This window comes from Microbacterium sp. NPDC089190 (assembly GCF_040701795.1).
GTDB classification, from domain to species: Bacteria; Actinomycetota; Actinomycetes; order Actinomycetales; family Microbacteriaceae; genus Microbacterium; species Microbacterium galbum.
In genome coordinates, this window is the sequence record NZ_JBFBHF010000001.1 from 167,512 (window position 1) to 618,401 (window position 450,890).

General features: G+C 70.4%; 448 protein-coding genes, 1 tRNA gene, 1 pseudogene and 1 riboswitch (2 of these 451 only partly in view). Of the genes and pseudogenes, 142 read left to right on the plus strand and 308 right to left on the minus strand.

The genetic code is table 11. The annotated features are described in order from the left end of the window. From AB0230_RS00865 to infC, 22 genes are all read right to left on the minus strand, one after another. Positions 1–168, minus strand: the 5' portion of a protein-coding gene (locus tag AB0230_RS00865) for a DUF4184 family protein (protein WP_363392525.1). The gene continues 624 nt to the left of window position 1, outside the view; the window shows 168 of its 792 coding nt (coding positions 1–168); it begins with the start codon at positions 166–168; the stop codon falls past the left edge of the window. Position 169: 1 nt separating this feature from the next. Beyond that, entirely contained in the window at positions 170–1,483 is a 1,314-nt protein-coding gene (tyrS, locus tag AB0230_RS00870; RefSeq protein WP_315993054.1) for a tyrosine--tRNA ligase, read from the minus strand. Between the two features lie 162 nt (positions 1,484–1,645). Further along, a complete protein-coding gene (locus AB0230_RS00875) occupies positions 1,646–2,554 on the minus strand; it encodes a DUF2510 domain-containing protein (RefSeq protein ID WP_366373420.1) in 909 nt (302 codons plus the stop codon). A gap of 60 nt (positions 2,555–2,614) precedes the next feature. Beyond that, the gene (locus AB0230_RS00880) at positions 2,615–3,322 is read right to left on the minus strand and encodes a hypothetical protein (RefSeq protein WP_315993056.1); all 708 of its coding nucleotides are present in this window, start codon (positions 3,320–3,322) and stop codon (positions 2,615–2,617) included. Continuing rightward, entirely contained in the window at positions 3,319–3,966 is a 648-nt protein-coding gene (locus tag AB0230_RS00885) for a SatD family protein (protein ID WP_366373423.1), read from the minus strand. Before AB0230_RS00885 ends, AB0230_RS00880 begins: the two co-directional genes overlap by 4 nt. Positions 3,967–4,017: 51 nt before the next feature. After that, positions 4,018–5,448: an argininosuccinate lyase gene (argH, locus tag AB0230_RS00890; protein WP_363578828.1), complete on the minus strand. Its 1,431-nt coding sequence runs from the start codon at positions 5,446–5,448 to the stop codon at positions 4,018–4,020. Positions 5,449–5,507: 59 nt separating this feature from the next. After that, complete coding sequence (locus tag AB0230_RS00895) at positions 5,508–6,557, minus strand: heparan-alpha-glucosaminide N-acetyltransferase domain-containing protein (RefSeq protein ID WP_366373425.1); 1,050 nt, start codon at positions 6,555–6,557, stop codon at positions 5,508–5,510. 56 nt (positions 6,558–6,613) lie between these two features. Further along, entirely contained in the window at positions 6,614–7,537 is a 924-nt protein-coding gene (argF, locus tag AB0230_RS00900) for an ornithine carbamoyltransferase (RefSeq protein ID WP_315993060.1), read from the minus strand. Further along, entirely contained in the window at positions 7,534–8,685 is a 1,152-nt protein-coding gene (locus AB0230_RS00905) for an acetylornithine transaminase (protein WP_363578945.1), read from the minus strand. Before AB0230_RS00905 ends, argF begins: the two co-directional genes overlap by 4 nt. Before the next feature lie 89 nt (positions 8,686–8,774). Next, positions 8,775–9,677 (minus strand): acetylglutamate kinase, encoded by a 903-nt coding sequence (gene argB, locus AB0230_RS00910; RefSeq protein ID WP_315993061.1) that lies wholly within the window; start codon positions 9,675–9,677, stop codon positions 8,775–8,777. Next, on the minus strand, positions 9,674–10,831 hold the full coding sequence (argJ, locus tag AB0230_RS00915) for a bifunctional glutamate N-acetyltransferase/amino-acid acetyltransferase ArgJ (RefSeq protein WP_363392535.1): 1,158 nt from the start codon (positions 10,829–10,831) through the stop codon (positions 9,674–9,676). Before argJ ends, argB begins: the two co-directional genes overlap by 4 nt. Further along, on the minus strand, positions 10,828–11,877 hold the full coding sequence (gene argC, locus AB0230_RS00920) for an N-acetyl-gamma-glutamyl-phosphate reductase (RefSeq protein WP_366373428.1): 1,050 nt from the start codon (positions 11,875–11,877) through the stop codon (positions 10,828–10,830). The genes argJ and argC overlap by 4 nt, the downstream gene beginning before the upstream one ends. Positions 11,878–12,348: 471 nt before the next feature. After that, entirely contained in the window at positions 12,349–14,859 is a 2,511-nt protein-coding gene (gene pheT / locus AB0230_RS00925; protein ID WP_366373430.1) for a phenylalanine--tRNA ligase subunit beta, read from the minus strand. After that, positions 14,859–15,899: a phenylalanine--tRNA ligase subunit alpha gene (gene pheS, locus AB0230_RS00930; protein WP_315993065.1), complete on the minus strand. Its 1,041-nt coding sequence runs from the start codon at positions 15,897–15,899 to the stop codon at positions 14,859–14,861. The genes pheT and pheS overlap by 1 nt, the downstream gene beginning before the upstream one ends. Positions 15,900–15,954: 55 nt before the next feature. Beyond that, positions 15,955–16,851, minus strand: a complete 897-nt coding sequence (locus tag AB0230_RS00935) for an amino acid ABC transporter permease (RefSeq protein WP_315993066.1) — start codon at positions 16,849–16,851, stop codon at positions 15,955–15,957. Beyond that, a complete protein-coding gene (locus AB0230_RS00940) occupies positions 16,848–17,504 on the minus strand; it encodes an amino acid ABC transporter permease (protein WP_363392543.1) in 657 nt (218 codons plus the stop codon). The genes AB0230_RS00935 and AB0230_RS00940 overlap by 4 nt, the downstream gene beginning before the upstream one ends. Positions 17,505–17,575: 71 nt before the next feature. Beyond that, entirely contained in the window at positions 17,576–18,475 is a 900-nt protein-coding gene (locus AB0230_RS00945) for a glutamate ABC transporter substrate-binding protein (protein WP_315993068.1), read from the minus strand. A 136-nt stretch (positions 18,476–18,611) separates the two neighbouring features. Further along, positions 18,612–19,373, minus strand: a complete 762-nt coding sequence (locus tag AB0230_RS00950; protein ID WP_315993069.1) for an amino acid ABC transporter ATP-binding protein — start codon at positions 19,371–19,373, stop codon at positions 18,612–18,614. A gap of 96 nt (positions 19,374–19,469) precedes the next feature. Next, the gene (locus AB0230_RS00955) at positions 19,470–20,267 is read right to left on the minus strand and encodes an RNA methyltransferase (protein WP_315993070.1); all 798 of its coding nucleotides are present in this window, start codon (positions 20,265–20,267) and stop codon (positions 19,470–19,472) included. A gap of 104 nt (positions 20,268–20,371) precedes the next feature. Beyond that, positions 20,372–20,755, minus strand: coding sequence for a 50S ribosomal protein L20 (rplT, locus tag AB0230_RS00960; RefSeq protein WP_013583374.1), 384 nt, complete (start codon positions 20,753–20,755; stop codon positions 20,372–20,374). A 29-nt stretch (positions 20,756–20,784) separates the two neighbouring features. After that, the gene (rpmI, locus tag AB0230_RS00965) at positions 20,785–20,979 is read right to left on the minus strand and encodes a 50S ribosomal protein L35 (RefSeq protein ID WP_013583375.1); all 195 of its coding nucleotides are present in this window, start codon (positions 20,977–20,979) and stop codon (positions 20,785–20,787) included. A gap of 48 nt (positions 20,980–21,027) precedes the next feature. After that, the gene (gene infC / locus AB0230_RS00970; RefSeq protein WP_108317775.1) at positions 21,028–21,693 is read right to left on the minus strand and encodes a translation initiation factor IF-3; all 666 of its coding nucleotides are present in this window, start codon (positions 21,691–21,693) and stop codon (positions 21,028–21,030) included. A gap of 216 nt (positions 21,694–21,909) precedes the next feature. Between infC and AB0230_RS00975 the strand changes: the two genes are divergently transcribed. After that, complete coding sequence (locus tag AB0230_RS00975; RefSeq protein ID WP_315994574.1) at positions 21,910–22,326, plus strand: DUF1844 domain-containing protein; 417 nt, start codon at positions 21,910–21,912, stop codon at positions 22,324–22,326. A gap of 424 nt (positions 22,327–22,750) precedes the next feature. Here AB0230_RS00975 and AB0230_RS00980 read toward each other — a convergent pair whose 3' ends face one another. The 6 genes from AB0230_RS00980 to AB0230_RS01005 all read right to left on the minus strand — a co-directional run bounded on the left by AB0230_RS00980 (position 22,751) and on the right by AB0230_RS01005 (position 27,123). Then, entirely contained in the window at positions 22,751–23,560 is an 810-nt protein-coding gene (locus AB0230_RS00980; protein ID WP_366373435.1) for an SseB family protein, read from the minus strand. Further along, positions 23,544–24,290: a bifunctional 1-(5-phosphoribosyl)-5-((5-phosphoribosylamino)methylideneamino)imidazole-4-carboxamide isomerase/phosphoribosylanthranilate isomerase PriA gene (gene priA / locus AB0230_RS00985; protein WP_363392548.1), complete on the minus strand. Its 747-nt coding sequence runs from the start codon at positions 24,288–24,290 to the stop codon at positions 23,544–23,546. The genes AB0230_RS00980 and priA overlap by 17 nt, the downstream gene beginning before the upstream one ends. A 46-nt stretch (positions 24,291–24,336) precedes the next feature. Then, entirely contained in the window at positions 24,337–24,987 is a 651-nt protein-coding gene (gene hisH, locus AB0230_RS00990; RefSeq protein WP_315993073.1) for an imidazole glycerol phosphate synthase subunit HisH, read from the minus strand. After that, positions 24,984–25,598, minus strand: coding sequence for an imidazoleglycerol-phosphate dehydratase HisB (hisB, locus tag AB0230_RS00995; RefSeq protein ID WP_366373438.1), 615 nt, complete (start codon positions 25,596–25,598; stop codon positions 24,984–24,986). The genes hisH and hisB overlap by 4 nt, the downstream gene beginning before the upstream one ends. Continuing rightward, positions 25,595–26,689, minus strand: coding sequence for a histidinol-phosphate transaminase (locus tag AB0230_RS01000; RefSeq protein WP_366374503.1), 1,095 nt, complete (start codon positions 26,687–26,689; stop codon positions 25,595–25,597). Before AB0230_RS01000 ends, hisB begins: the two co-directional genes overlap by 4 nt. An 83-nt stretch (positions 26,690–26,772) precedes the next feature. After that, entirely contained in the window at positions 26,773–27,123 is a 351-nt protein-coding gene (locus AB0230_RS01005) for a LysM peptidoglycan-binding domain-containing protein (RefSeq protein ID WP_366373440.1), read from the minus strand. Between the two features lie 258 nt (positions 27,124–27,381). Between AB0230_RS01005 and lexA the strand changes: the two genes are divergently transcribed. Beyond that, a complete protein-coding gene (lexA, locus tag AB0230_RS01010) occupies positions 27,382–28,071 on the plus strand; it encodes a transcriptional repressor LexA (RefSeq protein WP_013583385.1) in 690 nt (229 codons plus the stop codon). A 117-nt stretch (positions 28,072–28,188) separates the two neighbouring features. Continuing rightward, entirely contained in the window at positions 28,189–30,075 is a 1,887-nt protein-coding gene (locus AB0230_RS01015; protein ID WP_366373442.1) for a prolyl oligopeptidase family serine peptidase, read from the plus strand. Positions 30,076–30,183: 108 nt separating this feature from the next. Here AB0230_RS01015 and hflX read toward each other — a convergent pair whose 3' ends face one another. Further along, positions 30,184–31,701: a GTPase HflX gene (hflX, locus tag AB0230_RS01020; RefSeq protein WP_315993078.1), complete on the minus strand. Its 1,518-nt coding sequence runs from the start codon at positions 31,699–31,701 to the stop codon at positions 30,184–30,186. A gap of 97 nt (positions 31,702–31,798) precedes the next feature. Here hflX and AB0230_RS01025 point away from each other — a divergent pair, with 97 nt between their 5' ends. Further along, positions 31,799–32,443: a methyltransferase gene (locus tag AB0230_RS01025; protein ID WP_315993079.1), complete on the plus strand. Its 645-nt coding sequence runs from the start codon at positions 31,799–31,801 to the stop codon at positions 32,441–32,443. A gap of 183 nt (positions 32,444–32,626) precedes the next feature. On the opposite strand, the gene dapF is transcribed toward AB0230_RS01025, so the two are convergent. From dapF to miaB, 4 genes are read right to left on the minus strand one after another with little or no spacing between them, the layout of a single operon-like run. Next, positions 32,627–33,481: a diaminopimelate epimerase gene (dapF, locus tag AB0230_RS01030; protein ID WP_315993080.1), complete on the minus strand. Its 855-nt coding sequence runs from the start codon at positions 33,479–33,481 to the stop codon at positions 32,627–32,629. Positions 33,482–33,539: 58 nt separating this feature from the next. After that, positions 33,540–33,980: a GNAT family acetyltransferase gene (locus AB0230_RS01035; RefSeq protein WP_366373445.1), complete on the minus strand. Its 441-nt coding sequence runs from the start codon at positions 33,978–33,980 to the stop codon at positions 33,540–33,542. After that, complete coding sequence (gene miaA, locus AB0230_RS01040; protein WP_366373447.1) at positions 33,977–34,909, minus strand: tRNA (adenosine(37)-N6)-dimethylallyltransferase MiaA; 933 nt, start codon at positions 34,907–34,909, stop codon at positions 33,977–33,979. Before miaA ends, AB0230_RS01035 begins: the two co-directional genes overlap by 4 nt. Further along, the gene (gene miaB / locus AB0230_RS01045; protein ID WP_366373449.1) at positions 34,906–36,456 is read right to left on the minus strand and encodes a tRNA (N6-isopentenyl adenosine(37)-C2)-methylthiotransferase MiaB; all 1,551 of its coding nucleotides are present in this window, start codon (positions 36,454–36,456) and stop codon (positions 34,906–34,908) included. Before miaB ends, miaA begins: the two co-directional genes overlap by 4 nt. Positions 36,457–36,627: 171 nt before the next feature. Between miaB and AB0230_RS01050 the strand changes: the two genes are divergently transcribed. Beyond that, a complete protein-coding gene (locus AB0230_RS01050; RefSeq protein WP_366373451.1) occupies positions 36,628–39,222 on the plus strand; it encodes a LuxR C-terminal-related transcriptional regulator in 2,595 nt (864 codons plus the stop codon). A 112-nt stretch (positions 39,223–39,334) separates the two neighbouring features. Here the strand turns inward: AB0230_RS01050 and AB0230_RS01055 are convergent, their stop codons facing one another. The 10 genes from AB0230_RS01055 to dapA all read right to left on the minus strand — a co-directional run bounded on the left by AB0230_RS01055 (position 39,335) and on the right by dapA (position 49,857). Further along, a complete protein-coding gene (locus AB0230_RS01055) occupies positions 39,335–40,456 on the minus strand; it encodes a regulatory protein RecX (protein ID WP_366373453.1) in 1,122 nt (373 codons plus the stop codon). Then, complete coding sequence (gene recA, locus AB0230_RS01060) at positions 40,456–41,508, minus strand: recombinase RecA (RefSeq protein ID WP_315993086.1); 1,053 nt, start codon at positions 41,506–41,508, stop codon at positions 40,456–40,458. Before recA ends, AB0230_RS01055 begins: the two co-directional genes overlap by 1 nt. A 372-nt stretch (positions 41,509–41,880) precedes the next feature. Continuing rightward, the gene (locus AB0230_RS01065; RefSeq protein WP_108319447.1) at positions 41,881–42,105 is read right to left on the minus strand and encodes a DUF3046 domain-containing protein; all 225 of its coding nucleotides are present in this window, start codon (positions 42,103–42,105) and stop codon (positions 41,881–41,883) included. A 12-nt stretch (positions 42,106–42,117) separates the two neighbouring features. Further along, the gene (locus tag AB0230_RS01070; RefSeq protein WP_108319449.1) at positions 42,118–42,426 is read right to left on the minus strand and encodes a helix-turn-helix transcriptional regulator; all 309 of its coding nucleotides are present in this window, start codon (positions 42,424–42,426) and stop codon (positions 42,118–42,120) included. Positions 42,427–42,598: 172 nt separating this feature from the next. Continuing rightward, on the minus strand, positions 42,599–43,126 hold the full coding sequence (locus AB0230_RS01075) for a CinA family protein (protein WP_315993087.1): 528 nt from the start codon (positions 43,124–43,126) through the stop codon (positions 42,599–42,601). Beyond that, positions 43,123–43,710 (minus strand): CDP-diacylglycerol--glycerol-3-phosphate 3-phosphatidyltransferase, encoded by a 588-nt coding sequence (gene pgsA / locus AB0230_RS01080; RefSeq protein ID WP_363578818.1) that lies wholly within the window; start codon positions 43,708–43,710, stop codon positions 43,123–43,125. The genes AB0230_RS01075 and pgsA overlap by 4 nt, the downstream gene beginning before the upstream one ends. After that, entirely contained in the window at positions 43,710–46,424 is a 2,715-nt protein-coding gene (locus tag AB0230_RS01085) for a DNA translocase FtsK 4TM domain-containing protein (RefSeq protein WP_315993089.1), read from the minus strand. The genes pgsA and AB0230_RS01085 overlap by 1 nt, the downstream gene beginning before the upstream one ends. A 50-nt stretch (positions 46,425–46,474) precedes the next feature. Beyond that, positions 46,475–46,966 carry a GNAT family N-acetyltransferase gene (locus AB0230_RS01090; protein ID WP_366373457.1) on the minus strand — a complete coding sequence of 164 codons (492 nt, stop codon included), beginning with the start codon at positions 46,964–46,966 and terminating at the stop codon, positions 46,475–46,477. Positions 46,967–47,126: 160 nt separating this feature from the next. Next, on the minus strand, positions 47,127–48,803 hold the full coding sequence (locus AB0230_RS01095; RefSeq protein ID WP_315993091.1) for a ribonuclease J: 1,677 nt from the start codon (positions 48,801–48,803) through the stop codon (positions 47,127–47,129). A 76-nt stretch (positions 48,804–48,879) separates the two neighbouring features. After that, positions 48,880–49,857, minus strand: a complete 978-nt coding sequence (gene dapA, locus AB0230_RS01100) for a 4-hydroxy-tetrahydrodipicolinate synthase (protein ID WP_058232286.1) — start codon at positions 49,855–49,857, stop codon at positions 48,880–48,882. Positions 49,858–49,952: 95 nt separating this feature from the next. On the opposite strand from dapA, the gene AB0230_RS01105 reads away from it, so the two are divergent. Continuing rightward, positions 49,953–50,489, plus strand: coding sequence for an NUDIX hydrolase (locus tag AB0230_RS01105; protein WP_315993093.1), 537 nt, complete (start codon positions 49,953–49,955; stop codon positions 50,487–50,489). 13 nt (positions 50,490–50,502) lie between these two features. On the opposite strand, the gene AB0230_RS01110 is transcribed toward AB0230_RS01105, so the two are convergent. Genes AB0230_RS01110 through AB0230_RS01120 form a run of 3 tightly spaced genes read right to left on the minus strand, consistent with a single transcriptional unit; the run spans position 50,503 to position 52,566 of the window. Then, positions 50,503–51,261: an SDR family NAD(P)-dependent oxidoreductase gene (locus tag AB0230_RS01110; RefSeq protein ID WP_366373460.1), complete on the minus strand. Its 759-nt coding sequence runs from the start codon at positions 51,259–51,261 to the stop codon at positions 50,503–50,505. Between the two features lies 1 nt (position 51,262). Next, positions 51,263–51,760 (minus strand): dihydrofolate reductase, encoded by a 498-nt coding sequence (locus AB0230_RS01115; RefSeq protein WP_366373462.1) that lies wholly within the window; start codon positions 51,758–51,760, stop codon positions 51,263–51,265. Then, the gene (locus AB0230_RS01120; RefSeq protein WP_366373464.1) at positions 51,757–52,566 is read right to left on the minus strand and encodes a thymidylate synthase; all 810 of its coding nucleotides are present in this window, start codon (positions 52,564–52,566) and stop codon (positions 51,757–51,759) included. The genes AB0230_RS01115 and AB0230_RS01120 overlap by 4 nt, the downstream gene beginning before the upstream one ends. 179 nt (positions 52,567–52,745) lie before the next feature. Between AB0230_RS01120 and AB0230_RS01125 the strand changes: the two genes are divergently transcribed. From AB0230_RS01125 to AB0230_RS01140, 4 genes are all read left to right on the plus strand, one after another. Further along, positions 52,746–53,183 carry a thioredoxin family protein gene (locus AB0230_RS01125; protein WP_315993097.1) on the plus strand — a complete coding sequence of 146 codons (438 nt, stop codon included), beginning with the start codon at positions 52,746–52,748 and terminating at the stop codon, positions 53,181–53,183. After that, the gene (locus tag AB0230_RS01130; RefSeq protein ID WP_363392601.1) at positions 53,176–53,745 is read left to right on the plus strand and encodes a DUF4395 domain-containing protein; all 570 of its coding nucleotides are present in this window, start codon (positions 53,176–53,178) and stop codon (positions 53,743–53,745) included. The genes AB0230_RS01125 and AB0230_RS01130 overlap by 8 nt, the downstream gene beginning before the upstream one ends. 107 nt (positions 53,746–53,852) lie before the next feature. Then, on the plus strand, positions 53,853–54,278 hold the full coding sequence (locus AB0230_RS01135; protein ID WP_315993099.1) for an OsmC family peroxiredoxin: 426 nt from the start codon (positions 53,853–53,855) through the stop codon (positions 54,276–54,278). After that, positions 54,271–55,185, plus strand: coding sequence for a TIGR01777 family oxidoreductase (locus AB0230_RS01140; protein ID WP_366373467.1), 915 nt, complete (start codon positions 54,271–54,273; stop codon positions 55,183–55,185). Before AB0230_RS01135 ends, AB0230_RS01140 begins: the two co-directional genes overlap by 8 nt. Before the next feature lie 31 nt (positions 55,186–55,216). Here AB0230_RS01140 and AB0230_RS01145 read toward each other — a convergent pair whose 3' ends face one another. The 5 genes from AB0230_RS01145 to AB0230_RS01165 all read right to left on the minus strand — a co-directional run bounded on the left by AB0230_RS01145 (position 55,217) and on the right by AB0230_RS01165 (position 60,908). Further along, positions 55,217–55,669, minus strand: coding sequence for a hypothetical protein (locus AB0230_RS01145; RefSeq protein WP_366373469.1), 453 nt, complete (start codon positions 55,667–55,669; stop codon positions 55,217–55,219). Continuing rightward, positions 55,666–56,478, minus strand: a complete 813-nt coding sequence (gene dapB, locus AB0230_RS01150; protein ID WP_315993102.1) for a 4-hydroxy-tetrahydrodipicolinate reductase — start codon at positions 56,476–56,478, stop codon at positions 55,666–55,668. Before dapB ends, AB0230_RS01145 begins: the two co-directional genes overlap by 4 nt. 190 nt (positions 56,479–56,668) lie before the next feature. Next, positions 56,669–57,271, minus strand: a complete 603-nt coding sequence (locus tag AB0230_RS01155; RefSeq protein ID WP_315993103.1) for a histidine phosphatase family protein — start codon at positions 57,269–57,271, stop codon at positions 56,669–56,671. A gap of 78 nt (positions 57,272–57,349) precedes the next feature. Further along, a complete protein-coding gene (locus tag AB0230_RS01160; RefSeq protein ID WP_366373472.1) occupies positions 57,350–58,375 on the minus strand; it encodes an aldo/keto reductase in 1,026 nt (341 codons plus the stop codon). 235 nt (positions 58,376–58,610) lie between these two features. Continuing rightward, complete coding sequence (locus AB0230_RS01165; RefSeq protein ID WP_315993105.1) at positions 58,611–60,908, minus strand: polyribonucleotide nucleotidyltransferase; 2,298 nt, start codon at positions 60,906–60,908, stop codon at positions 58,611–58,613. 305 nt (positions 60,909–61,213) lie between these two features. Between AB0230_RS01165 and AB0230_RS01170 the strand changes: the two genes are divergently transcribed. Further along, complete coding sequence (locus tag AB0230_RS01170; RefSeq protein WP_366373474.1) at positions 61,214–62,536, plus strand: hypothetical protein; 1,323 nt, start codon at positions 61,214–61,216, stop codon at positions 62,534–62,536. A gap of 148 nt (positions 62,537–62,684) precedes the next feature. Here the strand turns inward: AB0230_RS01170 and AB0230_RS01175 are convergent, their stop codons facing one another. Beyond that, positions 62,685–64,649, minus strand: coding sequence for a glycosyltransferase (locus AB0230_RS01175; protein ID WP_315993107.1), 1,965 nt, complete (start codon positions 64,647–64,649; stop codon positions 62,685–62,687). Positions 64,650–64,782: 133 nt separating this feature from the next. Between AB0230_RS01175 and AB0230_RS01180 the strand changes: the two genes are divergently transcribed. Then, positions 64,783–65,394 carry a VTT domain-containing protein gene (locus AB0230_RS01180; RefSeq protein WP_366373476.1) on the plus strand — a complete coding sequence of 204 codons (612 nt, stop codon included), beginning with the start codon at positions 64,783–64,785 and terminating at the stop codon, positions 65,392–65,394. 109 nt (positions 65,395–65,503) lie between these two features. Here AB0230_RS01180 and AB0230_RS01185 read toward each other — a convergent pair whose 3' ends face one another. Beyond that, entirely contained in the window at positions 65,504–66,265 is a 762-nt protein-coding gene (locus AB0230_RS01185) for a fructosamine kinase family protein (RefSeq protein WP_315993109.1), read from the minus strand. Between the two features lie 46 nt (positions 66,266–66,311). Between AB0230_RS01185 and AB0230_RS01190 the strand changes: the two genes are divergently transcribed. Continuing rightward, positions 66,312–67,094, plus strand: coding sequence for a DNA/RNA non-specific endonuclease (locus tag AB0230_RS01190; RefSeq protein ID WP_366373478.1), 783 nt, complete (start codon positions 66,312–66,314; stop codon positions 67,092–67,094). A gap of 82 nt (positions 67,095–67,176) precedes the next feature. On the opposite strand, the gene AB0230_RS01195 is transcribed toward AB0230_RS01190, so the two are convergent. The 3 genes from AB0230_RS01195 to AB0230_RS01205 form a co-directional block, all read right to left on the minus strand. Next, positions 67,177–67,779 carry a methyltransferase domain-containing protein gene (locus tag AB0230_RS01195; RefSeq protein WP_366373480.1) on the minus strand — a complete coding sequence of 201 codons (603 nt, stop codon included), beginning with the start codon at positions 67,777–67,779 and terminating at the stop codon, positions 67,177–67,179. A gap of 276 nt (positions 67,780–68,055) precedes the next feature. Next, positions 68,056–68,700, minus strand: coding sequence for an FMN reductase (locus AB0230_RS01200; protein ID WP_363578943.1), 645 nt, complete (start codon positions 68,698–68,700; stop codon positions 68,056–68,058). A gap of 1 nt (position 68,701) precedes the next feature. Continuing rightward, positions 68,702–69,934: an LLM class flavin-dependent oxidoreductase gene (locus AB0230_RS01205; RefSeq protein WP_315993113.1), complete on the minus strand. Its 1,233-nt coding sequence runs from the start codon at positions 69,932–69,934 to the stop codon at positions 68,702–68,704. 138 nt (positions 69,935–70,072) lie between these two features. On the opposite strand from AB0230_RS01205, the gene AB0230_RS01210 reads away from it, so the two are divergent. Further along, positions 70,073–71,140, plus strand: a complete 1,068-nt coding sequence (locus tag AB0230_RS01210; protein ID WP_366373483.1) for an acyltransferase family protein — start codon at positions 70,073–70,075, stop codon at positions 71,138–71,140. A gap of 144 nt (positions 71,141–71,284) precedes the next feature. On the opposite strand, the gene efeB is transcribed toward AB0230_RS01210, so the two are convergent. The 3 genes from efeB to efeU all read right to left on the minus strand — a co-directional run bounded on the left by efeB (position 71,285) and on the right by efeU (position 74,887). Continuing rightward, positions 71,285–72,616, minus strand: a complete 1,332-nt coding sequence (gene efeB / locus AB0230_RS01215; protein WP_366374505.1) for an iron uptake transporter deferrochelatase/peroxidase subunit — start codon at positions 72,614–72,616, stop codon at positions 71,285–71,287. Between the two features lie 2 nt (positions 72,617–72,618). Next, on the minus strand, positions 72,619–73,848 hold the full coding sequence (gene efeO, locus AB0230_RS01220; RefSeq protein ID WP_366373485.1) for an iron uptake system protein EfeO: 1,230 nt from the start codon (positions 73,846–73,848) through the stop codon (positions 72,619–72,621). Positions 73,849–73,912: 64 nt separating this feature from the next. Further along, complete coding sequence (gene efeU, locus AB0230_RS01225) at positions 73,913–74,887, minus strand: iron uptake transporter permease EfeU (protein ID WP_366373487.1); 975 nt, start codon at positions 74,885–74,887, stop codon at positions 73,913–73,915. A gap of 203 nt (positions 74,888–75,090) precedes the next feature. Here efeU and AB0230_RS01230 point away from each other — a divergent pair, with 203 nt between their 5' ends. Beyond that, entirely contained in the window at positions 75,091–76,107 is a 1,017-nt protein-coding gene (locus tag AB0230_RS01230; RefSeq protein WP_366373489.1) for a 2-oxoglutarate and iron-dependent oxygenase domain-containing protein, read from the plus strand. Between the two features lie 283 nt (positions 76,108–76,390). Here the strand turns inward: AB0230_RS01230 and rpsO are convergent, their stop codons facing one another. Then, positions 76,391–76,660: a 30S ribosomal protein S15 gene (gene rpsO / locus AB0230_RS01235; RefSeq protein ID WP_013583433.1), complete on the minus strand. Its 270-nt coding sequence runs from the start codon at positions 76,658–76,660 to the stop codon at positions 76,391–76,393. A 201-nt stretch (positions 76,661–76,861) separates the two neighbouring features. Between rpsO and AB0230_RS01240 the strand changes: the two genes are divergently transcribed. The 3 genes from AB0230_RS01240 to AB0230_RS01250 all read left to right on the plus strand — a co-directional run bounded on the left by AB0230_RS01240 (position 76,862) and on the right by AB0230_RS01250 (position 79,466). After that, the gene (locus AB0230_RS01240; protein WP_363392637.1) at positions 76,862–77,083 is read left to right on the plus strand and encodes a DUF167 domain-containing protein; all 222 of its coding nucleotides are present in this window, start codon (positions 76,862–76,864) and stop codon (positions 77,081–77,083) included. Further along, the gene (locus tag AB0230_RS01245) at positions 77,080–78,384 is read left to right on the plus strand and encodes an MFS transporter (RefSeq protein ID WP_363578800.1); all 1,305 of its coding nucleotides are present in this window, start codon (positions 77,080–77,082) and stop codon (positions 78,382–78,384) included. Before AB0230_RS01240 ends, AB0230_RS01245 begins: the two co-directional genes overlap by 4 nt. A gap of 164 nt (positions 78,385–78,548) precedes the next feature. Next, entirely contained in the window at positions 78,549–79,466 is a 918-nt protein-coding gene (locus tag AB0230_RS01250) for a DMT family transporter (RefSeq protein WP_366373492.1), read from the plus strand. 112 nt (positions 79,467–79,578) lie between these two features. Here the strand turns inward: AB0230_RS01250 and AB0230_RS01255 are convergent, their stop codons facing one another. From AB0230_RS01255 to AB0230_RS01265, 3 genes are all read right to left on the minus strand, one after another. Then, positions 79,579–80,139, minus strand: a complete 561-nt coding sequence (locus AB0230_RS01255; RefSeq protein ID WP_315993121.1) for a YceI family protein — start codon at positions 80,137–80,139, stop codon at positions 79,579–79,581. A gap of 141 nt (positions 80,140–80,280) precedes the next feature. Continuing rightward, entirely contained in the window at positions 80,281–80,646 is a 366-nt protein-coding gene (locus AB0230_RS01260; RefSeq protein WP_013583439.1) for an FKBP-type peptidyl-prolyl cis-trans isomerase, read from the minus strand. A gap of 259 nt (positions 80,647–80,905) precedes the next feature. Next, entirely contained in the window at positions 80,906–82,066 is a 1,161-nt protein-coding gene (locus AB0230_RS01265) for a PrsW family intramembrane metalloprotease (protein ID WP_315993122.1), read from the minus strand. 83 nt (positions 82,067–82,149) lie between these two features. Between AB0230_RS01265 and AB0230_RS01270 the strand changes: the two genes are divergently transcribed. Then, positions 82,150–83,016, plus strand: a complete 867-nt coding sequence (locus tag AB0230_RS01270) for a fumarylacetoacetate hydrolase family protein (protein ID WP_315993123.1) — start codon at positions 82,150–82,152, stop codon at positions 83,014–83,016. Between the two features lie 58 nt (positions 83,017–83,074). Here AB0230_RS01270 and AB0230_RS01275 read toward each other — a convergent pair whose 3' ends face one another. The 4 genes from AB0230_RS01275 to AB0230_RS01290 all read right to left on the minus strand — a co-directional run bounded on the left by AB0230_RS01275 (position 83,075) and on the right by AB0230_RS01290 (position 87,278). After that, on the minus strand, positions 83,075–84,538 hold the full coding sequence (locus AB0230_RS01275; protein ID WP_315993124.1) for an aspartate ammonia-lyase: 1,464 nt from the start codon (positions 84,536–84,538) through the stop codon (positions 83,075–83,077). A 114-nt stretch (positions 84,539–84,652) separates the two neighbouring features. Continuing rightward, a complete protein-coding gene (locus AB0230_RS01280) occupies positions 84,653–85,564 on the minus strand; it encodes a phosphodiesterase (protein WP_366373496.1) in 912 nt (303 codons plus the stop codon). A gap of 167 nt (positions 85,565–85,731) precedes the next feature. Next, positions 85,732–86,061: a peptidase gene (locus AB0230_RS01285; protein ID WP_315993126.1), complete on the minus strand. Its 330-nt coding sequence runs from the start codon at positions 86,059–86,061 to the stop codon at positions 85,732–85,734. Beyond that, positions 86,061–87,278 (minus strand): anion permease, encoded by a 1,218-nt coding sequence (locus AB0230_RS01290; RefSeq protein WP_315993127.1) that lies wholly within the window; start codon positions 87,276–87,278, stop codon positions 86,061–86,063. The genes AB0230_RS01285 and AB0230_RS01290 overlap by 1 nt, the downstream gene beginning before the upstream one ends. A 209-nt stretch (positions 87,279–87,487) precedes the next feature. Between AB0230_RS01290 and AB0230_RS01295 the strand changes: the two genes are divergently transcribed. After that, positions 87,488–89,602 (plus strand): S9 family peptidase, encoded by a 2,115-nt coding sequence (locus AB0230_RS01295; protein WP_366373499.1) that lies wholly within the window; start codon positions 87,488–87,490, stop codon positions 89,600–89,602. A gap of 159 nt (positions 89,603–89,761) precedes the next feature. Here AB0230_RS01295 and AB0230_RS01300 read toward each other — a convergent pair whose 3' ends face one another. From AB0230_RS01300 to AB0230_RS01315, 4 genes are all read right to left on the minus strand, one after another. Beyond that, a complete protein-coding gene (locus tag AB0230_RS01300; protein WP_366373500.1) occupies positions 89,762–90,676 on the minus strand; it encodes a hypothetical protein in 915 nt (304 codons plus the stop codon). Between the two features lie 347 nt (positions 90,677–91,023). Beyond that, entirely contained in the window at positions 91,024–92,052 is a 1,029-nt protein-coding gene (locus tag AB0230_RS01305; RefSeq protein ID WP_298875050.1) for a 6-phosphofructokinase, read from the minus strand. A gap of 341 nt (positions 92,053–92,393) precedes the next feature. Next, positions 92,394–94,553 carry a DEAD/DEAH box helicase gene (locus tag AB0230_RS01310; protein WP_363392660.1) on the minus strand — a complete coding sequence of 720 codons (2,160 nt, stop codon included), beginning with the start codon at positions 94,551–94,553 and terminating at the stop codon, positions 92,394–92,396. Positions 94,554–94,807: 254 nt separating this feature from the next. Then, positions 94,808–97,273 (minus strand): heavy metal translocating P-type ATPase, encoded by a 2,466-nt coding sequence (locus AB0230_RS01315; protein ID WP_366373503.1) that lies wholly within the window; start codon positions 97,271–97,273, stop codon positions 94,808–94,810. Positions 97,274–97,453: 180 nt separating this feature from the next. Between AB0230_RS01315 and AB0230_RS01320 the strand changes: the two genes are divergently transcribed. After that, the gene (locus AB0230_RS01320) at positions 97,454–98,821 is read left to right on the plus strand and encodes an MFS transporter (RefSeq protein WP_363392666.1); all 1,368 of its coding nucleotides are present in this window, start codon (positions 97,454–97,456) and stop codon (positions 98,819–98,821) included. A gap of 153 nt (positions 98,822–98,974) precedes the next feature. Here AB0230_RS01320 and AB0230_RS01325 read toward each other — a convergent pair whose 3' ends face one another. From AB0230_RS01325 to AB0230_RS01345, 5 genes are all read right to left on the minus strand, one after another. Further along, complete coding sequence (locus AB0230_RS01325) at positions 98,975–99,919, minus strand: bifunctional riboflavin kinase/FAD synthetase (RefSeq protein WP_366373505.1); 945 nt, start codon at positions 99,917–99,919, stop codon at positions 98,975–98,977. Further along, positions 99,916–100,335, minus strand: coding sequence for a hypothetical protein (locus tag AB0230_RS01330; RefSeq protein WP_366373507.1), 420 nt, complete (start codon positions 100,333–100,335; stop codon positions 99,916–99,918). Before AB0230_RS01330 ends, AB0230_RS01325 begins: the two co-directional genes overlap by 4 nt. Positions 100,336–100,534: 199 nt before the next feature. Beyond that, positions 100,535–100,903 (minus strand): hypothetical protein, encoded by a 369-nt coding sequence (locus AB0230_RS01335; protein ID WP_366373509.1) that lies wholly within the window; start codon positions 100,901–100,903, stop codon positions 100,535–100,537. After that, entirely contained in the window at positions 100,900–101,793 is an 894-nt protein-coding gene (truB, locus tag AB0230_RS01340; protein ID WP_366373511.1) for a tRNA pseudouridine(55) synthase TruB, read from the minus strand. Before truB ends, AB0230_RS01335 begins: the two co-directional genes overlap by 4 nt. Further along, positions 101,793–102,299 (minus strand): hypothetical protein, encoded by a 507-nt coding sequence (locus AB0230_RS01345; protein WP_315993137.1) that lies wholly within the window; start codon positions 102,297–102,299, stop codon positions 101,793–101,795. The genes truB and AB0230_RS01345 overlap by 1 nt, the downstream gene beginning before the upstream one ends. A 148-nt stretch (positions 102,300–102,447) precedes the next feature. Here AB0230_RS01345 and AB0230_RS01350 point away from each other — a divergent pair, with 148 nt between their 5' ends. Then, positions 102,448–103,326 carry an A/G-specific adenine glycosylase gene (locus tag AB0230_RS01350; RefSeq protein ID WP_366373513.1) on the plus strand — a complete coding sequence of 293 codons (879 nt, stop codon included), beginning with the start codon at positions 102,448–102,450 and terminating at the stop codon, positions 103,324–103,326. Positions 103,327–103,410: 84 nt separating this feature from the next. Here the strand turns inward: AB0230_RS01350 and rbfA are convergent, their stop codons facing one another. The 7 genes from rbfA to AB0230_RS01385 form a co-directional block, all read right to left on the minus strand. Then, on the minus strand, positions 103,411–103,908 hold the full coding sequence (rbfA, locus tag AB0230_RS01355) for a 30S ribosome-binding factor RbfA (protein ID WP_315993139.1): 498 nt from the start codon (positions 103,906–103,908) through the stop codon (positions 103,411–103,413). A gap of 217 nt (positions 103,909–104,125) precedes the next feature. Next, positions 104,126–106,933 (minus strand): translation initiation factor IF-2, encoded by a 2,808-nt coding sequence (gene infB / locus AB0230_RS01360; RefSeq protein WP_315993140.1) that lies wholly within the window; start codon positions 106,931–106,933, stop codon positions 104,126–104,128. Positions 106,934–107,026: 93 nt separating this feature from the next. Beyond that, a complete protein-coding gene (locus AB0230_RS01365; protein ID WP_363392689.1) occupies positions 107,027–107,278 on the minus strand; it encodes a YlxR family protein in 252 nt (83 codons plus the stop codon). A 34-nt stretch (positions 107,279–107,312) separates the two neighbouring features. Then, positions 107,313–108,302, minus strand: coding sequence for a transcription termination factor NusA (gene nusA, locus AB0230_RS01370; RefSeq protein WP_363392692.1), 990 nt, complete (start codon positions 108,300–108,302; stop codon positions 107,313–107,315). A 120-nt stretch (positions 108,303–108,422) separates the two neighbouring features. Then, the gene (locus AB0230_RS01375) at positions 108,423–109,025 is read right to left on the minus strand and encodes an HD domain-containing protein (RefSeq protein WP_366373517.1); all 603 of its coding nucleotides are present in this window, start codon (positions 109,023–109,025) and stop codon (positions 108,423–108,425) included. A gap of 136 nt (positions 109,026–109,161) precedes the next feature. Beyond that, positions 109,162–111,657, minus strand: coding sequence for a glycogen/starch/alpha-glucan phosphorylase (locus tag AB0230_RS01380; RefSeq protein ID WP_366373519.1), 2,496 nt, complete (start codon positions 111,655–111,657; stop codon positions 109,162–109,164). 110 nt (positions 111,658–111,767) lie between these two features. Then, positions 111,768–113,606 (minus strand): alpha/beta fold hydrolase, encoded by a 1,839-nt coding sequence (locus AB0230_RS01385; protein WP_366373521.1) that lies wholly within the window; start codon positions 113,604–113,606, stop codon positions 111,768–111,770. 97 nt (positions 113,607–113,703) lie between these two features. Here AB0230_RS01385 and AB0230_RS01390 point away from each other — a divergent pair, with 97 nt between their 5' ends. Beyond that, on the plus strand, positions 113,704–114,513 hold the full coding sequence (locus AB0230_RS01390) for a DUF1206 domain-containing protein (protein ID WP_366373523.1): 810 nt from the start codon (positions 113,704–113,706) through the stop codon (positions 114,511–114,513). A 21-nt stretch (positions 114,514–114,534) separates the two neighbouring features. On the opposite strand, the gene AB0230_RS01395 is transcribed toward AB0230_RS01390, so the two are convergent. From AB0230_RS01395 to ispG, 6 genes are all read right to left on the minus strand, one after another. Continuing rightward, positions 114,535–115,356 (minus strand): aldo/keto reductase, encoded by an 822-nt coding sequence (locus AB0230_RS01395; RefSeq protein WP_363578785.1) that lies wholly within the window; start codon positions 115,354–115,356, stop codon positions 114,535–114,537. A gap of 165 nt (positions 115,357–115,521) precedes the next feature. Continuing rightward, on the minus strand, positions 115,522–117,318 hold the full coding sequence (locus AB0230_RS01400; RefSeq protein ID WP_366373525.1) for a proline--tRNA ligase: 1,797 nt from the start codon (positions 117,316–117,318) through the stop codon (positions 115,522–115,524). Positions 117,319–117,367: 49 nt separating this feature from the next. Next, positions 117,368–118,558, minus strand: a complete 1,191-nt coding sequence (locus AB0230_RS01405) for a hypothetical protein (RefSeq protein ID WP_366373527.1) — start codon at positions 118,556–118,558, stop codon at positions 117,368–117,370. Beyond that, a complete protein-coding gene (locus AB0230_RS01410) occupies positions 118,555–119,085 on the minus strand; it encodes a sigma-70 family RNA polymerase sigma factor (protein WP_363578783.1) in 531 nt (176 codons plus the stop codon). The genes AB0230_RS01405 and AB0230_RS01410 overlap by 4 nt, the downstream gene beginning before the upstream one ends. A 74-nt stretch (positions 119,086–119,159) precedes the next feature. Next, entirely contained in the window at positions 119,160–120,344 is a 1,185-nt protein-coding gene (locus AB0230_RS01415; protein WP_366373530.1) for a benzoate/H(+) symporter BenE family transporter, read from the minus strand. A gap of 153 nt (positions 120,345–120,497) precedes the next feature. Then, entirely contained in the window at positions 120,498–121,649 is a 1,152-nt protein-coding gene (ispG, locus tag AB0230_RS01420) for a flavodoxin-dependent (E)-4-hydroxy-3-methylbut-2-enyl-diphosphate synthase (RefSeq protein WP_176776587.1), read from the minus strand. Between the two features lie 214 nt (positions 121,650–121,863). Here ispG and AB0230_RS01425 point away from each other — a divergent pair, with 214 nt between their 5' ends. After that, positions 121,864–123,825 carry a chorismate-binding protein gene (locus AB0230_RS01425; RefSeq protein ID WP_366373532.1) on the plus strand — a complete coding sequence of 654 codons (1,962 nt, stop codon included), beginning with the start codon at positions 121,864–121,866 and terminating at the stop codon, positions 123,823–123,825. A 16-nt stretch (positions 123,826–123,841) separates the two neighbouring features. On the opposite strand, the gene AB0230_RS01430 is transcribed toward AB0230_RS01425, so the two are convergent. Beyond that, positions 123,842–124,687, minus strand: coding sequence for an endo alpha-1,4 polygalactosaminidase (locus AB0230_RS01430; RefSeq protein WP_366373534.1), 846 nt, complete (start codon positions 124,685–124,687; stop codon positions 123,842–123,844). Beyond that, the gene (locus AB0230_RS01435; RefSeq protein ID WP_366373536.1) at positions 124,684–126,000 is read right to left on the minus strand and encodes a site-2 protease family protein; all 1,317 of its coding nucleotides are present in this window, start codon (positions 125,998–126,000) and stop codon (positions 124,684–124,686) included. Before AB0230_RS01435 ends, AB0230_RS01430 begins: the two co-directional genes overlap by 4 nt. Positions 126,001–126,088: 88 nt before the next feature. Here AB0230_RS01435 and AB0230_RS01440 point away from each other — a divergent pair, with 88 nt between their 5' ends. Further along, positions 126,089–127,753 (plus strand): UDP-N-acetylmuramoyl-L-alanyl-D-glutamate--2,6-diaminopimelate ligase, encoded by a 1,665-nt coding sequence (locus AB0230_RS01440; RefSeq protein ID WP_315993155.1) that lies wholly within the window; start codon positions 126,089–126,091, stop codon positions 127,751–127,753. A 281-nt stretch (positions 127,754–128,034) separates the two neighbouring features. On the opposite strand, the gene dxr is transcribed toward AB0230_RS01440, so the two are convergent. Together dxr and AB0230_RS01450 are read right to left on the minus strand one after the other, a co-directional pair. Next, positions 128,035–129,117 (minus strand): 1-deoxy-D-xylulose-5-phosphate reductoisomerase, encoded by a 1,083-nt coding sequence (dxr, locus tag AB0230_RS01445; protein ID WP_366373539.1) that lies wholly within the window; start codon positions 129,115–129,117, stop codon positions 128,035–128,037. An 80-nt stretch (positions 129,118–129,197) separates the two neighbouring features. Next, on the minus strand, positions 129,198–130,157 hold the full coding sequence (locus tag AB0230_RS01450) for an FKBP-type peptidyl-prolyl cis-trans isomerase (protein ID WP_363392727.1): 960 nt from the start codon (positions 130,155–130,157) through the stop codon (positions 129,198–129,200). Between the two features lie 209 nt (positions 130,158–130,366). Between AB0230_RS01450 and AB0230_RS01455 the strand changes: the two genes are divergently transcribed. From AB0230_RS01455 to dhaM, 4 genes are all read left to right on the plus strand, one after another. After that, a complete protein-coding gene (locus tag AB0230_RS01455) occupies positions 130,367–131,068 on the plus strand; it encodes a lysophospholipid acyltransferase family protein (RefSeq protein ID WP_315994577.1) in 702 nt (233 codons plus the stop codon). An 89-nt stretch (positions 131,069–131,157) separates the two neighbouring features. Then, complete coding sequence (gene dhaK / locus AB0230_RS01460) at positions 131,158–132,153, plus strand: dihydroxyacetone kinase subunit DhaK (RefSeq protein ID WP_315993158.1); 996 nt, start codon at positions 131,158–131,160, stop codon at positions 132,151–132,153. Further along, entirely contained in the window at positions 132,150–132,794 is a 645-nt protein-coding gene (gene dhaL, locus AB0230_RS01465) for a dihydroxyacetone kinase subunit DhaL (RefSeq protein ID WP_315993159.1), read from the plus strand. Before dhaK ends, dhaL begins: the two co-directional genes overlap by 4 nt. Next, positions 132,791–133,552 (plus strand): dihydroxyacetone kinase phosphoryl donor subunit DhaM, encoded by a 762-nt coding sequence (gene dhaM, locus AB0230_RS01470; protein ID WP_366373542.1) that lies wholly within the window; start codon positions 132,791–132,793, stop codon positions 133,550–133,552. Before dhaL ends, dhaM begins: the two co-directional genes overlap by 4 nt. Positions 133,553–133,591: 39 nt before the next feature. Here dhaM and AB0230_RS01475 read toward each other — a convergent pair whose 3' ends face one another. After that, positions 133,592–134,557 carry a sugar-binding domain-containing protein gene (locus tag AB0230_RS01475; RefSeq protein WP_315993161.1) on the minus strand — a complete coding sequence of 322 codons (966 nt, stop codon included), beginning with the start codon at positions 134,555–134,557 and terminating at the stop codon, positions 133,592–133,594. A gap of 112 nt (positions 134,558–134,669) precedes the next feature. Here AB0230_RS01475 and AB0230_RS01480 point away from each other — a divergent pair, with 112 nt between their 5' ends. The 3 genes from AB0230_RS01480 (at position 134,670) to glpK (ending at position 138,883) form a co-directional block, all read left to right on the plus strand. Continuing rightward, complete coding sequence (locus tag AB0230_RS01480; RefSeq protein ID WP_315993162.1) at positions 134,670–136,409, plus strand: glycerol-3-phosphate dehydrogenase/oxidase; 1,740 nt, start codon at positions 134,670–134,672, stop codon at positions 136,407–136,409. A gap of 121 nt (positions 136,410–136,530) precedes the next feature. Then, positions 136,531–137,286 carry an MIP/aquaporin family protein gene (locus AB0230_RS01485; protein WP_366373545.1) on the plus strand — a complete coding sequence of 252 codons (756 nt, stop codon included), beginning with the start codon at positions 136,531–136,533 and terminating at the stop codon, positions 137,284–137,286. Positions 137,287–137,371: 85 nt separating this feature from the next. Then, positions 137,372–138,883 carry a glycerol kinase GlpK gene (gene glpK / locus AB0230_RS01490; protein ID WP_363392738.1) on the plus strand — a complete coding sequence of 504 codons (1,512 nt, stop codon included), beginning with the start codon at positions 137,372–137,374 and terminating at the stop codon, positions 138,881–138,883. Between the two features lie 189 nt (positions 138,884–139,072). Here the strand turns inward: glpK and AB0230_RS01495 are convergent, their stop codons facing one another. Both AB0230_RS01495 and AB0230_RS01500 read right to left on the minus strand, forming a co-directional pair. Continuing rightward, the gene (locus tag AB0230_RS01495; protein ID WP_315993165.1) at positions 139,073–139,552 is read right to left on the minus strand and encodes a hypothetical protein; all 480 of its coding nucleotides are present in this window, start codon (positions 139,550–139,552) and stop codon (positions 139,073–139,075) included. 46 nt (positions 139,553–139,598) lie between these two features. After that, entirely contained in the window at positions 139,599–140,069 is a 471-nt protein-coding gene (locus AB0230_RS01500; protein ID WP_363392741.1) for an OsmC family protein, read from the minus strand. A 136-nt stretch (positions 140,070–140,205) separates the two neighbouring features. Between AB0230_RS01500 and AB0230_RS01505 the strand changes: the two genes are divergently transcribed. Continuing rightward, entirely contained in the window at positions 140,206–141,189 is a 984-nt protein-coding gene (locus AB0230_RS01505) for an asparaginase (protein WP_363392744.1), read from the plus strand. A gap of 70 nt (positions 141,190–141,259) precedes the next feature. On the opposite strand, the gene AB0230_RS01510 is transcribed toward AB0230_RS01505, so the two are convergent. The 17 genes from AB0230_RS01510 to prmC form a co-directional block, all read right to left on the minus strand. Further along, complete coding sequence (locus AB0230_RS01510; protein ID WP_363392747.1) at positions 141,260–142,792, minus strand: APC family permease; 1,533 nt, start codon at positions 142,790–142,792, stop codon at positions 141,260–141,262. Positions 142,793–142,837: 45 nt separating this feature from the next. Continuing rightward, complete coding sequence (locus AB0230_RS01515; RefSeq protein WP_315993169.1) at positions 142,838–143,611, minus strand: protein phosphatase 2C domain-containing protein; 774 nt, start codon at positions 143,609–143,611, stop codon at positions 142,838–142,840. A 118-nt stretch (positions 143,612–143,729) separates the two neighbouring features. Then, positions 143,730–144,710 (minus strand): aldo/keto reductase, encoded by a 981-nt coding sequence (locus AB0230_RS01520; protein ID WP_366373549.1) that lies wholly within the window; start codon positions 144,708–144,710, stop codon positions 143,730–143,732. A gap of 77 nt (positions 144,711–144,787) precedes the next feature. Next, the gene (locus tag AB0230_RS01525) at positions 144,788–145,477 is read right to left on the minus strand and encodes a DUF5684 domain-containing protein (protein WP_363392754.1); all 690 of its coding nucleotides are present in this window, start codon (positions 145,475–145,477) and stop codon (positions 144,788–144,790) included. 110 nt (positions 145,478–145,587) lie between these two features. Beyond that, complete coding sequence (locus AB0230_RS01530) at positions 145,588–146,337, minus strand: peroxide stress protein YaaA (protein ID WP_366373551.1); 750 nt, start codon at positions 146,335–146,337, stop codon at positions 145,588–145,590. A 68-nt stretch (positions 146,338–146,405) separates the two neighbouring features. Then, the gene (locus AB0230_RS01535) at positions 146,406–146,666 is read right to left on the minus strand and encodes a F0F1 ATP synthase subunit epsilon (RefSeq protein WP_315993173.1); all 261 of its coding nucleotides are present in this window, start codon (positions 146,664–146,666) and stop codon (positions 146,406–146,408) included. Between the two features lies 1 nt (position 146,667). Further along, the gene (gene atpD, locus AB0230_RS01540; RefSeq protein ID WP_315993174.1) at positions 146,668–148,116 is read right to left on the minus strand and encodes a F0F1 ATP synthase subunit beta; all 1,449 of its coding nucleotides are present in this window, start codon (positions 148,114–148,116) and stop codon (positions 146,668–146,670) included. 22 nt (positions 148,117–148,138) lie between these two features. Continuing rightward, positions 148,139–149,041, minus strand: a complete 903-nt coding sequence (locus AB0230_RS01545) for a F0F1 ATP synthase subunit gamma (RefSeq protein WP_298874924.1) — start codon at positions 149,039–149,041, stop codon at positions 148,139–148,141. Positions 149,042–149,065: 24 nt separating this feature from the next. Then, positions 149,066–150,697: a F0F1 ATP synthase subunit alpha gene (gene atpA, locus AB0230_RS01550; protein WP_315993175.1), complete on the minus strand. Its 1,632-nt coding sequence runs from the start codon at positions 150,695–150,697 to the stop codon at positions 149,066–149,068. 62 nt (positions 150,698–150,759) lie between these two features. Continuing rightward, positions 150,760–151,548, minus strand: coding sequence for a F0F1 ATP synthase subunit delta (locus AB0230_RS01555; protein WP_366373554.1), 789 nt, complete (start codon positions 151,546–151,548; stop codon positions 150,760–150,762). After that, on the minus strand, positions 151,548–152,105 hold the full coding sequence (locus AB0230_RS01560; protein ID WP_315993177.1) for a F0F1 ATP synthase subunit B: 558 nt from the start codon (positions 152,103–152,105) through the stop codon (positions 151,548–151,550). The genes AB0230_RS01555 and AB0230_RS01560 overlap by 1 nt, the downstream gene beginning before the upstream one ends. A 34-nt stretch (positions 152,106–152,139) precedes the next feature. Beyond that, positions 152,140–152,373: a F0F1 ATP synthase subunit C gene (atpE, locus tag AB0230_RS01565; protein ID WP_043360904.1), complete on the minus strand. Its 234-nt coding sequence runs from the start codon at positions 152,371–152,373 to the stop codon at positions 152,140–152,142. Between the two features lie 44 nt (positions 152,374–152,417). Beyond that, positions 152,418–153,209 (minus strand): F0F1 ATP synthase subunit A, encoded by a 792-nt coding sequence (gene atpB / locus AB0230_RS01570; protein ID WP_315994578.1) that lies wholly within the window; start codon positions 153,207–153,209, stop codon positions 152,418–152,420. 233 nt (positions 153,210–153,442) lie between these two features. Beyond that, positions 153,443–153,931, minus strand: a complete 489-nt coding sequence (locus tag AB0230_RS01575; protein WP_366373557.1) for a hypothetical protein — start codon at positions 153,929–153,931, stop codon at positions 153,443–153,445. Then, on the minus strand, positions 153,928–155,103 hold the full coding sequence (locus AB0230_RS01580; protein WP_315993179.1) for an MraY family glycosyltransferase: 1,176 nt from the start codon (positions 155,101–155,103) through the stop codon (positions 153,928–153,930). The genes AB0230_RS01575 and AB0230_RS01580 overlap by 4 nt, the downstream gene beginning before the upstream one ends. Next, on the minus strand, positions 155,100–155,858 hold the full coding sequence (locus AB0230_RS01585; RefSeq protein ID WP_315993180.1) for an L-threonylcarbamoyladenylate synthase: 759 nt from the start codon (positions 155,856–155,858) through the stop codon (positions 155,100–155,102). Before AB0230_RS01585 ends, AB0230_RS01580 begins: the two co-directional genes overlap by 4 nt. Positions 155,859–155,909: 51 nt before the next feature. After that, positions 155,910–156,803, minus strand: a complete 894-nt coding sequence (gene prmC, locus AB0230_RS01590; protein ID WP_363392765.1) for a peptide chain release factor N(5)-glutamine methyltransferase — start codon at positions 156,801–156,803, stop codon at positions 155,910–155,912. Positions 156,804–156,965: 162 nt separating this feature from the next. Here prmC and cysK point away from each other — a divergent pair, with 162 nt between their 5' ends. The 3 genes from cysK to AB0230_RS01605 all read left to right on the plus strand — a co-directional run bounded on the left by cysK (position 156,966) and on the right by AB0230_RS01605 (position 160,067). Next, positions 156,966–157,904, plus strand: coding sequence for a cysteine synthase A (gene cysK, locus AB0230_RS01595; protein WP_315993182.1), 939 nt, complete (start codon positions 156,966–156,968; stop codon positions 157,902–157,904). A 1-nt stretch (position 157,905) separates the two neighbouring features. Then, complete coding sequence (gene epsC / locus AB0230_RS01600) at positions 157,906–158,475, plus strand: serine O-acetyltransferase EpsC (RefSeq protein WP_366373560.1); 570 nt, start codon at positions 157,906–157,908, stop codon at positions 158,473–158,475. 191 nt (positions 158,476–158,666) lie between these two features. After that, positions 158,667–160,067 carry an amidase gene (locus AB0230_RS01605; protein WP_366373562.1) on the plus strand — a complete coding sequence of 467 codons (1,401 nt, stop codon included), beginning with the start codon at positions 158,667–158,669 and terminating at the stop codon, positions 160,065–160,067. 3 nt (positions 160,068–160,070) lie between these two features. Here the strand turns inward: AB0230_RS01605 and AB0230_RS01610 are convergent, their stop codons facing one another. The 14 genes from AB0230_RS01610 to AB0230_RS01675 all read right to left on the minus strand — a co-directional run bounded on the left by AB0230_RS01610 (position 160,071) and on the right by AB0230_RS01675 (position 176,862). Continuing rightward, complete coding sequence (locus AB0230_RS01610) at positions 160,071–160,667, minus strand: GrpB family protein (protein WP_315993185.1); 597 nt, start codon at positions 160,665–160,667, stop codon at positions 160,071–160,073. 64 nt (positions 160,668–160,731) lie between these two features. Further along, complete coding sequence (gene prfA, locus AB0230_RS01615) at positions 160,732–161,808, minus strand: peptide chain release factor 1 (protein ID WP_363578941.1); 1,077 nt, start codon at positions 161,806–161,808, stop codon at positions 160,732–160,734. A gap of 32 nt (positions 161,809–161,840) precedes the next feature. Then, complete coding sequence (gene rho / locus AB0230_RS01620; protein ID WP_366373565.1) at positions 161,841–164,024, minus strand: transcription termination factor Rho; 2,184 nt, start codon at positions 164,022–164,024, stop codon at positions 161,841–161,843. Positions 164,025–164,177: 153 nt separating this feature from the next. Further along, entirely contained in the window at positions 164,178–165,110 is a 933-nt protein-coding gene (gene thrB / locus AB0230_RS01625) for a homoserine kinase (RefSeq protein ID WP_315993187.1), read from the minus strand. Beyond that, the gene (gene thrC / locus AB0230_RS01630) at positions 165,107–166,189 is read right to left on the minus strand and encodes a threonine synthase (protein ID WP_315993188.1); all 1,083 of its coding nucleotides are present in this window, start codon (positions 166,187–166,189) and stop codon (positions 165,107–165,109) included. The genes thrB and thrC overlap by 4 nt, the downstream gene beginning before the upstream one ends. Position 166,190: 1 nt before the next feature. Beyond that, positions 166,191–167,513, minus strand: coding sequence for a homoserine dehydrogenase (locus tag AB0230_RS01635; protein WP_363392777.1), 1,323 nt, complete (start codon positions 167,511–167,513; stop codon positions 166,191–166,193). Next, positions 167,510–168,940, minus strand: coding sequence for a diaminopimelate decarboxylase (lysA, locus tag AB0230_RS01640; RefSeq protein WP_363392780.1), 1,431 nt, complete (start codon positions 168,938–168,940; stop codon positions 167,510–167,512). The genes AB0230_RS01635 and lysA overlap by 4 nt, the downstream gene beginning before the upstream one ends. Before the next feature lie 173 nt (positions 168,941–169,113). Further along, complete coding sequence (locus tag AB0230_RS01645) at positions 169,114–171,345, minus strand: M60 family metallopeptidase (RefSeq protein WP_366373567.1); 2,232 nt, start codon at positions 171,343–171,345, stop codon at positions 169,114–169,116. Between the two features lie 201 nt (positions 171,346–171,546). Further along, positions 171,547–172,323 carry a DUF2993 domain-containing protein gene (locus tag AB0230_RS01650; RefSeq protein ID WP_366373569.1) on the minus strand — a complete coding sequence of 259 codons (777 nt, stop codon included), beginning with the start codon at positions 172,321–172,323 and terminating at the stop codon, positions 171,547–171,549. A 3-nt stretch (positions 172,324–172,326) separates the two neighbouring features. Then, a complete protein-coding gene (locus tag AB0230_RS01655) occupies positions 172,327–173,991 on the minus strand; it encodes an arginine--tRNA ligase (RefSeq protein WP_366373571.1) in 1,665 nt (554 codons plus the stop codon). Positions 173,992–174,067: 76 nt separating this feature from the next. Further along, positions 174,068–174,877, minus strand: a complete 810-nt coding sequence (locus tag AB0230_RS01660) for a transglutaminase family protein (protein WP_366373573.1) — start codon at positions 174,875–174,877, stop codon at positions 174,068–174,070. Positions 174,878–174,955: 78 nt separating this feature from the next. Further along, positions 174,956–175,429 (minus strand): hypothetical protein, encoded by a 474-nt coding sequence (locus AB0230_RS01665; protein WP_366373575.1) that lies wholly within the window; start codon positions 175,427–175,429, stop codon positions 174,956–174,958. After that, the gene (locus tag AB0230_RS01670; protein WP_366373577.1) at positions 175,426–176,574 is read right to left on the minus strand and encodes a serine/threonine-protein kinase; all 1,149 of its coding nucleotides are present in this window, start codon (positions 176,572–176,574) and stop codon (positions 175,426–175,428) included. Before AB0230_RS01670 ends, AB0230_RS01665 begins: the two co-directional genes overlap by 4 nt. A 33-nt stretch (positions 176,575–176,607) precedes the next feature. Continuing rightward, on the minus strand, positions 176,608–176,862 hold the full coding sequence (locus tag AB0230_RS01675) for a DUF6458 family protein (RefSeq protein ID WP_108319361.1): 255 nt from the start codon (positions 176,860–176,862) through the stop codon (positions 176,608–176,610). A 172-nt stretch (positions 176,863–177,034) separates the two neighbouring features. Here AB0230_RS01675 and AB0230_RS01680 point away from each other — a divergent pair, with 172 nt between their 5' ends. The 9 genes from AB0230_RS01680 (at position 177,035) to AB0230_RS01720 (ending at position 183,742) form a co-directional block, all read left to right on the plus strand. Continuing rightward, positions 177,035–178,144 carry a hypothetical protein gene (locus AB0230_RS01680; protein ID WP_366373579.1) on the plus strand — a complete coding sequence of 370 codons (1,110 nt, stop codon included), beginning with the start codon at positions 177,035–177,037 and terminating at the stop codon, positions 178,142–178,144. 170 nt (positions 178,145–178,314) lie between these two features. Beyond that, the gene (locus AB0230_RS01685; protein WP_315993198.1) at positions 178,315–178,512 is read left to right on the plus strand and encodes a DUF2188 domain-containing protein; all 198 of its coding nucleotides are present in this window, start codon (positions 178,315–178,317) and stop codon (positions 178,510–178,512) included. Between the two features lie 418 nt (positions 178,513–178,930). Continuing rightward, positions 178,931–179,428 carry a hypothetical protein gene (locus AB0230_RS01690; protein ID WP_366373581.1) on the plus strand — a complete coding sequence of 166 codons (498 nt, stop codon included), beginning with the start codon at positions 178,931–178,933 and terminating at the stop codon, positions 179,426–179,428. Positions 179,429–179,678: 250 nt separating this feature from the next. Further along, positions 179,679–180,215 (plus strand): hypothetical protein, encoded by a 537-nt coding sequence (locus tag AB0230_RS01695; RefSeq protein WP_366373583.1) that lies wholly within the window; start codon positions 179,679–179,681, stop codon positions 180,213–180,215. Further along, on the plus strand, positions 180,212–180,544 hold the full coding sequence (locus AB0230_RS01700; RefSeq protein ID WP_366373585.1) for a hypothetical protein: 333 nt from the start codon (positions 180,212–180,214) through the stop codon (positions 180,542–180,544). Before AB0230_RS01695 ends, AB0230_RS01700 begins: the two co-directional genes overlap by 4 nt. After that, positions 180,541–180,891 carry a helix-turn-helix transcriptional regulator gene (locus tag AB0230_RS01705; protein ID WP_366373587.1) on the plus strand — a complete coding sequence of 117 codons (351 nt, stop codon included), beginning with the start codon at positions 180,541–180,543 and terminating at the stop codon, positions 180,889–180,891. The genes AB0230_RS01700 and AB0230_RS01705 overlap by 4 nt, the downstream gene beginning before the upstream one ends. Positions 180,892–181,042: 151 nt before the next feature. Further along, positions 181,043–181,504: a hypothetical protein gene (locus tag AB0230_RS01710; protein WP_366373589.1), complete on the plus strand. Its 462-nt coding sequence runs from the start codon at positions 181,043–181,045 to the stop codon at positions 181,502–181,504. Positions 181,505–181,972: 468 nt separating this feature from the next. Continuing rightward, a complete protein-coding gene (locus AB0230_RS01715; protein ID WP_366373591.1) occupies positions 181,973–183,253 on the plus strand; it encodes a tyrosine-type recombinase/integrase in 1,281 nt (426 codons plus the stop codon). A gap of 228 nt (positions 183,254–183,481) precedes the next feature. Next, positions 183,482–183,742 carry a hypothetical protein gene (locus tag AB0230_RS01720; RefSeq protein WP_366373593.1) on the plus strand — a complete coding sequence of 87 codons (261 nt, stop codon included), beginning with the start codon at positions 183,482–183,484 and terminating at the stop codon, positions 183,740–183,742. Between the two features lie 5 nt (positions 183,743–183,747). On the opposite strand, the gene AB0230_RS01725 is transcribed toward AB0230_RS01720, so the two are convergent. Both AB0230_RS01725 and AB0230_RS01730 read right to left on the minus strand, forming a co-directional pair. Then, positions 183,748–183,987: a DUF3263 domain-containing protein gene (locus tag AB0230_RS01725; protein WP_366373595.1), complete on the minus strand. Its 240-nt coding sequence runs from the start codon at positions 183,985–183,987 to the stop codon at positions 183,748–183,750. A gap of 214 nt (positions 183,988–184,201) precedes the next feature. Further along, positions 184,202–184,717 carry an SHOCT domain-containing protein gene (locus AB0230_RS01730; protein WP_366373597.1) on the minus strand — a complete coding sequence of 172 codons (516 nt, stop codon included), beginning with the start codon at positions 184,715–184,717 and terminating at the stop codon, positions 184,202–184,204. Between the two features lie 64 nt (positions 184,718–184,781). On the opposite strand from AB0230_RS01730, the gene AB0230_RS01735 reads away from it, so the two are divergent. Together AB0230_RS01735 and AB0230_RS01740 are read left to right on the plus strand one after the other, a co-directional pair. Then, positions 184,782–185,066 (plus strand): hypothetical protein, encoded by a 285-nt coding sequence (locus tag AB0230_RS01735; protein ID WP_366373599.1) that lies wholly within the window; start codon positions 184,782–184,784, stop codon positions 185,064–185,066. A 50-nt stretch (positions 185,067–185,116) separates the two neighbouring features. Further along, positions 185,117–185,320 carry a hypothetical protein gene (locus AB0230_RS01740; RefSeq protein ID WP_366373601.1) on the plus strand — a complete coding sequence of 68 codons (204 nt, stop codon included), beginning with the start codon at positions 185,117–185,119 and terminating at the stop codon, positions 185,318–185,320. 54 nt (positions 185,321–185,374) lie between these two features. On the opposite strand, the gene AB0230_RS01745 is transcribed toward AB0230_RS01740, so the two are convergent. The 9 genes from AB0230_RS01745 to AB0230_RS01785 all read right to left on the minus strand — a co-directional run bounded on the left by AB0230_RS01745 (position 185,375) and on the right by AB0230_RS01785 (position 190,419). Further along, positions 185,375–186,229: a hypothetical protein gene (locus tag AB0230_RS01745; RefSeq protein ID WP_366373603.1), complete on the minus strand. Its 855-nt coding sequence runs from the start codon at positions 186,227–186,229 to the stop codon at positions 185,375–185,377. Beyond that, on the minus strand, positions 186,222–186,731 hold the full coding sequence (locus tag AB0230_RS01750) for a hypothetical protein (RefSeq protein ID WP_366373605.1): 510 nt from the start codon (positions 186,729–186,731) through the stop codon (positions 186,222–186,224). The genes AB0230_RS01745 and AB0230_RS01750 overlap by 8 nt, the downstream gene beginning before the upstream one ends. Then, complete coding sequence (locus tag AB0230_RS01755; protein ID WP_366373607.1) at positions 186,731–187,609, minus strand: hypothetical protein; 879 nt, start codon at positions 187,607–187,609, stop codon at positions 186,731–186,733. Before AB0230_RS01755 ends, AB0230_RS01750 begins: the two co-directional genes overlap by 1 nt. A gap of 1 nt (position 187,610) precedes the next feature. Beyond that, positions 187,611–188,060, minus strand: a complete 450-nt coding sequence (locus tag AB0230_RS01760) for a hypothetical protein (protein WP_366373609.1) — start codon at positions 188,058–188,060, stop codon at positions 187,611–187,613. Further along, the gene (locus AB0230_RS01765) at positions 188,057–188,506 is read right to left on the minus strand and encodes a hypothetical protein (RefSeq protein ID WP_366373611.1); all 450 of its coding nucleotides are present in this window, start codon (positions 188,504–188,506) and stop codon (positions 188,057–188,059) included. Before AB0230_RS01765 ends, AB0230_RS01760 begins: the two co-directional genes overlap by 4 nt. A gap of 91 nt (positions 188,507–188,597) precedes the next feature. Then, positions 188,598–188,828 carry a hypothetical protein gene (locus AB0230_RS01770; RefSeq protein WP_366373613.1) on the minus strand — a complete coding sequence of 77 codons (231 nt, stop codon included), beginning with the start codon at positions 188,826–188,828 and terminating at the stop codon, positions 188,598–188,600. A gap of 39 nt (positions 188,829–188,867) precedes the next feature. Beyond that, positions 188,868–189,284 (minus strand): hypothetical protein, encoded by a 417-nt coding sequence (locus AB0230_RS01775; RefSeq protein ID WP_366373615.1) that lies wholly within the window; start codon positions 189,282–189,284, stop codon positions 188,868–188,870. After that, on the minus strand, positions 189,281–189,742 hold the full coding sequence (locus AB0230_RS01780) for a hypothetical protein (RefSeq protein ID WP_366373617.1): 462 nt from the start codon (positions 189,740–189,742) through the stop codon (positions 189,281–189,283). Before AB0230_RS01780 ends, AB0230_RS01775 begins: the two co-directional genes overlap by 4 nt. Then, entirely contained in the window at positions 189,742–190,419 is a 678-nt protein-coding gene (locus tag AB0230_RS01785) for a M23 family metallopeptidase (protein ID WP_366373619.1), read from the minus strand. Before AB0230_RS01785 ends, AB0230_RS01780 begins: the two co-directional genes overlap by 1 nt. Before the next feature lie 66 nt (positions 190,420–190,485). Between AB0230_RS01785 and AB0230_RS01790 the strand changes: the two genes are divergently transcribed. After that, positions 190,486–190,905, plus strand: a complete 420-nt coding sequence (locus AB0230_RS01790) for a hypothetical protein (protein ID WP_366373621.1) — start codon at positions 190,486–190,488, stop codon at positions 190,903–190,905. Here AB0230_RS01790 and AB0230_RS01795 read toward each other — a convergent pair. The 40 genes from AB0230_RS01795 to AB0230_RS01990 form a co-directional block, all read right to left on the minus strand. Further along, on the minus strand, positions 190,902–192,038 hold the full coding sequence (locus tag AB0230_RS01795; protein WP_366373623.1) for a peptidoglycan DD-metalloendopeptidase family protein: 1,137 nt from the start codon (positions 192,036–192,038) through the stop codon (positions 190,902–190,904). The genes AB0230_RS01790 and AB0230_RS01795 overlap by 4 nt on opposite strands. After that, a complete protein-coding gene (locus tag AB0230_RS01800) occupies positions 192,025–193,074 on the minus strand; it encodes a hypothetical protein (RefSeq protein WP_366373625.1) in 1,050 nt (349 codons plus the stop codon). The genes AB0230_RS01795 and AB0230_RS01800 overlap by 14 nt, the downstream gene beginning before the upstream one ends. Before the next feature lie 30 nt (positions 193,075–193,104). Next, positions 193,105–193,860, minus strand: coding sequence for a hypothetical protein (locus AB0230_RS01805; protein ID WP_366373627.1), 756 nt, complete (start codon positions 193,858–193,860; stop codon positions 193,105–193,107). Further along, positions 193,860–195,914 carry a hypothetical protein gene (locus AB0230_RS01810; RefSeq protein ID WP_366373629.1) on the minus strand — a complete coding sequence of 685 codons (2,055 nt, stop codon included), beginning with the start codon at positions 195,912–195,914 and terminating at the stop codon, positions 193,860–193,862. The genes AB0230_RS01805 and AB0230_RS01810 overlap by 1 nt, the downstream gene beginning before the upstream one ends. A 356-nt stretch (positions 195,915–196,270) precedes the next feature. Beyond that, positions 196,271–196,558, minus strand: a complete 288-nt coding sequence (locus AB0230_RS01815) for a hypothetical protein (protein WP_366373631.1) — start codon at positions 196,556–196,558, stop codon at positions 196,271–196,273. An 87-nt stretch (positions 196,559–196,645) separates the two neighbouring features. Next, positions 196,646–197,188 carry a hypothetical protein gene (locus tag AB0230_RS01820; protein ID WP_366373633.1) on the minus strand — a complete coding sequence of 181 codons (543 nt, stop codon included), beginning with the start codon at positions 197,186–197,188 and terminating at the stop codon, positions 196,646–196,648. A gap of 70 nt (positions 197,189–197,258) precedes the next feature. After that, the gene (locus tag AB0230_RS01825) at positions 197,259–197,660 is read right to left on the minus strand and encodes a hypothetical protein (protein WP_366373635.1); all 402 of its coding nucleotides are present in this window, start codon (positions 197,658–197,660) and stop codon (positions 197,259–197,261) included. Further along, on the minus strand, positions 197,647–197,925 hold the full coding sequence (locus AB0230_RS01830) for a hypothetical protein (RefSeq protein ID WP_366373637.1): 279 nt from the start codon (positions 197,923–197,925) through the stop codon (positions 197,647–197,649). The genes AB0230_RS01825 and AB0230_RS01830 overlap by 14 nt, the downstream gene beginning before the upstream one ends. Continuing rightward, a complete protein-coding gene (locus tag AB0230_RS01835; protein ID WP_366373639.1) occupies positions 197,925–198,248 on the minus strand; it encodes a hypothetical protein in 324 nt (107 codons plus the stop codon). The genes AB0230_RS01830 and AB0230_RS01835 overlap by 1 nt, the downstream gene beginning before the upstream one ends. Continuing rightward, a complete protein-coding gene (locus AB0230_RS01840; protein WP_366373641.1) occupies positions 198,245–198,622 on the minus strand; it encodes a hypothetical protein in 378 nt (125 codons plus the stop codon). Before AB0230_RS01840 ends, AB0230_RS01835 begins: the two co-directional genes overlap by 4 nt. Before the next feature lie 18 nt (positions 198,623–198,640). Continuing rightward, positions 198,641–198,832 carry a hypothetical protein gene (locus AB0230_RS01845; RefSeq protein ID WP_366373643.1) on the minus strand — a complete coding sequence of 64 codons (192 nt, stop codon included), beginning with the start codon at positions 198,830–198,832 and terminating at the stop codon, positions 198,641–198,643. Next, positions 198,832–199,761, minus strand: coding sequence for a hypothetical protein (locus AB0230_RS01850; RefSeq protein WP_366373645.1), 930 nt, complete (start codon positions 199,759–199,761; stop codon positions 198,832–198,834). Before AB0230_RS01850 ends, AB0230_RS01845 begins: the two co-directional genes overlap by 1 nt. 22 nt (positions 199,762–199,783) lie before the next feature. After that, positions 199,784–200,152 carry a capsid cement protein gene (locus AB0230_RS01855; RefSeq protein ID WP_366373647.1) on the minus strand — a complete coding sequence of 123 codons (369 nt, stop codon included), beginning with the start codon at positions 200,150–200,152 and terminating at the stop codon, positions 199,784–199,786. 21 nt (positions 200,153–200,173) lie between these two features. Continuing rightward, complete coding sequence (locus AB0230_RS01860; RefSeq protein ID WP_366373649.1) at positions 200,174–200,719, minus strand: hypothetical protein; 546 nt, start codon at positions 200,717–200,719, stop codon at positions 200,174–200,176. A 54-nt stretch (positions 200,720–200,773) separates the two neighbouring features. Next, positions 200,774–201,424, minus strand: coding sequence for a hypothetical protein (locus AB0230_RS01865; protein WP_366373651.1), 651 nt, complete (start codon positions 201,422–201,424; stop codon positions 200,774–200,776). 100 nt (positions 201,425–201,524) lie between these two features. Next, the gene (locus tag AB0230_RS01870) at positions 201,525–202,982 is read right to left on the minus strand and encodes a phage portal protein (RefSeq protein ID WP_366373653.1); all 1,458 of its coding nucleotides are present in this window, start codon (positions 202,980–202,982) and stop codon (positions 201,525–201,527) included. Positions 202,983–202,995: 13 nt separating this feature from the next. Further along, positions 202,996–204,543, minus strand: a complete 1,548-nt coding sequence (locus AB0230_RS01875; RefSeq protein ID WP_366373655.1) for a hypothetical protein — start codon at positions 204,541–204,543, stop codon at positions 202,996–202,998. Then, positions 204,494–204,796: a hypothetical protein gene (locus AB0230_RS01880; protein WP_366373657.1), complete on the minus strand. Its 303-nt coding sequence runs from the start codon at positions 204,794–204,796 to the stop codon at positions 204,494–204,496. The genes AB0230_RS01875 and AB0230_RS01880 overlap by 50 nt, the downstream gene beginning before the upstream one ends. A gap of 94 nt (positions 204,797–204,890) precedes the next feature. Continuing rightward, complete coding sequence (locus AB0230_RS01885; RefSeq protein WP_366373659.1) at positions 204,891–205,196, minus strand: HNH endonuclease; 306 nt, start codon at positions 205,194–205,196, stop codon at positions 204,891–204,893. Positions 205,197–205,242: 46 nt separating this feature from the next. Further along, positions 205,243–205,956, minus strand: coding sequence for an HNH endonuclease (locus tag AB0230_RS01890; protein ID WP_366373661.1), 714 nt, complete (start codon positions 205,954–205,956; stop codon positions 205,243–205,245). Between the two features lie 632 nt (positions 205,957–206,588). Continuing rightward, complete coding sequence (locus AB0230_RS01895) at positions 206,589–206,801, minus strand: hypothetical protein (RefSeq protein WP_366373663.1); 213 nt, start codon at positions 206,799–206,801, stop codon at positions 206,589–206,591. Beyond that, complete coding sequence (locus AB0230_RS01900) at positions 206,794–206,973, minus strand: hypothetical protein (RefSeq protein WP_366373665.1); 180 nt, start codon at positions 206,971–206,973, stop codon at positions 206,794–206,796. Before AB0230_RS01900 ends, AB0230_RS01895 begins: the two co-directional genes overlap by 8 nt. Before the next feature lie 2 nt (positions 206,974–206,975). Next, positions 206,976–207,800 (minus strand): hypothetical protein, encoded by an 825-nt coding sequence (locus AB0230_RS01905; RefSeq protein WP_366373667.1) that lies wholly within the window; start codon positions 207,798–207,800, stop codon positions 206,976–206,978. Further along, on the minus strand, positions 207,797–208,030 hold the full coding sequence (locus AB0230_RS01910) for a hypothetical protein (protein ID WP_366373669.1): 234 nt from the start codon (positions 208,028–208,030) through the stop codon (positions 207,797–207,799). Before AB0230_RS01910 ends, AB0230_RS01905 begins: the two co-directional genes overlap by 4 nt. Before the next feature lie 430 nt (positions 208,031–208,460). Further along, positions 208,461–209,267, minus strand: a complete 807-nt coding sequence (locus tag AB0230_RS01915; RefSeq protein WP_366373671.1) for a helix-turn-helix domain-containing protein — start codon at positions 209,265–209,267, stop codon at positions 208,461–208,463. Between the two features lie 386 nt (positions 209,268–209,653). Continuing rightward, on the minus strand, positions 209,654–210,097 hold the full coding sequence (gene ssb / locus AB0230_RS01920; RefSeq protein WP_366373673.1) for a single-stranded DNA-binding protein: 444 nt from the start codon (positions 210,095–210,097) through the stop codon (positions 209,654–209,656). Then, entirely contained in the window at positions 210,094–210,381 is a 288-nt protein-coding gene (locus tag AB0230_RS01925; protein ID WP_366373675.1) for a hypothetical protein, read from the minus strand. The genes ssb and AB0230_RS01925 overlap by 4 nt, the downstream gene beginning before the upstream one ends. Further along, entirely contained in the window at positions 210,378–211,088 is a 711-nt protein-coding gene (locus AB0230_RS01930) for a hypothetical protein (protein ID WP_366373677.1), read from the minus strand. The genes AB0230_RS01925 and AB0230_RS01930 overlap by 4 nt, the downstream gene beginning before the upstream one ends. A 130-nt stretch (positions 211,089–211,218) precedes the next feature. Beyond that, positions 211,219–211,974, minus strand: a complete 756-nt coding sequence (locus AB0230_RS01935) for a site-specific DNA-methyltransferase (RefSeq protein ID WP_366373679.1) — start codon at positions 211,972–211,974, stop codon at positions 211,219–211,221. A gap of 175 nt (positions 211,975–212,149) precedes the next feature. Then, positions 212,150–212,884, minus strand: coding sequence for a hypothetical protein (locus AB0230_RS01940; RefSeq protein ID WP_366373681.1), 735 nt, complete (start codon positions 212,882–212,884; stop codon positions 212,150–212,152). Further along, complete coding sequence (locus tag AB0230_RS01945) at positions 212,881–213,267, minus strand: hypothetical protein (protein WP_366373683.1); 387 nt, start codon at positions 213,265–213,267, stop codon at positions 212,881–212,883. Before AB0230_RS01945 ends, AB0230_RS01940 begins: the two co-directional genes overlap by 4 nt. Positions 213,268–213,479: 212 nt before the next feature. Continuing rightward, positions 213,480–213,824: a hypothetical protein gene (locus tag AB0230_RS01950; RefSeq protein WP_366373685.1), complete on the minus strand. Its 345-nt coding sequence runs from the start codon at positions 213,822–213,824 to the stop codon at positions 213,480–213,482. Beyond that, the gene (locus AB0230_RS01955) at positions 213,821–214,330 is read right to left on the minus strand and encodes a hypothetical protein (protein ID WP_366373687.1); all 510 of its coding nucleotides are present in this window, start codon (positions 214,328–214,330) and stop codon (positions 213,821–213,823) included. Before AB0230_RS01955 ends, AB0230_RS01950 begins: the two co-directional genes overlap by 4 nt. 38 nt (positions 214,331–214,368) lie before the next feature. Beyond that, complete coding sequence (locus AB0230_RS01960) at positions 214,369–215,169, minus strand: PD-(D/E)XK nuclease-like domain-containing protein (RefSeq protein WP_366373689.1); 801 nt, start codon at positions 215,167–215,169, stop codon at positions 214,369–214,371. Positions 215,170–215,188: 19 nt separating this feature from the next. Beyond that, entirely contained in the window at positions 215,189–215,560 is a 372-nt protein-coding gene (locus tag AB0230_RS01965) for a hypothetical protein (protein ID WP_366373691.1), read from the minus strand. Then, a complete protein-coding gene (locus AB0230_RS01970; RefSeq protein WP_366373693.1) occupies positions 215,557–215,811 on the minus strand; it encodes a hypothetical protein in 255 nt (84 codons plus the stop codon). The genes AB0230_RS01965 and AB0230_RS01970 overlap by 4 nt, the downstream gene beginning before the upstream one ends. Further along, positions 215,808–216,359: a hypothetical protein gene (locus tag AB0230_RS01975; RefSeq protein ID WP_366373695.1), complete on the minus strand. Its 552-nt coding sequence runs from the start codon at positions 216,357–216,359 to the stop codon at positions 215,808–215,810. Before AB0230_RS01975 ends, AB0230_RS01970 begins: the two co-directional genes overlap by 4 nt. Continuing rightward, positions 216,356–216,649, minus strand: coding sequence for a hypothetical protein (locus AB0230_RS01980; protein WP_366373697.1), 294 nt, complete (start codon positions 216,647–216,649; stop codon positions 216,356–216,358). The genes AB0230_RS01975 and AB0230_RS01980 overlap by 4 nt, the downstream gene beginning before the upstream one ends. Next, a complete protein-coding gene (locus AB0230_RS01985) occupies positions 216,649–216,831 on the minus strand; it encodes a helix-turn-helix domain-containing protein (RefSeq protein WP_366373699.1) in 183 nt (60 codons plus the stop codon). Before AB0230_RS01985 ends, AB0230_RS01980 begins: the two co-directional genes overlap by 1 nt. Then, positions 216,828–217,031 (minus strand): helix-turn-helix domain-containing protein, encoded by a 204-nt coding sequence (locus AB0230_RS01990; RefSeq protein WP_366373701.1) that lies wholly within the window; start codon positions 217,029–217,031, stop codon positions 216,828–216,830. Before AB0230_RS01990 ends, AB0230_RS01985 begins: the two co-directional genes overlap by 4 nt. 84 nt (positions 217,032–217,115) lie before the next feature. On the opposite strand from AB0230_RS01990, the gene AB0230_RS01995 reads away from it, so the two are divergent. From AB0230_RS01995 to AB0230_RS02020, 6 genes are all read left to right on the plus strand, one after another. After that, positions 217,116–217,361, plus strand: coding sequence for a helix-turn-helix transcriptional regulator (locus tag AB0230_RS01995; protein WP_366373703.1), 246 nt, complete (start codon positions 217,116–217,118; stop codon positions 217,359–217,361). Positions 217,362–217,754: 393 nt separating this feature from the next. Next, positions 217,755–218,039 (plus strand): hypothetical protein, encoded by a 285-nt coding sequence (locus AB0230_RS02000; protein ID WP_366373704.1) that lies wholly within the window; start codon positions 217,755–217,757, stop codon positions 218,037–218,039. Between the two features lie 106 nt (positions 218,040–218,145). Then, positions 218,146–218,280, plus strand: a complete 135-nt coding sequence (locus AB0230_RS02005; RefSeq protein WP_366373706.1) for a hypothetical protein — start codon at positions 218,146–218,148, stop codon at positions 218,278–218,280. 98 nt (positions 218,281–218,378) lie between these two features. After that, positions 218,379–218,534, plus strand: a complete 156-nt coding sequence (locus AB0230_RS02010) for a hypothetical protein (RefSeq protein WP_366373708.1) — start codon at positions 218,379–218,381, stop codon at positions 218,532–218,534. A 120-nt stretch (positions 218,535–218,654) separates the two neighbouring features. Next, positions 218,655–218,903 carry a hypothetical protein gene (locus AB0230_RS02015; protein WP_366373710.1) on the plus strand — a complete coding sequence of 83 codons (249 nt, stop codon included), beginning with the start codon at positions 218,655–218,657 and terminating at the stop codon, positions 218,901–218,903. A gap of 403 nt (positions 218,904–219,306) precedes the next feature. Further along, entirely contained in the window at positions 219,307–219,723 is a 417-nt protein-coding gene (locus tag AB0230_RS02020; protein WP_366373712.1) for an HNH endonuclease signature motif containing protein, read from the plus strand. 1 nt (position 219,724) lies between these two features. Here the strand turns inward: AB0230_RS02020 and AB0230_RS02025 are convergent. The 3 genes from AB0230_RS02025 to AB0230_RS02035 form a co-directional block, all read right to left on the minus strand. Further along, positions 219,725–219,799: transfer RNA gene (locus AB0230_RS02025), tRNA-Arg, on the minus strand. 246 nt (positions 219,800–220,045) lie between these two features. Beyond that, entirely contained in the window at positions 220,046–220,216 is a 171-nt protein-coding gene (locus AB0230_RS02030; protein WP_315993199.1) for a hypothetical protein, read from the minus strand. Between the two features lie 80 nt (positions 220,217–220,296). Beyond that, positions 220,297–220,746 (minus strand): hypothetical protein, encoded by a 450-nt coding sequence (locus AB0230_RS02035; protein WP_363392800.1) that lies wholly within the window; start codon positions 220,744–220,746, stop codon positions 220,297–220,299. A 100-nt stretch (positions 220,747–220,846) separates the two neighbouring features. On the opposite strand from AB0230_RS02035, the gene AB0230_RS02040 reads away from it, so the two are divergent. After that, a complete protein-coding gene (locus AB0230_RS02040; protein WP_366373714.1) occupies positions 220,847–221,242 on the plus strand; it encodes a DUF5684 domain-containing protein in 396 nt (131 codons plus the stop codon). 55 nt (positions 221,243–221,297) lie between these two features. Here AB0230_RS02040 and AB0230_RS02045 read toward each other — a convergent pair whose 3' ends face one another. From AB0230_RS02045 to AB0230_RS02060, 4 genes are all read right to left on the minus strand, one after another. Then, entirely contained in the window at positions 221,298–221,600 is a 303-nt protein-coding gene (locus tag AB0230_RS02045; protein ID WP_363392806.1) for a hypothetical protein, read from the minus strand. A gap of 266 nt (positions 221,601–221,866) precedes the next feature. Continuing rightward, entirely contained in the window at positions 221,867–222,223 is a 357-nt protein-coding gene (locus tag AB0230_RS02050) for a hypothetical protein (RefSeq protein ID WP_315993203.1), read from the minus strand. A gap of 69 nt (positions 222,224–222,292) precedes the next feature. After that, complete coding sequence (locus AB0230_RS02055; RefSeq protein ID WP_315993204.1) at positions 222,293–222,430, minus strand: hypothetical protein; 138 nt, start codon at positions 222,428–222,430, stop codon at positions 222,293–222,295. A gap of 38 nt (positions 222,431–222,468) precedes the next feature. Continuing rightward, complete coding sequence (locus AB0230_RS02060; RefSeq protein WP_315993205.1) at positions 222,469–223,023, minus strand: MarR family transcriptional regulator; 555 nt, start codon at positions 223,021–223,023, stop codon at positions 222,469–222,471. Between the two features lie 114 nt (positions 223,024–223,137). On the opposite strand from AB0230_RS02060, the gene AB0230_RS02065 reads away from it, so the two are divergent. The 3 genes from AB0230_RS02065 to AB0230_RS02075 all read left to right on the plus strand — a co-directional run bounded on the left by AB0230_RS02065 (position 223,138) and on the right by AB0230_RS02075 (position 224,193). Continuing rightward, positions 223,138–223,515, plus strand: coding sequence for a hypothetical protein (locus AB0230_RS02065; protein ID WP_366373717.1), 378 nt, complete (start codon positions 223,138–223,140; stop codon positions 223,513–223,515). Position 223,516: 1 nt separating this feature from the next. Then, positions 223,517–223,858: a hypothetical protein gene (locus tag AB0230_RS02070; protein ID WP_315993207.1), complete on the plus strand. Its 342-nt coding sequence runs from the start codon at positions 223,517–223,519 to the stop codon at positions 223,856–223,858. Positions 223,859–224,028: 170 nt separating this feature from the next. Beyond that, on the plus strand, positions 224,029–224,193 hold the full coding sequence (locus tag AB0230_RS02075) for a hypothetical protein (protein ID WP_315993208.1): 165 nt from the start codon (positions 224,029–224,031) through the stop codon (positions 224,191–224,193). A 60-nt stretch (positions 224,194–224,253) separates the two neighbouring features. Here AB0230_RS02075 and AB0230_RS02080 read toward each other — a convergent pair whose 3' ends face one another. The 5 genes from AB0230_RS02080 to AB0230_RS02100 form a co-directional block, all read right to left on the minus strand. Continuing rightward, complete coding sequence (locus AB0230_RS02080) at positions 224,254–225,324, minus strand: spore photoproduct lyase family protein (RefSeq protein ID WP_315993209.1); 1,071 nt, start codon at positions 225,322–225,324, stop codon at positions 224,254–224,256. A 9-nt stretch (positions 225,325–225,333) separates the two neighbouring features. Then, on the minus strand, positions 225,334–226,158 hold the full coding sequence (locus tag AB0230_RS02085) for a DNA-formamidopyrimidine glycosylase family protein (protein WP_366373720.1): 825 nt from the start codon (positions 226,156–226,158) through the stop codon (positions 225,334–225,336). Between the two features lie 2 nt (positions 226,159–226,160). After that, positions 226,161–227,642, minus strand: a complete 1,482-nt coding sequence (locus AB0230_RS02090) for an NAD(P)/FAD-dependent oxidoreductase (RefSeq protein ID WP_366373722.1) — start codon at positions 227,640–227,642, stop codon at positions 226,161–226,163. Beyond that, a complete protein-coding gene (locus AB0230_RS02095; RefSeq protein ID WP_315993212.1) occupies positions 227,639–228,142 on the minus strand; it encodes an SRPBCC family protein in 504 nt (167 codons plus the stop codon). The genes AB0230_RS02090 and AB0230_RS02095 overlap by 4 nt, the downstream gene beginning before the upstream one ends. A 139-nt stretch (positions 228,143–228,281) precedes the next feature. Further along, the gene (locus AB0230_RS02100) at positions 228,282–229,457 is read right to left on the minus strand and encodes a GAF domain-containing sensor histidine kinase (protein WP_363392822.1); all 1,176 of its coding nucleotides are present in this window, start codon (positions 229,455–229,457) and stop codon (positions 228,282–228,284) included. 110 nt (positions 229,458–229,567) lie between these two features. On the opposite strand from AB0230_RS02100, the gene AB0230_RS02105 reads away from it, so the two are divergent. Next, entirely contained in the window at positions 229,568–229,846 is a 279-nt protein-coding gene (locus AB0230_RS02105; protein ID WP_315993214.1) for a hypothetical protein, read from the plus strand. A 67-nt stretch (positions 229,847–229,913) separates the two neighbouring features. On the opposite strand, the gene AB0230_RS02110 is transcribed toward AB0230_RS02105, so the two are convergent. The 5 genes from AB0230_RS02110 to AB0230_RS02130 all read right to left on the minus strand — a co-directional run bounded on the left by AB0230_RS02110 (position 229,914) and on the right by AB0230_RS02130 (position 234,400). Then, a complete protein-coding gene (locus AB0230_RS02110) occupies positions 229,914–231,230 on the minus strand; it encodes a hypothetical protein (RefSeq protein WP_363392825.1) in 1,317 nt (438 codons plus the stop codon). A 129-nt stretch (positions 231,231–231,359) separates the two neighbouring features. Beyond that, positions 231,360–231,683 (minus strand): multidrug efflux SMR transporter, encoded by a 324-nt coding sequence (locus AB0230_RS02115; RefSeq protein WP_366373725.1) that lies wholly within the window; start codon positions 231,681–231,683, stop codon positions 231,360–231,362. Positions 231,684–231,696: 13 nt separating this feature from the next. After that, positions 231,697–231,759: riboswitch (guanidine-III (ykkC-III) riboswitch) on the minus strand. A 168-nt stretch (positions 231,760–231,927) separates the two neighbouring features. Further along, on the minus strand, positions 231,928–232,788 hold the full coding sequence (locus AB0230_RS02120; protein WP_366373727.1) for a CPBP family intramembrane glutamic endopeptidase: 861 nt from the start codon (positions 232,786–232,788) through the stop codon (positions 231,928–231,930). Beyond that, positions 232,785–233,507 carry a tRNA (guanosine(46)-N7)-methyltransferase TrmB gene (gene trmB, locus AB0230_RS02125; RefSeq protein ID WP_366373729.1) on the minus strand — a complete coding sequence of 241 codons (723 nt, stop codon included), beginning with the start codon at positions 233,505–233,507 and terminating at the stop codon, positions 232,785–232,787. Before trmB ends, AB0230_RS02120 begins: the two co-directional genes overlap by 4 nt. A 59-nt stretch (positions 233,508–233,566) precedes the next feature. Beyond that, a complete protein-coding gene (locus AB0230_RS02130; protein WP_366373731.1) occupies positions 233,567–234,400 on the minus strand; it encodes a DUF3097 domain-containing protein in 834 nt (277 codons plus the stop codon). Positions 234,401–234,526: 126 nt separating this feature from the next. Here AB0230_RS02130 and AB0230_RS02135 point away from each other — a divergent pair, with 126 nt between their 5' ends. The 4 genes from AB0230_RS02135 to AB0230_RS02150 all read left to right on the plus strand — a co-directional run bounded on the left by AB0230_RS02135 (position 234,527) and on the right by AB0230_RS02150 (position 238,807). After that, entirely contained in the window at positions 234,527–236,635 is a 2,109-nt protein-coding gene (locus AB0230_RS02135) for a TPM domain-containing protein (protein WP_366373733.1), read from the plus strand. An 89-nt stretch (positions 236,636–236,724) separates the two neighbouring features. Beyond that, complete coding sequence (locus AB0230_RS02140; protein WP_315993221.1) at positions 236,725–237,480, plus strand: PspA/IM30 family protein; 756 nt, start codon at positions 236,725–236,727, stop codon at positions 237,478–237,480. Positions 237,481–237,542: 62 nt separating this feature from the next. Continuing rightward, positions 237,543–238,355: an arginase family protein gene (locus AB0230_RS02145; RefSeq protein ID WP_315993222.1), complete on the plus strand. Its 813-nt coding sequence runs from the start codon at positions 237,543–237,545 to the stop codon at positions 238,353–238,355. Continuing rightward, positions 238,352–238,807: a Fe-S oxidoreductase gene (locus tag AB0230_RS02150; protein ID WP_315993223.1), complete on the plus strand. Its 456-nt coding sequence runs from the start codon at positions 238,352–238,354 to the stop codon at positions 238,805–238,807. Before AB0230_RS02145 ends, AB0230_RS02150 begins: the two co-directional genes overlap by 4 nt. A 140-nt stretch (positions 238,808–238,947) precedes the next feature. Here the strand turns inward: AB0230_RS02150 and AB0230_RS02155 are convergent, their stop codons facing one another. The 3 genes from AB0230_RS02155 to AB0230_RS02165 all read right to left on the minus strand — a co-directional run bounded on the left by AB0230_RS02155 (position 238,948) and on the right by AB0230_RS02165 (position 240,740). Beyond that, positions 238,948–239,412, minus strand: coding sequence for an SIP domain-containing protein (locus AB0230_RS02155; protein WP_315993224.1), 465 nt, complete (start codon positions 239,410–239,412; stop codon positions 238,948–238,950). 69 nt (positions 239,413–239,481) lie between these two features. Next, entirely contained in the window at positions 239,482–240,192 is a 711-nt protein-coding gene (locus AB0230_RS02160) for a tyrosine-protein phosphatase (RefSeq protein WP_315993225.1), read from the minus strand. Beyond that, complete coding sequence (locus AB0230_RS02165; RefSeq protein WP_315993226.1) at positions 240,189–240,740, minus strand: carboxymuconolactone decarboxylase family protein; 552 nt, start codon at positions 240,738–240,740, stop codon at positions 240,189–240,191. The genes AB0230_RS02160 and AB0230_RS02165 overlap by 4 nt, the downstream gene beginning before the upstream one ends. Positions 240,741–240,917: 177 nt before the next feature. Between AB0230_RS02165 and AB0230_RS02170 the strand changes: the two genes are divergently transcribed. The 8 genes from AB0230_RS02170 to AB0230_RS02205 all read left to right on the plus strand — a co-directional run bounded on the left by AB0230_RS02170 (position 240,918) and on the right by AB0230_RS02205 (position 248,474). Then, a complete protein-coding gene (locus AB0230_RS02170) occupies positions 240,918–241,871 on the plus strand; it encodes an alpha/beta hydrolase (protein WP_363578760.1) in 954 nt (317 codons plus the stop codon). Between the two features lie 158 nt (positions 241,872–242,029). Further along, complete coding sequence (locus AB0230_RS02175; protein ID WP_315993228.1) at positions 242,030–243,541, plus strand: ABC transporter substrate-binding protein; 1,512 nt, start codon at positions 242,030–242,032, stop codon at positions 243,539–243,541. Next, positions 243,538–244,488, plus strand: coding sequence for an ABC transporter permease (locus AB0230_RS02180; RefSeq protein WP_363392854.1), 951 nt, complete (start codon positions 243,538–243,540; stop codon positions 244,486–244,488). The genes AB0230_RS02175 and AB0230_RS02180 overlap by 4 nt, the downstream gene beginning before the upstream one ends. After that, positions 244,485–245,354, plus strand: coding sequence for an ABC transporter permease (locus AB0230_RS02185; protein ID WP_363392857.1), 870 nt, complete (start codon positions 244,485–244,487; stop codon positions 245,352–245,354). Before AB0230_RS02180 ends, AB0230_RS02185 begins: the two co-directional genes overlap by 4 nt. Beyond that, entirely contained in the window at positions 245,351–246,217 is an 867-nt protein-coding gene (locus AB0230_RS02190; RefSeq protein WP_363392860.1) for an ABC transporter ATP-binding protein, read from the plus strand. The genes AB0230_RS02185 and AB0230_RS02190 overlap by 4 nt, the downstream gene beginning before the upstream one ends. After that, entirely contained in the window at positions 246,214–247,005 is a 792-nt protein-coding gene (locus tag AB0230_RS02195; protein WP_315993232.1) for an ATP-binding cassette domain-containing protein, read from the plus strand. The genes AB0230_RS02190 and AB0230_RS02195 overlap by 4 nt, the downstream gene beginning before the upstream one ends. Before the next feature lie 91 nt (positions 247,006–247,096). After that, positions 247,097–248,155 carry a M4 family metallopeptidase gene (locus AB0230_RS02200; protein WP_366373738.1) on the plus strand — a complete coding sequence of 353 codons (1,059 nt, stop codon included), beginning with the start codon at positions 247,097–247,099 and terminating at the stop codon, positions 248,153–248,155. Next, complete coding sequence (locus AB0230_RS02205; protein ID WP_363392866.1) at positions 248,142–248,474, plus strand: protealysin inhibitor emfourin; 333 nt, start codon at positions 248,142–248,144, stop codon at positions 248,472–248,474. Before AB0230_RS02200 ends, AB0230_RS02205 begins: the two co-directional genes overlap by 14 nt. Positions 248,475–248,697: 223 nt before the next feature. Here the strand turns inward: AB0230_RS02205 and AB0230_RS02210 are convergent, their stop codons facing one another. The 4 genes from AB0230_RS02210 to AB0230_RS02225 form a co-directional block, all read right to left on the minus strand. Then, the gene (locus AB0230_RS02210) at positions 248,698–249,309 is read right to left on the minus strand and encodes an N-acetyltransferase family protein (protein ID WP_315993235.1); all 612 of its coding nucleotides are present in this window, start codon (positions 249,307–249,309) and stop codon (positions 248,698–248,700) included. Between the two features lie 68 nt (positions 249,310–249,377). Then, positions 249,378–250,064 (minus strand): uracil-DNA glycosylase, encoded by a 687-nt coding sequence (locus AB0230_RS02215; protein WP_315993236.1) that lies wholly within the window; start codon positions 250,062–250,064, stop codon positions 249,378–249,380. Beyond that, complete coding sequence (locus AB0230_RS02220; RefSeq protein WP_315993237.1) at positions 250,061–250,546, minus strand: phosphoribosyltransferase; 486 nt, start codon at positions 250,544–250,546, stop codon at positions 250,061–250,063. The genes AB0230_RS02215 and AB0230_RS02220 overlap by 4 nt, the downstream gene beginning before the upstream one ends. A gap of 85 nt (positions 250,547–250,631) precedes the next feature. Then, positions 250,632–251,177 carry a hypothetical protein gene (locus AB0230_RS02225; protein ID WP_315993238.1) on the minus strand — a complete coding sequence of 182 codons (546 nt, stop codon included), beginning with the start codon at positions 251,175–251,177 and terminating at the stop codon, positions 250,632–250,634. Positions 251,178–251,524: 347 nt separating this feature from the next. On the opposite strand from AB0230_RS02225, the gene AB0230_RS02230 reads away from it, so the two are divergent. Beyond that, positions 251,525–252,610, plus strand: a complete 1,086-nt coding sequence (locus AB0230_RS02230) for an AAA family ATPase (protein WP_315993239.1) — start codon at positions 251,525–251,527, stop codon at positions 252,608–252,610. A gap of 67 nt (positions 252,611–252,677) precedes the next feature. Here the strand turns inward: AB0230_RS02230 and AB0230_RS02235 are convergent, their stop codons facing one another. The 35 genes from AB0230_RS02235 to AB0230_RS02405 form a co-directional block, all read right to left on the minus strand. Then, on the minus strand, positions 252,678–253,016 hold the full coding sequence (locus AB0230_RS02235) for an HU family DNA-binding protein (protein WP_366373739.1): 339 nt from the start codon (positions 253,014–253,016) through the stop codon (positions 252,678–252,680). Positions 253,017–253,446: 430 nt separating this feature from the next. After that, on the minus strand, positions 253,447–253,863 hold the full coding sequence (locus AB0230_RS02240; protein WP_363578756.1) for a flagellar assembly protein FliW: 417 nt from the start codon (positions 253,861–253,863) through the stop codon (positions 253,447–253,449). After that, a complete protein-coding gene (flgL, locus tag AB0230_RS02245) occupies positions 253,860–254,747 on the minus strand; it encodes a flagellar hook-associated protein FlgL (protein WP_363578755.1) in 888 nt (295 codons plus the stop codon). The genes AB0230_RS02240 and flgL overlap by 4 nt, the downstream gene beginning before the upstream one ends. Before the next feature lie 13 nt (positions 254,748–254,760). Further along, the gene (gene flgK, locus AB0230_RS02250; RefSeq protein ID WP_366373740.1) at positions 254,761–256,167 is read right to left on the minus strand and encodes a flagellar hook-associated protein FlgK; all 1,407 of its coding nucleotides are present in this window, start codon (positions 256,165–256,167) and stop codon (positions 254,761–254,763) included. 4 nt (positions 256,168–256,171) lie between these two features. After that, entirely contained in the window at positions 256,172–256,654 is a 483-nt protein-coding gene (locus tag AB0230_RS02255) for a flagellar protein FlgN (protein WP_315993244.1), read from the minus strand. A 131-nt stretch (positions 256,655–256,785) separates the two neighbouring features. After that, positions 256,786–257,034, minus strand: coding sequence for a carbon storage regulator CsrA (gene csrA, locus AB0230_RS02260; RefSeq protein ID WP_315993245.1), 249 nt, complete (start codon positions 257,032–257,034; stop codon positions 256,786–256,788). A gap of 92 nt (positions 257,035–257,126) precedes the next feature. Beyond that, entirely contained in the window at positions 257,127–259,187 is a 2,061-nt protein-coding gene (locus AB0230_RS02265; RefSeq protein ID WP_315993246.1) for a flagellar biosynthesis protein FlhA, read from the minus strand. An 88-nt stretch (positions 259,188–259,275) separates the two neighbouring features. Next, positions 259,276–260,379 carry an EscU/YscU/HrcU family type III secretion system export apparatus switch protein gene (locus AB0230_RS02270; protein ID WP_366373743.1) on the minus strand — a complete coding sequence of 368 codons (1,104 nt, stop codon included), beginning with the start codon at positions 260,377–260,379 and terminating at the stop codon, positions 259,276–259,278. Next, positions 260,376–261,137, minus strand: coding sequence for a flagellar biosynthetic protein FliR (locus tag AB0230_RS02275; protein WP_366373745.1), 762 nt, complete (start codon positions 261,135–261,137; stop codon positions 260,376–260,378). The genes AB0230_RS02270 and AB0230_RS02275 overlap by 4 nt, the downstream gene beginning before the upstream one ends. After that, on the minus strand, positions 261,134–261,412 hold the full coding sequence (fliQ, locus tag AB0230_RS02280) for a flagellar biosynthesis protein FliQ (protein ID WP_076674472.1): 279 nt from the start codon (positions 261,410–261,412) through the stop codon (positions 261,134–261,136). The genes AB0230_RS02275 and fliQ overlap by 4 nt, the downstream gene beginning before the upstream one ends. Further along, complete coding sequence (gene fliP, locus AB0230_RS02285; RefSeq protein WP_366373747.1) at positions 261,409–262,242, minus strand: flagellar type III secretion system pore protein FliP; 834 nt, start codon at positions 262,240–262,242, stop codon at positions 261,409–261,411. Before fliP ends, fliQ begins: the two co-directional genes overlap by 4 nt. 115 nt (positions 262,243–262,357) lie before the next feature. Next, positions 262,358–262,819 (minus strand): flagellar biosynthetic protein FliO, encoded by a 462-nt coding sequence (locus AB0230_RS02290; protein ID WP_366373749.1) that lies wholly within the window; start codon positions 262,817–262,819, stop codon positions 262,358–262,360. Further along, the gene (locus tag AB0230_RS02295) at positions 262,816–263,472 is read right to left on the minus strand and encodes a FliM/FliN family flagellar motor switch protein (protein ID WP_366373751.1); all 657 of its coding nucleotides are present in this window, start codon (positions 263,470–263,472) and stop codon (positions 262,816–262,818) included. Before AB0230_RS02295 ends, AB0230_RS02290 begins: the two co-directional genes overlap by 4 nt. Beyond that, positions 263,469–264,365 carry a flagellar motor switch protein FliM gene (locus AB0230_RS02300; protein WP_315993252.1) on the minus strand — a complete coding sequence of 299 codons (897 nt, stop codon included), beginning with the start codon at positions 264,363–264,365 and terminating at the stop codon, positions 263,469–263,471. Before AB0230_RS02300 ends, AB0230_RS02295 begins: the two co-directional genes overlap by 4 nt. 29 nt (positions 264,366–264,394) lie before the next feature. Next, the gene (locus AB0230_RS02305) at positions 264,395–265,207 is read right to left on the minus strand and encodes a flagellar motor protein MotB (protein ID WP_366373753.1); all 813 of its coding nucleotides are present in this window, start codon (positions 265,205–265,207) and stop codon (positions 264,395–264,397) included. Next, a complete protein-coding gene (locus tag AB0230_RS02310) occupies positions 265,204–266,007 on the minus strand; it encodes a MotA/TolQ/ExbB proton channel family protein (RefSeq protein ID WP_366373755.1) in 804 nt (267 codons plus the stop codon). The genes AB0230_RS02305 and AB0230_RS02310 overlap by 4 nt, the downstream gene beginning before the upstream one ends. 5 nt (positions 266,008–266,012) lie before the next feature. After that, on the minus strand, positions 266,013–266,231 hold the full coding sequence (locus AB0230_RS02315) for a flagellar FlbD family protein (RefSeq protein ID WP_363392904.1): 219 nt from the start codon (positions 266,229–266,231) through the stop codon (positions 266,013–266,015). Positions 266,232–266,336: 105 nt separating this feature from the next. Continuing rightward, positions 266,337–267,500, minus strand: coding sequence for a flagellar hook protein FlgE (locus AB0230_RS02320; protein WP_315993256.1), 1,164 nt, complete (start codon positions 267,498–267,500; stop codon positions 266,337–266,339). Positions 267,501–267,566: 66 nt separating this feature from the next. After that, on the minus strand, positions 267,567–267,998 hold the full coding sequence (locus AB0230_RS02325) for a flagellar hook capping FlgD N-terminal domain-containing protein (RefSeq protein ID WP_315993257.1): 432 nt from the start codon (positions 267,996–267,998) through the stop codon (positions 267,567–267,569). An 11-nt stretch (positions 267,999–268,009) separates the two neighbouring features. Beyond that, entirely contained in the window at positions 268,010–270,379 is a 2,370-nt protein-coding gene (locus tag AB0230_RS02330) for a hypothetical protein (RefSeq protein WP_366373758.1), read from the minus strand. Continuing rightward, a complete protein-coding gene (locus AB0230_RS02335; protein WP_315993259.1) occupies positions 270,376–270,759 on the minus strand; it encodes a hypothetical protein in 384 nt (127 codons plus the stop codon). The genes AB0230_RS02330 and AB0230_RS02335 overlap by 4 nt, the downstream gene beginning before the upstream one ends. Then, positions 270,756–271,181 (minus strand): flagellar FliJ family protein, encoded by a 426-nt coding sequence (locus tag AB0230_RS02340; RefSeq protein ID WP_363578748.1) that lies wholly within the window; start codon positions 271,179–271,181, stop codon positions 270,756–270,758. Before AB0230_RS02340 ends, AB0230_RS02335 begins: the two co-directional genes overlap by 4 nt. Continuing rightward, entirely contained in the window at positions 271,178–272,503 is a 1,326-nt protein-coding gene (locus tag AB0230_RS02345) for a FliI/YscN family ATPase (protein WP_315993261.1), read from the minus strand. The genes AB0230_RS02340 and AB0230_RS02345 overlap by 4 nt, the downstream gene beginning before the upstream one ends. Beyond that, complete coding sequence (locus AB0230_RS02350) at positions 272,500–273,126, minus strand: FliH/SctL family protein (protein ID WP_363392922.1); 627 nt, start codon at positions 273,124–273,126, stop codon at positions 272,500–272,502. The genes AB0230_RS02345 and AB0230_RS02350 overlap by 4 nt, the downstream gene beginning before the upstream one ends. A gap of 133 nt (positions 273,127–273,259) precedes the next feature. Further along, on the minus strand, positions 273,260–274,354 hold the full coding sequence (gene fliG / locus AB0230_RS02355) for a flagellar motor switch protein FliG (RefSeq protein WP_363392925.1): 1,095 nt from the start codon (positions 274,352–274,354) through the stop codon (positions 273,260–273,262). After that, positions 274,351–275,988, minus strand: a complete 1,638-nt coding sequence (gene fliF / locus AB0230_RS02360) for a flagellar basal-body MS-ring/collar protein FliF (protein ID WP_363392928.1) — start codon at positions 275,986–275,988, stop codon at positions 274,351–274,353. The genes fliG and fliF overlap by 4 nt, the downstream gene beginning before the upstream one ends. Before the next feature lies 1 nt (position 275,989). Next, positions 275,990–276,316, minus strand: a complete 327-nt coding sequence (locus AB0230_RS02365) for a flagellar hook-basal body complex protein FliE (protein WP_315993265.1) — start codon at positions 276,314–276,316, stop codon at positions 275,990–275,992. After that, positions 276,316–276,708, minus strand: coding sequence for a flagellar basal body rod protein FlgC (gene flgC / locus AB0230_RS02370; protein ID WP_315993266.1), 393 nt, complete (start codon positions 276,706–276,708; stop codon positions 276,316–276,318). The genes AB0230_RS02365 and flgC overlap by 1 nt, the downstream gene beginning before the upstream one ends. Then, a complete protein-coding gene (locus AB0230_RS02375; protein WP_315993267.1) occupies positions 276,705–277,052 on the minus strand; it encodes a flagellar biosynthesis protein FlgB in 348 nt (115 codons plus the stop codon). Before AB0230_RS02375 ends, flgC begins: the two co-directional genes overlap by 4 nt. A gap of 104 nt (positions 277,053–277,156) precedes the next feature. Further along, on the minus strand, positions 277,157–277,432 hold the full coding sequence (locus tag AB0230_RS02380) for a hypothetical protein (RefSeq protein ID WP_315993268.1): 276 nt from the start codon (positions 277,430–277,432) through the stop codon (positions 277,157–277,159). 6 nt (positions 277,433–277,438) lie between these two features. After that, positions 277,439–277,822 carry a flagellar export chaperone FliS gene (gene fliS, locus AB0230_RS02385; RefSeq protein WP_315993269.1) on the minus strand — a complete coding sequence of 128 codons (384 nt, stop codon included), beginning with the start codon at positions 277,820–277,822 and terminating at the stop codon, positions 277,439–277,441. Between the two features lie 36 nt (positions 277,823–277,858). Beyond that, a complete protein-coding gene (fliD, locus tag AB0230_RS02390; RefSeq protein WP_363578747.1) occupies positions 277,859–279,223 on the minus strand; it encodes a flagellar filament capping protein FliD in 1,365 nt (454 codons plus the stop codon). Positions 279,224–279,322: 99 nt separating this feature from the next. Then, positions 279,323–280,147: a flagellin gene (locus AB0230_RS02395; RefSeq protein WP_315993271.1), complete on the minus strand. Its 825-nt coding sequence runs from the start codon at positions 280,145–280,147 to the stop codon at positions 279,323–279,325. A gap of 143 nt (positions 280,148–280,290) precedes the next feature. Then, on the minus strand, positions 280,291–281,118 hold the full coding sequence (locus AB0230_RS02400) for a sigma-70 family RNA polymerase sigma factor (protein ID WP_315993272.1): 828 nt from the start codon (positions 281,116–281,118) through the stop codon (positions 280,291–280,293). Positions 281,119–281,251: 133 nt separating this feature from the next. Next, complete coding sequence (locus tag AB0230_RS02405; RefSeq protein ID WP_363392938.1) at positions 281,252–281,998, minus strand: hypothetical protein; 747 nt, start codon at positions 281,996–281,998, stop codon at positions 281,252–281,254. Between the two features lie 105 nt (positions 281,999–282,103). Between AB0230_RS02405 and AB0230_RS02410 the strand changes: the two genes are divergently transcribed. Then, entirely contained in the window at positions 282,104–283,603 is a 1,500-nt protein-coding gene (locus tag AB0230_RS02410) for an MFS transporter (protein ID WP_366373764.1), read from the plus strand. Between the two features lie 12 nt (positions 283,604–283,615). On the opposite strand, the gene AB0230_RS02415 is transcribed toward AB0230_RS02410, so the two are convergent. Together AB0230_RS02415 and AB0230_RS02420 are read right to left on the minus strand one after the other, a co-directional pair. Further along, the gene (locus AB0230_RS02415) at positions 283,616–284,692 is read right to left on the minus strand and encodes a hypothetical protein (RefSeq protein WP_366373766.1); all 1,077 of its coding nucleotides are present in this window, start codon (positions 284,690–284,692) and stop codon (positions 283,616–283,618) included. 16 nt (positions 284,693–284,708) lie between these two features. Further along, entirely contained in the window at positions 284,709–285,479 is a 771-nt protein-coding gene (locus AB0230_RS02420; RefSeq protein WP_315993276.1) for an SDR family oxidoreductase, read from the minus strand. A gap of 169 nt (positions 285,480–285,648) precedes the next feature. Here AB0230_RS02420 and AB0230_RS02425 point away from each other — a divergent pair, with 169 nt between their 5' ends. Continuing rightward, positions 285,649–286,971, plus strand: a complete 1,323-nt coding sequence (locus AB0230_RS02425; protein ID WP_315993277.1) for a bifunctional o-acetylhomoserine/o-acetylserine sulfhydrylase — start codon at positions 285,649–285,651, stop codon at positions 286,969–286,971. A 133-nt stretch (positions 286,972–287,104) separates the two neighbouring features. Here AB0230_RS02425 and AB0230_RS02430 read toward each other — a convergent pair whose 3' ends face one another. Further along, positions 287,105–287,803 carry an SDR family oxidoreductase gene (locus tag AB0230_RS02430; RefSeq protein WP_315993278.1) on the minus strand — a complete coding sequence of 233 codons (699 nt, stop codon included), beginning with the start codon at positions 287,801–287,803 and terminating at the stop codon, positions 287,105–287,107. Between the two features lie 116 nt (positions 287,804–287,919). Here AB0230_RS02430 and AB0230_RS02435 point away from each other — a divergent pair, with 116 nt between their 5' ends. Further along, a complete protein-coding gene (locus AB0230_RS02435; RefSeq protein ID WP_315993279.1) occupies positions 287,920–289,125 on the plus strand; it encodes a homoserine O-acetyltransferase in 1,206 nt (401 codons plus the stop codon). A 132-nt stretch (positions 289,126–289,257) separates the two neighbouring features. Here the strand turns inward: AB0230_RS02435 and AB0230_RS02440 are convergent, their stop codons facing one another. Beyond that, complete coding sequence (locus AB0230_RS02440) at positions 289,258–290,505, minus strand: MFS transporter (RefSeq protein ID WP_366374508.1); 1,248 nt, start codon at positions 290,503–290,505, stop codon at positions 289,258–289,260. A 238-nt stretch (positions 290,506–290,743) separates the two neighbouring features. Here AB0230_RS02440 and AB0230_RS02445 point away from each other — a divergent pair, with 238 nt between their 5' ends. After that, on the plus strand, positions 290,744–291,115 hold the full coding sequence (locus AB0230_RS02445) for a hypothetical protein (protein WP_366373769.1): 372 nt from the start codon (positions 290,744–290,746) through the stop codon (positions 291,113–291,115). Positions 291,116–291,260: 145 nt separating this feature from the next. Here the strand turns inward: AB0230_RS02445 and AB0230_RS02450 are convergent, their stop codons facing one another. The 3 genes from AB0230_RS02450 to AB0230_RS02460 all read right to left on the minus strand — a co-directional run bounded on the left by AB0230_RS02450 (position 291,261) and on the right by AB0230_RS02460 (position 293,903). Continuing rightward, a complete protein-coding gene (locus AB0230_RS02450) occupies positions 291,261–291,596 on the minus strand; it encodes a thiamine-binding protein (protein ID WP_363392959.1) in 336 nt (111 codons plus the stop codon). Between the two features lie 75 nt (positions 291,597–291,671). Further along, positions 291,672–292,979: a glycosyltransferase family 87 protein gene (locus AB0230_RS02455; protein WP_363392962.1), complete on the minus strand. Its 1,308-nt coding sequence runs from the start codon at positions 292,977–292,979 to the stop codon at positions 291,672–291,674. Positions 292,980–293,054: 75 nt separating this feature from the next. Next, positions 293,055–293,903, minus strand: a complete 849-nt coding sequence (locus AB0230_RS02460) for an ADP/ATP-dependent (S)-NAD(P)H-hydrate dehydratase (RefSeq protein WP_366373772.1) — start codon at positions 293,901–293,903, stop codon at positions 293,055–293,057. A 29-nt stretch (positions 293,904–293,932) separates the two neighbouring features. Between AB0230_RS02460 and AB0230_RS02465 the strand changes: the two genes are divergently transcribed. Next, positions 293,933–294,991 carry an NADH:flavin oxidoreductase/NADH oxidase gene (locus tag AB0230_RS02465; RefSeq protein ID WP_366373774.1) on the plus strand — a complete coding sequence of 353 codons (1,059 nt, stop codon included), beginning with the start codon at positions 293,933–293,935 and terminating at the stop codon, positions 294,989–294,991. Between the two features lie 212 nt (positions 294,992–295,203). Here the strand turns inward: AB0230_RS02465 and AB0230_RS02470 are convergent, their stop codons facing one another. Further along, positions 295,204–296,259 carry a hemolysin family protein gene (locus AB0230_RS02470; RefSeq protein ID WP_315993285.1) on the minus strand — a complete coding sequence of 352 codons (1,056 nt, stop codon included), beginning with the start codon at positions 296,257–296,259 and terminating at the stop codon, positions 295,204–295,206. After that, positions 296,256–297,599 (minus strand): hemolysin family protein, encoded by a 1,344-nt coding sequence (locus AB0230_RS02475; protein WP_315993286.1) that lies wholly within the window; start codon positions 297,597–297,599, stop codon positions 296,256–296,258. The genes AB0230_RS02470 and AB0230_RS02475 overlap by 4 nt, the downstream gene beginning before the upstream one ends. 156 nt (positions 297,600–297,755) lie before the next feature. On the opposite strand from AB0230_RS02475, the gene AB0230_RS02480 reads away from it, so the two are divergent. Next, entirely contained in the window at positions 297,756–298,790 is a 1,035-nt protein-coding gene (locus AB0230_RS02480; RefSeq protein ID WP_366373776.1) for a glycoside hydrolase family 76 protein, read from the plus strand. Here AB0230_RS02480 and AB0230_RS02485 read toward each other — a convergent pair. Then, entirely contained in the window at positions 298,780–300,240 is a 1,461-nt protein-coding gene (locus tag AB0230_RS02485; protein ID WP_366373778.1) for a GuaB1 family IMP dehydrogenase-related protein, read from the minus strand. The two genes, AB0230_RS02480 and AB0230_RS02485, sit on opposite strands and share 11 nt — an antisense overlap. 163 nt (positions 300,241–300,403) lie before the next feature. On the opposite strand from AB0230_RS02485, the gene AB0230_RS02490 reads away from it, so the two are divergent. Further along, complete coding sequence (locus tag AB0230_RS02490; RefSeq protein ID WP_366374510.1) at positions 300,404–304,093, plus strand: multifunctional oxoglutarate decarboxylase/oxoglutarate dehydrogenase thiamine pyrophosphate-binding subunit/dihydrolipoyllysine-residue succinyltransferase subunit; 3,690 nt, start codon at positions 300,404–300,406, stop codon at positions 304,091–304,093. Between the two features lie 222 nt (positions 304,094–304,315). Here the strand turns inward: AB0230_RS02490 and AB0230_RS02495 are convergent, their stop codons facing one another. The 5 genes from AB0230_RS02495 to AB0230_RS02515 are packed head-to-tail and all read right to left on the minus strand — an operon-like array spanning position 304,316 to position 310,363. Continuing rightward, entirely contained in the window at positions 304,316–305,617 is a 1,302-nt protein-coding gene (locus AB0230_RS02495; RefSeq protein WP_366373780.1) for an esterase, read from the minus strand. Next, a complete protein-coding gene (locus tag AB0230_RS02500; protein ID WP_366373782.1) occupies positions 305,614–308,124 on the minus strand; it encodes a DUF2156 domain-containing protein in 2,511 nt (836 codons plus the stop codon). Before AB0230_RS02500 ends, AB0230_RS02495 begins: the two co-directional genes overlap by 4 nt. A 36-nt stretch (positions 308,125–308,160) precedes the next feature. Beyond that, entirely contained in the window at positions 308,161–309,465 is a 1,305-nt protein-coding gene (locus AB0230_RS02505) for a GNAT family N-acetyltransferase (RefSeq protein ID WP_366373784.1), read from the minus strand. A gap of 53 nt (positions 309,466–309,518) precedes the next feature. Next, positions 309,519–309,761 (minus strand): zf-HC2 domain-containing protein, encoded by a 243-nt coding sequence (locus tag AB0230_RS02510; RefSeq protein WP_315993292.1) that lies wholly within the window; start codon positions 309,759–309,761, stop codon positions 309,519–309,521. Continuing rightward, positions 309,758–310,363 (minus strand): sigma-70 family RNA polymerase sigma factor, encoded by a 606-nt coding sequence (locus AB0230_RS02515; RefSeq protein WP_298875749.1) that lies wholly within the window; start codon positions 310,361–310,363, stop codon positions 309,758–309,760. The genes AB0230_RS02510 and AB0230_RS02515 overlap by 4 nt, the downstream gene beginning before the upstream one ends. A gap of 112 nt (positions 310,364–310,475) precedes the next feature. Here AB0230_RS02515 and aroA point away from each other — a divergent pair, with 112 nt between their 5' ends. From aroA to bcp, 3 genes are read left to right on the plus strand one after another with little or no spacing between them, the layout of a single operon-like run. Then, complete coding sequence (gene aroA / locus AB0230_RS02520; RefSeq protein ID WP_366373786.1) at positions 310,476–311,822, plus strand: 3-phosphoshikimate 1-carboxyvinyltransferase; 1,347 nt, start codon at positions 310,476–310,478, stop codon at positions 311,820–311,822. Between the two features lie 3 nt (positions 311,823–311,825). Further along, the gene (rsgA, locus tag AB0230_RS02525) at positions 311,826–312,884 is read left to right on the plus strand and encodes a ribosome small subunit-dependent GTPase A (RefSeq protein ID WP_315993294.1); all 1,059 of its coding nucleotides are present in this window, start codon (positions 311,826–311,828) and stop codon (positions 312,882–312,884) included. Continuing rightward, on the plus strand, positions 312,881–313,354 hold the full coding sequence (gene bcp / locus AB0230_RS02530) for a thioredoxin-dependent thiol peroxidase (RefSeq protein WP_315993295.1): 474 nt from the start codon (positions 312,881–312,883) through the stop codon (positions 313,352–313,354). Before rsgA ends, bcp begins: the two co-directional genes overlap by 4 nt. A gap of 54 nt (positions 313,355–313,408) precedes the next feature. On the opposite strand, the gene AB0230_RS02535 is transcribed toward bcp, so the two are convergent. Further along, a complete protein-coding gene (locus tag AB0230_RS02535; RefSeq protein ID WP_363392993.1) occupies positions 313,409–313,789 on the minus strand; it encodes a histidine kinase in 381 nt (126 codons plus the stop codon). Positions 313,790–314,000: 211 nt separating this feature from the next. Between AB0230_RS02535 and AB0230_RS02540 the strand changes: the two genes are divergently transcribed. Then, positions 314,001–314,249 (plus strand): WhiB family transcriptional regulator, encoded by a 249-nt coding sequence (locus AB0230_RS02540; protein ID WP_013583608.1) that lies wholly within the window; start codon positions 314,001–314,003, stop codon positions 314,247–314,249. Positions 314,250–314,382: 133 nt separating this feature from the next. On the opposite strand, the gene AB0230_RS02545 is transcribed toward AB0230_RS02540, so the two are convergent. Then, positions 314,383–315,879 (minus strand): sensor histidine kinase, encoded by a 1,497-nt coding sequence (locus AB0230_RS02545; protein WP_056226906.1) that lies wholly within the window; start codon positions 315,877–315,879, stop codon positions 314,383–314,385. Positions 315,880–316,104: 225 nt separating this feature from the next. Here AB0230_RS02545 and AB0230_RS02550 point away from each other — a divergent pair, with 225 nt between their 5' ends. After that, positions 316,105–316,386, plus strand: coding sequence for an excisionase family DNA-binding protein (locus AB0230_RS02550; RefSeq protein ID WP_315993297.1), 282 nt, complete (start codon positions 316,105–316,107; stop codon positions 316,384–316,386). Between the two features lie 138 nt (positions 316,387–316,524). Then, on the plus strand, positions 316,525–316,959 hold the full coding sequence (locus tag AB0230_RS02555; RefSeq protein ID WP_315993298.1) for an Rv3235 family protein: 435 nt from the start codon (positions 316,525–316,527) through the stop codon (positions 316,957–316,959). Between the two features lie 238 nt (positions 316,960–317,197). Here AB0230_RS02555 and AB0230_RS02560 read toward each other — a convergent pair whose 3' ends face one another. Both AB0230_RS02560 and secA read right to left on the minus strand, forming a co-directional pair. Then, positions 317,198–318,424 (minus strand): pyridoxal phosphate-dependent aminotransferase, encoded by a 1,227-nt coding sequence (locus tag AB0230_RS02560; RefSeq protein WP_366373793.1) that lies wholly within the window; start codon positions 318,422–318,424, stop codon positions 317,198–317,200. A gap of 223 nt (positions 318,425–318,647) precedes the next feature. Further along, positions 318,648–321,446, minus strand: a complete 2,799-nt coding sequence (secA, locus tag AB0230_RS02565; RefSeq protein WP_363393002.1) for a preprotein translocase subunit SecA — start codon at positions 321,444–321,446, stop codon at positions 318,648–318,650. Between the two features lie 184 nt (positions 321,447–321,630). On the opposite strand from secA, the gene AB0230_RS02570 reads away from it, so the two are divergent. Continuing rightward, positions 321,631–322,944 (plus strand): hypothetical protein, encoded by a 1,314-nt coding sequence (locus AB0230_RS02570; protein ID WP_315993301.1) that lies wholly within the window; start codon positions 321,631–321,633, stop codon positions 322,942–322,944. A 61-nt stretch (positions 322,945–323,005) separates the two neighbouring features. Here AB0230_RS02570 and raiA read toward each other — a convergent pair whose 3' ends face one another. The 5 genes from raiA to mtrA form a co-directional block, all read right to left on the minus strand. Continuing rightward, on the minus strand, positions 323,006–323,668 hold the full coding sequence (gene raiA, locus AB0230_RS02575; protein ID WP_363393005.1) for a ribosome-associated translation inhibitor RaiA: 663 nt from the start codon (positions 323,666–323,668) through the stop codon (positions 323,006–323,008). A gap of 120 nt (positions 323,669–323,788) precedes the next feature. Then, on the minus strand, positions 323,789–324,427 hold the full coding sequence (locus tag AB0230_RS02580) for a phosphoribosyltransferase family protein (RefSeq protein ID WP_363578729.1): 639 nt from the start codon (positions 324,425–324,427) through the stop codon (positions 323,789–323,791). Between the two features lie 87 nt (positions 324,428–324,514). Further along, entirely contained in the window at positions 324,515–326,173 is a 1,659-nt protein-coding gene (locus AB0230_RS02585; RefSeq protein ID WP_366373796.1) for an LpqB family beta-propeller domain-containing protein, read from the minus strand. Further along, positions 326,170–327,855: an MtrAB system histidine kinase MtrB gene (mtrB, locus tag AB0230_RS02590; protein WP_366373798.1), complete on the minus strand. Its 1,686-nt coding sequence runs from the start codon at positions 327,853–327,855 to the stop codon at positions 326,170–326,172. The genes AB0230_RS02585 and mtrB overlap by 4 nt, the downstream gene beginning before the upstream one ends. A 7-nt stretch (positions 327,856–327,862) precedes the next feature. Beyond that, positions 327,863–328,543, minus strand: a complete 681-nt coding sequence (gene mtrA / locus AB0230_RS02595) for an MtrAB system response regulator MtrA (RefSeq protein WP_315993306.1) — start codon at positions 328,541–328,543, stop codon at positions 327,863–327,865. Between the two features lie 163 nt (positions 328,544–328,706). Between mtrA and AB0230_RS02600 the strand changes: the two genes are divergently transcribed. The 8 genes from AB0230_RS02600 to AB0230_RS02635 all read left to right on the plus strand — a co-directional run bounded on the left by AB0230_RS02600 (position 328,707) and on the right by AB0230_RS02635 (position 339,049). After that, positions 328,707–330,092, plus strand: a complete 1,386-nt coding sequence (locus AB0230_RS02600; protein WP_366373801.1) for a glycerophosphoryl diester phosphodiesterase membrane domain-containing protein — start codon at positions 328,707–328,709, stop codon at positions 330,090–330,092. Then, entirely contained in the window at positions 330,089–330,745 is a 657-nt protein-coding gene (locus AB0230_RS02605; RefSeq protein WP_363578727.1) for a DUF4129 domain-containing protein, read from the plus strand. Before AB0230_RS02600 ends, AB0230_RS02605 begins: the two co-directional genes overlap by 4 nt. Further along, positions 330,742–331,908, plus strand: a complete 1,167-nt coding sequence (locus tag AB0230_RS02610) for a DUF4350 domain-containing protein (protein WP_366373803.1) — start codon at positions 330,742–330,744, stop codon at positions 331,906–331,908. The genes AB0230_RS02605 and AB0230_RS02610 overlap by 4 nt, the downstream gene beginning before the upstream one ends. A 140-nt stretch (positions 331,909–332,048) precedes the next feature. After that, entirely contained in the window at positions 332,049–332,978 is a 930-nt protein-coding gene (locus AB0230_RS02615; RefSeq protein WP_315994582.1) for a MoxR family ATPase, read from the plus strand. Next, complete coding sequence (locus AB0230_RS02620) at positions 332,978–334,279, plus strand: DUF58 domain-containing protein (protein ID WP_363393024.1); 1,302 nt, start codon at positions 332,978–332,980, stop codon at positions 334,277–334,279. The genes AB0230_RS02615 and AB0230_RS02620 overlap by 1 nt, the downstream gene beginning before the upstream one ends. A gap of 125 nt (positions 334,280–334,404) precedes the next feature. Beyond that, on the plus strand, positions 334,405–335,427 hold the full coding sequence (locus tag AB0230_RS02625; RefSeq protein WP_298874550.1) for a 3-oxoacyl-ACP synthase III: 1,023 nt from the start codon (positions 334,405–334,407) through the stop codon (positions 335,425–335,427). Continuing rightward, on the plus strand, positions 335,424–338,093 hold the full coding sequence (locus tag AB0230_RS02630; protein WP_366373806.1) for an alpha/beta fold hydrolase: 2,670 nt from the start codon (positions 335,424–335,426) through the stop codon (positions 338,091–338,093). Before AB0230_RS02625 ends, AB0230_RS02630 begins: the two co-directional genes overlap by 4 nt. Further along, a complete protein-coding gene (locus AB0230_RS02635) occupies positions 338,090–339,049 on the plus strand; it encodes an NAD-dependent epimerase/dehydratase family protein (RefSeq protein ID WP_366373808.1) in 960 nt (319 codons plus the stop codon). The genes AB0230_RS02630 and AB0230_RS02635 overlap by 4 nt, the downstream gene beginning before the upstream one ends. A gap of 503 nt (positions 339,050–339,552) precedes the next feature. On the opposite strand, the gene katG is transcribed toward AB0230_RS02635, so the two are convergent. The 3 genes from katG to AB0230_RS02650 form a co-directional block, all read right to left on the minus strand. Continuing rightward, entirely contained in the window at positions 339,553–341,805 is a 2,253-nt protein-coding gene (gene katG, locus AB0230_RS02640) for a catalase/peroxidase HPI (protein WP_366373810.1), read from the minus strand. After that, positions 341,802–342,263: a Fur family transcriptional regulator gene (locus tag AB0230_RS02645; RefSeq protein ID WP_366373812.1), complete on the minus strand. Its 462-nt coding sequence runs from the start codon at positions 342,261–342,263 to the stop codon at positions 341,802–341,804. The genes katG and AB0230_RS02645 overlap by 4 nt, the downstream gene beginning before the upstream one ends. Positions 342,264–342,453: 190 nt before the next feature. Next, on the minus strand, positions 342,454–343,449 hold the full coding sequence (locus AB0230_RS02650) for a stage II sporulation protein M (protein ID WP_366373814.1): 996 nt from the start codon (positions 343,447–343,449) through the stop codon (positions 342,454–342,456). A gap of 16 nt (positions 343,450–343,465) precedes the next feature. Here AB0230_RS02650 and AB0230_RS02655 point away from each other — a divergent pair, with 16 nt between their 5' ends. Beyond that, positions 343,466–344,296 carry an RDD family protein gene (locus AB0230_RS02655; protein WP_363393036.1) on the plus strand — a complete coding sequence of 277 codons (831 nt, stop codon included), beginning with the start codon at positions 343,466–343,468 and terminating at the stop codon, positions 344,294–344,296. A gap of 167 nt (positions 344,297–344,463) precedes the next feature. Here AB0230_RS02655 and AB0230_RS02660 read toward each other — a convergent pair whose 3' ends face one another. Beyond that, positions 344,464–344,670, minus strand: a complete 207-nt coding sequence (locus AB0230_RS02660) for a DUF3499 family protein (RefSeq protein ID WP_136587001.1) — start codon at positions 344,668–344,670, stop codon at positions 344,464–344,466. Between the two features lie 260 nt (positions 344,671–344,930). On the opposite strand from AB0230_RS02660, the gene AB0230_RS02665 reads away from it, so the two are divergent. Then, positions 344,931–345,365 carry a hypothetical protein gene (locus tag AB0230_RS02665; RefSeq protein WP_315993317.1) on the plus strand — a complete coding sequence of 145 codons (435 nt, stop codon included), beginning with the start codon at positions 344,931–344,933 and terminating at the stop codon, positions 345,363–345,365. A gap of 33 nt (positions 345,366–345,398) precedes the next feature. Here AB0230_RS02665 and AB0230_RS02670 read toward each other — a convergent pair whose 3' ends face one another. The 4 genes from AB0230_RS02670 to manA all read right to left on the minus strand — a co-directional run bounded on the left by AB0230_RS02670 (position 345,399) and on the right by manA (position 351,362). After that, positions 345,399–346,790: a DUF5719 family protein gene (locus AB0230_RS02670; RefSeq protein WP_366373817.1), complete on the minus strand. Its 1,392-nt coding sequence runs from the start codon at positions 346,788–346,790 to the stop codon at positions 345,399–345,401. Beyond that, positions 346,787–349,630: a glycosyltransferase gene (locus AB0230_RS02675; protein ID WP_366373819.1), complete on the minus strand. Its 2,844-nt coding sequence runs from the start codon at positions 349,628–349,630 to the stop codon at positions 346,787–346,789. The genes AB0230_RS02670 and AB0230_RS02675 overlap by 4 nt, the downstream gene beginning before the upstream one ends. 101 nt (positions 349,631–349,731) lie before the next feature. Continuing rightward, complete coding sequence (locus tag AB0230_RS02680; RefSeq protein WP_058232110.1) at positions 349,732–350,055, minus strand: WhiB family transcriptional regulator; 324 nt, start codon at positions 350,053–350,055, stop codon at positions 349,732–349,734. 143 nt (positions 350,056–350,198) lie between these two features. Beyond that, the gene (manA, locus tag AB0230_RS02685) at positions 350,199–351,362 is read right to left on the minus strand and encodes a mannose-6-phosphate isomerase, class I (protein ID WP_366373822.1); all 1,164 of its coding nucleotides are present in this window, start codon (positions 351,360–351,362) and stop codon (positions 350,199–350,201) included. 61 nt (positions 351,363–351,423) lie between these two features. On the opposite strand from manA, the gene AB0230_RS02690 reads away from it, so the two are divergent. The 4 genes from AB0230_RS02690 to AB0230_RS02705 are packed head-to-tail and all read left to right on the plus strand — an operon-like array spanning position 351,424 to position 357,130. Continuing rightward, positions 351,424–352,824: an O-antigen ligase family protein gene (locus AB0230_RS02690; RefSeq protein WP_363578719.1), complete on the plus strand. Its 1,401-nt coding sequence runs from the start codon at positions 351,424–351,426 to the stop codon at positions 352,822–352,824. After that, positions 352,821–354,197, plus strand: coding sequence for an O-antigen ligase family protein (locus tag AB0230_RS02695; protein ID WP_366373824.1), 1,377 nt, complete (start codon positions 352,821–352,823; stop codon positions 354,195–354,197). The genes AB0230_RS02690 and AB0230_RS02695 overlap by 4 nt, the downstream gene beginning before the upstream one ends. 51 nt (positions 354,198–354,248) lie before the next feature. After that, positions 354,249–356,162: a glycosyltransferase gene (locus AB0230_RS02700; RefSeq protein WP_363578717.1), complete on the plus strand. Its 1,914-nt coding sequence runs from the start codon at positions 354,249–354,251 to the stop codon at positions 356,160–356,162. A 2-nt stretch (positions 356,163–356,164) separates the two neighbouring features. Then, entirely contained in the window at positions 356,165–357,130 is a 966-nt protein-coding gene (locus AB0230_RS02705; RefSeq protein ID WP_315993324.1) for a glycosyltransferase, read from the plus strand. 10 nt (positions 357,131–357,140) lie between these two features. Here the strand turns inward: AB0230_RS02705 and AB0230_RS02710 are convergent, their stop codons facing one another. Genes AB0230_RS02710 through glf form a run of 4 tightly spaced genes read right to left on the minus strand, consistent with a single transcriptional unit; the run spans position 357,141 to position 361,881 of the window. Beyond that, positions 357,141–357,881, minus strand: coding sequence for an ABC transporter ATP-binding protein (locus AB0230_RS02710; RefSeq protein WP_315993325.1), 741 nt, complete (start codon positions 357,879–357,881; stop codon positions 357,141–357,143). After that, a complete protein-coding gene (locus tag AB0230_RS02715; protein WP_315993326.1) occupies positions 357,881–358,672 on the minus strand; it encodes an ABC transporter permease in 792 nt (263 codons plus the stop codon). Before AB0230_RS02715 ends, AB0230_RS02710 begins: the two co-directional genes overlap by 1 nt. 22 nt (positions 358,673–358,694) lie before the next feature. Next, entirely contained in the window at positions 358,695–360,737 is a 2,043-nt protein-coding gene (locus tag AB0230_RS02720) for an acyltransferase family protein (protein WP_366373827.1), read from the minus strand. Positions 360,738–360,744: 7 nt separating this feature from the next. Then, positions 360,745–361,881, minus strand: coding sequence for a UDP-galactopyranose mutase (gene glf, locus AB0230_RS02725; RefSeq protein WP_315993328.1), 1,137 nt, complete (start codon positions 361,879–361,881; stop codon positions 360,745–360,747). 148 nt (positions 361,882–362,029) lie between these two features. On the opposite strand from glf, the gene AB0230_RS02730 reads away from it, so the two are divergent. From AB0230_RS02730 to AB0230_RS02770, 9 genes are all read left to right on the plus strand, one after another. Beyond that, complete coding sequence (locus tag AB0230_RS02730; protein WP_366373829.1) at positions 362,030–363,955, plus strand: DUF6541 family protein; 1,926 nt, start codon at positions 362,030–362,032, stop codon at positions 363,953–363,955. A gap of 1 nt (position 363,956) precedes the next feature. Beyond that, entirely contained in the window at positions 363,957–365,153 is a 1,197-nt protein-coding gene (locus AB0230_RS02735) for a glycosyltransferase (protein WP_363578713.1), read from the plus strand. Next, positions 365,150–366,346: a glycosyltransferase family 2 protein gene (locus tag AB0230_RS02740; RefSeq protein ID WP_315993331.1), complete on the plus strand. Its 1,197-nt coding sequence runs from the start codon at positions 365,150–365,152 to the stop codon at positions 366,344–366,346. Before AB0230_RS02735 ends, AB0230_RS02740 begins: the two co-directional genes overlap by 4 nt. 5 nt (positions 366,347–366,351) lie before the next feature. After that, entirely contained in the window at positions 366,352–367,485 is a 1,134-nt protein-coding gene (locus AB0230_RS02745) for a glycosyltransferase family 1 protein (RefSeq protein ID WP_363578712.1), read from the plus strand. Then, on the plus strand, positions 367,478–368,716 hold the full coding sequence (locus AB0230_RS02750) for a hypothetical protein (RefSeq protein WP_366373832.1): 1,239 nt from the start codon (positions 367,478–367,480) through the stop codon (positions 368,714–368,716). Before AB0230_RS02745 ends, AB0230_RS02750 begins: the two co-directional genes overlap by 8 nt. A gap of 31 nt (positions 368,717–368,747) precedes the next feature. Beyond that, positions 368,748–369,725 (plus strand): glycosyltransferase family 2 protein, encoded by a 978-nt coding sequence (locus tag AB0230_RS02755; protein ID WP_366373834.1) that lies wholly within the window; start codon positions 368,748–368,750, stop codon positions 369,723–369,725. Between the two features lie 139 nt (positions 369,726–369,864). Further along, positions 369,865–372,069, plus strand: coding sequence for a hypothetical protein (locus AB0230_RS02760; RefSeq protein ID WP_366373836.1), 2,205 nt, complete (start codon positions 369,865–369,867; stop codon positions 372,067–372,069). Positions 372,070–372,181: 112 nt separating this feature from the next. After that, entirely contained in the window at positions 372,182–372,622 is a 441-nt protein-coding gene (locus AB0230_RS02765) for a GtrA family protein (protein WP_366373838.1), read from the plus strand. Between the two features lie 10 nt (positions 372,623–372,632). Then, complete coding sequence (locus tag AB0230_RS02770) at positions 372,633–373,577, plus strand: glycosyltransferase family 2 protein (RefSeq protein ID WP_366373840.1); 945 nt, start codon at positions 372,633–372,635, stop codon at positions 373,575–373,577. A 59-nt stretch (positions 373,578–373,636) separates the two neighbouring features. Here the strand turns inward: AB0230_RS02770 and AB0230_RS02775 are convergent, their stop codons facing one another. The 8 genes from AB0230_RS02775 to rfbA form a co-directional block, all read right to left on the minus strand. Further along, complete coding sequence (locus AB0230_RS02775; RefSeq protein WP_366373842.1) at positions 373,637–374,653, minus strand: Gfo/Idh/MocA family oxidoreductase; 1,017 nt, start codon at positions 374,651–374,653, stop codon at positions 373,637–373,639. Next, entirely contained in the window at positions 374,650–375,747 is a 1,098-nt protein-coding gene (locus tag AB0230_RS02780) for a DegT/DnrJ/EryC1/StrS family aminotransferase (protein ID WP_366373844.1), read from the minus strand. The genes AB0230_RS02775 and AB0230_RS02780 overlap by 4 nt, the downstream gene beginning before the upstream one ends. Beyond that, complete coding sequence (locus tag AB0230_RS02785; protein ID WP_366373846.1) at positions 375,740–376,363, minus strand: acyltransferase; 624 nt, start codon at positions 376,361–376,363, stop codon at positions 375,740–375,742. The genes AB0230_RS02780 and AB0230_RS02785 overlap by 8 nt, the downstream gene beginning before the upstream one ends. A 57-nt stretch (positions 376,364–376,420) precedes the next feature. Further along, entirely contained in the window at positions 376,421–377,629 is a 1,209-nt protein-coding gene (locus tag AB0230_RS02790) for an ABC transporter ATP-binding protein (RefSeq protein WP_366373848.1), read from the minus strand. Next, a complete protein-coding gene (locus AB0230_RS02795; protein WP_366373850.1) occupies positions 377,629–378,546 on the minus strand; it encodes an ABC transporter permease in 918 nt (305 codons plus the stop codon). Before AB0230_RS02795 ends, AB0230_RS02790 begins: the two co-directional genes overlap by 1 nt. A gap of 22 nt (positions 378,547–378,568) precedes the next feature. Further along, positions 378,569–380,497, minus strand: a complete 1,929-nt coding sequence (locus AB0230_RS02800; RefSeq protein ID WP_366373852.1) for a rhamnan synthesis F family protein — start codon at positions 380,495–380,497, stop codon at positions 378,569–378,571. Beyond that, the gene (locus AB0230_RS02805) at positions 380,494–382,416 is read right to left on the minus strand and encodes a rhamnan synthesis F family protein (RefSeq protein ID WP_366373854.1); all 1,923 of its coding nucleotides are present in this window, start codon (positions 382,414–382,416) and stop codon (positions 380,494–380,496) included. The genes AB0230_RS02800 and AB0230_RS02805 overlap by 4 nt, the downstream gene beginning before the upstream one ends. An 88-nt stretch (positions 382,417–382,504) precedes the next feature. Then, on the minus strand, positions 382,505–383,389 hold the full coding sequence (rfbA, locus tag AB0230_RS02810) for a glucose-1-phosphate thymidylyltransferase RfbA (protein WP_363393106.1): 885 nt from the start codon (positions 383,387–383,389) through the stop codon (positions 382,505–382,507). Between the two features lie 82 nt (positions 383,390–383,471). Between rfbA and rfbB the strand changes: the two genes are divergently transcribed. After that, positions 383,472–384,470: a dTDP-glucose 4,6-dehydratase gene (rfbB, locus tag AB0230_RS02815; RefSeq protein WP_366373856.1), complete on the plus strand. Its 999-nt coding sequence runs from the start codon at positions 383,472–383,474 to the stop codon at positions 384,468–384,470. A 4-nt stretch (positions 384,471–384,474) separates the two neighbouring features. Continuing rightward, on the plus strand, positions 384,475–385,887 hold the full coding sequence (locus AB0230_RS02820; protein ID WP_366373858.1) for a bifunctional dTDP-4-dehydrorhamnose 3,5-epimerase family protein/NAD(P)-dependent oxidoreductase: 1,413 nt from the start codon (positions 384,475–384,477) through the stop codon (positions 385,885–385,887). Between the two features lie 42 nt (positions 385,888–385,929). Here the strand turns inward: AB0230_RS02820 and AB0230_RS02825 are convergent, their stop codons facing one another. The 10 genes from AB0230_RS02825 to AB0230_RS02870 form a co-directional block, all read right to left on the minus strand. Continuing rightward, positions 385,930–387,978: a hypothetical protein gene (locus AB0230_RS02825; RefSeq protein ID WP_366373860.1), complete on the minus strand. Its 2,049-nt coding sequence runs from the start codon at positions 387,976–387,978 to the stop codon at positions 385,930–385,932. A gap of 94 nt (positions 387,979–388,072) precedes the next feature. After that, a complete protein-coding gene (locus AB0230_RS02830; protein ID WP_366373862.1) occupies positions 388,073–390,433 on the minus strand; it encodes a VCBS repeat-containing protein in 2,361 nt (786 codons plus the stop codon). Then, positions 390,430–390,963: a hypothetical protein gene (locus AB0230_RS02835; protein WP_366373864.1), complete on the minus strand. Its 534-nt coding sequence runs from the start codon at positions 390,961–390,963 to the stop codon at positions 390,430–390,432. The genes AB0230_RS02830 and AB0230_RS02835 overlap by 4 nt, the downstream gene beginning before the upstream one ends. A gap of 61 nt (positions 390,964–391,024) precedes the next feature. After that, positions 391,025–391,975 (minus strand): glycosyltransferase, encoded by a 951-nt coding sequence (locus tag AB0230_RS02840; protein ID WP_366373865.1) that lies wholly within the window; start codon positions 391,973–391,975, stop codon positions 391,025–391,027. Between the two features lie 60 nt (positions 391,976–392,035). Then, the gene (locus AB0230_RS02845) at positions 392,036–393,139 is read right to left on the minus strand and encodes a glycosyltransferase (RefSeq protein WP_366373867.1); all 1,104 of its coding nucleotides are present in this window, start codon (positions 393,137–393,139) and stop codon (positions 392,036–392,038) included. Further along, on the minus strand, positions 393,136–394,560 hold the full coding sequence (locus tag AB0230_RS02850; RefSeq protein WP_366374513.1) for an LCP family protein: 1,425 nt from the start codon (positions 394,558–394,560) through the stop codon (positions 393,136–393,138). Before AB0230_RS02850 ends, AB0230_RS02845 begins: the two co-directional genes overlap by 4 nt. Before the next feature lie 38 nt (positions 394,561–394,598). Continuing rightward, positions 394,599–395,066 carry a 5-(carboxyamino)imidazole ribonucleotide mutase gene (gene purE / locus AB0230_RS02855; protein WP_315994585.1) on the minus strand — a complete coding sequence of 156 codons (468 nt, stop codon included), beginning with the start codon at positions 395,064–395,066 and terminating at the stop codon, positions 394,599–394,601. A 119-nt stretch (positions 395,067–395,185) separates the two neighbouring features. Next, positions 395,186–396,319, minus strand: coding sequence for a 5-(carboxyamino)imidazole ribonucleotide synthase (locus AB0230_RS02860; RefSeq protein WP_363393130.1), 1,134 nt, complete (start codon positions 396,317–396,319; stop codon positions 395,186–395,188). A gap of 192 nt (positions 396,320–396,511) precedes the next feature. Beyond that, a complete protein-coding gene (locus AB0230_RS02865; RefSeq protein WP_363393133.1) occupies positions 396,512–397,066 on the minus strand; it encodes a PH domain-containing protein in 555 nt (184 codons plus the stop codon). A gap of 80 nt (positions 397,067–397,146) precedes the next feature. Continuing rightward, positions 397,147–397,929: a biotin--[acetyl-CoA-carboxylase] ligase gene (locus AB0230_RS02870; protein ID WP_366373870.1), complete on the minus strand. Its 783-nt coding sequence runs from the start codon at positions 397,927–397,929 to the stop codon at positions 397,147–397,149. Positions 397,930–398,068: 139 nt separating this feature from the next. On the opposite strand from AB0230_RS02870, the gene AB0230_RS02875 reads away from it, so the two are divergent. Together AB0230_RS02875 and AB0230_RS02880 are read left to right on the plus strand one after the other, a co-directional pair. Continuing rightward, positions 398,069–399,667 (plus strand): acyl-CoA carboxylase subunit beta, encoded by a 1,599-nt coding sequence (locus AB0230_RS02875; RefSeq protein ID WP_315993349.1) that lies wholly within the window; start codon positions 398,069–398,071, stop codon positions 399,665–399,667. Further along, entirely contained in the window at positions 399,664–399,900 is a 237-nt protein-coding gene (locus AB0230_RS02880; RefSeq protein WP_315993350.1) for an acyl-CoA carboxylase subunit epsilon, read from the plus strand. Before AB0230_RS02875 ends, AB0230_RS02880 begins: the two co-directional genes overlap by 4 nt. Positions 399,901–400,237: 337 nt before the next feature. On the opposite strand, the gene AB0230_RS02885 is transcribed toward AB0230_RS02880, so the two are convergent. The 4 genes from AB0230_RS02885 to AB0230_RS02900 form a co-directional block, all read right to left on the minus strand. Continuing rightward, a complete protein-coding gene (locus tag AB0230_RS02885; protein WP_315993351.1) occupies positions 400,238–401,275 on the minus strand; it encodes a hypothetical protein in 1,038 nt (345 codons plus the stop codon). Then, on the minus strand, positions 401,272–402,540 hold the full coding sequence (locus AB0230_RS02890; protein ID WP_315993352.1) for an ATP-binding protein: 1,269 nt from the start codon (positions 402,538–402,540) through the stop codon (positions 401,272–401,274). The genes AB0230_RS02885 and AB0230_RS02890 overlap by 4 nt, the downstream gene beginning before the upstream one ends. Next, positions 402,521–403,186: a response regulator transcription factor gene (locus AB0230_RS02895; protein WP_315993353.1), complete on the minus strand. Its 666-nt coding sequence runs from the start codon at positions 403,184–403,186 to the stop codon at positions 402,521–402,523. The genes AB0230_RS02890 and AB0230_RS02895 overlap by 20 nt, the downstream gene beginning before the upstream one ends. An 86-nt stretch (positions 403,187–403,272) precedes the next feature. After that, on the minus strand, positions 403,273–404,535 hold the full coding sequence (locus AB0230_RS02900) for a TRAM domain-containing protein (protein ID WP_315993354.1): 1,263 nt from the start codon (positions 404,533–404,535) through the stop codon (positions 403,273–403,275). Between the two features lie 269 nt (positions 404,536–404,804). Between AB0230_RS02900 and AB0230_RS02905 the strand changes: the two genes are divergently transcribed. Together AB0230_RS02905 and AB0230_RS02910 are read left to right on the plus strand one after the other, a co-directional pair. Further along, a complete protein-coding gene (locus tag AB0230_RS02905) occupies positions 404,805–405,452 on the plus strand; it encodes a Maf family protein (protein ID WP_315993355.1) in 648 nt (215 codons plus the stop codon). Between the two features lie 77 nt (positions 405,453–405,529). Further along, positions 405,530–407,296, plus strand: coding sequence for a biotin carboxylase N-terminal domain-containing protein (locus AB0230_RS02910; RefSeq protein WP_366373874.1), 1,767 nt, complete (start codon positions 405,530–405,532; stop codon positions 407,294–407,296). A gap of 350 nt (positions 407,297–407,646) precedes the next feature. Here AB0230_RS02910 and AB0230_RS02915 read toward each other — a convergent pair whose 3' ends face one another. Continuing rightward, positions 407,647–409,107: an NAD(P)H-quinone dehydrogenase gene (locus AB0230_RS02915; RefSeq protein ID WP_366373876.1), complete on the minus strand. Its 1,461-nt coding sequence runs from the start codon at positions 409,105–409,107 to the stop codon at positions 407,647–407,649. 108 nt (positions 409,108–409,215) lie between these two features. Here AB0230_RS02915 and AB0230_RS02920 point away from each other — a divergent pair, with 108 nt between their 5' ends. The 4 genes and pseudogenes from AB0230_RS02920 (at position 409,216) to AB0230_RS02935 (ending at position 412,868) form a co-directional block, all read left to right on the plus strand. Then, the gene (locus AB0230_RS02920) at positions 409,216–410,049 is read left to right on the plus strand and encodes a purine-nucleoside phosphorylase (protein ID WP_363578693.1); all 834 of its coding nucleotides are present in this window, start codon (positions 409,216–409,218) and stop codon (positions 410,047–410,049) included. Then, positions 410,046–411,737, plus strand: coding sequence for a phospho-sugar mutase (locus tag AB0230_RS02925; protein ID WP_363578692.1), 1,692 nt, complete (start codon positions 410,046–410,048; stop codon positions 411,735–411,737). The genes AB0230_RS02920 and AB0230_RS02925 overlap by 4 nt, the downstream gene beginning before the upstream one ends. Before the next feature lie 183 nt (positions 411,738–411,920). After that, positions 411,921–412,025: pseudogene (locus tag AB0230_RS02930) on the plus strand (hypothetical protein); the annotation flags it as partial. 51 nt (positions 412,026–412,076) lie between these two features. Beyond that, positions 412,077–412,868, plus strand: a complete 792-nt coding sequence (locus tag AB0230_RS02935; protein ID WP_366373878.1) for a hypothetical protein — start codon at positions 412,077–412,079, stop codon at positions 412,866–412,868. A 100-nt stretch (positions 412,869–412,968) separates the two neighbouring features. Here the strand turns inward: AB0230_RS02935 and AB0230_RS02940 are convergent, their stop codons facing one another. Then, on the minus strand, positions 412,969–414,897 hold the full coding sequence (locus AB0230_RS02940) for a PTS sugar transporter subunit IIA (protein ID WP_366373880.1): 1,929 nt from the start codon (positions 414,895–414,897) through the stop codon (positions 412,969–412,971). A 202-nt stretch (positions 414,898–415,099) separates the two neighbouring features. Here AB0230_RS02940 and AB0230_RS02945 point away from each other — a divergent pair, with 202 nt between their 5' ends. From AB0230_RS02945 to AB0230_RS02975, 7 genes are all read left to right on the plus strand, one after another. After that, positions 415,100–415,426: a PTS sugar transporter gene (locus AB0230_RS02945; protein ID WP_315993362.1), complete on the plus strand. Its 327-nt coding sequence runs from the start codon at positions 415,100–415,102 to the stop codon at positions 415,424–415,426. A 17-nt stretch (positions 415,427–415,443) separates the two neighbouring features. Next, the gene (locus tag AB0230_RS02950; RefSeq protein WP_076674181.1) at positions 415,444–415,719 is read left to right on the plus strand and encodes an HPr family phosphocarrier protein; all 276 of its coding nucleotides are present in this window, start codon (positions 415,444–415,446) and stop codon (positions 415,717–415,719) included. A 14-nt stretch (positions 415,720–415,733) separates the two neighbouring features. Further along, on the plus strand, positions 415,734–417,419 hold the full coding sequence (gene ptsP / locus AB0230_RS02955; protein ID WP_363393168.1) for a phosphoenolpyruvate--protein phosphotransferase: 1,686 nt from the start codon (positions 415,734–415,736) through the stop codon (positions 417,417–417,419). A gap of 99 nt (positions 417,420–417,518) precedes the next feature. Then, positions 417,519–419,183 carry a PTS mannitol transporter subunit IICB gene (locus AB0230_RS02960; RefSeq protein ID WP_363578689.1) on the plus strand — a complete coding sequence of 555 codons (1,665 nt, stop codon included), beginning with the start codon at positions 417,519–417,521 and terminating at the stop codon, positions 419,181–419,183. 104 nt (positions 419,184–419,287) lie between these two features. Then, entirely contained in the window at positions 419,288–419,725 is a 438-nt protein-coding gene (locus tag AB0230_RS02965; protein ID WP_363578688.1) for a PTS sugar transporter subunit IIA, read from the plus strand. Then, on the plus strand, positions 419,722–420,873 hold the full coding sequence (locus AB0230_RS02970) for a mannitol-1-phosphate 5-dehydrogenase (RefSeq protein ID WP_366373883.1): 1,152 nt from the start codon (positions 419,722–419,724) through the stop codon (positions 420,871–420,873). The genes AB0230_RS02965 and AB0230_RS02970 overlap by 4 nt, the downstream gene beginning before the upstream one ends. A 109-nt stretch (positions 420,874–420,982) precedes the next feature. Then, entirely contained in the window at positions 420,983–421,753 is a 771-nt protein-coding gene (locus tag AB0230_RS02975; protein ID WP_366373885.1) for an alpha/beta hydrolase, read from the plus strand. Between the two features lie 99 nt (positions 421,754–421,852). On the opposite strand, the gene AB0230_RS02980 is transcribed toward AB0230_RS02975, so the two are convergent. The 3 genes from AB0230_RS02980 to AB0230_RS02990 are packed head-to-tail and all read right to left on the minus strand — an operon-like array spanning position 421,853 to position 425,094. Continuing rightward, positions 421,853–423,514 carry a tripartite tricarboxylate transporter permease gene (locus AB0230_RS02980; protein WP_366373887.1) on the minus strand — a complete coding sequence of 554 codons (1,662 nt, stop codon included), beginning with the start codon at positions 423,512–423,514 and terminating at the stop codon, positions 421,853–421,855. Between the two features lie 12 nt (positions 423,515–423,526). Beyond that, positions 423,527–424,081 carry a tripartite tricarboxylate transporter TctB family protein gene (locus AB0230_RS02985; protein WP_363578685.1) on the minus strand — a complete coding sequence of 185 codons (555 nt, stop codon included), beginning with the start codon at positions 424,079–424,081 and terminating at the stop codon, positions 423,527–423,529. Next, the gene (locus AB0230_RS02990; RefSeq protein WP_366373889.1) at positions 424,078–425,094 is read right to left on the minus strand and encodes a tripartite tricarboxylate transporter substrate binding protein; all 1,017 of its coding nucleotides are present in this window, start codon (positions 425,092–425,094) and stop codon (positions 424,078–424,080) included. The genes AB0230_RS02985 and AB0230_RS02990 overlap by 4 nt, the downstream gene beginning before the upstream one ends. Positions 425,095–425,264: 170 nt before the next feature. On the opposite strand from AB0230_RS02990, the gene AB0230_RS02995 reads away from it, so the two are divergent. Together AB0230_RS02995 and AB0230_RS03000 are read left to right on the plus strand one after the other, a co-directional pair. Further along, positions 425,265–426,851, plus strand: coding sequence for an ATP-binding protein (locus AB0230_RS02995; RefSeq protein ID WP_315993371.1), 1,587 nt, complete (start codon positions 425,265–425,267; stop codon positions 426,849–426,851). Next, the gene (locus tag AB0230_RS03000; RefSeq protein WP_366373892.1) at positions 426,851–427,531 is read left to right on the plus strand and encodes a response regulator; all 681 of its coding nucleotides are present in this window, start codon (positions 426,851–426,853) and stop codon (positions 427,529–427,531) included. Before AB0230_RS02995 ends, AB0230_RS03000 begins: the two co-directional genes overlap by 1 nt. A 294-nt stretch (positions 427,532–427,825) precedes the next feature. On the opposite strand, the gene AB0230_RS03005 is transcribed toward AB0230_RS03000, so the two are convergent. The 8 genes from AB0230_RS03005 to AB0230_RS03040 all read right to left on the minus strand — a co-directional run bounded on the left by AB0230_RS03005 (position 427,826) and on the right by AB0230_RS03040 (position 437,494). Beyond that, positions 427,826–428,938: an adenosine deaminase gene (locus AB0230_RS03005; RefSeq protein WP_366373894.1), complete on the minus strand. Its 1,113-nt coding sequence runs from the start codon at positions 428,936–428,938 to the stop codon at positions 427,826–427,828. 26 nt (positions 428,939–428,964) lie between these two features. Next, on the minus strand, positions 428,965–430,266 hold the full coding sequence (locus tag AB0230_RS03010; protein WP_366373896.1) for a thymidine phosphorylase: 1,302 nt from the start codon (positions 430,264–430,266) through the stop codon (positions 428,965–428,967). After that, complete coding sequence (locus tag AB0230_RS03015) at positions 430,263–430,664, minus strand: cytidine deaminase (RefSeq protein ID WP_298874382.1); 402 nt, start codon at positions 430,662–430,664, stop codon at positions 430,263–430,265. The genes AB0230_RS03010 and AB0230_RS03015 overlap by 4 nt, the downstream gene beginning before the upstream one ends. Before the next feature lie 43 nt (positions 430,665–430,707). Continuing rightward, positions 430,708–432,003 (minus strand): ABC transporter permease, encoded by a 1,296-nt coding sequence (locus AB0230_RS03020; protein WP_315993375.1) that lies wholly within the window; start codon positions 432,001–432,003, stop codon positions 430,708–430,710. Then, complete coding sequence (locus AB0230_RS03025) at positions 432,000–433,232, minus strand: ABC transporter permease (protein ID WP_366374515.1); 1,233 nt, start codon at positions 433,230–433,232, stop codon at positions 432,000–432,002. The genes AB0230_RS03020 and AB0230_RS03025 overlap by 4 nt, the downstream gene beginning before the upstream one ends. A gap of 128 nt (positions 433,233–433,360) precedes the next feature. Next, the gene (locus AB0230_RS03030) at positions 433,361–434,881 is read right to left on the minus strand and encodes an ABC transporter ATP-binding protein (RefSeq protein ID WP_315993377.1); all 1,521 of its coding nucleotides are present in this window, start codon (positions 434,879–434,881) and stop codon (positions 433,361–433,363) included. Between the two features lie 163 nt (positions 434,882–435,044). Beyond that, the gene (locus AB0230_RS03035) at positions 435,045–436,151 is read right to left on the minus strand and encodes a BMP family ABC transporter substrate-binding protein (RefSeq protein ID WP_315993378.1); all 1,107 of its coding nucleotides are present in this window, start codon (positions 436,149–436,151) and stop codon (positions 435,045–435,047) included. Positions 436,152–436,375: 224 nt separating this feature from the next. Beyond that, entirely contained in the window at positions 436,376–437,494 is a 1,119-nt protein-coding gene (locus AB0230_RS03040) for a mannose-1-phosphate guanylyltransferase (protein WP_076674157.1), read from the minus strand. Between the two features lie 227 nt (positions 437,495–437,721). On the opposite strand from AB0230_RS03040, the gene sdhC reads away from it, so the two are divergent. From sdhC to AB0230_RS03110, 14 genes are all read left to right on the plus strand, one after another. Continuing rightward, on the plus strand, positions 437,722–438,156 hold the full coding sequence (sdhC, locus tag AB0230_RS03045) for a succinate dehydrogenase, cytochrome b556 subunit (RefSeq protein WP_074615813.1): 435 nt from the start codon (positions 437,722–437,724) through the stop codon (positions 438,154–438,156). Continuing rightward, on the plus strand, positions 438,156–438,614 hold the full coding sequence (locus tag AB0230_RS03050; protein WP_315993379.1) for a succinate dehydrogenase hydrophobic membrane anchor subunit: 459 nt from the start codon (positions 438,156–438,158) through the stop codon (positions 438,612–438,614). Before sdhC ends, AB0230_RS03050 begins: the two co-directional genes overlap by 1 nt. Before the next feature lie 46 nt (positions 438,615–438,660). Then, positions 438,661–440,490, plus strand: a complete 1,830-nt coding sequence (gene sdhA, locus AB0230_RS03055) for a succinate dehydrogenase flavoprotein subunit (RefSeq protein WP_315993380.1) — start codon at positions 438,661–438,663, stop codon at positions 440,488–440,490. A gap of 1 nt (position 440,491) precedes the next feature. After that, positions 440,492–441,277, plus strand: a complete 786-nt coding sequence (locus AB0230_RS03060; RefSeq protein ID WP_116536175.1) for a succinate dehydrogenase iron-sulfur subunit — start codon at positions 440,492–440,494, stop codon at positions 441,275–441,277. Positions 441,278–441,478: 201 nt separating this feature from the next. Beyond that, entirely contained in the window at positions 441,479–442,678 is a 1,200-nt protein-coding gene (locus AB0230_RS03065; RefSeq protein WP_363393210.1) for a YihY/virulence factor BrkB family protein, read from the plus strand. Between the two features lie 59 nt (positions 442,679–442,737). Beyond that, a complete protein-coding gene (locus AB0230_RS03070; RefSeq protein ID WP_366373901.1) occupies positions 442,738–443,586 on the plus strand; it encodes an exodeoxyribonuclease III in 849 nt (282 codons plus the stop codon). A 43-nt stretch (positions 443,587–443,629) separates the two neighbouring features. Continuing rightward, the gene (gene trpS, locus AB0230_RS03075) at positions 443,630–444,634 is read left to right on the plus strand and encodes a tryptophan--tRNA ligase (protein ID WP_363393216.1); all 1,005 of its coding nucleotides are present in this window, start codon (positions 443,630–443,632) and stop codon (positions 444,632–444,634) included. A gap of 181 nt (positions 444,635–444,815) precedes the next feature. Further along, positions 444,816–445,679 (plus strand): DNA-formamidopyrimidine glycosylase family protein, encoded by an 864-nt coding sequence (locus tag AB0230_RS03080; RefSeq protein WP_315993384.1) that lies wholly within the window; start codon positions 444,816–444,818, stop codon positions 445,677–445,679. A 424-nt stretch (positions 445,680–446,103) separates the two neighbouring features. Next, positions 446,104–447,177 carry a bifunctional diaminohydroxyphosphoribosylaminopyrimidine deaminase/5-amino-6-(5-phosphoribosylamino)uracil reductase RibD gene (gene ribD, locus AB0230_RS03085; RefSeq protein ID WP_366373904.1) on the plus strand — a complete coding sequence of 358 codons (1,074 nt, stop codon included), beginning with the start codon at positions 446,104–446,106 and terminating at the stop codon, positions 447,175–447,177. Beyond that, on the plus strand, positions 447,177–447,833 hold the full coding sequence (locus AB0230_RS03090; protein WP_315993386.1) for a riboflavin synthase: 657 nt from the start codon (positions 447,177–447,179) through the stop codon (positions 447,831–447,833). The genes ribD and AB0230_RS03090 overlap by 1 nt, the downstream gene beginning before the upstream one ends. Further along, positions 447,830–449,098, plus strand: coding sequence for a GTP cyclohydrolase II (gene ribA / locus AB0230_RS03095; protein ID WP_315993387.1), 1,269 nt, complete (start codon positions 447,830–447,832; stop codon positions 449,096–449,098). Before AB0230_RS03090 ends, ribA begins: the two co-directional genes overlap by 4 nt. Beyond that, on the plus strand, positions 449,098–449,571 hold the full coding sequence (gene ribH / locus AB0230_RS03100) for a 6,7-dimethyl-8-ribityllumazine synthase (RefSeq protein ID WP_315993388.1): 474 nt from the start codon (positions 449,098–449,100) through the stop codon (positions 449,569–449,571). Before ribA ends, ribH begins: the two co-directional genes overlap by 1 nt. Positions 449,572–449,896: 325 nt before the next feature. After that, a complete protein-coding gene (locus AB0230_RS03105) occupies positions 449,897–450,250 on the plus strand; it encodes a Fe-S protein (RefSeq protein ID WP_315993389.1) in 354 nt (117 codons plus the stop codon). A 204-nt stretch (positions 450,251–450,454) separates the two neighbouring features. After that, positions 450,455–450,890, plus strand: the 5' end (the start) of a protein-coding gene (locus AB0230_RS03110) for an MFS transporter (RefSeq protein ID WP_315993390.1). The gene runs 1,016 nt beyond the window's last position; only the first 436 of its 1,452 coding nucleotides appear in the window; the start codon lies at positions 450,455–450,457; its stop codon lies beyond the right edge, outside the window.

The window sequence follows — 450,890 nt, forward strand, 5'->3', positions numbered from 1 at the left end:
CGTCACCGGCAGCCATGCGAAGTCGTGGGTGAGGCCGTAGTCGGGCCACATCCCGCGCACGAACAGCGGCAGGTCGGGGGTCATCGCCCCGATCGCGATCGCCGCCGGGACCAGCCGCGTGCGCACGAACGGCAGTGCGACGACGGCGTGGCTCGGCGTGAACGGCATGTCAGCTGAGGAAGAGTCCCGCGAGGGTCTTCTTGCCGCGCCGCAGCACCGACACCCCGCCCGGGAGCGTCCCTTCCACGACCGCGTCGTCGCTCGCGACCTTCGCGCCGTCGAGCGAGACACCCCCCTGTGCGATCGCGCGCCGCGCGTCGCTCAGGCTCGACGACAGGCCCGTGGCCGTGAGCGCCTCCACGACGCTCGAGCCGGCGGCGACGGTCGCGTGCGGCAGCTCCTGCAGCGCCGTGCGGAGCACCGTGGCATCCAGTCCGGTCAGGTCGCCCTGGCCGAAGAGGGCCTCGGTCGCGGCGATCACGCTGTCGGTCGTGTCGGCGCCGTGCACCGTCGTGACGACCTCGCGCGCGAGACGCTTCTGCGCGGCGCGACGGAAGGGCTCGTCCTCGACCAGACGGGCGTACTCGTCGATCTCGGCGCGCGAGAGGAAGGTGAACACCTTGAGCCGCTCGATCACGTCGCGATCGTCGGTGTTGAGCCAGAACTGGTACATCACCCACGGGCTGCACATCTCGGCATCCAGCCAGATGGCGTTGCCCTCGCTCTTGCCGAACTTCGTGCCGTCGCTGTTGGTGATGAGCGGCGTGCCGATGGCGTGCACGGAGACGCCCTCGACCTTGCGCACGAGATCGGTGCCGCTGGTGAGGTTGCCCCACTGGTCGCTGCCACCGGTCTGCAGCACGCAGCCGTACTGCCGGTGCAGCTCGAGGTAATCCATGCCCTGGAGGATCTGGTAGCTGAACTCGGTGTAGCTGATGCCCGCCTCGGAGTTCAGGCGCGCGCTCACGGCATCCTTCTTCAGCATCGTGCCGACGCGGAAGTGCTTGCCGATCTCGCGCAGGAAATCGATCGCGCTGAGGGGGGCGGTCCAGTCGAGGTTGTTGACGATGCGAGCGGCGTTGTCGCCCTCGAAACTCAAGAATCGCTCGACCTGGGCGCGCAGGATCGCCACCCACTCGGCGACGGTCTCGCGCGTGTTGAGCGTGCGCTCGGCCGTGGGCCGCGGGTCGCCGACGAGACCGGTGGAGCCGCCCACGAGTCCGAGCGGGCGGTGTCCGGCCAGTTGCAGGCGACGCATGAGCAGCAGCTGCACGAGGTTTCCGAGGTGCAGGCTCGGTGCGGTCGGGTCGAACCCGCAGTAGTAGACGATCGGGTCCCCCGACAGCAGTTCGCGCAGCTCGTCCTGGTCGGTGGAGACGTGGACCAGGCCGCGCCACAGCAACTCATCCCAGACGTTGTCGAACGTCGGATCGTTGGCGGGTGCGAGGGCGCTCACGGGCGCCGCATCGGTGGAGGCAGACACCGGTTCAGGCTACCAGCGGGCTCGCCGGGCGCCGGATGGCGGGGTCCGGTTCCACCGACGGACACGCACGCCGGGGGCGCGGATGGCTGTCGACGGCGTCCTCGGGCCGAGGGCGCCGGCGCGCGGGCGGGGCGCCGCGATACGCGCGACACCCGGGAGCGCTCAGCCCTGAAGCGGAGACGTCGCGACGGACGGCGGCTCGCTCGGCAGCAGGAGCAGGCGCGTCTGCGTGCGGGTCATCGCCAGGATGACGCCCACCAGAGCGGCGAAGACGACCCCGCCCCCGGCGAGCATCCACCCCCGGACGATCGCGGTGATGTCGCTTCCGCCCGCGGCGAGCACCAGCGTCACGATCCCCGCGATCACGGCCGCGACCGCGAGGACGGCGACGAGGATGGCGACGATCACGAGCGTCTGCAGGGCCGCTTCCGCGTGGAACGTCGGACGGATGCCCCACCGGGTCAGCGTGTACGCGGTCCACCGCGTCCCCGTCCACCACCGGCTCATCGTGCGGGAGATCGGATACCACCCCGCTCCGGGGCCCTCCACCGCCCCGGGCAGCGGCCGCACGGCATCCGGGTCGAGGGGGTCACCCTGAGGCGCGGGGGTGCGCCGCACCGCCGTGGTCTGCGCGGCCATCGCGAGGAACAGCGCACCGAGCACCAGCGTCGTCACCGCGGAGAACGGCCAGCTGCCGGCTGTCGCGGCGAACGTCCCCTGCAGCAACGCGAGCGAGAGGAAGACCGCTCCCATCGTCCACGCGACAGCGGGCGATTCGGTGACGGCCCAGTCGACGCCGACCCGGCCTCTCCGGATGCGCGAGCCGGACCAGACTCTCCCGTCCCACCAGCGCACGAGCTCCGACCGGGTCGCGTACCACCCGGGCCGCGGCCCGTCCGCCTCGCCGGCGGAGGAGTGCGGATGCCGATCCTCGGCCACCATGGACGGCCGCGCCTCCTCGGGAGCCCGGCCCTCGGGAACGGGGGCCTCGTGCGCCGTCCACTGCGCCCCGTCCCACCAGCGCAGCTTCCCCGGCGTCCCGGCGTCGTACCATCCCGGCTCAGCGGTCATCGCGTCCCCCCTCGCATCGCTCGACCCTAACCGCACGCCATCGCCCGCGCGAGCGGTTGCTCACCCGGCGTTCACACCCCACCAGACGAGGAAGGCCGCGGCGAGCGAGGTCACCCAGCTGACGAGGCTGCCGATCAGGAAGTACTCGGCGCGGTCGCCGTCGTCTCGATCGCGCGAGATCTCGGGGAAGCGCACGATGCCCTTCGCGGCCAGCACGGCCGCCAGCAGCGTGTAGGCGCCCGCGAGGGTGAGCACGAACACGAGGATGCGTTCGAGGGGGCCGATGAGACGTCCGCCCTTGAGGGTGGGAGGGGACTGCTCGTCGCCTGCCGCCCCGCCCATCTCGGAGCGCAGCGCGATGCGCACGACGGCGTTACCCGACTCGAGCAGGAAGACGAGGCAGCCCACCACGAGCAGCACCACGTCGATCGAGACCGCCTCACCGGGGCGGTAGGCGGACCAGGCCGCGCCGATGAGACCCGGGCGCGCGCGGCCGGGAGCGATCACGACGCACGCGGCGGCCGCCAGCCCCAGCAGCGCGACCGGCCAGAGACCCGCGCGCGCGGCGCCCGTCTCAGGCAGCACCCGCGTCCAGATGGCCGCGACGGCGACGGCGAGGACACCGGCGACCACGGCGTCGAGCCCGGCCGAGACGACGACGAGCAGCACCGCGGCCACGGAGAAGACGATCCAGCGACGGGAGTGGATCATCCGCCGCAGCAGGTCGACCCCGCCCACGGCGAGCAGCAGGAGCCCGGCGGCGATCATGCGCGCGCCCCCGCGACCAGCACGTCGTACCCCTCGACGATGGCGGCCGACCCCGCTGAGGCGAGCGCCTGCGACACCGCCGACTGGCTGATCCCCTCCTGCTCGGCGAGCTCGCGCTGCGATCGTCCGAGACAGCGGCCGTAGGTGAGGCGGCGGGCGCGCTCGCTCATGGCCGAGACGGACTGGTCGCGACTCAGGGCGTACGCGGTGGCCAGAGCGATGGTCTCGGTCATGGCGGCATCCTCTCCCTCCGCCGGCTCGATCCACGTGCGCGCGAGCGGCGCGGCGCGCTGCTGCAGCCGCTCGACCTGCTCGATCGCGGCGCGGGCCGCCCACCAGGCCGGCCCCTCGGGAACCTCCCGGCCCTGCAGGGCGATGGGTCGCACCTCGCCGACCCCGACCCCGAATCGGCAGTCGACGCCCTCGGGAAGGGCGAGACGCAGCAACAGGAGCGATGCGAGGGCCGCCGACAGCGAGGGGTACTCCCCCTGCAGTTCGTCTCCGACCACCGCGGCGAGAGGTGCCGTTGCGACCGGGAGCACCTCCTCGACCCCGGCGACGGCGTCGGCGATCGCGCGCTGCGCTCCCGCGCGGTCGGCCAGTCGTCGCGAGGCGACGATGTCCGCGATGACGGCAACGCTCATGCGATAAGCCTAACGCTTATAAACCGCTTTTGATAAGCGAAAAGCTGATATTCACGACACGAGAGAGCGCGCGGCGGACTGGGCGCGCGTGACGAGCTCTTCGCGCTGCTCGCCCACGCGCACCGGTGAGGTGCCGCCGACGCCGGTGCGGCTGGCCACCGACCCGTCGATGGTCAGGACCTCGCGGACGGCCGGGGTCAGGGCCGGAGACACCGAGGCCAACAGCTCGTCGTCGGCGTCTTCCAGGCCGATCTCGCGCTCCTCGCACGCACGGACGAGGGCGCCGGAGATCTCGTGGGCATCGCGGAACGCCACGCCCTGGCGCACGAGCCACTCGGCCACATCGGTCGCGAGGGAGAACCCCTGCGGGGCGAGCTCGGCCATCCGGTCGGCGTGGAAGCGCAACGTCGCGATCATGCCCGAGAACGCCGGGAGCACGAGCTCGAGGGTGCGCACCGAGTCGAAGACAGGCTCTTTGTCTTCCTGCAGGTCGCGGTTGTAGGCCAGCGGAAGACCCTTGAGGGTCGCGAGCAGGCCCGACAGGTTGCCGATCAGACGCCCCGCCTTGCCGCGCGCGAGCTCGGCGATGTCGGGGTTCTTCTTCTGCGGCATGATGCTCGAGCCGGTCGAATACGCGTCGTCGAGTGTGACGAAGCCGAACTCCCGCGTATTCCACAGGATGACGTCTTCGGACAGACGCGACAGGTCGACGCCGATCATCGCGGTGATGAAGGCGAACTCGGCCACGACGTCGCGCGACGCGGTGCCGTCGAGGGAGTTCTCCGACGGGCGGGCCAGGCCCAGATGGTCGGCGACGAGCTGCGGGTCGAGCCCCAGAGTGGCCCCGGCGAGCGCCCCTCCGCCGTACGGCGAGACCGACGCGCGCACCGACCAGTCGCGCAGCCGCTCGATGCCGCGGACGAAGGCCCAGCCGTAGGCCTGCAGGTGGTGGGCGAGCAGGACGGGCTGCGCGTGCTGCAGGTGCGTGCGCCCGGGCATGATCGCGGAGCCGTTGGCCTCGGCCTGAGCGACGAGGGCGTCGATGAGACGGAGCAGTTCGCGGGTCAGGGTGCGGGAGTGGTCGAGCAGGTAGAGCCGGACGAGGGTCGCGATCTGATCGTTGCGGCTGCGACCGGCCCGCAGCTTGCCGCCCAGGGCGGGTCCGACCGTCTCGATCAGCACCCGCTCGAGCGCCCCGTGCACGTCTTCATCACCGGGCGATGCGACGAGGGAGCCGTCTTTCACGCGGGCGGCGAGATCGTCGAGGCCGTCGTGCATGGCCCGCGCCTCGTCGGCGTCGAGGTAGCCGGCCGCCTCGAGCGCCGCCGTGTGGGCGTGCGAACCCTGGATGTCGTAGAGGGCGAGATCCCAGTCGAAATGGGTGGAGCGGCTCAGCGCCGCCAGTTCGGGAGACGGTCCGCCCGAGAAACGGGCACCCCACAGGGCCCCCTCGTTCGTCGCCTGACCGGTCTCGCTGCTCATCCCCCCAGCCTACCGAGGGCGACCGACATCCCCCGAGCCGGAGGACGGCGCCCGCCCGTTCAGCGCAGCTGCGCCGCCGGTCTCACGACGTCCCCGCCGACGACCGCACGCACCGCCCTGTCGATGAGCGCCTCGAGCGGTCCCCGCCCGATCACGAGCACCCAGACCGTGCAGAGCACCACGAGACCCGCCACGAGCGGAGCGAACAGTCCCGCCTCCCGGATGCCGTACAGATCCGACGTGTCGCCCAGCAACGCCAGGGCCACGATCGCCCACACCACCAGCTGCAGCACGTAGGCGGTGAGCGGCATCGACCCCACGGCGCGCAGAGGCACCGCCACCCAGCGCAGCGGGGTGCGGCACAGCAGCAGACACGCGCCGATGACGGCGATCGCGAACCCGCCCGACCCGATGACCTCCCACAACCCCGCCGAGTGGTCCTCGGCGGTCAGGACGACCGCTAGATAGGCGTTCCCCCGCACCGCGGGGGCCGTGAGCAGCGCCGCTCCGTACCCGGCGAGCGCGAGCGACCCGCCCACGGTGACGAGCAGGCCCTGCGGCGCGGGCGCCCGCAGGTCGAGGCGGCCCAGTCCCATCCCGGCCAGGAGAAACGCGATCCAGGTCGTGAACGGGTAGTTCCACCCGATCAACGCCGCCAGCTCGTCGCCGCCGGGCCCCGACCAGATGGGCGCGGCATCCAGGACGGGCTGGACCCACGGCATGACGAGGGCGAAGACCGCGGCCGCCGTGAGCAGACCTCGCGCGCGCAGGCCGAGGAACGGCAGCGCGAGCACGAAGAGCACCGCGTACGCGGGCAGGATGACGTACACGGGTACGCCGGTCATCACCAGCAGCACCCCGATGACCCAGAGCATCGCCCCTCGCATCGCCAGGCGTGCCGCCGCGCGGGGACGCCGCTCGGTCGGCAGCGGACGCGTGCCCCCCGTGACGAGCGCGATCGACAGCCCCGCGAGCACGGCGAAGAGGATCGACGACCGGCCGTTGACCAGCGTGATCCACGACTCCGGGTCGGGGGTCAGCACGCGCTCGGTGTCGAGGAGGTGCGCCGCGAGCATGCCCAGCACGGCGAGCCCGCGCGCCAGATCCACGCCCCTCAGCCGGCTCGGCCCGTCGAAACGGGACCAGAGCCGGCCGAGTCGCGACGTCAGCCCTGGCGCAGAAGCCACACCAGCAGCGCCTTCTGGGCGTGGAGACGGTTCTCGGCCTCGTCCCACACGACGCTCTGCGGGCCGTCGATGACCTCGGCGTCGACTTCGTACCCGCGGTCGGCGGGCAGGCAGTGGATGAAGATCGCGTCGTCGGCCGCGCTCGTCATGAGCTCGCTCGTGACCTTGAAGCCGCCGAGGTCGCGGATGCGCGCGATCTTCTCCTCCTCCTTGCCCATCGACACCCACGTGTCGGTGACGACGACGTCGGCTCCGGATGCCGCGACCTCGGGGTCGGCCACCAGTGTCACCGACCCGCCGGTCTCGGCGGCGATGCGCTCGGCATCCGCGATCACATCGGCGCGGGGGGCGTAGTCGTCGGGAGCGGCGACGCGCACGTGCATGCCCGCGGTGACGCCGGCGAGCACGTAGGAGTGGGCCATGTTGCTGCGCCCGTCGCCGAAGAACGACAGCGTCAGCCCCTTCAGCTCGCCCTTGTGCTCGCGGATGGTGAGGAGGTCGGCGAGCAGCTGGCACGGGTGGAAGTCGTCGCTGAGGGCGTTCACCACGGGCACGCGGGTGCCGCGGGCCATCTCCTCGAGGCCCGCCTGCGCGTAGGTGCGCCACACGATCGCGGCCACCTGACGCTCGAGCACGCGAGCGGTGTCGGAGGGGGTCTCCTTGCCGCCGAGCTGGCTGTTGGCCGTCGAGATGATCAGCGGTGACCCGCCCAGATCCGCGATGCCGACGGCGAACGAGACGCGCGTGCGGGTCGACGACTTGTCGAAGATGACCGCGACGGTCTGGGGTCCTTCGAGCGGCTTCTGGGCCCAGCGGTCCTTCTTCAGCTCGATCGCGAGGTCGAGGATCTCGGCCTGCTCGGCCGGGGTGAGGTCGTCGTCGCGCAGCAGGTGGCGGGTCATGCGGGTACTCCTACGATGAGGGCGTCGTTCACGGTGGCGAGCGCGGCGCCGAAGAGGTCGAGGAACTCGGCGACCTCGGCATCCCCGATCGTCAGCGGCGGCGCGATGCGGATCGTGTCGTCGTTCGCGGCGTTCACGACGAGACCGTGCTGCTGGGCGGCCGCCACGACGGCCTTGGCGACGGGGCTGGTGAGGCCGATGCCGAGGAGCAGGCCCTTTCCGCGCACACCCGCGACGAGCGGCGAGCCGAGCGCGGCGATGCCCTCGCGCAGCTGCGTCTCGCGTCGGGCGGCGTTGTCGACGAGCCCGGCCGACTCGATCTCGTTCAGCACGGCGCCGCCGACGGCTGTGCCCAGGGCGTTGCCGCCGAAGGTGGAGCCGTGCGTGCCGGGGAAGAACAGCTCGCTCGCGGCCCCGAAGGTGATGAGCGCCCCGATGGGGAAGCCGCCGCCGATGCCCTTCGCCACGGTGATGGCATCGGGGACGATACCGGCGTGCTGGAAGCCGAACCACGCGCCGGTGCGGCCGGCGCCGGTCTGGATCTCGTCGACGATGAGCAGGGCGCCGTGGCGCTGGGTGAGTTCGCGCGCCGCCCGGAGGTAGCCCTCCGGCAGCTCGACGACGCCCGCCTCGCCCTGGATGGGCTCGACGAGGAGCGCCGCGACGCGATCGTCCATGGCGGCCTCGAGAGCCTCGATGGTGGCGTCGATGTGCTCGACCCCGGGCACCATGGGCAGGAAGTCGGCCTGCAGAGCGGGCTTGCCGGTCAGTGCCAGCGCGCCCATCGTCCGCCCGTGGAAGCCGCCCTTGAGCGTCAGGATGCGCGTGCGGTCGGTGCCGCGGCCGTGCAGACGAGCCAGCTTGAGCGCGGCCTCGTTGGCCTCGGCACCGGAGTTGCCGAAGTAGACGCGGCCCGACTCCCCCGTGCCGGCGAGGCGCTTGAGCCGTGCGGCCATGGCCAGCTGCGGCGGCGTGGCGAAGTAGTTCGAGACGTGAGCGAGGGTCGAGGCCTGCGCGGTGATCGCCTCGACGAACACCGGGTGGGCGTGGCCCAGGGCGTTGACGGCGATGCCGGCGAGGAAATCGAGGTACTTCTTCCCGTCGCCGTCCCACACGTACGCGCCCTCGCCGCGCACGAACAGCGCCATGCGGTCGCCGAAGCTGCGCACGAGGTCGCGTCCGGCGTCGTCCTGCCAGGCGGCGCGGGGCGTCGCGGGTTCCTGAGTCGTGTCCGCGTTCACGCGACCACCTCCGTTCCGATTCCTTTGTTGGTGAACAGCTCGACGAGCACCGAGTGCGGCACACGTCCGTCGATGATGGCCGCCGTGGGCACTCCCCCGTCGACGGCGTCCAGGCACGCCTGCATCTTGGGGATCATGCCCGACTCGAGCTTCGGCACCATCGCGCGCAACTCCGTCGAGGTCAGGTGCGACACCAGCGAGTCGCGGTTGGGCCAATCGGCGTACAGGCCCGGCACATCGGTCAGCACGACGAGCTTCTTCGCGTTCAGCGCGATGGCCAGGGCCGCCGCCGCGGCATCCGCGTTGACATTCAGCGACGCACCGGGGTGGTCGAGGTCGGGGGCGATGCTCGAGACGATCGGCACGCGACCGGCGGCGAGGTGGTCGAGCACCGGCTGAGGGTCGACGGTGACGACGTCGCCCACGCGCCCGAGATCGTGCTCGACGCCGTCGACGACGACACCGCGTCGACGACCGCCGAACAGGCCCGCGTCCTCGCCGCTCAGGCCGGTGGCCAGCGGCCCGTGCGCGTTGACCTTGGCCACGAGCTGCGGGTTGATCTGACCGGTGAGCACCATGCGCACGACCCCGATGGCCTCGGTCGAGGTCACCCGATACCCGCCGCGGAACTCGCTGGGGATGTCGAGACGGTCGAGCATCGACGAGATCTGCGGACCGCCGCCGTGCACGACGACGGGCTTCACGCCGACGTAGCGCAGGTACGCGATGTCGGCGGCGAAGGCGTCCTGAAGCTCGTCGCTGACCATGGCGTTGCCGCCGTACTTCACCACCACGACCTGATCGCGGTACTTGCGCACCCACGGCAGCGACTCGACGAGCGTGACGGCCCGTTCGCTGGCGGCGGCGGGATCGGTGTCTTGAAGATCGACGTGGGTCATGAGGAGTAGGCGCTGTTCTCGTGGACGTAATCGTGCGTGAGGTCGTTGGTGCGGATCGTGGCCGAGGCCTCGCCGACGCGGAGGTCGACGACGAGGTCGGTGGCGCGCGGCGTGAGGTCGACGTCCTCGCGAGGGCGATCGGGGCCGCCCGCCGTGCACACGCGCACGCCGTTCATCCACACGTCGACGTCGTACGGGTCGAAGGCGGCGTCGGTCGTGCCGATCGCGGCGAGGACGCGGCCCCAGTTGGGGTCGTTGCCGAAGATGGCGGCCTTGAAGAGATTGTTGCGGGCGATGGAGCGGCCCACTTCGACCGCGTCCTCTTCACTGGCCGCGTTCGTCACGCGGATCGTGATGTCGTGGCTCGCGCCCTCGGCGTCGCCCTGCAGCTGCGCGGCGAGGTCATCGCAGACGGCGGCGAGGGCTGCGGCGAACTCCTCGGCATCCACCCGGATGCCACTGGCCCCGCTCGCCAGGAGCGTCACCTGGTCGTTGGTCGACATGCAGCCGTCGGAGTCGAGTCGGTCGAAGCTGACACGCGTCGCCGCACGGAGCGCCGCGTCGGCGCCGGCCGCGTCGAGCACGACGTCGGTGGTCAGCACGACGAGCATCGTCGCGAGCCCCGGCGCGAGCATCCCGGCGCCCTTGGCCATGCCGCCGATGCTCCACCCCTGCCCCCGGTGCGCGGCGCGCTTCGGCTTCGAGTCGGTGGTCATGATGGCGAGCGAAGCGTCTTCTCCCCCGTCGGTCGAGAGCGCGGCGACGCCCTTCTCGACGCCGTCGAGGACCTTGGACCGGAAGACCTCGTCGCCCGTGCCGATCAGCCCCGTCGAGCACACGACGACATCGCCCGCGCTCGCACCGAGCAGCTCCGCCGCGCGCTCCGCGGTCTGGTGCGTGGTCTGGAATCCGAAGGATCCCGTGAAGCAATTCGCTCCGCCGGAGTTGAGCACGACGGCCTCGATCACCCCGTCCTTCACGACCTGCTCCGACCACAGGATGGGGTTGGCCTTGGCGCGGTTCGAGGTGAACACCGCCGCACCCACCTTGAGCGGTCCGCGGTTGACGACGACGGCCACGTCGCGCGCACCGGACGACTTCAGACCGACGGCGACGCCGGCGGCTTCGAAACCAGCGGGGATCGTCACACTCACGGGGCGACTCCGTTCACGGGAAGGGCGGTGGTCTCGGCGAGGCCCAGCGCGATGTTGAGGGACTGCACGGCGGCTCCCGCCGTGCCCTTGACGAGATTGTCGACCGCGGCGACGACGGTCACGCGATTGGCCGCGCGATCGATCGCCAGGCCCATCGACGCGATGTTGGCGCCGAGCACGTCGGCCGTGCGCGGGAAGACGCCCGCGGGGAGCAGCTCGACGAAGGTCTCGTCGGCGTAGGCGTTCTCCCATGCGTCGCGGATCTCGGCATCCGTCGCGCCTTCGACGATCGGTGCCGAAGAGGTGGCCAGGATGCCGCGCGCCATCGGCACGAGGACCGGCGTGAACGACAGTCGGATGCCGTCGCGCGCCGCCCCCGCGGCGGCCAGAGCCTGGCGGATCTCGGGGATGTGGCGATGTGTACCGCCGACGGCATATGGGTTCGCGGTGCCGAGGATCTCGCTGGCGAGGAGGTTCGTCTTGGCGGACTTGCCGGCTCCACTCGGGCCCACGGCGAGGACCGAGACGATGTCGCCCGGGTCGATGACCCCCGCTGCGACACCCGGCGCGAGGGAGAGGGCGACGGTGGACGCGTTGCACCCGGGCGCGGCGATCCGGGTGGCCCCGCGGAGGTGCTCGCGCTGCTTCACGCCGCCGACGACGAGCTCGGGGACGCCGTACGCCCACGGCTCGGGGTGCTCTCCGCCGTAGAACGCGGCCCAATCGTCCGCCGATGTCAGACGGTGGTCGGCGCCCGCGTCGATGACGAGCGGGGTGCCGGTGAGGGCGTCGGTGTACTGCGCCGACTGCCCGTGGGGCAGGGCGAGCACGACGATGTCGTGACCTGCGAGCACCTCGGGCGTGGTCGGCTGCAGCTCGAGGTGCGCGAGGGAGCGCAAGTGCGGTTGATGGGCGACGAGCCGCTGGCCGGCGCTGGAATGCGCGGTGACCGTGCGGATCTCGACGTCGGGATGGTCGGCGAGGAGGCGGAGGATCTCGCCACCCGCGTAGCCGGAAGCGCCGGAGACGGCGACCGAGAGGGTCATGTATCCACCTTACGAGTCGGGGCTGATGCTGCACGCAGCGTGAAGCGGGGCGGCGACGCCCGTATGCCCGACCGATGGCGGGTTACGAGGTCGCCGAGAATCGGCGCGCGACCCGACGTCGACGCTCGTCACCGGTGCTCACGAAGAGCTCCTCGGTGCGCGCGGTGGTCGACGACATAGTGGCGAGGGTATCCGCCACGGGGCGGACGGGGCAAATCGGGGCCCCACCGCTTCTTTCGCAGGACCCGCCGTCGAACGTTCGAACGCCCTCGTCGTTGTCCCCCAAATGGGGGACAGAAAAAGGGTATGCTGTCACCCTGCCCTCATCGCCGGGCACTTCCGACTGCCCCCTTACCGGCGATGAGGGCAGTTCTCCGCCTGCTCGGCATCCGACCACGGACCGTCCACGCCCCCCGAACGCACGGGAGCGCCGCGCGGCGTGAGCCGGGCGGCGCTCCAGGAGCGGCGTCGTCAGTCGCGGATCGCCGCGCCGAATCGTTCGGCGGCCACCGCGACGCCCGCGAGCTTGGCATCGGTCGCCTCCGCCGCCGTCAGCGTGCGGTCGGCGGCGCGGAAGCGCAGCGCGAACGTGAGGCTCTTCGTGCCCTGGGCGAGCCCCGGGCCGCGGTAGTCGTCGACGAGGCGGGCGCCCTCGAGGAGTGGCGCTCCTCCCTCGACGAGCGCGGCGCGCACCTCCCCCGCAGCGACGTCCGAGGCCACGGTCAGTGACACGTCCTGGGTCGCGGCCGGGAATCCCGACAGGGATGCCGCGACCACGCGCGACTGCGCGAGCTCGAGCATCGCGTCGAGGTCGAGCTCGGCCACCAGCACGCGTCCGGGCAGATCGGCCTCGGCCGACACGGTCGGCAGCAACTCGCCGACGTAGCCGATGTCCTGGCCCGCGGCGAGCACGCGGGCGGTGCGCCCGGGGTGCAGAGCCGCGCGCTGGGCCTGCACGAGCTCGATGTCGAGCCCCGCGGCCGCGGCGAGCACGCGCACCGCGTCGACGGCATCCGCGAGATCGGCGGCCAGAGCGGGCTGCCCGGGCTGCTTGGCGACGGAGTGTCCGGCCAGCAGGATCGCGACGTGTCGGCGCTGCGGCGGGATCGACGCGTCGAGCGCGGCGAGGGTGGCGGCGTCGGGCCGCACGGCCAGCGGCGGAACCGAGGGCGTGCCGTACTGCACCCCGGGCTTCGGAAGGAACACCGTCCCCGTCTCGAAGAGCGCGAGGTCGACGATGCCGCGCGAGACGTTGCGGTGCGCCACCTGCAACAGCGCCGGGATCAGCGAGCGGCGCAGGAACGGCGCGAGACCGTCGAGCGGGTTCGCGAGCTTGACGCTGGGCAGCGGGTCGCCGGAGGGCGAGCCGTGAAGGGCGTTCTGCTCCTCGGTGGTGAAGGGGAACGACGGCGTCTCGACGAAACCGGCCGCGGCCAGGGCGTTCGCCACGCGACGACGCCCCTGCTGGGCGGAGGTCAGACCGCGGCCCGACGGCGGCGTGGGGAGCACCGAGGGGATGCGGTCGTAGCCCTCGATGCGGGCGACCTCCTCGGCGAGCGTCCACTTGTCGGTCAGATCGGGGCGCCACGACGGAGGCGTCACCGCCCATCCGCCGTCGTGCTCGTCGACGCTGCATCCGATCAGCCGGAGAGCCGAGACGGTCTCGTCGTCGGTGTAGTCCACGCCGATCAGACCCGAGACGAAGCCGGCGGGCAGGGTGAGGGACTCGCGGCGGTGCGACGACGACAGCGATCCACCGAGGTCGGTGTCGAGCGTGCCGCCGGCGAGCTCCACCATCAGCGAGGCGACGCGCTCGGCCGCCACGTACGGCACCAGCGGGTCGACGCCGCGCTCGAAGCGGCGCGAGGCCTCCGACGGCAGCTTGTGGCGCCGCGCGGTCCGCGCGATCGTGACCTGGTCGAAGGTCGCGGCCTCGATCAGGACGTTGCGCGTCGCATCGCTCATCTCGGTCGGCCCGCCGCCCATGACGCCCGCGAGACCGATCGGTCCCGACTCGTCGGTGATGAGCAGGTCTTCCGCGCTGAGGGTGCGCACCTGACCGTCGAGGGTCTCGAGCTTCTCGCCCTCCTCGGCACGGCGGACCGTGATGCCGCCCTGCAGGCGGTCGAGGTCGTAGCCGTGGATCGGCTGGCCGAGCTCGAGCATGACGTAGTTGGTGATGTCGATCAGCACACCGAGCGAACGGATGCCGGCCAGCGACAGCCGCGTGATCATCCACGGCGGCGTCGGGCGCGAGGGGTCGACGTCGCGCACGATGCGCGCGACGAATTCGCTCGCCCCGGCGCGTCCACGGATGGGCGCGCGGTCGTCGACGGCGATCGGGAAGCCCGACGGCGTGCGCGAGACGGCCTCGTCGTGCCCCGTCCCGGGGTCGCGGAACGCCGCGCCCGTCGCGTGCGAGTACTCGCGCGCCACGCCGCGCAGCGACAGGGCGTAGCCGCGGTCGGGGGTGACGTTGATCTCGACGGCGACGTCGTCGAGACCCAGCAGCGCGATGGCGTCCGTCCCCACCGGCGCATCGATCCCGAGGTCGACCAGACGCAGGATGCCGCTGTGCTCGCTGCCGAGCCCGAGCTCCTTGGCCGAGGCGATCATGCCGTCGGACACGTGCCCGTACGTCTTCCGCGCCGCGATCGGGAACGGCCCCGGCAGCACGGAGCCGGGAAGTGTCACCACGACCTTGTCGCCGGGGAAGAAGTTGCCCGCCCCGCACACGATGCCGCGGACTCCCCCGTGGGCCTCGCCCACGTCGACCTGGCACCAGCGGATGGTCTTGCCGTTGGACTGCGGCTCGGGGGTGAACTCCTGCACCTGTCCGACGACGATGGGACCGCTGAGCTCGAAGCGGTGCACGTCTTCTTCTTCGAAGCCGACCGAGACGAGCGCCGCCAGGACGTCGTCGGGCGTGGCCTCGGCGGGCACGTCGACGTACTCGCGCAACCAGGAGAGAGGGACGCGCATCAGACCACCATTCCGAACTGCTCACTGAAGCGCACATCGCCCTCGGCCATGTCGCGCATGTCCTGCACGTCGCTGCGGAACATGAGCGTGCGCTCGATGCCCATGCCGAAGGCGAAGCCCGAGTACTCCTCGGGGTCGATGCCGGCCGCCCGCAGGACGTTGGGGTTCACCATTCCGCAACCGCCCCACTCGATCCATCGCGCCCCGCCCTTGAAGGTGGGATGCCACAGATCGAGCTCTGCGCTCGGCTCGGTGAACGGGAAGAAGTTGGCGCGGAAGCGCGTCTTGGCCTCGGGCCCGAACAGCACGCGCGCGGCGTGGTCGAGGGTGCCCTTGAGGTGAGCCATGGTGATGCCCTTGTCGACCACGAGCCCCTCGAACTGCGTGAACACCGGCAGGTGCGTCGCGTCGAACTCGTCGGTGCGGTACACCCGGCCCGGGCACAGCACGTAGATGGGCAGGTCGCGCTCCAGCATCGAACGCACCTGGACGGGGCTCGTGTGCGTGCGCAGCACCAGGTGCCGGGCGACCGGATCCACGAAGAACGTGTCCTGCATCTGGCGCGCGGGGTGGTCGACGTCGAAGTTCAACGCATCGAAGTTGAACCACTCGTGCTCGAGCTCCGGCCCCTCTGCGATCTCCCATCCCATGCCGACGAAGATGTCGGACACCTGCTCCTGCAGGAGGGAGATGGGATGCCGCGCACCGACGCGGGCGCGCTGCGGCAGCGCCGTGACGTCGATGCGCTCGGCCTCGAGCTGCGCAGCCGTCTCGGCGGCGGCGAGTTCGGCCTCGCGAGCGGCGAGCGCCTGATTGACCTGGCCGCGCGCCTGGCCGACGAGCTTGCCGACCGCGGCCTTCTGCTCGGGGGCCACGTGGCGCATCTGGGCGTTCAGGCGCGCGAGGGAGGACTGCTCCCCGGTGTGCGCGGAGCGGGCGGCTTTCAACTCGGCCGTGGTCGCGGCCGCGGCGATGGCCGCGAGAGCGGCTTCGACGGCGGAGGCGACGGCCTCGGGGGTGATCTCGGGTGCGTCGGACACGAGATGAGAGTCTACCGACGGGCGGGGACACTCCCCCGCCCGTCGGTGCGATGACTCAGATCGTTGACCCGCCGCGCTGGGCGACGATCAGCGAGGTGTCGGTCGCTCCCTGCTGCAGGGGCTGCACGGGCGCGGCGACGTCGCCGCGCGACGAGCGACGGAGCCGCTTCTCGACGAGGGTCGCCACGAACGACAGCAAAAGGCACAGTGCGATGTAGATCGCGCCGACCACGATCGTCGCCGGGACGATCGGCGAACCGACGACGGGCTGCGCGCCGATGTACTTCGCGTAGAACAGCAGCTCGGGGTAGGTGATGACGAAGCCGAGGGCGGTGTCCTTCAGGGTCACCACGAGCTGCGCGATGATGACGGGCATCATGGCGCGGATCGCCTGGGGCAGCAACACGAGGCGCATCACGCCGGCCTTGCGCAGACCGATCGCGTATCCCGCCTCCGACTGCCCCTTCGGCAGCGACTCGACGCCGGCGCGGATGACCTCCGCGAGGACCGATCCGTTGTAGCAGACGAGGGCGATGACCACCGCCCAGTACGGCTCCATGCGGATCCCGATGACGGGGAACCCGTAGTAGAGCAGGAACATGAAGACGAGCACCGGAATCGCGCGGAAGACCTCGATCACGGCGGTGAAGGGCCAGCGCACCCACGCGTGATCGGAGAGACGCCCGATCGCGAGGACGAAACCGAGCACGAGAGCACCGACGGCGGCGGCGGCGAAGGCGGCGAGCGTGGCCAGCGTGGCATCCAGGATGCTCGCCCACACGTTCGTGTAGGTGAACGCCGACCATTTCTTGGCCGTGAACTGGCCCGTGTCGGCGAGTCGCCACACGAAGAAGCCCACGATGGCGAGCACGACCAGGATCGTGAGCACGCCCAGGATGCGATTGCGCAGGACGGCCTTGGGGCCGGGGACGTCGTACAGGACGCTGCTCATCGGGCGACCCTCCATCGGTTCTCGAGCGTTCGTTGCACCCATGACAGCAGGAGCACGAGCGCGACGAACACGATCATGATCCACAGGATCACGATGAACGCGTTCTCTCCCCGCTCGCTGAGGTAGTTGCGGACCGATCCCAGGTTCACGATGGAGAAGCCCGCGGCGACGGTGGTGTTCTTCAGCAGGGCGATGAAGACGCTCACCATCGGGGGGATGACCGAGCGGAACGCCTGGGGCAGCACGACCAGTGACATGACCTGCCCGAAGGTCAGGCCCAGGGCGCGCGCAGCCTCGGCTTGACCGACCGGGACCGTGTTCACACCCGATCGGATCGCTTCGGCGACGTAGGTGGCGGTGTAGATGCCCAGGGCGCAGATGCCCAGCACCAGCGACACCTCACCCGTCAGGCGGAGTCCGAGAAGAGGGGGCAGAGCGAACACGAAGGCGAAGAACACCAGCGTGAGGGGGGTGTTGCGGATGGCACTGACGTAGAACGTCCCGACTCCGCGCGCGATCGGCACGGGCGACACGCGCATCGCGCCGACGATGATCCCGAGGACGAGCGCGAGCGCGCCGCCGGCGAAGAACAGCACGAGCGTGCCGACGAGCGCTTGGCTCCAGATGTCGAGGTTGTCGGTGATGACACCCATGCAGGGTCCTTATCTCGAAGGAGGGAATCGGGGGCGGGCGGGCGCGGACAGCCGCACCGCCCCCGATCGGATCACTCGTCGGCGGTGGGCTGCTCGCCCTTGATGCCGGCCGGCGCGAGGTTCTTCTCGAACAGCGCGGTCCAGACGTCGCCGCCGTCGTTGAACAGGGTGTTGATGTGGTCCTTCAGCACCGTGTCGCCCTTGGGGAGGCCGACGCCGTAGCGCTCCTCGCTGAAGGTGTCGCCGGCGATCTTGAAGGTCTCGGGCTCCTGGGCCACGTAGCCGGCGAGGATCGCCTGGTCGGTGGTGACCGCGTCGACCGAGCCCGCGCGCAGCTGCTCGAGGCACTGCGTGTAGGTGTCGTACTCGACCGTGTCGCCCGGGTTGTACTCGTCGCGGATGCGCTGCAGCGGCGTCGAACCGGTCACCGAGCAGACGATCTTGCCGGCCAGGTCGTCCGGTCCGGTGATGTCCTCGTTGTCGGCTGCGACGAGCAGGCCCTGACCCGTGATGAGGTACGGACCCGCGAAGTCGATCTGCGCCTTGCGCTTGTCGGTGATCGAGTAGGTGCCGACGTAGTAGTCGATGTTGCCGTTGACCAGCTCCTGCTCGCGGTTCGCGGAGGGGATGGTCTTGTACTCGATCTTGTCGGCGTCGAAGCCGAGCGAAGCCGCGATCCACTGGGCGATCTCGACGTCGAAACCGCCCCGGTCGCCGCTGATCGGGTCCTTGAACCCGAGACCGGGCTGGTCCTCCTTGACGCCGACGACGACCTTGTCGGCCGAGACCATGCGGTCGTAGGTGGGGCTGCCGTCGAGCGAGACGTCGGACGCGACCTCCCACAGCTGGGTGGTGTCGGCGCCGTCGCCCTCGGCGGGGGCGGCGCCCGGGGCGCCGCTGTTGCAGGCGGTCAGTGCCAGCAGGCCGGCGGCGACGATGCTCGCGCCGGCCAGAAAACGTGTCTTACGCATGTGATGTCTCCTTGGTAACGAATGTGTGCTGTGCGAATAAGGGTCAACGGGGACGGCGCGCGTCATCGGAACGAGGTGGAGCGAGGCTCGAATCTCGGCCAGAACCTCCTCGTCCTCTGCCGTCCGGGGTCACGCGTCAGTGCGTGATGAGCTTCGAGAGGAAGTCCTTCGCCCGGTCGGACTCCGGCTGCGTGAAGAACTGCTCGGGGGCTGCCTGCTCGACGATCTGCCCGTCGGCCATGAAGACCACGCGGTTCGCGGCCTTGCGGGCGAAGCCCATCTCGTGGGTGACGACGATCATCGTCATCCCGTCCTTGGCGAGGCCGACCATGACGTCGAGCACCTCGTTGATCATCTCGGGGTCGAGCGCCGAGGTGGGCTCGTCGAACAGCATGACCTTGGGCTTCATCGCCAGGGCACGGGCGATCGCGACGCGCTGCTGCTGACCTCCCGAGAGCTGGGCGGGGAGCTTGTCGGCCTGGTGGCCGACGCCCACGCGCTCCAGGAGCGCCCGCGCCTCCTTCTCGGCATCCGCCTTCTTCATCTTGCGGACCTTGAGGGGACCGAGCATGACGTTCTCGAGGATCGTCAGGTGGGCGAACAGGTTGAACGACTGGAAGACCATGCCGACATCGGCACGCAGCTCGGCCAGGCCCTTCCCCTCCTTGGGAAGTTCCTTGCCGTCGATGGTGATCGAGCCGCTCGTGATGGTCTCGAGACGGTTGATGGTGCGGCACAGCGTCGACTTGCCCGACCCGGACGGGCCGATCACGACGACCACCTCGCCGCGGTCGACGGTGAGGTCGATGTCCTTCAGCGCCTGGAACTGGCCGTAGTGCTTCTGCACATCGGAGACGACGACGAGGGGCGCAGAGCCCGCCGGGGGAACGGATGCCATGCCTTCACCCTATGAGGATGTTGTGCGTCGGACCACATTCCGGCGCGCGCCTTAACCGTTCTGTAACAGCCGGGAGCGGCGCGAACTCTGCCGCACTCAGACGGCCCGCTGGGCGAAAGCGGTCTCGTAGAGGCAGACGCTCGCGGCGGTCGCGAGGTTCAGCGACTCCGCACGACCGTAGATCGGCAGGCGGAGGGCGAGGTCGGCGTGAGCCAGGGCATCGTCGTCGAGTCCGCGTGCCTCGTTGCCGAACAACCAGGCCGTGGGCTCGGCCAGGCGATCGCGGGATGCCAGGAAGTCGTCTCCGTCGACGTCGGCCGCGACGACGCGCAGCCCCGCCTCGTGCATCCGGGCGACGACGTCGGGGAGCTCGAGGTCGACGGCCACGGCGACGTGGAACAAGGATCCGGTGGTCGAGCGGACGACCTTCGGGTTGTACGGATCGACGGTGCGACCGGTCAGGATCACGGCGTCGGCCCCGGCGGCATCCGCGGCGCGGATGATCGTGCCGAGGTTGCCGGGATCGCGCACCTCTTCGCAGATCGCGACGAGACGGGGGCCGGCTGCGAGCACGTCTTTCAACGCCGTCGGCGACTGCCGGGCGACCGCGATGATCCCCTGCGGCGTCACGGTGTCGGCCATGGCGTCCAGCACCGCTTCGGTCGTGTACTGCACCTCGACGTCGGCGCGCTCCGCGGCCTCGCGCACGTCGGTGTGCTTCTCCATCGCCGTCGGCGTCGCGTAGAGCTCCAGAACGGTCTCGGGCGCGTAGGCGAGCGCCTCTCTGGCAGCCTGCGGACCCTCGAGAAGGAACAGGCCGGTCTCCTGGCGGGCAGCGCGTTTGCTGAGCTTGGCCACGGCGCGCACCCGCGGCGAACGGGGGTTCTCCAGCACGTGACCAGTGTATGGCGCTGATGGCATGGGGCCCGGGATGCCGCGCGCGGACGACGAAACGGGCGCCCTCCGAGGAGGACGCCCGTTTCGGGAGAAGATGCGACTTACGCGGTCTTCGGAGCGTTGACGTCGCTGGGCAGCGCAGCCTTGGCGGTCTGCACGAGCGAGGCGAACACGGCGGGCTCGTTCACCGCGAGCTCGGCGAGCATGCGGCGGTCGACCTGCACACCCGCGAGGCCGAGGCCCTGGATGAAGCGGTTGTAGGTGAGGCCGTTCTGACGGGATGCGGCGTTGATGCGCTGGATCCACAGACGGCGGAAGTCGCCCTTGCGCTTGCGGCGGTCGCGGTACGCGTAGACCAGGGAGTGGGTGACCTGCTCCTTGGCCTTGCGGTACAGGCGCGAACGCTGTCCGCGGTAACCGGAGGCGCGCTCGAGGATGACGCGACGCTTCTTGTGGGCGTTTACTGCCCGCTTGACTCTAGCCATTTCTGTTTCTTCCTAACGTGCGTCGGCGCTCAGAGACCGAGGAGCTTCTTGGCGACCTTCGAGTCACCCTTGGCCAGGACCTGCTCCTGGTTGAGGCGGCGGGTGCGCTTCGAGGCCTTGCCTTCGAGGTTGTGGCGCATACCGGCCTGCTGCTTCATGAGCTTGCCGCTACCGGTGAGCTTGAAGCGCTTCTTGGCACCCGAGTGGGTCTTCTGCTTCGGCATCTGTCTTCCTTCGTTGGTGTTCCCGGCGGAGCGGGAGTCTGGGGAGCTTTACTCGGCGGGGGCCGAGGTCGGCGTTTCTTCCGGGGCCGAATCGCCGCGGGCCGCGCTGCGCGCCGCCTCGCGGTTCGCCGCGCGCTGCGCGTTCTGCTCAGTCTTGACCTCGGACTTGTTCTTGTGAGGAGCGACCACCATCACCATGTTGCGGCCGTCGATCGTGGGGTTCGATTCGACCGTGCCGAACTCGGCGACGTCTTCGGCGAACTTGCGGAGCAGGCGCACACCCTGCTCGGGACGCGACTGCTCACGACCACGGAACAGGATCATGGCCTTCACCTTGTCGCCCGCCTGCAGGAACCCCTCGGCGCGCTTGAGCTTGGTGATGTAGTCGTGGGCTTCGATCTTCAGACGGAAACGAACCTCTTTGAGGACCGTGTTCGCCTGGTTACGACGCGTTTCCTTGGCCTTCTGAGCGGCCTCGTACTTGAACTTGCCGTAATCCATGATCTTGACCACGGGCGGCTTCGAGCTCGGCGCAACCTCGACCAGGTCGAGGTCCGCTTCCTGGGCCAGGCGCAGCGCAGCTTCGATTCGGACGATGCCGACCTGCTCGCCGTTGGGTCCGACGAGACGGACCTCCGGGACTCGGATGCGCTCGTTGGTGCGGGGATCGCTGATGCGGAACTCCTCTTGTGTGCGGGTGGTGGCCGCCGCGATCCGATCGAATCGCGGGCGAAGAGGAGTACACACGCCACCCGGCACGGTGCTGTCAGCACCGGCTTCTGCACCCTGGCGACTCCGTGCGAAACGGAGCGGAGTGCGGGAACCCGGTAGCCTGGAGCGGCAAGCGCGGGTGGGATGTGATCCTCTTTCGTACGGAGTGAGACACTCCGAAGCCCGCCATAGTCTAGCAGAGAGATTCACGTGGACACGATCCCCTCCGACCAGCCCGCCGACGACCAGGCCGCGCACCGCCACGGCGCAGAAGACGAGCGGCTCGCGCGCTGGGAGGAGCAGGAGCGCGCCTCGGCCTCCGCCACGCGCGACATCGCCGACGTGCCCGCGGTCGAGGTCATCACCACCGCGGCGGTCCACCTCATGAGCGCCGCCGCCGTCAAGACCGGCCTGGCCGACAACCCCGCCGAACAGCTCGACCTCGACGAGGCCCGCAAGCTCATCAACTCCCTCGCCGGCCTCATCACCGCGGGCGCCCCGGAGATCAGCGACATGCACGCGCGCTCACTGCGCGACGGGCTGCGTTCGCTGCAGCTGGCGTTCCGCGAGGCCTCCGTCATCCCCGACCCGATCGGCAAGGGGCCGGGCGAGAAGTGGACGGGTCCCGTCACGTAAGTCGTTCGTTCTGGGGTACCGGGCTCCGTGATGCCCCCTCCCCCAGGCAAGAGCAGGGCCCCTACCCCGATTGCCTGGGGAAGGGGGCATCACTGCGCCCTGTGCCGCAGGCCGGCTCCGCCGTGACACCCGCGGGCGTATGGGACCCTGCCCCGATTGCCCAGCGAAGCGGCATCCCTCCGCCCTCTCCCGCCGCAGGCCGGCTCCGCCGTGACACCCGCGGGCGTATAGGGCCCCTACCCCGATTGCCTGGGGAAGGGGGCATCACTGCGCCCTGTGCCGCAGGCCGGCTCCGCCGTGACACCCGCGGGGGCCTGGCCTGTCGTGAGAACAGGGGATGCCACGAGAACAGGTCGATCGCGTCGAAAACGGCCTGTCGCCGTGGCATCCCCTGTTCTGGTGACGTCCGGCGGGAACGTGTTCCTCAGACGTCCTTGCTGCGGTGCAGCTTCACCGTCAGGGAATCCACCAGCACCGCGATGCGGTCGTCGGCCGACCATCGGCGTGCGATGCGGGCGAGCACGGCATCCAGTTCCTCCTGCTCGAGGCCCGACATGAGCTGGAGGTGCACCACCAGTTCGGGACCACGCAGGCGGCCGGTGGGGTCGCCCGACTCGACGGCGAGGTCGAGCACCGCGAGTTCGCCCGAGATGCTCTCCTGCAGGCCGGTGAAGATCGCGGGAGACGTGTGGGCCGGTTCCCACGACTCCCCCTGCGCGATCGCCCAGACGGCGGGGCGCCGGATGACGAACTCCGTCTCCGACGCCGGGTCGATGACGATGAGCTCGGTGTCCTCGGACGCGGCAGCCAGAGCCGTGCGACGCCCGTCGGCCGGCACGGGGCGGGCTGCGGCATCCCAGGTCTGCAGGGCGGTCACCGAGGTGAACACGGGGAGCACCTTGCGACCGTCGGGGGCGGCGACCGTCACGATCGACAACTCCTGCGTCTTGTCGACCTCGAGGCCGTGAGCACCGATACCGTGGTCGCCCTTCTCGGCGACCAGCGGGATCAGCAGTCGCGCGTCGCGATAGGCGTCGACGACGGCGCGCGCGTCGCCGTCGCCCGCGCGGAACGCGACGAGAGCAGCGAGCAGCGCCGGGTCGGCCGAGCCGTCGTCACCGGAGTGCGGGTTCGACTCGAAACGACGCCCCTCCCAGGGAACGCCCGCGGAATCGCCGCGGTGCCCGTGGTCGTGGGGACCGCCGGCGCGAGGACCGTCAGTGTCCGGCGACATCCAGCGCCTCAGCGAGGGTGAACTGTCCCGCGTAGAGGGCCTTGCCCACGATGGCGCCCTCGACGCCCAGCGGCACGAGCTCGCGGAGCGCCGCGATGTCGTCGAGGCTCGACACGCCGCCGGAGGCGACGATGGGCTTGGGGGTGCGCTGGGTCATCTCGCGCAGAAGCTCGATGTTGGGACCGCGCAGCGTGCCGTCCTTCGTCACGTCGGTCACGACGTAGCGGCTGCAGCCCGCGTCTTCCAGGCGCTGCAGGACGGTCCACAGGTCACCGCCGTCGCGGGTCCAACCGCGCGCCGCGAGGGTCGTGCCGCGCACGTCGAGCCCGACGGCGATCGCCTCGCCGTAGCGGTTGATGACGTCGGCGGCCCACTCGGGGTTCTCGAGCGCGGCCGTGCCGAGGTTGATGCGGGTCGCACCGCTTTCGAGGGCGGCTTCGAGGGAGCGGTCGTCGCGGATGCCGCCCGACAGCTCGACCTGCACGCCCTTGACCTGCTTGATGACCTTGCGCATGACATTCGCGTTGCTGCCGCGTCCGAAGGCGGCATCGAGGTCCACGAGGTGGATCCACTGCGCGCCCTGACGCGCGAAGTCGGCCGCGGCGTCGACGGGGTCACCGTAGCTGGTCTCGGTGCCCGCCTCCCCCTGGGTCAGACGGACGGCCTTCCCATCGGCCACGTCGACCGCGGGAAGAAGGACAAGCTCGGGCGTGGACGCGAAATCGTTCATGGCTCCTCGTGCCGGTAGGCGCCTCTCGCCAGCCCCGGGCACGAGGTCACACAGTAGTCGTGCGCAGTCCGTCGATCCAATTGGCGAGAAGACGGATGCCGGCATCTCCCGACTTCTCGGGGTGGAATTGCGTCGCGGCCAGTGGACCGTTCTCGACCGCGGCGATGAAGGGGGCACCGTACGTGCACCACGTCACCGCGGGCTGCGGGAACGGCGGCGTGACCTCGAGCGACCACTCCTGCGCCGCGTACGAGTGGACGAAGTAGAAGCGCTCCCGTTCGATGCCCTCGAAAAGACGCGATCCCTCCCCCGCGGCGACCGTGTTCCAACCCATGTGCGGCAGCACGGGGGCGGCGAGCTCGTCGACGGTGCCCGGCCACTCACCGAGTCCGGGCGTGTCTGTGCCGCGCTCGATGCCGCGCTCGAACATCACCTGCATGCCGACGCAGATGCCGAGCACCGGACGACCGCCCGCGAGCCGGCGATCGATGATCTCGCCCCCACGACTGGCGTTCAGGGCGCCCATGACGGCGCTGAACGCGCCGACGCCGGGGACGAGGAGGCCGTCGGCGTCCATCAGCAACGAGCGGTCGGATGTCAGCCGCGCGTCGGCTCCGGCTTCGACCAGCGCCTTGACCGCGGAGTGGACGTTGCCCGAGCCGTAATCGAGGACGGCGACGACCGGCTTGGCCGTCACAGCGCGCCCTTCGTGCTCGGGATGCCGTCGACGAGCGGGTCGAGGGCCTTGGCCTGTCGGAAGGCACGCGCGAACGCCTTGTACTCCGCCTCGGCGATGTGGTGCGGATCGCGTCCCCCGACGACGCGCAGGTGCACGGTGAGGCCGCCGTGGATCGAGATGGCCTCGAACGAGTGGCGCACGAGCGAGCCGGTGAAGTGTCCGCCGATCAGGTGGTGCTCGAAGCCCGCGGGCTCCCCCGTGTGCACGAGGTAGGGGCGTCCGCTGATGTCGACGACCGCCTGCGCCAGAGCTTCGTCGAGCGGAACGAGCGCGTCGCCGTACCGCGCGATGCCGGACTTGTCTCCGAGCGCCTGGCGGATGGCCTGACCCAGGACGATGGAGGTGTCTTCGACGGTGTGGTGCGCATCGATGTGGGTGTCGCCCGTCGCGCGCACGCGCAGGTCGGTCAGGGAGTGCTTCGCGAACGCCGTCAGCATGTGATCGAAGAACGGGACGCTCGTGGAGATGTCGCTGACGCCGCGACCGTCGAGGTCGAGCTCGAGCTCGACGCGGGACTCGCTCGTCTCGCGCGTGATCGAGGCGGTGCGGGGGGTGGCGGGGGCGGTCATGCTCGGGATCCTATCGAGGCGAGGGCGTCCAGGAACGCGGTGGTCTCGTCGGCCGTTCCGGCCGAGACGCGGAGGTGGTGGAGGATGCCGACGTCGCGGATCAGCACGCCCCGGTCGTAGAGCGCCTTCCACGTCGCGGCGGGATCGTCGACGCCCCCGAAGAGGACGAAGTTCGTCCAGGACTCGTGCGCCGTGTACCCCAGCGCCGACACGGTCGCCGAGATGCGGTCGCGCTGCGCGACGATCTCGTCGACCATCGAGAGCATGGTGTCGGCGTGCCCGAGAGCGGCCGTCGCGGCGGCCTGCGTCAGCGCGCTGAGGTGGTACGGCAGCCGTACCAGGCGGAGCGCGTCGACGAACGCCGGGTCGGCGGCGAGGTAGCCGACGCGGGCTCCCGCAAAGGCGAACGCCTTGCTCATGGTGCGCGAGACGACCAGCCGCGGGCGCCCGGGCAGCAGCGAGATGGCCGACGGCTCATCGCGCGGGGCGAACTCCTCGTAGGCCTCGTCGACGATGACGACCCCCTCGAAGGCGTCGTACACGGCCTCGATGACGTCGAGGCGCAGGGGGGTGCCCGTGGGGTTGTTGGGGGCGCAGAGGAAGACGATGTCGGGACGCTGCTCGCGCACCTGCGTCGCCGCGGACTCGGCGGAGAGGGTGAAGTCGTGCGCGCGCTCCCCGGCGATCCACCGGGCGCCCGTGGCGCGGGTGAGGATCGGGTACATCGAGTAGGTGGGGGCGAATCCCATCGCCGTGCGGCCAGGACCGCCGAACGCCTGGAGGATGTGTTGGAGGACCTCGTTCGAGCCGTTGGCCGCCCAGATCTGATCGGGGTTCAGTCCGTGCCCGAGGTACTGCGCGAAGGCCTCACGGAGAGTGGTGAATTCGCGGTCGGGATACCGGTTGACATCACGGAGGGCGCGAGCCACGGCATCCAGGATGTCGTCGGCGACTTCGGACGGAACGGGGTGCGTGTTCTCGTTCACGTTCAGCGCCACGGGCAGCGCGGCCTGCGGTGCCCCATAGGGCGTCATGCCCCGGAGATCGTCGCGAAGCGGGAGGTCGTCGAGGCGTACGTTCACCTCACCCATCGTAGGCGGCGGTGACACCGACGGATCACGCTCGCGGGTCGGGCGGATCGCCCCTGCCGTCGGCGTCGATCCCGTGCGGACGGTCAGTTCGCGGGAGCGTATTCGGCGGGGATGGCGATGCGCTGACCCGCCGTGACGGAACCGCCGGACAGGGCGTTGAGACGCGAGATCTCGGCGACCACATCGCGCGGGTCGGCCGCGGGCGCGAGCTCCTCGGCGATCGACCACAACGTCTCGCCGCTCATGACGGTGATCTCGGTGAACGACCCGACGGGCGCCCCGGCCTCGTTCGAGGCGAGCGCGGCTCCCCCGCCGACGACGGCGAAACTCAGGGCGATGGCGAGGGGAAGGGCGACCAGGAACGCGACGACACGGCGGCCGCGCGCGGTGATGCGCAGGCGGGTGGTCGGGACGGTGATGGCGATGCTGCTCATGATGTGCTCCTCGGTGGGGAGAGATTCGCACCCCGCCCTCGGCCGGGAGGGCGGGGGTGCGAATCTGTATTCCGAATCTATCTTCGATACTTTCGATGTGTCAAGACCGCGGATATCGGAGACGGATCGAACGCGACACGCGCGCCGTTCCCTGCCTTCCGGCTCGTTCACCGGATACGGTTTCGACACGGAGACCTCATCACCAACCTCCGACATTCGAATTTCCGCCGCATCGACAGCGGCGCGAGGGGAGCACAGATGACCGACGCGACGACCGCCGCCGGCCGCGAACGTCCGCAGACTCGGCGACGCAAGAACCTGAGCGACAAGCAGCTCGCCATCCTCGAGGTCATCCAGCGATCGATCGCCCGGCACGGCTACCCGCCGAGCATGCGCGAGATCGGCGACGCGGTCGGCCTGAAGTCGCTGTCGAGCGTGACCCACCAGCTCAACCAGCTGGAACTGAGCGGCTACCTGCGGCGCGACCCGGGCAAGACGCGCGCCATGGAGGTCCTCATCGACCTCCCCGGTGCCGCCGCCGAGAACCCGGCCGACACGGCTCCCGCGCTGGGCGACGCCGCCCTCGTGCCCCTCGTCGGCCGCATCGCCGCCGGCGTGCCCATCACCGCCGACCAGCAGGTGGAGGAGATCTTCCCCCTTCCCCGCCAACTGGTGGGCAAGGGCGAGCTCTTCATGCTCAAGGTGTCGGGCGACTCGATGATCGACGCCGCCATCTGCGACGGCGACTGGGTCGTCGTGCGATCGCAGGCGACGGCCGAGAACGGCGAGATCGTCGCCGCGATGCTCGACGGCGAGGCGACCGTGAAGACGTTCCGCCGCCGCGACGGCCACACCTGGCTGCTCCCCCGCAACAGCGCGTTCGAGCCGATCCTGGGCGACGAGGCCGTCGTGCTCGGCCGCGTCGTCGCCGTCCTGCGCGCCGTCTGACCTTCCCCGCCCCGGGGCCGGATGCGCGCTCGGGCGTGGCATCCGCCCCTCTCGGCTCGCTCGTCGCGAGTACCGGGGATCTCCGTCGATGTCGGATGCCCTGCCTAGGCTGGAGTCATGGCTGACACCCTCCCCTACGGTTCCTGGCCCTCCCCGATCACGCCCGCGTCCGTCGCCCAGGCCTCGCCGCGCGTCGACGGCGCACGACTGGTCGGAGACGAGGTGTGGTGGGGCGAGTCCGTCCCCCACGAGGCCGGTCGCGTCGCCGTGAAGCGTCGCCGCGGCGACGGCTCCGTCGAGACGGTGCTTCCCGCACCCGCCGACGCGCGCTCCGCGGTGCACGAGTACGGTGGCGGCGCCTGGACGGCGTCCGACGACGGGGAGCTGTACTACGTCGAGAAGGCCGACCAGCGGGTCTACGCGCTCCGCCCGGGCGAGACCTCGCGCCCGCTGACCCCCGCCGACGACGCCGTGCGACACGGCGGACTGCGCTGGGAGCACGGGGTCCTCCTCGCCGTGCGCGAGACCCACGGGTCGTCGCGGGTCCCGGCCCGGGCCATCGTCCGCATCCCCCTCGACGGGCCGGCGGAGGTCCTCGCCGAGGGCAGTGACTTCCTGGCCCAGCCGGCCCTCTCGCCCGACGGTCGCCGCCTGGCCTGGGTGGCCTGGGATCACCCCGACATGCCGTGGGATGCCACCGTCCTCCGCGTCGCCGACCTCGAGACGGGCGAGGTCCACGACGTCGCGGGCGGTGCGCACCGCGCGCCCGTGCAACCCGTGTGGATCGCGGACGACGAGCTCCTCTACGCGGACGATCCCGAAGGCCGATGGAACCTCTTCCGTCGCCCCCTCGACGGCGATGCGCAGCCGCTCGCCCCGGCGGACGCCGACACCGGCGGGGGCCTGTGGGTACTCGGAACCCGGTGGTTCGGAGCGGCCGACGACGGGCGCGTCGTCGCCGTCCGGACGAACGGGGCCGATGAGGTCGTCGAGATCGCACCGAGCGGCGTCCGTCCCCTCGACGTCCCCGTCGTCGCCGGCGCCGCGATCGACGACGCCCGCGGGTCGCAGGTGCTCGTCTCGGGTTCGGACGCCGGCGGGCGATCGGGCCTCTGGCTCGTCGACCTCGATTCCGGCGCTGTCGACCTCGTGACGGGAGGCGCCGGCCCGTGGGGAGACGAATGGATGCCGACGGCCCGCGCGCTGTCGACGGACGGACCGCACGGTCCGGTGCACGCTTTCGCCTACGCCCCCACCAACCCCGACGTCGCCCCCGTGACAGGCGAGCGCCCGCCGTACGTCGTGCTCGTCCACGGCGGACCCACCTCGCACGTCGGCCCCGCTCCGTCGGCGAAGACGGCGTTCTTCACGAGCCGGGGTATCGGCGTCCTCGACGTCAACTACGGCGGTTCCACCGGCTACGGGCGCGCCTATCGGGACCGCCTGAAGGGACAGTGGGGCGCGGTCGACGTCGATGACGTCGCCGCCGCGGCATCCGCCCTCGCGGAAGCGGGACTCGCCGACCCCGAGCGCCTCGCCATCGCGGGAGGCTCGGCCGGGGGCTGGACGGTGCTCGCCGCCGTCACGCGCACCGACGTGTTCGCAGCCGGCATCTCCCGCTACGGGGTGGGCGACGCACGCGCCCTCGCGGAAGACACCCACGACTTCGAGGCGCGCTACCTCGACGGGCTCATCGGGCCTCTGCCCGATGCCGAGGCCGTGTACGTCGAGCGCTCACCCCTGAGCCGCCCGGAGCTCTTCCGTGTGCCGCTGCTGATCCTGCAGGGATCGGAAGACCGGGTGGTCCCCCCGTCGCAGGCGGAGGCCATCCGCGACGCCCTGACGGCGCACGGCGTCCCGCACGCGTACGTCCTGTACGAGGGCGAGGGGCACGGGTTCCGCCGGTCGGAGACGGTGATCGACTCCCTCGAGCGCGAACTCGGCTTCCTCGGCGCGGTGTTCGGCTTCGAGACCCCGGGTATCCCCGCGCTCGAGCTCGACTGAGCCGACGCCTTCCGGGCGACTCACCCGCGGCGCCGACGCGCCGAAGAGCGCCCCCACGGCGATGGGCCCCCGCGCGTACGCGCAGGGGCCCATCGTGCCGCGCGGGCCTCAGCCCTCGAACGCCGCCAGCTCGGCGGCGAGCCGCGCGCCGACGTGAGCGTGCAGATAGGTGCCGTTCTCGCGGTGCTCCTGCGCCACGATGAGGCCGCTCTCGTGCACCGCCGACACGAGGTCTCCGCGGTCGTACGGAACGACCGCCTGCACCTCGACCGCCGGCAACGGCAGCGCCTCTTCGATCGCGGCACGCAGTTCGGCGATGCCCTCACCGGTGCGCGACGACACGAATTTCGCATTCGGAGCGAGACCCCGCAGCACGAGCCGGTCGTCTTCGCTCACGAGATCGGACTTGTTGAAGACGACGATCTCCTGCCCGAAGTTCGCGTCGACATCGCCCATCACGTCGCGCACCGTCATGAGCTGGGCGGCCGGGTCGGGATGCGACGCGTCGACCACGTGCAGGATGACGTCCGCGTCGCCGACCTCTTCGAGCGTGGAGCGGAAGGCTTCGACCAGCTGATGCGGGAGGTTGCGCACGAAGCCCACGGTGTCGGTCAGCGTGTACACGCGCCCGTCGGTGGTCTCGGAGCGGCGGACCGTGGCATCCAGGGTCGCGAAGAGGGCGTTCTCCACGAGCACTCCGGCGCTCGTGAGGCGGTTGAGCAGGCTCGACTTGCCCGCGTTGGTGTACCCGGCGATCGCCACCGACGGGATCGTGTGGCGCTTGCGCTCGGCGCGCTTGGCCTCACGGGCGGGGGCGAAGTCGCGCAGCTGCTTGCGCAGCTGGGCCATACGCGTACGGATGCGGCGACGGTCGAGCTCGATCTTCGTCTCACCGGGTCCGCGGGAGCCCATGCCCGCTCCGCCTGCACCGACCTGTCCGCCGGCCTGACGTGACATCGAGTCACCCCATCCGCGCAGTCGCGGGAGGAGGTATTCGAGCTGCGCGAGTTCGACCTGGGCCTTGCCCTCACGGCTCTTCGCGTGCTGGCTGAAGATGTCGAGGATGACCGTCGTGCGGTCGATCACCTTCACCTTCACGACGTCTTCGAGCGCACGCCGCTGGCTGGGCGCGAGCTCCGTGTCGGCGATGACGGTGTCGGCGCCGACGGCGGCGACGATGTCGCGAAGCTCCGCGGCCTTGCCCCGGCCGACGTAGGTCGCCGGATCGGGGTGGGGCCGACGCTGCAGGACGCCGTCGAGCACGACCGCTCCGGCCGTTTCGGCGAGCGCCGACAACTCGCGCAGCGAGTTCTCCGCATCCGTCTGCTCCCCCTGGGGGTGCACGCCGACGAGCACGACGTTCTCGAGGCGCAACTGGCGGTACTCGACCTCGGTGACGTCTTCGAGCTCGGTCGACAGGCCGACGACACGGCGCAGCGCCGCGCGTTCCTCGCGGTCCCACTGGTCGCCGTCGCTGTCGCCGCCGTACGCGGTGGTGCTGTCTTGAAGGGCCTGAGCGGCACCGAAGACCCGGACCCCGCGGTGCGCTTCGGCGCGCGCGAGCACACGGTCGACCGGATCCACGGCTGACGCGTCGATGCTCGGGGGTGTGGTCTGTTCGGTCATGTGTTCCTTTCGTCGCGGGCGGGGCCCGCGGTGGTACTGATGTTCTGGCACTTTATCCGGCCCGGCGCCCGAGGCTCCGGTCGGATATCCTGTGCGGATGGGGAGCGAGCACTACTTCAGCGCATCGCCGTCGAGTCCTGAGCAGCTCCGCCGCATCCGCGTGACGCTGGCCGGTCGCGAACTCGAGGTGGTCACGGCGGGCGGCGTCTTCAGCCCCGAGCACGTGGATGCCGGCACCTCGGTGCTGCTGGCCAACACGCCTCCCCCGCCCGCCGGTGGGAACTTCCTCGACCTGGGGTGCGGGTGGGGTCCGATCTCGTTGTCGCTGGCGCTCGCGTCACCGCACGCGACCGTGTGGGCGGTCGACGTCAACGAACGTGCTCTCGATCTCGTGAGGCGCAATGCCGAGTCGCTCGGCCTCACCAACATCAACGCCGTGCGCCCGGAAGATGTTCCCGACGACGTGACGTTCCGCACCATCCGCTCGAACCCGCCGATCCGGGTCGGCAAGAACGAGCTGCACGGCATGCTCCAGCACTGGATCCCGCGCCTGCAGGAGCGCAGCGACGGCTGGTTCGTCGTCCAGCGCAACCTCGGCTCCGATTCCCTGCAGCGCTGGCTCGCGGCGACCTTCCCCGAGGGCTACGGCGTCCAACGCGCCGCCACCGGCCGCGGGTACCGTGTCCTGCGGGTGCGCCGCCACGGCTCGCCCCCGAGCGAACTCATCGACGTCGTCCGCTGAGCCGATGGCTTCCGCCGCGCCGTCGCCGGAGGGGGCGCGCACGGGAGCGGATTCCCGTCCGCGGTGGAATCATCCGCTCGCGCCCGCGAGCCGGCATCCGGCTGCCACGGCTCGAGCGCGCACGCGCCGTCTCCCCGCGACGTTTGACGTCACGCGATTCCGCTCCGACGCCCCGTTCCGGTGTCAGGCGAGAGCGACCTCGCCCGTGAACACCAGCGATGCGGGACCCGACAGGAAGACCCGCCCCTCGGCGACGCGCACGCCGAGCGTGCCGCCCGGGGTGTCGACGACCCAGTGATCGGGAGCGGCGGCGCCCGCCCAGTGCCGCACGGCGAGCGCGGCGGCGGCGACGCCCGTTCCGCAGCTGAGGGTCTCGCCGACCCCGCGCTCGAACACGCGCAAGCGGATCGCCCCGACGCCGTCGCGCACGAGCGGGTCGGCCGGGACGACGAATTCGACGTTGGCGCCGTGTCGCGGCGCGGGGTCGAGTACCGGCTGGAAGGTCAGATCGAGCCCCTCGAGCTCGGCATCCGACGACAGGGCGACGACCACGTGCGGGTTGCCGACGTCGATGCCCACCCCCGGGCGCGCGACGCTCAGGCCCTTCGCGCGCACGAGCGTCTCGTCGGCCTCGACCGCGTACGCTCCCAGGTCGACCTCGAACCCGCGGTCGCTGCGCGTGAGGGTCTTCACGCCCGCTCGCGTGCCGATCCGCAGTCCCTCGTCGATGGAGGCGAGACCCGTGTCGGTGAGGTACCGGGCGAAGACGCGCGTGCCGTTGCCGCACATCTCGGCCGCGGATCCGTCGGCGTTCCGGTAATCCATGAACCACTCGGCCCCGGATGCCGCCGCCTCGGCGCCGTCGCGGATCGCGGCGGAGCGCACGACCCGCAGCAACCCGTCGGCGCCGATGCCGAAGTGACGGTCGCACAGCGCGGCGACCTGCGCGTCGGAGAGGTCGAGCTCGCCGTCGGGGTCGGCGACCACCACGAAATCGTTGCCGGTGCCGTGGCCCTTGGTGAACGCGAGAGAGGACATGCGCCCAGTCTACGGACGACCCGCAGCCGGCCATCCGCCGTGCCAGGGCCGGGCGGCCTCAGTCGGGTCGTCCGGGACCGTCGACGATCAGTCGCCGGCCGGTGGCCCAGGTCTCGAACGGCTCGTAGCCGAGCGCGTCGTAGAAGCCCCGCGCTCCGGTGTTGTCGGGGCGCACCATGAGCTGCACTTTGGGGCAGCCCATCGCCTCCAGCAGCCGCTCCGCCTCGGCCACGAGCGTCCGCCCCACTCCCCGCCCGCGGTGCGAGGCCGCGGCGGCCAGGTAGTAGAGCCACCCGCGGTGTCCGTCGTAGCCCGCCATCACGCTGCCGACGAGCGCGTCCCCGTCGACGGCGACGAGGAAGAGCTCGGGCTGCACGGTCAGCTTCCGGCGGATGTCGGCGCGCGGGTCGTTCCAGGGCCTGGTCAGCCCCGCGTCCTCCCACAGGGCGACGACGGCGTCCTCGTCGGACGGCACGAATGCGCGGATCGCGATGGTCATCGATCATCTCCCACTGTCGCGCGCACGAGGTGCGCGGCATCCGTCGTCCGGGCGTCGACGACGCGGGCATCGGCGTAACGGCGGAACCACGACACCTGTCGGCGCGCGTACCGCCGGGTGAGGGCCTGCGTCTGCGCGATGGCCTCCGCGCGCGTCAGGTCGCCGCGCAGCTGGGCGAGCGCCTGCGCGTACCCGATCGCTCGTGACGCCGTGACGCCTCGCTCGAGTCCGTCGCCGCGCAGCCTCTCGACCTCGTCGACGAGGCCCGCGGCCCACATCCCCTCGACGCGCTCGTCGAGCATCGACACGAGCTGCTCGCGTTCCACGTGCGTCGTCACGATGCGCGTCGACGGATGCCACGGTTCCGGCGCATCCGGAAGGGCACCGCCGTGCGTCTCGCCGCCCTGGGCCAGCACCTCGAGCGCGCGCACCACGCGTCGCCCGTTGCGCGGGTCGATGTTCGCCGCCGCACGGGGATCGGCCTCGCGGAGCCGCGCGAAGAGCGCACCCGGGCCCTCGCGCTCGAGCTCCGCCTCGAGGCGGGCGCGCAATGCCTCATCCCGCGGGGGGAAACGGAAGTCCCACAGCACGCTCGAGACGTAGAGCCCCGAGCCGCCGACGAGGATCGCCTCGGCGCCCCGGGAGTGGATCTCGGAGATCGCCGCGCGGGCGGCATCCTGGTACCAGGCCACCGCGGCCTCGTCGGTCACCGTGAGATCGTCGAAGAGGTGATGCGGGATGCCGCGGCGCTCGGCGACCGGGATCTTCGCGGTTCCGATGTCCATGCCGCGGTACAGCTGCATCGCGTCGGCGTTCACGATCTCGGCCGGCCGCCCCTCGGCCGCGAGAGCCTGCGCGAGGGCGAGGGAGAGACCGGTCTTGCCGGTGCCGGTGGCTCCGACGACCGCCCAGAGGGACGGGCTCGTCACACGCCCACGCGCAGCGTGGGGAGTCCGAGCGACACCGCGCGCGGCGCGCCGGCCTCGCCGGCGGGCGCCGGCACTGCGCACGACTCGGCCTGCGACCGGTCCCACGCGTCGCCGGCGCGGGTGCGACGGATGCGCAGCGGCGCGCCGTCGACGGCGTCGGCGAGCAGGTGGAAGGGCGCCGCGTGGGTCACCGTGACCGACACGACGTCGCCCGGACGCGGCACGGCCGAGCCCGCCGGCAGCTCGAAGTGCACGAGGCGGTTGTCTTCGGCGCGGCCGGTCAGGCGGTGGGTCTCGGCATCCTTCTTGCCCTCCCCCGCCGAGACGAGGACCTCGAGGGTGCGGCCGAGCTGCTTCTGGTTCTCCTCGGCCGAGATCCGGTCCTGCAGGGCGATCAGCCGCTCGAAGCGCTCCTGCACGACGGCCTTCGGCACCTGATCGGCCATGGTCGCGGCCGGTGTGCCCTCGCGGATCGAGTACTGGAACGTGAAGGCGCTCGAGAACCGCGAGGCCTCGACCACGCGCATGGTCTCTTCGAAGTCGTCGTCGGTCTCGCCCGGGAATCCCACGATGATGTCGGTCGTGATCGCCGCGTGCGGGATGCGCTCGCGCACGCGGTCCAGGATGCCGAGGAACTTCTCGCTGCGGTACGACCGACGCATCGCCTTGAGGATGCGGTCGGAACCGGACTGCAGGGGCATGTGCAGCTGCGGCATGACCGCCGGGGTCTCGGCCATCGCCACGATGACGTCGTCGGTGAAGGCCGCCGGATGGGGGCTGGTGAACCGGATGCGCTCGAGGCCCTCGATCTCGCCCGCCGCGCGCAGCAGCTTGCCGAACGCGAGACGGTCGCCGAACTCGACGCCGTACGAATTGACGTTCTGGCCGAGCAGGGTGACCTCGATCGCGCCGTCGTCGACGAGCAGGCGGATCTCGTTCAGGATGTCGCCCGGGCGGCGGTCCTTCTCCTTGCCGCGCAGGCTCGGCACGATGCAGAACGTGCAGGTGTTGTTGCAGCCGACCGAGATCGAGACCCACCCGCTGTGCACCGAGTCGCGCTTGGTGGGCAGCGTGGACGGGAAGATCTCGAGCGACTCGAGGATCTCCAGCTCCGCTTCGCCGTTGTGGCGGGCACGCTCGAGCATGCCGGGGAGCGAGCCCATGTTGTGTGTTCCGAAGACGACGTCGACCCACGGCGCTTTCTGCTGGACGGCTTCTTTGTCCATCTGCGCGAGGCAGCCGCCGACGGCGATCTGCATGCCCGCGCGCGCGTCCTTGCGCGACTTCAGGTGACCCAGCGTTCCGTAGAGCTTTCCCGCGGCGTTGTCGCGCACCGCGCACGTGTTGATGACCACGACGTCGGCCTCGGTGCCCGCCTCGGCGCGCACGTAGCCGGCGCTTTCGAGCGACCCGCTGAGGCGCTCGGAGTCGTGCACGTTCATCTGGCATCCGAACGTGCGGACTTCGTAGGTGCGCGCACCGGCGTCGCCCTGGGCGGCGGCGGCGGAGGGCACGATGAGCGTCGGGGTCGAGACTGGGGTGGTCATGATGCGAGCAATTCTAAAGCCCGTCCCCCCTGACCTCGACGCGTGCCGTCGGACGACGCTCATCGCGAAACGCGCACATCCCTTCGCTCATCGACCTAGCGGCGCGCATAGCTGATCGATAGTGTGTGCCCACGCTGACCCGTCCGCCTGCGGGTATCCGGGGGGAGAAGTATGCGGACAGAACAGGCGACCTCGTGGTCGCGCGCAGTGATCGGTTCCGATCGGGATGTGATCGACCTGGCATCCCGTGTGCAGGCCGGCGTCTCCATGGTGGTGGCGGGGCCACGTGGAAGCGGCCGCAGCTACGTCCTCCGGGCCATCACGGCGGAGGTCGAGAAGCGCGGACGCGAGGTCATCATCGTCCGGCCGGCCTCAGCGCTGAGGGCCGTCCCATTCGGAGCCCTGGTCGCTACCGGCCACCCCGCCCTGCGCAATCTGAGCGAAGGATCACCGACGCGGATCGAGGGCGTGGTCGTCATCGACGACGTCGACGCCCTCGATCCCGCCTCAGCGCGTGCGCTCGCCCATGCGGTGGCCGCAGGCCGGGCGACCGCTGCCGTCGGGCTGCGCACCGCTCGCCCTCGGTCGCGGTACCGCCCCGATGACGCCGACGAGGTGCGCCGCACGTTCCTCGACCTCTGGATGGACGGCTTCGCTCGACGCATCGACCTGTCGGAGCTCACCGACGACGACGCACGGCGCATGATCGCGCTCTTCCCTGACGCGGATCTGCTCGACGTGCCGACGCGGGCGGGCCTCATCTGGCGCGCGGACGGCTCCCGCACACTGCTGCGTCAGCTCGTGCTGGAGGCGCTCCGGGCTGCCCGCGACGGCCGCGATCCGCTCCGGGCGGTCCGCTCCGTCGCCCCCGACAGCCGACTCGCCGTCGCGGTGGAACGCCACGTCGCCGGCTTTCTGCGGCAGGACCTCGAGTGCCTCGCCGGTGTGCGCCGCTTGGCCCACCTCGAGTTCGCGGTCGCCACACGCCTGTTCGACCCCGAGGCCGTCGGCGCGCTTCTCGGCAGCGGCCTCCTCCACGCCGATTCCTCGGCGGAACAGCGCCTCACGGCCAACGATCTCTTCGCGCTCCAGGCGCACCGGCAACTCGGCGACGATGTCGTCGATGCGATCATCGACGGCGCCGGCAGACGCATGCTCGCCGAGGCCGACCGCTGGTGGAGCTCCACCATCGCGGTCGCCGTCTCCGAACGATGGCACCGTCTCGGTTTCGACGCCTCGGGCGAAACGGCCTATGACCCGGCGCTTCGCGCCCGGGTGGCACTCGACGCGGCGCGAGAGGCGAATGACCGCGGGGACCCCGCCCATGCGGCCGCCCACGCCGCGCGCGGCCTCGCTGCCGTCGATGACCCCGCGCTGCACATCGAAACCGCTCTCGCGCGGCACGACGTGGTCGACCCGGACGGCGTCGTCGCCGACGGTTCCGCCCGCCGCCGGATCGCTCGTCTGCAGGCGTACAGAGCGGCGGCGGGGATGCCGCTCTCCACCGATGCGGCGCGGATCTCGCCCGAGCAGGCCGAGGCGGACGCCCAGGTGGAGCGCCTGCTCGGCGAGGCGGCGCGGGCGGGTGACCGGCTCGACTCCGCGAAGGCGAGCGAACTCGCCGAGCTGGCGATCTCGATCCCCGGCGCCTCGCCCCTGGGGCGACTGCGGGCTCTCGTGACGGCGGGCACCATGGAGACTCTTCGGGGCCGCTGGGCCGTCGCTCGAACCCACTACCGCGACGCGCAACGTCTGCTCGACGCGGACCCACGCCCACCCGGGATCACCACCCGAGATCGGCTGGCGACGTTGCTCTCGCTCCTCGTGGGGCACCAGATCGCCGGGGCCGACGGCACTGCGGCTCAGCACCGCCTCGAACGCGAGCTCGGTCCGGCCGCGCGTGAGGGCGGCTCTTCCGAACTGACCGTCGCGGGCGTCGCCGCGGCCATCGCGTTCGCTGCGTCCGGGCGACCCGTGCAGGCGTATCGCGAGGTGGTCTCGGCCATGCGCCGGGACCCGGCCGCGGTGGGCGACTCCACGGCCGCGATGCTGAGACTGGATGTCGCGGAGGAGTTGGCTCTTGCGCAGCGGCTGGAGGAGGCGCGCGCCATCCTCGCGCATGTCGATGAGGACGGGCCGCTCATCGTGCGTCGCAGCCGCCTCTACGTCGAGACGACCGTCCTGGTCGCGGAGGCGCGGGTCGCCGAGGCGCGTGCCGCCGCGCGCGCCGCCGCCGATCTCAGCCGCGGTTGCACGGCAGCGGCCCTGCGGATTCGCGACCTGTACCGGCTCGTGAGTCTCGACATCGCCGTGCAGGACGAGATCGACGAGCTCGTGCAGCTGGCCGCCACGACGGACCTCCCCCTCGCGACGGACGCGGTTCGCCGGGCGTCGGCCCGGTCAGTCGGAGCCGACGACGCACGACCCGTCGATGAGCTTCGGCTCCACGCACTGTGGTCGGCGCCCGCCGCCGAAGCGGTGATCCCCGCTCCCGCGCCCGCTCCGTCGCCCGTTGCCTCCCCGCCGCCCGAGGAGCTCACAGCCCGAGAACGTGAGATCGCTCTCCTCGCGAACGAAGGGCTCACCAACCGGGCGATCGCCGCTCGTCTGTTCCTCTCCGTCCGGACCGTGGAGTCCCACGTGTACCAGGCGCGCTCGAAAGTCGGAGCACCGTCGCGGCGCGAGCTCGCGCGCATGGTGGCGCAGGGTGTCGTCGCGCGTCTGCCTGACCCGCAGGATGCCGACGGGAACAGTCGTCAGGGCTGAACGCTCCCCTCACGCCGGTCAGGGATGAACACCGGTCAGGGGCGAACGCACGCCGGTCAGCGGCGAACCCACGCCCCATACGGGTCGAGGGCGAACGCACGCCTCACCCCGGTCAGTCGTCAGGAGTGAAACGCACGCCTGACGTCGGCCGGCTGAAAGACCGCGACCGTCCGATCCCCGCCTCGCTCAGCGCCGTCTTCGCGGCCGACAGAGCCACCGACGACGGATATCCCCGCCGCGCCAGCTGACCGGCCAGTCGCCGGAGCGACGCATCGTAGTCTTTGCCGTCCACGCCGCGGACTTTGGTGCGGGCGAATTCCAGCGCGCGCTCCGCGTCGTCGTCGGGAAGCTCTGCGAGTGCGGCTTCCGCGACGTCTCGAGGGATGCCGCGCTTGCGCAGCGTCTCGGCCACAGCCCGACGACCTTCGCCGCGCTTCTCGATCGCCGACATCGCGAGTTGTTCCGCGAACGCCGCGTCGTCGAGATAGCCGAGATCCACGAACTTGGCGATCAGCTCTTCGATGACGACCTCGTCCGCGCCGTCGACGCCGCGGAGGGCCGTTCGCGCTTCCGCCAGTGACAACGAGCGCGAACGGAGTTTGCGAAGCAGAAGCGCTTCGGCACGTTCGAGCGCATCGTCGACGTCGGCGTCTGCACCGGTTCCGCGTGAGTCTGTCGCACGGAGCGAAAGCGGATCACCCCCGGGGAGGTTCCACGCCGCGGCGGGGGAATCATGAGCGGACTCGCCGGACGATGTGTCGCTTCTCAGCGCCCTCAGTCGCGGACGCGTCGACCGAGGGACCGCGACATCCGCCGTCGTGGGATCCGCGGCAGCGGCACGACCGCGCGACGGGTGGGCGCCCTCGGAGGCGCGGCCGGAGCGCGTCGCCGCCGACACCCCGAACAGGGGAATGACCGGTGCGAGATCGGTGTCGACAGCACACAGGGAAGCCGTCCGGCCCGCGCGCGCGTCGGCGCCGTCACGCGACGCGGTCGAATCTGTGGGCGCGTCGGCGTCTTCACTCGAGGCGGTCGAACCTGTGCGCGCGCCGGTGTCGTCGTGACGCGAAGCGGGTGGATCCGCTGGCGCGCTGCCGTCATCGCTCGCGGTTGCGGCCCCTGTATCGGTGACATGGGCCCACGGCGAATCCGGCGAATCCGACGCCGAGGAACCCCGCCCGTCTTCGCCGCCTGCCGAACGCGGACGGACGGGGCCCTTGGTGTCGTCGCTCATCACGCCGGGCGGCGCTGGGCGAGCTCGTCGTCGGCGGGTGCCGCCACAGCAGGCGCTCCACCGATGCCGAGCTTGGTCTTGATCTTCGACTCGATCTCGGCCGCGACATCCGGGTTCTTGATGAGGAAGTTGCGGGCGTTCTCCTTGCCCTGCCCGAGCTGCTCTCCCTCGTACGTGTACCACGCGCCGGACTTCTTCACGATGGCGTGCTCGACGCCGAAGTCGATCAGGCTGCCCTCGCGTGAGATCCCCACGCCGTAGAGGATGTCGAACTCGGCCTGCTTGAAGGGCGGCGCCATCTTGTTCTTGACGACCTTGACGCGGGTGCGGTTTCCGACCGCTTCGGTGCCGTCTTTCAAGGTCTCGATACGACGGATGTCGAGGCGCACGGAGGCGTAGAACTTCAGCGCCTTTCCACCCGCCGTCGTCTCGGGAGAACCGAAGAAGACACCGATCTTCTCGCGCAGCTGGTTGATGAAGATCGCCGTGGTCTTGGTCGTGTTCAGACCACCCGTCAGCTTGCGGAGCGCCTGCGACATGAGGCGCGCCTGGAGACCGACGTGGGAGTCGCCCATTTCGCCCTTGATCTCGGCCTCGGGCACGAGAGCAGCGACGGAGTCGATGACGACGAGGTCGATCGCGCCGGAGCGGATCAGCATGTCGGCGATCTCGAGGGCCTGCTCACCGGTGTCGGGCTGAGACACGAGCAGAGCGTCGATGTCGACGCCGAGCTTCTTGGCGTACTCGGGGTCGAGCGCGTGCTCGGCGTCGATGAACGCGGCGATGCCGCCGGCACGCTGCGCGTTGGCGATGGCGTGGAGCGTCAGCGTCGTCTTACCCGACGACTCCGGTCCGTAGATCTCGATGATGCGACCGCGCGGCAGGCCGCCGATACCGAGGGCCACGTCGAGGGCGACGGAGCCGGTGGGGATGGTCTCGATCGGGGCGCGGTCGTCGCTGCCCAGTCGCATGACCGAGCCCTTTCCGAACTGCCGGTCGATCTGCGCCAGGGCGGATTCGAGGGCCTTTTCGCGCTCTGCGGGTGAGGGCATGACGTCTTCTTTCTGCTCGCGTTCCGGTCGCCTATAGGCTGTCGCGTCCCCCATCGACGATGGGGGCACCCGACAAGGCGTTCAGAGTGTCGTTCGACGTTCCTCACGTTAGAGAGGGCCTCCGACATTGGTGTCGGGAGACGGCCTTCCTGTGGATGAACGGGGCACGAAGCTCGTTGTGAAGGAGCCTACGCCCGAATCGAACGTAGATTCGATGACACGCCGGGATCTCGTCTGCGAGTCCCGAAAGCCCGGCGGCGCGCTGCCCTGCGGGGCGCGTGCATCAGCCCGCACCCGTTCGGCCCCGATCCGCGCTGCCGAAGGGAGCCGGCCTCACGGGTGGCCGACCGAGGCGATACCGAGATCGACGTCTCAGGACCGACGCGGTTCGAGCCGCCCGACGCCGTACCGACGGTTCTCCGGTACGTCGGTCTCAGCGCAGAGCGCGAGCCACACGTCGCGAGGATCGACGCCGGCCGCGAGAGCATCGGCACTGGTGCGTCCCCCCACCGCCGACAACACGAGATCGGTCAGCAGGGAGCCACCGCGGGCGCCGAACTCATCGGCGACAGCGCGATCGAATTCGCTACGACGCATGCGGACGCGACGTCAGCGCAGCGACAGCTCGGGCTCGACCGCGGCGACGAGTTCGTCGGGGACGACGTCGGGGAAGGTCTGGAGGCCCTCGAGCACGGAGAGCCGGTCGCCCACCTGGCGCATGATGGTCGAGATGGGGACGTCGAGCGCTTCGGCCACCGAAGCGAGGATCTCGCTCGAGGCTTCTTTCTGACCGCGCTCGACCTCGCTGAGATAGCCGAGGGCGACGCTCGCGCGACTGGCGACCTGGCGGAGGGTACGGCCCTTCTGCTGGCGGAGGTCACGCAGGACTTCGCCGATCTCTTGACGAACCAGGATCATTTGGGGCCCTCCTCACTGCTGATTCCGTCGCTGCCCGGATGAGCAACTGTAAAACACCATCTGTGGTCACCCTAATGCCGCGCGCTGTGCACCGGATGGGAATCGCTGGACGAAACCGGAGTGTGCGATCATTTGTTCCCGCACTCGGCGTCGATCCTCCACGGACGAGGATTCACAGGGCCGCGAGGACCCGCCGGATGGCCAGATGGGCGGTCTCCCGGCGGATACGGTCGCGGTCCCCCGCGATCACCAGCGAGTCGACGCGGGTGCCCAGCGGCGTCGAGACCGCGATGTGCACCGTGCCGACGGGCTGTCCGTCCTGCTCGTCGGGACCCGCCACTCCCGTCGTCGCGACGCCGACATCGGCGGGGACGCCGTCCGCACCGAGGACATCTCTGACCCCGCGCGCCATCTGGCGTGCCACGCGAGGATGAACGGCGCCGTGCGCGTCGAGCAGGGCGTGATCGACTCCGAGCACGCTGTGTTTGAGGTCGGTCGCGTAAGCGACCACTCCCCCGCGCACCACCCGCGAAGCGCCCGGCACATCGACGAGAGATGCGACGACGAGACCTCCGGTGAGGGATTCCGCAACGGCGATCGTCCACCCGAGCTCGGCGAGACGGTCCAGCAGCACCGCCGCGCTCTCGCGCGGGTCGCGGACGAGCGTCTCGTCGAGGTCGTCGGGAACGCCGTCGATCACCGGCGCCCTCGGCTCCGCCGTGCAGCACGGACCTCGGTCACGACGTAGTCGATGCCCGAGGCGATGGTCAGGATGACGGCGATCGTCATGGTCACGACCGAGACCCACCACACGGTGCCCTGCCATGCTCCCGCGTCGGAGAGGCCGGCGAACGGGATGAGGGCGATCGAGAGCGCGACGGCCTGGAAGACGGTCTTGAGCTTGCCCATCCACGCCGCGGCGAGCACGTGGTTGCTGACGACGATGAACCGGTAGATCGTGATGCCGATCTCACGGACGAGCACGATGATGGTCACCCACCACGGCAGCTCGCCGAGGATGGACAGCCCGACGAAGGCCACTCCGGTGAGGGCCTTGTCGGCGATCGGGTCGAGCAGCTTGCCGAGATCGCTCACGATCTCGTATCGCCGGGCGATGTACCCGTCGACCCCGTCCGTCGCGATGGCGACGATGAACAGGATGGCGGCGGCCCAGCGGAGTGCACCGCCCTCCCCCGCGTCGGCCAGAAGCAGCCAGAGGAAGACCGGTGCGCACAGGATGCGCACGATCGTGATCGCGTTGGGGAGCTGCGGGTGCACGGCCATCAGTCGCGTCCCGTCAGCTGCCAGGCGTCTTCGGAGCCCTCGTCGTCTTCCACGACAGGCAGCCCTTCGTATTGCGCCTCGATCGGGTCCTCGCCGTACCGGTCGTCGTCGCCGACGGCCGCGGGGGCCTCGGGCGCCTCATCGCCGCGCAGACGCGCGAGGACGGCAGGAAGCTGCTCGTTGGTGACGAGCACGTCGCGGGCCTTCGATCCCTCGGAGGGACCGACGATCTCGCGCGACTCGAGCAGGTCCATCAGGCGCCCCGCTTTCGCGAAACCGACGCGCAGCTTGCGCTGGAGCATCGAGGTCGACCCGAACTGCGTCGAGACCACCAGCTCCGCGGCCGCGAGCAGGAGCTCGAGATCGTCACCGATGTCGGCGTCGATCTCCTTCTTCTCGGCGGCCGCCTGCACGTCGGCGCGGTACTCGGGCCGAGCCTGCTGCGTGACGTGAGCGACGACCTTCTCGATCTCCTGCTCGCTCACCCACGCTCCCTGCACGCGGACGGCCTTGGACGCCCCCATGGGCAGGAAGAGACCGTCGCCCTGACCGATCAACCGGTCGGCACCGGGCTGATCCAGGATGACGCGGGAGTCGGTGACGCTCGTCACGGCGAAGGCGAGGCGCGAGGGCACGTTCGCCTTGATGAGGCCGGTCACGACATCGACCGACGGACGCTGCGTCGCCAGGACGAGGTGGATGCCGCTCGCGCGGGCGAGCTGGGTGATGCGGACGATCGAGTCCTCGACGTCGCGGGGGGCGACCATCATGAGGTCGGCCAGCTCGTCGACGACGACCAGAAGATACGGATAGGGCTTGAGCACCCGCTCGCTCCCGGCCGGCAGCTGGATCTCCCCCGCGACGACCGCCTTGTTGAAGTCGTCGATGTGACGGAAGCCGAACGACGCGAGGTCGTCGTACCGCATGTCCATCTCCTTCACGACCCACTGCAGCGCTTCGGCGGCCTTCTTGGGGTTCGTGATGATCGGCGTGATGAGGTGGGGCACCCCCGCGTAGGACGTCAACTCGACGCGCTTGGGGTCGATGAGCACCATGCGCACGTCGGACGGCTTGGCGCGCATCAGGAGGCTGGTGATCATCGAGTTGACGAAGCTCGACTTGCCCGAACCCGTGGATCCGGCGACCAGAAGGTGGGGCATCTTGGCCAGGTTGGCCACGACGAAGCCGCCGCCGACGTCTTTGCCCACGCCGATGGTCATGGGATGCGTCGACGAGGTCGCGGCATCCGATCGGAGGATGTCGCCGAGCGTCACGATCTCGCGGTCGGCGTTCGGGATCTCGACGCCGATCGCGCTCTTGCCGGGGATCGGGGCGAGGATGCGGACCTCGTTGGAGGCGACGGCGTAGGCGATGTTGTTGGTCAGCGCGGTGATGCGCTCGACCTTCACCCCGGGCCCGACCTCGATCTCGTACTGCGTGACGGTCGGACCGCGCGAGAACCCGGTCACCCGCGCGTCGACCTTGAACTGCTCCATCACGCTCTCGATGGCGGCGACCACCGCGTCGTTCGCCGCGGAGCGGGCCTTGGGGGGCGTCCCGGTCGCGAGCGCCGTCACGGCGGGCAGACGGTAGTTCGCGGCGGGCGGCGCACCGGCACTGTCGCCGCCGAGCCCCGAGATGCCCGGCAGATCGTCGTCGTCGCCCAGATCGATCGACGAGTCGTCGTGCAGACCGCGGCCGGATACGGCACCGGCGAGAGCGCTCGCGTCGAAGACCTCGGTGAGGGCATCGGGCGCGGGCGGGACCGGCGGCGGGGTCGGCGCCTTCGCACGGGGCGCGACGGGCTCCGGCTCGACCATCGCCGACTCGAAACCACCCTGCGTCGTTCCGGGCGAGAGCAGGGTCGTGAGGTCGTCGGAGCCGAGGGATCCGTCGGCGTCCTCTTCGCGGCCCGACCTGTTGCGTCGCCACCAGGGCAGCGACTTCTCGGCGGGCTCGTCGTCGGCGTCGTCGACGGCGAGGACCTTCGTGGTGGCATCGCTCTGCTCGGAGCGCTCGACCCCGAACATCCAGGCGTAGAGATCGCCGAGCCGACGTCCGATGCGGTTGGGGGGCGTCTTGGTGAGGATCAGCACGCTGAGCACTGCCACCAGGGAGAGCGCGATGTAGGCGCCCACGTCGGTGAGCGCGAAGGCCAGGGGCTCCCCCACGATCCAGCCCGCGATGCCGCCCGCCGGGCTGAGGGCGGGCAGTCCGCCTTCGCTCGGCACGGGACGACCACCGGCGACGTGACAGAAGCCGGCGAGCGTGACGATGAAGAGCCCGAATCCGATGCCGACGCGGCCGTTGTCGTGCACGGATGCGGGATGCCGGAAGAGCCAGCCCGCCAGCAGCAGGAGCAGGACGGGGAGCACGAACGCGACGCGGCCGAAGAGCGCGCCGAAGCTGTAGGCGCTGATGAGGGCAGCGGCCTCTGTGCCGATGAAGAACCACTCGACGACCGCACCGAGGACGGCGAGCACGACCAGGAAGAACGGGAAGCCGTCGCGTCGCTGATCGCGCTCCAGGTTCTCGGGGCCGAACGCCCGGAACATCCCGCCGACGCCGTGGGCGACCGCCATCCACGCGCGGGCGGCGACGGGAGGCTTCTCGGGCTCGTCGACGTAGCGCTTCGGCGCGGGCGCCGAGGCTTTCGATCGCGACGACCCCTTCGCGGGGGCGCGACCGCCGGACGGGGACGAGGTACGAGCCATGCCTCCACGGTAGGCGCGACCCCTGACATTCGCAGGTACCGACGCGGGGTTCAGCGCAGGCGCTTGACCATGACGTCGCGGCCGATCCCCCGCCGCACGACGGCGAACGCCTCCGAGCGGTACAACGACACGGCGAAGTTGTCTCGCTCCACGCTGAGGCTGAGGCGCGCATACCCCTCGCCGCGAGCGTGGTCCACGAGGTGCTGCAGCAGGGCTCGTCCCGTTCCGTGAGACCGCCAGACGGGCCGCACGCCGATGATCAGCTCGGGCACGCCCGTTCCGATCCAGGCGAATCCGGGCTCGTCGCGCGGGAACATCCGATACCAGGCGGCGCCGATCGGCTCCCCCGTCGGCGACTCGGCGACGAAGCCCGCGTCGCCCGGCCGCAGCCACCCGGCGATGTATCGGCGATGGTCCGGACTGCTCAGCACCTCGTGACGAGGGCGGGCACCACCGGCGCGCCAGTTGGCGGCCTCGACGGTCATATCGGCGAGGAAGGCGCCGTCGGAACGGACAGCCGCACGGATCGAGAGACCGGGCATGCCCGCATGATAGCGAGCGAGGGCATACCCGCGTGACCACGACGACCGCCCGGGCGCCCCGAACAGGCCCGCCTCGCCTCACGGCGTGATCGCAGACGGAACCCGGGAACGACGCAGCGCCGCGGGGGGATCCCCGCGGCGCTCCGCTCTGCTCGGCTGCTCAGGCCTCGATGACCATCGGTACGATCATGGGCCGACGACGAAGCGACTGGTTGACCCAGCGTCCGATCGTGCGACGCACGACCTGGGACAACGCGTGGTTGTCGCGGACCCCCGACTTCGCCGCCTCGGCCAGTGCCGCCGCGATCTTCGGCTTCACGCTGTCGAAGACCTTGTCGTCCTCCGCGACGCCGCGGGCATGGATCTCGGGTCCCGACACGATCTTGCCGGTCGCGGAGTCGACGACGACGATGACCGAGATGAAGCCCTCCTCGCCGAGGATGCGTCGGTCCTTCAGGTCGGCATCCGTGATCTCGCCCACCGATGACCCGTCGACGTACACGAAGCCGATGTCGACCTGGCCCACGACCTCGGCCACGCCGTCGCGCAGATCGACGACCGTGCCGTTCTCGCCGAGGATGGTGTTCTTCTCGGGAATGCCGGTCTCGCGAGCGAGCTTGGCGTTCGCCATCAGGTGGCGGTACTCGCCGTGCACGGGGAGGACGTTCTTGGGCTTGAGGATGTTGTAGCAGTACAGCAGCTCGCCCGCCGCGGCGTGACCCGAGACGTGCACCTTGGCATTGCCCTTGTGCACCACGGTCGCACCGAGCTTCGTCAGCCCGTCGATGACGCGGTAGATCGCGTTCTCGTTCCCGGGGATCTGGCTGGATGCCAGGATGATCGTGTCGCCCTCGCCGGGTTCGATCGCGTGATCCAGGTTGGCCATGCGGCTGAGGACGGCCATCGGCTCGCCCTGCGACCCGGTCGACATGTAGACGATCTTGTCGTCGGGCAGGTCGCGCGCCTTCTTGTAGTCGATGAGCACGCCGTCCGGCACGTTCAGGTAGCCGAGGTCGGCCGCGATCCCCATGTTGCGCACCATGCTGCGCCCGAGCAGCGCCACACGGCGACCGTTCGCGTGGGCGGCGTCGAGCACCTGCTGCACGCGGTGCACGTGACTGGAGAAGCTCGCGACGACGACACGGCGAGGCGCCTTGGCGATCACCTGGTCGAGCACGGGGCCGATGCCGCGCTCCGTGGGCGTGAACCCGGGCACGTCGGCGTTGGTGGAGTCGACGAGGAACAGGTCGACGCCCTCCTCGCCGAGACGCGCGAACGCACGGAGATCGGTGATGCGACCGTCGAGCGGCAGCTGGTCCATCTTGAAGTCGCCCGTGGCGAGAACGAGACCCGCAGGGGTGCGGATCGCGACGGCGAGGGCGTCGGGGATCGAGTGGTTGACCGCGACGAACTCGAGATCGAACGGACCGACCTGCTCGCGCTGCCCCTCCGCCACCGTGAGGGTGTACGGGCGGATGCGGTGCTCTTTCAACTTCGCCTCGATGAGAGCGAGGGTGAGCCCCGAGCCGATGAGGGGGATGTCGCCCTTGAGCTTGAGCAGGTAGGGGACGGCGCCGATGTGGTCCTCGTGGCCGTGGGTCAGCACGACGCCGACGATGTCGTCGAGACGGTGCCGGATGGGCTCGAAATCGGGCAGGATCAGGTCGACGCCGGGCTGGTGCTCCTCGGGGAAGAGCACGCCGCAGTCGACGACGAGCAGCTTGCCGTCGTACTCGAAGACGGTCATGTTGCGACCGACTTCGCCGAGGCCGCCGAGCGGGATGACGCGGAGGGTGCCCGCGGCGAGCGCGGGCGGATCGAACGGGGTAGTGGGCATATGTGCCTCCTCGGATGCCGCCGTGCGGCATCCCTCTGTGTGGCGTCCCTGGCCGCGGTTCGGCGGACGCCGATGCTTATCTCGTGGTGCCGTGCACCTTCGGCAGCGCGCCGCCGGCGGCCGCGTTGCGGTCGGGGCGGAAGTTGGAGAAGTCGGCGCCGGCCACGTTCTTCACGAGGGCCAACTCGTCTTCGATGACGGCGGCTTCCCACTCCTCCGGCCCGACGAGGGGCAGGCGGACCCGGGGGCTGCCGATGCGGCCGAGGCCGTGCAGGATGTACTTCGCCGCGACCGTGCCCGGTACGTGCGTCATGACGGCGCGGACGAGCGGTTCGAGGCCTTTGTGCGCAGCGGTGGCGGACGCCAGATCGCCCGCGTTCACGGCATCCACGATCGTCCGGTAGGGCGCGGCGGCGATGTTCGCCGTGACGCCGATGAGGCCGGACGCGCCGATCGAGAGGTGCGGGAGGACGTTGGCGTCGTCGCCCGAGAAGTACATCAGGTCGGTCTGGTTCAGGACCCGGCTGACCTCGCTGAAGTCGCCCTTGGCGTCTTTGATCGCGAGGATGTTGGGGTGCTTCGCGAGGCGCAGGATCGTCTCGTACTTGATGGGCACACCCGTGCGGCCGGGGATGTCGTAGAGGATGACCGGCAGGTCGGTCGCGTCGGCGACGAGACGGAAGTGCGTCAGAATGCCGGCCTGCGTGGGCTTGTTGTAGTACGGCGTGACGATCATGATGCCGTCGGCGCCGGCCTTCTCGCTGGCCTTGTAGAGCTCGATCGCGTGCGCGGTCTCGTTCGAGCCGCCGCCCGTGATGATCTTGGCGCGACCGGCCGACACGCTCTTGCCGACCTCGACCAGACGCAGCTTCTCGGGGTCGGTGAGCGTCGAGGTCTCGCCCGTGGTGCCGGTGACGACGATGCCGTCGGCCCCGGCGGTGATGACGTCGTCGATGTGCTTCTCGGTGGCGGGCCAATCGACTTCGCCGTCGGCGGTCATCGGAGTGATGAGCGCGACGAGCACCTGACCGAAGGGATTGCCGGAGTGCGTCATGATCCCAGGTTATCGGTTCGGCGGCGTCCTCCCCCGGCCTCCCCCGCAGTCGGTGTGAACAATGCGTGACGGCGAGGGCGTCCTAGGGTGAGCGCATGGCCTGGACGACCCGCGCGACGCGCACCGTGTACGAGAATCCCTGGATCAACGTCCGCGAGGATGACGTGACCGGCCCGCACGGCGACGGCATCTACGGGGTGGTGCGTATGCAGAACCCCGCGGTGTTCGTCGTCGCGCTCGATGACGACGAGCGCGTCTGCTTCGTCGAGCTCGAGAGGTACACGACGGGTCGTTCGCTCGAGATCCCCGCGGGCGGGTCCGACGGAGAGGATCCGCTCCTCGCGGCGCGACGTGAGCTGCTCGAGGAGGCCGGGGTGACGGCATCCGAGTGGCACGATCTGGGAGCGATGAACGCCCTGAACGGCATCGCCGAGGCCCCCGAGCACGTCTTCCTCGCGCGCGGCCTGTCGATGACGGATGCCACGGCCTCGCAGAGCGAGGAGGGCATCGACGCCGTGCGGTGGATCCCGTTCGCCGAGGCGCTCGCGCTGATCGCGGGCGGCGGCATCACCGACGGGGAGACGATCGCCGCCCTCGCCTTCGCCGGGATCCGGTTGGGTCGGTTCCGCTGAGACGCGAAGGGGATCAGCGCCCGCGTGACGCCGCGCGCACGACCACCGCGTCGGGCAGCAGGCGCGACCCGGCGACCAGGAGCTTGTACCGCCACGACGGCACCGACACCGAGCGCCCCCGTGCGGCGTCGCGCAGTCCCTCGCGCACCACGGTGGCCGCGTCGAGCCACATGCGATCGGGCACTCCCTCCTGCCCCGGAGGGAGGCCGAGGCGCTCGTGGAAGTTCGTGTGCACGAAGCCCGGACAGACCGCCGTCACCGTCACGCCCCGTGGACGGTAGACGACGTTCGCCCAGCGGCTGAACGAGATGAGCCACCCTTTCGCGGCGCCATAGGTTCCGCGCGGCACGAACCCGGCGACGGAGGCCACGTTGACGATGCGGCCGCTCCCCCGCGAGAGCATCGGGGTCAGCGCTGCGTGCGTGAGCCGCATGGCGGCCTCCACGTGCAGTCGCAGGTGGCGCACCTCGGCGTCGACGTCGTTCTCTTCGAAGGCGAGGTCGAGCCCGAATCCCGCGTTGTTCACGAGCACGGCCACGTCGCCGACCAGGAGGCGCTCCTCGACGCGCGAAAGAGCGTCGGGCTCGAGGAGGTCGGCGCTGAGGACCTCGACCGCGACGCCGTGACGATCGCGCACCTCGGCGGCGACGGCCTCCAGGGCGGCTGCGTCGCGGGCGACGAGAACCAGGTCGGCGCCGCGCGCGGCGAGCTGCCGGGCGAACTCGGCGCCGAGGCCCGAACTCGCCCCCGTGATCACCGCGGTGCGCGTCATCTCAGTCTCCCCGGTGGTACGTCTCGAAGCGATACCGGATGCCGCTGCGCGAGGTGTGCCATCCCTCGGCGGGGTCGGCGGCGACCCGCGACCACCCCCGCGTCGACGGAGCGCGGGTGTCGCCGTCGACCGCGAGGTCGAGACGCGTCACCTCGAGGACGTCGGCGCGGTCGACGGCTTCGGCGTACAGTATGCCTCCGCCGATCACCCAGACCTCGGCTCCGCGGGCCGCCGCGAGGGCCTCGTCGAGCGATCCTGCTCGCTCGGCCCCCTCAGCGGTCCACACGTCGGAGCGGGTCACCACGATGTTGCGCCGCCCCGGGAGGGGGCGGAATCGCGGCGGGAGGGACTCCCACGTGCGACGCCCCATGATCACATCGTGCGAGCCCGTGACCTCGCGGAAGTGCGCCATGTCTTCGGGGACGTGCCACGGCATCCCGCCCTCGGCGCCGATGATGCCGTCATGGGCTTCGGCCCAGACGAGACCGACCGAGGTCATACGGCGACGGCCGCGCGGATGGCGGGGTGGTGCTGATACCCCTCGACGACGATGTCGTCGTAGGTGTAGTCGAAGATCGAGTCGGGGGTGCGCGCGAAGCGCAGCGTCGGGGCAGGGTACGCCTCGCGCGTGAGCTGCTCGGCGACCTGCGCGCGGTGGTTGTCGTAGACGTGGCAGTCACCGCCGGTCCACACGAACTCGCCCGGCTCGAGGCCCGTCTGCTGCGCGATCATCAGCGTCAGCAGCGCGTACGACGCGATGTTGAAGGGGACACCGAGGAACATGTCGGCGCTGCGCTGGTACAGCTGGCACGACAGCTTGCCGTCGGCCACGTAGAACTGGAAGAGCGCGTGGCACGGCGCGAGCGCCATGTCGGGGATGTCGGCGGGGTTCCACGCCGACACGATCAGGCGACGCGAGTCGGGATCGCGACGGATCTGCTCGACGACCTGGGCGATCTGGTCGATGGTGCCGCCGTCGGCGGTCGGCCAGGAGCGCCACTGCACGCCGTAGACGGGCCCCAGCTCGCCGTCGGCGTCGGCCCACTCGTCCCAGATCGTGACGCCGTTCTCCCGCAGCCACGACACGTTCGACTCACCACGGAGGAACCACAGCAGCTCGTAGACGATCGACTTGAGATGCACGCGCTTGGTCGTCACCAGAGGGAACCCCTCGGCGAGGTCGAACCGGATCTGCCGGCCGAACACGCTCGTGGTGCCCGTACCGGTGCGATCGGACTTGTGCACGCCCTGCTCGAGGACGTCGCGGAGCAGGTCTTCGTAGGGCGTGGAGGTGTCGGCGGTCACGCGCTTCACGATACCCGCGTGCGCCCCCGTCACGCCGATCGTCCACACCCGCCCCGCGGCGGCCGGGCCTGGGGAGGAGGGGGATGCCGCAGAGGCCCGGCCGTGAGAACGCTGAGCGGGTGCGTCATGCGAGGACTCATCGGCCCGCGGCCCGTCACGGCGCACTACCGTTGTGCGTCGTGGACCTGACCATCGCCCTGATCTCTATCGCGGCTCTCGTCGTCGTGGCGACGGCCGCGGGACTCCTCTGGCGCCGCCGCGACGGACGCGCACGCGCCATCGACTCGGCCGAGGTCGTCGACCCGCGCCGTCTCGGCGCCGACGGCCTGGGCGAGGAGGCGACCCTCCTGCAGTTCAGCACCGAGATGTGCGCGCGCTGCCCCGGGGTCCACCGGATGCTCAGCGAGGTCGCCGATGCCCGCGACGGCGTCCGTCATCTCGACGTCGACCTCACGCACCGCCCCGACATCGCGCAGCACTTCCGGGTGCTGCAGACGCCCACGACGCTCGTGCTCGATCGTCGCGGGGTCGTGCGCACGCGCTTCGGCGGAACGCCCGGCCGGTCGGTCGTCGAGCTCGAACTCGACACCCTGAAGAAGGAGACGGCCCGTGCCTGACATCTCGCGCATCGATGCCCGCGGCCCGCGGTTCGCGGCATCCGTCACCGCCGTTCTGCTGCTGGTCGCGACGCTGCTGAGCCTCGTCGGTATCTCCACGCGCGCCGCCCCGGGGTTCACCGCGTATCAGCCCCTGACGGGAGACAGCTTCTCCCCCTCGTACCCCGCGGTTGGGCAGGCGTCGGTGCTCGAGCGTGCGTCCGACCCCGGCTTCCTGCTCCTGCTCGTGGTCGCCCTCCTGTTCGTGTGGGGCGTCGCCGCTCCGCGCACGGCGCCGTGGAGCGTGCTGTACCGCCGGGTCGTTCAGCCGCGCCTCGCTCCCCCCACCGAGTTCGAGGACCCGCGCCCGCCGCGCTTCGCGCAGGGCGTGGGACTGTTCGTGACGGCCGTGGGTCTGCTGCTGCACCTGGCCGGAGTGCCCTGGGCGCTGCCGGTCGCGGCGGCGATGGCCTTCGTCGCCGCGTTCCTGAACGCCGTCTTCGGACTGTGCCTCGGCTGTCAGCTCTACCTCGTCCTGCAGCGCGCGGGACTGCTCGGCCGCCGCGGACCCACCACTGCCTGAGCGGTCCGTGAGACGGGGCTGTCAAGTCCCGCGCAGCGTCGGAACCCCTCGTTAGGCTGGCCGCGTCGCGGTCACCCCCGATCGCGCCGGATCAACGGAGGTTCCCCATGGCCGTCACGAGCGAAGCCACCACCGCCTGGAAAGGCAGCCTGTTCGAGGGATCGGGCGAGGTCACGTTCACCTCGTCAGGCATCGGTACGTTCGACGTGAACTGGAAGGCGCGCAGCGAAGGCTCGAGCTCGGTCACCACGCCCGAGGAGCTGCTCGCGGGCGCCCACTCGGCATGCTTCAGCATGGCGTTGTCGAACGCCCTCGCCGACAACGGCACCCCGCCGACGTCGGTCGACACCACGGCATCCATCACCTTCAAGCCCGGCACCGGTATCACCGGCAGCCACCTCAACGTCAACGCCGTCGTGCCCGACCTCGACGACGCCACGTTCCAGAAGATCGCGGCCGACGCGAAGGCGAACTGCCCCGTGTCGCAGGCCCTCGCCGGTATCGACATCACCCTCGAGGCGACGCTTGCCTGAGACCCCGGCCCGACGCGTCGTCATCGCCGGCGCGTCGGGCCTCATCGGCTCGGCGCTTCTCGACTCCCTGCGAAGCGACGGCGTCGAGGTCACCTCGCTGGTGCGCCACGCCCCCTCGGCCCCGCACGAGCGGCAGTGGCTTCACGATGCCACTCCTCTCGACCCCGAGGTCATCGCCGGGGCCGACGCGGTGGTGTGTCTGAACGGTGCCTCGATCGGCCGTTTCCCGTGGACCCCGTCGTACAAGTCGACGCTGCTGTGGTCGCGGGTGACGCCGACGCGCACGCTGGCCGCCGCCGTCCGCGCTCTCGGCGATGATGCCCCGGCGCTCGTGAACGCGAGCGCGACCGGCTTCTACGGCTCGCAGCCGCGCGTCGAGCTCACCGAGGGCTCGCCCCGCGGCACGGGCCTTCTCGCCGACATCTGCGTGGAGTGGGAGTCCGCCGCCCGGGACGCGGGTGACAAGGCGCGCGTCGCCCTGCTGCGCACGGCCCCCGTCGTGCACGAGCAGGGCGTCCTGAAGCCCCTGCTGCTCCTCACCAAGCTCGGCATCTCAGGGCCCATCGGACGTGGGACCCAGGTGTGGCCGTGGATCTCGCTCGACGACGAGGTGCGCGCCATCCGTCACGTGATCGACTCCGGGATCGACGGCCCCGTCAACCTGACGGGCCCGACCCGGGCGACGGCGAACGACCTCGGCTTCGCCCTGGCGCGGCGCATGAACCGCCCGTACGTGCTGCGCGCGCCGATCTGGGGCGTCAAGCTCGCTCTCGGGACGGATGCCACCGAGGCCCTCCTCACCTCCGACGCCGACGTGAAACCGACGGTCCTGAATGACACGGGCTTCTCTTTCACGCACCGAACGGTCGAGGACGCGGTCGCCTCCGCCGTCCCCGCGGCCGACTGACGAGCGACGGCGGAGCGGCGACCGCGCGGACTCAGCGCCCGCGTCGCTCCGCCGCCTCGAGACGGATCGCGGTGCGCACGGCCTCGCGCGCACGCCGACGGTCACCCGCGGCGTCGTAAGCCAGAGCGAGACGGTAGCGCGCGCGCCAGTCGGCGGGATCAGCCTCGACCTCGGCGCGATAGCGCGGAAACAGGGCGTCGCCGTCGGCGCGTTCGACGCGCCCGCTCGGCCGCACGGGCAGGTCTTCGGCGGGGAGTCCGCCCTCGGCGTCGAGCCTCTCGCCGATCTGCTGCGCGCGCACACCGAACCACAGCTCGCGCCCGATGGCCCAGAGGGCGAGCAACGGCAGGACGAGAAGGGCGATGCCCATGACCACGCCGACGGTCTCGCCGCTGGCGAGCAGGACGAGCGCCCGTTGCCCCGCCAGGACGACGTAGAGCAGAAGCAGCACCGTCATGACGGCGACGGCGATGCGGACCCTCATGCGCTCGTCGCGCTCGCGACCTGACCCGACACGTCGCCGTCCGACACCGGGGCGCCGGTCTCGACCGGCCGCGTGCGCACGCCGATGTCGATGAAGCTGTCGAGACCGATGGTCACGCCGCGCGCCTCGCGAGCCGCCGCGAGGGCGATGCGGACCCCCGGCGCGTATGCCGTGGTCGGGTCGATCGTGTCGTGCACGATGGTGAGCGACTCTCCCGCGCCCGAGAGCACGGTCTCCTGGCGGGCGATCACGCCCGGACGTCGAAGCGAGTGGATCGGAACGGATGCCACGCGCTGGCCCCGAGCACGCTGGTCGACGTGCGGTGACTCGACGGGACCGACGTCGGCGCGGGCCGCGGCGATGAGCTCGGCCGTGCGCACCGCGGTGCCGCTGGGCGAATCGACCTTCGTGTCGCGGTGGGCCTCGACGATCTCGATCGACGGGAAGAACGGGGCCGCGGCGGCCGCCAGGGCACTGCCGATGACCGACCCGAGCGAGAAGTTGGGGATGAAGACGACACCCGTCCCGGCCGCCTCCGCGAGCGGGCGGACGAGGGCGATGCGCTCGTTCGACCACCCCGAGGTGCCCACGAGCACGTTGAGTCCGCGGTCGATGGCGGCGCGGACGACGTCGATGGACACCGCGGGCGTCGAGGCGTCGACCACGAGGTCGGCTCCGTCGAGCTCGGCGAGATCGGACTGGGAGCCGAGCACGGCGGCGACCTCGTATCCGTCCTCGGCCTCGACGACCTCGCGGATGACTCCGCCGAGCTTGCCGGTTCCGCCCACGATGGCAACGCGTGTGGTCATGCCACCAGCCTAGGCGTCGGCGCCGTCGCGGGTCGGGCACTGTCCGCAGACGCGCCGCGCGAGCGGCATCCGGAGCGGAGTGCCGCCGGCAGCGCACCGGCGGCGGGGTGGACCGACAGCCGGATCAGACCGGCCGTCTGGTCCGCGGCAGCCCGACCCGATGGGCGGCCCGATCGGACCGGCAGCCCGGTCAGACCGGCAGCGGGTCGACCAGTCCCGTGCGCAGTTCGACCGGCAGGTGCGCCAGGTCGTTGTGCGACAGCAGCGTCCAGGGGCGGCCCTTCTTCTGCGCGATGACCGTGAGTCCGCAGTACGCCTGGTTGATCGTCATCCAACGCCAATCGGGAGCCTGCAGCACCTCGCGGACGAACCACGAGATGACGAAGTTGTGGGTGATCACCAGCTCGTGCACCTCCCCCGCCTTGCGGGCGAGGAACTCGGCGGTCGCGTCGGCCATCTGCGCGCGTCCCGCGTCGATCTCGGCCTCGGTCACCGAGCCGAAGAACGGCTCGTACGCGGCCGGGGTCTCGGGCGTCATTCCGGTGGGGACGCAGTCGAACAGCAGCGCCGACGACTCCGGCGAGACCGACGGGAGGCGGTCGGCGACGGCGCGCGCGGTCTGCGCGGCGCGCTCGAGGGGCGAGTGCCACACCGCGTCGAGGGGAAGACCCGACAGCCGATCGGCGAGCAACGCCGCCTGACGCTGGCCGCGCGGCGACAGGGGGCCGTCGGAGAGGCCGTGCTCGGCATCCTGGTGCTCGCCATGGCGCACCAGGTAGATGTAGTGCGTCACGTCAGCTCACCCCGTTGTCGATCTGCCGTCCCCCGGCCGGTCCTCCCAGCCTACGTCACGCCCCGGTGGGGGCGGCCCTCACCCGGCGGCGCGCGCGATGTCCGACAGCTGGGAGCGGCTGAGCCGCACGCCCACGGCGCGCATGCATTCCACCACGTGGCGCGGAGCGAAGGCGTTGACGATGGGCGCGGTGATGATCTTCTGCGCGAGCAGCCATGCCACCGCCACCGCCGCATCCGGGATGCCGAGTTCGTTGCCGACGGTGTCGAGCGCGCGCAGGACCCGCGAGCCGCGCCGGTTCAGGTGGGCCGCGACCTGGGAGCCGCGCACCGACTGCGTCGACTGACCGCGCGTGCGCGTCTCGCCCGCGAGGAAACCGTGAGCGAGAGGATGCGACGGGGTCACCGCCATGTTCTGGGCGGACGCGATCAGACGCACATCTCCGTCGAATTCCGAGCGCCGCAGCACGTTGTACGGCACGTCGAGCACCGTGATGCGGGGATACCCCGCCGACGACAGGATGCGCGCCTCCACGAGCTGGGCGGCGGTGTATCCGTGGGCGCCGATCGCGCGCACCTTGCCGGAGTCGACCAGCCACTCGCTCGTGGCGAGGGTGTCCTCCAGCATCGCCGTGTCGCCACGGGCGGCGTCGAGCGAGAGGACGTCGATGCGATCGGTGCCCAGGCGCGTGAGCGACGCCTCGACCGCCCGCACGAGGTTCACGGAGTCGAGACCGGGGTTGTCGGGATGACCGCCCACCCGCACGGTCAGGACGGTGTCATCGCGAAGGCGGCGCGACCGCATCCACGCGCCGATGATGTACTCGCTGCGGCCGGCCGCGTAGCTGTCGGCGGTGTGCACGGCGTTGCCACCGAGCTCGACGTAGGCGTCGAGGATCTCGTGGCTGGCGCCGGCGTCGACGTTCCAGCCGAACTCCCCGCCGCCGAGGAAGAGCGGGAAGACGTCGAAGCCGGTCTCGCCGAGGGGGACGCGCACGTGGGAGCCGAGGCCCGGCCCCTGCAGGGTGATGGGGGCGGACGGGTGCGGAGCGCGATCCCGACGCAGGCGCGGCGAGGCCGTCTCGTCGACGCCCGAGCCGCTCATGGTGAGATCCCCTCTCGCGCCGGGAACCGGTGCGGATATGCCGCACGCCCTCGCCCCCCGACGTTCTTCGAGCGTATGCGTTCGCCCTGACGAGGCTGCGGTTTCACCCGGCCCGGCGATAAACATTGCGTAACGCTTGCGCGCGGCGCTGTCACATGAGCCCCGCTGACCACTTGCGTCACACGACGGATGCCCGCCCCGCATCGAGCGGGACGGGCATCCGGTGATCGCGCGATCAGCCTTCGGCGGGAGCCTCGGGGCCCTCGCTCGCGGCGGCCGAGCTCTGCGTGTCGGCGGGCTCGGGCGTGGTGGCCTCCTCGTCGAGCACGGGCTCGAGCGAGAGCTTGCCGCGGTCGTCGATCTTCGTGATGCGCACGAGGATCTTGCGGCCGACCGAGAGCACGTCTTCGACGTTCTCGACGCGCTTGCCACCGGCGAGCTTGCGGACCTCGCTGACGTGCAGCAGGCCGTCCTTGCCGGGGAGCAGCGAGACGAACGCACCGAAGGTCGCGATCTTCACGACCGTTCCGAGGAACTGCTCGCCCACCTCGGGGTTGGTCGGGTTGGCGATCGCGTTCACCTGGGCACGGGCAGCCTCGGCCGAGGGGCCGTCGGTCGCGCCGATGTAGACGGTGCCGTCCTCCTCGATGGAGATCTGCGCGCCGGTCTCATCCTGGATGGCGTTGATCGTCTTGCCCTTGGGGCCGATGAGCTCACCGATCTTGTCGACCGGGATCTGCACGCTGATGACGCGGGGCGCGGTGGGCGCCATCTCGTCGGGAGCGTCGATCGCGGCGTTCAGGACGTTGAGGATCGTCAGACGAGCCTCCTTCGCCTGGGTGAGGGCGGCGGCCAGCACCGACGACGGGATGCCGTCGAGCTTGGTGTCGAGCTGGATAGCGGTGATGAACTCGGAGGTACCTGCGACCTTGAAGTCCATGTCGCCGAGGGCGTCTTCGGCGCCGAGGATGTCGGTCAGCGCGGCGTAGCGGGTCTGTCCGTCGACCTCGTCGGTCACCAGACCCATGGCGATACCGGCGACGGGAGCGCGAAGGGGCACACCCGCGTTCAGCAGCGACAGGGTCGAGGCGCAGACAGAGCCCATCGACGTCGAACCGTTCGAGCCGAGGGCCTCGGACACCTGACGGATCGCGTAGGGGAACTCCTCGCGGCTGGGCAGCACCGGCACGAGCGCGCGCTCGGCCAGGAAGCCGTGGCCGATCTCGCGACGCTTCGGCGACCCCACGCGACCGGTCTCACCGGTCGAGTACGGCGGGAAGTTGTAGTGGTGCAGGTAGCGCTTGCTCGTGATGGGCGAGAGCGAGTCGATCTGCTGCTCCATCTTGAGCATGTTCAGCGTGGTGACGCCCAGGATCTGGGTCTCGCCGCGCTGGAAGATCGCCGAGCCGTGGACGCGCGGGATGACCTGCACCTCGGCGTCGAGCGGGCGGATGTCGGCCAGGCCACGGCCGTCCATACGGACGCCCTCGGCGAGGATGCGACCGCGGACGATCGTCTTGGTGACCGACTTGTACGCGGCGTTGAACTCCAGCGTCGCGACAGCGGGCAGCTCGCCCGACTCGACGGCGGCGAGCAGCTGCTCCTTGACCGAGGTCTTGACCTCGTCGTCGGCGTTCTGACGCTCCTGCTTGTCGGCGATCTGGTACACCGGCACCAGACGGTCGTAGGCGCGACCGGCGACGAAGTCGTAGGTCTCCTGGCTGTAGGCCGGGAAGACGGGGAACGACTGGATCTCCTTCGACGCGGTGCGAGCGACCTCGTTCTGCGCGTCGACGAGCTGGCGCAGGAACGGCTTCGCGGCCTCGAGACCCTCGGCGACGACCTGCTCGTTGGGCTTGGTCGCACCGCCCTTGATCATGTTCCAGCTGCCCTCGGTGGCCTCGGCCTCCACCATCATGATGGCGACGTCGCCGTCGTCGAGCACGCGGCCCGCGACGATGAGGTCGAACACGGCGTCCTCGAGCTGGGTGACGGTGGGGAATGCGACCCACTGGTCGGCGTGCTCGCCCTGGCCCGGGATGAGCGCCAGGCGCACACCCGCGATGGGGCCCGAGAACGGCAGACCCGAGATCTGGGTCGACATGGATGCCGCGTTGATGGCGAGGGCGTCGTAGAACTCGCCGGGTGCGATCGACAGCACGGTGACGACGATCTGGACCTCGTTGCGCAGGCCGTCGACGAACGACGGGCGCAGCGGGCGGTCGATGAGGCGGCACACGAGGATGGCCTCGGTCGAGGGGCGGCCCTCGCGACGGAAGAACGAGCCGGGGATCTTTCCTGCGGCGTACGAACGCTCTTCGACGTCGACGGTCAGCGGGAAGAAGTCGAAGCCCTCACGGGGGTGCTTGCCGGCACTGGTGGCCGACAGGAGCATCGTCTCCTCGTCGAGGTAGGCGGCGACGGCGCCCTGGGCCTGCTGGGCGAGGCGTCCGGTCTCGAAACGGATGGTACGGGTGCCGAAGCGGCCGTTGTCGAGAACGGCCTCGGCGGCGGTGATTTCTGGACCTTCCAAGAGGTCCCTCCTTCTTTGTTTAGGCTCGCCGCCCCGTGTGGGCGACGAGCTGACATGCGAAGGAGCAGGAACAGGCAGAAAGGGCGCGCCGACGAATCGACCCGGAAGTCCCGGCGACTGGCCACCAGTAGACGACCACCCGGCGTTCCGACGGGGAGTCCACCACAGGGGACCAGCGTCTGCCGGCCTGCTCCGTGAGCTCATATGTAGTTGAGCGGATGCCAAGACGGCATTCGGGCTTCACCCTACCAGCGACGACCGCCCCGGGGTGGCCGCGCCACGCCTTCGTGCTCTAGCGTGACCTCATGGGTCTCACGCGTCTCACCAGTCACACGCTCGCCGCGTGCCTGGTCGTCGGCGCGACCTTCCTGCCGATTTCCGCCTCCGCCTCGGTCGCGTCGACCGCGACGAGCACACGTCCCGCCGCTGTCGACGAGTCGGCCGTGGCGGCGCTGAAGGACCAGCTGGATGCCGCGGAGGCGGCGGCAGCGTCCGCCTCCCGTCGCGCGCTGGACGCGTCCGCCGCCGCCGAGCGCACGCGCCGTCTCGCGGACACGACGTCCGCGCGCGCTCAGACCCTGACCGAGCAGAGTACGGCGGCCGATGCCGCCCTGTCGCAGGCGAGCAGCCGCGCGGGGGCCAGCGCCGCCCGCCTCTATCGGACGGTCGGCGCCGGGCCTCTGGTCGCTCAGCTGCTCACCGAGGCGGATCCCGATTCGCTGCTGCAGCGGCTCGGTCTCCTCGACCACGTCACCTCCGTCAGCGCGCGCACCGCGGGCGACGCCCGATCGGCCGCCGACGTCGCGACGTCACTCCGCACGCAGGCCGAGGCGGCGCGCACCGAAGCGGCTCGGCTCGCGGCCGAAGCGGAGACCACGGCGGCCGCGGCCCGCGGGGAAGCGGATGCCGAAGCGGCCGGTGTCGCGGCGGCGCAGTCGCGACTGGACGAGCTGTACGCGCAACTCGCCGCCCTGAAAGAGACCACCGCAGCCCAGGAGCGCGCAGCCCGTGAACGCGAGAAGGCCGCACGCGACGCCGCCGAGGCCGGCGGCGCGACCGGTGGCGGCTCCGGATCGAGCGGATCCGGCGGCTCGGGAGCGGGCGGCTCCGGCAGCAGCGGGTCCGGTGGCGGGTCGGGAGGAGCAGGCGGCGGGTCCGGCAACTCCGGCGGGGGCGGGTCGGGCGGCAGCGGCTCGGGCGGCGGGTCCGGCGGCAGCGGCGGAGGCTCGGGCGGCGGGAGCGGCTCCGGCGGAGGCGGTTCGAACGGCGGCGGGTCGGGCGGCTCCGGCGGCGGCTCGACGGCACCCGCGGGCCCGATCATGAGCCCGGGCGAGGCCCGCGACCATGCGCGCGGCGCGATCCGTTCCTACGGGTGGGGCGACGATCAGTTCTCCTGCCTCGTCTCGCTGTGGAATCGCGAGTCGGGCTGGCGCGCCGACGCCCTCAATCCGTGGAGCGGCGCGTACGGCATCCCCCAGGCGCTCCCGGGCGAGAAGATGGCATCCGCCGGTCTGGATTGGCGCACGAACGCGGCGACGCAGATCTCGTGGGGACTGTCGTACATCAGCGCGCGTTACGGCTCTCCCTGCGGAGCATGGGCGCACTCGGAGCAGACCGGCTGGTACTGAGCGCCGGCTCGGCGCGGGGCGCCGATCACGGACCCTTCGACGAGCTCGGAGTCCTCCGCGCGCGAGGTGGTTGAACCTGTCGAAGCCACCGGACCCCTCGACGAACCCAGGGTCCTTCCCGGGCAGCCGCCCCGGGCATCGGCGTGCGTCACGACGCGGGGGTGCGCTCCCGATCGCCGCGGGTGGGGAGCTCGACGTATCCCTCGTGCTTCGCGTGGATGCCGTCACCCGCGGTGCGACCGCGGACTCGGCGCCACACCCAGGGCAGCGCGTCACGGGTCAGCCATCCGCCGCGCGGGGCATCGTCGTCGGCGTGGAGCGCCTCATCGAGGCCCAGCAGGGCTCGTGCGTCGGGAACGCCGAGCGCCTCCGCCGCGCGGTAGGCGACGAGCCGGTGCCCCGACGAGCGTAGGTGCACCAGATCGTCGGCCCACAGCGGCAGCTCCCCGATCTCGGCGGCGGCCTCCAGGTCGAGCAGGATCGCGCCCTGGTCCGCGGCGATGCGGCGCAGATGCACGTTGTAGGCCGCGAAGCGGCGGGCGAAGATGCGAGCCGCCGGCCGTCGAGGGAGGAACGTCGTGACGAGCAGGACGTCGGCGCCCGTGCGACGTACCGCGCGCACCGCCGACTCGACCTCCGCCACGAGGGCGGGAATCACCGGGGCCGGCCCGACGAGGTCGTTGGCACCGATGAGGATCGACACGAGGTCGGGCTGCAGGGCCAGGGCCGCGGGGATCTGCTCGTCGATCAGGTGCCGCACGCGGCGGCTGCGCACGGCGAGGTTCGCGTAACGGAAAGGCCCCTCGTCGCTCGTGTGCGCGAGGAGCTCCGCGAGGCGGTCCGCCCACCCGCGGAACTGGCCCGAGGGCATGCGCGACGCGTCGCACAGCCCCTCGGTCAACGAGTCGCCGAGGGCGACGAAGCGGGTCCAGCGACCCCGTGTGCGCGTGGCCTCGACGGCCGCCGGGCGCGGCCCGCCGCGCAGGAGGAGGTTGTCGTCGATGCGGCGGAGGGCGATGGCATCCGCGTAGTGTCCGACGAGGTCGCCCGTCAGGGCCGCCCACGTGCGCCCCTGCACGGCGCCGCGCGCGGCGCGCGCGAAGGCGCGGCGCTTCGCCTCGTCGCCGACGAGATCGGCGACGCGCGCGCGCAGGTCGCCGAGGTCGCCGGGCTTGTAGAGCCAGCCGTCGACGCTCGAGCGCACGAGATCCAGCGGACCGCCGACTCCCGTCGCGACCACCGGGACGCCGCTGGCCAGGGCCTCCTGGATGGTCTGCCCGAAGGTCTCGCTCTCGCCCGGGTGCACGAAGACGTCGAACCCGGCCATGACCGATGACAGGGCCGTTCCGGACAGGTGGCCCGTGAAGACGGCATCCGGGAGGGCTTTCTCGAGCGCGGGGCGCGAGGGACCATCGCCGACGATCACCACGCGGGTGTCCGGCAGGCCGGCGAGGACGCGGAGGTCGTCGACCTGCTTCTCGGGCGCGAGGCGACCGACGTACCCGATGATGCGCTCGCCGTGCGGCGCCACCTCGGCGCGCCACGCGTCGTCGCGGTGCTCGGGGGCGAAGCGCACGGCATCCACTCCCCGACTCCAGCGGCGGATGCGATCCACGCCGAGCTCCTCGAGCTGACGTGTCGACGCCGACGAGGGAGCGAGGGTGAGCGTGGCCCGACGGTGAAGGCGGGCGACGTGAGCGGCGACGAGGGCCGTGGCGTGCGGCAGGCCGTACTTCTGCGAGTAGGCGACGACGTCGGTCTGGTAGACGGCGACGGAGGGGATTTTCAGGGCGTCCGCCGCGGCGAGCCCCTGCCACCCGAGGACGAACGGGGATGCCAGGTGCACGACATCGGGGTCGAAGTCGCGCAGCAGGGCGCCCAGGCGTGCCGCTCGGGCGAACACCACCCGCACCTCGGGGTAGGACGGCAGCGGCACCGAGCGCAGGAGCTCAGTGCGGGCGCCGTGCAGGTCGGCGGTGACGTCTCCCGACCTGGGGGCGATGACCAGCGTCTCGTGCCCCGCGTCGGCCAGGTGGCGCAGGACGTGGAGGACGGAACCGGTGACCCCGTTCATGTGCGGGAGGAAGGATTCGGCCAGCAGCGCGACTCTCACGACACCAGGGTGCGACCTCGGCGGCCCTCGCGGGGCGCGTGATGGGTCGACGTTCGCGATGTTCACCGGATGCTCCGCGGGGCGTCACCGCCGCGTGGGCGGGGCGTCTCGATCGGCGGCGGAGAGTGACGGGATGGACGGGGTCGACGCGTGGCTGCAGGCGATCGCGGCGAGCCCGTGGGCCCTGCCGGCGATGGCAATACTGGTGTTCGCGGACGCGTTCCTCGTCGTCGTTCCGGGCGAGGCGGCGGTCACGGCCTTCGGCGCCCTCGCCGTCGCGCACGGCACCCCGCCGCTGGGCGGTGTGATCCTCGTCGCCGGGGCCGCCGCGTTCGCCGGCGACCTGTGCTGCTACCTCGTGGGGCGCGCGGTGGGGGTCGAACGGTGGCCGTGGATGCGCGGGCCTCGCGTGTCGGCCGCGTTGGAGTGGGCACGCCGGCGCCTCGACCGAAACGCCGCACTCGTGCTGTTCACGGCGCGGTTCGTCCCGTTCGCGCGTCTCGCGGTGAACCTCGCCGCCGGGGCTGCGCGCGTGAATCCGGCGCGGTACCTGGGCGTCGCCGCTCTGGCGGCGCTGGCCTGGGCGGCGTATCAGGCGGTCATCGGCGCGGTGGTGGCCGCCGTCGTGCCCGGCGGTCCGGTGGTGGCGGTGGTGGTCTCGATCCTCGTCGCGGTGGGGATCGGCGTGGGCGTCGACCTCGTCCTCGCCCGCCGGGCGAAGCGTCGGACGGCCGCGCGGGGCTGACGCGGGGCCGCGACGGCGCCCTCGCGCGGACCCGCCGATCCCGCGCGCCTCGGGCTTCTCCGCCCGATCCTTTCGAGGGTCCCGAGATTCCAGATGCCGAGACCGGCGCTCAGACCAGCGCGAGCGTCTCCTCCGCCGCCTCGACCAGCGCTCGACCATACGACGGACCGTGACCCGCGGCATGCACCGCAAGCGGGTGCAGCTGATGGACCGGCACGCGGTCGCGCCATCCCCCGCGAAGCGGATGCGCGCGGTCGTAGGCGGCGATGATGCGGTCGAGGAACGGAGCGCCGAAGAGGGCGAGCATCGCGAGGTCGGTTTCGCGGTGGCCGCCGTGCGCCGCGGGATCGATGAGCACCACGCCATCGGCGGCCCACAGCACGTTCCCGGCCCAGAGGTCGCCGTGCAGGCGCGCGGGCGTCTCCTCGTCGTCGAAGGCCCCGTCCGCGACGAGGGCGCACGCGCGCCGGACCACCTCGGCTCCGGATGACGACAGAGCCCCCGCGGCGAGCGCGACCGGCAGGAAGGGCTCGACGCGCTGCGCGGCGTAGAACGCGCCCCACGTCGCCGTCGGGCGGGAGGGTTGGGAGCGGCGTCCGATGAAGATGTCGCCCTCCCACCCGGGCGGCGGCGAGCCGAAGGCCGGGGCGCCGGCGTCGTGGGTCGCGGCGAGCGCGGCACCGAAGGCTTCCGCGGCCTCGGCCGTCGCGCCCGTCTCGGCGATGCGCTCGATGCAGATGCGATCGTCGGCGACCTCGGCGACACGCGCGATGCGCGCTCCCCGCGCCTCCGCGAGCCAGCGGAGTCCGGCCGCCTCCGCGGCGAAGAAGCCCGCGGGCGCGTCGGAACGGGTCTTCACGTGCTGTTCCATCGCCTCAGTCTGTCGCGATGTCGGAAGGCCCAGGCACCATGGGCGTATGAGCGACGGCTACGACCCGGACTTCCTCGGCATCCCCCTGCCCCTCCCCTCGCCCGCACGGGCGACCACGCGGCTCGACTACCCGCGCTTCTCGGTGCTGCTCGACGAGGGGCGACGGTTCGCGGCCGTCACCGCCGTGGTGATCGACGGCGCGACGCTGCGCGACCTCCCCCGCACCGGCGAATGGCGTCTCGACCCGCGCGTCGATGCCGACGCGCAGGCGGGGGCCGAGATCTACAGCCGCAACGACCTCGACCGCGGGCACCTCGTGCGACGCCGGGACCCGGGCTGGGGCACGACCGACCAGGCGCAGGATGCCACCGAGGCCACGTTCTTCTACACGAACGCCGCACCGCAGGCGGCCGGCTTCAATCAGTCGAAGGAGCTCTGGCTCGGGCTCGAGGACCATGTGCTCGCGTACGCGGAGACGACCGATCAGCGCATGGCGGTGTTCACCGCGCCGGTGCTCGCCGACGACGATCCGCCGTACCGCGGTATTCGGGTGCCGCTTCGCTTCTGGAAGATCGCGGCGTGGCGCGAGGGCGACGCCCTGGCGGCCGCCGGTTTCGTGCTCGATCAGACCGACCTGGTCGATACGCGGCAGGGTCTGGTGGTGCCCCCGCTGGGGGCGTTCCGCACGTTCCAGGTGCCGATCGCCGGGATCGCGGCCGAGACGGGGATAGACGTGGGGCCGCTCGTCGCGGCGGATACCCTCGTCCGCCGCGGACTCCGCCCGGTCGCCGCGCGCGAGCTCCGCGGCGCGGACGACATCGTGCTCTGAGGCATCCGCTTCCCGGACGGGTCGCTCCGTGCGCCGCTGCGGTCGCGGATCGCCGGGCGCTCACCGCCGCGGGCCGCGCGCGTCAGCGCACGCGCACCGCGTGCAGGAGCGAGTCGACCGCCGCCGCGGGGTGGCCCTCGCGGAGTTCCGCATCGGCGCTCGTTCGCACGATCCGTTCGCACCGCGCGATGCGGAACCGGTCGTCGAGCGCGCCGCGCTGCACCTCCGGGGTGTAGAGGATCGCGGGGTCGGAGGGCCCGTGACCTCCCGCGGCGATGTTCTCGACGTCGTGACCGACGACGACGAGCGTGCCGCCGGGCGTCACCCATTGCGCGATTCTCGCGATCGCCGCCGCGCTGTCGGGAAGGTGGAGGTAGCACGACACGACGAGATCCACGGGGGCGTCGGGCTCCCATTCGTGCACGTCGGCCTGGACCCACTCGACGGCGTCACCACCGGGCCGAGCCGCGGCGAGCGCGAGTCCTGCGCTCGAGAAGTCGAGACCGGTACACGCCCAGCCCCGCTCCGCGAGCCACAGCGCGGTGCGTCCGTCGCCGGTGGCCACGTCGATCGCGGTTCCCGACGGCAGCGGGGTCACGATCTCCCGCACGACCGCGGGCGGTTGGGTGGCCCACACTCCCCCGGCCGAGGCGCGGTATCGCTCGTCCCACTGCGCGGCATCCATCCCGACTCCTTCTGCTCGCCCCCACCCTAGGCGGAGCGTTGCTTCGTCGCCCGCGCACGAGCTCTCCGTGGTGCGTACACCTTCCGCTCGGACGCCCCAGAAACGACGGAGGTCACGCGCATCACCGAGTTCGCGCCCCCGCACCCTCGAACCGGCCCGTGCACACCCTCCGCGACGCGCATACCCGCACCCCGAATTCCGCGGAGATCACGCCCATCACGCCCCACGCACGACGACGCCCCGCCACCCACGAGGGCGACGGGGCGTCGAGACGGGTCACTCCCCCGACAAGCCGCCGAGGAGGTGACCGAACGAGCGGCCCTCGCCGAGGTACGAGGAGGGGTCGAACGGGTCGGCGTCGCGCACGGGCTCGCGGGCTGCGATCGCGTCGGCGAACTCGCGGGCGCCGCGGTCGACGCGCGAGCCCAGCGGGGCGACCTCGTCGGCGTTGGAGCCCCAGTCACTGGATGCCGCGAACACCCCGGTCGGTACGGGATTCGCGTGCAGGTAGGTGAACAGCGGACGGATCGCGTAGTCGATGGCGAGCGAGTGACGGGCAGTGCCGGCGTTGGCGCCGATCAGCACCGGAGTGCCGGAGAGGGCCTGCGGGTCGAGCACGTCGATGAACGACTTGAACAGGCCCGAGTAGCTCGTCGAGAAGATCGGCGTGACAGCGATCAGGCCGTCGGCCGAGACGACCGTGTTGATCATCTGCTCGAGCGCCGGCGGGGCGAAGCCCGTCAGCAGGTTGTCGGTGAGGTCGTGCGCGTAGTCGCGCAGTTCGAAGACGTCGGCCGTGGCCTCGATCCCCCGCTCGCGCAGTTCGGCGAGCGCCGCGTGGGCGAGGCGGTCACCGAGCATCCGCGTCGACGAGGGCGTCGACAGTCCCGCGGTCACGACCGCGATGCGACGGGCGGCCATCTCAGGCACCCACCTTCGTCGCCGCGGCGCCGAACGCGCTGCCCGAGCGCGGCGCGGCATCCTGGTAGGGGCTTCCCGAGACCATGTTGTCGCCGCGGTTCGCACCGGGGACGGCCTGGCGCGGGGCGGCACCGGCGTAGATCTTCTCGACGAGGTTGGCGTGCGTGGGCGCGTCGGGCACCTCTGCCGGGCGGTTCTTCTGCAGCTCCTTGCGCAGCACCGGCACGACCTCACCGCCCAGGATGTCGAGCTGCTCGAGCACCGTCTTGGTGGGCAGCCCTGCGTGGTCGATGAGGAAGAGCTGACGCTGGTAGTCGCCGAAGGTCTCGCGCATCGCGGCGTAGCGGTCGATGATCTGCTGCGGCGATCCGACGGTCAGCGGGGTCATCTCGCTGAAGTCCTCGAGGCTCGGGCCGTGGCCGTAGACGGGGGCGTTGTCGAAGTAGGGGCGGAACTCCCGCACCGCGTCCTGCGAGTTGGCGCGCATGAAGACCTGACCGCCGAGACCGACGATCGCCTGCTGGGGCGTGCCGTGGCCGTAGTGGGCGAAGCGCTCGCGGTAGAGGGTGATGAGGCGCTGGTAGTGCTCCTTGGGCCAGAAGATGTTGTTCGCGAAGAAACCGTTGCCGTAGTACGCGGCCTGCTCGGCGATCTCGGGCGTGCGGATCGAGCCGTGCCAGACGAACGGGGGCACGCCGTCGAGGGGACGCGGGGTCGAGGTGAAGCCCTGCAGCGGCGTGCGGAACTTCCCCTCCCAATCGACGACGTCCTCGCGCCACAACTTGTGCAGCAGGTCGTAGTTCTCGATCGTCAGCGGCAGGCCCTGACGGATGTCCTTCCCGAACCAGGGGTACACCGGACCGGTGTTGCCGCGGCCGAGCATGAGGTCGGCGCGGCCGCCCGACACGTGCTGCAGCATCGCGAAATCCTCGGCGATCTTCACCGGGTCGTTCGTGGTGATCAGCGTCGTCGACGTCGTGAGGATGAGGCGCTCGGTCTGCGCGGCGATGTACGCCAGCGTCGTCGTGGGCGACGACGACCAGAACGGCGGGTTGTGGTGCTCGCCGAGGGCGAAGACGTCGAGGCCCACCTCTTCGGTGTGCTTCGCGATCGTCAGGGTGTCCGTGATGCGCTGAGCTTCGCTGGGCGTCTTGCCCGTGGTCGGGTCCTGGGTGATGTCGCTCACCGTCATGACACCGAACTGCATGCCCGGCCAGTTGTTCGTCTCACCCATGATGCGCCTCCTGTTTTGTATGCATCTGAATATACATGGTGGAACGCACCACGCCGGGGTTTATTCCGCCGTACCCCATCGGCATCCGGAATCCACCCCCGTGGCCCCCTCTCCGCAACGCGATTATCGTCGCCGGGGATGACGGATGCCTCGACCTCGACCCCGAAGACACGCACGGCGTTCTGGGACAACGCCCGGTTCGCCGCGATCGTCCTGGTCGTGTTCGGCCACGCGATCCAGCGCTTGACCTACGACTCGGATGCCGCCGAGGCGCTGTACCTGCTCGTGTACGCGTTCCATATGCCGCTGTTCGCGCTGGTCGCGGGGTTCTTCTCATCGTCCGCCGAGCCGACGCGGCGCCGGATGGCTCGCCTGTTCACCGACCTCATCGCGCCCTACCTGATCTTCGAGACCCTGTGGACGATCACGCAGTTCCTCGTCACGGGGAGGACGAACCTCGACCCCGCGCAACCGTCATGGACGCTGTGGTTCCTGCTCGCCCTCGCGCTGTTCCGGCTCGTGCTGCCGTATCTCGCGCTGCTGCGCGCGCCCGTGGTGTGGGCCCTGGCGATCTCGATCGTGGCCGGATACCTGCCGAGCATCGACTCGACGTTCTCGCTCTCGCGCTTCCTCGGCCTGCTGCCCTTCTTCACCCTCGGATGGTGGCTGCGCGAGCACGACGTCGTCGCGCGCGCGGGGCTGCTCGCCGCGCGGCCCGTGTGGCTACGGGCGGCCGCCGCGACCGTTCTGGTCACCGCCGCGGCGCTCGCCTTCGTCTTCGTCGACACCTGGCGCGACGTGCGGCTGGGAACCTGGTTCTTCTTCGTCGATGCCTATGCCGACCTCGACGCGCCGCAGTGGTGGGCGGGCGGGGTGCGGCTCGCGATCATCGCGCTCGCGCTCGTGCTGATGGCCGCGTTCCTGGTGCTGATCCCCCGCCGCGAAACCCGCTGGACGCACCTCGGTCGGTACACGATGTACGTCTACCTGCTGCACACGTTCGTGCTCTACCCGTTCCGCCAGTCGGGAGTGCTGCGGGGCCTCGAGCCGATGGGGCTGTGGATCCCTGTCGTCGTCGTCGCGAGCGTCGGCATCGCCGTGGCGCTGTCGAGCCGCCCGGTCCGGCGTCTGACGCGCCCGCTGGTGGAGCCCCGGATGCCGTGGCTCTTCCGCGACCGCGAGCTCGGCGCGGGTCGCGGGAGCTGACGCACCCCCGCGGCCCGCGACCCGCGACATCACAGGATCGGCCCGAGAGCGCAGCTTCGACGACGCCGCACGTCGTGATCTCGCGCGGAACGTGTGACCGCGCCCGCACGGGCCCACGCCGCGCAGGCCCACACCGCCCGCTCCCTACGCGCCCAACAGCCCCGCCCCGATCGACGCACCCGAGGCGGGAGCCGGGGGCACCGCCCACAGCCCCGAGCCGACATGGCGGAGGTACTCGCCCATGGCATCCGTCGACAGCGCCTTCTGCAGCGTGATGAAGCGATCCGGGCTCTTCTGGAACGACAGGAAGAACAGCCCGGCATTCAGTCGACCGAGGTCGGTCGTGCCGTCGACGAAGTTGTAGCCGCGGCGCAGGATGCGGATCCCGCCGTTGTTGTCGGGATGCGCGAGGCTCACGTGGCTGCGCCGGTCGATGCGGGGCTTGCCCGTGGCATCCGTCGCCCCGAAGTCGGGCGCGGTGAACTCGTCGCCGCCCGACAGCGGCGCCCCCGCGCCCTTGTCGCGACCGACGACGCGGTCCTGCTCGGCGAGGCGGGTGCGATCCCACGTCTCGATGAGCATCGCGATGCGCCGCGCCACGAGATACGACCCTCCCGCGAGCCACGCCGGACCCTCGGATGCCGACACCCACACGTTCTCGTCGAGCGCGGCCGTGTCGTCGGCGAGGATGTTGGCGGTGCCGTCCTTGTACCCGAAGAGGTTGCGGGGCGTCGTCTGCGCGGCGGTGGTCTTGGAGGTCCGGCCGAAACCGAGCTGCGACCAGCGGATCGTCGCACGGCCGAAGGCGATCCGGCTGAGGTTGCGGATCGCGTGGACGGCCACCTGCGGATCGTCGGCGCAGGCCTGGATGCACAGGTCGCCGTCGGAGCGCAGCGGGTCGAGGTCGTCGCCCAGGAACGCCGGCAGCCGTTCGAGGCCCGGCGGGCGCTGCCCCTCGAGCCCGAAGCGGGCGTCGAAGAGCGACGGCCCGAAGCCGAACGTGATCGTGAGGTTGCTCGCCGGAAGGCCCACGGCCTCCCCCGTGTCGTCCGGCGGGGCCTCGGGCGAACCACCCAGGGCACCCGTCGCGCTGACGTCGAGGCCCTGCATCAGGCGGTTCGCGGCGTAGGTCCAGTCCGCGAGCAGCTCCGCGAGGTCGTCGCGGGTCGTCCGCGCCATCATGTCGTACGCGGCGAAATGCAGGTGCTCCTGCACCGGGGTCGTGATGCCGGGCTGATGGATGCCGGATGCCGGGGCCACGGCATCCATCACCCGTCGCGCCTGATCCTGGCCGTACGCCGCTCCCCCCACGAGACCCCCGCCCGCGCCGACGACGAGGCTGGTCGCGCTCGCGCCGATGGCCAGGCCCATCAGGTCGCGGCGGGACACTCCCGCCGACGCGTCGCGGCCGGACGGCGACGCGGCTGCCGCCGAACCCGAGGGTCCGGCGGCAGCAGAGGTCTTGTCGTCGCTCACGCTCACTCCAGCACCGTGACCGTCAGCTGCGACAGCGGCTCGGCGAGGGCGTTGATGAGGTCGGTCAGCTGACGCTTGTCCGCCTCGGTGAGCTGCGAGTACGACGCGAAGCCGGCGTCCGCGGAGCCGTGCGCGGCGAGGGCCGCCTCGAGGTCGGCGTAGCCCTTGTCGATGCGCGTCACCAGCTCGGCGCCCTTGTCGCCCTTCGACTCGGCGAAGTCGCGCACGAGCGAGAAGGCCATCTTGGAGCCCTCGACGTTCGCCGCGAAGTCGTACAGATCGGTCCCCGACCACCAGTCCTCTTCGCCGCTGATCTTGCCCGTGGCGACCTCGTCGAGCAGCGCGATGGCGCCGTTCGAGATGCCGGCCACGCCCTGCGCGTCGAGCGCCTGGGTGAAGGCGTCGGAGTGGACGTAGTCGTACAGCTCCTGCGTGTCGGCGATGAGCTTGTCGCCGTAGGTGGCGCGCTCGGCGGGGGTGGAGGGCGCCCAGTCCTTCCAGGCGGGCGTCTCGCCGTCCGCATTCAGCGCGTCCTGTGCGGGGACCCAGAGGTCCTTCTCGATGCGGTGGAACCCGGTCCAGTCCAGGCCCTCGGCCACGGCGTCGACCTCGCGGTAGTCGATGCGGGGGTCGAGGTCGCCGAGCGCCTCGGCGATGGGCTCGATGCGCTCGTAGTACGCGCGGACGCGCGGGAACTGCTCGCGCGCCGTCGCGTCGTCGCCGCTCTCATAGGCGGCGGCGAGGGTCTGCACCGCGGGGATGAGCTGCCCGACCTGGTCCTTCACGAAGGCCGCGTACAGATCGACGGCCTGCTGCTTCTGCTCGGCATCCGGTCCCTCGACGGCCACGGCGTCGCCGGTCACCGTGAAGGCGGCTTTGCCGACGCCGTCGCCGACCATCCCCGGCTTGCACAGGGTGAAGTAGTCACCCGGCTGCGCGACGACGGTGAGATCGCGCGAGGCGCCCGGGGCGATGTTCTCGACCTCGCCCACGATGCGCAGGCCGTCGGATGCGAGCAGGTAGAACTCCGTGGTCTGGTCGCTCTTGTTGTCGACCGTGAAAGCCACGGTGCCGCTCGGGGCGCTCCCGGCCGACACGGCGCAGCCGTCGACGGTCGAGGTCACGGTGAGGGCGCCGGAGGCCGCCGCGTCGGTCTTGGCGACGCAGCCCGAGAGGATGAGGACGGCGGCGCCGGCCGCGGCGCCGGCCGCGAGGAGGCGTGTCGGATTCATGGTGCTGTGCTCCGTTCGAGGAAGGGATGCCGCGGCGTCGGGTGCGCGCGGAAGGAAAGGGGTCTCAGGGGGCGGTGGAGGTGGCGACCGTCGCCGGCGCGGCGTCGGGCCGGGACTCCGCCAGAGGAGTGAGCGGCGACGCCGAAGGGCGCGGACGGCGGCCCGCACGCACCCCGCGCACGAAGAGCGGAGCGACGACGGCGACGTAGACGACCCATGCGATGACCTGGATCCAGGTCATCTGGGGCATGAAGCCCACGGTCGCCTGCAGGAGCACCGCCAGGGCGCTGTCGGGGGCGACGGTGGCCGACACGTCGAACGCCCAGCCGAAGGGGAAGCCCGCCCAGCCGGTGGCGACCAGACCGGTCGCGGCGTCGATCGGCGCGCCGGCGCCGAACGGACCGGGGAGCACGCCCGCCTCCTGCAGATCGTGGAAGGCGTAGGCCAGCACGCCCGCGGCGACGACGACGAGGAACCCGCCCGTCCAGGTGAAGAAGCGGCCGAGGTTCAGGCGCAGCATGCCGCGCGCGATGAACCAGCCGAGGACGACGGCGGTGGCGAGCCCCAGGAGCGCGCCGAGCAGCGCCACGGGCGACTCGCCGAACGACTGCACCATCGACCAGAGCAGCAGGGTCGTCTCCACACCCTCGCGGGCCACCGATACGAACCCGATCGCGACGAGCGCCCACACGCCGCCGCGCAGTGCCTTGTCGATGCCGCCCTCGAGGCCCGCCTTCAGGGTGCGGCCGGCCTTCTGCATCCAGAAGATCATCCACGTGACCATCGCGACCGCGAGCAGGGAGAGTCCCCCGCCCAGCAGTTCCTGCGCCTCGAACGTGAGCATGTAGGCCCCGAACGTGAAGATCGCCCCGACGCCGAGCGCCAGGGCCACGGCGAGCCCCACGCCGGTCCACAGCTTCGGCAGGGCGTCGCGGCGATCGAGGCGCGTGAGGTAGGCGACGAGGATGCCGACGACGAGTGCGGCCTCGAGGCCTTCTCGAAGGCCGATGAGGAAGGTGGCGAAGAAGCTGGCAAGCACGGGCGGGAGTTCCGACTTTCACGAGGAGGAAGGACCGCGACGCTGCGGATCAGGTAAGGACAGCCTCACCTGACTGTGACAGATTACGCACTTTCGCCGGTTCGCGCATCCCCGATGTCGACCGGATGCGGACGCCGCGGGCATCCCCGGTAACGCTCGGCAACATTCGCCCACCAGCGCGCGCCCCGACCTAGCCTCGATCCATGTCCGAGTTGAACCTCCCGATCCTCGACCTCTCGCTCCTCGATCAGGGGCCCGAGGCCGCGTCCCGCTTCCGCGACGACCTGCGCTCCGCCACCCACGACGTCGGCTTCTTCTACCTCACCGGCACGGGCGTCACGCCCGCGCTCGAAGAGCGCCTGCTGCAGGCCGCCCACGACTTCTTCGCCCTCCCCGAGGCCGAGAAGCTCGCGATCGAGAACGTCACCAGCCCCCACTTCCGGGGCTACACCCGTGTCGGCGGCGAGCGCACGCAGGGGCGCGTGGACTGGCGCGAGCAGATCGACATCGGGCCCGAGCGCGACGCGATCCCGGATGCCGACGGCCCCGGTTACAACCGGCTCATCGGGCCGAACCTCTGGCCGGCCGCCCAGCCCGAGCTGCGCGAGGTCGTGACCGAGTGGCACGACCACCTCACCGGCGTCGCCCGGAAGCTGCTGCGCGCGTGGGCTCTCGCCCTCGGCGCCGAGGAGCAGTACTTCGACCGGCACTTCGGCGACCCGCAGACGCTCATCAAGATCGTCCGCTACCCCGGCAAAGACGACCCGACGCCTCAACAGGGGGTCGGGGCGCACAAGGACTCCGGCGTCCTCACGCTGCTGTGGGTCGAGCCCGGCAAGGGCGGCCTGCAGGTCGAGCGCGACGGCGAGTGGGTCGACGCCCCCCCGGTGCCCGGTGCGTTCGTGGTGAACATCGGCGAGCTGCTCGAGTACGCCACTCAGGGCTACCTGACCGCGACGAACCACCGCGTGATCTCGCCGAGGTACCCCGACGAGCGCATCTCGGTGCCGTTCTTCTTCAACCCGGCGCTCGACGCGCGCCTGCCGATCATCGACCTGCCCGCCGATCTCGCCGCCGAGGCACGCGGCGTCTCGCAGGACCCGACCAACCCCATCCACGCCACCTACGGCGAGAACGCGTTGAAGTCCCGCCTGCGGGCCCACCCCGACGTCGCGGAGCGGTGGCACTCCGACCTGCTGGCCGCGCGCACGGCGTCCTGACCCGCTCGACGAACGCCCGCTGTCCGGCCGACCCGGCGGCGGGCGTTCGCCATTCGCCGCTCGCCGTTCGCACGCCGGAGGTGGCCGGTTCTCGGCGCTGAGGCGGCCGGTTCTCGGCGCCGCGGTGGCTGAGCTTGTCGAAGCCACCGGGGTGCGCGTGGGCTCCGGCCCCTTCGACAGGCTCAGGGACCTCCGACGACGATGCACGTGGGAACGCCGAAGGCCGCCCCACACCGTGGGGCGGCCTTCCAAGAATGTTTTGCGCGATAGAACGCTGGTGCGATTAGCGACGCAGACCGAGACGCTCGATGAGCGAGCGGTAACGGTTGATGTCGACGTCCTGCAGGTAACCCAGCAGGCGACGGCGCTGACCGACGAGCAGGAAGAGTCCACGGCGCGAGTGGTGGTCGTGCTTGTGGATCTTGAGGTGCTCGGTGAGGTCCTTGATGCGCTGCGTCATCATCGCGACCTGCACCTCGGGGGATCCGGTGTCACCGGGGTGCGTCGCGTACTCTTCGATGATCGCCTTCTTGACGTCTGCTTCGAGTGCCATAGATGGGATCCCCTTCCTTCTCATTGCGCGGCGCCCGTCACACGATGTGCGAGCTCTCTTTATCCGCGGCCGATCGAACGGCAACCGCATGAGTCTACCAGCATCCGGATGCCGCGAACGAACCGCTGCGCCCCGGCGGTCCCGCGGCCCCCGCGCGCTCCGGCGAGCGGGGGCGTCGGAGGGCTGGCGTAGCCTCGATCCGTGCAGCTCACCGTCCGCGTCAAGCCCGGCAGCCGCCGCGGCCCCCTCGTCGAAGACACCGCCGACGGCCTCGTCGTGCACGTGCGCGAACGCGCCGTCGACGGCGCCGCGAACAGCGGCGTGGTCCGCGCCCTCGCCGCGCACTTCGGCGTGGCCCCGCGCGACGTCGACATCGTCCGCGGCCACACGGCCCGCGTGAAGCGCGTGGACGTCGACGCATGAGCACACGGCAGAGCGCCCTGATCGACGTGCGCCCCCTCACCACCTCCCCCGCCTTCGCGCGCCTGTGGATCGGGTCGACCCTCGCGGGCCTCGGCGGCCAGCTCACGGTCGTGGCGGTCATGCTGCACGTCTTCGAGCTCACGCAGAGCACCTTCGCGGTGTCGATGATCGCCGTGGCGGGCCTCCTGCCGATGGTGGCTGCGGGGCTCTACGGCGGCATGCTCGCCGACGCATTCGACCGCCGCACGGTCGCCCTCCTGGCGGCGGTGGTGACCTTCGCCTCCACCGCCCTGCTCGCGACCCTCGCGTGGACGGGCCTCGAGACGGTCGGGTGGCTCTTCGTCCTCAGCGTCGTGAACTCGGCGGCGAACTCCATCGTGATGGCCACGAAGTCCGCCATCACTCCGCGCCTGCTTCCCCGCGACCTGCTCCCCGCGGCGGCCGCCCTCCAGGGGGTCACCGTCGGCATCATGGTCATGGCCGGCCCCGCCCTCGCGGGCGTGCTCGTCGCCTTCGCCGGATACGCCTGGACCTACTCGCTCGACGTGCTGCTGATGACCTCGCTGTTCCTCGGCCTGTGGTCGTTGCCGCGGCTGCGGCCCGAGGGCGAGGTCGTGCGCCCCGGCCTCGCGTCGCTGCGCGACGGCGCACGGTTCCTGCGCCGCGCCCCGAACATCCGTTTGCAGTACATCCTCGACATCGTCGCGATGACCTTCGGCCAGCCGGTCGCCCTGTTCCCCGCGATCGGTGCGGTGCTCCTCGGCGGCGGCGCGATCACGACCGGCGTTCTCACGGCGGCGGTGGCGGCGGGAGCGTTCCTGTCGAGTCTGTTCTCCGGTCCGGTCGGGCGGGTGCGCCGCCAGGGGCTGGGCATCGAGCGGTCGATCCAGGTCTACGGCCTGTCCATCGGGCTCTTCGGCCTCGTGCTGCTCGCGGCCGCGGTGGGGTGGGGTCGCCCCACCGACACGGGCGAAGACCGGGGCGCCGTGCTCCTCATCGTTCTCGCGGCCCTCGTCCTGGCCGTCTCGGGCGCCGCCGACAACATCAGCGCCATCTACCGCTCGACCATGATGCAGGCGGCGGTCCCGGATGCCATGCGCGGGCGTCTGCAGGGGATCTTCATCGTCGTGGTGGCCGGCGGCCCCCGCGTGGGGGCGCTCTACGCCGGCACCCTCGCCACCCTCGCGGCACTGTGGGTCCCGCCCCTGCTCGGTGGCATCGTCATCCTGGCCCTGGTCGGCACCCTCGTGCGTCTGTCCCCGCGCTTCCGCGACTACGACGCACTCGACCCGCAGCCCTGAGTCCCGCGGCACCTCGCGGGGGCGCGTCGCCCCCGTCGGGCAGCACGGCAGCCCTCCTGAGCGGGACGGGCCGAACACGACCGGACTGCCGATCGTCGGCGGATTCCGGACGTCGCATCCCGGCGACACGATCGATGTCGGAACATCGCCCTATCGTCGGGAGCGTGGCATCCGCTCCCTCCCCCTCCCCCGTCTCGATCGCCGTGCAATTCGTGCTCACCGGCATCGTGTGGGGGTCGAGCTTCCTCTTCATCGAGATCGCCCTCACCGGCATCACGCCCGCGCAGGTCGCGGGCGGCCGGTTGCTGTTCGGCGCTCTCGCCCTCGGTGCCATCGTCGCGATCCGGCGGGAGCGCCTGCCCCGCGACCGGCGCGTCTGGGCCCACCTGTGCGTGCTGGCCTTCAGCTTCTGCGTCGTGCCGTTCCTGCTGTTCGCGTGGGCCGAGCAGCACGTGTCGTCGGGACTGGCGAGCATCTTCAACGCCACCACGCCGATCATGACAGCGATCATGGCGTGGGCGGTGTTCCGCGTCGAGCGCCTCGAGCTCGGTCAACTGCTCGGCGTCGCCGTGGGTATCGCCGGTGTCGTCGTGATCATCGCCCCCGGCGCCGTGTCCGAGGTCGGCGACAGCATCGTCGCCCAGCTCGCCCTGCTCGGCGCGACGGCCTGCTACGGCTTCAGCCTCGCCTACATGCGCCGCTTCCTCGGCGACACGGGCCTGTCGGGGATCGCGTTCGCGTTCGGCTACATCGGTCCGGCTGCGGCCTTCATGGTCGTGCTCTCCCCGCTGATCCTCGCGGAGCCGATGGACCTCTCGCTCCCCGTCGTCGGCAGCATCATCGCCTTGGGCGTGCTCGGCACGGGCATCGCCTACGTCTGGAACCAGAACACCCTGCGCGCCTGGGGCCCCACCCGTGCGTCCACCGTGACGTACATCACCCCCGTCGTCGGGGTGGCCCTCGGCATCCTCGTCCTCGGCGAGAGAATCTCCTGGAATGAGCCGGTGGGGGCCGCCGTCGTCTTCCTCGGCATCCTGCTCGTGCAGCAGCGCCTGCGCCTGCCGCGCCGCACGCGGGCCTGAGTCGACGCGGCGGACCCCGCGTCGCGCCCGGACGGATGAAGACCCCGCATGCCGAGGTGTGGCATCCGGGGTCTTCGTGGGGATCACGACCGCAGCGAGCGCTGCGGAGCGATCACGCCTGGTGCGCGAACTGCAGGTCGAGCTCGATGGTGACGTCCTTGCCGACGAGGACGCCGCCGGTCTCGAGGGCGGCGTTCCAGGTGAGGCCGTAGTCCTCGCGGTTGATGACGGTCTTCGCGGTGGCGCCGACCTTGTAGTTGCCCCACGGGTCGGTGCCGAAGCCGCCGAAGTCGATCGAGAAGGTGGCGGGCTTGCTGACGCCGCGGATGGTCAGCTCGCCGTCGACGAGGTAGTCGCCGTCCTCGACACGGACGCCGGTCGAACGGAAGTCCATCGTGGGGTAGGTCTCGACGTCGAAGAACTCGGCCGAGCGGAGGTGCTGGTCGCGGCCCTCGTCCTTGGTGTCGACCGAGGTGACGTCGACGGAGGCTTCGACGGTGGCCGCGAGGGGGTTCTCGGGCGCGACGAGCGTGGCGCTCTTCATGCCGAAGGTGCCGCGCACCTTCGAGATCATCATGTGACGGACGGTGAAGGTCACCTCGCTGTGCGAGGGGTCCAGGACCCAGGTGCCCGCCTTGTAGCCGGGGATGTCGAGGGTGGTGGTGTCGGTCATGTCACTCCTAGAGGTCTGGGGAGCCGCGTCGGCGTCCTGGGGAGGTCAAACTCCCATTCACACGAATGTATTCCACGATCGTGGAAAAAAACGAACCCGAGGGTGCCGCAGCCCCCTCGGGTTCGTGAACATCGGGTGTCGTCAGCCGACCTTGAGCAGATCGATGATGAAGATGAGGGTCTTGCCGCCGAGGAAGTGACCACCGGCGGGGCCGTAGGCGAGGTGCGGCGGGATCACGAGCTCGCGGCGTCCGCCGACCTTCATGCCCGGGATGCCGTCCTGCCAGCCCTGGATGAGGCCGCGCAGGGGGAACTGGATGCTCTCGCCGCGACCCCACGACGAGTCGAACTCTTCGCCCGACTCGTACTCGACACCGGCGTAGTGCACGGTGACCGTGTCGCCGGGCTTGGCCTCGTCGCCGTCGCCGACGATGATGTCGCGGATGACGAGGTCGGAGGGGGCGGGGCCGCTGGGAGCGTCGAACTCCGGCTTGGTGCGATCAGTCATGCATCCATCCAAGCACGCCCGCGCGTGCGCGGCAGCCTCTGGACACCGCCGGAGGAAAGACTCAGCGCCCGGTGCCGCGGCGATGCCTGCGTGTCTCCCGGGCGCTGAGTTGGCCTGTATCGATGGTGCTCCCACCCCACGGCGGTGTCAAGACCCCCGTCGACGAGGACCAGTGGCGCCGGCCCGTGACGAAGGGACGGCGGCGGCGCGCAGGTGCTTGCGGCGATGCGCCCGCCCGGGCACACGCAGCCGCGGTCCGTCACCGGGACAGCAGGGCCGCCCGCGCCGCCGTCGTGCGCTCGAGCAGGTAGCGCTCGGTCGCCGGAGCCTGGGGATCGCGCCCCGACAGCGTGCGCTGGCGCGCGGCGGCGAGCGCCGTGGCATCCACGATGAACGTCCTCATCACCGGCGAGCGGTCGCCCGGCAGCGTGCGCGCCCAGGCGATGGCGGACCGCCGCCCCGGCCCCGTGGCGAGCATGTCGACCTCCTGCGGGGTGAACCATCCGGCGGCGGCGTATTCGCCCAGGCGGGCGCGGGTGAGGCGCGACTCCTCACGGCGCAGGGCCAGGATGCCGAGGATGAACAGCACGAACAGCGGAACCTGCAGCGCCGCGTAGACCTCGAAGAAGTTCGCGAACGTGGCCGACCCGTTCCAGAGGCCGTGCAGCACGATCGCCCCGACGAGGCCCGGGATGCCGTAGGCGAGGGCCGCGCCCGTGCGCAGGCCGCGACGCGCGGCGAGGCCGAACGCGAACCCGGTGAGACTGGTGAACATCACGTGGGCGAAGGGCGAGAGGACGGCCCTCAGGAAGAAGGTGCTCGCCACTTGAGCCGGGCCGCCCTCGAGGTAGCTGATCGCGAAGTACTGCACGTTCTCGGTGAGCGCGAAGCCCGCTCCGATGAGCGCTCCATACACGATGCCGTCGACGGGGCCGTCGAACGCCCGGCGGGCGAAAGCGAAGATGAGCAGGACGCCGAGACCCTTCGCGATCTCCTCGACGATGGGCGCCTGGACGACGGCGCTGAACGCCTCCGGCAGTCGGCCGACCACGAGCGTGAGCAGCAGGTCGACGCCCAGGGCGATGACGACCGCGGCGATCGCCCCCCAGGCCACCGCGAACACGAGCAGGCGGCGCGGCTCCGGCTCCCACCGGTCGATGTAGCGCACGGCGAACCACACGATCACGAAGGGGATCGCGGCGAGCACGAGCCCGAGGAACGTCGCCGCTGTGCCCAGGAACCCGGTGAAGTACCGCACGAGCAGCGCCAGGAGCGGAACGAGCAGCACGGCCACCACCCACAGCGCCACGCCCCCGCCGCGCGACCGCGGCGGGGCGGCCGATGCCGTTACCTGCGGAGCCGTCGTGATGCGAGTCGGTTCGACCGAACCGGGCCGGGACAACGGCGAGGGGGAGCTCATGGGCTCAGCCTAGAGCGGGCCGGGGACGGCGCATCCGGGGCTTGCGGCCTCCGCTGCGGGGCGCGGGCCGGTAGCGTGGAGGCATGCGTTTCGCCCACGTCCGGTCTCAGGAAGGGGCGGAAGCCCCCCGTCTCGTCAGCGTCCACGGTGAGGAGTTCTCGTTCGTCGACGAGCTCTTCGACGGCGCCCCTGCCACGCTCGAGCAGCTGATCGCCGGCGGTGACGCCCTCCTCGACCGCGTGCGCGAGGCCAGTGCGACCGCCCCGCGGCAGCCCCTCGCCGGCATCCGCTTCGCCTCGGCCGTGCTCGCTCCCCCGTCGATCCTCGCGGTAGGGCTGAACTACGCCGCGCACTCGGGCGAGTTGGGACTCAAGACCGACGCGGGCCCGACGGTGTTCGTCCTGTGGCCGAACTCGCTCACCGCGCACGAGGCGACCACGTCGTGGCCCCGGGCGCTCAGCGAAGCCGTCGACTACGAGGCCGAACTCGGGGTCATCATCGGCCGGCCCGGCCGCGACATCCCCGAGTCCGACGCCCTCGACCACGTGTGGGGCTACACGGTCGTCAACGACATCACCGCGCGCAACATCCAGTTCTCCGAGGCGCAGTGGTCGCGGTGCAAGTCGTTCGACGGCTTCACCCCGACCGGTCCGTTCGTGGTCACGGCCGACGAGATCCCCGACCCGCAGGACCTGCACATCTGGACCGTGGTCGATGGACACACCGTGCAGGATGCCAGCACCGGCCAGATGGTGCGCTCGGTGAAGACGCTGATCAACAAGCTGTCGGAGTCGGTGACGCTGCTGCCGGGCACCCTCATCTCCACCGGGAGCCCGGGCGGTGCCGGCTACTCCCGCGACCCGCAGATCTTCCTGCGCGACCGCTCCACGGTGACCGTCGGCATCGACGGCATCGGCGAGTTGACCACGCACTGCCGCATCCTCGACTGACGCGGCATCCGGAAGCTCCTCCGGATGCCGCGACCCGACGCGGGCGCCGTACCCGGCCTCAGTCCTCCACGACGCTGTCGGCGGCGCGCACGATCGGGATCGCCGCGGTCACGGCCTGCAGGCCCGACAGACGGGCCGGCGAGATCTGCTTCGTGACCTCTTCGCGGGTCATCAGGCCCGCCTCCACCACGAGGTCGGCGACGTTGCGGTGCGTCAGCAGCGCGGTCTTGGCCAGAGCCGCGGCCGCCGCATACCCGATGAAGGGCGTCAGGGCGGTCACGACGCCGACCGACGAGCCGACCATCGCGCCCAGGCGTTCGCGGTTGGCCGTGATGCCGTCGACGCAGTTCACGCGCAGGGTCCACATCGCCTGGCGCATCCACGTGATCGACTGGTAGATCGAGTGGGCGATGACCGGTTCGAAGGCGTTGAGCTGCAGCTGGCCGCCCTCCACCGCCATGGTGACCGTCATGTCGGCCCCCACGACCGAGAAGGCGACCTGGTTCACGACCTCCGGGATGACCGGGTTGACCTTGCCGGGCATGATGCTCGAGCCCGCCTGGCGCGGCGGGAGGTTGATCTCCCCGAGGCCCGCCTGCGGACCCGACGAGAGCAGGCGCAGGTCGTTGCAGATCTTCGACAGCTTCACGGCGTTGCGCTTGAGCGATGACGAGAACGACATGAAGGCGCCCGTGTCGCTCGTGGACTCCACGAGGTCGGTGGCGGTCTCGAGGTCGAGGCCGGTGATCTCCCGCAGGTGCCGCAGCACCGCCCCCGCGTAGCCGGAGTGGGCGGTGATGCCCGTGCCGATCGCGGTGGCGCCCATGTTGATCTCGAAGAGCAGGTAGGCGTTCTCGGTGAGGCGGTTGTAGTCCTCGCCGAGCGTGGTGGCGAACCCGTGGAACTCCTGCCCGAGCGTCATGGGCACGGCATCCTGCAGCTGGGTGCGGCCGACCTTGAGCACGTCGTGGAACTCCTCCGACTTCGCCAGGAACGACTGGCGCAGCAGCGCGAGCTCCTCGAGCAGGCTCTGGAGCGTGAGCGACAGGCCGATCTTGATCGCGGTCGGGTAGACGTCGTTCGTCGACTGACTGCGGTTGGTGTCGTCGATGGGCGAGAGGAACGCGTAGTCGCCCTTCTCGCGACCGGCCATCTCGAGCGCGATGTTGGTGATGACCTCGTTCGCGTTCATGTTCGTCGACGTGCCCGCGCCGCCCTGGATGACGCCGACGGTGAACTCGTCGTGGAACTCGCCGTCGATGACGCGCTGCGCCGCGCGGTCGATGAGGTCGGCCTTCGCGTGATCGAGCACGCCGATCTCACGGTTGGCCCGGGCCGAGGCCTGCTTGACCATCGCGAGGGCCCTCACGAGGTCGGGGTAGACCGAGATCGGGCGCTTCGCGATGGGGAAGTTCTCGAGGGCCCGAGCCGTGTGGATCCCCCAATACGCGTCGGCGGGGATCTCCATCGATCCCAGGGAGTCGGTCTCGATACGGGTGCGCGTCATTGCGTCCAAAGCCATGTGGGGGTCCTCGTGGGTGTCACGGCGAGCAGGGATGCCACGAGCCTAACCACGGCGGGCGGAGCGGTCGCTGGACACGGCGGCCGGTCGTCGGATCAGTACCGTCCGCCGCGTCTATTGCCCGGTCGCACGCTTGCGCGAGAACGCCTCGAGTCGCTCCTCCGGACTGAGCGCCGCCATCTCGGCCGTCCACTCGGGCGTGAAGTACCCCGTCGCCTCCGCGTCGACCACCGGGACGACGGCGTGGGTGATCGTGTCGTCCCACACGTGGACGAGATGGAACGAACGCCCGGCATCCATCCCGTTGACGGCGTCGGCCGGTCGGGCGAGGTCCATCGTGTAGCAGGATGCCGCGGCGACGCTCACGGGCACCCCCGCGAACGTGCCCGACGTGGAGTAGTGCAGATGGCCCGCGAGGATCGCGCGCACATCGCTGCCCGCAATCGCCTCGGCCAAGCCCGCCTGATCGCGCAGCTCGAGGATGTCGAAGAAGGGGATGTGGGTGGGAAGCGGCGGATGGTGCAGCGCGAGGATCGTCCCCCGCGGGGCGGGCGTTGCCAGTTCGGCCCGCAGCCATGTGAGCTGCGCCGGGTCGAGGTCGCCGTGGTGCCAGCCGGGCACGGTGGAATCCAGCGCGATCAGCCGCAAGCCGTCGAGGTCGTGCACGTTGGTGATCGGATCCTCGGTGGCCTCGGCGTCGAGGAGCTCGGCGCGCATCGCGGGCCGCTCGTCGTGATTGCCCGCCACCCACACCACCGGCGCCCCCAAGCGCTCCGCCCAGGGCTCCACCGCCTCCCGCAGGGCACGGTACGCCTCGGGCTCGCCGAGGTCGGTGAGGTCGCCGGTGAAGACCACGGCATCCGGTCGGACCCCCGTCGCCTCGGCCGCCGCGAGCGTGCGACGGAGGTGCACGGCCGTGTCGTAACGGCCGCCGAGGAGGCGCTCCCCACCGAGCAGGTGCGTATCGCTGAGGTGGAGGATGACGCGCGCGGCGGGCGCATGCTGACCGAACTGCACGGATGCCATGCCCACAGCCTAGGAGGGGGTTCCGACATCGGCAGGCCGGGCGGGGTGTCCCGTACGCCACCGCGCGGGACGACCGGCGACCCCGGCGTACGGGATCGCGTCCGGCCGCGCCGAGGGCCCGGCATCCGGAACCGACCCCCCCGCGGAGTCGGACCGGGTTGCGGGCGTCAGTGGTTGAAGAGGATCAGCAGCAGCGCACCCAGCACGGCCGCCGCGCACACGGCGAAGCACACGTAGGCGCCGACGAGCGACAGGCGCTTCTGCCCGTCGCTGAGCGGGTTCTTCTTCGCGGCCTTGGCGACGGCCTTCTCGGCGCGGCGACGCTGCTTGTCGGTGAGCACCGTGATGGCGTCGGTGAACTCCGCGGGCGCGACCAGCGGCGGTCGACCGCCGCGCACGAGCAGGCGCAGCCCGAGGGCGTAGAAGGTGACGACGACCGACGCCCCGATGAGGGCGGCGGCGAAGACCTGCAGGAAGGCTCCCCAGTTGATGAGCATCAGGCGTCCTTCCCGGCCTTCTCGCGCTCGAGGCGGCGCTGGCGGCGCGTGGGTCCGGGCTTGCGCGGCACCTTCACGGCGGCGCCGGAATCGGCGACCTCGCTCATCGCGTTCGCGGAGGTGACGGAGTCACGGCGCGAGCGCAGGAACAGGCCCAGCACGATCACGACGGCGATGACGGCGTCGACGGCGACGCCCCACCCACCGAGCCACACGACGATGAGGGCGGCGGCGGCGCCCACTGCGCCGGCCGCGGGCAGCGTCAGCACCCAGCCGATCATGATGCGGCCGACGGTGTTCCAGCGCACGGTCGAGCCGCGGCGTCCCAGGCCCGACCCGATGACCGACCCGGATGCCACCTGCGTCGTCGACAGGGCGAAACCGAGGGCGCTCGAGGCGAGGATCGTCGCCGCCGTCGAGGTCTCGGCCGAGAAGCCCTGGGCGGGCTTGACGTCGGTGAGGCCCTTGCCGAGCGTGCGGATGATGCGCCACCCGCCCATGTAGGTGCCCAGGGCGATCGTGATCGCGCAGGCGAAGACGACCCACAGCTGCGGGTCGGGGTTGGCGGTGGACTGCCACCCGACGGTGATGAGGGCGAGGGTGATGACGCCCATCGTCTTCTGCGCGTCGTTCGTGCCGTGGGCGAGGGCCACGAGCGACGACGTGAAGATCTGGCCCCAGCGGAAGCCGTCGCGGCCGTCGGCCTTCGCGTCGTAGCGACGCGTGACGCCGTAGGCGATCTTCGTCACGACGAAGGCGATCAAGCCGGCCGTGAGCGGGGCGATGAGGGCCGGGAGGATCACCTTGCTCAGCACGACCCCGGTGTCGATGGCCGAGGCGCCGACGCCGACGAGCGTCGCGCCGATCAGGCCGCCGAAGAGCGCGTGCGAGGAGCTGGAGGGAAGGCCCAGCAGCCACGTGAGCATGTTCCACGTGATCGCGCCGATGAGACCCGCGAAGATGATGGGCGGGAAGATGTCGGGACTCAGCTGATCCTCGCGGATCATGCCGCCCGAGATCGTCTTTGCGACCTCGGTCGACAGGAACGCGCCCACCAGATTGAGGCTGGCGGCGAGAAGGACGGCCACCTTCGGCTTCAGCGCACCGGTGGCGATGGGCGTGGCCATCGCGTTCGCGGTGTCGTGGAACCCGTTGGTGAAATCGAAGAACAGTGCCAGCGCGATGACCAGCACGATGATGAGGGCTGCGCTCTCCACCGTTCGCTTTCCGTGAGAAGGAGGAAGGGATGCCGACGGGATCGGCGTGACGAACGAAGAGTTCACCTGGCGTTGATCTTTCGTTCACCGAAAGACGCGACGACATCCTTTCATTCGGACCTGTGAGGGTCAAACGCGCGGCGGCGCGGGAGGTCGGCATCCGTCGGCGTCTTCGGCCGGATGCCGCGGCGGCGCACTAGCGTGGAACGGTGACCGACCTCGACCCGCAGCCCACCCCTCCCGTCGCCGACCGCCGTCCGATCGCCCGCACCCACCACGGCGACACCTTCGACGATCCCTACGAATGGCTGCGCGCGAAGGACGACGCCGAGGTCGTCGCCCACCTCGAGGCCGAGAACGCCTACACCTCCGCGCGCACCGCTCACCTCTCGCGTCTGCGCGACACGATCTTCGGCGAGATCAAGGGCCGCACGCTCGAGACCGACCTCTCGGTCCCCGCCCGCCGCGGTGACTGGTGGTACTACGGACGCACCGTCGCGGGCGCGCAGTACGGCATCCAGTGCCGCGCCCCGCTGGACTCTCCCGATGACTGGACGCCGCCCACCCTCTCCCCCGACCGCCCGGTCCCGGGCGAGCAGGTGCTGTTCGACGGCAACATCGAGGCCGAGGGCACCGACTTCTTCTCGCTCGGGAGCTTCGAGATCTCGAACGACGGCACGCGCATGCTGTACGGCATCGACGTCGCCGGAGACGAGCGCTACACGGTTCGCGTGCGCGACCTGACGACCGGCGAGACGCTCGCCGACGAGATCCCCGGCACCTTCTCGGGCGCGACCTTCTCGCCCGACGGCCGTTTCATCGTCTACACCACCGTCGACGACGCGTGGCGCCCCGACACCGTGTGGCTGCACGAGATCGGGACGGGTGTGGATGCCGATGTGAAGCTGTTCCACGAGCCGGACGACCGCTACTGGGTCGGCGCCGACTTCACCCGCAGCGACAAATACCTCGTCATCGAGATGGGCTCCTCCATCACGAGCGAGGAGTGGCTGGTGGACGCCGACGACCTCCGTGGCGAGCCGCGCGTGGTGTGGCCGCGCACGGAAGGCGTGGAGTACTCCAGCTCGCACGCCGTGGTCGACGGCGAGGACGTGCTCTACATCCTCCACAACGACGGCGCCCTCGACTTCGAACTGGTGCGGGTGCCGGCATCCGCACCGCAGGGGCCGCGCGAGACGGTCATCGCGCACCGCACGGGGCAGCGTCTGCTGGGCGTCGACACGTTCCGCGACTGGGGTGTCGTGGCGTACCGCCGCGACGGGCTCGCGCGCCTGGGCATGCTGTCGTACGCCGACGGGGCCGTCACCGAGATCGCGTTCGACGAGCCGCTCTACAGCGTCGGCACGGGGGGCAACCCGGAGTGGGCGCCGCCGATGCTGCGCCTCGGGTACGGCTCGTTCGTGACGCCCGGCACCGTCTTCGACTACGTGATCGATACCGGCGAACTGCTTCTGCGCAAGCGCCAGCCCGTGCTCGGCGGCTTCGACCCCTCCGACTACGGACAGGCGCGCGTCTGGGCACCCGCCGAGGACGGGACGCAGGTGCCCGTGTCGCTCGTCTGGAAGCGCTCGTTCGGCGAGCCCGGTACGGCGGCGCGCCCTGTGCACCTGTACGGCTACGGCTCCTACGAGCACTCGATCGAACCCGGCTTCTCGGTTCCGCGACTGTCGCTGCTCGACCGTGGAGTCGTCTTCGCCGTGGCGCACGTGCGCGGCGGTGGCGAGATGGGTCGCCAGTGGTACGAGGACGGCAAGCTGCAGGCCAAGCGCAACACGTTCACCGACTTCGTCGCCGCCGCCCGCCACCTCGTGGCGGAGGGCTACACGACACCCGACCGCATCGTCGCCGAGGGCGGGAGCGCCGGCGGCCTGCTCATGGGCGCGGTGGCCAACCTCGCACCCGAGATGTTCGCCGGCATCCTGGCCGACGTGCCCTTCGTCGATGCGCTGACCACGATCCTCGACCCGTCGCTGCCGCTCACGGTGATCGAGTGGGACGAGTGGGGCGACCCGCTGCACGACGCCGACGTGTACGCCTACATGAAGTCGTACTCGCCGTACGAGAACGTGCGCGACGGTGTCGCCTACCCCCGCATCCTCGCGGTCACGTCCTTGAACGACACGCGCGTGCTCTACGTCGAGCCGGCCAAGTGGGTGCAACGCCTGCGCGAGGTCGGAGCCGACGCGATGCTGAAGTGCGAGATGGTCGCCGGCCACGGCGGCGTCAGCGGCCGCTACAACGCCTGGCGCGAGCGCGCGTTCGAGCTCGCGTGGCTGCTGGATGTGCTGGGACTGGCGGAGTAAGAGCGGCGGCGCGGCCACGGTAGGCGAGCGGTCGTGGCGGCTGTGCGGTCGCGGCGGCTGCGCGGTCGCGGCGGCTGCGGCATGTCCCACTCGTGACGGTGCTCGTCCCACTTGTGGCCGGTTGCGAGCCCCTCAACCAGCGGTGAGTGGGACAAGGGGTCACTGACCGGGCCGCCAGCCCGCTCTGAGCAGCGCGGCGCGCACGAGGGATGCCGCGGCTGCGCCGTCTCCGCGGAGGTGGTGGCTCAGGATGCGGACGTGATCCCACCCCGCGTCGCGAATTGCGGCCCAGCGATCCGCGTCGTGAGCAAACTGCCGCGGATCCTCCGCGTGCACGCGGCCGTCATACTCGACGGCGACGCGCCACGCCTCGAAGGTGAGGTCGATCTCCGCGACGAATTCTCCCCGAGTCGAGAAGATGTCCTCGTTGACGCCGGGCTCCGGAAGTCCGTGGCGCGCGAGGAGGAGCCGCAGGTGGGTCTCGCGTGGTGACCTCACGCCCGGGCGGGCGAGAGCGAGCGCCCTCCGGAGGATGCCGCCCCGGACATCCCCCATGCGGGCGATCTCGACATCCAGGTCGGCGGCGGTGGCGAGCGGCCTTCGCCCGGCGAGGAGCGCGTCGGCGCCCGCGACCAGGTCGTCGAGACGCCACAGCCGGCCGCGCTGCCGCCATGCGCGAACGGCGTTCTCGATCGGCATCCCCTCGGGTCCGGTTTCGATGGCCGGCTCTCGGGTCTGCAATCGATGACCGACGACACCACGGGTGCGGGGCTCGCGCGCGGGGCGGTGCGCCGACACGTGCAGGCGCGGCGTGTAGGGCCACTCCGGTGTGCTGAGACCGCGCAGGGCGAACACCGTCTCGTGACTGAAGAACTGCCCGTCGGCGAGGCGGGGCGCATAGGCCCGGCACCTCTCGAGGATGCTCTGGTCGCCGGTCGGGCGAGACCGCACGCCATGAAAGGGCGTGACGAGGTCGGATGCGCGGAGGCGGGTCCTGCTCGCACCCCGTTCCAGGGCCTCCGCTACGTGGAATCGGTCGGGCAGGTCGTCCGGCAGGGGCTGGCGGCGGGTCATGCTCCAGGATCCCGACCGCTGACCCGTGCGTCAGCCTTCTCCACAGCCCTTCCGCCTGCTCTGCACCTGTGGAGGACGCCTCTCAGCCGCCACCGCCCCGACCATGTCCCACTTATGGCCGGTTCAGCGCACCTGGACCGGCCATAAGTGGGACACGCACCGCCATATGTGGGACGAGGCCGCGGGGACACGGCGCACGCTCGCCACGCCTGCTCGCGCATCCCACGCTGCGCGTGCGTCCCTCACACTGCCCGCCTCATACGCTGCACACGCTCACCGCGCCCACTCGCCGCGCACGCGAACGCCCCGCCCCGCGCGAGGCGGGACGGGGCGTCGGAGCGACGAGCTCAGCCGAACAGCGCCGCAGCCTCTTCGTAGCGGTACAGCGGGACGCTGTTCAACTCGCCGAGGGCGTCGGCGAAGGGCACGCGCACGATGTCGGTGCCGCGCATGGCGACCATCTGACCCCAGGCGCCCTCGTTCAGGGCGTCGGCGGCGTGCAGACCGAGGCGCGTCGCGAGCACGCGGTCGAACGCCGACGGCGAACCACCGCGCTGGATGTGACCGAGCACGGTGGCGCGGGTCTCGATGCCGGTGAGGCGCTCGATCTCGGGGGCGAGCAGCTCGCCGATGCCGCCGAGGCGGGGACGGTTGAAGGCGTCGAGACCCTTGTCGCTGAACGCCTCGTCCATGCCCTTGAGCTTGAAACCCTCGGAAACGACGACGAGCGGGGCACGACCGCGGTCGTGGGCGCGAGTGACCTGCTCGACGATCTCGTCGATCGACATCGGCACCTCGGGGATGCAGATGACGTGAGCGCCCGCCGCGATACCCGCGTGCAGCGCGATCCAGCCCACGTGGCGGCCCATGACCTCGGCCACCATGCAGCGCTGGTGCGAGTCGCCGGTGGTGCGGAGGCGGTCCATGGCATCCGTCGCGATGTTGACGGCGGTGTCGAAGCCGAACGAGTAATCGGTCGCGCGCAGGTCGTTGTCGATCGTCTTCGGCACGCCGAGGACGTTGATGCCGTCTTTCGACAGACGGTCGGCCGCGGCCAGGGTTCCTTCGCCGCCGATGGCCAGGATGCCGTCGAGCCGGTGCCCGTACATGGTCTTGGAGATGTTCTCGGCGCCGCCGCGCACGCCCTCGTACGGGTTGGTGCGGCTCGTGCCGAGGATGGTGCCGCCGACCTTGGACAGTCCCTTCACCTCGTGACGCGTCAGGGGGAAGAAGTCGCCGTCGACGACTCCGCGCCACCCGTCGCGGATGCCGACGAACTCGATGTCGTAGTTGGTCGTGCCCTTCAGCACGACGCCACGGATGACCGCGTTGAGACCGGGGCAGTCGCCGCCGCTGGTCAGGATGCCGATCTTCATGGGCAGAGTCCTCTGGTGCTGTGATTCGGGTGGAGGGTCGGCGCCGTTGCCGTCTTCGACCCTATCGCCGCGGGCGGGAACGCTGCCACACGGTGACGGAGGGGCGAAGGATGCCGGAACCCCGACGCCGTGGTCCGCCTGACGGTCCGCCATGCCCGGCGAGACGAGCACACCGGACGCCGCGGGCCCGACCCGTTCCGCGGAGCCGGCGTCACGGAAGCAGGGCGTGCGACGGGAACAGGCTGCTACAGCCGGTGACGGCCTGTTCTCGTCGAACTGCCTGTTCTCGTGACGACACGCGAACGCCCCGGCACAGGGCCGGGGCGTTCGAGGGCGACGGATCAGGCCGTGCCGAGCGCCTGACGCAGCAGGTGCATGAGCGCCGAGAGCTGCACGGAGTCGCTCGAACCCGGCTCGACCGACTGTCCGTCGAGGGCGCGCTGGGCGAGGCCCTCCTTGGAGTCGATGAGCTCCGCGATCTTCGTGTCGATCGTGTGCGCGGCGATGATGCGCCACGCGGTCACGGGCTCCTCCTGGCCGATGCGGTGCACGCGGTCGATCGCCTGCGTCTGCTCGGCCGCGGTCCACGACAGCTCGGCGAGCACGACGTTGGAGGCGGCCTGCATGTTGAGGCCGACACCGGCGGCGGTGAGCGAACACACCGCGATGCCGACGTCGGGGTCGCTGTTGAAGGCGTCGATCGCGGCCTGACGGGCGGTCGAGGTCTGCTCGCCGCGCACCGAGACGGCCTTGAGACCGGAGGCCTTGAAGTGGGCCTCGGCGGCATCCATCACGTCGATGTGCTTGGCGAAGAACACGACCTTGCCCACCGAGCGCTGCAGCTGAACGGCGTAGTCGGCGGCGAGGTGGGCCTTGGCCTGACCGATGCGGCGCACCATCGTGAAGACGTTCTCGCTGCCCGATCCCGCGGCCTTCGACTCCTCGAGCTCGCCGTGCGCGACCAGACGTACGATGTCGTCGTCGATCTCGCCGGCGGCGAGGCCGCGGTCGCCGCGCGCCTCGATGATGCGGCGGTACTTCGCGGCCAGTCGGGCGCCGAGCTCGCGCTCGGCCTGACGGATCGACCGGCCGTACTCGTCGTCCAGCTCGACGGGCAGGTCGGCGACCAGCTTGTCGGGCAGATCGGCGGCGACGTCCTTCTTCTTGCGTCGCACGATGCCCATCGAGATGACGGCCTCGCGCGCCTCGGGGTAGAACGCCTTGTCGGCGGGCGTCAGGCCCGTGGCATCCAGCTTCTCCATCAGCTCGGGGCCGGGCTTCTCGCCGTTGGTCCAGCCGAGGAACCGCCAGATCGCGTCGAAGTCCTCGACGTCGTTGATCAGCGGGGTCCCGGTCAGGGCGAGCATGAGCGGGTCGCGCGTCTGCTCGCGCACCCGGGATGCCAGGGCCAGCACGTTCTGCGAACGCTGCGACGTGAGGTTCTTGATGAAGTGCGCCTCGTCGACGACGACGCCCTTGAGACCGATCGACGACAGCCACGAGAGGTGACGGTCGAGGATCTCGTAGTTGACGATGAACACGTCGGCGAAAGCGTCGATGTCGGCGCCGCCGCCGGAGATGACGGTCGCGCGGCGCTGCGGCGTCCACCGCTGCACCTCGCGCGCCCAGTTCATCTTCACGACGTTGGGGACGACGACCAGCAGGGGGTAGGCGTCGGCGACGGATGCCGCCAGCACCGACTCCGCGGTCTTGCCCAGGCCGGGCTCGTCGGCGAGGAGGAACTCGCGGTGGCCGAGGCGCACGGCCTCGAGGAAGCGCGACTGATGCGGCATGACCTCGAGCCCGCGCGGCGAGAGCCGGTCGAACTCGGGCACGGGCGGCAGCTCCATGCTCGCGGCCGACCCGCCGGCGCCGGTCTCGAACGCCTTGTAGAGCGGGCCCATGAGCTCCCACCCGTCGAGGCGGCGGCGCGGGGCGTCTCCGCTGGGGCGCGGCGTGAGGTCGGGGGCGCGGAACGGGTTCGCCATCTGGCGCGCTTCGATGGATGCCGGCACGACCTGCTTGTCGGCGAGAGCCGCGGAGACGACCGGGGTGATCTTCGGCGTGTTGTCGGTGATGATCAGCTCGTCCGGCGGCAGCTCGGCGCCGGACTCGAGCAGCCAGTCGCGACGCATGCGGCGGGCGACCGGCGAGGTGGCCGCGTCGACCTCGAGCAGCTGGATCAGCGAGGTGTCGCGCGCGGCGGTCTTCGCGAGGATCGTCGCCACGCCGTCGAGGCGCTTGAGCAACTCGGCGCGCGCGGCGTCGGTGATCTCGGTGTCGGCCTTCACCCGCGCACGCTCCTCGCGCACGAGGAACGCGATCACCTGGAACTTGACGCGGTTGGTGGGCCCGAGCTTGCCGCGCTGCGCCTTCGCCTCGACCTCGCGCACCTTGCGCGCGAGGATCGGGATGACGGGTGCTTCGTCGTCGCGTCGGGATGACGTGGTCTTCCTGCGCCGCTGGCTCGAGCTACGGGCGGCGGTTGCCGTGGTCGGCATGCTCCTCCTGAGCGTGTCGTCCGGAAGTAGTCCGGAACGTTCCGGCGCGAGGCCGGTGGATCAGTGACCCCGGGGAACATCACCCGGCACGCCGCCGAAGCGGCGGTGCCTGTGGCCCGAGAGCGCGTCGACCGGAACGGTTCACGACTGGGGCGGATGGCGGGATCGAGATCATTCTAGCGGCTTTCGCCCCCGGACCGACGGCGAAGACGCGCGGTCGTGGACGATCCGCGCACTTCCCCGGTCGGCGCCGCTCAGGCCGCGTGCCGCAACCGCAGACTGTTGAGGACGACGAAGACGCTCGAGAACGCCATCGCGGCTCCGGCGAGCATCGGGTTCAGCAGCCCCAGGGCCGCCAGCGGCAGAGCCGCCACGTTGTACGCGAAGGCCCAGAAGAGGTTGCCGCGGATCACGCGCATCGTGCGCCTGCTCAGGGCCACCGCGGTGACGATGCCGCGCGGGTCGTCGCGCATGAGGGCGACGTCGCTCGCGTGGAGCGCGGCATCCGTCCCCCCTCCCATGGCGATGCCCAGATCGGCGGATGCCAGGGCGGCGGCGTCGTTGACCCCGTCGCCGACCATTGCGACGGTGCGCCCCGCGGCCCGGAGCGCGGCGATCTCGTCGACTTTGCCCTCGGGCAGGACGCCCGCGCGCACCGTCTCGATGCCGAGCTCGTCGGCGACGGCGCGCGCGATGTGCGCATTGTCGCCGGTGAGCAGGACCGGCTCGAGACCCATCTCGCGCAGGCGGGCGACGGTGGAGGCGCTCTCGGGGCGCACCGTGTCGGCCACCTCGACCACGACGCGTGCACGCATCGCGCCGTCGGCGTCGGCCCATCCCGCCACCACGACGGTTCCGCGCTGCTCCCCCTCCTCGACGGCCGCGGCGAGCGCCACCGGCAGCGGCGCCCCCAGGTCGGCGGCGAGGGCGGGACGCCCCGCGAACACGCGGATGCCGTCGACGAGACCGACGATCCCGCGGCCGGGCAGCGCCTCCACGTCACGGGCCACCGGTCCATCGGCCGCCGCCGCCACGATCGCGTGCGCCACGGGATGCTCCGACGCGCGCTCGAGCGCGGCCAGCCGACGCAGGGCCTCCTCGGCGTCCTGATCGTCGGCGGCGGTGATGTTCACGACGCTCATGCGTCCGGCGGTCAGAGTGCCGGTCTTGTCGAGGACGATCGTGTCGATGCGCTCCGCGGATTCCAGGGCCGAAGGTCCCGTCACCAGGATGCCGAGCTGGGCCGCGCGGCCGGTACCGACGAGGATCGCGATCGGGGTGGCCAGGCCCAGCGCGCACGGGCAGGCGATGATGAGCACCGCGACAGCGGCAGTGAAGCCGGCCGACAGCGGCTGCCCGGCGAGGAGCCAGCCGAGGAGGGTCAGCACGGCCAGCACGATCACGACCGGGACGAAGACGCCCGAGATGCGGTCGGCGAGGCGCTGCACGCGGCTCTTGCCGAGCTGCGCGTCCTCGACGAGACGGGCGATGCGCGCGAGACGCGTCTGCTCGCCCACCCCCGTCGCACGCACGACGAGCCGTCCGCCCGAAGCGATGGTGCCGCCGGTCACCGTCGATCCGGGACCCACGTCGACCGGGACTGACTCCCCGGTCAGCATGCTCTCGTCCACCGAGGCGCTCCCCTCGAGCACCTCTCCGTCCGTGGCGACGGTGGACCCGGGGCGCACGACGAACTCGTCACCGACGGCGAGCTGCGCGATGTCGATGCGACGCCCGTCGACGAGCTCCGCCTCCCGCGCGCCGAGGTCGAGCAGTGACCGCAGCGCCCCCCCGGCTCGGCGGGTGGAGCGCTGCTCGATGACGCGTCCGAGCAGCAGGAAGACGGTGACCGCGGCGGCGACCTCGAAGTAGACCACGGAGGTCGCGTCGTGCACCGGCCCGAAGAGCATCACCTCGTGACGGATGCCGATCCGCCCGGCCGATCCGAAGACGAGCGCCCAGACGCTCCAGAGGTAGGCGGCGAAGGTGCCCAGCGTGATGAGCGTGTCCATCGTGGCGGCGCCGTGCCGCGCGTTGCGCAGCGTGGCGCGGTGGAAGGGCCACCCGCCCCACAGGACGATCGGAGTCGCGAGCACCAGCGACACCCACTGCCACGCGGGGAACTGCCAGGCCGGGACCATGCCGAGCGCCACCACGGGAACCGCCAGGCCGAGCGACACCCAGAGGCGCACGCGCAGGGGGGTCGAGCCGGGCGCATCGGTCGTGTCGTGCACGTGCCCGGAGGGCGCGTTCGCGGAGTCGGCGTGCGCGTCGGGGGCTGGCGCGTCGGGGGCGTGCGCATCGGCAGCCTGGGCGGCGGAGGCGTGCGCGGGAGTACCCGCCGGCGCGGGCGCGGAGGCGCCCGGCGCGTTCGAGGCGGCACCGTCGGGCTGCGCGGCGGTCGCGGCGAGATCGCGCCCGGTCACGGCATCCACCGCTCCCCCGGGGGCGGGCACGGGCACCGGGGGCGGCGGGGTGGAGGTGCGGGTGCGGACGCGGGCGTCGTAGCCGGCGGCGCGCACGGCATCCACCAGGGCCGTCGTGTCGAGGTCGGCGGGGTAGCGCACCCGCGCGGTCTCCGTCGCGAGGTTGACCGCCGCTTCCACGCCCTCGACCCGCCCCAGGCGCTTTTCAACGCGCGCGACGCAGCTCGCGCACGTCATCCCGTCGATGTCGAGCACCGCCTCGGCGGTCGGTGCGGCATCCGTCTGGTCGCTCATGGCTCCTCCTCCGGTCACCCCGTCCTCAACAGGATACCCCCAGGGGGTATTCCTGCACCACGTCCGGGGCCGTGATCGCCTCCCCGGGTCGATGTCCCGCGGACGCGCCCGTAGGGTCGCGGCGCAAGCGGCTCCTCGCAAGCCGCCCCGCCCCCGAGCGACCGACCCTACGCTGGGGGAATGGCCGAGACGATGACGCGCGAGCAGCGCACGGTGCTCGCGGTCGCGGTCCTCGCCTCGTTCGTGTCGTTCCTCGACGGCACGGTGGTGAACGTCGCCCTCCCGGCCATCGCCGCCGACCTGGGCGGCGGGCTGAGCACGCAGCAGTGGGTCGTCGACGCCTACCTCGTCACGCTGGGGGCGTTCATCCTGGTCGCCGGTTCGCTCAGCGACGTCCTGGGGCGGGTCGTCGTCCTGCGCATCGGCCTCATCGGCTTCGGCGTCACCTCCCTCGCGATCGCCGCCGCCCCCACCGCGGAGTTCCTCATCGTGGCCCGCGCGCTCCAGGGCGTGGCCGGCGCCCTCCTCGTGCCCAGCTCGCTCGCCCTCATCACCTCGACCTTCCGCGGTGCCGCGCAGGCGCGCGCAATCGGCATCTGGACCGGCGCGACCACCGTCGCCATGCTCGCGGGCCCCCTGATCGGCGGGGTCTTCGTCGACACCCTGTCGTGGCGGCTCGTCTTCCTCGTCAACGTCCTCCCCATCGGAGTCACGATGTGGCTGCTGACCCGGCTCGGCCATCGCGACCACCGCCGCCCCGGCGCTCGCGTCGACATCCTCGGCGCCGTCCTGTGCGCGGCAGGCCTCGGCGGCATCGTGTTCGCCCTCATCGAGCAGCCCAACCTCGGGTGGGCCTCCCCCGTCATCTGGCTCCCGGGGATCATCGGCATCCTGGCCTTCTCGGGTTTCCTCGTGCGTCAGAAGACGGCGCGCGAACCGATGATGCCGTTGGACCTCTTCCGGGCGCGCAACTTCTGGGCGGGCAACCTCGCCACCGTGTTCGTCTATGCGGCGCTGTCGCTCAACGGCTTCGTGCTCAGCGTGTACCTGCAGCAGGGGGCCGGGCTGCCGGCGACCCTCGCGGGGCTCGCATCGCTGCCGAGCACCGTCCTCATGATCGTCCTGAGCTCTCGCATGGGGGCGTTGTCGGGGCGTCTCGGGCCGCGACTCTTCATGACGGTCGGCCCCCTCGTGATGGCCGCCGGCGCGCTGCTCCTGTTGCTCGTCGGCGACGACTTCGACTACTGGACGCAGGTGCTCCCCGGCGTCATCGTGTTCGGCCTGGGCCTGACCGCCACGGTCTCCCCTCTGACCGCCGCGGTGCTCGGCGCGATCGACTCCGAGCGCTCCGGCATCGCCTCCGCGGTCAACAACGCCGTCTCGCGCGTCGCCGGTCTTCTCGCGATCGCCGCCGTCTCCGCCGTGGTCGGCGGATCGCTGGATCTCGACGGATTCCACCGGGCCGCGATCTTCACCGCCGCGTTGATGGCGCTCGGGGCGGCGGCGTCGTTCCTCGGCATCCGCAACCGCCTGTCGCGGCAGGACTGACCTCCGCGGCGGTCGGGGCGCCGCGGCGCGGACGCGGGTCGCCTCGGGGTCGCGATCACCGCCCCGCGATGGCCCGCGACGCGTGGCGACGTCAGTGCCGCGTGGCGACGCCTACCCCCACGTGGCGACGCCTGTGGCTTGCGCCCCTGCTGCTCAGCGCAGGATCGCGCGCGAGCGCTCGACGTCGTCGGCCATCTGGACGATGAGCGCGTCGATGCCGTCGAACGCCGTCATCCCGCGCACGCGTTCGACGAAGCGCACCTCGACGTGATGGCCGTAGAGGTCGAGCCCGGTCTCGTCGATGACGTACGCCTCGACCTGCCGCGCGTTCACGTCGTCGAAGGTCGGATTGGTGCCGACGCTGATCGCGGCGGGATAGCTCGTGCGCCGCGCCCCGTCGACGTCGACCAGCCACCCGGCGTAGACGCCGTCGGCGGGCACGAAGCCCTCGAGGTCGGGCGACAGGTTCGCGGTGGGATACCCCAGCTCGCGCCCGCGCTTGAGTCCGTGCACGACCTCGCCCCACACCGAGGGAGCACGACCGAGCAGGCGCGCGGCCGTCGAGATGTCGCCCGCCGACAGCGCCTCGCGGATCCACGTGGACGACACGCGCCGGTCGGCGTGCACGGCGCGGACGTCGTCGACGACGTCGACGCGGAAACCGTGCTCCGCTCCCATGCGCTCGAGAAGCGCGGGATCTCCCGCTCCCCCGGCGCCGAAGCGGAAGTCTCGCCCGACCAGCACGGTGCGGGCGTCGAGGGCGTCGACGAGGATGCCGCGCACGAAGTCCTCCGCCGGGATCGCCGCCAGGGCGTCGTCGAAGGTCAGCAGCAGCGTGGCATCCACTCCGGCCCGCTCCAGCAGGTCGAGCTTCTGGTGCGGGCCGATGACGTCGGCGGGGCACTTCTCCGGACGCAGCACGCTCAGGGGATTGCGGTCGAAGGTCACGGCGACCACGCGCGCACCGTCGGACGCGTCGACCCGCGCGCGGTCGATCACCGCGCGGTGGCCGGTGTGCACGCCGTCGAACTTGCCGATCGCCACCACGGTCGGACCGAAGCCGGCGGGGACCTCAGCGGGGTCGCGGAAGACGATCACGACGTGGTCCGGCGGTGCCGCACGAGCCACCACAGTCCGAGGAAGGGCAGCACGAGCGGGATGAAGAGGTAGCCGTATCCGTACACCGACCACACGGTCGGGTGCTGGAACAGCGCCGGCAGCACCAGGCTCAGCGTGCCGACCACCAGCACGCCGACCAACTCGAAGCCGATCGCGATCCAGGCGACGCGGTACCAGGCGGGGCGCCCGGAGAAGACCAACGCGAGGGTCGCGAGGATGTAGACGACCGCGGCGAGGGCGGACAGCGAATACGCCAGCGGGGCATCGTCGAACTCGCGCACGATCTGCACGAAGGAGCGACCCGTGGCGGCGAGCGCCATGATGCCGTAGACGACGACGAGGACACGGCCGATGCCGGTCATCCCCCGGGAACGGGTAGGAGTGGTGGATGCCATGACCCCTCGATTCTAGTTCGCCCCGGCCGCGACCGAGCGGCGCGGCGGCGACCGTGGGCGCCGGATCCGGCCCCGGTGGCTTCGACAGGCTCAGCCCCCTCCCGCCCAGGTGCGTGAGTCCCTGCCCGCTCAGGTCCCTGAGCCTGTCGAAGGGACCGGGACCACCGCGCCGCCTCAAGCCGCGGCATCCCCTGACCCCTCAGGCCAGCTGCACCGTCCAGATGACGTGCATGCGCCACACCATCACGGCGACCGCGAGAGCGGCGACACCCATGACCACGGTGCTCCACCGACTGCGTTCGAGCAGCGCCCACGCGACGCCCGCGATCGGCACGAGCGCCGCCGACACGAGGTAGGTCCAGAACTCCAGCAGACTCCCCGTGGGCGGGTTGCCCGCGAACGGCGCGATGATCGCCACGACGATCTGCACGATCAGCAGCAGCTCGATGAGGGCGAGCGATCCGACCGTGACGTCTCCCGGCCGCCGGCCGACCAGACCGGCCCCGACGGCGACGACGCCCGCGAGCACCGCGATCCCCACCTGCACGAGCGTGAACCACAGGATCATCGGACGCTCTCCTCGGGCATGTTCATGACGCTCTTCAGCTGCGTACCGCGCTTCTCGACCACGCCGATGAGGCGCCCGTCGGGGTCGATCGCGGCGGCGACGGCGCCGGTCAGCCGCCCCCCGCCGTCGATGCGCTTGCCGTGGCGCAGGTCGCGCGCCTCGTCGGGGCCCACCGCGATCGCTCCCATGACGACCGCGGCGGCGGTGGCGGGCTCGATCAGGGTGTCTTCGGCGAGGTCGTCGACCGACGCCGCGCCGGCGACGTCGAACGCCCCGATGCGCGTGCGACGCAGGGCGGTCAGGTGGCCGCCCACGCCGAGGGCCCGGCCGAGGTCGCGCGCGAGGGCGCGGATGTACGTGCCGCTCGTGCAGTCCACGACCACGTCGAGCTCGATGGACCCCTGCCCGCGGCGCGTGGCATGTACGTCGAAGCGCGAGACGATGACCCGGCGCGACTTCAGCTCCACCTGCTCCCCCGCGCGCGCGAGGTCGTACGCGCGGCGCCCGTCGACCTTGATCGCCGACACGGTGCTCGGCACCTGGTCGATCTCGCCGGTGAGAGCGGCGATGCCCTCGTGGATCGAGGAATCCGTCACGGCCGCGACCGCGTCGGCATCCGCCCGTTCGGTCTCGACCCCGTCGGCGTCGTCGCTGTCGGTCGACACCCCGAGGAGGATCGTCGCCTCGTAGGTCTTGTCGGCGCCCACGATGTAGGTGAGCAGACGGGTCGCGCCCTCGACGCCGAGCACGAGCAGCCCCGTCGCCATCGGATCGAGAGTGCCGGCGTGACCGATCTTGCGCGTGCCCAGCGCGCGTCGCGCGCGCGACACGACGTCATGACTGGTGATGCCTCCCGGCTTGTCGACCAGGAGGATGCCGGGGCGCACCATCAGCAGAAATCTCCGAAGACCTGGACGGGGTGGGCGGGGTCGGAGTTCTCGACGATGACCGAGGCCGCCGCCTTCGGCCGGACCGTGCGCAGGTAGTGCTTCTCGGCATCGGGCAGCTCCGGTCGCGGGGCGCCGATCGGCGGGTTGCTCTCGAGCCAGATCGAGAAGTTCCACAGCCCGCGCACCTCGGGAGCGTGCAGGAAGCGCCCGGAGACGACGAGCACCGCGTCGGCCGGTGCCCCCGCGGAGTCGCCGACCGGCTCACCGGCGCGGAAGGGCGCGACGACACTCTCGCGGACGTCGTCGGCGTGGTCGGCGAGCGACGCGCGGACCACCGCGGTGCCGTCCTCACCGACGGCCGCGGCGAAGGCGTCGGCGAACGATCCGGCCGCGTCGGCGTCGAGTGCGTCGACCGCCACCACCACTCGACCCGCGCGGCTGTTCTGCCGCATCAGGTCGCGGAGGCTCCGCTGCAGTTCGGGGACGGTGTTCTCGGTCGAGGCCATGCCTCCAGCCTACTTTCGCCCACCGACACCCGCCCTCCTCGTCGCGGCCCGCCCCGCGAGATCGCCGTCCGCGGCGCGTCCCTGTCCCGCCCGCGACCGAGGTCCGCATCGGGGCACCGCGGCGTTCCCGCGACCGTAGGCTGGAGGGATGCCAGGACTCGCCGCGCCGCTCATCGACTGGTACCGCGACGCGGCGCGCGACCTGCCGTGGAGACGCGCGGGCTTCGGCGCCTGGGGAACCCTCGTGAGCGAGTTCATGCTCCAGCAGACCCCCGTGGCGCGCGTCATCCCGCACCTCGAGGCCTGGCTGACCCGCTGGCCCACCCCGGCCGATCTCGCCGCCTCTCCCCCGGGCGACGCGGTGACCCAGTGGGCGAACCTCGGCTACCCGCGCCGCGCGCTGTGGCTGCACCGCGCCGCGGTGGAGATCCGCGACCGTCACGACGGGGTCGTCCCCCGCGACGTCGAGGCTCTGCTCTCCCTCACCGGCATCGGCGACTACACCGCGCGCGCGGTCGCGGTCTTCGCGTACGGGGACCGGCATCCGGTCGTCGACACGAACACGCGTCGCGTGCTCGCCCGCGCGGTCGAGGGACGCGCGCAACCCGGCCCGCCGCACCGTCGCGACCTGAAGCGCATGGATGCCGAACTCCCGGACGACATCGCGGAGGCCGCGATCGTGAACGCCGCCGCCATGGAGCTCGGTGCGATCGTGTGCACGGCGCGATCACCGCGGTGCGACGCGTGCCCCCTGGCCGCGCGGTGCGCGTGGCGGGCGGCGGGATACCCCGAGTCCGAGGACCGCCGCCGCAGACAGGCGACCTACGAGGGCAGCGACCGACAGGCGCGCGGTGCCGTGCTCAAGACCCTTCGCGAGGCCGCGCCGGCGTCGGTGCCGCTGTTCGCCGTGCTTCCGACGTGGCCGGACGCCGCACAGCGCGACCGCGCGATCGATTCGCTCATCGCCGACGGCCTGGCCGAAGCGATCGACGAACACCTGCGCCTGCCGGGCCACCCGACATCCTGATCGGGGACTCGCGGCCCACCCGGAATGACGAAGAGGCCGGATGCGACCCGCTCGGGGTGGCATCCGGCCTCTTCACACGCGGCATCAGATCCGCGCGGCTTCTCCGTCCTCATCGAGATCGCCCTCGTCGGGGTCGTCGTCCTCGTCGAGATCGTCGTCGTCGAGGTCGCGCGGCTTGACGTACGGGTCGGCCTCGCCGGCATAGGCGGCCGACGCGGCGAGACCCGCCACCGACTCGTCGCGCTCGCGCGCCTCGCGCAGCAGCGCCGAGATGTGGTCGGCGTTCTCGGGGATGCCGTCGAGGATGAACTCCAACGACGGGGTGAGCCGCGTGTTGAGGTGCTTGCCGACCTCGCTGCGCAACATGCCGGTCGCGGACTTCAGCGCCGCGGCGGTGTCGGCGCGGTGCGCCTCGTCGCCCATGACGGTGTAGAACACCGAGGCGCGCTGGAGGTCACCCGTGACCCGCACGTCGGTGATGGTGACGAATCCGAGCCGCGGGTCGCGCAGCCCCTTCTCGAGGCGTTCGGCGAGCACCACGCGGATGCGGTCCGCCACTCGAGCCTGTCGTTCCCCTGCCACTGCCTTCTCCTTCTTTCACATACCGCCGCGAGTACGAGTGCCCCCGTGGCTCATCGCCGGGCGGGAGTCCCGTCACGGGCAGCCGCACCAGCGTAGGCCGGAGGGGGTGTGCATCTCCCCGAGCATCGGGGTAAGGGCCCCGCTCTGCTCGGGGAGATGCACACCCCCGCAGGCCGAAGCGGGAGCCGCGCCACATGGCGCGACCCCCGCACGACGATCAGCCTCGCGGCTTCTCGACCATTTCCGTCGTTTCGATTTCGTCACCGATCTGGATGTCGTTGAACTTGCCCAGGCCGATACCGCACTCGAAGTCCGTGCGGACCTCGGTGACGTCGTCCTTGAAGCGGCGCAGCGACTCGATGGCCAGGCCGTCGGCCAGCACGACACCGTCGCGGATGACGCGGGCCTTGGCGTTGCGCGTGATCGTTCCCGACCGCACGATGACACCGGCGATGTTGCCGAACTTCGAGGAGCGGAACACCTCGCGGATCTCGGCGACACCCGACTGCACTTCTTCGAACTCCGGCTTGAGCAGGCCCTTGAGCGACTGCTCGACGTCGTCGATCGCGTTGTAGATGACCGAGTAGAACCGCACGTCGACACCCTCGCGGGCGGCACGCTCGCGGGCCTTCGTGTCGGGACGCACGTTGAAGCCGATCACGATCGCGTTGTCGATCGTGGCCAGGTTGATGTCCGACTCGGTGATCGCACCCACACCGCGGTGGATGATGCGCAGCTGGACGCTGTCGTCGACCTCGATCTTGAGCAGCGATTCCTCGAGCGCCTCGACGGCACCCGACACGTCACCCTTGATGATGAGGTTGAGCGACTCGACCTTGCCCTCTTCGAGAGCGCGGGTGAAGTCCTCGAGCGAGATGCGCTTGCGGGCCTTGGCCAGCTGGGCGTTGCGCTCGGCGGCCTCGCGCTTTTCGGCGATCTGACGCGCGGTGCGGTCTTCCTCGGTGACGATGAAGACGTCGCCGGCGCGGGGAACCGAGTTGAGACCCTGCACCTGCACGGGACGCGACGGGTAGGCCTCTTCGACCGCTTCGCCGTTCTCGTCCATCATCGCGCGGACGCGGCCGTAGGCCGTGCCGGCGACGATCGCGTCACCGACGCGCAGCGTTCCGGACTGGATGAGCACCGTGGCGACCGAACCGCGACCCTTGTCGAGCTTCGCTTCGATCGCGACACCGCGGGCCGCCTTGTTCGGGTTGGCCGTGAGATCGAGACCGGCGTCGGCGGTGAGCAGGACCGCATCCAGGAGGGCCTGGATGTTGAGGTTCTGTCGGGCCGAGACGTCGACGAACATGACGTCTCCGCCGTACTCCTCGGCGACCAGACCGTACTCGGTGAGCTGCTGGCGCACCTTGGCGGGGTTGGCGTCGGGCTTGTCGACCTTGTTGACCGCGACCACGATCGGCACGTTCGCCGCCTGGGCGTGGTTCAGCGCCTCGACCGTCTGGGGCATGATGCCGTCGTCGGCCGCGACCACGAGGATCGCGATGTCGGTCACCTGCGCACCGCGGGCACGCATGGCGGTGAACGCCTCGTGACCCGGGGTGTCGATGAAGGTGATCGCGCGCTCGATGCCCTCGTGCTCGGTCCAGATCTGGTACGCACCGATGTGCTGCGTGATGCCGCCGGCCTCGCCCGCGACCACGTTCGTCTGGCGGATGGCGTCGAGCAGTCGCGTCTTACCGTGGTCGACGTGGCCCATGACGGTGACCACGGGAGGACGGATCTCGAGATCGTCCTCGCTCTCGGCCTCGAGCTCGGCGTCGAGGTCGAGACCGAAGCCCTCGAGGAGCTCCTTGTCCTCGTCCTCGGGCGAGACCATCTGGATCTTGTAGCCGAGCTCGGCGCCGAGGACCTCGAAGGTCGCCTCGTCGAGCGACTCGGTCGCAGTGGCCATCTCACCCAGGTTGAACAGGATGGTCACGAGCGTGCCGGGCTGCACGGTGTAGCCGCGCAGGGCCTCGAGCTTGTCCGCGAAGTCCGCGATGGAGGCACCGCGGCGCAGGCGGATGATCTCGCCGTTGCCCTTCGAGACGTTGACGCCGCCGACGACCGGCGCCGACCGCATCTCGAATTCCTGCCGCTTCGCCCGACGCGACTTACGCTGCTTGGACTTGCCGCCGCCCTTACCGAAGGCACCCGCGGTACCACCGCCGGGACCACGGCCACGGCCACCGCCGCCACCGGGACGACCGGCGAAACCGCCACCGGGAGCACCGCCACCGGGGCGCTGGAAGCCGCCACCGGCGCCGCCGGGACGACCGGGACCGCCGGGACGCTGTTGGAACGGAGCGCCGGGACGACCGGCACCACCGGGACGACCGGCACCGCCGGGGCGCGGGGCACCGGGACGCGGGGCGCCGGGGCGCGGAGCCTGCGGACGCGGGATGTTACCCGGGGTCGGGCGCTGGCCCATGCCCTGCGCCGACGCGAACGGGTTGTTGCCCGGGCGGGGACCGGCGGGACGCTGGCCCATGCCCTGCGAGGAGGCGAACGGGTTGTTGCCCGGACGCGCACCACCGGGACGCGGGGGCGAGCTGGGACCGGGCTTGGGCGCACCGGCACCGGGGGTGGGGGCCGACGACGGAGCCGCGGGCTTCGCACCGGGCTTGGCCGGGGCGGAGGGGGCGGGCGTCGACGCTGCGGGAGCCGGAGCGGCCGGGGCGGATGCCGCGGGAGCCGGGGCGGCAGCGGGAGCCGCCGGAGCGGCGGGCTTGGCCGGTCCGGGGGTGGGGCCCGAGGGACGGGCACCGGGGGTGGCCGCCGGACGGGCGGGGCCCGGGCGGGCGCCGGCGCCGGGGCGCGCCGCGGGGGCGGCCGACGTGGCGCTCGACGAACCGGACGAGCCCTCGGCCGCGAGGGCGGCGCGGAGCTTACGAGCCACGGGGGGCTCGATGGTGGATGAGGGGCTCTTGACGAACTCGCCGAGCTCCTTCAGCTTCGCAAGCGCGACCTTGCTGTCGACGCCGAGCTCGGAAGCGATCTCGTGCACGCGTGGTTTTGCCACAATTCTCCTGTCTGAGGGCCTACCCCGGACAGGGCAGACCGCTAGTTGCGGACGGGTCTCATTTCGAGCCGTTCACTTCGTGTCCATAGCCGTTCAGCCTTTTCGCTGGAGGGTTGATTCGAAGGTCTGCGTGTCAAGCGGGCCTGACACACGCAATGCTCGTACGAAGGCGCGACGCGTGAGGGCTTTGCTCACGCACGCGTCCGTCTCGTGCACCCACGCTCCCCGGCCCGGCAGCACCGCTCGCTCGTCTGCGACGAGGACCGATCCGTCGGCGACCACACGCAGAAGCGATGATCGGGGGGCGCGTGCGCGGCATCCGACGCACGTTCGTACGGGTTCCATCTTACACCTCGCGGTCGCCCGGACGATCTGACCCTCAGTTGTCTTCGAGGATGCTGTCCGGCTGGATGTCGATCTTGGCGCCGGTGAGCTTCGCGGCGAGGCGGGCGTTCTGGCCCTCCTTGCCGATCGCGAGCGAGAGCTGGTAGTCGGGGACGAGGGCGCGGACGGCCTTGGTCGAGGCGTCGAGCACGAACGACGAGGTGACCTTCGCCGGCGACAGCGCGTTCGCGACGAAGCGCGGCAGCTCGGCGTCGTAGTCGATGATGTCGATCTTCTCGCCGGCGAGCTCCTCGGTCACCGCGCGCACGCGGCGTCCGAGCTCACCGATGCAGGCGCCCTTGGCGTTCACCGTCGGATCGTTCGCCTTGACGGCGATCTTGGACCGGTGCCCGGCTTCGCGAGCGAGCGAGACGATCTCGACCAGGCCCGCGGCGATCTCGGGCACCTCGAGGGCGAAGAGCTTGCGCACCAGACCCGGGTGCGTGCGTGAGACGGTGATCTGCGGGCCCTTGTTGCCCTTGGCGACACTGGTCACGTACACGCGCAGACGCGAGCCGTGCGGGTAGGTCTCGCCCGGGACCTGCTCCTCGGGCGGGAGGATCGCCTCGACCGTGCCGAGATCGACGTGCACCATGCGGGGGTTCGGGCCCTGCTGCACGACGCCGGCGACGATGTCGCCCTCCTTGCCGCGGAACTCCCCCAGCACGGCGTCGTCGGCGATGTCGCGCAGACGCTGGCTGATGACCTGCTTCGCCGCGAAGGCGGCGATGCGGCCGAAGTCGTCGGGCGCCTGCTCCTCTTCGCCGATGACGGCACCCTCGTCGTCGGTGACCGGGGTGAAGATGCCCACGTGACCGGTCTTGCGGTCGAGCGAGGCCCGCGCACCGGCCGGGATCTCGCCGGAGGGCGAGATGTGCTTGGCGTAGGCGGTGAGGATCGCCTGCTCGATGATGCGCGCGAGTTCGTCGAAGGGGATCTCCTTCTCGCGTTCGATCGTCTTCAAAAGTGCGAGATCGATGTCCACAAGGCCCTCCGTTATTCAGCTCTCGTCGACGCGACCGGCGCCGACAACCCTCCTACGATACCCGGGATGCCATCCGCCTCGCGACTCGGGACCGATGACGGAGGCCGATGCACAGTCGTTTCAGAGACGCTCGAGCGGGTTGGCCGCGAGCTTCGCGACCACTCCCCCATCGACGAGCCGCCGAGCGGCGGTGTCGGGCTTGCGCGCGGCCTGGTCGAGGACGCAGGCGCCGAAGTCGGCGGCCAGGTCGCCGCGGGGATGCGCCGCCAGGACCTCGCGGAGGAATCCCTCCGGCAGCACGTCGGCGCGTGCGCCCGAGATGTCGAGGCCCGTGGCGATCTCGAGCAGATGGCCCTCGGCATCCATCGTCGGGTCGACGCTCGTCCAGTTGTGCCGCACGATGACCTCGAGCGCGCGCCGACGACGCTCCCGCGCCCAGCCCGCTCCCGCGGTGACGGCGATGGCGACGTGTCCCCCGGCGTCCTCGTACGACAGCGTGTGGTTGTCGAACTCGGCCACCGTGCCGATGTCGTGCAGCACAGCCGACACGTACAGCAGCTCGTGGTCGATGCCGTCGAATCCGCCGGCGCGCGCGAAGCCCTCCGCCCACAGCCACGACCTCAGGCCGTGGGCGGTGATCGCCGCCGACTGGTACTCCCGCGCGAGCGTCAGGGCCGCACGCGCGGCGGCGGTGTCGGGCACGGGGAAATCGGCGGGTCGCACGGAGCCTCCAGGATCGGGTCCCCCCAGCATCGCGCGCGACGCCCCGCTCCGCCGTGTCGCGACGGCCAGCCGCCGTCGTCTTCCTGCCAGGGCGTTCCGGATGCCGTGACGGCGGGGCCGCGGCATCCGGAACGGCTCAGCCGATCGGGGTGGCGTGCCAGATGCGGTCGAGGTAGTCGCGCATCGCCCGGTCGGAGGAGAAGTACCCGCTGCGCGCGACGTTGAGGATCGCCGAGCGCACCCATCCGTCCTGGTCGGCGTACGCGGCGTCGACGCGCTCCTGCGCGTCGAGGTACGACGAGAAGTCGGCGAGCGCCATGAAGCGGTCTTCGTAGAGGAGGTTCGACACGAGGGGCTCGAAGACCGTGCGGTCGCCGTCGGAGAACGCACCCGAGGCGATCAGGTCGATGGCGCTGCGCAGCCGCTCGTCGCGCTGGTAGAAGTCCGCGGGACGATAGCCGTCGGCCCAGAGCGCCTCGACCTCGGGCTCGCTCATGCCGAAGAGGAAGAAGTTGTCGTCGCCGACCAGCTGCCGGATCTCGACGTTCGCGCCGTCGTCGGTGCCGATGGTCAGCGCACCGTTCAGGGCCAGCTTCATGTTGCCCGTGCCCGAGGCCTCCTTGCCGGCGAGCGAGATCTGCTCCGACAGGTCGGCGGCGGGGATGATGCTCTCCGCCAGCGTCACGTTGTAGTTCGCCGGGTAGAGCACCTTGAGCTTGCCCTGGACGCGCTCGTCGGCGCTGACGACGTCGCCGACCGCGTTGATCAGGTGGATGATGCGCTTGGCCATGCCGTAGCCGGGGGCGGCCTTCGCGCCGAAGAGGAACGTGCGCGGCTGCACGGCATCCACATCGAGGCGCCCGGAGACGATGCCCTCGTACGTGCTGACGATGTGCAGGACCTTGAGCGTCTGCCGCTTGTACTCGTGCAGGCGCTTGATCATGACGTCGATGAGGTGGTCGTCCGACAGCGCCGGCTCCCCGCGGGCGTCGAGCACGCGGCTGAGCCGGCGCTTGTTCGACGCCTTCACCGCGGCGAACCGCTCGCGGAAGTCGGCGTCGTCGGCGAGCGCCTCGAGTCCCCGGAGGCGTTCGAGATCGACGGTCCATCCCGCGCCGAGCGCCTCGGTGATCAGCGCCGACAGCTCGGGGTTGGCCAGGCGCAGGAAGCGGCGGGGCGTGACGCCGTTGGTGACGTTGGTGAACTTGTCGGGCCACATCGTGGCGAAGTCCTTCAGCACGTTGTCGCGCAGCAGCTGCGAGTGCAGTTCGGCGACGCCGTTGACCTTGGATCCCGCGACCGTGGCGAGATAGGCCATGCGCACCGAACGGAACGGGTGCTCGCCGATGATCGACATGTTGCGGATGAGCAGCTCGTCGTCGCCGAAGCGCTCGCGAACCTCGAGCAGGAAGGCGTCGTTGATCTTGTAGATGATCTCGAGGTGGCGCGGCAGCAGACGACCGAGCAGATCGACCGACCACACCTCGAGCGCCTCGGGCAGCAGCGTGTGGCACGTGTACGCGAAGCACTTCTGCGTGATCGCCCACGCGGCATCCCACTCGATCTTCTTCTCGTCGACGAGCACGCGCATGAGCTCGGGGACGCCGATCACGGGGTGCGTGTCGTTGAGCTGGAAGATCACGCGCTCGGGGAGCTTCTCGAGGTCGAAGTCGTCGGGGAGGACGTTCTCGATGAAGTCCGCGATGGAAGCCGCGACGAAGAAGTACTGCTGCTGCAGGCGCAGCTCCTTGCCCTGTGGCGTGGAGTCCTCGGGGTAGAGCACCTTGGAGATGTTCTCGGCGAAGGTCTGTGCGCGGACCGACTGCACGTAGTCGCCGGAGTTGAAGGTGTGCAGGTCGAAGGCGTTCGTCGCGACCGCGCGCCACAGGCGCAGGGTGTTGACCCGGCCGTTGTGGTAGCCGGGAACCATCATGTTGTACGGCACCGCGAGCACGTTCCACTCCGGCACCCAGCGCGTGCGCTCGACGCCCTCATCGTCGTAGGTCTCGGTGGTGCCGGCGAACGAGATCGTCTGCGCGGCCTCGGGGTGGGCGAAGTCCCACGGCGAGCCCATGCGCAGCCAGGCGTCGGGCTGCTCCACCTGCTGGCCGTCGGCGAAGGCCTGGCGGAAGATGCCGTACTCGTAGCGGATGCCGTAGCCGATGGCCGGGACGCTCATCGTCGCCAGCGAGTCGACGAAGCACGCGGCCAGGCGGCCGAGGCCACCGTTGCCGAGCCCCGGCTCGATCTCGACCGCGCGGAGATCGTCGATGTCGATGCCGCACTGCGCGAGCGCCTCGGTGGCGATGTCGGTCAGGCGCGCGGCGAGCAGATTGTTGTCGAGCTGGCGACCGAGCAGGTACTCGGCCGAGAGGTAGCAGACGGTCTTGTTCTGCTGCGCCTTCTGCTGCGCGCGGTCGTCGAACCACCGCGCCATGAGGTAGTCGCGCACCGTGTACGCGAGCGCGAGGTACTGGTCGTTGACGTCGGAGTTCGACAGCGTCACGCCCTGGTCGAAGTTCAGGTTCTGCAGGAACTGTTTCGCGAAGCCGTCGACGGATGCCGCCGGGGCGACGACGGGCGCGAGGGCCAGGGGGTGGGTCGGGCGCAGCTCAGGAGTGTTCTCGGGCACCCTCCGACCGTAATCAGAACCGTCATCACTGCCAAGACGGCATCCGCCACGACACACGATCTTCACCCGTTCGCCGCACGGGCGGAACCGCCCGGGTGCACCGGAGCGGATCAGCGCAGGCCGCACCCGTCGACGACCTGGTCGCGGCCCTCGATGAGGTTCTTCGTCCAGCTGTAGAGCACGGGGAGGAAGCGCGATTTCGGCAGGATCGGTCGCAGATGGTCGTAGCCGGCGTAGGTCGCCCACCGCACCGGCTGGCCCTCGGCGCACAGCTCCTGCACGTAGTCGCGCTGCAGCTGCGGCGGGATGACCTCGTCATCGGCGCCCCACGCGACCAGCATCGGGGTGCCGAGCGGCGCGGTCATCGCGTTCTCGGCGAGGCGGCGTCCGAGTGCGCCGTCGGTGAGGTCGGCGTTGTAGAGCGGGCGGTCCTCGCTCACCCCGAGGGCCGTGAGCACCGACACGACCACACCCGGCTCGCTGGGGCACCGCTGGGTCATCTCGAGCACGATCGACCGGGAGCCCTCGGCGATGTAGTCGTCGAGGTGCACGTCGGCATAGGTCTCGGAGTACGGCACGAGCACCCACGACGTGATCACCGACAGCATGGCGTTCGGAGGGCCCGACAGCAGCTCGCGCGCCAGCGCGGGCGGATCGGCGACGGGGGCCACCACGGCGGTGCCCAGCACGTCGATGCCCGGGGCGTAGTCCTTCGCGATCGCGGTGGTCCACAGCGCCGCATGGCCGCCCTGCGAGTGCCCCCACACCACCGTGTCGGGCGAGAGCGTGAGGTCGGTGCGCAGCTCGCTCGCGGCCAGCACGGCGTCGAGGGACGACCGGGCCTCCCCCGCGCCGATCAGGTAGGGATAGGCGCCGGGAGCGCCCTGGCCCGAGAAGTCGGAGGCGACGACGACCCACCCGGCCTTGAGCGCCTGTTCGAGAGCGGGGATCGACCACTTCGTCGCCGACGCGTCGCGCAGGCTCGGTGCGCACCCCTGGGCCACGCCCGTCGTTCCGTGGTTCCAGACGATGACGGGACGCGGGCCCGGCGGCAGATCCGTGGGCACGATGACCAGGGCGCTGGCCACGGCGGGCCGGTTCGCGGCATCCCGGGTCGTGTAGAGCATCCGCGTGACCGCGCCGTTCTCGGGGAGGCGGCCGAGGTAGGCGTCGGAGCGGATGAGCCGGCCGTGGCCGCTCGGCACCTGCGCGGGCGGGTCGTAGAACGCATCCACCACCGGGGCTCCGGCGTCGAGCCAGTCGTTCAGCCACCACCCGCCCGCGGCCGTTGCGACGAGCACGAGCGACAGGGCGTACCGACCCGCGGCGGCCCATCCGGCGCGGATGCGCCGGCGTCGCAGCGCACGCTGCGCGTCGAACGGCGTCTTCCGCACGCGAGGACGACGGATGCCGGCCACCCCGCGCGCGAGGACTCCCAGGCCGAACACGATCGTGCGCACACCGAAGACGACGGCGAGCACGAGTACCGTCACGTCGGGCCAGGTGAAGGACAGCACCCCGAAGGCGATCTGCGCGACGCCCCACGACAGCGAGAGGATGCGCGCGCTCGCGCCGCCACGACTCACGGCCCGGCCGATCGAGGCCAGTCCACCGATCACCAGCAGCACGGCGAGCACCGGCGGCAGCAGTTCGAGACTGCGGCCGAGCCAGACGAGGACGGCGAGGCCCGCGACGATCCAGGCGGACGACACCGATCGCGCCCACCAGTTCGCCGGTCGTCCGACGAGCTCGACGATCCCCATGACCACCGCGCTCGCACCGACGTAGATGCCCAGCAGCACGAGAGAGGTCAGCGGACGCGAGACGATCAGCACGCCGAGCGCCACCACCACCGCACCGATCACGAGCAGCACCCGCGGCGGGGCGTTGCGCACGAGTGCGGGAAGGGCGTTCCACCGGCTCGGGCGCGATCGGCGGGTGGCGGGCATCAGGCCATGATAGGCACCGTCATCCGGCGCGACGGTCCGGTGGACGCCCCCGCGCAAGCGAGTGGCGGCGACGGCCCGAACGGCATACGGTGCCGGAATGCCCTCGACCGCTCGTACCGCAGCCCGGGAGGCCGAGGCGAACCCCGCCTTCCGGCTCGCCGCCCGCGCGGGCTACGCCGCAAACGGCGCGCTGCACCTGCTGATCGGCGCGCTCGTGATCGCCGTGGGCCTGGGAGCGACGGAGGACAGCGACCAGACGGGCGCCTTCCGCGCCCTCGCGGCGGTGCCGCTCGGCGCCGTCGCGCTGTGGGCCCTGGCGGTGGGGCTCGTCACCCTCGGCGCATGGCATCTGCTGCAGGCCTTCGCTCCACGGCACCTCACCGTGTGGCGCCGTCTCGCGCGCATCGCGGCGGAAGCACCGCAGGGCCTGGTGTTCGTCTTCATCGGTCTCGTCGCGGCATCCGTCGCTCTCGGCGCCCGTCCCCGAGCCGAACAGACCACCGAGGACCTCAGCCGCGGCGTCCTGATGTGGCCGATCGGCGGCTTCCTGCTGGGTGTCGTCGGTCTCGCCGTGGCGGGCGTGGGCATCGGCTTCGTGTGGATGGGGATCCGACGCTCGTTCCACTCCAAGGTCCGCGTGCCCCGGGGTCGACGCGGCCTCGCCCTCACGGCACTCGGGATGATCGGATTCCTCGCCAAGGGCGTCGCCCTGGTGATCGTCGGAGTCCTTCTGACGGTCGCCGCCATCACGGTCGAACCCGACACCGCGGGCGGACTCGATGGCGCGGTCGCGGCCGTCATCGCCCTGCCCGCGGGGCCGTTCCTCGCGTGCCTCGTCGGCCTCGGATTCCTCTCCTACGGGGTGTTCACGATCTTCCGCGCGCGCTACGCCCGTCTCGACGCGTGAGAGGTTCCGCCCGAGCGGCGCTCAGTCCAGGCTGGGGTCACGACCGGTGCGCTCCCCCGTCTCCAACGTCGCGATCCGCGCGTGGTCGTCGGCGTCGAGGGTGAAGTCGAACACGTCGCCGTTCTCGCGGATGCGATCGAGGGAGACCGACTTGGGGAACACCACGAGGGTGCGATCGAGGTGCCAGCGGATGACGACCTGAGCGGGGGTCTTGCCGTACTTCTCGGCGATCTGCGCCAACACGGGTTCGTCGAGCAAGCCACCGCGGGCGAGCGGCGCCCACGACTCGGTGACGATGCCGTTCGCGGCATCCCAGTCGACCAGCTCGTTCTGCGGGAACCGGGGGTGCAGCTCGACCTGGTTGATCGACGGCAGCACGCCGGTCTCGTCGCGCAGGCGCGCGAGGTGAGGGATCGCGAAGTTGCTCACGCCGATCGAGGTCGCGCGTCCCTCCTGTTGCAGGCGCACCAGCGCCTTCCACGTCTCGACGTAGCGGTCGGCGCTGGGAATGGGCCAGTGGATGAGGTACAGGTCGACCCGGTCGAGACCGAGCTTCGCGGCGCTCGCGTCGAACGCGCGCAGCGTCTGGTCGAACCCCTGGTCGTCGTTCCACACCTTGGTGGTGACGAAGACCTCGTCGCGGTCGAGCCCCGAGGCGCGCAGTCCCTCGCCGACCTCGGTCTCGTTGCCGTACAGGGCGGCCGTGTCCACGTGGCGATAACCCGCGGCGAGCGCCCCCGCCACGAGACCGGCGGTGACGTCGGCGGGCACCTTGTAGGTGCCGATGCCGAGCTGCGGGATCGTGGAGCCGTCGGACAGAGACAGGCGGGGTGCCGAGATCATGGCATCCACGCTACCGAGTCCTCCTCGTCCGTCGGGGTCTCTTGACCGCCCGCCGCGGCCGGCAGCGTGAGAGACCGCGAGACGACATCCCGCTGATGACCCGGCTGCACTCTGCAACCGTGTGGTCAGCGAGATGCCGTCTCGCGAGGAGAGACGGGACGAGCGTCAGCGGGTCAGCGCCGCAACGGCGTCGGCGACGGAGAGCGTCTCGCGCTCGCCCGTGCGGCGGTCCCACAGCTCGACCTGCCCCTCGGCGGCGCCGCGGCCCACGATGAGGATGCGCGGGATGCCGACGAGCTCGGCGTCGCCGAACTTCACACCGGGCGAGACCTTGGGGCGGTCGTCGTACAGGACGTCGAGGCCGGCCGCCTCGAGCTGGTCGGAGACGGATGCAGCGAGCTCGAACGCGGCGGCGTCGCGGCCGGTGGCCACCACGTGCACGTCGAACGGGGCGACCGACTCCGGCCAGATCAGGCCCTTGTCGTCGTTGTTCAGCTCGGCGATGATCGCGAGGATGCGGGTCACGCCGATGCCGTAGGAGCCCATCGTGACGGTCGCGAGCTTGCCGTTCTCGTCGAGCACCTTCAGTCCGAGCGCCTCGGCGTACTTGCGGCCGAGCTGGAAGACGTGGCCGATCTCCATGCCGCGGGCCAGCTCCACGGGGCCCGAGCCGTCGGGGGCAGGGTCGCCGGCGCGCACGGTCGAGACCTCGACGAAGCCGTCGCCGACGAAGTCGCGGCCGGCGACGAGCGAGTGCACGTGCTTCTGGTCGATGTTCGCGCCGGTGATCCACGCGGTGCCGTCGACCACGCGGGGGTCGAGCACGTAGCGGATCTTCGTCGCCGACTCCTCGCCGAGCACGGGACCGGTGGGCGACCAGGGGCCGATGTAGCCCTTGACCAGCAGCGGGTTCTTCGCGAAGTCGTCTTCGGTGGCCGCTTCGACCTCGGCGGGGGCGAAGGCGACCTCGACGCGCTTGTCGTCGACGTCGCGGTCACCGGGAAGCCCCACGACGACGAGCTCGCGCGTGCCGTCGAGGTGGGTCAGTGCCAGCACGACGTTCTTCAGCGTGTGCGCCGCGGTCCACGCGGTGGCCCCGTCCGTCGCGGGGCCGGCGATGCCGGGCGCGGGAGCGTCGAGGTGCGCGTTCGCGTGGTCGACGAGGGTCGCGATCGTGGGGGTGTTCGGGGAGTCGAAGACCACCGCATCCGGCTGTCCCTCGATCGGGAGCGCCTCGGGCGCGACCGTCGTGAAGGCCTCGACGTTGGCGGCGTACCCGCCGGCGGAGCGCACGAAGGTGTCTTCGCCAATCGGGGTCGGGTGCAGGAACTCCTCCGACTTCGAGCCACCCATCGCCCCCGCGTCGGCGGCGACGATGACGTACTCCAGCCCGAGGCGGGTGAAGATGCGCTCGTAGGCGTCGCGCTGGGCCTGGTACGACGCGTCGAGCCCGGCATCCGTCGCGTCGAACGAGTACGCGTCCTTCATCGTGAACTCCCGGCCGCGCAGGAGACCGGCGCGGGGACGCGCCTCGTCGCGGTATTTGTCCTGGATCTGGTAGATCGTCAGCGGAAGGTCCTTGTACGACGAGTAGAGGTCCTTCACCAGGAGCGTGAACATCTCCTCGTGCGTGGGAGCGAGGAGGTAGTCGGCGCCCTTGCGGTCCTGCAGGCGGAACAGCGCGTCGCCGTACTCCTCCCAGCGGCCGGTGACCTCGTACGGCTCGCGCGGCAGCAGCGCCGGGAAGTGCACCTCGAAGGCTCCGGCGTTCGCCATCTCTTCGCGCACGACCGTCTCGATCTTGGCCTTGACCTTCAGACCGAGAGGGAGCCAGGCGAAGATGCCCGGGGCGTTGCGACGGATGTATCCGGCGCGCACGAGCAGGCGGTGGCTCGTGACCTCGGCATCCGAGGGGTCTTCGCGAAGCGTGCGGAGGAAGTAGTTCGACAGACGGGTGACCACGAGAGTCGAGTCTAGGCCGCGCGGACCGGGAGGACGGATGCCGGGCGCCTCACGCCGCCAGGTCCGGATCGGCCGCGAGCCGCGAGACGAGGTCGACCCACTCGCCGGTGTCCCTTCCGTTCCCGTAGACGGTGAGCCGGGTCTCCCCGACGACGGCGATGATCGTGGTCGACACACCGTTCGGTGCGCCGTCCTCGATCCAGGCGGCCGACGTCCCCGGGATGTCGATCGGTCGCATGGAGCGCTCCTCGAGGTCGGCGGCGGCGGGCTCGCCCAGGAGCGGCTGCGTGTAGAAGCCGAGGGCGAGGGCCCGACCGGAGCCGTCGGTCGGATACGACGACCACCCGCAGAAGCGGGCGACCCCCGCGGCCACGGCGATGTCCCAGACCGGCCCGGACGCGACGTTGTCGCTGGGGTATCCGGTCTCGACGTCGGCACCCGCCCAGTCCGACACCAGCGCGTCGAGCTCTGCGCACGCGGGAAGGGGCGCTCCGGCCACCTCGTCACGGGGGACGCCGACGGCGCCCGCGAGGCGCGGTTCGACGGTGGAGAGCACGTCCTGGGCCGCCGCGCGCACGCGCTCCACCGCGGCGGTGACCTCCGGCGACGGGTCGCGGTTGTACGCCGGGTCCCACCAGTTCACCCCGACCCACAGGTCGCCGATCGTCTTCTCGGCGAGGCAGAGCTCGCCCGGCCCGCAACGCTCGTCGGCGCGCCAGGCATCGACGGTGCCGTCGGGAAGCGCCGCGCTCGGAACGACCGTGACGCTGAACCCGTCCTGGTCCGTGGACCATGCGCACGAGAGCCCGCCGAGCAGTCCCAGCATGTCGTTCTGCCGCGGCGGAGTCGACTGGCTGCTGTTCGCGAACGGCGATGCGACCGCCTCCGGAATGAATCCGCCCGCCTCATCGGCGTCGAGCAGAGCCTCGCACCGACCGCCGAGCACGACAGCGGGTTCCGGCCGCTCCGGGGGCAAGACCGTCGACGCGCTCGGGGTCGGGGTGGGCGCGGGCTCGACGATCGAGGCCGTCGGGGTCGGTGAGGGCGACGTGGCGACCTGCGGCGCGCCGAGGGTCGAGGTCACCGCCACTCCCCCGGCGATGCCGACGACCAGCACCGCCGCGATGGATCCGGCGATCCAGGCCCCCCGGTGCGCGCCGACCGGGGTGATCTCGCGAGCAGCGCCCACGATCCGCGCGCGCAGAGCGGCGCGCTCCTCGGGCGTCAGTTCGTCGTTCATGCCCGTGCCCCTTCCAGCGCGACCTCGTCGCGCAGCTTCGCCTTGGCGCGGGCCAGCCGCGATTTGACCGTCCCGGCCGGGATGCCGAGGGCCTGCGCCACCTCGCGCTCCGCATAGCCCTCCAGCACGGCCAGGACCACGACGGCCTGCTCGCGCTCCGGCAGCCTCTTCAACGCCGCGAGCACGCCGCTGTCGTCCTGCCCGTGCATCGCCCGCGGCTCGGGGACCGGCGCCCGGTCGAGCAGCGCCCGATACCGCCGGCCCGACCGCTCGAGATTCCGCGCGCAGTGCGCGACCGTCGTCAGCAACCACGGCAGGGGCGACCCCTCGACCAGGCGGACCGAGGCGCGCTTGCGCCACAGCTCGAAGAACGCCACGGTCACGGCATCCTTCGCATCCTCCCGTGCGGTCAGCAGTCGCGAGGCGTGCCGGAACAGGCGCGCCTCGTAGCGGTCGAACAGCGCGGCGAGCGCGAGCTCGTCCCCTTGGCGAACCCGGCCCCACAGTCCGGCGTCGTCGTCATCCACACTCAGTAGTGTCCGTGAGACTCCGTTCGGTTCCCGCACGAGCAACGCGGACGATAACGAAACGGTGACGGCTGTCAGCCGGCCCGCCGGCCGAGATGCAGCGCCGTGCGCACCACGAGACCGGCCAGCAGTGCCCAGAACGCCGCACTGACCCCGAACACGGCGATCCCGGATGCCGCGACGAGGAACGTCACGACCGCCGGCAACCGCTCGCCCGGGTCGTCGATGGCCTGCTGCACCGCGGATCCGAACGCGCCGAAGAGAGCGACGCCCGCGACGGCGGGGATGACGCCCGCCGGGGCCAGGAGGACGATCGCCGCGAAGGCCGCCGACAGGGCGCCCAGCACGAGATAGGTGCCGCCGGCCGACACGCCCGCCACCCACCGGCGTCGCGGGTCGGGGTGCGCGTCCGGTCCCGCGGCGATGGCCGCGCTGATCGCCCCGAGGTTCATCGCGTGCCCGCCGAAGCCGGCCGCGGCCGCCGACCCCAGGCCGGTGACGAGCATCGCCGGCCGCCACGGGATCGTGTAGCCGAGGCTCTTCATGACCGCGACGCCGGGCACGTTCTGCGACGCCATCGTCACCACGAAGAGCGGCAGGGCGATGCCCACCACCGCGCCGACCGTGAGCGTCGGGGCGGTGACCTCCAGGCGGGGCAGCAGGGATGCGGCATCCGTGTCGACCCCGGTGCGCGCGAGCTCGACCGCGACCACGACGATCGCCGCCACGAACGCGAGCGGCACCGCCCAGCGGGGCAGCAGGCGGGATGCCACGAGCCAGACGATCAGCACCGGGGCGACGCTCCACGGGTCGTCGACGAGGCCGACGAACGGCGCCACGCACAGCGGCAGCAGGACGCCGGCGAGCATGGCCTGCGCGATGGAGGGAGGGATGCGGGCGATCAGGGCGCCCAGGGGCGGGAAGAGCGCGGTGCAGAGGATGAGCGCGGCGCACACGAGGAACCCGCCGACGACCGCGGGCCACCCGCCGTCGACGGCGCCCGTCGCCGCGAGCAGCGCGACGCCCGGTGTGGACCACGCCACGGTGATCGGGATGCGGTACCGCGCCGCGAGGACGATGCAGCCGACGCCCACGACCAGCGTGATGGCGAGCAGCCCGCTCGCCGCCTGCGCGGGAGACGCGCCCACGGCGCCGAGACCCGTCAGCACGACGGCGAAGGTGCTGGTGAAGCCGACGAGAGCGGTCACGACCCCCGCGACGAGCGGACGGGCGAGCGAGGGCGCGGGAATCTCGGTCATGGGACTCCCGACGCTATCGGACGTCGGCCCGCGGGTCGGTGCGGCGCGGGTGAGCCGTGCCGGATCGAGCGGCGTGCAGTCCTCCGCGGCAGCTCATGCGTCGCCGGTCACGCCCATCGGTCGGGGCGCACCGCGCGTGGGAGGGCGGTCGGCTCAGGCCGTGATGACCTGCGCCGTTCCGGTCGCGGCATCCGGACCCATCTCGTCGGCGAGGCGGTTGGCCTCTTCGATGAGGGTCTGCACGATCTCGGCCTCGGGCACGGTCTTGATGACCTGGCCCTTCACGAAGATCTGGCCCTTGCCGTTGCCCGACGCCACGCCGAGGTCGGCGTCGCGCGCCTCGCCGGGTCCGTTCACGACACAGCCCATGACGGCCACGCGCAGCGGAACGGTCATGTCCTTCAAACCCTCGGTCACGTCGTCGGCGAGCGTGTACACGTCGACCTGCGCGCGACCGCACGAGGGGCACGAGACGATCTCGAGCTTGCGCTCGCGCAGATTCAGCGACTGCAGGATCTGGTGCCCGACCTTGACTTCTTCGGCCGGAGGTGCCGACAGCGAGACGCGGATCGTGTCGCCGATCCCCTCCGAGAGCAGGATGCCGAACGCCGTGGCGCTCTTGATCGTGCCCTGGAACGCGGGGCCGGCCTCGGTCACGCCGAGGTGCAGCGGCCAGTCGCCCCGCTCGGCGAGCAGGCGGTAGGCCTTGACCATGACGATCGGGTCATTGTGCTTGACCGAGATCTTGAAGTCGTGGAAGTCGTGCTCCTCGAACAGCGAGGCCTCCCACACGGCGCTCTCGACGAGCGCCTCGGGGGTGGCCTTGCCGTACTTCTCGAGCAGGCGGCGGTCGAGCGACCCGGCGTTGACGCCGATGCGCAGGGAGACGCCGGCATCCTTGGCGGCCTTGGCGATGGCGCCGACCTGGTCGTCGAACTTGCGGATGTTGCCGGGGTTCACGCGCACGGCGCCGCACCCGGCGTCGATCGCCTGGAAGACGTACTTCGGCTGGAAGTGGATGTCGGCGATGACGGGGATCTGGCTCTTCTTCGCGATGATGTGCAGCACATCGGCGTCGTCCTGCGACGGCACGGCGACGCGCACGATCTCGCAGCCGGATGCCGTGAGCTCGGCGATCTGCTGGAGGGTGGCGTTGATGTTGGTCGTCGGCGTCGTGGTCATCGACTGGACGCTCACGGGGGCGTCGCCGCCGACGAGCACCTTCCCGACCCGGATCTGACGGGTCTTGCGACGGGGAGCGAGGGTCTCCGGCACGCGGGGCATTCCGAGATTCACAGCAGGCACGCGCTCAGCCTACGCCGCCGTCGCTGGACGGAGCCGGAACAGGCTGCGAATGCTCCCTGTGGTAGGTTCGGCGCCATGCGCGCGCAACTCAGCTGGTGGCCCACCGTCTAGGCGGTGAGCACGCGTGCGACAGACCGCCCTCCCTCGGGATCCGGGCGGTCTTCGTGTTTTCGGCGGCCGCGTAGGACCCTCGCTCACAGACGGAAGTACTTCGATGACCGGGCCCGACCCCTCCTCTCTGATCCACGATCTGCTCGCAGGTTCCGCGCCGTTCGCGCTCATCGCACGCGGCCCCGCCGCGGGTGACGACGCCACCGTCGAGGTGCTCACCGGCGACTTCGTCGACGTGGACCTCCTCGCCGACATCCCGCTGACCGACGTCGACGGCGTCGCCCGCGAGGTACTGGCGCTCGTGCCGTTCCGTCAGGTGCGCGAGCGCGGGTTCGTCTGTCACGACGACGGCGCTCCGCTTCGCTGCCTCGTCATCGGCGAGCGCGTCGTCCTCCCCCGTGCCGGGGTCATGGCATCCCTCCCCTCCGCCCCCGTGGACCTCGCGGACGCCGGGTTCGACATCGCCGACGAGGAGTACGCCGACATCGTGCGGCGGGTGATCGCCGAGGAGATCGGTCGCGGCGAGGGGGCGAACTTCGTCATCCGGCGGGACTTCGTCGCGGGCGTCGACGCCGATCCCCGCGCCGCGGCGCTGACCTGGTTCCGCGCGCTGCTCGAGCAAGAGAAGGGCGCGTACTGGACCTTCGCGATCGTCACCGAGGGGCACGTCGCCGTCGGGGCGAGCCCGGAGGCGCACGTGAGCGCCCAGGACGGCATCGTCACGATGAACCCCATCTCGGGCACGTTCCGCCACCCCGCGGGCGGCGCCACCGCCGACACGCTCGCGGAGTTCCTGCGCTCGACGAAGGAGACCGAGGAGCTCTTCATGGTCGTCGACGAGGAGCTCAAGATGATGAGCGCCGTGTGCAGCGACGGGGGGCGCATCACGGGCCCGCACCTGAAGGAGATGTCGCGCCTCACCCACACCGAGTACATGCTGCGCGGGCGCAGCGACCTCGACCCCCGCGACATCCTGCGCGAGACGATGTTCGCCCCCACGGTCACCGGCTCCCCCATGCAGAACGCCTGCACCGTGATCGCCCGCCACGAGACGACCCCGCGCGGGTACTACTCGGGCGTCGCGGCACTGTTCACACCCAACGGCAACGCCGAGGGACCCACGCACGACCTCGACGCGCCCATCCTGATCCGCACGGCGTACCTCGTCGACGGACGCCTGCGCGTACCCGTGGGTGCGACGCTCGTGCGCCACTCCGACCCCTACGGCGAGGTCGGCGAGACGCACGGCAAGGCCGCGGGCGTCCTCGGGGCGATCGGCGCGATCCCCCGTGACGTCCCCGTCGTCCCCGCCGATGCGGATCCCGACGCCCCGGTGGCCGAGCGCCGACCGCTCGCGGAGGATCCCGCGATCGCCGAGCTCCTGGCATCCCGCAACGACCGTCTCGCACCGTTCTGGATGAACCCGCAGGACCCCGACGGATCGGGCCCGTTCGCGGGCCGCACGGCCCTGGTCGTGGATGCCGAGGACCGCTTCACCACGATGCTCGCCCACCAGCTGCGCCACCTCGGGCTCGACACCCGCATCGTGCACTGGGCGGACGTCTCGGACACCGAGGTGGATGCCGCGGACCTCGTGGTGTCGGGACCCGGACCCGGCGACCCGCGCGACGACACCCCGCGCATGGAGGCCATGCGCGGCGTCGTCGGACGCCGGACCGCTCGGCGCGACCCCCTTCTCGCCGTGTGCCTGAGCCACCAGATCCTGGCCGATTCCCTCGGTATCGAGCTCACGCCGCTCGACCGCCCGCATCAGGGACTGCAGAAGAGCGTCGACGTGTTCGGCGAGGACGCCTCGATCGGCTTCTACAACACCTTCACCGCGCGCGTGCACCCCGGCGACAGTCGGAGCATCGCGTACGACCGGGGCGAGGTCGTGGCCCCCCTCGACGTCGACGTCGCCGCCGACCCCCTGACCGGAGACGTCTACGCCCTGCAGGGTCCCGGTTTCGCGAGCGTGCAGGGGCACCTGGAGTCGATCCTGTCGCGCGACGGCATGCGGACGCTCGAGCGGCTCATCGCGCATGCGCTGACCGACGCGTCCTGACGCCGGGGCGGCGCGCTCAGGAGGCGCAGGCCTCGAAGACGTGGCCGGATGCCGGCGGCGCGACCAGCTGCAGGTCGCGCCGGATCATCGACACGCGCGGATCGGCGTCGCCGCAGGCCGCGAGGAAGTCGTCGCGCGACGTCTCGTCGACGTACTCGACGTCGAGCACCGCCGGATAGACGGCGCTGTAGTCGTCGCACTCCGCGAAGGCCGCGCACGACTCCGCGACGGCGAAATCGAACCCTGCGGCCGCCAGCTCCTCGGCGTGCTCCGCGGTGTTCTTCTGGGCGACGGCGAGCCCTGCGTCGTGGGCGATGCGCACGTACGCCTCGGCGAGGGACCGGTTGTCGCCCCAGGTGAGTGCGCCATCGCTGCGCGTGTACGAGTCGAGGTTGTCGATCTCGACGGCCGCGTAGCCGTCGGCGGCGCAGCCGCGGATCTGCTCCCCCACGAGGTCGACCAGCTGTGATCGGCTTGCCTCGCTCGACGTGTCGAAGAGGTACTCGTCGGGCCATCCGGCATCCACGAGGGGGCCGTCGACTCCGGCGACGAGCAGCTCGGGCCGATCCCGGGCGACAGCCGCCGAATCCTCGGGCTGCGTCTGGAACCCGTTGACGTAGCAGACGTCGTATCCGGCGCCCGCGGGTGGGGCCGTGCGATCGCGGACGACGATGTCGACCCCGTCCGACGGCGGGTAGGCACCGCCGAGCTGGTAGTCGAAGCCCGCCCCCTGCGGGGGGAGGCGCACCGCGCCCCCGGTCGACGGCGGGCCGGATGCCGGGGCGCAGCCGGTCGACACGGCGAGGGCCGCCACGACGACGACGCCGAGAGCCCCCGCCCGTGCGAACCGGCCCCGCGTCACAGCAGCTGTATCGGATTGAACACGTCGGCGAGGAACAGCACGCCGCCCATGCCCACCAGCAGCACGACGACGACGAAGGTCACGGGCACGAGCTTCGTGGCATCCACCGGGCGTGCGACCGTGCCGCGCAGACGCGCGATCCGTCGCTTGAGGCCGTCCCACAGGGCGACGACGACGTGCCCGCCGTCCAGGGGCAGCAGCGGGATGAGGTTGAAGACGAACAGGGCGATGTTCAGGGCGGCGAGCAGGCCGATGATCGACTGCACGCGCGCGGCGATCGGCGCGTCCACGGCGGCGTACTCGCCCGCGAGGCGTCCGGCGCCGACGACGCTCAGGGGGCCGTTCGGGTCGCGGGGCTGACCGGTGACGAGGTCGACCGCGGTGTCGTAGACGCGGACCGGCAGCTGCGTCATGATCTGCGCGACCGCCCCGACCTGCTGGATCGTCGCCTCGGGCCCTGCCCAGAGGGGCTGCGGCACGAGCGCGGACTGCGGGGTGAGTCCCGCGAAACCCACGCTCTGGTACTCGGGCTGCCCGGCCGCATCGAGCACAGGTCGTCCGTCGGCGCCGGTGACCGCCCGGTCGGTCTGCACGGGCGTGATCGTGAGCGTCTGCTCGGAGCCGTCGCGCTCGATCACGACGGGCAGGGCCCGACCCGGCGAGCGCTGGATGACGGCGGCGGCCTCGTCGAAGGTGGACACCGCGGTGCCGTCGATCGAGACGATGGTGTCGCCCGGCAGCAGTCCGGCGGCGGCCGCGGGGGCGACGGGGTCGCTCGCCTCGCAGGCCGAGCGATCGGCGGTGGCCGGGATGACGCACTGCGACACCGAGGCGACCGTCGTCGTCCCCTGCGCGATGCCGATGCCGCTCACGGCGACGGCCGACAGCACGAACGCCAGCAGGAGGTTCATGATCGGTCCGCCGAGCATGACGATGATGCGCTTGTACACGGGCAGTTTGTAGAAGACGCGGTCGTCGGCGGCGATGAGGGTCTCGGCGTTGGCGTCGCGGGCGTCCTGCACCATGGTGGCGAAGAAGCGCGAGCGCTTGGTTCCGGGCTCGGCGTCGTCGGGCGCCGGCGGATACATGCCGGCCATCGAGATGAACCCGCCGAGCGGCAGCAGTTTGAAGCCGTACTCGGTCTCGCCGATCCGCTTGGACCACAGTGTCGGCCCGAACCCGATCATGTACTGCCCGACGCGTACGCCGAAGAGCTTGGCGGGCAGCAGATGCCCGATCTCGTGCAGGGCGATCGAGATCGCGAGGCCGATCACGAGCACGAGCACGCCGATGAGGAAGGCGATCGCGGTCACCTTCGTGACGATACCGCCGGGAGGCTTTGAACGGCCCGTGCGGCCGCGATGCGGTGTCTGTGCGGCACCGGATGCGACAATGGACGCGATGCCCAGCGACGCCCCCTCGAACCTGCCCCCCGTCCTCCGTCCGGAGCGTCCGCCCCGCCGCGACCTCGCGGAACTGGCCCGCCGCTGGGGCGTGCGCACGGTCGGAGACGTCGACGGAACCGTCCTGACCGGCATCACGCTGGCCACCGCCGATCTGCGTGCGGGAGAGGCCTTCGTCGCGATCCGCGGAGTGAACCGGCACGGCGCCGAATTCGCGGCCACCGCGGCCGAGCGCGGCGCGGTCGCGGTCATCACCGACGACGCGGGCGCCGACATCGCCGCCCCCACCGGGTTGCCGATCGTCGTGGTCGACGACCCCCGCGCCCTGTTGGGCGACCTCTCGGCATGGGTCTACGGCACCGGCCCCGACGACGACCTCCCCCGCCTGCTGGCGACCACGGGGACCAACGGCAAGACGAGCGTCTCGCACCTGCTCGAGGGCATCCTCGGTCAGCTCGGCGTGGTGACGGGCCTGTCCTCCACCGCCGAGCGCCACATCGCGGGAGACGTGATCGTCTCGCGCCTGACCACCCCCGAGGCCTCGGAGTTCCACGCCCTGCTCGCGCTCATGCGCGAGCGCGGGGTCGAGGCGGTCGCCGTCGAGGTGAGCGCGCAGGCCCTCACCCGACACCGCGTCGACGGGCTGGTGTTCGACGTCGCCGGGTTCACCAACCTCACGCACGACCACCTCGATGACTACGCCGACATGCGCGAGTACTTCGAGGCCAAGCTGCCGCTGTTCCGCCCCGACCGCGCGCGACGCGGCGTGGTGTGCCTCGACTCCCCCGCGGGTGCGGAGATCGCGGCGCGCGCCGAGATCCCGGTCGTGACCATCGCGACGCCCGCGATCGCACACGACCCCGCGGCGGTGGCATCCGCCGACTGGACGGTCGACATCGTCGACGAGCGCCAGGAGGGCACCGAGTTCACACTGTCCGACGGCAAGGGACGCTCGCTCACCACGGTCGTGCCCGTGATCGGTCGCCACATGGCCGCCAACGCCGGCCTCGCGATCGTCATGCTGCTCGAGACCGGCTACACGTGGGAGCACCTGTTCAGCACCCTCGACGGCGAGCACATCGACGCCGCCCTCCCGGGCCGCACGCAGCTGGTCTCGGGGGCGGAGGGCCCCGCCGTCTACGTCGACTTCGGTCACTCCCCCGACGCGTTCGAGAAGACGCTCGCCGCGGTGCGACGCGTCACGCCGGGAAAGGTCGTCATGCTCTTCGGCGCCGACGGCGACCGCGACGCGACCAAGCGCCACGACATGGGACGCACGGCCGTCGAAGGCAGCGACATCCTCGTCGTCACCGACCACCACCCCCGACACGAGAACCCGGATGCCATCCGCGCGGTGCTCGTCGAGGGCGCGCGGCGCGCGCGGCCCGACGCCGAGATCCACGAGTTCACCCCTCCGGAGCGGGCGATCCTCGAGGCCGTGAAGCTCGTCGGCGAGGGCGACGCGATCCTGTGGGCAGGGCCCGGACACCAGGACTACCGCGACGTCCGCGGCGTCCGCACGCCCTATTCGGCCCGCGAGCTTTCACGACGCGCCCTGCGCGCGGCCGGCTGGGCCGTGCCCGACCCGCAGTGGCCCGTCCCCTACCCGGCCGACAGCACGCCGTCGTCCGACCCCGAGCGCCCGGTCGACTTCCCCGCCTGACCGGGCGACGGCAGCTCATCGCCTCCCACCCGCCCCGAGGGGGCCGAGCCCGTCGAAGCCACCGGAAGCCGCGCAACTCCCTGCATCCGAGGTGGCTGAGCTCGTCGAAGCCACCGGCGCCCGCGCGCGCACGCCCGGTCCCCTCGACAGGCTCAGGGACCCCCGACCATCGCTGCACCCAAACCCCGACGCCAGGTGGCTGAGCCCGCCGAAGCCACCGCAACCCGCGTCACCCCGGTCCCTTCGACAGGCTCAGGGACCTCCGCATCCGGCGAGGGACGTCAGCGCGACGCGATGATCTCGTCGGCCGTACGGCGCGCCCACGTCTCCGCCTCGGCGAGGCTCTCGCGGGTGAGGGTCGCCGGGGGCTCGTGCCGATCGACCACGCGCTCGATGAGATCGACGATGCCGAGGAAGCTCAGCCGGCCCTCATGGAAGGCGTCGACGGCCTGCTCGTTCGCCGCGTTGAAGACCGCCGGGAACGTCGCCCCCGCGCGCCCCACGCGCTTGGCCAGAGCGACGGAGCCGAAGGCCTTCTCGTCGAGCGGTTCGAACGTCCACTGCGACGCCGTGGTCCAATCCAGCGGCGCCCCGACGCCGCCCACACGGTGCGGCCAGTCGAGGCCGAGCGAGATCGGCAGCCGCATGTCGGGCGGAGACGCCTGGGCGATCGTCGAGCCGTCCACGAACTCGACCATCGAGTGCACGATCGACTGCGGGTGCACGGTCACCGCGATGCGGTCGTAGGCGACGTCGAAGAGCAGGTGCGCCTCGATGACCTCGAGGCCCTTGTTGACGAGCGTCGCCGAGTTGGTGGTCACCACCCGGCCCATGTCCCAGGTGGGGTGGGCGAGCGCTTCGGCCGGGGTGACGGCGCCGAGCTCGTCGCGCGAACGCCCGCGGAACGGACCCCCGGATGCCGTGAGCACGAGACGGCGCACCTCGTTCGACGCTCCCGCGCGCAGCGCCTGGGCGATGGCGGAGTGCTCCGAGTCGACGGGGACGATCTGGCCCGGCGCGGCGAGCGCGGTGACGAGTTCACCGCCGACGATCAGCGATTCCTTGTTCGCCAGCGCCAGGGTGCGGCCCTCCTCGAGGGCCGCGAGGGTGGGCCCGAGACCCACCGATCCGGTGATGCCGTTGAGCACGACATCGGCGTCGACGTCGCGGACGAGCTGCTCCGCTTCGACGGCACCGAGAGCGGTGTGCTCGACGCCGAAGGCCTCGGCCTGCGCCTCGACGCCGGCGCGGTCGGTACCGGCCGCGAGACCGACGACCTCGAAGCGGTCGGCGTTGGCGCGGATGACGTCGAGCGCCTGGGTGCCGATCGAACCGGTGGAACCGAGGATGAGGACGCGGCGCATCCCGTCAGCCTACTGAGCCGCCACCCCGGGGCGTCGCGCGCCGCACGCCTTCGTGCGAGGCGCGACGCCCCGGACGTCGCTCACTGCGCGGCGGGAGCGTGCTGCACGCCGAGGATGTCGACGACGAACACGAGCGTCGAGTTCGCCGGGATCGAGCCCTGCTCCTGGTCGCCGTACCCGTCGGCGGGCGGGATGACGGCGACGACCTGCGAACCGACCGTCTGTCCCTCGAGCGCCTTCTTGAAGCCCGGGACGACCGCGGTGGTCGCGAACTGGGTCGGCGCGCCCTTGTCCCAGCTCGAGTCGAAGACGGTGCCGCCGTCGTAGAGCACACCCGTGTACTGCACGATGACGGTGTCGCCCGGGTTGACCACGTCGCCCGAGCCCTGGCGCAGGTTCTCGATGCGCGTCTCGGTGGGCGCGGGGGTGCTCGGGACGGTGACCGTGGGGGCACCGTTGTCGGCGAAGGTCACGGTCGGCATGCCGTCGGCCGGGGCGACCTCGGTGCCGTCCGCGCGCGTCGGGAGCTCCGCGATCGCGTCCGCCACCAGAACGTAGGCGGGAGAGCCTTCGCCGAGGATGCCGGCGGGGAAGGTCGAGACGGTGCGCGAGCCGACCGGCACGCACGACACGGCCGCGCCGAAGATCTGCTGGGAGTTGACGATCATGTCCATCCCGGACGGATCGGACGACAGCGAGTCCAGGACGACGTCACCCGTGCTGGCGTCGATCACCGTGTAATTGGCCTTGACGATATCGCCGGCCTGGATCTCCTCGCCGCTGCCCTCGATCAAGGTGCTGCGCTGGATGTCGCTGGGGGCGAAGCCATCGGGGCGCGTCACGGTGACAGGGCCCTGGAAGTCGCCCGACACCTCGAGCCCCGCGGGGACGTCGCCGGTGAACGGCGTCTGGCAGGCTCCGGCATCCGGGGTCGCCGTGGCATCGGGCGTCTGCGCGTCGGTGGACGAGCCGGAGCATCCGGCCAGCAGCAGCACTGCGACGGCGGCGACGGACAGGGAAGCGATCGGGCGAAAACGCACGGGAGACCTCTCGGAAGAAGACGGGAAGCTCCCATCCTCGCGCATCCGGCTTTGGCGCGGCTGGGAGAGCACGGCGGAAGGAGGCCGGCAGAGAGGCCGTCCGCGACGCACGCCGCCCCATGCACGCCCCGGCATGCGGCGGCTAGTAGCCTCGTCGAGTGAGTTCCGACCTGCCCGCCGAGCCCCCCGCCGCCGCTCCGCCGCAGCAGATGGGCGCGGCCTACGGACTCGGACGATTCCTCATCGCGCCCCTCGCCCGCGCCGTCTACCGCCCGCACGTCGAGGGGCGAGAGAACGTCCCGCGCACGGGTCCGGTGATCTTCGCCAGCAACCACCTGTCGTTCATCGACTCGATCGCCATCCCGGTCGCCGCTCCCCGCCCCGTGCACTTCATGGCGAAGTCGGCGTACTTCGAGAAGTGGGCCTCGCGGCAGTTCTTCACCGCCATCGGGGCGATCGCGGTCGAGCGCGGGGCCGGGCAGAAGGCCCTCGACGCCCTCGACCAGCAGCGCGTGCTCCTCGAAGACGGTCGCGCCGTCGCGCTCTACCCCGAGGGCACGCGCTCCCTCGACGGCCGGCTCTACAAGGGCCGCACGGGAGTGGCGTTCCTGGCGTTGCAGACCGGTGCACCGGTGGTCCCGGTCGGCCTCATCGGCACCGACAAGGCGATGCCGGTCGGGGCGAAGTTCCCCAGCACGAGCGAGCGCATCACGGTGCGTTTCGGCGAGCCCCTCGACCTCTCGCCGCACGGTCCCGCGACCTCGGGGCGCGCGCGACGCGGCGCCACCGACGAGATCATGGCCGCCATCCACGCCCTGAGCGGCCAGGAGCTCGCGAACGCCTACAACGAGGCCCCGGCGCAGAACCCCATCGAACGCATCAAGCAGGTCCTGCCGCACGAACGCCTCTGACGCGCCTCCTCGCCCTTGACGCGACGCCCCCCGACGACCAGGGTCGAAACCGACGGCCCGAACCGTCGGAGCCACAACGAGGAGGCATCGTGAAGAAGTTCGTCAACGACCCGGCCGATGTGCTGGCCGAGGCCCTGCGCGGTATTCAGGCGGCTCATCCCGATCTTCGCGTGGATGCCGAGAACCGCGTCATCCTGCGCGCGGAACCGACCCGCGCGGGCAAGGTGGCCCTCGTCTCGGGCGGGGGCTCCGGGCACGAGCCGATGCACGGCGGGTTCGTCGGACGCGGCATGCTCGACGCCGCCGCCGCGGGCGAGGTGTTCACCTCCCCCACCCCCGACCAGGTGCTCGCCGCCACGCAGGCCGCCGACTCGGGCGCGGGCGTCCTGCACATCGTGAAGAACTACACCGGCGACGTGCTCAACTTCGAGATGGCCGCCGAGCTCGCCGCCGCCGAGGGCGTGCAGGTCGAGTCCGTCGTCGTCGCCGACGACGTCGCCGTGCAGGACTCGACGTGGACCGCCGGCCGCCGCGGCACGGGAACCACCGTCGTCCTCGAGAAGATCGTCGGCGCCCTCGCCGAGGAGGGCGCCGATCTCGCCGCCGTCGCCGCGCTCGCGCGCCGCGTCTCGTCCGCCGGGCGCTCGATGGGCGTCGCGCTGACCAGCTGCACCGTGCCCGCGGCCGGTCGCCCCACCTTCGACCTCCCCGACGACGAGATGGAGGTCGGTGTCGGCATCCACGGCGAACCCGGCCGCTCGCGCGTGAAGCTGGCATCCGCTCACGAGGTCGCGAAGCTCATGGTCGAGCCGATCGTGCACGACTTCGGCGACGCGGTGGGGCCGGCGATCGTGCTGCTGTCGGGATTGGGCGGAACGCCGCTCATCGAGCAGTACCTCTTGTACGGCGAGATCGCGCCGCTCCTCGCCGAGGCGGGGGTCGACGTGCAGCGCGTGCTCATCGGCGACTACATCACCAGCCTCGACATGGCGGGCGCCTCGCTGACGGTCGTCAAGGCCGACGACGAGATGCTGCGCCTGTGGGACGCCCCCGTCGTCACCCCCGGCCTGCGGTGGGGCGCATGAGCGCCGCCTCCGTCACGACCGGCGACCTCGTCGCCTGGATCCGCGCCTTCCGCGACGCGGTGCAGCAGCACAAGGACGAACTGACGCGCCTCGACTCCGAGATCGGAGACGCCGACCACGGCTCCAACATGGCCCGCGGTCTCGACGCGGTCGTCGCCAAGCTCGACCCCGAGCCGTCCACTCCGACCGATCTGTTCAAGACGGTGGGCATGACCCTCGTCTCCACGGTCGGCGGGGCCAGCGGCCCGCTCTACGGCACCCTCTTCCTGCGCATGGGACCCGCCCTGGCCGAGGCCGACCCCGTGGATGCCGCAGCCCTGGGTGCGGCGCTCCGGGCCGGTGTCGAGGGCGTCATCGCCCGCGGCAAGGCCGAGGTCGGCGACAAGACCATGATCGACGCCCTCTCCCCCGCCCTCGAGGCCTGGGACTCCGCGGCGCGGGACGACGCGTCACCTGCCGCCGCCTCGCGCGCCGCCGCCGAGGCCGCCGCGCGCGGACGTGATGCGACAGAGCCGCTCGTGGCCCGCAAGGGCCGCGCGAGCTACCTCGGCGAGCGCAGTGCCGGACACCTCGACCCGGGCGCCGCCTCGGCGACGCTGCTGCTCGAGGCTCTGAGCGACACCCTGGCGGCCGCCGAGTGATCGGCATCGTCGCGGTCTCGCACAGTCGCGCCCTGGCGGAGGCCGCGGTCGAGCTCGCGCTGCAGATGGGCGGGACCGAACCCCCCGTCGTGCGCGTGGCCGCGGGCGGACCCGACGGCGACCTCGGGACGGATGCCGTGGCCATCGCCGCCGCGATCGACGAGGCGGATTCGAGCGACGGCGTGCTCGTGCTGATGGACCTGGGCTCGGCCCTCCTGAGCGCCGAGACGGCGCTCGAGTTCGTCTCCGCCCCCGACCGTGTGCGGCTCAGCCCCGCTCCGTTCGTCGAGGGTCTGGTGGCGGCGGTGGTCACGGCCGCCGGCGGGGCCGGTCTGGACGCGGTGGCCGCCGAAGTGCGCGGGGCGGGCGACGCGAAGCGGCACCAGCTCGGCGACGACGACGCCTCGACATCCCCTCCGACCCCGCGGAGTTCCGCGCCGTCGACCGATGCGGGGCCTGTCGAGGATGACGCTCCCCCCGACACCGCGTCGTTCGAGGCGCAGATCGTCAACCCGTCGGGACTGCACGCCCGGCCGGCCGCGACTTTCGTGAAGGCGGCGTCGCGCTACGACGCCGACGTGCGCATCATCGATCTCGACACCGGCGGCGACGAGGTCTCGGGGCGCAGTCTGCTCGCCCTCATGGCGCTGGGCGTGCGGCAGGGGGCGCGCGTGCGCGTGAGCGCCTCCGGGCCGCAGGCGCAGCAGGCCCTCGATGAGCTGCGCGCTCTCATCGACGACGGCTTCGGCGAGCGCTGAGGCTCCTTCCACGCCGGGGCGGCCTGGCATTCCGACCGGTCAGCGCGTGACGCTGAGCAGGCGTCGCGCGAGCGACTCCTCCACGACGAGCTCCGTCACCAGGCCCGCAGCGAGCGCCCCGCGCAGCCCGTCGAGCTTCGACAGGCTCGACACGACGCAGAAGCGCCGGGGGATGCGACGGACCGTGTCGAGATCGGGCCCGCTGGAGCGCGCGTTGAGCTCGGGGATGTCGCTCGAGCCGTCGGCACGGTAGAACACCGTTGCGCAGTCGCCGACGACGCCCTCGCGCTCGATCACCGCGCGGTCGCGCTCGTCGAAGTAGTCACCGCTGTACACGTGCGAGGGCACGTCCGCGTGGGGCGAGCCGAGTCCGAAGACGAACAGACCGACGCGCTGCTGGATCTCCAGGACCGAGCGCACGGAGCGCTCGCGCCACATGGCCTGCTTCGTGCGCGGATCGTCGAAGAGCGCCGGCACCGGGAATTGGTGCACCGACGACGACCATGCCGCACCGAACTTCGACAGGATCTCCCCCGCATAGGGGATGCCGGAGGTGCGCACGTTCGCGGCGCCGTTCATCTGCACGATGTGGGTGTCGTGCACGTCCTTCTGCGGCACGTGGCGCGCCATGGCGGAGAGGGTGGATCCCCAGGCCACCCCGACCGTCATCGACGACTCGACCCGCTCGGCGAGGATGCGCGCCGCGGTGAGGGCGGTTCGCTCCAGACGCTCGGCCTCGGACGTGCGCGGGGGTGTGGGGACGATGTGCGCGGTGATGCCGAAGCGGTCCGCGATGCGCTGAGCCATCTGGCCGCGCGCGTCGTCGGGCGGACTGATCGAGATCGTGACGAGCCCCACATCGCGGGCGTGCTGCAGCAACCGCGACACCGAGGACCGCGAGACGCGCATCTCGTGCGCGATGGCATCCATCGTGAGGTCCTGCATGTAGTACAGCTGAGCCGCGCGCAGCGCGTCTCGGGAGCGCTCCTCCGCCTGCGTCGTCACTGTCTGGACACCTTCATGAACACCATTCTGCACGTTTGTTCAAGGGGCTTGCAACAACGTGCAGACGAGCGCATCCTGATCGTCGTACCAACAACGAAAGGTCGCAGTCGACATGTCGTCCCCCACTTCTTCGCCCCGCGCGGATGTCCCGGCGCTCCGCCCCGACGTCCAGGCGCTCCGCGACGCCGAAGACCTCGACGTCCTGATCATCGGTGGAGGCATCAACGGCCTCGCCACCCTGCGCGACCTGGCCCTGCAGGGCGTCAGCGTCGCCCTGGTCGAGCGCGGGGACTTCGTGTCGGGTGCGTCCTCCGCCTCCAGCCACATGGTGCACGGTGGCATCCGGTACCTCGAGAACGGCGAGTTCCGTCTCGTCAAGGAAGCCGTCACCGAGCGCAACGACCTGCTCAAGACGGCCCCCCACTACGTCAAGCCGCTCGAGACGACGATCCCGATCTACAAGACGTTCTCCGGCATCCTGTCCGCCCCGTTCCGCCTGCTGGTGACGCACGGACGCGGCAAGCCCAACGAGCGCGGCGCCCTGCTGATCAAGGTCGGCCTCATCATGTACGACACCTTCTCGCGCGACGGCGGATCGGTCCCCCGGCACAAGTTCCTCGGCAAGAAGAAGTCGCTCGCCGAGCTGCCCAAGCTCAACAACGATCTCGCCTACACGGCCACCTACTTCGACGCCTCGATGCACGACCCCGAGCGCATCGCCCTCGACGTGCTGCGCGACGGCATCGAGGCGGGCGCCGGGCGCACGCAGGCGGTCAACTACGTCTCGGCTGTCGGCGCCGACGCGAACGGCGTGCGCGTGCGCGACGAGGTGTCCGGCGAGGAGTTCACCGTGAAGTCCAAGGTGATCCTGAACACCGCGGGCCCCTGGACCGACCTGGCCAACGAGGCCATGGGACTGAAGACCCAGTTCATGGGTGGCACCAAGGGCTCGCACATCGTGCTCGACAACCCCGAACTGCTCGCCGCGACCGGGGGACGCGAGATCTTCTTCGAGCACTCCGACGGCCGCATCGTCCTCATCTACCCGCTCAAGGACCGCGTCCTCGTCGGCACCACCGACATCGACGCCGACCCGTCGAAGCCCGTCGTGTGCACCGACGACGAGATCGAGTACTTCTTCGACCTCATCGGCCACGTCTTCCCGACCGTCGGCGTCGACCGCTCGCAGATCGTCTACACGTTCTCCGGCATCCGTCCGCTCCCCCGCCACGACGACACCGCACCCGGCTTCGTCTCGCGCGACTACCGCATCGTCGAGGACGAGATCGCCGGAACCCCCGCGATGAGCCTCGTGGGCGGCAAGTGGACCACCTTCCGCGCCCTCGCCGAGCACCTCAGCATGAAGACGCTGCAGAAGCTCCGTCGCCCGCACCGCGTGAGCACGCAGGGCCTGTCGATCGGCGGCGGCGCCGGCTTCCCCGCGACGCCCGAGCAGCGTCGCCGGTGGATCTCGGCGCGCACGAATGCTCACTCGGCGGAACTCGTGGATGCCATGCTCGAGCGCTACGGCACGCGGGCCGACGCGATCCTCGACGTGCTGCCGGCCGATCCGACCCCGGTCGAAGACGCCCCCGGGTACTACCGCGAAGAGCTCGAGTGGATCGCGGCGAACGAGCAGGTCGTGCACCTGATCGACGTCCTGCTGCGCCGTACCCACCTGGCCTTCGTCGGCGGCATGACCGAGCGCACGCTCCGCGAGGTCGCCGAGGCCGTGGCGGGTCCCCTCGGCTGGGACGCCGATCGAGTCGACGACGAGATCAGCCGCACCACCGAGATCCTGCGCTCCGCGCACCGGGTCGACCTGGCTCAGGCCGGGGTCGCGCGAATCTGAGAGAACGTGCGGGCGCGCCACCTGTCGCGCGCCCGCACGACGCGCATAGGTTCGGAACACCGAGCCGCATCACCGCTCGAGCCGAAGGTGGCCGGGCGAGAAAAGAAAGGTCGATGACGACATGCAAGAAGTGAACCTGGGGCTGTACTTCCTCTCGGAGGTGGTCGGCACCGCGATGCTCATCCTGTTGGGCTGCGGCGTGGTCGCCAACGTGGCCCTGGCCAAGACCAAGGGCAACGCCGGCGGCACCCTGATGGTCAACTGGGGATGGGGCCTGGCCGTCTTCGCCGGTGTCATCGTCTCCGCGTACTCCGGTGCGCAGCTGAACCCGGCCGTCTCGATCGGCCTCCTCGTCGCCGGGAAGATCGCCTTCGTCCAGTTCCTCGTGGCCGTCGCCGCGCAGATGGTCGGTGCCATCATCGGCGCCGTGCTCGCCTGGGCCTCGTACAAGCAGCACTTCGACGACGAGCCCGACCCCGCCGCGAAGCTCGGCGTGTTCTCGACCGGCCCCGCGATCCGTTCCTACGGCTTCAACTTCCTCACCGAGGTCATCGCGACCTTCGTGCTGGTCTTCGTGATCTTCGGCTTCAGCGACTACGGCGTGGCCGACATCGGCGTCCCCGGTGGCATCGGTGGACTCGCCGCCGTCCCGGTCGCCCTGCTCGTCGTCGGTATCGGCGCCTCGCTCGGTGGCCCCACCGGCTACGCGATCAACCCGGCACGTGACCTCGGCCCCCGTATCGCCCACGCCATCCTCCCCATCAAGGGCAAGGGTTCCAGCGACTGGGGCTACGCGTGGGTTCCGGTCGCCGGCCCCCTCGTGGGTGGCCTGCTCGCGGGTCTGCTGGCCCCCGTGCTCCTCAGCCTCGGCAAGTAACACCGTCGCGGGGGCGTCGCCCGGCGCCCCCGCCTCCCCTTTCCTCTCTTCACCCGTTCACTGAACAAGACAAAGGAGTCCATCCATGGCCGACTACGTCCTCGCCATCGACCAGGGCACGACCTCGACGCGCGCGATGATCTTCGACAAGTCCGGGAGTGTCGTCTCCGTCGGACAGAAGGAGCACGAGCAGATCTTCCCGCGCGCGGGCTGGGTCGAGCACGACCCCCTCGAGATCTGGCGCAACACCCAGGAGGTGATCGGCCTCGCCCTGAGCCGCGCCGACATCACCCGCCACGACATCGCCGCCGTCGGCATCACGAACCAGCGCGAGACCGCGGTGGTCTGGGACAAGAACACCGGCAAGCCCGTCTACAACGCGATCGTGTGGCAGGACACCCGCACGCAGTCGATCGTCGACCGCCTGGCCGACGGTGACCCCGAGCGCTACAAGAGCATCGTCGGCCTTCCTCTGGCGACCTACTTCTCGGGCACCAAGATCGTCTGGATCCTCGAGAACGTCGACGGAGCCCGCGAGAAGGCGGAAGCCGGAGACCTCGTCTTCGGCACCACCGACACCTGGGTGCTGTGGAACCTCACCGGCGGCATCGACGGCGGCGTGCACGCCACCGACGTCACCAACGCCAGCCGCACCCTGTTCATGGACCTCGAGACGCTCGAGTGGCGCGACGACATCCTGTCGGACTTCGGCGTGCCCCGCTCGATGATGCCCGAGATCCGCTCCTCCTCGGAGGTCTACGGCACCGTCGAGTCGTCGTCGTTGCTGCGTGAGACCCCGATCGCCGGCATCCTGGGCGACCAGCAGGCCGCGACCTTCGGTCAGGCTGCCTTCGACCCGGGCGAGAGCAAGAACACCTACGGCACCGGCAACTTCCTCATCTTCCAGACGGGCGAGGAGATCGTCCACTCGAAGAACGGTCTGCTGACGACCCTCGGCTACAAGCTCGGCGACCAGCCCGCCCGCTACGCGCTCGAGGGATCGATCGCCGTGACCGGCTCGCTCATCCAGTGGCTGCGCGACCAGCTCGGCATCATCTCCTCGGCCCCCGAGGTCGAGAAGCTCGCCGAGAGCGTCGACGACAACGGCGGCGTGTACTTCGTGCCGGCGTTCTCGGGCCTGTTCGCCCCGTACTGGCGTCCCGACGCCCGCGGCGCGATCGTCGGCATGACCCGCTACGTCAACCGGGGCCACATCGCCCGCGCGGCGCTGGAGGCCACCGCCTTCCAGTCGCGCGAGGTGCTGGATGCCGTCAACGCGGATTCGGGCGTCGACCTCGCCGAGCTCAAGGTCGACGGCGGCATGACCGCCAACGACGCGCTCATGCAGTTCCAGGCCGACATCCTCGGTGTTCCGGTCGTGCGTCCGGTCGTGGCCGAGACCACCGCCCTCGGTGCCGCGTACGCCGCGGGTCTGGCCGTGGGCTTCTGGAACAACCTCGACGACCTGCGCGCCAACTGGCAGGAAGACAAGCGCTGGGAGCCGAGCATGGACGACGCGGAGCGCGAGCGCGAGCTGCGCCTGTGGAAGAAGGCCGTCACCAAGTCGATGGACTGGATCGACGACGACGTGCGCTGATCCCGCCCCCACGAACGGAACCCCGTCGGCCCCGTGCCGGCGGGGTTCCGTCGTTCCCGCCCGCCTCCCGCACGGCCCTCAGCCCACCCCCCGAAGTCCCTGAGCCCGCACCCCGAGGTCCCTGAGTCCGTCGAAGGGACCGGTCCCCTTCCCGCACGCCGGCTCCCGCGGCATCCGGACGCCGAGACCTCAGCGCCGAGGCTTGGGATAGGCCGCGCGCATCGCGTCCGACTGCAGGTAATCCGACACCCCGATGAGCAGGAGGGCGAAAAGGATCTGCTCCGTCACCACCCAGAACGGGTACAGCCCGGGGATGGCCGCCAGCACGAGCGCCACCACCGGGAAGATGCGACTGAACAGCTGCAGGCGCCGGAAGGCCCAGTACCACCCCGCGTGTGCACGCCAGAGGAAGTAGAACAGCGTCGTCGTGATGCCCAGCACCACCAAACAGCGCATCCACACCGCGAATCCGACGTCCTGACCGCTCAGGCTCATCCACAGCGCCACGACGACCGTCGCGACCCCGAGGACGAACCCCGCGGCGAGCAGCACCGTCATCGCGCGGAAGGCCCGGCGCACTTTCGGATCGTCGGACGCCGCGACACGATGATCGGCCTGCCGGCCCCCGGCGATCCGATCGAGACGGCGCAGGGCGGGTTCGAGCTGCATGCGCTCACTGTACGACGAGTCGCCCCGCCGCCGTCCACGGCGCCGCTCAGCCGACGGTGACCACCGGTTCGTGACGCACCGGGAAGTTGACAGAGTTCGCGATGAAACACCACTCACGGGCCTGACGGTGGGCGGCGGTGGCCGCCTCGACCATCGACTCCTCGGCGACCGTGACGTGCGGGCGCAGCACGACGTCGGTGAACGCTCCCCCGCTGTTGCCGTCCTCCTTCATCGTCCCTTCGGCGTCGTCCTCGTAGGACGTGACGACCACGCCGGTCGTGACACACGCGTGCAGGTACGACAGCAGATGGCATTCGCTCAGCGCGGCCAGCAGCAGCTCCTCCGGGTTCCACTTCGCCGGATCGCCTCGGAAGGGCGTGTCCGCGGATGCCGCGATCGCGGGCTTGCCGTCGACCTGCACGGTCACGGACCGGTCGTAGTCGCGGTATCCGCTCGTCCCGGTCCCTCGGTCGCCGGTCCAGGTCGCGCGCAGGCGGTAGTGATGCTCTCCGTACATGCCCCCAGTCTGCCCCGTACCCGCGCGCGAGTCGCCGGAATCCGTCGCCGGAAACGTGTCGGAGGCGACATATCCTGGCGACTCGCACGGGCGGCTCGACCGGGGCGGAAGGGGGTCGGCGGGATACGATCAAGGGATGCCCACCACGCCCCCCGCCTCCGTCGAACTCGCCGTCGTCGACCGCAACGGCTTCGTCGAATCACGCCACGTCGGCGTCGCCGTCGTGCTCGCTCCCGACGGCACCGAGAAGCTCGCCCTGGGCGACGTGACGGCGGCATTCCTGCCGCGCTCGAGCATGAAGCCCCTGCAGGCCCTCGCGTGCCTGTCCGCGGGAGCCGATCTCGCCGACGAGCGCCTCGCGATCTCCATGGCCAGCCACTGCGGCACCGACCGCCACGCCCAGCTGGCGCGCGACATCCTGCAGTCGGCCGGGCTCACCGAAGACGACCTGGGCTGCCCCGCGGCCTGGCCCACCGACACGGCGTCGCGTGATGAGCTCGTCCGCGATCACGGCGCCCCCTCCCCGCTGCGCATGAACTGCTCGGGAAAGCACGCCGCGATGCTGCTGACGTGCGTGGCCAACGGGTGGTCGACGGCCGACTACCTCGACCCGCAGCACCCTCTGCAGGTGCACATCCGCGAGGTGCTCGAGCGCCTCGTCGGCGAGCGCATGACCACGACGGCGATCGACGGCTGCGGCGCCCCCGTCTACGCGATGAGCCTGGTGGGTCTCGCGCGCGCCATCCAGCGCATCGCCACCTCCTCGGAGCGCTCGCCCTTCGCCCTGCACCGCAGCGCGGGAGCGCTCGTCCGCGCCGTCAAGGAGCACCCCTGGACCGTCGACGGCCCGGGTCGTCCCGACACCATCGTGATCGAACGACTCGGCGTGTTCTCCAAGATGGGCGCCGAAGGCGTCCAGGTCATGACGGCGCCCGATGGAACGACCGTCGCCCTGAAGATGCTCGACGGCTCCAACCGTGCGGGCTGGGCGGTGGCCCTGCGCCTGCTGGAGCGGGCCGGGGCCCTGTCCACCGAGGCCGTCGATGAGACGCTGGCGCTCCTGCCCCTCACGGTGTCGGGCGGCGCGGGTGTCGTCGGCTCGATCCGCGCCGTGGTCTGATCCATCGGCGCGCCGGGCGGGCATGCCCTTCGCCGCCCGACCGACCGCGTGAGCGGCCCGGCTGCGCGCCTCAGATCCCGCCGTCGACCGACCGCGGATAGGCGATCGGCTCGTCCGGGACGAGCACCTCGGTCTCTCGGTTGAGACTCTCGCCACGGAAGAACGGCTTCGAGCCGGGGAACGCGAACCACACCACCATGAGCACCACGCCGACGACGAGGGCCCCGATGCCGACGACGAAGGTGCCCCCGACGCCGAACAGCACCGTGTAGCCGTACTCGGGGTCGTACATGTCGATGGCCGACTGGACGAATGCGTATGTCAGCATCAGGGCCCCGAGCAGCGGCAAGATGCCGCGATAGACGAGGTTCTTGCCCGACGAGAACAGTTCACGACGGTAGTACCAGACGCAGGCGTACCCGGTCATGGCGTAGTAGAACGCGATCGCGAGTCCGAGCGACAGGATCGAGTCCTGCAGGATGTTGTCACTGATGAGCGTCATCCCCACGTAATAGACGCTCGCCACGATCCCCATGACCAGGGTCGAGAACGACGGCGTCTTGTAGCGCGGGTGCACCGACCGGAACCGCGCCGGCAGCGCCTTGTAGGCCGCCATCGCGAGCGTCCCGCGAGCGGTGGGGAGGATGGTCGTCTGCGTCGATGACACCGCCGAGATGAGCACGGCGACGATGAGCACCCACCCGAACGGTCCGAACAGCCCGTCCTTCAGCGCCAGGAACACGTCGTCCGCGTTCTCGGGGTTCGCAAGCCCCGAGCCGTCCTCCCCCACTCCGGCGTACATCATCGCGGCGACGGTCACGGTGACGTAGGTCCCGAGCAGGATGACGGTGGTCAGCAGCGCCGCGCGGCCCGGAATGCGCTTCGGGTCCTTCGTCTCCTCGTTCAGCGCGAGGCAGGTGTCCCACCCCCAGTAGATGAACAGCGCCAGCAGCACCGCCTCGGTGAAGCCGCTCCAGTCGGTGAAGCCCAGCGGGTTGAACCACGCGATGTCGAAGGGGGTGGGGTTCGGCGCCGTGCCGTCGAAGAACTTCCACAGCGCGAGCACGACGAACAGGGCGAGCACGAGGTACTGCACGCCGAGCAGGATGTTCTGGATCCGTTCGCCGATCTCGACGCCCCGGTAGCTGATGTAGGTCATCGCGGCGATGAACGCGACACCGGTCGCGGTCACGAGCGGCACGTTCTCGGCGAGCGAGCCGTCGCCGATGAGCGACCAGAGGTAGATGCCGGCGATCTGCGAGAGATTGGCGAGCACGACCATGCCGGCCACGGCCACTCCCCAGCCGCCCATCCACCCGATCCACGGGCCGAAGGCCTTGGTCCCCCAGGTGAAGGTCGTTCCGCAATCCGGGATCTCGTTGTTCAGCTCACGGTAGGCGAAGGCGATGAACAGCATCGGCACGAATGCGATGACGAAGGCGATGGGCGCCTGCGCACCGACGGCCAGGACGACGAAACCGAGGGTGGCGACGAGGGAATAGACGGGGGCGGTGGATGCCAGACCGATCACGGTCGAGCCCCACAGGCCCAGCGTTCCGGAGGCGAGGCCCTTACCGGCCGTCCGTTCGGGTGCGGAGGTCATATGCCGAACGTAGAATCCGCGCCCAGGCGCGGTCAAGAGCGGATCTCAGGCGGAGCGGCGCGCGACGTCGAGGACGACGATGGTCACGTTGTCTCGGCCGCCGTTCTCGAGCGCGGCGGCCATCATGGCGTCGACCGCTGCCGCGGGGTCGGCGTTGGCCGCGAGGAAGTGACGGATGCCGAAATCGGTGAGCTCCTTCGTCAGACCGTCGGAGCAGACCACGAATCGGTCGCCGTCGAGCACGTCGAGACGCAGGTAGTCGGGCTTGACGCTGTCGCTCGGCCCGACGGCGCGCGTGATGACGTTGCCGTAGGGGTGGTTCTCGGCCTCTTCGGGGCTCAGTCGGCCAGCCGCGATGAGCTCCTGCACCACCGAGTGGTCGGTGGTCACCTGGACGATCTCCTCATCTCGCACCAGGTACACGCGGGAGTCCCCGATGTTGAGGGTCACCCAGTGCGGTTCCTCGGTGTGCGTCTCGAGATAGAGGCCCGTGAGGGTCGTCCCCGTCCCCTCGTCCGTCGTCTCGGGATGCGCCACGATGTCCTTCACGGCGCGGGAAAGGGCCTTCTCGATGTTCTTCGTCGAGACCGCACCCGACTCGACGACGGCACGCAGGCGGTCGACGGTACTGGCACTGGCGATCTCGCCGCCGAGGTGGCCGCCCATTCCGTCGGCGACGATGAAGAGAGGGTATTCCGCGAGGAACGCGTCTTGATTGACTTCGCGGCGACGCCCCGTGTCGGTGCTCGCCGCCCAGCGCAGTTCGAGAGAGCCGTCGCCGAGAGGGACGGTACGCGTGTGGGTGGTCACCTCGGGCACGAATGATCCTCCGGTTGGCCGACAGCTGCGCCGGCGGAACCGCGCGGCCCTGTCATCCTAGTCGACACGCGAGCATCGCCAGCGGACGCGCCGGAGCGCCCCCTCCCCCGTGCCGCGTTCATCCCGCGGCGGGATCGGCCGGCAGCCCCAGGATTCCGTCGAGCTCGGCGAGATCATCGACGCTCGGCGACCACGCCGTGGCGGCGGCGGCGTTCGAGCGCACCTGCGCCGCGCTGGTGGCTCCGGCGATGACGCTGGAGACGAGCGGGTTCGCGAGGAACCACCCGAACGTCGCCTCGAGCATCGAGATCCCCCGCGCGTCGCAGTATGCCTGGTACCGCTCGAGGGCGTCCCACGGCGCGTCGCGCCAGAGGTGCGGGCGCTGGCGCATGATGCGGCTGTCGTGCGGACCGCCCTCGCGCGTGAACTTCCCGGTGAGCAGGCCGTTGTGCAGCGGGAAGAAGGGGAGGAAGCCGAGGCCGAAGCGGCGGGCGGCGGGGAGCACCTCGCGCTCGGCCGCTCGCGCGAGGAGGCTGTACTGGTTCTGCGCCGACACGAACCGGACGCCCGCCGCCGCGGCATCCGCCTCGGCGATCTGCCAACCCGAGAAGTTCGAATGACCGATGTATCGGATCTTGCCTTCGCGGACGAGATCCGCGAGCGCGTCCAGCGTCTCGTCGACGGGCGTCTCGAGATCGGGCGTGTGCATCTGATAGAGGTCGATCCAGTCGGTGCGCAGGCGCCGCAGCGAATCCTCGACGGCGCGCCGGATGTGCGCCCGTGAGCCCTTCGCGCCGCCGACGATCGCCGGCGCGAGGTCCGCGTGGCCGAATTTGGTCGCGAGGACGACCCGGTCGCGGCGCCCCTCCAGCGCCTCGCCCATGAGCGTCTCGGACAGGCCGAAGGAGCGGCCGTAGATGTCGGCCGTGTCGAGGAACGTGACGCCCGCATCGAGGGCGGCGTCGAGGACGTTCCTCGTCCCCTCGAGCGTTTCGGTGGGCGTACCCACACGACCGAAGTTGTTGCACCCGAGGCCGACGGCGGACACCCGAAGTCCTGAGCGGCCGACGGGGCGAAGGGGCAGATCGGTGGGGGTCATGACTCCACGCTATCCCCGTGACGACACGAGGGGCTCCCCGCACACGGCGGAGAGCCCCTCGACGATCCGGTCGGAGATCAGACCTGCGGACCGGCCGGGGGTGCCGGCGGCGGCGGCGTGCTGCCCGAGGCGGGCGGCGTCTGCGGCGGCGCGTACCCGGGGGCCGCCGGCGGGGCGTAGCCCTGCGCGGGAGGAGCGACCGGCGCCCCGTATCCGCCGTCGTTCTGACCCTGGACGTTCTGCGCGGGCTGCGCGGGGATGCCGTTCCAGAACGTCTTGTCGGCGAGGAACGACGAGCCCCACGGCGACGGCGAGGCGGCGGCGGGGTTCCACCGGTTGCTGCTGAAGCCCAGGATGCCGAGGAAGATCCACTGACCGAGAGGGCCGAGCAGGAACAGCAGCAGAATGGGCCAGTCGCGTCCGAACTTGGCGGCCACCCGGTACGAGATCATGATCAGCGCGACGACGATCGCGAGACCGGCGAGGAAGTTCAGGATCGGAATGGCGGAGGCCACGGCGAGACCCAGAAGGATCCACGGCGAGAAGTCACCCAGCTTGGCGTAGACGAGGGCGTTGTAGACGGGGACCCAGGCGCGCCACTTGCCCTGGACACCGGCCTTCTCGAAGACCTTCATGAGCAGGAACGAGCTGATGAGGTAGCCCAAGATGCTGAACAGGAAGATGAAGAGGTACACCACGGCCAGAACCGCCGCCTCGCCGGCACTGGTCGTCCCGTAGTCGGAGTAAGCGAGATTTGAGATGTTCACGTCGATCCTCTCGAGCGGCCCCCGCGGTCACGAGAGCCGGCGGGCGTCTCCCGCGCGTGTCATGCTAGCGAACCTGAGTGTTCGCTGACATCCCCTCGTCGACATCCGTCTCAGACTGCTAGGAGCAACTCCCGTTCACCGGACGGCCGCACCGTCCACCCGTTCTTCCTCGCCCACCCGAGGAAGTCCTCGCGGCTGGACAGCTCCGCCCCGCTCGACGCCAACGCGCGGACGAGCTCGCCTTTCGCGTGCTTGTTGAAGTGGTTCAGAGCGCGGACGGCGCCTCCCTCCCCCTCCGTGACCACGCGTACGTACGCCGACGACATGCCGTCGGGTACAGGCCCCAGCGCCACGTACGCCTCCGAACGAAGGTCGAGGACAAACGACGCACCGGCGTCGGCGAGAGCCTCGCCGACGGCGCCGGCCCAAACGCGGCGCAGTGCCGGCAGAGCGGGAATCGAGGTCCCCGCCGCGAGGCGATAGGCGGGGATGCCGTCGAGAGCACCCACCGGACCGAAGGGCGCGGAATGGATGACGACGTGCTCCGCGAGCCAGCCGCGGGCGTCGTCGTCGAGACTTCCGGCATCCAGGGCGTCGAAGAGCACCCCGGTGTAGCGGTCGACGGCGGGCAGGGTGGGCGCCGACCGGAGCGCGGCATTGTCGGCGATCTCGTGCCGACGCTTCGGGCTGAGCTTCAGCACGCGCGCCGCCGTGTCTTCGTCGGCGCTCAGAGCGACGAGGGCGTCGAGCACGCTCTCGCGCTGCGGCAGGAGCGACGGCGCCCACAGCGACGCGAGCGACAACGGAGCACCGTCGCCGCCCGGCTTCTTGGTCTCGGACGGCGGCAGCAGGACGAGCATGGATCCTCCCGGAAAAGGCGACGCGCGCCGCCCGATATCGGGCGACGCGCGTCAGCGATGAAGCGGTGTCAGGAGACCAGGGCTGCGTTCCCGGCGACGATCGTCACTTCGTCGTTCGCCATCGAGAGGAAGCCGTCCTCGGCGTTGGCCAGGATCTTCGTGCCGTCGGCGCGGGTGATGCGCACCTCGCCCTGGGCGAGGATCGCGAGCACCGGCTCATGCCCCTGCATGAAGCCGATCTCACCCTCGACGGTCTTGGCCACGACGAGCGTGGCCTCCCCCGTCCACACCTCGGCGTCTGCCGACACCAGGCTCACGCGCAACGACATGTCAGCCGTTCTCCTTCTGGATCTGCGCCCACTTGGCCTCGACGTCGGAGATGCCACCGACGTTGAAGAACGCCTGCTCGGCGACGTGGTCGAAGTCGCCCTTGACGATCGCGTCGAACGACTCGATGGTCTCCTTGATCGGGACCGTGGAGCCCTCGACGCCGGTGAACTTCTTCGCCATGTAGGTGTTCTGCGAGAGGAACTGCTGGATGCGACGTGCACGCGACACGACGATCTTGTCTTCCTCGGAGAGCTCATCGACACCGAGGATGGCGATGATCTCCTGCAGTTCCTTGTTCTTCTGCAGGATCTGCTTCACGGCGGTGGCCACGCGGTAGTGGTCGGCACCGATGTAGCGCGGGTCGAGGATGCGGCTCGTCGACGTCAGGGGGTCGATGGCCGGGTACAGACCCTTCGACGCGATCTCACGCGAGAGCTCGGTGGTGGCGTCGAGGTGGGCGAACGTGGTCGCCGGAGCCGGGTCGGTGTAGTCGTCGGCGGGGACGTAGATCGCCTGCAGAGAGGTGATGGAGTGACCACGCGTCGAGGTGATGCGCTCCTGGAGCACACCCATCTCGTCGGCGAGGTTCGGCTGGTATCCCACGGCCGAAGGCATGCGACCCAGCAGGGTCGAGACCTCGGAGCCGGCCTGCGTGAAGCGGAAGATGTTGTCGATGAAGAGCAGCACGTCCTGCTTCTGCACGTCGCGGAAGTACTCCGCCATCGTCAGCGCCGACAGGGCGACGCGCAGACGCGTCCCCGGCGGCTCGTCCATCTGGCCGAACACGAGGGCGGTCTTGTCGAAGACGCCCGCCTCTTCCATCTCGCCGATCAGGTCGTTGCCCTCACGGGTGCGCTCGCCGACACCGGCGAACACCGAGACACCACCGTGGTCCTGCGCGACGCGCTGGATCATCTCCTGGATGAGGACCGTCTTGCCGACGCCCGCACCACCGAAGAGACCGATCTTTCCACCCTGCACGTAGGGGGTCAGGAGGTCGATCGACTTGATGCCGGTCTCGAACATCTCGGTCTTGGACTCGAGCTGGTCGAAGCTCGGCGCCTTGCGGTGGATGCCCCAGCGCTCGGTGACCTCGATGGTCTCGCCCGGAGCGGCGTTCAGCACCTGACCGGTGACGTCGAACACCTTGCCCTTGGTCACGTCTCCGACGGGCACCGAGATGGGGCCGCCGGTGTCGCGGACGTCCTGACCGCGGACCATGCCGTCGGTGGGCTTGAGCGAGATGGCGCGGACGAGGTCGTCGCCGAGGTGCTGAGCGACCTCGAGGGTGATCTCGGTCGACTCGTCACCGATGGTGATCGTGGTCTTCAACGCGTTGTAGATCTCGGGGATCGCGTCATGCGGGAACTCGATGTCGACGACCGGGCCGGTGACGCGCGCGACGCGTCCGACGACGGCCGCGTCGGTCTTCTCGGCGGTGAGGCTCATGGCTTCTTCTCTCCTTGGGAACTTACTTGCCGGATGCCAGGGCATCGGCGCCGCCGACGATCTCGGCGATCTGCTGCGTGATCTCCGCCTGGCGCGCGTTGTTGCGCAGGCGGGTGTAGTCGGTGATGAGCTTGTCGGCGTTGTCACTGGCCGACTTCATGGCCTTCTGGGTCGCGGCGTGCTTGGCGGCCGACGACTGCAGCAGGGCGTTGAAGATACGGCTCTGGACGTACGTCGGCAGGAGCGCGTCGAGAACGGTCTCGGCGTCCGGCTCGAACTCGTAGAGCGGGTAGACCTCGGACTGCGCGGGAGCCTCATCGGCCTCGAGCACCTCGAGCGGGAGCAGGCGCACGGACTCCGGCGACTGCGTCATCATGCTGACGAAGCGGTTGTAGACGAGGTGGATCTCGTCGACGCCGCCCTCGTTCTCCCCGCCTGCGCGGTACGCCTCGATCACGGCATCCGAGATCTCTTCGGCGGTCGAGAACTGCGGGGTGTCGGTGTCGCCGACCCACTGGGCGACGCTCGGCATGCGACGGAACTGGAAGTATCCGACGGCCTTGCGTCCGACCAGGTAGTAGACGACCTCTTTGCCCTGCGAGCGGAGCAGCTCGGCCAGCTCGAGACCCTCACGGAGGATCTGCGAGTTGAACGCGCCGGCGAGGCCGCGGTCGGACGTGAAGATGACGACGGCCGACCGACGGATGTTCTCGCGCTCGGTCGTCAGCGGGTGATCGACGGAGGAGTGCGTGGCGACCGCCGAGACGGCGCTCGTGACGGCCCGCGCGAAGGGCGATGCCGCGCGCACACGCGCCATCGCCTTCTGGATGCGCGAAGCCGCGATGAGCTCCATCGCCTTGGTGATCTTCTTGGTCGTCTGAGCAGAACTGATCTTCTGCTTATAGACCCGCAGTTGTGCGCCCATGATTCCGTTCTCGTGTCGTCGCTATCAGCGACGGCCCTTGACGATCCGCTCCTGGTTGACGTCCTCCGCCTCGGCGGCGTCGACCTTCTCGGCGCCGACGACGCTCTGGTCCTTGCCGGGCTGGAATTCCTTGGAGAACGCGTCGATCTTCTGCTCCAGCTCCGCGAGCGTGTCGTCACCGAGCACGTTGGTCTCGCGCAGAGTGTCGAGCACGGTCGAGTTGCGGCGCAGGTAGTCGAGCAGTTCGCGCTCGAAGCGCAGCACGTCGGAGACCTCGACCGCGTCGAGTTTGCCGTTGGTGCCGGCCCAGATCGACACGACCTGCTCCTCGACGGGGTACGGCGAGTACTGCGGCTGCTTGAGCAGCTCGGTGAGGCGCGCACCGCGCGCGAGCTGACGACGCGAGGCCGCGTCGAGGTCGCTCGCGAACATCGCGAAAGCCTCGAGCGAGCGGTACTGCGCGAGCTCCAGCTTCAGCGTTCCGGAGACCTTCTTGATCGACTTGACCTGAGCGTCACCGCCGACGCGCGAGACCGAGATACCCACGTCGACCGCGGGGCGCTGGTTGGCGTTGAAGAGGTCGGACTGCAGGAAGATCTGGCCGTCGGTGATCGAGATCACGTTGGTCGGGATGTACGCCGAGACGTCGTTGGCCTTGGTCTCGATGATGGGCAGACCCGTCATCGAGCCGGCGCCGAGCTCGTCGGAGAGCTTCGCGCAACGCTCGAGCAGACGCGAGTGCAGGTAGAAGACGTCGCCGGGGTACGCCTCGCGGCCCGGCGGGCGACGCAGCAGGAGCGACACGGCGCGGTAGGCCTCGGCCTGCTTCGACAGGTCGTCGAAGATGATCAGGACGTGCTTGCCCTCGTACATCCAGTGCTGGCCGATGGCCGAACCGGTGTAGGGCGCGAGGTACTTGAAGCCGGCGGGGTCGGACGCGGGGGCCGCGACGATGGTGGTGTAGTCCATCGCACCGGCGTCCTCGAGCGCGCCCTTCACCGAAGCGATGGTCGAGCCCTTCTGGCCGATGGCGACGTAGATGCAGCGAACCTGCTTGTTGACGTCGCCCGACTCCCAGTTGGCCTTCTGGTTGATGATCGTGTCGATCGCGATGGCCGTCTTGCCGGTCTGACGGTCGCCGATGATGAGCTGACGCTGGCCGCGGCCGACGGGGATCATGGCGTCGATGGCCTTGATGCCGGTCTGCAGGGGCTCGTGCACGCTCTTGCGCTGCATCACGCCGGGAGCCTGGAGCTCGAGCGCGCGACGACCCGAGGTCGCGATCTCACCGAGACCGTCGATCGGGTTGCCGAGCGGGTCGACCACGCGACCGAGGTAGCCCTCGCCCACGCCGACCGAGAGCACCTCACCCGTGCGGGTGACGCTCTGGCCCTCTTCGATGCCGGAGAACTCGCCGAGCACGACGACACCGACCTCGTTCTCGTCGAGGTTCTGGGCGAGGCCGAGCGTGCCGTCCGCGAAGCGGATGAGCTCGTTGGCCATGACGCCGGGGAGTCCCTCGACGTGGGCGATGCCGTCGGCCGCGTCGACGACGGCGCCGACCTCGGTCGCCGCGGCGCCGGTGGGCTCGTAGGCGTTGACGAAGTCCTTCAGCGCGTCACGAATGACGTCGGGGCTGATAGAGAGATCTGCCATTGTCTTCCTTCGTTCGTGGGGCCCTCGGCCCCCAAGATCACGCCCGCTCGGGCGGAAAGTCTTCAGCCGGCGATCCGCTGGCGGAGGTCGGCGAGACGTGCGGACACGCTCGCGTCGATGACGTCGTCGGCGACCTGCACGCGCAGACCACCCAGCACGGTCGGGTCGATCACGGTGTTCAGCGTGACAGCCGAGCCGTAACGTGCGCTGAGAGCGTTCTGCAGACGGGTCTGCTGGTCGGCGCTCAGCGGTGCGGCGGCGGACACGGTGGCCACGATGCGCGATCGCTGATCGGCCACGATGCGCTCCGCGCGGCGGAGCAGGGCACGGACCCGACGACCGCGCGCGTGCTCGACGAGCGACGACACGATCAGGGCGGTGCCGGCGCTCGCGCGCCCATCGAGGAGGGTCGAGACGAGCGTGCCCTTCGCCGACGCGTCGCCGAGACGACCGCCGAGCGCGAGCTCCAGTTCGCCGTTGGAGGCGACCGTGCGCGAGAACGAGAAGAGCTCGGCCTCGATGTCACCGGTCTCGGCGACCGAGGTGGCCCGCACAGCGAGCTCCTCGAGTCCCTCCACGAACTCCGCGGCGCTGGACCAGCGCTGCTGAGCGGCGCGCGAGAGCAGCTCCACCGTGGCAGGCCGGTACGACGGACCGAACACGGCGGAGACGAGCCCCGCCCGGGCTTCCGCCGGCACCGACGAGTCGGACAGCGCGCCGCTCAGCTGCGCCGATCCGCTCACGGCGGCCACGGCAGCGAACAGCTCGCGTGCGACGTCGAGATCGACACCCGACGCGGAGGCCAGGGCCTCCGACGTCGCGGTCCGGGCCTGAGTGGTCGCGCTGCCCATTACTTGGCCGCCTTCTCGGAGGCCTCGAGCTCGGCGAGGAAGCGGTCGACCACGGCGTTGGCGCGCGCGTCGTCCGACAGGGTCTCACCGATCACGTTGCCGGCGAGGTCGACCGCGAGGGTACCGACCTCGGAGCGCAGCTGCACGAGGGCCGTCTGACGCTCGGCCTCGATCTGCGCGTGCGCGCTGGCGGTGATGCGGGCTGCCTCGGACGCAGCGGTCTCCTTGGCCTCGGCGACGATCTTACGACCGTCCTGGGTTGCGGACTCGCGGATCTCACCGGCTTCGCGGCGCGCCTCGGCGAGCTGCGCGGTGTACTCCTCGAGTGCGGCCTCGGCCTGTCGCTGAGCCTCGTCGGCCTTGGCGATGTTGCCCTCGATGGCAGCACTGCGCTCGTCGAGCAGCTTCGCCATCCGCGGCAGGGCCACACGCCACACCACGAAGATGATGACGACGAAGCACACGGCCGACCAGATGATGTCGTACCACGCCGGGATCAGCGGGTTGTGCGCCTCTCCCGCGGGCTCCGCGGCGAGTGTGACAAGAGCGTTCAGCATCCTGTCTCCTTACAGTGAGTCGAGAGCGGCCGGTTCAGGTGAAGATGAAGCCGGTCGCGATACCGATGAAGGCGAGCGCCTCGGTGAAGGCGATACCGATGAACATCAGGACCTGCAGGCGGCCCGCGAGCTCGGGCTGACGGGCGACGCCCTCGATCGTCTTGCCGACGACGATGCCCACGCCGATGGCGGGGCCGATGGCGGCGAGGCCGTAGCCGATCGTGGCGACGTTACCGGTGACCTGGGCGAGAACCGTAGTTGCGTCCACGGGTTTTTTCCTTTCGTTGGGTGGCTCGGCGTGCGCCGGGCCGCTCAGTGCTCTTCTGCGACCGCGAGCTGGATGTAGACCGCGGTGAGGATCGCGAAGACGTACGCCTGGAGGAAGGCGACGAAGATTTCGAACAGGGTGAAGGCGAAGCCGAAGGCGAGGGAGCCGGCGCCGAGCGCCGTCCACCAGCCGCTGAGCCCGACCACGAAGAACTGGGTGGCCGAGAAGAACAGCACCAGCATGAGGTGGCCGACGACCATGTTCATCAGAAGACGCAGCGTCAGGGTGACGGGGCGGATGATGAAGGTCGAGAGGAACTCGAGCGGGACGATGATGATGTACAGCGGCCACGGCACGCCCGAGGGCAGCAGCGCGTTCTTGAAGAAGCCGCCGGGGCTCTTCTTGATGCCGGCGTAGATGAAGGTGACGTACGCGACGATCGCGAGCAGCAGCGGCACGGCGATGACGCTCGTACCGGCGATGTTCAGGAACGGGATGACACCCGTGATGTTCATGAACAGCACCATGAAGAAGATCGTGGTGAGGATCGGCAGGAACCGCTTGCCGTCCTTGCGACCCAGGATGTCTTCGGCGATGTTGACGCGGACGAAGTCGAGGCCCATCTCGGCGATGCTCTGGAAGCGGCCGGGGACGACCTTCATGCGGCGGGTGCCCAGCACGAGGAAGAGGACCAGCGCGAGCGTCGCCAGCATCTGCGTGAGGTTGATGCGGGTGATCGCGAAGATCGTGCCCTCGAACAGGACCGCGTCGGGGAAGAACTCGGAGATGGAGGGCGGGTGGAACTCCGCACCCGCAGACGCGAAGTTCGTGATCAGGGTCGCAGCTTGAGTGGACAGCGCTGGCTCCAGCTTCGGGGCATCGGTGTGAACCGTTGCGACGATGGTCGGTGATGGTACCCGAAGTGCGAACCTGGAGAAGATTTCCCATCGCGGGCGGGTACTTATGCCACCCTATCAAACTCCCGGCGAATCCATGAGTCCGCGGGAGGTGATCGTCTCGCCGCCGGACTAACGTGCGCGACGGGGCGTGCGGGTGGGTTATGGGCCGGTCAGGCGCGCCGGTCGCCCGCTTCGGGGTCGGTGGGGAGCGTGATGTCGCTGACGCTGGGGATCCGCATGCGCAGGAGGACCACCACGTCGACGGCGAGGGACGCGATCACGCTGACGACCAGCGCGACGTAGAACACCACCGGATCGACCCAGTCCTGTCCGCGCAGCACGACGATCGCCACGATGAACAGGATGAGCTTGAGCAGCCACCCCCCGAGCACGATGCCGAAGAAGATGGGCACGTAGAGCGGGTCGCCGAACCACCGGTTCGCGACGAGGATGCTCGTCGCGGTGACGGCGAGGAAGATCGCGCTCACGGCCATCCCCGCGAGGGCGCTGCCGAGGCCGCCCGCTCCCCCGACGAGGAAGCCGACGACGCCGCCCACGACCAGGAGCACCGCGGTGACGACACCGCCCCACACCAGCGCGGTGCGCAGCACGGGCGTACTGGAGAGAGGTCGACGGGGGGCGGGAGAGACGCTGCTCATGAAGGGGACTCCGGTCGGGTGGGTCGGACGCGACGGGAGAGCCGCCGCAGACGGTGCGATGAAGGAAGGAGGGTCAGGACGGCGCAGGCGAGCACCCCGGTGACGCCGAAGGCGATCCCGATGGCGTAGTCGCCCGGCCAGCTCTGCTGGGTGCCGATGTACATCAGCAGGAACGCGAGGCTGACCACCGCCGTCCAGCTGTAGAAGATCAGGACGGCGTCGCGGTCGGAGTGCCCCATGTCGAGCATCCGATGATGAAGGTGCTTGCGGTCGGGCGAGAACGGGGACTTCCCCGCCCACTGCCGCCGGGCGACGGCGAGACCGAAGTCGAGCAGGGGCAGCAGCACGATGACCACCGGCAGCAGGATGGGGATGAAGGCACCCAGAAGCTGCGAGCGACCGATCTTCTCGGGGTCGAGCACCGCCGGGTCGAGCTGACCGGTGATGGCGACCGCCGAGCTGGCCATCAGCAGGCCGAGCATGAGGGCACCGGCGTCGCCCATGAAGAGCTTCGCGGGCGTCCAGTTCATCGGCAGGAAGCCGAGGCAGGCGCCGACCAGGACCGCCGCGATGAACGAGGCGAGGTTGAAGTACGTGCTCGCGCCGGTGTCGCGTACCAGCAGGTAGGAGTAGGCGAAGAAGACGCCGTTGGCGATGAGGCAGACACCGGCGACGAGGCCGTTGAGTCCGTCGATGAAGTTGACGGCGTTCATGACGACGACGAGCGCGAAGACGGTGAGCAGGAAGCTCACCCAGCTCGATCCGACCGTGAGGGCGCCGATGGGCAGCGAGAGGATCTGCAGCTGCCCGAACCACGCGATGATCCCGGCGGCGACGAACTGCGCACCGAGCTTGATCATCCAGTCGAGGTCCCACAGATCGTCGGCCACTCCGACCAGGACGATGAGCAGCACCGCGCCCAGGAGCGAGAGCACCGGGACGGGATCGGTCCAGAAGATCGAGAAGTAGGGGTTCCGGCTCGACAGGGCGAAGGCGGCGACCACGCCGAGGAACATGGCGACCCCGCCCAAGCGGGGCGTGGGTGTCTTGTGCACATCCCGATCCCGGATGCCGGGATACAGCTTGAAGCGCAGGGCGAGCTTCCACACCACCCACGACAGCGCGAGCGTGACCGCCGCCGTGAAGAGGATGGTGAGGAGGTACTGGGTCACGGACCCGGAGCCTCGTCATCCGGGGCTGCGTCGTCCGGGGAGACGTCGGAGGGCGCGCCCGCCGGGGTCGGGGCGTCGCGGTCGTCGACCGGGTCGGGCTCGAGCAGATCGCCGAGCACCTCGCGGAGGCGTTCGCGGGAGACGGCGCCCTCGCGGAGGACGCGCACCACCGGCTCGGAGCCGCCGACGAGCAGCGTGGCGTCGACGATGGTCGACGCCACCCCCGTCTCGCTCACACCGGCGTCGAGGTAGGCCGAGACGCTGTCGCCGAGCATGTCGCGCGCGGCGTCGATGTCGACGGCGGCGGGCATGCCGGTCAGGTTGGCGCTCGACACCGCGAGGGGGCCGGTCTCTTCGAGCAGTTCGAGGGTGAGCTTCTGCGCCGGCATGCGCACCGCGACCGTGCCGTGCGTGTCGCCCAGGTCCCACGACAGCGACGGCTGCGCGGGGAGCACGATCGTGAGGCCGCCGGGCCAGAACTCGCGGACGAGGTCGTCGACCGCGGGAGGGATCTCCGCGACCAGGGCGCGCAGCGTGCTCACGCCCGCGACCAGGACGGGCGGCGGTTGCTGACGTCCGCGCCCCTTCGCTTCGAGGAGCCCCGCGACGGCGCGCGTGTTGAACGCGTCGGCGGCGATTCCGTAGACGGTGTCGGTGGGGAGCACGACGAGTTCGCCTCGGCCGATCGCCTGACGCGCGTGGCGCATCCCGGACAGCAGCTGCGACTCGTCACGGCAGTCGTAGACGGGTGACATGTCGCGCGCCAGTCTAGTCGCGCCGTGCGCGGCGCGTCGTCACCCGGTGCGTCAGGGGCGGATCGCGGTCGTCGCGCGGTCGCGCGTGGTCAGGTCGGGATGAGTGGATGCCGAGCGCCACCCATCGGCGGTGAGGAGGGCGCGGATCGCCTCCCCCTGCCATTCCCCGTGCTCGATGACGATCGTGCCGCCGGGGTGGGCGAGTCGGAGACCCACCCGGCTGAGCTCGCGAACGGCGTCCAGGCCGTCGGGGCCGCCGTAGAGGGCGGCGGGCGGGTCGAACAGACGCACCTCGGGATCGCGAGGGATGGCGTCGTCGGGCACGTACGGCGGGTTGGACGCGACCACCGACACCGTCCCGTCGAGTTCGGGGAACGCGTGAGCGAGGTCGACGAACGCGAGCGAGAGGTTGTCGGCGCCGATGAGGGCGTGGTTCTGCTTCGTCCAGATGAAGGCATCGACGCTGTTCTCCGCCGCGTAGACGCGCGCGTGCGGCACCTCGGTCGCCATCGCGAGCGCGATCGCGCCGCTGCCGGTGCCGAGGTCGACGGCGACGGGGGCGTCGGAGGCCGCCGCTCGCAGGGCGTCGATCGCGAGCTGGGCCACCATCTCGGTCTCGGGGCGCGGGACGAACACGCCGGGGCCGACGGCGAGCTCCATCGACCGGAAGGGGGCGCGTCCGGTGAGGTGCTGGAGGGGCTCGCGCGCGCAGCGGCGGTCGACGAGGGGCGCGAGGGCGGTGGCCGCCCAGTCGGGCATGCGGTCGCCGCGGATCGCCGCGGCCTGCACACCGCCTCGCGAGGACTCCAGCACATGGGCGACGAGCAGTTCGGCATCCACGTGGGGGTCGGGGACGCCCGCTGTGCGGAGGCGGGCTGCCGTGTCGCGGACGACGTCGGCGACCGATGCGGCCGTGGGGGCGGGGAGAGGGGCGGTCTCAGGCATGACGGGAGCCCAGCCTAGTCGGGCGGTGTGCGCGGTCCGGGCTCGCGTGGGGCCGACGGGTGGACGGGGGCGGGTCGTGTCGTCAAGCGGCGTCACACGAGCCGGCCCGTCGGAAGGCTCGCCTAAAATGATCTCGTCCCGACCGACGGCGAAAGGCGAGCCATGCCCGGCATCCACTCCGACATCACCTCTGCATTCGGCGACACGCCGCTCGTGCGGCTGAACCGCGTGGCGGAGGGCGCCGGGGGGCAGATCCTCGCGAAGCTCGAGTTCTACAATCCCGCTTCCAGCGTCAAGGACCGCCTCGGCATCGCGATCGTCGACGCGGCGGAGGCCTCGGGCGAGCTCAAGCCCGGCGGGACGCTCGTGGAGTCCACCAGCGGCAACACCGGCATCGCTCTGGCCATGGTCGGTGCCGCGCGCGGCTACAAGGTCATCCTGACCATGCCCGCCTCGATGTCGAAGGAGCGTCGCATCCTGCTCAAGGCGTTCGGCGCCGAACTCGTGCTGACCGACCCCACCAAGGGCATGTCGCACGCGGTCGACGAGGCCAAGCGCATCGTCGCCGAGACCCCGGGCGCCGTGTGGGCCCGCCAGTTCGAGAACGAGGCCAACCCCGCCATCCACCGCAAGACCACCGCCGAGGAGATCCTGCGCGACACCGAGGGCGAGGTCGACTACTTCGTGGCCGGCATCGGCACGGGCGGCACCATCACCGGCGTCGGCCAGGTGCTCAAGGAGCGCAACCCCGACGTGAAGATCGTCGCCGTCGAGCCCGCCGACTCCCCCGTGCTCACCAAGGGGCACCCGGGGCCCCACAAGATCCAGGGCATCGGCCCGAACTTCGTGCCCGCCATCCTCGATCGCGACATCATCGACGAGGTGATCGACGTCGAGTTCGACGACGCGATCCGCCTGGCACGGGAGACGGCCGCGAAGGACGGCATCCTGGTCGGGATGTCGTCGGGTGCCGCCATCTGGGCGGCTCTCGAGGTGGCGCGCCGTCCCGAAGCGGCGGGCAAGAACATCGTCGTCATCATCCCCTCGTACGGCGAGCGGTACCTCTCGACCGCTCTGTACGAGCACCTGCGCGAAGACTGACGTGGGGGTCCTCTCCCGCATCCGAGAAGACATCGCCTCCGCCAAGCTCCGCGACCCCGCGGCGCGCGGCGGTCTCGAGATCGCGTTGCTGTACCCCGGGTTGCACGCCGTCTGGGCGCACCGCGTCGCGCATCGCCTGTGGTCGCGTGGGCTGCGCTTCCCCGCGCGCGCTCTCTCACAGGTCACCCGCTGGCTCACCGGCATCGAGATCCACCCGGGAGCGATGATCGGTCGACGCTTCTTCATCGACCACGGCATGGGTGTCGTCGTGGGCGAGACGGCGGAGGTGGGCGACGACGTCATGCTGTATCACGGCGTGACGCTCGGGGGTCGGCAGCGCGAGGGCGGCAAGCGTCATCCCACGCTGCACGACGGCGTCGCCATCGGCGCGGGAGCGAAGATCCTGGGGCCGATCACCCTCGGCGCGCGCACCGTCGTGGGCGCGAACGCGGTCGTCACCCGAGACGCCCCGGCCGATAGCGTGCTGGTGGGCGTGCCCGCGAAAGCGCGCACGCGGCGCAGCGGCGAAGACACCCGCGCTCTGCTCACGACCCCGGAGTACTGGATCTGAGCCGCATCCTCGAGCGCGGCGCGAGACCGGTGAACGGCCGGTTCCGCGCCGCCCCACGCCGCGTGGCGCGCGGCCGGCGAAGGGTCGGTTCCGCGACGCTCGGCGCCGGCGCCGCCCGCTCGTTCGCACGCCGACGCGTCGGTGCACCTCCCGCCCGCTGCGGTGACCGGGGCTCGCCCTAGGCTCGAGACATGACCCGTCTGCACGATCTGTCGCTCGCCGCCCAGGTCGACGCCCTTCGACGCGGCGAGCTCGCGCCGGCCGACCTCACCGCTCACTATCTCGACCGAGCAGAGCGCTTCACCGATCTCGGCGCGTTCGCCGAGGTCTCCCCCGATGCAGCGCGGCAGCGTATCTCCGAGCTGCCGCCGTCGCCGCGCGGAGCGCTCTGGGGCGTCCCCCTCGCCGACAAGGACCTCGTGGCGCGGGCGGGGGTGCCCACCCGTTACGGCTCGCGCTCGCGCGCCGATCACGTGCCCACGGCGTCCGACCCCCTCGCCGCCGCCCTCGACGCCGCCGGCGCCGTGAACATCGGCAAGACGTCCACGTCGGAGTTCGGCCTCACCGGTTTCACCGAACCCCTCATCCACGCCCCGGCGCGCGACCCCTGGCGCCTCTCCGCCGGAGCCGGCGGTTCGAGCGGAGGAGCGGCCGTCGCGGTGGCCGCGGGCCTGCTGCCCGCCGCCGTGGGATCGGACGGCGGGGGGTCCATCCGCATCCCCTCGGCGACGGTCGGCGTACTGGGCCTGAAGCCGTCGCGCGGGCGCCTGCCGCTCGGTTCCGGTTTCGATTCGCCGGACGGGTTGTCGGTGACCGGGCCGATCGCGCGCAGCGCGGAAGACGCCGGCCTCCTCCTCGATGCTCTGATCGATCTCGCACCCTTCTCGTACGCCACGACGGCGCCGGGCGGCGGACCCTTCGTCGACGCGGCCCGGCGCGAGCCCCGGGAGCTGCGCATCGGCGTCACGACCGTTTCACCGTGGGACGACGACGAGGACATCGCGCTCGATCCGGACGCCCGCGCGGCGGTCGAGGTGACGAGCGCCTGGCTGAGCGACGCCGGACACGCGGTGACGGATGCCGACTGGCATCCGTGGGGATACGCGGAGCTATTCCACGTGCTCTGGCGCGCCAGCGCCGCTCGCGTGCCGCTCACCGACGACGACATGGACCTCGTCGAGCCGCTCACCGCGTGGCTGGTGCGGGAGGGCCGACGGTTGTCGGCGCTCGACCTCCTGAACGGGCTCGCCGCCGCGCGGGCGTTCGAGCGCCGCACGATCGCCGACTTCTCGGCTTTCGACGCCGTGCTGACCCCGGCCCTCGCCCAGCCTCCGCAGCCCGTGGGGTCCTACGCCGGGCACTCTCCCCAACGCACCTTCGCGATGCAGGTCGAGTACGCGCCGTACTCGAGCTTCGTCAACGTCGCGGGCCTCCCGGCGCTGACGATGCCGGTGACCGCGGATGCCGAGGGCCATCCCGTGTCGGCGCAGCTCGTCGGCAGGCCCGGTGGCGAGGCGGTGCTGCTGTCGCTCGCGTCGCAGTTGGAGGCGCGACGCGGGCCTCTCCCCCACCCGCCCGCGTGGATCGACTGAGACCTATCCGGAGATCAGCCCCGCGGCGACGAACGCACGGGCGTAGATCGCCCGGACGGTGGCCTGCTTGCGCTCGTTGTAGGCGCTCATGAGACCGTCCTCGGCGACCTCGCGCTTCACGCGTGCGTAGAGCGCCCGGTCGTCGGCATCCGCCCGCAGATGGTCGCGGAAGATCAGGTGGCGGGCGGCCTCGGGGCTGTCGGGCGGCCAGACGTGCAGGTGGACGGCGGGCTCGCTCGCGACCAGGAGCCGGTGCCCGAGCCACCACGGCTCGCGCACGCGCAGGGCGAAGCCCGCGGCCTCGAGGGTCGGCACGTAGGCATCCTCGTCGTCGGTGTCGGCGACGGTGAGATCGACGTCGATCACCGGCTTGGCCGCCAGCCCGGGCACCGCGGTGGAGCCGACGTGGTCGACGCGGATCGCCCGCTGCCCGAGAGCGTCGTGGATGCGATCGCGCACCGTCGCGAAGGTCAGGGGCCAGGTGGCATCCGCGTCGACGATCTCGATCCGCCGTGCCTGTGCGGGCTCCCCCACCCACGGCGAGGCACCGGGAGGCGGGGGCGTGTCGTCGAACGCGACGATGCGGGCAGCGGAGGGCACCCACCGACCCTACGACAGACGGGGCGAAGCGTCCGGTCGGCCGCCGGCGAGGGGGTTCGGCAGGTCAGCCGTCGGCGAGGGCGACGAGACGCGCCTCTTCGTCGGCGATGATCGCCGATTCGATGATCGGGCCGAGCGCGCCGTCCATCACCTGGTCGAGGTTGTAGGCCTTGTACCCGGTGCGATGATCCGCGATGCGGTTCTCGGGGAAGTTGTATGTGCGGATGCGCTCGGAGCGATCCATTCCGCGGATCTGCGAGCGCCGCGCGTCGGCGGCGACGGCGTCGCGCTCCTCCTGCTGCTTGGCGAGCAACCGGGCGCGCAGCACGCGCATGCCGGCCTCGCGGTTCTGCAGCTGCGACTTCTCGTTCTGCATCGACACCACGATGCCCGTGGGCACGTGGGTGATGCGCACCGCGGAGTCGGTCGTGTTGACCGACTGCCCACCCGGTCCCGAGGAGCGGAAGACGTCGATCTTCAGGTCGTTGGGGTCGATCGCGACCTCTTCGGGCTCGTCGACCTCGGGGAAGACGAGAACACCCGTCGTCGACGTGTGGATGCGGCCCTGCGACTCGGTCGCGGGCACGCGCTGCACGCGGTGCACGCCGCCCTCGTACTTCAGGTGCGCCCAGACGCCCTGCGCGGGATCGCTCGAGGAGCCCTTGATGGCGACCTGGACGTCTTTGTACCCGCCCAGGTCGGATTCGGTGCGCTCGAGCAGTTCCGTCTTCCACCCCATGGATGCCGCGTACTGCAGGTACATACGCAGCAGATCGGCCGCGAAGAGGGCGCTCTCCGCTCCCCCCTCGCCGCCTTTGATCTCCATGATGACGTCACGCGCGTCGTCGGGGTCGCGCGGGATGAGCAGGCGCCTCAAGCGCTCCTGCGTCTGCGCCACGCGCTCCTCGAGGGCGGGGACCTCCTCGGCGAAGGCCTCGTCTTCACGGGCGAGTTCGCGTGCCGCGTCGAGGTCGTCGGACGCCGCGGTCCACGCTTCGTGGGCCGCGACGATCCGCGACAGTTCGGCATAGCGCCGGTTGACGCGCTTGGCGCGCGCGGCGTCCGCGTGCACGGCCGGGTCGGAGAGCTCCTCCTGAACGGCCTTGTGCTCCTCGAGCAGGCCGCGGACCGACTCGAACATCGCGGGCTCCGCCATCGCGCCAGCTCCCCCGATCAGCGGATGCTGTTGTCGTCACCGCCGCGCGCGGGCGCCGGGATCGACTTCTGCATCTGCACGAGGAACTCGACGTTGGACTGCGTCTCCTTGAGCTTGCCGAGCACGACCTCGAGAGCCTGCTGCGGCTCGAGACCGGCCAGGGCGCGGCGGAGCTTCCAGGTGATCTTGACCTCGTCGGGCGAGAGCAGCATCTCTTCGCGGCGGGTGCTCGACGCGTTGACATCGACGGCCGGGAAGATGCGCTTGTCAGCGAGCTGGCGGTTCAGACGCAGCTCACTGTTGCCCGTGCCCTTGAACTCCTCGAAGATGACGTCGTCCATCTTCGACCCGGTCTCCACGAGCGCGGTCGCGAGGATCGTGAGCGATCCGCCGTTCTCGATGTTGCGCGCGGCGCCGAAGAAGCGCTTCGGCGGGTACAGCGCCGACGCGTCGACGCCACCGCTGAGGACGCGGCCGGAGGTGGGGGCGGCGAGGTTGTACGCGCGGCCGAGACGGGTGATCGAGTCGAGCAGCACGACGACGTCGCGACCGAGCTCCACGAGACGCTTGGCGCGCTCGATGGCGAGCTCGGCGACGGTGGTGTGGTCTTCCGCCGGACGGTCGAACGTCGAGGCGATGACCTCGCCGCGCACCGTGCGCTGCATGTCGGTGACCTCTTCGGGGCGCTCGTCGACGAGCACGACCATGAGGTGGACCTCGGGGTTGTTGTGCGCGATCGCGTTGGCGATCTGCTGCAGCACGATCGTCTTGCCCGCCTTCGGGGGCGCGACGATGAGACCGCGCTGACCCTTGCCCACCGGGGCGACCAGGTCGATGATGCGCTGCGTGAGCTTCTCGGGACCGGTCTCGAGGCGCAGGCGCTCCTGCGGGTAGAGCGGCGTGAGGTTGTTGAACTCGACACGGGCGGCTGCGTCGTCGACCGACAGCCCGTTGATCGAGTCGACCTGCACGAGGGCGTTGTACTTCTGGCGACCCTGCTGCTCGCCCTCGCGGGGCTGCTTGATGGCGCCGACGACGGCGTCGCCCTTGCGCAGGTTGTACTTCTTCACCTGGCCGAGCGAGACGTAGACGTCGCTCGGACCGGGCAGGTAGCCGGTGGTGCGCACGAAGGCGTAGTTGTCGAGCACGTCGAGGACGCCGGCGATCGGGACGAGGACGTCGTCCTCGCCGATCTCGGTCTCGAACTCGTCGCCCGTCGTGTTCTGCCCGCGGCGCTTGTTGCGCTGGCGGTTGCGGCTGTTCGCCGGACCCTGCTGCTGCTGGGCCTGCTGACCGTTCTGGCCGCTGTTCTCGCGCTGACCGCTCTGCGAGCCCGCGTCGCGCTGGCCGCTCTGCGTCGGCGCCTCGGCCTCGTCGGCGGACGTGGAGGCCGCGGCGTCGTTCTTCTCGGCGGCGTCGGCCTTGTTGCGGTTGCGGTTGCGCGACCGGCTCCGACCGCGACCGCGAGCGGGGGTCTCGTCGGTCTGCTCGGCGGAGTCGCTCGCGTCGGCGGCCTGCTCCGACTGCTCGGTCGCGTTCTCGGCGTCGGCATCGGGCGCCGCGTCGGCGGCGACGTCGGCGGCGTTCGTGACGGGCGTGGTGGGCTCCTCGGCCGGGGCGTCGGCGGCCGGAGCCTCGGATGCCGGAGCCTCGGATGCCGTGGCCTCCGCGGCGGCCTCGTCGGAGGGCGCGGTGGTCTCGGTGTCGGCGGGCGCGCTGGCGGCCTCGGCAGCGGCAGCCTCGGCAGCGGCGGCCTCGGCGGCGGCCTTCTCCTCGGCGGTTGCGCTCTTGGCGCGGCGCGGCGCGCGCTTGCGGGGGGCGCGGGCGGGCTTCTCGGCCGGGGCCGGCTCCTCCGTGGCGGGCGCGTCGGCGGCGGCGGCGTCCGCAGCCGCGGCGGTGTCAGCAGCCGGCGCATCCGCGGTCGGCTCGTCCGCGGCCGGCGCGTCAGCCGCCGGCTCCTCGGCGGGCGTCTCGACGGCATCGGCCGGGAACAGCGCCTCGGGCTGCGCGTCGGCGGCGGCGTCGTCGGCCGGGGCGTCAGCGCCCTCGCCGTCGGTGGCGTCCGCCTCGAGTGCGTCGGCGGCGGGCGCGTCGGCCGCCGCGGTGTCGGTGCCGTCCGCCGCAGCCGTGGGCTGCTCCTCGGCGGGGTTCTCCGCGCTCTCGGGCGCGTCGACGGGCTGGGTCTCGGAGATGGACTCCACGAGTGCTCCTCAGAAAATGAAACGTGATCAGATCGCGCTTCGCCATGCAGAACGCAGACGAAGAGACACCAGCGGTTCGGAAGACTGCAGCCGATACCGGGTTCGCGATGTGTTGCGGATTTCGCAGGTGTGCAGAGGCTCAGATTCGCGAATTTACGCGGAACCCTCTGCGTTTTTCACTGTACCACCCTTGACGTCGACGGCGAGCATGAGGGCCTGCCACGGGGTGTCGACGACGGATGCCATAAGATCCGCCGCCGCGAGTCGCTGTCCGGGCCCGTCCGCGAGCACGAGCACGCTGGGGCCCGCCCCCGACACCACCGCCGCATAGCCCTCGGCCCGCAGCGCCCGCACGAGCCTGTCGGTCTCGGGCATCGCCTGGGCGCGGTAGTTCTGATGCAGCTTGTCCTCGGTGGCCGCCATCAGCAGCTCGGGGCTCTGCGTCATCGCCGCGATCAGCAGGGCGGAACGCGAGACGTTGAACACGGCGTCCTCGCGGGGCACCTGCAGCGGCTGCAGGCTGCGCGCGACGGCGGTCGACATCGTGAAGCTCGGCACGAAGACCAGCGGCGAGACACCGCGGTGCACGATGAGCTGCTTGTGCTGCGGGCCCTCGGCATCCATCCAGGCGATGGTCAGACCGCCGAACAGTCCGGGGGCCACGTTGTCGGGGTGGCCCTCCATCTCGGTGGCCAGGCGCAGGAGGTCGACGTCGCTGAAGGCGACCTCCCCCTCGAGCAGGCCCGTGGCGGCCAGGATGCCGGCCACCACGGCGGCACCGGACGAGCCCATGCCGCGCCCGTGCGGGATGACGTTGCGTGCGCTCAGCCGCAGACCGGGAAGGGTGCGGCCGACCGAGGCGTAGGTGTGCGCCATCGCGCGCACGACGAGGTGCGACGCGTCGCGGGGGACGTCGGCCGTCCCCTCCCCCTCGACCTCGATCTCGAGGCGGTCGCCGTCGAGCTGCTCGACGACGAGTTCGTCGTAGACGCTGAGGGCCAGGCCCAGGGTGTCGAAGCCGGGACCGAGGTTCGCGCTGGTGGCGGGAACGCGGACGGCGACCCGGCGACCGGGGCCTGAGCTCACGCGGTCACCGGCTGCAGGTCGAGCACGGAGGCGACCTCCGAGGTGGCGGCGTCGACCACGGTCGGCTCGACCGTCGTGCCGTCGGCCTTGCGCAGAGCCCACTGCGGGTCCTTCAGGCCGTGCCCGGTGACGGTCAGCACGACCTTCGCACCCGACGGGACGACGCCCGCCTCGGCACGGCTGAGCAGACCCGCGACGCTGATAGCCGACGCGGGCTCGACGAAGACGCCGACCTCGCCCGCGAGGATCTTCTGCGCCTCGAGGATGCCCTCGTCGTCGATCGCGCCGAACCAGCCGTCGGTGGCCTCGCGGGCCTCGAGAGCGAGCTCCCACGACGCCGGGTTGCCGATGCGGATCGCGCTGGCGATCGTCTCGGGGTTCTTCACGACCTCGCCGCGCACGAGGGGCGCGGACCCGGCTGCCTGCAGACCGAACATGCGGGGCACCTTCGTCGCGACGCCGCGAGCTGCTTCCTCGCGGTAGCCGCGCGAGTAGGCGGTGTAGTTGCCGGCGTTGCCGACGGGGATGAAGTGGAAGTCGGGGGCATCGCCCAGCTGCTCGACGACCTCGTAGGCCGCGGTCTTCTGCCCTTCGATGCGGTCGGGGTTGACCGAGTTCACGAGGTGCACCGGGTAGTGATCGGCGAGCTCCCGCGCGATTTCGAGGCAGTCGTCGAAGTTGCCGCGGATCTGGATGAGACGGCCGTTGTGCGCCACCGCCTGACTCAGCTTGCCCATGGCGATCTTGCCCTCGGGCACGAGCACCGCGGCGGTGATACCGGCGTGCGCGGCGTAGGCGGCGGCGGAGGCCGAGGTGTTACCGGTGGAGGCGCAGATGACGGCCTTGGCGCCGTGCTCGACGGCGCGCGAGAGCGCCACGGTCATGCCGCGGTCCTTGAACGACCCGGTGGGGTTCATGCCCTCGAACTTGACCCACACGTCGGCGCCGGTTCGGCGCGAGAGCGCCGGGGCGGGGATGAGGGGTGTGCCGCCCTCGCCGAGCGTGACCACGGTGGAGGCGTCGGTGACACCCAGACGGTCGGCGTATTCGCGGAGGACTCCGCGCCAGAGGTGAGCCATGTCAGTTCCCTTCCACGCGCAGCACGGAGACCACGCGCTCGACGACGCCGCTCGCGGCGAGACGCTCGACGGTCTCGCTCAGGTCCTGCTCGCGGGCCTTGTGTGTTCCGATGACCAGCCGGGCGGAACCGCCGGTCTGGGTGTTCTCGTCCGCCTCGATCACGGTCTGCTCGACGGTCGCGATCGACACGCGGCCCTCGCTCAGGATGCCGGCGACGGTCGCCAGCACGCCCGGCTGATCGTCGACCTCGAGCGTGATCTGGTAACGCGTGATGACGTGCCCGATCGGCACGGCCGGCAGGTTCGCGCGCGTGGACTCGCCCACCCCGACGCCTCCGGCGATGTGCCGGCGCGCCGCCGAGACGACGTCGCCGAGCACGGCGGAGGCCGTCTGCACGCCGCCGGCGCCCGCGCCGTAGAACATGAGGTCGCCGGCCGCCTCGGCCTGGACGAAGACGGCGTTGTTGGCGCCGTGGACGCTGGCGAGCGGGTGCGACCGATCGACGAGGGCGGGGTAGACGCGCACGGAGATGGACTCCGAGCCGTCGGCGGCCGTCAGACGCTCGCACACGGCGAGCAGCTTGATGACGTACCCCGCGTGACGAGCGGACTCGATCATCGCGGCGTCGACCGAGGTGATGCCCTCTCGGTGCACGGCATCCAGGGGAACCGTCGTGTGGAAGGCCAGGCTCGCGAGGATCGCGGCCTTCTGCGCGGCGTCGTAGCCCTCGACGTCGGCGGTGGGGTCGGCCTCGGCGTACCCGAGCTGCTGCGCCTGGGCCAGGACATCGGCGAAGTCGGCGCCCTCGGTGTCCATGCGGTCGAGGATGTAGTTCGTCGTGCCGTTGACGATGCCCATGATGCGCACGACGCGGTCGCCGGCGAGCGAGTCGCGCAGCGGGCGGATGATCGGGATGGCACCGGCGGCGGCGGCCTCGTAGTACACCTCGGCGCCGACCTGGTCGGCGGCCTCGAAGACCTCGGAGCCGTGGGTCGCGAGCAGCGCCTTGTTGGCGGTGACGACGTCGGCGCCCGAGGCGATCGCGTGCAGCACCTGCGTGCGGGCCGGCTCGATCCCGCCCATGAGTTCGATCACGATGTCGCTGCCGACGATGAGGGTCTCGGCATCCGTCGTGAAGAGCTCGCGCGGGAGGTCGGCGTCGCGCTTGGAGTCGACGTTGCGCACGGCGATGCCGGCGAGTTCGAGCTTGGCGCCCGCGCGGTCGGCGAGCTCGTCGCCGTGCTTGAGCAGCAGGTCGGCGACCTGCGAGCCGACGGCGCCGGCGCCGAGGAGCGCCACGCGGAGCGTGCGGTAGTCGGTCATGCGGTGTCTCCGTGGGGTGTTGCGGTGGGGGCGGATGCCGGGATGCCGGCGTCGCGCGAGAGCAGATCGTCGATGGTCTCCCCGCGCACGATCACGCGGGCCTGTCCCCCGCGCACCGCGACGACGGGCGGGCGGGGCGTGTAGTTGTAGTTGCTCGCGAGCGAGAAGCAGTAGGCGCCGGTGGCGGGCACGGCCAGCAGGTCGCCCGGTGTGACGTCGGCGGGGAGGTACTCGGCATCCACGACGATGTCACCCGACTCGCAGTGGTGGCCGACGACGCGCGAGAGCGCCGGGGTCTCGGAGCTCGTGCGCGAGACGATGCGCGCGGAGAAATCGGCGCCGTAGAGAGCGGGGCGGGCGTTGTCGCTCATTCCGCCGTCGACGCTGACGTAGGTGCGCTCGAGGTCCTCGGCGGCCGTGACCGTCTTGACCGTCCCGACCTCGTACAGCGTCACCCCGGCCTGGCCGACGATGACACGACCGGGCTCGGTGGCGACGTCGGGCATCGGGATGCCGCGCACGGCGCACTCGTCGGCGATGGCGTCCAGGATGCCGTCGGCGATCTCCTCGATGGGCTTCGGGTCGTCGACCGAGGTGTAGGAGATGCCGAAGCCGCCGCCGACGTTGAGGAGGGGGATCTCTCCCCCGGCCAGCAGGTCGGCGTGCAGGTCGACCAGGCGTGCGGCCGATTCGCGGAATCCGGACGAGTCGAAGATCTGCGAGCCGATGTGGGCGTGCAGGCCGACGAAGCGCAGGCTGGTGAGCTCGCGGATGCGCGCGACGGCCTCGGCCGCGCCGTCGAGCGAGAAGCCGAACTTCTGGTCTTCGTGCGCGGTCGCGAGGAACGCGTGGGTCTCGGCGTGCACGCCGGTGCGAACGCGCACGAGCACGGACTGCACGGCGCCGCGGCGCTCGGCGATCGCGGCCAGGCGCTCGATCTCGATGGGGCTGTCGACGACGACCGAGCCGATGCCGACCTCGACCGCGCGCTCCAGCTCGCGCACGCTCTTGTTGTTGCCGTGGAAGCCGAGGCGCGCGGGGGCTGCTCCCCCGGCGAGGGCGACCTCGAGCTCGCCGCGCGTGCACACGTCGACGGAGAGTCCCTCGTCGACGACCCACCGCACGACCTCGGTCGACAGGAACGCCTTTCCGGCGTAGTAGACGCGAGCCCGGATCCCGTGACGCGCCGCCGCCGAGTCGAACGCGGCGCGGGCGCGGCGGGCGTGCTCGCGCACCTCGTCCTCGTCGAGGACGTACAGCGGGGTGCCGAAGCGGTCACGCAGATCGAAGACGGAGACGCCTCCGATCTCGACGGAGCCGTCGTCGACGCGACGAGCGGACGCGGGCCAGACGGGGGCGACGAGCTCGTTCGCTTCGGCCGGAGTGGTGAGCCACTCGGGCACGAGCGCGGAGTGCGAGGCGGACACAGAGGGACCAATCGGGTTTTGCGGCGACGCGACGGCCGCGGATCACGGCTGCCACCCCCGCGGAGAGTCACGCGGCGGGCAGCCCGATCAGTCTAGGGCACCGCGTATGCCGCTCCCTTCCCGTGTCCGGTGGCGCCGCCCCGCGTCCGCAGCCGCCGGGCTCCGGGCGGCCGTCAGACCACGAACCGCCCCCCGCGGATGGTCAGCGTCTGAGGCGTCATGGACAGGGACCCGGTCTGCACGCTGTCCGCGTAGACGCGCACCCGGGAGGGCTCCGCGGCGGTGACGAGGAGCCGGTACCCGTTCGACACCGACATGCCGTCGAGCGCCGTCACGACCTTGTCGTGGGTGTCGTCTCCGTTCACGGTCACCGTGACGAGCGTCCGGCCCCGCGCGTTCTGCAGAGCGACCTGGTAGTACAGCTTCCCCGTGAAGTAGTAGTCGTGCGGGGCGACACCGGTCGAGGTGACCACGAGGCGCTTCCCGTCTCGGCTCATGCCGATCCATCCGGAACGGACGTCGTAGATGCCCACGAATCCGAGCGCCGAGGTGACGGTGACCGGAACCGTCCGCGTCAGCGCCTCCCGCGTGGCATCCGATGACTGGAGGATCGCGAGAAGCCGCCCCTCCATCGAACCGACGTTGATCGCGACGGACTCGCGCGCGACGAGGGTGCTCGTCGACCCGGCGAGCGTCGACAGACCGGTCACCTCGCCTGACGAGGCCGTGCGGTCGCCCAGGTACAGGCTCACGTTCTCCGCCGTCAGCGTGCCGATGGGGAGGTCGTACCCCGCGTCCCGCTCGCGGTGCGCGTCTCGGGAGTCGATGGCGGTCCAGATCTGGTTCTGCAGCGCGGGATGCGCGCTCAACGTCGTCAGAACCGCTGACGTGATCGGAACGCCCCACGCGGTGAAGAACGGGCCGAGGTCGCGCTCGGCCACCTGGGAGGCCACCTGGGCGAAGAGGTCCTTCTTGTCCTGGTCGGAAGAGGGCATCGACAGCCCGCGGATCCGTCGGACGCGGTACGCCTGATCGACCGCCGGATAGAACCCCTCGCCGAAGGACTGCCGGAGCTGATCGAAGAGGAAGAGCGGATAGAACGGATCCTCGTCCGTCAGCTGCGCGAAGCTCCGGTCCCCGACGGCCTGGGCGAAGTACCGCGCGATCCGGTCCTCGGCCTCGGGCCACTCGTCCAGACGGTGGTGGCCGGTATGACGCTGTTGGAGGGCGAGCGAGGAGATGTTGACCGTCACCTCACCCAGTCCGCTCCACGTGTACGACGGGGTCTGGAACGTGTGTCCGACCTCGTGCCAGATGCCCCACGAGTCGGAGTCGGCGAGCAGCGCCTCACTGGCACCCGTGTCGACCTGGAAGCACAGCCACTGACTCGTCGCGAAGGCCCACCCCGCCCCGCTGTCCGCTCCGCTGAAATACACGCGACCGGCGTGCTTGCGTCCGACCCCGACCGCGGCATAGCTCAACCCGTAGACGTCGCAGGTCGACGAGAGCACCCGATCGAGCCGCGCCACGGTGTCGGCGGGATCCCATGCGACGTTCCGGGCGGCCATGTCGTCGATCACCCGTCGCTGGACGTCGACGAACACCCGGTCGCCGACGAGCGTGACGACGGGTACCGACGACGCGGCCAGTCGGGAGGCGAACTCAGCCGATGTCGTCCGGTCCTTCACCCACACGGGCTGCGCGGAGCCGCCCGACACCGTCAGCTCCACAGCCTGGCTGTCGGAGTGATTGATGACGTAGACGATTCCGTCCTGGGCGGCGGTGATGCTCTGACTTCCCGTCGTCAACGTCGTCACGGAGAGATCGGTGCCCGTGCCGCCGTTGAACGCCTTCCAGGGCCCGCGCGCGCCGATCGCCAGAGACAGGGTCGCCGGGGCCCCGTCCGGCACCTCCACCTGGAGCACCTGCTTCGCCCGCACGTGTCGTCCGGTGGGTTGCAGATCGCTGTGTGCGAAGCCCCGGTTCTCGACGGTCGCGATGTCGTCCTGATACCCGTGCGCGAGCGCGAGGACGCGGGTCGAGGCGCCCGTCTCGTCATGCCGGATGACGGTCGCCTCCCGCACCTCGAGCGCCGTGCTGGTCGCCCCCGAGGACGTGGATGCCGTGATGCCGAGGCTCCCGGGGGCGGCATCGGTGCGCACGCGCACCGACGTCGTGTACGCGCCCGAGGAGTCCGTGACGCCCGTCGGTCGTTCGATGATCGCGCGGGCGGGGTCGTCCAGCGAGAGGGACACGGCGTCGCCGGCGCGAGGCCGTCCATCGGCGTCGATACTCGTGACCCTCACGGTCGCCGTCTCATCGGGGTAGGCGGCCGCGCGGGACGACGTCAGCGTCACGCGGTCGGTCCGGCTCGCCGCCGCGTGCGCAGGCAGTGCCGCGCTCACGCTCAGAACTGGAATCGTCCACGCGCCTGCGGTGAGAACCCTGCGACGTGACACCGCGGACATGCCGACCTCCTCATGACGCGCCGCGGTCGCGGCATCCGTCCGTCGACCCCGACCATAGGCAGGCTCACGCCGGTCGGCGGTCGCGCTCACCGACGCGGAGGACGGGTGACGCGGTCGGTGATCGCGATGCGCGGCCGGTCAGCTGCAGGAGCCGTCGGCCTGCAGCGCGGGGTCGTCGAGGATGCCGCCCGCGAGGTCGAAGGCGGCCACGAGGCTCTGGCCCTGCACCGTCGCGGAGGTCAGCGTGAGGCCGGCCGGGAGGCGATCGGCGATGCACAGGCTCTGCGGGCCGAGGACCGCGTCGGCCACGCCGCCGAACTGCGCGCGCAGCGTGTCGGCGTCGATGGTGTTGCCGCCGAGTTCGAACGACGTCGGGGTGAGGGTCAGGTCGCCGGACGCTGCGCCCGGGGTGACCGAGACGCCCACGGGGATGCCGACGCCGAAGAGCGACAGCTCGTTCGTGAAGGTGAGATCGGGCGCGGCCATCGCCACCGTGCCCGACGGGAAATCGGGGATCTGCGCGAGCAGCGCCCGCAACTGCTCCTCATCGAGACGCACCGAGGCCGATCCTCCGTCGGCAGGACCCTCACCCGACACCGGCACGCCCTGCATCTCCACGAGGACGTCACCGGTGATGGGGCCCAAGGTCACGTCGTCCGAGCTGACCGTGACGTCGTCGAGGCGCCCTGCGATCAGCTGCGGGAGCACGATTCCGCTCACCGACACGTCGAGGTTCTGGTCGTCGGCCAGGCCGACGTTCTTCACGACCAGCGAGCGGACCGTGTTCGTCACGAGGGAGCGTGCGATGAACTCGGCGGCCACCACGGCACCCGCCAGCAGCACGACGACCACGAGGAGGATCGCGATCCATCGACCTGAACGGCGGCGGGGGGCCACGGCATCCGCGTCCGTCATGGACTACATCCGCTCCGGAGCGCCGACGCCGAGCAGCGTGAGGCCGTTGCGGAGCACCTGACCGGTGGCGTCGTTGAGCCACAGGCGCGTGCGGTGCACCGACTCGACCGGGGCGTCACCGAGCGGGATGACGCGGCAGTTGTCGTACCACCGGTGGTACAGGCCGGCGAGCTCTTCGAGGTAGCGCGCGACGCGGTGCGGCTCGCGCACCTCGGCGGCGAACGCGACGACCCGGGGGTACTCCTGCAGGGCTCCGAGAAGCGCCGACTCGGTCTCGTGATCGAGAAGCTCCGGGGCGAACTCCGAGCGGTCGACACCCGAGTCGGCGGCGTTGCGTGCGACGTTGTGCGTGCGCGCGTGGGCGTACTGCACGTAGAAGACCGGGTTGTCGTTGGTGCGCTTCTGCAGGATCTCGGGGTCGAGCGTCAGCGGCGAGTCGGCCGGATACCGTGCGAGCGAGTAGCGCAGCGCGTCGGTGCCGAGCCACTGCTGCAGGTCGTCGAGCTCGATGATGTTGCCCGCGCGCTTGGACAGCTTGGCACCGTTGATCGACACGAGCTGTCCGATGAGCACCTCGATGTCCTTCTCGGGGTCGTCGCCCGCGGCGCCGGCGAGCGCCTTGAGACGGTGGACGTAGCCGTGGTGATCGGCGCCGAGGAGGTAGATCTTGTGCGCGAAGCCGCGGTCGCCCTTGTTGAGGTAGTAGGCGGCATCGGCGGCGAAGTACGTGTACTCCCCGTTGGAGCGACGGATGACGCGGTCTTTGTCGTCGCCGAAATCGGTGGTGCGCACCCAGACGGCGCCCTCGTCGTCGAAGACATGGCCCTGTTCGCGCAGACGGTCGACCGCCTCGTCGACGAGACTCGGCTGCGCATCGACGTGCGCGTGCAGCGTGCGCTCGGAGAACCAGACGTCGAAGTGGACGTTGAAGCGCTCGAGAGAGGCCTGGATCTCGCCCAGCTGGAAGCGATAGGCCAGTTCGGTGGCGACGGCCACCTGCTCGGCGCGATCGAGATCGCGCAGGTCGGGGCGCTCCGCCAGCACCCGCTCGGCGAGCGCTCCGATGTACGCCCCGCCGTATCCGTCGTCGGGGGTCGGCTCGCCGTGCGCCGCGGCCACGACGGAGCGGCCGAAGCGCTCCATCTGGGCGCCGGCGTCGTTGATGTAGAACTCGCGGACGAGCGTCGCACCGCTCGCGAGCAGCACGCGGGCGATGGCATCGCCGAGAGCCGCCCACCGGGTGTGGCCGATGTGCAGGGGTCCGGTCGGGTTCGCGCTGACGAACTCGAGGTTGATGGTGTTCCCGCGCTGGGAGTCGTTCGTTCCGAACGCGGCGCCCTGCTCGACGATGACCTTCGCGAGCGCGCCGGCGGCAGCGGCATCCAGTCGGATGTTGATGAAGCCGGGGCCGGCGACCTCGACGCTCGCGACGCCGTCGACCGCCTCGAGACCGGCGGCGATCTCCGCGGCGAACTCGCGCGGGTTCGCTCCGACGACCTTCGACAGCTTGAGTGCCGCGTTGGACGCCCAGTCGCCGTGGTCGCGGTTCTTCGGCCGCTCCAGCGGGAGGTCGGCGGCGGTGATCCCCGCCGAGGAGCCCTCTCGTCGCGCCTCGGCGAGCGGGGCGATGACGACGAGGAGGGCTGCGGAGAGGGCTGCGGGATCCATAACCCTGCAAGTCTAGGCGGAGCGGGGCGGGACCCCCTCCGTGACGACGAACCGCCGGAGGCGACCGCGGAGCGCGTCAGCCGATCTGCACCAGCGCGGCGTGGTCGTCGGGGGTCGTGGCATCCGGAGTCTCGTCGTCGAAGACCGCGTCGACGTGCAGGCGTTCCAGCCCCACGTATCCCCCGTGGTAGCTGAGGAAGGCGCAGTCGGCGGCGTCGCGCCCCGTCGCGATGCGGACGAGCGAGCGGCGATCCGCGAGACGGGTCGCGTCCACGACGTACCAGGCGCCGTCGATGTAGGCCTCGGCGACGGCGTGGAAGTCCATCGGCTCGAGGCCGGGGGCGTAGCACGCGGCATACCGTGCCGGCATGTCCATCGCCCGCAGGAGCGCGATGACGACGTGGGCGTAGTCGCGGCACACGCCCTGGCCGGTCATGAGCGTCGTGACCGCGCTGTCGGTGCCGAGGCTCAGGCCCGGGGTGTAGGTGACGGTGGATGCCACGAACGACGACACCGCGGTCAGCAGCTCTTCACCGGCGAGCCCGCGGAACTGGCGACGTGCCTGCGAGAACACCTCGTCGGACTGGCAGTAGCGGCTCGGGCGCAGGTAGGTGATGGTCTCGAGGTCGCTCGTGCGGGGGCTCTGCGCGGGACCGGCGACGACGGCGTCGTACCGCACCGTCAGGGGGCCCTGCTCGCCGGTGACGCGGTGAAGGCGGCTGCCGGACTGGTCGACGATCTCGGTGGGCGTGTACACGCGATCACCCTGCGAGAACGTCAGGTCCTCGCTCAGCAGAGGGACCCCCTGGGCGGCGGAGATCTGGAAGATGAGGTCGACGGATGCCCCGAGATCGAGGTCCAGTTCAGCGGTCACGCGGCGCGGCACCGGGCAATCCTCGCACGGCGCGCGGGCGTGGGGGCCATCCCCGCGCACCTGTTCCGCGACACGCCGCCGCCGGCATGCTCACCCGTCCTTCTTGCCCGGCCCCTTGCCGTTCCCCGGCCCCTTCTCGTCGCCCGGCTTCTTGTCGGACGGGCCCCCGCCGTTCCCGCCTCCGCCGGTGTCATCCGTGCCGTCGTCGACGACGTCCTGCTGGTCGTCGGGTGCGGGCTCGGTCGTCTGCGCCGGCTCGGGCTCGGGCGTGGGTGCGGGGGTGGGGACCAGACCGGTGAGATCGGCACGGACCGTCGCGATGCGCGTCAGGATGGCGTCCGCCTCCTCGGCGGTGATCTCCCCCGCGTCGCGGCGGGCGGTGACCTCGGCCTCGAGCGCGTCGAGGCTCGCGAGCGCCGAGGCGTAGTCGCCGGCCGACGCCTGCTCCGCGATCGTCTGCACGTTCTGCTGCCACGCGGTGGGCGCGGCGGGCGGGGTGCAGCCGGCGAGGGCCAGGGCTGCGGCCACGGCCACGACGCCGGCGAGGGAAGCGCGACGGATCATTCCCCGACCTCCTTCCACAGGTCGTCGACGTGCTGATCGAGCGGCTGGGGCAGTGCGGGCAGATCGGGCTCGGGGGCTCCCCCGGCTCCGGCTGCCACGGCGGCGGTCACTCCCCCCGCGGCGAGGACGGCGGCGACGACGGATGCCACCACCACAGCACGTCGAGACGGACGACGCCGCGAACGGGGCACCGGGGATCCCCCCGGCGTCGAGGCGTCGAAGACGCGCGTCGGGGCGGTGGCTCCGGACACCGCCGGCATACGCGCGGTCGTTCCCCCTCCCGGGGCGGGCACCGCCACGTTCGACAACGTGCGCAGCGCGACGATGACGCCCGCGGCATCCGGTCGTTCGGCGGGGTCGATGGCCGTCATCCGCTCGAGCACGTCCCGCCACCCGGAGGGGATGTGCGCGGGGATCTCAGGCGGGGAGACGAGCCGGGCGGCGAGCGCTTCATGCGGGGTGCGGGAGCCGAACGGGCGTGAACCGGTCAGGGCCTCCAGCAGCACGAGTCCGAGCGCGTACACGTCGCTCGGGGGTGCGGCCGGCATCCCGCGCGCCTGTTCGGGGCTCAGGTAAGCGGCCGTTCCGATCACGGTGTCGGCCCGTGTCACGCGGGTGGCCCCGACGAGCGAGGCGATGCCGAAGTCGGCGAGAGTCGCCCGCGGGGTCTCCCCCGTGTGCGCGGCGGGTCGCATCAGGATGTTCGACGGCTTCACGTCGCGGTGCACGATCCCTCGCCCGTGGATCACGGCGAACGCCTCCGCGACCTCGCGCCCCACGCGCGCGGCCTCGGGCCCGCCGAGACGACCCCGCGCGATGAGGTCGGTGAGCGTCGGGCCCGCAATGAGCTCCATCGCCAGATAGGCGGGCGTCGCGTCGAGCCGTGCGTCGTAGAGGGTGACGAGCGACGGATGCGACAGCGAGGCGAGCAGGCGGATCTCCGACCGGACGCGGGCGACGTCGGAGGGATCGGCACCGTCCCCGTCGATGACCTTGATGGCGAGGGTGCGCTCGAGAGCGGTGTCGACCGCCTCGTACACGCGCGCGTAACCGCCCCGGCCGAGCAGACGGCCGAGGCGGTAGCGTCCGTCGAACAGGTCGCCCGCGGGCGAGTCGTCGGCGACGGTGCGCGTCGGTTCGGTCATGGGTGTACCTCCGGGGTGGCGACCCCGGGGGACTCAGACGAGGTCGTCGTTGGACGAGCGCGTGGTCGAGCGGGTGACCTGGGCGCCCCCCACTCCTTCGGTGCGGGTGACCGTATCGGTTTGCCGACGACGCACGAGCAGCACGACGCCGATCAGGAACACGACGACGCCGGCTCCCATCATGATGTAGCCGACCATGCTCAAGCTGACGTAGTCGTTGGGCAGGTTCACGGCGAAGGCGAGGATGGCGCCGATGACGAACAGCGCGATGCCGGCTCCGATGCTCATGGCAGATCCTTTCGACGGAAGGTCTCAGCATCCCAACCGTCCGCGAAAGAGCGGCAGGTCTTGACAAGAGGTCGGGACGGGCGATGCCCGATCCGGCGGACGCGTCTTTCACCCGCCCCCGACGCGATGCCGCGACCCGCGACCATCCCGCGCCCCGGGAGACTGACCGACGATGTCCCGCGAACAGCCCCTCCCGAGTCGTACCGGCGAAGCCGATCATCTGCATGTCGACGCCCTCGGGGTGACCGTGCGCATCGACCTCGACGGCGTGCCCCCCGCCGACCGCGTCTCGATCGGAGAAGCCTGGTCCGGGGCCCGGCACGACGAGGCCACGCTCGCTGCCGCGATCGTCTCCCCGCGCCCGCGCTTCCTCTCCGACGAGACCATGTCCGACCTGTCGACCCAGGTGACGCTCTCCGCCCTCTCCGCGCGGCGCGGAGACCTGTGGCTCGTCCATGCCGGCGCCATCGCCGACGATGACGGACGCGTCGTGCTGTTCTCGGGTCGGTCGGGGATGGGCAAGACCACCCTCATGTCGAGCCTCGCGCGCGACTACGCCTACCTGAGCGACGAGAGCGTCGGCGTCGCACCGGACGGGAGCGTCCTGCCCTACCGCAAACCTCTGTCGATCGTCGACGGTGCCGGCCGCGCCAAGAAGCAGGTGTCGCCCCGCGGTCTCGGTCTGCGCGATCTCCCGCCCACCCCGCTCCGCCTGCACGCCGTCGTGGCGCTCGATCGTCAGCCGCGGAGCACCGAGGCCGCCCTCGAGCCCCTCGACATCGCGGATGCCGTGGCAGCGATCGCGCCGCAGTGCAGTTATCTCGCCGAATTGCCGCGTCCCTTGGAGACGCTGATCGGCCACGTCAGCGCGGTCGGCGGAGCGCTGCGTCTGCGCTACGCGGAAGCCGCGGACGTGCTTCCCCTCATCCGCGATCTGTTCGCCGTGCCACGGCCGGCGTCACGCGAGCCGATCGTCTCGCAACGCGCCGAGGCCACCCGAGGCGCGAGCGGCTTCACCCGCACGCCCGTGGTGGATGCCGTGGCTCTCTCGGGCGCGCGTCTCGCGCTGCTGCGCCGCGCACCGGACGACGAGACGACGATCCACCTCGTCGACGGGATCGGACCGGTGCTCTGGCGGGCAGCCGACGGCGCCTCGTTCGACGACCTCGTGGCTGCCGCGGTGCACGCGCACGGCGAACCGCGCGGCGGAGACGCCGGAGATGCCGTCCGTGCCGCCCTGACGGCGCTGTGCGACGCCGGGCTGATCGCCGAGCGCCCCTGACGACGACGCCGCGACGCCGTGCCGGGCCTCCGCCGCCCGGGCATGGCCGCATCCGCGGACACCGCCTCGGGAGGTGACGTGAGGGGTGAAAGACCCTGTCGCCCGCCCGCCCGCCCCTTCACGTGTCAACCCCGCACCGCGCGAAGAACGACCGGTGTCTGCTGGATGCCATGAGCCAGAACGACGTGACGACCAGATCGAACCGGGGCCAGTGGGAGAACGCGGTGGAGGGCCGACCCGAGCTGTCGGCGAGCTTCTCCAGCAAGGAGGAAGCCGTCGACCAGGGGCGCGCCACCGCCGACGAACTCGGCTCGCGGCACCTCGTCGAGGACGCCGAGCCGACCGGCGCGCCGACCGACGAGGGCTGACGGCCCCGGGAATCAGAAAGGCCGCGGTCATCGACCGCGGCCTTCGTCACATGTGCCCCCGACAGGAATCGAACCTGCGACCTTTGGTACCGGAACTCTACGCCTGATCTACACTGAGCACAGAAACACGCGAAATCCACCGTCTTTTCGCGGGTTTGGGTGGGCGCCATCGGGCACCATCGTGTGGTGGATGGGTACACCCGATGGCACCCTCTTGTTATCCGTGTAGATCACAGGTACTGTGCTCCATATGGACACGCAACAAGATGTCTCGGGAGCAAGAACTGCCCGAGCAGTACCAGTACCTTCAGACGCACTCTCCTGGGCTGACGCCGACGCACCTGTATTCGAGTCGCGCCTGCTTCAGCACGTTATCTCGGGCTCGCCCCGCTGGGAACCACTAGTCGTAGAGGCCCGGGTGGATCGCACCTACACCACTCTTGCTAGTTTCAAGCGTCAGGTAGAGGACGAGCTGCGCGACCTCAATCTCGAACGCTCACGCATGCAAGCTTCATGCTGGGCGCGGGGGAAAGCCGGCAGCAGTGACTGGTTCAAGTATGAGCTTGAGCACAAGGAGAAGCGAGCGAAGCTCGGCAGTAAGTCGTCGGCCATCACCACAGCTCTTGCGCTTGTGAAGCCGCACATGAAGGTTGCGAGACAGCGACGCGCAGATGAAGCGTACGCGGGACTTCTGGCCAATCAATTTGAGGCTTCCACCGAGAACGGCGCAGCCATGCGTGCGCTCATTTTTGGTCTCGTAGGCGCGATCCAGGAGCACAAAGAGTCGATCGAGAGTTCGGCAAACACGCCGACCGTCTCGGACCGGGCTCTCTGGTCATCGCTGGCGCGGATGAAGATGCCCACGCGCGACGGCGAGGTAGCACTGCGCGAATGGTTCTTGCGGAGTGTCCAGTGACATTCTGCGCGTGCGGCTGGCCCGCCCCCGACGACTTGAGGGACCGCAAATCCTTGTTGGACTTGGTCCGTTCGCACTACTCCCGGTGCTCGCTTGGAAACGTTACGGTCCCCGACTGCGTCGACTGCGGACTGCCGATAACGCTCGATCTGCATCCCGCCGCACCGTCTCACGATTCTTGTCGTGCCCCGGTGCTCCCCAAGACGCGTCTCGTCGCCGCTGGCCTACCCACTCTCGGAAGGAGATAACAATGCACATCGACAAGTACCTGCGCATGAACGTTCAGGGTGAGCTCTTCATCATCGACAGCGCTGACGGAACCGAGGTCTCGCTAGTCGACCACTACCGCTCGAAAGACGACGAGCGTTTGGGCCGGTGGCGCTGGCCCGAATATCCGGGATACGTCGTCTATCCGCACACCGTAGACCTCCGCCCGTCATCTGCTCGGGGTCGTGGTGTGACCGTGTTGGATGAGGCTCTTCCTCGCCTCTACACCGTCTGGGAGGGCCGCGCGGAGGAGTTCGCGCATCTCAGGAAGGACAGCGGCAACCAGATGATGGCCCGACATGCAGCAGAAGCCTACTTCGAGGCTCACCCTGCACCTAAGCCCGCATGGCACGACGCGAAGCCCGGAGAGGTGTGGGAACTTTCCTTCCTCCCCGACACTCTCGATACGGCGGCTTACGTCGCTGGGGACTGGCTATTTGTCGGTCAAGGTCATGGCGTTCCCAAGGTCGACAGCCGCATCGAGTCGGCTCGTCGCATCTGGCCGGAGTTGGCGTCGTGAACGGCTGGCGCTGGCCCCAGAACGAGGACGTGATCGTTTCCCGGCTTGAGAACGGCAATTACCGCGTGTTCCGCGAGTCGACGGGCGAGGAGCGATTCTGCGACGGTAAGCACAGTCATAACGCTTGGGAGACGGCCGCTTCCGATTTCGCCGATGAACTCGTATCCACCGATGAACAAGTCACGCGGCTTAGTTATTACGACCCGGCCCGTCAAGAACGAACCAGCGAACATCGGTTCTGCGTACTCGAGGATGGCGAGTGGTGGTTCGGGCACGGGATGTCATGCCGCTACGCGGACATCCACGGCATTCCGGAGGTGGCGTCGTGAGCATCGCTCAGGCCGACCTTGAGATTGGCGCAGCCGTCCGCAAAGCGCGTGAGCTCACCGGACTGCGGCAGAAAGACCTCGCAACAAACATGCGGGGACGCGGGTTCTCATGGCACCAGGCGACTGTCGGGATGGTTGAGAACGGCGAGCGGCCCCTCCGCGTTTCTGAGGCTTACGCGCTGGCCGAGGTCATCATGCTCGAACTGTTCGTAACACCGGACCCGCAGACTTTCCGCGAGGCGGCAGCGTTCCGACGCATGAGGGACGCAATGCAGGAGGTAGGCGACGACGACTGGGACCAGACGCGCCACTGGCGCCGCTCCCCCGGCGAGGATGTGGCGCCGTGAGCCAGCCCAGCGTTTGGTTCGAGTTGCGGGCGGCGGTACTCCGCGCCCTGGACTTCCACTACTTCGGTCGACTCTCACACGAGGACCGACTGCGCATCGCAGAGCAAGTCGCCAGGGACGCCGAAGACCTGGCGGAAGGGCTCAGTAAGCCATGATTCCCAGCAATCCCGAGACTCTCCTCATCAGCAGTTCCCGGACTGTGCACCGCTACTCCTGCCCAAGCATCAAGCACTACCAGGCAGGTCGCCGGCCGGTGCAGTACGACGGCGAGGAGTTTGCCCACTGGGTGGATGCCAACTTCGACCCCGAGACGGACCGCCACGCCTACAAGAGGTGCGGCACTTGCTCCCCCGACGTACCCGAATGGAAGACACGAACGCGCGTCTCCCGCAAAAGTGTTGCCGGCCTCACTCTGTCCGATCTGGGACGTCAAGTTTGCGACCTCGGACGCCTGCTGACCGTGGCTTACGGTCCTGCGCAGCGAGTAACCCTCGGCGTCGATGCAGACGGGGTGCACGACATTCACGTCTTTGACCAGAGCGAGTTTGTGTGGTTCGAGCAAAAGCTGAAGCTAACGCCTCGGGAAGAGAAGGAGGGCGTTCGATGGGAATGACAGGAGCAGAACGTCAGGCCCGGGTGCGCGCCCGCCATAGGGGCGAGGTGGAGCCCCTCTCGGACCCTTTCCTGGGCATAGTGCCCGGCACGGTCGTCATCCACGTTGTCGAAGGATCCGGCCCGTCCCTGTGCGGGAAATTGCCGCCATTCTCGCCGGTCGTCTCCCGTGAACAGTTGCGACCGTGCCTGGCCTGCGCTGGCCCGGCGGCTATGCGGCTTGGTATGGCGGAGTTGGTCTTGGATGTCGTGGAAGAGCGGAGCCTGGCGAAATGACAGACCAGCGGCGCAACCGCCCGGAGCGTGCTGAGTGGCAAGCGGCAGCAGCCGTGATGTGGGCGACCGGACGGAGCAAACATAGCGTCACCCGCGGGCATGGCACACTCACCTTCCGCGCAGTGGACGAAGTACCGATCGAACCTCCACTTTCGGCTTATGCCATAGCGGCCCGTCGTCGAGCGAAGCTGAGGTGGCTCGATTGACCCGCGGAAAAGGAGAGGGCTCGATCGCGTTCGACCAGGCCAAGCGCTTGTGGGTCGGTCGTATCGAGTTACCCGCGCACGACTTCGACGAGCACGGTGTACCGAAGCGTCGGCGGCGCATCATTCGCCGCAAGGACAAGTCCGAAGTCATGCGCGAGATGCAGAAGCTTCGGAAGCAGCTCGAGGACCGCGGCGACTTACCCACGGCTTCGCAGACGACCGGCACGTGGTTGTCGTATTGGTTGCGTGAGATTGCACCCAGGGAGCGGCGCCCGAAGACGATGGTGTCATACCGGTCGGTCATGGCGACACACATCATCCCTGTCATCGGGAGGGTGCGGCTGGACAAGCTGACGCCGGCGGATGTGCGGAAGGTGACGGCTCGGATGGCTTCGGCTGGTGCGTCGTCGACGTCGCAGCGGAATGCGTTCAGCATCCTCTCCGCAGCGCTCCGTACGGCGGAGCGTGAGGGCAGGATTCCCCGCAACCCGTGCGACCTCATGGACGCCCCCAGGAAGGCCGTAGCGAAGCTTGACGTGCTGACCGTGGACGAAGCCCGGCGGCTACTGAACACGCTATCGGGGACGCTCGAGGGGGCGTTGTGGGCGACGTACATCCTCACCGGGGCGAGGCGGGGTGAAGTGCTCGGTTTCCGGTGGGACAGCATCCAATTCGACGGGCAACCGCGTATCGAGCTCTCGTGGCAGTTGCAGCGTCTCGGGTGGGCTCACGGGTGCGGTGAGAAGCCGGAGAAGAGTGACAGGTGGCCGTGCGGGTTCATCCGCGGCCACGCTTGCCACTCACGCTGGTTGGACGTGCCGGCCGACTACGAGTACGAACACCTCAGCAACGGCATGTATCTCACGCGCCCGAAGTCGAAGGCAGGGTGGCGTGTCATCCCCCTCGTGGAACCCCTGTACTCGTACCTCGCGTGGGTGAAGGCGAACACGTCGAGCAATGAGTGGGGGTTGGTGTTCACGGATGCGGATGGTGGGCCGATCGACCCGGATAAGGCGTCGAAGGCGTGGCCGCTCGCGTTGAAGGCGGCGGGGATCAACAAGCCGGGTGTGCGGTTGCATGATGCCCGTCACACGGCTGTTGACCTGTTGTATGCGGCGAAGGTGCCTGAGGACGTGATTATGCGGATTGTGGGGCATTCGACGCGGGCGATGTCGCGTTCGTATGCGTCGGGTGTGGATGATGCGCGTGATCGGGATGCGATGCGGTCTGTTTCTTCGGTGTTGGGGTTTGGTGTGTTGGAGTCATGACTTGTGATCCAGCCGGATCATGTGTAGCGTGCTCAATATGAAGCACAACACCACCAGGCCGGTGGCGGTGAACGCAGAACCGCACACCCCCAGAAGAAGTCCAGCGGACAACGGGGTCCGCGCCAACGGCAACGAGAACCCATCCCCCCGCTTGAAGGATTGACCTGTGGGACAGCATCAGCACAGAAGAACGAACGCCGCACACACGCGGCAGGAAGCGACACGACGATGAGCAAGCGCAAGTGTGTATCTTGCGGCAAGGATCCCGCAGAGGGGTTCGCGTCGGTCTACCGCGACGGCAAGGAACAGTGGTACTGCCACCCCGACGATGGAGAATCCTGCTACGTGGGCGGGTCGAGCGAACCTACGATGGGCGAGCTAGCGAAATGGCTGCGTCGCAATCCCGGGCCGCAGCAGGTGGCCGGATTCACGGTGAAGTACGTGGGCAGTTTTCCGTACGCGGATGACTGGCGCCGCTCCGATGAGTGATCCGCTTATCGTTTCGGCTTCATAAGCCTTGCGCTTATGCGGTGTGCGACGAGTGGTTGGGCGGCTTGCCCTTCCATCGAAGCAGCCGCATCGAAGAGGAGCATGAAATATCGGGCGGGTGGGATGCCGAACGTGGCCCGGATCGCCTCATCCTTCCGACCCGACCAGACCGGCCACTCCCCCTCGAACGCTAGTAACTCGGCTGGGGTTGGCATGAACCACATGCTGCACCCAACCACCGACATTGAGAGAAGATGAGTAGATGAGTGACAGGGCAGCGGAGATCGCAGAAGCGTTCGGTGAGGTCGGTCGAGCGATGGAACAGTACGCCGAGACGGTGAGCGCGAAGATGGTTGCTCTCGGCGCGGCCTTTGCTCCTACGCATGAGCCCGAATAGATCTCCCTGGAACGACGAACTACGCCCCTCCCGCGTGATTGCAGGAGGGGCGTTCGTCTTTATCAGAAGCGAGCGAGCAGTTCAGCTTTCTTCGTCGCGAACTCTTCCTCCGTCAACACGCCTGCGTCACGCAGGCCCGCAAGCTGCTGCAACTGTGCAGTGATGTCCGGTGCGGGAGCCGCCGGCACGGCAGAGGCTGGTGCGGCGGGAGCCTGCGCCGGGTGTGACCCCAACATCAAGCGGGTGAGCGTGTCCTTCACAATCTTCGCTTCAGCGTGAGACACCCGAAAGTCGACAGTGTTACCCGCCGTGATGACGGAAACCTTCGAGTTCATCATCCCGTCCCTCGATGTCGTAATCGAAGTGATCGACTGAACGGGGATCATCTCAGTGCCAGCCTTGCCGTTCTTCACGCCGGTAGCCAGCATCGAGAGGCCACCTGTGAGGACACCGGCCGTAATCTTGCCCCCCGATACTCCCCGCGCTTTGTCCCACTCGACACGGTCTGCGTAAATGCTGACCTTCGCGTTCTTCCCGGCGATGTGCGACGTGAACTGGTACAGCGGGTCGGTGTTCATGTGTTCCCCCTTGGTTTGGGGGTCAGCATATCCAGTGTCGGCGGGCGCGGGTATGGTTCCTGGCGTGGGGTCCACCAAAGTCAGTGACGAGAAACTGTCACAAGTGCTGTCGTCGGTGAAGCCGGTGACGCTCCCCCATCAGGCGTACGGCCGGCAACCCATCGAATGGTTCGAGGGGAAGCGTCCGGTGTGGGCGTGGGTGCAGTGGCCGAACCGTGCCGCCACCCGTGAACCGGCGTGGGCTGTCGGCGCTAACGATCGCGTCGTGATCCTTGAGGTGCCGTGTGAGGGTGGGCATTGGCAGCCCGTCGTCTGGCGCAACGCCGTCACCGTACGCGCTATGGCGTGACGCGATCACATGTCGATAACCTCAAGATCCATTCACAGAGGGGGGCGGCTGTGTCCGCATGGGTAGATCAGATATTCGGCGCAGGTCAGGTCGGTTCAGGCGGTGTAGTTCGGCGCAACGTCGCCGACGTAGCCGCGTATGGCGCATTCGACGAGATCGTCGACCGAGCTAAGGCGAACGGCTGGCACGTGATCGAGACCGGCAACCAGATCATCGTGCTGTGCCATGCAGGCGCATTGGTGATTCACGCCTGAACGACAAAACGCCCCCGGCGTCCCTCATTGCGAGGGGCGCCGGGGGCGTTGTAGTTAAGGAACAGCGGTCGGGTTAGTCCAGGTGTCTCCGTAGAGGACGCCACCCGGCTTGTACCGGTTCGCGCGGCGCTCCTGCTGACGAGCCAGGATCTGATCATGTGTCAACCCGGACAAGGCAGGCAGCTCGATGTATAGATCCTCGAGGATCCACGACGGCGCCTTGTGCAGGTACGTCGCCGACGCGGGGCCGGCGAACGTCAGGGACGCGATGATCGTCGTCACCGCAGCCGCCGTAGTGGTCACCGCAACGACACCCTCACCCGGGGATGAGATGAAGTTGCGGCCCACGAACGTAGCACCGCTCGTCGGGTTACCGGACACGACACTGTTCGTGAGCTCAGCAATCGACTGGCGCAGGGTGGACCCGTTCTGACCGATGCGGATCATGTTCTGCAGCGCCGACGCACCACCCTTGCGGGTGACGCGGATCGACGCGCCGAGGTACACCGTCGCGGAGGGGTGGGAGTTGAGCCATCCGCGGATGTCCTCCGACATCAGCAGCGAGTACAGGTGCCCGGCGGTGTCGTTCACCTGGGAGGGGATGAAGTGCAGCGCCCCCTTCGCGGTGCGTTCGATGACACCGTCTTTGCCGGACCCGGTGCCCTGCACGAACGTCGACGACACCCCACCCTTGAGTGAGGTCTCCGTGCCGGCGCCGATGATGGCCGCGGCCTGCTTCCACGCGAGGTTGGGGATCGTGTCGCCGGGTACGGGCACGCCCGCGGCCCACGGGACGGTCGGGTGCGCCGGGTCGTAGAGCAGCAGCGAACCGGCGTTCAGCAGGCCGTCGACGGGCGCGTCGGGCAGCGGGTCGTCGAACGTGAGCCCGGGGATGACGACGTCAGGCACGACCGCTCCTCACTGTGTACGTCAGCGCGACGCCCAAGCTCGGGTTCGTGCCGCCGACGAAAGCGGGCGGCGCGAACTCGATCTTGTGACGAAGCGATCGAACGCGCACGGTGCGCGACAGCTGCGTCGGGAGAGCGTCGCCCGACTGGGCGATGACGCCGAACTCTCCGGCCGTCGCGGGAACGACGGCGCCCGGTGCGTTACGGTGCCAGCCGACGCGTTCCACGACGTCGTACTGCGTCTGCAGCGCCGTGAAGGGCACCATCTCCGGCTTCGCGTACTGCGGGCCCGTGGTGTGCTCGATCACGTCGAGGAACCGCGCGCTCAGCGACCAGGAGTCCGGGTTGCCGGCGACGTCGAGCACGCGGATCTGCCAGGTGACCTCGTCCCCCTCGGCGGCGAACTCGATGCGGTTCGGCGGAAATTGCAGCCCGACCTTGCCGCCGGTTGCGGTGAGGCGGTGATCGACCACCCCGGCGAGGACGATGTGGGTCTTGCCCATCAGGCGGCCCTCCGATCGTTGACGGTGGTAATGGGGTGCTGGACGACCATCGCGTTGTAGCGGTAGTCGGTGTTGAACGGCGACCGGGTAGTCGCGAACATCTCGTTGAGGCCGTATCGGAACTGGTCGTGCGATCCGTTGTTGAGGATGAGGTCCTCGGCGAGGATGGTTCCGAACTGGGCCTGCAGGTCGAAGATGGTGTCGTTGACCTGCAGCTCGACGTAGCCGCCCTTCCCGCCGTTTGCGAAGCGGGAGATGGTGAGCCGGACATACATCCAGTTCCACTTGCGCTCGTTACCGCCGGTGAAGACGTCCGCCGAACCGGCGACCATCACGTCCGAGCCGTCGGAACGACGCAGCATCCAGCCAGTGGAGCCGGCGGTGCCACCGATGCCGTCCTTCAGGTACGCCTTGAAGAACGATCGCTGCGTCGAACCGGGCCACTGGGTGTCGAGGCCGATCTCGACCGTGCCCCAGGGGTACTTCTTCGCCGTCAGGTCGCCGTCGCCGGCGAGCATGATGAAGCCCGACACCGAGATGAGATCCCAGTCGTTGTTGAGCACGGACATGTTCCTGTACGTGCCGTGGCTGTTCCACACCGAGTCGGCGCTGTACGGGCCCTCGCCGGTTGAGAGCATGAGGGCGTGGTCGCCGTCGATCAGCGGGTACTGCGTGAGCCCCAGGACACCGCGGGGGGTGGCGTACGCGAAGTGGTCGCGCCAACCGTTGAACGACCCACCCGAGAAGGTGTCGTGGTTGAGCACGTCGCCGCGGCGAAGGAGCCGGGCGCTGGCCTTCTTACTGCGGGTGAGGTCGAACGCGAGCGGGTCGAATGCCGACCCGGCGGAGGAGCCGAACAGGGGGGTAATGGTCGCCACGTCAGGCCTCCACCTTCTTGAACATGTCCGCACCGGACTCGTTGAAATCGATCCACAGGACAAACCCGCCCGGATACACGAACGGGGCCTCGTACCCCGCGTAAACGTGGATGGCGTTCACGATTGCCCACACCGTGCGCGACGCGATACCACCGTCCTTGCGTCGGAAACCCAGCCACGACTTCTTCGCCGCATCCGAACCACGGAAGTACGTCTCCGCCGGCTCCGAATCAGCAGACGTCTTCACCAAACCAAGCTCAGTCGCACGCGCATCCACCGCCGCCTGCGCCGACGCGATCACAGTCGGATCAGACGAGATGATGTCAACCGCGACCATCTGCACACGCGCATCAACCGCGCCCTGCGTCTCCGTGCCATCCGTCGCAACCAGCGTCGCCGCAGTACCGTCCGACAGCGCCTGAAAATCGCCAATGAGGACCATCTTGGTCATGCGGTCACTTCCTTCCCGAGGAGGTACAGGACCGGAAAATCACCGGAAATGTCGATGTACGCGGGTGTGTCCTGCGTGGGCGGCCCAAACCCCCACGCCACGGCATCAACCGGGGTGCGGTCGACAAGGTCTTGAATGTTCCCGCCGACACCGGGGCGGACACGGAACTGCCACTCCTCAAACCCGCGGACGAACATCTCCGGCGAGTCACTGCCGCTCGAGATGAGCCAATCCATGACCGGCGTGTACGACACCCCCGGGGAGTTGTCGAGCTCAACCTCGAAGCGTCCCGTCGTGTCGTTCAGTTCGGCTTGCACCTCAGTGCCAGTCATCAGACCGGCGCCAATGTTTGCGTTGTTGGGGCGGAAGAACAGTCGTGCCGCCCTCCCCTGGATTGGGGTGAGGGAGTGGTCACGGACGAACCCGACCACGGTTACCAAGGCCATGACGGCTCCTCTCAGCCCACTGTCGGGCGGGGAATGTGGGAGTAGATGGCGGCGGCGGCCCACACGATGAGGACCGCCGCCAGGACACGCATCACCGGGCGTTAGGGGTGGCGTACACCGCCAGCGCCGCAGCAGCGCCCAGCGTCAGCGCGACGACGCCGATGGGGACGATCTCCCCTGCGAAGCTGATGACGCCGTCCGCACCGGCGATCGCGAGCGCCGGGCCGAACGATGCAGCCGCCGCGCCAACACCGGCGACCAGTGCCTTACGGGCGCGGGCGACGAAGCCGGGGCCAGTCGTGAAGTCATCGTTGATGGTCATGGGTTGTCCTTTCAAGACGAAAGCCACCCCGCAGGATGGCTAAGTGATAGGTGGTTCGGTCGACCAGTCGTCATCGGTCAAGTACCCGAGGCCCAGGCGATGAAGGATCGGGTCGGGCAGGCGAGGCAAAGACCCCGGGCGGCCACGCTGATCCCACAACCAGAGCTGCGTCTCCCGGGCCCGCACGGCAACGTTCATCTCATGCGACTCGGACTCAACCCGCTCGAGCTTCTGCCGGATCGGCGCCACCTGACGCTCAACCTCTTGCTCAATCTCCTTGCGGATGTACTGCGACAACTCAGACGCGTCATCCCACCGCGCGGAAATCTCCGTCGAGTTATCCCGCTTTCGCGTGGCGATGAACACCAGCACCGAACCGACGAGGGCAGTCGCACCGCCGCCACCGATGAGCCAGAAGACCCACGCGGGGATGCCGGCGAGACCCTCGGGGATCAACTAGTCCCCCTATCGCCCCACTCCACCCCGAGAAGCCAGAGACGCAGGAAAGGGGGAAGTGTCATCACGAACACCATCGGAGCGACAGCAACACCCGTGTGTCCCGGGATTGTCGTGCCCGCAATGAGCATGGCAACCAGCAGCACCCCCAACGTCATCAGGATGACTAGCTTCCCGACGATCTCCTGCACCCACAGGCGAGGGAACGCACACCCGATGAAGCAGATGGCACCGGCCGCTATGAGCAGCCCGTAGATGATCGACGGCACCGGCATGGGGAAGGTGAGTGTCATGGCCTGAAACCCGACCCGCAAGCCCGCAATGCCGAACAGGATGATCGCGGCGTCGAAGACGGGAAACAGCACTCGTTTCAGGGGGGACGCGTACTTTCGTTCCCCAGCCGGGATCGCATCCGGGTGCCAGATGCTCGCACGCCCGACCGCGGCGAGCCACGACATCATCGCAGGCCGCGGATGATGTTCTGCAGACGACCGATCTGACCCTCATCGTTCAGCTCGACGAGGTTGTCCGGCCCCGAATCGCCAACGAACTCGGCCACATACGTGCCGTCGCTCGCAGCAAACACGGCGTACGTGCCGCCACGACGCTCGCCAGCCTTACCAGTGATGCGGATGTAGTTCATGGGTGCTCTCCGTTTCGGAATAGGTTTTGCGCTTTCAGATGCGGCCACGCCATCAGCGTCGAAGTACGGTTCCGGGTCGAGAGTCCCGTTGGAACCGAACACGTACCAATGCAGCGGCCACAAGGTCATGTGGACGTGCGCGCCACCGGTCTCGGCGACGTTCCACGACCAGTCCTCCTCGCCGTACCCCGTCGCCCCGGAATACCCGACGACCTGACCACGGCGGACACGGTTACCGACGCTCACCGTCCGGCTCTTGAGGTGCAGGTAACGCACACGCCGGCCATCATCAAGGTCGATCGTCACGAACCGGCCCGTAGCAGGACCAATCGAATCGCCCGTATCCGCAACACGCCCCGACTCAGCCGCCAACACAGGCGTACCAATCGGACAGAACATGTCGATACCCGGCTCACTCGACGGAGGATTACGACGCCGATGAGCCGCCCACGACGTAGACCGCGAATAAGGAACAGGACGCTGATACCCCATACGGGCACCGCCTTTCAGTAGTCCCGGGCATAGGCCACAGGCACACAAGTGAGTAGGATCGGGGCCATGAAACGCGCACTCGTCGCCACCGGAATCGCGGCACTTCTGCTGCTCACCGGCTGCACGAGCACCACTACCGCCGAGACGGTCACCGTCACACCCGGCGCGGAAGGCACCTACAGCGACGGAGGCACCACTGTCGAGGTGCAGCCGACAGAGGCGCCAGCCACACCGGTCGAGGTATCCGCCACTCCGCCCGCAAACCGTGAAGCAACTTCGGTTCTGACTGGAATCCAGCTCGCTATGAGCAGTTACGGTCTCAACGTCAACGCCGAGCAGATCAAAACGGCATCCGACTACGCCTGCGACCAACTCGCAAACGGGGCGACTCAGGATTCGATCGTCGCGCTCACAGGGGACATCCCGGAGCAAGCGAACCTCGATCTTGTCCAGCTCGCTGCGGACGAATACTGCCCCGTCCGCTAAGCGCCGTGCGCGGCCATCCAGGGTTCAGGGTCGACCGGCTCGCCATCCAGGTGAACCTCGAAGTGCAGGTGATCCCCAAAGCTGTTTCCGGTGTTTCCGACCGGACCAAGCAGCGTCCCCTTGGAAACCGTCTGCCCCGTCGAGACGATCGGCGGAGTGGCCATATGGCCGTACAGCGTCTCCACGTCCACACCATCGATCTGACCGTGATTGACGATCACGTAGTAGCCGTAACCCGTCGAAGCGTTGCCCCCAGCAAAAGTCACCACACCGCGCCCAGCTGACGGAATGTCGTGGCCCGTCACGTCTGGCCCAGCAAGGTCGACACCGTTATGTGTGGGCCTATCCGGCGGGCGGAAACCGTACGTCTTCGAACTGATCGGGAAAGGCCAGTCGAAGTCGCCCGTACCGGGACCACCAACGCCCGGCGGCACGCGCTTCAGGCGCCCCGTGGCCACCTCGATCGCCATCCACTGCAGGCCCTCAGTGCTGAGCGCTGTCGCTATAGCACCAGGGCTGATCCGCACGCCGTCACCGTCGATCTCGATGACACTGCCGCCGTGTTGAATCCGTGCGTAGTCGTCGCTGACCTGTGCGACGCTGTTGCCCTTGAACACCTGAATGGTCTCGGCATCAGTGAAGACCTGGGCGCCGTTTGGAAATGTGATTGCGCCGCCATGTTCCTCGGGGTTCAGTTCCATCCCGCCGACGCGGATACGGCCTGTCTCGTCGACTTCGATCCGACCCTTGACCTTCATGATGCCCGTCAGGTCGATCTCACCCGCGATAGTCACCTTGCCGGTAATCTCACCGTCTCCGATGAGCTTCCAAGGGCCTTCGACATTGAATTGACCGAGGACGCGCACGTTGCCAGAGATCTCGCCGTTACCGGTGAAACTCCACGGACCTACCAAGTTGAAGGTTCCCGTTACCGTGGAGGTACCATCCACCTGGAGGGTGCCGACGATCTCCACCCGCCCACCGGAATCAACGCGGAGAAGACCGCCGATGAAGCGCATCCGGCCATTGCTGATGGAAGAGTTCTCAAGCATCGCCCCGCCCTCGAGGCGGTCGACACGGAAAATCAGCCGGCGGATCCAAAAGAACGCATCCGACAGGTCACGAAGCTGCACCCTGCACCTCCGTCTTCACCTGAATGCTGTTCGACCCGGACAGCTTGATGACACGCAACTCGTGCTCACCATCCGGAATCGGCGCTTTGCCCTTGGACTCAAGCAACCACCCACTACCCGGAAGCGCCAGGGTCGGCGGGTAGTCATCGCTAATCGTGAAAGCCCCCACAGACCACTGAGTGAGCGGGCCAGAGTTTGCGTTGTAGTACCGCGTAACCGCCTGCTGCAACGCATCCCCTGTCAGGTCCGGGAACGACTCCTTGGTGTCACGGATGGGCCCCCGTGGAGAGCCCGCCCACCGGGTCTCCTGGTCCTTTCCCGTGCCGTTCCCGACGCCGAGGATGCCAGTGACGGTGCGGCGCCAGCTCTTGCGGAACTTCACGCCCGAAAGGGGTGATTGCTCCGCATGCAGCTTGAACGCCGTACGCCCGAAACGCACAGGCGCACCCACAACAGCCTGGAAGCGCACGTCGCGCCCGCCCGTGCTATACACGCGCAGGAACGTCTCCGAGCCAGTCCGATCCTCAATCTGCTTGATGATGTCGGAGATCCGGTACTTCTCCCAGAACGCCCAACCGCCACCCACATCCCCAGAACCATCCGGGGGAAGGTCAATCGGGTACACCCACTCGGGGCCCCACTGCATCATCCGCGCAAGGACAGCTCGGATCGCACCCGACGCCGACTTACCCGCAATCGTCAGATTCGAGTCCAACGGGGCGAGGACGCCGTCCACCATTCGCCAGTCCGCTTCACGGATCAACTCCGACGCCTTCACCTCGACAGCGCCCTTGTCATCGTCGTACTCGTACTCATCGATCTTGTGCGCGTAGATGGGCGTATCGCCCCACCAGCGCACGATCATGCGGGCGTTGCCCTCGAATACCTGATCGACCGTCCCCGGACCCCAAGGGGCGTCCTCGTCGTTCACGACGATGGTTTCCGTGCTCTCCCCGTCGCCGGTGAGACTCGTCGACCAAGATGAAGCGCTGGTGGTGATGTGTGCCCGGAACTGGCCTGTGATGGCGTCGTTCACGGTCAGTGACCATTCCGGCATTACGCCTCCTCACACGTATGTGTCGCGCAGCAGCACCCTCCCTGGCGTGGAAAGCGTGTGCTGCCATCGAGTGCCGTCAGGGACGGCCCACAGGTCGCCGCGGCCGGCATCGGGAAGCCACACGCCATCCCGCGTGACACGCCCCGTGGCCATGTCAATGCGGTGCGTTCCCCCAGCAGGCGCCCCGGTTACAGAGAACGTGCCCCCCGGCGATGAGACGCTGTACGACGTCGGCGCGGACGGGATCTCGATGACCGGGTGCGCGGGGAAGTTGCCCCGAGACGGAACCCACACAGACGGTGACGCTGAGTACGTCTGCCAAGGCGCGTACTTCCGCGGGTCCGCGGCGAGCAACTGCACCTGGAACTCCCCGGTACAGAACTCGCCTCCCCGGGAACCACTGTCGACCGCTTCGCGGCGCACGCACCGCACAGTCGAGGAGAGCGTCTCTCCTTGCAGTTCGACAACTAGCGGGAACCGGTCCCCCGTCGCACCCCACCCGTTGATCTGATGGGCCATGCGATTGAGGTCGAACGGCGTGCGGGCGATCATGTGACCGTCGAGCGTGATTACTCGAGCGGGCAGCTTGACTGGCACGTCGAACTCGCCGTGGGAGAGCGCGCGCTGTACTGCTTCGCGACGCCCCTCGGGCAGCCCTTCCCAGCCCTGTAGCCCGTTCTCCTTGACCACGAAGCCGAACTCTTCGGGGCCGAGAGTGCCACGCATCGTGACGCCCCGGCCCCGAATGGTGAGTCCGTCGCTCATTAGACACCCACCTTCTCGGCCGCGCTGTTAGCAAGCTGGTTAGCCGCCGCGATTGCGCTCGTCGGGTCCATCTCGGGGAAGTGGTTCGTCTGCTGGATAAGGGCACCACCGGATCCCGCTACGCCAAACCCTGATGGGTCGAGCGAGTCCGGCCGGCGGATCGTCACACCCGTTGACAGGGAAGGCAACGCGGGAAGCGTCGGATCCTGCCCGTCGAACCCCGACACGAACTGGTCGTACAGTGCCCCACCGGACGCCTTCAAACCCGTCCACCCCGAACCACTGAACGGTCCGCGCTTCGCGGGACTGTGGGGGAAGAACCCACCGATGTAGTCCATGATCCCGCCGACCGCGTCGCCGATCGCACCAAACATCGACCCGATACCGTCGATCAACCCTTGGATGATCGCCTGCCCAGCATCGAACAGTTGCGGGATGATCCCGATGATCGCCTCGACCAGCTTCGGGCCAACCTCGATGAGCGTGTCGATCAGCGCCGGGATGATCACCGGAATGGCGTCGATGAGGGCGGTGAACAACTGAACTGCTGCCTGAATCAGGATGGGTATCAGCCCGATGATCGTGGATATCAGGACGGGCAGCAGATCCACTACACCGTTGATGAGTGCAGGGATGATGATGGGGATTGCATTGACGATCGCTGTGAACAGGGACACCGCACCGTTGATAAGCGCCGGGATGAGCGTCGCCAGCGCGTTGACGAGCACCGGCAGCAGATCTACGAGCGCCTGAATCAGTTGCGTGACGATCATGGGGATCGCTTGCACGATCGCCATGAACAGGGCAATGGCACCGTTGATAAGCAGCGGGATAGCTGAGATCAACGCCGTAATGATGACGGGGATCAGCCCCACCACAGCCGTCACCAGTTGCGGAAGAATCACCGGGATTGCTTCGACGATCCGGTCCAACACGTTCAGCACGCCCGCGATGAGCTGCGGGATAGCTGCCAGGATGCCAGCCAGGATGAGAGGCACCATCTGGACGACGGTGTCCACCACCTGCGGGATGACGTCCGCGAGGGTAGTGATGAGGGAGAGCACCCCACCTACCACGGCGGGGATGATCTCCGGCAACGCGTCGGCGATGTTGCGGATTAGGCCGTCACGCACCGACGCGAGGCTGCTAATGAACCCGCCGAAGTCACCCGTCTGCAGCGCGTTGAAGAACCCTTGCACGGCGGGAATGACGTTCGCGTTCAGGAACGAAACGACCTGTGTAGCGATCGGCAAGAACAACTGACCGATCGTGGTGACGACCGATTCCCAACCAGCGTTGAGCCGCTTCAACTGACCGTCGAAGGTGTCAGCCTCACGACCCGCCTGACCCTGAGCATCCGTCGTCTGCGCGAGGATCTCCGCCTGCGCCGCCAACACGCGCTGCTGTTGAGTCAGCGTGCCCGTGCCGTCGAAAATACCCATCGACATGGCACGCGCCTTGAGCGTCGCGTCGTCGAGAAGAACACCGTACTGACGGAGCGGTTCCGACTCGCCACGGAGGCCGGCGCTGATCGCGTCAAGCGCGGTCTGCACGTCACCGCCGTAGAACGCCGCAAGGTCGGCACCCAACCCGCCCAGCTCATTGGAGAAACCGGACAGGTCGGTACCGGTAAGACCTGCGGCCTTTCCGAACACGCCGAACATCTGCGACGCCTCAAGCGCCTGCTGCTGCGTGATACCGAGACCCTGAACAGCGTCCTTCGCGAACTGCTCGATATCGCCCGACGCATCACCGAACACGGTGCGAATGGCGGATACCGTCTGATCCAGGTCATTGGCCTGGGTGATGCCTTCGCGGATCGTGGACCCGACGAGCTCGCCAAGCTTCAGCGCGCCGAATGCGGCGGCAAGGGGGCCGGCGAGGCGCGCGACGGAGGCGAGCATGCCGCCCTGAACGCCCTTGCCGGCGTCTTCGCCGCCCTTGCGCCCGGCGGGCTCGAGAGCGTCTTTGAAGCCCTGGTCTACCTTCCGGCCGAAGCCTGAGAAGTCGGGCGCAATCTCAGCCCACGCCGTGTAAAAGCTCTTGTCCGCCACGGCACCTCCCGGTTAGTCGGGAGGTGTCTCCCGGGGTCGACGCAATAGGTCACGCACCTCAGCGGCGGTGCGGCGGCGGCTAGAACCACCAAGACGAGTGCGCTTCGTTGTGGGCCTCGGATACGGCCGGGAGCGCCGCTTCGATGCCTTAGCTCGTTGCAGGTCGTACAAGTCAGCGAGGATGAGCCACTCAAAGCTGACCGGACGCTCCCACCCTTGCTCCGCAGCGGTGTACCGCGACTCGGGGTTTGTGCCGAGTTGGTGCAGGAGCAGGTAGACCTCACGTAGTGGGAGGTCGTAGAGGGAGCAGTGGTAGATGGTGCGGAAGTCTGCGACGACCTCCGGCAGACGCCGGGTTACTCGTCGCCGGAGGTCTGCGATTCCCCCGGGTTCAGCCCCGTCCAGTCCTTGATGAGTTCGAGGATCTTGTGAGGAGCAACGGACTGCAAGACCGCGTCGGCGGTCCGCTTGTCCGACTTCGCCTTGATGAGGTCGTGGATAGCAGCCACGCCTGCGTCAACGTCCTGCTGGAGAAGGTCGCCGAACTTGGGAACTTTGGCGAGATCGTCAAACGTAGCTACCTGCAGCACGAACGTCTTATCGGCGATCTTGAACTGGAACGGCTTGCTTGAGTAATCCTTCATGGGAGATGCCTTTCACGTGCGGGAGAGAATGAGGAGAGTGCCGGGTGGCCGCCGTCTCCCGTCGACGACCACCCGGGGCATATGGGGTCAGTCCTCGAGGGCGCTGTACCACTTCTTCACGGCACCACCGAGGGTCTCGTTGTACGAGCACTCGATCGTCACCTCGTAACCGATCGCCTCACCGTTGGAGTACACCTGGTCACCAACCTCGACGACCTGCGACTCCGGGCCGTACGCACGGATCGATTTGTCACCGTCAATGACATCGAGGTTCAGAGCGATGACGGGGCGCTCCTTTGTCGGGTCGATGACGATAGACCCATCCGTGGCGACAGTGCCGCCGTAGTAGAGGGCGACGGTGTCCGCGTTCGTCTGAATGAGGCGGAGCTGGTAACGCACCGACCCTTCCTCGACGATCGTTCGGACCTTCTTGCGCTTCTGCCAGGCACGCAGCGCCGTGGTCGACTGCTCCGAGGTCTCGGTGACGCCGTCCTCGGACACGTACCCGACGTCGGTCCAGCCGGAGCCGAGCACGCTGACAGCAGACGTCGGCGCCGGCGCGGTGTTGAAAACGCCGACCGACACGATTCCATCGACGGCCACGTAGACCTCTTCGATGTTCTTACCCATGGGGTTCTCCTTCAGAGGGTTGGTGGCCTAAAGGCCGGTTGACCCCCGCGCGGGAGAACGCGGGAACAGATCAGAGGTTCCGTGCACGCACCGGTGTAACGGTGGACAGGAAGTAGTGCGTCAACGGTTTCCCGTCGACGAGAGTTCGGGTATCGGTGTCGTCGGTCACGTCGACCGGATCCGACACCTCGACAGCGTGGAACGCTTGACGGCACCCGTTTGCCACAGCGATCGCGAGATCCTGCGCCATAACCGCGTCGTTAGCCCAGATGTTGAACCCATGCCGGCGGCGAGACACACCATCACGCCCAGTCCCACCATCGTCACGAACGGTGACCATCCTTGCCGATGCCGCTGTACCGCGCTTCGGGGTCACCGTCACACCGGACCAGCCCGCCCCAGCCAGGTAGGCACGCATACCGAACACGAAGGGCCCGATAGTCGCCGGGTAGGTGATGTCATTCGCCTGCACGACTAATCGCCCTCCCCAACGTTCCCCGCTTCGCCTCCACAGCAGACCCGATGTACGGCGCCGCGGTGACGTTCGCGGACACACGACCACGCCGCCCGCCGCTACGGAAAGCCCGCAACTGCAGCGACGCCACATACTCCGGGTTCGGGTCCGCCTCAGCCGACGCCATCACGGGAGCAGCAAGCCGCATCAACAGCTCCTCAAGCTCATCCGACACGGCAATGTCCTTGATCGGACGCGTCGGTTTCCACCCGTACTTCGCCATCAGGAAGCCCGCTTCACATTCACGACGACACCCGCGCCGCGCAGGTTGTAGGGGTTTGTCCACTGCTCGGACTCGCCATCAACGACGTAGAGAGCGCCGCGGATCCGGATCTGATCACTAGGGAAGAACACCGTCCCGGACGGCGCGTAGACGGTCCCATCTGTTTCGGTCCGGGCGCCGAATGTGGCGGCCGTCTCAGCGGAGGATCCCGGGGCGAATGCGCAACCCGGCACATCGACGTCGACAGTCGTGAATACGGGGTTACCCATCGAATCCTCACCGCCCGGAACTTCACGGACGATCGTGACGGTCTCCCCGATCATGCAAGCCACCCGTTCCGCATTCGTGGCGCGGAGGGGCACAGCAGGTCGAAAATGGCGACCTCGTCAGCGCTGAGATACAGGTTGTTGTTGGGGTTCGCGTACGTGACCCCCTGCGAGAACGGGCCGGTGGTGTCTTGAATTTGGGACACGCCTTCGGCATCGCGATTGAGCATCGCGCGGCGCACCATGTTGGACACTACGCGGACAACGGTCGCGTTTCGGACCGAACCGCTATTCACATGACCTTCGAGACTCGGCCAGCGTGTGAGCAGAATGTCAATGGAGTCGCCGATCAGGGTCTCCGCAATGGGCCGCTCGGCGGAGGTGAGAGGGCGCCAACGCGCCTCCACGTCACTGACGTTTACTGAGATCATCAGCGCCCTCTCCCCTACTTACTTGTCGTCCTGCTCGTCGGCGATCGTGCCGACGAAACCCTCGTCGGTGAGGCGCTTGACCTCAGCCGCGGGGATCCCTTCCGGGATTGCGGAACCCTGGTAGATGTACACGTCGGCACCCGACGCGTCCTTTGCGATCACCAGTGCGGCAAGAGCGACGATCTCGTCCTTCTTGCGCGGGGCGGGCATCAGGCACCCACCGAGGTGATCTTCCAACCAGCCGAAGGCTCGACAACGATCGGAACGGTCACGCGACGAGCGCGGAGCCGGTAGGCGTCCTTGTGCTCATCACGGATGGACTTGACCTGCACGCCGACACCGTCGGCAGAGGCGTATCCCTCGCCACCGAGATTCTCGTCAGCCATGCCACCGAGCGTCTTCGAGTCGAGGACGAGGGCGGTCTGGTTGGCAGGGAGGTTGGGCGAGGCCAGCCAACGCAGACCGGCGATGACAGGGAACTCGCCGGTGATGACCGGGTTCGATCCGTTGTTCTCTCGCGGCAGAAGGCCGGCGGTGGCGAACTTGGCGTAGGCGTTCGCCCAGGCCAGGTCGGACACGACCACGGTGTCAGGGTCGTAGCCCTGGTTCAGCGACACGATGTTCGCCTTCGCCAGCGCAACATCCGTGAGGATCTGCTGAGCGGTGGCGGACGTCCACGCGGCGGCCGCAGCAGTGTTCTGCGTGACCGCCGACGAGATCGCCGACAGGGCGACGGAGTCCACGTACTTCACGTTCTGGTTTGCCAGCTTCGTGAGAGCACGGTTGACGGGCTGCATGTTCTGCCGGGCGATGGACTCGTCGGTGACGATGGTGTCCTGACCCCACTTGACCGTCTTGGCGATGTTCGCCGTGCCGGTCGGAGCGGTCGTCAGCGGGTACTCCGAACCCGGGGTGACCGCACGGGGGTTGTCCGCCGTGTAGATGGTCTCGCCGGTCTCGTACTGCACCGCACCGCCCGAGACCGTGTAACGGCCCGAGAGGATGGTGTCAGCGATGAACCGCTGCTCGAGAATGGTCCGCAGGCGACGCGCGATGAGGGTCGGGTCGTTGAGGAACCGCGAGATGGTGACCGAGTCTCCCGAGATGGTGGGGCCGGCCGGAGGGTAAACGTAAGGCATTGTCTGTTTCCTTTCTCAGCCGTTACCGTGCGAGCTTGACTTCAACGGTCTGACCGTTGGTGGCCGACGTGAGGGCGACACCGACGATGTTCTGATCGTTGGTGCCGTTGGTGTGCGACGCGACAGCGCCAGCAGCAGCAGCCTCGACGTTGGCTCCGGCGGTGATCGTCCCGGATGCGGTGAGGCGCTGCACGCCACCCGCGAAGACGGTCACGTTGTCACCGTTGGCGACGTCGAATCCGGCGACGCCAATCCACGAGTGCGTGGCAGCGGACGCCGGGGCGACGGTGCCCGAACCGGACACGATGACCAACTGGCCGCCCGTGATGGATGCCGAAGCCTGGCGCGTGAACACCTGCCCCGGGAGGTACAGCGGAAGATACTCAGCCATGGCTGGTTCTCACTTTCTGGTTTAGTTCGCCCCAAAGAGGGACGAGTAGATGAGGTCACCTTCGGAGGCGTTGCCGTCCGGCGTGGCGCCCGGCTTGAGGGCGGTTACCGGGCGGATCTGCGATGGCGCAGGCTTTCCCGCTCGAAGGGATTCGAGTTCGGCCTTCACCTGCGCGAGTTCAGAAGCGGCCGCAAGCAGCGGCGCGAGGCGTTCCGCGCGTGCGGTCACCTTCTCTTCATCGCCCGACCCGAGAAGGTCGAAGTAGTCCTCGCCAACCCCGTGCGTGGCGGCGACTCGGTACCGCACGGCCTCCGCGCGTGCCTCATCGGCTTCACGCTTAGCCGCTGCGGCGGCGTCAGCAAGACGCTGCGACTCCGTCTTCTGCGCATCCTCAAACTCCTGCAGCCGCTTTGCGGCCTCAGCGTTGGACTTGGCGCGTGCTTCCTGCTCTCGAGCCTTCTGCTTCCAGAAATCGACCGTTTCGGTCGGTTTGGGCGCTTCAGCGGCAGGTTCGACGGTGGGGTTGATGCTCTCGTCGACCGTTGCGGTCTCAGGGGCGTCGGACATGAGTTTTCTCCGTTTCGGAAGGACCGATACCCGTTGCGGGATCGGAGGTCTGTGTCACGAGATGGGCACCAGAACGCTTTCGGTGCGGGGGTATCCGCGCACCGAGAATTCGCGTGTCTCTCGCGTGTAGAAGGTCGGCACGGGGACGCAGTGGCAGTTGTCGTGGTAGTCGGAAGCGAGCTCCGCTACGCCGCGCGTTTTCGTTCCTCCACCTACGCCGCCGACATAGCCAGCTCGCCTGTTGCCCGACTCGTCTAGAGCTATCGACGGGTCCACACCTCGGCCAATGACGGCGCCAGCGGCCGAAGCGGATCGGTACACCGGGCCGCGACCCGCGAGCATCTTGCAGAAGTTGCACGACTTGCCCGACTTGGCCCGCTCGGGGCTGAGCTTGCGCGACCAAGACACCGCAGCGACCTTCCCGGAGCGGGCATCCACCTGCGCAAGAGAATCGACCGTCTGCCGAGCCGGCTGCAGGAGCAGACGCTGAGCAGCCCCCAGTACACGCGATTGGAAGCCCTCCCAATCGCGTGTCTCACCGACGAGCGCTTCGACAGCCCAACGGATGACACCCTCGGACTGTTTCGTCTTCGCTGGCTGCGCGAACACCGTGGTCACAGCACCCGAAGCGCTCCCCGGCACCTGCCGCGCAGAATCGTAGAAATCCGCCGCCAGGACAGCCGCAGTATCGCCATAGGCGGTCATGAAGTCCGGAAAGTACCTCAACAGGACGTCCCTAACTCGCAGTGGGTTAGACCCTTCCCCGAAGGCGGATAGCACCTCAAGGATCTGCTGCTGTGTCAGCTCAGACAGTGCCGCCGTTGCTTGCCGGAACTCCTCCACCCGAGCCTGCGTCACCATTACGCAACCCCCGTGCCGCCTCAACCAACGCCTGAACCCGAGAAGTGGCACCCTGCTGCTGCATCGCCGTCTTCACGCGCTCGAGGCGTTGCCCGGTGAAGCCGGGAACGTCCTCGAGCAGCGCATCGGCCGGGATGCCCAGCATGGTTGCGAGCTTCCCCAGACCATCCACGGTCTGGGCAAACGAACGCGCCTCAAAGTTGCGCCAGCGAACCTCGGAACCGTAATCATCCGCAGCGACCGTGTTGCCGTCCACGAGCGCGCAGAGACGGAGCAGTTGTTCATGAGACTCCCCAAGGGAAGTCATGATCTCCCCGCCCTCACGGTTCTTAGCCGCCTCGAGGCCAGCCAACGTGGCATCCGAGATGTTCGAAATGCCATCAATGCCGAGGGTCTGCACCGGAACCTGCCCGATCGCAGCGAAATCGCGCAGCGCAGACTCACGCGTCTTGATGTACGGCTCAGGAGAACCGCCCGGCAACTCCTCGATCTTCACATCGGCAGGGTCTTCATCGAGGTACCAGATGCGCGCGGCCCCAGCCCTGAGCTCCTCCTGCTGATCCTTCGGCACCCACCCGAGAACGTAACGCTGCTTGAACGCCTGGAAATACTGTGCCACCAGCATCTCGAATGTGGTCTCGTTGATGCGCTCCTGAATCCGCAGCAGCGGCTCCACAACGCCGAACTGCTCTTCCCCGGCTAGGAGGTTGCGGTCGCGGTACCGAACCACAGGCGGAACAGCGAGCCCGTGTGAGGAAGCCTCGATGAACACCAGCGACCGGGAACCGTACGGGACAGACCAGATGTCCGACATCAACGACGGGACACGGTCTTCCACGCCGAAGCGGTAGACCATCTCGTCGTCGAAGAGCGTGAGGGTCTGCAAACCGCGTGAGGATTCGTCAACCGCGACGGAGAGCATGGGCCACTCGTCCGCCTCGGGGTCCTGGTACAGGCCAGTCATCTTCCGTGCGGAGTACAACGAGATCGACGGACCCTTGAGGCCACGCCCGTACTCACCGGGAAGGACTGTCGCATACGCGGCGCCAAACGAAATCGCTGAGCGAGTCAGACCTGTCTGCCGCGAGTCCATCCGGTTGCGTTGCCACCAATCCCACGGCTCAACAGCATCCGCAGCGGACTGCGACTCGTAACCGTCAACCTTCATCACCTGCGAGAACGTCTTCACCAGCAGCGGTAAATAGTTCGTCTCTGACTCTGCAGCCAACGCCTTCATCAGCGGGGGCGCATCCTCCGGGATCTGGACCGTCGGAACGAACGAACGATCCGGGTTCACATCCAGAGCGTTAGCGATCCGCTGAAGACGCGGAAGCTCCTGCGTCCGCTGATTCTCAAGCACCGTGCGGACGGCTTCCAGCGCATCCTTCTTGCTCAACGCCACAAGGACACCCCTCTCAACGGAACACAGCCGCGTGCGACCGTTTCTTCTTGCTCGTCCTCGACGCCCACAGCGCGACACTCACCGCTTCCAACGGCGTCTCATCCCCATCAGCGGTGCTGGCAGACCAACCGCCACGCTTGTCCTTATCCGTCACAGCAACGGAAGCATCCAGCCGGCCCTGACCCTCCGAAGCAAGATGGGTCACAGTGCGAGCCCGAACGCCCTCATCGAACATCCCGCATGCGGTCAGGTACTGCGGAGTCGTCGCAACACGGATACTGCGGTGCGAAACACCCCGCTCAACCAGCAACTGACGCAGCACAAGAGCTCCCGACCCACCAGAGAAAACGATCGAGTCGGCAGCTTTCCACCGCGGTTCACCGGTCGGACCGACAGCCACAAACCAGTCGGCAAGGTTTGAAATAGCCGATTCGACGTCACCATCGACCGCGTCGATGAGCTCGACGTGTTCGCCGGCCTCGTGCTGCACCGCGCCGCCCACAGCGATGCGATCACCGTCTGCAGAAAACGCCACCCCGTACGAGCGGCTATCCGAACCCGGAGCCCGCTCTACGGCCGTGGCATCCCACGACGCAGTCGAAATAGCGCGCGTGCCGGACTCGTCCGAATCCCACACGCCCAGCGCCTCACGACGCCATGCCTCATCCGAAGCCAAGTTCTCCCGCATACGAGCCACCGACTCAGGCGGCGTGCGATGCGGGTAAGACGGATTCGCAAGCTTGATCTGCTCCGGGTCATCCAGTGACGGGCCACCCGGCCGACCCACATTCTGATCCGCGGAAAACTCAATGTAGAGCGCATCACCGCGCGTAACGACCTCAAACTCCCGACGATCGGAACCAAGCGCTTTCCGACGCCGCGCCTTCATCACATCACCGGGATCGACAGGCCGCGGCGGCGTGCCCATGAAGATCGCCAACGCGCCGCGTGGGTTCCGGGACTGATTCATGGCCGGGATCATGTCCTCGAGCGCCTTCTCCGTGAGGATCTGGCCTTCGTCGAAGACCTCGCCGTCGACCTCGTCGAAGCCACGGCCAAACCCGGCCTCACGAGCACCGAAAAGGATCCGAGACCCATTCCGGAACCTGATCTCCTGCTCGCCGTTGGTCGAGCGGATCCCGTTCGTCGCACCAGGGGCCATGTAAGGACGCACACGCTTGCTCTGCGCGAATCCCGCGAGCTTCTGGAACGTCTGCGTGGCCGTGCGGACGCGGTGAGCAGTCCACAGCCATGTCTGGTCATCCTCGTACGCGCACAAACCGAACGTGGCACGACTGACAAGAAAAGTCTTGGCCACCTGCCTAGCTATCGAGAAGGTGGAACCGCCTACAGTGGCCGCGTAGCGCCCGTCAGCTCGAGTGCCGAGCAGAAGCTGACCGGCGCCGTCCTGCCAGGTATCAAACCGAATGCCCCACTCGTCGTAGCGTTCCTCGAGGTCGAACCACGTCGAGTCCACGATCCCAGTCGGGGCGACGACGAAGCGGGCAACCTCAGATAGCGGTCGCTTTGAACGTTCGTCGAGAACCAGAGCCTTCGCCACGACGCTCCTCCTCGGCAGCCAGCGCGCGAAGCGCCTCCTCCGCCGCGATCAGCCCATGCAGCTTGTTCAGCTCGTTGTTCAACTGAGGGCGCGTGTTGTCCCCCGCCTTCGCGAACGAATCCGCCGTCTCACGCCGTTGCACCCGGAGCATCAACAGCACGTCGCCGGTGAGGACCGCCTCCTGGATGCTCATCGTCTTCCAGTCGTCCGCCGGCCGCTCGTCCTCACCGACCGCTCGCAAACCCTTTGCCATGTTCTTCACCGCCTAGGGGGGGAGGGGGGTACGGGGAGAGATCTCGCAATGCCGAGGGAGCGAACGTGCGCGGTCGGTCGGGGGTGCCCCCCACCTACCAGATGGGTGACGCCTCGACCTTGCCTGTGGGTCGTGCCGTTTCGGTCGTTCTGATGGGTTTGGAGCCGCGGCGTTGGTTGCAGCGGCGGCAGATGGTACGGCCGTTGCTGGTGGCGTTGGTGCCACCTCGAGCGATGGGGATGATGTGGTCGGGCTCAGCACTGTTCGGTTGGCGTGATACGTCGTAGTCGAGAGTGACGCCGCAGTCGGGGCAGTTCGTGATGCCGTTGTGCTTGTCCCGCGCCAGAACGTTCCGCCTGAAGTTGAGGTGTGGCGTTAGGCCCGTGCGGGATGAGGTCATGACCTCTGTCCTCCTACCAGTCCCCCTTGGGGTGAGTCGCAAACTCCTATGTCGTGAGTTGCCAGAAGTCGAGCCGCGTTCCCTTTGTGATGTTGCAGCGCCAGCAGGATAAGACGCAGTTGTCCCAGGTGTGGGATCCGCCTCTGCTGATGGGCGTCATGTGCTCAAGCGTGGCTTGGTTGTCGTGCCGCTCGCCCTTGGGGAATGATTTGAAGACCATCTCGCACGCGCAGTAGTAGCAACGGTCACCGTCCCTCTTTCGAAGTGCGGACACTGTGATACCTGGCTCGTAGCCGTTGTTTGCAAGGCGTGCTCGCCGGACGTGGGTGTTGGCTATCGCAAGTGCAATGCGCTTGTCTTTGTCGCGTTCGTAGCGCGCGTTGTCTGCGGCGCGCACTTTCTCAAGATTTTCCTGACGGTAACGCGCCATCCTCACTCGGACGTTTTGAGCATCGGCGTGGTACCGCACAACTTCCCGAGAGGTGCGGCATGCCTTGCATTCTTTGCGCTTACCTGCTGGCGCCTTGGCGTCATTGTGAAACTTGTCAAGCGGGAGGCGGCGTTCGCAGATTTGACAGTCGCGCGTGCCGTCTTCGTAGTCTGTGACAGGTTGAGGGCGGCGGCGTGGCGCCAAGATGGGGACGTCGGCCTGAACATCCCCGGTCCGCCAGTACCGCTTGTAGTGCGGGCCGCAGAGACCGTGGATCTTGTTTTTGATGCCGCGTTCGCAGCCGTCCACGGTGCAGATAGACTGAGTCACAGCCGATCTCCTTCTAAGCCAAGGTGATTCGGTCAGGTCCCGGATTGAGTGTTAGCGCACTCTCCGGGGCCGTCTTTATTCTACCGCCTGGTTAGCGGGCTTTGGGTTGGGTGAGTTGACGCCACCACCAGCGGATGCGTTCGAGGATCCGCATTTAGTCGCTTCCTCGGATGACGGTGTCCCCATCGTCTGTGCAGCAGTGGTTGGCTGCGAGTGGGGAGTTGTAGGTGGTGCCGCATTCGGTGCATTGGTAGGTCATGTGTCTCCTCGGGAGAACAGCCACCATAGGAATCGGGGCCACGCGCGTCGTCCGAAGATGATCGCGGTGGCTCCGGTGAGTGTGCCGGTGAGGAATGCGACGATCGTCACTCGTCATCAAGCCATCTGAGTAATGCTCTGCGGCGCGCGTCTTGAATCCATGCAGGCTGAGAGCGTTCTGCCTCTATTGACGCTCGAGCCATCCGTCGCGCCTGTTCCATCTCGGAAGGGATTTCGCCCATGGCGTCAGTCATCGTCACCCACCTTGTGCTCGGCGGTGAGGCACCATTCGCCTTCTGCGGCTGGTTCGACCCAGTCCACCCGGCGGCGCGGCTCGAGAACTCGCTCAACACCGAACGTTTCCCGGTCCATGGTTAGACCCCGTAGATGGTGCGCTTGCGCGCTTCCCAGCCGACGTTGAATCGGCGGTCTTCGGGGGTGATGCGACGCTTGCCGGGGCGGCCATTGTCCATGGTGCGTTCGACGTCCTGGCAGGTGTCGCAGTTGTCGCAGATGGAGTAGCCGGACTTGGTGCGGCGCATGACCGTTTTGCACATGCAGACCTTGCTGCTGAGGATGTCATTCATCAAAAGCTCCCGTTCGGAATGCAAATGTGCGGTTGAGGTCGCGGGCTTCCCTGCGGCTGAGGTACGCAGCGTGTCCGGCCAAGACCCGGTATGTCTCGGCCTGATCGAGGTCGTTGCGGTCAGTTGCCTGCTCTGCCTTAGCCAGGAGTCTTTCGACGCGATCGTCGAGCATGGTCACACTCCTCGAACTACGGACATGCGTTCGGGTTCGATGCTGATGCGGGTGTATCCGCCGCAACTCACGCACTTGCGCATGGAGTAGGACAGGACGTTTGCGATGTAGCGGCGTCCGGTCGGTTCGGTTTCGTGTCCGCAGCGGTTGCAGGACGTGAGCTTGTCCTTGCCGTCGACGAACAGGTGCGGGTGGTTCTTGATGTGCGGTCGGAGTGCGTCGAGTAGCCCTTGTGTGGCGATGACGTCTCCGGCGCAGTATTCGGTGAGGCGTTCCCGGTCTTCGACGGAGCCGGCTACTGCGCGGTCCATTGCGGCGCGGTCGTATGCGTCGGTCTTGGCTGGGATGCCGAGGATCTGGCAGAGCGCGTCGAGGCCCTTGAACGGGGCGCCGGACTTGAACTCACGCCGCATGACCTTGAGCGTGTCGATGGTCTTGAACGGCGGCAGCGGCGGCAGGTTCGGCTTGTGTTTGTGCCCGATGCGGGGGATGTAGAGGTCGCCGAGGAGCCAGGGGATGTCGGCGTTGTCGACGTTGTGTCCGACGATGATGTCGGCGGATGCCATGAGCGTGTGGATGCGCTTGAGGAAGGTTCCTCGGCCGCCGCGGTCCCATTCGGCGAATCGCATGACTTCGTCGTCTTCGTACCATTTGGCGCAGACGATGGTGGTGCGGGGTTCGCGGATGACGGTTTCGTGGTGGATGTACCGCTTTTGCAGGTCTTTGCGGTCCCACCAGGCTTGCTGTGTGATGCCGGATACTCGCTCGACGTCGAGGATTAGGATGCGGTTTCGTACAGCGGGGTTGAGCTTGTGGAGGAGGCTCACCGGGTGAGTCCCTTCTTGTGCCGCCACGCTTGGAAGGAGGATGACGAGATGTCGGGTGCTCCTTCGGACACGAGTTCCTTGAGGAGGGCGACGTGTCCCCAGCGGGGGTCCTTCACGGCTTCGAGAACCGCGTCCTGTTCGACGGTGGAAAGCGTGGCGATCCAGTCGTCGTAGATGGATCGGTTGCGGACGGGTCCGCGGGTGGGGGTTTTGAGCTTGCTGATGTCCACTGACTTATGTCCGTTCGCGGTGAGCCGTCTGGGCCATATTCAGTTGGTTGTGCGCACCGCGGCCGTACCGGCTTGCGCGTTTGACGCCCGCGGGTCCCGGGGCGTGTTTGTGCGTCGGTGTTTGAGGTTGGGGTGCCCGGGGTTGCTAATCACCCGGGCGCCCCGACCTTTCACGTCTGCGTCTCGCACGCACGGCTACGGCTCCACATGCAGAAGGTGGTGCGCTCAACCAGCCCGCACAATGGGGGCTCGGGGTGCGCCGCTCGTGCGTCAGATGACAGCGTGCGGCATGCGAGACGAGATCCCACACGAGGTGGGATGTTCGGTTAACGGAGAAAGCCCCGGCCCATTGCTGGGTTCCGGGGCTTCCTACACGTTATGTCCTAGGCGTCAGCCTAACACATCCATCGGCAAACACCCGATACCAATCTCACTCGACTTTCTGCCGAATCCAATCGGCCGCTACACGGTCGGCTTCCGAAGCGCGCAGGTAAGTCCTAACCGCGCTTCCTTCACGAATGCGAGCTACCGGCGTGATGAGTCCCTTTGTGATCCATCGGCGGATGTCGCGCTCACCGACTTTCGTTCTTTCGGCGACTTGAGCGACTGAAAGAATCGGGTCAAACCACTCCCCTACCGGTTCGCCCTGTTCTTCCTCGTCGAACTTCGCGTACGACCCCAACGGTGCATTCGGCAACTTACCCGGGAACACATGCCGGTGCGTACCCCGCCGCTCGAGCCCCCACCGTTTCAACGCGTCCAACATTGACCACGCTTCACGCACCCCGTCCTCATCCGGTTTGTGGATGTCGAGGAGGAGGGGCCCGAGTTGGGACATGGCGGCTGCGTTGTTTGCGAGGGTTTCGATGCCGGCCGCGTAGAACCACATGCCGTATTCGACGGCGGTGATCGCGTCGAGGAGGTCGTCTCCGATAGGTCCGTTTGCGTGGACAGCCGTGGATCTGACGACGGGGCCACTGTCCCAGTTCCACCCGGATTTACCGGCGTCGGCTTCGGATCGGAGACGGCCAAGGAGGTCGGGTGCGTCGCTGAGGAGTGCGCGTGCTTTCCCGAAGCATTGGTCGCAGATGAGGGATCCTTCGCGGCATTCCCGAGGCACACACCCCCCACACGTCTCCGGGTTGGTGCAGGCGGCGTAGTGGAGGGGTTGGCGTTTCCCGTCTTCCCCCACCTCGAACGTCACACACCCGCGAACACAGTCACGCTCACGACTCATCGGGCCCACTTCTTCCGTTCGTGTGACGTCAACACGTCACGGCACGACTTGCACAGCACGGATGCTTTCCGTGCTTCACGTTGCACACCACAACGCGGGCACGAACGCAACTCAGAACGCGCAGTCATCGCTTCGTTTCCCAGTCGGAAGCCTGAAAGACCGGCCACGACTCGACAGAGTCGCGTCGCTCGTTACCTGTCCACGTCTCGCGATCAGGCAAATCAGGGGCGGGAGCAAAAACCTGGTGAGCAGATCCCTTGGACAAGATGTCGCTGTAGTACCCGAATTGCCCACGGTCGAGGTACGGATAGTACGGCTCATCGTGCCCCGCAATCATCTGGCAACGAACGCCAGGAGCAAACTCGAATGAGCAGCGGACGCGACCTTCAAAACGGGCTGTCGTCGCCATAGTTGCCACCCCCGAACGCGTCCTGTGCGGGTGCCTGCGGGGCCGACCACGACCCGTCCTGTGCCGTGTTGCGTTTGCTCCCGTTCGACGCTGCACGCGTCACCTGAGCCGTCTGGAATCTCAGGTCGGGTCCGAACGCGTCCGCGGTGATCTCCCACGCCGTGCGCTTCTGGCCCTCCTGCGTCTGATAGTCGCGAGACTCAAGCCGGCCGATGACCAAAACCGATGTGCCCTTTTCGAGCTGTGCCGCGTTCTCCGCGAGCGACTCCCACAGGGTTACGCGGTGGAAGTCGGTCTGCTTGTTGTCGTCCTTGCCGCGGTTGACGGCGACGGTGACGTTTCCGACTGCCTTACCGCCCTGCGTGAAACGAATCTCCACAGGGCTGGTGATGTTGCCACGAATGGCGATCGGGGTACTCATTTGGTCTCCTTGGTAGGGGTTTTGGGGTATCGGGGGTTTGCGGGTAGGCCCATGTCGCGACGCACGTTTGCGATGGCTCCCGGGGTTCGGTTCAGTTCGGCGGCGATGTCCGCGTCGCACATGCCGGCGATGACGCGGGCTCGGACACGGTTGCGGAACTCGAGACCATCCCGTCGAGCAGCAAGCTCGGACCGGAGGATTTCGCCCGGGGTGACGTGCTGCGCTTCGGCGAGCTGCTGGATGCGCCACACGTCGCGCGGGTCCATGTCCACTGTGACCTTCATGCGCTGAGTCCGTTCTGGTCGATGAACTGCTGCACTTCTTGCCACGAGTTCTTCACCGAGCCGAGGACGTACGCCTGCGGTTTCTCGACGTTCGCTCCGCGGTCGAGTCGGTCGAGTGCGATCTGCATTGCCCCGGTGATTGTGACGGTGCGGCCGGTGTGCTCGTTGATGTGCTTGACGAGCCGCTCCGGGTCAATCCGCAGCCCCGCGAGGACGGATCTTGCAGGGCTTTCATTCGTCTCGTCCTGCCCTCGCGTTACGGAACTAGAGGGGACTTTTGAAACGTCACCAGTAATGGGACTGGGACTGGGACTGGGGCCACCTGTGACCGTTGCCTTACTAACGCCGTTACGGCCGGCGTTACGGGCCTTGTCACGCTCCCGCCACTCACGCTGACGCTCAGCGTTACGGTGACGGGCCTGAGCAGCCCGCTCCTTCTCCTTTGCCGCATCATCGTTACCGGCCTGCTGAGTCCAGTCGTGATACTGAAACCCACCCTCTACGGCAACCCATAGGCCAGCGTTGACGAGGCGTGTGGCGAGTCTCTTGTTGCCGACCGCGTCGACCGTTTCGTTCGAAACGAAACCGCCCGTGGTGTACTTCTTCGCCAGTGCACCACACCGCGTCCACATACCCACTGCCTCGTTGCCAGCAGCGAGCACCTTCGGGTGGAACGACATGTTGTCGTCTACGGGGAAGTACGGCATCAGCGTCTCCCTTCTCTCCGGTGGCAGTTGCATTTCTCGTCCCGCCCGCACCAGGCGTACGGCACCCAACAGCACGAGGGTTTGCACGGTTCGCGGGGTTGGTCGCGCGGTTGTGTATCGGGCGCCCAGATCATCCGTGGACCCCCTCGAACAGCTCTCGGCGCGATAGGCGCTCGACTGATCGCCCGATGTAGTCGCCGCTAACCTCGAAAGCTATGCACCGCCGCCCCGACTGCCTCGCGGCGAGGGCGACGGACCCAGACCCGGAGAAAAGGTCAACGACCAGTCCGCCGGCAGGAACGCTGTACTCGATCAGTGGGGTGAGTACGCCTAGGGGCTTCTGCGTCGGGTGGATCGCCCGACCGTGCTCAGATCGGGCGTACTGCACCGAGCGCATAAGCCGGGGGCCGCCGTCCTCAGACACGTAGGCGGATTCTTCGATGTGCCCGGTGTGCGTGGGCCGCGTCTTACGGCGTACCGTCCGCGGGGCTGCATCGGCGGTGGTTGGCACGACATGGTGTATGCCCGCCCAGTCCCCGCGGTACCAGTGTGCGGCGAGTTCATGAACACGCTTGAACCGGTCGGCATGGAAGCCGGAACCGTTGTGCTTCTCCCACACGAAGTCCTGCGACAGCTTCCAGTGAGCGGCAAATTCCGCGGCGTGCTCCTGGAACATGCGGAACGACCCCCAGCACCACAGCGAGTCGGTGATCTCCGCAGCGTCGGCTAGCCAACCATCCACCCACCGGTCCCAGATAAGCGACGTCTCACCGTATGGAGGGTCGGTCACGATCGCGTCCACCCGCTGATCACCGATCACGGATGACGCGTAGTCCTGGTACTTGCCGTGCACGAGCGTGATGAACTCGTCCTGGTAGGCGATCATGCGTGCACCGCGCAGTAGTCCGTGTGGCCGCCCTGTGCGAGTGAGGGTGTGCATCGCCACCCGTTGACCCTGTTGACGCGGATGCGGAGTTCGAGGAGGGTTTCGCGGGGTTCTTGGGCGATGGTTGCGCGGCATCCGGTGTGGTCGCAGCGGAGGACCGTGGCCGTGGTGGTACTCATGCGGCCACCGCCTCGAGATGGGCAAGCATCTGTCGGCCGACGTGTTCCGTGTATGCCGGCGGGATTGCCTCGACGAAACCGTGCCTGTCCATCCAGTCGATGCCCATTGCTGCGGGCCACTCGTGCTGCCCGCCGGCGTTGCCGTAGACCTGCACAACCGTCGACAGGCGCTTCTCCCCGTTCGGTCGCCATCCCGTCCAGTACTTCGGCTCAAGGAATCGACCGTGTGCGCAGGGGATGCCAGCCATCTGAAAGTTCGACTCGAATAGACGGTGCCGGCGAATCGGTCGGTCGAGGCCCGTGCCACAGATGCGCACCGGGTCGACGAGGTGAGCCTTGGCGTCCTCTACGTTCTCGATGACGTACGGCAGGCCTGCCTCAATCAGAAACTCTCGTGTGGGGCCGATGAGGTTTGGATAGCTGTAGTCGCGGCCCAGAGCTCGGTTGACGGCGCCGAGATTGAGGAACGACTGGCAGGGCGGGGAGGCGTGCACCGCCTTCATATCGCCGAGGCAGAGGTGAACGACGGAACCGTCCGGGTTGGTGAAGGGCAGTGCCTCACCACGCACAAGGACTTCCATCGTTCGAACTGCGTCGCCCTGGTGGAAGGGGAAGGGGTATCGAGGCTGTGGGTCGATGTCCACGCCCACGGGTGACCATCCTGCGTCGGCGTAGCCGCGGGATGCGCCGCCTTGGCAGCAGTAGAGGTCGAGCAGGATCGGGCCGCTCATGCGATCGCCTCGATCCACAATTCGATGCGGGGCGTTTCGTTCGGTGCGTACCGGATCTCCGGCATCGTCTTGGCCATGAAGGCGGGCACGTCGTCGGGGACGATGTCGGCGTCGACGAGCCCATCGCAGAGGGCCTTGAGGGTTGGGACGGTGTTGTCGACGTCTCGGCGGTGCTGCGTTCGAACAACCCACGTCATGCCGACGCGGATCTTGTCGAGGAACGGGATGTCCCGTGCAGCCTTCTCTGCTGCGGCTCGCACCTTGCGGGTGATTTCAGCTTTCTTCCGCCAGTGGAGGCGTTGGTTGGCGGTGAGGGGTGGGCTGGTCCAGTCGAAGGTGAGTGTCCATCTTTGGGGTTGCTCGGTAGGGTGAGCAGCGCTCATGGTTGGTTTCCTTTTGGTAGGGGTTTCTGTTCTGTGGGTGGGGCCGGGGCGTGTTGGCGCACGCGTCGGCCCATCTCATGTGTGGGCTGGGTTTTCGGCTGCCCATGCGTCGGCCCTCGCGCACCATTCCCGGTATGCGCGGGGTTCGAAGTAGCGGGACGGTTGCCGTTCAACCTCGATCGAGTAGCGGCGCCGGTTCTCACCCACGGTCGTCATTGCGTTTCTCCGGCGCTGATGACGCGTACCCAGTCGTGTCGGGTGACTTTCGCGAAGCAGACGTGCCCGGAGTTGATGTACAGGTGCACCATGCGCCCGGTGTTGACGATGCGGGTGATGGTGCCGGTGACGCCGTTGTCGCGGATGGTGTCACCTTGACGGGCCCATTCGGCGGGGATGGGGCCGGGGATGACACCACCCAACACACGCCAATCCAGCGACTGAACTGCGTCGGCCAGATCGCGGAGTGCCTCAGTGGTGTCACATCCGGGAGTCACGCCCTGGTCTAGGAGAGTGAGTTCGGTCTTTGCCGCAGCATGAGCGGACTCGATAAACGTCATGCCGACACCCCCGGTACCGCGGTCAGTTCGGCTTTCCGTGCGTTCTTTACCTGGATGAGTTCGGGCATGTTCGACTTGCCCTGTCGTGCCACCTGTTCCCACGCGGCTTTCAAAGCGTCGAGAGTGTCGGCGGACTGCAGGAGTTCCACGAGCGGGTCAGCCTTGAGCGGTTCGACGGTGAACGGTGACCTGCGACCGCGCGTGACCGTGAGCGAGACGGTGATGGGCTTGTCGATGTGTGATGCGTGGCTGATGCGGATGCCGCCCGTCAGCTCCTTGCCGAAGCGGATAGACGGGTCGTTGTAGATCGTCAACCGGCGACCCACGTAGTTGGCGCTCTCGGTGCCCCACATCGCCGCCAAGACGCGCCTCATCGACTTTCCAGGGCGGTACGTGCGGCCCTCGAATTCGGCTGTCGAGATGAAAACTGGCTGTTCTTGCGTGCCACCTTCGACGGCGGTGATGGTGACGGTTCTCGGGCCTGCGATGAGGTCTTCTGCGTTCACCTGCTGACTGTTTGGTGTCAGCGTTGATCCGATGTCCATTAGACGCTGATCTCCTGTTCGTGTTGGTAGAGCATCCAGTTGGGGGGTCCGAGGATTTCCCCGGTGATGCCAGGCCAGATGCCGGATGTTCGGCAGGTGGCGTACGTTTCGCGGGCGATGCGGGCGAGATCCGCCCCGATGGCGACGAACAGGTCGTCGAGGGTGTGCACGGCGACTTGATAGGGGCCGCTGGTTTCGACGGCGATGAACCGGAACCGTTCGAGCGCGCGCCCGGTCGCGAACTTGTGCACGTCGCGATACCACGCCTCCTGGACGAAGTAGCCGTACTCGACGACGTGACGCAGGAACCCGCGAGGTGACGCGTCCGTCGTTGTCTTGAGGTCGGCCGCTTCGGTCTCGCCGTAAATGTCGAACCGTGCACGCACGTCAACACCTTCGGGGCTGGACGCGAAGGCGGAAGTTTCCCGATGCGGCTGCTCGAGGATGCGTCGCGCTTCCTCGTTCGCAAGTACGGCGTCCGTGATCTTGCGGACCACGTTCACTTCGACGGCTTTCATGGGCACGAACCCGGCGTCTCGTTGCTCGGCTGCCCAGTCCTTAGCGGCTTTCGTGGATGCTGCACCGTTCGCGGCAAGTAGTTCTTCCGGGTACGCGACGGCCTGCAGTCCGGTGCCGAGGACGCGGGCGTGGACAGCGTGCCCGATGTCGTAAGACTTAGTTGTTCTCGGGTGGGTGAGATTCCACTGGAACTTGGCCGGCGACCCACCGAACTCGGGAAGCAGTGCCCGAGCACCCGTGCTCGAGAGCTCGGATCTGGCGTGGTAGTCCTCGTCGGACATGCCCTGAATGATCGTCATATCAGTCGGTCTCCTGAAATTCGTACGCGCATTCCGGGCACAGGCCCTCGGCGTCGATGTTGACGAGGCGGTTGCATCTGGGGCAGTCGGCGGGGATCTTGTCGGCCATGACGGGTGCGTAGATCGAACCGGTGCCTTTTCGCAGTTCGGCGAGGAGTTGCCCTTGGGTGAGGTCGTCGATGCTGTGTTGCAGGTTCAGTACCCACTCGATGGCCTGCCAGAACGCGACCCGGTGCCCCTGCTTGAGTTGCGTGCCAAGACCGAACGTGTGACCACGCTGCTTCCACAACAGGTCTTCGCGGGCCTGCTGCTGGTAGCCGTAGTCGATGCGGATACGGTCCATGTCGGCGGTGGGATACACGACACCAGTCACGAACGAACCTCGAACCCGATCGGAACGGATGCGTCCAAGGCGTCCAGTTCAGCGTCGACGCGAACACACTCCGCATCCACGTCCGGCGTTCCAAACCAGACGCTCTTGTCGAATCCTCCGCACGCCCAGCACACGGCCAGAGCGGCGATGGCACCGATGGTCACGAGTTCCCACGACCGGGAACCCTCCCACCACTGAGCGGCGACGACGATGAAGACCATGAGAGCGGCCCACCGGACCAGCCCCTTCATGACGACACCTCCGGGAAGATGCGACGGCCGGCCGAGATAACAGGCGCCTTGGTGCCTACGGTCACGGCGTGCACCTCGTGGGTTGGGAAGAACCGGACGTAGACGTCGTTCTGACCCTCGGACGCGATCGACGCGTAGGTGCGCGTCGCACCCTCGACGGTGAGCTCCCACACCTCACCGGGCTTTGCGTCGTGCCACGGCTTCGGCTCCGGGTGAGCATCGAAGTAGGCGCGGGCGGCTCGGCACAGTCCCGTGTTGATGTCGGCTTGGTCCCGAGTGGCTTGGAGCGCGTTCCCGGATTCCTCGTGCACGACGGCAACGTGGTTCAAACGCGGGTAGACGACGTAGCCCGGGTTCTCGGGCCAGCGCCACCGTCCGAGGCGTGCGTCATTCTCCGCCTGGAAGAACTCACGCAAAGCGTCGATATCATCCCCATCCAGGAACGGCGCCTGGTCGAGAGTGTTGCGACGGTACTGGGAGAGGAGCCGCAAATCGCCATCCGAGTCGCGCGAGACGATCATGCCGTTCGATGCGGTGAACTCGCTCATACGGTCACCTCGTTGTCAGTGCGTGCCCACGCCGCCACAGCAACACCCTCAAGATGCGCCGTCGCCACCATGTACCAGCCCCCATCAACCGGGGCCTTCGTGGTTTCGACGTGGAAGTGGTCAGCGAACGCGTGAACCTCCCCCTCACTGTTGAGGCGGATGGCGACTCGAGGGCCACCATCAACGTTCATCCCGTCACCGAACGTGGGGTGGTCTTCGATGTAGTGGCCGAGCTCACGGATGCCGGCTGTGATCGCTCGAACCGTGACGTGGTCGGTAGTGGTGGTCATCACGCCACCTCCCAGGTGTTCATCCAGGCGTCGAGGTCGGATTCTCGGAGGATGATGTCGCGTCCGTTGCGGTACGCGGGGAGTTCGTTGGCGCGGATTGCGCGCTTGATCTTGTCGAAGGACACTCCGCAGTGTTCTGCGGCGGCTTGTCTGGTGAAGCCGCGGCCCGTGGGGGCGCTCATTTTGCGGCCTCGATGAGGTTCTTGTCGGTGGCTGCGGAGAGTCTGCGCAGTTCCGCGAGGGTCCAGTCTCCGTTGCGGAGGCGGCGGTCGAGGGTGGTGTAGGGGATGCCGGAGGCGGCGGCGGCCTGGCGGATCGAGGGGAAGGATTCCTCGATTGCTGCTCTGACTGCGGCGGTCACCGGGTCGGTGGTCTGATCCATGTTGAGCACAGTACATGTGCTCCGTACCGAGCACAACCCACATGGGTCATTCCGCGTACGATGCTCAGTATGGATAAGGCACAGATGACCGACGCCGAGAAGGCTTACGCGAAAGCGATCGGTGACGCGCTCAAGGCCCGCAAGGAGAAGATCGGGCTGACGTTCGACGACCTCGCGGAGATGTCGGGCGTGTCTCGAGCGAACGTGTCCCGCATTTTCTACGGGACGGTGGATGTGCGGATGAGTGACCTTCGCCGGCTGGCCGAGGCTCTCGACGTCGCTGTCGATAAGGTCCTCGACGCAGCGGCGAAGGCCACGGTCAAGAAGTAGCGGCTCTGTAGTAGTCGGCCGGTGTCATGTCGGCTTCTTTGGCGTGCGCGCAGAGTTGCGTGAGTGTCATGTGGTCAACGGCAGTGTTGGTCATCGGGTCCCCCACTTGGTTCGAATGTTTGTTCGAGACTGTACAGGCGAGTTCCGACATTGTGCGCCCGGACCCTGGGAGCAGTGGAGGGGTTAAGCCGCTGTGCGCAAGTGGGGGAACGGATGACGCAGCGCACCAGTAGTCGACACCAGTAGTCGCCGCTGGTGAGCCCGCCCCACCGTTGTGATCAGTGTGGATCACGGGTAGGCTGATCGGTACAGATACAGGAATGGCCCGGGGAGTGCGTCAATCACTCAACCCGGGCCACCCACCAAATCGACCAAACCGATTGGAGGGCTGCCATGCAGTCTACCGAAACACCTACCGAAACACCTGCCGTTTACGCCCGCCGCGGTGGCGCGTACTTGCTTGATGATCATGCGGGCGTGCTGATTGACAGTGCTGGCAACTATTCGGCAAAGACGCGAGGAAATCCTCACTCGCTGGCGACACTGTTGCGGTCCATTGCCGACGATATTGACAGCGACCAGAGATTGGCGATCACAGTCCCAGCCCCTCTCGAATATCTTCGTGAAGGGCCAAGCGTGGACTGTCCGCAGCACGGCGAAGACGGAGAGGTGGCGTGATGGCGCACGCATCGTTCGCGCTCGTCGAGCACGGCGCGCCGCCGCGCGCGGACATCTGGCGCGCGGACGCTCGACGGGTGCTCGAAGCTGCACGGGAGGTCCGCCCGTGACCAGGCAGGAAGCGTGGGACAACGTGAACCGCCTCATAGACGAGGGCAAAGGCGGGACACCGGAGTATCAGGCGGCGTGGGAGGAGTGGATGCGGATAGCCATCGAAGACAAACGGGAGGGCCGCTGGTGAGCGCCGCGTCACCCAGATTTGATCCGAATGAAGTAAGCGCCGCATGGCAATGGAGCGACGGTCGCCCTCGCCCGACTGAGGTGTACATCGACTCAGCGATGAGCCAGCACATGGGCGATTTGTTCGTGAGCTTCACTCAGGGAGACATTGCGCTCGGGATTTTCGTCACCGAGCAGGAATGGCGGGCGATCGAGGTTGCTGCGCGAGCGGCAATCGCTCACCGAGCCGAGCTGACGGAAGCGGGCTGGACGTGATGGTTGGTTTGGGGGCCGCACCCTCCGAGCTTGAGGCGGTCCGGGCAATCGATCTTGAATGCGGGGACGTTCTGGCAAGCGGACATATTGTCACAACAGTGGAGACCGGGGGACGACGCTATGGTCGTTCAGTTAGCGTCACTTTCCGCGACGGAAATGTTGGCGCGTGTGGTCGAGAAAATCGCATCCTCCGACGACGAAAGATTCAGCCGCATGCGTGAGAGTGTGTTCACTGTGCATGTGCAGTACGGGCGCATTTTGCCAACGGGCAAGATGTGCCCCGTGTGCCTGTTCGAATCAATGACCGCAACGCTGGTGATCTACAACACCGCCCCACAGTTCTTCTGGAAATGCGCGCGCGGCTCTTAAGATCGAACCGCTGCCAAGACACCTCAGTTGGGTGAACGCCTACGGTACGGTGTAACCGTCCCTAGGAAGACACCCAGCAGAACGCCCCGGCTGACCGTGATGGTCGCCGGGGCGTTTCTGTGTGTGCCCTCGGGCAGATTCGAAGGCATAAGCGCACCTTTGCGCGGTAGACTGTGATCGGTACAGATAACAGCTACCGGCATCACAACTGAAACAGCCCCAGGGAGTGCGTCAACACTCAACCTGGGGCCTGACCGGTAGCCAATCGACCTAACCGATTGGAGCGGCTGTCATGCAGTCTAACCGTCCCCGCGTCCCCCTCACCCCCTGCATCCTCTGGACCGGCGCCATACAGTCACGAGGCTACGGATCCACCGCCGTGGGAGATGGCAGTGGCAGATCGATGCTCGCCCATCGAAAAGCGTGGGAGCAGGCGAATGGCCGGCCCGTTCCCGCGGGATTGACTATCGATCACCTGTGCTTCCAGACGGCTTGCGTGAACCCAGACCACCTCGAGCCCGTCACCCAAGCCGAGAACAATCGCCGTGCGCGGCTGCGCAAGGATCGTGAGCGCACAGGATCGGATGGGTTGATCTACTGCGTCAACAAGCACCCACAAACGCCGGAGAACGTCCGTGTCCAAGTCCGCAAGAACGGGCACGTGAAGAACGTCTGTGTCGAGTGCAAGCGCGCTTACGCTCGGCGGGCGTACCACGAGGCAGTGGCGCGCGGCGAGAGGCCTAACGCGGCATTCGTCGCCAAGCGGTCAGCACAGCGGGCCGCCGCGCGAGCTGCAAAGCTCGCGGCAGCGACCGCATGAGTCCCCCCGACAGGAGTCGAACCTGCGCAAAACCCGGTACCGGAAACCGGTGCTCTATCCACTGAGCTACGGAGGGAAATCACATCGGGCACCTTTGTGGACGACCCGATGTTGGTTTTTCCGCGTGTTTCCGCCATAGTACAGGCATGAACGTTGGTACCGGAAACCAACGCTCTATCCCCTGAGCTACGGAGGCGGACCGGTCCAGGCTATCACCGCACCGGCGGCGGTCCCGACGGCCGGGCGTCGCTGCAGGCACGGCTCCGCGGGCACGGCCACGGACCGACGACGCGGAGCACGACGCCGATCCGTGGCATCCCGATCACTCGTCGCCGATGACGCCGATGCCGCTCGCCTGGTGATCGGCGTTCGGGTCGTCGGCGGACGGTGCCTTCGATGCCTCGTCGACGTCGTTCTCCTGGCTCGGCTTGACCGTGGGGTCGTCTCCGAGGTCGGACGCGTCGTCGGCCGGGGTGTGCTGCGGGTCGCTCATGGTGTTCCCTTCGTCGAGATCACCAGCGTCGCAACCCGCCCCGGCCCGGCGCACCGGGTTGACCGGGGTGGCGCGTCGGCCTAGTGCCGGAACATCCCCCGGACCCGTCGGGAGATCGGAAGGTGAAGCAGCACCTCGCGCCCGTCGACATCGACGGTGACGACCGACCCGCCCAGCCCTCGACCGGGCACGGGGGCGACGTCGGAGCGCACGTAGGCCTCCGCCACGTCCACGTAGACGGCGAGCAACTGCGCGCTCTGGTCCTTCGACGACGACGCGTCGACGAGCTGCATGCGGTGACCCGTGTCGGTCTCGACCGAGAACCACCGCGAGCCGGGGGTCGATACGAGCGCCCACCGCGGCCCGCGCGAGAAGCGGGCCCATGCGGCGCCGTCGCGCAGCTCGGTGGCGACGTCGAGATCGGCCTGGGCCACGACGAGGACCTCCAGCATCGCGAGCGCCTCGGCGGCCGTGACGTAATCGGCGCGGTCGGCGCTCAGCCCGCCCCACTCGAACTTGCGCTCGCCCATTCGGCCGCCTCCTCGTTGAGAGCGTAAACCCGCCCGACCATGGCGTGCCGTGCGGGCGGCCAACCTGAGCGTCGGCTGGGAGAACCCCTACGATGAGCGCATGCTGACCTCCTCGCCCTCGTCTATCACCGACCAGACGTCGATCTTCGCGCTGAGCGCCACGAACTCCCTGATCGCCCTCGCGATCTACGTCCTCATGGTGGTCGCGCTGTGGCGCGTCTTCGCCAAAGCCGGGCACGCCGGGTGGCTCGCGATCATCCCGATCGTCAACCTCGTCGTCACGGTGCGCATCGCCGGCTTCTCGGGGTGGTTGACCCTGCTCTACCTCGTGCCGATCGTGAACCTCGTCTTCCACGTGATCGTGCACATCCGCGTGGGCCGGGCATTCGGCCACGGGTGGCTGTTCTCGCTGCTCCTGCTGGTGATCTTCTACGTCATCGGATATCTCGTCATCGGCTTCAGCGACGACAAGTACCGTCCCGAGCGCCTGGCCTGACAGGACCGGCCTCCGCGGACCGGCCCGAGCCGAACGGCTCGACCGGCGCGCAGGCTCAGGCGAAGCGCAGGCGGTCGTCGGGGTGGAGGCTGCGCAACGGCACCGATCCATCGGCGATCGCTCGCAGAGCGCGAGGACTGACCTCCAGCTCCGCCGACACGCGTTCCACTCCCGCCCCCGACGACAATGCGCTGCGCAGCGCCGCTTCGGCGGCATGGGCGGCCTCGGCGACGTCGTCGGCTGAGCTGCGCACGAAGGCGGCGAGCTGCGCCTGCGCATGACGGATACTCCGGCGCTGACGTTCTCGACCGTCGGGGGCGTCGGTCGTCGGGGCGATTCGCAGCTGGTCGGGCGACATGATCTCCACTCCGGGGGGAAGCGTCCGGCTCGCGCGGCTGCGAGCACTCCTCCAGCCTCACCGACGGCCGGTCGTCGCACATCATCCCTGAGGACTATTTCCCGACGGTGAACGGCGGATGCCACAATCGCACGGTCGGGATCGTGGCATCCGGTGCCGTCGCCGTCCAGGGCGACGATCCGGTGCAACGTGTGCAGCACGATCGCCGGCTCGGCGGCATCCGCCGTCCTTCGATCGACCGGCTCGTGGGCCCTCTTTGGTGGCGATCAGGCCTGCGTGGGCTGGTCGAAGTCCCAGTCGATGGGCTCGTCGTCATCCACGTCGGACGTGGGCTCGACCGCCCGCAGGTGCGGACGCGGGAACAGGCGGTGGTTCTTCAACTCGGCGGCCGCGTGAGCGAAGTCCGGTTCCTCGTCATGCCAGTCGACGGGCGCGGACAGCACATCATTGCCCACGCCGATCACCAGCTCCGCCTGGGCGACCTTCTTGTCGCCGGTGACGATGGGGATGCTGACCGCCTCGGCCTGCCCCTCTTTCGCCACTGCCGCGGTCAGCTCCACGAGTGACGCGGCCACGTCGTCGGTGGTCGTCACGGTTTCGCCGGCATAGGTCACGCATCGCATGCCCCCACTCTGCGGTCCCACCCGGCAAGGGTGGGGCGGGTTGCCCCGGCCGCGCGCGTGGGATACGCGTCAGTCGCGGCGTTGCGCCGAACGGAACATCGACTCGTCGAGTTCGAACCAGACCGCGCGAACGGTGTCGAACTCGGCGAACGGTTCCGGCTGAGGATCGGTCAGAGAGAGGCGGTAACCGCGAGGAAGGTCATCCACGTGCTGTCCGTCGCGCGGTCCGCCGACGAGCACGTAGATCACGGGGAATCGACCGCCCGCTTGTCGACCGCCACTCCGTCGACGGCGTCGCTCATGCGGTGCAGGAAGGCGACGACGGCCGCGGACTCCTCGGGCGACATGTCGATCACGGCCGCGAGCATGCGGTCGTGCATGTTGCCGAGGGTCTGTCGCACCTCCTCGTCGGCGCGCGGGGTGGCCTGGATGAAGATGCTGCGACGATCCTCGGGGTTCGCCGCACGCGTGATGTGGCCCGACCGCTCCAGGCGGTCCAGGATCGCCGTGGTCGACGCGGTCGAGAGCCCGAGGTACCGGGTCAGTTCCCCCGGGCGCACCCGCCGAGTGGGGTCCCGGAGCAGATAGCGCAGGACGAGGAGCTCGTTCTCCCCCATCGCCATGGAGTCGCGGGTGCGGCGTCGCATGGCGACCTCGGCCGCCCGGTAGATGCGCAGCGCTTCGAGGACGGCTTTGCTCCGGCGTCGGCGATCGGTCGGCTCGTCGCCGTACCAGTAGGTGACCTCTTCGGTGGGTCCCGTGCTCGTGAGTCCGCGGGACGTGGTTTCGACGTCGGTCATGACACACTCCTCCCCGCTCGTCCGCCGACTATACCTCGTTAATAATAGTTAGACAAACTAGTTACTAAGCGAGTATGTTCTACACACAGCTAATCGCTCACGAAGGGAGTTCCCATGGGCCACTTGTTCTACGGCACGTCGACCGAACCGATCCGCATCCCGGACCGTCTCCTCTCGCACCTCAAGGTCGTGACCACGACCAAGCTTCGCCGCAGCGAGAGCTTCACCCTGAGCTGGACGCACGTCGACGGCACCCCCGGCCGCTCCACCCTCTGGCTGCAGCCGGCCATCCCCCTGCGATTCGTGTTCGATTCGGCGGAGCCCGAGACCCTCGACGCGACGACGCTGAAGAGCATGGCCGAGATGGCGAACTCCTCGGCGGGACTCGTCGTCGACCTGCGGGTCGAGATCCCCGAGGCTCACCCGACCCGTGTGGCACCCGCGCGCACCCCCGCTGCGACCCGCCGCCGTTCGCTCTCGGTCGCCGCCTGACATGAGCGCTCCCACTCTTCCCGTCGTGCCGACGCTCGCCCCTGCCCGGGTGCTGTGGGCGAAGGTCGACACCGGCTTCTGGGTCGCCCACCGCGGCGGCGAATACGACGGCTGCGTCGACGCGGTCGCCGGCGGGTTCGTGTCGCGCGACGCGCACGGCATCCCCATCGGCCGCTACGACAGCCTCGATGCCGCGAAGGCGTCGCTGCGCTCGACGATGCACCCCGCCAACGTGTCGCGTCGCCGGCGCGCCGAGCGCGTTTCGGTCGTTGCGGCAACCGCCGTCGGAGGCACCGCCCTCGCCTTCGCCCTCACCGCGGGCGCCCTGGCGCCGTACCTGTGAACGACGTGAACGATGTCGAGCTGCGCGACGACGCCGACGACTTCGAGGACGCGGCGAGCGCCGAGTTCGCCGCTCGCTACGGCGTCACTCCCCTCTGATCGCCGTCGACCCCCTGGACGTCACGGTTCGGACGTGACACCGTCGGCGCTTCACCAACGGATGGAGACCCCATGACGATCGACAACGGACACCCCGGAAGCGGAGACTCCGGCGCCGCTCCCGACGAGCAGTCGAACGGCGCTGGCAGCGAGTCGCCCGAGGAGGGTGCGGCCGCGCAGCGCGACGCCGACGAGGCCGCGACCACGAGCGACTCCCCCACCGGCGACATCGGCTGAGACCGCCTGGACGGCCGGCGCGGCTCCCGACGGGAGCGCGCCGGCTGCTGCGTCTGCGCGTCAGAAGGCGTAGCGCACCCGGCAGTACGGAAGCTTCCGGGCGATGAGATCGGTGAGAGCCGCAACACTCTGCGCCTTGAGGGGATGCCGATAGCGGACGTTGACCGCGCCGTTCTGCGAGCGCTTCTCCTCTTGCGCGGCGGGTGTCCACAGCAGCTCCTCCCCCTTGGGGTGCCAGCCGAGGTTCACCTCGTGCAGGCCCTCGTTGTGCGTGAGGAAGATGACCTCGCAGGCCAGCTGGGCCTTGGCCCGCGCATGCAGTGCCGCGTCGAGCTGCTCGAAGAGCTCTTCCCAGTCGGCGAGCCACGTCGGGGTGAGGATGACCGGCGAGAAGTTGACATGCACCTCGTACCCGGCATCGACGAAGTCGTTGATCGCGGCGATGCGCTCCGCCATCGGCGAGGTGCGCAGATCGGTGACGCGCGCCGTGCCCGCCGGCATGAGCGAGAAGCGGATGCGTGTGCGGCCCGCGGGATCCCACTCGAGCAGATCGCGGTTGACGAACTTCGTCGCGAACGACGCCTTCGCGGTCGGCGTCATGCGGAACAGATCGCACACGTCGCGGACGTTCTCGCTGAGGAGCGCGTCGACGGAGCAGTCGCCGTTCTCGCCGATGTCGTACACCCAGGCGTCGGGGTCGCACTGGTTCGGCTCGGTCTTGGGCCCCCGGGCCGCGACGTGGCGCGCGAGGTGACGCGTGATCTGGTCGATGTTCGCGAACACCGTGATGGGGTTGCTGTAGCCCTTGCGGCGCGGAACGTAGCAGTAGGAGCACGCCATCGCGCAGCCGTTCGACAGCGACGGCGCGATGAAGTCCGCCGAGCGGCCGTTCACGCGCGTGGTGACGCTCTTCTTCACGCCCAAGACGAGCGCTTCGGTCTTGATGCGCACCCAGCGGGCGACGTTGGTCTCATCGCCGTGAACCTCGGGGATCTGCCAGTGCGAGGCGACCGGAACGATGTCGGCGTCGGGCCAGCGCGCGACGATCTCCCGTCCGCGCTCGAGTTCGAGCGCGGCGTCCTCCGCGTAGATGCGCGTGACGCGCAGAAGGTTCTCCCGTTCGACGGCCATCGTTCCGTTCTACTCCGGGGTTCCGACATCGACGTTCGCCGGCATCGGCTGACACCGCGGGCACCACCACGTGCGGCGCTGCTCCGGGTCGTTCGCCACCTCGTCGCGCACGCGGACGCGCGTTCCGCAGCGCAGGCACGGACGCCCCGCGCGGCCGACCACCCAGTGCGAGGCGCCCCGACGACGATCCCCCGTGGTGACCTGGTACATCCCCGGGACCGTCGCCGACACGCGAAGGCATCGAGCCGCGAGCGTCACGAGGGCGTCCAGATCGGTCGCACCGATCGGCGCGAAGGGGTGGATGCCGCGCAGGAAGGCGAGCTCGTTCACCCAGAGGTTGCCGAGCCCCGCCACCCGACGCTGGTCGAGGAGCGCTGCCACGAACGGGCGATCGGGGCGTTCGGTCAGCCGGCGCACGGCCTCCGCGGCATCCCAGTCCGCGCGGAGCGGATCGGGACCGAGGAACCCCACGACGTCGCGTTCGCGCGCGGTCGGCACGAGCTCGACGACCGGCAGATCCAGTCCCCACACCTCCCGCCCGTCGTCGAGTCGCAGGCGCACGCGGGCCTTCTCCCGGACCGCGGTCGGAAGGGATCTGCCGGCTCGCGTGATGGTCCACGATCCCTGCATGCGCAGGTGCGTATGCAGCGTGTCGCCCTCATCGAAGCGCGTGAGCAGGTGTTTTCCGTGCGTGTCGTAGCCGACGATCGTGCGGCCGGCGAGGGAGAGACCGGCGGCATTGCCGGAGCGCACCTCCCCATCGGCCACACGGGCGCCGGTCGTCGCGGCATCCAACCGCTGACGGAGGCGATAGACGCTGTCGCCCTCCGGCACGGCTAGCGCGCCGCGGGGAGGAGCTGGTCGCCGCGGGGGGCGAGATCGGGACGCAGGCGCGTTCCGAACTCGTGGCGCAGGGCGCTCAGCGCGGCCTGCCACCCGGCAAGACCGTGGACGCCGGGCCCCGGACTCGCCGACGAAGAGCACAGGTACACGCCCTTCATCGGGGTGCGCCAGGGGTCGGGGCTGTACACCGGCCGGCCGAGCAGTTGCGTCAGGGTGGGGGCACCGGCGGAGATGTCACCGCCCGGGAAGTTGGGGTTCCACGTGGCGATGTCGACCGCGGTGCGCGAGCTCGAGGCGAGGATCGTGTCGCGGAAACCCGGCGCGAAACGCTCGATCTGCCGCACGATGGCCTCTTCGCGGTCGGCCGGACTCCCGGACGGCACGTGCGTGTACGCCCACAGCACGTGCTTGCCCGCGGGCGCGCGCGTGGGGTCGAACAATGTCGGCTGAGCGGCGAGGACATAGGGGGCGTCGGGGAGCTCGTCGCGCGCGACCGCGTTCTCGGCCGCGGCGATCTCGGCCCGGGTACCGCCGATGTGGACGGTCCCGGAGCGCGCGACGTCGGGATCGGCCCACGGCACCGGCTCGGACAGCGCGAAGTCGACCTTCGCCACGCCCCCGCCGTACCGGAACCGCTGCAGCGCTCGGCGGTATGCCGCCGGCATCCGGTCTCCGGCGAGGCGGATCAACGCTCGCGGGGTGGTGTCGAGCAGGACCGCACGCGAGGAGGGGAGCTCGTCAAGCGAGGTCACCTCGACCCCCGCGTGCAGGACGCCGCCGTGCGCACGGATGTCGGCGATCATCGCATCCGCGATCGCCTGGCTGCCGCCGACCGGGATCGGCCACCCGCGACCGTGCCCGTAGGTGGCCAGCACCAGACCCGCTCCCCCGGCCGCGAGGCTCGGCTGGTGAAGGATCGTGTGCGCGGACACGCCCGTGATCATGCTCGGCACGGCCTCCTCGCGGAAGCGCGCGTTCCACCACGGACCGCCCTGCTCGAGGGCCCGGATGCCGAAGAAGAACGCCGCGAGAGGGTCGCCGGGGATGCGCAGCAGCGCATTCCCCGTGAAGTCGGCGACGCCGCGCAGATGATCGACGAGCGGGCGCATCAGCCGCTCGTAGGCGGGCCCGTCGACGCCGAGACCGTCGGCGGCGCGCGCGAGATCGCGGAACGCCAGCGCGGCGCGCCCCCCGTCGAGCGGGTGCGCGTACGACACCTCGGGCACGATCAGGGGAACGCGACGGTCGAGACCGAACTCGCGGAAGAACCACGACTCGAGGGCGAGGGGGTGCACCGCCGACCCCACGTCGTGGTGGAAGCCCGGGAGCGTCAGCTCCGCGGTGGACGCGGCTCCGCCGAAGGTCGGCGCCTTCTCGTAGACGCCGACCGAGAGCCCGGCGCGTGCGAGGGTGACGGCAGCGGCCAGGCCGTTCGGACCGGAACCGACGATGACGGCGTCGTAGGTCTCGCTCATCGTCGGATCGGCTCCCTCTCGGCGGTCGACTCGTGGCCGATCGCGTCGGCACCGCCCTCGGTGCCGGGTGCGCCGCCCTCCGCGAGGTAGGCGAGACGGTGCAGCGTCTCGGCGTTGCGCCAGCGGGTGATGGCATCGAAGACGGTGTCGGGCAACAGCCGGGTCGGCCCCGTGACGGGCTCCTCCTGGATGCGCACGACGCATCCCTCGCCCCGTCGTTTGACGTCGATGGCGACGCGCGCGACGCCGATCGGGCCGCCGTGCGGTTCCAGGACCGCGCGATGCGGCGGATCCCAGACGCGCATGATCGTGGTGTCGTTCACGAGCAGGGGCCACGACCCGAACGAGTGGTGCAGCGTCGCCCCCACCTGGGGCCAGGACTCCCCCACATCGCGCATCCGCGAGGTGCCGACCACCCACAACGGGTAGAGCCAGCCGTTCTCGAGGACGCGGAAGACGTCTTCCGGGGTGCAGTGCAGCAGACGGACGTTGCGGGCCATGCGTCGCTCCTCCTCGTCGTCTCGGATGCGGACGGATGCCGAGGACTTCCCCGACAGCCCTCACGCTACGGTCCGCCTCCGACATCCGTCGCGGTGGTTGCGCCTCAGCGCCTCGGCCGATATCGGCGCCGCGGTCGGCTCACGCGGCCGCGGGGAGGACGAACCACGCGCGCGTCCCACCCGCCGGGGAGGCGTCGAGACCGATCGTCCCGCCGTGCGCCTCGACGATACGTCGACATGTCGCGAGGCCGATGCCGATGCCCTGCACGTCGGCGCCGTGCCCGCGCTGCATGGGCTCGAAGACGCGCTCGCGCAACTCCGTCGGCACCGCATCGCCGTTGTCGTCGACGCTGATCCGCCAGCCGTCGGGCAGGGTCTCGACGCTCACTCGGACGTCGGGCACCTTCTCGGCCGCGACGGTGAACTTGACGGCATTGGCGATGAGGTTCTGCAGCAGGACGCGCAGCAGGGTGTCGTCGCCCCGGACGAACGTCGAGGCGACCACCGTGACCTCCGCGCCCGTGCGCACCAGCGCGCCGTCGAGGTCTTCGAGCACCGCGTCGACGGTCTCGGCCACGTCGACCTGCGTCATATGGGGGCGGGCGCCGCCTATCCGGGCGAAGTCGAGCAGGTCGGTGACCATCGACGTCATCCGACCGGCCGCGGCTTCGGCGCGGGCGAGGGACTGCGCCGCGCGCGGGGCGTCGGCCATCTCGGGGCTGTCCGCGGCGAGCTCGAGGAAACCCGTCAACGCCGTGAGCGGGTTGCGCAGGTCATGGCTGACCTGGGTCGCGAAGTTCTCCAGCTGCTGGTTCGACTCGACGAGGTCGCGCTGGACGCGGCGCAGCTCCAGCACGTCGATCACCTGATGGGCGAGCAGGTCGAGCGCGTGAGCGCTGGCATCCGAGAGCTCCCCCACCTCGTCGTCGAAGACGCAGAGCGTGCCGATCGCCACTCCCGACGGCGTGATGAGCGGGCTGGAGGCGTAGAAGCGCACGTTCGCGACCTCGCCGGTGACGAAGGCATTGAGGGCGAAGCGGTCATCGAGCCGGGCGTCGGCGACGACGACGCGGCCCGGCTGGGAGATGACGGCCGCGCACATCGAGTCCTCGCGCTCGCATGACGCAGCCCGGATGCCGACGGCGGCGACCTGATGCTGCATCCGGTCGTCGATGATGTTGATGACGGCGGTGGGGACCCCGCACACGGTCGCGGCGAGTTCGACGAGCCCTTGGAGGTCGGGCTCGGACGGCTCGCCCACGAGACGGTACTGAGCGATCGCGTCTCGCCTGGTCACATCGTGCGCAGTCGACACGGCATCCCCCTGGTGTTCTCGCCGACGAGCCTAGCGGCTGCGGGTTACACCGGGACGGCCGGGAGAGGAAGGGGCTCGCGCGCGATGGCCACGTAGCGCAGAGTCGCGGCATGAGCACCCCGACCTTCCCCCAGACCCCGTCCGAGCCCAGCGCACCGACTCCCGCGGAGCCGACCACGCCGGCGCCGTCCGAACCGACCGTCCCCCTCCCGCCCGAGACGCAGCCCGCCCCGGCGGGTGGGGTCGGCGACGAAGCGAAGGGGTCCGACGCAGCCGGCGCCTTCGCCGAGGACGACGACGAGGCGATCGGCTCGGCCGAGACGGTCGCCGACAACGCGGTCGAGGAGGCCGTGGTCGACGCGGTCGACCCGGGCGGACGGCCGGACTGAATCCGAACACACGCGGAAGGGGGCGATGCCGGATCGGCACCGCCCCCTTCCGCCGTTCAGGCGAGGATCACGGGTTGCCGCGCGTCCACAGCAGGAGGATCGCGACGGCCTGCAGCACGAGGCAGCCGACGAGGATGGCGGTGCGCCGGCGCGGCGTCGACGACCATCGCTCGTCGCCCATGAGCGGCGCCATGGGCATGAGCAGACGGAACGTGCTCTGCTGGGGCAGGAACACCGCGAAGATGTACACGCCGTAGCTGAAGCCGTACGCGACGACCATGAGGCCGAGCTTGCGGACGGGCCGCGACCACATCAGCGCGAGGAACGCCACGATGAGGGCGATCACCAGCACGATGCCGACGACACCCAGGTGCGTACCCGCCTGACGGAACCACGGAGTGAAGGGCGTGAACTCGTCGTTGCCGACGTAGTCGAGCCACCACCCGAGCTCGGTGCGGATGTAGGCGTTGTGCGTTCCCGTGACGAACTGGGCGATGTGGTTCCAGGAGAGCCCCGCCACCGCGATGACCAGCCCGGATGCCATGAGCGACGCCCATTCGCGGACCGGGAACGGGTCGACCCGACGGCGGAAGAAGCGCACGAGGAACACGATGCCCAGGGCCAGGCCCAGGGCGAGCACCCCCGGCCGCGTGTACGCGGTGATGAGGCCGATGGGCAGGATCCACAGATAGCGCCGCTTGATCGCCAGCAGCATGCCGGCGAACATCAGCAGCATGAACAGGCCCTCGCTGTAGCCGATCACGAAGAGGAACGACATCGGCGCGAAGGAGAAGAACACCACGGCCCACCACGCCGGCTGCGGCTTGGCGACGGTGCGCAGCAGGACGAACAGCAGCCACGTGGCGCCGAGACTGGCCCCGAGGCTCAACAGGATGGCGACCGGCTGCCAGCCGAGACCGGTCGTGCCCGAGATGACGCGCACCATCGTGGGGAACACCGGCAGGAACGCCCAGTTGTTGGGGAGGATGTCGCCCGAGACGTTCATCGGCAGCGACATCGGGTAGCCCTGGGCGGCGATCTGGCCGTAGCGATCGGCATCCCACCCGGTGAGGTAGTCGAAGAACGTGCCGAGACGCTCGCTGTCGGGGCCGAAGCCCCAGCGCGCCGCCTTGGCGATCGAGTAGAAGCCCCACAGGAGCCCGAAGTTCACCGTGCGCGCGATCGCCCACAGGATCAGGATGCGAGTGAAGGCCCCGCGCTCGATGGGGACAATGCCCTCGGGCCGGCGCAGGACGTCACTGCCGTACTGCCGCAGCGCGCGACCGACGCGGGATTCGCGCAGACGATCGAGACGTCGCGACGGACGCCCGATGACCCTCGACGGTTGCGTCGGGGTGACAAGCTCGCTCGGCGGTGCGCTCACTCGGAACCTTTCACAGGGGAAGACGAGGGCGAGTGACGACGGTGTCTGGCCCGGAGAAGTGCAATTGGGCGTGATCGTACCGGATCAAACTGACCGTTCCATCCGGTTGACTTCTGCGGAAACCCCAGGTCAGTGGGTGTCGCCCACGAGCTTCAGGCCGATCACGCAGCCGACCAGGCCGAGCACCAGGAGCACCTTCACGACCGAGATCGCCTCGGTGCCGGTCACCATGGCGACCACGACCGTCAGCGCGGCCCCGATCCCGACCCAGACCGCGTAGGCCGTGCCGGTGGGGATCTCGCGCATCGCCACGGCGAGCCCACCCATGGATGCCACCAGGGCCACGCCGAAGATCACGCTCGGCCAGAGCCTGGTGAAGCCCTCCGACCGACCGAGGGCGGTGGCCCAGACGGCTTCGAGGACACCGGAGAGGATGAGGATGATCCACGACATGACGATGCAGCTCCTTGGCCAGTCTTGTCGCTGTCCGGGTACTGATCCCTCGTCCGGGGGCGCGGTGGGCGTCCGGTGCCCAGGCTAGCGTCCGCGCCTGGGCAGGACCCGTGCAGCACGACTCGAGTGAACGCCGCCCCGTGGGGGAAACGCTCCGGCCGGGCGTTTCCCCCACGCCGGAGCGTTCACACGGGGTCGCCCGGGCCTCGGCCGCAGACGGGCTCCCGGCATCCGGCGTCCGGCTTCAGATCAGGAAGATGGATGCCGCGCCGGGGTTGTGGGCGTGGACGAGCACGCCGAAGACCACGGCGTCGAAGAGCAGGTGCACCGTCACGACGTACCAGAGCGAGCGGGTCTTGAGGAAGAGGAAGCCCTGCACGATCGCGAACGGGATCGTGAGCAGAGGTCCCCAGGCCTGGTAGCCGAGTTCCCACAGGAACGAGACGAACACGATGGCCTGCAGCAGGTTCGCCGTCAGGTCGGGGAAGTGCCGGCGCAGCAGCACGAAGACCGTGCAGATGAAGAAGAGCTCGTCCCAGATGCCGACCGCGCCGACGCCGACGAACAGCCGCGCGATGAGCTCCGGCGTCGTCACCTCGGGCCAGTTCATGTAGACACCGGAGGTGATGAAGTAGAACGGCAGGATCAGGTAGCCGAGCACGATGACGCCGGCGAGCCACGCCCACTGCCACCAGGTCCAGCGTCCGCCGCCGCGCCAGGGGAACGCGATCGCGCGATCCCGGTAGACGAAGCGCGAGATCACGTACGGCACGACGACCGCCCCGCCGAGAGCGAGCGTGAACCGCACGAAGGCCGCGTTGTCGAGCTCGGCGTGCAGCGGGATCAGGCTGACGATGAATTGGCCGATCGCGACGAGCGAGACGTCGCGGGCGATGCTCGGCTCATCGGAGCGGGCGAGGGCGACGCCGTTGCGGCGATCCACGAGAACGGCGGATGCCACGGCGAGAGCGAGCAGGACCCACCCGAGCCACACGACCTGCACGACGAACAGCACCGGGGCGGCGAGGCACACCAACAGCGCCGGGACGAGCTTCGGCGTCCACGTGGAACGCTCGCGGACCGGCACCGCGGTGTGCGCGGTCACGGCGAGACCCGCGTGTAGGTGAGGTCGCGGATGTCGCGGCCGACCCGCAGCCCCTTGCGCTCGAACGCGGTGAGAACGCGCCCTTCGAAGCGCTCCGCCCACTCCCCCGCGAACGCCCGCTCGAACCCGGGCGCGGCGTCGAGCACCTCGCGCATCTGGTCGGCGTAGTCCTGCCAGTCGGTCGCGAGGCGCAGGGTGCCGCCGGGGCGGAGCGCCTGGGCGGCGATGCGCGTGAAGTCGGGGGCGACGAGGCGGCGCTTCGTGTGCTTGTTCTTGTGCCAGGGGTCGGGGAAGAACACCCAGAGCTCGGAGGCGCTTGCCGCGGGCAACAGATGCTCGAGTGCCTCCGGCGCGTTGGCCTCGACCAGGCGCAGGTTCTTCACGCCCTCGCGGTCGGCGTCGAGCATCGTGCGGGCGAGTCCCGCGGTGAAGACCTCGACGGCCAGGAAGTCGGTGTCGGGGTCGGCGGCTGCGGCCGAGACGATCTGGTGTCCCTGCCCCGAGCCGATCTCGACGACCAGGCGCGCCGCGCGACCGTAGACGGCGGCGAGGTCGACCGCGGTGCCGGCCTTCACGCTCGTGGCAGCGGCGGCGCGTTCGACCGGCAGCAGGTAGAACGGCGAGAGCTCGGCCCACGCGCGGTCCTGCGCCTCCGACATGCGGCCGCTGCGGCGCACGAACGACACCGGCTTGTCGCGGAACACGGGGGCGGAGTCCATGGCATCCAGGGTATTCGGCTGCCCCTCGGGGGTGTGGCGCACAGGCACCTTGCGGCCGCTCACGGGACGGTCACGAAATCGATGAGCTCCTCAACGCGGCCGAGCAGGGCCGGTTCGAGGTCGCGGAACGTGGTGACCTTCGACAGGATGTGCTGCCAGGCGCGGGCGGTGTCGGCCTGCTCCTCGGCGGGCCAGCCGAGGGCGCGGCAGATGCCCACCTTCCACTCGATCCCGCGCGGCACCTCGGGCCACGCGGCGATGCCGAGGGCGCGCGGGGTGACGCACTGCCACACATCGACGAAGGGGTGGCCGACGATGCGCACGTGGGCGCCGTGGCGGCCGCGCGCGATCTTCTCGGCGATGCGCGACTCCTTGGAGTTCGGGACGAGGTGGTCCACGAGCACGCCGTAGCGGCGCTCTGCGGTCGGGGGCTCGGCATCCAGCTTCTCTTCGAGCAGATCGACGCCCTCGAGGAACTCGACCACGACGCCCTCGGCGCGCAGGTCTGCGCCCCAGACCTTCTCGACGAGCTCGGCGTCGTGCTTTCCCTCGACGAAGATGCGGCTCGCGCGGGCGGTGCGGGCACGCTGGTCTTGCGCCGCGAACGAACCGGATGCGGTGCGCGTGCGCCCCTTGGGTGCCGCGGCGGGCGCGGTGAGCACCACGGGCTTGCCGTCGACGAGGAACCCCCCGCCGAGCGGGAAGAGGCGGCGCTTGCCGAAGCGGTCCTCGAGCTCGACGTTCATGCCCTCGACCCGCGTCACCGCGCCGACGTAGCCGTCGCCCGCGACTTCCACGACGAGATCCGCGGATGCCGCGACCTCGGCGGCCTTGACGCGTCCGGCGTCGCGCCATCCGCGGGCGAGCACGTCCGTTCCGTACCGGTCGTCCATGGTGCTGTACCTCCGAGCGTTCGAGCCTAGGCGTCGCGCCTGTCCGCCGGCAGCGGACGCGCCGCGCCTATCCCGGTGTCGGCGGTCGTTTATAGGGTGGATCCGTTGCGCACCGAAGGGGGATGCATGCGGGTGCCGAAAGTGGTCCGGGCGGTCGCCGTCGCCTTCCTGACGCTCGTCGCGATCCTGGGGGTGCCGCTCGCCGCGGTCGCCGTCCCCCCTCCCTCCCTCGGCTCGAGCTACGTCGTCGACCGCATCGACGCGCTCACCGATGCGCAGGAGGCAGAGGTGCAGTCGCGGCTGGTGGCGCTGTCGGAGCAGACCGACCTCGATCTGTGGGTCGTCTTCGTCGACGCCTTCACCGATCCCGCCGACGCGCAGGACTGGGCGAACGACACGGCCAATCAGAACAAGCTCGGACCGCACCAGTACGTGCTCGCGATCGCCATCGACGGTGACACGTTCTCGTTCTACCTCTCCGGCGACGTCGACGACGGGGAGCTCTCGGCCGCCCAGCTGACGTCGATCGAGCAGGAACGCATCCAGCCGGCACTGGAGGCCGGAGACGACGCGGGCGCGGCGATCGCCGCCGCCGACGGCATCCGCACCGCGCACGCGCAAGCCGGGGGCAACATGCCCGTTCCCCCTCCGACTCCCGCCACCGACAGCGGGCCCGCCCTCGGGCCGATCATCCTCGTCGCGGTGCTCCTGCTGGCCATCGCCGGCGTGCTGCTGTGGCTCTTCCTCCGCAAGCACCGGTCGGCCGCCACCGCGACGCCGCCCGCGGAGAGCGTCGACGACCTCGCCCGGCGCGCAGGCTCCGCGCTCGTCGCGACCGACGACGCCGTGAAGACCAGCGAGCAGGAGCTCGGTTTCGCCCGCGCCCAGTTCGGCGACGAGGCCGCGGCCCCGTTCGCCGACACCCTCGCTCAGGCCAAAGCCGACCTCGACCGGGCCTTCGCCCTGCAGCAGCAGCTCGACGACGACACCCCTGAGACCCCCGATCAGCGACGAGCCGGCTACGCCGAGATCCTGCGCCTGTGCCAGAGCGCCGACGAGGCCCTGGATGCCAGAGCCGCGGCCTTCGACGAGCTCCGCGCCCTCGAAGCGGACGCCCCGGCCGCCCTGCAGACCGCCCGCACCCGGCGCGAGGCCGTCGCCTCCGCCCTCGCCGCGGCGGAGCTCGAGCTGCAACGCCTGCGCGCCCGCTTCGCCGACGACGCGCTCAGCCCCGTCGCCGACAATCCCGCCCAGGCCCGCTCGCGTCTCGACCTCGCCGCCGCCCAGGAGACGGAGGCCGACGCCGCCCTCTCCGCGGGACGCGCCGGCGAAGCGGCGGTCGCCATCCGCGCCGCCCAGGCAGCCGTCGCCCAGGCCGACACGCTCGAGAAGGCGATCACCACCCTCGGCACCGCCCTCGATGACGCCGCTCGGCGCGCAGGGGCCCTCGTCGCCGAGATCGAGGGCGACCTCGTCGCCGCCGAGGCCCTGCCCGACCCTGACGGCCGGGTCGCCGCCGCGGCCGCATCGACGCGCTCGCAGCTCGACGCCGCGCGTGCGCTCCTCTCGGCCGAGCGTCCGAGCCCGCTGCGCGCGGTCGACGGACTGCAGCAGGCGAACGCCACCATCGACGGCGTGCTCGACGCCGCGCGCGACGCCGCGGAGCGCCGCCGCCGCGCCGAAGGCCAGCTCGACACCGTGCTCGCCCAGGCCCGCGCGCAGGTCAACGCGACCGAGGACTTCATCGCGGCGCGGCGAGGCGCCGTGGGGCCGACCGCCCGCACCCGCCTCGCCGAGGCCGGTGCCGCGCTGGTGCAGGCCGAGCAGCTGCGGGCGAGTGATCCGGCGGCGGCGCTGACGACGGCCCAGCGTGCGGCGCAGAAAGCCGGCGAAGCCGCCTCGCTCGCCCAGAACGACGTGGGGTCGTTCGGCGGGAGCGGGGGCGGCGGCGACCTCATGGGCGCCATCCTCGGCGGCATCGCCATCAACGCGCTCTCCGGCGGCGGACGACGCCGTGGCGGCTTCGGGGGCGGCGGTCTCGGCACCCTCGGCGGGCTGGGCGGACTGAGCGGCCTGGGCGGCGGCGGATTCTCCGGCGGACGTTCGCGTTCCGGCGGCGGTGGGTTCGGCGGCGGGTTCTCGGGCGGCGGACGATCGCGCAGCGGAGGCGGCCGCGGCTTCTCGAGCGGAGGCGGCCGCGGCCGCGCCGGGGGCGGAGGAGGCCGACGCCGCTGATCCCCTCGCGGCACGGCCGCCGATCACAGAGAATTCGTAGCATCCGACACCAGACTCGACATCGTCGCCCTCAGGAAGGAACACCCCGCATGGCCAAGCAGTCCATCTTCGGTCGCATCTCGACCCTCGTCCGCGCGAACATCAACGCGCTCCTCGATCAGGCCGAGGACCCGCAGAAGATGATCGACCAGCTCGTGCGCGACTACTCGAACTCGATCGCCGACGCCGAGTCCGCCATCGCCGAGACCATCGGCAACCTGCGTCTGCTCGAGCGGGACCACCAGGAAGACGTCCAGGCCGCGGCCGAGTGGGGCAACAAGGCCCTCGCCGCCAGCCGCAAGGGCGACGAGCTGCGCGCGGCCGGCAACGTCGGCGAGGCCGACAAGTTCGACAACCTCGCGAAGATCGCCTTGCAGCGTCAGATCACCGCCGAGGGCGAGGCCAAGGCCGCCGCTCCCACGATCGCGTCGCAGACCGAGGTCGTCGACAAGCTCAAAGACGGCCTGAACGGCATGAAGACCAAGCTCGAGCAGCTCAAGGCCAAGCGCAACGAGCTCACGGCCCGCGCCAAGGTCGCCGAGGCGCAGAACAAGGTGCACGACGCGGTCAAGTCGATCGACGTCCTCGACCCCACCAGCGAGCTCGGGCGCTTCGAAGACAAGATCCGCCGTGAAGAGGCCCTCGCCGCGGGCAAGCAGGAGCTGGCCGCATCGAGCATCGACGCGCAGTTCAACGCGCTCGAAGACGTCGGCGAGCTGACCGAGGTCGAGGCGCGTCTTGCCGCTCTGAAGGTCGGCGGCCCGCAGCGCGCGGCGATCGACGCCCCCAGCCCTGACCAGCTCTGATCGACCCTCGAGCGCGCCGTCCGTCCACCGGGCGGCGCGCTCCCGTCTCCGGCGAGGACACCATGGCCAGATTCATCGTCGCCCCGCAGTGGCAGGGCTCCTCGTCGTCGCGTGCGATGCAACTCGTCGACGGCGCCGAGGCCATCGCCGGCGACCTCCCCCGCGCCTCGACGACGGTGCTCGACGCACCGACCGAGGCCGGGGACGCACAGGGCACGCGTGTGCACCGTCTCAGTGCTCTCGTCCGCATGCGCGAACGCATCGAAGACGCCGTCCGCGGAGCAGACGGGCCCGCCGTGGTGATCGGCGGCGACTGCGGAGTCGCACTCGGGGCCGTTTCGGCCGTCGCGGGCGACGACCTGGCGGTGGTGTGGATCGACGCGCACGCCGACCTGAACACCCCGGAGTCCTCCCCCAGCGGGGCGTTCCACGGCATGGTGCTGCGCGCCATCGCCGGCGAGGGCGAGTCACCCCACCGTCTCGAGCCCGCAATCTCCCCCTCCCGCATCGTCCTCGCCGGAACGCGGGCCCTGGATGCCGAGGAGCAGCGCTACATCTCGGAGCACGGCATGCGTGTCCTCGCCCCTGCCGACCTGGCGGATCCCGATGCCCTCGCCGACGCGGTCCTCGCGACCGGCGCCGCGCGGGTCCACGTGCACGTCGACCTCGACGTGCTCGACCCGGCGGAGATGACGGGCGTCGCCCTGCCCGAGCCGTTCGGTGCGCGCGCGGCCGACGTCGTGGCATCCGTCCGCCGTCTGCGCGAACGCCTGCCGCTCGCGGGGGCCACGCTGACCGAGTTCTCGCCGTCGAGTCCCGCGGCGGCCGTCGACGACCTGGGCACCATCCTCCGTCTGATCGGAGCGCTCGCGTGAGCCCGATCCCCCGCCCGCCGGCCGGCTGGCGCGAGCGCGCCGATCGCGCCGTGGCTCGGGGGCGCCGTCTCGACCGGTTCATCCCCGGCATCCTGCTCGACTCCCCGATCAGCCGCGTCGGCTACTGGTACGGGTGCACCGTGGGATGGGTGTGGGGCTCGATCTGGAGCACCGGGCGCATCGAGAGGCGCGGCGGCCTGTGGGTGTTCCGCGGTCTGCCCGCGTGGGCGTTCCCCCGCGGGGGCGTGTGCGTCGGCGGATGCTTCCTGACCGGCGACGACCGGCCCACCGACGTGGTCCTCGGACACGAGGCCGTGCACCGGCGGCAGTGGCAGCGCTACGGCTTCCTCATGCCCCTGCTCTACGCGCTCGCGGGACGGGATCCGCTGCGCAACCGTTTCGAGATCGAGGCCGGGCTCATCGAGGGCAACTACGTGCCCCGCGGCAGCTGACCCGCCCTCCCTTCACCGCCCGCCCCGCTCACCGCGTCCGCTACCGCGGATCGAGTGTCCAGGACACGCCGCCCTCACCCCGAGGATCCGGCGTGTCGTGGACACTCGACCGAGGGCGACGGGATCGCGCGGCGGCAGCGTCAGCGCGCGGTGGCGAGGCCGAAACGCTCGGGCGTGTGGATGGCGAGCGGATCGACGCCGTGGCGCGAGATCAGATCGTCGACGATCTCGGCGGTGCCGAGGTATCCGCCGAGCAGGATGACGCGGGTCGCGTCGTCGTCGCAGCAGAGCATCTCGCCCGCCCAGCCCGAGACCGCACGAGCGAGGGCCTGCCCCGGAGCGCAGCCACGACCCGTACCGGGCGCTCCGCCGCGGCGCGAACGGTCGAGCCACGCGATCGTCATGCGCGCGGGTGCGGCGACGCGACCGATCCACGACTCGTCGGGGACCTCGATGAACACGCGCCCGGTCGAGCAGATGGGCAGCGTCGCCAGGAGCGCCTCGAGCTCCGCGAGAGAGGTCTCGTCGGCGGTCACGAGGTGCTGCACGCGGGTGTGCCGCGACGCACGGCAGGCGGCGTCGTTGTGCTCGGAAGAGGTGGGCATGATGAGGTCGAGTATACCCCCGACGAAGGGTTGCCTAACCTGTGTTCCGGCTGGTGATCCACACGTGGATCACTCCACGAGCACCTCGCGCAGACGGTCGATCTCGGCATCCGTCATGCCGTGCGCACGCAGATACCCGGCGGCGGAGCCGTAGGTGCCGTCGAGATGCGCCAGCAGCGCGCGCATGGCCCGCGCCGGTGAGCGGGTCGCGAGATCCTCGGCGTGCACGTTCTCGGGGTGCAGCGCTCGGATCGCTGAGAGCACCCGCGCGTTGCGACCGGCGGGCAGCAGGCCTTCGGTGCGCGCGTAGTCCGCCACGACGGCCTCGGCGTCGACGCCCGCCGCGGCGAGCGCGATCCCGACCGTCACGCCCGTGCGGTCTTTGCCGATCGTGCAGTGCACGAGCACGGGCTGATCGACCAGGATGCCGCGGATGGCCGCGACGACGCGGTCGGCGGAGGCGTCGGCGATCTCGGTGTAGAGCTGCTCGAGACTGAGGTCGCGCGCGAAGAACGAAGCGACGGATCCCAGGAAGAGGGGCTCGTGCTGCACCTCGACGGGCAGATCGTCGAGCCGGCTGGGGTCGACGGCGAGCTCGCTCTCGTCGCGGAGATCGACGACGCGACGCAGGCCGATCGCGCGCAGGGTGTCGATGCCGTCGTCGTCGACCGCGACCAGGTTGCCCGAGCGGAACAGGACGCCCTCCCTGGTGCGGCCCGCGCCCGCCGGGAGCCCGCCGACGTCGCGGAAGTTGACCGCCCCCGAGACCAGCGAGCTCACGCGGTGCCGTCCACGTGCACGTGCGGAGCGCGCGGCGCGGTCGTCGCGGGAGGAGCGGCATCGTCCGCGACGACAGCGCCCGCGGGTGTGCGGGGCGGCACCGGATAACGGCCCGCGATCGCGACGCGGTTGAAGGCGTTGATGGCCACGAGCACCCAGCTGAGGGCGACGTACTCGGCCTCGCTCAGGATGCCGCCCGCCTGGTCGTACACCTCGTCGGGGATGCCGTCCTCGTGGATGAACGTGAAGGACTCCGTCAGCTCCAGCGCCGCCCGCTCGCGGTCGTCGAACACGCCCGACTCGCGCCACGTCGCGATCTGGGCGATGACGTCGGCGTCGAGCCCCGCCTTCACGGCGCCGTCGACGTGGACGCGCACGCAATACGCGCAGCCGTTCAGCTGGGAGGCGTGGATCTGGACGATCTCGCGCAGCCGCGCATCGATGCCCGCGTCGGCGGCGAGCCGGCCCACCGTCGTCGAGAACGCGCGCAGCGCCGCGTACGCCTCCGGAGCCGACTTCGACAGGTGCACACGCCGTTCCTCGCCCATGGCGACAGCCTAGGACGACCGTGGTCGACCGGCGCGGGAACGGTCGGCGACACCTCGGCATCCGCCCGAGCCGCGGGAACCGGGGACGGGCCACCGCGCGCAGGATGCCGCGCACCGCGTGACGCCGCGCGGCACCCCGGTGGCGGCATCCGGGCGACGGGTGACAGGCTGAACCCCATGCCCGAGCTCGACGAGTTCTCGTTCCTCCCCGCCCAAGCCGCCGGTCTCGGCGCCGCCGTCCCCGCCGTCTCCCGCGTCGACCTCGCCCTCGCCGACGGGCGTCGATTGAGCGCGCTGCGGTGGGGCGCCGCTCCCCCGGCGGTGACGCTGCTGCACGGCGCCGGACTGAACGCGCACACGTGGGACACGACCCTGCTGCACCTCGGGGTGCCCGCCCTCGCGCTCGATCTGCCGGGGCACGGCGATTCCTCCTGGCGCGACGACGCCGCCTACGTCGCGCGCGTCCTCGCCCCCGACGTGGTGCGCGCGCTCGAGACCTGGACCGATCGGCCGCAGGTGCTGGTGGGCCACTCGCTCGGCGGTCTCACGGCGGCGGCCGTCGCGGCATCCCGTCCCGACCTGGTCTCACGACTCGTCGTCGTCGACATCACCCCCGGCGTCGATCCGAACGCGGGACCCGCGCAGATCCGCGCGTTCTTCGCCGGCCCGACCGACTGGTCGTCGCGCGAGGAGCTGGTGCAGCGCGCCCTGTCGTTCGGACTCGGCGGCTCACCCGAGGCCGCCGCGCGCGGGGTCTTCCTCAACTCCCGTGTGCGCGAGGACGGACGCGTGGAGTGGAAGCACCACTTCGCCCACCTCGCCGCGGCCGCCGCGAATGCGGCCGCCCGGACCGACCCCGCCGCGGACGCGGGCACCGAGCCCACGACCCCGGATGCCGTGCGCGCGGTGCTCGCGAGCACCGGGTGGGACGACCTGGCCGAGGTCGGCGCGCCGGTGACCCTCGTCCGCGGCGAGCGCGGTTTCGTCACCGAGACGGATGCCGAGGAGCTCCGGCGTCGCGTGCCCGGTGCGGGCGTCCGCGTGCTCGCCACCGGCCACAACGCGCAGGAGGAGGATCCCGCCGCCCTCGCCGCGCTCATCCGCGAGGTCGTCGCCGACGCCTCCGCGTGAGGCGGTCGGCGGAGAACCTCGCGTGCGCGCACCGTCATACACCGTCGCTCATCGTCACACGGGGCGATGAGGGAATGCCGGTGAAAGTAGGCTGTTTCCACCCCTGCACGGCATCCACAGCACTCGGATGCCCTCGGCCTGCGAAAGGACACCCCGCAATGCTGCGCCGCACCGCCCTCGCCTCGAGCGCGCTCCTGATCGGAGCGCTTCTGCTCACCTCGTGCACCGGCACCACCACCTCGCCCGGACCGGTCGGCGACCCCGACCCCAACGCGACCCTCACCGTGCGCCTGTCGCTGGAGCCGTCGAACCTCGACATCCGTCGCACCAGCGGCGCGTCGCTGGAGCAGGCGCTGATCGACAACGTCTACCAGGGTCTCGTGACCCGTGACGGCGACCAGGACAACGCGATCGTCCCCGCCCTCGCCACGGCCTGGGAGGTCTCCCCCGACGGCCTCACCTACACCTTCACCCTCCGCGAGGGCGTGACCTTCCACGACGGGAGCGCGCTGACCGCCGACGACGTCGTGACCTCGCTGCAGACGGCCAAGGACGACGCGACCGTCCAGAACAGCGCCGACCTCGCCGGAGTCGCCTCCATCGCCTCGCCGGACGCGACGACCGTCGTCGTCACGCTGGCGCAGCCGAACATCGACTTCCTCTTCGCGCTCACCGGCCGTGCCGGGTTGATCTTCAAGAACGGCGACACCACGAACTTCCAGACCGCGGCCAACGGCACCGGGCCGTTCCGCGTCGAGAGCTGGAGCACCGGGCAGAGCCTGACCCTCACCCGTTTCGACGACTACTGGGGGGAGAAGGCCGGCGTCGCCGAGGTCGTGCTCGACTACATCCCCGATCAGAGCGCCGCCACGAACGCCGCCGTCAGCGGCGACGTCGACGTCGCGCTCGAGATCGACCCGGAGCTGCAGAGCCAGATCGAGGGCACCGGGAACTTCTCGATCGAGTCGGGCCTGACCACCGACAAGGGCACCCTCGCCTTCAACAACGCCAAGGCCCCGCTCACCGATCAGCGCGTCCGCGAGGCCCTCCGCCTCGCGATCGACCACGACGCCCTCGCCGAGACGCTCGAGACGGCGCAGCCTCTGAACGGACCGATCCCCCCGCTCGACCCGGGGTACGAAGACCTCACCGGCAGCATCTCGTACAACCCCGACCGCGCGCGCGAGCTGCTCGCCGAGGCCGGTGCCGAGAACCTGAACCTGACGCTGACCATCCCCAACGTCTACCCCGGCACCCTCGCGACCTTCCTGGTGTCGTCGTTCGCCGACGTGGGCGTGACGCTGAAGGTCGACCAGGTGGACTTCTCGACCTGGCTGACCGACGTCTACCAGAACCACGACTACGACCTGAGCTTCGTGCGTCACGTCGAGGCGCGCGACTTCGGCAACTGGGCCAACCCCTCGTACTACTTCGGCTACGACAACCCCGAGGTGCAGAGCCTCTACGCCCAGGCGCTCGCGACCACCGACGAGCAGCAGTCCTCCGACCTGCTCGCCGAGGCCGCCCGCATCGTGGATGACGAGGATGCCGCCGACTGGCTGTTCCTGTCGACCCCGCGCACCGCGGTCGCGAACGACGTCGCCGGCTTCCCGAAGAACTCGCTCAATGTGCGTCTGCCGTTGGCGGGCGTGACGGTCGCGGCGGAGTGATCCGCTACACGCTGACACGGCTGGGCCTGCTCGTGCTGGGCCTGGCCGTGGCCAGCGTGCTGATCTTCCTCTCGCTCCGCGTGCTCCCCGGCGACGTCGCGCAGCTGGTCGGGGGCACCCAGGCGAGCCCGGACCAGATCGCGGCGCTGCGCGAGAGCCTGGGTCTGAACGTGCCGCTGTGGCAGCAGTACACGGCGTGGATCGGCGGCCTGTTCCGCGGCGATCTGGGCACCTCGCTGCTCACGGGGACGCCGGTGGCCACCGAGCTGCTCGACAAGGCGCAGGTCACCGTCCCCCTCGCCGCGATGTCGCTCACGGTGGCGCTCGTCGTCGGCATCCCGTTCGGTGTCGTCTCGGCGCTCGGCCGTCGCCGGGCCGGGGGGACCGCGCTGAGCGTCGGTGCTCAGGCCCTCGCCGCGGTCCCGGTGGTGTGGGCCGGGATGATGCTGGTCGTCGTCTTCGCGGTGTGGCTCGGATGGCTGCCGCCGCAGGGCTTCCCGCGCGCCGGGTGGAACGATCCGGGGGCGGCGGTGCGCGCCCTGATCCTGCCCGCCCTGACCATCGGCGTCGTCGAGGGGGCGATGCTGCTGCGCTTCGTGCGGAGCGCGACCCTGCAGGCGCTGGGCGAGGACTACGTCCGCACGGCCGCGGCCAAGGGGCTCACCCGCACGCGCGCGCTGCTGAGCCACGGTCTGCCCAACGTCGGCCTCTCGGTCATCACGGTGCTCGGTCTGCAGATCGCGGGCATCATCGTGGGAGCCGTCGTCATCGAGCAGCTGTTCACGCTGCCCGGGGTGGGCCGCATGCTCGTCTCCGACGTCGCCGGGCGCGATCTGCCCAAGGTGCAGGGCGAGCTGCTCGCCCTGACGGCGGTCGTCCTGATCGTGGGCGCCGTCGTCGACCTCGTGCACCGCCTGATCGACCCCCGCCAACGGGAGGCCGCATGAGCACCCTGAAACGCCTCCTCGCGCTGGGCACCGGCCGGTTCGGCATCCTCGTGGCGGGCCTGGTCGTCGTGGTCGCCCTGATCTCGCTCGTGTGGACCCCGTTCGACCCGGGGGCGGTCGATGCGCGCAACCGGTGGGCCGACCCTTCGTGGCCGCACGTGCTCGGCACCGACAACAGCGGACGCGACATCGCCAGCCTCCTCATGGCCGGAGCCCGCACGACGGTCGTCGTCGCGGCCGGCGCGGGGATCGTGGCGTCCCTGCTCGGCATCGCCCTGGCGGCGCTCGGTGCGCTCACCGCCCGGTGGATCCGCGAGAGCGTCGCGGTTCTGGTCGACATCCTCGTGGCCTTCCCCGTGCTGATCATCGCGATGATGATCTCCGCGGTCTGGGGCGGGTCCCTCGCGGTGGTCATCTGGTCGGTGGGCATCGGGTTCGGCGTCAACGTCGCCCGCGTCACGCGCCCCGAGCTGCGGAGAGTGCTGCACAGCGACTTCGTGCTCGCCGGGCGGGCGAGCGGGCTGTCGACGTGGCAGAACCTCACCCGTCACCTGCTGCCGAACGTGGCCCCGGTGTTCATCGTGCAGTTGTCGTGGGCGATGGCGGTGGCCGTGCTCGCGGAGGCGGGCCTGTCGTACCTCGGCTTCGGCGCCCCCGTGACGCAGCCGTCGTGGGGCGTGCTGCTGAGCGACCTGCAGGCGTACATCGCCGTGCACCCCCTCACGGTCGTGTGGCCGGGAGTGGCGATCACCCTCACCGTGCTCGGACTCAACCTGCTCGGCGACGCTCTGCGCGAGGCCGCCGACCCCACCCTCGCCGAGCGGACCCCGTCGGCGCGGACACCCGTTCCGGGGGTGGTCGCGTGAGCCTCGCGGTGAAAGACCTGCGCGTCGAGATCGGCGGGCATGCCGTCGTGGACGGTGTGTCGTTCGACGTCCCCGACGGCGCCCGCGTGGGTCTCATCGGCGAATCCGGTTCGGGCAAGTCGCTCACCGCCCTCGCGATCCTGGGCCTACTGCCCGAGGGGGCGCGCGCGACGGGCAGCGTGCGCTGGGACGACCGCGAGATCCTGAACCTGCCCGACGCCCGGCTCGCGGCCCTGCGCGGCGACGACATCGGCATCGTGTTCCAGGAGCCGCGCACGGCACTCAACCCGATCCGCACCGTCGGCCGCCAGATCGGCGAGTCCGTCCGCATCCACGAGGGCGTCTCCCGCCGCGAGGCCCTGCGCCGTGCGGTCGTCGAAGCCGAGCGGGTCGCCCTCCCCGACCCGGAGCGGCTCGTCTCGCGCTACCCGCACCAGCTGTCGGGCGGACAGCGCCAGCGCGTCGCGATCGCCATGGCCCTCGCGTGCCGCCCGCGCCTGCTGATCGCCGACGAGCCGACGACCGCGCTCGACGTCACCATCCAGGCCGGGATCCTGTCGCTGCTTCGAACCCTGGTCCAGGATGCCGGCATGTCGCTCGTGTTCATCACGCACGATCTGGCGGTACTGGCCCAGGTCGCCACCCACGCCGTCGTGCTCGAGCGCGGGCGGGTGGCCGAGGAAGGCGCGGTGACCGACCTGCTCCGCGCACCGTCGTCGCCGATCACGCAGGCGCTGCTGCGCGATGCGACGGCGACCCTCTGGCATCCGGAGCGCTCCGTCTCACGCGCTCCGGCGTCGAACGAACCGGATGCCGAGATCCCGGCGGCGGCGGACCGCAGCGACGGCGAGGGGGAACGGTGAGCGACACGGTGATCCGGGCGCGCGGGCTCTCGCGCGACTACCTCGCGCCGCGCACCCGCGGCTTCGGTCGCGCCGAGCGCACCGCGGGACTCGCCGACGTCGATCTGTCGGTCACGGCGGGCTCCGCGGTGGGGATCATCGGCGAGTCGGGCTCGGGCAAGTCGACCCTCGTGCGTCTGCTGCTGGGTCTCGACGTGCCGAGCGCCGGGAGCGTCGAGGTGGAGGGGCGTGTCGTCGACGGACGCGGCTCCGCGCGCTCGCTGCACTGGCTGCGGCGTGCGACGGGCATCGTCTTCCAAGACCCGTACGCCTCCCTCGACCCCCGCATGAACGTCGGGCGCATCGTGGGCGAGCCGCTGTGGGCGCTCGGCATCGACGGCGACCGTTCGCAGCGCGTTCGCGACGTGCTCGAGCAGGTGGGCCTCGACGCCGACATGTCGGCGCGCTTCCCGCACGAGTTCTCGGGAGGCCAGCGGCAGCGCATCGCCCTCGCGCGGGCGATCGTGCATCGTCCGCGCATCCTCGTGGGCGACGAGCCGCTGTCCGCCCTCGACGTCACCGTGCGCGCGCAGATCCTGCGTCTCATCGCGCGGCTGCGCGCCGAGGAGCAGCTGACGCTCGTGCTCGTCTCGCACGACATCGGCGTGGTGCAGAGCGTCTGCGACCAGGTCGTGGTCATGAAGGACGGGCACATCGTCGAGCAGGGTCCCACCGAGAAGGTGCTGCTGCAGCCGCAGGCGGCCTACACCCGCCAGCTGCTCGCGTCGATCCCGACGCTGCCCGCCTGAGGCTCCTCCCCCGTCCGCGTGAGTGGGAATCCGCTCACAGGTCATGGGCAAGGGATGCCGCGATGTCGGGGGTCGGCGTTAGCCTCGCCCCATGACCCCCGGTATCGTCCCCCCGTTCCTGCTCGACCGCCTCGCGCAGACCGACGACCCCCGCCTCGCGCGGGCGGCGGCCGCCGCGCGCAAGACCCTCGCCCTGCCGCGTCCGCCCCGCCCCACGCGTACGCGCCTGCGCCTGTCCATCGAGGGCGACGCGCTCGTGGCCGAGACCGGCCCCGCCCCCGATCGCGTCATCTCCGACGCCGCCAACACCGAGAACCTGCCGGGGCGTCGCGTGCGCAGCGAAGACGACGCGCCCACCGGTGACAGCGCCGTCGACGAGGCGTACGACGGCCTCGGCGAGACCTACGACTTCTTCTGGGACGCGTTCGCGCGCGACGGCATCGACGCGGCGGGCGGATCCCTGCTGGCCACGGTGCACTACGGCGACGACTACGACAACGCGTTCTGGAACGGCGAGCGCATGGTCTTCGGCGACGGCGACGGCGACGTGTTCGTCGGCTTCACGCGCTCGCTCAGCGTCATCGCCCACGAGCTGGGTCACGGGGTGACGGAGGCCGCCGGAGGACTCGAGTACCAGGGGCAATCGGGGGCCCTGAACGAGTCGCTGTCCGATGTGTTCGGCGCCCTCGCCGAACAGCATCATCGGGGCCAACGCGCCGACGAAGCGTCCTGGCTCATCGGCGCGGGTATCTTCGCCGCCGCGGTGCAGGGCGAAGCCCTGCGATCGATGAAGGCCCCGGGCACCGCATACGACGACGACGTGCTCGGGAAAGACCCGCAGCCGGGCCACATGCGGGATTACGTCGAGACCGAGGACGACAACGGGGGCGTGCACATCAACTCCGGCATCCCCAACCACGCGTTCTACCTCGCCGCAACGGCTCTCGGCGGTTTCGCCTGGGAGCGCGCCGGGCTCATCTGGTATCGCACGCTCACCGGCGGCGCGCTGTCGTCCACGGCCGATTTCCTCGCCTTCGCCTCGGCGACACTGCGCACCGCCGCCACGGAGTACGGTGAGGAGTCCGAGGAGGTCGCCGCCGTCCGAGCCGCATGGGCCGGGGTCGGCGTCGTGAAGGATGCCGCAGCCTGACGCCGACACCGCCGAGCACGAGCGTCTCGTCGTCGTGGTGGTGCGGTCGGGCGGCATCGCCGGACTGTCGAAGCAGTGGCGCGCCGAACCCGCACCGGAACGTGTCCCGCACTGGCGGGACCTCGTGGAGCGTTGTCCGTGGGACGCCGCGGAGGCCCCGTCGACGGGCGCCGACCGGTATCAGTGGCGCATCGACGTCCACCGGGGCGACACCGCCGTGCATCGCGCGCGCCTCGGCGACGGGCAGATCGAGGGACCGTGGCGCGCGCTCGTCGATGAGGTGCGCCAGGCCGCGGCGCCTCCATCGCGAGATTCCTGAACCTCGGCGGCGTGGGCCCGAGCGCAATCGCGCGACACGAGGGCGGACACCGGACACAGACGCGCGAGCGCTCGGCGCGGGCGGACACCGCGAACACGGGCGCACTCGCGCGACGCGAGGGCGGACACCGCGAACCGACGCGTGCGGGCGCGACGCGATCGTCGCTGCGCTGAGTCCGCCCTCCCGAGGGCACGGCGCGCGGCGATCGGGGTATCCCGACCGCTCAGCCGAACAGCTTCCGCCGCTTCTTCTTCGACGGGATGCTCTTCTGCAGGTAGACGACGCCGAGCCAGCGTCCGAACTTGAAGCCCACGCGCCCCATCCGCCCGACCTCGGTGAAGCCGAGCTTCTCGTGCAGGGCGATCGACGCGTCGGCGCCCTTGTCGCTGATGGCCGCGACCATCTCGCGGATGCCGAGGTCCTGGCACGCGGCGATCAGTGCCTCGAGCAGCGCTCGCCCCAGCCCTTTGCCCGCCGCGGCCTGCCCGAGGTAAATCGAGTTCTCGACCGTGTAGCGGTAGGCCGACTTGGACTGCCACGGTTGCACGAGCGCGTAGCCGAGGATCTGGCCGCTGGGCGACTGCGCCACGAGGAAGGGCAGGCCGAGCTTGTGCAGGGTGGCGAACTTGTCGCGCCACTTGGCGATCGTCCAGGCCTTCTCGTCGAAGGTCACGACGGAATTGCGCACGTAGTAGTTGTAGATCTCGCGGATGTCGGGGATATCGGCCTCGGTGGCCGGGCGGATCTCGAACGAGAACGGCCTCTCCGGCTCGGGCGCGCGGCGCAGGTGCGCGGGCAGACGCCGACGGCTCTTCTCGTACTCCTCTTCCAGCACCCCGCCACTCTACGGGCGCGGCGGTTTCGGGCGTGTGTCCGCCATCCGTCCCGCGGGGCGCGGGGGCGTCAGGCCGGAAGCCGCCAGTCCACGGCATCCGCGCCCTGCTGCTCGAGCAGAGCGTTCACCTGTGAGAACGGGCGCGATCCGAAGAATCCGCGGCTCGCCGACAGCGGTGACGGGTGCGGTGACGACACCGTCGCCGTCGCGCCGAGGAGCGGCGCCAGGTTCATGGCATCCTTCCCCCAGAGCACGGCGACCAGCGGCTGCTCGCGCGCGACGAGCACCCGGATGGCGTGCTCGGTCACGCGCTCCCACCCCCACCCGCGGTGGGATGCCGGCTGCCCGGGCGCCACGGTGAGCACCCTGTTCAACAGCATCACGCCCTGCGCCGACCAGGCGGAGAGGTCGCCGTGCGGCGCGGGGGCGATGCCGAGGTCGTCGTGCAGCTCTCGGTAGATGTTCGCCAGACTCCGCGGGAGCGGCCGCACGTGCGGGTCGACCGCGAACGACAGCCCGATCGGATGGCCGGGCGTCGGGTAGGGGTCCTGCCCCACGATGAGCACCCGCACGGCATCGAGAGGGGTGCGGAAGGCCCGAAGGACGAGCTCACCGGCCGGGAGATAGGGCGCCTTCTCGGCGCGCAGTCGCTCCCCCAGCGCCGCGATGTCGTCGGCGACGGGGGCGAGGGGCTCGACCCACGAGGCGTCGATGAGTCCCGCGTCGGCGAGCTCGGCGAGCGACTTCGCCGTCACGCGGCGTCTTCTTCGTGCACCGATCCCTGGTGCGACCACGGGAAGTCGATCCAGAGCGAGGTGTCTTTCCAGGCGTAATCGGGCTGCACCACGGTCGTCGGCTTGGTGTAGATGACGGCTGAGCGCGCCTCGGCCCCGTGACGATCGAGCAGCTTGATGGCCAGATCGAGGGTGCGGCCGCTGTCGGCGACGTCGTCGACGAGCAGCACACGGCGCCCCGAGAGGTACGACAGATCGAGCGCCGGAGGCAGCACCTCGGGGGCATCCAGCACCGTGCCGACACCGGTGTAGAACTCGACGTTCAGGGCACCGCAGTTCTTCACGCCCAGGCCGTAGGCGATCGCCCCGCCGGGCAGCAGACCTCCGCGCGCGATTGCGACGACCACCTCGGGGTGGAATCCGTCGGCGACGATCGCGCGGGAGATGTCCCTCGTCGCGATCCCGAAATCGTCCCAGCTCAACCGTTCGCGTTCATCAGCCACCCGCGGGCCCCTCTCATCGTCTCCCCTCACCCTAGGGCGCACGGCCTCCCGCACCCGTCCGGAGACGGAGGTGCGGGGGCGCTGCTCACGGTCGGGAGCCCACGGGCAGCAGCATCGCCGCGGTTCCGGGGATGTCGACGAAGCCGATGCTCGCCCAATGAGCACGGCGGGCGGCGACATCGGCCGGATCGACCACCGGTCCACCCATCGCGGCGGGAAACGCCGCCGTCAGGAGGATCGCTATCGTGTCTCCGTCGAAGACGCGGGCGACGCCGCGGACGAGCGCGTGGCTCACGAGCGAGCCGACCGCGGCGTCGATGTCGACGGAGGAGATCACGCACAGGCTGTCGGTGAACAGCGAGGACTCGTCGATCATCGAGATCAGCTCGCGATCGGCGAACGCGGATCCGATCGACGACAGGTCCGGCACGGCCTCGCGCAGTTGTTCGGCCCAGGACGGATCGGCGTAGTGGACGCGGTGGAGCGTCGCGGCCGTCAGGACACGGGCGCCCGCATCCGCCTCTTCGCCGGAGCGGATGACCGCACGCCAGACTTCCGGCTCGGTCCGTCGCTCGTCGATCCGGACGGTGAGATGGAGCGCCATCGCTCCGACGTCGGCGTCATCGTGCATGTGCCCCCCAGGGGTCGTCGCGCGTCATCCGGTCGCCGCCCCTCGTCATTCGATCCATCGTTCTTCGTCTTTCACGGGCACTGCACGCAGGAGTACCGCAGGGCCGTGAGCGGCGCCGGTCGTCGCATTCGGCCCTCTCACACCCCCACCGCGTTTCCTCTCCTTTTCGAGTCGTTTCGCGCCCCCCGCGCTCAGCCGACCCCGCAACGCTCCCGTCTCCCGTTCCTTCACCGCAAATGGTGTTGCGGCACGCCTTCCGGGGCTTACATTAGAAAGTACTCATCTCATTCTTAGGGTATTGACAGCCCTTTCGGAACGCCCCTTCCCCCCTAGAGGAGCACGACCACGTGAGCAGCACCTACATCGAGACCGGCGGTCAGGTCCGCGTCTACGATTCCGCCGTCAAGGCTCACGATCGCCTTCCCCTCGGCACCTATCGCGTGCGCTTCAGCAGCAAAGAGGGCTTCAGCCTCGTGCGCACGGCGGATCTCGCCGTCGGCGCGGAGAAGGTGTACGGACAGCGCGAAGCCAAGGTCGACAAGATCTTCCGCACCTACGCCCGACTCGACCGCAACCTGGGCGTGATGCTGTCGGGGAACAAGGGTCAGGGGAAGTCGATGTTCCTCCGCATGGTGGCGGAACGGGCGATCGCCCAGGAGCTGCCGGTGGTGCTCGTCACCGAGGATGCCGACGGCATCGTCGACTTCCTCGACACCCTCGACGAATGCCTCGTCATCTTCGACGAGTTCGAGAAGGTCTTCGCATCCGGTCGCGGTCACCTCGCGGAGCCGAACCGCCAGAATCAGTTCCTGACGCTCTTCGACGGGATGTCGTCGGTGCGACGCATCTATTGCGTGACGGTCAACGACGTGCAGGACGTCAGCCACTACATCGTCAACCGGCCCGGTCGCTTCCACTACCACATGCGTTTCGACTACCCCGGCCCGGACGAGGTGCGGGAGTACCTCGCCGACCAGGCCCCGCACGCCGCGCCCTCGGAGGTCGAGAACGCCGCACTGTTCTCGCGTCGGGTGAACCTGACGTACGACCACCTGCGGGCGATCGCCTTCGAGATGAATCACCCCGAGGCGAAGTTCTCCGAGATCGTCGAAGACCTCAACATCAAGGCGATCGAACCGAGTACCTATCGCGTCGAGGCGAAGTACCCCGACGGCACGATCCTGGCGGACGAGTCGGTGCTCAACCTGCACGAGCGCAGCGATGTGCAGCGCACCATCGAGCTGCGCAGCACCCAGCGCACGCTGTTCTTCTCGTTCGCCCCGCGCGACGTCGTCTTCGAGGACGACGGCAGCATCTCGATCCCCGTCCACACGATCGACGCGATGGACGAGGACGAGGAGATGCCCGACGAGCTTCCGGCGCGGATCACTCTGACCCTCGTGGGCCAGGTCAGCTACTCGTTCGATCGCTGAACACGACACCGCGCTTCGCGCGATCCCCCACGCGTCGGCGTGGGGTCGAGGATGCGCGCCGCACGGGCTAGGAGTCGTCGCGGGAGCGGGGCGGAACCGTCACCCTCTTGTTGACGTCGCGCGTCGCCGAGAACTTCAGCACCGCGTAATCGTCGACGTGCCCGCGGGTGTGGGGGTCATCGCGGATGTTCAGGACGACGTCGTGCCCCTTGTGCGGCTGTGCGTAGAACTTGCCGAACCCGGTCAGCGTGACGCGGTTGCCCGCGTTGACCAGCTCGAGGATCTCCTCGAAGATCGCGTCGTACGCGAGCTGGGTCGTCCGCAGGGACAGACCCGCGCGCTTGGACACCCGCTGGACGAACTCGCGCTTGCTCACCTTGGGCTCTTCGGACCTCGTGACAGGCATATCTTCACCATCCAATGCTCTTGCTCGTGAACGAGCGTATGTGTCGACCCTCCGACCGGCATCGGGGTTGCCGAACGGGGACGACAGGTGGACCGTGCTGCGACGCGTGAGCGGATCCTTCGGGTGAAGACGCCGGCGGTACGCGTCGTCGCCCGCCGAGGTGGCCCGTCTCCGCGGACGCGACGGACGCTCCGGCGGCGCGTGCGCACTGCCGGTCTCGCCGCCGACGCCCCCTCGGAACCGAGGTCACGCACCGCGGGCTGACTCCGACCCGCGCCCCTTCGGGAGGGCGCACACCGCGTTCGGGTTGCGGTGCTCGTCGGTTTCTGCTCGTTTTCGTGACGATCTTAGCGCCTCGCAGCACCTTCCGCGCGAGATGTTTCGCCGCGGATCTCCGCGGTCGCCCGTGCGGCTCGGGGTACGCCGGCGGTCAGGCCGTCCCCAGCTGCGCGCGCAGAGGGTACGACGTGTCCTCGAAGATCAGCTGCGCCGCCGATCCCGTCCGCGCGTTGATGAGGACGGGCGCACGCAGGTTCACGAACACCCCCTCCTCCGAGGGATTGGCCACGACGAACAGGCGGACGGTTTCCTCGTCGGCGCCGACTTCTCCGCGCATCCCGGCGGTGATGCGCGGGCGATAGTCCGCGACCACGGTCGCGGGGTCGACGAGGAACAGCCGCACCTCGTCGCCCCTCGAGCGCAGCGAGTACAGCCCCCGGGCGCCCTCGATGCGCGCGAGACGGAAAGAGGTGAGCGGGCCGAGCCCCGGAAGGGATGCCGCGAACTCCACGTCGAGATCGCCGAGCTCGGCGGTGGTCCCGGGGGCGGTCGTCGGGGAGGTGGTCATCGCAGGAACTCCAGGAGGTTGGTCTGCAGGGTCTTCGCGGTCACCTGCAGGGCGGATTGATACACGAGCTCGGCGGATTGCAGGGCGATGTACACCTCGAGGGTGTCGACGTTCTCGACCTCGGCGCGGCGCGCCTCGAGGTCGACGGCGACGCTGGTGTTCGCCGCCGACGCCCTCTCGATCTGGGCCTGGCGGGCCCCGGCGACACCCCGCGCCGTCGCCAACTCCTTCAGGTGCGCGTCGATCGTGGCCAATCGCGGTCCGACCTCCTCGCCCGCGCGCAGATCGGCGGCGATCGCGCGCAGAGCCGCGAAGACGCTGTCGGTACCCTCGCCGAACACCTGCGCGCCGTCGAGGTCGACACGCACCTGCTCGCCGTCGGAGAGGCGCCGCTGGACCCCCGCACCGCTCGTGCCCGAGAACGCGAAGGTCGCCGGGTCGAAGGCCGAGCCGCTGTCGTCCGTCCCCGCGAAGACCGTACGTCCGAGCACCGTCGTGTTCGCCTGCGACAGCAGCTCGGTGCTGAGACTGTCGAGTTCGGCGGCGATCGATTCCCGGGCCGACGCGCTCAACGCGCCCGAGTTGGCGCCCTGGGCGGTGAGGTCGCGCGCGCGGTTGAGCAGGTCGATGCTCGCTCCCAGCGCCGTGTCGGCGGTGGTCACCCAGGCGAGACCGTCGCTGATGTTGCGAGCGTACTGCGACGTGCGCGCCTGCTCGCCGTGCACCCCCAGAATCGCGGCGGCGGCCGCCGGATCGTCGCTGGAGGTGCGGATGGCGCGCTGCGAGGTCGCCTGATCCTGCAGCCGCGCCCGGTCGGCGAGGCCCGCCTGCAGGGTGCGCAGCGCCTGCTGATTGACGGTGCTGCTGGTGATGCGTCCGATCATGGCCACTCCGGGGTCAGCGGCCCACGAGGCCGACGCGGTTGATGAGCAGGTCGAGGGCCTCGTCCACCGCGGTCAGCACGCGGGCAGCCGCCTGATACGCGGTCTGGTACTTCAGGAGGTTGATGGTCTCTTCGTCGCCGTCGACCGAGGCCTGCGACTGCTGCCCGCTGATCGCCGCGATCGCGCTGCGATCCGCCGTGTCAGCGCGCTGCACGTCTCCCCCGACCGCCACGCCGTACCCCGTCACGAAGCTCGACCACGTCGCCGACGGACCGGTGGGAGAGGTTCCGAGCACCGAGAGGCGATCGGCGATCGAGGTGTCCCGCGCACCCGCTCCCGGTGCCGCGAGGGCGAGCTGGTCGAGCCCCGTCGGCACGACCCGCAGTCCGCGTGCGGCCGGACCCGTGGCATCCACCGAGAAGAAATCCCCACCGGCGGCGCCCGTCGCGGTCTGACCGGAGCGATGGATGCCGTTGACCGCGGTCGCGAGCGAGGTCGCGACCGCGTTGTACGCGTCGGCGACCGCCGCCAGCGTGCCCCCCTCGGAGGCCGGTGCGAGGACGCTCAGCGCACCTCCGACCGACCCGCCGGTCACGGCGACGGGGACGTCGGGACGGTCGGTCCAGGAGATCGAGAGGCGCGCGGGATCGGTCATCTCGCGCGGTCCCGCCACGACCAGGGCGCGGCTGGAATCGCCCGCGACCAGCGCGTTGCCGTCGAGGCGGAGGGTCATCGTGCCGTCGTCCTCGAGCCGTCCGGTGGCCCCCACGACGGTGGACAGCTGCTGCGCCAGCACATTGCGCTGGTCGATCAGTTCGTTGGCCGAGCGCCCCGACTGCAGCGCCGTGCGGATCTGCCCGTTCAGGGTCGCGACCTGGGCCGCCGTGACGTTGACGTCGGCGATCTGCCGATCGACCTGAGCGCGCAGGTCGCTCCACTGCCCCACCACGCTGTCGTAGCCCGAGGCGATCTGCGCGGCCAGCACCGAGGCGTTGGTCAGCACCACCTGCGCGGCGGCGGGCTCGGGGGTGTTCGCCAGATCGGCCCAGCCCGCCCAGAATCGGTTGAGGTTCGCGGCGAGACCGTCTTTCGTCGGCTCGGCGAGCACGGCCTCCGCCGCGCTCGCAGCGGCGGCGCGCGTCGACCAGAACCCGGATGCCGACAGCGCATCGCGCACGCGTGCGTCCAGCACCTCGTCGCCCAGCCGCGCCACGCCCGTCACCGCGACGCCGCCGCCGACGTTCAGGCCCGATCCCCACGCCGCGACGGTGCCGGCGGGCGCGACCGAGGTCTGCTCGAGGCGCTGGCGGGTGTACCCGGTGGTGGTCTCGTTGGCGATGTTCTGCCCGGTGACGGTCATGCCGGCGCGCGCGGCGGCGAGGCCCGACGCGGCGACCTGGAGTCCGGCGAAGGTCGACATGCGCTCAGACCTGCACGTCGAGGAGACGCGATCCGCCACCGCCGACGAGCGCCCCGCTCGCGGCGTACTCGCCGGTGGGCTCGCCCAGCCCGGCGATCGTCTCCTGCGTCACGCGCAGTGCCGTGCGCAGGTGCTGATTGACGGTGTTCCTCTTCTGGGCGATCTCGTCGGCGAGTCCGGTCATCACCGCGTGGTGGGAGCCCATGACCTCGCGCCACGCCTCGGTCGGCGCGATCTCGACGAGCTCGCGCAGCGTGGTCGCCTCCGGAGCGCCCCACTCCGTCGCGACGTCGACGAACATCGTGTCGCGCAGGATCGCCCCCGAGGCGAGGGCCTTCGCGACGCGCTCGACCTCGGTCGTGGCGTGCTGGACCCAGCGCGTGCGCCCGGTCGTCACGAGCATCTCGAGCTCCTCGAGCTTGAACAGCATGAGCTCGAGCAGCTCACGCTGACGCAGCAGCTGCATGCTCAGGTCGGTGGCGGCCACGGGGTCTCCTCGTTCGGGTCGAGTCGTCGTGACAGGTCCACCCGTCACGACAGCCACTATCGCGACGCGGCGACGCCCCAGTAACCCGCCCCGGCCGGGGCCCGTGCTGCGACGGCCCGCCGGCGCGCGGCCTACTCGGCCGGCGTCGACGCGCGAAGCGCCGTCAGCAGGGCGTTCTGCGCCTCGTCGGAACGGGCCGCCCTCAGGGCGTCGTGGTTCTCGGTGCCGACGGCGACCACGATCTCGCTGCGGTGGATGCGGGTGTCGCGGGGAGCGTCGATGCCGATGCGCACGCCCGTCGCCGTCACCCCCAGCACGGTGACCGTCACGTCGTCGCCGATCATGATGCTCTCGTTGGGTCGTCGTGTGAGTACGAGCATGTCGGAGTGACCGCCTTCCCTGGCTTCTGCGCGGAGCGCCGTCCTGCCGACGAATATACCTTTTCCGTTCGATGACGAGCGGATTCAGCACCTCATACGGAGCCGATGGCGACCTGCTCGAGGCGCACGACGCCGACGACGTCGGTCGCGAAACCGCCGATCGCGGCTTCGTCGTACGACAGGATCGGCATCCCCGCGACCTGACCCGACACGAGGGCGCGCACCCCCTGGCGCAGCGACGGCGCGCACACCAGGATCGGCTCCGCGCCCGCGGGGTCGAGCTCGCCGACGGTGCGGCGGATGCCCTCGAGCAGCTGCATCGTCGCCTCGGCGCTCAGCACGATCTGCGGACGCCCCTCGACCTGCCGGAGCCCCTCGAGCATCTGCTGCTCGAGCACGGGGTCGAACATGACGACGCGCAGGCGCCCCTCGCGGGCGAACCGCGCGGCGATCGCCGGGCCGAGGGCGCTGCGGGCGGCCTCGACGAGGGAGGGGATCTCGGTCGACGACTTCGCGCGGAGGGCGAGGGCCTCGTAGATGCGTCCGAGGTCGTTGATCGACACGCGCTCGGCGAGGAGGCTCGCGAGCACCCGCTGCACCACGGCGAGGGGAAGGAGGGTCGGGGTGAGCTCCTCGACGGCTGCGGGGTTCGTCTGCTTCAGGTGCTCGGTGAGCTGACGCACGTCCTCGAGCGAGAGCAGCCGGTGCGCGTGCGCGTGCACGATGTCGGAGAGGTGGGTGATGATGACGCTGGATCGGTCGATGACCGTCGCCCCGGCCAGGTCGGCCGCGTGCGACATCTCCGTGCGCACCCACTTGCCCTCGAGGCCGAACACCGGGTCGACCACCGCCGTCCCGGGCAGGCCCTCCAGCCCCGTCCCGAGGGCCAGCACGTGCCCGCGGGGCACGATCCCCCGGCCCGCCTCGACGCCGGCGACGAGGATCGCGTAGGTCTCGGACGGCAGCTCGACGTTGTCGCGCGTGCGCACCGGCGGCATGAGGGCGCCGAGCTCGAGGGCGACCTTGCGCCGAAGCGCCTTCACCCGGGTGAGCAGGTCGCCCTGCCCTCCCGCGGCCAGGTCGACGATGTCGGGGGCGAGCGAGATCTCCAGCGCGTGGACGCGCATCGTGTCCATGAGGTCGTCCGGCCGCTCCGCCGCGGCCTCGACGGCGAGCTGCGCCTGCGCGTCGGCCTCGTCGGCCGCGGCCCGATCCGCGTTCGCCTTCACGCGCGACGCCGCGAAGAGCAGGACCGCACCGATCGCGAGGAAGGCCAGGAAGGGCATCCCGGGGATGAGCCCCATCCCCAGCGCCGCGATCGCCGTGATGATGAGCGCGTTGCGCGACTGGAGCAGCTGGCGCCCCGCGGCCCGGCCGAGCTCGGCCTCGGCGTTCTCGCGCGTGACGATCATGCCCGTCGACACGGCCATCAGCAGAGCCGGGATCTGGGTGACGAGCCCGTCGCCGATCGTCAGCAGGCTGTACGTCTCGAGCGCCTTGTCGATGCTCATGCCGTGCATGGTCATGCCGATGACGATGCCGCCGGCGAAGTTGATGATCAGGATGACGATGCCGGCGATCGCGTCGCCCTTGACGAACTTGCTGGCTCCGTCCATCGCGCCGTAGAAGTCCGACTCGGCGGCGACCTCGGCGCGCCGGCGGCGGGCCTCCTCGTCGGTGATGAGGCCCGCGTTCAGGTCGGCGTCGATGGCCATCTGCTTGCCCGGCATGGCATCCAGGGTGAAGCGGGCGCCGACCTCCGCGACGCGCTCCGCGCCCTTGGTGACGACGACGAACTGGATGACGGCCAGGATGAGGAAGATGACCGCACCGATGACCAACGAACCGCTGATCGTGATCTGACCGAACGCCGCGATGACCTGGCCGGCGTGCGCCTCGCCCAGGATCAGGCGCGTGGACGCCACGTTCAGACCGAGCCGGAACAGGGTCGCCACCAGCAGCAGGCTCGGGAAGACGGAGAAGTCGAGCGGCTTCTTCACGAACATCGCCGTGAGCAGGATCAGCAGCGCGAAGGCGATGTTCGACACGATGAGCACGTCGAGCAGCGCCGCCGGGATCGGCACGATCAGCAGCAGGATGATCCCCACGACGCCGAGGGGGACGGCGCCCTTCGACAGCACTCCACCGATCATGATTCCCGCTCTCTCGTGGTGTTCCCGTGGCCGGGTCGGTTCGTCGCCGGGCGCGCGGTCGCTCGGCGCGCGGCCTCGGGGCGCGCGGTCACAGCTCGCGCCCGACGAGGGCCGCGGGGGGCATGGTGTGCGTTCCCGCCCGCGACCCCCTCTTGTGCAGCTGCTGCACGAAGGCGAGCACCTGCGCGACCGCGGTGTAGAGGTGCTCGGGGATCTCGTGCCCCACGTCCACCGCCGCGTGCAGCGCCCGCGCGAGCGCGACATCGCGCACCATCGGCACCTTCGCGCTCTCGGCGCGCTCGCGGATCTTCTGCGCGATGACCCCGGCGCCCTTCGCGACCACGCGCGGGGCCGACCGGCCCGGCTCGTAGCGCAAGGCCACGGCGATGTGCGTCGGATTCAGAAGGACGACGTCGCTGTCGGCGACGGCCGCGATCATGCGGTTGCGGCTCACCGCCATCTGACGCGCTCGACGCTGCGACTTGATGAGCGGGTCGCCCTCGCTCTTCTTGTGCTCGTCGCGCGCTTCCTGCTTCGTCATGCGCGTGTGCTGGCGGTTGCGCTTCATCACCACGAAGACGTCGATCGCGGCGAGGAGCAGGCCCACGGCCACCGCGACCTGCAACAGGGTCGCCACTCCCCCGCCGGCCAGCTCCAGGAGCCAGCCGACGGTGTGACGGCCGCTGCCCATCAGCACGGGGACGAGGCCGGCGACGACGATCCACAGGGCGGCGCCGATGGCGGCCGTCTTCAGCAGCGCCTTCGCGCCCTCCCACAGGGCTGCTTTGCCCACAGTGCGTTTCAGTCCCGCCACGATGTCGAACTGCTCGACGCGCGTCGGGATGCCGCGCAACCGGATGCCGCCCTGCGCGATGGCCGTGGCGGTCGTGGCCACCAGCACCACGACGAGCAGCGGGGCGAGTACCTCGCCGACCGTGCCGACGGCGTGGCCGATCGCCTCGATCGCCCGCGCGGAATCCGGGTCGCGCGCCACCGCGGCGAGGGCCCCCAGGGGCTGCGACACGGCTCGGGACGCGGCATCCACCGTCGACGGGATCATCACGCCCGCGGCGCCGATGCACACCCACGCCGTGAAGTCCTGGCTCCGGCCGATCTGCCCCTTGCGGATCGCCTTGCGCAGGCGCTCCGGGGTCGCCTTCTCGGTGCGCTCCCCCGTATCGGTCCCGCTCATCGCGTCACCCCGATCAGCACCTGCGCGGCGTCGCCCGCGAGCGAGGAGACGATGGCCGGGAGGGCGGTGAAGACGAATCCGACCAGCAGCAGGGTCAGCGCGATCTTGATGGGGAAGCCGAGGGCGAACGCGTTCAGCGCCGGTGCGACGCGGGAGACGAGCCCGAGGCCCACGTCCGCGAGGAACAGCACGATCAGCAGCGGGCCGGCGATCTGCACGGCGCTGACGAGCATCTGCCCGACCGCGTCGGTGAGCACCTCGGCGGGTCGTCCGAGGTCGATGGTCCCGGCGACGGAGACGGCGTCGAACGAGCGGAACAGACCGCCGAGCACGAGCTGATAGCCGTTGGAGGCGAAGAGCAGCAGGATCGCCGTCATCTGGAACAGGCGCGTGAACTGGGCGCCGTTGACGTTCATCCCGGGGTCGTAAGCCTGGGCGAGCTGGAAGCCGCCGAAGGTGTCGACGAGGAAGCCGGCGCTCTGCACCGCGCTGAACAGCACGAGCACGAGGAAGCCGAGCAGGCTGCCCACGAGCACCTGACCGGCGAGCGCGAGCAGAAATCCGCCGGTGTCGAGGCGCTGATAGCCGGCGACGACGACGGGTGAGACGGCCAGGCCCAGGCCGACGCCGAGCATGGCGCGGATGCGCAGCGGGATCGCCCCGTGGCTGAAGGGCGGAGCGATGACCAGGAACGCCGTGATGCGCACGATGGCCAGGGCCGTGGCCTCGAGCCACGCGAAGTCGATCGCGAGGTTCATCCGCCGCCGTTCAGCAACGAGGGGATCCGCGCGAACAATTCGTTCGTGAACGCGATGCTCTCGGCGATCATCCAGTTGCCGCACACCAGCAGCGCGATGCCCACGGCGATGAGCTTCGGCACGAACGACATCGTCATCTCCTGCACCTGCGTGATCGACTGCAGCAGCGAGATGGCGAAGCCGACGACCAGCGCCGTGATGAGCAGCGGCGCACTCAGCTTCGCCGCGAGCATCAGGGCGCTCAGGCCGATGTCCATGACCGCCTCGGGCTTCATCCGGCACCCCGATACGACTGCACCAGCGAGGTGATCACCAGCCCCCACCCGTCGACGAGGAGGAACAGCAGGATCTTGAACGGCAGCGAGATCATGACCGGCGGGAGCATCATCATGCCCATCGACATCAGGGCGCTCGAGACGACGAGGTCGATGATCAGGAACGGGATGAAGACGATGAAGCCGATCACGAACGCCGCCCGCAGCTCGCTCAGCATGAAGGCCGGGATGAGCGTGTACAGCGGGATGCTGTCGGGCGCCGCCGGGTTGTCCATCTGCGCCGCGCGGTGCATCAGGGCGATGTCCTCCTCGCGCGTGAAGTGCAGCATCCACGTGCGCAGCGGCTGCTGGGCCGCGTCGAAGGCCTGACCGAAGTCGATCTGCCCGGAGGTGAAGGGCGTGACGGCCACCTGATTGATGTCGGCGAGCACCGGCCACATGATGAACAGCGTCAAGAAAAGACTGAGGCCCGCGAGCACCTGGTTGGGCGGGATGGACGGAAGCGACAGCGCGTTCCGGGTGAGCGCGAGCACGACGAAGATCTTCGTGAAGCTGGTCATCATCAGCAGCAGTGCCGGGGCGACGCTGAGCACCGTGATGCCGAGCAGCGTGGTGATGCTGTCGGAGGGCGACCCGTTGATCCCGTTGATGCTGATGCCGCCGGACTCCCCGGTCGCGGCGGACGCGCTGTGCGCCGTGAGCAGGTCGAGCGCGCCGACGAGCGCGAGCGCAGCGACGCCCGCGGCCGCCCACCCCGCGACGTGCGTCCGTCGCCGCGGATCCCGGCGATCCACGCGCACCGCGACGGCGCAGGAGGGGGATGCGGGCACGACGGCACTTTCGCGAGGGTGTCGAGGCCGATCCGTAGCCAGGGGTGCGAGCGATCCGTGCTCGCGACCGACTATCGCGACGGTGGCGGCGGGCGTAACCGACCACGCGGCCCGATCAGGCGGCGGTGCTCGTCCCGGCATCCTCCCCGCGGGTCCCGCCGGCGTCGGCGAGCGGGATCACGTTCTCGGACGCGTCGCCCCCGGACGCGTCCACCTCGGACGCGTCGACCGCGGCCGTCGGGGCCTCCTGGGTGTCGACGACGTCGATGCCCTTCTCGCTCACGCCCAGGACGTAGCGGATGCCGCCGAACTCGGCGACGACGAGCTGCGCCTTGGCGCCGAGGGTGGTGCGGGCGACGAGCGTGATCTTCTCCGCCTTGGCGCGCGGAGCGGCGGCGGCACGCGCGCCGGTGAGCTCGCGCAGACGGCCCAGGCGACGCGGCACGAGCGCTGCGAAGGGGCTGCCGCCCGCGGCCTGCCCCTTCTGCAGCCGACGGCCGAGGAACAGCAGCAGCCCGACGACGGCCGCGAGCGAGACGATCGTGCGCAGCGCCAGGAGCAGCTCGTCGCCGCTCATGCGGTCTCCGCCTGGTCGATGATGCGCTCGACGCGCACCGCGTAATCGCCGTCGGCCACCACGACGGTGCCGTGACCGATCAGGCGTCCGTTGAGGGTGATGTCGGCGGGTGAGCCGGCCGCGCGGTCGAGCTCGACCACCCGACCGGGTTCGAGCGAGAGCACGTCGCGCACCGCCATGCGCGTGCGGCCGATCTCGACGACGAGCTCCATCTCGACGCCGGCGATGCGGCTGATGCGCGTGGGGGCGGCCGGGGCCGCCGCGGCGGCGTCGTCGATGCGGATCGCCGCGCGCGCGACGACCGAGCCGTCCTCGCGCACGAGGTCGAAGACCTGGGCGCCGGGAACCGTGAACACCCCCGCCGCGTCGACCTCCTCGCCGTCGCCGAGCGTGCCGGCGCCCAGCACGGCGACCGCCGCTTCGAACACGGGATGCAGACGGTCGACGAGGGCGCTCCCGGCGGAGCCGTCGTCGAGCGTCGCGACGTCGGCGACCTGGATCGCGACGGTGGCGCCGGGGGCACCGGCGAAGGCGACGGCCACGGCGCGACCGGTGGCCCCCGGGTCGGTCGAGGGGGCGGGGAGCACCGGGAACGCGAAGGGGAGCTTCGCCGCGATCGCGGCGGCCATGGCGGCGGCGTGGAAGGTGCTCATCGGGTCTTCTCCTCGTGGATGGTGGTGATGGTGCAGGCGAGGCGCGAGCCCTGCGCCCCCGGGACCGCGCGGGCGATCGGGGTGTCGCCGACGACGAGTTCGAACGGTTTCGTCTCGGGGTGGGCGAAGCGCAGCAGGTCGCCGGGCGCCAGGTCGAGGACCTCGCCGGCGCCGATCACCCGGGGCGAGATGCGTAATGACACCTCGAGCGGGGTGTCGTTCAGCTGGTCGCGCATCGCGCCGTCGCGGTGGGCGTTGGCGGCGTGACGGTCGCTCTCGGCGAGCTGGTCCACGACGATCGCGGCCGGGAGCATCACCGTCGCCGTGCTGCGGGCCTCGCCCGCGCTCATCGCGAAGCGCGCCACGATGACGGCCTCCCCCGGCGAGATGACCTGCATGTACTGCGGGTTGTAGTGCAGTCCCGAGAAGGTCACCGCCCCCGGCAGCAGCGGGCCCATGCACGCGCTGAGCAGTTCGAAGGTGCCGTCCATCACCTGCAGGATCAGCGCCGTCTCGATCGGCGTGAGCGTGCGCGCCTCGACGCCTCCACCGGGCTTCCCGCCCAGCATCTGCACGACCCAGGCCAGCGCGCTGTCGAGACCGAACTGCACGACGCAGGGCTCCTCGCGCCCCGCGGTGGAGCCGGCCACCATGGCCGTGGTCGTCGGGAGGGTGTCGGCGTACTCCTGGTACGACACCAGCTCGAGCCCCTCCGGGACGAGGTGGGTGCGCAGGCGCACCTTGGCCGTCAGCTGCGAGGCCCACTGGCGCGCGAACGTCTCGAACGCCGCCTCGAGCTGGCGCGTGTGCTCGCGGCCCAGCTGCGCCGGTCGACTGAAGTCGTACGCGGGATAGCGACGAAGGGGGTCGTCGCGAACGGCCGCTGTCGTCATGGCCTGTCCTCCAGGGGATTGTTCACGGGTCAACTCTGCGCGGCGGCCTGCACGAGGCCGGGGATGAGGGAGCGCACCTGCTCGTCGGCGGTGGACAGCACGACGATGTCGACGCGGCGGTTCGCGGCGAGGTCCTCGACGCTGTCGCCGACGACGATCGGACGCTGGTCGGAGAACCCCACCGCCTGGACGCGCGTGCCGGCGATGCTCTTCTGCTCGACGAGGAAGCGCGCCACCTTCGTCGCGCGTCCGCTGCTGAGCTCCCAGTTGCTCTCGAACGGCGGGACGGCGGCGCGGTGATCGGCGTGGCCCTCGATGCTGATCTGGTTGTCGGTGGCCGCGAGCACGTCGCCGATCAGGCTGAGGACGCGATCGGCCTTCTCGCTCAGATCCGCCCGGTTGTCGGCGAAGAACGTCTCGGCCCCCACCAGCCCGATCTTCAGGCCGCGGTCGTCGATGACGAAGTCGACCGTGTCCTGCAGACCCTGGGATGCCAGGGCGTCGGTGATCTGCTGACGCATCTTCTCGAGGCCGTCCAGCTCCTGCGCGGCGCGTGCCGCGACATCGCGCACGCCGTTGTCGTCGAGCAGCTCGGGCGGGATGACCAGCCCCTCGGTGAGATCGCCACCGCCCTCCACCTGCGACTGGCCGAATGCAGCCGCGAGGCCGTTCTTGAGCTGGTCGTACTTCGTCTCATCGACGACCGACACGGCGTACAGCACGATGAACAGGCACATCAGCACGGTCACCATGTCGGCGTACGACACGGCCCATCGCTCGTCGGGCTCGTCGTGCGCGGCATCCTCATGCCCCCGTCCGCCCGCGCGCGGGGCGCTCGTCACGCGGCGTCCTCCACCGCGGGGGCGGCGTCGGCGCGCGGTGGCTTCTTCTTCGCCGGGGCGGAGGTCGTCATCGCGAGCAGACGCTCCTCGAGCAACCGGGGCGCACTCCCCGCCTGGATCGCGAGGATGCCCTCGCACACCAGCGTCATCCGCTCCTGCTCGAGGGTGGCCATGCGGTTCAGCCGGCCCGCGATGGGGTTCCAGATGAAGTTGGCCGAGAGCAGACCCCAGAGCGTGGCGACGAAGGCCGCGGCGATCATGTGCCCGAGTTCGTCGGGCTTGCTGAGGTTCTCGAGCACGTGCGTGAGCGAGACGACCGTGCCGACGATGCCGATCGTGGGCGCGTATCCGCCGAGCGAGGCGAAGAATTTCGCCGAGACGCGGTTGCGCGCCGATTCCGAGTCGATCTCGTCGAGCATCAGGGTGCGCAGGTCTTCGGCATCCACCCCGTCGGCGAGGGCCTGCACCGCGCGACGCGTGTAGTCGTCGGGGGCGGAGCCGAGCTCCTCCTCCAGGCGCAGCAGCCCGTCGGTGCGGGCTTTCTCGGCGTAGCCGACGAGGACCGGGATGACGGCGGAAGGGGTGGACCGCGGGCCGCGCACCATACGACCGAGGGAGCCGAAGGCGGCGATCGCGTCACGCAGGGTGTGGCTGGCGATGCCGACGCCGATGGTCGACCCGAGCACAAGGATCATGGGGGCGGGGAGGAACAGCGCGCTCAGCGACGCGCCCTCCATCGTGATCATGGCGTACAGGGCGCCGAAGGCGGCGACCACGCCGATGATGAATGCGATGTCCACGTCGGTCAGTCCTGGGCGGCGGGAGCCGAGAGCGCGGACGCCGCGGCGAGCACGCGCGCCCGGTAGGCCACGATCCGCGCGATCAGCTCGTCGAGGCTCTCCTCGACGTTGTACACCCGGCCGTCGACCATGTGCAGGGTCGTGTCGGGAGACTCGTGCACGCGCTCGATGAGATCGGGGTTCACCGCGAACCGCGTGTGGTCGAGGCGGGTGAGCGTGATCATTCGGGGACGGTCTCGGCTTTCGCTGCGGGAGGGGACGGGGCGGACTATCGCGACGCGGCCCGCCCGGGGTAACTCGGGCGGGCCGCGCGGGTGGCGATCGCGGGATCAGCGCTTGAGGTTGGTCAGCTCCTGCAGCACCTCGTCGCTCGTGGTGATGACGCGCGCGCTCGCCTGGAAGCCGCGCTGCGCGACGATGAGGTTGGTGAACTCCTGCGAGAGGTCGACGTTGCTCATCTCCAGCGCGCCGGACAGCAGCGAGCCGACACCGGCTTGCCCTGCCTCGCCGATCTGCGCCTCTCCGCTGTTGACGCTCGCACGGTACGCCGTGCCGCCGACCTTCTCGAGCCCCTCGGCGTTGGCGAAAGTCGCCATGGCGATCTTCGCGAGGGTCTCGGTGCGCCCGTTGCTGAAGGTGCCCACGACCGAGCCGTCCGCGGTGATCGCGTAGGACTTCAGCGTGCCCGCGGCGGCGCCGTTCTGGCCGGTGAGGGCGATGGTGCTCATGTCGGCGAAGCCGGTCACCGCGCTGAGGTCGACGGCGATCCCCCCGGCGTTCAGCGTGAGACCGGCGGTCTGACGTCCGTCGGTGAAGGCGAGGGCACCGGTCGCTCCGCTGACGGGCTCGGCGACGTCCCAGCCGGCGGCCGTGCGCGTGAACGTCAGGCTCAGCGAGGTCTTCGTGCCCTGGGCGTCGTAGACCGCGATGTCGCGCACGAGCTGCGTTCCGACCGCGGCGGTGGAGGGCAGGTTGCCGGTCGCGGTCGAGGTCGTGGTCGCCCGGGCGGCCGAGACGAGGTCCTGCGGGATCGAGATGGTACCGGGCACCTGACCGGTGTCGACCGCCCCGTTCTGCGCCGACCAGCCCTGCACGAGCGAGCCGTCGGCGGTGACCATCTTGCCCTGACCGTCGAACGAGAAGCCGCCCGCGCGGGTGTAGAGGGTCTCCCCGCCCGAGCGCACCGCGAAGAACCCGTCGCCCTGGATCATCAGGTCGCTGCCGCGGCCGGTGGTCTGGGCCGCCCCCTGGGCGAAGTTGGTGCGGATGCCGCCGACCTGCACGCCGAGACCCACCTGCGCGGGGTTGCGACCGCCGTTCGCGGCATCCGGGATGCCGGCTTCGCCGACGACCTGCGAGAGCGAGTCCTCGAAGAGGACCGAGGAGCCCTTGAAGCCCGCCGTGTTGACGTTGGCGATGTTGTTGCCGGTGGTGTCGAGCATCGTCTGGTGGGAGCGGAGTCCGGAGATCCCGGAGAAGAGCGAACGGAGCATGAGGGTCTCTTTCGTGTCGGTGGTCGAGCGGTGGAGGTCAGGGGGTGGTCGTCAGGACGGTGGTCGTCAGGGGGTCGCGGAGGTGGCGGGGGTGACCGAGGTGATCGCGTCGAGGGCCACGGTGACGTCGCCGATCGTGACCTGCGGGATGGATCCCTCGAAGGACACCTTCGAGACGATCCCCGAAGCCGGGGCGCCGGCCGCGTCGAGGTAGCCGGCCCGCTGGCCGATCAGGGCGGTGGCCGCCTGCCGCATGTTGAGGGCGAACGCCTCGGAGCTGTTGCGGCTCATCGCGGTGAGCTGCTCCATCATGGCCAGCTGGGTCGTCTGCGAGATCATCTGGTTGGTGTCCATCGGGGTGGACGGGTCCTGGTTCGTCAATTGCGTGACGAGCAGCTTCATGAACACCTCGCTGTCGAGCTCCTTCTTCGGAGCCGCGGCGGTGGGGGAAGCGGTCGCGAACGGGCTCGCTGTCGCGGTGACGGCGTCGACGGTCATGGGGGGTCCTCTCAGGCGAAGATGTCGAGCCCGCCGGCGCGGGCGACGTCGAGCGACGCGGCCGCGCCGATCGGGGGGATCCGGGGGTCGGAAGCGGGGGACGCAGACGCGCGGGCGCGGTCGCGCGGGTCGGGCTGGGCATCGGAGGGCGCACCGCCGGACCCGGCGGACGGGCCGCGATCGCCCGCACCGCTGTCTCCGACCCCCGGCCCCACCGCGAGGTGGGCGTGGGGCACGATCGCGGCGAGGTCCCGCCGCAGATCGGAGACCATGCTCCGCAGGATCTCGCGTGTCGCGTCGGTCGCTCCCGAGAGCTCGACGCGCACGTCTCCGCCCGCGCCGATGCGGGCGCGGACCGTGACCGGGCCGAGGGCGTCGGGGCGCACGGTGAGCACGAGCTCGTGCACCCCCGCCGGACGCTGGGCGAGATGCACGATCGCGGGCGCGACCTGCGCCGCGACCACGCGCGGGACCGCGGCCTCCGTCGGCGGCGGCGGTGTCGCGGGCGCGACCGGGGTCGCGGCGGGAGCGGAGACCGCCGAAGCAGCGGCGGTACCCGCGGTCTCGGCGCCGCCGACGGCGGGCGTGAGCGGCGCGGGGACGGCGGAGCCCGCGGAGGTGCGCGGGGGCGCGGATGCCGCAGCGGAGACGACGGCGGCGCCCGGTGCGGGGGCGGGCGCGGGTGCCACGGCGGATGCGGGCGCCGACTGGCCGCCGGCGGGGGTGAGCACGGGTGCCGGTGACGGCGCGACCGGGGTGGGCGGCTCGGCATCGCCGACGGGCACGGTCGACGCTCCGTGCGCCCCCGACGTCTGTTGGGTCGATGCGGGGCGCGGGTCGGCTGTGGGCGGGACGGAGGGCGAGACCGTTCGCCCCGTCAGCGCGGGAGACCCGGCGGCGGGTGCGGCCCCGGCGGCGGGGGCGGGTGCGTCAGCGGGGGCGGACGGGAGGGGTGCCGGCACGGCGACGGCGGCGGGGGCGGGTGCGCCGGCGGGGGCGGGTGCGCCGGCGGGGGCGGGTGCGCCGGCGGGGGCGGGTGCGCCGGCGGGGGCGGACGGGAGGGATGCCGGCACGGCGACGGCGGCGGACAGGGCGGCGGATGCAGCGACACCCGACGCACCGAGGCCGGACGCCGGAACCCCCGGCGCGGCGAGACCCGGCACCACGGCCGCGGGCGGAACCGTTGCGACGGGAACCGCTACGGGCGCGGGAGCCGCTGCGGCGGGCGAGGTCGTAACGCCGACGGGCGAGATGGCGACGCCGACGGGCGAGGTCGCGACGCCTGCGGGCGCGGGTGCGGCGCCGGCAGGCGAGGTCGCGACGCCGACGGGCGAGGTCGCGACGCCGGCGGGCGCGGGTGCGGCGCCGGCAGGCGAGGCGACCCCGACGGGCGAGGTCGCGACGCCGGCGGGCGCGGGTGCGGCGCCGGCAGGCGAGGCGACCCCGACGGCGTGCCCGACGGGCGATGCGGGGGCGGTGGCCGTTGTCGCCGGCAGCTCCGCGGAGGCGATGATCCCGTCCTCCGAACGCCCGCCGAATCGGGCGCCGCCGACGGGAACGCCGTCGATCGGCCATCGAGCGTCCGCGGGCGGGGTCGCCTCCGCATCCCTTCCGGCCCCGGAAGTCCCCGGGGTCGGGCTGAGGGTCGCCTCGGCGGGCATCGTCCGCAGAACGGGGCGGGGTCGCTCCCCCTCCCCCGGCGCACTGCCGGGCAGCGCGCCGTCGATCCACACCGGCATCGTCCGCAGCACCGGCGGCTCGGCGGCATCCGCGGCGACCGTAGGCTTCGCGGCCCGGGGGGTCTTCTCCTGTGCCGTCGTCGCACCAGTCAGCCCGGCCGGCACGGTCCCCGCGGCCGGGACCGCCGCGGGGGCGCCGCCCGTGGTCGACGCCTCCGCGGGCGTCGCTTCCGCGGGTGACACCTGCGCGGGTCCCACTCCGGCGGGCACCGCCCCCTGCGGAAGCGGCATGACCCAGGGCGCCGGCATCGTCATCAGCGGCGGATGATCCCTCGCGGGCGCCGTCGTGTCGGCGTCGCGCGTCGTCGCGGGAGCCGACGGACCGCCGACCGCGGACGTCGTCCGAGCGGATGCCGCCACCCCACTCTCCGCCGACGTCGCTCCCCCGCGGGGCGCCGCCTCACCCGACCGAGCCGGAGATGCGATAGAGGAGGTCTCCGGCGACGCCGGTCCCCCGGCATCCGTCGATGACACCGGCACGACGCGGACGTCGGCGCCCCGCGCGAGCGCGTCGGCCGCACGGGCGAAGGCGTCGCCGAACGCCGACGCCGTGTCGGAACCGGAACCCGACGGGGGCGCGGTCGCCGCCCCGGCGCCGAACGCGTTCGCCGGCGCGGAGACCGGCGGAGGCGTAAGCGTCATGCGCCACGTCCCGTCAGGGTGGACGCGATGCCCGAGACGCCGAGCCCGCCGCTTCCGGTCGTGCCCGCGGCGAACAGCGTCTGCAGCGCCGCTGCGAGATCCCCCTGGCTCGCGGGACGCGTCGCGGTCGATGCGGAGGCGGGGGTCGCCGACGTGGTCGGTGTGCCGAGCTCCCGCGCGGCCGCCGCGGCCTCTTCGAGGAGGTCGGCGAATCGCGTCGCCGCGCTCGACGAGGCCGTCGCCGTGGCCGTGGTCTCCGCGACGCCGCCCGCGGCGGTCGTCTGCGCGGGGGCGGTCTTGGCGGTGGCGGACGACGGGTGCAGCGAGGAGATCTGACCCGTGATCGCCTCGATGCGCCCGAGCACGCCGTCGACGCTCACGCCGCGCTCCCCTCGCTGCGACCGGCGCGCGTGGTGGCGATCTCGTCGAGCGCGTTCTGCTCGGCACGCGCCTCGGTCTCGAGCTCGCGCGCCCGGTGCGCGCCCTCGAGCCGCTCGAGACCCTTCAGTTCGCGGCGGGCCTCGACGTGCGCCGCTTCGGCGGTCGCCGCTTCGTCCCGCCGAAGGCGCGCGAGCACCTGCAGGTCGGCCAGCGACGCCTGCCCGGCCGCGCGCGCGGCGGCCATGGCCCGCAACGTCGCGGGGTCGTCGATCTGCGTCGCGATCGCGCTCAGGCTCGACACCGCCTGCTCCGCGGCTGCTTCGGCCGCCCGCACCTCGGTGCGTGCGCGGGCGACGTCCTCCGCCGCGACACGTTCCTGGACGCCGCGCACGCGAAGCAGACCCGCGAGGGGAAAGGTCATGGGTTCAGGCCTCCGAAGGTCTCGGTGAGGGCGGTCAGATGCCGCCAGGATTCGTCCGTCGTGGAGTGCTCGTCGATCGATTGCGTGAGGAACGCGTCGATTCCGCGCTGGTGGAGCAGAGCGGCATCCACCAGGGGGTTCGCCCCCCGCGTGTACGCGCCGATGTCGATCAGGTCGTTCGCCTGCCGACGCGCGGCGAGGACGCTGCGCAGGATCACTGCCCGCTGCCGTTGATCGGGCGTGGTCACCTTGCCCACCACCCGCGAGACCGATCCGAGCACGTCCACCGCGGGGAAGTGCCCGCGCACCGCGAGGGCGCGGTCGAGCACCACGTGACCGTCCAGGATGCCGCGAGCGGCGTCCGCGATCGGTTCGTTGTGGTCGTCTCCGTCGACGAGCACGGTGTAGAGCCCCGTGATCGAGCCCGCCGGGCCCGTACCGGCGCGCTCCAGAAGGGCCGCGAGCACCGAGAACGTCGAGGGCGGGTAGCCCCGTGTCGCCGGAGGCTCCCCCGCCGACAGGCCGATCTCGCGCTGGGCCATCGCCACCCGCGTGAGCGAGTCCATCATCAGCACGACGTCGCGACCCTCGTCGCGGAACGCCTCGGCGATGCGCGTGGCGAGGAACGCCGAGCGCAGGCGGGCCATCGCCGGCTGATCCGAGGTGGCCACGACCACCACCGAGCGGGCGAGGCCCTCGGGCCCCAGATCGTCTTCGAGGAACTCGCGCACCTCGCGACCGCGCTCGCCCACGAGCGCGATGACGGTGACGTCCGCGGTGGATCCGCGCGCGATCATCGACAGCAGCGACGACTTGCCCACGCCGGAGCCCGCGAACAGACCGAGGCGCTGTCCCACCCCGACCGGCGTCATGGTGTCGAGCACGCGCACCCCGAGGCCGAGCTGACGATCGATGCGGCGGCGGCCGAGCACGCTGGGCGCGTCGTTGCCCAGCGCGACGCGCCGGGCGGCGACGAGCGGTCCCTGATCGTCGATGGGGCGTCCGAGTCCGTCGAGCACCCGCCCGAGCAGCGCGGGTCCGGTGGGCACGAGCGCCGCGGCGCCGACGTGGTGCACCGCCGCACCCGCCGTGATCCCGGCGAGCGGCGCCAGGGGCATGCAATGCGAGCGCGCCCCCTCCACGGCGACGACCTCCGCCTCGACGCCGCGCCCGTTCGCCGCCGCGATGCGCACGCGATCGCCGACGGCGGCCCGGATGCCGAGCACCTCGACCCCGAGACCCACCACGGCCGTGACCGTGCCGGCGCGCTCCGGTCGCGCGGCGGTCAGCACGCGTCGCCACGACGCGGTGGCGGTGCTCACGCGGGCTCACCCCCCTCGGCGCTGCGCAGCGCCGCGCGGGCGCGGGCGAGGGCCGAGGAGACACGGGTGTCCACGCGGGCGTCCGCGAGCTCCACGATCGCCCCGCCCGCGTCGACGGCGTCCGAGGCGACGACCTCCGCCGTCGCCAGGACCGGCGATGCGCTGTCGCGGAGCGTGCGCACGTCTCGCTCGGCGAGGTGCGCGCGCACCCACGTCGAGACGGGGGCCTCGGCCACGGCGCGTCGCATCGCGTGCGCGGCCGAGCGCGCGGCATCCGAGAGCTCCCCGTCGAGGATCGTCTCGGCGAGGTCGATCGCCAATTCCTCGAGCCGCTCGGCGTCGGCGGCGACGAGAGCCGCGAGACGCCCGTCGAGATCGGTGCGGACCGCGTCCACCGCGGCGAGCGCCGTGCGCAGCGTCTCCCGCGCCTCGGCTTCCTGCTGCGCGATGCGCGCCTCGAGCGCGACGCGGGCCTGCGCGAGCTCCTCCGCGGCGCGCCGACGCCCCTCCGCGAACCCGTCGGCGTACCCGCGCACGCGCGCCTTCTCGCTGATCGCGCGAGCGTCCGGCACGCTCCCGCCCAGGCGCGGCGGCACCAGCGGTGTGAAGGTTGCATCGGTCACGGCGGTCACCCTGCGGGTTGTGGCGAAGCCGATCCGTGGCCAGGTCGTCGAGCGATCCGTGCTCGCGCCCCACTATCGCGACGCCTCTCGTCCGCGGTAACCGGTGGTCGCGCTCCGCGCGTCGTCGAGGGCGTCACTCGATGAGTTCGTCGTCGTCTTCGCGCGAGATCGTGATCTCCTCGGCCGCCTCGAGCTCGCGGATGATGCGCACCACCTCGGCGCGCGCCTCGTCGACCTGCCGCATGCGCACCGGCCCGAGCGCCGACGCCTCCTCCGCGAGGTTCTCGCGATTGCGTTCGGTCATGTTGCGCCGGATGACCTCGCCGACTTGCTCGTCGGCGCCCTTCAACGCCAGGGCGAGCACGCGCAGATCGATGCCGCGGAGCACGCGCTGGGCGTCGCGGTCCTCGAGCCGGGAGATGTCGGCGAAGGTCACCATCCGACTGCGCACCTCCTCGGCGAGGTCGTGGTCGCGATCCTCGAGACTGGCCAGCAGGGCCTTCTCGAGCACGGTGTCGGAGCGGTTGATGATGTCGACCAGGGGCTGCACGCCCCCGGTCGCCTCGTGCGCCTCGCGCATGCCGAAGATGCCGGTGCGCGCGCGCAGCGACTCCGCGACGACCGCGATCGCCTCCTGCGAGGCCGCCCCCAGGGTCGCGATGGCCTGCGCGACGTCGGTGCGCAGCGGGTCCTGCAGGGCCGCCAGCACCGCGGCGGCGCGGTCGGCGCGCAGGTTGGCCAGTACGACCGCGACGGTGGTGGGCATCTCCCCGTCGAGGATCGTGGCGAGCTGGGTCGGGTCGGCGCTGTTGAGGAACTCGAACGACACCACCCCCTGCGACATCACCCGTCCGACCATGCCGACGGCCTTCTCCCGGCCGAACGCGGTCTCGAGCAATCCGGTGGCGAATTCCTGGCCGCCGCGGCTGACGGCGGATCCCCCGGATGCGATGCGGCGGAAGTCGGCGAGGGCGGCGGCGATCGCGGCGGTGTCGATGCCGCCCAGCTGCGCAAGCTCCGCCGCGAGCAGTTCCGCGCGGGCCTCGCCGAGGTGCCGCAGCACCTCGGCGCTGACGTCGCGGTCCATGTTGAGCATGACGATCGCGGCCTTGCGCACCCCCGACATCGCCGGCGCGGCGGGAGCGACCGGCATCACCTCGGTGGCCGCCGTGGGGCTGACCGCGGTGGCCGCGTCCTCCGCGGGCACGCGCGTCTGCAACAGGCTCATACCCTCGCCTCGTCCATCATGCTCGCCAGCGCCTTGGCGGCGTTCTGCGGGTCGTTCTTGGCGAGCAGCTCGACGTCACGCCGTCGCTGCTCCACCAGCACCTGCGTGGCCTCGGGCTCCTCCTCGATGTCCAGGACGGTCGGGAGCACCTTGGTCGGCGGGGTGGCCGCGGGCAGGGCGATCGGTTCGGCGAGGCCCTTCAGGCTCTTGAGCTTCTGCTCCTCGGTCTCGGTGATCGTCGAGAAGTACTCGATGGGGCCTTCGTCGGTGTACAGGGTGCGCCGTTTCATCCGGCGCCGCACCAGCAGGGCGACGACGAGGATGATGGCCGCGAGCACGATCGAGCCGCCGATGATCGCCGCCCGCAGCAGGTCGGCCTGCATCTGCGCCGCCTTCTCCGCCTCGGCCGCGTCGAGGGCCGCCTGCGCCGCCGCCGCGCCGGTCTGGCTGAACTCGACCATCTCGACCGTGACGGTGTCTCCGCGCTGGGCGTTGATCCCGGCCGCGGTGGAGACCAGCGCCTGCACCTGCTCCGCGGTCACACCGTTCACCGCGCCCCGGTCCAGGGCGACGCTGATGGTCTGGCGGGTCACCTCGCCGGCGGGGGTCGTGGTCTTCTCGGTGCTCTTGTTCACGGCGTTGTTGCGCGTGGACTCCTCGGCCTGGTAGTTGCCGCCGCCCGCCGCGTTCGGCACCGCGATGTTGTCGGGACCCAGGACACCCGTGCCCGTCCCCTGCCCGCCGGTGTAGGTCTCGGTCTTCGTCTGCTCGTTCGACATCACGCCGCCCTCCGGGGCGGTGTAGGTCTCGTCCATCCGCTCCGACGTCGAGTTCGCGACGTCCGCCGCCACGCTGACGGTGGCGTTGCCCGGGCCGACGATGGTCTCGAGCATCTTCGTCACCGTCGAGGCGACCTTGGCCTCGTACTCGGTGGCCTGCGTGTTCGCGGAACCGGTGAGTCCGGTTCCCACGGCGGCGAGCACCTTGCCCGACTGGTCGGTGACCGCGACGTCCTCGGGCGTCATCCCCGGGATCGAGGCGCTCGTGAGGTGCACGATCGCCGCGACCTGGTCCTCGGTGAGCGATCCGCCGCCCTGCGTCTTGACGAAGACCGAGGCGGTGGGATGCCGTTCCTCGGCGACGAACACGCTCTGCTCGGGGATCGCCAGCTGCACGGATGCCGCGGTGACTCCCGACATCGCCCCGATCGTGCGGGCGAGTTCCCCCTCGATGGCGCGTTTGTAGGTGACGGACTGCTGGAACTCGCTCGCCGTCACGCCCATCTTGTCCAGCAGCGTGTACCCGCCGCTGGTGTCGCTGGGCAGCCCTGCGGCCGCCGCGGTGAGCCGCTGGGGATAGACCTGCGCGTCGGGGACGAGGATCGTCGCTCCGCCCTCGGTCAGCTCGTAGGGCACGCCCGCCGATTTCAGCTGCTCGACCACGGCTGACGCGTCTGTCGCGCTCAGGCCCGTGAACAGCGGGCTCATCTGCGGTTTGGACAGCCAGCTGCCCAGGGCGATCACGCCCATCACCAGCAGCGCCGCGCCGATGACGGCGATGGTGCGCTGCGCGACCGTGAAGCCGCCCGCGATCTGCTTCGCGCGGCCGATGGTCGTCGCAAGGAACGGGGGCATGTCAGGCCTGCATCCTCATGATGTCGTTGAAGGCGGCGACGCCGCGGTCGCGCACCGCCACCATCAGGTCCAGCGTCACTCCCGCGCGCGACGAGGCCAGCGTGGCCTTGTGGATGTCGTCGAGGTCGCCCGTGACCGCCTGCACGGCGAGCTGGTTGGAGGTGGACTGCAGCTGCTGGAGGTTCTCCACCGCCGCCGTGAGCGAGACGGCGAACGGCTGCGCACCCGCGGTGGCGCCCACGCCCGACGGCGCCGGCGTCGTCTCGAAGCTGAGCGGTGCGAGCGGGCTCACGCCCCCTGCGGCGACGGGGTCGATCGGAGTGCTCATCACGACCGCCCGATCTGGAGGGCGGATTCGTAGGTCGTCTTCGCGCGGTCCACCACGGCGGCGTTGGCCTGGTACCCGCGTTGGGCGAGGATCAGCATGCTCATCTGGTCGCCGAGGTCGACGTTGGGGTACTGCACGTACCCGTCCTCGTTCGCGTACGGGTGGTCGGGTTCGTAGACCAGGCGCCCCTCGGCCGTCGATTCCTGCACGCCCGTGACGTACACGCCCGGGCTGCGGGTGCCCTCGGCGACGGTGACGTACTTCTCGCGGAACATGTCCTGCCCCGCCGGGGTGGCGGTGTTGACGTTGGCGATGTTGTCGCTCAGCGCATCCATCCATTTGCGGTGCGCGGTCAGCCCGGTGCCGGCGATGCCGATGGTGTCGAAGGTCATGCCGAGGCCTGCCCGATCGCCTTGGTGATGGATGCCGCCTGGCCGCTCAACGCCTGCGCCGCGAACTGGTAGCGCAGCACGGTGTCGATGTTCGACAGCGTCTCGGTGTCGAGGTTGACGTTGTTGCCGTTGCGGCGGGTGGGCTCGAGCGAGCGTTCCACCGTCGGTGCGACCCCGCCGACCCCGCTCTCGACGGCGCTGCGCAGGCGGTCCTCGAACAGCACGCGCTTGGCCTGGTAGTCGGGGGTGTTGACGTTGGCGATGTTCTCCGCGATCGAGCGCTGGCGCAGGGCGAGCCCGTCCAGCGCGCTGGACAGGGCGGTTGAGGTGACGGAATCGAGCACGCGGCACTCCGGTCGAAAGAACGAGCCGATCCGTGGCTGTGTGGTCGAGCGATCCCTGCTCTGGCGCGACTATCGCGACGCCACGGCGACGGCGTAACCGGGTGTCACCCCTCCACGTCGAGATACACCGGTGCGTCGGGGGCGACCGAGGGGATCCGTCGGATCGCGGCGAGTTCGCGGGCGACGTTCTCGCGCGCCGCCATCAGGCCGCTGATGCTCGCCCGCTGGCGCTCCAGGACGAGGCGGGCGCGCTCGACGACCTCGGGCGGCGGCGGCCCGGGTGGTTCCTCGACCGGACCGTCGGCGGGATCGTCGGGGGCGTCGAGCGATCGTTCGAACGCGTCGAGCAGCCGGTTCCACGCCGCGAGGTTCGTCGACACGGGGCGTCAGACCGGCGTGATGGCGTCGGCAGCCGCGTGCCACGCGTCGCGGAGCGGCGCGATGAGGTCGCGGCACTCGCGGGTGGCGTCGGCGTCGCGCGCGACGTTGGCGACGATGAGGCGCCCGGTGATGTAGGTGTACAGCGCCCGCAGCCCGTCGGAGCCGTCCCACGTGTCGTCGAGCGATCCGCTGAGCTCGGCGATGATGGCCTGCGCGTGGGTGAGGTAGGTGCCGGCGGATGCCGCATCTCCCCCGGCCTGCGCCGCGGCGGCCCGCTCGACGTCGACCAGCAGCCGGTCGTAGAGCATGGTCACCAGTCGCTGCGGGGTGGCGGCGTTGACCTGCTGCTCCAGGTACTCCTGCTTGGCGCGTTCGAGGGCGGTGGGCACGAGGGGTTCTCCTTCTCGGGGGACGGGATGCGGGGACTACTTCGACGACGGCGTCAACGCCGACAGCTGCGAGGTGAGCCAGTCCGACCGCGACTGCAGGCCCGACAGGCGCACCTCCATCGCGGCATACGTGCGCTCGAGGGTCGCCCGCCGCATGTCCAGGCGCAGGTCCATGCGCTCGACCTGTTTCTCGAGGGTCTTGACCTCGCTCTGCTGGCCCGTGATGCGCTGGGTGACGAGGCCGTCGTACTTGTCGGAGTACTGCGCCGTGGTGTCCTGCACGCGGGCCGAGACCGCGGCGAAGACCGCCTGCACCGCCTCCGGATCCTCGGCCATGGCCGCGGCGAAGCGGTCGGCGTCGAAGGAGAGAGCCCCCGCCTTGTCGACGCTGATGCCGATGGTCGAGGGCGAGACCCCGTCGACCGGGCTCTGGACGGCGGAGGCGAGTGCCGCCCGCAGCGACCGCACCGTGCTGTCGCCGGTGAACACGCCGAGAGTGGTCGTCTTCCCGGGAGCGGCGACCGTCGCCTTCGATCCGTTGTCGATGCGGGTCAGCAGCGTCGCGATCTCCTTCACGAACGCCGAGGCGGCATCCGACTGCGCTTTCGCATCGGGCGTCACGGTCACGGTGACCGGGTCGGCCGAGACCGCCTTCACCGTGATGTCGATCCCGTCTCCGATGCCGGTGAAGGTGTTGGACGCGCTCGTCACCACCTGCTCGGCCGCCGTCCCGGCGAACAGGCGGATGACGGCATCCGTCCCCCGCGCGAGCACGGCCGCGCCCGGCTCGGTCGAGACGTCGATCGACGCGGATGCCGCGACCTCGGCCGCGGTGCCGCGGTGCAGGCTGAACGCGCCCTCCGCACCCGTGCGGGTCGAGGTGATCTGGATGCGCGAGAGCGCCGCCCCCTGCGCGTCGCGCCCGCCGGGCACGACCGTGGCGGTCACCCCGGCCTTGGCGGCGTTGATCGCGGCGGCGAGATCGGCGGCCGATCCACCACCCGGCGCGAGCTCGGTGACGGTGCCGTCCGCTCCGACCAGCGAGAAGGGACCGGCGAACGCCGACGCGTCGCCCGCGGCGGTGACCACCGCGTGCGCCCGTGCCAGCGTGTCGACGACGACGTCGGTCGAGAACGCCCGTGCCGTCTCCCCCGCGACGACGGTCACCGCCTCCGATGAGCTCGATGCGGTGTACCGGGCGAGGGAGGTGGAGGATGCCGCGGCCTTGGCCTTGTCGGTCAGGCTCTGCAGCGCGGTGTTGAGCGACTGGAGGTTCGAGATGACGCTGTTGCGATCGGTGATCCGATTGGCGACGAGGGTCTTGGGGATCGCCGCGACGTTGACCAGGGCGTCGATGAGGTCCTTGGTCTTCAGGCCCGAGGCGATGCCGTCGATCTGCATGATCCTGCGTCTTCCTTCTCTCGAGATGGGGGGTTATGCGAAGGCGCCCGGGCGGGAGAACTCCCCCGCCCGGGCGCCCGAGGGCAGCAGTGCTGCGACTCAGCGCAGGAGCTGGAGAACGCCCTGGCCCGACTGGTTCGCCTGCGCGAGCATGGCGGTACCGGCCTGCTGCAGGATGTTCGAGGCGGTGTACTTGACCATCTCGGATGCCATGTCGGTGTCGACGATGCGGCTCTTGGCGGCGGAGAGGTTCTCGGCCGAGACCTGCAGCGAGTTGATGGTCGACTCGAAGCGGTTCTGCACGGCACCGTAGCCCGAGCGAGCGGTCGAGACGTTCACGATCTCGGCGTCGATGGCGGCGATCGAGGTGAGCGCGTTGGCTGCCGAGTCGACGTCGAGGGCCTTGACCGTCGCACCGAGACCCGAGAAGTCGGTCAGGGCGACCGCGATCTGGTCCTCGGCGGCCGTGGAGCCGGCGCCGACCTGGAACGTCAGGGTGTCGCCGCCCGAGAGCAGCTTGATGCCGTTGAAGTTCGTGCTGGCCGCGACACGGGTGAGCTCGTCGCCCAGCGTGTCGAGCTCGGTCTTGATCGAGGTGCGCGAGTCGGCGTTGTTGGAGTCGTTACCCGCCTGCACCGCGAGGTCGCGCACGCGCTGCAGGATCGAGTGCACCTCGGTCAGGGCGCCTTCCGCGGTCTGGATGACCGAGATGCCGTCCTGAGCGTTGCGCGCGGCGACGTTGAGGCCGTTGACCTGCGAGCGCAGGCCCTCGGAGATGGCCAGACCGGCGGCGTCGTCCGCGGCCCGGTTGATGCGCAGACCGCTCGAGAGCTTCTCGAGCGACTTCGAGACGTCGGCCTGGTTGGCCGACAGGTTGCGGTACGCGTTGAGAGCACCGACGTTGGTTGCGATCTGAAGACCCATGTTGTTCCTCCGTGGATGGGATTACCGTGCGGGGGCCGTCCGTGGCCCTCCATCCCCCACCTTCGCGACGGGCCGGCATCGCGGTAACCGGGACCGCGCGATTTCTCCCGCGCGTTCGCCAGTTGCTCCGCGCTCTCTCCGCCTCAGGCGGGGACGGCGACGACGGGAGCCGCGGCGGCGGGCCCGAAGACGCCGTCGAAGAACGCCGCCTTGGCCTTGGTGGAGCGGTCCGGCGCGGTGCCGTTCTCCCAGGAGTCGAGGGCCTCGCGCATGAGGGTCAGTCCGATGCGGCGCAGCTTCGAGACGTAGGCGTGGCTGACGTCGAGGTCGTGGGCGACGTCCTTGACCATGCGCTCTTCGAGGTAGACCCCGCGGATCACCTGCCGCATCTGATCGGGGAGGGCCGCGACGATGCGCTCGAGCATGCGCTGGGTCTCGGCCTGCTCGGCGGCGTGCTCGGGCAGGATGACGCTGTCGGTGAGGTCGGCCGCCTGTCGCCCGTCGTCGCCCTCGAACCGCGCCTCGAAGCTCGTCGCGGTGCGCACCATCTCATCGAGCAGCTGCATGCGCGCGACGGTCTCGGCATCCAGTCCCGATTCCGCGGCCACCTCCGCGAGCGTGGCGGGCCGTCCGGTGCGCACCCGGACGAGCTCCGTCGCCACGCGCACCCGCTCGATCTTGTCGCGGCTGCGCTCGCCGGCCGGGTCGGCGGCGCGCATCTCGCTGAGGATGGCCCACGTGATCTTCGTCCGCGCGTACGCCCCGAAGGGCACCCCCCGCGCCGGGTCGTATTCCAGGGATGCCACGGCCAGGCCCAGGTACGCCGCCGACAGCAGGTCGTCGAGGTCGACGTGCAGCGCGGTCCGCGCCTTCTCGACCGCCAGGTACTTCGCCAGGGGGAGGTTCTCCCGCGCGAGTCGCTCGGCCGAGAGGGGCACGTCGGAAACGGCGGGGAGGACGGTGCTCGACATCACGACTCCTGCTGTTTTTGCTTGTTTATGAGCAGAAACTAACACACATAGGAGTCTCGGCCGTATCCGGATCGACCCCGGCGTTGGCCTCGCACCGGCGGGCCGCCGGCGGCGCCCGTCCGCGATGCGGCGCTCAGCCGCGGACGCGACCGACCACGCGGAGTTCGACGGTCGCCGCGGTCCCGCCCACCAGGGGGATCGCCGCGGCCGTGGGGTTCCAGATGACGAGGGGAACGCCGGGCGTGGGGGCGACCTGATCCTCCTCGAGCCCGAACCGGGCACGGAGGCCGTAGTGGTGCAGCACCGTCGCGAATCGCTCCCACTCGACCCAGCGCCACGGTCGCATCGCGCTCACGTGCACGCCGGCCTGCTGCCAGGGGCGCGCCGGATGCGAGAAGCCGCGCAGACCGTCCCGACGCACAGCCGGAGCACCGGGCGACAGGACGTCCACGCCGAGCGCCTCGCAGCCGCGCCGCAGGTCGTCGTCGAGCCGTACGAGCTCGGCGCGGGTGCGCAACCGCGCGATCGCGGCCAGGGTCAGCACGACCGGGTGGTGACCGAGCGTCCGCACGCGCGTCCACGTCACGCCCCGGTGGGCGACGAGGCCCCGCACCGCCAGCCACCGGTCGAAGAACGGATCGGCGATCGCCGCGTCGACGGCTCCGCCGACTGCGCCGCTCTCGGCGGCGAGACGATCGGCGACCAGGCGGGCGCGCAGGAAGGGCGCCGGCGCGGTCGCGTCGGCGATATGCTGCATCGCGTCGCGCGGATCGAGGCCGTTGAGGCGGGCGAACCGCTCGAGCATCTCGGCGGTGCTCATGCCGGCCCGCAGGCCCGCCTCCCCGCCGCGCACGGAGGGCCGTCGCGCTTGGAACGTCACGGTACTCCCTCAGATCTGCACGTTTACGAGTGAAAATAGCACGCCGGCCAGGGAGTCGCGCACCACCGCCGAACGTACTTCGAGGGCCGGTGCTACTCTCGCGCCATGTCGCGCGTCTCCGGCGCGGTCGCGAGGGTGCGCTCGTCCGCCCTCGGCGTGACCGCGGGACTCATCGGGTGGTTCGTGCTGGTCGAGCTGGCCAGCGGCATCCTGCAGGGCTTCTACGTCCCGCTGCTGCCCGACATCGTCGTGCACCTGGGCATCCGCGACGCCGACGTCAACTGGTTCGAGGCCGCGCAGCTGCTGCTCTCCGCGCTGGTGCTGCCCGTGCTCGCCAAGCTCGGCGACATGTTCGGGCACAAGCGCATCCTGCTCGCCTCCGCGCTGGCGACGGCCGCCGCGAGCTGGTGGCTCGTCTTCGCCGACTCCTTCGGCGCCTTCCTCGCCGCGTGGGCGCTGCAGGGCTTCTACGTCGTGTGGCTGCCGCTCGAGATCGCCCTCGTCTTCGATCGCGGCCGTCGCGCCGCCCACGGGGTCTCGCGCACGCGCCGGGCCGCGGGACTGCTCGTGGTGGGGCTGCAGGTCGGCGCGATCCTGGGCGCCCTCGCGGCCGGGCGTCTGTTCGCCGCGACCGGCGGCGATCTGCGCCTCTCGCTCGCGATCCCCGCGATCGTGGTCACCCTGATCTGCGTCGTCATCTGGCTCGGCGTGCCCGAATCGGAGCGAGCCGACGGCGAGCGCCGCCTCGACGTGGGCGGGTTCGCGATCCTCGCCGGCGCGCTCCTGTGCGTGACCGGTGCGCTCTCGTTCGTGCGCCTGCCCGAGGGGCCCGGCCCGCTCGCGATCACCGCCCTGCTCGTCGCCGGGGTGGCCCTCCTCGCGGTGTTCGTGTGGTTCGAGCTGCGCCAGAGCGACCCGGCGGTCGACATCCGCGTGCTCCGTCGCCCCGAGATGTGGCCCGTGCAGACCACCGCCTTCCTCGTGGGAATCAGCCTTCTCGGTGCCCAGGGCCCCCTCGCGACCTACGCCGGCACGGACCGCGCACTCGGATACGGACTGGGACTGGACGCCACCGACCGGTCGAACGTGATCGGGGTGTACCTGGTGTCCCTCATCGTCGGGGCGGTGCTGTTCGCCGTGACCTCGCGGCGCGCGAGTCCCCGCGCGGTGCTGATCGGCGCGGCGGTCCTCGTCGGGGCGGGATACGCGCTGCTGCTCCCCCTCCACGTCGAGCTGTGGCAGGTGCTGCTGTGCCTCGGGATCGCCGGCCTCGGTTCGGGCGCGCTCGTCGCGGCGATGCCCGCGGCCGCCGCGGCCGCGGCTCCGCGGGGGCAGACCGGCGTGGCATCCGCCCTCACGAACACGACCAAGACCGTGGGCGGAACGATGTCGTCCGCGGTGTTCGGGGTGGTTCTCGCGGCGGGCGCGGGATCGGCCGTGGCGGCGACCGCCGCTCCGCTGGCGGGATACCTGACCGTCTGGTCGATCTGCGCGGCGGGAGGGTTCGCGGCGGCGGTCCTGCTGTTCTTCGTGCCCGAAGTGGCCTTCGCCGATCGCGCGGAGGCCGAGGTCGGCGCGCACGCGGCGCGCGGCGACGTCAGCTGAGCGCTGTGCCGCTCACGGGCGGGCGAGGGCGAAGAACCCGATGGCGAGCGCCACGACGATGCCGAACGACACCCAGGCGGCGAGTCCCCACGACGTCCGCAGACGCCGACCGGCGGGCGCCACGGCGGCGTCTCCCCGGTAGCCCTGCCCGGCGGGCTCCGTTCGCCACTGCCCCTCGCGCCAGCGCTCCCACTGCTCGAGCTTCGTGACGAATGCATCGGCCGTTCGCATGACGTCGACCCATCGTGCGGGGTCGGTCGTGACGACACCGCGCGGATGCACGAGCAGGAGCAGATCGTCCACGATCTCGATGTCCCACCCGCCCGCGTCGTCGATGGCCTGCGCCATCACGTCGGGAGTGAACAGGTAGAGCGCGTCCGCCTCGTACCCCTCGGGGCAGTACAGGTCGAAGTGCTCGTCGAAGTCGCCCTCCAGCGAGAGCCGCTGCCCGCAATCGGGCACGGCCGCCACCGCGAACGCCCGGGTCCCGCGCCGAGTGGCGCGCACGATGATGTGCGGCAGTGGGCGCCGGAGGCCGATCCTGATCCATCCGCCCACCGGCGGGTAGGTGAACCGACGCGTGGCGTTGCGGATCTCGTAGTTCGCCCACTCGACCGTTCGCCCGTCGCCATTCTCGCGCGTCATCGCGCGGGAGACGGTGTGCCCCGTGATGCTCCACCAGGCGCGCATGGTTCCCGATTTCGGCCCCGGGACGTACGCGAGCCCGTTGTCGTCGGCGAAGCGGGACAGCGCCCAGTGTTCGCGGGGGCGTGTGCGTCCCCTGCCGGTGCGGACGATGCCCCACACGCTGAAGACGAACACCCCCGCGAACAAGAACACGAACAGGGACATGGGTCGCACCTCGTCGGACCCGCCCTCGCGGATCTTCGCCGCGATGGTGGCCCCCATCCGCAGCGCACCGACCGTCGAGGTGATCAGGAGGAAGGAGAAGACAGCCCGTCGCCCCCGCCTCTCCGGATCGCGGACCCGCGGGTACTGCTGCCGGAACCGCGCCCAGAACTCCTGGAGCTCCGCACGGCTCGGGCGGGAGCGAAGCGCCTCGACGTCGAGCGTCGTCGACTCGGTCATTCCGCGAGACTCGGCATCACCGGGTGCGCAGGGGGCCCCGCGCCAGCAGGTGCTGCGCCGACTGCGCGACCGGGCGCATCGTCACCGAGTCGAGGTTGACGTGACCCGGCGCGTCGAGCGCATAGACGATCACGTCGGCCACGTCGTCGGCCACCAGTGGCGCCTCGACACCCTCGTACAGCTTGTCGGCGGCATCCTGATCTCCGCCCAGACGGTTGAGGGTGAACTCCTCGGTGCGCACCATGCCCGGGGCGATCTCGATCACGCGCAGCGGTTCGCCGTTGAGCTCCTGCCGCAGCGCGTGCACGAGCATGGCCTCGCCCGCCTTCGCCGCGTTGTAGCCGCCGCCACCGGGGTATGCCGTCTGCGCGGCGGTGGAGGTGACGAACAGCAGGTCGGCGTGCCCGCCCGCGTCGGCCGCACGCCGGAGGAGGGGAAGAAGGGATGCCACGAGCCGCTGCCCCGACAGCACGTTCGCCTCGAACATCCAGCGCCAGTCCTCGGGATCGCCGTCTTCGACACGGTCGCTGCCGCGCGCCCCACCGGCCACGTGCACGAGAGCGTCGACTCCCCCGGTCTCGTCGAGCCAGGCGGCGAGCGCCGCGACCGCGTCGGCGTCGGTGAGGTCGGCGGCGTGCGCCACCGCGCCCGTCTCCGCTTCGAGGGCCGCGAGACGCTCCGCGCGGCGGGCCACGCCGACGACGTCCCATCCGCGCGCGCGCAGCAGCCGCGCCGTCGCCTCCCCGATCCCCGAACTGGCCCCGGTCACCACAGCACGTCGCGTCATGGCGTCCACGCTACTGCTCTCCTCCGACACACGAGGGCCTCGCGTCGGGAGTCGGCGCGACCGCCGTGTGACGGCGCGTTTCCTCCGCGGTTGCCCGCGATTTCACCCGTGTCTACGCTCGCAGCAGGCCAGGGCGACCGCTCGGCCCCCCAGAACCTGAGGAGCAGCCATGTCGGCACCCGAGAACTGGCGTTTCGAGACGAAGCAGATCCACACGGGCGCTCAGCCCGACCCGGTCACCAAGGCGCGCGCCACGCCGATCTACCAGACCACCTCGTACGTCTTCGACAACGCCGACCACGCCGCGAACCTCTTCGCGCTCGCCGAGTTCGGCAACATCTACACGCGCATCCAGAACCCCACGCAAGACGTCGTCGAGCAGCGTGTCGCGGGCCTCGAGGGCGGCACCGGCGCCCTCCTCGTCGCCAGCGGCCAGGCGGCCGAGACGTTCGCGGTGCTCAACATCGCCCAGGCGGGCGATCACATCGTGTCGTCGAGCTCCATCTACGGCGGCACGTACAACCTGTTCAAGTACACGCTCGCCAAGCTCGGCATCGAGACCACCTTCGTCGAGAACCAGGACGACCCCGAGGCCTGGCGCGCGGCGGTCCGACCGAACACCAAGCTCTTCTTCGCCGAGACCATCGGCAACCCGAAGATCAACGTGCTCGACATCCGCTCCGTCGCCGACGTCGCGCACGAGGCGGGCGTGCCGCTCATCGTCGACAACACGATCGCGACGCCGTACCTCATCCGGCCCTTCGAGCACGGCGCCGACATCATCGTCCACTCGGCGACGAAGTTCCTCGGCGGTCACGGCACCACGATCGGCGGCGTCATCGTCGACGGCGGTACCTTCGCGTGGTCCGAGCACTCCGAGCGCTTCCCGGGTCTCACCACGCCCGACCCCTCGTACCACGGTGCGGTCTACACGCAGGCGGTCGGCGACGGCCTGGCCTACATCATCAAGGCGCGCGTGCAGCTGCTGCGCGACCTCGGCGCCTCCATCGCCCCGCAGAGCGCGTGGCAGCTCATCCAGGGCATCGAGACGCTCTCGCTGCGCGTCGAGCGTCACGTGCAGAACGCGCAGGAGATCGCGGAGTGGCTCGAGTCGCACCCCGATGTCGCGAGCGTGAACTACTCCGGCCTCCCCAGCTCGCCCTGGTACGCCGCCGCCAACAACTACGCCCCGAAGGGCGTCGGCGCGGTGCTGTCGTTCGAGCTCAAGGGCGGCGTCGAGGCGGGCCGCGAGTTCGTCAACGCGCTGAGCCTGTTCAGCCACCTCGCCAACATCGGCGACGTGCGCTCCCTCGTCATCCACCCGGCATCCACGACGCACTCGCAGCTCACCCCCGAGCAGCAGCTGACCGCCGGGGTCACGCCCGGGCTGGTGCGCCTGTCGGTCGGCCTCGAGAACATCGCCGACCTGAAGGCCGACCTCGACCAGGCCCTCGCCGCCGCGCGCCGCCTGTCGGAGGCCGCCCGCGCCTGAGCGATCCCCGCAGCGACGCCCCGCCCCGGTCGACCCGGGACGGGGCGTTCGCGTCCCACCCGCGCGAGTCGCCGAGATTCGTCGCTTCGGGGTGCCGAGAAGCGACGAATCCCGGCGACTCGCGCGGCGGGAGTCAGATCTTCTGCCGCGGACGCAGGCTGCCGAGGCCGCCGTCCACCCCGAGCACCTGCCCCGTCATCCAGGCGTTCTCGGGGGCGAGCAGGAACTCCACCGCGCGCGCGACGTCGTCGGGCTCGCCGAGGCGACCGAGCGGGTGCATCGCCTCCGACACCTTCCGCGACATGTCGCTCGAGGTGAGCTTCTCGGTCAGCCGCGTCTGCACGAGCCCCGGGGCCACCGCGTTCACGCGCAGCCCGTGCGCGGCGTAGCTCGCGGCGGCCGACAGGGTCAGACCGATCACGCCGGCCTTGGCCGCGGCGATCCCGTCGTGGTTGGGCAGGCCCGCCAGCGCCGCCGCAGACGAGACGAGCACCACCGCCCCACCGTCGCGCATGTGCGCGCCGGCCGCCCGCACCGCGGCGAACGCGGTGGTGAGCGAGGCCGCGATGAGCTCGTCGAACTGGGCACGCGAGGTCAGATGCGCAGGCTTCAGCAGCATCGACCCCGCGAAGACCGCGATCCCGTCGAGCTCCCCCGCCTCGGCGACGACCTTGTCGACCGCATCGAAGTCGGTGGCGTCGAGGGTGAAGTCGGGGTCGATGCGCGAGGAGTCCCGCGCGGTGGTCACGACGTGGTGTCCCGCGTCGCTCAGTCGTGTCGCCGTCGCCTGGCCGATGTCGCTCGAGGCCGCGATGAGAAGGAAGTTCGCCATGCCGGGATCATGACCACCCCACCCGGGTGCCGACGGGGGCTGGACAAGCGGCATCCGAGTCATCCGTCGTCGTAACAGACCGTGCCCGTCCGCGCGCACCGGAGAGAATGGATGCCATGGACTGGCAGATCTCCGAAGACACCGTGCCCTCGGCACCGGTGACGGAGGCCGATGCGCGGTCTCTGCTGGGTCGGCCCCCGGCGACGGGCGCCTGGCGCGACGGAGACCCGGTCGGCGATCGACGGTTCGTCTCGTTCGGCCCCTTCACGACCGAGAACGGCGAATCGCTGCCGCACGTGCGCCTCGCCTACGAGACGTGGGGCGAGCTCTCCCCCGCGCGCGACAACGCCGTCCTGATCCTGCACGCCCTGACGGGCGACAGCCACGTCCGCGGCGCCGCGGGCCCCGGCCACGCCACGGCGGGCTGGTGGAGCGACCTCGTAGGCCCGGGAGCCGCGATCGACACCGACCGGTGGTTCGTCGTCGCCCCCAACATGCTCGGCGGATGCCAGGGCTCGACGGGTCCGGCCAGCATCGCCCCCGACGGGTACGAGTGGGCCTCGCGCTTCCCCTACCTCACCATCCGCGACCAGGTCGCCGCGCAGGCGGCGCTCGCCGACGCGCTCGGCGTCGATCGGTGGTTCGCCGTCGTGGGCGGATCGATGGGCGGCATGCACGCCCTGGAGTGGGCGGTGGGCCACCCCGACCGCGTCGCGCGCTCGGCGATCCTGTCGGCCCCGCCGATCACGACGGCCGACCAGATCGCCCTGAACTCCGTGCAGCTCGACACCATCCGCGTCGATCCGCGCTTCGCGGGCGGCGAGTACTACGACGCCGGCGACGGCGACGGACCCCACCGCGGCCTCGCCCTCGCGCGACGCATGGCGTTGCTGAACTACCGGAGCCCGACCGAGCTGAATCAGCGCTTCCAGCGCTCCTGGCAGTCGGGGGTCAGCCCGCTCGGGCGCGGCGGGCGCTTCGCGGTGGAGTCGTACCTCGACTTCCACGGCAACAAGTTCACGCGACGCTTCGACGCGAACAGCTACCTGACCCTGGTCGAGGCCATGAACTCGCACGACGTCGGACGCGACCGCGACGGTGTCGAAGACGCCCTCGCCCGCGTCACCGCCACGACCCTCGTCCTGGGCATCGACAGCGATCGCCTGTTCCCCATCGACGGACAGCACCGCATCGCCCGCGGCATCCCGAACACCCTCGACGGCGATGCCGCCGTCGTGCTCTCGAGCGACTTCGGGCACGACGGCTTCCTCATCGAGACCGCCGCCGTCGCGACGCACCTGCGCCGCCTGTTCGCGACCTGAGCACCGCGGGTGCCGCGCCCCCGGCATCCGCCCCACCCCGCCGCACGCCCCGTCGAGTGTCCAGGACACGCCGCATCGGGTCGGCCGTTGCGGCGTGTCTTGGACACTCGGCCCCGCCCGGGGGCGCCGGACTCAGCGATGCGTCGGGATCGAGCCCGTGATGGCGGTCTGCGCGGCTTCGGCGGCCGGCATCCGATGCGCGGGATGACGCCCGGACCGGTCCTCGACGCGGTACGACACGAACGCGACCGCGAGCCCGCCCAGGGCCAGCAGCGCCCCGACCCACGCGGGGGCCACGAGGCCGAGCCCCGCGGCGATCGCGAGACCGCCGAGGAACGCGCCGAGGCTGTTGCCGATGTTCAGCGCGGAGTGGTTGAGGGCGGCCGCGATGGACTGGTTGTCCTCCGCGACGTCCATGAGCCGCGTCTGGATCGACGGGCTCAACGCGGAGCCGCAGAAGGCGACGAGGAAGGCGAAGAAGACGAGGCTGACGATCCAGGTCGCCGTGAGCGCCAGACCCACGGATGCCGCACCCAGAGCGATCAGCCCCACGGACAACCAGAAGCGGAGGTCTTTGTCGGCGAGTGCACCGCCGACGATGTTGCCGACCGTCATCCCCACGCCCACGAGGACGAGCACGAGGGAGACCGCCCATTCCGGCTGGCCGGCGACATCGGTGATCATGGGCGCGATGTAGCTGTACATCGCGAAGAAGCCGCCGAAGCCGACCGCTCCGATGCCGAGCGCGAACCAGACCTGACCGATCCGGAACACGCGCAGCTCGTCGCGCAGACGCCTCCCGGGCGAGCCCGGGTGCGACGGCACGAAGAGGGCGATGCAGACCGCCGCGAGGGCGAAGATCGCGGTCACCACGGCGAAGGCCGCGCGCCAGCCGACCTGCTGCCCGAGGAGCGTGCCCAGCGGCACGCCCACGACGTTGGCGATGGTCAGTCCGGTGAGCACGAACGCGACGCCCTTGGCGCGGTTGCCCGGTCCGAGGGCATCGGCGGCGACCAGCGCGCCGATGCCGAAGTAGGCGCCGTGCGGCAATCCCGCGAGGAAGCGCGACGCCGCCACCAGCTCGAACGTCGGGGCGATCACCGTCAGCAGCGTGAAGAACGCCAGCGCCGCCGCCAGAACGATCATGACGCGGTGACGAGGGAACCGGGCCACGGACCCCGCGATGGTCGGCGCGCCCACGACGACCCCGAGGGCGTACAGCGAGATCAGCCACCCGGCTTGGGCGATCGCGTCGTCGGGAGAGGCCGCCCAGGCACCGGGCAGGAGTTCACGGGCGATGTTGGGCAGCAGGCCCATCACGACGAACTCGGTCATGCCGATGCCGAAACTGCCGATGGCGAGAGAAAGGAGCGCCCGCATCGCCGCACCTCTCGAGGGAGTCGAAGAGGTCACTCGACGATGCTAGTCGGCTTCCGCGACCCGACCGAATCGTTTCGAGAGTCGATCTCGCGTCCCCGACGTCACCGGGTGCCGACCACCCCTCCTCCCCGGATGACGGATCGGCCCCTCTCTCCCCCGTCACGGCGGCGACGGGATTTCACCCGCCTCGACCGTGGCACTGTCGAACCCCTCACCGCACAATGAGAGGATGCCGGAGATGACCGAACCACAGGTCTGGGTGCTGATCGGGACCTTCGCCGCCGCCGTCCTCGGCGGCATGACCTTCAGCACGAACCTCATCATGGGCTCGCTGACGAAGGTCATCGCCGCGAACACCGACCGCCTCGAGGCGCGCATCAATTCCCTGCGGCACGACACCGTCGCCGAGTCGCGCGTCACGCGCATCGAGCTCACCGCCAGGATCGACAGCGTCGAAGCCGGACTCACCGCCAAGATCGATAGCGTCGAATCCGGGCTCAAAGCAACGATCGACAGCGTCGAGAGCCGCCTGCGCGGCGACCTCGCGCGCATCGACGCCGACGTCGCCGCCATCACCAAGCGCATCGGGACCGACCCGCCCGCGATCTGAGGCAGGTCCCCCGAGCCGGGCGAAGCCGACGGGGTCTGACGACGCGATCTCGTCGGCCGCGACGCTCCTCCGTCGCCGGGCGTCTGCGCACCGGGCGGGAGCGTGCGCCGTTCCGTCCACGTCGGCGCGACCGGCGCGCCGCGGCTCAGTCCGTGCGGTCCTCCCGGCGCTCCAGGGCCTGTTCGAGCCGCTCGACCTTGCCCTCGATCTCGCCCGTGCGCCCCGGGCGGATATCGGCCTTGAGCACGAGCGACACCCGTGATCCGTAGGGCATCACGGCATCCGTCGCCGCTTTGACGACCGCGAACACCTCGTCCCACTCGCCCTCGACCTCGGTGAACATCGAGGTCGTGCGGTGCGGCAGACCGGACGCGCGCACCACGGCGACCGCTGCGGCCACGGCGTCGTGCACCGAGGCGTCGGGGTTCTCGGCGGCGGCGGTGCCGACACCGGAAGGGGCGACGGAGAAGGCGATGAGCATGCGTCGAGACTACGGCGCACCCCGACCGAGCGGAACCGGCGTGCTCCGGCCGGCCGCTCCGCCGTCTCCCGTGCCTCAGCGTCCCGTGGGCACCCGGGGCGGAACGGGGCGGCGACCCGTCACGATCTCCCGCAGGCCGGCGGGCGGCCGGACGCGACCGACGGGGACGCGCGCGACGCGCACGATGGCCCACACCAGCAGCACCAGGGCGAGGAGGTTGCGCACCTCGAGGACCACGACCGGGAAGGGGTTCGGGTGCGTCGCCATCAGCCCGTCGTAGAGCAGCGGGTACATCCACTGGGTCAGGCCGGCGATGACCAGGGTCAGGCCCGCGAAGCCGAACCACCGTCGGCGGTCGATCATGAGACCGAGCACGACCGGGGCGAACAGCCACACGTAGTACTGGGGCGAGCCGACCTTGTTCAGCGCGATGAAGGCCGTCACCAACGCCAGCGACAGCGGCGGGAAGAGCGTGAGGAACGTGGCGCCGTGACGCAGCTTCCAGACGCCCACGGCGGCCACGCCCACCATGGTCAGCAGCATGACCGGGGTCATGGCGGCGATGACCGCGTCGGCGCCCGGGCCGGTCACCTGGAAGGTCAGCACGTCGCCGTCGTAGTAGACCTCGCTACCCGGGACGTAGAACGCCGAGAGGAACATGTAGAGCCCGCCGACGGGCGCCTCCATCTGGATGCCGCGCGAGGTCTGGTCTCCCACGAAGCCGAAGACGAAGGGGGCTCCGCCGAGCGCGACCACCGGGACGATGGTCGCCAGCGACACCGCCACCGCGCCCCAGACGAGGGCCAGGCGGCGGCGCACCACGACGAGACCCGCAGCGAGGATGGCCGCCGGCCACACCTTCATCCACACCGAGACCGACAGCAGGACGGAGGCCAGGAACGGGCGCCGCAGCATCCAGATCCCCCCGAGGATGGCGAAGGGCACGGTGATGCCGTCGATGCGGTAGATGCCGACGGGGCCGATGAGCAGGATCGCCGCCAGCCAGAACCACGCGGCCAGCACGCGACCGCGGGAGCGACCCGAACCGACGAGGACGACGAAGGCGATGAGGTTGAAGAGGGCGACGGTGATCGCCCAGGCCGGGGTGTAGCCGACCGCCCAGGCGAAGAGCCAGGCGAACGTCATCGGGAGGAAGGCGAGCTGCGGGTAGATCCACTTCTCGGTGATCCCGGGCCACTGCCAGGTGTCGCTGCGGGTGCAGGAGGTCACGTCGATCCCCCCGAACAGCGCGCAGCGCGACCACGGCTCGTACACCAGGTACACGTCGCCCATGGGTTCGTTGGGCTGCTGGTAGCCCAGCACCCCCACCACGACGTGCACGGCGACGAACGCGATCAACAGGGGAACGACACGCCTCAGCACCCCCCGATCCTAAGCGGGCGTCCCCACCGGCCCCTGCCCCGCTCCTGCGCCCGCGCAGCGGGAGGGGGTCAACCGTTATGCGATCGAGTCCCGCAGCAGCTCAGAGATGACCCGCGGCACGGCCTCGGCGACGTCGAGCGCCGTGATCGGACCGCCCTCGCCGCCGATCGAGAGGGAGGCCAGCGCCCCGGCCCGCCCGTGCACCCAGGCGGCGGTCGCCGCGCACGCCGCGAGGTCGTCGATGCCGGTGCGCCCGGCCGCCACCGCGGACGCGGTGATGGCGCCCAGCACTCCCCCCAGCACATCGCCGGTGCCCGCGGTCGCGAGCCACGGCGTCCCGGCCGACACCCGACGGGTCCAGCCTCCCGCCGCCGCGACCACGGTGACGGCGCCCTTCGACAGCACCACCCCGCCGAAGGCGTCGGCCGTCTCGCGAGCGACGCGCTCGCGGTCGTCGGTCGCGGCCTGCGGCAGCCCCAGCGCCTCCCGCAGCCGGTCGAGTTCGCGGGAATGGGGAGTCACGATCACCGGAGCGGTGGCGTCCGGCACCAGGTCGAGGGCGCCCGCGTCGACCACCACCGGCACCTCGCCGCGGAGGATGCCGCGCAACGCCGCGGTCTCGGCGGCGTCGCGCTCCGCGGCATCCGTCCCCGACCCCATCAGCCACGCCTGCACGCGACCATCGGCGGTCACGGTCTCGGGGCGACGCTGCAGGACGAGGTCCTGCGCGCGCTGCGGTCCGAGGTAGCGCACCATCCCGGTGCCCGTGCGCCAGGCCGCCTCGACCCCCAGCACCGCCGCTCCGGGATAGCGGGTCGACCCCGTGCGCACGCCGATGACTCCGCGGGAATACTTGTCGTCGTCCGCCGTTGGCCTCCGCAGTACGTGGGCGGCATCGTGTCCGTCCCAATCCTTCGCCGTCATGGCGTCACCCTAGAACGCAAAGGTCTTCCATGAGCGCCCTCTTCACTCCCCTGGCCATTCGCGGTATCGAGATGCGCAATCGCCTGTGGGTCTCGCCGATGTGCCAGTACAGCGCGGTGGAGGGCGTCCCGAACGACTGGCATCACGTTCACCTCGCGCAGTTCGCCGCGGGCGGGGCGGGGCTGGTGATCGCGGAGGCGACCGCGGTCTCCCCCGAGGGGCGAATCTCCCCCCAGGACGCCGGCCTGTGGACCGACGCTCAGGCCGAGGCGTGGCGGCCCATCGTCACGGCCCTCCGCGCCCGCGGAGCCGTCGCGGGCGTGCAGCTCGGCCATGCCGGTCGCAAGGCGTCGACGTCGGCGCCGCTCTCCGGCGCGCGCGGCTCGGTCTCGGTCGCCGACGGCGGATGGCGCACCGTCGCCCCCTCCGCCCTGGCCTACGCCGATTTCGACGAGCCCGCGGCGCTCGATGCGGAGGGGGTCGAGAAGGTGGTGACCGACTTCGCGGATGCCGCCCGCCGGGCCGTCCGCGCGGGATTCCAGGTGCTCGAGCTGCACGCGGCCCACGGCTACCTGCTGCACCAGTTCCTCTCGCCCCTCACCAACCACCGCGACGACGCCTACGGCGGCTCGTTCGAGAACCGCGCACGCCTGCTCGTCCGCGTGACCGAGGCCGTCCGCCGCGCCGCGCCCGAGGCCGCGGTGTTCGTGCGCTTCTCCGCCACCGACGCCGCCGAGGGCGGCTGGAGCGTCGACGACACGGTGGCCGCGTCCCGACTCGTCGCCGCGGCCGGCGCCGATCTCATCGACGTCTCGAGCGGTGGGCTCGTCCCCCACCAGCACATCGTGCCCGGGCCCGGTTATCAGGTCGAGTACGCCGCGACCGTGCGCCGCGAAACGGGCCTGCTGGTCAGCGCGGTCGGCATGATCGACGATCCGGCCCTCGCCGAGAACGTCGTCGCCGACGGACGCGCCGACGCCGTGATGTCGGGCCGTGAGTGGCTGCGCGACCCGCACTACGCCCTGCGCGCGGCCGCCGCCCTGGGCGCGGACTCCCCCGCCCCCGCGCAGTACCTGCGCGCGTACTGAGCCGCATCCCGGTCCAGGTCACGGTTCTCGCCCGGATCACACGCCGCGACGGGTGCTCGCGGGATCTCGCGCCGCGCCGCCCACTCGTTGCGACGGTTGCGCCGCAGCGCGTGATCTCGGGCGGTTCGTGCGCCGTCGACTCCGCCCGCCCTCACGCGAAGACACCGGATGCCACGCGGCCGCGGCCCGTGGCATCCGGTGTTCCGATGGGGTCAGACGAAGCGGCGACGCTCGGTGGCGTCCTGCACCTCGCCCACGAGCTCCTCGATGACGTCCTCGAGGAAGAGGACCGCCCGCACGTCTCCGGCCTCGTCGCGCACCTGGGCGAGGTGGCGCCCCGAGCGGCGCATGAGCGCCAGGGCGTCCTCGAGGTCGGTGGTCTCCAGCACCGACACCATGTGGTGCACGCGCTTGTTCGGGATCGGCCGTGCCATGTCGGCATCCGACCCCTCCGCCGCGCGCAGTACGTCCTTCAGATGCACGTAACCGGTGGGGATGCCGGACGCGTCGACGATCACATACCGGGAGTACCCGTGCTGCGCGACGGCCCGTTCGATCTCGGCGGGGGTCGTCGTCTCGGGAAGGGTCACCAGATCGGCCATCGGCACCGCGATGTCGGCTGCCTTCTTCTCGGTGAACTCGACCACCGCGGTCACCGTTCCGGCGGCGTCGTCGAGCACCCCCTCGCGACGCGACTGCGTCACGATCGTGGCGACCTCATCCAGCGTGTAGGTCGAGGCGGCCTCGTCCTTCGGCTCCACGCGGAACAGACGCAGCACGTGATTGGCCGTCCAGTTCAAGGCCACGATGATCGGGTGGAACGCCTTCGACACCGCCACCAGCGGCGGGGCGAGCATGAGCACCGCGCGGTCGGGCAGCGAGAACGCCAGGTTCTTCGGGACCATCTCGCCGAACACCACGTGCAGGTACGACACCAGCAGCAGCGCGACCACGAACCCGGCCACGTCGACCGCGGCCTCGGGAAGTCCGGTGAGCCCCAGCGGACCCGCCAGCAGGTGGTGGATCGCGGGCTCCGACACGTTCAGGATCAACAGCGAGCAGATCGTGATGCCGAGCTGGCACGTCGCCAGCATCATGGTGGCGTGCTCCATGGCGTACAGCGCGGTCTTGGCCGCGCGCGACCCGCGGTCGGCGTGCGGCTCGATCTGCGAGCGGCGCGCGGAGATGACGGCGAACTCCGCGCCGACGAAGAAGGCGTTGGCCGCGAGGAGCACGACCAGCCAGGCGATTCCGGCCCAGTCGTTCATCGCTGATCACCGCCCTTCGCCGCTCGGACGAGATCGTCGATGTCGTGCTCCTCCGGCGTCGGCGTGAACTGCACCCTGTCGACCCGGCGACCGTCCATTCGCTGCACGGCGAGCACGCCGTCGTCGAGGTCGACCGTGTCGCCGACCGCGGGGATGCGCTCGAGGGCCGCCATGATGAATCCGCCCACGGTGTCGTAGACCTCGCCCTCGGGGACGCGGACGCCCGCGCGGTCGAGCACCTCGTCGGGCCGCAGGTCGCCGGGGAAGGTGACCGACGCGGCCGATCGCACGACGCCGGCGCGGGAGCGGTCGTGCTCGTCGAGCACCTCGCCGACGATCTCCTCCACGAGGTCCTCGAGGGTCACGACCCCCGCCGTCCCGCCGTACTCGTCGACGACGATCGCCATCTGGTAGCCGCGCGAGCGCAGCTCGGACACGAGCGTATCCAGGTGCACGGTCTCGGGCACGCGCAGCGGCTCGGTGGCGAGGGCGGCCACCGGCACGTCGGCGCGGCGGTCGCGCGGCACGCCGATTGCGGCTTTGAGGTGCACGACCCCGACGATGTCGTCCATCGACTCCCCGTAGACCGGGAATCGGCTGTGTCCCGTGCGTCGGGCGAGCTGCACGACGTCGTCGGCGGGGTCTCCCGCGGCGAGCGCGTGCACGCTCGGCCGCGGCGTCATGACGTCGGCGGCGCTCAGGCGCGCGAAGGTGAGGCTGCGGTCGAGCAGCGAGGCGGTGTCCTTCTCGAGCATGCCCGCGCTGGCGGAACGCTTCACGAGGCTCGACAGTTCCTCGGCCGAACGGGCTCCCGACAGCTCCTCCTTGGGCTCGACGCCCATCGCGCGCAGCACGCCGTTCGCGCTGCCGTTGAGCACGAGGATCGCGGGCTTGAACACCGCGGTGAAGGCGACCTGGAACGGGATCACGAGCTTCGCCGTCTGCCGCGGGATCGCGAGGGCGAAGTTCTTGGGGACGAGCTCGCCCAGGATCATCGACAGCACGGTCGCGAAGCCGACGCCGATGACCGCGGCGAGCCCGACGACGAGCGCCTCGGGCAGACCCCACGTCTGGAAGGCCGGTCGGAGCAGGTTGGAGATGGCCGGTTCCATCGTGTAACCGGTGAGCAGCGTCGTCAGGGTGATCCCCAGCTGGGCGCTCGAGAGGTGGGTCGAGGTGATGCGCAACGCATCGATCGTGAGCGACAGGCGCGTCTCCCCGGCCGCGCGACGGGCCTCGAGGTCGGCGCGGTCGAGATTGACGAGGGCGAACTCGCTCGCGACGAAGAGTCCGGTCCCCACGGTGAGCAGGAGCCCCACGGCCAGCATGACGTAATCCATCAGGCATCACCCCCGCGCGGGCGTTCGGCGGGAGAGGGTCGTCGGGGCCTGGGTCTACAACTGGGAGGGTCGTCCATCGTGCCGTCGATTCTATGGCAGCGGGAGACCGACGGTACCCGTCTGCGCGAGACGGCCGACCTGGGGAGGATGGGAGACATGGATGCCACCTCCCCGGCGCAGTCGCGCGCCATGGCGGCCGAGTCCGCCGTCGTCCGCCGCTACGTCCACCGCTACGGCCCGCTGGCGTGGGCGCACGCCGCAACGCCGGGCGTGGACGGCGCGCGCACCTGGCACTACTGGTGGCACGCGCATCTGCTCCACGTCTTCCGCGACGCGCAGGAGCACCGCCCCGATCCGCGCCGGGCGCGCCTGCTGCGGGCGCTCCACCGCGGCGTCACCGTGCGCACGCTCGGTCGCTGGACGACGCCGTTCTACGACGATGTGGCGTGGATGACGCTCGCCCTGCAGCGCTACGACGCGCACGATCGGCGCCTCGACCGCCTCACCCGGCGGCTCGACGAGGCGATCGACCCGGCGGTGGGCGCCCTGCCCTGGGCCGTCGACAGCGCGCTGTACAACGCCCCCGCGAACGGTCCCGCGGCGATCGCGCTGGCGTCGTCCGCGCATCGCGGGTCGGCCGTCGATCTCGACGCGTGGGTCGCGGCGACCCTCCACGACCCCGCGACGGGGCTCGTGCGCGACGGGATCGAGCACGGCGTCGTCCGCCCCGACCTGTGGACGTACAACCAGGGCGTCGCGATCGGAAGCGCCCTCGCCCTCGCCGAGGCGGCGCCCGACGCCGACGCCCGGGAGGCGCACGAGGCCCGGGCGGCCTCCCTCGTGCGTGCCGTCGCCCGGTGGTGCGCTCCCGATGACGACCTCTTCCCCGCGGCCGGGGGTGGCGACGGCGGCCTGTTCGCCGGCATCCTGGCCCGTTATCTCGCCGAGGCCGCGCTCTGGTTCGCCGACGACGCCTCGAGCGAGGCCCACCGGCCGGTCGCGGACGTCGCCCGCCGGCTCGTGCACCGCAACGCGGCGGCGTTGTGGGACGGCCGTCGGGGCGGGTCGTTCCCCGCCGACCCCCGACGGCCCGCGCGCGCGGGCGGCGACGATCTCGATCTGTCGGTCCAGGTCGGCGCCTGGATCACGCTCGAGGCCGAGGTCGCCCTCGAGCGGGCGCTCACCAGCTGACCGGGAGCGCCTTGCCCTCCTCGTAGCCGGCGGCCGACTGCAGGCCCACCCGGGCGCGCTCGTGGAACTGGGCGACCGTGGCCGCTCCCGCGTAGGTGAAGGAGGAGCGCACGCCGGAGGTGATCATGTCGAGGAGGTCCTCCAGGCCCGGCCGCTGCGGGTCGAGGTAGATGCGCGACGACGAGATGCCCTCGGCGAACAGCTCCTTGCGCGCCCGTTCGAACGGGTCGAGACGACCGAAGCGCCCCTGCACCGCCTTGGTGGAGGCCATGCCCCACGACTCCTTGTAGAGCAGGCCCGCGTCGTCGGTGCGGAGAAGTCCCGGGGCTTCGATCGTGCCGGCGAACCACGACCCGATCATGACCGACGCCGCACCCGCGGCCAGCGCGAGGGCCACGTCACGGGGGTAGCGCACGCCGCCGTCGGCCCACACGTGCGCGCCCGCGCTGCGGGCCGCCTCCGCGGTCTCGAGCACGGCGGAGAACTGCGGGCGGCCGACCGCGGTCATCATGCGGGTCGTGCACATCGCCCCGGGGCCGACGCCGACCTTGAGGATGGTGGCCCCGGCGTCGGTCAGGTCGCGCACGCCCTCGGCGGTCACGACGTTGCCCGCGGCGATCGGGATGCCGAGCTCCAGCGCCGCGACCTCGCGCAACGCGCGGAGCATCTGCGCCTGGTGGCCGTGCGCGGTGTCGACCACGAGCACGTCGACGCCCGCGGCGGCCAGCGCCCGGGCCTTCGACGCGACGTCGCCGTTGACGCCGACGGCGGCCGCGACGATCAGGCGACCGTCCGCGTCCACCGCGGGACGGTAGACCGAGTCGCGGAGGGCGCTGCGACCCGACAGCGTGCCGACGACCCGATCGCCGTCCACGACGGGGACGATGTCGACGCCGGCGTGCTCGATCAGCGCGAAGACCTCGCGCGGGTCGCCGATGCGCTCGACCTCGACCACCGGTGCGTCGCTGCGGGCGATGTCGCCGAGCGTGGCATCCGGGAGCGCGGTCGCCAGACGCGGGGCCGGGACGATCCCGCGGAAGGCGGCGACGTCGACGACACCGTCCTCGCGCGCGTCGGCGACGACGATGCCCCGGCCGGGCACCGGGGGCAGCACGAGACGCGCATCGGCGACGGTCGCGGTCGGAGGCAGCACGAGGGGCGCGTCCCAGGCGACGGGCTGCGCCTTGACCCACTCGACCGCCTCGACCAGCTGCGGCAGCGCGAGGTCCTGCGGGAGCACGCCCAGACCGCCGCGACGCGCCAGGGTCGCGGCGAGGCGCGTTCCCGTCACGGAGTTCATGTTGGCCGACACGAGGGGGATCGTCGCGCCGCTGCCGTCACCCGGGGCCAGGTCGACGTCGAGGCGACTGCGCACCTCCGAATGGCGGGGGACGAGGAAGACGTCCGAGTACGTCAGGTCGACATCGGGCTGCGCGCCGGAGAACTCCATGGCATCCACTCCATCACACGATCCGAAAGTAAAGGCCTCATCCAGGCCGAGGTCGTTCTCCCAACCTCGGCTAGGCTGGCAGATGCGTTGGACGCTCGGCGTCTTCGACGGCGACGTCGGCGCATCCACAGGAATCTTCATCGAGGAAAGCAGGCGATCGACTGTGTCGAGCCAGGTGACGGGCGTCGGTACTTCGAGCGAGGGCGAGTTCGGCGCGAACGAGTGGCTCGTAGACGAACTCTACGAACAGTTCAAAGTCGACAAGCACTCCGTAGACAAGGCCTGGTGGCCGATCCTGGAGGCGTACCACCCGGTCGTCGACGGATCCTCGGCCGCCGCTCCCCCGCCCGCCGCGCCGACTTCGGCGCCGGCGTCCGAGCCCAAGCCGGTGACGGCGCCGATTCCCGTGGTGGGGCAGGCGCCCGTCGCCCGCACCACGGCCAAGCCGGCCAAGCCGCAGCCGATCCCGGCGCAGGCCCCGAACGCCGTTCCCTCGGCGGGCTCCGAGAGCACCGAGGAAGACCGCGTGACGGTGCTGAAGGGGATGCCGAAGGCGCTGGCATCCAACATGGACGACTCGCTCACGGTCCCCACCGCGACGAGCGTGCGCACCATCCCCGCGAAGCTGATGATCGACAACCGCATCGTCATCAACAACCACATGTCGCGCACGCGCGGCGGCAAGGTCAGCTTCACGCACCTCATCGGCTGGGCGCTCATCCAGGCGCTCAAGGAGTTCCCGAGCCAGAACGTCTACTACGCCGAGATCGACGGCAAGCCGTCCGTCGTGGCACCCGCGCACGTCAACCTGGGCATCGCCATCGACATGCCCAAGCCCGACGGATCCCGCGCGCTCCTGGTGCCGAGCATCAAGCGCGCCGACACCCTGACGTTCGGGGAGTTCCTCGCGTCCTACGAAGACCTCGTGCGCCGCGCCCGCGGCAACAAGCTGACCCCGGCCGACTTCCAGGGCACCACGGTCTCGCTGACCAACCCCGGCGGTATCGGCACGGTCCACTCGGTCCCGCGCCTCATGCGCGGACAGGGCGCGATCATCGGCGCCGGCGCCCTCGACTACCCCGCGGAGTTCCAGGGCGCGAGCGAGAAGACGCTCAACGAGCTGGCGATCGGCAAGACGATCACCCTCACCAGCACCTACGACCACCGTGTCATCCAGGGTGCGGGCTCGGGCGAGTTCCTCAAGAAGGTGCACGAGCTGCTGATCGGCCAGCGCGGCTTCTACGACGACATCTTCGCCGCCCTGCGCATCCCGTACGCGCCCATCCACTGGGCCGCCGACATCAGCGTCGACATCTCCGAGCGCATCGACAAGAGCGCCCGCGTGCAGGAGCTCATCAACTCCTACCGCGTGCGCGGCCACCTCATGGCCGACATCGACCCGCTCGAGTACGTCCAGCGCACCCACCCCGACCTCGAGATCGAGTCGCACGGGCTGACCTTCTGGGACCTCGACCGCGAGTTCGTCACCGGCGGCCTCGGCAACAAGCGGGTCGCGAAGCTGCGCGACATCCTCGGCGTGCTGCGCGACTCCTACTGCCGCACCATGGGCGTGGAGTACATGCACATCCAGGACCCGGCGCAGCGCCAGTGGTTCCAGCGCAACATCGAGGTCAAGTACACCAAGCCCGGGCACGACGAGCAGCTGCGCATCCTCTCCAAGCTCAACCAGGCCGAGGCCTTCGAGACCTTCCTGCAGACGAAGTACGTCGGCCAGAAGCGCTTCAGCCTCGAGGGCGGCGAGTCGCTCATCCCCCTGCTCGATCAGATCCTGCAGGGCGCCGCCTCGGCCGGTCTCGACGGCGCCGCCATCGGCATGGCGCACCGCGGTCGCCTCAACGTTCTCACCAACATCGCGGGCAAGACCTACGGTCATGTGTTCCGCGAGTTCGAGGGCGCCGTGGCCGTGGGCAGCAAGCGCGGCTCGGGCGACGTGAAGTACCACCTCGGCACCGAGGGCACCTTCGTCGGCGACGCCGGCGACGAGCTCCCCGTGTACCTGGCGGCCAACCCCTCCCACCTCGAGACCGTCGACGGCGTGCTCGAGGGCATCGTGCGCGCCAAGCAGGACCGCAAGCCCATCGGCACCTTCTCGTGGCTGCCCATCCTCGTGCACGGCGACGCCGCGTTCGCGGGTCAGGGCGTCGTGGTCGAGACGCTGCAGATGTCGCAGCTGCGCGGCTACCGCACGGGCGGCACGATCCACGTCGTGGTCAACAACCAGGTCGGCTTCACCACCACGCCCACCGATGCGCGCACCTCCGTGTACGCCACCGACGTCGCCAAGACCATCCAGGCCCCGATCCTGCACGTCAACGGCGACGACCCCGAGGCCGTCGTGCGCGCCGCGGAACTGGCGTTCCTGTACCGCGAGGAGTTCCACCGCGACATCGTCATCGACCTCGTCTGCTACCGCCGACGCGGTCACAACGAGGGCGACGACCCCTCGATGACGCAGCCGCTGATGACGAACCTCATCGAGGCCAAGCGCTCGGTGCGCCGTCTGTACACCGAGTCGCTCGTCGGCCGCGGTGACATCACCGAAGACGAGTACGAGCAGGCGAAGCAGGACTTCCAGAGCCGTCTCGAGGTCGCTTTCGCGGACACGCACGAGGCCGAGACCGGGACCAACCCGGTCGTCACCACCGACGCGGCCGACGAGCCCGCCGTCGGCGCGCCCGAGACCACCGGCGTCTCGCGTGAGGTCGTGCAGCACATCGGCGACGCCTTCGTGAACAAGCCCGACGGCTTCACCGTGCACACGAAGCTCCAGCAGCTGCTCGACAAGCGCCTCGACATGAGCCGCAACGGCAACATCGACTGGGCCTTCGGCGAGCTGCTCGCCTTCGGCTCCGTGCTGATGGAGGGCACCCCGGTGCGTCTCGCCGGTCAGGACTCGCGCCGCGGCACGTTCGTGCAGCGTCACTCGGTGCTGCACGATCGCGACAACGGCCAGGAATGGCTGCCGCTCGCCAACCTCAGCGAGAACCAGGGGCGCTTCTGGGTCTACGACTCGCTTCTGAGCGAGTACGCCGCCATGGCGTTCGAGTACGGCTACTCGGTCGAGCGCTCCGACGCACTGGTGCTGTGGGAAGCGCAGTTCGGCGACTTCGCCAACGGCGCGCAGTCGGTCATCGACGAGTTCATCTCGTCGGCCGACCAGAAGTGGGCGCAGCAGTCGAGCGTCGTGCTGCTGCTCCCCCACGGCTACGAGGGACAGGGCCCCGACCACTCCTCGGCCCGCATCGAGCGGTACCTGCAGATGTGCGCGCAGGACAACATGATCGTCGCGCGTCCCTCCACCCCGGCGTCGTACTTCCACCTGCTGCGCCGCCAGGCCTACCAGCGTCCGCGTCGCCCGCTCGTGGTGTTCACGCCCAAGGCGATGCTGCGTCTGCGCGGGGCGACCAGCCCGGTCGAGGACTTCCTCGAGGGCCGGTTCGAGCCCGTGCTCGACGACGACCGCGGCATCGACCGCGGCGCCGTGAAGCGTGTGCTCCTGCACGCCGGCAAGATCCACTGGGACCTGCGCGCGGAACTCGACAAGAACCCGAACCCGGAGATCGCCCTGGTGCGTCTCGAGCAGTACTACCCGGCACCGATCGAGGAGCTGACGCGCGTGGTCGCGCAGTACCCGAACGCCGAGCTGGTCTGGGTCCAGGACGAGCCCGAGAACCAGGGCGCGTGGCCGTTCATCGCGCTCGAGGTGGCCGACCAGCTCGACCGCCCCGTTCGTCGCATCTCGCGCGCCTCGGCGGCATCGACGGCGACCGGCTCGCCCAAGGTGCACGCCAGCGAGCACGCCGCGATCATGAAGGACGCGCTCTCGCGCTGACCTCCCGCCGAGAAGGGGCCCGGACGACGGAAGTCGGCCGGGCCCCTTCCTCGTCCTCCCCGGAGCGCAGGAACGATCTCGTACGGCGCGCGTGCGGCGACGTCGACCCTGAGGACCATCGCCGCAACGCCGATCGTGGAAACGGGAGCTGCCGGACGGACGCCAGGATGCCGGCACCGCCCATCGCGGGCGGGCACGGAACCGCTCCCGTCGCCCCGCCTGTCAGGATGCCGGCGCCGCGAGCCCGAGGGTCGGCGCCATGGCCGGGATGGCGTACGCCAGGCTCCCATCGAGCGCTTCGCCGGTGTGGCCCGCGCCCTCGACGATGTGCGTCAGCACCGTGAAGCCTGCGGCGGTGGCCGCGTCGGCATTGTTCTGCTGTCCGGGGCCGTAGGTCGTATCCGCACTGCCCCAGGTGAACACGGCCAGGTGACCGGAGTACGTGCCGGCCGGCGCCGCGGCCATGATGACCGAGGGCTTGTTCGCCTGGAAGGCGGCGGCATCGCCGCCGTAGACGTCCGCGACGGTCTGCGCCACGTGCTCCGACCCGGGGAACTCGTTACCCATGACGTCCAGCAGCTGCCCCCAGGTGTCGGGGTACTTGGTGCCGTAGAGCGCCGCGCACGAACCGCCGTTGGAGAAGCCGCCGATCGTCCAGTACCGATGATCCGTGATGATGTTGAGATTCTGTTCGGCCCATTTCGGCACGAGCTCGTTGATGTACGTCGACACGGCGCCGAACTTCGCCGAGTCCACGCAGGCGGGATCGTCGTCGGGCGCGGTGAGCTGATCGACGACGATCGCGATGGGCGCGAGGCCCTTGTTCGCCGCGGCGAAGGCGTCGAGCGCCTTCGCCAGGGCGGTCGGATCGGGCGAGCCGGGTTGCCCCATCATGAAGACCAACAGCGGCAGCGCGGGTGGGTTCGCGACCTGCGCGGCGGGCGGCAGATAGAGCGAGGCGTCCCGCGCCGCGTACTGTCCGGTCGGGATCTTGCTGCTGCCGGTCAGCGCGCTCACGGATCCCTTCGTCGGCATCCCGGCCGGCGGCTCCCACGTCTGGTAGAGCGTCGACGGATCGCCGGCGGTGTCGCCGCGCTGCGGCAGGGACGCCGGGTCGAGTGCCTGCACGCCCAGGATCGCGGCGAGATTGTGCGTGACGCCGTACGACGCGTTGACGCCGAGGGCCCCCGCCAGCAGCGCGGCGATGACCGTGATCGCGCCGATGAGCCGCCGCGGCCAGGGTCGGCGGACGAGGCCGACGACGCCGACGGCGACCGCCGCCGCCGCTCCGGTCGCCCACCAGATCGCGCCCGACGGCAGCGGTCCTTGGAAGGTGTCCATCGCCTCGAGGATCTTCGCCACGACGAACATCACGATCGCCGCGGCGACGGCCACGACGCCGGTCAGCACGAGACGTCGCCGCCGCCACAGCAGCACGGCCACGACGCCGAGACCCGCGATCACCGCCGCGATCGGAAGCAACGGCGAGTCGATCAACTCGAACGACAGGATGAATCTGTTCATCGGCGCCCCTCCCACGCGGTCCTCGCCAAGGCGACCATCTCACGGCGAGAGGCGTCGGGCAGGTACGCGCGGCCGACGGCCGCCCCGATCGCGGGAAGCTGCAGCGGATCGCGGTAGGCCAGAGCCAGCGGGCGGTAGCGCGGGCGGAACTTGCCCTTGAAGCGGAACAGGGAGGCGAACCCGTACGCCGGCTCGAGCACTTCCGCGAGCCAGCGCAGCAGCGACCGCAGCGGAGCGGGGTCGCCGTCGACGGGCTCGTCGGGATCATCAGCCAGCGGTGCGCCCGACAGGCTGAGCACCACCGCGCCCTCCGCCTGCAGCTCCAGCGCCGCCTTGGCGATGAGGAACTCCATCATCCCGTTGGGACCGTCCGTGCGCCGACGCATGAAGTCGAGCGTCCACCCGGTGATCTCGCCGTCGGTCCAGCTCGGCATCCAACTGGTGACCGCCTCGATGCGCTCGTCGGGGCCGACGGCCAGCAGCAGACGCACGTCGCGGTCGCGCAACTCGTCGAGGGAACCGAGGGTGAACCCCATCTCGGGAAGAGCGCGGTCGGCGACCCACTCCTCGTCGATCGCCACGACCTGCGACGCCTGCGCGACGGAGAGCTCGTGCCACCGCGACCACACGGCGGTGTAGCCCTCGCGCTCGGCGCGGGTGAGCGGTTGGCGCACCTTCTGCCACGTCTTGCCGGCGAAGCTGAGCCCGGGCAGGTCCATCACGGTCTCGACGCCCACGGGCACGTGTCGCCAGCCCAGCTCGACCAGGTCGTCGAGCGTCTCGGAGTGCACGCTGTAGAACGCGGGTGTCCACCCGTGCTCCACGCAGTAGTCGGAGAATCCGCTCAACGCCTCGGGCCTCCGCCCCACTGGAGCCAGCGGATCCGCGACGGCCAGGGCCACGTCGCCCGCCAGGCGGTACGCCACGGCGCACTCGCCGTCATCCGAGTACCAGTGACGGTTGCCCTCCCAGGTGCCGAGGAACCCGAGGGTGTCGCTGCCGCGGCGCAGCAGGTCGCGATAGTGGGCCTCGCCGCCGGCGTCGGGTCGTCGCACGCGGCGGTACAGCCACAGGATGGCCGCCACCACGATCGCCCAGAACAGCACGCCGATCCATTGATAGGCGAACAACGCCGGACCGTGGTGCGGGAACGCCGTCCCCCCGCCGGGGTTGGTGAACGCGGGAGGGAAGAATCGGCGCAACGTCAGACCGAGAAGGTCGAGCACCGTCAACTCGCGGTCGAAGCTGCGACGTCCGACGGCCTCGACGATGAAGAGCGTCGCCGCGCACGCGAGGAACGCGAGTCCGATCACGGCGGCGACCGTTCGCGCCGCGGTGTGCGTGGCCCGCAGGGTGAAGCGCGCCCTGGCCACCACGAGGGCTGCGGCGAGGGCGAGCGGGATGAGGATGGATGCCACGGCCCACAGCACGTACTCCGCCCCGCTGCCGTCGACCCAGGGGTCGATGCGCAGTCGACCGTCGAGCAGCGAGACGACCGGGAGGACCGCCGATGCGGTCAGCACGAACAATGCGACGATCCACGCGGAGCGGCGTCCCTGACGCAGGCCCCACGCGGCGACCAGCAGCAGAACGAGCGGCGTGATCGCCAACAGCGCGGGCCCCGCGCCACGGGTCATGAGCAGCGCGACCTGTTCGTCGCACACCGACTGCGCCACCGAGCCGCACCGGCTGAGCAACTCGTCGTCGTATTGCGTGTAGGCGTCGACCACGAGCGACAGCGGCCCGCGACCGCCACCGCTGACGAGCGCGACGATCGGACCGCTGCCGACCACGGCGACCAACAGCGCGAGCAGCGTCCGCGTCTCGCGCGTGGAGCTGCGGTGCCACGAGCGGCGCTCGCGACCGCGGGAGAGGACCGACCCCACCCCCAGGCCGATGACGGCGGCGGTCAGGCGGTACCAGGAGTCGGCATCGCCCGCGTAGAGGGCGAAGAGGGCCAGCAGGGCGAAGCCCACCAGCCGCAGACGACGGCGCCACAGCGTGGGCGCGAGCGCCGACGCCGCCATCACGACGCCCGCGATGGGCGTCGTGGGATCGAGCACCGGGACCTCGGCGGCCACCACCGGGCGCAGGTCGGTCAACGTCCAGGCCGCCGCGTGCAGACCGATGCCGACCGCCAGTCCGGCGACGCCCAGCACCACGAGCAGCACCCCCGTGCGCCGGGAACCGAGCAGACGCTCGGCGTACGCGAGCACGGTGAGGGCGAGCAGCAGCGACGACACGGCATCCACCGTGGAATCGGGGATGGCGAGAGCGGTCAGCAGGGTCCACCAGCGGCCGCTCGCGACGGTGGCGAGCGGTCCCGCGCCCCACGCGGAGGCATCCTCGCCCCACAGGGTGCCCGTCGCCGCCGCCGACGCCACGATGAGCACGCTCGCGATGAGGGCGACGGGGTTCTCGCGCGCGTATCGGCGGAGGATCGCCCGCAGCGCGTCGAGCCGCGCCGATGCGCGCGTGACGGGCGGGGAGGGAGGGGCTTCGGACATCGGCGGAATCGTACGGCGGGATCCTATGAACGAGCGTCAGTACCAGATGTCCAGCAGCGGGGTCGCCGCGGGAGCGAACGCGGCGTCGAGCGCGGCGAGCGTCCGGGCTTCACCCCGGACGAGCCCGGCGGACGCCAGCTCGGTGGCCCGGACCCCGCCCAGCAGCAGGGAGCCGAGGGCGCCGACCGAGAGGTCGACGTCGACCGATGACCCCGCGGCCACCGCCTCGACGGCCGCCTCCCCCGCCTCATCGATGCGCACGGCCCAGACCCCGTCGGCGAAGCCGAGCGGGTCGTCGACCCGCGCGACCACCTCGAGCGGCGCCGCGTAGACCCGCGACGTCAGGGCACCCGGCACATAGAGCACGCGCAACCAGTGGTGGTCGGTGAGCGTCGCCGTCACCGCGCGGCGATCGGACACCATCCACTGCACCGGCGGCGCGGGGGCCTGCAGCCACGCCTTGACCTTGCCGACGAGATCGTGCTCGATCGCGAACCGCCACAACGCGGCGTAGGCGTCGTCGCCGTCGGCGAAGAGCGCCCGTACCGACAGGTCGTGCGCGGAGTAGTCGTCGGTCTCTTCGAGGGTGTAGACGAGGATGCCCCGCTCGGCGCCGTCGACGTCGCGGTAGACGACGGCCCGGACCTTGTCGGCTTCCTTGTCGCCGGGCGCCACCCCGGCCATCCCGCGCCACCGCCCGTCCCACCCCGGGACGGAACCCGGCCGTTGGACGCGGACGCGCTCGTGGATCGTGTGCAGCCGCTCCGCGATGCCGTCGCGCGGGATGAAGTCGAGCCGCCCCGGCGCCGTGGGCCCCGTCCATCGGGCACGCCGCGCGTCGACGACGACGTCGGAGGCCCACGCGGCGGGCGAGAATCCCCACCGACCGTAGATGGTCGCCTCGGTGACCGTCAGCCCGGCGAGCGCGAAGCCGGCCGCGGCCGCCGTCCGCAGCTCGCCGCCGATCATCGCGCGGGCGATCCCGCGCCGGCGATGCGTGGGTGCCACGGTCACCGCACTGATCGACCACAGATCGACGGCGCGACCGGGCGAGGTGGTCAACGTCGACGCCCACGAGTCGATCGTGCCGACGGGGACCTCGGGCTCACTGCCCGAGCGGTCGAACACCCCGGTCAGTCGGCGCGTGCGGAGCGTCTTGCGGGAGTTCGCGGCCTCGTCGTCGGTCGACTCCCCGCCGAGGAACCCTCGGGCCACCGCGCGCTGGAAGGGGCGGAAACCCCCGCCGTCGGCGTCGACCCGGGCGTATTCCAGACCGACGGCCGCCACCTCGGCGGCGGAGGTCTCGTCGAGGGGCAGCGTCAGCGTGTCGATGGATGCCATGACCCCAGCCTAGGGACCGCCTCCGACACGCGCCGCGTGCGTGCGAGAAGCGGTCAGTGGGTCGACTGGATCGCGCGCAGTCGCGAGAGCACCTGGTCGCGGAGCTCCTCGGGAGCGGTCTCCTTGCAGGCCCGCGCCACCACCTCGGTCAGCGTCCGGGCGATGTGCGCCTCGTCCTGGCATCCGGGGCAGTTCTGCAGGTGCTCGCGGATGTCCTGCGCCTCGGTCTTGCAGACCTCGTTGCGCAGGTACTCCTCGAGGTCACGTCGCGCCTTGTCGCAGCCGCAGTCGCTCATTTCGTCTCTCCCGTCGCGGCCTGGATGCCGCGCTCCTTGGCGTAGTCCGACAGCAGGTCACGCAGAAGGCGTCGTCCGCGGTGCAGACGGCTCATGACCGTGCCGATCGGGGTTTTCATGATGTCGGCGATCTCCTGGTAGGCGAAACCCTCGACGTCGGCGAGGTACACCGCCATCCGGAAATCCTCGGGGATCGACTGCAGGGCGTCTTTGACGACGGATGCCGGCATGTGGTCGATCGCTTCGGCCTCGGCCGAGCGGGCGCTGCTGGCGGTGGTCGACTCGGCCCCGCCGAGCTGCCAGTCCTCCAGGTCGTCGATCGCGCTCTGGTAGGGCTCGCGCTGCTTCTTGCGATACGTGTTGATGTACGTGTTCGTCAGGATGCGGTAGAGCCACGCCTTGAGGTTGGTGCCCTGCGTGAAGCTGGCCCACGAGCCGAAGGCCTTCACGAAGGTCTCCTGCACGAGGTCGGCTGCGTCGGCGGGATTGCGCGTCATGCGCATGGCCGCGGCGTACAGCTGATCCATGAAGGGCAGAGCCTGCTCCTCGAACTGTGCGCGGGGCTCCACCTCGAGCGGGCCGGCGTCTGCGGTGTCGTTCATCGCGCGCCAGTCTACGTCGCGTGCCGCGACGGCCACCGGGACGGTCGTCGCGGTGCGGTCGCGCTCCAGAAGTGCGGTCACGTGTCGTCCCCTTTCAGTAGAGTTGGAACCGATGACTCCCCTCGGGTATTCCCCTTCCGCCGCCACTCCCCGCGGTTCGTGGGACGCGCCCGTCGCCGACCACCCCGTGGATGCCACGGTCACCGTGCCGGGCTCGAAGTCGCTGACCAACCGCGAACTCGTGCTCGCTGCGATCGCGGACGGCCCGGGCACGCTGCACGCCCCGTTGCACTCCGACGACTCCGCCCGCATGATCGATGCGCTGCGCGCTCTCGGTGTGGGCATCGAGGAGGTCGACACGGGGTCCCCCTTCGGCCCCGACCTGCTCGTCACCCCGCCTGCGACCTTCCGCGGCGACAGCGAGATCGACTGCGGCCAGGCCGGCACCGTCATGCGCTTCGTCGCCCCGCTGGCCGGTCTCGCCCGGGGCGACGTGCACGTCACGGCGCACGAGAGCGCCCTGCACCGGCCCATGGGGGCGATGATCCACGCGCTGCGCGACGTCGGGGTCGACATCGACGACGGCGGACACTGGGCGCTGCCGTTCTCGGTTCGCGGTCACGGTCACGTGCGCGGCGGCGAGGTCGAGATCGACGCGAGTCAGTCGAGCCAGTTCGTCTCGGGACTCCTTCTCGCGGCGGCGCGCTTCGACGTGGGTCTGCACCTGCGCCACGTGGGCTCGCGCCTGCCGAGCGTCCCCCACATCGACATGACCGTCGAGTCCCTCGCCCACCGCGCCGTGCACGTCGAGCGTCCCGCCCCCGGCGAATGGATCGTGCCGGCCGGGCCCGTTCGCGCGAAAGACGTGCACATCGAACCCGACCTCTCCAACGCCTCGCCGTTCCTCGCGGCGGCGATGGTCACCGGCGGATCGGTCACGATGTCGGGCTGGCCGCTGCACAGCACGCAGCCCGGCGCCCTCCTCGTTGACATCCTCGCCGAGATGGGAGCCCGCGTCAGTCGCCGCGGCGGTGCCCTCACCGTCGCGGCGGGCGACGACGGCATCCTGGGGGTCGATCTCGACCTGTCCGCCGCCGGTGAGCTCGCGCCCACCCTCTTCGGACTGGCGGCGTTCGCCGACGGCCCGACCACCCTGCACGGCATCGGGCACATCCGCGGGCACGAGACCGACCGCATCGCCGCCCTCGTGGGAAACCTCCGTTCGCTCGGCGGCGAGGCGCACGAGCTCGAAGACGGCATCCGCATCGTGCCTCAGCCGCTGCACGGCGGCGAGTGGAAGGCCCACCACGACCACCGCCTCGCGACCACCGGTGCCCTCATCGGGCTCCGTGTCCCGGGCGTGCAGATCGACGACATCGGCACCACCGCCAAGACGCTTCCCCAGTTCGCGGGTCTCTGGCGCGCGATGCTGGGCCCGGATGCGGATGCCGGGGACTGACGCGTGAGCTGGCTCGACGACGCGGACGACGACGACCTGGAGTTCGACGAGTCGTCGATCCGGGTGCGTCCCAACCCCAAGGCCAACCGCCCGCGCACGAAGCGGCGCCCGGCGCACGCCGACGCGCAGATCGCGCGCGTGCTCGGAGTCGATCGCGGGCGCTACACGGTCCTGGTCGATGAGGACGGCCCCGACGAACGGCGCGTGCTCGCCACCCGGGCGCGCGAGCTGCGCAAGCAGCCCATCGTCAACGGCGATCGGGCGCGCGTCGTGGGCGACCTCTCGGGCGACGAGGGCACGCTCGGGCGCATCGTCGGCATCGAGGAGCGCACGTCGCTACTGCGCCGGAGCGCCGACGATACCGATCAGGTGGAGCGGGTCATCGTCGCCAACGCCGACCAGATGCTCATCGTCGTGGCGGCGGCCGATCCCGAACCGCGGGAGCGCCTCGTCGACCGCTACCTGGTCGCGGCGCTCGATGCCGGCATCCGCCCGCTCCTCGTCGTCACCAAGACCGACCTGGCCGACCCGAGCGAGTTCCTCTCGCACTTCGCCGGCCTCGATCTCCGCGTCTTCACGAGCGCGCAGGGCGACATGCCGCTCGACGAGATCGGCGAGGCCATCGCCGGCCACGCGACGGTGTTCGTCGGGCACTCGGGCGTGGGCAAGTCCACCCTGGTGAATGCGCTCACCGGCTCCGAGCGCGCCACCGGACACGTCAACACCGTCACCGGTCGAGGCCGCCACACGTCGTCTTCGGCCGTATCGCTGCGCTATCGCGGCCCCGCCGGTTCGGGATGGGTCATCGACACACCCGGCGTCCGCTCCTTCGGGCTGGGCCACGTCGACCCGGCGCACGTGCTGGGTGCCTTCACAGACCTCGCGGAGGTCGCCGAGGAGTGCCCCCGCGGGTGCACCCACCTGCCCGATGCCCCCGACTGCGCGATCGTGGAGGCGGTCGAATCCGGGCGCCTGGGTCCGGGGGCCGCCGCGAGACTCGATTCCCTGCAGCGCCTGCTGACGACGTTCCAGGGCATCGAGCGCTCTAGGCTGGACGGGTGACGAACCTCGATAAGGGCGACACCGCGCCCGATTTCACCCTTCTCGACCAGGATGAGCACCCCGTCTCGCTGGGCGACTTCCGCGGACGCCGCGTGATCCTGTACTTCTACCCCGCCGCGCAGACGCCCGGGTGCACGACGCAGGCATGCGACTTCCGCGACAGCCTGGCTTCGCTGCAGGGCGCCGGGTACACCGTGCTCGGCATCTCGCGCGACACCCCCGAGAAGCTGCGCGCGTTCCGCGACAGCGACGGGCTCACCTTCCCGCTGCTGAGCGACCCCGACCACGCGATCCACGAGGCGTACGGCGCGTGGGGCGAGAAGCAGAACTACGGCAAGACGATCACCGGCGTCCTGCGCTCGACCTTCGTCGTCGACGAGGACGGCAAGATCGTCGAGGCCCTGTACAACGTCAAGGCGACCGGCCATGTCGCGCGTCTGCGCAAGACGCTCGGTCTCGACGCCGCCTGACTCCGAGCTCCGAAGGCCCCGCCCCGCTCTCGCGGCCGGCGGGGTCTTCTCACGTCAGTCGTCGTCTCGACGCCGCGGGGCTGCGGCGCGGACCGCCAGGGCCAGCAGAATCAGTCCGATCACCGCCGGGACGGCGATGAGGAGCGCGATGCCCGGCGCGGCCCACTCCCCCGTGATGGCACCGATCGCGACCGACAGCACGAGAAGCTGGGTGACGATGCCGCCCGACCGACCGGCCGACACGTCGCGCGCGGTGGCCACCCCGAAGGCGGCGACGATCGCGGCGCCGATCACCGTCAGGACGATCAGGGCGATGGAGCTCACCACCGAGTCGGTGTCGCCGCCGATGAGGGCGACGGTCTGCCATCCGGCGAGCGCCAGGATGCCGACGGCCTCGAGTCCGAGGAGGGCGGCGGCCGCCAGGCGAATGGGCATCCGAGAGCCTCCCCGACGGGCGCGGCTGCGCCGTTACGATCCGGAAACCTGCCGGTTACCTCTTGATCAGGCGGAATCGCTATGGGAGCATGGAACAAGCCGTGTGCTCCCACAGCGAAGTGGGGCGAGCAATCGCTCGCGTTCCCACCAGGGTACCGGACCCGAATCCCGGTGCCGAATCGTCGAAATTTCTGTTACAAGGAGCACCCCTATGGATTGGCGCGACAAAGCAGCCTGCCTGACCGTCGACCCCGAACTGTTCTTCCCCGTCGGTAACACCGGCCCCGCGGTCGACCAGATCGAGAAGGCCAAGTCGGTCTGCGCGCGCTGCACCGTCACCGAGGTCTGCCTGCAGTACGCCCTCGAGTCCGGTCAGGACTCGGGCGTCTGGGGCGGTCTGAGCGAAGACGAGCGTCGCGCGCTCAAGCGCCGCGCCGCTCGCGCCCGCCGCGCCTCCTGACCTCACGGCATCCGCCGTTCGACGAAGCCCGTCCCTCCGGGGGCGGGCTTCGTCGTGCCGCGGGAGGGAGAGGCGCGCAGACCTCGCCCCGAGAACGGCGGGACTCCCGCGTACCCGCGAGCAACGCGATGCCTCAGGCGGACGAGCCGCCGATGTAGCGCAGCGGGATCTCGATGGTGACCTCGGTTCCGCTGCCCATCAGCGTGTGCCAATCGATGGTTCCTCCGAGCTCGCCCTGGATGAGGGTGCGCACGATCTGCGTGCCCAGGCCGCGGCCCACCTGACCCTCGGGCAGGCCGACGCCCGTGTCGCGGACGCTGACCTCGAGCATCTCGCCGGTGCGTTCGGCGGCGATCTCGACGTCGCCCTCCTGACCGGCGAGCCCGTGCTCGACCGCGTTGGTCACCAGCTCGGTGAGCGCGAGCGCGAGGGGCGTGGCGAACTGGCTGGGCAGCGTGCCGAACTTGCCCGTGCTGCGCGTGCGCGCGCGGGTGTTGGGGGCCGCCGCGACCTCGGCGACGAGCTTGAGCACGCGCGCGAAGACGTCGTCGAAGTCGACGTTCTGCGCGAGGCCCTCCGACAGCGTGTCGTGCACGACGGCGATGGCCGAGACCCGTCGCATGGCCTGCGTGAGCGCGTCTCGCGCCTCGTCGGAGTGCGTGCGCCGCGCCTGGATGCGCAGGAGCGACGCCACGGTCTGCAGGTTGTTCTTCACCCGGTGGTGGATCTCACGGATCGTCGCGTCCTTGGTGATGAGCTCCTGCTCCTGGTGGCGGATCTCGGTGACGTCGCGGCTGAGCACGATCGCGCCGATGCGGTTGCCGCGATCGCGCAGGGGGATCGTCCGCAGCGAGACCTGCACGCCGCGCGCCTCCATGTCGGCGCGCCACGGTGCGCGCCCGCTCACCACGACCGGGAGCGACTCGTCGACGTCCTGTCGCTTCGCCGGTAGGATGCGAGCGGTGACCTCGGCCAGCGACTCGCCCTCGAGCTCGTCGTCGAAGCCCATGCGATTGAACGCCGACAGCGCATTGGGGCTCGCGAAGGTCGTGATCCCGTCGACGTCGAGACGGATCAGTCCGTCCGACGCGCGCGGGGCTCCACGACGAGGTGCGGTCGGCGCGGACAGGTCGGGGAACTCCGCCGAAGAGATCATGCCGAACAGGTCGTCGGCGCAGTCGTTGAAGGTGATCTGCTGACGCGACGGCGTGCGCGTCTCGCCGAGGTTCGTGTGCCGGGTCAGCACGCCGACCGTCGTGACGGCGTTGCCCTCGCGCGAGAGCTCACGCACGATCGGCACCGCACGCACGCGCGTGGGGGTCTCCTCGAACCAGTCGGGGGATGCCGAGTCGACGATGCGTCCGCTCTGGAACGCCTCGCGCACCTGGGTGCGCCACTGCGGACGTACCCGGTCGCCCACGATGTCGCGGTAGAACAGCGTCGCCGCTCCCCCGGGCCGGGTGTGCGCGACGGCGACGAAGGAGTCGTCGGGGGTCGGGACCCAGATGACGATGTCGGCGAAGGCGAGGTCGGCGAGCAGCTGCCCGTCGCCGGCGAGGCGGTGCAGCCACTCGACATCCGCCTCGCTGGAGCGACCTTGGGCGTAGACGAGTTCACTGAGTGTCGACACCCCTCCACCCTAGGGGCCGCTCCCGCGTCGTCGCGCGCCGCGCGACGCGGCGGACGCGTCGCGGGTGATGCGACGGGGGAAGGTCCTGTGTGTCCGGCGCCCTGGGGTGGCGAAAGCCGATCACGGAGGATTCCTCGGACCACCGCCGTTCCCCCGGTCGACCGCCCTTTCGCACGGGCGCGGGTGAACCCCGCACTCCCCCGGAAAGGGGGACATAATGACGGGATGCCGGTTGATCCCTCACCCGAAGAGAGATTCGTCGCACTCGAGCACGCCGCCGCCGCCCTCGCGCTCACGCCCGACGAGATCGTCGCCCTCGTGCACGAGGGGCACCTGCGAGGAGCCGCCCTCGGCTCACCCGCACGGTGGCGCATCGACCGCGACAGCGTCGACGCCTACGTCGAGGCCCGGATCGAGGACGCCCGCCGCGCGGCGCTCTGGCGGCAGTCGCAGGCCGCGAGCTTCCCCGAGCTCTGGGGCCGGGGCGAGCTGCGGCACGACGACTGACCGCGCCTCCTCCCCACCTCACCCCTCGCATCGGTCATCCACAGGTGGCGCATAAGCGCGGTGTCGTACGCCCACGCTCCCCTACGCTCGGCCGCACGTTCATCCGCACTCGCCGAATCCGCACGACGGAGGGGACCCATGTCACTCGCACCCGAACCCGACCCCGAACGTGCCCGTTCATCGCGACCGCGCGGTGAGGAGTTCTTCGCCCGGCAGAGGACCTCGACCGATCAGCTCCCCGCACCCGAGGTCTTCGTGCGAAACATCGTCCGCGGCATCCTCGAGGTCCTCGCCGGGGTGCGCGAGGTCGAGCAGCTCGCGCGCTGGCTGTCGGAAGAGGTCTACCGCTCGCTCGTGACGCGCGCCAATCTCGCCACCCGCGCCCGCAGCGCCCGTCGCGTGCCCGCCCGTCGAGACGTCCACGAGATCCGCAGCGTCCACATCTCCTCCCCCGCGGACGGGGTCGTCGAGGCGACCGTCACCGCGTCCGCGCGCGTCCGCACGCGTGCCATCGCCGTGCGCCTGGAGGGAATGGACGGACGCTGGCGCGTGACGGCACTGGGCCTGCTCTGAGCACTGTCGCCGCGTGGCACCCGTCGCGACCGGCGACGCCTCCGCAGGGCCGCCGAACGCCCGCCCCCTTCGGGGCGCGCCGACGCTCGCCGTGGCTCGGAGCTCGCCGTCACGGCGCGGGGCCCACGACGTGGCGCGGCCGGCCGCACATCGAGCACCTCCGGCGCACGGTGGCCGCCGAGGCCTGGTGCCACCGGCGGGCGCGTCGGGATCCGTGCGCCTCGCGGTTGGCGCCGCCTTACGGGCGCCAGGACGCGAGGAAGTTGCCGAGCCGCTCGATCGCGTCGCTGATGACACGGGCCTCGGGCAGGGTGACGATGCGCACGTGGTCGGTCGCGGGCCAGTTGAAGCCCGACCCCTGCACGAGCAGCACGTGCTCGGCAACCAGGAAGTCGCGCACGAACTTCGCGTCGTCCGGGATCTCGTACACCTCGGGGTCGAAGCGCGGGAACGCGTAGAGCGCACCGCGGGGCAGCACGCACGACACCCCGGGGATGGCCTCGAGGCCCTGCCAGGCGGCATCCCTCTGCTCGTGCAGACGACCCGAGGGCGCGATCAGCGCGTCGATGGACTGCACGCCCGACAGCGCCGCCTGCACGGCGAACTGCGCCGGCACGTTCGGGCACAGTCGCGTGGATGCGAGCAGGTTGATGCCGTGCAGGAAGCCCTGCGCGTGCTCCTTGGGACCCGTGATCGCGAGCCACCCCGAGCGGTAGCCCGCGACGCGGTACGTCTTGGACAGGCCGTTGAAGGTCAGCACGAGCAGGTCGGGCGCGATCGTGGCCATCGGGATGTGCACGGCGTCGTCGAAGAGGATGCGGTCGTAGATCTCGTCGGCGAGCACGAGGAGCGAGTTCTCGCGGGCGATGTCGGCGATGCCTTCGAGGATCTCGCGCGAGTAAACCGCGCCGGTGGGGTTGTTGGGGTTGATGACGACGATCGCCTTGGTCCGCGGTGTGATCTTCAACCGGATGTCCTCCAGGTCGGGCTGCCACTCGCGCTGCTCGTCGCACAGGTAGTGCACGGGCGTACCGCCGCCGAGGCTCGTCATCGCCGTCCACAGCGGGTAGTCGGGCGCAGGGATGAGCACCTCGTCGCCCTCGTCGAGCAGGGCCTGCATCGTCATCGTGATGAGCTCGGAGACCCCGTTGCCGAGGAACACGTGATCGGGGTCGAGGTGCGGGAACCCGGGCTCCTGCTCGTAGCGCGACACGACAGCGCGCCGCGCCGACAGAATGCCGCGGCTGTCGCTGTACCCGTGCGCGTTCGGCACCGACGCGATCATGTCGCGCACGATCTGGTGCGGTGCCTCGAACCCGAAGATCGCCGGATTGCCGGTGTTGAGCTTGAGGATCGCGTGCCCGTCGGCCTCCAGTCGATCGGCCTCGACGAGGGCCTCCCCGCGGATCTCGTAGAGGACGTCCTTCAGCTTGGAGGACTGGTCGAGAGGGCGAAGCGGGCTCATCGGTTCAGGATATCCCCGGGCCGATCCGGCCAATCGACACCGGGTGGACCGCATGCGGTCGTCCCCGCCGGCGGCGGAGATCGTCGCGCGGATCCCGCGGGCGAGGGACCGTGACGACGGCGACCGCTGCGAAGCGGCGCCGAACGGGACCACTGCGCGTGCGGGGGTGAACGACGGATGCCGTGCCCCGGCAGCGGGACACGGCATCCGTTCTTCGAGGGCCTTACTTCTTCTTCGCGGCGCGACGATCGGCGCGGTTGCCGGGTGCGGCGTCCGCGGGAGCGTCGGTGCGCTGGCCGAAGGCGCCGCGCGCGCCTGCCGGAGCGGCCTCGGCGGCCGGAGCCGCCGGCTGGGCCTGGCGGAGGCGGTTGGTCGCCGCCTGCTGCACCTGGCCGCGGTCGTTGCGCACCTCGACCTCGCCGGCATCGTTGGCCGCGGAGTACTCCAGGCGCTGCGTCTCGACCGGGGTGGGCGTCAGGCCCTTGGCCTCGACCTGCGCCGCGGGCTCGCCCTCGACGCTGCGCACCTCGACCTCGAGGTTGTACAGGAAGCCGACCGACTCCTCCTTGATCTGCCCCATCATCGACTGGAACATCTGGTAGCCCTCGCGCTGGTACTCGATGAGCGGGTCGCGCTGGGCCATGGCGCGCAGGCCGATGCCGTCTTTGAGGTAGTCCATCTCGTAGAGGTGCTCGCGCCAGCGACGGTCGAGCACCTGCAGCACCACGCGGCGCTCGAGCTCGCGCAGAGCCTGCTCACCCAGGGCCTTCTCGCGGTTGTCGTAGGCGATGCGCGCGTCGGAGATGATCTCGCGCTTGAGCCCCTCGGGCGTGATCCGCCCCTTGTTGCCGCCGGCCTCGGCCACGACCTCGTCGATCGTGACACTCACCGGGTAGAGGGTCTTGAGCTCGGTCCACAGGGCGTCGAAGTCCCACGACTCGGTGTGACCCGATCCGGTGTGGTCGTCGATGACGGCCGTGATGGCGTCTTCGATGAAGTGCTGCACGCGGTCGGCGATGTCGTCGCCCTGGAGCATGTGACGGCGGTCGGCGTAGATGGCCTCGCGCTGGCGGTTGAGCACGTCGTCATACTTCAGCACGTTCTTGCGCATCTCGGCGTTGCGCGCCTCGACCTGCGACTGCGCGCTCTTGATCGCCCGCGACACCAGGCCCGACTCGATCGCGACGTCGTCGGGGAAGTTGGTGCGCGCGAGGATCGCCTCGGCGGCGCCCGACTGGAACAGGCGCATGAGGTCGTCGGTGAGCGACAGGTAGAACCGGCTCTCGCCGGGGTCGCCCTGTCGGCCGGAGCGACCGCGGAGCTGGTTGTCGATACGTCGGGACTCGTGCCGCTCGGTCCCGAGCACGTACAGACCGCCGGCCGCGGTGACCTTCGCCGCCTCCTCCGCGACGGTGTCGCGCATCGTCGTATAGACGCCGTCCCATTCCGCCTCGTAGGCCTCGGGCGTCTCGACCGGGTCGAGGTTCTTCGCCTTCATCTCCTGGACGGCGAGGAACTCGGCGTTGCCGCCGAGCATGATGTCGGTACCGCGACCGGCCATGTTGGTGGCGACGGTGACGGCGCCGAGGCGACCGGCGCGGGCGACGATCTCGGCCTCACGGGCGTGGTTCTTGGCGTTCAGCACCTCGTGGCGGACGCCCTTCTTCGCCAGCAGGCGGGAGAGGTACTCGCTCTTCTCGACGCTCGTGGTGCCGACAAGGACCGGCTGGCCCTTCTCGTGGCGCTCGACGATGTCTTCGACGACCTGGGCGAACTTCGCCGTCTCGTTCTTGTAGACGAGGTCGGCCTGATCCTTCCGGATCATCGGCTTGTTCGTCGGGATCGGGACGACGCCCAGCTTGTAGGTCGACATGAACTCGGCGGCCTCGGTCTCGGCGGTACCGGTCATGCCCGAGAGCTTGTCGTACAGGCGGAAGTAGTTCTGCAGCGTGACGGTGGCCAGCGTCTGGTTCTCGGCCTTGACCGGCACGCCCTCCTTCGCCTCGATCGCCTGGTGGATGCCCTCGTTGTACCGGCGACCGACGAGGATGCGGCCGGTGTGCTCGTCGACGATCATGACCTCGTCGTTCATGACGACGTAGTCGGTGTCGCGCTTGAAGAGGGCGATCGCCTTGATCGAGTTGTTGAGGAACGAGATGAGCGGGGTGTTCGCCGACTCGTACAGGTTGTCGATGCCGAGGTAGTCCTCGACCTTCTCGATGCCGGGCTCGAGCACGCCGATGGTGCGCTTCTTCTCGTCGACCTCGTAGTCGACGCCGGCCTCGAGGGTGCGGGCGAGCTTGGCGAACTCGGCGAACCAGCGGTTGGCCTCACCCGACGCCGGACCCGAGATGATCAGCGGCGTGCGCGCTTCGTCGATGAGGATCGAGTCGACCTCGTCGACGATGGCGAAGAAGTGCCCCCGCTGCACGAGGTCTTCCTTGCGCCACGCCATGTTGTCGCGCAGGTAGTCGAAGCCGAACTCGTTGTTCGTGCCGTAGCTGATGTCGGCCTCGTACTGCTCGCGGCGCACCTCGGGGGTCTGGCCCGCCACGACGGTGCCCGTGGTCATACCGAGCGCGCGGTAGACGCGGCCCATGAGCTCGGACTGATAGCTGGCGAGGAAGTCGTTCACCGTGATGACGTGGACGCCCTTGCCCGCGATGGCGTTGAGATACGCCGGGAGGGCCGCGGTCAGGGTCTTGCCCTCACCGGTCTTCATCTCGGCGATGTTGCCCAGGTGCAGGGCAGCGCCGCCCATGATCTGCACGTCGTAGGGACGCTGTCCGAGCGTGCGCTTGGCCGCCTCGCGGACGGCGGCGAAGGCCTCGGGCATGAGCTGGTCGAGCGTCTCACCCGCGTCGTAGCGGGCACGCAGCTCGATGGTCTCGTTGCGCAGTTCGTCGTCGGTGAGCTGCTCGTAGTCCTCTTCGAGGGCGCCGGTCGCCTTCACGACGCCCTGCAGGCGGCGCAGGATGCGGCCTTCGCCGGCGCGCAGCAGTTTCTCGAGCGGATTTGCCACGAAGAATCTCCATCTGTCGGGTGCGGCGCCCGCGCGGACGCCGGCCTGCGAACAGGCATACGCCCCTCATGCTATCCGTGTTACCCGTTCGTGACCTGCGAGGAGGCCGCAATCCGGACGTCTCTCTGCGCGCCCGTAGCGAACACACGGCGACGGCCGGGAACCCGCCGCTTAGGATCGAGCCATGGCCGGTTTCTGGGGCAAGAGGAAGCGCGAAGAGCAGGACGCGGCGGATGCCGATCTGGCACGTCGAGCCGAGCTCGCGATCGTCGCGGCCGACGAACGGGTCCGGCTCACCTCCGACGAGCTCGACTTCGCCCGCGCGGAACTCGGCGACAAGGCCACGGAGGATCTCGCGGCGGCCCTCGACTCCGTCCGCACGCACCTCGCCGAGGCGTTCCAGCTGCACCAGCTGAACCACGACGAGATCCCCGACACCAAAGAAGAGCTGCGCACGCGCAACGCCCGCATCATCCAGCTCTCGGAGTGGGCCGAAGACCTCCTCGAGGAGCGCACGCAGGTCCTGCAGCCGAAGATCGACGCCGTGCGTCGCGCGCCCGAGACCCTGGCGCGCGTGCGCGCCGACCGCGACCGCCTCGCCGCACGGATCCCCGGCGCGCGGGAGGTCGTCGAGCGCCTGTCCCGCCGGTACAGCGAGTCCGCTCTCGCCCAGATCGGCGGCAACCCCGATGAGATCGAGCAGCTCCTCGACTTCGCGGTGCACACCGCGGGCGTCTCGGAGCGACGCCGCGAAGCCGGCCAACGGGAGCAGGCCTCCGTCGCCCTCGAGGCCGCGACCGAGGCGGTCCGACGCGCGGAATCGCTTCTGGATGCCGTCGACACGTTCGAGATCGAGGCGCTGCGCGCCGAGTCGACCCTCGCCGCCGTCGTCGACGACTCGCGCACCGACCTGGTCGAGGCACGCCAGGGCGCACAGACGCCCGCGGTGACCGCGGCGATGGCGACCCTTCAGCAGGCGCTCACCGCCCTTCCCGCGTCGGGGACGCGCAGCGACCCCTTCGCCGCGCTGTCGTCGCTGCGCCAGGCCAACGCCGCCCTCGATCTCGCCCGTGAACGTGCCGCGCGTCCGGTGCCGTCGCAGGAGCAGGTGGAGCACGCGATCGACGACGCCGATCGTCAGCTGGCGGTCGCGCGGGGCCTCATCACCGGGCACCGGGGATGGATCGGCGCCGATGCGCGCACGCGCTTCGTCGAGGCGGAGCGCCTGCGCGCCGGCCTCCCGCTCGGGCCGATCGCGGAGGACCAGCGCGAGACGGCTCTCGCCACCGCACGACGCGCCGGGTCGCTGGCATCCGAGGCTCTTCAGATCGCCCAGCGCGACATCGAGCAGTCCCGCCCGAACGACTGGGGCGGGGACGGCTACGGGCGCGGCGGCGGCTACGGACGCGGAGGCGGCATGGGCGGCGGCAACATGGTCGGCGGCATGCTCGGCGGTCTCGTCATCGGCTCGCTGCTCGGCGACATCTTCGACGGCTGAGCTCTCGCCCGTCACGACGACGCCCCCGGCCATCCGGCCGAGGGCGTCGTTCATGCCTGCGTCAGGATGCCACGGAGACCATCGGCGACGCCTGCGTCGTCAGCTCGATCACGCCGTAGTCCCACCCCTTGCGGCGGTACACGACGCTCGGGTGGTCGGTGCGGGCGTCGATGAACAGGAAGAAGTCGTGGCCGACGAGCTCCATCCGGTCGACCGCCTCTTCGACCGTCATCCACTCGGCCTCGAACTCCTTCTGGCGGATGACGACGGGGCAGTAGTCCTCTTCTTCGACGCTGTCGTCCTGCACCGGCACGGACCCGGTGGCGACGGCGCGCAGAACATCGACGGAGGCGGGCTCGACATCGATTCCGGAGAGTTCCCCGGTGCCCTTCTCGAACTTCGCACCGCGGGGGTGGTTGCGGGCGTCGACGCGCTTGTCCTTCGCGCGGCGGACCTGCTCCGAGATCTTGTCGACCGCGAGGTCGAGAGCGGCGAATTTATCGGCGTCCGTGGCCTCGGCCCGCACGACGGGGCCCTTGCCGTCGAGGGTGAGCTCGACCGTATCGTCTTCCATTCGACCGTTGCGATAGGAGCGATGTGTGACCTTGACTTCGAGGGTGTTCGCCCGGGGAGCCAGGTGCTCGATGCGGCTGACCTTCTCTTCGACCACCGAGCGGAATCGATCGGTGATTCCGACTCCCACGCCGACGATGTTGGTGTCCATCCGTGACCTCCTTGTTCCGGGTTCCGCCCGGTCTAAGGGCGGAACGTCCGTCGCCTTCAGTCATCCCTACGCTAGTGCTGCGGCACCGCGGTGTCACGTGTCAATCACCTCCGGTTCACCTCAGAGACCCCCGCGTCGCGGCGTGTGCGCCAGCGTTACGGCGACCACCGTGGCAGCCCCCGCGTCGCGCAATGCCCTCGCCGCCTCGAGCAGGGTGGCTCCCGTCGTCACGACGTCGTCGACCACGACGACGGGCAGCCCCGTGACACCACGGGCGACGAACGCTCCCCCGACGTTGAGGCGACGCGCGTCGCGATCGAGACCGCGCTGATCGCGGGGGGCGCGCCGCAGACGCAGCACCCGCTGGTCGCGGTGCCCCGCTCGACGCAGGATGAGCTCGACCGGGCGATACCCCCGTCGGCGGAAAGCGGCACGCGTCGAGGGCACGGTGGTGATCACGGCCTCGGGCGGGATCGCGCCCAGGACGGCGCGCAGGGCGGGGGCGAGAGCGCTCGCGAGGGCGGTGCGGCCGTCTTCCTTCAGGCCCCGGATGATCCGGGCCGTGGGTCCTGCGAAGACGAGGGCGCTCGTGACGGTCAGCTCCGGCGCGAGGACGCGGCGCACCGGCTGCGGAGCGAGGGCGCGGCGGCATCCCTCGCACAGCGCCGTATCGAGAGCGTCGCATCCCGCGCACGCGACGGGGAGCCAGAACGTCAGCGCGTCGCGCGCCGCGTCGGCGAGGAGGGACCGGGGATCCATTCCTCGAGCCTGGAGGAGCCGATCGCCGTCCGGGGGCCCGATTCCCGCACGGTGGAGGGATCGCCGCCTGGGGAGGAGCGGATCACCTCAGGAGGTGGTGCCCTGTTGCGCCGCCAGGACGCGGATGCCGGAGGCCACGAGCGTCCACGAACTGCCGCGCCGGCTGTAGAGCCGTCCCTGGTCGTCCAGGACGCGCACGCTCGTACTGCCGGCGGCCAGCGTACGGGCCCCGTCGGGGGCGGTCGCCTCGGTGCCGCGTCCGCCGACGTTGAGCTCGCGCAGACGGTCGACGCCCTCGACGTCGACCAGGACGCCCAGCGTCGTGTCGTCGAGCCATGCCAGGTCGAAGGCGCCCTGCTGGCTGAACGACAGCACGTGCGGCGGGCCGAGGTTGACCTCGGTGCCTTCGCGCTCGATACCGGCCACCCACACCTCGCGCACGCCCGACACCGTGACGACGGCCGCGATGCGCGTCCCGTCGCGGGAGACCTGCATCGACACGATCTCGGAGGCATCGGGCCAGGCGTTGCCCACCTCCCGGGGGACCCCCTCGGCGGTGATCGCGCGCACCTGCGTGGGGGCGTTGGCAGGAACGCTCCAGATCTCGCCCTGGCCGTCGATGGAGGGGGCGATGAGCCCGGCCCGGTCGTCGAGCAGGAACGTGCGGCCGTCACTCAGGGCGCTCGCGACCGTCCCCTGCTGGGTGCGGACGGCGGCGAGGCTGCGGTCGGCCTCCAGCTCGACGGCGACGGGGTTCAACGACTCGACGGCATCGGAGAGGCCGTCGATCGGCTCCACCGCGTCTCCGGCGAGCGCGCCGAACACCCCGGCCGTGGTGAGCACGGCCGGCGACGGGTCCACGCGCGTGACGCGCACCGCGACCTCGGACGCGGCGATCGGCGTGCCCTCCACGGTCATCTGCACCTCGTTGATGCCCGCGGTGGCGAGACTGCGCACGAGCTGCGTCTGCATGCGGTCGAGCGTCGTGCGGTCGAGGCTGAGCGCCGCCCGCGGGAGCTGGACCTGCGCGATGCCGTCGGAGGACAGGGTCACGGATCGTCCCACCAGCGAGAGCTCGTCGGGGAAGGCGCTGCGCACGGCGCCGGCCAGCCACGCACTGGGCTGACCGTCGACGAGAGCGGTCGCGACCCGGCTCGCCACGAGGGGCCGCGGGAACCAGCGGACGTCGGGGACGATGAAACTGTAGGTCGGGTCGAAGTACGCCACGGATGCCGACTGGTAGACGGTCGGGAAGACCTCCTCGTACAGCACCACGCCGTCGGGCGCGGAGGTGATGCGCCACTGGTCGTCGACGCGCGCGAGCGTGTAGCTCAGGGTCTCCGCGGCGCCGGCGGCCGTCGGGGCGTACGCACCGTCGGCATCCACCGCCGCGACCGTGGTGAGGGCCACGGCGACCGACGTGCCGTCGGCGCTCGGAGTCGCGCGCCGATCGGCGAGGCGGTCGATCGTCACGCGCGAGCGGGGGTCCCACTGCGTGCCGGGTGCGAGGAAGAGCTTCGCGGTGGCCCAGTCGTCGGCGGGACCGGAACCCGCGCGCAGGAACCCCTCGACGATCTCGGCGGGGGTGGCGTCGTCCTGGGGACCGTCGGGCACGAAGGCGAACGCCTGCGTGTCGTCGACCTGCGGCCCGCGCCCCGGGTTGACGTATCCCGAGGTCGGCAATCCCGTGCACGCGGTGAGGGCGAGCACGAGCATCAGGGTCACCAGCGAGAGGGCGCGTCTCATGTCGTCCTCCGGACGCCGGGGCGGGTCGAGATCGGCTGCGTGAGCCCGAGCGCTTCGAGCGCTCCCCCCTGCTCGTCGTCGGGCACGAGCGGGAGGGGCGAACCGGTGACCGGTCTGCCGTCGCGCGGGAGCGTGAGCACGAAGTTCGACCCGCGCCCCGGCTCCGACCACACCGCGAGGGTCCCGCCGTGCAGGCGCGCGTCGCCGAGGGCGATCGACAGCCCCAGCCCCGTTCCGCCGATGGTCCGCACGCGCGAGGGGTCCGCGCGCCAGAAGCGGTCGAAGACGCGCTCGACGTCTTCGCCCTTCATGCCCAGACCGAAGTCGCGCACACCCAGGGCCACGGCATCCCGGTCGCTGTCGACCGAGACGACGATCGGCCGCCCCTCACCGTGCTCGATCGCGTTGCCGAGCAGGTTGCGCACGATGCGCCGCACCCGGCGCGCGTCCATGTCGACGGGCGTGTAGCCGCCGGGGGCGACCAGCCGCACGTCGGAGCCGTGCCCGTCGGCCAGCTGCTCCATCGACTCGATGACGTCTTCGGCGAGGTGCGCCAGGCTCGTCGCCTCGCGCTCCAACTGCACGGATCCGGCGTCGTAGCGGCTGATCTCGAGCAGGTCGGTCAGCAGCACCTCGAAGCGCTGCACCTGCGCGTGCAGCAGCTCGGCGGCCCGACCGGTCACGGGATCGAACTCCTCGCGCTGGTCGTTGATCATGTCGGCCGCGAGCTTGATCGTCGTCAGCGGGGTGCGGAGTTCGTGCGAGACGTCGGAGACGAACCGCTGCTGCACGAGTGAGAGGTCGGCGAGCTCCTTGATCTGCGACTCGATGCTGTCGGCCATGGCGTTGAACGAGCGGTTCAGCGTCGCCAGCTCGTCCTCGCCGCGGACGGGCAGGCGCACCCCCAGGTCGCCCGCGGCGAGCTTCGCGCTGGTCTCGGCGGCATCCGCGATGGGGGTCGTCACCGACCTCAGCACGAACCAGGCGATCGCGCCGATGAGCACCACGAGCACGAGGCCGACGACCCACAGCAGCACCTGCACGAAGGCGAGGGTCTGCGAGGCGCTCGTGAGGTCGTATCCCATGTACAGCTCGTAGGAGTCGACACCGTCCTCGGCGGGGAAGCGCAACTGGTGGCCGACCAGGATGCCGGGCACATCGCGCCCGTTGTCGGAGGGCAGGGACACGGACTGCCACCACTGCAGATCGGGACTCGACTGCACCTGCGTCCGCAGGGCCTCGGTGACGAGGTTCGACTCGAACGCGGGTGAGATGAACGGCTGGGGAGCGAGCGGCGACGGCGGGCCGATGCGGTAGAGCGCGATCAGATCGCTCGAGGACTGCTGCGACAGCCGGGTGGCGATGCCGTTCATCAGCGTCTGCGCGGCGGCGGGGTCGGTGGAGTCGACCGCGGCGTCGAGGGTCGCCTGCGCGGCCGCCGTGGCGCGCTGCGCTTCGAGGAGCACCTGGTCCTTGCGCGCGGTGAAGAGCTCGTTCTGGATGACGAGGGCCATCGCGACGCAGGTGACGAGGATCGTGGCCGCGGTGAGGGTCACCGTGATGACGATCGTGCGGAACCGCAGGGAGCGCCGCCACAGCGTCGCGAGGCGGTCGCGGATACCCCGCCAGTCGCGCCATCCGTCGATCCGCGGCGAGGAGACGGTGCGCACGGCGCCCGTCATGGAGACCTCAGGCCACCGCGCCGGCGCGGTAGCCCACGCCGCGCACGGTGGTCACGATCCGCGGGTTGTCGGGGTCGGCCTCGATCTTGGCGCGCAGACGCTGCACGTGCACGTTCACCAGTCGCGTGTCGGCCTTGTAGTGGTAGCCCCAGACCTGCTCCAGCAGCATCTCGCGCGAGAACACCTGCTGCGGCTTCTCGGCGAGCGCGACGAGCAGCTCGAACTCGAGCGGGGTCAGGGCGATCGGCGCGTCGCCGCGGCGCACCTCGTGAGCGGCGACGTCGACGACCAGGTCGCCGATGCGCAGCGTCTCGTCGGCCGGAGCCTGGGCGGGCCGCAGGCGCGTGCGGATGCGCGCGACCAGCTCCTTCGGGTTGAACGGCTTGACGATGTAGTCGTCGGCCCCCGACTCGAGCCCCTTGACCACGTCGGCCGTGTCGGTGCGGGCTGTGAGCATGATGATCGGGATGCCGGACTCGGCGCGCACGCGCGTGCAGATCTCGATGCCGTCGACGCCGGGGAGCATGAGGTCGAGGAGGATGAGGTCGGGCCGCTCCGAGCGCCACGCGTCGACGGCCTGGGCACCGTCGGCGCAGAAGACGGTGTCGAATCCCTCGGTGCGCAGCACGATGCCGATCATCTCGGCCAGCGCGGTGTCGTCGTCGACAACCAGGATCCGTGAAGTCATTCGGGTGTACGTCTTCCGTCTCGAACCCGCGCAGGGACGGGCATCAGGCCCGGGGTCGGGGCATGTCTCATCGAGAGTAGTCGACCTGCCTGCACGCCAGGCGTGCGTGTCGGAGGTCTGTGACACGATGAGGGCACCGCCATGTGACGAGGAGGGGCCCCACATGACCGCGTACCCGGCTTGGACTCCGGCATCACGACCGGGGATCGTCCCGCTGCACCCGTACGGGTTCGGCACCATCCTGGGCCGCTCCTTCGTGGCGCTGCGACACAACCCCAAAGTGCTGCTGGGCTTCGCCCTCATCGTGCAGGCCGCCGCGTACATCGTGCTCACCGCCGCCGTCGGCGGCGTCGCCATCGCGAGCTTCTCCCGTCTCGACACGGTGCTCATCGGCAGCGACGACTACGACGCGATCCTCGCCGGGTCCGCCGTGATCACGGCGGCGACCGCACTGGTCCTGGGTCTCGCGACCGGAGCGCTCAGCGTGATCGTCCAGGGCGTCGTGGTGTCGGAGGTCGCTCACGCGGTCGTCGCCGAGAAGCCGAGCCTGAAGGCCGTGTGGGCGCGCGTGAAGCCGGTCGTGTGGCGTCTCATCGGGTACAGCGCGCTCTATCTCGTCGCGACGATCGTGGTCATCGGCGTCCTGGCGGGGATCGTCACGCTCCTCGTGATCAACGTGCTGTGGCTCGGCGTCGCGGTGGGCGTGCTGTTCGTGCTGGGGCTCATCGTCGTCTCCCTCTGGCTCACGCCCAAGCTCTTCCTCGTGTCGTCGGTGATCATCCTCGAGCGGGCACCGATCTTCCGCGCGATCGCACGATCGTGGCAGCTCACGCGGGGCCGCTTCTGGTCGACGCTCGGTGTCGTCGTCATCATCTCGGTCGCCTTCAGCATCGTCGCGCAGATCATCTCCGTGCCCTTCAGCCTCGTCGCGGGCATCGTCCCCGGCATCCTCGCCCCCACCGGGGAAGATGCCGTGGGCGCCCTCGTCGGGGTCATCGCCCTCCAGGTCGTCGGGCAGTTCGGCATCCTCCTCGTGCAGTGCATCGCGTTGGTGGTGCAGTCCACCTCCGCCGTGCTCGTGTACGTCGACGCGCGCATGCGGGTGGAGGCGCTCGACCACGACCTGAACACCTACGTCGAACAGCGCGACGCCGGCGGAACCGACCTCGTCGACCCGTACCTGGTCGGCGTCGGGCGCATCGTCGAGCGCCCGGCTCCGACGCCCGTGGGTGCTCCCCCGGCCTTCGCGGGCTATCCCGCGCCGACGGGTTCGCCCGCATATGGTGCACCGCAGGCCTACGGGGCACCGCAGCCGTATGGGGCGGCGCAGGCGTACGGGACACCGTCGCAGGACGCAGCGACCCCGGCCCATGGGGCACCGCAGCCCTCCGGGGCGGCCTCGGCTGATCCGACCCCGCCGGCTCCCCCGGTCCCGCCCGCGGCGGACGGCGCGTCGGACGACGCCCCGCCTGCCCACCGTGCCCCGGACGCCGCGCCGGGAGCCGCACCGACCACCTGGGCCGCGCCGGGATCGAGCGGCGACGCGTGAGCCCCGCCGCGCTCGCCGCCGCTTTCGCACCCCTGCTGCCCGACCCGGATCAGGCGCAGGAGTGGGCGGAGCGTGAGCTGGCCGACCCCTCCTACCAGGCGGCCGAGCCGAGCATCATCGATCGAGCGGCACAGGCGGTCACCCGCTTCCTCGACGATCTGCTGCGCATCCCGAACACCGACGGGTGGGGACCGGCGGCGCTCATCGTGCTCGCGGTGCTGCTCGTGGCGGCGATCGTGGTCGGCATCCTGATCTGGGGGCGACCGCGTCGGAGCGTGCGCGCGGCTCCGGCCGCTCGGGCACTCTTCGACGACGACGACACCCGGTCGGCCGAGCAGTTGCGGGCAGAGGCCGAGGCGGCCGCACGGCGCGGAGCCTGGGACGACGCCGTCGTCCTGCGATTCCGCGCCGTCGCGCGGGGCCTGTCGGAGCGCGGGCTGGTGGACCCGCCACCCGGGGCCACGGTACGCGCGTTCGCCCGCGAGGCCGCGCGCGCCCTCCCCGCCCTCGCGGAGGGGCTGGAGACGGCCGCGACGACCTTCGACGACGTGCGCTACCTGCGGCGCCCGGGAACGGCGCAGAGCTACCGCCTCATCGTCGATCTCGACGACACCGCCGTGCGGACGCGTCCGACGCCGATGGGCACCCTGTGAGCGCGGTGACGGCGGCACGACCGCGGTCCCGCGGCCGCGCCGCCCTCGGGTGGATCGCCCTCGTGGTGGGGTTGCTGCTCGTGTCGCTCGTCGGCGGATTGTTCGTCTACGGCGGCTACACGGAGCGCGCACTGCTCGACCCCGACTCCGCCGGCCCCGACGGCACGCGAGCCGTGGTGCGGGTCATCGAGCAGCAGGGCGTGCGGGTGATCGTCGCGCGCGACCGCCCGGCCGCCGAACGCGCGCTGGCCGGAGCGGACGCGACGCTCGTGATGCGGGACGCACCGATGCTCTCCGACGACGCGCTGCGCGAGCTGTCGTCGCGCGCCCGGCACGTCGTGCTCGTCGAGCCGCGCTCCCGCGCCCTCGACGTGCTGATGAACGGGTCGTCGCTCGGAGGATTCGTCGATGACACGGCGGCCGCCGACTGCGCGGTGGCGGCGCCCGACAACGCCCGGACCGCGCGTGTCGGTGAACTCCTCGTCGCCGGCGACGGCGTCACCGGGTGCTTCCCCGTCGGGAGCGAGTTCGGGCTGCTGTCCCTCGAGGACGGGGGTCGCTCGGTGACCGCTCTCGACGGCCTCTCGACGTTGACCAACTCCACGCTCCCGCGCGAGGGTGACGCAGCCCTCGCCCTCGGTGTGCTGGGGAAGACCGACACCCTCGTCTGGTACGTGCCCGCGCCCGCCGACGCCGACCCCGGCGCCGCTCCCCCGACCCTCAGCGACCTGACGCCGCCATGGGTCACCCCCGCGATCGCGCTGCTGCTGCTGTCCGCTCTCACGGCCGCGATCTGGCGGGGTCGGCGCTTCGGCCCTCTCGTCACCGAGCGCCTGCCCGTGACGGTGCGCGCCACCGAGACCACGGAGGGCCGCGCGCGCCTCTACGCCACGGCGCGCGACGCCCCGCACGCTCTCGACGAGCTCCGCCGCGCGAGCCGCACGCGTCTCGTGCGTCTCCTGGGGCTCGCGGCACGGACCTCGCCGCCCGACGTCGCCGACGCCGTCGCCGAGCGCCTGGGAGCGGATCGCTCCCGCGTGCGCGGCATCCTGGTCGACGACGTGCCCCGCACCGACCGCGACCTCGTCGCCGCCGCCGACCGACTACGCGACCTCGAAGAGAGCGTGCGCGTCGCCGTCCGAACCGAAGGGACACCCCGATGACCGAGAGCCCCGAGACCCCCGGCGCCGAGCCGGCCGCCGACGGCCTTGCGACCGGCACCGCCGACACGAGCCCCGCGGCCGGCTCCGCTCGCCCCGATCCGTCCGGCCCGTCCGACGACCACGCGACCCTCCGCGAGGCGATGCACCGCGTGCGCCTCGAGGTGGGCAAAGCGGTCGTCGGCCAGGACGGCACGGTGACCGGGCTGCTCATCGCCCTTCTCTCGCGCGGACACGTGCTGCTGGAGGGCGTGCCGGGCGTCGCCAAGACGCTGCTCGTGCGCTCGTTCAGCCGCGCCCTCGGTCTCGACACGCACCGCGTGCAGTTCACGCCCGACCTCATGCCGGGCGATGTGACCGGATCGCTGGTGTACGACGCCCGCGCGGGCGGATTCGAGTTCCGACCGGGTCCGGTGTTCACCCACGTGCTGCTCGCCGATGAGATCAACCGCACGCCCCCCAAGACGCAGGCGGCCCTGCTCGAGGCGATGGAGGAGCGGCAGGTGTCGAGCGACGGGGTGAGTCGCGCCCTGCCCGATCCCTTCCTGGTGGCCGCGACGCAGAACCCCATCGAGCACGAGGGCACCTACACGCTGCCCGAGGCGCAGCTCGACCGCTTCCTGCTCAAGCTCGTCGTCGATCTGCCCGGCCGCGACGCCGAGGTCGACGTCCTCCGCCGTCACGCGCAGGGCTTCGACCCGCGGCGCCTCGACGAGGCGGGGGTCACCCCTGCCGTCACGGCGGACGAGATCCTCGCCGCGCAGCGGGCGGCGGCATCCGTCGCCGTCGCCGACGACGTGCTCGGCTACGTCGTCGACCTCGCGCGGGCCACGCGGCAGAGCCCGTCCGTGCAGCTCGGGGTGAGCCCGCGCGCGACGACCGGCCTGCTCGCCGCCGCCAAGGCGTGGGCGTGGCTCGGCGGGTACCCCGCGATCACCCCCGACCACGTGCAGACGATGCTCGTCCCCGTGTGGCGCCACCGCATCCGTCTGCGTCCCGAGGCCGAGATCGAGGGCGTCTCGGTGGATGCCATCCTCACCTCCGTCCTGCAGCAGACCCGCGTCCCGATCTGATGTTCGTCACCGGCCGCCTCGCTCTCCTCGTCGCCCTCGGCGTCGTCCCCCTCGTGCTGCTCAGCACCGCGGGGGTGCCGGCCTGGATCGCGGCGGGCGGTTGGGTGCTGCTGTGCGCCCTCGCGATGGCCGCCGATGCGGCGGCGGCGGCCGATCCGCGCCGGGTCGAGGTCACGCGGACCCTGCCCGAGCGCGCCCTGCGCGACGAACCCGTCTCGGGAGAGCTGCGCGTGCGCAACCTCGGTACGCGCCTGCTGCGCGCGCACGTGCGCGACGCCTGGCAGCCGACGGCGGGCGCGCCCGAGGAGCGTCTGCGCCTCACGGTGCCGCCGGGCGAGAGACGGGCCGCGCCGCTGCCGCTGCTCCCCCGTCGGCGGGGCGAGCTGCGCAGCGCCTTCGTCGTGGTGCGCGCCCTCGGACCGCTCGGCCTGGCGGGTCGACAGGCCCGGGTCGACGCCCCGGCCCGCCTCCGCGTTCTGCCGCCGTTCACATCGCGTCGCCACCTGCCCTCGCGCCTGGCCCGTCTGCGCGAACTCGACGGCAACACCACGCTGCAGGTCCGCGGGCAGGGCACCGAGTTCGACAGCCTGCGGGAGTACGTGCGCGGCGACGACGTGCGCTCGATCGACTGGCGCGCGACCGCGCGCGCGGGCACGACCATGCTGCGCACCTGGCGCCCCGAGCGCGACCGCCACGTCGTCATCGTGATCGACACCGGCCGTACCGCCGCCGCGCGCGTCGGTGACGGGGTGCGGCTGGACGCGGCCATGGAAGCCGCCCTCCTGCTGTCGGTCCTGGCCAGTCGCGCCGGCGACCACGTGCACCTCGTGATGTTCGATCGCGTGCCCCGCGCCCGCGTGACCCGCGTCGACGGCGCGCAGCTGCTCCCCGCCCTCGTGGATGCCATGACCCCGGTCGACCCGCAGTTGATCGACACCGACTGGGACGCCGTCTTCGCCCACGTGCGCGGCCTGTCGGTGCGCCCGGCCCTCGTGGTGCTGCTGACCGCCGCCGACGACCCCGAGGCCGCCCGCGCCTTCCTCGCGTCGCTGCCCGCGGTCGCCGCGCGGTCGCGCCTGCTGGTGGCGACCGCGACCGACGGCCCCGGCGACGTGCCCGCCCACCGCGACGCCGCCGACGTGTATGCCGCCGCTGCGATCGAGCGAGCGCGCCACGACGCCGACCGCGTGCGCGACGCCGTCGTCCGCGCGGGCGGCGACGCGGTGGCGGCGTCCGCCGACGACCTGCCGCCGCTCGTGGCCGACCGCTACCTCGCCCTGAAGGCGGCGGGGCGGCTGTAGCACACCCAGCCCGCATGCAGCCCGCGACATACGACGCGGCTTATCCTGGGGGGTACCCTTCCGGTCGTCAGCGTGTCCCCTCCGCGCGCGGCCTCGCCGTCTACGCACAGGATGCGGGAGCTCTCTTGCCAGGTAACGCCACCACGCACTTCGACGATGTGGCCCTCGTGTCGGTGGCGAGCGTCTTGCCCAGCCGCGTCACGACGTCGGACGACATCGAGGAGCGTCTGGCTCCCGCGCTGAAGCGACTCAAGCTCAAGCCGGGTCTGCTGCGCCGTGTCGCGGGCGTCAACGAGCGCCGCAACTGGGCGGAGGGCGAGTCGTCGGATGAGGCGACGATCGCCGCCGGCAAGCAGGCCCTCGCCGAGGCCGGGGTCGACGCGAGCGAGATCGGCCTCATCATCAACACGTCGGTCACCCGCAAGCACCTCGAGCCCTCTGTCGCCGTGCGACTGCACCACGGCCTCGGCCTGCCGAGCTCGGCCATCAACTTCGACGTGGCCAACGCGTGCCTCGGCTTCATCAACGGCATGAGCCTCGCAGCCGGCATGATCCAGTCGGGGCAGGTGAAGTACGCCCTCATCGTCAACGGCGAGGATGCCGACGAGATCCAGGTCAACACCATCAACCGGCTCGTGCGCGAAGATCTCGACCGCGACGCCTTCATGCAGGAGTTCGCCTCGCTCACCCTGGGATCGGGCGCCGCCGCGGCCGTCCTGGGACGCGCGAGCGACCACCCCGAGGGACACCGCATCGTGGGCGGCGTCACGCGGGCCGCGACGCAGTTCTACGACCTGTGCGTGGGCAGCGTCGACGGCATGTTCACCGACGCCAAGGCGCTGCTCAAGGGCGGACTCGACCTCGTCGTGTCGGCGTGGAAAGAGGCCAAGGGCGAATTCGACTGGACCGGCATGGACCGCTACGTCACCCACCAGGTCTCGTCGGTGCACACCGGTGCGATCGTTCGCGCCGCGAAGCTCGACCGCGACCGGGTCCCGGTCACGTACCCCGAGCTGGGCAATGTGGGCCCGGCATCCATCCCCATCACCCTCGCCGCCGAGCAGAAGACGCTGCGGCGAGGTGATCGCGTGCTGCTGATGGGAGTGGGCTCCGGCTTGAACACCGGCATGCTGGAGCTGGCCTGGTGAGCCACCCCCGCGTGACCGGACCGCAGGCCACCCTCCCCCCGGCCGGGCTCCCCGGCCTCGACCCGTCTCTGTCGCGGCTCGTCAGCGTCGAGGGCGTCCTCGATGACCGCGGAGCGTCGCGCCTCTGGCACGTGCTCGACACCGGGGGCACCCTCGCCGAGCACGGCGTCGAGCCGCTCGGCACGATCATCGCCGTGCACGGTAACCCGACGTGGTCGTACCTGTGGCGCGCGCTCGTGACCGCCTCGCTCGACCGCGCGCTCGACGGCCGCGCCGCGTGGCGCGTCGTCGCCGTGGACCAGCTCGAGATGGGTTTCTCGGAGCGCTCCTCGCTGCGCCGCACACTCGCTCAGCGCATCGCCGATCTCGACGCGCTCGTCTCCGAGCTCGGCATCCGCGGTCCGGTCGTCACCATCGGACACGACTGGGGCGGGCCCGTCTCCCTCGGCTGGGCCGTCGAGAACCGCGAGCGAGTCGCCGCGGTCATCGCGCTGAACACCGCCGTGCACCACCCCGACGGCGCCGAGCTGCCCTTCGCGCTGCGCGTCGCGACCGCTCGCGGCATGCTCGCGGCGGGCACGACCGGCACGACGGCGTTCCTCGACGTCACCCTCGCCCTCGCCGACCTCGACCCGGCCGTGCGCGCCGCCTTCCGCGCGCCGTACGCGACCGTGGCACGGCGTCGGGGCATCGGCGGATTCGTCGCCGACATCCCGGCGACGCCGGACCACGTCAGCACCCCCGCCCTGCACCGCATGTCGGCGGGGCTGCGCGAGCTCGAGGTGCCCGCGCTGCTCCTGCGCGGTCCGAAAGACCCCGTGTTCGGCGAGGACCACCTCGACGATCTCACCGAGCGTCTCCCCCACGCCGACGTGCACCGCTTCGAGGGCGCGGGCCACCTGATCGCCGAGGAGCGCCCCTACGCCGACGTGGTGCTCGATTGGCTCGACGAGAAGATCGTGGATGCCGCAACGGCACCCGCGCGCTCGCGTCGCTCGTCCCCGACGAAGCGCGCCGGCACCGGCACCGGCACTGCCCCTGCCGGTCGCCTCTGGGACGCCCTCGACGCCCGCCGCGATGACGACGACACCGCCGTCATCGACATGACCACGGCCTCGGGCGACGGCGGACCGCTGCGGGTGAGCTGGCGACAGCTCGCCGCGCGGGTCGACGAGATCGCCGCGGGACTCGACGCGTTCGGCGTCCGCGCCGGCGACCGCGTCTCGCTGCTCGTGCAGCCCGGCCCGACGCTCACGGCCGCGCTGTACGCGTGCCTGCGCATCGGCGCCGTGGTCGTCGTGGCCGACCGGGGTCTCGGCATCCGGGGGCTGTCGCGCGCGGTGCGCGGTGCCGTCCCCGACGTGGTGATCGGCGAGGTCGCGGGGCTCGCCGCGGCGCGCGCCCTGGGGTGGCCCGGGCGCCGCATCTCGTCGGCGTCCCTGCCCGCCGCGACCTCGCGCGCACTGGGGGTCGAGGCCAGCCTGTCGGATCTCGCGCGCGCCGGTCGGGGGCGGACGCTGCCGGAGCCGCCCGCAGCCGACGCCGAGGCGGCGGTGCTCTTCACCTCGGGCTCGACCGGTCCCGCCAAGGGCGTCGTGTACACGCACGCGCAGGTGACAGCCTTGCGCGACACCCTCGCCACGCACTTCGCGGTGTCGGCCGACACGGGGCTCGTGACCGGCTTCGCGCCCTTCGCGCTGTTGGGCCCGGCGCTCGGCACCCGCTCGGCGACGCCCGACATGGACGTCTCGGCTCCGCGCACCCTCACCGCCGCCGCGGTCGCGGCCGCCGTGCGCGCCTCCGATGCGAAGATCGTCTTCCTCTCCCCCGCCGCCGTCGCCAACGTCGTGGCCACCGCCGACCGTCTGACGGATGCCGATCGCTCGGCGTTGGCGCGTGTGCAGACGTTCCTCTCGACCGGCGCTCCCGTGGGCGTCGACCTGCTGCGGCGGGCTCAGGCGCTCATGCCGAACGCCGTCGCGCACACGCCCTACGGCATGACGGAATGCCTGCTGGTGGCCGACGTCACCCTGCCCGAGATCGAGGCCGCTGCGGGAGACCGCGGAGTGTGCGTCGGTCGTCCCCTCGGGACGGGCGAGGTACGCATCTCGCCCCTCGACGACCGGGGCCGCGCGGCCGATGAGACGACGACGGATGCCGGGGTCACCGGCGAGATCGTCATCTCGGCGCCGCATCTCAAGCGCGGCTACTTCCGCCTGCACCTGACCGACCGCGACGCCCGGCGCGGCCTCCCCGCCCGCTGGCATCGCACCGGCGACGTCGGTCACCTCGACGCCGAGGGGCGCCTGTGGGTCGAGGGGCGCCTCCCCCACGTCATCACCACCGCGGAGGGGCCCGTCACCCCGGTCGGCGTCGAGCAGGACGTCGAGACCGTCTCCGCCGTCGTCCGCGCCGCCGCGGTCGGCGTGGGCCCGGTCGGTCGACAGGTCGTCGTCGCCGTCGTCGAGTCCGGCGTCCGGCGTCCGGGCCTGGCATCCCCCGAGCTCACCGACGCCGTCCGCGCGGCCACCGCGCAGTCGCTGGCCGCCGTGCTGGCCGTGCCGAGCCTGCCGACCGACATCCGCCACAATTCCAAGATCGACCGCTCCCGCGTGGCCGCGTGGGCCGAGCGGGTGCTCGCGGGCGAGAAGGCGTCGGCACTGTGAGGGTCCTCGCCACCGGTGCCTCCGGCTTCCTCGGCCGTGCCGTCGTCCGCGCCCTCCAGCACGACGGTCACGACGTGCGCACGCTGCAGCGCCGCCCCTCGGGCGTCGACGGCGCCGACGACCGTCTCGGTTCGGTGACGGATGCCGATGCCGTGGCATCCGCTCTCGACGGCGTCGACGCGATCGTGCACCTCGCCGCGAAGGTCTCCCTCGCGGGGGACCCGGCGCAGTTCCGCGCCGTGAACGTGGAGGGGACGCGCACGCTCCTCGACGCCGCTGCCGCCGCGGGACTCTCGCGCATCGTGCACGTGTCGTCGCCCTCGGTCGCGCACGCCGGACACGCCCTCGCGGGCGTCGGCGCCGAGCCCGCCGACCCGGATGCCGCGCACGGCGAGTACGCCCGCACCAAGGCCGAGGCCGAATTGCTCGCGCTCTCGCGCGCCGGCGACGGCACCGCGCTCGTCGCCATCCGACCGCACCTGGTGTGGGGGCCGGGTGACACCCAGCTCATCGCGCGCGTGGTCGACCGCGCTCGTCGCGGCACGCTGCCACTGCTGGACGGCGGCACGGCGCTCATCGACTCCACGTACGTCGACAACGCGGCATCCGGCATCGTCGCCGCCCTCGACCGCGTCGAGGACGTCAGCGGGCGCGCCTACGTGCTGACCAACGGCGAGCCGCGGCCCGTGGGCGACCTGCTCGCCGGGATCTGCCGCGCATCGGGCGTGACGCCGCCGCGGTTCAGCGTGCCCGCGGGACTCGCCAAGGCCGCGGGGTCGCTCATCGAGCGCGTGTGGGCCGTGCGCCCGGGGCAGGACGAACCGCCCATGACGCGTTTCCTCGCCGAGCAGCTGTCGACCGCGCACTGGTTCGATCAGACCGAGATCCGCCGCGACCTGCGCTGGCGTCCCTCCGTGACGATCGACGAGGGCCTGCGCCGCCTGTCGCGCGCCTGAGTCGGCGGCATCCGTCCCACCTCCGGCATCCGCCACACCTCAGGCATCCGCCACACCTCCGGCAGCGCGCGTCTCCGGCAGCGTGTCTCTCCTACAGTGCCCCTTCAGCGGCGCGCGTCCCACTCCTAGCGGCGCATGTCCCACTTCTGACGGCGCATGTCCCCAGAATGGCCACTTCACGCCCCTCGCACCGACCATAAGTGGGACACACCTCCCTCTCCCCGCCACCGACGAGCCACCGCCGACAAAGCTGCACACCGGCCCCGCAGTGCGTCCTACTCCTCGCGGCGCTCGTCCCACATATGACGGTGGATGTCCCGAAAATGGTCACCCCACACCCCTCCTACCGGCCATAAGTGGGACACACCTCCCCGGCGGGGCGGAACGGAGACGGACCGCGGCGCCACCGAACGACGGAAGGCCCGCCCCGACGAGGGGACGGACCTTCCGGATGCCGCGACGACCGAGCCGCAGCGCGAACCCCGCCGCAGCGGGGGTCGATCTCAGACCAGGTCGAACCGGTCGAGCTCGGTGACCTTGCGCCACGCGGCGACGAAGTCGCGCACGAACTTCTCCTTCGCGTCATCCGAGGCGTACACCTCGGCGAGCGCGCGCAGTTCGGAGTTCGACGAGAACACCAGGTCGACGCGGGTTCCGATGCCGACCTTCTCGCCCGAGCCGTCCTTCGTGCCCTCGAAGGCGTGCTTGCCGCTGTCGAGCGGCTTCCACGTCGTGCCGAGGTCGAGGAGGTTCGCGAACACGTCGTTCGTCAGCGCACCGGGGGTGTCGGTGAACACGCCCCAGTCGCTGCCGTCCCAGTTCGCGCCGATCGCGCGGAGGCCCCCGACCAGCACCGTCATCTCGGGCGCGGTGAGCGTCAGCAGGTTGGCCTTGTCGAGCAGCAGGAACTCCGCGGGCAGCCGCGCCTCGCGCGAGGCGTAGTTGCGGAACCCGTCGGCGATCGGCTCGAGCCAGCGGAACGACTCGATCTCGGTCTGCTCCTGCGAGGCGTCGGTGCGACCGGGGGTGAAGGGCACCTCGATCTCGACGCCGCCGGCGAGGGCGGCCTGCTCGACACCGGCGTTGCCCGCGAGCACGAGCAGGTCGGCGATCGAGACCTTCTTCTCCCCCTGAGCATCGAACCCGGCCTTGATCTTCTCGAGCACCTCGAGCACGGATGCCAGCTGCTCGGGGTTGTTGACCGTCCAGCTCTTCTGCGGCTCGAGGCGGATACGCGCGCCGTTCACGCCACCGCGCTTGTCGCTCCCGCGGAACGTGGATGCCGCCGCCCACGTCGTGGTGACGAGCTGCTGCACCGTGAGGCCGCTGTCGAGGATCTGCTGCTTGAGCGCCGCGGCATCCGCGGAATCGATGAGCGGGTGGTCGACGGCGGGCACCGGGTCCTGCCACACGAGCACCTCGGAGGGCACCTCGGAACCGAGGTAGCGCTCGCGCGGGCCCATGTCGCGGTGGGTCAGCTTGAACCACGCGCGGGCGAAGGCGTCCTGGAACGCCGCCGGGTCTTCGGCGAAACGCCGCGAGATCTTCTCGTACGCCGGGTCGACGCGCAGCGCCAGGTCGCTCGTGAGCATGCGGGGCTCGCGGCGTCCGGCCGAGTGCGCCTCGGGGACCATGTCGGCTCCCCCGCCGTTGACGGGACGCCACTGGTGCGCTCCCGCGGGGCTCTGGAAGAGCTCCCACTCGTAGGCGAAGAGGATGTGGAAGAACTCGTTGTCCCACCGGGTCGGGTGGTAGGTCCAGGTGACCTCGAGACCGCTGGTGATGGTGTCGTCGCCCTTGCCGGTGCCGTGGCTGTTCTTCCAGCCCAGGCCCTGGTCCTCGATGTCGGCGGCCTCGGGGTTGACACCCACGTGCGAGTCGCTCGCCGCACCGTGCGTCTTGCCGAAGGTGTGTCCACCGGCGATGAGGGCGACGGTCTCCTCGTCGTTCATGGCCATGCGGCCGAACGTCTCGCGGATGTCGTGGGCCGACAGCTGCGGGTCGGGGTTGCCGTTGGGCCCCTCGGGGTTGACGTAGATCAGGCCCATCTGAACGGCGGCGAGCGGGCGCTCGAGCTCGCGGTTGCCGGTGTAGCGCTCGTCGCCGAGCCAGGTGGTCTCGGGACCCCAGTACACGTCGTCGTCGGGCTCCCACACGTCGGTGCGGCCACCGGCGAAGCCGAAGGTGGGGAAGCCCATGTCCTCCAGCGCGACGTTGCCGGCGAGGATCATGAGGTCGGCCCACGAGATGGACTGGCCGTACTTCTTCTTGACGGGCCAGAGCAGGCGGCGCGCCTTGTCGAGGTTGACGTTGTCGGGCCAGCTGTTCAGCGGGGCGAAGCGCTGCATGCCCGCGCCCGAGCCGCCACGACCGTCGGTCACGCGATAGGTGCCGGCGCTGTGCCAGGCCATGCGGATCATGAGGGGGCCGTAGTGACCGAAGTCGGCGGGCCACCAGTCCTGCGAGGTCGTCATGACGGCCTGCAGGTCCTTCTTCACGGCCTCGAGATCGAGCGCCTCGAACGCGGCCTTGTAGTCGAAGCCCTCGTCGAGCGGGTCGCGGAGGGCGTTGTTCTTCGCGAGGATCTTCACGTTCAGGGACTCGGGCCACCACACGCGGTTGGCGGATCCCTGGGTCGGGTGCGGCAGGGCGCCGGCGGGCTCGCTGTCGGCGGGGGCCTCGCCCACCGGCAGTCGGTTGTCGTCGGGGGCGGCGCCGTCGTGGAAGACGGGGCATCCGTTCAGAGTGTCGCTCATCGGGATCCTCTCGGTTTTTCGGCTTCGGACTCGGCCCGGCAGTCGGGACACACGCCCCAGAACGTCACCTCGGCGGTCTCGATGACGAAACCGCTCCCCTCCGGCACGTGCAGGCACGGCGCCGCGCCGACGACGCAATCCACGTCGTCGATGCGTCCGCATCCGGTGCACACCACGTGGTGGTGGTTGTCTCCGACGCGCAGCTCGAACGTGCCGGAGTGCCCGGCCGGTTCGATGCGGCGCGCGAGACCCGCGTCGTCGAAGTCGCCGAGCGCGTTGTACACGGATTGCTTGCTCGTGCCGGCGAGGGTGCCGCTGACCCGTGCGAACACGTCGTCGGCGGTGGCGTGCGGCCGGGCGCGCAAGGCCTCGAGCACGGCGACGCGCGTCGTCGTGACCCGCAGACCCGCCCCGCGGATGAGGGCATCCGCGGGGGCGTCCGGCTGACTGTCGAGCATGCGTCGAGCTTACCTAGTTTTGAATGAATCAAAAATGACACGCCGGTGAACGGCGTGATCGGGGTGCGGGCGGCACGACGCAGGGCGTTTCCGCTGCGCTGCGCGCACGGCGCCGGAGCCGCCCGTCCCCGCGGAACGCCGGGGGAACCCGAAGCCTCCGCGGCGCCCCCGGGTCGGCATCCGGATGCCGTCAGCCGGCCGTCAGCGTGGGTGTGCCGGCCTCGTACTCGGTGAGGTCGCCCGTCTCCCCCGCCCGGACCGCGCGGCGTCCGACCCACAGCATGTAGAAGAGGAAGACGCCGAGGGCGGCCGCGCCGATCGCGATCTTGACAGGCCAGGGCCACTCGCGCGGGGTGACGAAGCCCTCGACGAGACCCGACAGCGCCAGCGCGAACACGAGTCCGACGGCGACGGTGGCGAGAGAGCGCCCCGCCGCCGCGAGCGCCGTCGCGCGGGTGCGACGCCCCGGGGCGACCCACGCCCAGAAGATCTGCAGCCCCGCCGCCCCCGCGACGAAGATCGCCGTGAGCTCCAGCAGGCCGTGCGGGAGGATGAACTGGAAGAACACGTCGGCCCGGTCGAAGGCGATCATGATCGCGGCCGAGGTCCCCACGCCGACCGCGTTCTGCATGATGACCATGAGCGGCCAGAACCCCGTCACCCCGAACAGCACGCACTGCGCCGCGATCCAGGCGTTGTTCGTCCACACGGTGCCGGCGAAGATCGCATTCGGGTTCTCGCGGTAGTAGTCGACGAACTGCTCGTCGGCGTAGCGCTGCAGATCGCTCTGCGCCCCGAGCGCGGCCACGGCCTGCGGGTCGCCGGAGATCCACAGCGCGACGAGGGTGGCCACGACCAGGAAGAACACCGTCACCGCCAGCGTCATCCACCGCACGCGGTACAACGCCGCGGGCAGCTGGAGGAGGAAGAAGCGCGGAAGCTGCTTCAGCACGTTCTCGCGCACGCCGGTGAGACGCAGACGCGTGCGCGCGAGCAGGATCGAGACGTAGTCGCCCTGCGGGGTGCGGCCGGCCGAGGTCTTGATGTCGGCCAGATCCGCGGAAGCCGCCCGGTAGCGGGTGACGAGCTCGTCGACCTCCTCGCCGCTCAGGCGACGGCGTCTGCCGAGCTCGTCGAGCCGCTCCCACTCGCGGCGGCGCGCGGCCGTGAGCGCGTCGAGGTCCATGTGGTCAACTGTACGCATGGCATCGACCCCGGTCCCCTCCCCCGCGGTCTCGCTCGTGCACACCACCGCCGAGGAGACGCTCACCGGTGAGGCCGTCGCCCTCGACGTCCAGCCGATCGGGTTCTTCCTGCGCGCGGTGGGCGCAGTCATCGACGTCGTGATCGGCGCGGTGCTGCTCTTCGGCGGTGCCCTTCTGCTCGCCACCCTCACGGCGCAGGGCTCGCTGCCGGAATCCGCCCTCGGCATCGGCGTGATCACGCTGCTCGTCCTCGTGATGGTGGCGGTGCCCACCACGGTCGAGACGCTGTCGCGCGGGCGCAGCCTCGGTCGCCTCGCGGTGGGGGCGCGCATCGTCCGCACCGACGGCGGCGCCTCCGGCTTCCGTCAGGCGCTCATCCGCGCGCTGACGGGGGTGCTCGAGATCTGGTTCACCTTCGGCGCGATCGCCGCGGTCGTCGGGATGTTCACCCCGCGCTCTCAGCGCCTCGGCGACCTCCTCGCGGGCACCGCCAGCGAACGGACGCGCACCCCGCGCCTGCCCCTCGAGGCCCCCGGCATCCCGCTCGGTCTCGAGGCATGGGCGCAGGTCGCCGACGTCTCGCGTCTGCCCGACCGCCTCGCCGCGCGACTGTCGCAGTTCGTGCGCGGGGCCGACGCGCTCACCCCCGCCGCACGCGCGCGCGTGGCGGTCTCGCTCGCCGAGGCGGTGCGGCCCTTCGTCTCGCCGATCCCCGCGGTGGATGCCGAGAGCCTGGTCCGCGCGGTGTCGGCGGTGCGACGCGATCGCGAGTATCGCGCCCTCCTGCTCGAGAACGAGCGGGCCGCCGCCCTCACCGAGCGCGCCTGAGCAGCGGGTCGCGGGCGAGGGAGCGCCGCCTTCGGGGAGGATCGGGGCGGATCACCGCGTTCCGGGCACGAATCCCCTGCCCCACGGAGCCGAACGCGCCCCGAACCGGGAAAGCCGGCGCCACGACGCGAAGGGCGCATCGGGTCAGACGCGCGGCACGGCCGGCCTCAGGCGCGCAGCGTCTCGTGGCGCACGACGACCCAGCCCTTGGGGACCGACAGGCGGTCGGCGTGGATCGCGCACAGGTCGTGCGCGTGCGGGTCGCCCGCAGGCCCCAGGGGGCCGAGGGCCGCCATCTGGTCGCCGTAGTCGTAGGTGAGGGTGCTCATCGCCTCGCGGGCGCATCCCACCTTCGAGCAGAGTCTGTCGCGCATCGCGGTCAGCCTACCCAGCCCCTCCGACACCGCCACGACGCCGCGCCGGGATGAGGAGCACCCCGGATGCCGGTAACCGGCGCCGCAGTAGACGGCGGAGGCGGGGTGCGCAGAGGCATACCCCGGCGATGCAGGGGCCCGGGGCCGATCGCCGTGCGGCGGAGGGCACCGACGCGGAGCGGACGTGCGGACGGCTCCCCGCCGGCCCCGACCGTTGTCCGACGCCCGGCGCGACCCGCCGACGAACGTAGGATGGGCGGATGATGCGTCGTCGATCCCGCGAAGCGCGTCCGGTCGTCCGCCCCTCCCGTCACGGTCGGCACGGCCGCGAGAACCGCAGCCCGGTCGTCCGTCCGCCGCTGCCCCCGATCGACACCCGCGTCGAGCGGTTCGACGTCGCCGTCAGTACGGCGGCGGAGTTCCTGCGCTCCGCCTGGCCCGAGCTGCGCGAGGTCTCGTTCGAGATCGGCATCATGCCTCCGGCGGCCGGTGACGGCATCCCCCGCTGGACGGTGCTGCGCGATGAGAAGCGCATCATCCTGTACCGCGTGCCGATCGAGCGGCTCGGTCACCCGCACCACGACGACGACCTGCACCGTCGCATGATGATCGAGGGCGCCGTCTTCCGCGCGGCCGCGGAGTTCCTCGATCGCGACCCGTGGGACCTCGGGCCCGAGCGCTTCCGCTTCCTCTGACCGGTCCGGATGCCGTGACCCGGCGCCCCGGGCCTAGGGCAGGACGGTGACCGCCGAGGCCGCGGCGTCCGCCGGCCACAGCGGGTACGACGCGAGTGCGCCGGCCCCCGCGTACGACACCGCGGCGCGCACCGGCGCATCGGTGTCGAGGCGGTAGACCCCCGTGCCGACGGGGAGGGCGACGCTCGCGCCGGCCCCCACCGCGGTCGTCAGCGGGTCTCCCCCGTCGACCGGCGTGAGGGTGACCGTCGCGTCGCTCGCGTCGCCGGCGATCACCACGGCGGCACCGACGCCCGAGGCGACGGCGATCACTCCGGACGACGAGAACGCGGGGGCGGCGGCGTACCAGGCGAAGTCCGCGCCCTCACCGAAGCCCGTGGTCGACCACGCGCCTCCGACGACGGGAGCGGCGGCCGTCACCTCGACGGTGTAGGCCCCGGCCGCGACGCCCGAGAGGTCGAGCGAGGTCGGGAGTCCTGCCGTGAGCGGCACCAAGCGGGCCTCCGGCACCGCGGTCGCGGCATCCAACGGGGTCATGGTCACCGTCGCCGTGGTGTCGGCCCCCGGTGCGAGAAGGCGCAGGACGGTCCCCGCCTGGCCCTCGCCCGTCGTCAGCACCTGCACCCCGGGGATCACCAGGCGCGTGTCGGCCTGGGCGAAAGGCGCGACCTGGTCGCTGCCGCCCGGCAGCAGCACGCGCGTGAGGTTCGCCTGCAACGAGGCGTGCACGGGGGCACCGGATGCCACCACCCGCACCACCGGGCTCTCCTCGCCCAGCAGCAGGCCGGCCAGGGGCACGACGCGGCGCTCACCGGGCGGGACGACGAGGTTGCTGCCACCGGGAGGGGTCGAGACGCCCTGGGCACCGTAGACCGACAGCTGGACGGTCGCCGGGACGGTTCCCGGGTTGGCGAGGACGACGAGGTCGTTCGACCCGGTGGTGGAGGCGCCGCCCACGAGCCACGACTCGGCGAGGGGCGCGCGGCAGGCGGAGGCGGCGAAGCCGGTGAGGTCGTCCGACACCGCGGTCGCCGAACCGGCAGCGGCCAGCGGGGTCTGCACGCCGTCCTGCGGGGCGGCGCGCAGGGCGTCGGCGGAACCGTCGTCGCCGCCCGTCGCCCCGGTCAGCGCCGATGTGTCCGCGGAAGCGGAGGAGGGACCGCTCACCACCTGCTGCGCGGCGGCGGCGCTCAGGCTGTTCGCCGCGTCGGCGCTGCGACCGAGCGCCAGCAGCGGGCCGTCGCACGCGAGGACGGTGTCGGAGGGCGCGGGGGTCGCCTGCACCCGGACCGGCTCGGCGGCGTACTCGGGCCAGGGCGCGGCGATACCCGCGACGGTGCCGACGACCGCCGCCGTGGCGACGGCTGCCCCCGCCACGACGCGGGCGCTCGTGGCGGCGAAGCGGACGAGACGACGACCGCTCATCGTGATCCTCCCGAGATCGGGCCGACCGTGCGCGGCGTCCGCCGGGCGACCCGGCGCGAGGCGGCGGTGGGCACGGCGAGCAGGAGCGCGACCAGCACCACGCCCAGCGAGGCGAGAGTGACCAGGCGCTGGAGACGCACCTGGTGATCGTCGATGGGCGCACGGGCGACGATGGTGGTGTTCACGCGCCAGAGGTCGCCGCGGGAGGTGGCCCCCACCGGGTCGAGCAGGTCGCGCTGGTCGAGCGACGTGGCCGCACCGAGACGCGCCCCGCGGATCACGTCGTCCTCGCCCGCGGGCGCCGACGCCAGCAGCACGAAGCCGATGCCACGATCGGCCAGACGCGTGACGACGTCGTCGGCGGACGCAGTGACGAGATCGGCGGCGAGCGCCGCGAGCTCCTCGTCCGCGGGCGACGCGGCGGTGCGCGTGGCCTGCACGGTGCTCTGACCGGACAGGGTGGCACTGCCGCCCCAGACGACGTCGACGCGCATGCCGTCGGCGCGGGGGTCGAGCACGATGGTGCCGATGTCGGTGGAGCCGCGCCCCTCGGCGGCGACGAAGGCCGGCAGGGTCGACACCGGACCGTTTGTCAGCACCGAGCGACCGCTCTCGACGGAGGCGGTCTGCGCGGTCAGCGCCGGGGCCACGGCGACGAGCAGCGCCGCCAGAGCGGCCAGCGCGCCGATCGGTCGCAGCACGCGCACGCGCTCCACGAGGCCGGCGTCGAGCGCGACGACGGCGGCACCGACCAGGCCGATCCACGCGAGGCTCAGGCCCGATCCGGCCCACACGGGCACGGCGATCGCGTCGCGGAACGACACGGCGACGCCCACCGCGGCGAAGGCCGTGGCCAGCCCCGTGACCGCGATCACCAGCAGAGCGGATGCCGTCACCCAGCGGGGCGTCAGCACCGCGAGCAGCGCGAGAACGGCGAGAGGCGCGACGAGCAGTCCCACCCACCACACGGGCCCGTCGAACACGGCGGCCCACCCGCCGGGATCCGACGTCGGGAAGCCGGCCGCCAGGAGCGCCCGACCCAGGGGGTCGGCCGTGGCCTCCGCCCCGGCATAGGGCAGGCCCGGATCCGCGAGGAGCGCCCACGGCGTCCCGCGACGCACCTGCGTCCACACCAGGGGCGCGAAGATGACCGCCGACGGCACGAGCAGCCAGACCACACGGGCCACTCCGCGGCCCGCGACGAGCGCCACCACGATGAGCGCCGCCGACCACAGCACGACCACCGCGGGTGCGAGAGACGGGGCGCACGCGAGCACGGCGACCAGGAGGAGGGATGCCGCTCCGGCCGGCGCCCACGACCGATGGGCCACGCTCGCCGCGAAGAACAGCCACGGCAGCAGCAGGTGCAGCAGCACGGCAGCGGGGCGGCCCTCCACGAGGGCGGCGAGGAAGGTGGGGGCGAGGGCCCACGCGAAGGCGGCGGTGATGCGCAGCAGCGACGACTCGGTCACCCGCGTGGCGGCGAACCAGCCGCCCAGCACCGCCAGCGGGAGCGCGAGCACCCACAGCACGACGAAGGCTCGCGAGGGGTCCCCGGGCGAGAGCGTGCCGAGGAGCGCGACGAGTGCCGAGAACGGGTCGGCCGGTCCCACGGCATCCAGACCGAGGGGGCGGGCGCCCCAGGCGGCGTCCTGCCAGAGCTGGGCGATGTCGGCACGGAGCGGCAGCAGCGCTCCCCCGCCGAGGACGGGCCAGGCCAGCAGGGGGGCGAAGAGCGCCGCCGACACGGCGAGCGCGCCGAGGACGGCCCACGCGCCGCCCCCGACGAAGAAGCGCAGCTCCGAACGAACGGGGGCGTCGGGGTCGGCGCCGTCGGCGTCGAGACGCAGGCGCATCTGCGCCCGCGAGATGCGCAGCGGCGCGATGCGCGACCACCCCACGCGGCGTACCGTCCGGATGCGGCGACGGGCGCGCGCGACGGCGGCGGGTCGGAAGAGGACGAGCAGCGTCGCCCCCCACTCCGGCAGCACCCGGTAGGGCATCTTCGTCACGAGGTGCATGACCGTGCGCCACAGGGCGAGCGGCAGGAACGAGAGCCAATGCAGCAGCACGGCCGCGGACGGCGCGTACGCCAACCGCCGGTGCAACTGCGCGGTGCGCGTGGCGAACGCGCGACGACGCGCCCGACGGCGACCGCGGGCCATCGCGGCCACGCCGTCGCCCGCGACCGCGACGCGCGCCGCCGGCACGAGCGAGACGAGATCGCCCGCCAGGCGCGCGCGCACGCCGAGGTCGAGCCCCTCGTCGGCCCCACCGAGGGCGGGGTCGAGACCGCCGAGCGCGGTCCACGCCTCGCGACGCACGAGCATGCCGCGCACGTCGGCACCGAGCACGTCGGCATCGGCGTCGTGCTGACCCTGGTCGAGCTCGCCCTTGGCGAGTTCGACCGTGCCGCCGTAGCGGTTCATGCTCACACCCAGCGACACGATCTCGTCGCGGTCGTCCCACGACACGAGCTTGGGCGCCGCGATCACGAGCGACGACGACAGCTCGAGGGCACCCGCGAGACGGACGAGGGCGTCGGGATCGGGCGCGGTGTCCTGTGCGAGCAGCCACACGGCGTCGCCGGTCAGACGCGGCGTGGCCAGGGCCGTGGCGACGGCGAACGGGGTGCCGGCCGGAGCCGTGATGACGCCTTCGGCGCCGGAGGAGGCCGCGACCTGCGTCAGGGCCGGGTCGGCGCCGCACAAGACGATGGTCAGGGCGTCGACCGGACGGGTCTGGGCCGCGAGGGCTGCGAGCGTGCTCTGCAGATGGTTCGCGGCGGGGGTGCGTCCTTCGGGACGCACGACGAGGATGGCGTGTACACGGGCGGGCATGACCGGATCAGCCTAAGTCGGCTCCTCCGCGATCACGGACGCCGCGCCGTCGGGACGCCGATCGCTCACCCCTGGGTCACCCGAGGGCGACGGGCGGCGGATCAGGCGCGACGCTTGAGCTTGCGGCGCTCGCGCTCGCTGAGACCGCCCCAGATGCCGAAGCGCTCGTCGTTCTGCAGGGCGTACTCGAGGCACTCGCTCTTGACGTCGCACGAGGTGCAGATGCGCTTCGCGTCGCGGGTCGATCCGCCCTTCTCCGGGAAGAAGGCCTCGGGATCGGTCTGCGAGCACAGCGCGTCGGTCTGCCAGGCGAGGGTGTTCTCCTCGGTCGCGTCGATGTCTCGGCGAACGCCGGGCACTCCCAGATCGACCGGGTCTACGAACCAGTTGTCCGGGACACCGGACCGGTACTGCGACGTCGCCATATCGTCCTCCGCCTCGTTCAAGCCCCCATGACGCGGTTCCGCGTAGACATAATTACACCCGTGTGATTCGGTTTGGTCAAGTCGCGGATCGTAAACCCTCAAGGCCGAGGTGAAGCTTCACACCCCCTCACGGCGTGTCGCGATCAGGCCCCCGGCATCGCGACGAAGACCTCGCCGCCACCGTCGCCCGACAACGGGGACTCGTCGGGGGTCACGAGCGCGGCCTGCCCGGGCTTCAGGCTGACCTGCGCGCCCGAGGCTCCGGTGATCGTCGCCTCCCCGGCGACGCCGAGCGCGATCGCGACGCCGCGCAGGTCGAGCGACCCCGACGCCTCGGCGGCCAGGTGCCCGAGGGCGAAGTCGGCGATCCCGGGTGCGAACACCTCGGCACCGTCGCCCGCCGGAGTCGCCCGCAGGAACGGCGGCTCGGCGGGCCGGAAGTCCACCAGCGCCAGCAGTTCGTCCACGTCGATGTGCTTGGGGGTCAGCCCCCCGCGCAGCACGTTGTCGCTCGCGGCCATGATCTCCACACCGAGACCGGCGACGTAGGCGTGCAGCACGCCGGCGGGCACGAAGATCGCCTCACCGCGCCGCAGCTCGACGAGGTTCATCAGCAGCGCCACCACGATGCCGGGGTCTGCCGGGTAGGCGGTGTGCAGCGAGCGGGTCAGGGCCAGCTCGGCGGCGAACTCCCCCGGATCGGCGGATGCCGCGGCATCCACGATCTGCTCGATCGCGGTCGCGTCGGCCTCGCCGAGGAGCCAGGCGATGCTCGCGCGCAGGGCGTCGGCGGCGTCGGGCGCGGACAGGTGGGTGCGCAGCGTCTGCACGCCCGGGGCCTCGCCGAGGGTCGCGACGAGCGCGCGCGTGCGCTCGATGTCGCGGAGTCCCGCGAGAGCGGTGAAGGTCTCACTCAGCGCCACGATGACCTCGGGCTTGTGGTTGTCGTCCTTGTAGTTGCGCTCGCCCGCATCGCGCGGGACCCCCGCGGCCTCTTCGCGCGCGAAGCCCTCGACGGCCTGCTCCTTCGAGGGGTGCACCTGGATCGACAGGGGCGCGCCGGCGGCCAGGAGCTTCAGCAGGTAAGGAAGCGCGGCGGGCACGCCGTGCTCGCCGGCGGCGGCCGGGAGCCACGCGTCGAGGGTGCGCTCCGAGCCGTCGTGCACCCGCGCGGGCGAGCCCGGGTGGTCGCCGAACCACACCTCGGCCTCGGGAGCACCGGAGGGCTCACGACCCTCGAGGTCGGCGATGAGCGTGGGGCTGCCCCAGGCGTAGTCGCGGGGCGTGTTCGAGATCGGGATCAGCACGGCGTCAGCCTAGTGGTCGGACCGGACGGTCCCGGATGCCGCCCGCTACCCTGAGATCACCATGGCGATGCACACGAACCACCCGGTGTCGGCGCTGCCGACCGCGCCTGCGCGCGAGACGACCGGGCACCTGCTGCTGCGCGCCTGGTGCGTGTTCGTCCTCGTGCTGGCGCTGGGCGGTGTGGGACTCGTCAACGCCGTCGGCCCCGTGCCGACGGCCGTCGTCGTCGTCGCCTCCGCCGTGGTCTCCGCGATCCTCTGGCTCGTGACCCGACCGCCGCTGGCCGTGCGCCGCCTGCCGTGGCTGGCGTTCGGCTACGTCGCGTGGGCCACCGCGTCGCTCGCGTGGAGCGCCTGGCCGGCGGCATCCGTGCTCACCTGGCTCCTGCTGGTGATCACGACCTTCCAGGGCCTGTTCGTGGGAGCCGTGCTCACCTGGCGCGACGTCGTTCGCGCCGTCGCGTCGGCCGCCAAATGGATCGTGGGGCTGTCGTTGCTCTTCGAGCTCGTGGTGTCGGTGTTCGTGCGGGGGCCGGTGCTCCCGGGCTTCGTGATCCCCGACGAGCGCCTGGATCCGATCGTCTACTGGTCGCGCGACAACCTCTTCGACGGCGGCCGCATCCAGGGCGTGTTCGGCAACGCCAACCTCCTCGCCGCCGTCATGCTCGTCGCGATCATCGTGTTCGCGATCCGGCTGGCCGTGGGCGCCCCCCGACGGGTGCTGCTCGGGGTGTGGATCGCGATCGCCGCCTTCCTGTTCGTGCGCGCGGGGTCGGCCACCGCCTTCCTGGCCGCCGCGTTCGTCGCGCTCGTGCTCGGCACCGTGCTCGTGATGCGCACGGCGCGGCGCCCCGGCGAGCGCACCCGCTGGTACCTCCTCTACGCGGCGATCGGTCTCGGTGCGGCCGCTGCGCTGTGGTTCGGCCGCGACGCCCTGTTCGGCCTGCTCGGGCGCGGCGCCGATCTGACCGGACGCGAAGGGATCTGGGCCGACGTGATCGCCCGCGCCGACCAGCATCCCGTGATCGGCTGGGGCTTCTCGACCCCCTGGATCGCCTCGGAACCGCTGATCGACGGCTGGATCGTCGACCACGGCCAGACGGTCGTGCAGGCGCACAGCATGTGGCTCGACGTCTACCTCCAGCTCGGCGGTGTCGGCGTCGTGCTCCTCGCGCTCGTGTACCTCGCCTACGTCTGGCGCTCGTGGTTCTTCGCCGTCGACCGGCCGCGGTGGGACCTCCGCGACGACCGCCCGCACTCCCCGCTCACGCTCCTGCCCACGCTGATCGGCGCCCTCCTCGTCGTGCAGGGACTCACCGAGTCGGGCCCGCTGCTGCTGTGGGGCTGGATGTTCGTGGTGCTGTTCGGCGCGAAGATCAAGCAGACGCCGCTGGTCGGAGTGGGGCCCAGCGAGCAGAGCATCTCGATCGAACGCGGCGAACTGCAAAGACCCGCCCCGTGATCGCGGAGCCCGACGCGCTCCGCCCTCGCCTGTTCTCCCTGCTCTCCTCGGCGGCGCTCGCCCGCGCGTTCACCCTGACGGTCTTCACCACGGTGTTCGGCGGCTTCGCCCTGACCGCCGTCGCGGGTGCGGTCACGCTCGCGACCGTCCTCGCGGGGCTGTGCATCCTCGGCGCGGCGATCCTGTTCGCGCGGCGCGACGAGATCGAGATGGTGCGCCTCGCCCCCACGACCCTCGTGCTGCTGGTGGCGTGGGCCGCCGCGAGCGTCTTCTGGAGCGCCGCGCCGACCGCCGCCCTCGCCGGATGGATGCAGCTGGCGGGGATCGCCCTCCTGGCCGTCGTGATCGGCCACGTGCGCGACGCCCTGCAGACCGTGCGCGCCCTCGGCGACGTCCTGCGCTGGCTGCTCGGCATCTCGCTCGGGCTCGAGGTGCTCAGCGGCATCCTCCTCGATCTGCCCATCCCGTTCCTCGGTATCCAGGGGGCGATCGCCGACCTCGGCCCCATCCAGGGCCTGTTCGGCACGCGGAACGCGCTGGGCTTCGTCACCGTCACCGCGCTGATCACCTTCCTCGTGGAGTTCCGCACCCAGTCGGTCGGCGTGGGCGTCGCGATCGGATCCGTCGTGCTCGGCGGCGTACTGGCCGCGCTGAGCGGATCGCCGACGGTCATCGTGGTCGCGCTGGTCACGGCCGTCGCGGCACTCGCCCTGTGGGGCGTGCGGCGGGTGCCGACCGATCGACGACGCGGGGTGCAGGTCGGCCTCGGCATCGGGGTGGCGGTCGTGGTGGCCGTCGCGTACGCCGCACGGGCGTCGCTGGTCGCCGCCCTCGGGGCCCAGGACGACCTCGAGACGCGCACGCGCGTGTGGACGCGCGTCCTCGACATCGCCGACATCCGCCCCGTCCAGGGCTTCGGGTGGTTCGGGGCGTGGGACCCCGACGCCGTCCCTTTCGCCCTCGTCACCCTCGCCGACGGCGCGCGGCACGCCTCGGCCCTCAACGCCTACCTCGACGTGCTGCTGCAGCTCGGCTGGGTGGGCCTGCTGCTGTTCCTGGCGCTCGGCGGCCTCGGCCTCGCACGCGGATGGCTCGTCGCGGGCGAGCGGCGCGCCGTCGTCCACGCCTGGGCGCCGCTCATCCTGGTCGCTCTGCTCACCGTGTCGCTGTTCGAGAGCTTCACGCTCACGGGTCCGGGATGGCTCCTGCTCGCCCTGTGCGCCGTGCGGGCGGGGCAGTCCCGGTCGTGGCGCGAGCGCCTCGAGCAGCGGATGACGGATGCCGCCCGCCCCGCGACCGACGGCCGCCCCGGCCCCGACGGGCGGCGCGGGCAGGCTCCCGACGCTCAGGGCGGCGCCGGTGACGCCGGGTAGACTGCGGGCGGCCCCGCCGAGGCCCCCTCGCCTGAGACGAAAGACCTCTTCGTGACGTACACCCTGCAGAACGCGGTGCTCCCGCTCGACCGCGATCCCGACCTTCTCCCCCTGTACGTCGACCCCGAGACATGGTCGACGATCGACGAGGAGCCGGTGCGCGTCACCAACGTCGCACAGCTGAGCAACATCCTCGACCGCACGCGCGCGCGCATCGTCGCGGGTCGGCGCGTGTCGTTCGGCACCTACTTCAACGCGTTCCCGGCGTCGTACTGGCAGCACTGGACCGCCGTCCGGCAGGTGCGCCTCACGGTGCGCACCACGGGAGACGCCACGATCCTCGTCTACCGCTCGAACGGCGGCGGGACCAAGCAGCGCCTGGACACCCGTGAGGTGCGCGGCGACGCGAACGAATCCTCCTTCGACCTCGTGCTCGACCAGTACAGCGACGGCGGGTGGATCTGGTTCGACGTCGCCGCCGACCGCGCCGACGCGATGTTCGAGGGCGCCGAGTGGACCACCGAGCAGGAACCGGTCCGCGCGGGCAAGGCGAGCATCGGCATCACCACCTACAACAAGCCCGACTACTGCGTCGAGACGCTCACGGCTCTCGCCGACTCCCCCGACGCTCTCGACGTGATCGACCGGGTCTTCCTCATCGACCAGGGAACCGATCTCGTCGCCGACCAGGACGCGTTCCCCGCGGTCGCCGGACGCCTGGGTGAGACCCTCGAGGTGGTGCGCCAGCCCAACCTCGGCGGCTCGGGCGGCTTCGCCCGCGCGATGGTCGAGACCCTCGCCCGGGAGGGGAGCGACTTCGTGCAGCTCCTCGACGACGACGTGCGCATCGAGCCCGAATCCATCCGACGCTCCGTCGTCTTCGGCCGCTACGCCTCTGTGCCCACCATCGTGGGCGCGCACATGTTCGACCTGCTCGACCGACCCAAGCTGCACGCGTGGGCCGAGGTCGTCGACGACGCCCCGTTCATGTGGCGAGCGCTGTTCCAGGAGCGCCTCCCCCACGACTTCAGCGTCGCGAACCTGCGCCAGTCCCCCCTGCTGCACATGCGCCTCGACGCCGACTACAACGGCTGGTGGATGTGCCTCATCCCCACCAGCATCCTGCGGGAGATCGGGCTGTCCCTGCCCGCGTTCATCAAGTGGGACGACGCCGAGTTCTGCGTGCGGGCGCGGGATGCCGGTTACCCCACCGTCTCGGTCCCCGGCGTGGCGCTCTGGCACGTGTCGTGGCTCGGCAAAGACGACTCGATCGACTGGCAGGCCTACTTCCACGCCCGCAACCGCATCGTGTCGGCACTGCTGCACTCGCGTTCCCCGCAGGGCGGCACGCTCATCCGTCACAGTCGACGCGTCGACCTCAAGCACCTGATGATGATGCAGTACTACCCGGTGGAGCTGCGCCACCGTGCGCTGCGCGACATCCTCTCCGGCCCCGAGCACATGCGGGCGAACCTCGCCACCGCGATGCCCGCCGCCCGTGCCGTCGCGAAGAAGCATCCCGAGACGGTCATCCACAAGGATTCCGGCGTCCCGCTGCGCTCCCGCCGCGGTCGGCAGGTGTTCAAGCGTCTGAAGAACCATCAGTTCGACAGCCCGACCGGCATCGCCCTGCGCACCTTCACACTGCGCACGCTCCTCTCGCACTGGTTCCACACTCCGCGCCCCGAGAACGTCGAACAGCCCGAGGTCGAGTTCGGCAAGGGCGACGCCAACTGGTGGCGCGTTCCGCTGTACGACAGCGCCCTCGTGAGCGCCGCCGACGGGTCGGGGAAGAACATCTACACGCGCGACCGCGCGCTGTTCCGCCGCATGCTCGTCGACAGCTGGCGGCTGCACCGCCGCCTGCAGCGGGAGTGGCCCTCCCTCTCCCGCCGTTACCGTCGCGCCCTGCCCGATCTCGTTTCCGAATCGCAGTGGCGCGCCACCTTCGAGGAGCGTTCCTGACCGTGGCATCCTTCGATCCGACGTCGGCGACCATCGTCGTCGTCACCTATAACCGCACGCCCCTGCTGACCCGGTTGCTCGAGAGCATCGAGCAGATGGATCCGGCGCCCGGGCATCTCGTGGTGGTCGACAACGCCTCGACCGACGACACCACCGCGGTCGTGGAATCCTTCCGCGACCGTCTGCCCACGACGCTGGTCTACCGCCGACTCGAGACCAACACCGGAGGATCCGGCGGGTTCAGCGAGGGCATGCGCGTGGCGTACGACCTCGGATCCGAGTGGATCTGGCTGATGGACGACGATGTCGAGGTCGTCTCCGACGGACTGGCGCGCATGGGTCACTGGGCGCCGCGCTTCCGCAGCATCCAGGGTCGTCGGTACGACTCCGACGGCAGCGAGTTCTACTGGCAGTACCGCGTGGCGGAGTCGATGGCGATCCCCATCCCCTTCGCCCCGGCCGGCTTCGACTCCTCGGGCTACAAGCCGATGAATTCGGGATGCTTCGAGGGCATGTTCATCCACCGCGACATCGTCGCGAAGATCGGCCTGCCCGACCCGCGCTTCTTCATCTACTGGGACGACCAGCTCTACGGATGGCTCGCCTCCCGGCAGACACCCTCGGTGATCGTGAACGAGTTCGTGCTGCGCCGCACGCGCGAGATCAAGCAGTGGGACATGGGCATCCGCCACATGAACGCCTCCAGCGACGCCTATCGGTACTTCATCATGCGCAACCGCGCGTATCTGGCGAAGTACTACCGCGAGCTGGGCGTCTATCGGCCGCTGCCCTTCCTCACCGGCACCGCGCTGACCTTCGTCAAGGAGCTCATCCGGCTCGTCGTCGTCGAACGCAAGGTCCGCGGCACGAGCCACCTCTTCCGGGGGCTCCGCGACGGACGGGCGATCGCCCGCGACTCCTCGTGGAAGCCGATGCCGCCTTTGGAGCAGGCGCAGCCCGCGTCCTGAGCGCTCGCGCTCAGCGTGTGGCGTAGTCGGTGTTGTAGCGGTCGAGCACCTCGGCGATCGGGGCGTCCAGCTGCAAGGCGCCGCGGTCGAGGTAGAGCCCGCGCGTGCAGAAGCGGCGCAGGTCCTTCTCGTTGTGACTGACGAAGAAGAGGGTGCGTCCCGCGGCGAGCATCTCGTCGATGCGCCGGTAGCACTTCTCGCGGAACGCACGGTCGCCCACGGCGAGCACCTCGTCGACGAGAAGGATCGGCTCGTCCAGCTGCGAGACGACCGAGAACGCCAAGCGCACCTTCATTCCGTTGGAGAGGTGCTTGTAGGGCGTGTCGACGAAGTCGCCGATCTCGGCGAACGCGATCATGTCGTCGAAGCGACGCGCGACCTCCGCACGCGGCATCCCGTGCAGTCCCGCCGTGAGGCGCACGTTCTCGCGCACGGTCAGGTCACCCACGAAACCGCCCGTGATCTCGATGAGCGGTGCCACACCGCCCTCGACCTCGACGCCGCCCTCGTCCGGCAGCAGCACGCCCGCGACGAGCTTGAGCAACGTCGACTTGCCCTGGCCGTTGCGCCCGACCACGCCGATGGACTCGCCCGGCTGTACGCGGAACGACACGTCGCGCAGGGCCCAGAACTCGTCGGGACGCGAACGGCGCGCGGAGCCGGCGAACAGATCCTTGAGGCTGCGGCTGCCACGGCGGTTGCGGCGGAAGCGGACGCCGAGGCCCTCGACCTCGATGGCGGGTCGCGTCATCACAGCTCCTTCAGCACGGGACGCTCGAGACGCGGGAACACCATCAGGCCGATGACCAGGATGCCGACGCTCACCGCCGCGCCCACGACGACGGTCAGGGTGTCCCACTGGTCGGGGAAGAAGCCCACGCGGTAGAGGGTGAAGATGCCGGCGAGCGGGTTGAACGCGGCGATGTCGGCGAAGACCCCGGGGAGATTGCCGACGCCGTAGATGATGGGCGAGGCGTAGAACAGCGCGCGCAACACGAGGCGCGTGGTGCGCTCGAGGTCGCCGAACATCACACACAGGGGCGCGACGATCAATCCGAGTCCCACCAGCAGGATCGATTGCAGCAGCACGGCGAGGGGGAACGCCAGCAACGCCCACGACACCTGCGCTCCACCGAAGACGGCGAACAGGGCGAGCACCGGCACGGAGAAGAGAAACTCGATGCCCTTGCTCAACACGATGCGGTTCACCCAGATCCACCGCGGGATCGCGGTCGAGCGCACCAGGCGGGCGTCCTTCTTGAATGCCTTGGTGAAGTCGGTGACCGCGGAGTTGAACCACACCCACGGCAGCAGCGCCGTGATGAGGAAGACGATGTAGGGGTCCTCTCCGACCGACCGGTGGAAGACCTGCGTGAACACGAACCAGTAGATGCCGGTCATCACCAGCGGGTCCAGCACCGACCACAGGTAACCCAGGGCGCTCGTCGAATAGCGCACGCGGAGGTCGCGCGCCGACAGCAGCCACAGGGAGTGGAGCGAGCGCCGCACCGATCCGGGGGCGCCGACGGCGGCGGAAGTCACCACGAAATCCTATGCGGGCGCGTCATCCGAGGCTGGACGGAAGCTGCTCGGCCAGCGAGGGACCGAGGGTGCGGGCGTACAGACGCGTGAGGTGGTTGTCGTCGCGGTACACGGAGACGTTGCCGATGACGCCGACGCACAGGTCGTCGGGGCAGATCCAGGGAGTGAGGTCGAGCAGGTCGACACCCGGGCGGTCGAGCACACGGGCGGGGTTCTCGTCGGCGAGGGACGCCGCACGGGGTGCGGCGCAGTCGAGCGGATCGTCCGCGTCGATCACGCAGCCGTACATGTCGAACGCGAACCGCGGGTTGTCGCGCACCGCCAGCACCGGGATGCCGGCATCCCCCATGCGATCGAGGAACAGCTCGATGCCGGGGCGCACGACCTCGTCGTCCTCCCCCGCGTCGGAACGCGTGACGACCGTCATGACGGCGTCGGGCGCGACCCGCTCGACGAGATCGATCGCTTCCTCGCGCCACGCGTCGCAGCGCTCGTCCATTCCGGGTTCCGCCAGTCCCATCGAGCAGCCGCCCTTGATGAGACTGACGACTCCCCACCCGTTCTCGTCCGCGAGCGGCAGCAGCGCTCCGGTGATCTGCTGCGCGTGGGAGTCGCCGATGACCGCGATCGTGAAACCGGCTCGTGCGGTGCGAGCGGTCTCGAAGCACGTGCCGAGGAGGATGTCCGTGTCGACGCTCCATCGACCGGCGCACGGGTTCTCCAACTGGACCCACTCGTCGTCGAGCAGGGTCGGGAGGGGCAGCAGCTCGGCATCCGTCGGGATCTCCGCCAGCGACGGATCGCGCAGCACCGCGGCACCGGGGTTGTCGCGTACGGCCTGCGCCTCGATCGCCCGCTCCTGCGCCCACGTCGACACCTGCCAGGCGCCGAGGGGAAGGGCGACGACGCTCGCGGCGACGGCGACCACCGCGACCGGCACCCACGGCGAGCTGTCCGACCGACGCCACGCGCGCACCGGTCGATCCACCGCCCACGTCAACGCGCGCGCGAGCAGCAGCGACAGCGCGATGATCGCGGCACCTCCCACGAGACCGACCTCGACGCGCTCGTTGACGACGAGGAAGGTGACGAGGATCGGCCAGTGCACGAGGTACAGCGCGTACGCGTCGCGCCCCACCGCCTGCAGCGGCCGGGAGGACAGCAACCGCGCGGGCCCCCTGCCCCGGTCATCGCCCGACCCCGACACGACGATCGCGGCCGCGCACAGGACCGGCCACAGCGCGAGGAACCCCGGGAAGCCGCCGCGCACGTCGAGCACCGCGCCGAGGACGAGCAGGCCCGCCAGCCCGGCCCATCCCAGGATCGCCCGGGCGACGGCGCCGACGCGCACGTGCGGGAGGGCGACGACCAGGAGGGACCCGGCCGCGAACTCCCACAGCCGCGCCCCCGTGTCGAAGTACGCCATCTCCTGCGCCGTCGCGGTGCGCACCACCGAGTACACGAACGACAGCGCGAAGACGGCGCCGAACACGACACCCACGACCCGGTCGGGAGAGAGGCCGCGCCGGCGGACGACGAGCTGGCAGAGTCCGAGCAGCACGACCCACAGGACGAACGCCTGCCCCTGCACCGACATCGACCAGAAGTGCTGCAGGGGGCTCGGGATCTCGGTGCGGGCGTAGTAGTCCACGGCATCCGCCGCGAGCACCCAGTTCTGCACGTAGGCGAGCGACGCCCAGGTCTGATCCCAGACCGCGCGCCAGGCGGTAGGAGGGTAGGTGAACCAGACGAGCGCGAGGACGCCCGCGAGCGTCACCGCCGCGGCCGGCAGAAGGCGGCGGAAGATACCGAGCAGGTGAGGGAGCGGTCGGACGGGGTTGGGCCCGGCCATCCGCCGGACGAACCCCCGGGTGAGGAAGAACGCCGACAGCATCAGGAAGACGTCGACCCCGCCCGAGACGCGTCCGAACCACACGTGGTACGTGACGACGAGGAGGATGGCGACGGCACGGAGGCCGTCGACGTCGGGCCGATACGCCCACCGCCCCTCGTCCGCCCTCCCGCCGATCGACGGGAGGGTCTGCGGACGCAGCGTCAGACGCACGAATCCGTCACGCGAGCTGGTTGTTCCACATCGACAGCGCCGACCCGATGGCCATGTGCATGTCGAGGTACTGGTAGGTGCCCAGGCGTCCGCCGAAGTACACCTCGCTCTCGCCCTTGGCGAGCTCGCGGTACGCGAGCAGACCTGAGCGGTCGTCGGCGGTGTTGACCGGGTAGTAGGGCTCGTCGGCGCGCGTGGCGAAGCGCGAGTACTCCCGCACGACCACCGTCTTGTCGGTCGGGTAGCGGTCCGCGCGCTCGGGGTGGAAGTGCTTGAATTCGTGGATGCGCGTGTAGGGCACGTCGGCATCGGCGTAGTTCATGACGCTGGTGCCCTGGAAGTCGCCGATCGGCAGCACCTCCTGCTCGAAGTCGAGCGTGCGCCACGACAGCTCGCCCTCGGCGTAGTCGAAGTACCGGTCGACCGGACCGGTGTAGACGACCGGCACCTGACCGACGGTCGCCTTCTTGTTCAGCGGCTGCGCCTCGTCGAAGTAGTCGGTCGACAGCTTCACCTCGATGTTCGGGTGATCGGCCATCCGCTCCAGCCACGCGGTGTATCCGTCGACCGGGAGACCCTCCCAGGTGTCGTTGAAGTACCGGTTGTCGTACGTGTACCGCACGGGCAGCCGCGAGATGACCTCCGCGGGGAGGTCCTTCGGGTCGGTCTGCCACTGCTTCGCGGTGTAGTCGCGGATGAACGCCTCGTACAGCGGGCGTCCGATCAGGGCGATGCCCTTCTCCTCCAGGTTCGCGGCATCCTTCGCGTCGAACTCGCCGGCGAGCTCGTGCACGAGCGCCTTCGCCTGGTCGGGCGTGTAGGCGGCCTGGAAGAACTGGTTGATGGTGCCGAGGTTGATCGGCAGCGGGAACACCACGCCCTTGTGCGTCGTGTAGACGCGGTGGACGTACGAGGTGAAGTCGGTGAAGCGGTTGACGTACTCCCACACCGTCGGGTTGGAGGTGTGGAACAGGTGCGCGCCGTACTGGTGCACCTCGATGCCCGTCTCGGGCTCGTTCGCGGAGTAGGCGTTTCCGCCGATGTGATGACGACGATCGATGACCGTCACCTTGCGGCCCGCAGCGGCCGCGCGCTCGGCGATCGTGAGACCGAAGAAGCCGGAGCCGACGATGAGGAGATCCATGAAGTGGTGCGTCTTTCGTGTCGCGGACACGCGGAGAGCGATCCCGCGCCCCTCCAGTCTAAAGGGGCACCTCGCCGCGGCCTTCAGGGGCGGGTCAGCGACCGTCCGTTAGCATGGCTGACTGTCGTCCAGCGAGAAATGGGAGTGCATGAGCGATTCCTGGTGGGTGATCGTGATGCCTCTCATCATCTCGATCCTCGCTCTCGTCGTCCCCGGAATCGTGGTCCTCGCCGCCGGGTGGGGCGTGCGGCGTCTGCGCATCCTGGCCCTGGCACCGGTCGTCTCGATCGCGATCCTCGCCGTCGCCGCGATCGCCGCCCCGCTCGCGCGCCTGTCGTGGTCGGTCGTGCCGATCGCGATCGTCACGATCGTCGCAGCGGCTGTGGCGTACGCCCTGCGCCGATGGGTCGGACCCGAGTCCGGCGACCGCACCCCGGGGCGCACCCTCCTGTGGGGCGGCCTGTCCCTCGTGGTCGCGGGCGTGGTCATCGCCCTCCAGCTCGCCTGGGTCTTCGGTGGTCCCGCGCACATCTCGCAGACCTTCGACGCGATCGTCCATCTGAACACGGTCGCCTTCGCCGTCGACACGGGCGACGCGTCGGCCTTCCACATCGGACTCACCTCCGACATCGGCTTCTACCCCAACGGCTGGCACACCGTCGCCGCGCTCGCCGCCCAGGCGACCGGAGCCGCCGTCCCGGTCGCCGTCAACGCCGCCAACATCGCGCTCGCAGCCGTCGCCTGGCCGCTGTCGGTGGTCGCCCTGAGCACCGCCCTGCTGTCGGAGCGCACCGCCGTGGTCGTCAGCGCCGCAGCACTGTCGACGGGGTTCGGCGCTTTCCCCCTGCTGCTGATGTTCTTCGGCGTGCTCTACCCGAACGCCATGGGCTACGCGGTCCTTCCGGGCGGTGTCGCCGTCGTCGTCCACCTGCTGCGGGCGACCGGACTCGCCGCGCGGGTGCGCGCCGCCGTCCTGCTCCTGGTGGCGGCCGCGGGCGTGGGCCTCGCCCATCCGAACGCCTTCCTGTCGATGGCGGCCCTGGGCGCCGGTGTCGCCGTCGTCGAGCTGGTCGGCCGTGCGGTGCGGCATCCGTCCCGCCGTCGGTGGCTCTCGACCACGGCGATCCTGCTGGCTTTGTTCGTCGTGCTCGGCGTGCTGTGGCGCGTCATGCGCACCAACGCCGAGATGTCGATCTGGGCGCCGTGGCAGACCACGGCCCGCGCAGTCGGCGAGGCCCTCCTGCTCTCCCCCGGCGGCTACACGATCACCCTGACGGTCTCGGTGATGATCGCGGCGGGCGTCTTCGCCATCGTGCGCCGACCGCGCCTCCTCGTCGTCGCCGCGCCCATGGCTGTCGCGACGGTGCTCTTCGTGGTGGCCTCGGGCACCGCCGGGGGCAACGCGCTGCGGGAGTTCCTGACGAACCCCTGGTACAACGACTCCTATCGCCTCGCCGCCCTCCTGCCGGCCGCCGGGATCCCGGTCGCCGTCCTCGGTGCGGTCACGATCGCCGACGCCGCCGGGCGCGTCCTCTCCCGCGCCCGTGCCGGGCGCGTGCTGCGCGTCGCGGTCGCCGCGGTCGGCGTCCTCGCGGTGTTCTCGGTCGGGGTCAGCCCGAACATCCTCCGCACCGCCGCCGACGCGCGCGGCGCCTACGCTCTCGACGCCACCTCGCCGCTGCTCACGAGCGATGAGGAGGCGCTGCTGGAGCGCCTGCCCGAGACCACGCCCGCTGACGCGGTCATCGCCGGCAGCCCCTGGACGGGAGCCTCCTTGGCGTATGCGATCGGCGACCGCGAGGTGCTGCGCAAGCACGTGTTCGGTGCGATCGGAACCGACGAGGAGTACCTCGACAACCGCTTGAGCGCGATCGACTCCGATCCGCGCGTGTGCGAGGTCGTCGACCGCCTCGGCGTCGACTACGTGCTCGACTTCGGCGCGCAGAACGTCTGGAACAACCCCGGCGTCGGACTCGAGCGCCAGGGGCTCTACAACCTCTCCCCCTCGGAGCACCTCGTCCTCGTCGACTCCGAGGGACCGTCGGCGCGCCTGTTCAAGATCGAGGGGTGCTGACGTGTCCCGCGAGAGCCGCGTCGCCGTCGCGTACGACTGCCTGTTCCCCTACTCCACGGGAGGGGGCGAACGGCAGTATCGTGCGGAGGCCGTCGAGCTCGGCCTGAAGGGGTTCGAGGTCGACTACCTCACCGCCACGCAGTGGGACGGCCCGGCACCGGTCGAGGACGCGTTCCGCATCGTCCCCGTCACCGGGCGACTCTCGCTCTACTCGGATGACGGGGTGCGCCGCATCCCCGCGGCCCTCCGGTACGCCGGTTCGCTGTTCGGCGCTCTCCTCCGCCGCCGTCGCCGCTACGCCGCGGTCATCGTCAGCGGCCTGCCGATCTTCAACGTCTTCGCCGCGCGGGCGGCGCTGCTGGGTTCGGGGACGAAGCTCGTCGTCGACTACCTCGAGGTCTGGCACCGTCGTCAGTGGGTCGAATACTCCGGTGCGGTGACCGGAACGATCGCATGGCTGCTGCAGCGGGCCGCCATCGCGATCACGCCGATCGCGACCTGCCATTCGCAGCTCTCGGCCACCCGGCTGCGACGCGAGGGCCTCCGCGGAGAACCGCTGGTCAGCCCCGGACTCATCGACGGTGCCGCCGAGGTGCCGCCGCCGGGTCCGGCCGCGGCCCCGCCCTACGTGCTCTACGTGGGTCGCCACATCCCCGACAAGCGCGTCGAGGTGCTCCCCGCCGCCGTCGCCGCCGCTCGCGACGGCGTTCCCGGCCTGCGACTCGTCGTCCTGGGCACCGGCCCGAGCTCCGACGCGGTGCGCGCCGAAGTCCGCCGCGTGGGCGGCGAGGCCTGGACGCGGTTCCCGGGCTTCGTCTCCGACGCCGAACTCGATGAGCTGCTGCACGGGGCCGCGTGCCTGGTGAACCCCTCCCGCCGCGAGGGCTACGGACTCGTCGTCGTCGAGGCCAACGCCCACGGCGTTCCCGTCGTGCTCGTCGCCGACGAGGGCAACGCGTCCACCGAACTCATCGACGACGGCGTCAACGGCGTCGTCTCCCCGACCACCTCACCCGCCGACCTCGCCCGGGCCATCCGGGTCGCCGTCGACGGCGGTGACGACCTGCGCCGCTCCGCGCGCGCGTGGTACGACGCCGCCGTCGGCACCCGCACCATCCGCCGCACCGTGGAAGGGATCCTGTCGGCACTGCCGCTGCCGACGCCCGCCGCGGTGAAGACGAAAGAAGACAGCCCGTGACCACTCCCGCTCCCACGGACGTCGAACTGACGATCCTCATGCCCTGCCTCAACGAGGCCGAGACCCTCGAGGTCTGCATCCGCAAGGCGCAGGGCTTCCTGCAGCGCAGCGGCATCCGCGGTGAGGTCCTCATCTCCGACAACGGCAGCACCGACGGCTCCCAGGCGATCGCCGAAGGCCTCGGCGCCCGCGTGTCGCACGCCCCGCGCCGCGGATACGGCGCGGCCCTCATCAACGGCATCGAGCAGGCGCGCGGGACGTACGTCATCATGGCGGATGCCGACGACAGCTACGACTTCGAGAACCTCGAGCCGTTCGTCGACCGCCTTCGCGCAGGAGCCGACCTCGTCATGGGCAACCGCTTCCGCGGCGGGATCGCCCCGGGCGCCATGCCCCCGCTGCACAAGTATCTCGGCAACCCGGTGCTGTCGTTCATCGGCGAGCTGTTCTTCCGTCCCGGCATCCGGGACTTCCACTGCGGTCTGCGCGGATTCAACCGCGCGCGCATCCGCACTCTCGATTTGCAGACCACGGGGATGGAGTTCGCCTCCGAGATGGTCGTGCGCGCCTCCCTCGCGCGCTACCGCATCGAAGAGGTGCCGACGACGCTGAAGAAGGACGGCCGCTCGCGGCCTCCGCACCTGCGCAGCTGGCACGACGGCTGGCGCCACCTGCGCTTCCTGCTGCTGTTCGCCCCGCGCTGGCTCTTCGTCTACCCGGGCCTGGTGGCGTTCTTCCTCGGCGCGATCGCCGTCGGTGTCCTCTCCTTCGGCGGTATCAACGTCGGCGGCGTCGGATTCGACGTCACGACGATGGTCTACGCCAGCGCCCTGTGCGTGATCGGGTTCCAATCGCTGCTGTTCTTCTGGTTGACCAAGCTCTACGCCACGCAGGAGGGGTTCCTCCCCACCAGCGAGCGTTATCGCCGGATCGTGGCGAAGTGGTCGGCCGAGCGCGGCCTGCTCATCGGCGTCGGACTCTTCGTCCTCGGCGTGGTGATCGGCATCGTGCAGGTCATCCTGTGGGGCAGCCTCGACTTCGGGCAGCAGAATGCGGCCCAGGCCGTGCGCATCGCCGTGCCGAGCGCGCTGCTGATCATCCTCGGTTTCCAGACCGTCATGATGAGCTTCTTCTCGGGCGTCCTCACCACGCCCCGGCGCGAGCAGCGCCCCGAAGCCGTCATCGAGAGCTGACCGCCGTGCGGATCCTCGTCGATCTGCTCGGCTACACCGGCGGTCGCGGCGGCACCGAGACGTACGTGCGCGAGCTGCTGCCGCGCCTGGCCGACGAGATGCCGGATGCCGGCTTCGTCGCCCTGACCGGAGCGTCCGGCGCCGCCGGCGTGCGGGCGTTCTTCCCGGGCGAGGTGCGCGTGGTCGAGTGGGTCGGCGACGGACGCGCCTCGTGGGCCGCGGGTGAGATCGTCGCGGTGGAGCGGGCCGCGAAAGCGACGGATGCCGACCTCGTGTGGAGCCCCGCGAACTTCGGTCCCCTGACCGCCGGCGCCGTCCCCCGCGTGGTGTCGGTGCACGACGTCATCTACCACGAGGTGCCCGGCACGGGCCTCGAGCGGATCACGCGCGCCGTGACGGCCTGGCTCATGACGCGCACCGCGCAGACCGCGCGGGAGGTCGTCACCGTCTCCTCCACTGCGGCGAGCGCGATCTCCCGTCATCTCGGCGTCGCGCGCGAGCGCATCACTGTCGTGCACAACGGCGGGAGCGACATCACCCGCGTCGACGACCCCTGGCGTCTGCTGGCACCCCTCGGCATCCGCCCGGGAAGACCGGTCCTGCTGTCGACGGGCAACCGGATGCCGCACAAGAACTTCGCGGGTCTGCTGGCCGCTGTGGCGCGGATCCCCGCCGACCGGCGTCCTCTCACGGTGATCGCGGGCGGCGGAGCCGACGATCCTCTGAGCCCGACGGTCGAACGCCTCGGCCTCACGGCCGACGTCGTGCTGCCGGGCTGGGTCGGCGACGACCAGTTGCGCGCGCTCTACCAGGTGGCCGACGTCTATGCGTGCCCGTCTCTGACCGAGGGCTTCGGCCTGCCCGTCGTCGACGCCCTCGGCGCGGGAGTGCCCGTGGTGGCCCACGACACGGCGGTGCTGCGCGAAGTCGGCGGGGAGTGGGCGCGCTATGCCGACGCGACGGATCCCGCTGCATTCGCCCGGGCGATCCTCGCGGTGCTGTCCCTCGACGACGAGACGCGCGTGGCGCTGCGCACGGGTGGGCGGGAGTGGGCGAGCCGCTTCAGCTGGTCGGCTGCGGCCATCGCCCTCTCGGTCGTGTTCCGTCGCACGGCGGCGCGGGGGAACAGCCGTGGCTGAACCGGCGTCCCTGCGCTCGCGACTGTTCGGCTTCACGCTGATCCCCGCCGTCGCGGCGGTGTCGCCCCTCGTCGTGCTGCCGGCCGTCTCGCGCGCGGCACCCGACGGCTGGTCCAGTGCGATCGCGGGGGAGTCGATCGGAACGTTCGCCGCCATCGCCGTGGCCTACGGCTGGACGACGGTGGGACCGGCCCTCGTGTCGATCGCGGCCGACGACGTCCGTCGCGGCCGCCTGTACCGCGACGCGCTCGTCGTGCGGTTGGCGACCTCGATCGTCGCCCTGCCCGCCCTCGTGGTGGTCTGCGCCCTCGTCGCGAGTCCCGGGTACGGCCTGCTCGCCGCCCTCATGGGTCTGCAGGGCGCGATGATCGCCCTGTCGTTCACGTGGTTCTCAGTGGGCGTGGGCGACCCGCGGTCGATCCTCTTCTACGATGCGATCCCTCGGCTCGTGGTGGCCGTGGGATCGATGGTCGCCATCGTCAACGGCGCTCCCGTCGAGGTCTACCCGATGGCCGGCATCGCGGTCACGGTGGTCGGGACGACGCTGTTCTCGCTGCGCCTGCTCCGCCGGTATCCGTCGGCGTGGCCGCCCGTCCGCGAGATCCCGGGCCTCTTCCGGATCGGCGCGCCGGTGGCGCTGAACGACGCCGCCCTGGGGGCGTACTCCGCCGTGCCCACGCCGCTCGTGAACGTGCTGTCGGTCGGGACGGCCGCCTCCGGCTTCGCCTCGGCCGACAAGATCGCCAAGCTCGGGCAGTTCCTCCCGCTCACCCTCGCCAACGCCCTGCAGTCGTGGTCGGCCGAGGTCACGGGTCCCGCGCGGCGGTCGCGGCTGCGACTGGCGCTGCTGATGCACGGCGGCTTCGGCGTGCTCGGGATGCTCGTGCTCGGCTTCGCCGGTCCCCCGGTCAGCGCGCTCATGTTCGGCGCGCCGGCGGCGGCGCCTTTCCTGGTCTGCCTGGCACTCGGCGTCGCCTTCGCCCTGTTCTCCCTGCGCACCTCGATGACGCGGCACGTGCTCTTCCCCGCGGGTGAGCAGCATGCCGTGATGCGGGCCACCGTGACGGCCACCGTCGTCGGCATCCCCCTCATGATCGGCGCGGGCCTGCTCCTCGGCCCCGTGGGGGTGGCCGCCGGGCTGGCCGTGACCGAGGCGATCTCCACGCTCATCCTGGTCGGGCGCACGCGCCGACAGGTCGACCTCGTCGCCGCCGAAGCATCCACCCCGTGATCTCACCGACCGCTCGAAGGGCAGGTCTCGCATGACCGACGCACGCGACATCGACATCGTCATCCCCGTGTACGGCGGGTGGGATTTCGTCCGCTCGTGCTTGCTCGCGGCCACGCGGCAGAGCGTCGCGGCGCGGATCATCGTCGTCGACGACCACTCCCCCGACGACACCGCCGACCGCGTCGCCGCCGAGTTCCCCGAGGTCACCCTCATCCGCAACGACCGCAACCTCGGCTTCGCCCGCGCGTGCAACGTGGGTCTGGCGGCCGGTTCGGCGCGACTGGTCATGCTGGTCAACAGCGACGTCGTCCTCGAGCCGGATGCCGTGGAGCGTGTGCTGGCGGCGATGACCGCCGGCGCGGAGTCGCGTCGCGTCGGTAGCGGAGCGACCCTCCTGTTGGCCCCCGACGGCACCGTCGATTCCTACGGCATCGTCGCCGACGTCACGGGAGCGGGTTTCGTGCGCTTCCACGGTGCGGACCCGGCGGCGGCGGACCCCGTCGATCCCCCCGTCCTCGGACCGTACGGAGCCGTCGCCGTCTACGTCCGCGCCGCCCTCGACGAGATCGGCCTGTTCGACACCAACATCTTCATGTACGGCGAGGAGCTCGATCTCGCGTTCCGGCTGCGCGCGGCGGCGTGGGAGTGCGTCGCAATCGAGGGCCCCCTCGGCACGCACCTCGGCGGGGCCAGCGCGGGCCGGGAGTCGGCTCGCCAGCGCCGTCTGTCGGGCTTCGCGCGCGGCTACCTGCTGCGCAAGTACGGCGTGCTCCGTTCGCGCTGGGCGCTGCGGGCGCTGGCCGTCGAGCTCGTCGTCAGCGCCGCGCGCCTCGTCCTGCGGCGCGACGTCCTCTCGCTCCGCGGTCGGTGGGAGGGCTGGCGCCGCGGCGCCGCCGCGCCCACCGCGGTCCTGCCGCTCGACGCGGTCGACCGCACGATCGGCCTGCGCGAATCGATGCGCATGCGCGGCGACCGATACTGGGCCGATCGCCCCGTCTCGCCGCGGTGACGGCATCCGGATGTCGCCCAGGCGGGCCCGCCGTCCCGTCCCCCGTCCGCACGGGCCGGGTGGCCCAGCTCTCGCCCGGGCGGGCCGGCGGGCCCGCGTCTCGCTCGGGAGGGCCTGACGCCCTGCCTAAACTCGAAGAGTGCTGACCGCCCTCCGCTCGCGCGTGCGCGCCGCGCGCGACTTGCCGCTGCTCCGCCCGCTCGTCGCCCGCGCCGACCGGCTGTGGTGGGCGCGGGTCATCCGCCGCGCCGGCGTCGTCGACCTCGCGTACGTGCGCGCCCAGGTGGGCAGGCCCCTGAGCGAAGCAGCGGCCGTCCGTCGGTACGTGAACGGGGGCTTCCGCGACGGGCTGCGCCTGTCGCCGCTCTTCGTCGACACGGCGGTCGGCGACCACCTGCCCGAGGCATGGCGCGTGCCCGCGCTGTACGCCTACCTCGTCGCCGATCCACGGGGGCTGCAGGTGAGTCCGCTGTGGGATGCCGTGGCCTACGGCACCGCTCATCCCGAGGCCTGGGAGGCTCCCGGCGGACCTCTCGGCCACGCCTGGCGCCACCGTGAGACGCACTCGCTCCCCCTCGGTCCGCGATCCGAGCCCGCCGCGGCATCCTGGCCCGACTTGTCGCGCGTGATCGTCGAGGCCGCCCGTCGCGCCCGAGTGGGCGGCGAGGTCGGCCCGGCGCCGTCGGCGGAGCCCGTCGATCGCGAGTTGATCGTCGCGATCGGCCCCGAGGAATGGGACTTCGACGAATCGTTCGCCGAAGCGGTCTCCTTCTCGGACGTCCCCGGACAGGGGGTTGCGATCGCCGTGCTCGACGACCGCGCGGAGGATTGGACGCTCGCGTCACTGTGGGCCGCGGGCCGCCCCCGCGTCCGCATCAGTCGGCGACGTCACGACGACGCGTCCCTCGCGCTCGACGAACTCGTCGCCTCCTCCCGCGCCGAGATCATCGTCGTGAGAGGACCGAACCAGACCCTGACCGCCGCCGACGCCATGCGTCTGGCGGAGCGCGTGGAGAAGAGCGCCGCCGGGACGGTGCTCGGTCCGGTGTGGAGGGACGGCGACGGCACGATCGCCGCAGTCGGAGCCACCGCCGATGGACGCTTCCTCGCCGGACACCCGATCGAAGACCTCGCCGCCCTCGCTCCGGCGACCGATCTCGAGGTCCCCGCCCTGGCCGGGAGCACCTTCGCCGCGCGCCGCGCGGAGGTCACCGTCGCGCTGCGCGGTCCCGACGCGGCTGCCCGCCTCGAGGGACGGGCCGTCGTCGCCCTGGACGTCGAGACGCGCACGCGCTCGCGTGCCGAACCGGCGCATCTCCCACCGCACCTGACGGGCGGTGGGGATCTCCTGCTCCGCGCCGGGTGGGAGCGCCTCGCCCAAGGCCCTCTGCCACGTGTGAGACGTCCGCAGCGCCAGGTGGAGCTCCCCGACGGCACGCACGTGCCCGCCCTGAGATGGGCGCTGCGGACGGCCGCACCGGTGGGCCCTCGCGCGGAGGGCTGGGGCGACACCCACTTCGCCCGGGCCCTCGCCGACGCCCTCCGGCGCCTCGGACAGGAAGTCGTCATCGACTCGTACGCCGCCCGCACCCGCCCCACGCGGCATCTCGACGACGTGACCGTGGCCCTGCGCGGTCCCGAACCGCTCGAGGCCTCCCCCACCGGTGTCTCGCTGCTGTGGGTCATCAGTCATCCCGACCAGGTGGGTCCGGACGACGTCGCGGGGTTCCACGAGGTCTTCGCCGCGTCCGCGCCGTGGGCCGAGGCGACAGGCCGCGAACTCGGCGTGCCCATCACCCCTCTGCTGCAGTGCACCGACGCGACGCGCTTCCACCCCGCCGGACGACCCCGCGGCCATGACATCCTCTTCGTCGGCACGGCGCGCGGCATCCTGCGCCCCTCCGTCGTGGAGCCCATCAGAGCCGGCATCCCCGTGACCGTGATCGGCCCCGACTGGCGCGGATGGATCCCTGCCGAGCGCATCGCCGCCACCGGGGTGGGCAACGACGAGCTTCCCGCGCTCTACGAGACCGCGGGGGTGGTGCTGAACGATCACTGGCCCGCCATGCAGGAGCGGGGGTTCATCGGCAATCGCCTCTTCGACGTCGTCGCCGCCGGTGGTCGCGCCGTCAGTGACCGCGTCGAGGGTATCGAGGAGCTCTTCGGCGGTGCGGTGCGCACATGGGAGGGGGTTCCCGACCTGCTCGACCTGCTCACCGGCGACCTCGACGCCGCCTTCCCCTCTGCGCCCGACCTGGATGCGGTGTCGGCGCGCATCCGCGCCGATCACTCCTTCGACGCCCGCGCACGGACGCTGCTCGACGCGGCGCTGCGGCGCCGCTAGAGGGTACGGCCTACCAGCGCGTCGCCACGGTCGGCACTCTGCACAGGCGCATACGGCCGACACGTCGATGCGCCGTCGATGGCGGAGCATCGGGGCTGGCAGAATGGAAGCCATGCTCCCGGAGAAGCCCTCGCTACGTGGCGGAGGGCTCTCCCGGCTCTGGTCTTCGAGCCTCGTGCGGTACCTCGTCATGGGCGGACTGTCCTTCGCTTTCGACTTCGGCCTGCTCTGGCTGCTGTACGACATCGCCGGCGTCCCGCTCACCGTCGCGACGCCCACCGCATTCCTCGCGAGTTTCGTCGTGACGTACACGCTGCAGCGCCTTTTCGCCTTCCGCGCGACCGCTTCCGTCGCGCCCAGCGTCGTCCGCTACGCCCTCCTCGTCGTGGCGAACACGGCCCTGACCACCGGGATCGTCGCCCTCGCCGACTCCGCAGGCTGGCCCTGGGCAGCCGGCAAGCTCATCGCCGTCGCAGTGACCACAGTGGGCAACTACTTCGCGTACCGCTACTGGGTCTTCGCCCGTCCGAAAGGTTCTCCGACGCATGTATAAAGGTGCCATCGTGGCCGCCGTGGTCCCCGCGTACAAAGAAGAGAAGATGATCGCGCGGGTCATCGAGACCATGCCGGATTTCGTCGACCACATCGTCATCGTCGACGACTGCAGCCCCGACGACACCAGCGGCGCCGTGAACCGAGCGGACGACGGGCGCGTCACCCTGATCCGCCACGAGGTGAACCAGGGCGTCGGCGGAGCGATCATCACCGGTCACCGCACGGCGCTGGACCTGGGCAGCGACGTCAACGTCATCATGGCGGGCGACGCGCAAATGGACCCGGCCTACCTCCCCGCCCTGTTGGACCGAGTGGTCGAAGACGGTTTCGGGTTCGCCAAGGCGAACCGCTTCTACTCCCCCGAATCGTTCACCGGGATGCCGGGGTATCGCGTGTTCGGCAACATCGTCTTGTCCTTCATCACGAAGCTGTCCTCCGGTTATTGGAACCTCTTCGATCCCCAGAACGGGTACACCGCGATCCGCTCCGAAGCGCTGCGTCGCGTCCCTCTCGAGCGCGTGGCCAAGCGCTACAGCTTCGAGAACGACCTCCTGATCCACCTGAACATCCTCCAGGTGTCCGCGGTCGACGTGCCCATCCCCGCGGTCTACGGCGACGAGGTCTCGAGCATCAAGCTGAGCAAGGTCATCCCCGAGCTGATGCACCGTCTGACCGTCGGCTTCTGGCACCGCATCTGGTACCGCTACGTGCTGTGGTCGTTCTCGCCCATCGCCCTGTTGCTGTTCCTCGGTCTGCTCTTCCTCGGCTTCGGCCTCGTCGTGACCGTCTGGCTGTTCTTCCAGATCCTCGGCTCGGTGATCGCCACGGCCGCCACGGTGATGCTGGCGGCGCTCCCCCTGATGTTGGGGACGCAATTGCTCATCAGTGCGCTGCAGCTCGACATCCAGGCCACGCCATCGACGCCGGAGCACACCCCTTTCGCGACGCGCTGACGTCTTCGGGAACGACGAACCCCCGGCGCACGTCTGAGCGCGGCGGGGGTTCGTCGTTGTCAGAGGGCTGCCGCGACCGGCTCCGTCGGGCGCACGAGGCGTCCATCGTCGGATGCCGACTCGAGCGACGCTTCGACCACACGGAGCACGTGTACGGCCTCGCGCATCGTCGACAATGCGGTGCTCACGCCGTTGACCGTATCGCGGAAGGCCTCGAGCTCGGCGCGCAGCGGCTCGCGTTTGGGGAAGGCGAAGCGCGTGACGTCCCCTTCCGACACCCCCCGGAATGTCGAGACCGACTCCCACTCGAGCGCGGCCGTTCCGTTGCGGTGCAGAGTCAGATCGGCGGTGGCGGTATCGGCGATGAAGGTTCCCCGCTCACCGGTGACGACCGTGACGCGCTCCTTCATCGGGCTCAGCCAGTTGATGAGGTGGTTGACCACGGCACCGTCGGTCAGCCGACCGGAGATCGCGATCATGTCCTCGAAGGAGCGGCCGCTCTGGAAGGCGGTCTGAGCCGACACCGCGGCGTATCCTGACTGGGCGACCCAGGCGGTGAGATCGATGTCATGCGTCGCCAGGTCTTTCGCCACCCCGACGTCGCCGATGCGGGCCGGGAACGTGCTCTGACGCCGTGTCGCGATTTGGTAGACATCGCCGATTTCACCCTCGGCCAGCCGCGCGCGCAGCTGTTGGAGCGCCGGGTTGAAACGCTCGACGTGACCGACCGCGCCGACGAGACCTCGCGACTCGAAGAGGTCGGCCAGCGCCTGTCCTTCCTCCGAGCTGTCGGCGATGGGCTTCTCGACAAGCACATGAACGTCGGAATGCGCGAGTGCGGCCGCCGCCGACGCATGAAATCGCGTCGGGACCGCTACCACCGCGATGTCGAGACCGGCGGATGCCAGTGCTTCGACGTCGGGGAGCACAGTCATCCCGCCCGCGACACCGTGAGGGTCGCCCGCCGGGTCGGCGACGGCGACGAGCTCGACGCCGTCGATCTCGCGCAGGAGCCGTGCGTGGTGGCGGCCCATCATGCCGAGGCCGAGGAGGCCCGCGCGAAGGACGGCGCTCATGATCCGGCCCCCGCCACGGCCGCGACGGCCGCGACGATCCGCCCGAGATCGTCATCGCTCAGCGAGGGGTGCACCGGAAGCGAGACGACCTCGCGCGCGGCGCTCTCGGTCTGCGGGAGATCGAGCCCCGGGGCGAACCGTGTCAGCGAGGGGAGGCGGTGGTTCGGGATCGGGTAGTACACGCCGCTGCCGACCTGGTGCTCCGCGCGCAGCGCGCGCACGAAGCCGTCGCGGTCGTCCTGGACGCGGATCGTGTATTGGTGGTAGACGTGGTGCACCCCGGGGGCGACGACGGGGACCTCGACGCCGGTGAGGTGGGCGTCGAGGAACGCCGCGTTCTCGCGACGCTTCCGCGTCCATGCGTCCACTTTGGTCAGCTGCACGCGACCGATCGCCGCGTGCAGATCGGTCATGCGCGCGTTGAAGCCCACGATCTCGTTCTCGTACTGCCGCTCCATGCCCTGATTGCGCAGCAGACGGAGCATGCGTGCGATCTCGGGGGATCCGGCGGTGACCATGCCCCCCTCGCCGCTGGTCATGTTCTTCGTCGGGTAGAGCGAGAACATCGTGAAGGAACCGAAGGTGCCGACGGGGCGGCCGTCGATCTTCGCCCCGTGAGCCTGCGCGGCATCTTCGAAGAGCGCGATGCCGTATCGCTCCGCCAGCGCGGAGAGCGCGACCATGTCGGCGGGGTGACCGTAGAGGTGCACCGGCATGATCGCCCGCGTCTTCGGGGTGATGGCCGCCTCGACGCTCGCGACGTCGAGCGTGTAGGTGACGGGATCGATGTCGGCGAACACCGGGGTCGCCCCCGTGAGCGCCACGGAGTTGCCCGTCGCCGCGAAGGTGAAGGACGGCACGATGACCTCGTCGCCGGGGCCGATCCCGCAGGCCAACAGCCCGAGGTGCAGGCCCGAGGTCCCCGAGTTGACGGCCACCGTCTCGCGACCGTCGACGAAGTGGTCGGCGAACTCGCGCTCGAATGCGGCGACTTCGGGCCCCTGGGCGATCATGCCGCTGCGGAGAACGCGGTCGACCGCGGCTCGCTCGTCGTCGCCGATGAGCGGCTTCGCTGCCGGGATGAGATCAAGCACGTGTTTCCTCCTTGAGTGCGCCGTCGAGCTCGACGAAGCGTGCGCCGGTGCGCGGGCAGGTCCACACCCCGTCGTGCTGCGCCAGCGGCACGCCGGCAGGTCCCACCCAGCCGATGCGCTTCGCCGGCACCCCCGCGACCAGCGCGAAGTCGGGGACGTCTTTCGTGACGACCGCTCCGGCTGCGACAGTGGCCCACCGGCCGACGACGACCGGGGCCACGCAGGTCGCGTGCGCCCCGATGGACGCTCCCTCGCGAACGGTCACTCCGACCGGTGTCCAATCGGTCGCCGACTTGGGCGATCCGTCGGGGTTCACCGCGCGAGGATGGGTGTCGTTCGTGAACACGACGGCCGGGCCGACGAAGACGCCCCGCTCCAGCCGTGCCGGCTCGTAGACCAATGCGTGGTTTTGGATCTTGCAGTTGTCGCCCACCTGGACGCCCGATCCGATGTACACGCCGCGTCCGATGACGCAACCGGTGCCGACGACGGCGCCCTCGCGCACCTGTGCCAGGTGCCAGACGGAGGTGCCGTCACCGATGACGGCACCCGTCACATCAGCGGATGGATCGATGCGGGGGGACGTCTGCGCGGACGGATCTGTGGTGTGGTGCACGGCGGACCAGTTTATCGGGACGGGGTGCCGCCATCAGGGCGCCACCCGGAGGGCGAGTCAGACCGAGGACGCTCCGACGAAGGAGACGCTCGCCGCCACCGTGCCCACGGTCACGTCGTCTCGCGTCTTGACGGTGAAGAGCGCTCCCTGCGCCAGGCCGTGGCTGCTCGGCTCGCTCACCCCGGCGGCGTTGGCATTGACGTAGTACTGACCGGCACCGAGATTCACCGCGGCGACCCGCAGATCGACGGCGACCGGACCCTCGATGGGATCCAGACGGTGCTCGAGCATCTCGGTGTTCGACGCCAGCACCATGTGCCCGAGAGGCGTGTCGATGCTGAAGCCGAGCTCCCATCGCTCGATCGGCTTCATGGAGTCCACGTGGACGCGGATCGTCAGGGGATCGCCCTCGTTCACGACCTTCGTGGGCGAGCCGTCGTCGGCGAGCAGTTCGACGCGCTTCACCTGGATGGGGTGCACCGTCTGTTCGGGCGGAGCTTCACCCACCCGGCGACCTTCGAGCACGTCGCGTAGGGCTCCGATGGCGGCGCGGGTCTCGCCGTCGAAGACGACGGCTCCGTCCTTGAGGACGATGCCCCGGTCGCAGAGTTCCGCGACCTGCTGCGCGGAGTGCGTCACGAGGATGATGGTGCGCCCCTGGGCGCGGAACTCCGCGATGCGGTCCATGCATTTGCGCTGGAAGGTCTCGTCGCCCACGGCGAGGACCTCGTCGACGAGCAGCACGTCCGGGTCGGTGTGAATGGCGACCGCGAACGCCAAGCGCACGTACATGCCGGAGGAGTAGAACTTCACCGCTGTGTCGATGAAGTCGCCGATCCCGCTGAACTCCACGATGTTGTCGAATTCGCGGTCGATTTCCTCGCGAGTCATTCCGAGGATCGAGGCGTTGAGATAGACGTTCTCTCGACCACTCAGATCGGGGTGGAACCCTGCTCCGAGTTCGAGCAGTGCCGCCATGCGTCCTCGGGTCTCGACGATGCCGGACGAGGGCGAGAGGATTCCGCCGATGAGCTTGAGCAATGTGCTCTTGCCCGAGCCGTTGGCCCCGAGAAGACCGACGGTGGTTCCGGCCTGGATGGTCAAGGAAACGTCGTCCACAGCGACGAAATCACGACGGTGGGTCTTGCCGAGACGGCCCAGGTGCACGACCCGGTCTTTCAGGCTGTTGTCTTTGCGCACACGGAAGTGCTTCGAGACGGAGGACAGGCGCACGATGTTCGGCGCGGCGGTGGCAGAGTTCGGCATCACAGCTCCTGAGCGAAGTTGCCCTGCATGCGGGTGAAGACGCGGTGCGAGATCACGAGCAGGACGAGGCCGATCACGCCTGCGATGAGCATGCGCAGCCCGAGGTTGGCGGGGTAGTCCTCGATGGTGCCCGCACCCCAGAAGGCGCGGTGGAAGCCGAGCACGGCGATGGTGAGGGGGTTGGCCGCGTAGACCTCGAGCACCCACTCCGGCAGCTGGAAGCGAGTGATGACGTCCTGCACCATGCGCCACGAATAGACGATGGGCGCGCCCCACATGGCCAGCATGAGCACGACCTCCGTGAGGTACTGGATGTCGCGCAAGTAGACGTTCAGCGCTGACAGCAGCAGCCCGATCGCGAGTCCGTAGATGGTGATCAGGATCACCGATGGGAAGAACCACAGCATTTCTACCGGCTCGGGGAGCGCTCGGAACAGCAGGGCCGCCACGACGAGTACGCCCAGCTGCACGAGGAACATGAAGCCTGCACCGCCGATGCTCGCGAGCGGGAAGATCTCGCGCGGCAGATAGATCTTCTTGACGAGTCCGCCGTTCTGCAGGATCGACCCGGTCGCCCCGAAGACCATGTCGTTGAAGAACACGTAGAGCGTCAGACCGGAGAACAGGTAGACCGCGAAGTTGTCGATCCCCTCGGCGGCCCGGAGGAATTGGCCGAGCACGATGAAATACATGAGGAACTGAATCAGGGGCCGGATGACGGTCCACAAGAATCCCAGGAAGCTGTCGCGATAGCGCGCCTGCAGATCGCGGCGCACCAGGAGGTTGAGCAGGTCGCGACGAGCGAGGATCTCGCCCACCTTGCCCAGCCGGCCCGTGGCACGACGGCCCTTGGCGTCGACGACCGCGTACGGCGCGTCGGCGATGCGGGCGAACCTCGCCTCGGTCTCCATGCTCATCGCTTTTCTTCTCGCTGTCGTGTCATCGGTTCTTCCGTCGTCTTCTCACACCATCGGCAACCCGGTGGATCCAGCGCCCCGGCCGGCGCACGGGATCCATCAGCCGCCGCATCCGATGGACAGCGCCCATGTGATTGAGCCGCATGTACATCCGAAGGAAATCTTTCCCGGAACCCTTTCCGACGAATCCCACGGCGCGCAGCCGGTCGATCTTCTCGAAGGCGTATCCCGGGGTGGTCGCCGACATCTCGTCGAGCTTGTAGTCCAGGGCCGTGAAGCTGACCGCCGCGTAATCGGGTGCCACGATCGTCCGGGTGTGAAAACCCGCTTCGCCTGCCGCGTAGGACGGCATGCGCTCAAGGATATGCGCGAGTCCACCGTCTTGGTACGCCTCCGCGCCGCCGAAGTCGGAGTAACGCCAAGAATGCTCGACGAGAATGCGCAGCGCCTCGGGCCGTGCGAAGAACATCGATCCGTACGGCGCCAACGGCGACACGTCGTCCAAGGGAACGCGGATGCCGAGTTCGTCGGCGAGACGCTCGAACCCGGGTTTGTTCGCCCACCAGGCTCGTCCGAGCGTCGGGTAGCCGATGTGGATCATGGGCGGGTAGGCGAGGCCGAGCCCCGGTTCGCGCTGGAACAACGCCACCACGCGCGACGTGTGCGCATCGTCGTGAAGGAGGTTCAGGAACTGCTGCTCGCGGAAATGCGTGCCGACGTTGTATCCGTCCTGCGGCGTCTTCTTGCTGTGGAGCTTGACCACGAGATCGTATCGGTCCGACACCAGCACGTCACGGCATCCGACCAGGAACGCGCTCTGGTCGCGGCCGTCGTTGGACTCCACCACCCGGACCTCGACCGAGCCGCGCTCTCCCGGGAGCGCGGCGATCCGCGCCCGGATACGCGCGGCGCGCTCGGCGTCCGGGGTCGTGACGACGAGGTCGTACGGCATCGGCAGCGTGTCGGCCCGCTCGATCATCTCGTCTGTCATCTCGTCGTAGAAGATGTGGGCGATCACCACGACCCGCATCGGGCGAGAGGGGTCGTACGGGTCATGGTCCGCGCCGATGACGTCCATCAGACCCGCGTCGGCGTTCAAGACCTTGGGAGCGACGTTCCGTGCGAGATTCGACAGCGCCATCTCGACCGGGTATCCCCCCTCCGCGGCGGCGTCCAGGGCCCACCTCCCGATGACCGCGTGGCGGTCGAGGAAGGGCGGCCAGTGAAAGAACGGACGACGCTTCAGCACGGGGCATCCGTCGTCGATCAGCGCGCGCGGGGCGAAGAGCGACGCGTTGACGCAGCCGTAGTCCTCGGAGGCGAAGGCGGCGGCGGATACGAAACCGTCGTCGCGGAACGCCTGTGTGAAGACGATCTCGTGGTGCACCACCGCATCGGTGTAGGAGGTGAGGGCGGGCAACTCGCTCCAGTAGCGCTCCCACCGATCGGACAGGAACATCTCCCGACGCACGGCGAGCCAGTACGACTGGAGGTGATAGGGCAGCGTGCCCTTGCCGGTGATCGGGTTGTGCTCCTCGGGTGTGTGGTCGGTCATCCCCCAGAAGTGAACGGCACGCGCGTCCATCCGCTCGAAGACGGGAGCGAAGGGACGCACCGGACCGAACCACGTGTCGTTGGTGAGCACGATCTCGTCGTACTGCGACAGCTCTTCTCGCAGATGCCGCAGGGCGTGGCGCTGCGCGCCGATGTCGAACCCGCTGTTCTCACGCACGACGACCTCGTCGACGACAGGCTCGAGTCGTGCGCGGCCGGACGCCGTGAGGCTGCCGTTCACCACGACGACGATGCGAGTGCTGTGCGGACGGAGACCCTGCAGCGCGTGCACGACGTAGTCGTCGACACCCCCGCGACGGTCGAAGATCGTGTACACGATCAACCGGCGCCCCTCGTCGGGGAAGGCCACGGGAGGTGGGACCTGGAGCTCGCTCACGCGCGGCCTCCTCTCACCAGGCGGCGACCCGTCGCGACGCCGGCGCGCGCCGTGCGCAGAACCGCGCGCGCTCCCCGGCCGAACGGACGCATAACGGGGTCCAGACGCTCGACGACTGCGTTGTGATTCGTCTTCATGTACATGCGGAAGAAAGCGACCGCGCCCGCCGTGCCCATCCAGCCCGCACGGTGCAGGAATTGGATCTGCTCGACCGGATACCCGGGTAGGTTGACCGCCAGCTGGTCGATCTTGTACTCGACCGCAAGGTGCGTCAGGCTCGCGTGCTCGGGGTCGAGCACCGTCCGCACGTGATATCCATCCTCGCCGGCGGCCGCGGAGACCAATCGCTCCAGCAGACGCTGCATGTCGGGAACGCGCTCGCGCGACCGGTCGCGGAAATCCCGGTAGGTGAACTTCTCATCGAGAAGTGGGCGGAGGGACGCCGGCCGTCCCGCCCACATCCCGCCCAGCGGTGAGAGCGGCGTCACCCCGTCGAGCGGGACGCGGATGCCGAGTCGGTCGGCCATGTCGTGGCCCATCCCCCGATACCACGACCATCCTTCCCCCGTCGTGGCGTATCCGGTCTCGATGACGGGAGGGATCACGACACCGAGACCGGGCTCGCGCACGAAGAGCGCGAGGAGGTTCGCAATATATGCGGGGCTGCCCACGAGGTTGTCGCGCATGTAGCGACGGAAGTACTCGGCGACCGTTCGTCCCCGGCGCACGGGGAGTCGGTCGTGGAGCTTGACGAAGACGTCGTAGCCGCCGTCGAGCAGCTCGTCGCGGCATCCGATCAGGAAAGCACTCATGTCGCGACCCTCGTCAGAGGGGACGACCCGCACGTGGGCGTCGCGGACGCCGGCACCCTGGGCACTCACCAGTTCTTCCAGGCCGGGAACGAGAGCCCCGTCCGACGTCGTCACGATGACGTCGACCGGCGCCGGGAACCAGGAGAGGCGCTCGACGAGCGGAGCGACCGTCGCTATACCGGTGGCGTGCAGGACCACGAGCACACGCAGGACGGAGGGGTCCTCGGATGCCGTGACGACCGTGCGAGGCAACACCTCGAGCATCGCCAGATTCGTGTTGATCACCTTCGCGGGCACGGTGCGCGCGAGATTGTCGAGGATGAGCGCCGTCGGATAGCCGTATCCCTCGACGCTCTCGACGAGCGTCCGACCGATCACGGCGTGCCGGTCGAGGAAGACGGGCCAGTGGAAGAAGGGCCGGCGCTTGACGAGCGGGCAGCCGTCATCGAGCAGCAGTGTCGGGTTGAACAGCGCCGGGTGGTCCGTCGGATAGTCGTCGGAGGCGAATGCGACACCGGACGTGAAGCCCGCCTGCACGAAAGTCTCCGTGAAGAGGGTCTCGTGCTTGAGGACGGCGTCGAAGTACGACGGCATCTCCGGCAGCTCTCGCCAGTACCGTGCCCAGCGGTCGGACGCCAGCATGTCGCGACGCACCGCGATCCAGAACGACTGCAGGTGGTAGGGCAGAACGCCCTCACCCGTGAAGGGATTGGGTTCCTCCCGCGCGTGGTCCGTCATCCCCCAGAAATCGACGTCGAGGGCATCCATCCGATCGAAGACCGGCCCATACGGGCGCACCGGACCGAACCAGGTGTCGTTCGTGAACACGACCTCGTCGAAATCGCGCAGATCCGTCCCCATGTGATCGAGCGCGTCTTTGTGGGCCCAAATGTCGAACCCCACATTCTTGCGCACCAGGATCTCGTCGGACACCGGCTCGAGGCGCTTCCGCCCCTCCGGCGTCAGCGACCCGTTGACGACGACCAGGATGCGCGTCGCACGATCACGCAGACCCGCGAGCGCGTGGACGACGTACTCATCGATACCGCCACGCCGGTCGTACACGACGTAGATGACGAGCCGACGCCCATCCGAGGGGAAGACCACCAGACGCACACCTTTCGGTCCCAATACCGCATCCATCGGTGCTTCGGATGCGGCAGGGACCTCGACCGCACACAGACCACCCGCGAGCTTAGAGCGGACCGCGGTCGCTTCCCTGAGCAAGGGCCTTGAGGAGGTAGTCGCCGTAACCGCTCTTCACGAGCGGCTCCGCGCGCTCGCGCAGTTGCTCGTCGGTGAGGAAGCCCATGCGCCAAGCCACCTCCTCGGGGCACCCGATGGACAGCCCCTGCCGCTTCTCGACCGTTCGGATGAACTCGGTGGCCTCGCTGAGGGAGTCGAACGTCCCGGTGTCGAGCCACGCCGTACCGCGCGGGAGGAGCTCGACGCGCAGACGTCCCTGCTCGAGGTAGGTGCGGTTCACGTCGGTGATCTCGAGCTCGCCTCGCGGAGAGGGGGCGAGGCCCCGGGCGATCTCGATCACGTCGTTGTCGTAGAAATAGAGTCCCGGTACCGCGTAGTCGCTCTTGGGGAGGGAGGGCTTCTCTTCGAGCGACACCACCCGGCCCGCGGAATCGAATTCGACGACCCCGTAGGCCGTCGGGTCAGCGACCCGGTATCCGAACACGACACCGCCGTCGAGATCCGTGTACTGGCGCAGACGGGTGCCCATGCCCTGCCCGTAGAAGATGTTGTCCCCCAGGACGAGCGCCACGGACTCGGAGCCGATGTGCTCCTCTCCGAGGAGGAACGCCTGGGCCAGGCCATCGGGCGACGGCTGCACCTTGTAGGTGAGCGAGATGCCGAAGCGCGAGCCGTCGCCCAGCAGCCGTTGGAACTGCTCGGAGTCCTGGGGAGTCGTGATGATGAGGATGTCCCGGATGCCGGCGAGGATCAGCGTGGACAGCGGGTAATAGATCATCGGCTTGTCGTAGACCGGGACGAGCTGCTTCGAGATGCCCAGCGTGATGGGATGAAGTCGCGAGCCCGTTCCGCCCGCCAGAATGATTCCGCGCATGGCTTCAGTCTTCCTCATCCGCACGGACCCACCAATCACCCCGCCCCGGGACAGGGACGCTCTCCCCGGTAATCTGAAGCGCATGAGTCGTCTTCTCGTCACCGGTGGTGCCGGTTTCATCGGATCCAACTTCGTGCACCATGTCATCGCGCACACCGACCACACGGTGACCGTGCTGGACAAGCTCACCTACGCCGGGAACGAGGCATCTCTCGCGGGGCTCCCCGAGGACCGCGTGCGCCTGGTCGTCGGTGACATCGCGGACGCCGCCGTCGTCGACCCCCTCGTCGCGGAGGCCGACGCCGTGGTGCACTACGCCGCGGAGTCGCACAACGACAACTCGTTGCACGACCCCCGCCCGTTCCTCGACACGAACATCATCGGGACGTACACGCTGCTCGAGGCGGCCCGCCGTCATGACGTGCGCTTCCACCACATCTCCACCGACGAGGTGTACGGCGACCTCGAGCTCGACGATCCGGCCCGCTTCACCGAGAGCACGCCGTACAACCCCTCATCGCCCTACTCCTCGACCAAGGCCGGTTCCGACCTCCTCGTTCGCGCATGGGTGCGATCGTTCGGGGTCCGCGCGACGATCAGCAACTGCTCCAACAACTACGGGCCGTACCAGCACGTCGAGAAGTTCATCCCCCGGCAGATCACCAATGTCCTGCGCGGAATTCGTCCGAAGCTGTACGGCACCGGCGAGAACGTCCGCGACTGGATCCACGCCGACGACCACTCCTCGGCCGTCCTGACGATCCTCGACAAAGGCGAGATCGGCGAGACCTATCTCATCGGCGCCGACGGCGAGAAGGACAACAAGAGCGTGGTCGAGCTGATCCTGCAGATCACCGGGAACCCCACCGACGCCTACGACCTCGTCACCGACCGCCCCGGACACGACCTCCGCTACGCGATCGACTCGACGAAGCTGCGCACCGATCTCGGGTGGACCCCGACCTACGGCGACTTCGAGTCCGGCCTCGCGGCGACCATCGACTGGTACCGCGACAACGAGGCCTGGTGGGCTTCCACCAAGGACGGCGTCGAGGCGTTCTACGCCAGCAAGGGGCAGTGACCCGGTGTCGATCGACTTCGGAAAGGCGCTCTCGGTCCGGGAGACGACCATCCCCGGCCTGATCCTGCTGGACCTGCCCGTGCACGGCGACTCGCGCGGGTGGTTCAAGGAGAACTGGCAGCGCGAGAAGATGACGGCGTCGGCCGTCGACCTGCCCGACTTCGGCCCCGTCCAGAACAACATCTCGTTCAACGACGCCGTGGGCACCACCCGCGGCATCCACGCGGAACCGTGGGACAAGTACGTCTCCGTCGCCACGGGTCGGATCTTCGGCGCCTGGGTCGACCTGCGCGAGGGCGATTCCTTCGGAGCAGTCTTCACCGCCGAACTCGACCCCTCTGTTGCGATCTTCGTGCCGCGGGGCGTCGGCAACTCGTACCAGACGCTTGAACCCGACACCGCCTACACCTACCTCGTCAACGACCACTGGTCACCCGACGCGACGTATACGTTCCTGAACCTCGCGGACGAGACGGCCGCCATCGCGTGGCCCATTCCCCTGGACGAGGTCGAGATCAGTGCGAAGGACCAGAACCACCCGCGTCTGGCCGACGTGGTCCCCATGCCGCCCAAGAAGATCCTCGTGACGGGCGCCAACGGTCAGCTCGGCCGGGCCCTTCGCGAGCAGTTCGGCGAGCATCCCTGGATCGAGTACGCCACGCGCGCCGAGCTCGATCTCACCTCCCCCGACCTCGGTGCCGCGCGCCGCTGGCGCGACTACGGCACGATCATCAACGCCGCGGCGTACACGAAGGTCGACGCGGCCGAGACGCCGGACGGACGCGTCGAGGCCTGGGCGGCCAATGTCACCGCGGTGGCGGCGCTGGCGCGGATCGCGATGGCGAACGGGATCACTCTCGTCCACGTCTCGAGCGACTACGTCTTCGACGGGACGAAGGACGGCGCCTACGGCACGGAAGACGTCGTCAGTCCCCTGGGGGTCTACGGGCAGACGAAGGCCGCGGGCGATGCCATCGTGGCCACCGTGCCGCGCCACTACATCCTGCGCACGAGCTGGGTCATCGGCGACGGAGCGAACTTCGTCCGGACGATGGCGTCACTCGCCGAGCGCGGGATCGACCCGCGCGTGGTGAACGATCAGGTCGGACGCCTGACGTTCACCACCGACATCGCCTCCACGATCCAAGGTCTCCTCGATGCGGCCGCTCCCTTCGGCGTCTACAACGTCACGGGGGTCGGGACTGCGCGCACCTGGTACGACATCGCACGCGAAGTGTTCGCGATCACCGGACACGACCCCGAGCGCGTCTCCGGGGTCGGCACCGACGAGTACTTCGCGGCGTCCCCGACGCCCGTCGCGCCTCGCCCCCGCAACAGCGTGCTGCTCGTCGATGAAGCAGGCCCCGTCTTCACCGGCGATATGGGAGAGAGATTGCGCGCCTACCTTCAGGGATGACGCTCCAGGAATGAAGAGGGGACCGCGGACGCGGCCCCCTCTTCATTTCCGCACTTCGTAGATGCGCATCGTGGTCGGGCCCTCCTGGACGGTGTCCGACAGGGTGACGCACGCTGAATCGATCGGCGCCTCGCTCAGCACCCAGGTGACGTACTCCTGGGCGAAGGGGGCACAGGCGTCGAACGTCATCTGCACCTGGTCCGGATAGGGATTCCGAGGAGCGGGATCACCGGAGCCCAGCACCCACGACACCATGCCCAGGCGGTTCCACTCCTCTTCCGCGGCCCCGGTGGGATCGATCTGCGCCCACATCTTCTCTGACGGCGCCCCCTGGAAACCGTTGAGTGCAGTGACCCCCGACTCGACGAGCATCATCGTGGGCAGAGAGCTCGAAGTGATGCCCACCCAGGTTCCCGGTTCCTTCTCATCCCGCTGCTGAACCGTCTGCACGGTCGCGGTCTCCCGCAGATCGAGCACGCCCCGATAGAGCGGGTTCACGCCCAGTCCCGACGCGATCGACACCAGCAGCAGCGCGATCGCACCGGCGGTGACCCCTCCCCGCGCGAAAGCCACGACCGAGAAGAGGAAGAGCAGGGCCAGAACCACCCCGAAGACCGCTTCTGCGCCGCTGATGCCCTCCAGATAGGCCGTCAGCCCGCCGGTCCGATGCACGCGCCAGAGGACCATCGCCATGGATGCCGCGGCCACGGCCAGCGCACCGAAAGACACCCACCAGGGCCCTCGACCGGCCCCTCGGCTCCGTCGGCTGTCGAGGGCCGCGCCGACCACGAGCACCAGGACGAAACTGAGGACGCCGAAGCCGATGCGCATGCGCGCGGAGGTGGTGCGATCCAGGAGCAGCACGTGCGCGATCGGATCCCACCCCGGCACGAACAGGAAGGCGAGCATGACGGCCCCCGCCACGAGGAGGGCGATGGACAGGGGATCTGCACGGCGCTCGGCTCTCCACCGCTCCACGAGCAGCCACGCCACCACGACGACGAGGAACAGACCGGGGAGGAAGAACGTCGACGCCTCAGGCATGTTGACCGCGAAGGGCTTGCCTGCGGTGCGGCCGAGGTCGAAGGACAGGAACCCGGCGAACAGCTGTGCGAGTTCGGACCATCCACCCTCGCCCACCTTCTGCAGGCGTTCGCCCGGGTAGACCGTCGACGTGAACCCCTCGATCGTCGACAACCTCGTGATCAGCCAGACCACCATGACGACGGCCGCCGCCCCGCCCGCGACGAGAAGAGGCACCAGACGACCCAAACGACGGCGGAAGGGAAGCGAATCGTCTCCCGGTGTCAGGACCGCACCGACTGTGAAAGCCGCGGCGATGAGGACCACGGGGACGATGAAAGGCGCGTACACGCCGACCGCCATGGCCGCCGTCGTCCAGGCGGTCACGGCGGCGAGGATCCAGGCGCCGCGTCGTCGCCGCGACCGCAGGCACCACACCGCCGTCGCCATCACCAGGAAAGCCCACGCGGCGGGATAGAGGGTCGTGGACAGATACCACCACTGGAAGAACGGCGCGAAGAAGAAGCCGACCGATAGCGCCGCCCCAGTCAGAGGTCGGCGTGGCATCAGCACGACCGAGAGGAGGTATCCCGCGGCGATGACGGCGAACCCCGGCAGCCACCATTTGAGCGCCATCGCCTGATCCAGCGGCAGGAAGAAGAAACCCCACAGGTGCGGCCTGAGAAGGGTCGACCAATCGGTGGTGGGAAGGTCGTTCTGAACGGTCGCATCCATGCCGCCGGGGAACGTCTCGTTACGGGCCGGGAGATCCTGCTCCACCTGCGAGATCACCCACGACGTCTGCACGAACCATTCGTCGCTTCGGATCGGCTCCGGCTCGCCCGCGATCAAGGCGGGGTCCTCGCCCTGGCTGATCAGGTCGTGGACGATTCCCGTCGATGATCCCGTCAAACCCAGCGCGACAAGGGCCACCAGCACGAACCCGAGGATGCCGAGGGGCACGCCCACGACCGCGCAGTTCGGCAGCCCGTCCGATCGCGGCGTCGCCCATCTGCGGTACCGATCGCGGAAAGCGCGTCGTGCGTCAAGAGCGAGGGGGTTGGTCACGGAGCGGGTCTCACTTTCGAAAAGGCCGACTCTCCAGTGTCGTCGATGCGGCGGAATCCCGCGAACGGCACCAGCCCACCCGACGAGCGGTAACTCAGCGGATCTGCGACATCACTCCCCACCCGATTCCCGCGAGCACCCGATCGCCCTGCCATCCGCCCCCGCCGTCTCCGCGATAGAGGAACAGGTTGCCGTTCGACGCACGGCCGAGCACGTCCGGTCCACCGGAGCCGTCGAAGTTCCCCGGGCTGAAGACGGCTCCGAAGACGTTCCAACCGGTACCGATCTGTCGGATCGATCCCCAGTTCCCCCGCCCGTCGGTGCCGTACATCCACAGCGTCCCGTCTGTGCGGCGTGCGATGAAGTCGTTGACACCGTCTCCGTCGACGTCGCCGGCCGCAGAGAGCGAGTCGATGACGTTCCACCCGATGCCGATGGGCTGACCCTGGCCGGTCAGCCATCCTCCCATCCCGTCGCCACGGTAGAGCTTCAACCCTCCCGAAGCGTCACGGGCGACGACGTCCACACGACGGTCTCCGTCGAAATCGATGCCACCGGTCACCAGGCCGAATCCGCTCCACCCACTGCCGATCGTCGTGGGCTTCTCGAAAGTCCCGTCGCCCTTGCCGCGCAGCAGCTGGAAAGTGCCGTCGCCCGTGATGCGTCCGAGGTCCGCACGGCCGTCGCCCGTGAAGTCACCCAGGGGCACGATCTTCGACGTTCCCCACTTGGCGTCGACCTGGATGGGACCCAGCCAACCGCCTGATCCGTTTCCGGGGTAGACACTCATCACACCCTTGTTCGACACGGCGACCACGTCGCCCGCGCCGTCGCCGGTGAGGTCACCGGCGCCGCCGGGGAAGGACTTGCGCCACCCCGGCCGGGGTCCCTCGCTCGTGACGACGCTCATGACCGACCATCCGCTGCCGACGGGAGAGCTCACCCGGCTGAAGCTGCCGTTGTTCCCGCCGGCGTAGGCCCACAGCACGCCTGATTTGTCCGCTGCGAGAATGTCCCCGGGGCCGTCTCCGGTGAAGTCACCGGGCATCAGGATCGTCTTCATGACGTCCCACCCGCCGCCGAGATAATCCCGGCCGTCGCGGAACCCGCCCTTGCCGTCACCCCGGTAACTCCACAGCGCGCCGGAGTCGTCGCGCGCGAGGAGGTCGGGCACGCCGTCGCCGGTGATGTCGGAGCCGCTGACGAAGGCGGTGTAGCCGATCCAGCCGCTTCCGACTTGACGTGCCGCCGCGAAGGTCCCGTAGCCGGTTCCCTTCCAGAACAGCAACCGCCCGTCCTTCGTCGTCGTATAGACGTCCGGGATGCCGTCGCCGTCGGCATCGCCCGCCGCGCTGATGAACGGCGCGTCCGACCAGTTCACGTCGATGCGCTTGGGTGCCAGATCGTTGCCCTGCTCCGCGAGCGGGCGCAACCACACCTTCTTCGCCTTGTCGATGACGATCATGTCGCGACGACCATCGCCGTCGAAATCGCCCATGGCGAGAACCCGATCCGTGCTGGCGATTCCCCCGGCGGTGCGCACGCGAGCCCCCCACGCGCTGTTCTTGAAGGGGTACGACAACACGCTCCCCGACGCATCGACCGCCACCACGGACGGGTCCACCCCGTACTGCGGCAGCTTCGGCGTGTACCGGGTCGAGCCGAACCAGTCGACGAACGTGCGCCAGAAGTTCCGGTTGCCGTATGCCGAGCATCCGTCGCCGGTGCCGTAGAGATTGTTCAGCGCGGCCTGGTTCGGCACGTAGGGGGTGTAGATGTAGAGCCCGGCCGTGGCCTGATTCTCGATGAAGACGCGCTGGGTTCCGCATCCACCGTTGGGGTTGTAGAGGATGTTGTTCCACCGACCGGACTGATAGCCCCACCAGGTGGGATTCAGGCGGTAGACCTCGAACTGCCGGGCGCCGTAATAGACCTGGTAGAAGAACCCCTGGGTCGACGAGTCGCAGGGGGCGGTGTCGGGGCAGCCTTGACCGGTCGCCGCGAGGTAGTTCCACTCGGAGGGGGCCGTGGAGGTGATCAGCCCCTGCTCCTTCTGCAGGAGCACCAACAGCGATTTCTGGCTGATGCCGCAGGACCGCGCCACCTTGTCGATGATCGTCGCGGCGCTCTCGTTCGGCGCCCCCGCATAGCCGTTGCAGTACTTGTCCGCGGGACGGTTGTCGGTGTTCTGGCGGTAGTCCTTGAGACAGGTGTACCCCGACTGGCAGGTTCGGACTTTGCCATTCAGGAAGGTCTGGATCTCCCCCGCCGTCATCGCGTCGCCGTCGTAGAAGACGGCATCGTCGATGATGTTGCCCGGGTTCCAGTCAGCGGCGTCCGCGGCTGCCGCCGATGAGGTGGGAGCGACGGTCGCCGGAAGCGCGACGAGGAGGGCCATGGCGCACGCCCATGCCGCGAGGATGGCCGCGACACGACGAGCCACCGGGCGGGTCACGGGGTCGGCTCGATCGTCGTGATCGACGACTGCGCCTGGAGCGCCCGCGACGCGTAGGACACGTGGAAGGCGAGATCCTCCGGCGCGTCACCGCCGACCGCGATCGACATCAATCCGCAGTAGGTGACGTCCTTACCCTCGTTCGCTTCGACCGACGCCGTGGCGCCGGTGGAATCCACGGTGAGGGTGCACGTCCCACCGGACTCCGAGATGCCCGGCACCATCGCGCTCACTTCGAGGTTGCCGTCGCGCACCTCGGAGGTCACGATCAGGATCTCGCCGTTGTAGACGGTCCCCGGTGTGGCGGAGGCGGAGGCGGAGGGCGAGGGCGAGGGCGTTCCCGTGGGGGTGCTCGTCGGCGAGGCCGAGGGGCTTGCGGATGCCGCCGTCGCCGTCGCGGAGGGGCTCACCCCTCCGACCGGGGTCGCGCACGCCGACAGCCCGACGAGGCCGGCGACCATGAGCACCGGAAGGGTCGTCCGCAGACGACGCGAGCGGGACGAGCGGGCAGCGGCTGTGGTGTGGCTCACGCGATCATTATGCGGGCGCTGCTCCTCCGGTCCCGCTGCCACGCCGCGCGACACCGGCTCGTTACCCGCGCCGAAGGGTCCGCCGCACCCGCCGCACCCGCGACATCACCGGCTGATGCGCGTCGATCTCGCGCCGGACGTCGTCGCGGATGTCGGTGCGCAGCCGCTCGACGATCCGCTCCACGGCGTCCTCGATAGACCGGTCGACGTGAGCCGCCAGCTCGGCCTGCGACGCGGCGACGAAGAGAGGGAGCCCGGCGCCCTCCCGGCGCACCCACTCCGCCAGCGCGCGGTCGCGGACCAGGGCGTCGTCGCGCGCGTGCTCCGCGGCCAGACCGAACATGCTGTTGGCGTCGAGGCCGACGGCATCCGGTCGTTGCGTCCAGAAGGCGAGGGGCTCGCCCGGGAGGAAGCCGATCCCGTGCACGCGCAGGATGCGCAGGTAGAGGTCCCAGTCCTCGACGGCGTCGAGCGTCTCGTCGTACCAGCCCACCTCGGCGTGCACGGCACGGCGGTACAGCACCGCGATCGGCACCATGCGATTGATGCTCATCATCTCGGTGAGCGAGACCCGCTGCATCCCCGCCCAGAAGGGCGCGCGCCCGACCTCGACCCAGTCCCCGTCGCGCTGCTCCTCGTAGATAATCTCGGTCGGTACCGCGACGCCCGCGTCGTCGGGGTGCGCGTCGAGCCACGCGACGGTACGGGAGAGGAATTCGGGATGCCACCGGTCGTCGTCGTCGTGCAGCACGACGTGGTCGGTGTCGAGTGCGCGCACGCCCGTGTTCGCGGCGACGCAGCGACCGCCGTCGCCGTCGGCGATGTGCACGATCTCGACATGCGAGAGGCCGGATTCCGCGACCACGCGGTCGACCTCGGCGGCGACGCCGCCGTCGTTCACGACCACGACCCGCCGGTCGGCGAAGGTCTGCGCGGCGATGTCGGCGAGCGCACCGCGGAGGAATCCGGGACGGTGGCGGGTGCGGACGACGATCCCGACGCGAGCAGGCATACGTCGAAGCCTAGGGTCGCCTCGTCCGCGGTCGCGGGAGCCTCGCGGGAGGTCGATCGATCACAGCTCCGCGTGCAGGGCCCAGACGCGCTCGGCCGCGGCTGCCCAGGCGAACCCCTTCGCGCGGTCACCGGCGAGCACGCGCAGACGCTCCGCCTCGTCGCCCAGGGCGAGGGCGAGGGCCTCGCCGAGTTCCTCCGGGGCCGCATAGGCCGCCGCGTCGTCGAGCACCTCGCGGTGCGCGACGGTGTCGACGGCCACGACGGGAACGGCGAGCGCGAGCGCATCGACCGCCCGCCAGGGCCAGTCGGTGCGGGCGCACGGGGCGATGAACGCCGCGGCGTGCGAGAGCACGGCCGCGCGGTCCCACCGGTCGAGCGAACCGCGCGCGTGAACGCGTGTCTCCGCCACGCCGGCCGCCGCCGCGAAGTCGGCCACGCCGGGCTCCTCCCCGTCCGGCACGTCGAGCACGACCACGTCGCCGTCCCAGCCCGCCGAGACGACCGCTTCGAAGGCGTGGGCGAGGTCGTCGGAGGCGGCGACGCCTCCCGCGGTGGCGACGAACGTCGACGGCAGATCGAGGGCGCGCAGGCGCCCCACGGCATCCGAGGGCACGCGGAGTCCCGCGGCGGGAGCACCGCCGATCACGCGGACCTTCTTCACGAGCTTCGCCTTGGCCGTCTCGGCGAGCCGGTCGGCCATCGCGTGGGTCGGCACGATCACCGCGTCCGCGTGCTTCGCCACGCGCGAGAGCAGGGCCCGCGCGGCGAGGCTCTCGGTCCTCGGCAGCTCGTCGGGGGTCTCGAACGCCCGCAGGTCCCAGAGCGTCACGACGATCTGGTGCGTCTCGTTGACCCGGTCGTGCCGGACCAGCGGGGCCAACGCCGTCGGGGAGTGGATGAGCCCCTTGCCGATCCCCGGGGCCACCCCCAACTGCCACGACGCCGCGAGTTCGCGGCGACGCACCGCCAGCCGCGTCTCGGAGCTCAGCCCCTCGATCGTCTGATCGTCGGCGAGGCCGGGGGCGGGCACGATCGCCGCGACGTCGCAGCCTCGTGGCGCCGTCGCGATGAGTGCTTCGGTGAGGGATGCCGAGGCCTCGGCGAGGTCGCGGGAGGTCGGGGCGACGAGCTGATCGAGGACGACGCGGAGGGTGACGGTCACGGCGCGGGTCTCTCCGTTTCGGTCGGCGGGTGCAGGGCGTCCTTCACCATCTGCTGCACCTGCGCGTAGTCGGGGTCGAACTCGTCGACGCCGCCCGCGGGGGTGAGCTCGAGGGTGCCGACCGTCTGGTCCTTCGCCTTGAGGGCGAGATCGACCAGTGTCGGGGCGATGAGGCTCTGCGGCAGATCGGTCTGAAGGATGTTCGTGGTCGAGGTGGCCACCTGCTGGAAATGCGCGAGCACGTTCTGGGGCGTGAACTGCGCGAGGATCGCCTCCTGCAACTCGCGCTGGCGACGCATGCGGTCGAAATCGCTCGTGGTGTAACGCGAGCGGGCGTACCACTGGGCGGTGTCGCCGTCCATGTGCTGCTGACCGGGTTCGATCCATCCGAATGCCCAGTCGTCCACCGGCTGGCCGTCGTAGGCGGGTCCGCCCTTGGGCAGGCGCTCCTGGACGTTGATGTCGACCCCGCCCAGGGCGTCGATGACGTCGGCGAAGCCCTTCATGTCGATGAGCACGTAGTACGGGATCTGGATGCCCATGATGCCCTCGGCGGCGTCCTTGGTCGCCTCGATCCCGGGCTCGGAGTCGTGCGCCGCGGCCTCGGGGTAGAGGGCGTTGCCGTCCTGGCAGATCTCGACCTCGGTCTTGAGCTGGTTGATGCCGCTGCCCCAGCCGCACGTCGCATTGGCGTATCCGGTGTGTCCGTCCGGGTACTTGTCCTGCATGGGCCCCGGGGCGAAGGGGAAGTGCGGCATGTCGCGCGGGATTCCGGTGATCGTCGTCGCGCCGGTGGCGGCGTTGATGGAGACCACGGAGATGCTGTCGAAACGCATCGAATCGCGACCTTCGCCGGAGTCGGCGCCGAGAAGGAGGATGTTGTAGTAGCCGTCGGACGGCGGCACGACGGGGGCCGACTGCGCGAACAGCGTCGAGAACGCGTCGCGGGTGCTCCCCGCGATCTGAGCCGCCCAGGCGGCTCCCGAACCGGTGAGCACCAGCATCCCGACGGACACGATCGCGAGGGCGACGCGCGAGAGGGGACCGACCTTGACCAGGCGGATCAGGCGCAGGGTGTCGATGGTGAGCACGACCCACAGCACGACGTAGGCGGCGATCACGACCTGCACGAGGGTCAACGGCAGGGGTCGGAACCACGACAGGAAGTCGGGGAAGAACGAGCCGGTCGCGAGGGTGAAGAGGCCGGTCGGCCACAGGATCGCCCCCAGGCCCGCCAGCACGAGCAGCGTCCACAGCGCGAGGGTGGCGCCGAGTCCGAAGCGACCGAGGCGCCGGTTGCCGGCGAGCACCTGCGCCGACCCGGGGATGAGCAGGTTCAGCACGACGAGCCACCAGCCGCGGCGGGTCATGACCTCGACCGACGACGCGTCGGGGTTGCGCAGCGGCCGCGCCTCGATCATCGGCGCGTGCGCGCGCGGGCGGGCGGGCGCTGCGAGGGTCACAGCGAGTCCTTCAGACGCCGGTTCTTCTCGTCGACCTGGGCCTCGAGGTCTCGGGCGTATGCCTCCACGCGCTCCGCGAGCTCTGCGTCGGCACTGCCGAGGATGCGGGCGGCCAACAGCCCGGCGTTCTTCGCGCCGTTGATCGACACGGTCGCGACGGGGATGCCGGCCGGCATCTGCACGATGCTGAGCAGCGAGTCCAGCCCGTCGAGGGTCGCCAGCTGCACCGGGACGCCGATCACGGGGAGGGCGGTGACGGATGCCAGCATGCCCGGCAGGTGCGCCGCTCCCCCGGCCCCGGCGATGATGGCGCGGAGCCCCCGGCCGCGCGCCTCGCGTCCGTATCGCATGAGCTTGTCGGGGGTGCGGTGGGCGGAGACGACCTCGACCTCGTGCGGGATGCCGAACTCCGTCAGCACGGCGGAGGCGGCATCCATCACCCGCCAGTCGGAGTCGGAGCCCATGACGACGCCGACCACGGGCGTCTCGGAAGAATGCAGCGGCCGGGTCACCGCACCAGGCTAGGGGGGCTCGCTGGAAGATCGCGGAACGGCGCGCTCAGGAGTGCCGGTCGGTCGCCCATTCAGTCGAAGAAGGCCGCGGCCGCGCGGCCCTCGTACACGACGTCGTCGAGGTCGTCGCCGACGACGTTGACGTGCCCGACCTTGCGGCCCGGCCGCGGCGCCTTGCCGTAGGTGTGGATCTTGGCCGACGGGTGAGCGGCCATGGCGGCGGGGAAGCGTTCCTCGAGCGTGCCCTCCGCCGGCCCGCCCAGCACGTTGATCATCACGGTCCAGGGGGCGACGGCATCCGTCGATCCGAGGGGCAGGTCGAGGACCGCGCGCACGTGCTGCTCGAACTGGCTCGTGACGGCCCCGTCCTGCGTCCAGTGCCCGCTGTTGTGCGGACGCATGGCGAGTTCGTTGATGAGGATGCGCTCGTCGGTGGTCTCGAAGAGCTCGACGGCGAGCATGCCGGTCACCCCGAGGCCCTCCGCGACCGCGACACCGATCTCGGCGGCCGCGCGCTGCACGCGCTGGTCGGCGCGCGGGGCGGGGGCGACCACCTCGGCGCACACGCCGTCGCGCTGGACGGTCTCGACGACCGGGTAGGCGCGGACGTCGCCGGAGGGGCGACGGGCGACCTGCTGGGCGAGCTCGCGCGTGAAGTCGACGAGTTCCTCGACGAGCAGCGACCCCCCGTTGCCGTCTTCCGCGAGGGCGGCGAACCAGTCGTCGGCCTCGGTCGCGGCCGATACGACCCGCACGCCCTTGCCGTCATATCCGCCGCGGGGGGTCTTGACGACCGCGCGACCGCCATGGGCGTCGAGGAACTCCTGGAGCGCCGCGGAGTCCGCGACGGCGGCCCAGTCGGGCTGCGGCAGGCCCAGCTCGGCCATGCGGGCGCGCATGACGAGCTTGTCCTGCGCGACGCCGAGGGGCGCGGGGCCGGGGTGCACGGCGACGCCCGCGTCGACGAGGGCGGCGAGGACGTCCTGCGGGACGTGCTCGTGGTCGAAGGTGATGACGTCGACGTCGCGCGCGAACGCGAGCACGGTCTCGGCGTCGCGGTAATCGCCGACGGCGGTTGCGGCGAGGGCCGCCGACATGCCCTCCTGCTCGGCGAGCACGCGGATCTCGACGCCCAGCTCGACCGCCGGCGCGATCATCATCCGCGCCAGCTGCCCGCCACCGACCACTCCGACTCGCAGCGCCATGCCGCTCCTTCCGTCGGCATCCATTCTGTCGGGACGTCCGCGCGCGCGCGAGCCGGGGCCGCCCCGGGGCGTCGGGAAGCGCCGATGCCGAGCCCGGCTCCGGGGGCGCGGACGCGACGCCCGGCGGCTTCGACGGGCTCAGCCACCTCCGCTCGACGCCTGAGCCCGTCGAAGGGACCGGGCCCCCTCGAGTCAGAGGCCGACGGAGCCCGAGCCGAAGGTCTGCGAATCGCGGTGGGCGAGGATCTGGTTGACCTCGACCTGATCGACCAGCGTCTCGTGCACGAGCACGGCGTGCGGGATGTTCTTCAGGCGCAGCGGGGGCTCGACGCCGTTCGACAGCGACAACGTCCCCGCACCCCAGAGGCGCTGGAGGAGGCCGCGACGCATCTGGATCGCGTAGCCCCGCACGTGGGAGATCTCGCGCTGGGTCGAGCCGAACGGCCCCGAGCGCTCGATGACGCGGCGCGTCGTGATTGTCCACGTGTGGGAGAGCCACACGAGGAACGGGATGACGACCAGCAGCAGGATGACGACCGCGGCGGCGGTCAGCAGCATCCAGTTCTCGTACGGCGCGGGGAGGTTGTCGTAGAAGTAGGCGGTCGCCCCCGCGACGGCGATGAGCACGAGCGCGGACCAGAACAGCCCGCGGGCATGGGCGTGCAGCCGGGCGATGCGCAGCTCGGGCGCGTTCGTGCCCGGCGCCGGCATGCGCGGGCGCCCGATCGAGCTCGACGGCTGGGTCACCCTCTCATTGTGCGACCCCGTGGCCGACGATCGCGGCGCACACGCGGGCGGCGGGCGCGGCGGAGCAGCGCGGCACCGCGTCAGCGCACGTGCACGACATCGCCCGCGGCCACGACCGTCTCGATCGTGCCGACGGCGACGACGAGGCGACCGTCGTCGTCGAGTCGCTCGGCGCGCCCCTGCACCGTCGTGCCGTCCGGCATCGACACCGTCACCTCGCGCCCGACCGTCGCGCACAGCCCTTCGATGTCGCGGTGCACGCCCGCGACGTCTCCGGATGCGAGGGCGGCGAGGCTGTCGCGCAGGTGGCCGAGGTAGTCGGCCATCAAACGGTCGTCGTCGCACTCCGCCCCGATCGCCGGGAACGACGTCGCGGTCGTCACGGGGAGATCGGCGCGGGACATGCGCGTGTTGACACCCGCTCCGACCACCACCGTGTCGAACGTGCCCGGCACCGCCTCGGCCAGGATGCCGCAGATCTTGGCGCCGTCCACGAGCACGTCGTTCGGCCACTTCAGCTCGGCGCTGCCGCCGTGGCCGGTCAGCTGCGCGCGGACAGCGCGGGTCATGGCCGCCCCCGCGGCCAGCGGGATCCACCCGCGCGACGACATCGGGATGCCGGACGCGTCGACCACGACGGACACGGCGAGCGCTGTGCCCGCCGGCGCCGTCCACGTGCGGTCGAGGCGCCCCCGGCCCGCGCGCTGGTCATCGGTGACGAGCAACGAGAGGTGGGGCCAGCCGGCGGGGTCGGCGGTGACGGCGGCCACGACGTCGGCATTGGTCGAATCGGTGGTCGTCACCACCTGGACGCGGGGGCTGATGTCGGCGGTGCGGGGGTATCCGGACGCGGGGATCGGCATGTCCACACCTTAGGGAAACGGCGGCGCGGCGGCATCCGGTTGCGTGCGACGACCGACACCACCGATGGCCGGATGCCACAGCCCGCGGACGATTCGCTTGTGCGCACCCTCCAACGCCGGTGCCGGTGCGGTCGCTAGGGTGGAAAGCGTGACCGACCAGCCCGATCTCTTCACCACCGCCGGCAAGATCGCGGACCTGCGCAGCAGGTTCCAGGAGGCGGTCGTCGATGCCGAAGCCGCCGCGCGCCAGAAGCAGCACGCCAAGGGCAAGCTCACCGCCCGCGAGCGCCTCGAGATGCTGGTCGACCCGGGCTCGTTCGTCGAGCTCGACGAGTACGTGCGCCATCGCACCACCGCGTTCGGCATGGACAAGTCCCGCCCCTACGGCGACTCGGTCGTCACGGGCACCGGCACCATCCACGGCCGCACGGTCGCGGTGTACGCGCAGGACTTCTCCACCTTCGGCGGATCGCTCGGCGAGGTCGCCGGCGACAAGATCATCAAGGTGATGGAGCTCGCGCTGCGCAGCGGCATCCCGATCATCGGCGTCCTCGACTCCGGCGGCGCCCGCATCCAGGAGGGCGTCGTCGCCCTCGGCAAGTACGGCGAGATCTTCCGCCTGAACACCGCCGCCTCGGGCGTGATCCCGCAGATCTCGATCATCATGGGACCCGCCGCGGGAGGCGCGGTGTACTCCCCCGCCCTCACCGACTTCGTCATCATGGTCGACAAGACGAGCCAGATGTTCGTGACCGGCCCCGACGTCATCAAGACCGTCACCGGCGAAGACGTCGGCATGGAGGAGCTCGGCGGGGCGCTCACCCACAACACCCGCTCCGGCGTCGCGCACTACCTCGCCGACGACGAGGACGACGCGATCGACTACGCGCGCGGTCTCATCGGCTACCTGCCCGACAACAACCTCGCCGAGATCCCCGTCTACGAGACGCCGTTCGAGTTCGAGACGACGGATGCCGACCGCTCGCTGAACACGGTCATCCCCGACTCCCCCAACCAGCCGTACGACATCCACACCGTGATCGACGGGATCGTGGATGCCGGGGAGTTCCTCGAGGTGCAGCCGCTGTTCGCGCCGAACATCGTGATCGGCTTCGGGCGGATCGAGGGGCGCACCGTCGGCGTCATCGCGAACCAGCCCTCGCAGATGGCCGGGACGCTCAACATCGACGCGGGCGAGAAGGCCTCGCGCTTCGTGCGCTTCTGCGACGCGTTCTCGATCCCGATCGTCACCCTCGTCGACGTGCCCGGATACCTCCCCGGCACCGACCAGGAGTGGACCGGCGTCATCCGCCGCGGCGCCAAGCTGCTCTACGCCTATGCCGAGGCCACCGTCCCCCTCGTGACCGTGATCCTGCGCAAGGCCTACGGCGGCGCGTACATCGTGATGGGCTCCAAGCAGCTGGGCGCCGACATCAACCTCGCCTGGCCGACCGCGGAGATCGCCGTCATGGGCGGCCAGGGCGCCGTCAACATCCTCTACCGCGGCGAGATCAAGCGCGCCGAGGAGGCGGGAGAAGACGTCGCTGCGGTGCGCACGCGCCTCGCGAACGAGTACACGTACAACGTGGCATCCCCGTTCCTCGCCGCCGAGCGCGGCGAGCTCGACGGGATCATCGAGCCCGCGCAGACGCGCGTGTCGATCGCCAAGGCCCTGCGCGCGCTGCGCAACAAGCGCGCGAGCCTTCCCGCCAAGAAGCACGGGAACATCCCGCTGTGAGCGACGCGTCTGCGAACACCGGCCTGCCGCCCGTCGTGGCGGAGGTCGTGCGCGGCACACCGACCGAGGAGGAGTTGGCCGCGGCGATCGTCGTGGTCAGCGAGGCGTACGTGCGCGAGGTCGCCGAGGCCACGGCGCCCGACGACGCCCCGCGTTCGCGTTGGGAGCTGTCGGCGCGCGGCCTGCGCACCCCTCTGAACCGCGACGCGGGATGGAACGGCTTCACCGGCTGACCGTTCGGCCGGAAAGTGTCCCCCGAAATACCTACAGACGCCGCGGGACAGCTCGCGAATACTGGAGGAGCTGGAACGCATCATGCGTTCGGTCGGACCGCTCCTTCGAGCCGGATCCGGCCGCACGGACGGTTTTCGGGTAACCGTTCGTCCGGGTGGGGGGCAGGCGACATCGCCGCCCCTCACCCCTCATCCTCGGCAGCGTCGACGAATCCCCCCTCTGCGTCGGTCGGACCGGCGGATGAGGGGTGTGCCGCTGATGCGGCGCGGGCCGTCGGGTGCGCTCAGCGCGGGCGTCGGCTGCCCGCCGGGATGCGGCGCGGGCCGTCGGGTGCGCTCAGCGCGGTCGGCGGATCTCGCGCCAGAGATCGACCTCGTCGTCGTCGCCCCCGTCGCCGTCGCCCTGGGACCGGCCGACGATGGTCACCGCGACCTCGTGGTGCGGCGACGTGCGGATGATGACGCGCTGAGAGACGGACTCGTGCAGGACGGATGCCAGCTCGGTACGAATGGCGTCGAGGTCGGCGGCCCGCAGCCCCTCGAGTCCGCCCTCGTCGAACAGGCTGACGGCCGCTCCGCGGCGACGGGCAGCCTCGATCTCGACGCGCACGCCGTCATCGAGGAGACGGTTGCCGCGCAGTTCGTCGCGCAGACTCGCCTCGGCGCGGCGCGCCGCCTCCTTGTCGGCGGCACGGAGGTTGCCACCGTTCTCGATGGTGCGGGCGAGGATCGGACCCGCGGCCTGCAGGGCACGCTGGACATGCAGCCGGCGCTCGCGCTGCCGTCCGCTCTGCGACGCCTGCCATGCGGAGGCGGCCTGCTGCAGCTCGGCGAGCCGCTCGGCGTCGCGTGCGGCACGATCGAGCGCGATCGTCACCAGTTGCGCCGCGGCCACCCACATGAGGGAGCCGACGAGGCCGAGGCTGAGGGCTTGAAGGGGCCCCAACCAGAGCGAGGTCGACAGGGTGAGCAGTGCCATCCCGGTCCAGGCCACGATGGGGCGACGGCGCACCATGACGATGGTCATGAGGGCGCCGATCGCTCCGATCACCCAGGTCACGAAGGGCTGGGAACGTCCGGCTTCGGTGACCGCGAGGAACGGGGCGTTCGGCACGATGACGGCGGCCATCAACGCGAGCGCGACACCCCAGCCGGGGAGCTTGGCCGGCGAGGTGACCGGCGACGACGAGTCGGTGCGCTCGCGCGCACCGATGGCGAAGATCCAGAGCCAGGTGACGGGCAGGTAGAAGAGCAGAGCGGCCACGATCAGCCACCCGCGCACGACGGTCTCGGGCGAGGTCCAGATGAGTCCCCTCGCGGCGAGGTAGGCGGTGAAGGCCAGACCGATGACGGACAGCACCGAGCGGACGGTCACCAGCGGTCCCCGCTCTCCCACTCGAGGGTGACCGTCGTCCCGGCGGAGGTCGAGTCGATGTCGCTGCGTCCCCCGACGGCCGCCAGACGGGCGTTGATCGACCCGCGGATGCCGAGACGGTCATCGGGGATCGCGGCCACGTCGAAGCCGGCTCCGGTGTCGCGCACGCGCACGGCGACGCCACCGGGCGCGCTGTCCCCCGTCAGCTCGACCGTGAGCCCCTGCGCGTCGGCGTGCTGCACGGCGTTGGCGACGGCCTGCATGGCGGCGAGGACCAGGGCGCGGGCCACGCGCCCGGGGACGCGAGGCGTTCCCTCCTCCACGGCCCGGGTGACGACGAGGTCGATGCCCAGCTCGCGAGCGGCGACCTCGATGTCGTCGGCGAGGCGCAGGGCGGGAACGGGCTCGTCACTGCCCTCGAGAGAGTCCTTCTCGGCGTTGGCGAGTCGCGTCAGCGCCTCTCGTGCCATGCTGACCGCGAGCGTGCGTTCGCGCGGGCTGGAGGCGCGTTCCGCGGCGAGCAGGGCGCCGAGGACGCTGTCGTGCATCAGGGCGGCGACCGCGACGCGCTCGTGCTCCGTGGCCGCGGTCGCTGCCGCCGCCGCATAGCTCGACACGGCGACGGCGCGCGCCTGATCGACGTTGGCGGCGATCGAGCGATACATCCACCCGAGGGTCAGCAGCACGCTGCCGAGGATGAGGGCGAACGTGACGTCGAGGATGACGGGGAGCACGAAATCGGGCTGTCCGCCGGCCTGGAGCAGACGCACGACGCCGAACAGCAGCGGGGTGGCGATGGTCCACACGATCTGCAGCGCGAGGGGGAACGCGACGATCGTCGACACCGTCGCCACGTTGACGAGGTAGAAGATCCAGGGGTTCTCCGTGGGCGCCGGCGCCGGACCGCCCGCGGTCGCGAGCGGCCACAACGCGAGGGCCAGCAGGAACACCACCGCGAAGATGCCCGAGAACACCCGGGCGAAGCGCCCCACACTGCACGCGATGATCATCGCGACGAGGGGGAGGAACACCCCGAGCACCAATGGGAGGTGCCACCCCTGCGCCTCATCCCCGGGCCCGAAAGCGGCGAAGAACGCCTGCGCTCCGAGGACGAGCGAGCCCGGTCCCACGATGAGCGTGATGACGCGCTCGATGCGCGTCTGGGTGAATGTCCCCTGGTCGGCCTGGCTCTCGCGCGTGTGCGGGATGCGACCCCACGCCTCGTCGAGCACCGACCGGTCCGATTCAGCCACGGCCGACGTCATCTGGCGCATCCTGGAGGATGCCGTCTTCCATGGCGCGTCTCAGCAGGTCGACCTTGGTGGGTGCGGGTCGCCCCACCTCCACGTACTTCACGCGCACCCGGGTGATGTTCTCCTTCGCCGTGGAGTACGCCACCCCGAGCCGCTCGGCCACGGCCTTCAGCGGCAGTCCCGCCGCGTACAGGCGGAGCACCTCGCGCTCGCGAGCGGAGAGCTGCGCGTCGGCGAAGTCGCGGTCGCCCTCGACGGCGCTGGCCCATTCGACGTTGTCGAGCAGCTCGCCGCGAGCGACGGTGCTGATCGCGCCCAGCACCTCGTGCGTGGGAGAGGACTTGCTCACGATCCCGGCCGCACCCGCGGCGAGGGCTTCGCGCACCGCCCCGGCACGGTCGGCGACGCTGTGGATGATCACGCTCGAGCCGTCGCGGACGACACGGTCGACGTTCTCCGACACGGTGGTGCCGTCGCCGAGGGTGAGATCGAGCACGACGACGTCGGCCGGCGTCTCGGCCGCGCTCTGGCGCCACGTCAGGTAGGCGGCGACGTTCGCGCCCGAGAAGACGACCGTGGTGGCTTGCGTGCGCGCGAGGGCGGCCTCCAACCCGAGCCGGACCGACTCGTGGTCATCGATGAGGGCGACGCGCGTCATTCCGTCATCGTATCGGCGCTGCCCTCCGCCGCGCAGGAGGACCTTCCCCGCACGGCGCGTCCTCGCTCGCGCGCCCGCGACGCGCTTCAGCGACGGAGGACGGTGACCGCCTCGACGTGGTGCGAGTTCGGGAACAGATCGACGCCCCGGATGCCGCGATCGGCCCGATAGCCGAGCTCGGCGAAGGTCGCGAGATCGCGGGAGAGGGCCACGGGGTCGCACGCGACGTACACGACCGCGGTCGGGGCCAGGGCGGCGATGCCCTCGACGACGGCGCGACCGGCGCCGGCGCGCGGCGGATCGAGGAGCACGACGCCGCGAGAGAGACGCTCGCGTTCCCGGGCGGAGGCGCCGGCGGCGAGCGCCGCGACGAACCGGTCGACGCGCGCCGTCTCGGCACGGGCCCCGATCCACTCCGCGAGGTTCTCACCCGCATGCTCGGTGGCGCGCGGATCGCTCTCGACGCTCACCACGCGCGTTCCGCTCCCGCCCATCTCGCCGAGCGTGGCGGCGAACAGGCCCACTCCGCCGTAGAGGTCGAGGTGGGTGGCGTCGGGATCGAGTCCGCCGAGGGATGCCGTGAGCTCCGCTGAGACGAGCGAGGTCAGCGTGCGGGCGGCCAGACGGTGCACCTGCCAGAACCCGCCGGCGCCGACGCGGAACACGCGATCGCCGACGCGCTCCTCGATCACCTCGGGCTCCGAGGACGGGCGCTCCCCCTCGGGACGGGGCAGGACGCGCACGCGACCGTCGGCGGGCTGGACGAGGTCGATGCGTCCGGGGAGGGCGCGACCGGCCCGCACCTCCGACGCGGCGAGGGCGATGGCCTCGGTCGCCAGGGGAAGGTCGACGGTCTCGACGACGTGGTGCGAGCGGGCGGCGAACGCGCCGACGCGTCCGCCGTCGTCGACGTGCAGGCTCACGCGGGTGCGCCATCCCGTGCCGTCGGACGACTCGCGCTGCGCGTCGTCGCCCGCGATCGCGACCTCGACGGGGAGCTCCAGCCGACCGACGCGTTCGACCGCCTCGCGGATGACGCGCTCCTTCAGCGCCCGCTGGTGGGCGAGGGCGATGTGTCCGAATTCGGCGCCGCCGACCCGCTCGGACGGATCGACCTCGATCGCCGCCGCCTGCCACACGTGCGGCTGCCGTTCGGGCGCCGCCTCGAGCACCTCGATCGCCTCGGCCCGCCAGAACGCCTTCTTGCGGGTGTCGGTGAGTCGAGCACGGATGCGCTCGCCCGGCAGGGTGTCGGGGACGAAGACGACGCGCCCCTCGTGCCGCCCGACGAACACACCGCCGTGGGCGATGCCGGTGATGTCGAGTTCGATGAGGTCGCCGTCGTGCATCCCCCGAGCCTGTCACACGAGGCCGTGAAGCAGCCGGGCCTCGGTCTTCGCGCCGGGTGGCGTCGACAGGCCCAGCCACCTCGCCGCCCCCGGATCCTGAGCGCGGCGGCGACGACAGGCTCAGCCACCTCGCCGCCCCAGGGCCCGAGGCCGTCGAAGGGTCCGGGCCCACGCGAGCCCGGGGGCTTCGACAGGCTCGGTCGCCTCGCTGTGGCACGACGTGAGGTCTGCGGGCCTCCGCCGGGGCATCGCGTCGGTAGCGTGGACGCATGCGCGTGTGCCTGGCATCCACTTCTCCCGCCCGTCTGATGCTGCTGCGCCAGGCGGGGATCGAGCCCGAGGCGCGTGCGCCCCGGGTCGACGAGGAATCGGTGATCGCCGAGGTCGAGGCGTCCGAGGGGCGGCGCTTGCCCGCCCCCGAGCACGTTCTGCTGCTCGCGCGCCGCAAGGCCGCCGACGTCGCCCACCGCGTCCGCGACGAGGACCCCCTCTTCGACGGCTTCGTCATCGGCGGAGACTCGATGTTCGCGCTCGACGACGAGATCCTGGGCAAGCCGTACACCGCCGATGCGGCGACGGCGCGCTGGCGCGGGATGCGCGGGCGCACGGGCGTGCTGCACTCCGGGCACAGCGTGTTCCGCCTCTCCCCCGGCCTCGAGCCGCGCGAGGCCCACGCCGTCGCCGAGGCGTCCGTGACCTTCGCCGCCGACGTCGACGACGACGAGATCGCGGCCTACGTCGCCAGCGGCGAACCGCTCCTCGTGGCGGGCGCCTTCACGGTCGACAGTCTCGGCGGTGCCTTCATCGAGCGCGTGGAGGGCGACCCCTCCACGGTGGTGGGGATGTCGCTGTCGACCGTGCGCCGCCTCGTTCGCGAGCTCGGCGGCTCCTGGACCATGCTCTGGAATCGTTCGTAGACACCCGCTCACGTTTCTCGGCGTTTCTTGTCGAGGAGTGTCAAAAGACGCGCGGTCGCCCTCGCTAGGCTGGACGAATGCCGAAGATCGCCAAGGTCCTTGTCGCCAACCGCGGCGAGATCGCCGTCCGAATCATCCGCGCCGCCCGTGATTCGGGCAAGGCCTCCGTCGCCGTCTACGCCGATCAGGACCGCGACGCCCTTCACACGCGTCTCGCCGACGAGGCGTACGCCCTCGACGGCGCCACCAGCGCCGACACCTACCTCTCGATCGAGAAGATCCTCTCGGTCGCCCGCCGCTCCGGCGCCGACGCCGTGCACCCCGGCTACGGGTTCCTCGCCGAGAACGCCGACTTCGCCCGCGCCGTCATCGGCGCCGGCCTCATCTGGATCGGGCCCTCGCCCGACGCGATCGAGGCGCTCGGCGACAAGGTCACCGCGCGACACGTCGCCGAGAAGGTCGGCGCTCCCCTCGCTCCCGGCACGCCCGGCCCCGTCTCGGGCGCCGACGAGGTCATCGCCTTCGCCGAAGAGGTGGGCCTGCCCATCGCGATCAAGGCCGCCTACGGCGGCGGAGGACGCGGGTTGAAGGTCGCGCGCGCGCTCGACGAGGTCGCCGAGATGTTCGAGTCGGCCACGCGCGAGGCGGTCGCCGCCTTCGGTCGCGGCGAGTGCTTCGTCGAGAAGTACCTCGACAAGCCGCGCCACGTCGAGACGCAGTGCCTCGCCGACTCGGCGGGCAACGTCGTCGTCGTCTCGACCCGCGACTGCTCGCTGCAGCGCCGTCACCAGAAGCTGGTGGAGGAGGCCCCGGCCCCCTTTCTCAGCGAGGAGCAGAACGCGGTGCTGTACTCGGCATCCAAGGCCATCCTCAAAGAGGTCGGCTACGTCGGAGCGGGCACCTGCGAGTTCCTCATCGGCGCCGACGGCACCATCTCGTTCCTCGAGGTCAACACGCGCCTGCAGGTCGAGCACCCCGTGTCCGAGGAGGTCACCGGTATCGACCTCGTGCGCGAGCAGTTCCGCGTCGCGGAGGGCGAGGAGCTCGGCTACGACGACCCCGCCCCCGTCGGTCACTCGATCGAGTTCCGCATCAACGGCGAGGACCCCGGCCGTGGTTTCCTCCCGCAGCCCGGCCCCATCCACGTCTTCAAGACGTTCGGTGGTCCCGGCATCCGCCTCGACTCCGGTGTCACCGCCGGCGACAGCGTCTCGGGCGCCTTCGACTCGCTGCTCGCGAAGATCATCGTCACCGGTCGTGATCGCGCCGAGGCGCTCGAGCGCGCCCGCCGCGCCCTCGACGAGTTCGAGGTCGCCGGGATGCCGACGGTGCTGCCGTTCCACCGCAAGGTGGTGCGCGACCCCGCCTACACCGCCGAGGACGGCACCTTCGGCGTCTTCACCCGCTGGATCGAGACGGAGTTCGTCAACGACATCCCCGCCTGGGACGGCGAGCTCGACGCTCCCGCCGCGGAGACGGGCCGTCACACGGTGGTGGTCGAGGTCGGCGGCAAGCGCCTCGAGGTGAGCCTGCCCGACCGCATCACCGCCGCCGCCCCGCAGGCGGGTCGCCCCGCCGCCGCTCCCCCGTCGCGCCGCTCCCACGCGGCCTCGCCCGCCGCCGGGGCGACCGGCGACGCGGTCAAGTCCCCGATGCAGGCCACGATCGTCAAGGTCGCGGTCGAGGAGGGCCAGCAGGTCGTCAAGGGCGACCTCGTCGTCGTGCTCGAGGCCATGAAGATGGAGCAGCCCATCCAGGCCCACAAGGACGGGACGGTCGCCTCGATCGACGCGACCGCCGGAACGACGGTGTCCGCGGGGCACCAGCTGCTGTTGATCAGCTGAGGTTGCGTCTCGTTCGACCGGCGCCGCGCTCCTTCGGGGGCGCGGCGCCGTCGTTCCTGGGCGCCGGTGCGGAGCACCCCCACGCCCCGCGCGCCGCGGAACGGTGACGGATGCCGCACGGCGCGGCATCCGCGACACCCAGGCCCCACCGGGCCGCGGAACCCCACCCGGCGGCGAAACCCCACGCATGAACGCGATCCACGCACATGAACGCGAGCACAGCGCGTTTATGCGCGCGAGAAGCGTTTATGCGTGAACCCACACCCCGCGCGACGCGGAACGGTGACGGATCACGCCCCGCGCGACGCGGAACGGTGACGGATGCGGCGAGCACGCGGCATCCGCAACACTCAGTCCTCGCCGGGATCGTCGCGGTCGACGATGTGCATCGCGCGCGCGGCGTCGGTGATGCTCGACGTCAGCGACGGGTACACCGCGAAGACGCGGGCGACCTGGTCGACCGTGAGGCGGCGCTCGACGGCGATCGCGATCGGGTAGATGAGCTCGGATGCCTTGGGGCCGACGATGACGCCGCCCATGACCGTGCCGCTGCCCTCGCGGGCGATCAGCTTGACGAAGCCGTCGGTGATGCCCTGCATCTTGGCGCGCGGGTTCGCCGACAGCGGGAGCTTTCGCACCTTGCCGGCGATGCGGCCGTCGATGACGTCCTGCTCGCTGAAGCCGACGGTGGCGATCTCGGGCGCCGTGAAGATGTTGGCCGTGATGCGGCGGGTCTCGAGCGGGATGACGATGTCGCCCAGCGCGTGGAAGATCGCCTGGCGCCCCTGCATCGAGGCGACGGATGCCAGGGGGTAGAAGTTCGTGCAGTCGCCGGCGGCGTAGATGTTCGGCACCGAGGTGCGCGCAACGCGGTTCACGCGGATGTGTCCGGATGCCGTCATCTGCACCCCCGCCTGCTCGAGGCCGAGCCCCGCGGTGTTCGGGATGGAGCCCACCGCCATGAGGCAGTGGCTGCCCTCGATCGTGCGTCCGTCCGCCAGGGTCACGGTGACGCCGTCGCCCGTGTTCACCACCGACTCGGCGCGCGCCTTGGCCAGCAGCGTCATGCCTCCGCGCTGGAAGACGCGCTCGAGCACCGCCGCGGCATCCTGGTCTTCTCCGGGCAGCACCTGGTCGCGGCTCGAGACGAGCGTGACCTTGGCACCGAGGTTCATGTACGCCGAGGCGAACTCGGCGCCGGTGACGCCCGAGCCCACCACGATGAGGTGGGTGGGGACCGACTTCATGTTGTAGAGCTGCGTCCACGTGAGGATGCGCTCACCGTCGGGCTTGGCCGAGGGGAGCTCGCGGGGAGACGCCCCGACCGAGACGACGAGGGTCTCGGCCTCGACCCGGTCGAAATCGGTGCCGCCGGCCTCGGTCGAGACCACCACGGCGCCGTTGCCGTCGAGGCGGCCGTGCCCGGAGATGATGCGGACGCCCGCCTCGAGCAACGAGGCGCGCATGTCGTCGGACTGCTGGCGCGCGAGCGAGAGCAGACGCTGGTTGACCGCGGCGAGGTTGATCGCGACCTCGGGGGTCAGCGGCTTGCCGCGGTCGTCTTTCGCGAAGAGCTGCACGCCGAGGCTGCTCGCGTTGCGGATCGCGACGGCCGCGTCGGCCGTGGCGATGAGGGTCTTCGAGGGCACGACGTCGGTGATGACCGCCGAGCCGCCGACTCCCGCGCGCTCGACGAGGGTGACGTCGGCGCCGAGCTGAGCCGCGGAAAGGGCCGCCTCGTATCCGCCGGGGCCGCCGCCGACGATCGCCACGGACTGCTTGCGCTCGAAGCTCTGCACCATGGCATCCATTCTGTCAGCGCTGGGCGGATGCCGATGCGCCACCCAGGTCGGTCCGACACGCTGACCGCACGCGTGTGCCGTCTGGCCCGCGGGCCCCGCAGTTTCTAGAGTGGGGGAATGTCCAACAGCACATCTCACCCGCTCGACGACCCGGCGGTCGACCCCTTCGAGGTCGCCGCGGCCGCAGCGGCCGACATCGCCCGCCTCTCCGGGGTCGAGCACCACGACATCGCCGTGACCCTCGGGTCGGGCTGGGGGCGCGCCGCCGAACTCATCGGCGAGGAGACGGCGTCGTTCCCCGCCACCGAGGTCACCGGCTTCAGCAAGCCCGCGCTGGAGGGCCACGTCGGCACCCTGCGCAGCGTCCGCACCCCGGGCGGCAAGAACGTCCTCGTCATCGGAGCGCGCACCCACTACTACGAGGGCCACGGCGTGCGCCGGGTCGTGCACAGCGTCCGGACCGCGGCGGCGACCGGTGCGACCACCATGATCCTCACCAACGGCGCGGGCGGCATCCGCGAGACGTGGAAGCCCGGCCAGCCGGTGCTCATCAGCGACCACATCAACCTCACCGCCGACTCCCCCCTCGAGGGCGCGACCTTCATCGACCTCACCGACCTCTACTCGACCCGCCTGCGGGAGCTCGCGCGATCGATCGACCCGACCCTCGACGAGGGCGTCTACACGCAGTTCCGCGGGCCGCACTACGAGACGCCGGCCGAGGTGCAGATGGCCAAGACCATCGGCGGCCACATCGTGGGCATGTCCACCGCTCTCGAGGCGATCGCCGCCCGCCAGGCCGGCATGGAGATCCTCGGCTTCTCGCTCATCACGAACCTGGCCGCCGGCATCCAGAAGACCCCCCTCAGCCACGAAGAGGTGCTCGAGGCCGGCCGCGAGGCCGAGCCCGTCATCTCCGCGCTGCTCGCGCGCGTGATCGGCGCGTTGTGAACGCCCACCTCGACGCCGCGCGGGCCTGGATCGCACAGGACCCGGATGCCGTGACCCGGGCCGAGCTGGAGGACCTCGTCGCCCGCGTCGAGACGGGGGATGCCGAGGCTGCGGCGGACCTGGAGGATCGCTTCTCCACCCGCCTGGCGTTCGGGACGGCGGGACTGCGCGGCACGCTCGGCGCCGGCCCCAACCGCATGAACCGGGTGCTCGTCGCCCAGGCGGCGGCGGGATTCGCGGCGTACCTGCGCGAGCGGTCGTCGGGCACTCCGACCGTCGTGGTCGGGTACGACGGGCGTCGCAACTCGGACGTGTTCGCGCGCGACTCGGTCGAGATCTTCGCCGGCGCGGGACTGAACGCCATCCTGCTCCCCCGCCTGCTGCCCACGCCCGTGCTCGCCTTCGCCGTGCGCCACCTCGGTGCCGACGCGGGCGTCATGGTCACCGCCAGCCACAACCCGCCCGACGACAACGGCTACAAGGTCTACCTCGGCGGCGCCGACGAGGGCGCACAGATCGTCTCCCCCGCCGATGCGGAGATCGCCGCCCACATCCAGCGGATCGCCGACGAGGGCGACGTCACCGTGCTGCCCCGCTCGGTGGGCTACGCCAACGCCCCGGAGTCGGTCGTCGAGGCCTACGTCGCCGCGACCGCCGCGGTGGCGCCCGCGCCCACCGGCGCCGAGGGCCTGACCTGGGTCTACACCGCCATGCACGGCGTCGGATGGGAGACCGTCTCGCGCGTGCTCACCGAAGCCGGCTACCCCCAGCCCACGGTCGTCGAGGCGCAGATCCACCCCGACGGGCGCTTCCCGACCGTCGCGTTCCCCAACCCCGAAGAGCCCGGGGCCATGGACCTGTCGTTCGAGACCGCGCGCGCCGTCGACGCCGAGCTCGTCATCGCCAACGACCCGGATGCCGACCGCCTGGCCGTCGCGATCCCCGACGCCGACGCCGAGGGCGGGTGGCGCCGGCTCACCGGCAACGAGATCGGTCTGCTGCTGGGGTGGCGCGCGGCGCGGGCCGCGGCCGGCTCGGGCGGCTCCGATGCGGACGGTCCCGGGGCTGCGGCATCCCTCGCCTGCTCGCTCGTCTCGTCGCCCGGGCTGCAGGCGGTCGCGGAGCACTACGGTCTGGACTTCCACTCGACCCTCACGGGCTTCAAGTGGATCTCGCGGGCACCGGGCATGGTGTTCGGGTTCGAGGAGGCCCTCGGCTACCTCGTGAACCCCGGCACGGTGCGCGACAAGGACGGCATCTCCGCCGCCGTGGCGCTTCTCGGCATGGCGTCCGCGGCGCGCGCCGAGGGCCGCACGGTCGCGGACCTGCTGCAGGAGTTCCGTGAGACGTTCGGCGCGTTCGCGAGCGACCAGATCTCGATCCGCGTGAGCGACGTGAGCGAGATCGCCGGGATCATGGCATCCCTTCGCGCCCAGCCCCCGTCCGCCGTCGGCGAGGTCGCGGTGTCGCGCATCGACGACCTGCTGCAGGGCGTCGACGGCCTGCCCCCCGGAGACGTGCTGCGACTGTGGCTCGACGACGGCTCGCGCCTCATCGTGCGCCCGAGCGGAACCGAGCCCAAGCTCAAGCTGTACCTCGACGTGCGCGGTTCGTCGGCGAAGAAGGCCGCGCGGCGCCTCGCCGCGCTGCGCGCCGGCGCCGAGGAGCTGCTGGTTTCGGTGCGCTGAGGCGGCGTTCTCCTGGTTTGGGGCGCGCGATTCCGTTCGGGGCGGGGTATTCCGCGCCCCAAACGGTAGAACGCGCCCCAAACCCGATCGAGGTGTTCTCCACAGCGGCGGTTATCCACCGCGGCAACGAGCGACGGCACCACGCGAAAGTGGACTTCGCGAAGGTGGGGCGATGGATGCAGCATTCGAGCTCCCCTCCTCCGCCGGGCTGAGCTGCTCGAGGCGGGAATCGACCGGCACGGCCTCGACGCCCGGCTTCGCGCCGGGGTCCTGGAGCGCGTGCGTCCCGGCGTCTACGTCGACCCTCAGCGAGCCGCGAGCCTCCGTCCCGAACAGTGGATGGTCGTTCGCGCCCGGGCACTCGCGCTGATGTGCAGCGAGGCGCCCGTGTTCTCCCATCAGACGGCCGCCGCACTTCACGGCCTCCCCGTGCATCCGCCCTCGGGCGAGCGCGTCCACCTGATCCTCGACGAGCATCGCCGGGGCCCGATCGCGTCAGCCGTCCGGCACCGGGGAGAACTCCAGCCGGACGAGGTCGTGGAGAGGAACGGCCTCAAGATGACCGCCCTCACCCGCACCATGGCCGATGTCGCACGTACCTCGCCCTTTGAGAACGCGGTGTGCTCGCTCGACGGCGCACTACGACAAACGGCGGGCCGAGGCAACGGAGGGTATGACGAAGACGCGGCGCACGCACTCAGAGCCGCGGCACTCGCGATCTCGATGCGGTCGGCGCACGGTCGCGCAAGAGCAGCACGCGCGCTCGCATTCGCTGACGGTCGCGCGCAGCTTCCCGGGGAGAGCATCAGCCGCATCCGCCTAACTGAGCTCGGCTTCCGGTCGCTGCGTCTGCAGATCCTGGTGGCGACGCCCACGGGAGGCTCGTACGACGTCGACTTCGGCATCGAGGACGTGAACGCCTGGGGAGAGTTCGACGGGCGCGGGAAGTACGTCGATGACGGCGTCCGCGGTGGTCGGACGGCGGCCGAGGTGGTGCTCGACGAGAAGCAACGCGAGGACTGGATACGCGGAGCCACCGGAAGGCCCGTCGTCCGCTGGGGCTGGCCCCACCTCCGCGACGCCGCGACTCTGCCCTCCCGCCTGCGGGCGTTCCACATCCCACTCCCCTGATCGCGCCCTCAACGCGCGCTTCGGGGCGCACGGTTCCGTTCGGGGCGGAGTATTCCGCGCCCCGAACGCGACATCGCGCGCCAAACCCGGGAAGGCCGCGTCAGCCGTCGATCACCGCGACCAGCTCGTCCAGGAAGGCCGGGAACGACGTCGCGCGGCGGACGATGCGCTGCACGCTGTCGCGCTCGCTGAAGACCTCGACGAACTGCTCGAACACCGTCTGGAAGGCCTCGCGGTCGGTCTCGCTGAACGCCACGAGAGCCACCACCTGCACGCGTCCCTCGCCCCACGCGATGGAAGGGTCGGCGATGCCGATGGCGATGCGGGTCTGCGTCGCGGTCATCCCCATCGCGTGCGGCACGGCGAGGGCGTCGGTGAACGCGGTCGACGAGATCGACTCGCGCTCCACCGCACGGGCGACGTAGGCCTCGTCGATGACGCCCTGCTCCACGAGCAGACCGCCCAGGCGACGGATGACGCCGGCCTCGCCGTCGGCGGCATCCAGGCCCCGCACGAACGCGCCCGGTGCGAAGTAGCGCTCGAGCTCATCGCGCAGGCGCGCCAGGCGTCGCCCGCGGCGGATGCGTCCCGCAGCGGCCTGGACGCGTTCGACGTCGGCGTCGGTGAGGAACGGCTGGATCCGCACGAACCGGTCACCGGGCCGCGGCGGGTCGATCGTGGTCAGCACGAGGTCGGTCTCGATCGCATCCCACGCCGGGTCGATGCGCGTCTCGACGCCGACGACCTCGATCGCCTGCCCGAGGGAGCGGTCGACGCTCGAGCGCAGCAGCTCGTGGAGTTCGTAGTACCCGGGGCACACGATGGTCGCCGTCAACAGCTGGTCGGCGCGACGGCTGCGCTCAAGGCGCCCGCCGACGTGCATGGCGATGTAGGCGATCTCGTCGTCGAGGATCGGGATGCCGAGACCGTCCTGCAGACCCTTGGCGATGTACACGGCGACCTCGAAGATCATCGGATACGTCGACTTCAGCGACCGCGTCAGCGGATTGCGCGACCACGCCTGCTCCCGGGATCGGGCGAGGAGGTTCTGCACGTGCAGCGCCAGCCGCAGGATGAAGTCGTCGTGCGCGATGTCGACGAGGAACTCGGATGCCGCGTTGTCGACGACCAGCCGAACGGCCGCCTCCACCGCGGGGTCGAGGCGCGCGCGCACGTCGTCGCCGCCCGGCGAGCCCGGGGCGACGATGCGCGTCAGCACGAGGGTGGCGAGGTGGCGGAGGTCGCCCGAGCCGAGCTGCACGCCGATGTGCTTGACGGTCAGGCGGTCGAGCAGCTCGACCACCGCCGCGGCGGCGTCGGAGGAGTCGCCGCCGGGAGACCCGAGCGCGCGGTCGCGGGTGGTGCGGTCGGCGGCGATCGCGATGTGCATCACGACGTCGCCGATGCCGATCTCGTTCACGTAGTAGCCGAGCGCCCCCAGCTCGGCGACGAGCTCCGCCTTGAACGGACCGAACGCCCGCGCCCCGACCGAGCGCTCGCCGAGCGTGCGCCGCAGCGCGTCGAGATCGAACAGGCCGGCATCCATCTCGTCGTGCGCGAGCTTCGACAGCAGGCGCCGCTGGGCGACCTCGGTCCCGCGCAGACGGGCGGTGGATGCCGAGCGCTCCAGCGTCAGCTCGGTCCCGCCGAGAAGGCCGCGCACGCGCGACAGGTCGGCCTCGAGGGTGGCGGTGCTCACGTGCAGCGCGTCGGCGGTGTCGAAGACGTCGATGCCGTCGGCGGAGTCGAGCAGGCGCCGCACGAGGGTGTGCAGGCGGTCGCGCGGGGTGCCGGCATCCGACCCGGAGAGGGAACGCAGCGCCGCCGCGGCATCGCCGCCCGCGCGGTACCCCAGGGGACCCGACTCGATCGCGGCACCGGACGACACCCGGGCGTTGATCGCCGTGACGTACGACCGGATGCTGCGCGGTGTGACCCCGAGCGCGTCCGCCAGCGATGCGGCGGTCGACCATTCCCCGTCCCGCAGCAACAGGGCCAGCAGGCGGTCTTGGCGAGCCTTCGTCGTCACGATCCGTCCTCCGCGCCGCCCCGGTGGGCGGCGATCCGTCCATCCTTTCACGCCCCTCCCCACCGGGCGCGGGAACGCGCGCGACGGCACCCGCGGCGCGAGCGCGCGGGGCCGCGGCATCCGCGTTCCGGGGGGTGGGAAACGAACCTGGTTGTCTCCTGTGAGGCGGGTGCGCACAATCGAGAGGAAGAAAGGCCGGTCGATGAGGATCCTCGTGGTGTGTGGAGCGGGTGCGTCGAGCACGTTCGTGGCGCAGCGCGTCCGTCGTGCTGCGCGGGACCGCGGCCTCGACTACAACGCCTCGGCCGGGACCGCGCGATCGCTGCCCATCGACCTCGATGGCGCCGACGTCGTGCTCGTCGGCCCGCACCTGGCCGACGATCTCCCGCACATCCGCCGCGACGCCGAAGCGCGCGGTGCCACCGTCGTGCTGCTCCCGGACGACGTCTTCGCCGACCTCAGCGGCACCCGAACCCTCGCCCTGGTCGAGGACTCCCTGCGCTCCCGCCAGCCGGCGGACACGATCTGAGTTCGACGGAGAGACCCATGCCCCATCTGACCCGCACCGTCCGCATCGGATCGTCGCACGGCCTGCACGCGCGCCCCGCGAAGCTGTTCGCGCAGGCGGCGAAGGAATCCGGCATCCCGGTGACCCTCGCCAAGGACGCGGGCTCCCCCATCAACGCCGCGAGCATCCTCGGCATCATCGCGCTGGGGCTGGAGCAGGGCGACTACGTCACCCTGACCGCCGACGGCGACAACGCCGACGCGACGCTCGAGCGCCTCGCCGAGCTGCTGACCACCGACCACGACGCCGAGTAAGGAAGACACACACCATGACGGAACTCCGTGGAGTCGGAATCGGACTGGGCGTCGCCCAGGGACCCATCGCGCGCATGGCCGAGCCCCTGCCCGCCCCGAAGGATGCGAAGAGCGAGCTGAGCGTCGAGGACGAGACCGCCCGCGTCCGCGAGGCGATCGGCGCCGTCGCGCGCGAGCTCGAGGCCCGCGGCGCGCAGGCGGGCGGCGCCGCCCGCGACGTGCTCGAGGCGCAGGCGATGATCGCCGAGGACCCGACTCTCGAGGCCGAGGTCGACAGCCGCCTCGCGAGCGGCAAGACGGGCGAGTTCGCCGTGCACGACGCCTTCGCCTCGTTCCGCGAGCAGCTCGTGGCCCTCGGCGGCTACCTCGGCGAGCGCGCCGCCGACCTCGACGACGTCGCCCAGCGCGTGATCGCACGGCTTCGCGGTGTCGCGGCCCCCGGCATCCCGGATCCCGGCCACCCGTTCGTGCTGGTCGCCAAAGACCTCGCCCCCGCCGACACCGCCCTGCTCGACCTCGACAAGGTGCTGGCCCTGGTCACCACCGAGGGCGGGCCGACCTCGCACACCGCGATCCTCGCGCGCGAGAAGTCGATCGTCGCCGTGGTCGGTGCGAGCGGTGCGAAGGACCTCGTCGACGGGCAGTCGGTGATCGTGGATGCCGCCGCCGGCGTCGTCACCGTCGACCCGACCGACGACGAGAAGACCCGCGCGGCGAACCGTGCCGAGGCCCGTGCGGCCGCGGCATCCGCCCCCATCACCGACGGCGCCCTCGCCGACGGCACGAAGGTGCCCCTGCTGGCCAACCTCGGAAAGCCCGGCGGTGCCGCCGAGGCCGTGGAGCTGGGCGCGGAGGGCGTGGGCCTGTTCCGCACCGAGTTCCTGTTCCTCAGCTCCAGCTCGGCTCCCACCGTCGAGGAGCAGCGCGCGGCGTACACCGAGCTGCTGAGCGCCTTCCCCGGCAAGAAGGTCGTCGTGCGCGTGCTCGACGCCGGCGCCGACAAGCCGCTGCCCTTCCTCAATGACGCGCACGAGGAGAACCCCGCGCTGGGCCTCCGGGGCCTTCGTGCCCTCCGCGCCAGCGAGGACATCCTGCGCGAGCAGCTGACCGCCCTCGCCGAAGCGGATGCCGCGACCCGCGCGTCCGAGGCCGGCCCCGCCGACCTGTGGGTCATGGCGCCCATGGTCTCCACCGTGGAGGAGACCCGCTACTTCACGGCACTCGCGAAGGACTACGGCCTCAAGACGACCGGCGTCATGGTCGAGGTCCCCTCCTCCGCGCTCCTGGCGGATCGCATCCTCCAGATCGCGGACTTCGCCTCGATCGGCACGAACGACCTGACGCAGTACACGCTCGCCGCCGACCGCCTGCTCGGTTCGGTCGCGTCGTTCCAGGACCCGTGGCATCCGGCCGTCCTCCGCCTCATCCGCGAGGTCGGGGCCGCGGGCCAGGCGCACGGGAAGCCCGTCGGCATCTGCGGCGAGGCCGCGGCCGATCCGCTGCTCGCCGTCGTCCTCGTCGGACTCGGCGCGACCACGCTGTCGATGGCCCCCACGGCCCTCGCCGACGTGCGCGCGACCCTTCTCCGTCACACCCTCGACGACGCCCGCCGCATCGCCGAGGCCGCCCTGTCCGCCGACGACGCGGCATCCGCCCGCGAGGCCGCCCAGGCTGCCTCCGCTCTCGTTCCCACCCCGTAAACCCCCGGGGGCGGCGACCGCCGCCCCCTTCTGCACCGCGGCGCACGCCGTACCCCCATCGCGCGGCTCCCGCCGTGCACCTACCAAGGAGACACAGCAATGACGACGACGTCACCCGCCAAGAAGCCGGGAGGGGCTCGGATCGCGGTTCAGCGATTCGGCACGTTCCTCTCCGGCATGATCATGCCGAACATCGCGGCATTCATCGCATGGGGCTTCATCACCATGCTCTTCATCCCCGCCGGGTTCTTCGGTGCGAACAGCCCCTTCGGCTGGCACTGGGCCCCGGTCGCCGAGATCCTCGGCGGCGGCGGTGACGCCGCCACCATCGGCTGGCCCGGAGCAGCGACCGCGCTGACCGCGAACGCCGACGGCGGCACCTACCAGGGCTACGTCGGCCTGGTCAGCGTCATGATCACCTACCTGCTGCCCCTGCTCATCGCCAACACCGGTGGACGCATCGTCTACGGCGCGCGCGGTGGCGTGGTCGCGACCATCGCCGTCATGGGCGTGATCGTGGGCACCAACATCCCGATGTTCCTCGGCGCGATGATCATGGGCCCGCTCGCGGCCTGGATCACCAAGCAGATGGACAAGCTGTGGGACGGCAAGATCCGCCCCGGCTTCGAGATGCTCGTGAACAACTTCTCCGCCGGCATCCTCGGCATGATCCTCGCGATCGTCGGCTTCTTCGCCTTCGGTCCCGTCTTCCTCGGCATCAGCGCGGTCCTCGGCAGCATCGTCGCGTTCCTCGTGCAGTTCAACCTGCTCCCGGTGCTGTCGATCATCGTCGAGCCGGCCAAGGTGCTGTTCCTCAACAACGCCATCAACCACGGCGTCTTCACCCCGCTCGGCATCGAGCAGGCGGCTGACACCGGCAAGTCGATCCTCTTCCTCATCGAGGCGAACCCCGGCCCCGGCCTGGGTCTGCTGCTCGCGTTCACGTTCTTCGGCGTGGGTGCGGCCAAGGCCTCGGCTCCCGGCGCCATCGTGATCCAGTTCCTCGGCGGCATCCACGAGATCTACTTCCCCTACGCCCTCGCCAAGCCGATGACGATCCTCGCCCTCATCGCGGGTGGCGCCTCGGGCGTCGCGGTCAACATGATCTTCGGCGGCGGCCTGGCCTTCCCGGCCGCTCCCGGCAGCATCATCGCCGTCACCGTCGCCGCCATCGGCGCCGGCCCCGCCAACCTGCTGGTGGTCTACCTGTCGGTGATCGTCGCCGCCGTGGTGACCTTCCTCGTCGCCGGTGTCATCCTCCGGGCCTCGCGCAAGCGCGACCAGGAGGCCGAGGGCGACAGCTTCGCCGCGGCCATCGACCAGACCGCCGCCAACAAGGGCAAGGAGTCGTCGGCGCTCGGCGCCCTCCGCACGCGCGCTGCCGGCACCACCGGTTCGGGTACCACCGAGTCGGCCGACCACGACGTCGACGCCGCGCTGGGCGGTCTCGGGGGCGGGGTCGCCACGAAGCAGCTGAACACCATCGTGTTCGCCTGCGACGCCGGCATGGGCTCCTCCGCCATGGGCGCGAGCGTCCTGCGCAACAAGATCAAGAAGGCCGGCATCGAGGGGGTCACGGTCACCAACCAGGCCATCGCGAACCTCGACGGCTCGGCCGACCTGGTCATCACGCAGAACCAGCTCACCGACCGCGCGAAGGCGCAGTCGCCCGACTCCGTGCACGTCTCGGTGGACAACTTCATGAACTCGCCGCGGTACGACGAGGTCGTGGAGATGGTCCGCTCGCAGCACGAGGCCAAGTAACCCAATAGCACGCCAGGGGTCGGAGCGTCAGCCCGGCCCCTGGCGTCTTCCCGTCCGGCCCGCGTTTTGCGAGGCTGGACAGCACGACGAGAAAGGCGAGAACCATGTCGAACGTCCTCCGCATCGAATCCGTCCGCATCCACCCCGGAAGCGCCACCCGCGAGGAGGCGATGAAAGAGGCGGCCGATCTGCTGCAGGCCACCGGTTCGGTGACCGCCGACTACTTCGCCGCCATGCAGCAGCGCGAGCAGACCGTGTCCACCTACATGGGCAACGAGCTCGCCATCCCCCACGGCACCAACGAGACCAAGCAGGCGATCCTCGAGTCCGGTCTGTCGGTCGTGCGGTACGACGGCGGCGTGGACTGGGGCGGGGAACCCGTCACCTTCGTCATCGGCATCGCCGGCAAGGGCGACGAGCACCTCGAGATCCTGTCGCAGATCGCCATCCTCTTCTCCGAGGAGGACGACGTCGCGCGCCTGAAGGCCGCCTCCTCCCCCGAGGAGCTCTACGAGGCCCTCGCGGGCTCCGTCAACGCATGAAGGCCGTCCACTTCGGCGCGGGCAACATCGGCCGCGGCTTCGTCGGCCTCCTGCTGCACGAGGGCGGGTACGACCTCGTGTTCTCCGACGTCTCCGCGGCGCTGGTGTCCGCCATCAACGACGCGACGTCGTACACGGTCCACGAGGTGGGCGAGGGCGGCGTCGACAAGCAGGTGACGAACTTCCGCGCGATCGACAGCTCGGTGGATGCCGAGGCCCTCGTCGACGAGATCGCCACCGCCGACGTGGTGACCACCGCCGTCGGCCCGACCATCCTGAAGTTCGTGGCTCCGCACATCGTGGCCGGTCTCGCGCTGCGCGACCCGTCGCTGCCGGCGCTGCAGATCATGGCCTGCGAGAACGCCATCGGCGCGACCGACCAGCTCCGCGAACACGTCGTCGAGCTCGCCGGCGAGTCGTGGGATGCCCTGGCGTCCCGGGCCGTCTTCGCGAACACCGCGGTCGACCGCATCGTGCCGGCCCAGGCTCAGGGCGGCGTCGACGTCACCGTCGAGCCGTTCTACGAGTGGGCGATCGAGCGGGCCCCGTTCGGCGACACCCCTCCGCACATCCCCGGCGCGCACTTCGTCGACGACCTCGAGCCCTACATCGAGCGCAAGCTCTTCACGGTCAACACCGGTCACGCCACCACGGCGTACTTCGGGGCGCAGGCGGGCATCGAGCGCATCTCCGATGCCCTCGCCGACCCGGCCATCTCGGCCAAGGTCGAGGCGGCGCTCGAGGAGACCAGCGCGCTGCTCGTGCAGAAGCACGAGTTGGATGCCGGCGTGCAGGGCGAGTACCGCGCGACGATCCTGCGCCGCTTCCGCAACACCGCGCTGCCCGACACCGTGTGGCGCGTCGGACGGCAGCCGCTGCGCAAGCTCTCGCGGCACGAGCGTTTCGTGGGACCCGCGGCCGAGGCGATCGAGCGGGGCCTGAGCGTCGATGCGCTCGTCGCCGCGATGGCCGCGGCCCTGGAGTTCCAGGATGCCGAAGACGCCCAGGCCGTCGAGCTGCAGCGCCTGCTGCGCGAGCTCGACGCCGACGCCTTCACGGCGCAGGTGACCGGACTCGACGCCGCGCACCCGCTGTTCGCCCGGATCGTCGAGGTCGTCGCCGCCCGGCAGACGGCTCTCCCGGCCTGAGCCCTTCCGACACCGCCGACGCGGCCGCATCGGGCGGCGCGTCGGCGGTGTCGTGTTCGCGGGCAGGACCGACGCTGCACGGCCGGCGGCCGGGGATACGCTCGAATACGTGACAGACAGCACTGCCCCCGCCGCCCCTGCTCCCCGCCGCCGTCGCCGATGGCTGCGGTGGACCCTCGGCGGCCTGGGCGCCCTCGTCGTGGTGCTGGTCGGCGGCATCCTGATCTACAGTCAGGTCGGTGTCATGGGCGCCGAACCGGGCCCGCTCGCCTCGGCCGAGGCGGATCCCGGGCTGACGATCACCGACGACGGTGCGGGGATCGTGATCTCCCCCACCGCGGGAGCGACCGGCCAGGGACTGGTGTTCATCCCGGGCGCGAAGGTGCAGGCGGAGGGCTACATCGCCACCCTCGCCGACGTCGTCGTCGACGACGGCGTCACGGTCGTGATCACGAAGCCGTGGCTCAACCTCGCCTTCTTCGACCCCCGTCCGCTGTCGACGTTCACCGACCTCGCGCCCGACGTCTCGACCTGGGCGGTGGGCGGCCACTCGCTCGGCGGCGTGCGCGCGTGCCAGCTCGCGACCGACGCCGACGCGCTCGTGCTGTTCGCCTCGTACTGCGCGAACGACCTCTCGGCATCCGGGCTCCCCGTCCTGAGCCTGTCGGGCTCGGAAGACGGGCTGTCGACCCCGCAGAAGATCGCGGATGCCAAGGGCGAACTGCCCGCGGATGCCGCCTTCGTCGAGATCCCCGGTGCCTCGCACGCGTCGTTCGGCGCGTACGGCCCGCAGCCGGGCGATGGCACCCCCACCGCCGGTCCGGCCGAGGTCGACCGGGTGATCGCCGAGCAGCTCGCGGGGTTCCTCCCCCGTCCCTGACCGCCGCCCCGTCTCTCGCCGCACACGGCGGTGAGTGTCCAAGACACGCCGTTCCCGGGGCCGGGCACCGGCGTGTCTCGGACACTCGACAAGAAGGGGTCAGTCCCGCTGAGGCTCACCCCGTGCGGCGCGGGCCTGCCCGGCCGCGAGCTCGGCGCGGATCGTGTCGGTGCGCACGTCGGTGGGGCGCTCGCCCGGCTCCCACAGGCGGTCGACACCGGCCTGCGGGTGCCCCTCGGTCGCGGCGAGCGAGGCCTCCAGCGCCCGCTCGTAGCGGCTCTGGCGACGCTTGAGCCACAGCCCCACCACGAGGAACACCGCCAGCAGCACGTAGGCCGATGCGGCGAAGGGGTGCAGCACGAGGTCGGCGACGTTGCCCTGGCTCAACTGCAGCGCCTTGCGCAGCTGCTGCTCCCCCATCGGCCCCAGGATGAGCCCCACGATGAGCGGTGCGATCGGGAAGCCCAAGCGCCGCATGAAGTACCCCAGCGCCCCCACCACCAGCAGGATGACGATGTCGAGCGTCGAGAAGCTCACGGCGTAGGCGCCGAGCACGGCGAAGGTCAGGATGCCGGCGTACAGGTACGGACGCGGGATCTGCAGAACCTTCACCCAGATCCCCGCGAGCGGCAGGTTCAGCACGATGAGCAGCACGTTGCCGATGTACAGACTCGCGATCAGGGCCCACACCAGGTCGCCCTGGTTCTGGAAGAGCTGGGGCCCCGGCTGGATGCCGTAGGACTGGAACGCCGTGATGATGATGGCCGCGGTGGCCGTCGTCGGAAGGCCCAGTGTCAGCAGCGGCACGAGCACGCCGGCCGCGGCGGCGTTGTTGGCCGCCTCGGGGCCTGCGACACCCTCGATCGCCCCGCGACCGAACTGCTCGCGGTTCTTCGACAGCTTCTTCTCGCTCGCGTACGACAGGAAGGTCGCGACGTCCGCACCGCCGGCGGGGATCGTCCCGATCGGGAAGCCGATGAAGGTGCCCCGCAGCCACGGCTTCCACGAGCGGCGCCAGTCCTCCTTCGTCATCCAGTTGCGCCAGCCGCGGGTGACGGGGATGACGGGGATGGGCCCGTGGCGCAGGCGCGCGGCGACGTACAGGGTCTCCCCCACCGCGAACAGGCCGACGGCCACGAGCACGACGCTCACGCCGTCCGACAGCGCGAGCACACCCATCGTGTACCGCGCCTGACCGGTGGTCGCCTCGGTGCCGATGAGTCCGACGAGCAGGCCGATGCCGAGCGAGGCGAGACCGCGAGCCGGCGACGACCCGAGCAGCGCACCCACGGTGACGAAGGCCACGACGATGAGCGCGACGAAGTCGGCGGGAGACAGGTTCACCGCGAAGCGCGCGAGCAGCGGAGCGAAGAGGGTCAGCAGCGCCGTGGCGATCGTGCCGGCCACGAAGGAGCCGATCGCCGCGGTGGCCAGCGCCGCCGCGCCGCGACCGAGCTTGGCCATCTTGTTGCCCTCGATGGCGGTGATGACGGATGCCGATTCACCCGGCGTGTTCAGCAGGATGCTGGTGGTCGAGCCACCGTACATCCCGCCGTAGTAGATCCCCGCGAAGGTGATGATGGCCGCCGTCGGGGACAGCGAGTAGGTCAGGGGCAGCAGGAGGGCGACGGTCATGGCCGGGCCGATGCCCGGGAGCACGCCGACGGCGGTTCCGATGACGACGCCGAGCAGCGCGAACAGCAGGTACTCCGGCTGCAGCGCGGTGGCGAAGCCCTCCATGAGGGAGTTGACAGCATCCATGTCGACGGTCTCCTAGCCGAACAGGGGTCCGGGGCCGTACCACCAGTCGAAGGCGGCCCCGCGGGGAAGGAAGAGGCCCAGGCCCTCGCCGAAGAGGAGCTGGGTGCCGATGCCGATGACGAGACCGGCGAGGAAGGCGACCCACGGACGCTTGGCGCCGAGGGTCCAGGCCACGCCGCCGAACAGCAGAGCGGCGACCATCCACCAGCCGAGCAGTTCGAGCAGCAGCAGAACGGCGACCATCAGCGCGACGAGCTTCAGGATCGTCCACCAGTCGGTCTTGGCATCCGGATCGATGTCCTCACCCTCTTCGCGCGGAGCCACCCGGCCCCGCAGAGCGGCGATGACCAGCGTGATTCCGGAGCCGAGCAGAATGGCGGCGACGGCGAAGGGGAACACCTGGGGGCCGATCGCCTGACCGGCGGGGACGCGGATGGCGAACGCGCCGACGAGGGCGAACACGCCCAGCCCGACCACGACGCCGGCGAAGGCGACGTTGCCGATGCGCTCGGCGCCCCACCGGGGGCGGCTGGTCGCCGCCGCCCCCGATGCGTCGGTGGTCGTCACGACACGAGCCCGATGTTCTTCAGGGTTCCGGAGACGTCGACGACGTTCTCCTCGACGAAGGAGGTGAACTCGTCGCCGGTCAGGAAGGCATCGGTCCAGCCGCGCTCCTCGAGCACGCTCTTCCACGCGTCGGACGCGTGCATGTCGGTGACGAGCTTCGTGAGGCCCTCGGCATCCGCCTCGCTGATCCCGCCCGGGGCGAGCAGGCCGCGCCAGTTCGTGTAGACGACGTCGTAGCCCTCGGCGGTCATGGTGGGCACGTCGGGCAGCAGCGTCGCCGCCTCCTCGCTCGAGACGGCGAGGGCGCGCAGGTCGCCCGACTTCACGTATTCGGCGAACTCCCCCACGCCCGAGATGCCCGCCGCGGCGTTGTTGCCGAGCAGCAGCGACACGGCCTCGCCGCCGCCGGCGTTCGGCACGTAGTTGAGCTTCGAAGTGATGTCCGCCCCGGTCAGGCCGGCTTCCTCGAGGAGGAGCCCCGCGAGGATGTGGTCCGCGCCGCCGGCCGAGCCGCCCGTGATGGTGACGCCCTGCCCGTCGGCGACGACGGCGTCGACGAGGTCCTTCAGCGTCTGGTACTGGCTGGCCGCGGGCACGACCACGACGAGCGGCTCCTCGGTCAGGCGCGCGATGGGGGTGGTGTCCTCGATGCGGTTCTCCGCGGCGTTGGTCTCGACCGCGCCGACCATCACCAGGCCCGTCACCATGAGCGTGTACGGGTCGCGCTCGGTCGCGAGCGAGGCGAGGCCGACCGTGCCGCCGGCGCCGCCGACGTTGCTCACGGCCGCGGTCCCGACGAGCTTGTCGCCGGTGAGCACGTCGGAGACGGCGCGGCCGGTCTGGTCCCAGCCGCCGCCCGGATCGGCGGGGACGACGATGTTGACGGAGTCGATGGAGGCGGCATCCTGCGAGGCGGCCGCCCCGCCGGCACCCGCACCCTGCGGGTTGCAGCCGGTGAGGGCCGCGAGCGACAGCGCAGCCAGGGGGACGAGGGCGATGGTGGTGCGACGCATGCGCGATACTCCTCTTCGAGTTCGGGTGAGGCGCCGTCGCCTCCCCGCTGATCGCTCACGGTAGGCAGAGCGCACGGATGCCGTCTCGCTTGCGCAAGTAACGACGAGTTCGGCAACTATTGGTCGCGGGCGGGTGTGGGCGGCGGTCGACGCCCGGGAGACAATGGAGCGTGGTCCGAGCACTGTCGCTGAGACTGCAGCTGTTGCTGCTGCAGGCGCTGATCGTGTGCGTCGTGACCCTCGGTGCCGGCCTCGTCGCCGTCTGGATCCAGGAGAGCGCGATCCGGGACTCGTACCGCGAGCGCATGGTCGGCGTGGCCCTGTCGATCGCCCGTCTGCCCGTCATCGTCGAGGCGTTCGACGACCCCGACCCCTCGGCCGCGATCCAACCGGTCGCGGAGGTGATCCGGGAGGCGTCGTCGCTGACCTACGTCGTCGTCACCGATGTCGACGGCATCCGCTTCTCGCACCCTCACCCCGACCGCATCGGAGAGAGCGTGTCGACAGACCCCTCGATCCCGCTCTCGGGGCAGGTGTGGTCGGGCACCGAGACGGGCACGCTCGGCGAGTCGTACCGGGTGAAGGTGCCGGTCTACGCCGACGGCGACACCGGTGAGGACGACGCGGGGGCCGAGATCATCGGGTCGGTGTCGGTGGGCGTGCTGGAGTCCGAGCTCGCGGCCGACCTGCAGTCGCGCCTGCCGGGACTGCTGCTGGCGTTCGGCGGAGCAGCGGTGGCGGGGGTCTTCGGCGCGGCCTGGGTCGCGGCCCTCATCCGCCGCCGGATCTTCGGGCTCGAACCCGACGAGATCGCCGAGATGGTCGGCGAGCGCGAGACGATGCTGCACCGTCTGAGCGAGGGCGTCATCCGCGTCGATCACCGCGGCATCGTCACGAGTGCGAACGACGCCGCCGAGCGCATCATCGACCGCGGTGCTCTGCGGGGCCGCCGCGCCGACGAGACGCTCGACGGGCCGCTCCTGCAGGTGATGGAGGACGGCGAGCCCGAGGGACGCCTCGTGCTCGCCGGCGAACGCCCCGTGATCGCCCGCTCGACGGGATTGCGCGACGACCGCGGGCGCCTGGTCGGCGCGACGCTCCTGCTCCGCGACCACAGCGAGCTGCACGAGGCGCTCCGGCAGATGGACGGCCAGCAATCGCTCACCGAGGGGCTGCGCGCCCAGGCGCACGAGTTCGCCAACTCGCTGCACGTGGTCTCAGGCCTGCTCGAACTCGGAGCCTACGACGACGCCCGGGAGTTCATCGCGCGCGTGCGCCCGGGCGGGTCGCTGGACCTCGGTCCGGATGCCGCCGGTCTGGGCAGCGAACTGACCGCGCTGTTGTCGGTGAAGCTCGCGCGATCGCGTGAGCTCGATGTCGCGCTCGAGATCATCGCCGACGGCACCCCGCCGGCCGAGGCCGTCGGCGACATCGTCACCGTGGTGGGCAACCTCGTCGACAACGCGCTGGAAGCCTGCCGCCCCGGCGACCGCCTCCGCGTGACGGTGGATGCCACGGCGCCCGCCGTGCGCATCGTCGTCGACGACAGCGGCGCGGGGGTGCCCGACTCCCTCCACGACCGCGTGTTCGACGAGGGCATCAGCACGAAGGACGCCCGTCATCGCGCTCGCGGGATCGGCCTGGCCCTGGTGCGGCGCGTCGCGCGTCGCCGCGGCGGCGAGGCCCGCGTGTCGCGCTCCCCGCTCGGCGGTGCGCGGTTCGAGGTCGTCCTGCCCGAGCCGGAAAGGGTCTCATGATGGTCCTGCGCGTCCTCGTCGTCGACGATCAGCCCGCGGTCGCGTCGCTGCACGGCCTCTTCGTCGCCGGTCACGCCGCATGCGAGGTCGTGGGCACGGCGGGCAGCGGTCCGGATGCCGTGGCGGCCGTCACCGATCTCCGTCCCGACCTGGTGCTCCTCGACGTGCACCTGCCGGGCTTCTCGGGGCTGGACGCCCTGCGCGCCGTGCGAGCGGATGCCGGGATCGTGCAGCCCGAGGTGATCGCCGTCACCGCCGCGCGCGACGTCGACACCGTGCGCACGGCACGGCTGATGGGGGTGCAGCACTACCTCGTCAAACCGTTCACCGCGAGCGAGCTGCACGCGCGCATCGACGATGTCCTGGCGGAGCGCAGGTCGTCCGCTGCCATGGAGGGATCGCTCAACCAGCGGGGCGTGGACGCGGTCCTGCGACCCGTGACGCGACGCCCGCTGCCGAAAGGGCTCTCGCGTCCGACGCTCGACCTCGTGCGCACCGCGCTCGACGACCTCCGCTCGGCGAGCGCGGCCGAAGTCGCCGACCACCTCGGCCTCTCGCGGGTGAGCTGTCGGCGGTATCTGGAGCACCTCGCCGACGACGGCGAGTGCGTCCGCAGCCTCGACTACTCCACCGCCGGTCGCCCGAGCACCCGCTACACGCTCGCGACCCCGCCGGCGTAGTCCCCGGCCCCCGTCCGCCCCGGCGCGGCGCGGCGCCTTGCACGCTCTCGCCCTCCCCCCGGCATCCTCTTCGTCGAGTGTCCAGAACACGCCGCATCCCGGCGCGAGGCGCGGCGTGTCCCGGACACTCGCACGCGCTGACGCGAGAGACGCTGGGGTCCCCCTTCATCGAGTGTCCAGGACACGCCGCGTTCCGGTGCCCGGCACGGCGTGTCCTGGACACTCGACAGGGGCGAGGGCATCGCACGACGACGTGGCGCGCACCCGCGGGTACGCGCCACTCGACGCCGCGACTCAGCGCTGGAAGCCGTCCGAGATGATCTCGATGAGCTCTTCGCGCTCCTCCACCGGGAGGAACGCCCCGGCAGCGGCGTTGAGCTGGAAGGCCTCGAGATCGTCGAGGCCGTACTCGAACGCCTCCGCCAGCAGCCCCAGCTCGCGCGTGAGCGTCGTCGCACTCATCAGGCGGTTGTCGACGTTCACCGTGACCGAGAAGTCGAGCTGGTACAGCAGGTCGAAGGGGTGGGCGTCCATGGTGTCGCCCCAGGCTGTGACGGCGCCCGACTGCAGGTTCGACGTCGGCGACAGCTCGAGCGTTATCTCGCGGTCGCGCACCCAGCGCGCCAGGTCGCCGAACGTGACCTGCACGTCTTCTCCCTCGCGGGACACGACGTCGAGGTCGTTGGCGATGCGCACACCGTGGCCGAGGCGGAGGGCGCGCCCGTCGATCAGTGCGGAGCGGATGGACGCCAGACCGGCGCCCTCCCCCGCGTGCACCGTGGTCGGGAAGAACTGCTCGGCGAGGTAGTCGAACGCGGCACGGTGGCGGCTGGGGAGGAACCCGTCCTCCGCCCCCGCGAGGTCGAACCCGACCACGCCCCGCCCGCGCCACGAGACGGCGAGCTCGGCGATCTCGCGCGAATTGTCGGCGTGGCGCATCGCGGTGAGGAGCTGGCCGACGCGGATGTCGTGTCCGCGGGCGTCCGCGGCATCCTCTCCCTCCTCGATGCCCTCCTGCACGGCGTCCACGACGTCGTCGAGGCTGAGACCGCGGGTCAGGTGCTGCTCGGGCGCCCAGCGCACCTCGCCGTACACGACGCCGTCGGCGGCGAGGTCTTCGACGAACTCCTTCGCGACGCGCACGAGGCCCTCGCGCGTCTGCATGACGCCCACGGTGACGTCGAACTTCTCGAGGTAGTCCTCGAGCGAGCCGCCGTCGATGTGGTCGCTGAACCAGGCCTTCAGGCCCTTCGCATCGTCGGCGGGGAGGTCGAGGTCGATCTCGTCCGCGAGCTCGAGCACGGTCTGCGGACGCAGTCCCCCGTCGAGATGATCATGCAGCGACACCTTCGGGAGGTTCTTCACTTTCACGCCGTCGACGCGGAAGTCCTCGGTGGCTGTGCCCATGGGGGTGCTCCTCTTGCTGGATGCCATCACGCGGTGATGCGTTCGCGCACGATCGACGTCGCCGCCGGGGCGGTGTCGCCGATCTCCCACGCACCGTCGACCGCGTCGAGGGCGCGCGCGAAGCGCGTCTCATCATCGGCCGACAGGGTGAACAGCGGCTGGCCGGCGGCGATGGACTGGCCCACCGTCACGTGCAGGTCGATACCCGCCGCGTGCACGACGGCATCCTCCGCCCGCGCGCGACCCGCGCCCAGACGCCAGGCCCCGATGCCGAAGGGCAGGGCGTCGACGCGCGTGACGACACCGGAGCGATCGGCGACGACCGTGTGCGTCTCGCGCGGAGTGGGGAGGGCGGCATCGGGGTCGCCGTCCTGGGCGCGGATCATGCGCTTCCACACGTCCATCGCGCGACCGTCGCTAAGCGCCGCCTCGACGTCGGCATCGGGCCGGCCCGCCAGCGTGAGCATCTCGCGGGCGAGGGCCACGGTCAGCTCGACCACGTCGGCGGGTCCGCCTCCCGCCAGCACCTCGACCGACTCGCGCACCTCGTTGGCGTTGCCGATGGCGAGGCCCAGCGGGGTGTTCATGTCGGTGAGCAGCGCGGTGGTGTTCACACCCGAGTCGGTGCCGAGCGCGACCATCGTCTCGGCGAGCTCGCGCGCGCGGTCGATGTCCTGCATGAAGGCACCCGAGCCGAACTTCACGTCGAGCACGAGCGAGTCGGTGCCCTCGGCGATCTTCTTCGACATGATGCTGGAGGCGATGAGCGGGATGGCCTCCACTGTGCCGGTGACGTCGCGAAGCGCGTAGAGCTTCTTGTCGGCGGGGGCGAGCCCCGTGCCCGCGGCGCAGATGACCGCGCCCACGTCACGCAATTGGGCCATGATCTCGTCGTTCGACAGCGCCGCACGCCAGCCGGGGATCGACTCGAGCTTGTCGAGAGTGCCACCGGTGTGGCCGAGCCCCCGGCCCGAGAGCTGCGGCACGGCGACGCCGAAGGCGGCCACCAGCGGCGCGAGCGGCAGGGTGATCTTGTCGCCCACGCCTCCCGTCGAGTGCTTGTCGACGGTCACCTTGCCGAGGGAGGAGAAGTCCATGCGCTCGCCCGACGCGATCATGGCGTCGGTGAGCACGCGGATCTGGTCGCGACCGAGGCCGTTCAGCAGCACTGCCATCGTGAACGCCGACATCTGCGCGTCCATGACGTAGCCGCGCGTGTAGGCGTCCACGAGCCAGCGGATCTCGCCCTCGGTGATCGCGCGTCCGTCGCGCTGAGCGCGGATGATGTCGACGGCGTCGTACGACTCCACCGATCCCTGACCGCTCATCGCGCCGCCTCCTCGAGGTCGCGGGGCCCGAACGCGTCGGGCAGCACCTCGTCGATCGTCCGGATGCCGCTGACCGTTTCGAGCAGCATCCCGGGGATCGCGTGCTCGAAGAGCAGCTGACGGCAGCGACCGCACGGCATGAGGGTGCGTCCCTCGCCGTCGACGCAGACGAAGGCCACCAGCTGACCGCCGCCCGACATGTGCAGCTCGGAGACCAGGCCGCACTCGGCGCACAGCGTCACGCCGTACGAGGCGTTCTCGACGTTGCAGCCCGAGACGATGCGCCCGTCGGCGACGAGCGCTGCGGCGCCCACCTTGAAGCGGGAGTAGGGCGCGTACGCGCGGTGCATGGCATCCGTCGCCGCGGCGCGGAGTTCATCCCAATCGATGTCGGTCATCGTGGTGCGGGGGGTCCTCTCGTGAAGGGGGAAGCGGGCTGGGTCAGCCCTTGATGTACGGTTTGCCGGCGGCCGCGGGTCCGCGGACCTTACCGACGAGACCGGCGACGGCGAAGATCGTCACGACGTACGGCAGCATGAGCATGAACTCGCTGGGCACGGGCGATCCGATCACGCCGAGGGTGTTCTGCAGGTTCGATGCGAAGCCGAACAGCAGAGCCGCGAGCGTCGCCCGGATCGGGTCCCACTGGCCGAAGATGACCGCGGCGAGCGCGATGTAACCGGCACCCGCCGTCATCTCCTTGTTGAAGGCGCCGACCGAGCCGAGCGTGAAGAACGCGCCGCCGAGGCCCGCGATGGCCCCACCCAGCGAGACGTTCCAGAAGCGCGTCTTGGCGATGTTGATGCCGACGGTGTCGGCGGCCTGGGGGTGCTCTCCCACCGCGCGCAGGCGCAGGCCCCAGCGCGTGTGGAACAGCCCGAGGTAGACCAAGGCGACCGTGACGTACATCAGGTAGACGATGACGGTCTGGTTGAACAGCATCGGTCCGATGATCGGGATGTCGGCCAGGAAGGGGATGGGCAGACGCGGGAAGCGGGGCGGCGAGTTCAGCGTCGCGGCGTTGGGCGCGAGGACCTGCGAGAAAAGGAAGCTCGTCAGGCCCACCACGAGCACGTTGAGCACGACACCGACGATGACCTGGTCGACGAAGTACTTGATCGCGAAGGCAGCCAGCACGAACGACACGAGCACGCCGGAGACCCCGGCCGCGAGCAGCCCGATGAACGGGTTGCCCGTCGCGGTGGCCACGATCGCGGAGGTGAACGCCCCCGCGAGCAGCTGACCCTCGATGGCGATGTTCACGACGCCGACGCGCTCGCTGAGCACACCCGCCATGGCACCGAAGATGAGCGGAACCGACAGGCTGAGTCCACCGGCCAGCAGACCGGTCAGCGGGATCACCGAGGTGGTCGCCCCCGCGGCCGCCCAGGTGAGGAAGCCGACCATGAAGACGAGGGCGAAGATCACGGCGAGCCAGATCGGGGGGCGGCGGCGTGCCCGCACCATCATCACGCTCGCGAGCGTGACCACGGCGAGCAGCACCGTGCAGACGATGCCGGTGACGACGCCGCCGAGGACGACCTCGGGCAGTTGCAGGAACTCACCGGGACTCGAGATGCGGAAGACGGCATCGCCGTCCTGCCGGGCGACGATGAACAGCACGGCGGCCAGCACCGTGATGACGCCGTAGACGATGGGCGCCTTCCAGCTGACGACGACAGCGGTGTCGAGCGTCTCCGGAGCCGTGGCCTCGGGGTGTGCGGCGGTGGTGCTCACCGGGCCGCCTCCTTCTTCTTGGCGGCGCGCACCTTGGGCTGGCGCGCCCCGGGGGCCGGCAGACGGAAGATCGCGCGCACCAGCGGCGGCGCCGCGATGAAGAGCACGATGAGCGACTGCACGACCAGGACGATGTCGACCGGAACGCCGTTGGCCGCCTGCATGGCGAAGCCGCCGGCCTTGAACGCGCCGAACAGGATGCCGGCGACCAGCACGCCGACGGGGGTGGAACGACCGAGCAGGGCCACGGTGATGGCGTCGAAGCCGATACCGGCGTCGATGCCGCTCGAGAAGCCGGTGGTCACCGTGCCGAGCACCTGGTCGACGCCCGCGAGGCCCACGAGGGCTCCCGAGATGAGCATCGCGTAGACGTACATCGACTTCACGTTGATGCCGGCCACGCGCGCCGCGTTCGGGTTCAGGCCCACGGCGCGGAAGCGGAAGCCGAGCGACGAGCGCTCGAGGATCCACCAGACCACCGCGACGGCGACGAGCGAGAGCACGAAACCGAAGTGCAGGTTGTACCCGGAGCCGAAGAGGTCGGGGAACACCGCGGTGTCCTTCATCGGAGGGGTCGTGGGGTTGTTCGATCCCGGTGCCTGCAGCAGCCCGGGGGTGCGCAGGAGGTAGTACACGATGTAGAACGCGACGTAGTTCAGCATGATCGTCACGATCACCTCGTGCGCCCCGGTGCGCGCCTTCAGCACACCGGCGATACCGGCCCAGACGGCTCCCGCGACGACACCCGCGACGAGGGCGACGATCATGTGGATGCCCCACGGCAGGTCGAACGCGAAGGCGACCCATCCGCCGGCAGCGGCGGCGACGAGCATCTGGCCGCGACCACCGATGTTGAACATGCCGACGCGGAAGGCCAGGGCGACACCGAGACCGGCCGCGATGAGCGGCGTGGCGAAGGTGAGCGTCTCGGTCAACGGCCGGATGCCGGTGGCGAACTCCGGACGACGGAAGTTGTAGATCGCGCCCTGGAAGAACGACGAGTACGCACCGGAGACCGACTGCCAGATGGCGGCGAGGGTGTCGCCCGGTCGCGCGAAGAAATACCCCGCTGCGGCCTGCACGTTCTCGTCGGTGGCGGCGATCATGACGGCGCCGACGAGCAGCGCCAGGATGACGGCCAGCACCGAGATGATGGCGTTGCCGGTGGCGATCTCGCGGAACGCCCGCCGCCAGCGATTCTCGTCGTCCGCCGGTTCGGGGGCGACCACGCGTGCCTCCGTGGCGGGATCGATGCGGGATTCGCCCTCGAGGGCCAGGTCGGCCTGACCGGCCTCGGCGACCTCCGCGGCGCGCTCGGCGCGCGCGGCGGTCGGGTCGTGCGGGCTGTGCGGATCGCTCACGCCGCGACTCCTTCGTTCTGGGGCGCTTCGCCGGCCATCATGAGGCCCAGCACGTCGCGCGAGGTGTCGCCGGGGACGATGCCCACGACGCGACCGCGGTACATCACCATGATGCGGTCGGCGAGGGCGGTCACCTCGTCGAGCTCGGTGGAGACCACGATGACGGGGACTCCGGCGTCGCGCGTCTCGATGACGCGCTTGTGGATGAATTCGATGGAGCCGACGTCGACGCCACGGGTCGGCTGGGCCGCGACGAACAGGCGCAGGTCACGGCTCAACTCGCGCGCCAGCACGACCTTCTGCTGGTTGCCGCCCGACAGACGCCCCACCGGGGTCTCGATCGAGGGAGTGCGCACATCGAACTCGGTGACCTTCTCGCGCGCGAAGTCGGCGAGGGTGGACAGCTGGATCGCGCCGCCCTTGACGAACGGCGCGCCGTCGGCGCGGTCGAGCATGAGGTTCTCGGCGATGGAGAACTCCCCCACCAGACCGTCTTCCTTGCGGTCTTCGGGGACGAAGCCCACCCCCGCGTCGAGGACCGCGCGCACGCTCCGTCCGTTCAGCTCCGTCCCGTCGAGAACGACGGAACCCTCGACGCGCTCCTGCAGCCCGAGCAGCGCCTCGGTGAGCTCGGTCTGACCGTTGCCCTGCACACCGGCGATGGCGAGCACCTCGCCCCGACGCACGTCGAAGCTCACGTCGTTGACGACCAGCTGTCCGATGGGGTCGACGACCGTGAGGTTCGACACCGAGAGGCCGACGTCGCCGAGCGTCGGCTCCTCCTTCTGCACGGTGAGCTCGACCGCGCGGCCGACCATGAGCGAGGCCAGCTCGGCGTTCGAGGCGCGCGGGTCGGCCTCGCCCACGACCTTGCCGAGACGAATGACCGTGATGCGGTCTGCGACCTCGCGCACCTCGCGGAGCTTGTGGGTGATGAAGACGATCGAGGTCCCCGCGGCCTTGAGCTGGCGCATGATCGCCATCAGCTCGTCGGTCTCCTGCGGGGTGAGCACGGCCGTGGGCTCGTCGAAGACGAGCACCTTGGCATCCCGGGAGAGGGCCTTGATGATCTCGACGCGCTGCTGCACGCCGACGGGCAGGTCGTCGACGAGGGCGTCGGGGTCGACGTCGAACCCGAAGCGATCGGAGATCTCGCGCACCTTCGCGCGGGCGGCCGCGAGGTCGAGGCGACCGCCGACCTTGGTGGGCTCGTGGCCGAGCATGACGTTCTCAGCCACCGTGAAGACGGGGATGAGCATGAAGTGCTGGTGCACCATGCCGATTCCCGCGCGCATCGCGTCGCCGGGACCGGAGAAATGCTGGACGGCGTCGTCGAGCAGGATCTCTCCCCCGTCGGCCTGGTAGAGGCCGTAGAGGACGTTCATCAGGGTGGACTTGCCGGCACCGTTCTCGCCGAGCAGGCAGTGGATCTCTCCGGCCTCGACGGTGAGGTCGATGTGATCGTTCGCCACCAGGGACCCGAAGGTTTTCGTGATCCCGCGGAGTTCGAGCTTCATGTTCCCGATCCTAAGTTCTGTGGCATCGGACGAGGGAGGCGTCCGACGAGACCGACCCGCCTCGTGAGCGGATCGGCGTCTGGGGAGGAGGGGCGCAGGGCGCCCGCTCCATGAGGAGGGGAGGCCGGCATCGCGCCGGCCTCCCCTGGAGAGTGGAGTTCTCTCAGCCGGCCAGGTAGGACTCGACCTTGATCTTCCCGCTGATGACGTCGGCCTTCAGCGCGTCGACCTTCGACGACAGGTCGGCCGGGACACGGTCGGACCAGTCGTGGAACGGGGCCAGGCCCACGCCGTCGTTCTCGAGCGTGCCGACGAACGGGGCGGTGTCGAACGAGCCCTCGCCCGCGGCGACGATCGCGTCCTTGGTGCCCACGTCGATGCCCTTGAGGATCGAGGTCAGCAGCAGGTCGCCGATGCCGGGGTCGGTCTCGTACACGTCGGCGTCCACGCCGACGAGCGCGATCTCGCGGCCGGAGTCCTGAATGGCGACGGCGGCCGACTGGTAGATCGGGCCACCGACGGGCAGCAGCACGTCGACGTTCTGGTCGATGATCGCCTGCGCGGTCTGGCGCGCGGTGTCGTTGGCCTCGAAGCCACCGGTGAACGAGCCGTCCTTGGCGGTGCGGTCCCACCCGACGACGCGCACGGACGCGTTGTTGTCGGTGTTGTACTTCTCGACGCCCTGGGCGAAGCCGTCCATGAAGATCGTCACGGTCGGGATGTTCATGCCGCCGAAGGTGCCGACGACGCCGGTCTTCGACGTGCCCGCGGCCAGGTAGCCGGCGAGGTACGCCGCCTGAGCGGTGTCGAAGATGATCGGCTTGATGTTCGGGGCGTCGGTGGTGCCGTCGAAGTTCTGGTCGACGGTGTCGTCGATCGAGACGTACTGCAGGTCGGGGTTCGCCGTGGCGGACTCCAGCGCGGCGGGGGCGAGCAGGAAGCCGACGGTGATGATGGTGTTGCAGCCCTGGTCGACGAGGTTCTGCAGGTTCGACGCGAAGTCGGTCTCGGACTGCGACTGCACCTCGATGGGCTTCTTCGAGCCGAGCTCGGAAGCGGCGGCGTCGAGGCCCTCCTTGCCGAGCTGGTTGAACGACTTGTCGTCGAATCCACCCGAGTCGGACACCATGCAGGGCAGGTAGTCGCTGGCGCCGGCGGCGGCACCACCGGATGCGCCGTTGCTCTCGGGTGCGGCGCCGCAACCGGCGAGCAGCGCCGCGGCGCCGATCATGGCGAGGCCGCTGACGACGGCCTTCTTCGTGGTCTTCACGAATGGTCCTCCAAGACGGATGCCCCCAACGGGTTCGGGGGACGATCCCGTCACGTTACCTACTGTGTCGGCGGGCTTGCGTCCCCGAGAGCCTCGCGCGCATCAATGGTTACAAAGACGCAATCTCGCGTCACGCGACCGCCACACGCCACAGCGGGCGAGACACTGGATGCCACGCGGGGCGGCATCCGGTGTCAGCGGCGTCCGAGCCGAGGCCTCTCGTGTCAGAGGACGTCGCCGCGGCCGGTGAGCTTGAGGGCGTCGACGACGCCCTTCACGCGCTGCGCGTTCTCGCTCGTGGTCACCAGGAGCGCGTCGGGGGTGTCGACCACGACGATGTCGCGCACGCCGATGAGGCTGATCACGCGCTTGGTCTGCGAGACGACGATGCCGCTGGAGGCGTCGGAGAGCACGCGGGCGTCCTCACCGAGGATCGCCAGCTCGTTGCGACCGCCCGAGGAGTTGAGTTTCGACAGGCTCGCGAAGTCGCCCACGTCGTCCCAATCGAAGTGCCCCGGGATGACCGCCAGGCGCCCCTTCTCGGCGGCCGGCTCGGCGACGGAGTAGTCGATGGCGATCTTCTTCAGTCCCGGCCAGATGCGGTCGACCGCGGGGCCGCGACGATCGCGATCGTCCCACGCCTCGGCGAGCTCGAGCAGCCCCGCATGCAGCTCCGGCTCGTTGACGGCGAGCTCGGCGAGCAGCACGTCGGCGCGGGTGATGAACATGCCCGCGTTCCAGAGGTACGCGCGGTCCGAGAAGTACTCCTTCGCGGTGTCGAGGTCGGGCTTCTCGACGAAGCGCTCGACCATGTACGCCTCGGGGGCGTCGTCGACGATGAGCTCGTCGGACTGCTTGATGTAGCCGAAGCCGACGGAGGGCTCGCTCGGCTGGATGCCGATGGTGCAGATGTATCCGGCCCGTGCGACGGCCACGGCCTGACGAACGGCGAAGTCGAACTGACGGGTCTGGCGGATGACGTGGTCGGCGGCGAACGAGCCGATGATGACGTCGGGCTCGCGGCGCACGAGGATGGCGGCGGCGAGACCGATCGCCGCGGAGGAGTCGCGCGGCTCCGATTCGAGGAAGACGTTGTGGTCGGGGACGCCGGGGAGCTCCCGTTCGACGGCCGCGCGGTGGGCACGGCCCGTCACGACGGCGATGCGGTCGGCACCCGAGAGCGGGGCGAGGCGATCCCACGTGTCGCGCAGCAGCGTCTGGCCCGACCCGGTGAGGTCGTGGAGGAACTTGGGGGCGTCGGCGCGCGACAGCGGCCACAGGCGGCTGCCGATCCCACCGGCGGGGATCACGGCGTAGAAGTCGTCGATAGCGATGTCGGCCATGGCTCCGACCCTACTGCCCGCGCGCACGCGCGCTTTTCTGCGCGGTGACGGGTGATCGACGGCACCGGAACGCGGCGTCGGCGGCATCCGAAGATATCTCGATGTCGAGAGAGTCTTAGGCGGCCCTAATCCCCGCCGTTCATAGGCCGGACGTAGTATTCGATGGCGCCCGTGTGACGCTCGGACCCGCGTGGGTCCCACACCGTGTTCGATCAGGGAGGACGACCGTGTCAGCACCAGCACGTGCCACGCCGTCGGTGAAAGAGACCACTTCGAAGAGGCCTCGCGGCACTCTCTACCGCGGCCGTGAGGGCATGTGGTCGTGGGTCCTTCACCGCATCACCGGCGTGGCGATCTTCTTCTTCCTCCTCGTGCACATCCTCGACACGGCGCTCATCCGGGTCTCGCCCGAGGCGTACGACGCCGTCATCGGCACCTACAAGAACCCGGTCATGGGTCTCGGCGAGGTGGCCCTGGTCGGCGCGATCGCGTACCACGCGTTCAACGGCCTGCGCATCATCCTGGTCGACTTCTGGCCGTGGGCCACGCGCCACCAGCGCCAGCTGTGGTGGGGCGTGCTCGGTCTCTGGGTCGTCACCATGCTCGGGTTCACCCCGCGCCACCTGATCAACGTCTTCAGCGCCGTCACCGGGAGCCACTGATGTCCGTCGCCCAAGAAGCCGCCACGATCCCCGCGCCCCGCACGCCCTCCGTGCGCAAGAAGGGCACCAATCTCGAGAAGTGGGGCTGGATCTACATGCGCGCCTCCGGCGTGCTGCTGATCGTCCTGATCTTCGGCCACCTCTTCGTCAACCTCATGACGGGCGAGGGCATCCACCAGATCGACTTCGCGTTCGTCGCGGGCAAGCTCGCCTCGCCGTTCTGGCAGTGGTGGGACGTGCTGATGCTCTGGCTGGCCCTCATCCACGGCGCCAACGGCATGCGCACGATCGTGAACGACTACGTCACGAACGCCCGCATCCGCACGATTCTCGTGGGCTCGCTGTGGGTGTCGGCCGGGTTCCTCATCCTGCTCGGCACGCTCGTCGTCTTCACCTTCGACCCCTGCCTCGGCGTGACCGAGAGCAGCTCCCTGTGGGACGTGTGCCAGGCGGCCTGAGCCGACGGCATCCCTTCTTTCCCCTGACAGCAGAGGTATCGCACACGTGAGCACTCAGACCAGCTCGGACTCGATCGTCAAAGACGGCGTCCACTACCACCAGTTCGACGTCGTCATCGTCGGCGCGGGCGGCGCAGGAATGCGCGCGGCCATCGAGGCCGGCCCCGGCGCGAAGACCGCCGTCATCTCGAAGCTCTACCCCACGCGCTCGCACACCGGTGCGGCGCAGGGCGGCATGGCGGCCGCGCTCGCGAACGTCGAAGAGGACTCCTGGGAGTGGCACACCTTCGACACCATCAAGGGCGGCGACTACCTCGTCGACCAAGATGCCGCGGAGATCCTCGCCAAAGAGGCCATCGACGCCGTCATCGACCTCGAGAACATGGGCCTGCCCTTCAACCGCACGCCCGAGGGCAAGATCGACCAGCGCCGCTTCGGCGGTCACACGGCCGACCACGGCAAGACGCCCGTGCGCCGCGCGTGCTACGCGGCCGACCGCACCGGCCACATGATCCTGCAGACGCTGTTCCAGAACTGCGTGAAGCTCGGCATCAACTTCTTCAACGAGTTCTACGTGCTCGACCTCATCACGGTGAAGGATGCCGCGGGCAAGACGCAGGTCGCCGGCGTCGTCGCCTACGACCTCGCCACCGGCGAACTGCACGTGTTCCAGTCCAAGGCCGTGGTCTTCGCCACCGGCGGCTTCGGCAAGATCTTCAAGACCACCTCCAACGCCCACACCCTCACCGGCGACGGCGTCGGCATCGTCTGGCGCAAGGGCCTGCCGCTGGAGGACATGGAGTTCTTCCAGTTCCACCCGACCGGTCTCGCCGGTCTCGGCATCCTGCTGACCGAAGGTGCCCGCGGTGAGGGCGCGATCCTGCGCAACGCCAGCGGTGAGCGCTTCATGGAGCGCTACGCCCCCACCATCAAAGACCTCGCGCCCCGCGACATCGTCGCCCGCTGCATGGTCCAGGAGGTGGCCGAGGGCCGCGGCGCGGGTCCCCACCGCGACTACGTGCTGCTGGACTGCACCCACCTGGGCGCCGAGGTGCTGGAGACCAAGCTCCCCGACATCACCGAGTTCGCCCGCACCTACCTGGGCGTCGACCCGGTCGTCGAGCCGGTCCCGGTCATGCCGACCGCGCACTACGCGATGGGCGGCATCCCGACCAACATCAAGGCCGAGGTGCTCGCCGACAACGACACGGTCGTGCCGGGCCTCTACGCGGCCGGCGAGTGCGCGTGCGTCTCGGTGCACGGCTCGAACCGCCTGGGCACCAACTCGCTGCTCGACATCAACGTCTTCGGCAAGCGCGCCGGTCGCAACGCCGTCGAGTACGTCAAGACCGCCGACTTCGTTCCGCTGCCCGAAGACCCCGCCGCCGAGGTGCGCGGCCTCATCGAGGGCCTGCGCAACAACAGCGGCACCGAGCGCATCGCGGTGCTGCGCAAGACGCTGCAGGACGAGATGGACAAGGGCGCGCAGGTGTTCCGCACGCACGAGTCCCTCGCGCACGTCATGGACGTGATCGCGGACCTCCGCGAGCGCTACAAGAACATCCACGTCGACGACAAGGGCAGGCGCTTCAACACCGACCTGCTCGAGGCCGTCGAACTGGGCTTCCTGCTCGACCTCGCCGAGGTCGTCGTCTACTCGGCGCAGAACCGCGAGGAGAGCCGCGGCGGTCACATGCGCGACGACTTCCCGACGCGCGACGACGAGAACTACATGCAGCACACCATGGCGTACCTGTCGGGCGACCCCCACTCGTCGCACCCCGCCGACCACATCGAACTCGGCTGGAAGCCCGTGGTCTTCACCAAGAACGAGGCCGGGGAGCTGCGCTACCCGCCGCTGGAGAGGAAGTACTGAGATGGCATCCACCGTCATCGAGCAGGTCGACACCTCGGAAGAGGTCGAGCAGACTCCTGAGGACACCGGCATCCAGTCGTTCCTCGTCACCTTCAACATCCGCCGCTTCGACCCCGAGGTCGACGACGAGCCGCGCTGGGTCGACTACGACGTGGAGTTGTACTCCACCGACCGCGTGCTCGACGCCCTGCACAAGATCAAGTGGGAGGTCGACGGCTCGCTGTCGTTCCGCCGCTCGTGCGCGCACGGCATCTGCGGTTCGGATGCCATGCGCATCAACGGTCGCAACCGCCTCGCCTGCAAGACCCTGATCAAGGATCTCGACATCTCGCAGCCGATCTACGTCGAGGCGATCAAGGGTCTCCCCCTCGAGAAGGACCTCATCGTCGACATGGAGCCGTTCTTCGCCTCCTACCGCGAGGTGCAGCCCTTCCTGATCTCGAACTCGAAGCCCGAGGCGGGCAAGGAGCGGGTGCAGTCGATCGTCGACCGCGAGGTCTTCGACGACACCACGAAGTGCATCCTGTGCGCCGCGTGCACCTCGTCGTGCCCCGTGTTCTGGACCGACGGGCAGTACTTCGGCCCCGCTGCGATCGTCAACGCGCACCGCTTCATCTTCGACTCGCGCGACGACGCGGGCGACGTGCGCCTCGACATCCTCAACGACAAAGAGGGCGTGTGGCGCTGCCGCACCACCTTCAACTGCACCGAGGCGTGCCCCCGTGGCATCGAGGTCACCAAGGCCATCGCCGAGGTCAAGCAGGCCGTCCTCCGCGGCGGTCGCTGACCCCTCCCCTCTCGAACGGCGGGTGCGCGCAGGCGGACCCGCCGTTCGGCGTTCGCGGCGACCCTCTCTCGCGTGAGTCGCCGGAAATGGTCGCGTCGATGCCCGCGGAAGCGACAGATCCTGGCGACTCACGCAGGGGCGGGCGGATGCCGTGGCCCGGGGGCCGCCGAGGCCTCGGCATCCATTCATTAGGCTCGACGGGTGACCGAGACGCACGCCGACCCGCGACCGCTGCCCGCGGTGCGCGACGACGACCCGTCCCTGCGCAACAGGTTCGAAGCAGCGCAGGTCGCCGTGCGGGAGCGGCTGGATCAGCCGATCGCGCGCGCGGCGAAGATCGCGCAGTGGTTCCCGATCCGGGTGTGGCGGCACTTCCTGCGGCACAACGGGTTCCTGCTCGCCGCGGGGATGAGCTACCAGGGACTCTTCGCGGTGTTCTCGGCGCTCTATCTCGCGTTCGCGGGCGTGGGGATCTGGCTGGGCGGCAGCACCGCCGCGATCGACGGTCTCATCCGCATCATCAACAGCTACATCCCGGGCCTGATCAGCAAGAACGGCCTCGTCGACCGCGACCAGGTCGAGGCCGTCGCCCAGGAGAGCGGACGTCTGCTGACCATCACCGGCATCGTGGCCGTCGTCGTGGTCGTGTGGACCGCGATCGGGTTCGTCACGTTCACCCGGCGCGCCGTGCGCGACACCTTCGGCCTGCCCTTCGACCTGCGCAACTACGTCATGCTCAAGGCGCGCGACTTCGTGGCATCCGTGCTCTTCGGGGTCTCTCTGCTCGTGGGCGCCCTGCTGGGGTCGGTCACGACCGGTGCCGTCGACCTGATCTTCGGCCTCATCGGCTGGGACCGCGAAACCCTCGGTTGGTCGATCGGCGCACGTCTGGTGTCGCTCGTCGTCGCGTTCGGCATCAACACGGTGGCGCTCGCCTCGCTGTTCCGTTTCCTGACGGGGACGACGCTGTCGTGGCGCCGCGCCTGGCCGGGAGCCGTCGTCGGGGCGACGGGCATCGTGGTGCTGCAGGTCGGCGCCGGGTTCCTGTTCGTGTACACGCCGTCGAACCCGCTCCTGGCGACCTTCACAGTGCTCATCGGCTTCCTGCTGTGGTTCCGGTTCATCGGCATCGTCATCCTCGTGTCGGCCGCCTGGATCGCCGTGGCCGCGGGCGATCGCGACGTCCCCCTGCGCTCCCCCGAGGACCGCCGGGCGATGGAGCAGGCGGCGCTCGTCATCGCCGCGCAGGTGGGGGTGCGCGAGGCGGAGAAGGCGCTGGCGCTGGCGCGCTGGCCCTGGCGATGGCGCGCACGCCGACGGCTCGCGGCGGCCGAGAAGGTGCTCGCCCGTGCCGAGGCCGACGTGCCGGCCCCACGGCGCACGACGCTCGTCCTCGACTGAGGACCGCGGGCGGCTGTCCAGCCCGGAGGGATGTCGGAGGTCGCGGTTAGGCTCGTCGGGTGGCTCGTTCCGTGCGTATCGTCTCCGTCAACGTCAATGGCATCCGTGCCGCCGTCCGCAAGGGCATGGTCGAGTGGCTCGACGCCTCCGGCGCCGACATCGTCACCCTGCAAGAGGTCCGCGCCTCCGCCGAGCAGCTCGCCGAGGCCCTTCCCGGCTGGGAGATCGTCAACGACGAGGCGCTCGCGAAGGGGCGCGCCGGCGTCGCGATCATCAGCCGCCTCCCCGGCGTCGAGACCCGCACGCACCTCGGTCCCGAGCCGCTCGACGCGTCGGGCCGCTGGATCGAGACCGACTTCGACATCGACGGCGAGACCCTCACCATCGTCAGCGCCTACGTGCACAGCGGCGAGGTCGACACCCCGAAGCAAGACGCCAAGTGGTTGTTCCTGGATGCCATGGAGCAGCGCCTCGCCGCGCTGAAGGCCGAGCGCGAACTGGCTCTCGTCACCGGCGACCTGAATGTCGGCCACCGCGAGCTCGACATCAAGAACTGGCGGGGCAACCGCAAGAACGCCGGCTTCCTCCCGCGCGAGCGTGCGTACTTCGATCGCTTCTTCGGCCCCGCGGGCGAGCAGGTCGAGGCCGTCGACGGCTCGACCGGCACGGGCCTGGGCTGGGTCGACGTCGGCCGCCGCGTCATGGGCGAGGTCGACGGTCCGTACACGTTCTGGTCGATGCGGGGGAAGGCGTTCGACACCGACAGCGGCTGGCGCATCGATTACCACGTCGCCACCCCTGAGCTCGCCGAGCGGGTCACGGCGTACCACGTCGACCGCGCGCCGTCGTACGACACGCGATGGAGCGACCACTCCCCCGTCGTCGTGGACTACACGCTCGGGCGCTGAGCCGGCGACCACCGCCGCGCAGCGCGGCGCCTAGGATCGTACGGTGACCACCGAGCGCCTCTACTCCGGAATGCAGCCCTCCGCCGACAGCCTCCAGATCGGTAACTACATCGGGGCCCTGCTGCAGTGGCGCGACCTGCAGGATCAGTACGACGCGTTCTTCTCCGTCGTCGACCTGCACGCCCTCACCCAGCCCGGCGACCCCGCCGAGCGTCGGGAGAAGACCCGCCGCACCGCCGCCCAGTACATCGCCGCGGGCATCGAGCCCTCCCGCTCGACGCTGTACGTGCAGTCGCACGTGCCCGCCCACGCAGAGCTGCAGTGGGTGCTCTCGACCCTCACGGGCTTCGGCGAGGCCGGGCGCATGACGCAGTTCAAGGACAAGTCGGCGCGCTACGGCACGGATGCCACCAACGTCGGCCTCTTCACCTATCCGGTGCTGATGGCCGCCGACATCCTGCTCTACCAGACCGACGTCGTGCCCGTCGGCGACGATCAGAAGCAGCACATCGAGCTCACGCGCGACCTCGCCGAGCGCTTCAACCAGCGCTTCGGCGAGACCTTCACGATTCCCAAGCCCGTGATCCAACGCGAGACCGCCCGCATCTACGACCTGCAGAACCCGACCTCGAAGATGTCGAAGTCGGCCGAGTCCGACGCGGGCGTGCTGTGGCTGCTCGACGACCCCAAGGTCAGCGCGAAGAAGATCATGCGCGCCGTCACCGACTCCGAGGGTGCGGTGCGCTTCGACCGCGACGAGAAGCCGGGCGTCTCGAATCTGCTCGTGATCTACTCGGCTCTGACCGGCCGCGAGATCACCGCGATCGAGGACGAGTACGCCGGCCGCGGGTACGGCGACTTCAAGAAGGGCCTGGCCGAGGTGGTCGTGAACGAGTTCGAGCCGGTGCGCACGCGCGCCCTCGAGCTGCTCGACGACCCCGCCGAGCTCGACCGCGTGCTGGCCGTCAACGCCGGGAAGGCGGCATCCGTCGCCGAGAAGACCCTCTCCGACGTGTACGACCGCATCGGCCTGCTCCGCCGCGGCTGATCCGTTCCGTTCGACGCCCGTGCGACTCTCCGCGAGTCGTGCGGGCGTCGTCGTTCCGCCCGGGTGCTGCCGCCTCGGGCGAGCTGCCGCACGACGACGCCCCCCGCCGCGGTCGTGGGCGGTGCTCGGCTAGGGCGCAAGGCCCGTCCCCGATGTCGGAGGTGCGTGGCAGCATGGGCGCATGCCGGAGATGCCTGAGGTCGAGGGGCTCGTCGAGTTCCTGCGCGATCGCGTCACGGGGCTGCGCATCGACAAGGCCACCGTGTCGGCGATCAACGCGCTCAAGACGTTCGACCCGCCGCTGTCGGCGCTCGTGGGCTCCGCAGTGATCGACGCCCGGCGGCACGGCAAGTTCGTCGACCTCACGACCGATGCCGGCATCCACCTCGTCTTCCATCTCGCCAAGGCGGGATGGCTGCGGTGGTACGACACGCTTCCGGCGACGATCATCAAGCCCGGCAAGACCCCGATCGCCCTGCGCGTCGGCTTCGACGACGGGTCGGGCTTCGACCTCACCGAGGCGGGCACGAAGAAGTCGCTGGCCGTGTACGCGGTCCGCTCCCCCGACGACGTCCCGGGTATCGCCCGCCTCGGCCCCGACCCGCTGAGCGAAGGCTTCGACCGCCAGGCCTTCGGCGCGCTCCTCATCGGCCGCCGCACGCAGATCAAGGGCGTGCTGCGCGACCAGTCGGTCATCGCGGGCGTCGGCAATGCGTACTCCGACGAGATCCTGCACGCGGCGAAGATGTCGCCCTATGCGCTCGCGGCGACCCTCGCGGACGACGAGGTCGATCGCCTGTTCTCCGCGATGACGACGACGCTCACAGAAGCGGTCGAGGCCGCGCGCGGCAAGCCGCCCGCCGAATTGAAGGATGCCAAGCGGCGGGGCATGCGCGTGCACGGGCGGCGCGGCGAGGCGTGCCCCGTGTGCGGCGACGAGGTGCGCAGCGTCTTCTTCGCCGACAACTCGCTCGAGTACTGCCCCACCTGTCAGACCGGCGGCAAACTGCTGGCCGACCGGCGGTTGTCGCGCCTGCTGAAGTGAGACCGCGGCGCGAGGGCCGCCGACCGACCGGAGCGCACGCGCGGGCGCGTTGCCACTCCGGGGCCTTCCACGACGCTGCCCGTGCGCGCAACGCCGGTGCCACCGCGATCGAGGCCCGCATCCGCCCCGTCATCGCCGCGCGGGATACCGGAAAACGTCGTCAGAAGTCGGGGAATGAAACCGCAAACCCCGCGTTGACTACACTTCGAAGAGCAAACAACGTGCTCCGGGGTCGGTGAGAATCCGAACCGGCGGTGATAGTCCGCGAACCCTTCCGCCCATGGCGGTGGGGCCGATCCGGTGGAATTCCGGGACCGACGGTGATGCGGGGGTCTCCCCTCGCTAGTCCGGATAGGAGGCAGCACGGACGGCGCGTCGCGCCTTCCCGCTGGCCCTGCCCCGACGGCGCGGGAAGGACAGGGAAATGGCATCCGCCGTCGAGATCGACGCCATGCGGCGAGCGCTGCAGCTCGCCCGGCGCGGCCCGCGCGGGCTCAACCCGCAGGTGGGCGCCGTCATCCTGTCCCCCGCCGGCGAGATCCTCGCGGAGGGCTTCCATCGCGGCGCCGGCACGGCGCACGCCGAAGTCGACGCCCTCTCCCAGCTCGCGCCCGGCGCCGCCCGCGGCGCCACCGCCGTCGTGACCCTCGAGCCGTGCAATCACACCGGTCGCACCGGTCCGTGCGCCCTCGCTCTCATCGAGGCGGGCGTCGCTCGCGTGGTCTACGCGCTCGACGACCCGACCGATGCCGCGTCCGGAGGAGCCGACCGGCTGCGTACGGCCGGCGTCGACGTCGAGTCGGGACCCGAGGCGGATGCCGCAGAGGCGCTCGTGCGCGATTGGACCCACCTGCAGCGCACCGGCCGCCCGCGCGTCACGGTCAAGTGGGCCCAGAGCCTCGACGGCCGCGCCGCGGCCGACGACGGCACGAGCCAGTGGATCACCGGGCCCGACGCCCGCCGCGACGTGCACGCCCGCCGCGCGGCGGCCGACGCGATCGTCGCCGGAACCGGCACCGTGCGCACCGACGACCCCGCCCTGACCGCCCGGGACGACGACGGTTCGCTCCTCGCGGATCAGCCGATGCCGGTCATCATCGGTGAGAGTGAGACGGCACCGGATGCGGCCGTGCGCCGCCATCCGCGAGACCCCTTGTTCTACACGACGCACGATCTGCACGCGGTGCTCGCCGATCTCGCCGAGCGGGGCGTGCAGCGCGTCTTCGTCGAGGGCGGACCGACCCTCGCGAGCGCGTTCGTGCGCGAGGGTCTCGTCGATGAACTGCTCGTCTACGTCGCCCCCGTGCTGCTCGGCGGCTCGCGCCTGGCGCTGGGCGATGTGGGAGTGCCGAGCATCGGCGCGGCCAAACGGCTGGTGGTGGCATCCGTCACTCCCCTCGGCGACGATCTGCTCATCGTCGCCCGCCCGGCCGAGGCCGGACCCCGAAGCCCCGAGACTGTGCCCGCGGCCGCGGGCGAGAACGAAGGAGACGCCTGATGTTCACCGGAATCGTCGAAGAGATCGGCGCCGTCACCGCCGTCGAGCCGTCGGGCGACGGCGTGCGTCTGACACTGCGCGCCCCCCTGTCGGTGTCGGACGCCGGTCACGGCGACTCGATCTCGGTCAGCGGCGTGTGCCTCACCGTCGTCGACCAGGGCGACGACTGGTTCACCGCCGATGTGATGAAGCAGACCCTCGACATGTCGACCCTCGCCGATGTGGCCCCCGGTCGCGCCGTGAACCTCGAACGGGCCACCGCCGCCCACGGTCGCCTGGGCGGGCACATCGTGCAGGGCCACATCGACGGCACGGGCGTCGTGCGCGAGGTGCGACCCGGCGCGCAGTGGAGCGTCGTACGCATCGGCATCCCGGCCCCCCTCGCCCCGCTCGTCGTCGACAAGGGCTCGATCGCGATCGACGGCGTCTCGCTGACCGTCAGCGCCGTGAGCGCAGCCTCCGAGCCCGAGCCGTGGCTGGAGGTCTCGCTCATCCCCGAGACCCTCGAGGCCACGACCCTCGGACGCGCCGAGGCCGGAACGCCCGTCAACCTCGAGACCGACATCCTGGCCCGTCATGTGCAGCGCATGCTCGCCTTCCGCACGACAGAGAACCCCGCGGCGACCGCCGCACAGACCGAGAGGGGCTCCGAATGAGCCTGTCCACCATCCCCGAGGCCCTGGAGGCTCTCCGTCAGGGCCGACCGATCCTGGTCGCCGACGACGAGAACCGCGAGAACGAGGGCGACGTCATCATCTCGGCCCAGCTCGCGACACCCGAGTGGCTCGCCTGGACCGTCCGCTGGTCGAGCGGCTACGTCTGCGCGCCCATGCCCGCCGAGTGGGCCGACCGCCTCGACCTGCCCCCGATGGTCGAGGTCAACCAGGACGCCCGCGGCACCGCCTACACGGTCAGCGTCGACGCGGCATCCGGGGTCACCACCGGCATCAGCGCCGCCGACCGCGCGCGCACCCTCAACGTGCTCGCTGCACCCGACTCCGAGCCGTCGAGCCTGATCCGGCCCGGACACGTGCTCCCCCTGCGCGCGGTGGACGGCGGCGTGCGCGAGCGCGCGGGGCACACGGAGGCCGCCGTCGATCTCATGCGCCTCGCGGGGCTCGAGCCCGTCGGTGCGATCGCCGAGGTCGTCGCCGAGGACGGCAGCATGATGCGCCTGCCCGGACTGTTCGAGCTCGGCGAGCGCGACGGCATCCCGGTGATCACGATCGAGCAGCTCATCGCCCACCTGAACGACACCGACCCTCTGCCCGCCACGGCGGCGCCGAGGCGTCGCGTGAGCCTGCGCGCCGAATCCAATGTGCCCACCTCGCACGGCACGTTCCGCTTCCTCGCGTACAAGGACCGCGTCACCGGCACCGACCACCTGGCTGTCGTCTCGGGCGACCTGACCGAAGAGGCGCCCCTCGTGCGCGTGCACTCGGAGTGCCTGACCGGCGAGGCGTTCGGCTCGCTGAAGTGCGAGTGCGGACCGCAGCTCGAGGCGGCACTCGACACGATCGATCGCGACGGCGGCATCGTCATCTACATGCGCGGTCACGAGGGCCGCGGCATCGGCCTCATCAACAAGCTGCGCGCGTACAACCTGCAGGAGCGCGGCATGGATACGGTGGATGCCAACCTCGCCCTGGGCCTCCCCGCCGACGCGCGCGACTACGCCGCCGCCGCCGGCATCCTGACCGACCTCGGCGTCGAGAAGGTGCGCCTGCTGACGAACAACACCGACAAGGTCGCGCAGCTGCGCGGCTTCGGCCTCGACGTCGTCGAGCAGGTCCCCCTGCTCGTGGGCGTCGGCCCCAACAACCACCAGTACCTCGAGACGAAGCGCGACCGGATGGGTCACATCATCGCCGAGGACGACCTGCGCGACGCCCTCGCGCACATGAAGGAAGAGAGCGCCTGATGGCCGGCAGTGGAGCACCCGAGACCGGCGGCGTCGACGCGTCGGGACTGAACGTCGTCGTCATCGCCGGTACTTGGCACGAGGTCATCACGAACGGCCTCATCGCCGGAGCGGAGCGCGTGCTGGATGCCACCGGCGCGACCTACCGCGTCGTGCGCGTGCCGGGGTCGTTCGAGCTGCCCGTGGCCGCCAAGGCGGCCCTCGACGCCGGGGCGGACGCCGTGGTGGCGCTGGGCGTGATCATCCGCGGCGGGACCCCGCACTTCGACTTCGTCTCGTCGGCCGCGACCGACGGACTGACGCGCGTCGCGCTCGACACGGGCAAGCCCGTCGGTTTCGGCGTGCTCACCCTCGACGACGAGCAGCAGGGGCTGGACCGCGCGGGGCTCGAGGGCTCCAAGGAGGACAAGGGCGAGGAGGCCGCGGACGCGGCGATCCGCACCGCCCTCGTGCTGCGGGAGCTGCGCGGCTGAGACGGTCTGATCACGGGCCCGGCGACCACTGCGGTCGCCGGGCCCGTTCTCGTTCGCGGGGCGGGACGGAAGTGGCTGAGCCTGTCGAAGCCAACGGGGGTCCGCGGGTCGGGGGCGGGCCCTTCGACGAGCTCAGCGACCGCGCGCGGGGCTCAGGGACCGCGCGCGGGGCTCACGGGCCACGCGCAGGGCTCACGGGCCACGCGCGGGGCTCACGGGCCACGCGCAGGGCTTACGGGCCACGCGTAGGGCTCGGTCAGGACCGCGCGCGGGGTGAGGACCGCCTTGCTGGCGGCGCACCCGCGCCGTCCCTACCCTGACGGGTATGGAGATCCTGCGGAACGTCGTCGTCCTCGTCCACCTCGTCGGCTTCGCGATCCTCTTCGGGGCCTGGGTCGTCGAGGCGGTCTCCCGGCGCGTGCGCGTGACGCCGCTGATGAACTACGCGCTCGTGATCTCCCTCATCACGGGCCTCGCTCTGTCGGCGCCGTGGGGCCTGGACCACGACCTCAATTACGCCAAAATCGGCATCAAGCTCGTCGTCCTGCTCGTGATCGGCGCGCTGCTGGGCATCGGGTCCGCACGTCAGAAGCGCACGGGCTCGCTCTCCCCCGCGATCTTCTGGCCCATCGGCATCCTGGCTCTGCTCAACGCGGGCCTCGCGGTCATCTGGCGCTGACGACTTCCGCGGTCTCGCGCGACCTGCCTGCGGGACGGGGCACGTTCAGCGCGCGCATAGACTGGAGGGTCTAGACGCCCCTCACTCGGGGACGTCGCCGGTGCCCCCGCCCGCGCGCTCTCTCACCACCACCCCCGTGACCGCTGCGTGCCACCGCTGCGCCCCACCCCGGACGCGAACGAAGAATCTTCCCGTCAGGCAGTCATGACCACGTCATCCCCCTCCACCCGTTCGGCCTCGGCCCCGGCCAATCCGCGTTCGCGCGTCATCACCGCGAGCCTCATCGGCACCACGATCGAGTTCTACGACTTCTACGCGTACGCGACCGCGGCCGTGCTCGTCTTCCCGATCCTCTTCTTCCCGACCGGCAACGAGACCACCTCGCTGCTGCTGTCGTTCAGCGTCTTCGGCGCCGCCATGGTTGCGCGTCCCCTCGGTGCCGTCGTCTTCGGCCACTTCGGCGACCGCTTCGGCCGCAAGGCGACCCTCGTGGCATCCCTGCTGACGATGGGCGTCGCGACCTTCCTCATCGGTCTGCTGCCGACCTTCAACGAGATCGGTGTGTGGGCGGCGATCCTGCTGCTCATCATGCGCCTCGCGCAGGGCTTCGCCCTCGGCGGCGAGTGGTCGGGCGCGGCGC

What these genes read in the sequence shown, in the direction of transcription:
- AB0230_RS00875 (WP_366373420.1), bottom strand. Translation starts at nt 2,554, where the DNA reads ATGACCGCTGAGCCGGGATGGTACGACGCCGGGACGCCGGGGAAGCTG.
- AB0230_RS00880 (WP_315993056.1), bottom strand. Translation starts at nt 3,322, where the DNA reads ATGATCGCCGCCGGGCTCCTGCTGCTCGCCGTGGGCGGGGTCGACCTG.
- AB0230_RS00885 (WP_366373423.1), bottom strand. Translation starts at nt 3,966, where the DNA reads ATGAGCGTTGCCGTCATCGCGGACATCGTCGCCTCGCGACGACTGGCC.
- argH (WP_363578828.1), bottom strand. Translation starts at nt 5,448, where the DNA reads ATGAGCAGCGAGACCGGTCAGGCGACGAACGAGGGGGCCCTGTGGGGT.
- argF (WP_315993060.1), bottom strand. Translation starts at nt 7,537, where the DNA reads ATGACCCGCCACCTGCTGCGCGACGACGACCTCACCCCGGCCGAGCAG.
- AB0230_RS00905 (WP_363578945.1), bottom strand. Translation starts at nt 8,685, where the DNA reads ATGGCGCTGTTCGTGCGCGGCGAGGGCGCGTACGTGTGGGACGGCGAC.
- argB (WP_315993061.1), bottom strand. Translation starts at nt 9,677, where the DNA reads ATGACCCACGTCGATCTTCAAGACACCGATCCCGCCGCCGCCAGCGAA.
- argC (WP_366373428.1), bottom strand. Translation starts at nt 11,877, where the DNA reads ATGACCCTCTCGGTCGCCGTCTCCGGCGCTTCCGGCTACGCGGGTGGC.
- pheT (WP_366373430.1), bottom strand. Translation starts at nt 14,859, where the DNA reads ATGCGCGTCCCTCTCTCCTGGTTGCGCGAGTACGTCGACGTGCCCGCC.
- AB0230_RS00935 (WP_315993066.1), bottom strand. Translation starts at nt 16,851, where the DNA reads ATGAGCAGCGTCCTGTACGACGTCCCCGGCCCCAAGGCCGTCCTGCGC.
- AB0230_RS00940 (WP_363392543.1), bottom strand. Translation starts at nt 17,504, where the DNA reads ATGGGTGTCATCACCGACAACCTCGACATCTGGAGCCAAGCGCTCGTC.
- AB0230_RS00945 (WP_315993068.1), bottom strand. Translation starts at nt 18,475, where the DNA reads ATGCGTAAGACACGTTTTCTGGCCGGCGCGAGCATCGTCGCCGCCGGC.
- AB0230_RS00950 (WP_315993069.1), bottom strand. Translation starts at nt 19,373, where the DNA reads ATGGCATCCGTTCCCCCGGCGGGCTCTGCGCCCCTCGTCGTCGTCTCC.
- rplT (WP_013583374.1), bottom strand. Translation starts at nt 20,755, where the DNA reads ATGGCTAGAGTCAAGCGGGCAGTAAACGCCCACAAGAAGCGTCGCGTC.
- rpmI (WP_013583375.1), bottom strand. Translation starts at nt 20,979, where the DNA reads ATGCCGAAGCAGAAGACCCACTCGGGTGCCAAGAAGCGCTTCAAGCTC.
- AB0230_RS00980 (WP_366373435.1), bottom strand. Translation starts at nt 23,560, where the DNA reads ATGTCGCCGGACACTGACGGTCCTCGCGCCGGCGGTCCCCACGACCAC.
- priA (WP_363392548.1), bottom strand. Translation starts at nt 24,290, where the DNA reads ATGAACGATTTCGCGTCCACGCCCGAGCTTGTCCTTCTTCCCGCGGTC.
- hisB (WP_366373438.1), bottom strand. Translation starts at nt 25,598, where the DNA reads ATGACCGCCCCCGCCACCCCCCGCACCGCCTCGATCACGCGCGAGACG.
- AB0230_RS01000 (WP_366374503.1), bottom strand. Translation starts at nt 26,689, where the DNA reads ATGGGTGAGGTGAACGTACGCCTCGACGACCTCCCGCTTCGCGACGAT.
- AB0230_RS01005 (WP_366373440.1), bottom strand. Translation starts at nt 27,123, where the DNA reads ATGAGCAGCATCGCCATCACCGTCCCGACCACCCGCCTGCGCATCACC.
- lexA (WP_013583385.1), top strand. Translation starts at nt 27,382, where the DNA reads ATGACCGACGCGACGACCGCCGCCGGCCGCGAACGTCCGCAGACTCGG.
- AB0230_RS01015 (WP_366373442.1), top strand. Translation starts at nt 28,189, where the DNA reads ATGGCTGACACCCTCCCCTACGGTTCCTGGCCCTCCCCGATCACGCCC.
- hflX (WP_315993078.1), bottom strand. Translation starts at nt 31,701, where the DNA reads ATGACCGAACAGACCACACCCCCGAGCATCGACGCGTCAGCCGTGGAT.
- AB0230_RS01025 (WP_315993079.1), top strand. Translation starts at nt 31,799, where the DNA reads ATGGGGAGCGAGCACTACTTCAGCGCATCGCCGTCGAGTCCTGAGCAG.
- dapF (WP_315993080.1), bottom strand. Translation starts at nt 33,481, where the DNA reads ATGTCCTCTCTCGCGTTCACCAAGGGCCACGGCACCGGCAACGATTTC.
- AB0230_RS01035 (WP_366373445.1), bottom strand. Translation starts at nt 33,980, where the DNA reads ATGACCATCGCGATCCGCGCATTCGTGCCGTCCGACGAGGACGCCGTC.
- miaB (WP_366373449.1), bottom strand. Translation starts at nt 36,456, where the DNA reads ATGACCACCCCAGTCTCGACCCCGACGCTCATCGTGCCCTCCGCCGCC.
- AB0230_RS01050 (WP_366373451.1), top strand. Translation starts at nt 36,628, where the DNA reads ATGCGGACAGAACAGGCGACCTCGTGGTCGCGCGCAGTGATCGGTTCC.
- AB0230_RS01055 (WP_366373453.1), bottom strand. Translation starts at nt 40,456, where the DNA reads ATGAGCGACGACACCAAGGGCCCCGTCCGTCCGCGTTCGGCAGGCGGC.
- recA (WP_315993086.1), bottom strand. Translation starts at nt 41,508, where the DNA reads ATGCCCTCACCCGCAGAGCGCGAAAAGGCCCTCGAATCCGCCCTGGCG.
- AB0230_RS01065 (WP_108319447.1), bottom strand. Translation starts at nt 42,105, where the DNA reads ATGCGTCGTAGCGAATTCGATCGCGCTGTCGCCGATGAGTTCGGCGCC.
- AB0230_RS01070 (WP_108319449.1), bottom strand. Translation starts at nt 42,426, where the DNA reads ATGATCCTGGTTCGTCAAGAGATCGGCGAAGTCCTGCGTGACCTCCGC.
- pgsA (WP_363578818.1), bottom strand. Translation starts at nt 43,710, where the DNA reads ATGGCCGTGCACCCGCAGCTCCCCAACGCGATCACGATCGTGCGCATC.
- AB0230_RS01085 (WP_315993089.1), bottom strand. Translation starts at nt 46,424, where the DNA reads ATGGCTCGTACCTCGTCCCCGTCCGGCGGTCGCGCCCCCGCGAAGGGG.
- AB0230_RS01090 (WP_366373457.1), bottom strand. Translation starts at nt 46,966, where the DNA reads ATGCCCGGTCTCTCGATCCGTGCGGCTGTCCGTTCCGACGGCGCCTTC.
- AB0230_RS01095 (WP_315993091.1), bottom strand. Translation starts at nt 48,803, where the DNA reads ATGCCCACTACCCCGTTCGATCCGCCCGCGCTCGCCGCGGGCACCCTC.
- dapA (WP_058232286.1), bottom strand. Translation starts at nt 49,857, where the DNA reads ATGACGCACTCCGGCAATCCCTTCGGTCAGGTGCTCGTCGCGCTCATC.
- AB0230_RS01105 (WP_315993093.1), top strand. Translation starts at nt 49,953, where the DNA reads ATGGCCTGGACGACCCGCGCGACGCGCACCGTGTACGAGAATCCCTGG.
- AB0230_RS01110 (WP_366373460.1), bottom strand. Translation starts at nt 51,261, where the DNA reads ATGACGCGCACCGCGGTGATCACGGGGGCGAGTTCGGGCCTCGGCGCC.
- AB0230_RS01115 (WP_366373462.1), bottom strand. Translation starts at nt 51,760, where the DNA reads ATGACCTCGGTCGGTCTCGTCTGGGCCGAAGCCCATGACGGCATCATC.
- AB0230_RS01135 (WP_315993099.1), top strand. Translation starts at nt 53,853, where the DNA reads ATGGCCGTCACGAGCGAAGCCACCACCGCCTGGAAAGGCAGCCTGTTC.
- AB0230_RS01145 (WP_366373469.1), bottom strand. Translation starts at nt 55,669, where the DNA reads ATGAGGGTCCGCATCGCCGTCGCCGTCATGACGGTGCTGCTTCTGCTC.
- dapB (WP_315993102.1), bottom strand. Translation starts at nt 56,478, where the DNA reads ATGACCACACGCGTTGCCATCGTGGGCGGAACCGGCAAGCTCGGCGGA.
- AB0230_RS01160 (WP_366373472.1), bottom strand. Translation starts at nt 58,375, where the DNA reads ATGAGCGGCTCGGGCGTCGACGAGACGGCCTCGCCGCGCCTGCGTCGG.
- AB0230_RS01170 (WP_366373474.1), top strand. Translation starts at nt 61,214, where the DNA reads ATGGGTCTCACGCGTCTCACCAGTCACACGCTCGCCGCGTGCCTGGTC.
- AB0230_RS01180 (WP_366373476.1), top strand. Translation starts at nt 64,783, where the DNA reads ATGGACGGGGTCGACGCGTGGCTGCAGGCGATCGCGGCGAGCCCGTGG.
- AB0230_RS01185 (WP_315993109.1), bottom strand. Translation starts at nt 66,265, where the DNA reads ATGGAACAGCACGTGAAGACCCGTTCCGACGCGCCCGCGGGCTTCTTC.
- AB0230_RS01190 (WP_366373478.1), top strand. Translation starts at nt 66,312, where the DNA reads ATGAGCGACGGCTACGACCCGGACTTCCTCGGCATCCCCCTGCCCCTC.
- AB0230_RS01195 (WP_366373480.1), bottom strand. Translation starts at nt 67,779, where the DNA reads ATGGATGCCGCGCAGTGGGACGAGCGATACCGCGCCTCGGCCGGGGGA.
- AB0230_RS01200 (WP_363578943.1), bottom strand. Translation starts at nt 68,700, where the DNA reads ATGGCCGCCCGTCGCATCGCGGTCGTGACCGCGGGACTGTCGACGCCC.
- AB0230_RS01205 (WP_315993113.1), bottom strand. Translation starts at nt 69,934, where the DNA reads ATGGGTGAGACGAACAACTGGCCGGGCATGCAGTTCGGTGTCATGACG.
- AB0230_RS01210 (WP_366373483.1), top strand. Translation starts at nt 70,073, where the DNA reads ATGACGGATGCCTCGACCTCGACCCCGAAGACACGCACGGCGTTCTGG.
- efeO (WP_366373485.1), bottom strand. Translation starts at nt 73,848, where the DNA reads ATGAATCCGACACGCCTCCTCGCGGCCGGCGCCGCGGCCGGCGCCGCC.
- AB0230_RS01230 (WP_366373489.1), top strand. Translation starts at nt 75,091, where the DNA reads ATGTCCGAGTTGAACCTCCCGATCCTCGACCTCTCGCTCCTCGATCAG.
- rpsO (WP_013583433.1), bottom strand. Translation starts at nt 76,660, where the DNA reads ATGGCACTCGAAGCAGACGTCAAGAAGGCGATCATCGAAGAGTACGCG.
- AB0230_RS01245 (WP_363578800.1), top strand. Translation starts at nt 77,080, where the DNA reads ATGAGCACACGGCAGAGCGCCCTGATCGACGTGCGCCCCCTCACCACC.
- AB0230_RS01255 (WP_315993121.1), bottom strand. Translation starts at nt 80,139, where the DNA reads ATGACCGACACCACCACCCTCGACATCCCCGGCTACAAGGCGGGCACC.
- AB0230_RS01260 (WP_013583439.1), bottom strand. Translation starts at nt 80,646, where the DNA reads ATGACTGATCGCACCAAGCCGGAGTTCGACGCTCCCAGCGGCCCCGCC.
- AB0230_RS01265 (WP_315993122.1), bottom strand. Translation starts at nt 82,066, where the DNA reads ATGAGCTCCCCCTCGCCGTTGTCCCGGCCCGGTTCGGTCGAACCGACT.
- AB0230_RS01270 (WP_315993123.1), top strand. Translation starts at nt 82,150, where the DNA reads ATGCGTTTCGCCCACGTCCGGTCTCAGGAAGGGGCGGAAGCCCCCCGT.
- AB0230_RS01275 (WP_315993124.1), bottom strand. Translation starts at nt 84,538, where the DNA reads ATGGCTTTGGACGCAATGACGCGCACCCGTATCGAGACCGACTCCCTG.
- AB0230_RS01280 (WP_366373496.1), bottom strand. Translation starts at nt 85,564, where the DNA reads ATGGCATCCGTGCAGTTCGGTCAGCATGCGCCCGCCGCGCGCGTCATC.
- AB0230_RS01285 (WP_315993126.1), bottom strand. Translation starts at nt 86,061, where the DNA reads ATGCTCATCAACTGGGGAGCCTTCCTGCAGGTCTTCGCCGCCGCCCTC.
- AB0230_RS01300 (WP_366373500.1), bottom strand. Translation starts at nt 90,676, where the DNA reads ATGACCCGCCGCCAGCCCCTGCCGGACGACCTGCCCGACCGATTCCAC.
- AB0230_RS01305 (WP_298875050.1), bottom strand. Translation starts at nt 92,052, where the DNA reads ATGAAGATCGGCATCCTGACCAGCGGCGGCGACTGCCCCGGTCTCAAC.
- AB0230_RS01310 (WP_363392660.1), bottom strand. Translation starts at nt 94,553, where the DNA reads ATGCCGACCACGGCAACCGCCGCCCGTAGCTCGAGCCAGCGGCGCAGG.
- AB0230_RS01315 (WP_366373503.1), bottom strand. Translation starts at nt 97,273, where the DNA reads ATGAGCGACCAGACGGATGCCGCACCGACCGCCGAGGCGGTGCTCGAC.
- AB0230_RS01320 (WP_363392666.1), top strand. Translation starts at nt 97,454, where the DNA reads ATGGCCGAGACGATGACGCGCGAGCAGCGCACGGTGCTCGCGGTCGCG.
- AB0230_RS01330 (WP_366373507.1), bottom strand. Translation starts at nt 100,335, where the DNA reads ATGGCATCCACCACTCCTACCCGTTCCCGGGGGATGACCGGCATCGGC.
- AB0230_RS01335 (WP_366373509.1), bottom strand. Translation starts at nt 100,903, where the DNA reads ATGATCCTGTGGTTCACGCTCGTGCAGGTGGGGATCGCGGTGCTCGCG.
- truB (WP_366373511.1), bottom strand. Translation starts at nt 101,793, where the DNA reads ATGGTGCGCCCCGGCATCCTCCTGGTCGACAAGCCGGGAGGCATCACC.
- AB0230_RS01345 (WP_315993137.1), bottom strand. Translation starts at nt 102,299, where the DNA reads ATGGCCTCGACCGAGAACACCGTCCCCGAACTGCAGCGGAGCCTCCGC.
- AB0230_RS01350 (WP_366373513.1), top strand. Translation starts at nt 102,448, where the DNA reads ATGCCAGGACTCGCCGCGCCGCTCATCGACTGGTACCGCGACGCGGCG.
- AB0230_RS01365 (WP_363392689.1), bottom strand. Translation starts at nt 107,278, where the DNA reads ATGGAACCCGTACGAACGTGCGTCGGATGCCGCGCACGCGCCCCCCGA.
- AB0230_RS01385 (WP_366373521.1), bottom strand. Translation starts at nt 113,606, where the DNA reads ATGCCCGCCACCCGCCGATCGCGCCCGAGCCGGTGGAACGCCCTTCCC.
- AB0230_RS01390 (WP_366373523.1), top strand. Translation starts at nt 113,704, where the DNA reads ATGCCCTCGACCGCTCGTACCGCAGCCCGGGAGGCCGAGGCGAACCCC.
- AB0230_RS01395 (WP_363578785.1), bottom strand. Translation starts at nt 115,356, where the DNA reads ATGATCTCGGCACCCCGCCTGTCTCTGTCCGACGGCTCCACGATCCCG.
- AB0230_RS01405 (WP_366373527.1), bottom strand. Translation starts at nt 118,558, where the DNA reads ATGAACGACGAACTGACGCCCGAGGAGCGCGCCGCTCTGCGCGCGCGG.
- AB0230_RS01415 (WP_366373530.1), bottom strand. Translation starts at nt 120,344, where the DNA reads ATGACCGAGATTCCCGCGCCCTCGCTCGCCCGTCCGCTCGTCGCGGGG.
- AB0230_RS01425 (WP_366373532.1), top strand. Translation starts at nt 121,864, where the DNA reads ATGACCGGGCCCGACCCCTCCTCTCTGATCCACGATCTGCTCGCAGGT.
- AB0230_RS01440 (WP_315993155.1), top strand. Translation starts at nt 126,089, where the DNA reads ATGCCCAGCGACGCCCCCTCGAACCTGCCCCCCGTCCTCCGTCCGGAG.
- dxr (WP_366373539.1), bottom strand. Translation starts at nt 129,117, where the DNA reads ATGCGCCGCGTCCTCATCCTCGGTTCCACCGGTTCGATCGGCACCCAG.
- AB0230_RS01455 (WP_315994577.1), top strand. Translation starts at nt 130,367, where the DNA reads ATGGGCGCGGCCTACGGACTCGGACGATTCCTCATCGCGCCCCTCGCC.
- dhaL (WP_315993159.1), top strand. Translation starts at nt 132,150, where the DNA reads ATGAGCGCCGCCTCCGTCACGACCGGCGACCTCGTCGCCTGGATCCGC.
- AB0230_RS01480 (WP_315993162.1), top strand. Translation starts at nt 134,670, where the DNA reads ATGTCGTCCCCCACTTCTTCGCCCCGCGCGGATGTCCCGGCGCTCCGC.
- AB0230_RS01485 (WP_366373545.1), top strand. Translation starts at nt 136,531, where the DNA reads ATGCAAGAAGTGAACCTGGGGCTGTACTTCCTCTCGGAGGTGGTCGGC.
- glpK (WP_363392738.1), top strand. Translation starts at nt 137,372, where the DNA reads ATGGCCGACTACGTCCTCGCCATCGACCAGGGCACGACCTCGACGCGC.
- AB0230_RS01495 (WP_315993165.1), bottom strand. Translation starts at nt 139,552, where the DNA reads ATGCAGCTCGAACCCGCCCTGCGCCGTCTCGATCGGATCGCCGGGGGC.
- AB0230_RS01500 (WP_363392741.1), bottom strand. Translation starts at nt 140,069, where the DNA reads ATGTACGGAGAGCATCACTACCGCCTGCGCGCGACCTGGACCGGCGAC.
- AB0230_RS01505 (WP_363392744.1), top strand. Translation starts at nt 140,206, where the DNA reads ATGCCCACCACGCCCCCCGCCTCCGTCGAACTCGCCGTCGTCGACCGC.
- AB0230_RS01510 (WP_363392747.1), bottom strand. Translation starts at nt 142,792, where the DNA reads ATGACCTCCGCACCCGAACGGACGGCCGGTAAGGGCCTCGCCTCCGGA.
- AB0230_RS01520 (WP_366373549.1), bottom strand. Translation starts at nt 144,710, where the DNA reads ATGACCCCCACCGATCTGCCCCTTCGCCCCGTCGGCCGCTCAGGACTT.
- AB0230_RS01530 (WP_366373551.1), bottom strand. Translation starts at nt 146,337, where the DNA reads ATGCTCGTCCTGCTGCCGCCGTCCGAGACCAAGAAGCCGGGCGGCGAC.
- AB0230_RS01535 (WP_315993173.1), bottom strand. Translation starts at nt 146,666, where the DNA reads ATGTCGTTGCGCGTGAGCCTGGTGTCGGCAGACGCCGAGGTGTGGACG.
- atpD (WP_315993174.1), bottom strand. Translation starts at nt 148,116, where the DNA reads ATGAGCCTCACCGCCGAGAAGACCGACGCGGCCGTCGTCGGACGCGTC.
- AB0230_RS01545 (WP_298874924.1), bottom strand. Translation starts at nt 149,041, where the DNA reads ATGGGCGCACAACTGCGGGTCTATAAGCAGAAGATCAGTTCTGCTCAG.
- atpA (WP_315993175.1), bottom strand. Translation starts at nt 150,697, where the DNA reads ATGGCAGATCTCTCTATCAGCCCCGACGTCATTCGTGACGCGCTGAAG.
- AB0230_RS01555 (WP_366373554.1), bottom strand. Translation starts at nt 151,548, where the DNA reads ATGGGCAGCGCGACCACTCAGGCCCGGACCGCGACGTCGGAGGCCCTG.
- AB0230_RS01560 (WP_315993177.1), bottom strand. Translation starts at nt 152,105, where the DNA reads ATGCTGAACGCTCTTGTCACACTCGCCGCGGAGCCCGCGGGAGAGGCG.
- AB0230_RS01575 (WP_366373557.1), bottom strand. Translation starts at nt 153,931, where the DNA reads ATGAGCAGCGTCTCTCCCGCCCCCCGTCGACCTCTCTCCAGTACGCCC.
- AB0230_RS01585 (WP_315993180.1), bottom strand. Translation starts at nt 155,858, where the DNA reads ATGTCACCCGTCTACGACTGCCGTGACGAGTCGCAGCTGCTGTCCGGG.
- prmC (WP_363392765.1), bottom strand. Translation starts at nt 156,803, where the DNA reads ATGCCTGAGACCGCCCCTCTCCCCGCCCCCACGGCCGCATCGGTCGCC.
- cysK (WP_315993182.1), top strand. Translation starts at nt 156,966, where the DNA reads ATGCCCGGCATCCACTCCGACATCACCTCTGCATTCGGCGACACGCCG.
- AB0230_RS01605 (WP_366373562.1), top strand. Translation starts at nt 158,667, where the DNA reads ATGACCCGTCTGCACGATCTGTCGCTCGCCGCCCAGGTCGACGCCCTT.
- prfA (WP_363578941.1), bottom strand. Translation starts at nt 161,808, where the DNA reads ATGTTCGAGTCGGTCCGCGGCCTGCTCGAGGAGCACAAGGCCGTTCAG.
- thrC (WP_315993188.1), bottom strand. Translation starts at nt 166,189, where the DNA reads ATGGCTCACCTCTGGCGCGGAGTCCTCCGCGAATACGCCGACCGTCTG.
- AB0230_RS01635 (WP_363392777.1), bottom strand. Translation starts at nt 167,513, where the DNA reads ATGACCGACTACCGCACGCTCCGCGTGGCGCTCCTCGGCGCCGGCGCC.
- AB0230_RS01650 (WP_366373569.1), bottom strand. Translation starts at nt 172,323, where the DNA reads ATGACGGACGCGGATGCCGTGGCCCCCCGCCGCCGTTCAGGTCGATGG.
- AB0230_RS01655 (WP_366373571.1), bottom strand. Translation starts at nt 173,991, where the DNA reads ATGGATCCCGCAGCCCTCTCCGCAGCCCTCCTCGTCGTCATCGCCCCG.
- AB0230_RS01665 (WP_366373575.1), bottom strand. Translation starts at nt 175,429, where the DNA reads ATGATCCGTCGCGCTTCCCTCGCCGGCGTCGTGGCCGTGGCCGCAGCC.
- AB0230_RS01670 (WP_366373577.1), bottom strand. Translation starts at nt 176,574, where the DNA reads ATGACCGAACCGACGCGCACCGTCGCCGACGACTCGCCCGCGGGCGAC.
- AB0230_RS01675 (WP_108319361.1), bottom strand. Translation starts at nt 176,862, where the DNA reads ATGAGCATCGGAGCCGGCATCGCGCTGTTCGTCATCGGCGCCATCCTC.
- AB0230_RS01680 (WP_366373579.1), top strand. Translation starts at nt 177,035, where the DNA reads ATGTCCCGCGAACAGCCCCTCCCGAGTCGTACCGGCGAAGCCGATCAT.
- AB0230_RS01685 (WP_315993198.1), top strand. Translation starts at nt 178,315, where the DNA reads ATGAGCCAGAACGACGTGACGACCAGATCGAACCGGGGCCAGTGGGAG.
- AB0230_RS01695 (WP_366373583.1), top strand. Translation starts at nt 179,679, where the DNA reads ATGCACATCGACAAGTACCTGCGCATGAACGTTCAGGGTGAGCTCTTC.
- AB0230_RS01710 (WP_366373589.1), top strand. Translation starts at nt 181,043, where the DNA reads ATGATTCCCAGCAATCCCGAGACTCTCCTCATCAGCAGTTCCCGGACT.
- AB0230_RS01720 (WP_366373593.1), top strand. Translation starts at nt 183,482, where the DNA reads ATGAGCAAGCGCAAGTGTGTATCTTGCGGCAAGGATCCCGCAGAGGGG.
- AB0230_RS01725 (WP_366373595.1), bottom strand. Translation starts at nt 183,987, where the DNA reads ATGTCGGTGGTTGGGTGCAGCATGTGGTTCATGCCAACCCCAGCCGAG.
- AB0230_RS01730 (WP_366373597.1), bottom strand. Translation starts at nt 184,717, where the DNA reads ATGAACACCGACCCGCTGTACCAGTTCACGTCGCACATCGCCGGGAAG.
- AB0230_RS01750 (WP_366373605.1), bottom strand. Translation starts at nt 186,731, where the DNA reads ATGGGCAAGACCCACATCGTCCTCGCCGGGGTGGTCGATCACCGCCTC.
- AB0230_RS01760 (WP_366373609.1), bottom strand. Translation starts at nt 188,060, where the DNA reads ATGACCAAGATGGTCCTCATTGGCGATTTTCAGGCGCTGTCGGACGGT.
- AB0230_RS01765 (WP_366373611.1), bottom strand. Translation starts at nt 188,506, where the DNA reads ATGGCCTTGGTAACCGTGGTCGGGTTCGTCCGTGACCACTCCCTCACC.
- AB0230_RS01770 (WP_366373613.1), bottom strand. Translation starts at nt 188,828, where the DNA reads ATGACCATCAACGATGACTTCACGACTGGCCCCGGCTTCGTCGCCCGC.
- AB0230_RS01780 (WP_366373617.1), bottom strand. Translation starts at nt 189,742, where the DNA reads ATGTCGTGGCTCGCCGCGGTCGGGCGTGCGAGCATCTGGCACCCGGAT.
- AB0230_RS01785 (WP_366373619.1), bottom strand. Translation starts at nt 190,419, where the DNA reads ATGGGGTATCAGCGTCCTGTTCCTTATTCGCGGTCTACGTCGTGGGCG.
- AB0230_RS01790 (WP_366373621.1), top strand. Translation starts at nt 190,486, where the DNA reads ATGAAACGCGCACTCGTCGCCACCGGAATCGCGGCACTTCTGCTGCTC.
- AB0230_RS01805 (WP_366373627.1), bottom strand. Translation starts at nt 193,860, where the DNA reads ATGAGCGACGGACTCACCATTCGGGGCCGGGGCGTCACGATGCGTGGC.
- AB0230_RS01815 (WP_366373631.1), bottom strand. Translation starts at nt 196,558, where the DNA reads ATGAAGGATTACTCAAGCAAGCCGTTCCAGTTCAAGATCGCCGATAAG.
- AB0230_RS01820 (WP_366373633.1), bottom strand. Translation starts at nt 197,188, where the DNA reads ATGGGTAAGAACATCGAAGAGGTCTACGTGGCCGTCGATGGAATCGTG.
- AB0230_RS01830 (WP_366373637.1), bottom strand. Translation starts at nt 197,925, where the DNA reads ATGGCGAAGTACGGGTGGAAACCGACGCGTCCGATCAAGGACATTGCC.
- AB0230_RS01835 (WP_366373639.1), bottom strand. Translation starts at nt 198,248, where the DNA reads ATGATCGGGGAGACCGTCACGATCGTCCGTGAAGTTCCGGGCGGTGAG.
- AB0230_RS01840 (WP_366373641.1), bottom strand. Translation starts at nt 198,622, where the DNA reads ATGATCTCAGTAAACGTCAGTGACGTGGAGGCGCGTTGGCGCCCTCTC.
- AB0230_RS01845 (WP_366373643.1), bottom strand. Translation starts at nt 198,832, where the DNA reads ATGCCCGCCCCGCGCAAGAAGGACGAGATCGTCGCTCTTGCCGCACTG.
- AB0230_RS01850 (WP_366373645.1), bottom strand. Translation starts at nt 199,761, where the DNA reads ATGCCTTACGTTTACCCTCCGGCCGGCCCCACCATCTCGGGAGACTCG.
- AB0230_RS01855 (WP_366373647.1), bottom strand. Translation starts at nt 200,152, where the DNA reads ATGGCTGAGTATCTTCCGCTGTACCTCCCGGGGCAGGTGTTCACGCGC.
- AB0230_RS01860 (WP_366373649.1), bottom strand. Translation starts at nt 200,719, where the DNA reads ATGTCCGACGCCCCTGAGACCGCAACGGTCGACGAGAGCATCAACCCC.
- AB0230_RS01865 (WP_366373651.1), bottom strand. Translation starts at nt 201,424, where the DNA reads ATGACCGCCTATGGCGATACTGCGGCTGTCCTGGCGGCGGATTTCTAC.
- AB0230_RS01880 (WP_366373657.1), bottom strand. Translation starts at nt 204,796, where the DNA reads ATGGCAAAGGGTTTGCGAGCGGTCGGTGAGGACGAGCGGCCGGCGGAC.
- AB0230_RS01885 (WP_366373659.1), bottom strand. Translation starts at nt 205,196, where the DNA reads ATGACCTCATCCCGCACGGGCCTAACGCCACACCTCAACTTCAGGCGG.
- AB0230_RS01895 (WP_366373663.1), bottom strand. Translation starts at nt 206,801, where the DNA reads ATGAATGACATCCTCAGCAGCAAGGTCTGCATGTGCAAAACGGTCATG.
- AB0230_RS01900 (WP_366373665.1), bottom strand. Translation starts at nt 206,973, where the DNA reads ATGCTCGACGATCGCGTCGAAAGACTCCTGGCTAAGGCAGAGCAGGCA.
- AB0230_RS01915 (WP_366373671.1), bottom strand. Translation starts at nt 209,267, where the DNA reads ATGAGTCGTGAGCGTGACTGTGTTCGCGGGTGTGTGACGTTCGAGGTG.
- ssb (WP_366373673.1), bottom strand. Translation starts at nt 210,097, where the DNA reads ATGAGTACCCCGATCGCCATTCGTGGCAACATCACCAGCCCTGTGGAG.
- AB0230_RS01925 (WP_366373675.1), bottom strand. Translation starts at nt 210,381, where the DNA reads ATGAAGGTCACAGTGGACATGGACCCGCGCGACGTGTGGCGCATCCAG.
- AB0230_RS01930 (WP_366373677.1), bottom strand. Translation starts at nt 211,088, where the DNA reads ATGCCGTACTTCCCCGTAGACGACAACATGTCGTTCCACCCGAAGGTG.
- AB0230_RS01935 (WP_366373679.1), bottom strand. Translation starts at nt 211,974, where the DNA reads ATGATCGCCTACCAGGACGAGTTCATCACGCTCGTGCACGGCAAGTAC.
- AB0230_RS01940 (WP_366373681.1), bottom strand. Translation starts at nt 212,884, where the DNA reads ATGAGCGGCCCGATCCTGCTCGACCTCTACTGCTGCCAAGGCGGCGCA.
- AB0230_RS01945 (WP_366373683.1), bottom strand. Translation starts at nt 213,267, where the DNA reads ATGAGCGCTGCTCACCCTACCGAGCAACCCCAAAGATGGACACTCACC.
- AB0230_RS01950 (WP_366373685.1), bottom strand. Translation starts at nt 213,824, where the DNA reads ATGACGTTTATCGAGTCCGCTCATGCTGCGGCAAAGACCGAACTCACT.
- AB0230_RS01960 (WP_366373689.1), bottom strand. Translation starts at nt 215,169, where the DNA reads ATGTCCGACGAGGACTACCACGCCAGATCCGAGCTCTCGAGCACGGGT.
- AB0230_RS01970 (WP_366373693.1), bottom strand. Translation starts at nt 215,811, where the DNA reads ATGAAGGGGCTGGTCCGGTGGGCCGCTCTCATGGTCTTCATCGTCGTC.
- AB0230_RS01975 (WP_366373695.1), bottom strand. Translation starts at nt 216,359, where the DNA reads ATGAGCGAGTTCACCGCATCGAACGGCATGATCGTCTCGCGCGACTCG.
- AB0230_RS01980 (WP_366373697.1), bottom strand. Translation starts at nt 216,649, where the DNA reads ATGACCACCACTACCGACCACGTCACGGTTCGAGCGATCACAGCCGGC.
- AB0230_RS01985 (WP_366373699.1), bottom strand. Translation starts at nt 216,831, where the DNA reads ATGAGCGCCCCCACGGGCCGCGGCTTCACCAGACAAGCCGCCGCAGAA.
- AB0230_RS01990 (WP_366373701.1), bottom strand. Translation starts at nt 217,031, where the DNA reads ATGGATCAGACCACCGACCCGGTGACCGCCGCAGTCAGAGCAGCAATC.
- AB0230_RS01995 (WP_366373703.1), top strand. Translation starts at nt 217,116, where the DNA reads ATGACCGACGCCGAGAAGGCTTACGCGAAAGCGATCGGTGACGCGCTC.
- AB0230_RS02000 (WP_366373704.1), top strand. Translation starts at nt 217,755, where the DNA reads ATGCAGTCTACCGAAACACCTACCGAAACACCTGCCGTTTACGCCCGC.
- AB0230_RS02010 (WP_366373708.1), top strand. Translation starts at nt 218,379, where the DNA reads ATGAGCCAGCACATGGGCGATTTGTTCGTGAGCTTCACTCAGGGAGAC.
- AB0230_RS02015 (WP_366373710.1), top strand. Translation starts at nt 218,655, where the DNA reads ATGGTCGTTCAGTTAGCGTCACTTTCCGCGACGGAAATGTTGGCGCGT.
- AB0230_RS02020 (WP_366373712.1), top strand. Translation starts at nt 219,307, where the DNA reads ATGCTCGCCCATCGAAAAGCGTGGGAGCAGGCGAATGGCCGGCCCGTT.
- AB0230_RS02030 (WP_315993199.1), bottom strand. Translation starts at nt 220,216, where the DNA reads ATGAGCGACCCGCAGCACACCCCGGCCGACGACGCGTCCGACCTCGGA.
- AB0230_RS02035 (WP_363392800.1), bottom strand. Translation starts at nt 220,746, where the DNA reads ATGGGCGAGCGCAAGTTCGAGTGGGGCGGGCTGAGCGCCGACCGCGCC.
- AB0230_RS02040 (WP_366373714.1), top strand. Translation starts at nt 220,847, where the DNA reads ATGCTGACCTCCTCGCCCTCGTCTATCACCGACCAGACGTCGATCTTC.
- AB0230_RS02045 (WP_363392806.1), bottom strand. Translation starts at nt 221,600, where the DNA reads ATGTCGCCCGACCAGCTGCGAATCGCCCCGACGACCGACGCCCCCGAC.
- AB0230_RS02050 (WP_315993203.1), bottom strand. Translation starts at nt 222,223, where the DNA reads ATGCGATGCGTGACCTATGCCGGCGAAACCGTGACGACCACCGACGAC.
- AB0230_RS02060 (WP_315993205.1), bottom strand. Translation starts at nt 223,023, where the DNA reads ATGACCGACGTCGAAACCACGTCCCGCGGACTCACGAGCACGGGACCC.
- AB0230_RS02065 (WP_366373717.1), top strand. Translation starts at nt 223,138, where the DNA reads ATGGGCCACTTGTTCTACGGCACGTCGACCGAACCGATCCGCATCCCG.
- AB0230_RS02070 (WP_315993207.1), top strand. Translation starts at nt 223,517, where the DNA reads ATGAGCGCTCCCACTCTTCCCGTCGTGCCGACGCTCGCCCCTGCCCGG.
- AB0230_RS02075 (WP_315993208.1), top strand. Translation starts at nt 224,029, where the DNA reads ATGACGATCGACAACGGACACCCCGGAAGCGGAGACTCCGGCGCCGCT.
- AB0230_RS02080 (WP_315993209.1), bottom strand. Translation starts at nt 225,324, where the DNA reads ATGGCCGTCGAACGGGAGAACCTTCTGCGCGTCACGCGCATCTACGCG.
- AB0230_RS02090 (WP_366373722.1), bottom strand. Translation starts at nt 227,642, where the DNA reads ATGAGCGAGACCTACGACGCCGTCATCGTCGGTTCCGGTCCGAACGGC.
- AB0230_RS02095 (WP_315993212.1), bottom strand. Translation starts at nt 228,142, where the DNA reads ATGGCCCGCAACGTCCGTCTGCTGCACTGCACCCCGGAAGACGTCTTC.
- AB0230_RS02105 (WP_315993214.1), top strand. Translation starts at nt 229,568, where the DNA reads ATGAGCACCCCGACCTTCCCCCAGACCCCGTCCGAGCCCAGCGCACCG.
- AB0230_RS02115 (WP_366373725.1), bottom strand. Translation starts at nt 231,683, where the DNA reads ATGTCGTGGATCATCCTCATCCTCTCCGGTGTCCTCGAAGCCGTCTGG.
- trmB (WP_366373729.1), bottom strand. Translation starts at nt 233,507, where the DNA reads ATGGACTCCGCCCCCGTGTTCCGCGACAAGCCGGTGTCGTTCGTGCGC.
- AB0230_RS02130 (WP_366373731.1), bottom strand. Translation starts at nt 234,400, where the DNA reads ATGGACGACCGGTACGGAACGGACGTGCTCGCCCGCGGATGGCGCGAC.
- AB0230_RS02135 (WP_366373733.1), top strand. Translation starts at nt 234,527, where the DNA reads ATGCGGGTGCCGAAAGTGGTCCGGGCGGTCGCCGTCGCCTTCCTGACG.
- AB0230_RS02140 (WP_315993221.1), top strand. Translation starts at nt 236,725, where the DNA reads ATGGCCAAGCAGTCCATCTTCGGTCGCATCTCGACCCTCGTCCGCGCG.
- AB0230_RS02145 (WP_315993222.1), top strand. Translation starts at nt 237,543, where the DNA reads ATGGCCAGATTCATCGTCGCCCCGCAGTGGCAGGGCTCCTCGTCGTCG.
- AB0230_RS02155 (WP_315993224.1), bottom strand. Translation starts at nt 239,412, where the DNA reads ATGCCCACCTCTTCCGAGCACAACGACGCCGCCTGCCGTGCGTCGCGG.
- AB0230_RS02165 (WP_315993226.1), bottom strand. Translation starts at nt 240,740, where the DNA reads ATGGGCGAGGAACGGCGTGTGCACCTGTCGAAGTCGGCTCCGGAGGCG.
- AB0230_RS02170 (WP_363578760.1), top strand. Translation starts at nt 240,918, where the DNA reads ATGCCCGAGCTCGACGAGTTCTCGTTCCTCCCCGCCCAAGCCGCCGGT.
- AB0230_RS02175 (WP_315993228.1), top strand. Translation starts at nt 242,030, where the DNA reads ATGCTGCGCCGCACCGCCCTCGCCTCGAGCGCGCTCCTGATCGGAGCG.
- AB0230_RS02185 (WP_363392857.1), top strand. Translation starts at nt 244,485, where the DNA reads ATGAGCACCCTGAAACGCCTCCTCGCGCTGGGCACCGGCCGGTTCGGC.
- AB0230_RS02200 (WP_366373738.1), top strand. Translation starts at nt 247,097, where the DNA reads ATGACCCCCGGTATCGTCCCCCCGTTCCTGCTCGACCGCCTCGCGCAG.
- AB0230_RS02205 (WP_363392866.1), top strand. Translation starts at nt 248,142, where the DNA reads ATGCCGCAGCCTGACGCCGACACCGCCGAGCACGAGCGTCTCGTCGTC.
- AB0230_RS02225 (WP_315993238.1), bottom strand. Translation starts at nt 251,177, where the DNA reads ATGCACGATGACGCCGACGTCGGAGCGATGGCGCTCCATCTCACCGTC.
- AB0230_RS02235 (WP_366373739.1), bottom strand. Translation starts at nt 253,016, where the DNA reads ATGCCTGTCACGAGGTCCGAAGAGCCCAAGGTGAGCAAGCGCGAGTTC.
- AB0230_RS02240 (WP_363578756.1), bottom strand. Translation starts at nt 253,863, where the DNA reads ATGACCACCTCCCCGACGACCGCCCCCGGGACCACCGCCGAGCTCGGC.
- flgL (WP_363578755.1), bottom strand. Translation starts at nt 254,747, where the DNA reads ATGATCGGACGCATCACCAGCAGCACCGTCAATCAGCAGGCGCTGCGC.
- flgK (WP_366373740.1), bottom strand. Translation starts at nt 256,167, where the DNA reads ATGTCGACCTTCGCCGGACTCCAGGTCGCCGCGTCGGGCCTCGCCGCC.
- csrA (WP_315993245.1), bottom strand. Translation starts at nt 257,034, where the DNA reads ATGCTCGTACTCACACGACGACCCAACGAGAGCATCATGATCGGCGAC.
- AB0230_RS02265 (WP_315993246.1), bottom strand. Translation starts at nt 259,187, where the DNA reads ATGATCGGTGGAGTGCTGTCGAAGGGCGCCGTCCCCCTCGGCGTCGTG.
- AB0230_RS02270 (WP_366373743.1), bottom strand. Translation starts at nt 260,379, where the DNA reads ATGAGCGGGACCGATACGGGGGAGCGCACCGAGAAGGCGACCCCGGAG.
- AB0230_RS02275 (WP_366373745.1), bottom strand. Translation starts at nt 261,137, where the DNA reads ATGAACCTCGCGATCGACTTCGCGTGGCTCGAGGCCACGGCCCTGGCC.
- fliQ (WP_076674472.1), bottom strand. Translation starts at nt 261,412, where the DNA reads ATGAAGCCCGAGGCGGTCATGGACATCGGCCTGAGCGCCCTGATGCTC.
- AB0230_RS02290 (WP_366373749.1), bottom strand. Translation starts at nt 262,819, where the DNA reads ATGAGCGGCGACGAGCTGCTCCTGGCGCTGCGCACGATCGTCTCGCTC.
- AB0230_RS02295 (WP_366373751.1), bottom strand. Translation starts at nt 263,472, where the DNA reads ATGAGCACCTTCCACGCCGCCGCCATGGCCGCCGCGATCGCGGCGAAG.
- AB0230_RS02300 (WP_315993252.1), bottom strand. Translation starts at nt 264,365, where the DNA reads ATGACGACAGCGGCCGTTCGCGACGACCCCCTTCGTCGCTATCCCGCG.
- AB0230_RS02315 (WP_363392904.1), bottom strand. Translation starts at nt 266,231, where the DNA reads ATGATCACGCTCACCCGCCTCGACCACACGCGGTTCGCGGTGAACCCC.
- AB0230_RS02320 (WP_315993256.1), bottom strand. Translation starts at nt 267,500, where the DNA reads ATGCTCCGTTCGCTCTTCTCCGGGATCTCCGGACTCCGCTCCCACCAG.
- AB0230_RS02325 (WP_315993257.1), bottom strand. Translation starts at nt 267,998, where the DNA reads ATGACCGTCGACGCCGTCACCGCGACAGCGAGCCCGTTCGCGACCGCT.
- AB0230_RS02330 (WP_366373758.1), bottom strand. Translation starts at nt 270,379, where the DNA reads ATGACGCTTACGCCTCCGCCGGTCTCCGCGCCGGCGAACGCGTTCGGC.
- AB0230_RS02340 (WP_363578748.1), bottom strand. Translation starts at nt 271,181, where the DNA reads ATGACCTTTCCCCTCGCGGGTCTGCTTCGCGTGCGCGGCGTCCAGGAA.
- fliG (WP_363392925.1), bottom strand. Translation starts at nt 274,354, where the DNA reads ATGAGCCTGTTGCAGACGCGCGTGCCCGCGGAGGACGCGGCCACCGCG.
- fliF (WP_363392928.1), bottom strand. Translation starts at nt 275,988, where the DNA reads ATGCCCCCGTTCCTTGCGACGACCATCGGCCGCGCGAAGCAGATCGCG.
- AB0230_RS02365 (WP_315993265.1), bottom strand. Translation starts at nt 276,316, where the DNA reads ATGAGCACTCCGATCGACCCCGTCGCCGCAGGGGGCGTGAGCCCGCTC.
- flgC (WP_315993266.1), bottom strand. Translation starts at nt 276,708, where the DNA reads ATGACCTTCGACACCATCGGCATCGCCGGCACCGGGCTGACCGCGCAC.
- fliD (WP_363578747.1), bottom strand. Translation starts at nt 279,223, where the DNA reads ATGCAGATCGACGGCATCGCCTCGGGCCTGAAGACCAAGGACCTCATC.
- AB0230_RS02395 (WP_315993271.1), bottom strand. Translation starts at nt 280,147, where the DNA reads ATGGGTCTTCAGATCGCAACCAACGTCGGTGCTCTCAACGCGTACCGC.
- AB0230_RS02400 (WP_315993272.1), bottom strand. Translation starts at nt 281,118, where the DNA reads ATGTCGAGCACCGTCCTCCCCGCCGTTTCCGACGTGCCCCTCTCGGCC.
- AB0230_RS02410 (WP_366373764.1), top strand. Translation starts at nt 282,104, where the DNA reads ATGTCGCGCGTCTCCGGCGCGGTCGCGAGGGTGCGCTCGTCCGCCCTC.
- AB0230_RS02415 (WP_366373766.1), bottom strand. Translation starts at nt 284,692, where the DNA reads ATGACCGAGTCGACGACGCTCGACGTCGAGGCGCTTCGCTCCCGCCCG.
- AB0230_RS02420 (WP_315993276.1), bottom strand. Translation starts at nt 285,479, where the DNA reads ATGACGCGACGTGCTGTGGTGACCGGGGCCAGTTCGGGGATCGGGGAG.
- AB0230_RS02425 (WP_315993277.1), top strand. Translation starts at nt 285,649, where the DNA reads ATGTCGGCACCCGAGAACTGGCGTTTCGAGACGAAGCAGATCCACACG.
- AB0230_RS02430 (WP_315993278.1), bottom strand. Translation starts at nt 287,803, where the DNA reads ATGGCGAACTTCCTTCTCATCGCGGCCTCGAGCGACATCGGCCAGGCG.
- AB0230_RS02435 (WP_315993279.1), top strand. Translation starts at nt 287,920, where the DNA reads ATGGACTGGCAGATCTCCGAAGACACCGTGCCCTCGGCACCGGTGACG.
- AB0230_RS02440 (WP_366374508.1), bottom strand. Translation starts at nt 290,505, where the DNA reads ATGCGGGCGCTCCTTTCTCTCGCCATCGGCAGTTTCGGCATCGGCATG.
- AB0230_RS02445 (WP_366373769.1), top strand. Translation starts at nt 290,744, where the DNA reads ATGACCGAACCACAGGTCTGGGTGCTGATCGGGACCTTCGCCGCCGCC.
- AB0230_RS02450 (WP_363392959.1), bottom strand. Translation starts at nt 291,596, where the DNA reads ATGCTCATCGCCTTCTCCGTCGCCCCTTCCGGTGTCGGCACCGCCGCC.
- AB0230_RS02460 (WP_366373772.1), bottom strand. Translation starts at nt 293,903, where the DNA reads ATGACGGCGAAGGATTGGGACGGACACGATGCCGCCCACGTACTGCGG.
- AB0230_RS02465 (WP_366373774.1), top strand. Translation starts at nt 293,933, where the DNA reads ATGAGCGCCCTCTTCACTCCCCTGGCCATTCGCGGTATCGAGATGCGC.
- AB0230_RS02470 (WP_315993285.1), bottom strand. Translation starts at nt 296,259, where the DNA reads ATGAACGACTGGGCCGGAATCGCCTGGCTGGTCGTGCTCCTCGCGGCC.
- AB0230_RS02475 (WP_315993286.1), bottom strand. Translation starts at nt 297,599, where the DNA reads ATGGATTACGTCATGCTGGCCGTGGGGCTCCTGCTCACCGTGGGGACC.
- AB0230_RS02480 (WP_366373776.1), top strand. Translation starts at nt 297,756, where the DNA reads ATGGATGCCACCTCCCCGGCGCAGTCGCGCGCCATGGCGGCCGAGTCC.
- AB0230_RS02485 (WP_366373778.1), bottom strand. Translation starts at nt 300,240, where the DNA reads ATGGAGTTCTCCGGCGCGCAGCCCGATGTCGACCTGACGTACTCGGAC.
- AB0230_RS02495 (WP_366373780.1), bottom strand. Translation starts at nt 305,617, where the DNA reads ATGAACAGATTCATCCTGTCGTTCGAGTTGATCGACTCGCCGTTGCTT.
- AB0230_RS02500 (WP_366373782.1), bottom strand. Translation starts at nt 308,124, where the DNA reads ATGTCCGAAGCCCCTCCCTCCCCGCCCGTCACGCGCGCATCGGCGCGG.
- AB0230_RS02505 (WP_366373784.1), bottom strand. Translation starts at nt 309,465, where the DNA reads ATGGCATCCATCGACACGCTGACGCTGCCCCTCGACGAGACCTCCGCC.
- AB0230_RS02510 (WP_315993292.1), bottom strand. Translation starts at nt 309,761, where the DNA reads ATGAGCGACTGCGGCTGCGACAAGGCGCGACGTGACCTCGAGGAGTAC.
- AB0230_RS02515 (WP_298875749.1), bottom strand. Translation starts at nt 310,363, where the DNA reads ATGAACGACACCGCAGACGCCGGCCCGCTCGAGGTGGAGCCCCGCGCA.
- aroA (WP_366373786.1), top strand. Translation starts at nt 310,476, where the DNA reads ATGACTCCCCTCGGGTATTCCCCTTCCGCCGCCACTCCCCGCGGTTCG.
- AB0230_RS02535 (WP_363392993.1), bottom strand. Translation starts at nt 313,789, where the DNA reads ATGCCCATTCGCCTGGCGGCCGCCGCCCTCCTCGGACTCGAGGCCGTC.
- AB0230_RS02540 (WP_013583608.1), top strand. Translation starts at nt 314,001, where the DNA reads ATGGATTGGCGCGACAAAGCAGCCTGCCTGACCGTCGACCCCGAACTG.
- AB0230_RS02550 (WP_315993297.1), top strand. Translation starts at nt 316,105, where the DNA reads ATGCCGGTTGATCCCTCACCCGAAGAGAGATTCGTCGCACTCGAGCAC.
- AB0230_RS02555 (WP_315993298.1), top strand. Translation starts at nt 316,525, where the DNA reads ATGTCACTCGCACCCGAACCCGACCCCGAACGTGCCCGTTCATCGCGA.
- AB0230_RS02560 (WP_366373793.1), bottom strand. Translation starts at nt 318,424, where the DNA reads ATGAGCCCGCTTCGCCCTCTCGACCAGTCCTCCAAGCTGAAGGACGTC.
- AB0230_RS02570 (WP_315993301.1), top strand. Translation starts at nt 321,631, where the DNA reads ATGGCCGGTTTCTGGGGCAAGAGGAAGCGCGAAGAGCAGGACGCGGCG.
- raiA (WP_363393005.1), bottom strand. Translation starts at nt 323,668, where the DNA reads ATGGACACCAACATCGTCGGCGTGGGAGTCGGAATCACCGATCGATTC.
- AB0230_RS02580 (WP_363578729.1), bottom strand. Translation starts at nt 324,427, where the DNA reads ATGGATCCCCGGTCCCTCCTCGCCGACGCGGCGCGCGACGCGCTGACG.
- AB0230_RS02585 (WP_366373796.1), bottom strand. Translation starts at nt 326,173, where the DNA reads ATGAGACGCGCCCTCTCGCTGGTGACCCTGATGCTCGTGCTCGCCCTC.
- mtrB (WP_366373798.1), bottom strand. Translation starts at nt 327,855, where the DNA reads ATGACGGGCGCCGTGCGCACCGTCTCCTCGCCGCGGATCGACGGATGG.
- mtrA (WP_315993306.1), bottom strand. Translation starts at nt 328,543, where the DNA reads ATGACTTCACGGATCCTGGTTGTCGACGACGACACCGCGCTGGCCGAG.
- AB0230_RS02600 (WP_366373801.1), top strand. Translation starts at nt 328,707, where the DNA reads ATGACCGCGTACCCGGCTTGGACTCCGGCATCACGACCGGGGATCGTC.
- AB0230_RS02615 (WP_315994582.1), top strand. Translation starts at nt 332,049, where the DNA reads ATGCACCGCGTGCGCCTCGAGGTGGGCAAAGCGGTCGTCGGCCAGGAC.
- AB0230_RS02620 (WP_363393024.1), top strand. Translation starts at nt 332,978, where the DNA reads ATGTTCGTCACCGGCCGCCTCGCTCTCCTCGTCGCCCTCGGCGTCGTC.
- katG (WP_366373810.1), bottom strand. Translation starts at nt 341,805, where the DNA reads ATGAGCGACACTCTGAACGGATGCCCCGTCTTCCACGACGGCGCCGCC.
- AB0230_RS02645 (WP_366373812.1), bottom strand. Translation starts at nt 342,263, where the DNA reads ATGCTCGACAGTCAGCCGGACGCCCCCGCGGATGCCCTCATCCGCGGG.
- AB0230_RS02650 (WP_366373814.1), bottom strand. Translation starts at nt 343,449, where the DNA reads ATGGACCTCGACGCGCTCACGGCCGCGCGCCGCCGCGAGTGGGAGCGG.
- AB0230_RS02655 (WP_363393036.1), top strand. Translation starts at nt 343,466, where the DNA reads ATGGCATCGACCCCGGTCCCCTCCCCCGCGGTCTCGCTCGTGCACACC.
- AB0230_RS02660 (WP_136587001.1), bottom strand. Translation starts at nt 344,670, where the DNA reads ATGCGCGACAGACTCTGCTCGAAGGTGGGATGCGCCCGCGAGGCGATG.
- AB0230_RS02665 (WP_315993317.1), top strand. Translation starts at nt 344,931, where the DNA reads ATGATGCGTCGTCGATCCCGCGAAGCGCGTCCGGTCGTCCGCCCCTCC.
- AB0230_RS02670 (WP_366373817.1), bottom strand. Translation starts at nt 346,790, where the DNA reads ATGAGCGGTCGTCGTCTCGTCCGCTTCGCCGCCACGAGCGCCCGCGTC.
- AB0230_RS02675 (WP_366373819.1), bottom strand. Translation starts at nt 349,630, where the DNA reads ATGCCCGCCCGTGTACACGCCATCCTCGTCGTGCGTCCCGAAGGACGC.
- AB0230_RS02680 (WP_058232110.1), bottom strand. Translation starts at nt 350,055, where the DNA reads ATGGCGACGTCGCAGTACCGGTCCGGTGTCCCGGACAACTGGTTCGTA.
- AB0230_RS02690 (WP_363578719.1), top strand. Translation starts at nt 351,424, where the DNA reads ATGGCGATGCACACGAACCACCCGGTGTCGGCGCTGCCGACCGCGCCT.
- AB0230_RS02710 (WP_315993325.1), bottom strand. Translation starts at nt 357,881, where the DNA reads ATGACGCGACCCGCCATCGAGGTCGAGGGCCTCGGCGTCCGCTTCCGC.
- glf (WP_315993328.1), bottom strand. Translation starts at nt 361,881, where the DNA reads ATGGATCTCCTCATCGTCGGCTCCGGCTTCTTCGGTCTCACGATCGCC.
- AB0230_RS02730 (WP_366373829.1), top strand. Translation starts at nt 362,030, where the DNA reads ATGAGCGATTCCTGGTGGGTGATCGTGATGCCTCTCATCATCTCGATC.
- AB0230_RS02755 (WP_366373834.1), top strand. Translation starts at nt 368,748, where the DNA reads ATGACCGACGCACGCGACATCGACATCGTCATCCCCGTGTACGGCGGG.
- AB0230_RS02765 (WP_366373838.1), top strand. Translation starts at nt 372,182, where the DNA reads ATGCTCCCGGAGAAGCCCTCGCTACGTGGCGGAGGGCTCTCCCGGCTC.
- AB0230_RS02775 (WP_366373842.1), bottom strand. Translation starts at nt 374,653, where the DNA reads ATGAGCGCCGTCCTTCGCGCGGGCCTCCTCGGCCTCGGCATGATGGGC.
- AB0230_RS02790 (WP_366373848.1), bottom strand. Translation starts at nt 377,629, where the DNA reads ATGCCGAACTCTGCCACCGCCGCGCCGAACATCGTGCGCCTGTCCTCC.
- AB0230_RS02795 (WP_366373850.1), bottom strand. Translation starts at nt 378,546, where the DNA reads ATGAGCATGGAGACCGAGGCGAGGTTCGCCCGCATCGCCGACGCGCCG.
- rfbA (WP_363393106.1), bottom strand. Translation starts at nt 383,389, where the DNA reads ATGCGCGGAATCATTCTGGCGGGCGGAACGGGCTCGCGACTTCATCCC.
- rfbB (WP_366373856.1), top strand. Translation starts at nt 383,472, where the DNA reads ATGAGTCGTCTTCTCGTCACCGGTGGTGCCGGTTTCATCGGATCCAAC.
- AB0230_RS02840 (WP_366373865.1), bottom strand. Translation starts at nt 391,975, where the DNA reads ATGCCTGCTCGCGTCGGGATCGTCGTCCGCACCCGCCACCGTCCCGGA.
- AB0230_RS02850 (WP_366374513.1), bottom strand. Translation starts at nt 394,560, where the DNA reads ATGATCGAGGCGCGGCCGCTGCGCAACCCCGACGCGTCGTCGGTCGAG.
- purE (WP_315994585.1), bottom strand. Translation starts at nt 395,066, where the DNA reads ATGGGCTCCGACTCCGACTGGCGGGTGATGGATGCCGCCTCCGCCGTG.
- AB0230_RS02860 (WP_363393130.1), bottom strand. Translation starts at nt 396,319, where the DNA reads ATGGCGCTGCGAGTCGGAGTGGTCGGTGGCGGGCAGCTGGCGCGGATG.
- AB0230_RS02870 (WP_366373870.1), bottom strand. Translation starts at nt 397,929, where the DNA reads ATGCCGATCCCCGCGTCCGGATACCCCCGCACCGCCGACATCAGCCCC.
- AB0230_RS02890 (WP_315993352.1), bottom strand. Translation starts at nt 402,540, where the DNA reads ATGACGTCGGCCGTGGCTGAATCGGACCGGTCGGTGCTCGACGAGGCG.
- AB0230_RS02895 (WP_315993353.1), bottom strand. Translation starts at nt 403,186, where the DNA reads ATGACGCGCGTCGCCCTCATCGATGACCACGAGTCGGTCCGGCTCGGG.
- AB0230_RS02900 (WP_315993354.1), bottom strand. Translation starts at nt 404,535, where the DNA reads ATGCACGACGGCGACCTCATCGAACTCGACATCACCGGCATCGCCCAC.
- AB0230_RS02905 (WP_315993355.1), top strand. Translation starts at nt 404,805, where the DNA reads ATGCGCGTGTGCCTGGCATCCACTTCTCCCGCCCGTCTGATGCTGCTG.
- AB0230_RS02910 (WP_366373874.1), top strand. Translation starts at nt 405,530, where the DNA reads ATGCCGAAGATCGCCAAGGTCCTTGTCGCCAACCGCGGCGAGATCGCC.
- AB0230_RS02915 (WP_366373876.1), bottom strand. Translation starts at nt 409,107, where the DNA reads ATGGATGCCATGGTGCAGAGCTTCGAGCGCAAGCAGTCCGTGGCGATC.
- AB0230_RS02920 (WP_363578693.1), top strand. Translation starts at nt 409,216, where the DNA reads ATGTCCAACAGCACATCTCACCCGCTCGACGACCCGGCGGTCGACCCC.
- AB0230_RS02935 (WP_366373878.1), top strand. Translation starts at nt 412,077, where the DNA reads ATGGTCGTTCGCGCCCGGGCACTCGCGCTGATGTGCAGCGAGGCGCCC.
- AB0230_RS02945 (WP_315993362.1), top strand. Translation starts at nt 415,100, where the DNA reads ATGAGGATCCTCGTGGTGTGTGGAGCGGGTGCGTCGAGCACGTTCGTG.
- AB0230_RS02950 (WP_076674181.1), top strand. Translation starts at nt 415,444, where the DNA reads ATGCCCCATCTGACCCGCACCGTCCGCATCGGATCGTCGCACGGCCTG.
- ptsP (WP_363393168.1), top strand. Translation starts at nt 415,734, where the DNA reads ATGACGGAACTCCGTGGAGTCGGAATCGGACTGGGCGTCGCCCAGGGA.
- AB0230_RS02960 (WP_363578689.1), top strand. Translation starts at nt 417,519, where the DNA reads ATGACGACGACGTCACCCGCCAAGAAGCCGGGAGGGGCTCGGATCGCG.
- AB0230_RS02965 (WP_363578688.1), top strand. Translation starts at nt 419,288, where the DNA reads ATGTCGAACGTCCTCCGCATCGAATCCGTCCGCATCCACCCCGGAAGC.
- AB0230_RS02970 (WP_366373883.1), top strand. Translation starts at nt 419,722, where the DNA reads ATGAAGGCCGTCCACTTCGGCGCGGGCAACATCGGCCGCGGCTTCGTC.
- AB0230_RS02980 (WP_366373887.1), bottom strand. Translation starts at nt 423,514, where the DNA reads ATGGATGCTGTCAACTCCCTCATGGAGGGCTTCGCCACCGCGCTGCAG.
- AB0230_RS02990 (WP_366373889.1), bottom strand. Translation starts at nt 425,094, where the DNA reads ATGCGTCGCACCACCATCGCCCTCGTCCCCCTGGCTGCGCTGTCGCTC.
- AB0230_RS03000 (WP_366373892.1), top strand. Translation starts at nt 426,851, where the DNA reads ATGGTCCTGCGCGTCCTCGTCGTCGACGATCAGCCCGCGGTCGCGTCG.
- AB0230_RS03005 (WP_366373894.1), bottom strand. Translation starts at nt 428,938, where the DNA reads ATGGGCACAGCCACCGAGGACTTCCGCGTCGACGGCGTGAAAGTGAAG.
- AB0230_RS03010 (WP_366373896.1), bottom strand. Translation starts at nt 430,266, where the DNA reads ATGAGCGGTCAGGGATCGGTGGAGTCGTACGACGCCGTCGACATCATC.
- AB0230_RS03015 (WP_298874382.1), bottom strand. Translation starts at nt 430,664, where the DNA reads ATGACCGACATCGATTGGGATGAACTCCGCGCCGCGGCGACGGATGCC.
- AB0230_RS03030 (WP_315993377.1), bottom strand. Translation starts at nt 434,881, where the DNA reads ATGAAGCTCGAACTCCGCGGGATCACGAAAACCTTCGGGTCCCTGGTG.
- AB0230_RS03040 (WP_076674157.1), bottom strand. Translation starts at nt 437,494, where the DNA reads ATGGCCGACATCGCTATCGACGACTTCTACGCCGTGATCCCCGCCGGT.
- AB0230_RS03050 (WP_315993379.1), top strand. Translation starts at nt 438,156, where the DNA reads ATGTCCGTCGCCCAAGAAGCCGCCACGATCCCCGCGCCCCGCACGCCC.
- AB0230_RS03060 (WP_116536175.1), top strand. Translation starts at nt 440,492, where the DNA reads ATGGCATCCACCGTCATCGAGCAGGTCGACACCTCGGAAGAGGTCGAG.
- AB0230_RS03080 (WP_315993384.1), top strand. Translation starts at nt 444,816, where the DNA reads ATGCCGGAGATGCCTGAGGTCGAGGGGCTCGTCGAGTTCCTGCGCGAT.
- ribD (WP_366373904.1), top strand. Translation starts at nt 446,104, where the DNA reads ATGGCATCCGCCGTCGAGATCGACGCCATGCGGCGAGCGCTGCAGCTC.
- AB0230_RS03090 (WP_315993386.1), top strand. Translation starts at nt 447,177, where the DNA reads ATGTTCACCGGAATCGTCGAAGAGATCGGCGCCGTCACCGCCGTCGAG.
- ribA (WP_315993387.1), top strand. Translation starts at nt 447,830, where the DNA reads ATGAGCCTGTCCACCATCCCCGAGGCCCTGGAGGCTCTCCGTCAGGGC.
- ribH (WP_315993388.1), top strand. Translation starts at nt 449,098, where the DNA reads ATGGCCGGCAGTGGAGCACCCGAGACCGGCGGCGTCGACGCGTCGGGA.
- AB0230_RS03105 (WP_315993389.1), top strand. Translation starts at nt 449,897, where the DNA reads ATGGAGATCCTGCGGAACGTCGTCGTCCTCGTCCACCTCGTCGGCTTC.